We start from the raw sequence: 382,264 nt of genomic DNA on the forward strand, positions 1-382,264 counted from the left end.
AGCAGCGGCAAGATCCAGCGACAGGCGTGCCGCAGCGCGTATCTCGACGGGACGCTGCCCGATGTGCTTGCGGCGGAGGGTGATTCGATGCCGACGCGGGACGAGGGCACACCGGCGCGGCGGCCCCCGGCCCCGCGGCCTTCTGCGGGCGCGGCCGAGTTGGAGGCCCTGCTGCGGGACATCGTGGTGACGCACTGCGGTCTGGCCGAATCCGAGGTCGCGCCGGATCGACCGCTGGCCGAACTGGGGCTGGGTTCGCGCAGCCTCGTCGAACTCGTCGGGGTCGTGTCCGAGCGGCTCGGCCGGCCCCTGGATCCGGGTCTGATCTTCGAGCATCCGACCATCCGGTCACTGGCCGGCGCCCTGGTGGGCGACCGTCCCGAATCCGCCGATCCCGTCGCCCCGCGCGGATCCGACGAGCCGATCGCCGTGCTCTCGATGGCGTGCCGCTTTCCCGGCGATGTCGAGACTCCGGAGCAGTTCTGGCAGTTGCTGGCCGAGGGGCGCGATGTCGTCGGCGAGGTCCCGCCCGACCGCTGGGAGGACGCGCCGGAGGGCGTGCGCGGAGGCTTCCTGTCCGACGTCAAGACCTTCGACGCCGCGTTCTTCGGCATCAGTCCGCGCGAGGCCGAGTCGATGGACCCGCATCAGCGGCTGCTGCTGCACCTCGCGTGGGAGACGATGGAACGCGCGGGCATCGTGCCGAAGGATCTGGAGGGCACCCGGACCGGCGTCTACATCGGGATGTTCGGCGGCCAGTATCTCGCCGGTCTCAAACTCGACCGGCTCGACGGCTACGTCGCCACCGGCACCGCCACCAGCGTCGCCTCCGGGCGTCTCGCCTACACCTTCGGCTTCCACGGCCCGGCCCTCACCGTGGACACGGCATGTTCCTCCGCGCTGGTCGCGCTGCATCTGGCCGTGCAGGCGCTGCGGCGCGGCGAATGCGACGCGGCGCTGGTCGGCAGCGCGACTCTGCTCCTGACGCCGGGCGCCCATGTCGAATTCGGCAGACTGGGCGTGCTCTCCCCGACCGGGCGATGCGCTCCCTTCGCCGCCGACGCCGATGGCGCGGTGTGGTCCGAGGGCAGCGGCATGATCCTGCTCGAGCGTCTCGACGACGCCGTACGCGATGGCCACCCGATCCTGGCGGTGATCCGCGGGTCGGCGGTCAACCAGGACGGACGCAGCCAGGGACTGAGCGCGCCGAACGGTCGCGCGCAGGACGAGGTGATCGCCGCGGCTCTGCGGGACGCCGGACTCGACCGTTCGGACGTGGACTACGTCGAGGCGCACGGCACCGCGACCACGCTGGGCGACCGCGTCGAGGCCCGATCACTGGACCGCGTCTTCGGTGGCCGCGCTCGCGAGATCCCCCCACTGCGCATCGGCTCGGTGAAGTCCAATATCGGCCACACCCAGGCGTCGGCGGGCATGGCGGGACTGATCAAGTCGATTCTCGCGCTGCGCCACGACACCATTCCCGCGTCGATGCACGCCGAACGGCCCGCCGACGACCTCGACCGCGCCGGCGTCGAACTGGTCGCGGCCGCACGGCCGTGGCAGCCGGTTCCGCATCGCGCGCGGACGGCCGGTGTCTCGGCGTTCGGGATATCGGGCACGAATGCCCATGTGGTGCTTCAGGAATCACCCGTCACCGCCGATCTCGCGGCGGCGGAGGATCTCGCCCCGGCGCATCTGCCCATCCCGTTGTCGGCGCGGAGCGCTCGGTCGCTGCGCGCGTACGCGGCGAAGCTGCGTGACCATCTGACGGAGCGGCCCGATCTGGACATCCGGGACATCGCGACCACGCTCGCGTCACACCGCGCCCAGCACGGCGAGCGCGCCGTCGTCATCGCCCGGGACCGGGCCGAACTCCTCGGCGGTCTCGCCGCGCTGGCCGACTCCGGCACGGCCGGCCACCTCGCGCGCGCCTCCGATGTGCGCGCCGCGTCCGGGCGGATCGCCTTCGTCTTCCCCGGGCAGGGGAGTCAGTGGTTCGGCATGGCGCGTGACATGTACGAGCGGTCCGAGGTCTTCCGGCACGAATTCGACCGGTGTGACGACGCCTTTCGCCGATACCTCGATTGGTCGGTCGCCGACCGGCTCGCCGCCGGCGAGGACGGGGACCGGATCCAGCGCGACGAGGTCGTGCAACCACTGCTGTTCTCGGTCATGGTCTCCCTCGCCGCGGTATGGCGACACCACGGGATCCATCCCGACGCCGTCATCGGACATTCCCAGGGTGAGATCGCTGCGGCGTACGTGGCGGGCGTGCTGACCCTGTCCGACGCGGCGTGCGTCGTCGCGCACCGGTCGTCCGCGTTGTCGCTGGTCGCCGACGACGGGCGGATGCTGCTGGTCGGCGCGCCGCTCGACGACATCGAGCCGAGGATCGAGGAGGTCGGCGCCGACCGGGTCTCGATCGCCGCGGTCAACAGCGCGCGGTCGATCGTGTTGTCCGGTGCCGCCGACGCGTTGGCGGAGCTGGCGGCCCGATTCGATCGCGACGGCGTCTTCGTCCGGATGTTGCCGGTGCGCTACGCCTCGCACTCCCGGTTCATGGATCCGCTCGACGATGTGCTCCGACGCGCCCTGGGCGATCTCCGTCCCGGCGCGGGAGACGCCGGGATCACCTGGTATTCGACGGTTTCCGGGGAACCGATGGCCGGTGAGGACGCCGACGCCGGCTATTGGTTCCGCAATATCCGCGCCACGGTCCGATTCGCGGCCGCCGCCGAACGGATGGTCGCGGACGGTGTCCGCTGCTTCGTCGAGGTCGGTCCGCATCCGGTGCTGTCGGCGGATCTCGAATCCCTCGGGGACGCACTCGATTCCGCGCTCGTGGTCCGGCACTCCCTGCGGCGCGACGAGGACGGGCCGCGCTGCATGGCGGAGGCTCTGGCGGGTCTGCACCTGGCCGGGATCTCCGTCGACTGGACGCGGGCGCTTCCCCGCGGCCGTCGCGTCGACCTGCCGACCTACGCGTTCGATGGCAGGCGGTACTGGCTGGCGGCCCGCGGCGAATCATCGGTGCGCAGACATGGATTGGGCGTCTCCCGCCATCCGCTGCTCGGTGTCGTGATCCCGCAGCCGTCCGGCGGCGTGGTGCTGGCGGGCCGAGTCTCGGTCGCGGACCAGCCGTGGCTGGCGGACCACGCCCTCGCGGGCGTCGTGCTGGTCCCCGGCGCGGGACTGGTGGAAATGGCGTTGCGCGCGGGCGCGGAGGTGGAATGCTCCGCGATTCGCGAGATCGTCCTGCGGGCTCCGATGATCGTGCCGGACGGTGCCGCGTTGCACGTGCGGGTCGAGGTGAGCGAGCCGCGTGCCGACGGCGGCCGCGAGGCGACGATCCATTCCCGTCGTGAGGACCACCCCGGGCAGTGGATCTGCCACGCGCGCGCCGAACTGAGCCCCGGCGCCGACGTCCGTCCGGCGGCGACGCCGGAACCCTGGCCGCCCGCCGGGGCGACCGCCGTCGACGTGGACGAGTTCTATCGGCAGCTCGCCGTCCGCGGGTACGAGTACGGCCCGGCGCTGCGCCGGGTGCTGCGCCTCTGGCGCTCGGGCGAGCGCGTGTACTCCGAGGTGGGGCTCGACGAATCGACCCGCGGGGCCGAGGATTACCTCCTGCATCCCACCCTCCTCGACGCCGTCGTCCAGACCGTCGGCGCCACCGGTCTCGAGACCGCCGACGGCATGGTGCCGCTGCCTTTCGCCTGGACCGGCGTCTCGGTCGCCCCCGCCGAATCGACGACCTGGCGCGCCGAGCTGACACCGAACGGGTCCGGCGAGTACCGGATTCGTCTCGCCGACACCGAGGGTCGCGAGTTCGCGGTCATCGACGCGCTGCGGCTACGGGACGCCGCACTGGACGACCTCGCGCGCATCGCCGACACCGCTCGACAGTCGCTCTACTCCCTCGAGTGGGATCCGATCCCCGCGCCGCCCGACACCGGCCGGATCGCGTGGGCGGAGATCGCGAGCTCCGAGGACGTCTCGTCCATCGGCGACGAGCAGCCCGTTCTGATCCTGCGGCACGCGAGCGTGACCGACGACGGCACATGGCCGGACCGGCTGCGGGCGGAAACGATGCGCGCCGCCGACTGTGTGCGAGCCTGGCTGGCTCGCGAATCCGCCCGGCGGCTCGTCGTCGTGACCTGCCGGGCGACCGCCGCCGGCGCGCGAGACGACGTGGACGATCTCCTGCACGCGCCGCTGTGGGGGCTGTTGCGCTCCGCGCAGAACGAGCATCCCGGCCGGATCGCCCTGGTGGACATCGACGACGCGGCCGCGCTGGACCGGGCGATCGTCGCGGCCACCACCTCGACGGCCGCGCAGCTCGCGATCCGGCGCGACCGCGTTCTGACGCCGCGTCTGACGGCCGAGAACTCCCGGCCGATCACCGGGGCGGAGCGAGTGCTCGACGCCGAGTGGGAGCTGACGATCGGCGATCGCGGCACCCTGGACGGGGAGAATTTCGTCGCGCACTCCCGGTCCGACGCGCGAACGGCGTTGCGGCCGGGGCAGGTTCGCGTCGCGGTCCGGGCCACGGGCGTGAACTTCCGCGACGTCGTCACGACACTGGGCATGGTGAGCGACCGGGCGGCGCTGATCGGCAGCGAGGGCGCGGGCGTCGTCGTCGAGGTGGCCGAGGACGTGGACCGGTTCGCCGTCGGTGATCGCGTGCTGGGCGTGATCCCGGCCGTCGGATCGACCGCGGTCACCGATCATCGCCTGCTCGCCCCCGTCCCCGAATCCTGGTCCTTCGCGCAGGCGGCGAGCGTCCCGGTGGCGTTCCTGACGGCCTGGTACGCGCTGGTCCGGCTCGCGCGCCTCCGGCCCGGTCAGAAGGTGTTGGTGCATGCGGCGTCGGGCGGTGTCGGCATGGCGGCCGTGCAGATCGGGCAGCTGCTTGGCGCCGAGGTCTTCGCCACCGCGAGCACCGGGAAATGGGCGGCGGTGCGGGAGTTGGGGCTGACCGACGACCGGATCGCCGATTCGCGCACACTCGACTTCGAGGCGAAGTTCTCCCGCGATACCGACGGTCGAGCCATGGATGTCGTCCTCGGATCCCTGTCGGGCGAATTCGTCGACGCCTCACTGCGTCTCGTGTCCCCGGGCGGGCTCTACCTCGAGATGGGCAAGACCGACATCCGGGAATCCGTCGCGGGCTACACCGCCTTCACTCTCGGCGCGGTCGAGCCCGCCGTGATCGCGGAGATGCTGGCCGACCTCATGGCTCGCTTCGCGGCGGGCGAGCTGCGCGCGATCCCGACCGTCGCCACCGACGTCCGGCAAATCCCCGCGGTCTTCCGCGACATGAGTCAGGCCAGGCACATCGGCAAGAACGTCCTCACGATTCCCGTACCGCTCGACCGGACCGGCACGGCCCTGATCGTCGGGGGCACCGGGCAGATCGGCAGACTGCTCGCCCGGCATCTGGCCACCCGCTACGGGCTGCGCCACATCCTGCTGGTGAGCCGTTCCGGCGGCGACGCGGCGGGGGCGGATTCGCTCCGGACCGAACTCGCGGAACTCGGTGCGACGGTGGACATTCGGCGCTGCGACGCCGAAGACCGGGAGCAACTGGCCGCGGTGATCGCGAGTGTGCCTGCCGAACATCCGCTGACCGCCGTCGTCCACGCGGCGGGCGCGCTCGACGACGTCACCTTCGACGCCCTGCGACCACAGCATCTCGACGCGGTCTTCGGGTCGAAGGTCGACGTCGCCTGGAATCTCCACGAACTGACCGCCGACCTCGACCTCGCCCTGTTCGTCGTGTTCTCCTCGGTCGCGGGCCGATTCGGCGCGCCGGGACAGGCCAACTACGCGGCCGCGAACGCGTTCGTCGACGCGCTGATCCAGTACCGGACCGCCCGTGGTCTGCCGGGCACCGCCATCGCCTGGGGACTCTGGGCGCTGGACGGGGGGATGACCGGACATCTCACCGCGGCGGACCGGGCGCGCCTACGCCGCGCCGGGATCGTCGCCCTGTCCGCGGACGAGGGGCTGGACCTGTTCGACGCCGCCGTGTCCACGGCCCGTCCCGCGCCGATCGCGGCGCGCCTCGACATCCAGCACGCGACGGCTTCCACCGCCGTCCGGCCGCCCGCGGATCGACCCGAGACATCCGGGGCGGGCGCGCCGTCGAGCGGCGAGCTGGCCCGGGCACTGTCGGGATCGGACGCCGCGGCGCGCCGGGCGGCCGTTCTCGCCGTCGTGACGGCCCAGGCCGCGGCGACACTCGGCTATCGGGCTAGCGACGAGGTCCGGGTGACCAGTACCTTCCGGGATCTGGGATTCGACTCGCTCAGCGCGGTGGACTTCCGCAACCGGCTCCAGAACGCCACCGGCGTCCGGCTCCCCGTCGCCGTCGTCTTCGACTATCCGACCCCGGAGGCGCTCGCCGAATACCTCTACGAGGCGCTGGCTCCCGAGTCCGCCTCGCCCACGACCGCCGCCCCGCCCGCGACGGCCGCCCTCGACTCCGATCTTGTCGCGATCGTGGGAGTGGGCTGCCGATTCCCGGGTGGGGTGAGTTCGCCGGAGGAATTCTGGGAGGTGCTCGCGGGGGAGCGGGACGTGATCTCGGAATTCCCCGCCGACCGCGGCTGGGACGTGGCGGCCGTTTTCGATCCGGTGCCCGGCACACCCGGTCGTTCCTATGTGCGGGAAGGCGGATTCGTCGACGGCGCGGGCGATTTCGACGCGGGATTCTTCGGGATCAGTCCGCGCGAGGCGCTGGCGATGGATCCGCAGCAGCGATTGCTGCTCGAGGTGTCGTGGGAGGCGCTGGAATCGGCGGGCATCGATCCGCGGTCGCTGAAGGGCACCGACACGGGCGTCTACACGGGGGTGCTCGGAACGAGCAACTACTCGGCGGACGCCACCGCGCCCACGCCCGATATGGATGGATATCGACTGACGGGCAACACGATCAGCGTGGTGTCCGGCCGGGTGGCCTACGCGCTCGGGTTGGAAGGTCCCGCCGTGTCCGTGGACACCGCCTGCTCCTCATCGCTGGTGGCGTTGCATCTCGGCGCGCAGGGGCTGCGTTCGGGTGAGTGCTCGCTGGCGTTGGTGGGTGGTGTGACCGTGATGGCGACCCCGTCCGGGTTCGTGGAGTTCTCCCAGCTGCGCGGGCTGGCGGCGGACGCCCGCTGCAAGGCGTTCGGTGACGACGCGGACGGTTTCGTGCCGTCGGAAGGGGCGGGCGTCCTCGTGGTCGAGCGATTGTCGGACGCACTGCGGCTGGGCCACAGGGTGTGGGGGGTGGTGCGGGGTTCGGCGGTGAATCAGGACGGCGCGAGCAACGGGCTGTCGGCGCCCAGTGGCGTGGCGCAGCAGCGGGTGATCCGGGCCGCGCTGGCGAAGGCCGGGGTGACTCCGCAGGACGTGGACGCCGTCGAGGCGCACGGCACCGGTACCCGGCTGGGCGACCCCATCGAGGTGCATGCCTTGCAGGCCACCTATGGCCGGGACCGTTCGGAGCCGTTGTGGCTGGGGTCGGTGAAGTCGAACATGGGGCATGCGTCCGCCGCTGCCGGCGTGGCCGGCGTCATCAAGATGCTGATGGCCCTGCGGCACGCGACCCTGCCCGCGACGCTGCACGCGGACCGGCCGTCGACGCAGGTCGAATGGCCGGGTGGCGGAGTGGAGATACTGACGTCGAGCCGCCCGTGGCCGCGCGCGGCCGGGCGGGTGCGGCGCGCCGGCGTGTCGAGCTTCGGGATCAGCGGCACCAACGCGCATGTGATCGTGGAGGAGGCGCCGGACGAACTCCCCCGGAAATCGGCCGCCACCGGGCCGGTGGCGGTGCTGGGCGCGGTGCCCTGGGTGGTGTCCGGCCGCAGCGCGAATGTCGTTGCGCGGCAAGCGGAACGCTGGGCGGCGCTGCTCGCGGCCGACCCCGGCCCGGGTCCGGCCGATGTCGGCGCGGCCGCGGCGGCGCGGGCGGTGTTCGAGCACCGGGCGGTCGTGGTGGGTGCGGACCACGCGGCGCTGACGGCGGGCCTGCGCGCGGTCGCCGCGGGCGGCCGCGCCGACGGCGTCGTCTCCGGCCGTGCGGACGTGGTGGGCAAGACGGTCTTCGTGTTCCCCGGCCAAGGATCGCAATGGGCGCGGATGGGGGTGGAGCTGCTGGATTCCTCGCCGGTGTTCGCCGATTATCTGGGCCGGTGCGAGCAGGTACTCGCGGGGCTGGTCGAGTGGCGGCTGACCGACGTGCTGCGGGGCGTGGCGGGTGCGCCCGGGCTGGATCGCGTCGATGTCGTTCAGCCGGCGTTGTTCTCGGTGCTGGTGTCGCTGGCACGGGTGTGGGAATCGCTGGGCGTGGCGGCGGACGGAGTGATCGGGCACTCGCAGGGCGAGATCGCCGCCGCGCATATCGCGGGCGCGCTGTCCCTGGACGACGCCCTCCGGATCGTCACCCATCGCAGCGGCGCCATCGTCCGCATCGCGGGGCAGGGCGCCATGGCCACCGTCGCCCTCGCGGCCGAGATCGTCCGGGACAGAATCGCCGAACGCGGCGACGACATCGAGATCGCCGCCACGAACAGCCCGGTCTCCACCGTGATCGCGGGCCCTGTCGAGGCCGTCACCGCCCTGGTCGCCGACTACGAGGCGGCCGGGGTGCGGGCACGCGTCATCCCCGTCGACTACGCGTCGCACTCCCGCTCGGTGGAGAGCCTGCGCGACGAACTGAATGCCCTGTCCGACATCGAGTTTCACGCGTCCGCGATTCCGTTCTATTCCTCGACCACCGGCGACTCGATCGACACGGCAGATCTCGATGAGCGGTACTGGTACCGGAATCTGCGGGAGACCGTGCGTTTCGACGCCGCCGTCCGAGCCGCGTTCGCCGACGGCGCGCGCTACTTCGTGGAGGTCGGTCCGCACCCGGTCCTGACCGTCGCGCTGGAGGAAACCTTCGACGCCATGGGAGAGCGGGAATCCGTCCACATCGCGGAGACCCTGCGCCGCGACGACGGCGGCGGCGCGCGCATGCTGCTGTCCGCGGCGGGCGTGTTCTGCGCCGGCGGGTCTGTCGACTGGTCGCGCTGTTTCGCCGGCGCGGACGCGCGACCGGTGGACCTGCCGACGTATGCCTTCGAGCGCCAACGGTATTGGCTGGCGGCGCGCGGCACGGCGTCGGTCCGCGGACACGGTCTCGACGCGGCCGACCATCCCCTGGTGAGCGCGGTGCTCGCGCATCCCAGCGGTGGCGGCGTCACACTGTCCGGCCGGATCTCCCTCGCGGAGCAGCCGTGGCTGGCCGACCACACCGTCGCCGGCGCCGCGCTGCTGCCCGGGACGGCGCTGCTCGAGCTGGCGCTGCGCGCGGGCGCGGAGGTCGGATGCCCGGCGGTGCGGGAGCTGATCCTGCGAACGCCGATGGTGATCCCGGACCGGGCGGCCCTGCGGCTACAAGTGGTCGTCGAAGGTGACGGCGGTGACCGGAGCGCGTCCATCTATTCGCGGCGCGAGGGCGACGAGGGCGATTGGGTCCTGCACGCACGGGCCGAACTGGCTGCGGCCGTGGACATTCCGGCCCCCGCCGAACCGGACACCTGGCCGCCGCGCGGCGCGGAACCGGTGGACGTCGACGAGCTCTACGCTCAACTGTCCGCCCGGGGCATCGAGTACGGTCCGGCGTTCCGCCGAGTGCTCGGGGTGTGGCGGCGAGGCGAGCAGGTGTACGCCGAGATCGGCGCCGAATCGGGCGCGGCGGTGGGCGGCTACGAGCTGGATCCGGTGCTGCTGGACGCCGTCGTCCAGACCATCGGGGCGACCGGCTTCCAGGTCCCGCCGGGTTCGATCCCGCAACCGTTCGCCTGGGAAGGCGTCTCCGCGCGCCCGGCCGCTGCCGCGGTCTGGCGAGCCACCGTGAACCCGAGGGGGACAAGCGAATTCGACATCCGGATCGCCGACGGCGACGGCGACGGGTTCGCCACGATCACCGCGCTCCGGCTGCACACCGCCTCCCTGGAGAGCCTCGCGCGTGCCACCGGCGCGTCCGAACGGCTGCTGCACATCCTCGAGTGGGAACCGCTCGGGCGTCCCGCGCCCGGGCCGGGGACCGGATTCGATCTCGTGCGCATCGACGCGGCGACCGGTTACGCGCCGCACCTGTTCGACGGCGACGCCGCGCGGGCGACGATCGTGGAGATCGCGATCGACGCGGACCTCGGCGTCGATCTGGTGCACACCCTCGCCGAGAGCGTCCTGACCACCATCCGGACCTGGTCCGCCGAGCGGCGATTGACGATCCTCACCCGTGGCGCCGTCCTGGTGCCCGGGGACGAGACGATCGATCCGGCCGCCGCCGCCGTGTGGGGTCTCGTCCGTGCCGCGCAGAACGAAAGTCCGGGCCGATTCGTCCTGCTCGACACCGACGGCTCCCTCGACCTCGCCGACATCGCGCGATACGCCGAACCGCTGATCGCGGTCCGGCGCGGCAGGGTCCACGTCCCCCGGATCGAGCGGATCGACCTACCGCGCTCGCCCCTGCCCTGGGGCGACGATCGGGGCACCGTGCTGATCGTCGGCGGCACGGGCGGCCTCGGCGAGGTGGTGGCGCGGCATCTGGTCGTGGAACACGGTGTGCGCCACCTGATCCTGGCGAGTCGCTCGGGCCCGGCCGCACCGGGCGCCGACCAGCTCGCGGCCGAGCTGCGCGCGAGCGGTGCGGAGGTGCGCATCGTGGCCTGTGACGCCGCGAACCGCGACAACCTCGCCCGGCTGATCGACGGTATACCCGCCGAGACCCCGCTGACCGCGGTCCTCAGCGCCGCGGGACAGGTCGCGGACGGCACGATCGACACCCTCTCGCCCGAGCGACTCCACACCGTGCTGCGCGCGAAGATCGACGTCGCCTGGAATCTCCACACGGTGACCGAGGGCTTGGATCTGAGGGCGTTCGTCCTGTTCTCCTCGGCCGCGGGGACATTGGGCTCGCCCGGGCAGGCGAACTACGCCGCGGCGAACGCGTTTCTCGACGCCTTCGCGCAGTTCCGGCGGCACCGCGGCCTGCCGGGGCTCTCGGTGGCCTGGGGAATCTGGGCGCAGGAGACCGGTGGTATGGCGGGCCGTCTCACCGGCGCGGACATCTCCCGGATCGACCGCAGCGGGCTGTCGCAGCTGCCGCGCGAGGTCGGGCTGGACATCCTGGATCGGGTGGCCGGATCGGATCGGCCGTTCCTGCTGGCCGCCTCCCTCGACGCCGACCGCCTCGTGCGGGTGACCGATACGCCCGGCCTGTTCGACCGGCTGGTGCGGCGCGACCGTCGTGCCGTCGCGCCGAGCACGCCGACACGCTCCGATCTGCTGGATCGGCTCACCACCATGGATCTCCAGCATCAGCAGGACGCCCTGCTCGCCGAGATCCAGACCCACGCCGCGGAAATCCTCGGATACGAGAGCCGGCTCGCCGTCGTGCCGGACACGGCCTTCAAGGACATCGGATTCGACTCGCTGACCGCGGTCGAGTTCCGTAATCGTCTGCAAGCCGTCGTCGACCTCCGCCTGCCCGTCTCGACGATCTTCGACCATCCGAGCCCGCGGCGGCTGGCTCGGCACGTGGTGAGTGTGCTGCGCGACCGGGATCCCGACAGATACGGACGCGACGAGGAGACGCCGCGGGAGTCCGGCGGCGGGACCGGCGCGGTTCCCGCGAGCGGGACGCCGGCGGTGAGCGCCGAGGAGATCGCCGACATGGACCTGGACGCTCTGATCAACCTGGCCGAACGGGGATAGTGATGAACGCTGTGGACACACCGGGCAGCAGTTCGACTGCCCGCCTGGCGAATTGGGCTCGATCGCTGACCTTCGACGACATTCCTCCGCACACCGTGGCGCTGGCCGGTAGCCAGATCATCTCCGACATCGCGGCCGTGCGCGCGTCGCTCGCGCATCCGCTCGGACGGTCCCTCGTCGACGCTTTCGGGTCGCCGCTGGAACTGCCGGGCAAGGAGTCGGCGTTCGTCCTGTCGGCGCTGTCGATGAGTTTCGAATACGACGAGGTCGCCTACTCGGGGCATCTGTCGGCATCGTGTGTCAACGTATCGCTCGCCTACGCGGGGGAACTCGGGCGCGACGGCAGGGACCTGCTCACGGCCGTCGTCGCGGCCAACGAGTGCGCCGCCAGATTCCAGGCGGCGGTCATCTTCGGGCCCATCTTCCGCGGACAGAGTTCGACCTGTCCGCACATCGTGGGGGCCGTCGTCGCGCGGTTCCACGGGCTCGGGCTGACCGAAGCGGACTGGACCAACGCCCTCGGACTGGGCTTCGGCATCCTGCCCGTTCCGCACGAGAGGTCCTTCCTCACCTCCGACGCCAAGGCGTTCGTGGCCGCGCTGCCGATCCGGGCCGCGCTCGACGCCTGCGACGCTGCCGTGCACGGATTGCGCGGCGCCCCAGACGTTCTCGAGGGCCGGGACGGGGTGCTGGCCGCGCTCGCCGAGAGCCCGCTGGAGGACGCCGTGATCAGCCGGTTGGGGGAGCGCTGGCACACCGACACCCTGTCGTTCAAGCCCTATCCCGGCAGCTTCTATCTCCAGGCCGCGTTCGAATGCGCGGAGCGGCTCCACGCGACGCTCGACGAGCAGGATCTGGACGACATCGCCGAGATCGTCGTGCACGCGTCGGTGCTCACCGTGCTGTTGGACGGCAAGGTGCGGCCGCATCTGCGCCGCGGGGAATCCGCGGTGTCCGCGCTGACCTTCTCCGTGGGCTACGGGATCGCCGCGATCCTGACGAGCGGCCGCCTCGAGACCACGAGTTTCGCGGCCGACCGGACCGGCGACGAGCGACTGTGGGCGCTCGCCGACAAGGTCCGGGTGGTCGAGGACAGAGCGCTCACCGAGGCCATGGTGACGGCGACCGTGCCGCTCGGGGAACTGCTGCGGCAGGCGGGCGACCGGATGGCGAGCTTGCCCATCATCCGGGACCTGCCCGCATCCGACCTCGAGCTGCTGCGCAGCAGATTGGGCCCGCCGGAGCCGACCTTCGACTCCGCCACCATGTCCATCGGGGCGCGGGTGGAGCTCGTCTTCGCGAACGGGCGCAGCGTCTCGCGAAGCTGTGAGCGCGGCATCGGCATGGCCGGTCCGGACACCAGGCGAAACCATCGAGCCATCGCCCGGCGGAAATATCTGCGCACGGGAGGCTCCGAAAGCGCGCTGGCTCGTCTGGAAAACCTGGCGGACCTGAGCGCCGGCGAAGTCGTCGAGGCGATCCGAGAGGCGCTCGCCCCGGTGGCCGCACCGGTGAATTCTTGATACATTGACGGTATTTCCGAATTCGCTGGACGAGAGGGGACGACAGTGGCGGTGGCTCGATTGGCGGCAATTTCACTCGACAGTGACGATACCGTGCGGCTCGGTCGTTTCTATCGGGATCTGCTCGACCTCGCGGTGGTTCACGAATCGGAAGAACTGGTAGTATTACGTGCCGACGGCGTGATGATCACGGTCGAACGCGTAGAGAATCATCAGCCGCCCGATTGGCCCGCCGATTCTATTCCCAAACAGCTGCATCTCGATTTGTTCGTCGACGATCTGGACGAGGCCGAGGCGGCCGCGCTGGATCTCGGGGCCCGGAAACCCGAAACCCAGCCGAGGCCGGATAAATGGCGCGTGCTGCTCGATCCCGCGGGCCATCCCTTTTGCGTCACCCTTCCCCCGACCGGACGCTGACAGGAGTTCGAGGACATGACGGTCACCGAAGACACCGACGAGTACGTGCTCTCCGCGGAGGCGGCGCGGGCGCTGCTCGCCGGAGCGCCGTGGAAACGCATGGTCACTCTCGGCGACAGTGTCGCCGAAGGCGTCCGAGAAGCGGTGGCGGGATACCAGGACCTGTCGTGGGCCGATCGCATCGAGCGGACGCTGCGCGAGATCCATCCCGATCTCGTCGCGCTGAACCTGGGCAAGCGGGATCTGCTCACCGGGGAGGTGCGCGAGAGGCAACTCGCCGACGCGCTCGCGTTCGAACCCGATCTGGCGTTCGTCATCTGCGGCGGCAACGACTTCCTGCGCCCGGGTTTCGATCCGGAGGCGGTGCGGCGTGACCTGACGGCGATCGTCGCCGCGCTGCGCGGCCAGGGGGCCGACGTCGTGACGTTCGGGATGTTCGATATCGCCGCGGCCGGGCTGGTCCCGGAGAAATATGCGAAATCGGTGAGCGCGGCCACGCGGGCGCTCTCGCGTCTCACCGAGGACGTCGCGCGAGAATACGACGCGATCTATGTGCACTTCACCGATCATCCGCTCGGCTCGGATCTCAGCATCTACAGCAGTGACCGGCTGCACCTGAATGCCAGAGGGCATGCCTTCGCCGCCAGCGAGAAAGTGAAGGCGCTGGCGCGTCATCTGGATGACAAACGGAACTGAATGTCGGGAAGCGTGTCGGCTCCGCATCACCGGAAAGGGAATGAGGGGGGATCTGATGAGCGCAGCAGAGCGCTGGTGGACGGCTGTCGGCGGTAGTGTCGCCGCGGTATTGGACACCCTGTGGAGAAATCCCGAAAGAATCATTACCCATTACCGCGGCGGGCGCATTTCCGGCCTCGAGCACATTCGCTCCGTCACCGGTCTGTACGACGCGCTGAAACGGGCCGGAGCAGGGCCCGGATCCGTCGTCGCGGTGCTCACCGCGCCGAACAGCCCGGACATGATCACGGTGCGGCATGCTGCCTTTCTGCTCGGCGCGGCCGTCTGCTATCTGCGCTCGACGAATCCGGGCTCGAACGTCGTCATGCAGTCGGTCGCCGACCAGACCGCGATCCTGCGCGAGACCGGCGCCGCCGTGCTGTACGCCGACGACGACAGTGCCACGCGCGCAACCGAACTCGCGCGGCACACCCGGGTCGCGGTCGTCGGCGCCCGGATCCCCGGCGCGATCGCGCCCGTCCCGGCCGCCCGTCCCGAATCCGGCGATCCGACACCGAGTGCGCCGGAGGCCCTCGCGATCATCTGGTTCACCAGCGGCAGCACCGGCCGGCCCAAGGGCATCAGGAAGTCGCGCTGGTCCTGGGACGGGTGGGTGGACAGCACCATCGCCCTCGGCCCCGAGGCCGAGAAGGTGGTGTCCCTGGTCAGCACCTCCCTGGAACAGACTGCCGGGCCGATGGCGGACGGGACGCTGATCGTCGGCGGTACCCTCGTGCTGATGGCGGACTTCGACGCCGCGCAATGGGCGCGGGCGGTCGTCGACCACGCGGTGACGCGCGGTTTCATCGCCACCACGCATCTGTATCGGCTGCTCGACCATCTGCGCGGCCTCGGCCACGCGGACGCCGCCGCGGCGGGCTGGACGAGCTTGCGCCGACTGGTCTACTCCGGAAGCGCCGCCGCCCCGGCGCGCGTCGCGGAGGCACTGCGCGTGATCGGCCCTGTCGTGTCCCAGGCCTACGGCACCTCCGAGGGCGGCCCGGCCACCCTGCTCACCCCCGACGAGCAACGCGATCCGCGGCTCGTGGTCACCGTCGGCCGCGCCCTGCCCGGCGTCGACCTCGACATCCGCGATACCGAGACCGGCGAAAGCGTTGCCGCCGAAGGCATCGGCGAGGTCTGGACCCGCTCCCGGCACACAATGGACGGCTACTTGGACGCCGCTCTCACGGCCACTGTGCTGCGCGACGGCTGGTGTCGGACCGGTGATATCGGTTCCCTCGACGCGCGGGGATACCTGCGCCTGCTGGACCGGGTGGCGGACGTCGTCAAGATCGACGGCGCGAAGATCTATCCGGCGGTCGTCGAACGGGAGATGCTCACCGTCCCCGGAATCGCGGAGGCGGTCGTCTACGGCGTCCGCGACGCGGAGGGGACCGACCATCTGCACGCGGCCGTCTCGCCGGTCGAGGGCGTCACCGTGGACATCGACGACATTCGGGCGCGCATCGGCGAGAAGTTCTCGCCCGCCCATGCCCCCGAGCGGGTGTTCGTCGTGGACCGAATTCCCTTGAACGCCGGCGGTAAGCCCGACAAGACACGATTGCGTGCGTCGAGCACGCACCCGGGCTGATCCCGGCCCGTCGTCCGCCTCGTCCGCGCCGTGCCCGACCAGAGGATCGACCATGACACTTTCGGCTCCGACGGTTTCTCCCGCGCAGCGGGGAATGCTGCGCCACCTTCTGAGCCGGGCATCCGAGCCGGGCCCGGACCCCTACCGCGTCACCTTCGTATTCGACCTCGCCGGACCACTCGATGCCGCCGCGATGCGGGCGGCGGTGTCCGCTCTGCTGCGGCGACGACCCGAATTGCTGTGCGGTTTCCGGTATTCCGACGCGGGAATCCCGGAACGTGTTGCCGGACACGATGTCTCATTGCCTTGGCGACACGTCGACCTACGCGAGCTGGCTCCCGAAGCACGAGCGGCGGCGTACGCCGACCTGATCGCCGAGACCGAGCGGACCGTATTCGACGTCGCCGTTCCGCCGTTGCTGCGGGTGCTGCTCATCCAATTGGCCGACGACGACAGCCGACTCGTCCTGACCCACCATCACATCCTCGTCGACGGCTGGTCCTACACCCCGCTGATCGACGAATTGTTCGCGCTGTACCGGGAATACGGCCCACCCCGCACCCCGGGCCGCCCGGACACGACCGCGTCCGAGGAAGCTCGGGCCACGGCCCTCGACGACCACGACTGCCCGTCCTCCCCTTCCGACAATGCGGACGGGTCGGATACCGCCGCGGCCGCGGCCGCCTGGGCACACGCGCTCGACGGGCTGGCCGGGCCCACGCTGCTCGCCGCTCGCGGGCCGGGAGTCGGCGAATGCGCACCGGAACGAGTCACGGCCACGTTGCCCGAGGCGGTGACGGTCCGGCTGCGTCGATACCTGGACGACCATGGGCTGACGCTCGACAGCGCCGTGCAGGTCGCGTGGGGGCTGGTGCTGGCGCACCGCACCGGCCGGCGGGAGGTCGTGTTCGGGTCGACCGTGGCGGCTGCCCCGTCGGACGCCGCGGCGGGCGGAAGGACGATCGGGGCCTTCCTCAATATCCTGCCGATCCGGATCGACCTGCGCTATCAGGAGTCGTTGGGTGGGCTGCTCGCGCGGGTGCGGGAGCACACCGAATCGTTGCGGCCGTATCAGAACCTGTGTCTCGCCGAGGTTTTCGAGGCGGCTGGTACCGGCGTGCTGTTCGACACCCTCGCGGTCGTGGAACGGTGGCCCGTGCGGCCCCACCCGGCGTGGCGGGCGCCGGACGGGGTCCGGGTGGTCGGCGTGAGCGGGCGCGACGCCAATCACTTTCCGGTGAGCTTCACCGCGATACCCGAACGGAGGCTGGAACTTCGGCTCGACCATCGGCCCGGCCTGTTCGATCGCGCTCGGGCTCGACGTGTCCTGCGGCAGGTGGCCGAGGTGCTCACCGCTGTAGCGGATCGACCCGATGTGCCGGTGGGCCGACTCGATCTGCTCGACCCCGGCGAGCGACGGCGCGCGCTGGTCGATCGCAACCCGAACCGAGCCGACACCGATCCGGCCTCGTTGTCCGCGTTGTTCGACCGGGCCGTCCGGGCTCATCCCGACGCGGTCGCCCTGGAGGACGACGAGCGGCGACTCACCTACGCCGAGCTCGACCGCGGTGCCAACCGGCTCGCGCGGCTGCTGATCGCGCGCGGCGCGGGGCCGGAAACCATTGTCGCCCTAATGTTGCCGCGCTCCCTGGACCTGGTGGTCGCGGAGATCGCCGTGGCCAAGGCCGGCGCCGCCTACCTGCCCGTCGATCCGGACTACCCGCGCGAGCGCATCCGGTTCATCCTCACCGATGCCCGGCCCGCACTCCTGGTCACGACCGGCGACCACGCCGATCATGCGGGCGGCGTGACTGTCGAGACGATTCGGCTGGACGACGGCGGGACGCGGCGCGAGCTGAACGCACTCCCGGGCACCGGCATCGGCGACGAGGAACTGACGGGTGTCCCCTCGGTCCACCACCCGGCCTACATCATCTACACCTCCGGTTCCACCGGGCGGCCGAAGGGTGTCGTGGTGTCGCACCGCGGACTGTCCGCGCTCGCGTCCGAGGAGTCCGAGCGTTTCGCGGTCGATCGGGACAGCAGGATCCTGCAATTCTCCTCGCCGAGTTTCGACGCGGCCGTGCTCGAACTGCTCATGGCGATCGGCGCCGGAGCCCGGCTGATTACGCCGCCGCCGCGGCCACTGGTCGGTGACGCTCTCGTGGATGTGATTCGGGCACACGGGATCACGCACGCGCTGATCCCTCCGGCCGCGCTGGCCACCGTTGCTGTCGAGGATCTGCGGAGTGTCCGGACACTGATCGTCGGCGGCGACCGGTGTCCCGCGGTACTGGCGGAGGTGTGGTCGCGAGGGCGTCGCATGATCAACGCCTACGGGCCGACCGAGGTGACCGTGGCGGCGACGATGAGCCGCCCGCTCTCGGGCGCGGCGACTCCGCCCATCGGGACGCCCGTGCGGGGCCGCGAGGTGTATGTCCTGGGGCCGGATCTGCGGCCGGTGCCCGACGGTGCGGCGGGCGAGTTGTACGTCGCGGGAGCGGGGCTGGCGCGCGGTTACCTGCACCGGCCCGCGCTGACCGCGAGCAGATTCGTCGCGAACCCCTGCACCGGATCGGGCGCGCGCCTGTACCGCACGGGTGATCTCGTGCGCTGGGGCACGGACGGGCAACTGCTGTTCCTCGGGCGGTCCGACGACCAGGTGAAGGTCCGCGGTCATCGCGTGGAGCTCGGGGAGATCGAGGCCGCACTCACCGCTCATCCCTCCGTCGAACAGGCCGCTGTGGTGATCGCCGCGGGTGGTCGCCCCAGCGAGACACGCCTCGTCGCCTATGCGGTGCTCGCGGCGGGTCGCGCCCGAGCCGACGCGGCCGAGTTGCGGGCGCATCTGCGAATGTCGTTGCCCGAGTTCATGATTCCGTCGGCCTGCGTCCTGGTCACCGAACTGCCCACGACCGTCCACGGCAAGCTCGATCGGCGCGCGCTCGCCGCCCGCGAGTTCATCCCGGACACCGGCGACGGCTTCGGCGACGAGGCGCGGACGGCGACGGAGACGCTGCTCAGCGAGCTGTTCGCCGACGTTCTCGGGTTGCCGAGCGTCCCGGTCGACGGCGATTTCTTTCAGCTGGGCGGCGACAGCATCCTGTCGACGAAGTTGATCGGCCGGGCCCGGCAGGCGGGTCTGCGCATCGCGCCCCGCGACCTGATCGACAAGCGGACGGTCGCCGCCCTCGCGGCGGGGGCTGATCCAGGGGACCACTGAAAGCGGCTGTGCCGGGGACGAATCCATCCGCCGCGCGGAGGACTTCCCGGCCTGGAGGAACGAGGGGTATCGGAAATGCATGTGCGCGAGATCGTCCCGGCCGACGCGGTGCCGGATCTGGATCTGACGGATCCCGCCCTGCACGCCGAGTGCGACCTGTCGGAGGTATGGGACCGGCTCCGCACCGATGAACCCGCGTACTGGCATCCGGGGCGTGGGGACCGGCCCGGCTTCTGGGTCCTCACCCGGTATCGCGATGTCCAGGAGGTCTTCCGGGACGCAAGGCGATTCAGTTCCGAGCGCGGGAACGTCCTGGACACCCTGCTCGACGGCGGGGACACGGCGGCCGGGCACATGCTCGCGGTGACCGACGGCCGTCCGCACGCCGAACTGCGGCGGGTGTTGATGAAGGCGTTCTCGCCGCGAGCGCTCGAGGCCGTGACGACCGGTGTGCGGCAGGGGTCCCGGCAGTTGCTCGAGAACGCCGTGCGGCGGGGGGACTGCGATTTCGCTCGCGACGTCGCCGCCGATATCCCGCTGACCGCGATCTGCGAACTGCTGGGCGTGCCCGAGCGAGACCGGCCGGACATCCTCGAGTGGACGTCGTCCGCGCTGAGCTCGGACCGGTCGACCGCCACCCCGGACGACGGCTGGGTGGCGAAGAACGAAATTCTGCTCTACTTCGCCGATCTGGCGCGCGAGCGCCGCGACACCCCGATGAACGACATCCTCAGCGTGCTCGCGTCCGCGACGGTGGAGGGCGAGCCGCTGAGTGACGAGGAGATCATCTTCAACTGCTACAGCCTGATCCTCGGTGGCGACGAGACCACCCGGTTGTCCATGATCGGCGGCGTGCAGGCGCTGGCCGAGCATCCCGCGCAGTGGCGGGCCCTCAAAGAGGGTGCGGTGTCGGTGGAGTCGGCGGTGGAGGAGGTCCTTCGCTGGACAACTCCCGCACTGCACGCCGGGCGCACCGCCACGGAGGACGTCGAACTGCACGGGCGGACGATCGAGGCCGGGCAACTGGTCACCCTCTGGATGGCGGCCGCGAACCGCGACGGCGAGGAGTTCGCCCGTCCCGCGGCCTTCGATCTGAACCGAAAGCCCAACCGGCACTTGACCTTCGCCTACGGGGGCCACTTCTGCCTGGGGGCCTATCTCGCCCGGGTCGAGATCGGCTCGGTCCTCGCGGGGCTGCGGGATATGGCGGAGAGCATCGAACTCACCGGTGCGCCCCGGCGCATCTACTCGAATTTTCTGAGCGGCATGAGCAGTCTGCCGGTCTCGCTGCGGCTGGCCGCCGACCGGACGGCCTGAGCGGGGCGCGCGAAATCTCCACCAGCGCACGGGCAGCGACTCCGGCCCGCGCGGGGGCCGAGCCGGCTTCCCTCGTTTCCCATCGGCCGGGCCCGCGAGCCGGTGCGAAAAGCGGTGCGGCAGTGCGCTTCTTGCGCCGCCACGTGCTCAGGTGCCGGTCTGGGCGGGCGTTTGTTCGGAAGGGTGGCGCTCGTTCGTGGTAGTCGTGGCGCGCGGTGCGAGCAGTAGGGCGGTGAACGCGGCGCTGACGATGGTTATCAGGCCGGCGGTGAGGAAGGCGGTTTGCAGGCCGACTTCGAGGGTTGCGCCGTGGTCTTGGCGGATGCGTACGGTGGTGCCGAGGATCGCTACGCCCAGGACGGCGCCGATCTGGCGGGTGGTGTTGCTGATGCCGGAGGCGAGGCCGCCCTCGTGGGGGGAGACCGAGGAGATCGCGGCGCCGGTGAGGGGGGACATGGTGAGACCGAAGCCGATTCCGATGATCAGCAGACGCCACCACATGTCGGTGTAGGGGGTGTCGTGACGCACCGCGCCCCAGGCGAGAAGTCCGGCGCCGGCGAGTGCCGAGCCCGCGGTGACCACGGTCCGGAAGCCGAAGCGGGCCGCGATCCGCGCGGCGAACGGGCTCACGACGACCATCGCGATCGTGCACGGCAGGTTCTCGACGCCGGCCCGCAGCACCGAGGTGCCCTGCACGAACACGAAGAACTGGGAGAAGAAGAAACCCGACCCCATCAGGCCGAAGCCGACGACCACCATCGCGGTGTTCGACACCGCGAACGGCCGGTTCCCGAACAGGCGCAGCGGGACCATCGGCGCCCGGGTGCGCGCTTCGACGGCGAGGAAGGCACCGAGCAGGACGACGGCGGCGGCGAAGCTGCCGAGAATGATCGGCGACGCCCAGCCGAGGTCGGCGCCCTCGATGAGCGCGAAGGTCAGCGCGCCGACGCCGAGGACCGACAGCACCTGTCCCGGAATGTCGAAGCGCGCCACCGATGGATTGCGCGATTCGGTGAGGATGCGCGCTCCCACCAACAGCAGCATCACGCCGATGGGTACGTTGACCAGGAAGATGGCCCGCCAGTCGGACAGATCGACGAGGACGCCGCCGACGACGGGACCGGCCGCGAGCCCGATCCCACTGAATCCGGCCCACAGGCCGATCGCCCGAATGCGTTCCTGCGCAACGGGATAGGCCGAGGCCAGCAGCGCCAGCGAGGCGGGGCTCAGGGTCGCCCCGCCGATGCCCTGCAACGCGCGGCCGACGATGAGCCATTCCAGCGACGGAGCGAGCGCGCAGAGCAGTGACGCCGCGGTGAAAACCCCGACGCCCAGCAGGAATACGCGTTTGCGCCCGAATCGGTCCGCGAGTACGCCACCGGTCAGCAGCAGCATCGCGGCGAGCATCACGTAGGCGTCCACGATCCACTGCAAACCGGTCAGAGTGATGTCCAGATTCTGCTGAATATTCGGTAGAGCCGCGCCCACGATGGTGCTGTCGAGCAGCGCCATGAACTGACCCAGGCAGGTCATCGTGAGCAAAGCGACCCGGCCCGACCGAACTGTGCCCGTCATAGCCGACCAACCCCCCCTCGGATTCGGCTTCCGACGATACCATCATGATCGGCGGACGCCATTCGATGGCCCGCCCGGCCCCTATCGAGAAGCCCTGTGGCGAACGAGGTTTCGCGGGAGGAGCTGCCCCGCCGCGCCGTTCGCGGGTGAATTCGGCGCGAGGCGTCCGACACTCGCTGCAATGCGATTCACCGTGCGAGAACCTATTGTCCCAAGGCTCGGCACCGACCAACGCCGCACTGTTCGAACGACGCCAAGCCGCGTTGGAGCGTTTGCGGACCGGACCGGAAGACGATCCGGGTCGCCACCGCTTCGACCGACGATCTGAACAATTGACCAATTTTTCGAGCCGGGCACGTCGTCTTTGTCGGCCGAATGGATGGGCGACGTTGTGGTCGCGAAGGCGTGAATCGCCGCCGTGACTGTAGTAGCCTCGCTGGCTACGGGTGGCTCTATCGTTGCTGATGAGAAGAGCGGAGGGTCGATGCGGGACCTGCGGGCGAGGACCGTGCCGAATAAATGGGCATTAACTTTCGTTCAGCATTATTCTCCTCGTTCTCTCGATTTGTTTGGCGAAAATCGGCGCGGGTACTCCCGGCATCGGAATGCCCCGTCTTGTCGGTGCCGCAGTATTTCGACTGTTCGGTGAACATGCGCAAGTCGGGGCGACTCGAGGAGAGGGTTGGTTGCGATGACGGTTGGTGTCGACGTTCGATCCGAGCGTGAGCGCGTCGCCCGCGCGTGTCGTCCGGGGCAGCCGGTGCCCGACTTCGTCTACAGCGGTGACGAGGACGTGCTGTGGTCGCGGATTTTCGCGACGCTTCGCGGCCTGCACGAGCAACTCGGTTGCGCGGAATATCGTCGTGCCGCTCGCGTCGTCCCGTTGCCCGCCGATCACGTCCCGCAAATGAGCGAGGTCTCCCGTACCCTCCGTTCGCTGACCGGTTTCCAGCTGGTGCCTGCCATCGGAAGCCAGCCCGGCCGGCTGTTCTACGGCCCGATGGCCGACGGCATCCTGCACGCCACACCGGACGTGCGGCCGGTGGCGGAGCAAGCGTTCTCGCCTGATCCCGACATCATCCACGAACTGGTCGGACACGCTGTGATACTGGGTGATCCGGAATTCGCGGAGCTGTACCGCTGCTTCGGCCGGGCCGCCAACCAGGCCACCTCGGACGAGGAGCGGACCGCGATCGCGCGGTTGTTCTGGTTCACCCTGGAGGTCGGCTTGGTCGCCGAAGGGGGTCGCCCGAGAGCGTACGGAGCGGCGATCCTGTCCTCGGTCACCGAGATGGAGTCGTTCCCGCACGCGGATCTGCGCGAATTCAGGGTCGAGGACATCCTCGTCAGCCACATCGACGACAGCGTCTGTCAGCCTGTTCTTTTCGTCGCCGATTCGGTCGATCGGATGATGGCGGAAGTGACGGGTTTCCTCCGGACGAGCGTGGGTTCGTGACGGCGCGCGGTGCGATCGCCCTGCCGACCTGCTCGCCGTCGAGAGTCGAGGAATCGCGGTGGTAGACCTGTCGAGTACCGGACTGCGCGGTGACGACGCGAGCCGGGACCTGGACCCGTTCGAATTATCGGTCGCGCAGTCCGAGCTGTGGCTGGCTCAGCAACTGCACCCGAGCGTTCCGTTCTCCATCTCCCAATACACCGACGTGCGGGGCGGTCTCGATGTCGGGCTTCTCCAGCACTGTGCGCGCCGCGCCGCCCGCGAACTACAGTCCCCGCATGTCCGGTTCACGATCGTCGACGGCCGACCGCACCAGTACCTCGACCATGGCGTGGACACCGGATTCGAGTGCATCGATCTGAGCGATCACCCCGACCCGGACCGCGCCTCGCGGGAGTGGATGAGCGAGGACACTCTCGCTGGCATCGATCTGACGGGCCCCGACGTCTCGAAGGCGGTGCTGTTCACCCTCGGCCCCGACCGATACCGCTGCTACGCACGCAGCCATCACATCGCGGTCGACGGCTTCGGCGCCGCTCGGCTCCTTCAGCGAACCGCCGAATTGCATTCCGCCGCAACGCGGCATCGCCCCGCGCCGCCGTGCCGGGCGGTACATCTGGCCGAGATCGTGGCAGCCGAGCAGCGGTACCGGTGTTCGTCACGGTTCGCCGCCGACCGCGAGTACTGGGGAACCCAACTCGCCGGACTCGACCACGTCACACGCCTCAGCGATCGGTACGCGGCCCCGTCCGCGCGGCCGCATATCGCGCACGCCCCCCTCGAGGCGGCGACCATGGCCCGGCTGCGAGCCGTGGCCGACCGCTACGACGCGGGCATCGCCGAGGTGCTGGTCGCGGCGGTCACCGCGTTTCTTGCACAGATGACCGGTGATACCGATGTGACGGTGTCGCTGCCGGTCGCCGCGCGCACCAGCGGCGCGCTGCGGCAATCGGCGGGGATGGTGTCGAACGTGGTGCCCTTGTGCGTGCGAGGCGTGCCCGACCGCACGGTCGGTGACTTGATCGGGCAGGTGCGCTTACGGATGATCGGAGCGTTGCGCCACCAGCTGTATCGGCACGAGGACCTGCTCCGTGACCAGGGCATGGGCCGGGTCGGCCGGCACGGCTACGGTCCGCTGGTCAACGTCCTCAGCCTGCCCGACAGCATCGGCTTCGGCGACGTTCGCGGGCGCACGCATCTGCTGTCGGCGGGTCCGGTGGACGACCTGGCGATCAGCTGCTACCGATTCGGCGCCGAACCCTTCACCATCGATTTCCACGCCAACCCGGAGCTGTACCGAGCGGACGAGGTGGAGTGGTATCGACAGCAATTCGTGGACTGCCTGTCCCGATTCCTGGAAGCCGACGGCGAGGACAGGGTGTTCGCGGCGGTCGCCGGGAACCGCACGATCGCCGCGCCGCGGCGGCATCACCAGCGCCTGCTCCCGGAGTTGCTCGCGCACGGAATCGGTACCGGTGAACGGATCGCCCTGAGCGGGCCGGACCGCTCGATGACCTATCGCGCCCTCGACGAGACGAGCGCCCAGTGGGCGCGCGAGCTGATCGCGCACGGCGCCGGACCGGAAGTCGTTGTGGCTGTGGCATTGCCGCGGTCGGTGGAATCGGTGACAGCATTGTGGGCGGTGGCCCGTACCGGCGCGGTCTTCTTCCCGGTGAATCCGGCCGATCCTCCTGCGCGCGTGGCGAAGCTTCTCGCCGATTCCGGTGCGACACTGGGCATCACCCGCACCGAATGGCATGCGGCGCTGACGGGCACGGCGGCCGAGTGGTTGCTGCTCGACAGCGAGGAGTTCACCCGCGCCGCCGCGTCGCGCTCGACCGCCGCGGTGACCGACGCGGACCGGACCAGACCGCTGCGTGCCGCTCACCCGGCCTATCTGATCTACACCTCCGGATCCACCGGCGAACCCAAGGGGGTACTGAGTACCCACGAGGGCCTGGCCGCGTTGGCCGACGACCTGCGCACCCGCAACCGCCTCGATCCCGAATCCGTGGTGCTGCAAGCACATTCGCCCTTCTGCGACGCCTCGTTCCTCGAATACCTCTCCGCCTTCGTCCCCGGCGGAACGCTCGTCGCCATGGCGCCGGACATTGTTGCGGGACAACGGCTTTCGCAGGTGATCCAGGACGAGGCCGTCACCAACCTGGTGGTCACACCCACCATTCTGGCAACCCTCGACCCGGACCGACTGCCGTCGCTGCGCACGGTGACCGTCGGTGGCGACAAGTGCCCGCCCGCACTCGCCGACCGCTGGGCAGGCAGACTGCCCATGTTCAATTCCTACGGCCCCACCGAGGCCACCGTCGTGGTGACCCAGACCGAACCGCTCGAGCCGGGCACGACGATCACGATCGGCCGCGCACTACCCGGCGTGCAGACGCTCGTCCTGGACACCCGGCTGCGGCCCGCCCCGCGCGGCGCGCGCGGCGAACTGTATCTCGCGGGTGAGGCGTTGGCACGCGGATATCTGGGGCGGCCCGGGATCACCGCGAGTTGTTTCGTGGCAAATCCCTACGGGCCCAAGGGAACTCGAATGTATCGCACCGGCGACGTCGTGCGCGAGCAACCCGATGGAACGCTCGAGTACCTCGGCCGCAGCGATGTGCAGATCTCGCTCCGCGGCCAGCGCATCGAGCCGTCGGAGGTCGAGCGCGCACTGGCCGCCGACGAGACGGTCGAGCAGGCCGTGGTGCGGGTGTGGACATCGCAGACGCTCGGCGACCGATTGATCGGCTATGTCGTCCCGGCGGCGGAGGACTTCGACCGTACCGCCGTGCTGGCGCGGGTACGGACGATCCTGCCGCCCGGCATGGTTCCCGCGGTCCTGGTACCGCTGTCCGAGATCCCGATCAATCCGAGCAGCGGCAAGACCGATCGCTCCGCCCTGCCCGACCCACAGTCGCTGCCGCGCCCGGCGTTTCGCGCACCGACCTCGCCGACCGAGCGGGTGGTGGCGGAAACGATCGCCGAGGTGACCGGACAGACGCGGGTCGGTTTGGACGACAATTTCTTCGAGCTCGGCGGCAATTCCTTGCTGGGCGTCGAACTGTGCAGGCAACTGTCGGAGCGGTGCGGCACCACCGTGACGGTGTCCTCGCTGTTCACCCCGACGGTGCAAACCCTCGCCGCCGCAATCGATTCGGCGGCCGCCGACGCGAACAGCGGTGTGGCGGTGAGCGGTTCGGCCCTGGAGACGGTGCTGCCGTTGCGCGGCAACGGTTCCGGCACACCGTTGATCTGCCTGCATTCCGCGGTACCGCTGTCGTGGTGCTACTCCGGCTTGCTGCAATATGTCACCGACCGGCCGGTCTACGGGCTGCAATCCCCAGCCGTATCCGGGCGATCGGGCGACTTCCACACCGTCGACGAACTCGTCGAGGTGTACCTGCACGAACTCCTTCGCGTGCGCCCCGAGGGCCCCTACCACCTGCTCGGCTGGTCCCTCGGCGGGCAACTCGCCCACGCGCTCGCCATCCGGTTGCGCGCACACGGCCACGCCGTCGATTCGGTCACCATGTTCGACAGCGTGGTGTTCGGCGACGACGCGCCCCCGCCGCAGCCGCCGACCGTACGGGACCTGGTGACCCATCTCCAGGGCAACGAGTCGGCCACTCCCGACAGCCGTCCGCTGACCCTCGACGAAGCCGTCGACCTGCTCGCCGACAGCCCGGGACCGGGCCGGGGATTGACCCGCGAACAACTCGAACGCCTGCACCGGGGATACGTCGACAGCGTCGCCATGTCGACGAGCTACCGCCCCGCGTGCTACGACGGCGATCTGCTGTATTTCTCCGCGCGCCAAGGCATTACCGGCGACCTGACCGCCGAGATGTGGCGACCGCACTGCTCCGGCCGGATCACCCAGCACTGGGTCGACGTCACTCATGCCCAGATGACCAACCCCGAGGCGCTCGCGGTGATCGGGCCGATCCTGGACGACGAACTGAAACGCCGACAAGGCGGAAGCGAGGGTCTGTGAGCAGGTATGTCGCCGCCGCCGTGGCAACCGCGGTCTCGCTCACGTCGTCGATCCTGCTGACCGCACCGAGGGCGTTCGGTCGGCGGCTGCCCCGGTCGGTGCTGGCTGTCGTCGCCGCCGTGGCCTTCGCCGTCGCCGCCAACGAATACGCCGGTAAACCGGTGATGTTCCTGCGCTGGTCGTATGTGCGGTTCCTGTTCGGCCTCCGGCACATGGGCGCGAACTGGCAGGTCGGTGACGGCCGCGAACAAGCCCTGGCCGACTATGTGTGCGCGCACGCGCGCCGACACGACATCGACGACGTCATCAGGACGATCGACGAGTTCTGCTACACCAAGAGTTACCTGATCAACGTCGGTGACGAGAAGGGCCGGATCCTCGACCGCGCCGTCGCCGCCGCGCGCCCGCGCCGCCTGCTGGAACTCGGAACCTATTGCGGCTACAGCGCTCTGCGCATCGCACGGGCCATGCCCGCCGACGCCGTCCTGTACTCCATCGAATTCAATCCCGCCAATGCTGCCGTGGCGCAACGGATCTGGGATCACGCGGGCATCGGCGACCGCGTCGTCGTGATCGTCGGCACCCTGGGCGACGGCGGAAGGACCCTGTCCGCCCTGCGTGAAGAACACGAATTCATCTCGGGCTCACTGGATTTCGTCTTCCTCGATCACGTCAAGGAGGAGTACCTGCCCGATCTCCACCGGATCCTGGAGCAGGACTGGCTGCGCCCGGGGTCGGTCGTCGTGGCGGACAACGTCAAATACCCGGGCGCCCCGGAGTACCGAGCCTTCATGCGCCAACACGAGCGCGTGCGATGGCGCACCCGAGAACACCGCACACACGCGGAATACCAGAAGGTCCTCAAAGACCTGGTGCTCGAATCGACCTACCTCGGCTGATCGATCGACGCTGTCACGGGTCCCGCCGCGGACGCACACCCCGTGACCGTCTCGGACGGCAATTCGCCGAACCGCTCGCGGTACTGCTGGGCGAAGCGGCCGAGATGGAAGAATCCCCACCGCATGGCGGCGTCGCTGACCGAAGTCGCTCGGCCCGAACACAATTCGTCACGTACCCGGTCCAGCCGCACCGCGCGGACGTACGCGCTGGGTGACATGCCGAGCGCGTCGCGGAATCCCAGTTGCAGCGCCCGGGCCGTGACGCCCGCGCGGGCGGCGAGTTCGGCGGTGGAGATATCGGCGTCGGGGTGGGCGTGGATGTAGGCGACGACCTCGCGGACCCGGCTGTGGCCGATGTTCGGCGCGGCGCCGGTCAGCGCCGGGGTGAGCTGGCTCGGCGCGGTGAGCAGAATCTGGGTCATCAGTGTCGACTCGAGTTCCCGGCGCGCCAGGGGCATCGTCGACACCCCGCCCTCGCGGGCCAGTTCGTCGTAGACGAACCGGGTGGTGGCCAGCAGGGCGCGACCGGCGGGGGCCGCCATGGGGAAGGTGAGATCGAACCGGACGGGCTGGCTCTCCCGGCGGCCGAGCAACCGGGCCGCATGGCGCTCGAAGGGTTCGCGGCGCAGATTGATGTGGTAGTGCTCGGCGTCGGCGCTCCAGCGGATCGACACCGGCGCGTCGTGCACGAAGGCCACACCGGCCTCGCCCGCGCCGAAGGAGCGTCGCGTCCCGTGCTGGGCCACCGTGCTCTGTCCCGCGACGGACAGATTCACGTGATAGCAGGTCTGCATCGGCGGGCCGTCGATGCGCGCGGCGGTGCCGTAGGCCATCCGCCCGACGGTCAGGCTCTCCGAACGCACCGTGTCCAGGGCGAAGTCGATCCCGCGACGCTCGTCGAGGACGAGCTCGTGGTGGGCGAAGGCGGCGCTCACATGATCATGTGCGGCGGCCGGATCCTCCGAGCGAAAGCTGCTCACGACCGCTGCGGGTGCTGACGACAACGGCAGACCCTCCTCTCAGGCGTGATGAGTATCACATCGTAAATATAATATACTTTGTTTGATTCATACAACCCGCTTCGCTCGACGGACAGTGTGCCTTCGCCCGGCGGATTGTGACCCAGGTCTCGCGAACTTAGCGTCGTCCTCACGGCACTCGGCCGCACACTTCATCGCCGTAGGAGGACCCAGCCATGGCTGACGCACCGACACCACCCCAGGTGCACCGCGAACCGCGCGAGGGCGCCTGCCCGCGCTGTGGCGCGGCCGAACTGCGCGCGTATCCCGTTGTCGCCGAACAGGGTTGGGTACGGGTGGTCAAGTGTCAGCAGTGCCTGTATTCCGTGACGAGGGAACCGTGGCACCGGCTCGGCCCCATCCAGCTGCTCGCCGATCTCGTCTGAGACCGAATCATTTCAGGAGTCACCATGATCGCAGTCGATGTGGGCGGCACGTTCACCGATGTCGTCGCCTGGCGCGACGGGCGGATCCACACCGCCAAGATTTCCACCGACTACGCCGATGTGACGGGTCCGGTGCTGCGCGGCGCCGAGGTCCTCGGTGTCACCGACGCGGCGGTGTTCAACCACGCCAGCACCCACGGCCTCAACGCCGTCATCACCCGGCAACTGCCCAAGATCGGCTTCCTGACCACCGAGGGGCACCGCGACATCCTCGACATGGGCCGCGTCTGGCGTCCGGCCGAGGCCATCCTCGACCCGCACTGGCGGCGCAGCTTCGGTGACGCCTCGCGGCCGCTGGTCCAGCGCTACCTGCGGCGCGGCATCCACGAGCGGATCACCGCCGACGGCGGCGTGCTGTTCGCCCTCGACGAGGACCAGGCCAGGACCGAACTCGAGGTACTGCGCCGCTGCGAGGTCGCGGGTGTGGCGATCTGCCTGATCAACGCCTACGTCGACCCCCGCCACGAACTGCGGCTGCGCGAGCTGGTGCGCGAGGTGCTCGGTGATGTGCCGTGCTCGATCTCGAGCGAGGTATCGCCGCTGGCGAAGGAATACGCCCGCGCCTCGACCACCGTGATCGACACGCTGATGAAGATCATCTACTCCGATTACACCGCCGGTCTCGAAAAGGGTTTGGCCCGACTGGGTTTCGCCGGTCAGCTCAACTTCGCCGACTGCGCGGCGACCCTGGTGCCCTCGGCGCAGGCGATGGAGCAGCCCTTCCGGATCGTGTTCTCCGGCCCGGCCGCCGGCACGGTCGCCTGCGCCCACTTCGGCGCGCTGATCGGGGAGAACGACCTGCTGTGCGCCGACGTGGGCGGCACCTCGTGTGACATCAGCGTGGTCAGCGGCGGCGAGCCGTTCGTGGAGTCCACCTTCGAACTCGAACACGATCTCGTGGTCAACGCGCTGGCCAACGCCATCTCCAGCATCGGCGCGGGCGGCGGCAGCATCGTGTCGATCGGTTCCGCGGGCGAGATCCAGGTCGGTCCCGACAGCGCGCGGGCACAGCCCGGCCCGGCCTGCTACGGGCGCGGCGGCACCCAGCCGACGACGACCGACACCTGCCTGCTCATCGGCATCCTCGCCGCCGACGACTTCGCCGGTGGCGAACTGCGACTCGACGCCGACGCCGCCCGGCGGGCCTTCGAATCCCTCGACACCGAGCTGGATCTGGCGCATCGGGTCCGCTACGCCTACGAGATGGCGGTGAACAACATGGCCGAGGGCGTGTTCAACGTCGCCATCAAGAACGGTGTCGACCCCCGCGACTACAGCCTGGTCGCCTTCGGCGCCGCGGGCCCGATGCTGCTGCCCGCGGTGCTCGACACCGTGCGGTGCAAGCAGGTGATCGTGCCACCGAATCCGGGCCTGTTCTCCGCGGTCGGATTGCTTTCCACCGACCAGGTTTTCACGGTCGACCGCAGCGCTTACCTCATGCTCACCGACGCGGCCGCGCCCGCGATCGACGCGTTGTTCGCCGACATGGAGAAACAACTGCGGGCCCGCGTCGGCGGCGAGCCGGCGACGATCTCGCGCAGCATGGACGCCCACCTGGCCGGGCAGAGCTGGGAGACCCCGTTCGTGCCCGTGCCGGGCGGCACGATCGACGAGGCCGCCGTGGCCGCCATGGTGTCGGCCTTCCACGACACCTACGAGGCCCGGTCGGGCAACCGCTTCGAGATGATGCCCGTCGAGGGCGTCACCTTCCGGGTACGTGCGGTCCTCGACACCCCCAAGGTCGAATACCCCGCGCTCCCGGCCCGGACCGCGGCCGACGGTCCGCTCACCCCGATCCGCACCGTGACCCTGCGGTACCTGGGTGACCTCGACGCGGACGGTGTCGGCGCCCAGCAGGCCCACGTCTACGACCGCACGAGCCTGCGCGCGGGCGATCTGCTCGACGGCCCCGCCGTGGTCGAGGAAGAACTGTCCACCACGCATATCGGCGCCGGCCAGCAGGCCACCGTCGGCGCGTACGGCGAAATCGTGATCCGGAGAAAGTGACATGTCCAGTCCGACCATCCCCACCGCGCCCCGGCTGCGGGACCTCACCGACGCCCGGTTCCAAGAGCGTTACGGCACAGACCGTTTCAGCGCCACCGTGATCACCAACCGGCTGCGCTACGCCGTCGAGCACATGTCCACCGGTTTCATGCGCGAGGCGTTCTCGCCGATCATCCGCGACTGGTACGACTTCGCCTGCACCATCAGCGGTCCCGCGCACAAGGGCTATCCGATGGCCGTGGTCAGCAACAGCCTGGTCGTGTTCCTCGGCACCATGGGCGACGCGGTCCGCAACGCCGTGGAGGAGTACGGGCCCGAGAACCTGCGTCCCGGGGACGTGTTGATCTGCAACGACCCGTATCGCGGTGGCAGGCACGTGAACGACGTGGCGTTCACCCGGCCGGTGTTCGCCGACGGGGAGATCGTCTCCTTCGTCACCATCTGCGCGCATCAGCTCGACATGGGCGGCACGGTGCCCGGCGGTTTCTCGGCGACCAAGAGCAATGTCTACGAGAACGGCCTGGTGATCCCGCCCATGCTGCTGTGGTCGCAGGATCGGCCGGTGCGCTCCACCTTCAGCCTGATCTTCGACAACACCCGCTGGGGCGGCATGCTGCTGCCCGACTTCAAGAGCATCTTCCAGCAGCTGAAGCTGGGGGAGCGGCTGATTCTGGAGAACATCGAAAGGTACGGTCTCGGCGCCTATCTCGGCACCCTGGACTACGCCTGCGACACCTCCGCCGAGCGGATGCGCGACGCCATCGCGCTGGTCCCCGACGGCGACTACGCGGGCTCGGCGTTGATCGACGCGGACGGTCTCGACGACACCGTCGACTACACCGTGCGGGTGCTCGTGCGCAAGCGCGGCGAGGACATGGAGATCGACCTGTCCGGTACCTCGCCCCAGGCCAGGACCTGCATCAATTGCGGCGTTCTCGACGCCAAAACCGCTGTGGGCGTTGCCCTTACGATGCTGCTCGACCCGAAGGTGCCGTTCACCTCGGGCACCTGGCGCAATGTCGACCTCGTCGTGCCGCCGGGCACCATCGTCTCCTCGCTGCCCCCCGACGGCGGCATCATGATGTTCTGGGAGGCCTCCGGCGCGGTGTCGTCGGCGATCTTCGACGCCCTCAATCCGGTCCTCGGCGAGCACGGCGTCGGTGGTGACTACGGCTCGACCAATACCCACAACGCCTCCGGGCTGCGGGTCGACGGCACGCCGTGGACCTCGGCCACCCAGTGCGGTGGCGAGCACGGACCGTGGGGCGCCAGCCACGTCGGCGACGGGGACAGCTACACCGTCCTGTTCACGCTCAACAACCTCGACCCCGCGACGGAGACGATCGAACGCGAGTCGCCGGTGGTGCTGTTGCGCAAGGAACACGCCATCGACACCGGCGGCGCGGGCACCTTCCGCGGCGGCGCGGCCAATCTCAAGGACGCGCTGTGGCTCACCGCGGGCGCGCACTACCTCTCACCGTTCCGCACCAAACAGCCCTCGGGCGTGGGAGCCCATGGCGGACAGGCCGGGCCGACCGGTGCGATGTGGCTGTTCCCGCCGGGGGAGAACGGCGACGCGACCCCCGGCCTGCTCGGTACCGACGCGGGGGTCTACGCCGACAGCGTGCCCGTCGCCGGGGTGCTCGACCCCGATACCAAGGCGCTGGACCCGGTCGACGGCCGCTACCACTACTTCGCCGCCGAACAGGTGTGGGCGACCGAACCGAACACGATCCTGCGATGCCTCACCAATGGTGGTGGCGGATGGGGCGATCCGATGCGGCGGGATCCCGAACGGGTGCTCGCCGACGTCCGCAACGAGTACGTCAGCATCGCGGGCGCCGCGCGCGACTACGGGGTCGTCGTCGAGGGCGATCCGCGCCTGGACCCCGAGGGCCTGCGCATCGATCACGAGGCCACCGCGCGGCTGCGCGCCCGACCCTCGGCCTGAATTGTCATAGGAGACAGGAAAACTGATGAAGGGAATCTTGTTCCCGGGAGACGGGACCGCGGTGCTCGAGGACTTCCCCGAACCCGAACCGGGCTACGGCGAGGTCGTGGTGAAGATCCGCGCCTCCGGTATGTGTGGGTCGGATCTGCACTTCTACCACGGCGCTTTCGATTTCGACCACGCCGTGATCCAGGGTCACGAACCGTGCGGTGAGGTGTACGCGGTCGGCGAGGGCGTCGACCCGGCCCGCTTCGCCGTCGGCGACCGGGTGATGATCCACCACTACTTCGGCTGCAACACCTGCCGCCGGTGCCGGGCGGGCTGGCCGCAGATGTGTGAGACCGCGCCCGGCAAGACCATGGCCGTGCACGTCAACGGCGGCCACACGTCCTTCGCCCTGGTGCCGGTGGCGGCGCTGCTGCCGCTGCCGGACGGACTGTCGTTCAAGGCGGGCGCGGCCATCGGGTGCGGCACCGGCACAGCGTGGGGCGCGATCAAACGGGTCGGTGGCGTGGCGGACACGACCACGGTGGTGTTCGGGCAAGGGCCGGTGGGCCTTTCGGCGACGATGTTCGCCGCCTCGATGGGCGCCCGGGTGATCGCCGTCGACGTCGACGACCGCAGGCTCGCCGAGAGCGAGCGGTTCGGCGCCGACATCGTCGTCAACTCCCGCGAGCGGTCCGTGGCCGAGGTCGTCGCCGAACACACCGGCGGACGCAAGGCCGAGGTCGTGCTGGAGACCTCGGGCCGGGCCGGTGCGGACGCCCTCGCCGCGCTCGGCACCTTCGGCCGGGCCGTGTTCATCGGCCTGCCCGGTCACGTCGAGTTCACGACCCAGGCCGTCTACAAGAACCAGTGGACGCTGATGACGTCCTGGACCATGTCGACGATCGAACAGGCGCGCTGCGCGGATTACGTTGTGGCACACAATCTTCCGGTCGACGAGTTGTACTCGCACACCTGGACCATCGAGCAGGCCGAGGAGGCCTACCGGTGGTTCGACAAGCAGGACGCGGGCAAGGGCGTCTTCCTGTTCGACTGACAGACCGCCTTTCGCTTATCTGGAGAGAGCTATGACCACCAACCATCCGGTGCCCGCGTTCGTCGGCACGGCCAAACACAATCTGATCGGCGGACGCTGGGTGCCCGCCGCCTCGGCCGAGACCATCGACGTCGTCAATCCCGCCACCGGCGCCACGATGGGCACCATCGCCGCGAGCGGCGCGGCCGATGTGGACGCCGCGGTCGCGGCCGCCCGCGCCGCCTTCGAGGGCGAATGGAGCCGCTGGACACCGCACCAGCGGCGCTCGCTGATCCTGCGCGTCCACGACCTGGTCCTCGAGAACTTCGAGGAACTCGCCACCATCGAGACCCTGGACATGGGCGCCCCGCTGACCCGGACCCGGGGCCTGCGCGAGTGGACCTCGCAGGTGCTGCAGTTCTTCGCCTCTCAGGTCGACGCGGGCACGGGCAATATTCCGCCGAACTCGCTGCCCGGTGATTTCCTGACCCTGCGCTATCGCGAACCCGTCGGCGTGGTCGGCGGGATCATCCCCTGGAACGGCCCGCTCATCGGCCTGTGGTGGATCTTCGGCCCGGCCCTGGCGACCGGTTGCACGGCCGTGCTCAAGCCCGCAGAGGACGCGTCGCTGTCGGTGCTCCGGGTCGCCGAACTGCTCACCGAGGCCGGTGTTCCCGACGGTGTCGTCAACGTGGTCACCGGTTACGGGAAAGACGCGGGCGCGGCACTGGCGGAGCATCCCGGCGTCGACCGGATCGCGTTCACCGGTTCGGTGGGCACCGCCCGAACCATCGTGCGGGCCTCGGCCGGGAACATGAAACGCCTGCAACTCGAGCTCGGTGGCAAGTCGCCCGATATCGTCTTCGCCGACGCCGATCTGGACGTGGCGGTGCCGGGTGCGGCGATGGGCGTGTACACCAACAGCGGCCAGGTGTGTGTGGCCGGCACCCGGATCTTCGTCCAGCGCGCCATCCACGACGAATTCGTCTCGCGCATGGCCGAATTCACCAAGACGGTCCGCGTGGGCGACGGCCTGGACCCGAACAGCCAACTGGGCCCGCTGATCTCGCAACGCCAGCTCGAGCGCGTGCTGAACTACATCGACATCGGCTCCCGCGAGGCCGAATTGGTCAGCGGCGGTAGGCGACTCGACGGTGACCGGGGATCGGGCTTCTTCGTCGAACCCACGGTGTTCGCCTCCGCCACCAACGAGATGACCATCGCCCAGGAGGAGATCTTCGGCCCGGTGGCCACGGTGATCCCGTTCGACGACATCGACGAGGCGCTGCGCCTGGCCAACGCCACCCCCTACGGGCTGGCCGGCGGTGTCTGGACCCGGGATCTCGCCACCGCGCACAAGGTTTCGCGCGGCATCAACGCCGGCACGGTCTGGGTCAACTGCTACGGCGTCCTCGACCCCTCGGTCGGCTTCGGCGGAACCAAGATGAGCGGCTACGGCTGGAAGGGCGGCCGCGAACACGTGGAGAGCTACCTCTACCCGAAGGCCGTCTACATGAACCTGGGCTGAGCCGCCCACGGCGGACCGGCCGGGAGACGATATCGCCTCCCGGCCGGTTCGATACACCAGACCACCGCACCATTGCCGCGACCTGACGAACTCGGTGATCCGGTGGGGGAGGGTGAGGTTTTCACCCGTTTCGGATGGTACGAGCGGGTGGCGCGGTAACCAGACTGCGCGTCATGGCATCGAAAACAGCATCGGCGTCCATCGCTGCCCGGAACAAGGCGCTGCGGGACAGTCTGCCGTTCGCCGACACCCAGGACTTCGACGACGTCAACCGCGGACTGATCGCCCGGCGTTCCCCGAACGCGGTCACGGCCGAGGACGGGACGGTGCTCTGGGACAACGACACCTATGCCTTCCTCGACGGCGAGGCCCCCGACACGGTGAACCCGAGCCTGTGGCGCCAATCCCGGCTCGTGGCCGTGGACGGCCTGTTCGAGGTGGTGCCCGGCATCTATCAGGTGCGGGGCATGGACCTGTCGAACACCTCGTTCATCGAGGGCGACGACGGGGTGATCGTGGTCGACACGCTGTTGTCGGTGGAGACCGGGCGGGCCGCGCTGGAGCTGTATCGCGCCCACCGCGGCGACCGGCCGATCAAGGCGATCGTCTACACCCACTCCCACGCCGACCACTTCGGCGGCGTGAAGGGTTTCGTATCGCAGGACGAAGTCGACAGTGGGGCGGTGCGGATCTTCGCCCCCGAAGGGTTCCTCGAACACGCGGTGTCGGAGAACGTTTTCGCGGGGACCGCGATGAACCGGCGTGCCGGATACATGTACGGCGCCGCGCTCGCCCGCGGTCCGCAGGGTCAGGTCGGCGCCGGGCTCGGGCAGACCCTCTCGATCGGCACGGTGTCGCTGATCGCGCCGACCGATATCGTCACCACCACCGGTCACGAGGTCACCGTGGCCGGGGTGCGGATGGTGTTCCAGATGGCTCCCGACACCGAGGCGCCCGCGGAGATGCTGGTGTACTTCCCCGATTTCCACGCCCTGTGCGCCGCCGAGGACGCCACCCACACCTTCCACAATCTGCTCACCCTGCGGGGCGCGGTCGTGCGGGACCCGCACGGGTGGGCCAACTATCTCACCGAGACCATCGACCTGTTCGGCGGCGACGCCGAGGTCGTCTTCGCCTCCCACCACTGGCCCACCTGGGGTAAGGACCGGGTCCGGGCGTTCCTGTCGACCCAGCGCGATCTGTACGCCTACGTCCACGATCAGACCCTGCGCTTGATGAACAAGGGCCTGACCGGTCCGGAGATCGCCGAGGCCATCGAACTGCCGCCGTCGCTCGAGAACGCCTGGAGCGCGCACGGCTACTACGGCTCGGTCTCCCACAACGTGAAGGCGGTCTACCAGCGGTACCTGGGCTGGTTCGACGGCAACCCGGCGAACCTGTGGCCGCACCCGCCGGTCGAGCAGGCCAAGCGGTACGTCGAGTTCATGGGCGGTGCCGACACGGTGGTGGACAAGGCCCGCGAGTCCTTCGAGAGCGGCGATTTCCGTTGGGCCGCACAGGTTCTCAACCATGTCGTGTTCGCACAGCCGGATCACGCGGCGGCCCGCGAGCTACTGGCCGACACCTACGAGCAACTCGGCTACGGCGCGGAGAACGGTACCTGGCGCAGCTGGTATCTCTCGGGCACGACCGAACTGCGCCACGGTGGTTTCGGCACCCCCACCGAGACCACCGCGCCCGATGTCGTCGCGCAGCTGTCGCCGACCATGTTGTTCGACGCCATCGCGATCCAGATCGACGGGCCTCGCGCGTGGGGCGAGGATCTGACGATCGACGTGGCGCTCACCGACCTCGACCAGCGCTACCGGCTGCGCCTGGCCAACGGTGTTCTCACCTACAGCGCCCGTCCGCAGCCGGGCGAGGCCGACGTGACGCTGACCACCACCAGCCGAACGCTGCCCGCCCTGGCATTCGGCGGATTCTCCGGCGACACACCCGGTATCGAGCTCAAGGGCGACGCGTCGGCACTACAACGCCTGGCCGCCGTGCTCGACCCGGGCGACAAGAACTTCGCCATCGTCACCCCCTGATCGGATCAGGACCGCACCGACATCAGATTCACGACGCCGCGGAGGGTGAACAGCGCCCCGAAGGCGAACAGCACCGTGATCGACATCGCGCGATTGTTGCGGACCATCCAGTCCTGCGCGGTGTCGAGGGCGGTGCGGGCACGGTCGCCGAGGGCGAGGTAGACCCCGATCGGGATCAGGAAGTCCAGGGCCGCGGCGGCGAGCAGCAGCGCGGTGGCGAGGAAGGCCGCGCCGGTGCCGGTGTGGGAACTGGAGATCAGGCTCATACCGGAGATCATGATGAACAGGTTCGGGTTGACCACCGCGAAGGCGAGACCGATCACGAAAGCCCTTCTCGGACCGGCGTTTCCGAGTTCGTCGAGCCATTTCGGGGTGGTCGCCGCGGCGGCGCGGGGTCGGGTCGCGACCCAGGCTCCGGCGGCGAGGAAGATCAGCCCGACGGCCAGCCCGGCGGCGGAGGAGGTGTGCGGCGAGGTCGATCCGGGGTCGGAGGCGCCGCCGAGCAGGGCCGAGACGACGATCAGGGTGTAGGTGAGCATGAACGCGCCGCCGAAAGCCCGCGCGTTGCGCACGGGCTGATGCGAATGCAGCAGCAGGATGCAGCCCGCGATCGCGCCGGGGGTGATGATCAGGCCGATCAGTTCCGGGAGCAGTCGCAGCAGCAGCTCACCCATGGTCGCCTCCTGGGGTCGTGTCCTCGGGCAGGTCGGCCACCGCGGCCGTCACGGTCGGGTACACCCCGATCGGGGTGGCGGTGGTCTCCGACGCGCCGAGCGTGTCGCCGAATTGCCCGATGGGCCGGGCGATTCGGAAGCCGATGCCGCGGCGGGCCAGGGCGGCGCGCAGGTCGTCGAGCATGGCCGCGGCGGTGACGTCGATGCTCGGCGAGGTCTCGGCGTCGAGGACGACCAGTCGGGTCCGGTCGGTGCACAGGCTCGTGACGCGGTCCCGGACGTAGTCGGCGTTGGCGAAGTACAGCCCGGATTCGACGCGGACCACCAGCAGGTCCGGCCGCCGCGGCAGGCCCGGGTGCCGGACCGCGTCCAGCCACAGCGAGCCCTGTTTCACCACGGGCGCGACGTGCGGGCGGGAGGTGCGATAGACCAGCAGCAGCATCGAGATGCCGATGCCGATGAGCAGGCCGGGCAGCGTGTCGAACAGCAGCACGCCCAGCATGGCCGCGGCCGCGGCGAGGAAGTCCGCGCGCGCCGCGTGGCCGTAGATGCCGCCGAGGCGCTCGGTCCACACCCGGTACAGCCGCCGCAGTCCGGCGATGTCGACCAGTTCGACGACCGCGGCGATGACCACGCCCGCCAGCGTCGCCTCGGGCAGTTTCTCGAACAGCCCGGTGAGCAGCAGCAGGGTCAGCACCGTCAGCGCGGCGACCACGAGCCCGCTCAATTGCGTTCTGGCCCCGGCCGATCCGTTGACGGCAGTCTTGGACAGGCTGCCGTTGACGACCATGCCCGACGCAAGGCCGGAACCGAGATTGGCCGCGCCGAGGCCGAGCAGTTCACGATTGGCGTCGACGGTGTAACCCGCCTTGGCCGCATAGGTTTTCGCCGCGCCGAGGCCCTCGGCGAATCCGATCAGCAGGACGCCGATCGCGGGCCCGGCCAGATCGAGATAGTCCCCGAAATCCGGGCCATCGGGCAGGCCGAGGGCGGGCAGGCCCGAGTCGATGTGCCCGACGATGGCGACGCCGTGGTCGTCCAGATCGAACACGGCGACCGCGGCGATGCCCAGCAGCACCGCGAGCAGCGAACCGGGAACCAGGGGGAGCCAGCGTTTCACACCCAGTACGACCGCCAGGCTGAGTAGGCCGAGAACCAGTGTGCGCCAGTGCGTTTCGCCGAGATGGGTGAGCACTCCCCAGGCCTGCCGGAAGAAGTCGCCCTCGTGCTTGCCGATGCCGAGGAGCTTGGGGACCTGGCCGATGATGATGGTGAGCGCCAGCCCGACGATGAACCCCTTCAGAACCGGTTCGGAGATGAACGAGGCCACGAAGCCCAGCCGAACGAGCCCCGCCAGCAGACCGGCCACCCCGGTGACGAGAGCCAGCGCGGTGGACAGCGCGAGGTAGCGGCCGCCGTCGGCCCCGGCGAGGGGCGTGACGATCGCGGCGGACAGGGCGGCCGTCGCCGACATCGGGCCGACCACCAGATGCCGCGAACTGCCCGCGAGCGCGTAGAGGACAAGCGCGGGCACCGCGGCGTAGAGGCCGGTCACCGGCGGCACACCCGCGATCGAGGCGTAGGCCAGCGCCTCGGGAACCAGCACGGCCCACACGGTCAGGCCCGCGACGATATCGGGCCGCAGCCACGCGCGGCGGTATCCGGCCAGCGACTGGAAGATCGGCGCGCCGGTCACGGACGGCCGTCCGGGCGGGGGATCAGGGCGGCGGCCGCACTCCTCGCCGAGAGGACCCCACGCGCAGCCCTGTGCATGGGACCGACCCTAATCAGGGTTTCGGCGCAACCCTCACCCGTTCGGGGTGAGATCGCCGCTGTCGAGCCGAATGTCGAGCCGGACTCGGGCCTGCTCGCGGGCCGGAGTCGGCCGAGATCACCCCGACCGGATGACGCCGCCCCGCGGGCGGCATTCCTAGCCTGGCCGTCATGACGACGTATCTGCAAGAGCCCCACCCGGTTCGGCAGGGTTTCGCCGCCGGGATCACCATGTTCGCCGCGGTGCTGTTGCTCATCGGCGGGATCATGTCTGTGCTGCAAGGCATTTCGGCGGTGGTGCGCGACGAGGTGTTCCTGCGGGTCCCCGAGTACAGCTACCGGATGGACCTGCCCACGTGGGGCTGGGTGCACATCGTGCTCGGTGCCCTCGCGATCCTCGTCGCCCTGGCGATGATGATCGCCGCGCGCTGGGCCCTGATCCTCGCCGCCGTCGTCGCGGCGGTCTCGATCGTGGCGAATTTCCTGTCGCTGCCCTACGCGCCGTGGTGGTCGGTCGCGACGATCGTGGTCGATCTGGTGGTGCTCTGGGCCGTCTCGACGTGGCGGCCCTACGCGCCCGTCGTCCTGGAACCCGTGCGCCCGGTCGCCGGGCGCTGACGGCGGCTTGTGCGTCACAGTGCGCCGGGAACATCCCTGTGCTCGATGATCTCCGGGTCCTCGAGGCGCCACTGCTTGTTCATCACATCGGGGCCGACACCGTAGAAGCGGAACATCAATTCGAAGGTCTCGCTCTCGCCGGTTTCGATGAAATTCGCGTCCCGGCCCGGCGCAGCGTTCGGCCCGAAGTACTTTCGGCGAACGCGCGGTCACGCGCCAACCAGGGTTCGGCCTGCACGACGCGGTCGAGAGCTTTCCAGAATTCGAGGGTCTCGGGAATGCGGGTGTCGACCAGTTCGCCCGCGAGGTCTCGCCTCGGCGTCTCGGGCGGGTCCGCCGCGTCGGCCAGACGGTAGATGCGAATGCCCCGGCAGTAGTCCAGACCCGCGTCGAGGGCTGACTGGGTTGCCTCGGGCAGCACCGTCCGCAGGAGCGCGTACACCCGATTGGTGTCGGACCGGAGCACGAGATAGCCGTCGGGCGGCGTTTCGTCGTAACCAGGGGGGAGGAGCAGATACCGCGCCCCGCGCCCCTGGTCGGCACCGAACTTCCCGACGTCTTCGAGCGGGACCTGCCAGACATTGCACAGGCTGCCGTTCAGCACATGCTGCTCGTTACCCGGGGGGATCTCGACGACGATCGGTCCGTCGCGGCCGACGTCCAGGAAGGCCATGTAGTAGATGAGGTCGGGATTCGGTGTCAGAGTCTGGTTGCGCCAATCCAACAGCTTCGACCAATACAGGAATTCGATCGCGCCCCGCGGTTCCATGACCGACCGCATGATCTCGTAGTTCACCGCGGCCATACCCCACACGGCTGCTTCCACGGCCCGCCGGTGGACGGCACGATCCATGGGATTCGGCATTGCGGATTCGGTCATCATCGGCCTCTCGCGCATCGAGATCCACCTGTTCCTGCGACCGCCGAGCGGCCTGGCAAGTCGAGGTCAGCATCCATGGACCGGGGTCCGATCGGTTCATCCGAAAGGGATGAACCTGGAGTACACGGGAGCGTCGGCGCACGCCGGTCAGGGTGGTGGCGGGTGACCCGGATCCGCCCAGATCTCCATCGGGATCGTCGCCACGCTGCGGCCCGCCGAGTCCAGGATGCGGCCCATGCGTTTGAGGAACCGCAGCACCATCGACGTGCCCAGCACGGTGAACCGCGGCGCCTGCGCGGACAGCCGCGACTCGACCACCGGCACCTCGTGCACCGACGGCAGCGAGAAGCCCACGGCGAGATTCGGTTCACCGCCGGACACGCGCATGCAGACCCGCGCGCCGGGGACGCCCAGCACCGCCTCGACCGTCGCCCGGTCGTTCGGATCGGCGCGGCCCCAGACCCACATGCCCACCGGCCAACTCGACAGCGACAGCGCCAGATCGCAGCGCAGCACCAGGCGGCCGCCCGCGATCATGCCGTCGAGGCGGCGGCGCACCGTGGTGAGGCTCGATCCGGTTTCGCTCGCCAGATCCGACAGCGGGGTCCGCCCGTCCTCGCCCAACCGCAGGACCAGCGCGCGATCGGTCGCGTCGAGCGGCCGGGGTTTCGGCGGGCGCGCGGGCCAGGGCCGCACGCTGTCGAGCAGCCGGGCGCGCTGGTCGGCGTCGAGCACCCGCAGCTGCCACTGGTCGCCCATGCGATAGACCCGGGTCACCAGCATGGTGCTGGTCGCGGCGACACCGGGCACGGCCGACAGCGATTCCAGCAGCAGCCGGGACAGCTCGACCACTCCGCCCACCGAGATCAGCAGGGACAGATCGTGTCTGCCGCTGATGTGCTCGACGCTGAGCACATGCGGCCAGTGAGCCAGCTGCCGCGCGGTGTCGTTGACGGTCCCGTTGGCGCAGTCGACCAGAACGATGGCCAGACAGGAGTCGGGCGCGCCGGTGGCACGGCCGCTGACCCAGGCCACCCCGGCCGCGTGCAGCCGCTGCCAGCGCCGGGCCACCGTCACCGGATCGACCTCGAGGACCATACCGAGCCGTTGCCAGGTGGCCCGCGGCGCGATCTCCAGGCAGTTGATCAGCGCCAGATCCAATTCGTCCAGCGCCGCGACAGAATCCTGCATATCCACCCCGGTTCGTCGAATTTCCTGCGATTTCACGGGCCTTTCCGCCGACCTCGACATCCTGTCACGATCACGCACGACAGGAAGGGTCGAGAATGCCTCCCGCTCCGGAAATGCATGCGCTGCACCAGGATCTGGTGCGACTGCGCCGAGAGATCCACGCGGACCCCGAGATCGGCCTGCGGCTGCCGCGCACCCGGCAAAGGGTGCTCGACGCGCTGGCGGGACTGCCGCTCGAGATCACCGTCGGCCGCGAACTCGATTCGATCACCGCCGTTCTGCGCGGCGGGCGGTCCGGCCGCGTCGTGCTGCTGCGCGGCGACATGGACGCGTTGCCCCTGACCGAGCGCACCGGACTCGACTACGCCGCGCGCAACGGGGCCATGCACGCCTGCGGCCACGATCTGCACACCGCCATGCTCGTGGGCGCGGCCCGGGTGCTGTGCGCGCGGCGCGCGGAACTGGCCGGGGACGTGATCTTCATGTTCCAGCCGGGGGAGGAGGGCGCGGACGGCGCGGCCAGGATGATCGACGCGGGCGTGCTGTCCGCGGCGGGCCCGAAACCCGTTGCCGCGTATGCGATTCACGTCATGTCCGCGCGATTTCCGCACGGGGTGTTCACCACCCGGCGCGGACCCCTGATGGCCGGCGCGGACCTGCTGACGGTGACCGTGGAGGGCACCGGCGGGCACGGCTCGGCCCCGCATCTCGCGCACGACCCCCTCCCCGCGGCCGCCGCCATGGTCGGTGCGCTGCCCGGGATGGTGACGCGCACCGCCGATCCCGCCGACACGGCGGTGCTGACCATCGGGGCGATCCACGCGGGCACCGCCGGCAACATCCTCGCGGCGCACGCCGAACTGCACGGCACCCTGCGCTGGCACCACGCGCCCACCCGCGACGCGCTGCGGAAGGGATTCGAACGCGTCTGTCGTTCGATAGCCGACGCGCACGGCGTGACCGCCGACCCGCAAGTGACCGAGTACCTCGACGTCACCGCCAACGATCCGGGCGAAGCCGACTTCGCGGCGACGACAGTCTCCGAAGTGCTTGGGCCGCAACGATATCTGGACCTGGCCGGGCCGCTCTACGCGGGCGAGGACTTCTGCCGGGTGCTGGATCGAGTGCCCGGCGCCATGGTCCTGCTCGGCGCCTGCCCCCGCGACGCCGATCCGGCGCACGCCTTCGACAATCACTCGCCCTATGCGGTGTTCGACGACGCGGTGCTCACCGACGGCGCACTGGTGTACGCCGAACTCGCCGCTCGCCGACTTGCCGCCGATATCGCGTGAGGTCGCTCATGTCCACTACCGCATCCACCGAAAACGCCTCTCCCGCAAACACTTCCGCCGCGCCCCACCCCTGGCGGACGTTGCTGTCGACCGGTGCGGGAAACGCCCTGGAGTGGTACGACTGGGCCATCTTCGGCACCTTCTCACCGTTCTTCGCGCACGCGTTCTTCCCCGGCAAGAGCGGGATGCTCGCCCTGCTGTCCGCGCTGATCGTCTTCGCGATCGGATTCGTCGTGCGGCCCATCGGCAGCCTGCTGTTCGGCTGGTACGCCGACCGTCGCGGCCGCCGGGTCGCGCTCATCGCCGCCATCGCGCTGGCCGCGGGAGGCAGTCTGCTGATCGGCGTCACACCCACCCACGCGGCCATCGGCCTCGGCGCGCCGCTGCTGCTCGTGCTGGCCCGTCTGGCCCAGGGACTCGGCCATGGCGGCGAAATGCCCGCTGTGCAAACGTATCTCGCCGAATCGGCGCCGCCCGGCCGCCGGGGGCGCTGGGCCTGTTTCATCTATGTCTCGGGCACCGGCGGCATCGTCGCCGCCACCGTGCTGGGCGCGGTGCTGAGTGGGGCGTTGAGCAAGGCGGAGATGAACGCCTGGGGGTGGCGGGTGCCGTTCGTGCTCGGTGGCGTCATCGGTCTTTATACGGTGGTCATGCGCGTGCGCCTGCCGGAGAGCACCGCCTTCGCGCCCGGCGCGCGCTCGCCGCTGTGGCGGGAGCTGTGGACCCACCGGGCCGCGTGCGCCCGCTCCTTCGGCCTGACCGTCGGCGGCACCGTCGCGTTCTATCTGTGGGTGATCGGGACACCGGCGCATGTCGTTGCCACCCACCGGATTCCGGCCGCCCAGGTGCTGTGGATCAGCGTGCTCGCGTCCGTCTTCATGATCGCCCTACTGCCCGGTTACGGCATCGTCTCCGACCGCATCGGGCGACGCCCCGTCCTGCTGGTCTTCAGTCTCGGCACCGCCGTCGTCGTCTATCCCGCCACCGCGCTGCTCGACCGCGGCCCCTGGGAGTTGGCCCTCGCCCTGCTGCTCGCCATGGTCTTCCTCGCGGCCTTCGCCGCCGTCATTCCCGCGGTGTACGCGGAACTGTTCCCCGCCGGAATCCGTGCCACCGGAAGCGGTCTCGGTGCCGCCGTGGCCACCGCCGCCTTCGGCGGCACCGCGCCCTACCTCCAGACCTGGCTCACCAGCACCGGCCACACCCACCTCTTCGCCGCTTATGTCCTGGTTTTGATGCTCGTCAGTGCTGCGGTCACGTGGTTCACCCCGGAAACGCGGGATATCCCGCTTTGAGCCCCGCTTCTCGAGGAGTACTGCATGTTTCGGTCGCCGAGCAGCCGCGCAGGCAGCTACGCACCCTCGATGTTGACATTGCTTACATTGCCCGTCTATGCTGCGTTAGCACTGTAAACATGACGTCCGGGATCCGCACTCCGGCACGGTGTCGACACCCCCACCACCTCGAGGAGACCCCATGCAGACCGTCCTCGGCGCAGGCGGACCGATCGCCGACGAACTCGTGCACGAACTTCACCGCACCTACACCAAGGACATACGTCTCGTCAGCCGCAAGCCGTCGCGGGTCGACGACACCGACGAACTCGTGGCCGCGGATCTCACCGACACCGAGGCCACCCGCCGCGCCGTCGCGGGCAGCGAGATCGCCTACCTCACCGTCGGCCTGCCCCTGGACTCGAAGCTGTGGGAGCGGCAGTTCCCCGTCATCATGCGCAATGTCATCGACACCTGCGCCGAACACGGGACGAAGCTCGTCTTCTTCGACAACACCTACATGTATCCCGGAACGTCGGCACCCCAGACCGAGTCGACGGCATTCGCACCGGGCGGCCCCAAGGGACGTGTCCGTGGCCAACTCGCCACCATGTTGCTCGAGGCCATGCGAGCCAATCGGGTTCAGGGCCTCATCGGCCGCGCCCCCGAGTTCTACGGGCCCGGCTCGACCAAGAGCTACACGAATTCGCTGGTGTTCGACCGAATCCGGGCGGGCAAGCGGCCGTTCGTCCCGGTCAACGCCCACACCGAACGCTCCCTGATCTGGACCCCCGACGCGGGCCGAGCGCTGGCCCTGCTCGGCAACACCCCCGATGCCTACGGCCAGACATGGCACCTACCGATCGACCCGAACCGGCGAACCTACGCCCAACTCATCGAATTAGCCAGCGAGGTCACCGCCCGCAAGATCGGCTACACGATACTGCCGATGCTCGCCTTCCGCCTCGGCCGCCACGTCGTCAAGCCCCTCGACGAAATGTACGAACTGATCGACCGCTACCGCGCCGACAACATCTTCGACAGCTCGAAATTCGCAACCCGCTTCCCAGCCTTCCAGGTCACCACCTACCGGGAGGGAGTGGAGCGAATCCTCGCCAACTGACCGCCGGCCGCGCGAGGGACATGCTCTCGGCGCCAACGGATTTCGATTGGGTGGCCCACCGGGTGCGGTACCGGGGATTGGCGGTGTCGCTGGTCGATGACGACGGTCGACGGGGCGCGACGGTGTACGAGAACAAGCGGTTCCCCCGGTTCTATCACCCGTATACCGAAGGGCGAGGCCTGGGATATCGAAGTGCGGACGCCACCGGCGGAGGCCGGGATCTCTCGGTGTTTCGCGGTCTTGGCCAAAGCGGTCGCACGCCGGGCGGCAATCGCCGAAAGCCTGCGCCCGATGTCGCTCTCGTGGCAGCAGGGTGATCGCGTGGAACTGGTACTGCGCGACGAGAAGAGCGGGCGTTGCCATGGCCTGGAGTTGACGGTCCCTACCGACGCGGACATCGACCGCGGAGATTTTCTACTGCCGTCGGAGCCCGGCGGTCTCGGCGCGGTGCTTGTCGAACCCGAGCAATACGCTGCCGGACAAGTGCACCGGCTGCGACATCACCTCGGTGTACGAGGCGATCGCGACAGTGGTTGAGCCACAAGAGGTTTCGGCGCGAGGCGCCATGGTATCGCTGCCCTCTCCTGGACCCGCCCGAACGCGAGGAATTGCTCAGCACCCGAAGCCGGGTTAAATTCGTGGTGTCGCGAAAAACGATGTCCTGCGGCCTTGCTCGCCGGACATCGCGCACACATCGATGCAGGACGGTTCCGATCGGTGAGCGTCTCCGTGCCGAGATCGGGCGTCCTGCCCGCTCCCGGTGTCGAACGCAACCGAGGAGCGCATCATGCGGAAGACCGTCACCATTGTCGGAGCGGGGCTGGGTGGGCTGACGCTTGCCCGGGTGCTCCAAGCCCACGGCGTCGCCGTTACCCTCTACGAGGGTGAGGCGTCGGCGTCGGCGCGAGGGCAGGGCGGTCTGCTCGACATCCACGAGGAGACCGGGCAGGTCGCGCTGCGCGCTGCGGGCTTGGACGACGAGTTCCGCGCTCTGGTCCGGCCGGGCGAGGACGCCAAGCGGGTCGTCGACCGCCACGGCACGATCCTGCTCGACCGGCCCACGGACTCCCGCTCGTCTCGCCCCGAGGTGGACCGCGGCCAACTCCGGCGCCTACTCATCGACTCGCTCGCCCCCGGGACCATCCGGTGGGGCCATAAGGTGACCGCGCTGCGGCGCCACCCGACGGGCGGCTTCGACCTCGTCTTCACGGCGGGTTCCACCGTCCGCGCCGATATCGTCATCGGCGCGGACGGCGCCTGGTCGAAGGTCCGGCCGCTGCTCACCCGGGCCGAGCCGCGCTACAGCGGCACCTGCTTCGTCGAGATCGCCCTCGCCTCAAGCCGTCGGGATCACCCGGAGAGCGTGGCCATGATCGGCAGCGGCACGCTCATGGCTGTCGCGCCGGGTCAGGGCATCATCGTCCATCGCTACGCGGACGGCGGTGTGCGCGGTTACGTGGCGCTGAACAAGCCCGAGGAATGGATGCGGTCGATCGACTTCGGTGACCCGGCCGCCGGTCTGCGTCGCCTCGCCGACGAGTTCGACGGCTGGTCGCCGCTGCTCACCGCGTTCGTGACGGGCAGCGACGCGCGGCCGTGGCTCCGGCCGATCCACGCGCTCCCGGTCGGCCTCGCCTGGGACCGGGTGCTGGGCGTGACGCTCGTCGGCGACGCCGCGCATCTCATGTCGCCCTTCGCCGGTGAAGGCGCCAACCTCGCCATGTACGACGGCGCCGACCTGGCCCAAGAACTGGCCGAGCACCCCGACGTCGAGACCGCGCTCGCCGCCTATGAGAAGCGACTCTTCCCCCGCAGCCGCGAGGTCGCCGCCCAGTCGGCGCACAACCTCGAGACCTTCTTCGGTCCAGAGGCGCCGAACAGCGTGGTCGCGCTGTTCGCCCGCACCTAACGGCCGGAGTGCTCGACGGTACCGATCGTTCTATCTGCTACCTTCGACTGGATGGTGCGCAACGCTCGAGGTCAGGTGTCCGAGGCGCGGTCGAGGCTGCTCGGGACCGCCACCCGGATTTTCTACGCGGAGGGTCTGCATTCCGTCGGGATCGATCGGATCGTCGCGGAGGCGAAGGTCACCCGCGCCACTCTGTACCGGCACTTCCCCGGCAAAGAGGACCTCGTCGTCGCGTATTTGCAGAGTGTGCACGAGATGGAGTGCGAGGGGATCGGCACGATCCTCGCCGACGATCTCTCGGCCGCCGACAAGCTGCGAGCCATCGCCGGGTCGATCACCGAGGGCATTCGCTCGGCCGATTTCCGCGGCTGCGCGTTCCTCAATGCCGTCGCGGAGTATCCCGATCCCGCGCACCCCGTGCATCAGGCCGTCCTCGCGCACCGCGAGTGGTTCCTGAACACCGTCACGGACCTGCTCGCGCAGGTCGGCGACACACCGCCGGAACTCGCGGCCCGGCATTTCGTGATGCTGCGGGACGGCGCGATGGTCTCCGGTTGCCTCGCCGACCCGGCCGACGTCTGCGACACATTCCTGCGCGGCGTCGACGGAATCCTCCAGCACCGCATCGAATCCGCCTCGAAGTAGCGGCCCGCCAGGTCGCTCCATACCGCCACATCGGCCGCCAATGAGGTAGAACGTTCGGTCTTGACTTCCTGCGGCACCCTGGTCATGCTGATCCGACATAGAACGTTCGTTCTTCCGGAAAACGCCCGGACGATGAAGGGATCAAAGTGACTACTGTCGACTCGCCCGCCGCAGCTGGGTTCGCCCCGGCGCTGAGCCGGTTGTACCTCGTGCGGTTCGCGTTCGCCATCGTGTGGGCGGTCCTGATGTTCCTGACGACCAGGTCGGGCCTGGGGGCGGTCGGTGGCGTCCTGCTCGTCCTGTATCCGCTGTTCGATGTGGGATCGGCCATCGTGGACGCTCGCTCGGCCAAGAGCGGCGGATCGGTCACCGGCCTGTACGTGAACATGGCGATCAGCCTGCTCGCCGCGCTCGGTATCGGGATCGCCGCCGCGTCCGGCATTCCGGCGGTATTGCGGGTGTGGGGCGCCTGGGCGATCGCGGCCGGGCTGGTCCAGCTGATCGTCGCGCTGGGCAGGCGCGCAATGGGCGGTCAGTGGCCGATGATCCTCAGCGGCGGCATCTCGGTGCTGGCCGGAGCCGACTTCGTCGTCAGCGCCTCGGCGGCGGACCCGACGCTGTCCAGCGTGGCCGGTTACGCGGTCCTCGGCGGCATTTTCTTCCTCGTCTCGGCGATCCGCCTCGGCCGCGTCGATGAGCGGAACCGACGCTCCGTCGAAAAGTACTGAGCGACAAGGTGTTTCAGCTCACCATTCGCCGAATCGCCGCCTTGGCGGCCGTCAGCGCGACCACGTCACCCGCGACCCGCGACAACAGCAGCGCGCCCTCGATCTGCGAGACGACCGCCGTCGCGATCGACTCGGCGTCCTCGGCGGACCGGCCGTCGGCTCGTAACCGTTCGGCGAGGGCGGCGCACCAATCCTGGAACGCGCGCGCCGAGGCGGCCCGGACGGCGGGACTGGAGTGCACCGATTCGGTGGCCGCCGGAGCGATCGGACAACCGTCGCGTTCGTCGGCCGCCAGGGCGGCGGCGAGACCGTCGATCCACCCGTCGGTGACATCGGCGACGGGGAGGTTCGAACGCAGGGCGTGGCGGAGTTGGCGGGCGATGGCGGCGCCCGCGGATTCGACCACTGCCGCCGCCAATTCCTGTTTGCCCCCGGGGAAGTGGTGATAGAGCGAGCCGGGTTTGACCTCGGCGACCTCGAGGATCTGGTTGACGCCGGTGGCGGCGTACCCCTGCCTGCGGAACAGCGTCGCGGCGCTGTCGACGAGTGCGGTGCGGCTCTGATCTCTGCGGGTCACCCTGTTGACTTTACTTGAGAGATCGTTCAAGAATACTTGAGTGGTCTTTCAAGAAAGGGTTGCGCGATGAAGCAGCTGATGTTCACCGAGCCGGGCCGATGCCGATGGCAGGAGATTCCCGACCCCGAGCCGCCGGGACCGGGACAGGCGCTGGTACGGCCGATCGCGGTGGCCTGCTGCGACCTCGATGTGGCGGTGGCCCAGGGCCGCGCGCCGCTGCCGCCCGGATACGCGGTCGGACACGAGGGCATCGGCGAGGTGATCGCGGTCGGCGACGAGGTGACCTCGGTGGCGGTGGGTGATCGCGTCGTCGTGCCGTTCCAGATCAATTGCGGCACATGCCGGACGTGTCGGCGCGGCCGGACCGGATCGTGCGAATTCGTGCCGGGCCGCGCGATGTACGGGCTGGGCTCGATCGCCGGGTTGGACGGGGGCGGATTCCTCGCCGACGCCGTCCTGGTCCCGTACGCGGACGCCATGCTGGTCCCGGTGCCGCCCGAGGTGGATCCGGTCGCGGTGGCGTCGCTGTCGGACAACATCCCCGACGGCTGGCGCACTGTGGGCCCCTACCGCGATCGGCTCGACGCGGCCGATCCCGCCGATCGGCGAATGCTGGTGGTCGGCGGACTCTCGATCGGCCTGTACGCCGCGGCGTTCGGCGTCGCCTACGGCGCGCGGGTCGACTACGTCGACACCGACGCCCACCGCCTGGCCGCCGCCGAGAGGCTCGGCGCGATCCCGCACGACCGCCCCGCACCCGACCGCGCCTGGGACCCCTACCCCCTCACCGCGAACACCTCCGCCGACCCGGCCCTGCTGGCCGCCGCCCTGCGCGCCACCTGGCCCGGCGGCACCTGTACCGACACCGGCATCTACTTCGGCGCGACGGTGGACCTGCCGATGTTCGAAATGTATTCCCGCGGAGTGCGTTTGGTCATCGCGCGCGCCGACGCCCGGGCCGACATCCCCGCCGTCCTCGACATCCTCGCCGCCGGGCACACCCTCGCCCCGGTGGTCGACCGAACCGTCGCGTGGGGCGAGGCCGCCGACATCTGGCCGACCATGACCACCAAGGTCGTGTTCGTCCGCTGATCGTCGCTGTCACTACGAGACAGAACCCGGCCGCGATCGTAACCCTTGGGGCACTTGGTGATTCGGCCTCACCCTCGCGACGTCGAACCGCGACTACGGAGTCAGGAAGTGCAGCCGCCACAACTGCGGCTCCCACGGGTCGCTGACATTGTCGCAGTAGTACTGCACCGCTTGGCGATGCTCGATCTTGTATTCTCCGGCCGCGTCGCACGCCGCGTAGGTGCTGAAATCCGCCGTGTACCAGGTGCCCGCGTACGCGGGGGCGGCCGCCAGCACGCCGCTCACACCGATCCCGACGGTCGTCGCGGCCGTGGCAGCGATCGCTTTGATGTTCATGCGTTTGCTCCTCAGTTTTCCCCGCACAGCCGGGGAGCGGACCATGTGGTTCCAGTCGGAACCGCGTGAAGGGTAACCGGCTTGGAGCTCATCCGGTGATCGCCGACCCGACTTCTTAAGGAGTACTTGATGATATCGGCCGCCACGGTCCCGTCAGCGCCCTCGACCTGGCCGGGCGGCGGGGCGGAGAAGCCGTGGCGCACAGTGTTATCCGAGGATCACCCGGACCGCCCCGTCCGAATCCACTGTGGCCGTGTGGGAACGGACCGGTGCCCCGCCGGTGGATTCGGCGCCGGTGGCGAGGTCGTAGGTGCGGCCGTGCAGGGGGCAGACGACCGTGGCGCTGTCGATCAGGCCGTCGGCGAGGGGCCCGCCGCGGTGCGGGCAGACGGCGTCGAGGGCTCGAAGGGTGCCGTCTCGGAGGTGGTAGACGGCTATCTGGCGGTTGTCGACGACGAAGGTGCGGCCTTCGCCGAGGGGGATGTCGGCGAGGGTGCCGATGATGTGGCCGGTCATCGGGCCGGAACCCGGGGGAGGGGGATGAGGGGGAGGGCGGGGCGGTAGCGGTCGGGGCTGGTCTGCTCCGGGGTGGACCACGGATCCTGGTATGCCGCAACGGATTTGCTCATTGCGGCGTCGAGTTCGGCGGCCAAGCCGTCACGGTCGTCGACGACGACGGCGCGGATGGTGTCGATGCCGACCCGCGGGACCCACGCGTAGGTCCGTTCGAGCCAGTTGGCGTTCTCGCGGTAGTACTGGAGGAACCGCCCGGCCAGGGTGAGCACCTCGTCGGGGGTGTCGACGGTGGCGAGCAGTTCGCCCTTGCGGATGTGGGCGCCCGCCGCGCCGCCGACGTAGATCTCCCACCGGCCGCCGTCGATGGCGACGACGCCGAGGTCCTTGCACAGCGCCTCGGCGCAGTTGCGGGGGCAGCCGGTCACGGCCAGTTTCATCTTGGCGGGACCGGGGATGCCCTGGAAACGCTGTTCCATCGCGATGCCGAGCGCGGTCGAGTCACCGAGGCCGTAGCGGCAGAAGTCGCTTCCCACACAGGTTTTCACGGTACGGAAGCTCTTCCCGTAGGCGTGCCCGGAGGGCATACCGAGATCGGCCCACACCGCGGGCAGGTCCTCCTTGCGGACGCCCAATAGATCGATGCGCTGCCCGCCGGTGAGTTTGATCATCGGCACGCCGTACTTGTCCGCCACGTCGGCGATCCGGCGCAGCTGGTCGGCGGTGGTGACCCCGCCCTGAATCTGCGGCACCACCGAGAACGTCCCGTCCCGTTGGATGTTCGCGTGCACGCGGTCGTTGATGAACCGGGCGTCCGGCTCGTCGACGAACTCCGCGCCCCACATCATGTGCAGCAGCGACGCCAACCCCATCTTCGAGTTCGCGTCCTCCCGTCCGTCCGGCGCGAGCGCCGCGAAAACCGAAGACACCGAGTGCAATCGGAGCTCCCGGATCAACCGCATCAGCTCCGGTTTCGGGTACGGAATCCCCGGCACGTACCACGAGGCGGACGGATCCTCCGCGACGGCGCCGCCGGCCGCCCACTCCACGATCTGCGTCACCAGCGTCTTGCACGAGCCGCAGCCCTTCCCGGCGCGGGTGGCCGCCATGACCCCGGCCACCGACTGCTCCCCGCCCCGCACGCAGTCCACCAGCGTCGCCTTGCTGACGCCGTTGCAGTTGCAGACCTGCGCGTCGTCGGACAGCTCCGCCGCGCCGACCTCGACCGGCGGGGTGCCCAGGTCGAACAGCAGCGACACCCGTTCCGGCGGCAGCGGCAGCCCGCGATCGAAGGCCTGCATGAGGAAGGCGACCTTGCGCACGTCGCCGAGCAGGGTGGCCCCAACCAGTTTGTCGTCGCGGATGACGATCGTCTTGTAGACCCCCAGCCGCGGCTCGCTGAACTGCACGAACTCGTCGTCCTCGCGCTCGGGCGCCTTCAGCCCCATCGAGGCGACGTCCACCCCGGCCACCTTCAGCTTCGTCGCCGTGCGCGAACCGTGGTATCGCGCAGCGGGATTCGCGCCGGTGATGTGGTCGGCGAGCACCACGGCCTGCTCCCACAGCGGGGCGACCAGCCCGTACACCCGGCCCCGGTGCTCGGCGCACTCGCCGACGGCGTAGACGCGATCGTCGTCGACGCTGCGCATGTGGTCGTCGACCACGATCGCGCGCCCCACGGTCAGTCCCGCGCCGCGCGCGAGCCCGACGTTCGGGCGAATGCCCGCGGCGACCACGAGCATGTCGCAGTCGACACCGGTGCCGTCGGCGAACACCACCCCGGTCACGCTGCCGTTCTCGCCGCGCACCCCGCGCGTCGAGGTGCCGGTGTGCACGGTGATGCCCAGCTCCTCCACCGAGCGGCGCAGGATCGCCCCGGCCGGATCGTCGAGCTGCGCGTTCATCAGCGTCGTCGGCGAATGCACGACGTCCACGGTGAGCCCGCGCTGCTGGAGTCCGCGCGCCGCCTCCAGCCCGAGCAGGCCGCCGCCGATCACCACCGCGTGGGTGCGGTCGGCGGATTCGTCGATCATCGACAGGCAGTCGTCGAGCGAGCGGAAGCCGAAGATGCCGCGCAGCAACGTCTTGTCGTCGGCCCACATCCCCTCGATCGGCGGGAAGAACGAGCGGCTGCCGGTCGCGATGATCAGCCGGTCGTAGCGCAGCGCCGTGCCGTCGTCGGCGTGCACGATGCGCGCGAACCGATCCAGCCGCACCACCCGGACCCCGGCGCGCAGATCGATGCCGTTCTCGGCGTACCAGTCCAGCGGATTGAGATAGATCTCGGCCGTATCGTCCACTCCCGCAAGCACATTCGACAGCAGGATCCGATTGTAGTTGCCGTACGGCTCGTCGCCGAAGACGGTGATGTCGAACAGGTCGCCGCCGCCGCGGGCGAGGATCTCCTCCACGGCGCGGGCGCCGGCCATGCCGTTTCCGATGACCACCAGTCGCGGCTTGTTCGTCGCGTCCATGTCGTCGTCCTTTCCCGTCAGATCTCGATCATGCCCAGGTCGATGACCACCGTGCCCGCCGCGTCGAGGGGTGCGAGCAGCCGCAACTCCAGCACCGTGTCGCCGAGCAACTCCTCGACCACCCGCAGCGAGACGTGCAGCGAGCCCTTCGCCGCGATCGGGAAGTACCGCATCAGCGCGCCGTCGCGGTAGAGCCCGACGGTGATCATCTCGTCGGTGGAGTTGCCGCCGCGGAAATACACCGGCTGGACCGTCGCCCCGGGCGGCACGACGTAACGCAGCGCGTCGTCGAGGGTGATCGGATCGGCGAAACCCTTTCCGCGGAAATCGAATACGCCTTGCAGGAATCGTGGGGTGCTGCCGTCATTCATCATGCTGCTCGCCTTCGTCGTCGCAATCGTGGGCCGGGACGTACTTGTCGACCGCCACCGCGCACACCTTGAACTCGGGCATGCGCGAATGCGGGTCCAGAGCGGGATTGGTCAGCAGGTTCGCCGACGCCGCGCCGCCCCAGTGGAACGGGACGAACACGGTGTCGGCGCGCACGTCGGGCGTGGTGCGCGCGGTCAGGACCGCCGCGCCCCGCGGGGTGCGCAGGCGCACCAGGTCGCCGTCGCGCACGCCGAGGCGCAGCGCCAGCGAACCGTGTAGCTGGGCGGTGGCGACCGGTTCGGCCTCCCGGAGCCCGCGCACGCGGCGGGTCTGGGTGCCGGACTGGTAGTGGCCCGCCAGCCTGCCGGTGGTGAGGTAGTACGGGTAGTCGTCGTCGGGGGTTTCGGCGCTGCCGCGGTGTTCGACGGCGTGGAAGCGCGCTCGCCGGTCGGGGGTCGGGAAATCCACGGTGAACAGGCGCGGGGTGCCCGGGTGCCGGGGCGAGGGGCAGGGCCAGAAGACGCCCCGCTCGGCGGTGATCCGCTCGTAGGTGATTCCGGTGTAGTCGGCCTTGCCGCCGGCGCTGGCGCGGCGGAGTTCGGCGAAGACCTGTTCCGGGTCGTCCTGGAAGTCGTTGTGGCCCAGGCGTTCCGCGAGGGCGCGCAGGACCTCGAGGTCGGTGCGCACGCCCGGCGGCGGGGGGATCGCGCGGTCGCGCAGGATCACCCGGCCCTCGAGGTTGGTCAGCGTGCCGGATTCCTCCGCCCACTGGGTGGTGGGCAGGACGACGTTGGCGAGTTCGGCCGTCTCCGAACGGAAGATGTCGGAGACGACGAGAAAGTCCAAGTCCCGCAGTCGCTTTCGGATGTGCCCGGCGTTCGGCGCGGAGACGGCGATATTGGACGCCAGCACCCACAGTGCCCGGACGCCGCCGGAAGTGCCCAGGGCGTCGAGCATCTCGTAGGCGGAGCGGCCGGGGCCCGGCAGCGAGGCAGCCGGGACGCCCCACACCCGGGCGATGTGCTCGCGGGCGGCAGGATCGTCCAGCCGCCGATAGCCGGGGAGCTGATCGGCCTTCTGGCCGTGCTCGCGGCCGCCCTGACCGTTGCCCTGGCCGGTGATCGAGGCGAAGCCGCTGTATTCGCGGCCCGGAAGCCCCAGTGCCAGAGCGAGATTGATGAACGCCGACACCGTGTCGGTGCCCGTGCTGTGCTGTTCGGCGCCGCGGGCGGTGAGGACGATCGCGCGTTTCGCCGTGCCGAGCATGCGCGCCGCCGCGACCAGATCCGCCTCGGCCACGCCCGTGATCCGTTCCACGCGGTCGGGCCAGTACAGTCGCACGCCCCGGCGCACGGCGGCGAAACCGGTGGTGCGCGCGGCGATATAGGCGTCGTCGATCAGGCCCTCCCGGACCGCGAGGTGCAGCATGCCGTTCGCGATGGCCAGGTCCGTGCCGGGGACGGGTTGCAGATGCAGGTCCGCGAGGGCGGCGGTGGCCGTGCGCCGCGGGTCCACGACGATCAGCCGGCCGCCGCGCGACCGGCACTCGTCGAGGAACCGCACCGCGGGCGGCATGGTGTCGGCGGGATTGGCGCCGACCAGCAGCACCACGTCCGCCTCGGCGAGGTCGGCGAGCGGGAACGGGAGGCCGCGGTCCACGCCGAACGCCCGCTGCGCCGCGGTGGCGGCGGCGGACATGCAGAACCGGCCGTTGTAGTCGATCGCCGAACTGCGCAGCGCCACCCGCACGAATTTGCCGAGCTGATAGGCCTTCTCGTTGGTCAGTCCGCCGCCGCCGAAACATCCGACGCTGTCGTTCCCGTACGCGCGACGGGCCGACTCGAACTCCCGGGCGATCCGGTCCAGCGCCTCGTCCCAGGTCGCGGTCCGAAGCGGCCGGTTCCGGGCGTCGCGCACCAGCGGCTCGGTGAGGCGCTCGGGATGATTCAGCAACTCCGCCGCCGTCCAGCCCTTCGCGCACAGCCCGCCCCGATTCGTCGGGAAGTCCGATCGCGGCGCGAGCGTGACACCGGAACCGTTGGCCGACAACGTGATTCCACATTGCAGCGAACAGTAAGGGCAATGCGTCCGGACCATCGCTGCCACCATGAGCATCAACCGTTCGAATCGACCACGACGGGAAGATCCCACCGTATGCAGGGGGTGTTTCGGAGATATTGCGGTGATGCATCGGGCGTGAAGCGAGTTCCCCGGAGATTGCCCGGCCGCGCGGTCCTATCCCTCGGCCGCTCGGATCCTGCCGATCGCGTCGGTGATCGCGTCGGTGACGACCGTGGTGGCCGCGGTCTGTACTCCCGTGGCGGTGTCGGCGGCCGCGGCCGCCGCCCGGTCCGGATCGCCGGTGGTCGCCAGGGCGCGGGCCGCGGCGTCGGGGACCTGGAAGGCGCCGGACAGGACGTGGTTGAAGGCAGGGAAGGCCACGGCCGCACCGACATTGATCGCCTCGATCACCGTGACCTGCTCGACGCCGTGCGGCGTCGCCAGCGGCGGGGGATCGGGCACGATCGGCGCGTGGAGCGCGGCGTAGGTGTCCTGGCGGGCGGTCTCGACGGGCCCGGCGGTGGGCAGCCCGTTCGCGGCGGCCGTACCCACGTCGAGCAAGCCGACCACGCCGACCTCGAAGGCATTCAACGCCCTCGGGGCCACCAGCGTGCCGTCGGCGAGGATGGCCCGCTCGGCGGCGGCGTCGGTGGGGCCGGTGACCGACGCGGCGGCGATGCCGATCGAGGTCGTCGTGTCGTTCGTCCGGGACGCGGTGAGGTAGACCTCCGGCGCCTGCCGCATCGTGGTGAGTGCCGTCGCGCCGGTGTCGACGAGCAGCGGGCAGATGATCGAGCAGTAGGTGAACTGGTTGTTCACGAAGCTGGTGACCAGCGCGCCCGGGGGGAGCGGGGTGCTCTGGTCGGTGTCCGAGGGCGGGAGAGTCGCGGCGGCGGTGGTCGTGGCGGCGACGGACGCCACGGCGATCCCGGTGGCCGCGAGGCCGGCGTGCAGGCAGGTTCGTATCCGCATACAGATCGAACGAGGCGCGGGGGCGTCGGGTTCAGTCCGGCGAGGCGATCACGAATCCCGTTGCGGGCCGGGGTTGTTCGATGTGTCCGCTCACCCGTTCCCGGGACCGGCCGCGTCGGCCCTGGGGAACCGCGGGCGGGGAATCGGCTTCTGGGGCGCGGTGTCCGGATCGGGGAGCACCGTGGACCGAGCGGCCTCGGGCGGCGCGGCCCGCACAACGGTTCTCTTCACGACGACGGACGTGGGCCGCGCGTCGAGAACCGGCTCGGTGTGGGCCAACTCGTCCGCGTCGAGGGTGTCCGAGTGGACGGGTCTACCGCGGGCTGGGGCGGCGCGGCCCGGCGTGTAGACGGGGAGCGTCGGCTCGTCCGTGTCGAGACATGCGTCCGGGGCCGGACGCTCGTGCAGGACCGGCAGCTTCAGGGGAGTCGGAGCGGGCGCGGCGGAGTGCGATGACGACGCAGTCTGCTGTACCGGCTTGCGGCGCAACAGCTTTCGCAAACCACCTGGGCGCTCCGCTGCGGCGGGCGCCACGACGACCGGCTGTGGCTCCGATGCCGTGCCGCCCTCCGAATCCAGCCAAGGCGGGCGAATCGTGTGGTTCGAGGGCAGCCCGGGCGCCGAACTCACGGTCGGCGAGCCGCTCGGCGGGACAAGGGTCCGCGTCGAGATCGTGAGAGCGAGGCGCTCCCCGCTGTCCGACGCGGCCGTCCGCAGCCCGTGCAGGATCCGGCTACGACGGAGGCCCGAATCGACCGAGATCAGCGCGTCCGCGATCGCTTCCACGGTGACGTGCCGGGTCAGCGCGTCGAGCAGCGGCGGGAATCGCGGGTGGTCGAGTAGCTGCATCGCGTGGAAGACCAGGGTTCCGCTCGGCGGATGCCGGGTGAGGATCTCGCCGGTGAGCCGACCGCCGTCGGACATGGTGAGCATTGTGTCGGCGAGGTTTCGCACGGGCTCGTACCGTTCGGGGGGTTCGGGCGCGCCCGCCCGGGCCTCCCAATCGACGAGGGCGCGGACCAGGAGCCTCGCGGTCCGGCCGGGTTCGGCGGAGGTCATCTGTGTGAGCGTCGCCGGGAAATCCGGTATCGCCTCGACCAGAAATCCGGCCGACAGATCCTCGCTCGCGATGATGTCGTCCCCGACGAGGACGGAGGCCAGTTTCACGGGAGTGGCGTGCAGCGCCCGCAGGAAATTGGCGAGATCGGCGAATCCGATTCCGGGTTCATGCGTGTTCGGTATTCTGGTCGTCCGACTCAACAGCAGCAGAATCGTGACGCGCAATTCCGCCGTCAGCGCCGTGACGAACTCTTCGAGTCGCCTCGATTTCTCCTTTTCCTGAACTCGCAGAAATTGACTCACGCACGTGATCATCTGTTCGTTCCGGAATTCCGCCATCTCCGTCAGCAGCCGGATGGCCGATGCGCTTCCGTCCGGACCGCTGTCGATCATTCCCCGCAGGACGCTGCCGTCCGTGCCGAACGGTTCACGCAGCTGCGCGGCGACCTCGCGGCTCGCCCGCGCGCAGTCGCCGCGTTGCACGATCCGGACGATCCGGCGGCCGAACAGGCTCTCCGGGGCGAGGTCGAGGATGCAGGCCGGTTCGGCCTCGAAGGCCGCGGCCGCGGTGATCCTCTCGGCCACCTCGTCGTCGTGTTCGGTGATGGCTCTCAGCAGCGCCGCCCGTCTGTCCCGCTCGCGGGCGCCGATCGTATCGAGCAGTGCCGCGACCGCGCCCGGCAGGCGCCGGCCCGCTTCGGTCAGGGCGAGCGCGAGCGCCCGGTCGTCGGCGCCGAACACCTCGGGCAGCTGTTCGGCCACGGTTGTCTCCTCCCCGTCGGACAACCCGGTGAGCAGCCAGATCAACCGATCCTTCGCCGAGTTCTCCGCCGGTACTCCCGGGCCGTACTCCGGACGCGGGCGCGGGAGAACGCCCTCGGCGGGGAGAACCCGGGGATTCGTCTCGGGTCGGGGAGAACCGAGGGAGTTCCGCGCGTTCTCCCACAACGGCGCATAGGTCTCGCGGAGTTGTTCGAGGGGAGTATCCAATGCCGCCGCGGCCGTCGCGAGAATGGCGTGAAAGAATTCCTCCGAAGGACCGCCGCGTTTCTCCCCCATTTCGCGCGAGCATCGGCGTTCGTCGAGATCCAGACCGGGAGTACCGCGGACAATGTCCTTATAGGTGAGATCGGCTCGTCGGACGAGTTTGTTCAGCTCGGCGCACAGCACACGCGTGGGCCACCCGAGCCTTTCGGGAAATTCGTTCGGATCGATTCGCAGCGGCCGTCCCCCGCGACGTTTCTCCCCCATCTGACCCTCCTCGTGCCGCCATTGTCCTCGCCGGTACTCCGCGCGAACGGAAATTATAGGGCCGGTCGGGCGGCGGCACACGTTTTCGAGAGAACCGCGCGTGCGGCGCGGGAGTGGCCGGGGGAGTAGACGCAGAATTCGAGGACGTTCTTGAATTGCGGTGCGGCCGAGAGGCGCCGCGGGAAGGAGAGGTTGCGGGGGATGAGCGGATTGCTGGCCGATGTGAACGGCCTTCTCGCCGTGGTGCTTCCGGCGGGAGGATGGCTGGGATGGTGGCTACACCATGACGGACCGGTCCGTTTGTATGCCGGAATTGTGGCGGTTCATTCGAACGACAGGGATAAGCGGGCGGCGGCTTTGAAGGTCCTCGAGCGAACCCGTTGCCCTGCGCGCGGATTCACCTCGAGAAAACGCCGGGAGTCGTCGGAAAACGAGCAGTGAGGAGGTTGTCCGAGGCCCGCACCGCGTGTTCCAGGAACGGCCGCGAGGCCCCCGCCCGGGCCAGCACATCGTGCGGGACTCCCCACTCGCTCAACGCCGCCAACAGCACATACTTGGGTGCGGTGGCCGTGGCCTCGCAGCGGGCGGCGTGGGTTTCGGCGGCGGCGAGGAGTTGGAGCAGGTCGTGGCTCGGGCGGATGCGCCGGGTGGGGTTGGGCTTGCGGCGGGGGAGGTCGGCGAGGGCCAGTTCCAGTTGCTGGGACAGCACGGCCGTGTTCACGCCCGATTCGGTGAGCAGCGCGCGGACGCCGCCGTCGGACTGGTACAGGACCGCCAGCAGGTGCACCGGCTCCAGGAACTCGTGCCCGCGGCAGGCGGCCTGGCAGTAGGACTTCTCGAGCGCTTGGGCGAGTTCGGTATCCACTGGCAACGCCATAGCTCGCACACTCCGATCGCTCGAAACGCGGGGGGTTCGTGACAGTGTCGATCCGGTGGCGCGGGCCGGGCATCACCCGATTCGGGTGAACGGATCATCGTCACGACGCGCCGCGTTCTCCAATTCGTCGACGGTGCCGGACATGATCGTGCGGACGTGCGCGTCGATGCGCTCGATCGGCCAGTCCCACCAGGACACCGCCAGCAGGCGATCGATATCGGCCGCGCTGTAGCGGTGCCGAATGAGCTTGGCCGGGTTGCCGCCGACGATGCCGTAGTCCGGGACATCGGAGGTCACCACGGATCCGGCGGCGACGATCGCGCCGTGCCCGATCCGCACGCCGGGCATCACCGTGACCCCGTAGCCGATCCAGACGTCGTTGCCGACCACGGTGTCGCCGCGATTCGGCAGCTCCATGAGCAGATCGACATGCTGTGACCACGCGCCGCCCATGGTGGAGAACGGGAAGGTCGACGGTCCGTCCATGCGGTGGTTGGCGCCGTTCATGATGAACCGCACGCCCGTGGCCAGGGCGCAGAATCTGCCGATGATCAGCTTCTCCGGGCCGTAGTGGTACAGGACGTTGCGGGTTTCGAACGCGGTGGGGTCGTCCGGGTCGTCGTAGTAGGAGTATTCGCCGACCTCGATGAGCGGCGAGGTGACCAGGGGTTTCAGCAGTACCACGCGCGGCTGTCCGGGCATGGGATGCAGTGTGGTGGGATCGGTGACAGGCGGTTGTTCGGGCACGTGTAATCCGTTCTGTGCGTGGGGGATTCGGGAATGCGGTCAGACCGAGGCGAGCGCGGGCAGATCGAGCCGGTCACCGCGCCAGCGGTCGCGGAGGCGGCGATCGTGGCTGACCACGACCAGCGCACCGCGATAGGCGGCCAGGGCGGCTTCCAATTCCTCGACGAGTCCCGGTGTCAGGTGGTTGGTGGGCTCGTCCAAGAGCAGCAGGTCCGCGGGTTCGCCGACCAGTCGTGCCAGTTCGAGCCGCTGCCGCTGCCCGGTGGACAGATTCTCCACGCGCTGGGTGAGCTGCGCGGGCGTGAACAGGCCCAGGGACAACAGGCGGTCGGCGTGATCGCCGGGCTGCCCGGCACGGCCCCGGGCGAAGGCGGACAACAGGGTCTGCCCGGGCACCGGGGGAGGCGGCTCCTGTGCGAGACGACCGACTCGGCCGTGCCGGATCACCGTGCCGCCGTCGGGCGTGAGCTCTCCGGCCAGCACCCGCAGCAGAGTCGACTTGCCCGCACCGTTCGGACCGGTGATCAGCAGCCGCTCACCCGCCGACACCCGCACACTCGTGGGGGAGAGCCGACCGCGCACCGCGACACCGGTGGCGTCCACGACGACTCCGCGCGCTCCTCCGGCGGCGGGAATCGCCTCGAACCGCAACGGTTCCGGCGGCGGCGGTACCGGATCGGCGAGCAGCCGTCGCAGTCGTTCCTCGGCATTGCGGACCCGGCCCGCCAGCGAGTGCTGCACGCGACCGCCCGCGCGGTCGTAGGCCATCTTGTTGTTATCCCGCATCGCGCGTCCGGGCGCGACCCGCCGCGCCGTGACGGCGATGGTTTCGCGCAGCCGGTCGGTCTCGTCCCGCCAGCGCAGATGGTCCTGAACCCAGCGTTGTCGCGCCGCCTCGCGGTCGGCCAGGTAGCCGCGGTAGCCGTTGCCGTGGCGCACGACGCGGCGGCGATCGGGATCCACTTCCAGCAGGGTGGTGGCCACCCGTTCGAGGAAGGTGCGGTCGTGGGAGACGGCGACCGTGGTGCCGCGCCTGGTGCGCAGATGGTCTTCCAGCCAGGTCACCGCGTCGTCGTCGAGGTGATTGGTGGGCTCGTCCAGCAGCAGGACCTCGGGCGCGGCGGTGAGCAGCGCGGCCAGGCGCAGGCGGACCTGTTCCCCGCCGGACAGTCCGCCGACCGCGCGGTCGCGCGGAACGACGTCCAGTCCCAGACCGTGCAGGGCGCGCTCCAGCCGCGCGTCGGCGTCGTAACCGCCGCGCAGCTCGAAAACCGTTGCCAGTTGGGCGTATTCGTCGAGGTGGGATTCCGCGCCGGAGGACATCTCGAGTTCGAGGCGGCGCATCCGGTTTTCGATCCGCCGCAGCTCGTGCAACGACCGGTCGATGATCTGCTGGACGCTCAGGTGCGGGGCGAGTCGCTCGTCCTGGGCGAGGTAGCCGACGCCGCCCTCGGCGTGCACGACGATCTCGCCCTCATCGGGCCGCTCGCGTCCGGCGAACAGCCGCAGCAGCGTGCTCTTCCCGGACCCGTTCTCCCCGATGATTCCGGTGCGTTCACCCGCGCCGAGCGAACAGGTGACCGCATCGAGAATCGTGCGGCCGTGGAAGGACTTGCCGACCGCGAGCGCGGTGATCTGAGTGGGCACGAACTACCTCCGAAGCATTCGACGACGACACGGTCAGGGGCGACCGCTGAGCCTGGTGAACACTTCGAATGAGCATCGGCGACCTCACTAGTGCTACGAATGTTGCGTTAAGATGATTGCACATCGTGCCCCGCCGAGCAACCGGATTGCCGCAATGACCTCAGTCACAGGAAGTTCCGCCCCACCGCGCCCACGGCCCGGCGGCCGCACCGCCCGCATCCGCGAGGAGGTCCTCGCCGCGGCGCGCGCCGAGCTGACCGAGCACGGTTACGACGCCCTCACCGTCGACACGGTCGCGGCCCGCGCGGGAGTGCATCGGACCACGGTCTACCGCCGCTGGCGCGATGTGGGCGGATTGATCGCCGATCTGTTCGCCGCCGCGAGCGATCTGGACTGGCATCCGCCCGACACGGGCTCGCTGTGCGGCGATCTGACCGGGCTGAACCGGGAGATCCAGGATTCCTTCACCGAGGAGTCGTCGATCGCGATGGCCCTGATCGCGGTGTCCTTCCGCTCGGAACCCGCGGCGCGCGCACTGCGGCAATTGTGGGACGGTCGCTACGACCAGTGCGAGATCGTCGTGGAACGCGCGATCCAGCGGGGCGAGATCCCCTCCGGCACCGATGCCCGCGCATTACTGATCGCCGCCACCGCCCCGCTGTACCACCAGCTGGTGTTGCTGCGTACGCCCGCGGATCCGGAGCTTCCGGAGCGGGCGGCGCGTGCGGCGGTACTGGCGGCACAGGGCGGAGCGTTCGAGATGTCGGCTCGGTGACGGGGGAGCCGGGGGCCTCAGTCGACCCCCTGCTCCTCCGATTTCCCCGCGGTCACGACACTGTCGACAAGATCGGCGTTGCCGCGGGCGAGTTCACCGCCACGTAGGACCAAGGTGTCCTCGAGGCCGACACGCGCCTGGTACCCATGGGCTCCGGCGTAATCCACTGCGGCCCAACAGTTCTCGTCGATTCCGTGGAGCAGGATCGGGACATGGGGGTGGGAATCGCCGATGATCCGCCGCATCCGGGCCGCGTAGTCCGCGATGTCGGCGGGCGGCAGCGCGCCGGGCAATTCGATCATGGCCCGCAGGCATTTTCCCGCGTGCGGGGAGCGGGCCCAGGCGCGGGCGGCGTCGAGGTCGAAGAGTCCGGCTTCGACGCCGCAGCCCCTGCTCAGGAGGGCCGCGGCGATCCGGTCCGCGCCGGTCTCGTGCCAATTGACGGACGCGAAATCCGGCAGGGTGGTCCAGGCGTCGACGGCGGCGGCGCGGTGGCGGGGGTCGGGATGGATCCAGTCGCCCGTGGTGACGCCGAGCGGGACGGAGATCCGGGCGCGCAGGGCGTGCACCAGCGTCTCGATCTCCTCGGCGCCCAGGGTGTCGTGTCCGTCGGCGTCCTTGGGGTGGACGTGGACGTTGTCGGCGCCCGCCCGGACCGCCGCGGCGGCCTCGTCGACGAGTTCGCCGAGGGTGGCGGGGAGCGCTCGCGCCTCGTGGGGGTGGCGCTGTCCATTGATGCACGCTTGCAGGGTCATCGGGTGCCTCCTTCGTCTGCTCGGTTCAGTGGTGACCGGAAGATGGTGTGGCTCCAGCGGTTTCGGCGGTTCGGTCGGCGCGGAAGCGCACGGGCACGGACGACGCCGCGACGACGAGCACGGCCAGCGCGCCGATGCCCGCGAAAGCGGTTGTCACCGAGCCGTATTCGAGGATCTGACCGGCGACCGTACTGCCGAGCGTATAGCCGACACCGCCCGCGGAATACAACAGCGAGAAGCCGACGGGCCACTGCGCCTCCGGCAGATCGCGGGTGAGGGCGATGTTCCGCCCGATCAGCGCGGGGGCCTGCGCGGCGCCGATCAGGACGCACACCGTGAGCGATATCCACAGCGGCGTCGCGATGCCCACGACGATCATCAGCACCCCCATCGCGACGATCGCGCCCTGGGAGTGGGCGCTGGCCGTGCCGGGCCATTTCCGGGCCCCGTAGACGCCGCTGCACACGATGCTGACCGCGGCCAGCACCGCCAGCGTGATGCCGGAAAGGACTGTGGGAGCGCGCCTTTCGGCGAGCAACGCGGGCAGCAGCACATCGAGCGCGGCCATCACGAACATGATGGTCGCCGACGCGAGAATCGGGACGACGAGCAGCAGCGCCAACGCGCGCGCCGAATGCGGGGCGTCGGCCGCCGCGTCCCGCCGCACCGGCGCGTCCCGGAGCCGGGCGACCGGGATGAGCGCGAGCACGAGCACCGCGGCGATGATCAGCAGGGGCGCCGGGGTCCCCAGCGCGGTGGCCGCGATGGCGGCGAACGCGGGCCCGGTGAGCCAACTCGCCTGGTTGATCATCGTGTCGATGCTCAACGCGCGATCACGGTGCTCGGGCCCGACCACCCGGGACACATAGGAACGAAGCGCCCCGGGCACTCCCGCGGCCACGCCACCCGCGCCCGCCATGGCGAGCACGGCCAGCGGCCACCAGGATGTCAAGGCCACCAGCAGCACGGTGACGACGATCAGCGCGGCCTCGGCGACCACGGCCGCGGCGACCTCGCGGCGCAGCGGCGCGGATTGCACGCGGCGGCCCATCACGGGAGCGAGTACCGCCTCCCCGGCCGCATAACCCCCGGCCAGCAGGCCGCCGATGGCGTAGCTGCCGGTGTGGGCGACGGCGAAGAGAACACTGCCCAGGGGGACGGTGGTGACCGCCAACCGGGTCCCGATGGTGGCCGACGCCCAGGTTCTGACGGCGGGGATGCGAAGTAACGATGCGTGAAACATGTCAGCTCCCGACGGTTACCTATGAAACAATACAAGGGTAACGAGAGGATTGGAGGGTGTTGTGGTCCCCGATGATCACGAGCGCAGCGGCGCTCCCGGTGACCTCGAGGAGGTCCGTACGCTGCTGAACAGCTGGAACGTCCCGAACGACACGCGTATCCCGCGTGACCAATTGAGCGAGTGGAGCGCCGACGAGCGGGTGTGGAACGACCTGTTCCACACCGTTCCCCGCCCGCGCCGACCGGCGGAGGTCGATCGGCTGGCGCGGGCGCGGGACATCGTGCGGGCCCTCGTCGACGGAAACCCCGACCCGTTCGAGGCGATGATCGCCGACGAGCACCGCCCGGCGATCCGGATCGCCGAGGGACGACTGGCCTTCGACGCCGACTCCTCGGCCGTGGGCCGGGTGGTGTCGATCGTGCTGGCCGCCGCCGCCGAGGGAACCCTGGGCCGGCTGCGGGCCTGTGGCGACTGCGCCTGGGTGTTCTACGACTCGTCGCGGAACAACCGTCGTCGCTGGTGCGCGATGATCCCGTCCCCGGGGGTGCGGGGATGTGGGTCGGCCGCCAAGGCTCGTGAGTACCGCAGTCGTCATCGGCCCGGCGCGGTCATCGAGGCCTGAGGGCGTCGAGTTTGGTCAGGAACTTCTCCCTGGGCACGACGCCCCGCCGGTGCCGGCCCGACAGAATCGTGGCGCGCGGATCGCTCGCCTCGACCTCGAACAGCAGTGACCGCTCGCCGGCCTCGACGAGGGTGGCCCGGACGGTCACCTCCTCGCCGGTCAGCGTGGGCGCCAGATGGGCGCTGTCGTGGGCGGAACCGACGGTCATGAACTCGTCGGGAATCGCGTCCTCGACTGCTTTCATCGCGGCGATCTCGCTGAGCCACAACAGCACTGGCGTGGACAGGACGGGGAGGTCGTTCCCCCAGGCGTCGGCCGCGTCCTCGGGGCGGACCCGATGCGTGATCGTGGCGGTGGCGCCGGGGACGAACGTGGGTGCGAGGGTGCTCATGACATTCTCCTTCGTTTCCGGTCGGATCACTGCGTCTGCCCGGCCAGCGCGCGCGGCGCCGCCGATGCGCCGGTGCGCATTTGATTGAAGATGTTCTTGCGCTGCATCTCCGCGGTGCCGCCGGCGATGAGGCAGCCGTACGCGTCGAGCAGCCGCTGGATCGTGGGCCCGGCCATGTAGCCGAGGTGGCCCTTGATCCGCAGGGCGTGCTCCGCCCCCGCCCGAAGTGACTCCGCCCCATGGAATTTGGCGGTCGAGCACAGCCGGTTCGCCTCGGGCCGCCCGTCGAGCAGCGCGTCGAGCGCGGTGTAGGAGATCGCCCGGGTGGTATCGATCGACATCCGCATATCGGTCAGCCGGGCCTGGATGTACTGATAGTCGATGATCTTGTGTTTGAACGCCTCTCGCTGTTCGCTGAACGAAAAGGCGTCCGCCAGAACGGGTTCCAGGTATCCGGCGGCGAGCACACCGTAGAGCAGCCGGTCCAGGCTGATGGTGTTGTAGATCATCGTCAGGCCGTCACCCGGGCTGCCCACGACGCTGTCGTGCCCGAGGGCGACGCCGTCGAGGGTGAACGGACCGGTGGGGCTGGTGCGGTTGCCCGCCATGTTCTCGATCTCGCCCTTGTGCACGTCGGGGTCGTTCATGTCGACGATGAACAGCGTGATGTCGCGTCGCCCGAGCTCCGGAACGCGCGCGAGGACGAAGGCGAGGTCGGCGATGGGCCCATGGGTGACATGGTCTTTGGCGCCGGTGAGCACGTACCCGTCGGCGGTCCGCACGGCGGCGGTCTGCACGCGGGCGACGTCGGATCCGCCGCGCGTCTCGGTCAGGGCGGTGGCGCCGACGCCGCCGTCGAGCAGGATCGGCAGGTACCGTCCGATCTGTTCCTCGGTGCAGAAGGTGAGCATGCTGCGGATCAGCCCGGCCTGCGCGACCAGCGAGAGGTTGAACCCGAGATCCTGTCCGCCCGCGGCGATGCCCTCGAACGCGGCGACGAAATCCCACCAGCCGCCGCCGTATCCGCCGAATCTGCGCGGAACCGCGAGGCGCCACAGCCCCTCGGCGGCGAGTTCACGCCACGACTCGATGTCCAATGTTCCGTTCTGATAATGGTTTTCGGCGTTCTTGGCGACGGTCGCCGCGGCGACGGCGGTGTAGCGATCGGTCAATCCGGTGTCGAGTCGCATTTAACGGTTCTCCTTGTCGTATCCGGCCAGGGCGTCGTCCAGCCGGTCGAGTAGATCGTCGATCTCGGTCCGCGAACTGTTCAGCGGCGGTGTGACCAGCAGCGAGGCCGAGCGGGAATCCACACCGGCCGGATACAGCGCGAGATCACGGGACAGGCAGTGCCGCACGAGGGTGCGGCAGTCGGCCAGGGCGTCGTCTCCGGTGGTGACGCCCACGGCGCGCAGCAGTCCCCGTCCCCGGGGGCTGCCGATGAACTCGTACCGGTCGGCCAGCCGCGCCAGGCCCTCGGTGAGCTGACGACCGCGGCGGCGCACATTGTCCGGCACGTTCTCGGCGTCGAGGGTCTCGATCACCGTGGCGGCGACCGCGGCGGCGACCGGGCTTTCGGCCATCGTGTGCCCGAACGTCCCCAGATCGGGGATGTCGGCGAGCGGTTCGGCAATCCTCGTCGCGACCATGCAGGCCGAGATCGGGACGTATCCGGCGCCGAGGCCCTTGCTGACGACCACGATGTCGGCGGCGAGGCCCAGCGCGTCGGAGACCAGCGGATCGCCGGCCCGCCCGAATCCGGTCATCACCTCGTCGGCGATCACCAGCGCCCCGACCCGGTCGGCCGCCCGGCGAATGGCGGCCAGGGTGGCCGGGTCGTGCGGCACGGCTCCGCCCGCCGCCCCGACGACGGGTTCGACGACGACGGCGGCGAGCCGTTCCCCGGCGGCATCGATCGCCCGCTCCCACGCCTCGGCGGTGGCTCGCGTTCCGGGTTCGGTCGGCGGGCGGACCCACTCCGGTTGCAGGAATTCCGTTGCCGCACCGAGGGATTCGTGCCGGAGCGGATGTCCTGAGGCGCCCAGCGCGGCACTGGTCATGCCGTGATACGAGGGCCATTCGGCGAGCAGCCGGGACCTGTGCCCGTGGGTGCGGGCGTGGTGGCGCCAGGCGACGCGGAACGCCTGTTCCAGACCGTCGGAACCCGAGCTGGCGAGCAGATGGTGGGTCAGTCTGCCCCCGCTGGCGGCGGTGAGCTGGCCCCGCAACCGCTCGACGGCGAGATTGTCGAACAACCCGCGCCAGGTGAAGTGCAGATCCCGCGCCTGCCCGCTCATGGCGGCGACGACGGCCGGATGGGTATGGCCCAGATTGACATTCACCGCGCCCGAACACCCGTCGAGAATCGTGCGCCCGTCCCGCGTTCGGAGATAGCAGCCGTGCGCGGCGGTCACCATCGGCCGCGCGGCGGGCACGATCGGCGAGCTCGTCGGCGGTGTCTCGACCGCGGTCAGTACCATCGCAGCACCGCCGCCCCGGTCGTCATGCCCCCGCCGATCGCCGCGAGCAGGACCACCTCGCCGCGCTGGATCGGCGCGCGCTCGTGCTCGAGTCCGAGTGTCATCGGCACCGAGGCGGCGGCGGTGTTGCCGATCCGATCGCCGCTGATGACGACCTTCTCCCGCGGAACGCCCATCTCGTCGGCCAGCGCCTCCACCAGCCGCACATTGCCCTGATGCAGCACGAACCGGTCGATCTCCCCGACGGTCACCCCGGCCTGATCGCAGGCCTGCTGCACCGTTTTCGGGACCGTGGTCATCGCGTATTCCTTCACCGCGCGCCCGTTCATGACGAAGCGGTCCAAGCCCTCGTCCAGCGCCGCCTCGTCGATGGGGCGCGCCGAACCGCCCGCGGGCACCTGCACGTATTCCGCCAGGTCACCGGCGGAGGTCAGGCTGTAGCCGAGCAGGCCGTACCGGTCGGGTGTCCGGCCGATCACCGTCGCGCCGGCGCCGTCGCCGAACAACGGCACGGTCTTGCGGTCGCGCCGATTCATGATGCGCGAGTAGGTGTCCGCGCCGATGACGAGCGCCACCGCGCTGTCGTCGTGCTCGGGCAGCAGCCCGGTCGCGGCGATGAGCGCGTACAGGTAACCGCAGCAGACCGCGTTGACGTCGAACGCCGGAATCCCGTTGAGCCCCAACAGGTTCTGCACATGCGCGGCGGTCGCGGGCAGCGGCTTGTCGGGCGTGCTCGTCGCGACGACGAGGGCGTGCACCTGATCCGGGCTCAGCGCGAGGTTCGCCAGCGCGTTCCTGGCCGCCTCGGCGGCGAGATCGGAGGTGGTCTGCCCGGGCTCCGCGTAACGACGCGTGATCACCCCCGTGCGTTCGTGGATCCATTCTCGGTCGGTTTCACACCATCCCCCCACCTCGATATTGCCGACGATCCGCGGCGGCAACGCGGTTCCGGTGCCGAGTACACCAACGGACATTGTCTCTCCTTGATTGATACTCCCCTGAGAACGTCACCGTCTATCGGCGACATACGTAACGATAAGAGAGGCGCAGTTACTAATCAACTCGTTTACAGGTAACGGTGACGGGTATGGGGGCGTCAACCGACGTTCCGGGTGAGCTCGAAAAACCTGCCTCACAAGGGATTTCACCGAAAGGCTGAGAAATTCCGAAGAAGCCGACTTTCGACGGCTCCGCGCGCACAGCCGGATTCACGGGCCGGGCGCATGGCCTACGGCGAGAGATTCTGTGGCACAGGGGTTTCGGGGCTCGATCCGCATCACCGTCGGCGTTGATTGTCCGCACCGCCCCGGGAATTGCCGTGCGCCGCCGCGTCCTTTCGGGCTGAAACCCGTTCTGTGGAGATTCGGCGACGACCCGGTTCAAGGCCGAATGTGCGCGGAGGTCCTCATTCGGCGAGCGTGTTGTCGATGATGTCGTCCAGATCGTGCTCGGGCTGCCCGTAGCCGAAGATCGCGCGGAGGTACAGCGGTGCGACGAGTCGATCGAGCACCCGCGACAGGTCAGGGGTGTGCTCCCCGCGGGCGCGGGCCCGGTCGAGCATCTGCTCGATCAGTTCGGCGCGGGCCGCGGCGATGTCGGTGATCCGCTGAGCGCGGTCGGCGTCGGCGGCGGCGTCGGCGCGGGCGGCGACGGCCGCGTACACCAGCGAAAGCCCTTCGGGGGCGGCGAGTTCGGCGTTCATCCGCTCGGCCCAGCGCCGTAGATCGTGGCGGAGCGAACCGGTGTCGGGCAGGGGTTGCTCCTGGTTGAGCCGCGCGACGGCCACCGCCACGTCGAGCAGGAGATTGTCCAGGGTGCCCCAGCGCCGGTAGATCGTCGCTTCGTTGACGCCCGCGCGCTCGGCGACGTCGCGCCCGGTGAACCCGTCGCGACCGCGTTCCTCGAGCAGCGTGCGCACGGCTTCGTGCACCGCCGCACCGACGCGCGCGGTGCGGCCCCCGGGCCGGCGGCGGGGTGGCGACGTATCACTCATGATGCTCCGAGTGTAGCAAATAAAAGCGAGTGCACTTGCGTTAGCGTCCTCTCGCTGACTACCGTCTTATAGCAAGCGAACACGCGTTAAGAGCGTGGCTCGTTCTCCCGCAAAGGACCGGATCATGAAAATCCACAGCTTCGTCCTGGGCTTCCTCCCCTGGATCGTGATCATCCCGTTTCCCAGCGACAGGATGGGGTGGGGTGCGCTGCTCGGATTTCTCGTCGCGGTGATTCAACTCGGGCTGAACCGCCGTGGCGGCGCCGCGGCCGACGCGCTGATCCTCGATCTCGGCAGTGCCGCATTCCTTCTCGCTCTCAGCGTGCTCGGCTTCCTCGCCCCGCATTCCGGACCTATCGAGGCCAACGACGTTCTGTCCTTCGCGTGGCTGGCGCTGATCGCGTTCGGCAGCATGGCGGTGGGCCGGCCGTTCACCATGGGCATCGCCCGGCGACAGGTTCCGCGAAACCTCTGGGACAGGGCGGATTTCCGGCGCACCCATGGGCTGATCACCGGGATCTGGGGCCTCGCTTTCGCGGGCCTCGCCGTCGCGTTGACCATCGTCCGGGTCGCCGACCTCGGCGTCGCGGTCGGTCTGCCGGTGCGCCTGGTGGGCCTGGTGATCCCGTTCCTGCTCACCGTCCGGGAGGTGAAGGCGATCCGCGCCCGCACCGCGGCGACCGCATGACGGCTCGGACCGCACGATCGCCGCGATGCGACCGAAGACGTTGTGTCGCAGCGTGTTCGCCACAGTGGACGGTGTGTGGCGCCCGTCATCGGGGACGTTCGCCGATTTGACATCCGGCCGAGGGGGGATCAGCATTGCTGGGTCAGCACCTCGCTAGGTGAGGCTCCTGTACGAACACAGGCCACTGATCCGACGACGTCGAGAGACGCCCAGGGTTAGGACAGATCTCCCCGGATTAAGGGGTGATCCGAAGTGGCTTCCCGCAAGGGATTACGTCGTGCAGTGCCGAAGCTTTGACGAGAGGGGTGCCCGCTCGGACGGTCCGTTCGAGCCCCCCTTCGGTGTTCTGGCGTCGTATGTGGTGACGTGCGCGTCCTGGCGGCAAGGAGGTGAGGGACGACATGAACTCCGGCGATGGTCCGTATCCGAGTCCGGTTCGACAACACTCGTTCCCAGCTTGCTGCGGCACCGTGACCCCCTGACATCCCCGGCCGCGCGCCGTCGTCTGATCGCATCGGTGTGATGTGTGTCCTCGGGGTGCCTCGTCGTGCCCGGAATGCCTTGCAGCGGCTGATCTCTCGCCCACCCGTACCTCGAATCGCTGTGCAGCGAGGCGAATGAAGAAGGGAGAGAACGGCGATGGCCTTCTTCCCCGGCGGCGCGATCCGCCGCGACACCACCACCGTCCCCGCACCCACGGCCCCGACGGGCGCCGTCATGGATTCCGCGCACGTCGGCGATATCGTCGGCGCGCTCGGCTCGATCGGCCGACACGACACCGTCGAGGGCCGGACCCGCTGGCAGCGGTTCAGGATGCTGCTCGCCGTGATCGGTCCGGGCCTGATCGTCATGGTCGGCGACAACGATGCCGGGGGCGTCGCCACCTATGCCCAGGCCGGGCAGAACTACGGCATGGCACTGATCTGGACGCTCGCACTGTTGATCCCGGTGCTCTACGTCAACCAGGAAATGGTCGTGCGGCTCGGCGCGGTCGCCGGGGTCGGGCACGCCCGGCTGATTTTCGACCGGTTCGGGAAGTTCTGGGGCGCGTTCAGCGTGGGCGACCTGTTCATCGTGAACGCGCTGACCATCGTCACCGAGTTCATCGGCGTCTCGATGGCGCTCGGCTATTTCGGTCTGCCCAAGGCGATTTCGGTGCCGTTGGCGGCGGTGCTGCTGTTCGCCGTGGTGGCGGGCGGCTCGTTCCGGCGCTGGGAGCGGTTGCTGTTCGGGCTCATCGCGATCAATGTCGTCATATTCCCGCTGGCGTTCCTGGTGCGTCCGCGGGCGGCGACGATCGGACACGGTCTGATCCCGTCGTTCCCGGGTGGGCTGAACTCGACGCTGCTGTTGTTGATCGTCGCCATCGTGGGCACCACCGTCGCTCCCTGGCAGCTGTTCTTCCAGCAGTCCAACATCGTCGACAAGCGCATCACCCCACGCTGGATCCGCTTCGAACGCATCGATCTGTGGGTGGGCATCGTCGTGGTCATGGCCGGAGCCATCGCGATCATGGCCGTGGCGGCGTCCGCGCCGATCGGGAGTTTCACCGACGCCGGCGCGGTCGCGCGGGGTCTGCGGGACACCATGGGGGAGGGCGCCGGAGCCCTGTTCGCCATCCTGCTGCTCGACGCCTCGCTGATCGGTGCGAACGCGGTCGGGCTGGCCACCACCTACGCTCTCGGCGACACTCTCGGCAAGCGGCACTCGCTGCATTGGAAGATCAGCGAGGCGCCCGCCTTCTACGCCGGTTACGCGACGCTGCTGGCGCTGGCGGCGGCGGTGTCGTTCAGCCCCGACCACGTGCTGGGACTGCTGACCCAGGGTGTGCAAGCGCTCGCGGGTGTGCTGCTGCCCTCGGCCACGGTGTTCCTCGTGCTGCTCTGCAACGACAAGGCCGTGCTCGGGCCGTGGGTGAACACGGTCAGGCAGAACATCATGGCCGGTGTCATCGTGTGGTCGCTGGTGCTGCTGTCGTTGGCCCTGACCGCCGCCACCTTCTTCCCCGATCCGACCACGACGCAGGTGGAGATCGGCTTCGGTGTCGGGGTCGGCGTCGGGCTGCTGGGCGGTGCGGTGATCGCTCTCGCCAAGCAGCGCGCCGACCGCCACGCGGCCCGGACGACCGCCGCCGAACTCGGCGGCCTGGACCCCGACCAGGTCGAGGAGCTCGACGCGACCCGGCTGTCACGGGCCGAGCGCAAGGCCATCCGCGACCGGGATCGCGACACCTGGCGCACCCCGGCCCTCGACACGCTCGAGCGCCCGGTGTTCTCGCCGTTGCGCACAGCGGGGATGGTCGCCCTGCGCGGCTATCTGCTCATCGCCGTGGTCCTGGTGGGTGTGCGGATCGTCCGATCCCTCACCGGCTGACCATGATTCGCGCCGAGGCCGTCCTCGGTGTCCGGTGCGGCGAGCCCGGACGCGATCGTCGACGCGGAGCGGTACCTCATGCGGGCGGTCGATCGCCGCGTCGCGGGATCCGTCGATCGCGTTCGGGCGGGTGGATACTGGCTGGCGTGGCTTGGGTTTCTGTTCCGTTGACCGTCGGCTCGGTGGTGACCTCGTGGCGGTGGGATCTGTCGACGCTCGTGGTGACCGTTGCGCTGGGTGGTGGGTATGGGGTGGCGCGAGTGCGGGGCCGGGCCGGGGTGCCGGGGTGGCGGGTGGGTGTGTTCTCGGTGGTGGGGTTGGGGGTGTGGGTGATGGCCGGGATCGGGGTCGTGGGGGTGTATTCGGGGACCTTGTTCTGGGTGCGGGCCTTGCAGGTGGTGTTGCTGTTGTATGTGGTGCCGTTCGGGCTGGCCGCGGGGCGGCCGGTGACGGTGCTGCGCGCGGCGCTGGGGCCGGACGGGCGGGCGCGGCTGGACGGGATCGTGAACTCCGCGCCGGCGCGGGCGGCGACCTATCCCCTCGTATCGTCGGTGGCGATCCTGGCCGCGCCGTGGCTGCTGTTCCTCACCCCGTGGTACGAACTGGTGCTGCGGAACGGGCTCGTCGACGCGGCGACTCGAATCATCTTGGTGGCCATCGGGTTCGGATACTTCTACTCCCGGTTGCAGATCGACCCGGTGCCGCGGCGTTATTCGCAGGGTGTGTCGTTGCTGATCACCATCGTCGAATCGCTCGCCGACGGCATCCTGGGTCTGGTGTTGTGGTTCGGGCCCCTGTGCGCGGCGGACTATTACCTCCAGATCGGCCGCGACTGGGGACCGGACCCGCGGCTGGATCAGATCATCGGCGCCGGGGTCCTCTGGATCCTCGGTGACGTGCTGGGCTTGCCGTATCTGCTCACCCTGATGCGGTCCTGGGCCGCCGACGAACGCCGCGCGGCCCGCGACTCGGACGCCGAACTCGACGCGCCGGTCGGCAGTGATCCGCCCGGCGAGCAGCCGCTGCGGCAGGACGGATTGTGGTGGGAGAACGACCCCCAACTGCGGGCGCGGTTCCGCCGATGAGCCCGCACCGGATGAATTCGATTGCGCTGCTGGGCATTTCGGCTCTCGCGCTGGCCGCCTGCGGCACCTCGAATCCCCACGCCACCGCGCATCCCACCCCGGCACCACCGCCGCCGTCGATCCGGCTGGCCGAATGCGCGGGAATGACCGCCGCGGACGTGGGCGCGGCGGCCGGGCTCGGCGCGGTCACCGCCGTCGCGAGCAACCCCCTGACGTGCCGGTGGGAACACGACCCCGCGGACGCGGTGACATTCAAATGGTTGCGCGGCAGCCCCATCGACGCCTACCGCACCGACCCCGGCCAGAGCCCCCGCGCACCCCTCGATGTGCGCGGGCACCGCGGCTATCGCTGGCGACAGGCACACTCGTGCGAAGTCGCCGCGGAACTCGGCGCGGGCGAATTCCTCACCTGGACAATCGAATCCGACCCCGACGTGACGACCGACCCGTGCGCGGGCGCGACGGCACTGGCGGCGGCGACCTTGGACAAGAGCTGACGAGATGACTCGGAAAACCTTCCTCACTCAGGCCGCCGCGGTGATCGTCGCGCTCACCTGCGTCGCGTGCGGCTCCGGCGGCCAGACCGCGGCACCGCCCGCTCCGCCCGCCAACGGACTCGACGGCTGCGGACCACTCCCGCCCGATCGGATCGCCGCCGCGGCCGGAATACGCCAGGCCCGGCAGCTGACCGCGCCGACCGTCTGCGCCTGGACGGGGGAGTCGACCCTCGCGGACGGCGGCGCCGTCGACATCACCTACGGCTGGCTACGGAACAACTCGCTGCTGCTCGACCGCGACACCGCCGCCGCGCTCGGCTACCGCACCGAGAACACCGTCACCGCGAGTTTCGGCGGCTTCTACTGGCACGACCCGCGCGACCCCGGCGCGTGCGGTGTCTCGGCGGCCGACTCCGGAACGGTGACCTGGTGGATACGCCACCGCGATCACTCGCCCCGGCCCGATCCCTGCGCGGCGGCATGGCAATTGACCGCCGACACCGTCAAACTCGACGGCTGACCGATCTCGGCGAGATGCGGTCGGTAAGGGCCGCTCAGTCCTTGGCGGGCAACATGACCGCGACCATCGTCACGGGCTTGTCGGTGCGGTTGCTCCAGGCGTGCTTGATCCCGCGGTTGATCACCGTGTCACCGGCGCGCAGCAGGGTTTCGCCGGACTCGTAGAGCGCGTAGATCTCGCCGTCGAGGATGGTGGCGATATCGATCGTCTCGGTCGCGTGCAGCCCGACGATGCCCCCGCCCTCGGCATTGGCGTCCTCGCCGTGCAGGTTGCCGATCGATTCCGCGTAGATCGCCGGATCGATCTCGCTGTCCGGCGGGAAGGTCGCCAGCCGGACCACCAGGCCGCTAGCCGGTGGGTCGAGTTCGACCTGCGGCTTCAGGGTGTCGTCGTCCTGATACCGGGCGGGCAGGGAGTCCACGCGCCAGACGTCGTTGACCGTGAACGCGGGCAACGCCACCCGGGTAGCGGTGTGCTCGTCCGCGACGATCGTCGATTTCCCGTCGGCGTCCAGTCCGGCGATCACTCGCCGCGCGGTCTTGTTCAGATGTTCGCCACTCATGACAGTTCCTTCCCCGCGAATGCGGCTCTGTGTGTCCGGTCACAATATACTATATAGAATATGCGACCGGCTTCGCGCTCGACCGGACCCCGGTCGGGGCGACGAACCCGAACGCCGCGTAGCCGCGGCAATGGGGGCGAACGAGATCGCAAGTGGCAGAACCCGACACGACGACGTGGGGCAGGATCGGGCGAAGGACGACCACGGACGCCGGGCCGGGCGATAGCGTGTAGGGCCTGAACATGGAGAGGACACCCCATGCACGCTCGTACCTGTGGTTCCATCGTCGCAACCGCCATCCTCGGTGGCGCGCTGCTGGTGCAGGCCGCGTCGGCCTCCGCCGAGTCGCACACCGAGATGCCGACGCTGTCCGCGCAGTTCGACGGCGGCCTGTGCGCGACGACCCTCAATGCCAAGATCAATATCTTCGATGACAGCGACCAGGTCGCCCTCGGCTATCAGACCGCTGACATCGCGGGCACCGGCAGCGCCGGATGTGGATCGTCGCTGGTCGCGGTCGTCAACTGGCGCAATGTGGACAGTGGTGGGGTCGGCAGTGTGTCCCGGCGCATGTTCCACAACGAGACCAACTCGATATCCTTCGCCCCCGGCCCGGGCCGGATCGCGACCGAGCTGACCACCCTCGGCGCCCATGTCCCCGACGCGTCCCGTGCCGAGGTGGTCATGCACGGCTGATCGCTGTCCGGGCCCGTGGTCATGTCCTCCTAGAAGGTGGCGGTCTCGAAGACCACCTCGTTGTTCTTGATGTGGTAGGTCTCGGTTCCGCTCCGGCCGTTCCCGAGATCGAAGGCGAGATAGACGTATTCGCCGATCGCCTCCTTGCGGGTGAAGGTCGGGGTGGCGGCGGTGTCGAAGGCGTCGGGGTTGTCGAGCAGACTCTTCAGGAAGGTCTTCATCGCGTTCTTGCCGATGAGGGGTTCGGGGGACAGCGTCGTGATGATGACGGTGTCCTCGGAATAGTCGGCGGCGATCGTGTCGACGTCGCCCGTGGCCATTGCCGCGATGTGCCGATCCACCACTGCCATCGACGCTTCGGCGATCTTGTCCATGAGTTCTCCTCTGTCCGTCACGGCTGAATCCGCGGCCGCGATGTCATGGAGTCTGCTGGGTTCCATCGGCGACGGATGTCCAGGAATCGGACACGGCCACCCGTCGGGTACCGGTTCGACGGCTCAGTGGAGAACTGGTCTGGGTGCGCTGAGTTCTCGTAGCGCGCCGAGGAACAGTTCGTCCATTCGGGGGCTCAGCTCGGCGAGGGTGGCCGCACCCGCGTAGCCGACCGGTCCGAAGACGCGTTCGAGCGCTTCGGTGTCGGGGCCGCCGCCGAGGGACAGGCACAGGCATCCGACACCGTCGCCGCGGAGTTCTTCGAGGGCCTTGCGGGCATCGGCTTCGGCGTATCGGCCTTCGTAGCCATCGTCGTAGGGGAACCCGTCCGACAGCACGAGCAGGAGCCGATTCGGTGTGCCCGCTTGGGTTTTGAGGATTTCTCCCGCGCCGCGGATGCCCGCGCCGAGACGCGTGTACCCGAAGGATTGGAGCTGATTGAGCCGGGCTCGCCCGACGGCGCCGAACCGCTGCCCGAACGTCTTGATCGCCGGGAGGTGCACCGCGTGACGGCCCTCGGAGCGGAAGGCGTAGACCGCGACCCGATCGCCGAGTTCTTCGAGGGTGACCGCGAGCGTGGCGGCGGCCCGGCGCTGGTGGTCGTGGACGGCGAGCCCGTCGGGGTCGGTGTCGGTGGCCGATCCGGAGGCGTCGAGCAGGATGAGGACACCGAGATCGCGGGCCGCTCTGCGGTGCTCCCGATAGACATGTTCGGGCGGCGAGTACCCCGAGCGCAGGTCGACGAACAGGTCGATGAGCGCCTCGAGATCGAGGTCCTCGCCGTCGGGACGGCCCCGAAAAGCCTTGGGCCCCAGCCCGACCCGGGCCAGGCGTCGGACCAGGACGTCGTCGGCCGCCACACCGGCGGCGGCGATGTCCGCGTCGGCGGTGAACGGAAAGTCGATCACCCGGCACCACCGCGGGCGGTATCGGCCTTGGTGGACATCCCATTCCGGATACAGGGCCCCGCCCACACCGACCGCGGCGCCCGGCTTGCCGTCGTCGGTGAACTGGATCCGGGTGGGCAGCGGCCGTGCCTGCGCTCCGATCACGCGCGCGCGGCGCACCGCCCGCACCGGCGCCTCGGCACCGGCGGGCCCGTCCCCGGCGGACCGTGTACTGCCGAACTGCTTGCGGAAGAAGTCCATCAGGATGCGTGAACCGAACAGCGGATTCTCGAACAGTTTCGCGATCTTGCTCTCCCCTGGCTGTTCTGCGTCGCCGTCGTCGGCTTCGGGCACGTCGAGGGGATCGAATTCCAGGCGCAACTCCCGGTCGGTGGGCCGGGTGCCCGCTCCGTCGGCCGATGCCACCAGCCGGGACGGTTTGATGACGCCGAACCAGTCCGGTGGATCGGCGACCGGGTTCCGGCCCCGAGCCACATCGAGCGAGTCGTCCGCAGTCGCGGTGCTCGGCTCATCGGCGCCCAGTTCGGCGACAAGGGGCACCAGCCGGGCGAGTTCGCCGAGCACCCTCCGCCCTTCGAGGGACAGGTAGCGGCGCGCGACCGCGGGCCGGGCCCGCAACGCCTCAACCCGGTGCGGCGCAAGGCTTCCCGCGCCGAGCAGCGCGACCTGCACCAGCATTTCGCGGCGCTGCTCGGCGACGGACCCCGCCGTGACGAAGACGGCCTGCCCGTTGGTGTGCGCTGCCTGCCCGGCCGGTGCCGGGGCGACCTCGACGGCCCGACCGGCGAGGAAGGTGGCGAGCAGCCGGAACCGGTCGAGGCCGTGCGCGTCGGCCGTCATGATCGCGGCAGGACGGCGTCGACGAGTTCGCCGAGCGCGCGCACGACCTCGTGATCGTCCGACAGCGCCCGCACGATCGCGGCCCGCGCCGCGCCGCGCAGACTCAGCCCTTCGGCGACCAGACCGGCGGCGAGGATCAGCATCCGGGTGGACGCCACCTCCCGCAGCGGTGACCCGTCCAGGGTGCGAACGGCGTTACCCAGCGTCACCAGCGCCCGCGCGGTGTCCTCGTCGACCCCGGCTTCGTAGGCGATCACCTCGGTCTCGATCTCGGCGGGCGGGAATCCGAGTTCGATGGCGACGAACCGCTGCCGGGTCGACTCCTTGAGGTTCTTCAGCACGCTCTGATAGCCCGGGTTGTAGGAGATCACGAGCTGGAATCCCGGCGCCGCGCGCAGCGTCGTGCCGAGTCGATCGACCGGGAGCTCGCGGCGGTGATCGGCCAGCGGATGGATGACCACCGTGGTGTCCTGACGCGCTTCCACCACCTCGTCCAGATAGAAGATCGCGCCCGCCCGCACGGCGCGGGTCAGGGGACCGTCCACCCACACCGTCTCCCCGCCCTTCAGCAGGAACCGTCCCACCAGGTCCGCCGACGTCATATCCTCGTGCCCCGCGACAGTGATCAGCTCGCGGCCGAGTTCGGCGGCCATGGCCTCCACGAACCGTGTCTTCCCGCATCCGGTGGGACCTTTCAGCAAGACCGGCAGGCCGCGCCCCGCCGCGGCGCGGAAGACCTCCACCTCGTCGCCGACCGCTTTGTAGAACGGGGGCGCCGTCATCGGTTTCCCCGTTCGAACGGAACGATTTTCGGCAGCTCTTTCCCCTCGGGCAGCACGAGGTGTCCGTCGGGATCGATGTAGCCGGTGCCCTTGCCGGGTATCGGAAGCACCGGGTCCGGACACAGCCGCCCGGTCCCTTCGCCGCAGATGCCCATATCGAAGTACGACCGCTTCTGGATGTCCTCGGGCCAGGACTCCGCGTGCATGCCCAGCCACTGCGCGGGAATGTTGTAGAACACGAAGAAGAACACGCTGCACGCCGCGAAGATCGCCAGGAAACGCATGGTCTGTCGCTTCACGAATCCGCCCTGGATCCGTTCGAGCCCGCGTTCGACGAATGTCCGGCCCCGGTCGTCGGTGAAGTAGCGCAGCGCGCACAGGCCCGCCTGCACACCGCCCCACATCAACCCCTCGTACAGCGGCCACTGGTAGTAGGTGCCCGCGTTGATCGAGAGGGATTTGATGGCGCCGGGATAGGTGAACAGCCCCATCGGCATGAGGAACAGGCCCTCGATGACGAAGTCGAAGACGAACGTCCACGCGATGAGCACGCCGATCAACCCGTAGTTGTTGATCCTCGGCCGGAATGCCTTGGCGCGGCGCATGATCCAGCAACCCAGGATCGTGCACAGCAGTACTCCGTAGGAGTAGCCGGGCGCGTTCATCAGGATCGGTTCGGCCATCATGTGACCCGGCTCCGCGTACGACCGCCAGCCCGGGATGTACGGCACCCACGAGCCCATGTTCCACATCCACGTGTTGTACGTGCTCCACGTGTTGAAGTAGTTCAGCAGCGGATCCTGGAACCAGAGCAGCCCGCACGCCACCAGCAGCATCCCGTCGAGCGTGATGCGGCGCTCCCGCCGCCACGGCCGGACGATGAAGTAGTAGAGGCCGACCGGCAGGCCGACGATGATCACCACCGTCCACGTGATGAGCACCGCCTTCATCAACGTCGGCGGATCGCTGGGCCCCGGCGGCACCCGCTCGAAATGCGGGCCCGTCACCCACCGGATCCACACGTACAGCTGAAAGGCCAGGATCAGGCCCCCGATCACCGCCCAGACCCGCACCGGGTTCGACTTCGACGGGGGCCGGGCGCCCAGCGCGGCCACCCGGGCGGCGGGTTCGGCGACAACGGGCACGGTCTTGCTGTCCGACGGTCCACTCATGACACCGTCTCCTTCACGATCGTCGCGACGCAGCGCTCGCTGCCGACCCAGCCAATATACCCATGGGTATCTGGGTGACCAATGGTTTTCTTGGATTCCTTCGGTATGCTCGGGTCATGGTTGAGCGGTGGACGGTGGAGCGGCGCCTCGAACACACCCGATCGCTGCTGTTGGACGCCGCGGAGGCGGTGTTCGCCGAAAAAGGTTTCATGGCAGCGACTCTCGATGACATCGCCCGCACGGCGGGCTACACCAAAGGCGCGATCTACAAGCACTTCTCCGCCAAGGAAGACCTCTTCCTGGCCGTGAACGACCGCTACTGGCGCCGCTACTTCGACACCTTCTCCGAGGTGATCGCCGCGGCCACCGAGGTCGGCGCGCACGAACTCGACGAGATCGCCCGGCGCTGGCGGCAACTCGGCGATGAGCGGGGCGCCGGGCAGGCCGCACTCGGCCACGAGTTCACCCTGTACCTGCTGCGCAACCCCGACGCACGAGATCGAGTCGCGGCCAAGCGATCCGAGGTCGCCCGCGCGCTCGCCACCTTCGTCACCGAGGGCCTCGACCGCATCGGCGCCACGTTGTCGATCCCGGCCCTGACCTTCGCGCACGTCCTGATCGCCACCACCGACGCCGTCGAACTCGGCAGCCAGCTCGACGATCTCGACCTCTACCGGCCGATCCTCGAAATGTACGTCTCCGCAATCAAACTGCCGGACCGGTGAGCTAGGGCCGACCTGGCCGAACGGCAGCTGGTGCGGACTCCGTACCGCGATATACTGTGCCCCAACGGATCTCACGCGTTCGGCCGGGAGCCGGAGTTCGGGGAGGCGGTTGCGGTGAAGCGGGTGTTTTCCTTACTGGTCTTCGTCTGGTTGCTGGTGGGGTTGCTCTCCGCGGGGCAGCGCGGATATCTCACCTCGGTATCGGCCAGCTGCGGGGGATATTGGACGATTGTGTTGACCGTGGCGGCCGGTCCGGTGAACTACCTCGGTGTCCGTCCCTCGGTGTCCGGCTGCCACTTTCCCGATCCGACCCCGCCGTCGACGGGACGGTAGGGGTTACTTCTGCGGGGCGGGCGGGGGCTCGTTGATCGTGGTGAAGTACTGGATCGCGGCCATGATCGCGACGGGTGCGGTGATGAGGAGCTGACCCGCGAGGGTGCCGAGGGCGCCGACCGCGATGATGCCGCCCAGGCAGCCGACGGCGGCCGCGGGGATGAACGCCCCGAACAGGCCGACGATGGCCGCGGCGGCGACCGTGGCGCCCGCGATACCGCCCAGCACGCATCCGACCGCGGCGCCGCCGATGCCGCCCACCAGCGAGCCGATCGTCGCACCGGTGGTGATGGTCTGGAACATCCGGTTCCAGGCCGCCTGCTCACGGTCGTAGGGGGTCTTCCACGGGGCCGAGTCCTCGAAGGGGAGCGCGACGGGTTGATAGCTCGCGTGGGCGAGATCGAACTGCGGCGTGAGAGTGGCCGTGCGCCCGTGGATGTCGGCGGCGATCGGGAAGACGAAATCGTCGACGCGGAAGGACAATTGGGTTCCCGCCAGGACGGTGCCGTCCGGCGCCGCGATGGTGAACACTCCGTTGTCGGCGGACATCGTTCCGGCGTCGGTGGTGACGGCCATGGCCGTGGGAGTGGTCTGCGCCTTGTAGTGGACCGGATCGGCCGACGCCGGATCCGCCGCCGCGGTACCCGCGGCTATTCCCACGATCGCCGCGACCGTGGCGGTGGTGCCGACGAATTTCCTCATCGTGATACTCCTTTGTACCGATCGGCCGACCCGGCTTCGCGCGCAAGGGATTTCGTCACGCGCCCGGCGGGCCGGTGTTCGATCCGAAGCCGGTTGTGCTGGATCACAGGGATGCTAGGAAGTCGCCGCCCCCGGCGGAACCGACGGTCCTGAACCGTAGGACGGGCCGGGCGCGCCGACGAGACGCCGATCACAGCACTTGTGCCACTGAGTGGAACGCCGCGCGAGCCGCGCCACCCCCGCCGCCCACAGTGACACGTGTCAGTTCTCGCGCAGTTCGCGCGGCCTCTCGAAGGAGTTCCCCTTGGCCTCGACGACGACGCCACCGTCCCCCGGAAAACGACACCTCGCCGTTCTGGCGCTGGGGTCGGTGATCCTTTCCGTGGACGGGTACGACCTGTTCACCGTCGGCACGATCGGGCCCAGCTTGCTGCACGATCGCTCGTGGGGGGCCACGCCGTCGACCCTCGGCACGCTGGGCAGCGTCACCGCGCTCGGTATGCCGTTCGGTTCCATCCTCGCCGGCTGGGCCGCCGATCGGTGGGGGCGGCGGCTGCCCCTGACGATCGTGATGGTGTGGATCTCGGCCGCCATGCTCGCCGCCGCGCTGGCGCCCGACCTGACGGCGCTGGGCCTGGCCCGATTCTGTACCGGCATCGGGATCGGCGCGCTGGCCCCGCTGGTCGGGGCGGCGGTCAGCGACGGGGCGCCGCCGCGGCGGCGGACCCTGCATCTGGCCATCGCGATGGGGTCCATCGGAATCGGCGGTACCGTATCCGCGCTGCTGGGGCGAATCCTGTTGTCGCACGTGCATTTCCAGACGCTGTTCCTGATCGGCGCGCTGGCCGTCGTGCTGGCCCCGGTGATCTGGTGGGTCTTCCCCGCCGGGCAACCGCACCGCGACGACGAGCCGCGGCGGGTGCCCGCCCGCGAGTTGTTCACCGCGGACCGGCGCGGTCCGACGCTCCTGTTCTGGGTCGCGACCTTCGCCAGCATGGCCCTGGTGTACAGCACCACCGCCTGGCTGCCGACGGTGCTGGTCCGCAACGGATACAGCCTCAACTCCTCGCTGGAGTTCACGATCGTGTTCACCATCGGCGCGAGCGCGGGCGGGCTGCTCATGGCCGTGCCGTCCGATCGCGGGCACCTGAAGGGGGCGACGGTGTTCACCTTCGGCCTGGCCGCGGCCGCGCTGCTCGCGCTGAGCAGCAAGCAACCGCACCCGGTGCTGCTGGTGGTCTCCGCGATGGCCGGGCTCGGCTCGCTGGGCTGTCAGAACATGATCATCTCGTACATGGCCCGCTACTATCCCCCTCGATTGCGCGGCACCGCACTGGGATTGGGGCTGGGGGTCGGGCGGCTCGGCTCGATCGTGGGACCGACGTATCTGTCGATCGCGACCTCGCTGAACGACTCCCCGCGGGCGGGTTTCGTCGCCTTCGTGGTGCCCGCGCTGCTGGGCGTCATCGTGGTGAGCTTCCTGCCCGCCACCCGCGGTCGGCCCGAACAATCCGCTCCCCCCGCCGTGGCCCCGATCGCCGTGGAACCGTTGTGACAGCGGCGATTTCGCGGACGAGCGCGGCCGCCGTCGCGCGCCCGGCGTTCGCGCCCGGCGGCTACCGCGGCCGCAACACCACCGCCGACCGCGCCCTGGACCTGTTGTCGCTGTTCACCGTCGACAAGCCGGTCTGGACGGCGAACGAGATCGCCGCCGCGCTCGGCGTGGCCCGTTCCACCGGATACCGGTACCTGCAAAGTCTGGTCGGCTCGGGCTTCGTCCAGGAGACCGACGGCGGATTTCGGTTGGGCCACAAGATCTTCGAGCTGTACCGGGCCGCGCGTGCCGTCCCGGACCTGTCGGAGGTGGCCCTTCCGGTGATGCGGGCGCTGGCCGCGCGGTTCGAGGAGACGGTGGTGCTCACGCGGCGGTCGGGGCCGTGGGTGGTGTGCGTGGACGCCGTCGAGTGGCGGCGACGGCCCCCCGTGTCCTACCGCGTCGGCGAGGTGCTGCCGATCAACGCCGGGGCGGCGGCGCAGGCGCTGCTGGCCTGGGCGGACCCCGACGAGCAGGCGGCGATCCTGCGGCGGGGGACCCTGCCGTCGTTCACCGCGCGCACCGTCACCGATCCCGCCGAACTGCGTAAACGCTTGGGCCGCATCCGCTCTCGCGGCGTCGCGGTGACCCACGGCGAACTCGACGAGCACATCGTCGGCGTGGCCGCGCCGATCCGCGACCGCGGCGGTGCCGTGCGCGCGGTGATCAGCCTCGCCGCCGCGGCCGGGCCGCGGACACCCGCCGAATCGGCGCGCCTCGAGACCGCGGTGCGCGAGGCGGCGGCGGTCGTCGCGGCGCGGCTCGACGCCGACGCGCGGCGAGGTCAGTCCGCCCAGCCCTTGCCCGCGTTCGCCGATGCCAGCTGGCGCGACACCGCGCGCGAGATCGCGATCACCGCCGGGCGCAACGCGGCCGGTTCCACCCGGCCGGTGGGCGCGACGGCCGACAGCGCCGCGACCACGACCGAGCGGGCGCCGAAGACCGGCGCGGCGACCGACGTCATCGGTTCGGGATAGGGGCGGCTCATGACCGCGATGCCGTCCTTGCGGACCCGCGCCAGGGTCCGGCGGAGATCCTCGGAAGAGAGGGTGTCGTGTTCGGGTTCCAGCGTCAGCTCTCCCCGCAGGATCGCCTCCTGCACCGCCGCGGGCGCGTTGGCGAGCAACGCCAGCCCGACGCCCGTGGCGTGCAACGGCATTCGTCCGCCCACCCGGAACATCACCCGGCCCGCGTCGTGAGCCGACAGCCGATCGATCAGCACCGCCTCGTATCCGTCGCGGACCGCCAGCAGCACATGCTGTCCGGTGGCCAGATGCAGATCCTCGAGGTACGGCAGGGCGATGCGGCGCAGCCGCTGACTGCGCGGGGCCATCGCGCCGATCTCGTAGAGCCGCAGTCCGATCACGTACTGCCCGTCGGGCGTGCGTTCCAGCGCGCCCAGCTCCACGAGCCGGGTCGCCAGGCGCAGCGCCGTGGACTTGGGCAGTCCGCTGCGCGCGCTCAGCGACGTCAGGGTGAGCCGTTCCTCGACGGCGGTGAACGCCTCCAGGATTCGGAACGCGCGATCCAGCACCGGCTCCCCGCCGTTCTCACCCGCCACGGCCGTACCTCCGCCTGTGCCACTGAATGGAATCCACCGGGCGCGGTGCGATTCCCTTCCCCGACGATAGCGACACGGCCGGACCGCGTCCTCCGCGCCCCGGACGCGCACCGCGTCCGGCTCGGCGATCCCTCGATATCTCACTCGCACAAGGAGTTTCGACGCTCGTGACCACACATGTCCCCGTCCTCGTCGCCGGTGGCGGCCCGGTCGGGCTCGCGACCGCCCTGGAGCTCGCCCATCACGGGGTGCGCAGCCTCGTCGTGGAACCCCGCACGCAGGTGTCGTGGCTGCGCCCGCGCGCCAAGACCACCTCCGCCCGGACGATGGAGTTGTTCCGCCGCTGGGGGATCGCCGACGCGGTGCGCGCCGAGGCCCCGTTACCCGTGTCCTGGTCGGATCGGGTGGTGTTCACCACCGGCCTGCTGGGCCGCGAGATCACTTGGTTCGACCGGTGTTTCGGGCTCGACCTCGGCGGCGACGACCGCGCGGCCGAGGCGGGGCAGCAGATTCCGCAGCCCGCGCTCGAACAGGTACTCCGGGCGGAGGTGACATCGAATCCGCTGACCACCCTGCTGACGGGCTGGACCGTGGCCGCCGTCACGGAGGACACGCACGGGGTGGCGGCGACGCTCACCGGCCCCGACGCCGCCGAACGCCGGGTGCGGGCCGACTATCTCGTCGGCGCGGACGGCGCGGCGAGCACCGTCCGGGCGGCGATCGGCGCGCGGTACGTCGGCAGCGCGGACGAACGACCCAACTACAACATCGTCTTCCGCGCTCCCGGTCTGGCCGAACGGGTTCCGCACGGCCCTGCGGTCCACTACTGGGTGCTCGGCGCGACGCAGCCGGGCATGCTCGGGCGGCTGGATCTGACCGACACCTGGTGGGCCATCGCGCAGGGCTTGTCCGCCGAGCGCGGCGACGCCGACCCGCTGCGCGTCGTGCGGAACCTGGTGGGCGCGGACATCGACGCCGAGATCCTGGCCACCGATCCGTGGACGGCCAAGATGCTGCTCGCCGACAGCTACGGCACCGACCGCGTCTTCCTCGCCGGGGACGCCGCGCACCTGAATCCGCCGTGGGGCGGCCACGGCTTCAACACCGGTATCGGCGACGCGGTCAACCTGGGCTGGAAACTCGCCGCCGTCGTGCACGGCTGGGCGCCGTCGACCCTGCTGAAAAGCTATGCCGCCGAACGCGAACCGATCGCGCGGCGCACCATCGCCGAGGCCGTCCGCAACATGGCCGTGCTGGGGCCCGAACTCGCCGATCCCCGACTGCACGGCAGCACGGCCGAATTCGAGTCGGCCCGGCCGCTCGTGGCGCGGGCGGTCCAGGAGGCCAAGGACAGCGAGTTCCACAGTCTGGACCTGGTGCTGGACTACACCTATCGCGGCTCCCCGGTGCTCTGCGACAGCGGCGGACCCCGGCTGCCGCACCGATGGCTGGGGCCCGGGGATTCGCTCTACGACCATCTGGGCCCGGAGTTCACCCTCCTCGGCGACACCCGCCATCCCCTGGTGCCGGAGTTCGCCGATGCCGCTGCCGCCCAGGGCATTCCGCTCACGGTGCTGCACCAGCCGGTAGCGGGACTCACCCTGGTGCGGCCCGACCAGCACGTGGCCTGGACATCGGCGGACGGCGCGGACGCGGCCGCGGTGCTGCGCCGCGCCGTCGGCCACGCGGACCCGATCGCCCCCTACGACGAGGAACCGAGATGACGAACGTCGACGAGCACCTGGAAGCCTTCCCGTTCGACCGCCCACCCGTGGTGCTGCCCCGGCAGGAGGAACTGCTGCTGAGCGATCCGCTCCCGGCGGCCCGGAAACGGTATCGGGATCAACCGCCGCTCGAGGTGGTGCATTTCGACGCCGAATACGTCGAACGGGACTTCGCGCCGCCGCGCGGGGTGTACGAGAGCGACTTCCTGCGCGTGGAGTGGCAGACCATGAACGGTCGCCAGCCCTTCTACCACCGCAACTGTGATGTCGACGAGCTGTCCTACGAGGTCACCGGCGAGCGAACCGTGCTCACCGAATGCGGCAGTGTCACAATGCGTCCCGGGGACTTCACCCGGATCCCGGTGGGCCGCGCGCACGACAACTACGGTCTGCGCGATATCCACGTCCTGTTCTACATCCCCGCGCCGGTGATCGAAACGGCTGTCGCGCACCGGGTTTCGGAATTCCTGATGCCGCCGTTCGACGGGTGGGAACCCGCCACGGTCAACGAGATGATCACCGAATGCCTCGGCGGCGCGGGACACGACATCGTCATGGCCCCGGCCGACGAGCTGACCCTGCTCGAACAGGCCACCCGCGACACGGAGCGGATGGCCGTGCTGCGCCCGCCCCCGCACGCGCCCGGCACGACGTGGCTGTACTCGTCCTCGGACGTGCTGCTCGGGCGCACCTTCGCCGAGCGGTCCGCGGGCCGTGTCTATCGCCGGATCCGCAATGCCGAGGAGATCCACTATCAGCTCGCGGGCACCAGGACGCTGGTCACCCAGCGCGGCGTGGTCGAGCTCGAGCCCGGCGACTTCGTCCGGATTCCGGTCGGGATCGCGTTCACCAGCATTCACGGCGAACCCAGCGCGCATCTCACCCTGGTGTCCGCCCGCCCGGTACCGCAGGTGGCGCCGGGCACCCGACAGGCCGAGCGGCCGGTCCTCGCCCGGCTCGCGGCGCTGCGCGCGGCGGTACGGGACTGAGCGCGAAATCCGCGCGCGCCGAGACCGATTCGCCCCGCGGCCATAGAATCGAGGGATGATCCGCCTCGGCGCGCACCGTTGTGCGGACCCGATGACCCGGCGCACGGCGTTCACCTTCCTCGTTCCGCACGGGTGGCGGGCGTCGTCGGAGGTGCGGTGGAACGGGCAGTCGCTGCTGAATCCCGTGACGCCCACCGCGACCGCGCAGGCTCCCGACGGCAGCGCGTGGCTGGCGTTGTTCCCCAATGGCGCGTTCAGCTGGGTCGACGGCGGGCGGCGGGCCGAGGGATCGCTGGATTTCGGTGTGCCGATCCTGCGGCCCCGGCCCGCGGCGGAGATGGTGGCGACGGTGTTGTTTCCCTCGGTGCGGCCGGGCGTCGCGGATCTGCGGGTGGTGCGGGTGGAGGCCGAACCCGCGCCGCCGTGGCCGTCGCACCGTCAGCGGACGGTCGCGCCGGGCGACGACAGTGTGCGGGTGACCCTCGAATACACCATGGGCGGCAGGGCCTTTCGCGAGATCGTCGCCCTCGTGTCGCGGGTCGACGCGCCCACGCCGCTGCCGACGATGTGGGGTGTCGAGCACCTGCGCTACTGGTTCACCTTCCCGGCCCTGTCGGTCGGTGCGGCGCTGGACCGGTGGGACGAGCACGCGCCGACCCTGGACGCCCTGCGCCGCACATTCCGTGTCGAGCCGGACTGGATCACCGCGCTGGAGACCGTGTTTCGGCAGCTGGCGGGCAATGCCCTGGATCAGCAGCAGGCGTGGTTCGCCGCACAGCAGGCCGCGCACCGGGCGCAGGTGGCGTGGGGCGATCAGCTCGTGCAGCAGGGCCGGGAGCTCTCGGCCGCCGCCGACGCCGCTGTCGTGGGTGGCTGGGAGCAGCGCGAGCGGACCTACGACCGCGTCTACGACGACCAGTATCTGGCCACGATGGGCGTCGCGCGCTACGACGACCCCGCCCAGCCCGTGCCCGTCGAGTTGCCCTACGGCTACGACAGCGTGTGGAGTGACGGTCAGGGCGACTATGTGCTGTCGGAGGATCCGTCCTACGACCCCAACGTCGGCGCGGGGCCCGGACCGACATGGCAGCGGCTGCGCAAGGCCGACTGATCGGCGGGGGATTCGTCTCGGGTCCGGGTGTTCACCGCGACTCGTCGGGTGGCGGATTCCATGGCCCGAGTCCGGTCCGGAGGAGCCGGGCGGCGCGGTGGACGTCGGCGATCACCGCATCGGAAAGCCGTTGTGGGGGACAGTCTTCGAGCAGATGGCGGTGCAGGCTGTCGCCTTGGACGCGCCACAGGCCGAGCAACGCGTGGGCGGCCAGGCGGGGTTCGGGGTCGGTCGGGGACAGGCCGACCCGGGCGGCGAGGGCGGTCGCGGCCGCGTCGGCGAAACGGTCCATCATGCCGCTCTGGTAGGCGCGCAGGGCCGGGGTGCCGCGCAGGAGTTCGCCGAAGCGCCGTAGTCGCGCGGCGGCCTCGCTGCCGCCGGTCGCGAATGTGGCTGTGAGACCGCGGGTTTCCTGTTCGAGGATGCGGACACAGGTGGCCACCGGGTCGTGATCGGGGTCGGCGAGGCCGTCGCGAATGGCGTCCACGGCGGTCTCCAACCGGTCCAGGACCAATGCCTCCTTGCTCGGGAAGTAGTTGAACACCGTCTTCTCCGAGACACCGCACGCGGCGGCCACCTCGCACACCTTCACCGCATCGAATCCGCGCTCGAGGAACAGTCGGGTCGCGGTGTCGGACAGTCGTTCCCGCGTCAGCCGCTTCTTGCGCTCGCGGACGCCCTCCTCGCGGGCAGTGGGACCTGGCATGGCGCCAAGATTAGTACAGTCACTGAAAGTTTGGTGTTAGGATTTTTACAGTCAGTGAACCTTTTCCGTTCCGAGGAGCTCGAATGAGCGACATCCACATCGTCCGCGACTACCCCTACTCCCCGATCCAGGTGTGGCACGCGGTCACCGATCCGGACCTCGTTCCGTTGTGGACCAGCACCGGCCGAGGCGGCCGCCCGGTCGGCTTCCGACCCGAGCCCGGAACCCGCTTCCGGTTCGTCGGAAAGCCGACCCCGGGCTGGAACGGCGTGGTCGACTGCGAGGTCCTCGAGATCGACCCACCCCGACTGTTCCGCTACACCTGGACCAGCGGCGAGGGCGGCCAACTCACCACGGTCACCTACCGAATCGAACCGCACGAAAACGGCACCCGCTTCACCTACGAACACACCGGCTACACCGGCGTGGGCGGTTTCCTGCTGTCCACGCTGCTGGGCCGGGTCCGCCGCCGGATGCTCTCGGTCGGCCTGCCCGCGGTACTGGGCGACCTCGACGCGGAGGGGCGTCTGCGGCCGGGGAGCACCCTGCGGCCGAAGGCGGTGTGAGGGACGGGCTGATGATCCACGCTCGGAAACCGGGCCGAGGTCAGCTAGGGCTCTCGTCCCAGAAACCCTGGGCCTCCAGTGCGCGGATGGAGGCTTCGGCGCCCGCCATGAAATGGTGTTCCATCGCTCGGCGGGCCGCGGCGGGGGAGCGGGATCGCAAGGCGGCCAACAACTCTCGGTGTTCGGTGTCGGCGTCGGCGGCCAGTCGGGCGTGGGATTCGTAGAGGCCCAGGGGGAGGGGGGTGCCGAGCATGCGCAGGACGGTGGTCATGCGGGGGGACTGGGCGGCGTGGTTGATCAGGCTGTGGAAGCGGAAGGCCGCCTGGTCGCGTTGCCGCTCGGTGGTGGCGTGTTCCATGGCGTCGGCGAGGGTCTCGAGTTCGGCCAGGGCCGACTCGGAGAGGGTTTCGGCCGCGCGTTCGGCCGCGCGGCCGGAGATGACCGCCAGCATCCAGTAGTGGTCTTCGACATCGCGTTTGGACAGCGGGACGACGAACGCGCCGCGCCGGGGGATCAGTTCGACGATGCCCTCCCCGACGAGGGCGGACAGGGCCTCGCGGACGGGGATCTTGCTCATGCCGAGTTCCGCGCCGAGGGCGTCGGGATCGATCCTGGCTCCCGCCTTCAGTTCGCGGGCGAAGATCCGGCGCCGAATCTCGTCCATGGCAACCTGTTTCAGGCTGGCGGGAAGCGTCACGGTCCGCGGCGGGGCGGTGTCGTCGTCTGCCATGGACCGGGGTACCTCCAGGCGGTGGTTCGGTGGGACCGCGAGGCTCCCGCGCGGTCGGGGGATCCAGTATATCGACTACGGTATCCCGACTTCTCGCCGTGCATAGGATTCTGTATACTAAATATGATTCCACTCACGAAGGGAAGTCAGCGTGGACACCATCGATCGCTCCGAGGCGGGCCCGACCGTCGCGTCGGTGCTCCGGCGTGGATACCTCGACTATGCGGATCTTCCCGCGGTCGTGGAGACGTCGGGGGAGACGGTGACCTATCGCGAACTGGGCTCGCGGGCGCGTCGGCTGGTGTCCGGTCTCCGGGCGCTCGGTGCGGGGAAGGGCGATCGGGTCGTCGTGCTGACCGGGAATCGGTCGGAATGCTTCACCATCGATCACGCGCTGGCGATCGGCGGCTTCGTGCGGGTGGCCCTGAGTTATCGCCTGCATCCCGTCGAGGTGGCCGAGATCGTCCGCGACGCGGGCGCCCGCGTCGTCATCGTGGACGGCGAGCGGGCAGCGGATGTGGCCACCGCGCTGGACCCCTTCGACGGTGTCGTCGTGACTCTCGACGACCCGCCGGTTCCCGGCGGCGTGCCGTTCGGTTCGCTGTTCGCGGGCGACGAGGCGGACGATGTCGAGATCCGGCCCGACGATCTGGCCTGGATGCCCTACACCTCCGGAACCAGCGGCAGGCCGAAGGGCGTCGTCCACACCCATCGCAGCCTGCTCGCGATCCTGCGCAACATCCTGGTGGAGGTGCCGGGGGCGAGCAGTTCGGATGTGCTCGTGCACGTCGCGCCGCTGACCCATCTCAGCGGCTACGCCATGATGGCCTACTTCCTGCGCGGCGCACGGCATCTGGCGTTGGGGCGATTCGATCCCGCCGAGTACATCGATGTCGTCACCGCGCACCGGGCCACGGTGCTGCCGCTGGTTCCCACCATGATCAATATGCTGCTGCCCGCGCTGGAGAGCGTGGCGCACGACTTCTCCCGTGTGCACACCGTGCTCTACGGCGGGTCGCCGATCGCGCCGGATCGCCTGGCGCGCGCGATCCGAGCGTTCGGCCCGGTGTTCGTGCAGTCCTACGGGTTGACCGAAATGCCGTACAACACTTGGCTTTCCCAGCCGGATCATCTGTTCGATCCCGAGGGCGGGGTGCCCGAGCGGCTGGCGTCGGCGGGCCGGGTGAGCCCGTTCGTGGAGATTCGGCTCATGGCCGCCGAGGACGAACCGGCCGCGCCCGGCGAACCGGGGGAGATCCAGGTGCGCGGCGACGCCGCCATGGCGGGCTACTGGAATCTGCCCGAGGAGACGGCCGCGACGATCCTCGACGGCGGCTGGATCGCGACCGGTGACATCGGGCGGATGTCGAACGGCTTCCTGCACGTGGTCGATCGCAAGAAGGACATGATCGTCTCGGGCGGTTTCAACGTCTACCCGACCGAGGTCGAGAACGCGATCTACACGCTGCCCGGGGTGTCCGAGGTCGCGGTGGTCGGCATCCCGGACGAGCGGTGGGGCGAGACCGTGCACGCGGTGATCGCGGTGCGCGACGGCTACGAGGTCACCGCCGAACAGGTCGACGCCGCCTGCCTGGCCGCCATCGCCGCCTACAAGCGCCCCCGCTCGGTGGAGTTCGTCGCCGAACTGCCGAAGACCGGGACCGGCAAGATCCTCAGACGCGAACTGCGGCAACGGTTCTGGACTGGGCGGGATCGATCGGTCAACGGCTAGAACCGATTTCGAGGAGAAGAGTTCCCATGACGCGCGATTCCAGCGCACTCGGCCGCGAGGCGTACGACGCGCTCGTTCGTGACGCGGTGCGCGAGGCCAATGTCCCGACCCTGCTCATGGTGTTGGTGCACCTGACCGGCGACCGCCGCTGGCTGGCCGATCCGTACCGGCCCACCCGCGGCCGCGGTCTGGACGAGAACGATTCCGGCGGCCTGCCCGAAGCCGTGCAGGACGAGATCCGCTCGGCCGCCGCCGCGGCCATCTCCCGGTGGCACGCCGGACAGCCCGTGGCGCTGCCCGAACCGGACGAGCGGTTGCTGACCGACATGTTGTCGGTCTCGATCGGCGAGCCGGTGCCGCCGGAGTACGGGCCGATGATCGCCGACGATCTGCACGCCGCCCTCGGCGCGACGACCCGGGCGCGCGACGTCCCCGCCGCCCCGCCCGGATTCTCCGCCATCGTGATCGGCGCCGGGATCTCCGGAATGCTTGCGGCGCACCGGCTTCGGGAGATCGGCGTCGACTGCACCGTGCTCGAGCGCGGCCCGCGCGTCGGCGGGACCTGGTGGCACAACCGGTATCCCGGCTGCGGCGTCGACGTGCCGAGTCATCTGTACTCGTTCTCGACGGTCGATTTCGATTGGCCGCACTACTACGCCAGCCGCGACGAGATCCACGCGTATCTCGAGCGGGTCACCACCGATTGGGACATCCGGGACGCCATCAGGTTCTCCACCGAGGTGACCGCGGCGCGCTGGGACGAGGGCGAGCGGCTCTGGACGGTGGAGACCGTGGCCGCCGACGGCACCCGGGCGGAGTTGCGGGCGAACATCGTCATCAGCGGCGTGGGCGCGTTCGGCCGACCCAAACTTCCCGACATTCCGGGCCTGGATCGGTTCGCGGGGCAGTGGTGCCATACCGCGCGGTGGCCGGAGGGTCTGGATCTGGCGGGTAAGCGGGTCGGTGTGATCGGCAACGGCGCGAGCGCGATGCAGGTCGTGCCCGCCATCGCCGAAACCGCCCGGGCGTTGACGGTGTTCCAGCGTTCCGCGCACTGGGTCGCGCCGTTCGAGAAGTTCCGCGCGGCGGTGCCGGAGTCGGTGCGGTTCCTGTTGCGGGAGGTGCCGCTGTATCGGTCGTGGTATCGGCAACGGTTGGCGTGGGTGCTCAACGACACCCTCTACGAGTCCTTCCAGAAGGATCCGGACTGGCCGCATCCCGAGCGGTCGATCAACGCGATCAACGACGGGCATCGCCGGTTCTTCACCCGCTACCTCGAATCCCAGCTCGCGGGGCGGCCGGACCTGATCGAGCGGGTCACCCCGACCTACCCGCCGTTCGGCAAGCGCATCCTGCTCGACAACGGCTGGTACCGGACGTTGCGCCGCGACAATGTCGAACTGGTCACCGACTCGATCACCGAGATCACCGCCGACGGGATCCGGGTGGGGTCCGGCCGGGTCGTCGACCTCGATGTGATCGTCTTCGCCACCGGTTTCGACGTGGTGAACTTCCTGTCGTCGTTCGAGCTGACCGGGCGGTCGGGGCGCACGCTGCGAGAGGTGTGGGGCGCCGACGACGCCCGCGCCTATCTCGGCACCACGGTGCCGGACTTCCCGAATCTGTTCGCGCTCTACGGCCCCAACACCCAGGCCGGGCACGGGGGCAGCCTGATCTTCTATCTGGAATGCCAAATGCGGTACATCACAAGCCTTTTGGCGAAGATGTTCGCCGCGGGCGCGACGGTGGCCGAATGCCGACCCGAGGTCAACGACGCCTACAACGACGCGGTCGACGCCGCCCACGAACGGATGATCTGGAGTCATCCGGGTTTCTCCACCTACTACCGCAACTCCCGCGGTCGGGTGGTGGTCGCCAATCCGTGGCGGGTCGTCGATTGGTGGCGGCTGACCAAGGAGGCCGACCTGTCCGATTACCGGCTCGGCAGCGCTGTCGAGGAACCCGCGGAGGCGGCACTGTGACGAACCGTTTCGACGAGACCATCGCCCTGGTGAACGCGGCGGCGGGCGCCGGGATCGGCGCCGCGGTCGCCCGTCGGCTGCTCGCCGAGGGCGCCACGGTGGTGATCACCGACCGTAATCCGAAGCGGCTGAACGGTTTTCACGCGCGGCTACGGGAGGAGTATCCCGCCGAGCGGGTCTCGGCCAGCGTGGTCGACGCCGCCGACGAAGACCAGGTGAACGAGCTGTTCACGCGCGTGGGCGAGACCTACGGCCGACTCGATGTGCTGATCAACAGCGTGGGGCTGAACCAGCTCTCGCCGTTCCCGCAGACCACGCGCGAGAGCTGGGACACCGTGCTGCACACCTCGCTGACCTCGCACTTCCTGCACGCCCGCGCCGCCTGGCCGCTGCTTCGGCGCTCGGGCGCGCCCGCGATCGTCAATGTCTCCTCGCTCGCGTCGGAGTCGCCCGCGCCGTTCGGCGAGGTGGCCTACGCGTCGGCCAAGGCGGGTGTGCTCGGCCTGACACGGGCCCTCGCCGTCGAGGGCGCGGCGTGCGGGATTCGCGCGAATGCCGTTGTGCCGGGATTGATCTGGAACGAACGGCTCACCGCGGGCGTGGCCCCGGAGTACGTCGACGCCTACCGCTCCAAGCGGTCGTTCGATCGGGACGGCGAGCCGGACGAGGTGGCGGATGTGATCTTGTTCCTCGCCTCCGCGGCGAGCCGGAACGTCACCGGGCAGGCGATCAAGGTCGGCGCTTGACCTGACGGTATTTCGTATACTATCTATAGTGCTCTAGATCACATGCGGTGAAAGGCGGGCAGGCGTGGCTGATTTCGACGGAGAGGTCGCCCTCGTGACGGGGGCGGCGGGTGCCATCGGCGGCGCGATCTGCCGGGCCTTGCGTGCCTCCGGAGCCGTGGTGGCGCTGACCGATATCGACGCGCGGGCCCTGGAGCGCACGGCCGCCGAACTCGGCGGCGAGGTCGAGATCTTCCCGGCGGATCTCACCGACGACGCGCAGACCGAGGCGCTCCCGGCGCGCGTGCGAAAACGGTTCGGCCGGTTGGACATTCTGGTGAACAACGCGGGCGCGCGGCAGATCGCGCCGATGCTCGACATCGAGCCCGCGGTCTGGCGGCACACGCTGGAGGTGGATCTCGTCGCGCCGTTCGTCCTGTCCCGGGCGGCGATTCCCGGCATGATCGAGCAGGGCCGGGGGAAGATCGTCAATATCGCGTCGATGGCCGGGCTCGCGGCCTTTCGCGATCGGGCGGCCTACAGCGCGGCGAAGGCCGGGCTGATCATGCTCACCAAGGTGACCGCGGTGGAATGCGGCGGGCGCGGAATCTGGTGCAACGCCGTCGCGCCCGGCGTGGTGGAGACGCCGATGACCTCGTCCTTCTTCGAATCGGACGAGATGACGGCCTCGATCCGGGCGAACACTCCCATGGGCCGCTGGTGTCGCCCCGACGAAATCGCCTCGCCCGTGGTGTTTCTCAGCAGCGCGGCGTCCGACTTCGTCAATGGAACCGTCGTACCCGTCGACGGCGGCTGGACCGCCGGGTACGTCGGAGCGGAACTGTCGCCACGACCGATCGGAGCGGACAATGGTCGATGAGAGCAGACTGGCGGAACTGTCGGCCAAGCAGGCCGTCGCGGATCTCCTGCTGACGTACTGTCGTGGAATCGACAGGTGCGACGCCGAATTGGTGAAGCAGGCGTTCTGGCCGGACGCCTACGACAATCACGGGGCCGACGCGGGACCGGCATGGGAATTCGCCGACCGGATCGTCGCCTCGAAGCTGGCGGGGACGGAGTGGACGACGCACGCGGTCACCAACCACCTCGTCGAGGTCGACGGCGATGTGGCGTTCTCCGAGGCGATCGTGCTGACCTTCCAAAAGCAAACTGGCAGTGAGGAGATCAACGTCTTCTGCGGCCGATACGTCGATCGGGTCGAATGTCGCGACGGCAGCTGGCGGATCGCCTACCGGCAGATGATCCACGACTGGAGCGGTTCGACGGTGCTCGCGCCGTGGGCACTGTCGAGCGTGGCCAGCGGGGCCTTCGAACAGGGGGCGCGCGGCGCCGACGATTTCGTCACCGGTTCCGGTCGGCGACGATTGCTGAACGACGAACTGCCGAGGATCTGACATGGGAACGAAGGCGCGCGCGGCGGTGCAGGTCGCCGATCGCCGATACGAGATCGAGGAATTCGACCTGCCCGTGATCGGGCCGGACGCGGCGCTGCTGCGCGTGGACGCGTGCGGGATGTGCGGCAGCGACGTCGAGCAGTACGACGGCGGGTTCGCCGCGTTGGGCGTCGGCTACCCGCTCATTCCCGGCCACGAGCCGGTCGGCACGATCGCCGAGATCGGTTCCGAGGCCGCGCGGCGCTGGGGCGTGCGCGCGGGGGACCGGGTCGCCGTCGAGCCCGTCCTCGGGTGCGGGTACTGCCGCGCCTGCCTGGTCGGGGACTACCGCCGCTGCCGCAGCGTGCGGCCCGGGGCGGCGCTGAACGCCTACGGCTACCTGCCGACCGCTGTCGCGCCCGGCTTGTGGGGCGGGTACGCCGAATACATGTACCTCGAGCCGCGCACGGTGGTGCACCGCCTCAGCGCCGATCTGCCGCTCGAACTCGCGGCCATGTATCAGCCCATGGCCGCCGGAATCCGTTGGGCCGCACACGATTCCGGGCTCAAGGCCGGGGATACGGTGGTCGTCCTCGGCTGCGGGCAGCGCGGCCTGACCGGCGTCGTCGCCGCCCGCGAGGCGGGCGCCGGGCGGATCATCGTCACCGGTCTGGCGAAGGACGCGCACAAACTCGACCTCGCGCGGCAGTTCGGCGCCGATCACACCATCGTCGCGGACGAGGACGACACCGTCGCCGCGGTCGCCGAATTCACCGGTGGGGCAGGCGCGGACGTCGTGGTGGACGTGACCGCCGTATCGACCCGGCCGATCGTGGACGCGGTCGAGATCGCGAAGCCCGGCGCCACGATCGTGCTCGCCGGGGTGAAGGGGTCGGGCGCCACGGTGCCGGGTCTGGTGCCGGACAAGATCGTCGCCAAGGAACTGACCCTGAAAGGCTTGTGGTCCCAGGACATTCGGGCGTTCGAACCCGCGCTGCGCCTGATCGAATCCCGCAAGTACCCGCTCGAGCGGCTGCACACCCACACCTTCGGCCTCGACGAGGTCGCCACCGCCGTCGAAACCCTCGCCGGACGCGTTCGGGGCGAGGACGCCGTGCACGTCATGATCGCCCCTCACCTCACCTGACGGACGACCACCGCACCGTGTCTCCGGCGGATGTGGTTGTGTCTCAAGGGAACTCGGCGAGCGCATTGTTGTCCTCCGGGACGTCGCCGCGCGTTTCGAGCAGCCGGAGCCGTGACACGCCAGTGCGGTCCTGTCCGTCAGGATCGCTCTTTCGGGACCGGGCCGACGTCCTGCACTGTGAATTCCCAGCCGCCCACGGCGTGGCGTGGGCGATGACGAGAGGGATCACATGAGGACGACGAAGGCGGTGCGGATCTTCGAACACGGTGGACCCGAGCGCCTGATCTACGACGAGTATCCCCTCGATCCGGTCGGCCCGACCGATGTGCTCGTCGCGGTGCATTCGGCGTCGGTCTCGGGGTGGGATCTGCGCTACCGGACCGGTGAGGTGCAAGGTGTTCAGCTACCCGGGCGGCGCGCGCTGCCCATGCCGCAGCAGCTGGGGCGGGAGGCGTCGGGGACGGTGGTGGCGGTCGGGTCGGAGGTCACGACCCTGCGGCCCGGACAGCCGGTCGTGGGCGTCGTGCATCCGGAGAATCCCCGCGCGGAGGAGACCTACCGGGGTCTGGGCAATCTCTCCACCGGTATCGATATCCCCGGTCACGCGGGGCTGGGCTCGTACGCGCAGTACCTGGTGCGCGATCAGTACCTGTGGTTGCCGCTGCCCGAGCACGTGGATCTCGAACAGGCGGCGGTGACGTTGTGGCCGTACGCGACCTCCCATCGGGTGGTCCGGGATCGCCTGAATGTGGCGCTGGGACAGACGATTCTGGTGTGCGGGGCGTCGGGTGGCATGGGGGAGGCGACGATTCGGCTGGCCCGGCTGGCGGGCGCCCGGGTCGCGGCCACGACGCGACACCCGGAGAAGGCCGCCGCGCTGCACGCGCTCGGCGCGGAGGAGGTCGTCGTCACCGACGATCTCGAGGCGGCGGTCCGGCGGGTTCGGGAGTGGAGCGGCGGGCGGGGTGTCGACCACGCGGTCGACTACACCGGGAACGCCGAGCTGTTCGGTTTCGCCGTCGACAGCCTGGCCCTGGGCGGGCGCATCTGCCCGGCGGCCGGAGCCCAGCGCGGCGGCGGGGCGTTTCCCCTGTCGATGCACGATTTCACGCGGCTGGAGATGACCGCGGTCGGGGTACGCGGGGCCAGGCATCAGGACGCGCTCATCGTGCTGGATCTGTTGGCGCGCGGTCTGATCGGCATCACCGTGGCCGCCCGGTTCCCGCTCTCGCGGGCCGCCGACGCCCATACCTTGTTGGAGACCGCCACCGATCTCGTGGGCCGGGTGGTCCTGTACCCGGATCGCTGACAGGAACGGGAAACCCATGTCGATACACGTTCCCGATCTGGACCGGCGTCGCCTCCTAACCCGGGCGGTGGGCGGCGTCGGATTGGCCGCGCTGTCCGGTTCGGTCCTCGCCGCGTGCGGCGCCAGCTCCGATCAGCATGCCGCGCCGCCCCGCCCGACCGGCCCGTCGGAATTCATCACCCTCGGCACCGGGGCGGGGCCGTCGGCGCAGACCGGGCGAGCGCAGCCCGCGAATCTGCTGCGTTCCGGCGACCGTCATCTCCTCGTGGATCTGGGCGACGGGATCGTCGATCAGCTGGAGAAGGTCGACATCGGATTGAACGTGGTCGGTTCGGCTTTCGTGAGCCATCTGCATTTCGATCATGTCGCCGGGCTGTTCGGCGTGCTCAGTCGCCGATATCAGATGGGTATGTTCAAACCGCTCACGATCTACGGTCCGCCCGGCATCGCGTCATTCGTCACCACACTGCTCGACGCCGTCGGCCGATTCGCCCCCGCCGATGTGCGGCTCCGGGCGGGTACCGCGCCGTCGAACGGATTGACCGTGACCGAGATTCACGACGGAGAGCGCGTCACGGTGGAAGGAATTCCCGTCACGGCCGCCGCCAATTCGCACTACGCGTCGGTCGCGGGCAATCCGGCCTCGGCGGGTGAACTGTCCCTGGCGTTCCGGTTCGATCTCCCCGATCGGTCCATCGTGTACACCGGGGACACCGGCCCCAGCGCGAACGTCGAAAAGCTCGCCAGGGGAGCCGATCTGCTCGTCAGCGAGATCGCCGACGTCGCGACCGCCGTCGACGGCCTCCGAGGCCAGCGCCCCGACATCTCCGCCACCGAATTGGCGCAATTCGAAAACCACATGCGCCTGGACCACCTCGCACCCGAGGACGTGGGCACCCTCGCCCAGCGCGCCGAGGTGAAATCCGTTGTCCTGACCCACAATGCGGTCCCGGAGGCCAAGCAGGGAGCTGCCCGGCAGGCCATCACGACCCACTTCTCGGGCAGTGTTCGATTCGCCGACGATCTGAATCGGTTCTGAGTTACCCCACAGGATCGTGCAGGCTGTAGCCGACGCCGCGCACGGTGTGGATGGTGGTGGTGCCGAACGGGGCGTCGATCTTGCGGCGCAGGTATCCGATGTAGACCTCGACGACGTTGTCGTCGCCGTCGTAGTGCGTGTCCCAAACCGCTTGCAGGATTTCGGCTTTGGTGACGACGGTGTTCTTGTGGCGCATCAGGAATTCCAGGACGCCGTATTCGCGGGGGGTGAGGCGCAGCACGGTGCCGCCTCGGATGACCCGTCGCTGGGCGGGGTCCAGGCGGAGGTCTCCGGCGGTGAGGATCGGAGGGCGTTCGGGGGCGCCGCGGCGGGCGAGGGCGCGCAGGCGGGCTTGCAGGACGACGAAGGAGAACGGTTTGGTGAGGTAGTCGTCGGCGCCGAGATCGAAGGCGTCGGCCTGGTCGTATTCGCCGTCCTTGGCCGAGAGCATGAGCACCGGCGTCCACACCTGGCGTTGCCGCAGGTCCCGGACGATCTCGTAGCCGTTGCGGCCGGGGAGCATGATGTCGAGGATCAGCACGTCGAACGGGTGGATGGTGGCCAGTTCGAGGCCGGTGGGTCCGTCGTGGGCCAGTTCGACCACGAAGCCCTCCGCGACCAGCCCGCGTCGCAGGGTGTGCGCGAAACGGATCTCGTCGTCGACCAGCAGTATCCGCATTCCGCGATTACATCGCATGGGCGCGGTCGGGGTGACTTCGAGGGTGTCCGGCGGCGGCCAGCAGAATGGTCCCGAGGTGCCCGATTCCGGGACCCGTCGCCACCCGTTCCCGAAGGAGTCCCGTGCCCTGGATCCGATCCGCGTGGCATCCGCGCCGGTGGGGGTTGCGGGTGCGGTCGGCGTTGATCGTGGCGGTGGTCGTGGCGACGAGCCTGATCGTCGCCACCGTGTCGCTGACGCTGGTGCTCTACCGGTCCCTGATCACGACGTCCGACGATGCCGCGACCACCCGGATCGAGCAGATCGGTGAGCAGTTGAACGCCCAGCCGGTCGCCGCACTGGATCCGACGGTGCTGGCCACCGACGCCCGTGTCGCGGCGGTGCAGATCCTCGACGCGGGCGGGGCGGTGGTGCGGGGTCCGGGGCGGCCGCTGACCGCGGCGCGCCCGCCCGCCGGATCGGTCGCGCACGATCTGCCGGGCGTCGACGACAGCGAAACACGGCTCAGCGCGGCCACTTTCGTCACCGCGCACGGTCCGTACACGGTGATCGTGGCGATGGACGACGACGAGATCGAGGACACCGTCGAACTCGTCGCCGCGCTCGTGGCGATCGGCGGCCCGCTGATCGTGGCGGTCGCGGCCGGAACCGCGTATGTGATGACGGGGCGTTCGCTGCGCTCGGTCGAGCGGATCCGCGCCCGGGTAGCCACGATCGGCGGAAGTGGTCTGGCTGAGCGGGTGCCGGTGCCGGTGCCGCGCGATGAGATCGCGGCGCTGGCGCACACGATGAACGACATGCTCGCCCGGCTCGAGGCGGGCCGCGCGGCCCAGCGCCGCTTCGTCGCCGACGCCTCCCACGAACTGCGCAGCCCGCTGACGACCATCACCACCGGCCTCGAGCTCGGCGTGGCCCGCCCGGACATGCTCGACACCGCGCTCGTGCGCGACACCCTGCTGCCCGAGGCCGCGCGGATGCAACACCTCATCGACGATCTGCTGCTCCTCGCACAAGCCGACGAACACGGACTCCCGGTGCGCCGCACCGATGTGGACCTCGATCATCTGCTCACCGGTGAGGCCGACCGCATCCGCGGCGACACCGGTCTGCGGGTCACCTGCACGACCCGCCCGGTGCGCGTCACCGCCGATTCCCGCCAGATCTCGCGGGCCGTGCGCAACATCCTCGACAACGCCGCCCGCTACGCCGAGACCGGCATCGATATCTTGTTGACCGCCGACGAGCACAGCGCGCACCTCACCATCACCGACGACGGCCCCGGCATCCCCGCCGAGGCCCGCGACCGCGTGTTCGACCGCTTCTACCGGGTGCAGACCGACCGCGCGCGCGACACCGGTGGTTTCGGGCTCGGCCTGGCCATCGTCGCCGAGATCCTCACCGCCCACGACGGCCGTATCCGGCTCGGCGACGCCGCTCCGCACGGCACCACGGTGACCATCGACCTGCCCCGCTAGCACGCTCTCAGCGTGTCCTCAGCGGGGTTCTGCCACGGTGGCCCGATGACCGAGGAACCCGCCACCACCCTGAAGGAGATACCACCGATGACGCGCGTCGCGACGGCGATGCGGCGGATACGCGCGTGGTGGGCACTGCTCGTGGCGTGTGCCGCCGCGCTGATCGTGAGCGTGGTCGGCCACACCGGCGCCACCGTCGTCGACGAGCCGGTGTTGAATTGGGTTGTCGCGCATCGCTGTTCGGGAGTGACAACGGCGGCGAAGGCGGTCTCGGACGTGGGCGGCACCTCGGCGATGCTCACCCTCGCCGTCCTCGCCGGGGCGCTGCTGGTGTGGCGGCGGCAGTGGGCCGCGGCCGTGACCGTGGCGGTCGCCACGGCCGGTGCCGGAGCGCTCGTCGTCTCGACGAAACACCTGATCGGACGGGCCCGGCCGCCGGTGGCCGACCACCTCGTCGTGGAGACCAATCCGGCGTTCCCCTCGGGCCACAGTCTCGGCTCGGTCGTCGTGGTGGGTGTGGTGACCTGTGTCGGCCTGTGCTGGGTGCGACGACGTGCCGTTCGCGTCGCGCTGATCACCGTGGCCGTGATATTCATTGTGGCCGTGGGTCTTTCGCGGCTTTACCTCGGTGTCCACTGGCCGACGGATATCGCGGGCGGGTGGGCGCTGGGCGGGGTGTGGCTGAGTGCGTGCCTGGCCGTCTTTCGCGACACGACACGCCAGGAATCCGGCTAGGCGTGCGCACATCGGGCGTCGTCGCGCAACTTCTGGCTCACAACATTCGTTCAGGGTTTTGTCGTTAGCCTGCGCGCGTGACACAACATGAGGCAGAAGCCGTTTCGCCGCCGCGGCCGCGGGCGGCGAAGGTACCCGAGATCACCGTGCTGTTCTGGGCGATCAAGATCCTTTCCACGGGGATGGGAGAGACCTTCTCCGACTTCCTGGTCAACACCGTGCCGCCCGTCGCGGCGGTCGGCGGGGGAGCGGTCCTGCTGATCGTCTGCCTGTGGCGGCAGCTCCGCGCCCCCGCGTATCGGGTATGGACCTATTGGACCGCCGTGGTGGCCGTGAGCATCGTGGGCACGATGGCCGCCGACATCGTCGACTTCGTGGTCGGAATCCCGTTGCCCGCCTCGACCCTCACCTTCGCGGCGCTGCTCGCGGCAACCCTCCTTCTGTGGTACCGCAGCGAGGGCACGCTGTCGATCCACAGCATCACAACCCGTCGGCGCGACAGCTTTTACTGGGCCACGGTGATGATCACCTTCGCGCTCGGCACCGTCGCCGGCGACCTCACCGCGGCGACGCTCCGCCTGGGATACCTCCCGTCCGCGATCCTGTTCGCCGTCGCCTTCGTCGCCCCCGGCCTCGCCCACCGCTGGCTCGGCCTGGGCGCGGTCGCCGCGTTCTGGTCGGCCTACATCGTGACCCGGCCGCTGGGGGCGTCGGTAACCGATTGGCTGGCGTCGTCGCGCGCGGACGGTCTCGGATTGGGCACCGGCTGGGTCTCGCTGGCCGTCAGCGTTCCGATGATCGCGGGTATCGCGATATTGGCCCGGCGGGCGGCGCGCGAATCCACCGACGGCCTCGAGCCGACGGCAACCCACGCCGCCGTAGCCGCACCGACGCGCGGCGTGCACGAATCGGCCGAGGGCGTCCAATAGTGGAGTGAGCGTGTGTGTTTCGGTGATCAGGGAGCGAAGCGGTGCACAGGTGTTACCTTCTCTGGGCGGCGCTGACCGCGGCACTTGATCGCGACCGTCCGGATCGGGGCGACTGTTCGCCGCGCGCAGTGACTGAACCGCGTGAAACACGCACGGCCAGACGGTAATTGACCCTGCGGTTTGTTTGCTGATTGCCGGGTGGGGTCGACCGAGTCGGCGCACACTGCCATCGAAGGGGGATTCATCGGATCGCAAGGCAGCGCAATGACCTCCAATGACCAGTTCGATATTCCCCCCGCCCCGGGCGAGGACGTGGCCGCCGTCCCCGAACCCGAGCACGTCAAACACGCCAGGGCCGCGAAACTCCAAGTGGTCTACGACAATTGCGTGCGGAAGGGCCGGGACCGGGCCGCCCGGATGGACGCGGTCGCCAAGGCCGCGGGCGCGCGCACCGACGCGCAGATCAAGGCGTTGGCCGACCGGAGGGCGCTGTTCGAGAAGTTCTACCGTTCGGCAATGGTGGACTGGCCCAAATCGAGGACCGGGCGGGCCATGCGCACGACGTGGAGCGCGGCGACCGAGGATTCCTCCGAATACCTCGCGACGCCGATCCCGGACGAGGGCGCCGTTCTGCTGTGGAACGCCGAGCGCGAGGCGGGGGAGAAGCTCAGCCATTCCGATGTCCTGTTCCATCAATACCGGCTGGCCGCCTCCGACGACGCCACGGACAAGGACGTCACCGACTATGTGCTGCCGCTGCTGAACTACCTGTGGACCGAGAACGCGGGCGCGGGTGAGGCGACCGACCTCTACCAGTACATGGCCCTGCTCAACCCCGCGCGGGACGGCACGGTCGCGGTGGGCCCCCGCCTGTGGGGCAGCTGCGACTACTACGCGCTGCTCGGCGCCACCAACGGCGCCGCACCCACCTATCTGGTTCTGGACCACTGCGTGGACCTGGGCATCACCGGGATCTCGCAGATCGATGTCGGCGCGCTCACCGACATCACCTACCGGTTCACCCGCGACTGACACGGCTCCGGCCGGTTCGGCGACTTCCACGATTTCGGTCACGACGAATTGCCCTGGTGGTATTGATCATTCGGCCGCGAGTTCGCGCAGCCGCATCCGGTCCACCTTGCCGTGCGCGGTGCGGGGCAGGGCGGGCAGCCGGATGATTCTCGCGGGAACCAGGTACTCGGGAACCAGTTCGCGCAGTCGCGCCCGTGACTCCTGGGCGGCGATGGGCGGGCCCGAGTAGAAGACGACCACCGCGTCGGCCATGGCGCTCGGCACGACGGCGACGGCCTCGGTCACCGGGTGATGTGCCAGGAAGATCGCCTCGATCTCGCCGAGTTCGACCCGGTGGCCCCGGATCTTGACCTGGTTGTCGGCGCGGCCGAGGAAGACCAGACCCGCCTGCGGATGTGTTTCCACGAGGTCTCCGGTGCGGAACCAGCGCCTGCCCTCGTGGTGCAGGAAGCGGCCCGCGTCGTCGGCGGGATCGAGATAACCCCCGAACTGTTGCGGCCCGCGCACGCACAGCTCACCGCGTCCGGGGGCGGCGGGGTCCGGCAGGACGTGCGTCCGCGTGCCCGGCAACGGCTCCCCGATCGGCACCGCGCCGTGGACGCAGTGCGCGGGCGAGGCCGCCGGGCGCCACCGGTACGCGGTGCAGACGATGGTGAGTTCGGTTGGGCCGTACAGGTTTTCCACGATCGAGCCGGGGGCCGCCGCCTGCCATGCCTCGGCGTGTTCCCGGCGCAGTTGCTCACCGGCGAACAGACTCCACCGCAGTCCGGTCATGCTCCCGGGCGGGAGCATGCCCTGCGCCTGGGCGAACGCGATCACTCCCGGCACCGAGGACCACACGGTGATGTCGTGCTCGTCGACGAACTCGACCGGTTGGAGCCGTTCCCGAGGCGATGCCGGGCACAGCAGGGTGCCGCTTCCCCAGGCCAGGAACTGGTTGAACAGGGCCACGTCGAAGGTCTGCTCGGTGGCCTGGCACACCCGGTCCCCGGGGCCGAGCCGGTACCGGTCGTGGGCGACCGACAGGAAGTGGTCGATATTCGCGTGGCTGATCGGGACACCCTTCGGCCGCCCGGTCGAGCCGGAGGTGAACAACACGTAGGCGATATCGCGGGCGGACGGCCGGGGCAGCGGGTCCAGCGCCCCCGCGGCGCAGTCGGCGGGCCCGAGCCACACCGCGCCCGGACGGCCCGGCGGGCGGGGGATGCTCGGCGCCAGCACGGTCAGCGACGGAACCGCGTCGAGGATCGCCGGGATCTGCGGCATCCCCGCCGCGTCCACGACGAGCGCGTCCAATCCGACCCGGCGCGCGAGTTCGGCATTACGTGATTGCGGCACAACGGGATTCAGCGGAACCACCGCCGCTCCGCTGAACAGCGTGGCGAGCAGGCCGAGATAGGATTCCGCACTGTGCGCGGCCAGCAGCCCGACCCGCCGCGGCCGCTGCACCGCGGACCGCAGGGAGCCCGCCCAGCGCCGGGCGGTGTCCTCGGCCTCCGCGTAGGTCCACACCCGCGACCCGAGCAGTAACGCGCCGCCGTCGGGATTCACGCGGGCCCCGGTGCGGAACCACTCGTGCAGCCGCCGCCCAGCGTCGTCGGTTTCGGCGAGGGCGGTCACGGCAGCGCGGGGAGGGTGCGGAACGGGCGGCCGGTCGTCGTCGTGGTCGCGATGCGGTTGTGGCCGTAGTGGTCTCGCCCGCTGACCAGCACCGCGCCGTAGCGGTCCAGCGCGATCTCGGTGTCGTACTCGGTGAGGGTGTCGGTGCCGGGGTAGACCCGGACCGAGGTCGGCACGTATCGGCTCGCGAACCCCAGCCGCATCTGCCGGGTGTGGCCCGCGTGCGGATGCGAGGCGTGCATGAGGGTCGACCAGAACAGGACGACCTCCCCGGGCTGGAGTTCCATCGAGATCGCGCGGGATTCGTCCGGCGACCAGTCGGGGTCGATCTGCAACTGCCGGTAGTCGTAACCGAAGAAACCCCGTCGCACACCGTGCTTCTCGGTGTTGTTGTACCGCTCCGGCGAGTAGTGCAGGCCCTTGCTCTCGTCGTAGTACTTGGTCCGATGGGTGCCCGGAATGAATTGCAGGCACGCGGTGTCCACCGTCGCCGGGGTGAACGCGCACCACGCCGTGATGGTCCCGCCGAAATCGTCGTCGCCCGGCCAGACGATCTGCGGCGCGCCCGAGGCGTGCGCGAAGGTGTCGGCCTGATGCCAGTCGGTACCCTCGTCGCCGGGATACTTCGGGAAGAACTCTGTGCGCCAGCACAATACGTCCGGACCGAGGATGCTCGCGATCCGATCCACGATCTCCGGGCGGCACACATGCTCAGCGAGGAACGCGTTGTCGAGATGGCGATCGTAGTTGGCGATATTGGTGATCGCGCCGCCGCCGTCCGGCAGCTGATACGCGGCGTCGCCGCGGTCCATCAGGCGGATCCGCTCCCGCCGCCAGCAGGCGGCGATCTCGTCCGGTTCGTAGACCTTGAACGGGCCCGCGTAGCCGCGGCGATGGAAGTCCTCGACCTCGTCGGGGCCGAGCGGATGACGTCGCTGCTCGAGGGACATGGAAGATCACCTGCCTGCCGTGCGGAGGAAACCGGCCTCGGAGAGGTACCGGACATAGCGCGGAAGCAGTTGCCGCGCAGGCGGACACGCGGTCCCGGGCGCACCGACCGAACCCCATGTCGCCGAGCAGTCGATCACGGGCATGCGGCCCTCGAGATAGAGCTCGACCACGCTGAGGTCGCGGTCGGTCCAGCGCTCGGTGAACAGGTGCGTGAACGGCGCGAGGACCGAATCCGGTCGCCGGTCGGTGTGCCGCCGCAGCCGCTCGAGCCATTCGGCCGCCGGGAGCACATCGACCGGATGCCCGGCGTCGGCCAGCACCGGCGCCAGGTCGCCGACCCTCGCGTAGCGCGGATTGTTCAGGTTCCACGAGGGCGCGACCGGCTCCCGGTGCAGTGCCAGGTCGACGATCGCGCGGGCGACGATGTCGACGGGCGTGAGATCCAGCGGCAGGGGATAGTCGGGCACGCAGCCGATCTCGGCGCACCCAGCGATCAGCGCGGGCACGAACCCGTCGGACTTCCAGCGCCCGCTGCGCGAGTCGCCGCCGATGTCGTGCGGCCGGTGCACGCTGACATCCAGTCCTCGCTCCCGGGCCCGGCGCAGCAGGATCTCGCTCACCCATTTGGTTTCCACGTACCCCATCAGCAGGTGGTGCGGGTCGGTGGGGACGGTGTTCTCGTCGACCCGCGCGACCCCGGCCAGCCCCTGCGAGGCGAATACGCCCTGGCTCGAAATATAGTGGAGCCGTTTGGTTTTCCCCGTCGCGGCCAGTCGTAGGATCTCGATGGTCGCGCCGACATTGGCCGGTCTCAGCGTCTCGTACGGGTAGATGAAGTTGACCCAGGCCGCGTTGTGGAACACGACGTCCACCTCCTCGGCGAGCCGCCGGAAGTCGGTGTCGGACAGGCCGAATCGGGGTTCGGTGAGATCGCCCGGCGTCGCGATCACGCGCTCCGGGTCGATCTCGTCGGACACGCCGTAGGTTCGCAGACCCGCCCTGATCCGCTCCTCGGCCCGCTCCCGGGTCCCGGCGCGAACCAGGCAGTGGATCGTGGCATCGGTCGCGCCGAGCAACTCGGCCAGCAGGTGACTGCCCAGGAAACCCGTGGCCCCGGTCAGCAGCACCGACTCCGGCCGGTCCCGGGAAACCGTTGGGCGGCCGGGGAATTCGAGGTCGTCGGGCAGGGTGGCCTCCGCCTCGAAGTCGATGTGCGCCGAGGGCGGGGGCCGGTGCGGGGCGTCGTGCCGGGCCAGCGCGGCGGTCAACGCGCCCGCCAATCCGTCGACCGTCGAATCGCGCAGGAACGCCCTCGTCAACACGCTCGTGTGCGCGATATCCAGGTCGAAGCGCCGCCGAGCGGTGGCGATCAGCCGGGAGGCGCGCACCGATGTGCCGCCCGCGTCGAAGAAGTCGCTGTGCCGCGAGCGCGGCGGCACCCCGAGCTGCGCCGCCCATGCCTCGGTGACGGTTCGCCGGGTGGCCGCGGCGACCTCGTCGGCTGCGGGGGCGGCGAGGTCGGACAGCCGCGTGTCCGGCCGGGCGGCGACGGTCGTCATCGTGTCGCACAGGGCGTCGGCCAGGCGATCGACGACGGCGACGGGCACGACATCGGTCGCGTACTCGAAAACCAGCTCGACCGAATCGGATTCGATGCGGGCGAACAGGGTCAGATCGAGCCGCGCCGTCCCATTGTCGAGGGTGTTGAACCGCACCGACCAGCCGGGCCCCACCTCCTCGGTCCGGGGCTGGGTGGAGAACGCGATCCGGAACAGCGGCGACGCGACCTGCTGTTCGACCAAGGCGAGCGGCAGGGTCCGCATCCCCTGGCAGGCGATGTGGGCGGCGTGCGTGCGCGCCAGGATCTCCGGATACGCCGGATCTCCGCTCAGATCGCAGCGCAGGGCGCCCGGTTCGACGAAATGCCCACAGACCCGGTCCCATTCGGGCGACGGCCGCGAGTCCTGGACCAGCCCGGTGAGCAGATCGGTCGCGCCGGTGATCCGGTACAGCGCGATCTGGAACAGCGACAGCAGCACCGACGTCGGCGTCACGCCGTGCGTGCGGCTCATTGTCGTCACCCACGCACCGGCACCGTCGGGGAGGCGATGGGTGCGCCGCGCGCCCCGGAACGACGAGATCGGCGGACGCGGCTGCGGCAGCGGCAATTCGGTGGGCCGTGCACCCCGCAGTCGCTCGGCGACCCGGTGGAGTCGCGGCGCGCAGGACGTCGCCGTGACCTCGGCTCGTTGCGTCCGGGCGTGGTCGAGCCACTCGATGGGCACCGGCGGCGGCGCGTCGCCGGGGTGACCGGTGCGCGACCGATAGAGCGCGTAGAGATCGGGGGCGAGCGCGCGGCTGAAGGAGATGCCGTCCGCGACCAAATGGTGTGCGACCACATGCAATTCGTGATGGTCCGGTCCGAATCGGATCAGCTGGGCGCGGGCCAGGGGCGGGCGGTCCAGGCCGAACGGCATCCGGGCCTGTGCCGTGCTCAGCGACTCCGCCTGCCCGGCCCGATCCTCGCTCGGCAGTCCGGACAGGTCCGAGCGGGTGAGCGGCAGGGTGCGCACGTCGGCCGCCCGCTGCACCACCCCGTCGTCGGTTTCGGCGAAACCGGTGCGCAGGGCGACGTGCCGGGCGAGCAGGTCGTCCAGGGCCGCCGCGAGCGCGTCGGGCTCCAGGTCCCCGCGGATCGTGACGGTGAAGGATTCGTTGTACAGCGGGCCGCCGGTCGCCAGAACGCATGTGTCCCAGAGGCTTTCCTGCGGCCAGGTGAGCGGCGCGGCGCTCGCCGGGGCCGTCGGCTCGGCGGTTGGGGCGGCGTGGCCGCGCCGGGCGCGGATCACCCGCGCGAAGCCCGCCACGGTCGGCTCCTCGAACAGCTCGACGGGTTCGATATCGGCGCCGAACAGGGTGTTCACCCGATGGACGAGCTGGGTCACCAGCCGGGAGTCCCCGCCGATGGCGAAGAAGTCGTCGTCGGGCGCGACCCGATCGACCCGCAGCACATCGCGCCACAGCGCGGCCACCGCGATCTCGACATCGTCGGAGGGGGTCGGGTCGGGTTCGGCGGCCAGTTCGGCCAGTCGGCCGCGGTCGATCTTGCCGTGTGTGTTCAAGGGCAGTTCCTCCATGATGACGAATCGGCCGGGGACCGCGGCCGCCGGAAGCGCCGCGCCGAGCCGACGACGGATCTCCTCGAGGTCGGCGGTCGCGCCGCCGCTGGGAACGACGAAGGCGACCAGATGCCGGTCGGTGCCGGTGTCCGCGGACGGCGCCACCGCCGCGAGCCGCACGTCCGGGCAGCGGATCAGCTGGGTCTCGACCTCCTCCGGTTCGATCCGGAAACCCCTGATCTTGCACTGGAAGTCGCGACGGCCGTGGAATTCGAGAACGCCATCGTGCCGATGGCGCGCGCGATCGCCGGTGTCGAACAGCACGCCCGGCCCGAAGGGGTTGGGTACGAAGCGTTCCGCGGTCAGGCCCGGGCGGCCCGGGTAGCCGGGAGACAGTCCGTCGCCCCCGGCGTAGAGATCGCCGACGACGCCGTCCGCGACCGGCGCTCGGCGGCGGTCGAGCAGATACACGGTGGTGTTGGGTACCGGCCGCCCGATGGGCACGGTGGGCGAGTCGGCCGCCGAGCATTCGTGGTATGTGGTGTACACACCGTTCTCGGTGGGGCCGTAGAGGTTGTAGACGTGCCGGGGGAGACTGTGCCGCAATGCCTTTCGCAGCGCGTCCGACCGGAGCCGTTCCCCGGCGACGAGCAGTCGTGCCACGCCGGTGAACACCGCGGGATCCCGGCCGATCAGGTCGTGGAACAGTGCCGTGGTCACGCACAACGTATCGATCCCCTCCGCCTCGATCGCCGCCGCCAGCGCACGGGGTGACAACAGGACCGCGTCGGGCACCACCACGAGCCGGGCCCCGTTGATCAGCGCACCCCAGATCTGGTAAGCGCACCAGTCGAAGGCGGCGTGCGAGGACTGCGCGAGCACAGTCGAGTCGCACAGCGGCAGCCAGGTCGGGCGGTCGGCGATCCGGGTGATCGCCCGGTGGGTCAGCGGCACCGCCTTCGGCTCACCGGTCGACCCCGAGGTGAACAACACCGCCGCCGGATCGGTTGGCGCGCTGGGGATTTCGATCGGACCGTCGTCGTACCGGGCGAGGTCGGACAGGTCGACGATCGGGCAGGCCGATCGCATCCGGGCGGCGGTCTGCTCCGACACGACGGCGAGTTCGGCCGAGGCGATGCGGAGCACCGTCGCCACGCGCGTCCCGGGGTCGCCGGGGTCGATCGGCAGGTAGGGAGCCCCCGTCTTCAGCACGGCCAGTTTCGCGACCACCATGTCGATGCCCCGGGGCACGCACACCGCGACCGGGGCGTCCGGTTCCGGCCGGGCTGCGCGGATCGCCCGGGCCAGCCGGTTCGCCCGTGCGACCAGCTCCCGATAGGTGATCCCGGCGCCCGCGCACCGCACGGCGACGGCCTCCGGCGTGCTGCATGCCCACTCGTCCACCAACTGGGGGATGGTCCGGTCCCGCCGGTAGGGCGCGCCGGTGTCGTTGCGCCGCACCAGGATCGCGTGCCGTTCGGCCTCGGTCAGCGGCGAGATGGTCGCGACCGGCCGATCCGCGCGCGCGAGGAGCGCGCGCATCACCACCTCGAGGTGCCCCGGCAGTCGTCCCGCGGCGCCCGCGGCCACCGCGGCCTCGGAGCGCCGGACGACCAGACCTGACTCGTCGCCGTCGAGGACCACGTCCGCGGGTGGGACCGCGGCGGTCTCGCGCGCGAAGTCCACGACGACGGGGTAGCGCCGGATGCCGGGATCCTCACACGGCGGGCGGCGCTCCAACTCGGCGATGCGGGCCGCCACCGCGTCGAGGTGTTCGCGTGCCGTTCCGAAATCCGCGGTGCCCCAATGTAAAGGCTGCACCTGGGACATTGCCGCCGTACGGATGCCGAGGCAACCGTCGCGTGGCGCGCCGTAATGATCGAGGACGACGAGCGTCGCGGCCACGGCCAGATTCGGGAAATCCGTAGCGGCGCGGGGCCATCGCACGGACGGGTCGGGCACCCGTCCTCCGGGCGGCCAGTCACGCGGAAGGCGGAACGAGATATCGACCGCGTCCGCATCCATTCGACCATCTCCCAGGTACCCGGCAACAGTGGAGGGAATTCCGGTAATCCAGAGTAGGTCGGCGCGGTCGCCATTGATCCAATAATTATTGGACTGGCCTATTTGCCTTACGCACCAATAAGTTTGCGGCAGGTGGCGTCCAATCGCATTCCCGCATCGGATAATTCGTGCTAAGCTCGTTCGAAATAGCTATCCGACTTCGTATCTCACTCCGGGCTGAAAACGGCTCGGGATATTCTTCAGCCGCGCCGTGTTCCGATGAATACGGCCATTCGCACGCGGCATGACGGGGTTCGCCCGTGGGACAAGGAGACTCGATGCGCCGCGATGAGCGTCGGCTTTTGCAGGGCCGTACGGTTACGGAGGCCCTGTGGGCGCTCGCCGAGACGGCGCCGGAGACCGCCACGGTCTTCCCCGGGCAAGGGACGACGGTGAGCGCCGCGGAACTGGCGCGCACGGTGCGGTCGACCGCGCGCGGTCTGCTCCGGGCCGGAGTGCGGCCCGGCGAGGTGGTCGGTGTGATCGCCTCTGCCGGAACGCAATTGGTGACGGGCGTCTTCGCGGTCATGGCGGCGGGCGCCGCGGTGAGCGTGCTCCCGAGCCCGCAGGTGGTGGGCGATTCGGGTCGGAGCATGCGGCGGATCGCGGGCATCGGCGCGGGCGGCCTCTCGCATCTCGTGATCGACTCCGAGAACGCCGATTTGGTCGATCGGCTGGCCGGGCTGGGTGTGATGGCTCGAGTCCATCGGCTTCCGCTCGCCGGAGGCGAGCACCCCGGATCGTTGCCCGAGGTGGACGAGGACGACCTCGCCGTCGTGCAGTACACCTCCGGAAGTCTCGCCCGGCCGCGCGGCGTGATACTCACGCATCGGGCCGTCATGAGCGGACTGCGGTCGATCGTCGACAGCGCCGAGCTGACCACCGGCGACGTATTGGTGCAGTGGGTTCCGCATCACCACGACATGGGTTTGTTCGGTCACCTCGCCCAATTCCTCAACGGCGGTGCGGTGCACGTGTTCTCGCCGAGCGCCTTCCTCCGCGATCCGCGCGGCTACCTCGAGTACTTCGGCCACCATCGCGGGACACTGACGACCGGGCCGAACTTCTCGTATGACCTACTGGCGCAAGCGGTTTCGGAAGGCGGCCCCGGACCGGACCTGTCGCGGTGGCGACTGGCGTTCAATGGCGCGGAACCGGTGTCGGCCCGCACGGTTCAGCGGTTCGACAGGGCCTTCGCGGCATTCGGTGTCGAGAGCGGCGTCATGTATCCGGTGTACGGGCTGGCGGAGGCGACCCTACCCGTCACGTTTCCGCCGCCCGGCGCGCCCGCTCGGATCATCGACGTGGACCGTGACGAGCTGGCCACCGCGGGACGCGTCCGCCGGGTCACCGGCGACGACCCGCGAGCCAAACAACTGGTATCGGTCGGCCGGGCCGTGGCCGGCGCCAGTATTCGCTTGGTCGACGACGACGGCCGTCCACTCGGCGCCGGCCGGCTCGGCGAAATTCAGATTAGGGGCCCGATGGTCACCACCGAATATCTCGGCGATCCCGAGGCGACCGAGGCCCTGTTCGACCGGGGATGGCTTCGCACCGGCGACCTCGCGGTCCGCGTCGACGACGACTACTTCATCGCCGGCCGGCGCAAGGAGATGCTGATCCTGCACGGCCAGAACTACTTTCCCGATGACATCGAGGTCATCGTCCGCCCGACACCGGGGATCTACCGGGCGCATTGCGTCGCGGTCGCGGAAACCGTCAGCGCTCCCGACGGATGCGATCGCGACGACATCGCGGTGATCGCCGAGACAACGCTGCGCGACGCCGCCGCCGCGGAGCTGGCCGAGACGATCGAGCGCCGGGTCACCCGCGAACTCGGCTTCCCCCACGTGCGGGTGCATCTGGTGGAGCCGCACTGGCTCACGCGGACCACCAGCGGCAAATGGCAGCGCCGCCTCGCGGCGCGACGGCTGCGACCGGCCGACCGACGATGAGTATCCAGGGGCACTCTTGCGAACACATACGAGCGAGGCCGCGGCCGCCGCGGCGACAAACCGCCATTACAGCCTGCCGCCGGAGGTATTCGCGACATTTCTCGGCGAACGCCTGAAATACTCCTGCGGCATCTACCGATCCCGATCCGCGTCGCTGGATCGGGCACAAGAGGACAAGCTGCGGTTCATCGCGCGCTGTCTCGGCATTCGCGGTGGCGAATCCGTGCTCGACATCGGGGCGGGGTGGGGCAGCCTGACCCTGTTCCTGGCCGAGGAATTCGGCTGCCGGGTCACCGCCGTCACGCCCTCGGCAACGCAGATCGGTTACATCCGGGCGCGCGCGGAGGACAAGGGGCTCCGCGCCCTGGTCACGGTGGACCACCGGTCCGTCTACGACCTCGATGCGGCGGACACGGGGTCGTTCGACGCGGTCGCGCTGGTCGGGGTGATGGAACATCTGCCCACCCACCACCGCGCGGTGCGGATCGCGGCCCGGTCGCTGCGCGAGTTCGGGCGAATGTATCTGTCCGCCACGTGCTTTCGCAATACCGCGGTGTTCGAGGAATACGCGCGGCGCGACGGCAGTCGCTATGTCGCCGAGGACACCTTCGGCTACGGGATTCTGCGCCCGTTCTCGCAATTGGTGGCCGCCGTCGAGGACGCGGAGCTGAGTGTCGTCTCCATCGCCGACCTCACCGCGCACTACCACCGCACGATCGAGGACTGGCTCGACGGGGTGCGAGCGCATCGCGAGATCATCGACGCCGTCTCGCCCGGACTCGGCGACGACCTCACCCGCTATCTGGAGATCCCCCAATCCGGTTGGGGCTACACGACCAAACACTATGCGCTCGCGGCCGTGCGCGAACCGACGACGCCGACGGAGACCTCATGACCGAGACGATCCCTCCGGCTCTGCCCCCACTCGATCTGACCTCGGTGCGCGGCGTCGTCGAGCCCGCCGTCCGCCTGCAAGCGGACCGCGACTGGCGGATCGACGATCTGAACTGGTCGGCGATCCGCCCCGAACTGCTCACCGACACCGACACCTCGGTGGTTCGCTTCATCACCTTCGTGGAGGATCACATTCCCGGCTATCTCACCTGGCTGCTCCGGGAGTTTCCGGTCGACAACGCCGCCGATCCGATCCCCTCGGTGGCGATCAATCGCGAATACTTCCGATTCTTCGTCGCCTGGGCGCACGACGAGGAACGGCACGCGGCGGTGCTGACCCGGTATCAGGAGGAGGCGGATATCAATACCCCGGAAAGGCTTCGCCTCGAACTCGCCGAAGAGGGCCGCAAGCATTTCGGGCTGCCCTACTCCGAACCGCTGGAAGCGTTCGTGTACACCATGATTCAGGAAAAGGCGACACAGCTGTTCTACCAACGCTTCCGGGCGGTCGCGCGCGAACCCGTGCTGCGCGACCTGCTCAACCGGCTCGGCCGCGACGAGGCCCGGCACTTCGCCTTCTACACGCGGTTGGTCGAGGAATACCTCCGTCGGGACGCGCGCGCCGCGGCGCCTCATCTGAGGGAGGTGGTGCGTGGGTTCCGGATGCCGCTGAGCGAGACGCTCGGCCGCTACCGGCGCTGGTCGCTCGAGGTCGCCGACGCCACGCATTACGACCACACCGAGGCGTTCCTCGCCCTCGTCCGCGTCATCGACCGTTTCACCGACGGCCCGGCCGGTACCGGCCTCGACGATGTCGGCGAACTGGTCGCCGCATTGCGGACGCTGGCGTGAAACGCGCCGAGACAGAACCGATAGAGACAAGGAGACACCAATGCGGACTTCGTCGACCGATGAGGTATTCACCGTCGTATGCACGACCCTGCGCGGGGCACTCCACCTCGAGCGGGAATCGATCGACGCCGACGACGAGCTGGAACAACTACCCAACGCGAACTCCATCAATCTCGTCCGGGCGATCGGGACATTGGAACGGCACTACGATATAGAGCTGGACAATCGCGCGGTTCGCGATCTCAAAACCGTTGCCGGACTTGTCGAACTCATTCGGAACGCGCTCGCGGAAGAGGGCGCGCGCCGATGATCACGACCGAAGCGCCGGAGGTGTTCGCCGCGTTTCTCGGTGATCGGATGAAAGCCAGCTGTGGTTGGTTCCGCGGTCCCGAGGACACGCTCGATACCGCACAGGAGGAGTCGCTGCGGCGGATCTGCGCGGCCGCCGAGCTGCGCGGCGGCGAACACGTCCTGGATCTCGGATGCGGGTGGGGCGGTTTGGCTCTCTTCCTCGCCGAGGAACTCGGATGTGCGGTCACCGCGGTCACGCCCTCCGCCGCGCAGGCCGACTTCGTCGCAGAGCGAGCCCACCGCCTCGGCCTGGCCGATCGGATCGAGGTGATCTCGGCACCGTTGGAGGCCGTGGAGTTTCCGGCGAAATCCTTCGACGCGGTCGCGATGGTGGAGGTCGCTCACCACCTGCCGAAGGGTCGCGCGCCACTGCGTGCGGCCTATGATGTGTTGCGCCGCAATGGAATTCTCTATCTGTCCCAGACGTGCTACCGCGGCGAGCGCGCTCGGCGAGAGCATGAGCGCGGCCCGGCCGACGCGCGTGCCGGGCGGGGGTGCACCGCCGCGCGCACGCTGTCGGATCTGATGGCCGAGGTGGAGGACGCGGACTTCAGCCTCGCCTCGTCGGCGGACCTCACCGAGCATTACGACACGACCATGCGGCGGTGGCAGCGCGGCCTTCAGGAGAACAGAACGGTCGTCGAGGCGGTGTCGCCCGGACTCGCGGACGCACTTTACGACCGTTTCGAGATCGCTCGCGCCGATTTGTCCCATCTCACCAAGCAGTACGCGCTGACCGCCGTTCGCTCACGGCTGGGACGGTGCTCGGTGTAATCCCGCGATCAGCGCATTCATCACTTCGAGGGGTGTCCGGCAATGGAAATGGTCCTGCCGACCGAAGCCTTGTTCCTCCTGGCGGATTGGATAGGGCAACCCGCGCATGTGGCAGCCCTTCAGGTGTTCGAGAAGCCACGGGGGGCCGGGGAGGGTTTCGTCGGAGAGCTGTACGAGAAGATGGTCTGCGACACCGGATCGGATCCTCTCTTCCGTAAGCATCCCGCGAGCGTCTTCGGCGTCGGTCAGTTCTTCTGGACCCGCGACGAGGACATCGATCTCCGGCGGCATGTCCATCGAACGGTCGTGGCCGAGCCCGGCGGCCGCGCGCAATTGATGGACACGGTGTCGAGACTGCACACTCGGCGATTGGATCGCGGTCGGCCCCTCTGGGAGGTGCATCTGCTCGATGGCTGCGCCGATGTGTTCGGGGTCTATTTCAAGATCCATCATTCGCTGGTCGACGGCGTCTCGGGTCAACGCTTGGCCCATCGCGTGCTGTCCGAGAACCCTGCTTCCCGTCGGGTTCACGGCTTGTGGCGTCCGCTGGAAAACGAACTCGGCGGTGGCGGTTCCACTGTGCGGGAGACGTTTCGGGCGCTGGCGGCAGGGGTGAATACTCGGGCGGCGCCGATTCGGTTGGCGCGCGCGGTTTTTCGGGAACCGATCTCGCTGGCGTTCGCCGCACCGTCGTCCGTGCTGAACAAGCCGGTGAGCGAGGGCCGTCGGTGCGCGGTGCGGTCCTGGCCCGCGGCGAGAATCGACCGGGTCCGGCGGCTTCGGGGCGCCTCGATGAACGATGTCATTCTCGCGATGGCCTCGGGCGCGCTGCGCGCCTATCTCGCGGAACGCGACGCGCTGCCGAGGCGGTCGTTGATCGCCGCTGTCCCGATCTCGTTGCGTGCGAAGGGCGATCGCGGAGAGCGCGGCGGAAACAAGGTGGGGGCGACCCTGTGCACGCTCGCCACCGACGTCCCCGACCCGGAACGGCGACTCGAGACTATTCGCGCCTCGATGGCCCGCAGTAAGGACGTCTACCGTTCCTTGACGTCGGCTCAGGCGCTCGCGCTGACCGCGACGCTATTCGCGCCGGTGGGGTTCGCCCTGGTTCCGGGGGTCGGGCGAATGGTGTCGCCGCCGTTCAATGTCATGGTCTCCAGCGTGCCGACCGATCGGCGGCGACTGTACCTCGACGGCGCTCGCCTCATCGCGACCTATCCGATATCCCAGGTCTTCGACGGGCAAACTCTCAATCTCAGTGTCTTCGTGAATTCCGATAATCTGGACTTCGGCCTCGTCGGCTGCGCCCGATCGGTCCCGCACATGCACCGCATACTCGATCATCTCGAGCACGCGCTGCGGGAATTGGAGACGAGCCGGTCGTGAATTCTCGTTTCGAAATCCAACCTCGCCGATACCACCACACGCATCGCCTTCGGAATGTGCCGATTCGAATGTCCGACGGCGCGATCCTGTCGGCGGATATCACGCGCCCGGGCGACCGCGCGGCCCCCGATGACTCGCCCCTGCCGGTGGTCGTCTGTTTCACGCCGTACAACAAGATGATCCTCCGGCTGCTCGGATCGGCGGGGTATCGAAGAATCCTCGGAATCGCGGCACGGCTGCTGAGTCGGTGGCGCGAGACATCCGGTCACGACGACTTCGACTTCATCGAATCTGCTCGAGGTGTTGCGGCACGACCGGGTGGACGTTCCCACAGCCGATGAACTGCTGGTCTCGCGTGGATATGTGCACGTCGTGGTGGATGTTCGGGGTACGGGCTCGTCCACGGGTGTGTGGGATGTCTTCGATCCGCGCGAGCAACAGGACTATTCCGAAGTACTCCAGTGGGTGCGCGAGCAGCCGTGGTCGAATGGGGATACGGCGTTGACCGGGGTCTCCTATCATGCCCTCGCCGCATTGCTGGCGGCCTTCCGCGAACCCGCGGGATTGAAGGCGGTTTTCGTCATGGAAGCGGCCGACAACTTCGCCACCGAGATCGGGATCACGGGCGGAGTTCCGTCGCTTTTCCTCATGCCCTGGTTCGTTGTCGTGAACGGCCTCAAGTGGTTTCCCTCGAGACCGCCGGTCCGTCGCTACCTCCGCGACCGGTTCACGGTCCCGTTCTCCTGGTTCAACCGATTAATCGGCATGTATATCGCCGCCGATCATCCCGACCACTATTTCAACGACTATTGGGCCGCGAAAATCGCCGAAATCGAGAACATCCGGGTCCCGACATTTCTGTACGGCGCGTGGCACGATCTGTTCAACCGATCCCCGCTGTGTATCTACAATCGCTTGAATCTGCCACCGGGGGAGAAGCAGGTGCTGGTCGACGAGGGCTATCACCTCTCACCCGGCGCCGGTTTCGGAGATCCGCACGCGCCGCAGGACATCGGCGAACTCCGCTGCGCCTGGTTCGACCACTGGGTGAACGGAATCCCCAATCGCATCGAGGAATACGGACCCATCACCGTGTACCGCCGCTGGGCGGGCTGGGTCTCCTATCGGACAATGCCTCATCCCGAGGCCGTGGTGCATCGGCATTACCTCAGCGCGGAGCGCAGTGGTTCGGCGGGGCACGCGGGATACGACGGATCACTCCGGAGTGACCCACCGGAGAGAACGCGGCGGCTGCGCGTGCCCGAACGTCCCGTCCGCATCGCGTCGGACAGTACGGCGATCGTGTCCATGGGACTCGCGCTGGCTCTCGGACGCGGCTTCGGTCGCGACGAACGGAATGCCGAGAGCTCCGCGCTGACCTTCACCACGGCGCCCTTCGCCTCGGATACGGTCCTCAGCGGCGGACTCAACCTGCACCTCTACGTGGACACCGCCGGAACCGACGCCTTCTGGTCGGCGACGGTGTCGAACGTGGCGGGCGACGGGCGGTCGAGCGTCGTCGCTCGCGGCGCCCTTCGCTCCTCCCGCCGCGGCGTGGACGAAACCAGGAGCCGCTACCGCGACGGCGAGTTGGTGGATGCCGTCCACCCCCTCACTGAGGCGACGGTCCTTCCCGTCCGGCCCGGCGCACCCCACGAGATCGATATCAGCATGAACATCACCGATGCGGTATTCCGAACGGGGCACCGGTTGCGAGTCGCCATCCGCCGCAACGACTTTCCCCGATACGTGCTCACCCCGTCCATCCGGCGAAGAATGCGGCGACAAGCCGTTCTCCTGTCACCGGACCACCCGAGTTATCTGACGATGGAAGTCGGTGGATCGGAGCTCGACACGTGACGATAGGAATCGCGGACGTTCGCGTCGGACATTGGACCGATCCGGTCGCACGGACCGGATGCACCGTGATCCGCCTACCCGAGCGGACCGCGGCGTCCTACGAGATCCGCGGCGGTGCGCCCGCCAGCCGAGAACTGGACACCCTCGCCGCCGACAAACCGCCGGTATGGGTGGACGCCATCGTGCTGACCGGCGGCTCGGCCTACGGACTCGCCGCCGCCGACGGGGTCATGGCCTACCTCGAGGAGCGCGGCCGCGGCGCGCCCACCCTCGCCGGACGAGTACCGGTCGTGCCCGCCCTCGCGCTGTTCGACCTCACCACCGGCGACCCCGACGCCCGCCCGACCGCCGCGCACGGCTACCTCGCCGCGACCGCGAGCGCCGGCCCCCAGATCGTCACCGGCCGCGTCGGCGCGGGCACCGGCGCCCACGTCTCCCGCTGGCGTGGCCCGCAGGCGCACCTGCGCGGCGGAATCGGTTACGCGCGAAGGCAATTGGGCGATCTGGTCGTGGCGACGCTGTGCGTTGTGAATGCCTTCGGCGATATCGACGACGGCACGACGGACATCGTGCTGGACGCCGTGGCCGAGTTGCCCACGCCCCGCGAGCTCACCGGCTCCCGAACCCACACGACGATAGGCGCGGTGCTGACCAACGCCCGCCTGGACGGAGCGGGCTGCCGGGTGGTGGCCCAGGGCGCGCACGACGGCCTCGCCCGTGCCCTGACGCCACCCCACACCCGGTTCGACGGGGACGGATTCATCGCGGCCGCCACCGGCACCGTCGCCGCCGACGCCGAGACCGTGCGCCTGATGGGCCTGGCCACCGTCGCCGAGGCCATCAGATCCCTCGCCGCCAGCGGTCTGTCGACGCCCGACGCGACACGACACGCGCGGTGGGGGAACGCACGGCTGGGCGCCACGAGGCCAATACATTGACGTGGTGACCGATACCGGAACGCGGGAACAGCGGGTGTGGGCGACGCTGGACTTCCTGACCGGGTTGGCGGCGGCGATGATCGAATCCGGATACGCCACCGATGCGACGCATCAGACCGTCACCGCGTGCGCGGCCGCGATGGGGGTGGAGCCGGTGACCTTCGCGGGGGCGGGTCGCATGGTCACCGTGGAGTACGTCTTCGCGGATCGGCGGGCGGCCACCCGGACGCGGGTCGCGGCGACGTTGGACAGTTTCGACTGCGATCGGATGAAGCGGTTGAAGAACGTGGCGCGCGCGGTGGTGACCGAAGGGCTGGATCCCGGTGCGGCACAGGCGCGTTTGGCCGCGGCCGAACTCGGGCCGCCGCCGTGGCCGTGGTGGTTCCTGCCGTTCGGGGGCGCGTTGTTGTCGCTGTGCATCGCCTTGCAGGTCGGCGGGTCCGTCGCTGCCGCGTGCGCCGCCGCCGTGGCATTGCCGCCGGTGTGGGCGCTGGGGCGCGGGTTGGGTGTGATCGCGGTGCCGCGGCTGTACGCGACCGCCCTGCAAACGGTGCTCGCCGGTGCGCTCGGCGTCGGTGCGCACCTGATCGGGGTGATCGCCGTCAGTGAGGCCGCGGTGGTGATCGCCACCGTGTGGGTGTTGCTGGTGCCCATGCCGCAATTGGTGGCCACGGCCGCGGACGCGGTCAACGCCGACACCGTCACCGCGACCGCGCGGGCGGCGTCGAGCCTGCTCGCCGTGGGCGGGATGGTGCTGGGCGGGGCGCTCGTGGTCACCATGGTGGAGCGTGCCGCGCTGCGCCCGGTGGACCCGCACCTGCCGGTCCTCCCGGTCTGGCTCGCGGTGCTCTTCTCGGTTCTGGGCGCGGTGGGGAACGCCGTATTCAACAGCGGCGCAAAGGATCTGCTGATCCCGGCCGCCGTCGCGGGCCTGTTCACCGCGACCACGAACCAGTGCCTGATCCACCTCGCGCACGTCTCGCCGGACTGGTCGGGCTCGGTCGCGGCGGTCGTCCTCGGATTCGCCGCGGCGGCCACCGCCGAACGGCTGCGGGTGCCGATCTCGGCGCTGATCCTCGTCGGGATCACCGGCGCGCTGCTCCCCGGCCTGGTGCTCTACCAGGGCCTGGTGATCGAACTGTTCCACGACTCGGGACTCGGATACTTCGTGCGCGGCTTCGCGATCTGCGTGGGACTCGGCGTCGGGGCGGCTCTGGGCGTGCTCGCTTTCGTGCTGGTCCGTCGCCGCCCGTGAAGACGCCGACATCGAATCGGGTGGCCCGCACGACAGTCAGTCGTCTTCTTGCCGTTTCGCGTGCGCGAGCGACAGCGCGAGGCTCTCCTGACCGTTGTCGAGCAGATATCCCAGGATGAGGGCGCGGAACGCCTGGTAGGACGCCTTGTCGTCGATCGTGCCGACCGCCAGCTGGTCGAGGGCCAGGCCGTGGGCCAGGGCCGTCAGGGCCGGTGCCGCGGCTTCGGCCTCGGGGGCGCCGACGGCGCGCACCACGGCTCGGGCGACCGCCCAGGACGATTCGAGCGCGTCGTGGACCGGATCGCGGAACTCGGGATGACGGGCGGCGTGCAGCAGCGACTCGACGTGGGCGAGCCAGTTCGGCAGCCGTGGCCGGTTGGCGGCCGCGAGCGTGCGGCCCATCTCGTCGGCCGACATCGTGCCGGTGGCCACCTCGTCGGCCAGGGCGGTCTGGGCGTCCCGCTCCCGGGCCATGAACGTGCGCAGCGCCTCGCGCGGGAGGTCGTCGATCGAGGAGAAGAAGTAGCTGACCGTCGCCAGCGGCAGTCCGGCGCGCTCCGTCACCGAACGATGCGTGACCGCGGCCATGCCCTGCTCGGCGACGATCTCGACGGTCGCCTGTAGCAGGGCATCTCGGCGGGCCTGGGCGCTGGGGCCGTGCCGTCGAGCGTTCATGGGCCGATCCTAACCGGAGGTCCGGGCACGCCTCTTGACAGACTCTGGAAGGATTTCTAGATTCTCTGGAAAATATTCCAGACTTTTTGAGGTGCTCATGCCGCGGGTCAACGCCTTCCTCGACGACGCCCTCGCCGACCACGACGCCGTCGAACTCGCCCGCCGGGTCGCCGCGCGCGAGGCCGACCCCGCCGAGCTGGCGGCCGCGGCCCGCGAACGGACCCGCCGGGTGGACGACACGCTGTGCGCGGTGGCGGCGAGCTACGAACTCCCGCGGTTCGCGCCCGACGGCCCGCTCACCGGTGTGCCTATCTACCTCAAGGACAATGTCGATCTGGCCGGACTGCCGACCGGGAACGGCAGCGCCGCCTTCACCGCGCGGGCGGCCCGGCGCGACGGGCGGGTCGCGCGTCAGGTCCTGGCGACGGGCGTGACGGTGCTCGGCAAAACCCGCATGTGCGAATTCGGGCTCACCCCGAGCACCGAGTTCGGGGCGGCGGAACCGGTCCGAAACCCTTGGGACACAGCGTATTCGGCGGGCGGATCCTCCGGTGGCGCGGCGGCCCTGGTCGCGTCGGGGGCGGTCCCGCTCGCCCACGGCAACGACGGCGGTGGTTCCATCCGCATCCCCGCCGCGTGCGCGGGCCTGGTCGGACTCAAGACGAGCCGGGGTCGGCTGGTCGACGACGAATCGACCCGCTTGCTGCCCATCAATATCGTGTCCGAGGGGGTTCTGACGCGCACCGTCCGGGACAGCGCCCCTTCCTCGCCGCCGCCGAGCGCTACCGCCGCAACCCCGCATTGGCGCCGATCGGCGACGTCGAGGGACCGTCGAAGCGGCGCCTGCGGATCGGACTGCTGACCGACAGCCCCACCGGGGCGATCATCGATGCGTCCACTCGGGCCGCCGTCGAGGCCACCGCGCGGATCCTGGCCGCCCACGGGCACCTCGTCGAGCCCACCACCGCCCCGGCGACCAGCACGTTCGTCGACGATTTCGCCTTGTACTGGGCGCTTTTGGCCGATGTCCTCCTCTCGACGGGCAGGCTCGGTTTCGGAAGCTCGTGGCGCGTCGACGACACCGAGGCCGCGACGCGCGGCCTCCGCGCCCACCACCGGCGATCCCTGCGCCGAACCCCCGCGGCGCTGCGTCGACTCCGCCGATTCCGGCACACCTACGACGAGTGGCTGACCCGGCACGACATCATCCTGAGCCCGGTCGTCGCCCACCCGGCCCCCGAACTCGGATTCCTCTCTCCCGCGGTCTCTTTCGACGAACTGTTCCGACGAATGACCACCTTCGTCTCCTTCACCCCGGTCAACAACGTCGCGGGCTCACCCGCCATCTCCCTCCCCGCCGGACTCTCCCCGCAGGGCCTTCCGCTCGCGATCCACCTGTCCGCCGCCCACGGTGACGAACGCACCCTCCTCGAACTCGCTTACCTGCTCGAAGCCGAACAGCCGTTTCCGCGGCTCGATGGCAAGTGACCGGCCGGGGCCCGGCTCTGGGTATTCGCGGAAATCGGCCGCTGTCTTGATTGTTGTCGTAGCAACAGAATATTGTTGCTACAGCAACAACCAGGGAGGCGTCATGATGTACTCGTTCACCGAATCCGCCGTCATTCGAGGCGATCTCGACGCGATCTGGGCGGTGGCCACCGATGTGGCGCGGTGGCCGGAGTGGGATCCGCACGAGCAGAAGGCGCGGATCGATGGGCCCTTCGAGGCGGGCACCTCGGGGTGGGTGAAACCGAAAGGGGCTCCGGCGGGGGCGTTCACGGTGACGGCGGTGGAGCCGAAGCGGTCGTGGACGAGCGAGGCCGGGATTCCGTTCGGGAAGTTGCGTGGGCACCGGACCTACGAGGCGCTCGGCGACGGCACCGTCCGCGTCGCCGAACGAGTGGAGATCCACGGCCCATTCGGCCCGCTGTTCCACCTGATCTGGGAGAAGGCCATGCGGGCCGATATGCCCCGCACCTTCGCGGCCCTGGAGGCCGAGGCGGCTCGCCGTGCCTGACCAGCCGCGCGGCCCGCTGGAGAGCCCCGGCTTCTGGCTCCACCACGCCGCCCTGGAGTGGCGGGCCACCCTCGAACGCAATCTGCGGCCGCTCGCCCTGACCCCGACGCAGTTCAACCTGCTGGCCTCCATCGGCTGGCTCGCCCGCCACCACGGCCCGCCCACCCAGCAGCAGGCCGCCGATATGGCGGGCACCGATCGCACCATGGCCTCGCGCGTGATCCGCACCCTCGAGGACCGCAACCTCCTCCGTCGCAACCCCGATCCCGCCGACGCCCGCACCGTTCGCCTCGAAGTGACCTCGGAGGGAGCCGATCTGGCTCGGCGCGCGGTCCGGATCGCCGTGGCCACCGACACAGAACTCTTCGGCCCCCACGCCGCCGCCCTGCGAGACCGGCTGCGGCCCATAGCCATTCACCGAATCCAGGGCTATCCAGGCTGACGATGTGACACGCGGGGTCGATGAGGGCGACCCGCAACGCTTCCCGTCGGCGTGCCGGTGCCGGACAATGGCGTGTGCATCCCACGCCCGGAGGAATTCATGAATACCCGCCCCGCACTGATGGTTTCGATCGCGCTGCTGGTCCTGGTCGGCGGTTGCGGCCAGCAGTCGGCGCAACGGCTCGCCCGGCCGCCCGCGACCGCGCAGGCCGGACCAGCGCTGATCGATGCCGCCCCGGTTCCGGTCGGACCCGGCCCCTCGGGCACCTACACCGTTCAGCCGCAGCCCGCGCCCGGTAGCTGCCACTCCCGCACCGCGAGCAACGGGCAGCCGCTCCCCGACCCCGCCTGCACCCCCGGAGCCACCAATCCCGCGGTGACACAGGACAATATCGACAGCACCATCTGCCGCGGCGGTTACACCTCCTCCATCCGCCCGCCCGCCTCGATCACCGACCGGGAGAAGGACGCCAACGCCAAGTCCTACGGCTACACCGGCAACCTCCACGACGCCGAATACGACCACCTCATCTCCCTCGAACTCGGCGGCGACCCCAACGACCCCCGCAACCTCTGGGTCGAACCCCCCTCCCCGGGCCACAAACCCGGCAGCGGCCCGAACAATCCCAAGGACACCGTCGAGAACCAACTCCACGAACTGATCTGCAAACACACGGTCGCGCTCACCGACGCCCAGAGCGCCATCGCCGCGGACTGGACCACCGCCCTCGCCCGGCTCGGCCATCCGAACGGCAAATAGTCACCGAAAATCCCTGCGCCGCCGACGTATTCAGCGCGTCCGCAGCGGGATCAGCGTCGAGAGCGTGAGCACGATCAGCAGGACGGCGTAGCAGGTCGCGGTCGTCGTCAGGCTGACGTGGGTCGCGACGACGCCCGCGGTGACGGCCGGGATGCAGAAGGCGAGGTAGCTGAGGACGTAGAAGGCGGCGACGAGTTTGCCGCGTTCGGTCGGCGGCGCGAGCGGGAAGACGGTGCGGGTGATGCCCTGGAAGCTGGCCCCGAACCCGATCCCCGCGATCACCGTCCCGGTGAAAAGCAGTGTCGGCGAACCGCTTTGGATGGCCGCGACGGTGACGGCGATCCCGATCGCCAGCGCGGCCGCCGCCGCGCGCATCACCCGGTCGGCCGCGACCCCGCGCAGCAGCCAGATCGCGGCCGCGCCCACCCCGGCCAGCGTGAACACCAGGAGCCCGCCGAGCAGGATCGAGGCGGAGCCGGTGACCGCGCGGACCAGGCTCGGGCCGAGGGACAGGTAGAAGCCGCTCAACGCCCACGCCGCGATGTCCAGCAGGGCGGTGGCGGCGAACGCGGTGCGCGCGGGGGCCGGGACGCCGACCCTCGGGCGCAGCGCCTGCCGGGCCCCGGGCATCCGCGGCGAGGTCTCGGGGACCAGGATCGTGCCGATGGCCTCGATCGCGAACAGCACGATCAGCACCAGGTACACCGTGTGCCGCGGCCACGGCAGGAACTGGACGAGCGCCGCGGAACCGAGCGCGCCGACGGCCAGTCCCGCCACCGGGGCGACGCTGTTCACCAGCGGCCCGTGCGGTCGTTCCGCGTCCAGGATGGCGGCGGCGAGCGCGCCGGTCGCCGCGCCGGTCGCCAGGCCCTGCACCATTCGCGCCGCGATCAGCAACGGCACCCCGTCCGCGGTGCTGAACACCACCATGGCCACCACATCGAGTCCGATGGCGGCGAGGATCACCGGGCGGCGTCCCACATGGTCGGACAACGATCCGACCGTGAGCAGCGCCAGCAACAGGCACACCGCGTAGACGCCGAAGATCACGGTCAGCATGCCGGAGGAGAACGCCCATCGCGCCTGGTAGACGCGGTAGAGGGGCGTCGGGGCGCTGGACGCGGCGAGGAACGTCAGCATGGTCGCCGCGGGCACGACGGTGGCCAGTCCGGACGATATGCGCCGGGTGGCCGGAGCGATCAGCATGGAGAACTCCCACATCGACTAAAGCAAAGAGCGTTGCTTTAGTAGACGGTACACGGAGCGAGAGTTAAAGCAAAGACCTCTGCAATAATGGTCGCATGTCGGCCACCACACCAGCCCGCCGGCCGGGCGGGCGCAGCGCGAAGGTCCGCGACGCCGTCTACACCGCCGTCGGCCAGCTCATGGGCGAGGGCAAGGCGGACCGCATCACCATCCCGCTGCTGGCCAGCCGCGCCGGGGTCAACCCGACCAGCATCTATCGCCGCTGGGGCGACCTGGACGCGTTGCTGGAGGAGGTCGCCGTCGCCGCCCTCACCAAGGACGGCGACGAACCGCCGGACACCGGCTCCCTGCGCGGCGACCTGTCCGCCTGGGCCGGAATCGTCATCGACGACATCACCCAACCCCGCCGCACCCGCTACCTGCGCGCCATGATCTCCGCCCGCGACGAGATAGCCACCTGCCCGTGCTGGGAACAGCGCCGCACCCAGGCCGCGACAATGCTGGACCGAGCCCGCGCCCGCGGCGAACGCACCCCGACCGAGCAACAGGTCCTCGATCATGTGATCGCCCCCATGTATCACCATGTGGTCTTCGGCCTAGCCGCCGATCGGGAGTACGCGGAACGCCTGGTGTCGGACGTGCTCATGATGGCGTAGGGCCGCAATCCGGTTGCGGCCCAGGACAGTACGCGCGACGGGTTCGTCGGCTACCGGTACACTCGGCAGTCGATCACAACGAGCCCGGGCGGGGAGGTCGTGAGTACACCAGAGATCGATCCGGACGACCGGCGTAAACACCTCGACTACCTGCAAGCGGCCATCACCCGGATGGCGGCGGCGTCGGCGACGACCAAGGGCTGGCTGCTTCCGGTGGTCACCGCGACCTACGGGTACGCGCTCACCAAGCGGGCGGATTCGATCGCTCTGCTCGGGGTCGGCGCGGTCGTGTTGTTCGCCGTGATCGACACCAACTATCTCGACCAGGAACGCGCCTTCCGGCGGCTGTACAACGCGGTGGTCCGGGGGACGCCCGCGATTCCGGTGTTCGAGATGGATCCGACGCTCGCCGCGCCCCCGGCGCCCCCGGTCGGCGCGGGCCGATGGCGGCGCGTACCGACCAGGCTCCGACAGTGGTTGCCCGCGTGGCGGATCTGGACGTCGTGGGCGATCGCCCCGCTCTACGGTGCGCTGCTCGTCATGGGGCTGGCGATCTTCGTCGGCGTGCACTGATGGTCGCGAGCGGGGCCGACGTCTTCGTCAGCTATCGCACCCTGGATTCTCGATACGGCACCGCGGACGCGCACGAATACCTGGTTCAGCGATTCGGCGCGTCCCGCGTGTTCCTCGATTTCGCCTCGATGGACCCCGGCGCGCCCTACCCCGACGAGATCCGGGCCGCCCTGGAGCGGGCGCGCGTGCTGGTGGTGATGATCGGCCCGAACTGGGCCGGTCGCGCCGAGGGCGCGGCCAGGGGTGCGATCGACGATGACCGCGATTGGATCCGGCGCGAGGTCCGGCGCGCGCTGGAACGCGAAATCCCCGTTCTGCCGGTGCTTTTCGATGGCGCGGCGATTCCCCTCGAGCTGCCGCCGGACATCGCCGAACTCCGGCTGCGCCAGGCCCTGACGATCGGACACAAAACCCTCGCCGCCGATCGGGCACGACTCGCGGACACCGTCGTCGGCCACGTACCCGAATTGGCCTTGCCCGACCTGTTCGAATCACCGGTCGAACTCCCGGCGACGCCATTGCCGAGCGAACTGCTCCGGCCCGAACATCGCGTCGTCGACTTCGATCCCTTGGACGAGCTGTACGACACCCTGCGCGCGTGGCTGTCGTCGGCGGCCCCGCTCGAGGTGCGTCTGGTCGTGGGACCGGGCGGGCGCGGGAAGTCGCGGCTCGCCGCCGAACTGATCCGCTCCGGCGAAAGTGCCGGAATGCACGCGGGATTCGTCCGCGCGGAGTTCGCCCCCGTCGTCCTCGAGCGCATGCGCGTGGTGCGCGGCGGTCTGCTCCTGGTCGTCGACTACGCCGACTCCCGCCCCGGCGATGTGGTGACGATCCTGAACGCCCTGCTCGATCGCCCCGCCGATCTCGGCCCCGCGCGGGTTCTCCTGCTGGCCCGTTCGGCGGGGGAGTGGACCCGGGTGCTCGAGCGGCACGAGGACCCGGCCCTCGCCGGTCTGGCGGCCGACCTGATCTCCGCGCGCGCCGGACGGGTCGAACCGGGCGAACGACGACGGGAGCGGTTCCTGGCGGCGGTCGAGCGGTTCGGCGAGCACCTCGGTGTGGCGCCGGATCGGGCGGGCGTACCAAGCGATCTGGACGACGACCGCTACGACCAGATCCTCGATCTGCACGCCGCGGCGTTGGCGGCGGTGCTCGACGTGCGGTATCCCGATGCGCGGCACGGGGATTCGCGCGCCCGCACCGACCCTGTGCTGCGCGTGCTGCATCACGAGGAGCGGTACTGGATCCGCTCGGCCCCCGGACACGGCCTGCCCCCGCGTCCGGAAGAACTCCGGGTCGCCGTCGCCGCCGCGACCCTCGCGGGCGCCGAGGACCGCGGCGCCGCTCGCGCGCTGCTGTCGGCGCTGCGGCCGATCGGACCGGACGAACCGCGCCTTACCCGGCATCTCGCGTGGCTGACGCAGCTGTATCCCGGTGCGGCCGCGCTCAATCCGCTGCGCCCGGACCGACTCGGCGAAGACCTGGTCGCGCTCGTCCTCACCGACGGCGAATACGTTTATCCCACCCTCGCCGCCGACCTGTCCCCGATCCTGGACGCCCGGCAGGTCTTCCGCGCCTTCACCGTGCTCGCCCGCATGGCCGACCGGCACCGGGACGTGAGCGCCCGGGCGATGGCGGATCTGCTCGGCGCCGAGACCGCGAGCCGGGTGGGGATCGCCATGGCGGTGGCGGCGCTGACGGGCGAACCGACGCTGGCCGCCGTGATCGGCGAGCTACGCGGCGGCATCGATCTGTCGGAGACGATCGTGGCGAACCTGCCCGACACCAGTCTCGCCCTGGCGGAACTCGGTGTGGCACATACCGAGAGGCTGCTGACACACGAACTCCGGCGGCCGGATTCCGATCCCGAGTTCGTCGCGGAGCTGCGGCACAATCTGGCGCAGCGGTTGTCCGAGGTCGGTGAGCGGGACGCCGCGCTGGTCATGGCGGCGGAGGCCGTGCGCGACTATCGGGCCCTGACGCGCGGGCCGCTGGTGACGTTCGAATTGGCCGGGGCCCTCACTCTCCTGGCCGGTATGCACGGCGATCTGGGTCACCACGAGCAAGCGCTCGACTGCGCCGAGGAGGCCGTGCGGCTTCTCGACGACGCGACCGTGGCCGCCGCCGTCGCGCCCGCCGAATTCACCAAGGCGCACAGCGCCGCCCTGCTGGCCTTGGCCGACATCGGTCACGAACTGGGTGACGTCGACAAGGCCGTCGACGCCGTCGACAGGGCCGTCGCGATCCTGCGGGCGGCGCCGGAGACCGCCGACCCGGATCCGGATCGGCGGGAGCGGCTGGCGTTCGCCTCGGACCTGGCGGGCTCGGTGCACCGCGACCCGGCAACGGCATTGCGAGCGACGCGCGACGCGGCGGACATCTATCGCGAACTCGACGCCGAGAACCCCGACCGGTATCGGGAATCGCTGGTCCGGGTTCTCGGGAACCTCGCGGAAGCATACGGCCGCCGGGGCGAGTGGTGGGCCGCCCTCGACGCGGGCGACGAGGCCACCGGGCTCGCCCGCGCCATGATCCGCCGCTACGGCGAGAAACACCTTGTGGCACTGGCGGATTCGCTCACCAACGCGGCCGTGGCGCTGCGTCGGCTCGGGCGCCCGGATCTCGCGCTCGCGCGGTGCGAGGAGGCGGTGCCGATCTATCGGCGGCTGTCCGACCGGGTTCCGGGGGTCCATCTCCGGTCCTTGGCGGACGCGCGCACCAACCACGGCGACGCGCTGTACGACATCGGTCGGCACGCCGAGGCGATCGACGCCTACGAGGAGGCGAGCGAGATCTATCGCAAGCTGTCGGGCCCGGGCCGCGACGAGGTGAACGACTCGTTCGGCGACGCCCTGGTGCGGACGGCGCAGGCTCGCATCGCCCTGAGCGACGACGACGAAAGCCTGTACGCCGCATGGAGTTTGGCGAACGAGGCGGTCGACCTGCTCGAGACCGACCGCGACAGTCCGTCGCCGCGCCCGTTGGCGGCCGCACTGCACCTCGCGGCGACCATCGCCCGCGATCTGGGGATGACCGAATCGGCCGAGCGCGACGCGGCACGCGCGGCCGTACTGCTCGAAGGCGTGGTGTCCGGCTCCGACCCGACCGATATGCGTTCGGAATACGGTGCGGCACTGCATCTCTGGGCATGCGCCCTCGACGAACGCGGTGAACACGACCACGCGGCCGCTGTATTCGGCCGTGCGATCGATGTCTATCGGGGCCTCGGCGACAGCGCCGACCTCGCCGACACCCTGGTCGACGCGGCGACGTGCGAGAGCGAACGTCCGGGCGGAACCGATACCGCGCTCGCGTTCGTCGTCGAGGCCGTCGGCCGATATCGCGCCCTCGTCGCCGAGGGCGGCGACCCCCTCGCGCTGGCCCGCGCCCTCAACAACCTGGCCGACCTCTACCGCGACAGCGGGGAACCGGACCGGGCGCGCGCGTGCGCGGCGGAGGCGGTGTCCCTGTGCGAAAAGCATTGTGCGGACCCCGAACTCGGCGTCTACGTCCGCATCACCCACGCCTACGCCGTCCATCCGGTCGATGCCGCGGCCGCCGCGCGCGGTCTCGCGGCGGCGTCGGATATCGCCCGGGGGGACAAGGCGCTGCGGGCAGTGGTCCGGGCGGCGGCTGATGAACTCGGTATCGAGCCGGGCTGACATCCCCTCGGGTCGGCCGTGCGTCACTCGAACAGCGTCGGGTTCCCCCAGGCGAGGGCGGGCAGCTTGCTCGAACGGCCCACGGCCGCAATCGCTCCCGCGAGCATCGGATTGGCGACCGTGTCGGGGCGGTAGGCGACGAGTTTCAGGCGGAGGACCCCGCTGATGTCGTAGCGGATCTTGGCGGGTCGGCCGTAACCGACTTCGACCTGTTGTGTGGCTTCGCCGTCCAGGAAGACCTGGAAGTAGCCGAGCTGTCCGGCGTCGGTGGCGTCGTCCAGAATGCCGACGACCGATTCGAATTCGCGGAAGGTGCGGCGCAGGTTGAATTCGATGGGGCTGCGGGGGTCTGCGCAGAAGGCCGCGCAGCGGTGCACGATGCTGTTCCCGTAGTGGATGCCGTTGAGATCGGCTCCGGTGAGGCGCAGGTCCGCCCCGCGCACCACCGGTTCCAATGCGACGGTGAGCAATCGGGCCTTGCCGCGGCCCGAGTCCGCGTCGCGGGACTGCTGGTGGGCGAACGTCGGGCCGACATACGTTCCGCGGGGCGGGGTCGGGTATTCGGCGACGCCGCTGAACGCCGCGAGCAGATCATTGACGCCCTCGGTGGTGAATTCGCTGATCGTGTAGCGCGTGGTGGAGTGGGCGAGCAGGAAGGTCGGGATCTCGTCGATCGAGCGTCCGGGAAGCACGATCGGGAGGATGCGGCGCGTTTCCGCGCGCAGATCCCGGGTGAGGCCGTCCCGAATGATCGCGGCCTCGAACTGCGCGCCGCGGCCCTCGTCGGCGGCCGCGGTGCCGTCCGCGCGGCGCTTGTACTCGGGGGAGGCGATCACCAGAACGAAATCGGCCGATTCGAGTTGGTCCATCGCCCACAACGACCAGTCCCGGCGTTCGTAGTCGTCCCATACGTCGAGGCGGACGTCGACCCCGGACTCGGTGCGGAGGAAGGTGCAGAATTCACGCACCAGCCGTTTGTGTTCCTCGGTGTCGTGGGAGTAGGAAACGAAGACCCGAGGGGCGCTCGTCTCCGAGGCGAGCGGTTCCCGATCCGCGCCCACGTTATCGGGTCGCCCGCAGATCGCCGAACACCGCGTCCGAATCGCCGCCGCCACTGAGGTCGGTCACCTGGAGACGCAGGCGCAATGGCTTGTCGAATTCGAGATGGATCGGAACGGTGGCGCCGAGTTTCACCGTCTGGTCGGCGACGACCACCCCGTCGGCGTAGATCTGGAACTGCATGGCGATGTCACTGGGCGTGGAATCGTCCCGGACACCGAGCACACCGTCGAGTTTGGTGAACTTGCGCCCGAGGTCGTATTCGACGAAGGCCAGTTCCTTCCGGTAGGGCTGGATCATGACCGATCGCGTGTAGGGCGTGCCCGACACCGTGCCGGGGCCGGTATTGAAACTCCAGTATTTGCTACTGGACAGAATTTTGAAGTCCATCAAGTATTGCACCGCGTCGGTGCTGACACCCGCCGCGAGCGCGGTGGTACTCGACCCGGACGTGGCCGATCGGGTGGTCGTGGCGGTCTCCGCGGTCGAGGACGCCGTGGTAGTCAACGCGGCCGCGAGTGTGGTGGCGGCCGCGGGAAGGCTTGTCTGCGAGGGCGATTCGCGTTGCGCCAACACCACCACCGCGCCGATCAGCACGACGCAGGCGACACCGAGCGTGCCCGCCACCAAGGGCCACCGGCCGCGCCGCGCCTCGGCCGGTGCCCGAAGATCGGCGAACACCGCGTCGAGATCCGCCTGGGTGGTGGCATTCGCGATCTTCTGGGAGCGCAGATCGAACTCCTGGAAATCGATTCGCCCGGCGGCGTGATGGTCGTTCAGAAGTCTCAGTGCGCGTTGTCTTTCGGCCGTCCCTATGCGAGGCGGCGGGTTCTCCTGCATTCGGGGCAGTGTAGTGCAGCGGCGCGCGAATGCGAGTCCATTGCAACAATGCCAGCTGGTCGGTTCGCGAATTGCTCGCATTCTCATGCCTTTTGGGGGGATGAGTCACCCACTTGACTCGATACCCGGACAGGTCGCGAAACCTTGGCTAGGCTCACCGAAACGGGGACGATCTCCGGCGCGTCTGCGGCGTCGGAACCCGCCAGCAGTACCGGGAGCCGAAATGGCCGATATCGCCTTGCGACTCGACGGGTCCGGAATGGAACCCGGCGCCGAGGGCGAGCAGTTCTCCGTCGGCACGATCCGCGTGACTCGGCCGCGGGTCCGGCCGATCCGCGACGCGCGGGACGAATCCGGTCGCGCCGCATATCTTCTCGAATTCGACTTCGAGCTGGAAATCGACCGTGCGGTGCGATTGTCGTGGTTCGAAATCGGTCTCGCCCTCGACGCACCCGGTGAGGCGGCGGTGGTCGACGCGATTCCGCGCACCACGCTCGAGCCCGCGAACGCGCGGGCCTACGGGGTCGATCGCCGGCTGCGGTTCGGTCCGGGCGAGACGGTGTCGCTGCCCGCCGAGGCGGCGACCGTCGATGTGTTCGGGCTGGGCGGTCGCCAAGTGCGGTGGCGCCACGGCGATCTCGCGGCGACGGGGAGCCCGGTGGGACGGCATGCCGCGGCGGCGACGGTCGTCGTGCCGGTCGGTTGCGCGGAGCTGGCGGTGGTGGTCTCGGCGCGCTTCGACCTGTCCGCGGCGGACCGAGCCGAGCGCACGCCGATCGCCGAGCAGACCGTCGTGCGGCTCGCCCTGCCGCGCGGGGACGACGCGACGGCCGTGGTCGCGGCGGGCGATCGGCCGAATCCGGCGACGCCGCGACCGGTGCGGGTGTTCGTCTCCTACGCCCACGACAGCGACGAGCACATCGAGGCGGTCCGCCGCTTCGGCGAATTCCTCGCCGGGACATGCGGATTCGATGTCCACATGGATCGCTGGGATCTCGATCGGCGGCGGGACTGGTACCTGTGGGCCACCGAGCAGCTCGGCAAGGCGGACTTCGTGCTGATCGTCGCGTCACCGCGATGCAGGCTCGTCGGCGAGGGCCGCGCGGACAACCTGGCGAACCGGGGTATGCAGTCGGAAATGGCGTTGCTGCGCGAATGGCTGCACGCCGACCGCGCGACCTGGACGCGGAAACTGCTGCCCGTCGTCCTGCCCGGCGGATCGCCGTCCGACCTCCCGGCGTTCCTGCAACCGCAGACCGCGGACCACTATTTGGTCACCGAGTTCACGATCGCGGGCGCGGAGGATTTGCTGCGCGCGTTGACCGGTCAGCCCAAGGATCGGCAACCGACCCCGAATTCCCGGCCGCTGGTCCTGCCGGGCAGACCGCGGATCGCACCGGGACCCTCGGCGAAACACCCTACGCCGCAACCGGATTCGCCCCCCGAGACGCCCGCCCCGGCCGCCACGACCGTCGCGCACCAGGGCATCGCCACGGGAGCGATCACGGCCGGGGGCTCGGTCAGGATCAGCAACAAGGTGGTCGAGGCGGCCCGGAACCACCCGGTGCTGACCCTCGTCGTCCTCGTCGCCGTCGTGGGCGCCATCCTGTTCGCGTTGCGGGCCGCCACCGGGGCGAACCCGTCGACGACCGCGGGAACCGTCGGCGCGGAATCGGTTCTGCCGATACCGCCGGGCACGGTCGCGCCCGCCAGCGACACGAGCGGCGGGCGGGGCATCGAGGTCGGCCCGTCGGCCATGGTCGGGACGTGGACCTCCTCGGACGGCACGGAGGCCAAGTCGTTCACCGAGAACGGCGGCCTGTGCGACGGCTTCTTCTACTCCGGCGGTCGGCCGCTCGACATCGGCGGCCCCGCGTACTGCACGCTGTCCACCAAACCCGACGCCGCGAATCGGTACACGCTGCTCGTCCGGCAGAGCGTCAACAGCGGGCGGTACCAGGTCGTGTTCTCCTCGAAAGACCATGCGGCGGTGTACGATTCGAACGGAACTCCGCTCTACGAGCTGAGCCGATTCTGACCCTGGGTATCACTCCGCGGTGAGCGGGCCCAGTCGTTCGAGTTCGGCGAGTACCCGCTGCCGCCCCGGCATGTCGTGCAGTGTCGAATACCCCGCCAGAGCGCACAGCAGATGTCGGTGCGCCGCGGCGGGGTCGTCGCGGGCGACGGCGACGAGACCCAGGCCCTCGTGTCCCCGGGACTCCTCGAGCACGCTGCCCGCCGCGCGGCCGACGTCGACGGCGCGTTCGAAGGCCGCGTGCGCCTGGGGGAATGCGGCCAGGCGCCGATACGCCTCACCCAGTTCGGTGCATGTCATCGCCTCGTCGATCCGCAGGTCGTGGGTCGCGAACAACTCCAGCGCATCGATCAGCCGGGGAACCGCCTCGGCATGCCGGTCGAGGGCGATCTCGATCGAGGCGGTGTCGCGCATCAGGATCGCGTGGTTGCGCACACTGCCCCGCTCCGCGATGTAGGCCAGCGCGCGCAGACTCTTGCGCAGCGCCTCGTCGAGTTCGCCGCGGTACACGTGCACCCAGGCGTGGTGGGCGAGCGCGATGTGCTCCCCGTGACCGTCCCCGACCTCGGCGAACAATTCGCGGGCCCGGACGTACATCTCCTCGGCCCCGGCGTGCTCGCCGCGGCGGAGCAGCGCCAGCCCGAGATTGTTGCGCATCACCGCCTCCGCGTACCGATTTCCGGCCCGCCGCGCGGCGCTCATCCCGTACCGGTGCACGGTTGCCCACAGTTCGATGTCGTTGGTGATGAACGCGTGGCCGCGCAGCGCGAACGCGAGCTGCCAGCACTGCTCGTCGCGGCCGAGGTCGTGCGCCGCCCGGGCCGCGGCGATCATATTGTCGCGCTCGGCGCTCATCCACCGCTTGGCGGTGTCGTAGTCGGGTCGCTCGGCGGGCTCAGGGGCGGGCGTCATGCCGACCCGATGCCGATGCGGGGTGAGGACCCGATCCGCGGCGTCGGCGCGCGCCAGATAGTGCTCGATCACGCGGGCCGTCGCCGTGTCCAGGTCGCGGCGCGCGAGCCGCGCGGTCGCCCGTCGCCGGACGAAGGCGCGCACCAGATCGTGGAACCCGTACCGGGCCGCGCTGCTGGATTCGAGCAGATTGACCTCCACCAAGTGGCGCAGGATCTTTCGGATTGCCGCGGGTTCGACCCCGGCCGTCGCCGCCGCGGCGGCGGGATCGAAATCGAATCCGACGTGCGCGCCGAGCAGCGTGAATACCTGTGCCTGTTCGGGGTCCAGCCGCCGCACCGAATGTTCGAACAGGTCCTCGAGGTCGCGGTCCCCGTCGTAGAACACCTCGATGCCGACCGTGCCGTCCGTGGGCTCGGTGGTCGGCCACGGCTCGGAGCGCACCAGGGCCGCGGCGATCCGAATCGCCATGGGCAGGCCGTGGCACTGCCGCGCGATCTCGGCCAGTTGCCGGTCGCTCGGTCGGTGCTCGGGCGAAAGATCCTGGGTCAGTTCGCGAATCAGGCCCGCGGATTGCCGCGCCGAGAGCGCGTCGAGCCGGACGTGCACCGCGTCGTCGAGGCCGTTGAGGTTGCTCCGGCTGGTGATCAGCACCCGGCTCGGCCCCTCCGCGGGCAGCAGCGGCCGAATCTGATCGGTGTCCACCACATTGTCGAGGATCAGCAGGATCCGCCTGCCGCGCAGCTGCTCGCGCAACAGCGCCGCGGCCTCGTCCGCGTCGGCGGGGATCGACCGCGCCGCGATACCGCTCTGCCGCAACAACTTTCGCGCGGCGTCCGCCGCCGTCACGGGCACGTCCGTGGCGTAACCCCGCATATCGACGAACAGGCGGCCGTCGGGGAAGCGATCCTGGAGCCGCCGCGCGGCGCGGACCGCGAGCGCGGTCTTGCCGATCCCGCCGAGACCCGACACGACACACGCGACGCCCTCGCCGGGATCTCCGCCGAGCGCGGTGAGGATCCGGGTCAGCGGCAGTTCGCGGCCGACGAGGGTGACGATGTCGCGCGGCAGGTCCGGGGCGTTCGCGCCCGGCGAACCGGCGGCCGCGCCCTTGTCCCGGACCGAGCGTTTGGCGATCTCGACGCGGTCGCGCAGGGCCACCAACCGCGCCGCGTCGCGATCCTCGACCTTCAGCTCCGCGAGGAGTTTGTCGAAGATGTCGGCCTTGGGCAGGGTGGTGCCCTTGAGATAGGCGTAGACGCTCCCGGCGGAGACGCTGAGCCGCTTCGCCACCTTTCCCCGATTCACCGAACCGTGCACCTTCTCCGCGCGCAGCACCGAATAGCTCAGTGCCGCAATGTATTCGCGGAACAGGGCATCGGCGTCCTCGGCGCCGAGCTCCTTCTCGGCCACTTCCACACCTCCCGCGCCGTCGGCCGACCGAGTGCAGCGTATTCAAGCGCTTTCCAGTCGTCCAGGGGCTTGAAGCCGCCGGCGTGGTCCAGTGGTCACACCGTATTCGGTACCCGAGAGGAGTCGATCATGAACCGGCACAGCGGATTTCCCGCACCGATCGTCGCGGCGTTCGTCGCGGCGGGGGTGCTCGCATTGACCGGATGTGGTGGTTCGTCCCACCCGGCCGCGAGCGCGGGCGGGGAGACCACCTGCAAGGACTTCACCGCCGCGAAGTCGGCGACGAAGGACGAGATCATCCAGAACTATCTGCGCGGCATCGGCAAGGACACCAGCCGCGGCAACGTCGCCACCACCAGGCTCTCCGCCGAGGCGTTCTGCCGAACGAGCGGGAAGAACAAGTTGGTCCGGGACATCACGACCGGCTGAGCACGGGAATCGGATAGGGATCATGGAGTTTCTGTTCATCGTCATCGTCGTCGCCTTCGTGGTGAGCCTCGTCTCCGGCGTGGTCCTGAGCGCCGCGGCGCGCAAGCAGCTCGAGACGTACTCGAAGGCCCCGCGAAACAGGGTGCGCGACACCGTCGTCGACCATTTCGGATCCGTCTGGTGGCGCGATGTGGAGGGCCCCGGCGATTTCAACTACCAGGCGCGGGGATTCGGGTTGGCGTCCGCCGGACTGCGGCGACCGGTCGTCTCGATCGATGTCGTCACCTTGGACAACGGCAACACCAGCGTGGCCGCGTGGATGTCGGCGTGGTCGCAGCGGATGGGCATCGTCGGCTGTTGCGACCGCGTCTATTTCAAGCGCCGCGGGCTGATCAGGAAGATCGAAGCGCTCTAGCTTCGGGGCGGAAGGAGAACCGAGATGGAACCACGCTCCGGCACCGGCGGCCGCGACTGGGCGGAGATCGCGCAGGAGTATCTCGCCGGCGGCGACGACACCCAGGCGCACCGGGCGGCCCAGGAGGCGACGAACCAGCGGCCCGACGACCCCGTCGCGTGGCACCTCCGCGCGCAGGCGTCGTTGAGTCTGGGCCGGCAGGCCGACGCCTTGTTCGAGGTCAACGAGGCGGTCCGGCTCAGCCCGTACGTGGCCGAGTTCCACGCCACGCTGGGCGATGTGCGCTGCGCGGAACAGGATTGGCCGCGCGCCCGCGAGGCGTACTCGCGGGCGCGGGAACTCGATCCGGCGAATCCGGCCTATGCCGTCGGGGTCGCGACGACCCTCGTCGACGACCTCGACACGGCCGTCGCGCTCTGCGAGGAGGCCGTGCGCGAGCATCCCTCGAACACCTACTTCCGGGAGTGTCTGGTGGTGGCGCTCGCCGATTCGATCACCGAGGGGTGGAGCGAACTGGCGGACGGCGACCGCGCGATCACCAACGCGGCGCAACTGCGGCACGCGCGGGAGCGGCTCGCGCGGATAGCGACGGTGGACCTGTCGGAACCCGAATTCGAGGAGGTCCGCGCGCACCTCGACGAGATCCGCCGGATCACCGACCGGGCCGAGCGGGTGCGGTGGTACGGCTCCGACCACATGGCCGCGTACCTGGGCGGCATGGCGGTCGCGGTGGTGGCGTTCCTCATCGGAACCGGTTCCGGCAGTGGCGGACTCGCGTTCCTCGCCGTTCTCGTCGGGGTCGGGATCGCCGCCGTCTACGTGGGGCGGCATCGGATGGCGGGGTGGCGGTGGACGCGGCGGCACGTCACCGACAGCGTGCGCAGAACGGGTCTTCAGGACGGCTCGGGCTGAGGCCGCTCACCGCACGTCGACGACGACCGCGCCCTGTTCGGTGATCACGACGATCGAGCCGTGATCACCGCAGGCGAGGTCGTTGATCGGCGCGCCGAGGCGGATGGGGCGGGGGTCGTGCGGGTCGAACGGCCGCACTTCGAGGATGTCGCCGCGGGCCAGTACCAGCCCGTGCCCGGGATGCGTTGTCAGGGCGGTGATCTCGCCGGGCCTGTCGACGCGCCGGGGGTCCCGGCGCCCGCGCAGCCGTCCGAACCAGGGCCGGGGCAGCAGCTCCCCGAGCGGCCACTCGAGCAGGAGGCCGCCGGTGTGGGCGACGTAGAGCACCTCGTTCCCGCCCGCGGTCGCGGCGAACAGGCGGGTGATCGGCAGTTCGCCCGTCGACTCCCAGACCTTGCGTCCCGTCGGCAGATCCCACGCGACGATCGTCGGGGAGAGCGCACCCGCGACGAACGCCGTCGGCCGCCCGCGCAGCAGCACGGCGGCGACCACGATCCGATCGGTGGTCCCCGCCGGGACGGGGTTCTCGATGTCGGCGCCGAACGGCTCGCCGGATTCGAGGTCCACCGACCGCAGCGCCCGCTTGTCGCCGCGCACCACGACGAGCCGATCGCCCAGGGGCAGCACGTCGAGTTCCGCGGCCTTGTCGTTGACGGTCTCCCACGCCGGAAGCGGCGACATCGTGCGCGCGTACCACGCCTGCACGCCGAGATAGCCCGCGGCGAGGACGATTTCGCGGTCCGCGGCGGTGACGGTGCGCATGGCGGTCAGCCGGGATCGGGAGGGGACCGGGACGTCCACCCGCGCGCCGGTGAGGCTGTCGCGGCAGACCACCTTCGCGGCGCTGGAGGCGACGACCACGACCCGGCGACCCCGGTAGGTGGCGACCGTCCCGGCGGAGGGGTTGGCCGGGTCGGTGTCGATCAACGCGTGTCCGGTCAGGCCGTCGACGCATTCGAGGGCCCCGTCCGCGCCGCCGATCACCACGGCGAGCCGCCCGCCGGAGGCGGTGACCGCCAGGGGAATCCGGTTGACGAATCCGAGTCCCACCACGCCGATCGGTCCGGCGGGCGGGAGGTGGGTGTCGAGTTCGCGCACCCACACCTCGCCCTTGTCGCCGACCACCAACAGCGCCGGGCGACTCCCGTTCGCGGCGATGCGGCGCGCCGCCCGTATCGTCGCCGGAAAGTGCTGTGCCGCATGGGTTTCCCGGCGCGTGCGGGCGTCGATCACCCGCACGGCGGCGACCGCGCCGGGCCGATCGGAGGTCGTGGCGACGATCAGGCCGGGACGGTCGCCGAACACGGCGACGCCGAGGACGCTGTCGTGGTCGACCGTGCCACCCACGGCCTCGGGGACGAGGCCGCCGACGGTGAGGTCGACCGCGGTGCACCGTGTCCGATCGGCCACGACCGCGACGGGTCGGCCGTGCCGGGTCGTGATCACCAGTCCGCGAATGTTGTTCATTCCGGTCGCGGTCGCCGGTCCCACGGGCGAACCCGTCAGCGGATCCCACGCCCGCACCGCGCCCTCGTTGTCGGCCGCGACCGCGATCGGGCCGGGGCCGACGACGGTGACATCGAGCGCGACGATCCGATGCTCCAGCCACATCCACGCGCTCCGGTCGGCGAGCCGTGGCACCGTGTCCACGCCGCCGTCGACGTCGCCGGTGACGATGAGCGGTCGTCCCAGATGACTCGTGACGGCCAGCGCGGTCACGGTCGTGCGGGTCGGATAGCTGTCGTCGAGCAGCGGCGGCCACCCGGCCCGGCCGCCGCGATCCAGATCCCAGATCCGCACACTGTGGTCCTCGCTGCTGGTGACGATCAGCGACGCGAATTCGCCGGTGCCCGCGGCGATGTCGACGATCCGGTCGGTGTGGCCGACCAGCGCCGCCTCGGGGGCCGCCGCCGCGGAGACGTCCCACTGGCGCAGCGTGAAATCCATTGCGGCCGTGAAGGTCCGGAGCCGGGAGCCGACCTCGCCGAGCGCCAGCGCGGTGATGCGACCGGTGTGCCCGAGATAGGGTTCGCCGAAGCGCGTGCCGCTGCGGATGTCGGTCACGAGGGTGCGATGGTCCGCGCCGGTCGTCACCGCGAGGGCCTGTCCGTCGAGGCGGCCGACGGCGACGGCGGTGACGTTCTTGGTGTGCCGCGCCAACTCGCCGAGGAAGGCGCCCGTGCTCAGATCGTGCAGGCCCACCGAGCCGTCGAGATGGCCCACGACCGCCCAGAGGATGTCCTGGTTCACGACCCCTCGCGCGTCCCGGAAGGGGTGGAGGACGTCGATCGCGGTGGGCGAGCCGACCTCGAGCTCGAGGGTGGTGAGGACGGTCCCGTCGAACAGCGCGACCACCCGCACCCGATGGTCGTCGTCGGCCGTGACCAGGACCGGTCGTCCGGCCAGGGAGGCGGTGACCATGGCGGTGGTCTTACCCCCGGTCTCGATCGTCCGGATCCGCGTGCCGGTCGGGGGATGCCACACCCGCAGGCGGGGTTCGTAGGTGGCGGTGACGAGTTCGAGCCCGTGCGGTTCGCGGACCAGGTGTATCGCGACCACGCGTCGTGGGCCGTCGGGCGGCCCGGGCAGGGCCGTCGGGCGGCCCGCCCACTCCCCGGCTTCCCCGCCGCGGTAACGCAGCACCCCGATCTCGCCCGTCCAGGTGCCCAGGGCCACGTACAACGCGCCCTCGTGGATCACGGCGTGCGTCGCGGAGATGCGGTTGTCCCTGTCGTCCGAGGCGAACAGCAGCGCCCGTTCGCGACCGGTGGCCGGATCGTGGATCGCGATGGTGAACTCGCCGGCGGCGACGAGGATCGGCGTGCCGTCGAGGGTGAGCAGTTCGAGGTAGTGCTCGGCGGTTCCCGGCACCACGTGCGCCGGCCGCTGGGTGTTCCACCAGGCCCAGCGTGCCCGCCACGGCGCGGTGGCGGGGCCCCCGCCGATGAGCCGATCGATGTGGGCGGCGTCGACCCGGAACTTGTGCAGTGCCAGCCGGAGATACTCCCGATGCTCGGCGATCGGGTAATCGGTTGCGCGGCGGTCGAATTCGAGCACGGCGCGGACCGCTCCGGCGATGCTCTCCAGATGTTTCCCGGGTCGCCGGATGCGGTCGAGGACGACGAGCATGCGGTGGATCTGGCTCTCGCCCAACATGATCGTGCGTCCCGAGCCGGGCGCGCTCGCGTCGATGCGGTCGGCGAGGACGGCGAGCAGCCCGTCGTCGTCGCCCCACACCGCGCTCACCAGGTACTCGCCCAGCCGATCGGGTTCGAGCGGGGCCCAGACGGTGTGCGGATCGGGATACAGCTGGGCGAGCCAGTCGACGATCCGGCGCACGTCGGCGTCCGCGGAGCCGCTCGACGCGGGCAGCGCGCGCACCAGCCCGGCGGCCTGGTCGCGGGTGGCGGCGCCGAAGAGGGTGAGCCCGGCGACGGCCTCCCGCAAGCCCTCCGGGGGCAGCGGCACCGAATGGGCCGCGGCGGTCCGTTCCCAGTACCGGGTCTCGTGGTCGAGCAGGATCCGCTCGACCGAGGCGCCCGCGGCGCTGGCGACCGAGTCCGGGCTCGCCTGCAACAGGTCCGCGAGGGCCTGTTCGTGGAGGGTCAGCGCGTGCCGGTACCTCGGCTGGCGCAGGAAGTCCGGCGGCCGCAGCCCGGACGCGAGGGCGGTCCAGTCCACCGTGTGGTAGCCGCTGAGATGCGGCATCCGGGAGGCGAAGGCGCGCACCGCGTTTCGATACATGTCCGGGACCTCGCGCGCGCTCGGGGACAGCGGTTCGAGCGCGAGCGGTTCGGCGGTGAGGCGCAGGGTTCTCGCGAGCGTGTCGAGTTGCTTCCACAGGGCGTCCGGGAATCGGGCGACCAGCAGCAGGCGGACGGGCGCGGTATGGGTCCGGTCGCGCTCGGCGCACAGTTGCAGGATGCGCACGACGGGATCGGCGGTGCGGGCGTCACCGCCGCGCCACGCCTCGGCGTAGTCGATCACGAGCAGTACCGGGACCCGGCCCGCGGCCAGACCGCGCCGGACCTCGTCGCGGCCCAGCGCGTCGCGCATCTCGTCCAGGTCCGTGACCGTGACGCCGCACGCCCAGCCCCGGCGCTGCCGGTCGCGCAGCAGTTCCAACGCCAGGCGGGTCTTGCCCTGGCCGCCGGGCCCGTGGATCAGCATCGCGCCGACTCCGGTGCCCGCGCACCAGCGTCGCAGCCGATCGAGTTCGCGCTCCCGCCCGTGGAACGCGACGACCTCGTTCTGGGCGCGCAGGAGATGCACCGGGGAGACCGGGACCGGTGGCGGCGGGAAGGGGGCGAGCCGGATCAGTTCGACGGCCTCGATCGACAGGCGGTGCCGCCCCTCGGCGGTCAACGCGCGGCGAAAGTCCTCGCGCGCAAGGATTTCGGTGATCGGCTCGACGACCAGCCTGGCCTCGCTCCACCCCCGGGCGGCGCCGACGACCACGCCGACGAGCAGCCCGGAGGCGAACACCGCCGCGCCCGCCATACCCCGCCACGGGCCGCGGTCGCCGGTCTCGGCGGTCGGCGAGGTCGGCACGGAGCGCGGCGCGGCGCTCACCTCGAACTCCAGTCGGCCCAGCACGGCCCCGGAGCCGCAGGCGATCGTCCCGACGGCGGATTCGATCTCGCGGAAGTGGTTGCGCCGCTGGGCCTCCGGGAAGCCGTGGGCCTCGGCGGCGACGGTGCCGCTGCCGGTGATGACGCGTCCGGGGCGCAGCGGTTCGGCGTGCGCGAGTTCCTCGGGCAGGTCGCCGTCCAGACGCAGCACGGCGGCGTCGAGGCCGTCCGTACCGGCGGTGGTGCACACCACGCGGGCGGGCCGCGGCCGGGCGTCGCCGAGGAATCGGATCATCGCGTGACCGTGCGCTCGCGGGAGCAGGCTCCCGGCCGTGAGGACGGTGCGCGGTCCGACGAGACAGCCGGAGCCGTAGGACAATTCGTCGTGCCCCGGGGCGATCACCTCCACCACGCGCGAGGCGTGCGGTGCCGTCGTCGCCCGGGTTCCCGCGCTCGTCATCCGCCGGTCGTCGTTCGTTGCGTGGGGGCGGTGGCCGAGGCGTTCAGGCGCGGCCGGGGTTGACGTGCCGGAACTTTCGCAGCGCGTCGGACTCGCTCTCGTGGTCGGTGTACCACGACACCGTGCGACAGCTGTCGCTACAGGCGATGCAGAAGATGCCGCTGCCGGGCTGTTGTTGCCGACGGCAGTGCCCGCAGTAGTAGACCTCGTTCATGATTGTCGCTCCTCGGATAGCGGTGTGTGCGTCCGGAACCGACGATAAGGGCGCCGATCGCCCCGGCGGCGTGCTCGAACGTTCAGCAGATTTCAGAGGTTTCCAGTCCCGCCCGCGAGCGCGGTCGCGGGCTGCTGTCCTGGATGTGCCCCCAGTCCGGCGATGAAGGAGTGCGCCCGTGCCGACCGACGACCGAGTCCCGCCGTCCGCGAAGTCGAATTCCGTCGCGCTCCTGCTCGACGAGAGCGGGGGCGGAACGGATCTCGCCGAGCCGCGCCGAATCGCTTTGGGCGCGTTGCGGATGCGGAGCTGGCAGGTGTTCCCGGTGCCGCCGCGGCCGGACGGGTTCGGCGCGCACGATCCGTACCTGCTCGAGATCGATTACGAGCTGACGCTGGAACCGGGCGGGCCGCCGCTGCCGTGGTTCGAGGTGTCGTTCGGGCTGCGGGTGGCCGGGGACGGCGAGCCCGAGGTCGTCGACGCGATTCCCGGCTGTGTGCTGGAAACGCAACGGCCGCGGACGTACGCGCTCGACAGCTACCTGACCTTCGTCCCCGGCGACGACATCGCGCTGTCGCCGACCCAGCCGATCGTGGACGTGTTCGGCACCGGCGGCCCCGAGGTCCGGTGGCGCTACACCGCGGCCACCGACGCCGGGGTGCGGCCGGGCTCGTACACGGCGTGGGCGAGTCTCGTGGTGCCCGAAGGGTGTTCGCGGCTGACCGTCGACGTCCACGCCCGCTTCGACCTCGACGCCGGCTCCGCGTTCGCGCGGCGCTACGCACCGGCCTCCGAGCCGACCCGGCTGGATCTGGACCTGAGCGGGTCCGGCCGGTTCGGCGGAACGCTCGCGCCCGCCTCGGGGTCCGCGCCCGCCGCGCCGGCGTCCGTGCCGAGGGTCTTCGTCTGCTACGCGCACGACGATCCCGAACACGCGACCGCGGTGCTGCGGTTCAGCGAATTCCTCGCGGGGGCCTGCGGTCTCGACGTGCACATGGACCGGTGGGATCTCGACCACCGCCGGGACTGGTACCTGTGGGCGATCGATCAGATCGGCCGGGCCGATTTCGTCCTGGTCATCGCCTCACCCGACTGCAAGGCCGTCGCCGACGGCCGGACGGAGAACCTCGCCCATCGCGGCCTGCAATCGGAGCTGTCGGTGATCATGGATCGCCTGCACACCGATCGCGCGGCGTGGCGGCGCAAGTTGCTGCCCGTCGTTCTCCCGCATCGGACGATCGACGACATCCCGCTGTTCCTGCAGCCGGGCATCGCCGACCACTTCCTCGTCTCCGAGCTGACCGTCGAGGGCGCGGAGGACCTGCTCCGCGTGATCACCGAGCAGCCGCCCTACGCGCGCCCGCGGCGCAATTCGGCCGTCGTGCGCCTGCCCACGAGACCGGCGGCGTTCTGATTCCGCACCGGAATCGAATACCGCTGGGAGACAGGCGAATTCACCTTTCCCGGCTGTTCGGGCGGGTGCGGAGCGCGGTGTCCACGGTGTCGAGGTCGCGGCCGTCGATCCAGCTGCTGTGGAAGCCGGAGGGGATGCGGCAGGGGAGGGTGACGGTGGCGACCGCGTCGCCGGTGGGGTCGGTGGCGTCGAGGACCATCAGGCGGCTGGTGTCGTGGTCGGTGTCGTAGATCAGGTGCAGGAGCCAGCCGTCGTCCTCGGCGTCGCCGCGCGGGACGAACAGGGCCTCGGTGGGGACGGCGCCGGATCCGTAGTCGCGCACCAGGGTTCGGCCGGTGGTGAGGTCGTGTTTCATGACGCCGGTGGGTTGGCGGTCGGCGATGTCCTCGGGGGAGCCGGTGACGGCGTAGTAGTAGCGGCATCCGGTGGTGGTCGTGCGGGGGTGCGAGCGGGGGAGTTCGTTCATGCGGTCGTCGAGTTGCCGTTCGGAGATCCGGCCGGCCGCGAGGTCGATCTCCCATTCCCACAGACAGCCGCCGCCCCCGGCCAAGGGGTCGTCGGAGTGGTCGAACATGCGCTCGTACCGGATGGCGCGCAACGTGATTCGCTCCTCCCGCTCGGTGGCGGTGACAGTGTGCAGCACGAAGCCGGGATCGATCGGGAACCAGCGCAGCGTCGCGTTGCGGCGCGAGAGGACGCCCAGCCGGGGCTGGTGTTCGTGATCCCAGCGGTAGGGCAGCTGACCGCGAATGGCCACCGAGGGCCGGAAGCGCACGGGCGAGTCGAAGAACAGGGCGTGATTCTCGGTGAAGGCGACGTCGTGCACGAGCGGGCGGCCGCCGAAATCGACGCGGTCGCGGCGCTGGACGACGCCGTTCCCGTCGACCTCCACGTATTCGCCCCAGGTGAGCAGCGGGGTGTGCGCGATCATCACCAGCCGCCCGGTGCGCGGGTCGATCTTCGGGTGCGCCGATACGCCGTGGCGCAGCCCGTGCCGCAGATCGGTGTACTCCACCGTCTCCAGCGTCGGCGTCAATCGCGCCGGGAGGCAACCCGTTTCGACCAGCGCCAGCAGCAGATCGCCGTGGCAGACGACATTGGTGTGGACGACGTCGCTGAGGAAGTGCCGCGGGCCCGGCGGCCGCGGTTCGGCCATCTCCCGGCACACCCGGCGCGAGCGGATCCAGCGATTGCGGAACCATTCCGCGCCGCCGCCGCGCAGGCGGACGCCCGCGACGTGCCCGTCCTGCCGGAACCACGCGTAGTGGCGTTCGCGGTAGCCGACGGGCGGCACCACCGGATTGGGGCCGATGTAGGTGAACAGCCCGTCGAGTTCCGCGGGGACCGAGCCCGTGACGGGCAGTTCGAACTCGGTGTGTTCGGTGTAGATCGGCGCGTACGCGTCGAGAAGGTAAGGGCTGGTGGACATGTCACGCCGCTTCCTGGGAAAGCCGTGGGGTGAGCGGACCTTCGGGGCTCGGCCCGGTGCGCAGCGGCCCGGGCAGACCGGACAGCCGATGCTCGACCGCCGGATGACACGCGAGCACCAGTCCGTCGACGGTCAGCAGACTGGTGGCGAGGAAGAACACGATCTCCTCGATCGGTAGCCCCGCGAGCAGCAGGCCCGTGGTGTGCGCGGGGGAGACCTGCCAGGCCGCGTGCCCGATGGCCACGCGATCCGCGACCCACAGATACACCACCGGCAGCAGCGCGATCAGCCGCAACGTCCGGAACCGGTGCAGCACATCGGCTCCCGCCGCCCGTTGCAGCGCGATCGGCACGCCCAGCCACAGCAGCGTCGATCCGAGGTACAGCAGCCGGGGGGAGGCGGCGGCGAGGACGAGCCCGGCGACCGCGATCGCGAGCCAGAGTCCCGCCGCGGCCAGCCGGGTGAGACCCGCCGGGGCCCAGGGCCAGGGGGCGCGCGGATCGTATCCGTCCACGCGCCCGGCCAGCAGGACCAGTGTCCAGGCGCCGACCACGAGCACCTGCGCCGCGATGAACGCGTACTCCTCGAGCGGCACCCCGAACAGCGTCGCGGTGACCGAGCCCGGCGGGTAGGACCAGACGCCGCGGTGGATGATCCAGCTGTCCCACGGCGTGGTCCAGCCGAGGGCGACCACGAGCAGGACGCCGAGCCAGATCCCGCCGCTCCGCCAGATCGGCGTCCGGCCGCGGATCCGGATCGAGAGCGCGGCGGCCGCGACGGCGAGCACGAGCGCGGGCAGGATGAACAGGGCGAGGAAGTGCGCGTAGCTCATGCGGGGACTCCCTTCCGGGCGGGCGGCGCGCCGAAGGCGGAGCGGGCGCGCAGGTAGGCGGGGGCGGCGATCGCGGCCCGGCGCGCGAGTCCGACGCGCGCGCGGCGGTGCAGGATCTGGTGGTCGAGTCGTTCGATCGCGTCGAGGATGCCGGAGTACAACGCGTAGGCGGTCTCGACGCAGGGGCGGCTCGAGGGTTCGAGCATGCCGATTCCGGGACGCGCGGACGCGTAAACGGTTCGGGTGCGGTCGATTTCGTAGGCGATCAGTGCCCGCACCCGGTCGTCGGCGCGGGGAGCGGCGAGATCGTCTGCGGTGACGCCGAATCGGTCGAGGTCCTCCTGGGGGAGGTAGACGCGCCCGCGCTCGAGGTCCTCGCCGATGTCGCGGATGAAGTTGGTGAGCTGGAAGGCGTAGCCGAGTTCCTGGGCGCGGTCGAACGCCTCGTCGTCCAGGGGACCGAGGATCGGCGTCATCTGCAGGCCGATCACCGCCGCGGACCCGTACATGTAGGCGCCGAGGTCGGCGTGGGTCGCGTAGCGGGTCACGGTCAGATCCGCCGCCATCGACGCCAGGAACGCCTCGACGTGCGCCCGGGGGATCGCCCAGGTGCGCAGGGTGTGCCGCAGCGCGCGGGTCACCGCGTCGGCCTCGGCGTCGCCGTCGAGCCGGGCCGCGACCGTGGCCCGCCAGCGGTCGAATTCCGTTGCGCGCGAATCGGGTTCGCCGTTGTCGACGATCTCGTCCGCGTGCCGCGCGAAACCGTACAGGGCGTGCACGTAGGGCCGTTTCCACGGCGGCAGCAGTTTGGTCGCCAGGTAGTAGGACCGCCCGTACCGGGCGTGCAAGCGACGGCAGTGGGCGTAGCTCGCGCGCAGTGCCGGGTCGGTGATTCCGGCCGCGTCGAGGATCCTGCTGTCGGTCGAGGCCATCAGCGGGTCCTCCCGGTGCGCCGCAGGGGTCCGGTGATGCGCTCGGCGGCGAGCCTGCCGCTGATCAACGCCATCGGCACGCCCACGCCGGGGTGCGTGCCCGCGCCCGCCAGCACCATGTTCCCGCCGATCAGGCTCTTGGTGCGGAAGGGGCCGGTCTGCCGGAACAGATGGGCGGCGCTGAACGGCGTCCCCGCCGGGCAGCCGTCGGCCCGCCAGTCCAGCGGGGTCACCACGCGCAGCGCGTCGTGGTCGTCGAGCGCGTCGGCGTAGCCCCGCTCGCGCATCAGCCGGCACAGCCGGTCGCGGAACGCGTCGCCGTCGCGCTTCCAATCCACCGTTCCCACAGCCAGATTGGGGACGGGCAGCAGGGCGTAGTAGCAGTGCCGCCCGGGTGGGGCGAGGCCGGGATCGGAGACGGTCGGCGCGCTGACCAGGAAGGAGGCGTCGCTCATGGGGTCGCCCCGGGTGAGTTCGGTGAAGGAGGTCTTCCAGTTGCGCCCGAAGTGGATGTTGTGATGGGCGCCCGGTGTCCCGCCCGCGCCCAACAGCAGCAGCAGACACGACGGCGCGTACTCGAGCCGCCGCCCGAGCGTCGCGGGTTCGCGGCCGAGCAGTTCCGGCAGCGCCACCGACGGGTCCGCGGTGAGCACCGCGGCGTCGCCCGCGACGCGTTCGCCCGCCGCGGTGATCGCCGCCCGGAACCGGCCCGCCCCCGTGGTCTCCAGGCGCACCACCGGATCCCCGTAGCGGAACCGCACCCCGTGGGCCTCGGCGGCCGCGGCCATCGCCCGGGGCAGCGCGTGCATCCCGCCGCGCGGCAGCCACACGCCGCCGACGGTGTCCATATAGGTCACCATGGCGTACATCGCGCGCGCCTTTTGCGGGGCGACGCCCACGTACATGGCCTGGAAGGAGAACAGCCGGCGCAGCCGCGGATCCTCGAAGTAGCGGTTCACCCCGGCCTGTAGGCCGCCGAACGCGCCGAGCATCGCCAGGCGCAGCAGCGGCCAGGGTGGCAGGCTGCCGATCCCGTCCAGATTCCGGTCGACGAAGCGCGGGTACGCGTACCGGTAGATCCGCTCGATGTGGTCGCGGTACCGCAGGAACGAATCCGCCTCGGCGGCACCGCATTTCGCGGTGATCTCCGCGACCGTCCGGTCCCGGTCGGCGGACAGGTCGAGGTGGCCGCCGTCGGGGAAGTGCGCGCGGTAGGCCGGTTCGACCGCCAGCAGCTCGAGGTGGTCGCCGGACTTCTCGCCGACGGCGGCGAAGGCGTCCTCGATCAGTTCCGGCATGGTGAGCACGGTGGGGCCGTAGTCGAGTTGATAGCCCTCGGTGTGCATCGCCGCGGCCTTGCCGCCGGGCTCGGAATGCTTCTCGCACACGGTCACCTCCCGGCCCGCGCCCGCCAGATACAGCGCCGCGGACAGACCCGCGAGCCCCGCGCCGACGATCACCACCTTGTCGGTCGGATATCCCATGACTCGATCGACGCGCATGCGACTCCTCGGAACAGGTTGGGGGACAGGGATTTCAGCGATCGCGGTGCGCCACGAACAGCGCGAGCGCCCGGAATCCGGCGAACGCGGGGGTGTCGGGAAGCGTGGCGAGGGCGGCGTCGATGCGCGCGTCGGCGGTGGCCTCGGTGCGCTCCCGGCCCCCGGCGCGTTCCACCAGCGCGGTCGCCGCGGCGATCTCGGCGGCCGTCCACGGCTCCGGCGACGCGTACCGCTGGGCCAGCCGCGCGCCCGCGGGGTCGCCGGATTCGATCGCCGCGACGACGGGGAAGGAGCGTTTGCGGCGGGCCAGGTCGTGGCCCACGGGTTTACCGGTCACCGCCGGATCGCCCCACAACCCCATGAGATCGTCGATGAGCTGGAAGGCGATGCCGAGTTCGCGGCCGCGGGTGTCCATGGCGGTGACCTCGGACCGACCGGTTCCGGCGCACAGGGCGCCCAGCGCGCAGGCGCAGCCGAGCAGCGCGCCGGTCTTGGCCTCGGCCATGCGCAGGTATTCCGGGCCGCCGACCGCGGGGCGGCTCTCGAACGCGCAGTCGAGATACTGGCCCACGCACAGATCGATGGCCGCCCGGTCGAGCAGGGCCAGCGCGGCCGTCACCGATTCCGGCGCGCAGCGGCACAAGGTGCGGGTGGCGAGCGCGTGCAGCGCGTCGCCGAGCAGGATCGCGTTGGTGGAACCCCATCGGCGCCAAATGGTTTCGCGGCCGCGCCGCAGCGCGTCGCCGTCCATGACGTCGTCGTGGATCAGCGAGAAGTTGTGCAGCAACTCCACCGCCGCCGCGGCGGGCAGGGCGCGCGCGGTGTCGTCGTGATAGGCCGAGAAGGCGGCCAGCAGCAGGGCGGGGCGCAGCATCTTGCCGGTCGGGGCCGCGTCGGCCCGGCCGCTCGCGTCGCACCAGCCCAACTGGTAGCCCGCCATGAGCCGGAACGGTTCGGGCAGCGCGCGCACCGCTCGGCGCAGCTCGGGTTCGACCAGTTCCCTTGTGGCGGTGAGCATTCGGTCGATCTCGTCGGCCGCGGTCCGGCGAGTCGGCGGCGGTCGGAGCATGGGGCCTCCCGTTCGGTCGGTCAGACGGTCGGACAGGGCGCGAGCAGCGAGGCCAGGAGGGGGTCGACGAGGAGTCCCGCGTGGCGACCCGGCCGGACCAGGTTCGGCAGATCGCGGTCGGATTCGACGTCGACCCGCACCACCGCCGCCCGCGCGCGCCCGGACAGCCGGGCCGGGATCCGGCGCAGCTCGCCGTCCGGGAAGGGCTGCCAGATCGTGAACCTCTTGCTCATCGGCACGGCCGGTCCGAAGGCCCGGATGCGCGCCGACACCCGCCACCGCACCCCGGAGGTCGAGGTGGCGGTCACGGTCTCGGCATCGGCGAGGTCGCCGCGAAACTCCGCGAGCACCTTGGGAAGTGCCCAGTTCTCGCGGCCCGCGACCAGGCTGGGCTTCGAATCCACGGAGATGAACGGGCAGTTGAAGCGCATCCGCGCGCCGACGCGCACCATGGGGGCGGCGAGGATCTCGTGATAACCCCCTACCGGGGTCTCGCGGTAGTCGATCATCGCGTTGAGGACGGTGAGCGGCCGGCCGGTCCCCGGGGGCAGGGTGGTCGGGGTGTCCGGGGACGGGCGGGACAGCCAGACCAGGCCGACGCACCGATTCCGCCAGGGCGCCGGGGGCACCCGCTCGGGGAATTCGTCGTCGGGCCGGTCGCCGAGATCTGTTTCGGGGATTCCCCGCACCGCGTGTAGCCGCATATCGCGAAGTTAGCCGCGCGGTGCGGCTCCCGATCCAAACGAATTCGGTTCGTTCCGACGGAATAATTGGCCGCGGCGATTTGGCGCGAGGGTCACGCGTGTGGCGGGGAGCAGCGCGGGCGCGCGCGGGTCGCGGGGCGGGCGGCGGCGGTGAGGCGGGACAGTTCGGCGCGCAGGACGGGGTTCTCGCGGCGGAGCAGGAGTTGGAGGGTGCGCTGCGCGTCGGCGTCGTAGCGGAGTTCGTCCTCGCCGCAGGCGGCGGCCTTGGTGAGTTCGTAGGTGGCGGCGACGTCCTGGTGGGTGACGGCGAAGCTGTGCGCGAGGACCACGTGGTAGCGGGAACGGCTGGCGATCGGGCAGTCGGCGGGCAGGTCGGTGTCGGCCGCCGCCGCGATCGCGTCGTGCGGATTGCGTTGCGCGAGAGCGGTTTCCATGCGCGCGAGCCCGAGTTCGCCGGGTCCGAAGACCACGCCCTGGACGGATCGTTGGCCGCCGAGGCGGTCGGCCAGCGTCGCGGCGGTGGTCAGCAGTTCGTCGCAGGACTCGGTGTCGGCGATCGTGGCGGCGGCCCGCGCGGCGAGAGCGCGGACGGCTCCCGCCACGGCCGCGAGGTCCGTCGTCGCGCCGGATTCGGCGAGCGCCGGCTCGGGCAGGGCGGCGCTCGCGACGCGGAGGGCGGTGTCCGCGGCGGGGGTGTGCAGGAGCGCGGCGGTGAGGTGCCAGGACGCAACGAGGTGCGCCAGCGAGCCGGGGTGGGTCAGGGTGTCCTCCAGCGCCCGGTCGGCGGCCAGCAGCGCCTCGTGCCGGTGGTGCGTGGCCAGCAATGCCTGGCTGGTCAGGTTGTAGATCTGGGGGAGGACGCGGCGGACGGTCGCGTCGTCGCGGACCAGGCGCAGGTGCCGGGCGGAGGTGAGCAGGTCGGGTAATCGTGCCATCGTCTGGCGGTGGCGGCGCGGCGAGGCGAACCACAGGTCGCGGCAGCGGAGGAGTTCCCGCTCGAGCGTCGTCGTGTCGGTGATCGTGCCGGGCGTCGTCGGCGGGGCGTGCAGCGCGCGGATCGTCGCCCGCGCGCCGGGGTCACCCGCCGGGGCAGGGTGGAGCATATCGTGGGCGCGCTGGCCGGGCACGGAGATCAGTGTCGAGATGTCGTCGATCCGGAGGACGTCGGCGAGGGCCATGATCACCTTGACGCTGTCGAGTGGTTGTCTACCGGTCTCGACGAGACGCAGCCATTCCTCGCTGCGGCCCACGAGATTCGCGAGTATCCTCCGGGAAAGTCGCCGTTCTTTTCGGCACATTTCGATGTGTTCGCCCACCGAAATTCTCCGGTCCACACGAATATCGTGGGTTCCCTGTATTTGGGCATGCTGATCCGCTCGCATCGACACAACTCGCTTTCGCGCACAATCCGCGCCCGGGGCGCGGGAGTTCGAATCGAATCAGCGACGCCCGGCAGCGTGAAGTTCGGCGAAGACGGTACGGGCTGCCCGGTTGAACCCGTACACGGAAGGGGATCAGGCGTCGCTGAACCTCATGGTACCGAACGAAAGCGCGCCGATCGGGCCGATCAGCGCGCCGAAATCAATGGCGCGAACGATCGGGTCGGTCGGTCCGATTTCCGTGATTGTGAGAATGTGCTTTCAGGCGAAATCCTCGACCCGTCCGGGCGTGGATATCGAATGCGGGAATTCGGAACGGGGAATCGTGAACAAATCCCCGACTCGGAACACCGAGGACGGGCGACACCGCGAATCAGCTTGGCCGCGTACGGGTTTCCGGTGCCGCGCGCTCCGGGAGGGCGGGGTGCGCGGGCGCGGTCCACGAGGAGAGGATGCGGAGCTTCTCGTGGGCGGGCGTGCCGGGCTGGGCCGACCACAGGACGAGCTGTTGTTCGGGGTCGCCGGTGTAACGGAAGGTGTCCCAGTCCAGGGTCAGCTCGCCCACCTCCGGGTGGTCGAGGGTCTTGGTCCCGAATTCCTGGCGGGCGACGTGCCGGGCGGCCCACCACTGCCGGAACTGGGGGTCGGCGATCGACAGCTCGCCCACGAGGGCCGTGAGCCGGGGGTCGGTGGGGTTGGCCGCCGCGTCCATGCGCAGGATCGCGACACAGGTCTTCGCCACCGACTCCCAGTCCGTGTAGCGGGTCCGCATGGCCGGATCGGTGAACACCAGGCGCACGTAATTGCGTTGCGCGACAGGCAGTTTCGAGAAGTCCGTCAGGAGCGTCGCGGCCAGGTGGTTCCACGCGAGGATGTCGAGGTAGCGGCCGAAGACCAGGGCGGGGGTTTCGGTGAGCTGATCGAGCAGGCGCTGGATCTGCGGGCGGGCGACCGGCTGGCGGCGTGGGGGAGCGACGTGGTGCACGAGGCTCTCGACGTAGGCGCGCTGGTCGTCGTTCAGGCGCAACGCGCGCACGAGCGCCTCCAGGACCGGTTCGGAGGGCGCGAGGCGGCCCTGCTCGATGCGGGTGTAGTAGTCCTGGCTGATCGCGACCAGCTCCGCGACCTCCTCCCGGCGCAGCCCGCTCACCCGGCGGGTGGAGCTGCCGCGCATCGGCAGTCCGACGTCGGCGGGAGTGAGCTCACCGCGCCGGGCCTTCAGGAAGTTTCCCAGTTCGCGCAGATGGGGGGCTCTCTCGGTCATGGTTCCACGCTATGCCTCTGGTCGGGGTCGTGCGGGGGACAATACTTTCCCACCCTGTGCCGCGGGCGGGACCACGCGTCCGCCGCGACCGGCGGACGCGTCGTGACAGTGGTTGTGCCTACTTCCCGACCGCGCTCAGATCCTGCTTCTCGATCCGGTCGAACGGGACGTGGGTGGCCGGGTCGAGGATCTCGTCGAGGTGTTCCTGCACCAGCTCGGGGGTGAGGTCCTTGCTGGTGAAGCCCTTGTTGAAGCCGAGCACCAGCCGCTGCGCCTCGCCGCCCTGGGCCTGGATCACCTCGCCGTTGATCGCGCACGCCTCGTGGGCCAGATACGCCACCACCGGGCTGACCAGCGAGGTCGGCAGGTTGTCGCGCATGAACTGCTTGAACTCCTCCGGCAGGTCCGCCTCGTCGGACATCCGGGTCGCCGCGGTGGGCGCGATCGCGTTGACCTTGATGCCCACCGGCGCGGCCTCGAACGCGAGGGTCCGGGTGAACGCGAAGATCGCGCCCTTGGCGGCCACGTAGGGCGTCTGCTCCGGGAAGCCGATCAGCGTGGGGGAGGTGGTGTTCACGATGCGACCCGAACCGCTCTCGATCAGATGCGGCCACGCGGCGGCGGTGACCCCGGCGGTACCGAAGAAGTGCACCTCCATATGCCGCTTGATCGACGGCAGGATATCCGGGCCGAAGGCGTGCACCTGGTTGATCCCCGCATTGTTGACCAGGATGTCGAGGCGGCCGAACGCGTCGATCGCCGTCCGCACGATGCCCTCGGGGTTGTCGGAGACGGAGTCGAAGTTCGCCACCGCGCGGCCGCCGTTCGCCACGATCTCGGCCACCACCTCCTCCGCCGGAGCCGCACTGGACCCCGTGCCCTGGGCGGAACCGCCCAGATCGTTGACGACCACCGCCGCGCCGCGCGCGGCGAGGAACTTGGCGTGCGACGCGCCCAGGCCGCGCCCCGAGCCGGTGACGATGGCGACGCGTCCGTCGAATGACAGCATGAAAACTCCTCGATCCTTCGATTGGTGCACGCATAATATAAAATATTGCTGGCGCTGTCATGGGTATGGATTCTCCCCTTCACAGCATGAGCGATGAGGGGCAGGCTGAAGGACGCACGGTTTCGATCCACCTGGGAAAGGAGTGCGACGATCATGCCCACCGAGAACATCGAGCGCGTCAGTATCAAGGCCCTGGCCTGGGATATCGCGGCCGACATCCACTATCCGCCGGGATTCGACCCGGGGCACAAGTACACCACGATCATCACCGCCCACCCGACCGGCAGCTGCAAGGAGCAGACCTCCGGCGAGATCTACGCCCCGGCGCTGGCCCGGGAGGGTTTCGTCGCGGTCGCGTTCGACGCCAGCTTCCAGGGCGACAGCGGCGGCGAACCGCGGCTGATCGAGGATCCGGCCTTCCGGGTGCAGGACTTCAGCTGGGTGATCGACTACCTGGTGACCCAGCCGTGGGTCGACGAGAACCGGATCGGGGTCCTCGCCATCTGCGGCAGCGGCGGCTACGCGGTCAGCGCCACGATGACCGAACGCCGCATCAAGGCGCTCGGCACCGTCACCGGCGCGAATGTCGGCCGCCGGATGCGCGAGGGCTTCACCGAATACGATCCCCTGGGCGCGCTCGAGGCCATGGCGACCCAGCGCACCGCCGAGGCGCGCGGCGCGGAGGGACAGGTCAACGATCTGCTGCCGCCGTCGCCGGAGGCCGCGCGGCAGGCCGGGCTGACCGACGTCGACCTGGTCGAGGCGACCGAGTACTACAAGACCGATCGCGGCCGTAAACCGCACGGCCTCACCAGTTTCCTGTTCTCCCGGCAGGCGACGCTGGTCGGCTGGGACGCGTTCGATCGCGCCGAGGTGCTGCTGACCCAGCCGCTGTGCATCGTGGTCGGGGATCGGCCGGGGGCCTTCGGCGCGTATCGCGACGCGTACGAGCTGTACGGCCGCGCCGCCTCGTCCGACAAGGAACTGGTGGTGCTCGAGGGCGTGTCGCACTACGAGCTCTACGACAAGCCCGAGCCGGTGCGTCAGGCGCTGGACCATCTGGTCCCGTTCTTCAAGAAGCACCTCTGATCCGGTCGCCCGGTCGACTGTCCAAATATCTGGACACTCGGGGGTGCGGCGCCCGGACAGGATGGGTGACGCAGGCCACCTGCGACATCCGATAGGAAGGCACCGACCACCGATGAGCACCACCCCCGACCAGGCGACCATCGCACTCGCGGAGAACTGGGTCAAAGCGCTGAAGAACATCGACCTGTTCCTGGAGATCAGCTCCGAGGACTGCCAGGTGTGGCACAGCGCGGACGACAAATGGGTTTCGGTGGCCGACGCGGTCGCCGCCGTCTACGAGCGGTCCGGTGACAACGGCGTCCCCGACTTCCAGGCCCGGGGCATCACCTACACCGAGCACGGTTTCTTCAACCAGTGCTACACCGAGGTGCAGATGAACGGCCAGCAGGTCAAACTGCACCTGATCCAGGTCGTGGAGGCCCGCGACGGCAAGGCCGTGCGGGTGCGGGAGTACATCGGGCCCGAGATGGGGATCCAGCCCTAGCCCTGGTGAACCGCGAAAAGCGCGTCGGCCGAAACCCGGTCGACGCGCTTTTCGTCTCCGCGGCAATGGTCAGAGCGGCCACTGCATGTGCTTGAGCTCGAAGAACTCGCGCAGTCCCTCCTCGCCGCCCTCCCGGCCGATCCCGCTGTACCCCGGTCCGCCCCACGGCGCGTCGGCGCGCATTCCGCCGCCGCCGTTGATGGTGACCGTGCCCGAGCGCAGCCGCCGCCCGAAGGCGATCGCCTCGGGGGTGGGTCCCCAGACATTGGCGTTCAGCGCGTATTTCGCGTCGTTGGCCATGCGCACCGCGTCGTCGAGGTCGGTGTAGGGCAGCACCACGCCCACCGGCGCGAAGAGTTCCTCCTGGGCGATCTCCGCGTCGTGCGGCACATCGGTCACCAGCGTGGCCGCCAGGAAGAATCCGTCGTCGAGGCCGGGCGGGCGGCCGCCGCCGATGGGCATCCGCGCCCCGGCGTCGCGGGCGCGGTCGAGGAAGCCCTCGACCTTCGCCCGGTGCTCACCGGTGATCAACGGCCCGAGGACCGTGTCCGGGGCCAGCGGGTCGCCGATCGTGAGACCGCTCAGGAACTCCGCCGACCGCTCGACGTATTCGTCGAAATCGTTGCGCGGCACCAGGGTTCGCGTGGTGGCGCCGCACGCCTGCCCGCTGTTGCGGGTGAAGCGGAGCACCGAGGCGGGCACCGCGCGTTCCAGATCGGTGCCGGGCAGCACGATATTGGGGGATTTGCCGCCGAGTTCGAGCACGACCTTCTTCAGCGTCGGCGCCGCCAGCGCGAGGATCTTGCTGCCCACCGCCGCCGATCCGGTGAAGCTCACCAGATCGACCCCGGGCGCCTCGACCACCCGGCTGGTGGTTCCGGGCGGCCCGAACACGAGATTCACCGCGCCGGAAGGGAATCCGGCCTCCTCGAACAGCCGCACGACCGCGGCGGTCAGCAGGATCGCCCGCGGCGAGGTGACCAGCACCGTCGAGCAGCCCGCCGCCAGCGCCGCGCCCAACTTGTACGCGCACATCATGACCGGCACGTTGTAGGCGACGATGGCGGCCACCACCCCGGCGGGTTCGCGCAGCAGCATGCTGCTGGAGGTGACCGGATCGTGGTCCAGGGGCAGCGGCTGTTCGTATCCGTCGCGCGGCCCGCGCGCCGCGGCGTCGGCGAACCACCGGAAGAACTTCGCCGGAAGATCCACGTGCAGGGTGGGCGCGCTGCTGATCGGGGTGCCGACCTCGGTGGCGGCCAGCCGCGCGATGTCGTCGCGGCGTTCCACGAGCAGATCCGCGAAACGGTGCAGCAGCGCGCCGCGCTCGCGCGGGCCCAGACGACTCCACTCGCCGCCGTCGAAGGCGCGCCGGGCCGCGGCGACCGCCGCGTCCACCTGCGCCGGACTCGTCGACGGCGTCGACGCGAGCTGGCGGCCGGTGCTGGGGTTGATCGAGGCGATCGGCTCGCCCTCGCCGGTGACCCAGCGACCGTCGATATAGCTCGCGGCCTCGCCGATCAAGGTGGTCATGATCTCAATCCTTCGTGAAAAGTGTTCGGGTGCACGATGATTCGCTCACCCGGCCAGATATCCGCCGTCGACGACGAACGTGCCGCCGGTGGCGTAGGCGGACCGGTCGGACAGCAGCCAGCAGGCCATCTCGGCGATGTCCTCCGGCTGGGCCAGCCGCGCGGCGGGGATGCGCGCCATGATCGCGTCGCCACCGCGGCGCATGGCGTCCTTCATCAGGTCGGTGTCGGTGTAGCCGGGGCACACCGCGTTGATCCGGATGGTCGGGGCGTAGTCGAGCGCGGCGGTCTTGGTCAGCCCGACGACGCCGTGTTTGGCCGCCGAGTACCCGGCGGTGGTCTTGAATCCGGCCAGCCCGGCCAGCGACGCGGTGTTCACGATCGCGCCGCCGCCCTGGGACCCCATCTGCCGCAGTTCGGCGCGCAGGCACAGCCACACGCCCTTGAGGTTCACCGCGAGGGCCCGATCGAACGCGGTCTCCTCCCACTCGCCGGCGCGCCGCCCGCCCTGACCGATCTGACCGCCGCTGACACCGGCGTTGTTGAACGCGCCGTCGAGCCGTCCGTAGTGCTCGACCACGGCGGTGACCATCGCGTCCACCGACTCGCCGCTCGTCAGATCGGCCGGAACCTCCAGGGCCGCACCGCCGTTCGCGCGCACCTCGGCGGCCACCGCCGCCAGGCGGTCCGCGGCGACGTCGGTCAGCGCAAGGCGCGCCCCCTCGCTCGCGGCGAGCAGGGCGGTGGCCCGCCCGATCCCCCCGGCCGCACCGGTGATGAGGACGACCTTGTCCTCGAGCAACAGCTTCGCCATATCGGAGGTCCTTTTCTCAGCCGACCCGGGAGGCGGGCCAGTCCCGGGCGGGCGATCGCCACGCGGGCCAGTGGTCGTCGGGCTCGGGCCGGGTCACCGCCACCGGGTACAGGCACCGCTGGCACTTCACGACCATGCGGGGGCCGAGATGATTGGCCACGGGGTACCGGGCCAGGCTCGTCGCGCCGCATTCGGGGCACGTCCCGTCGACGGGAACCCGCTCGACGGATACGCGCGGCGTCTCGGGCCGGGGGAACAGGAGTCGATCGACTGCCATGAACTTGCCTCTCTCTCAGACGATCCAGGTGGTGGGATTCGCGACGGGCACCTGCCAGCGCCCCCGCTCACGTTCGGCGGCCAGATGCGCGCGCCGGTCGGCGGTGGCGGCCTCGTCGACCGCGCCGTCGGCGAACACGACTCCGTATGCGGCATAAGCGAATTCGGCGCTGACGAGCCCGGCCCGCAGATCGGCCGCGACCCGCTCCACCGCACGGGTGAGCGGATCGCCCCAGCCACCGCCGCCGCCGATGACGAACCGGATCGCGTCCCCGGCCCGCAACAGCAGGTTGGAGAACTTGCCGGAGGTGTAGCGGGCGCCGCGGCCGAATTCGCCGGTGTTCGGATCGGGGCGGCCGTGCTCGTCGAACATGCCGAACAACGGTTCGGCGCCGCGCAGATCCAGCGGGTCGCCGTGCACGGCGAGGTCGAAGTTCTCGATGTACCAGCCGTAGGCCGACGTTCCCGCGCCGCCGCCCTTCGAGCCGGGCGCGCCGCGGCGCAGCCGGTCGGCGACGACGGTGACGATGGTGTCGGATTCGGCGAAGATCGAGTACACCGAGCCCAGGCCGCCGCGGAATTGCCCCGCCCCGGCGGTGTCGATCACGATCTCGTGCTGCGCGACGACCAGCGGGCTCTCGATCTCGACGTGCTCCTGCACCGACGTGCGGCAGTTGCCGATCGGCACCACGCAGAACGACACGCCGTCGTCCTTCCAGGTTCCGCCCCAGCCGCCGCCCGCGAGACCGTAAGCGCCCCAGGGGATTCCCTCATGACCGGGGCGGGTGTCGATACCGCTGAAACCGACGTAGAGCGCGGTGCCGGTGTCGGGCGCGAACGATTCCTCGACCGCCTGACTCAGCGCCTGGCTCACCACATTGATCGCGCGCGGGCCGATGTCGGCGTGGCTCGAGCAACTCGACGGCGGCAGCACCTGCACCACGCTGCCCGCGGGGAGCAGCACGTCGATCGGCCGCAGGGTGCCGCTGTTGACCGGCGTGGACGGATCGACCATCAGCTTCACCGCCTCGATGCAGCGGCCCGCCTCGCACCAGGCGGTGCCGCAGTTGCCCAGCGGCTGGCGGCCCGATCCGGAGAAGTCGATCTCCATGCGGTCGCCGCGCACCCTCACGGTGACGCGCACCGGGATCGGCTCGTCGGTGACGCCGTCCTCGTCGAGGAAGTCCTCGGCGGTGTAGTCGCCGTCGGGAATGCTCGCGATGCCGCGCCGCATACTGGCCTCGGTGGCCTCGATCGCGTACCGGCCCGCCGCGCGCACCCGGTCCAGCCCGCCGCGGGCGATCAGATCGTGCAGCTGGCGTTCGCCCACGACCAGGCAGCCGTGCAGGGCGCGCAGGTCGCCGAGGACCAGCTGCGGCACCCGGTTGTTCTCCAGCAGGAAGTTGAACGTCGGGCGCACCGGCACATCGCCCGCGTAGAGCAGGGTCGGCGGCAGTTTGAGCTGTTCCTCGAAGTGGGTCTGCGCGCCGTTGGAGAACCCGCCCGGGATCGGGCCGCCGAGGTCCACCAGATGCGAGGTCGACTGCAACAGGAATTCGACCCGGCCGTCGACGAAGACGGGCCGGAACAGGTTCACGTCGGCCTGGTGCAGCGAGCCGCGCCAGGGATCGTTGGTGAACAGGACGTCGCCGGGCCGCAGCGTGTCGATGTCCCAGTCGTCCATCACGAAGTTCGCGATGTGCGGGGCGACGAAGGCGTGCTGCATGCAGCCCTCCCACAGGGCGGCGGCCTCCCAGCCCTCGTCGGTGCGCATGTGGATGACGACCGTGCAGTCCAGGATGTCGCGGCAGACGGGGGAGAACGCGCTCCGCATCAGCGAGTCCAGCATCTCGCGGGCGACCTCGGTGAGCCCGTAGCGCAGGATGTCGAGCTCGACATCGACCGCGGGGCCGGTGTTTTCGATCGGGGTGGAAAGGGTCATGGCTCGTTCCTCAGCTCTGCGGCTCGATGATCAGGTTCAGGTCGTCGTCCAGCGACGCGGTCCGCCCGGGCAGCACGAGCGTGGTCGCGTACTTCTCGACGACGAGCGCGGGTCCGTCCACCCGCTCGGCGCGGCCCAGCCGTTCGCGGACGTGGATGGGGACCTCGACGGGCTCGGTGCTGCCCGGCACGATGAGACGCGTTGTGCGCAGGAAGGATTCACCGTCCTCGGGCGTCACCTCGGGCTTGCGCTGGGCGCGGGCGATGATCGCGGTGACCTCGACGGTGGACACCACCACCGGGATCTCGGTGGCCGCGAATCCGTAGGACTCCCGGTAGAACTCGTGGAATCGGGGGATCAGGGCGGCGACGGAGTCCGCGGTGAGCGGGGCGGCGGGAATGGGCATCCGGTTGTCCCACGTCTGCCCGCGGTACATGGCGAACACGGCGCGCTCGAAGCGGAGCCGGTCGACGTCGGCGCCCTGGGCCTTCAGTTCGTCGCGAATCCGGTCCTGGAGAGCGACGAAGGCGGTCTCGATGGCGTCGGCGTTCGCCGGATCCAGCCCGGTCATGATCGACTGCGCCCGCGTCACCGTCAGATCGCTGCGCAGCAACCCCAGCGCGGAGAACTGGCCGGGGCTCGGCGGCACGATCACCGTGTCGAGGCCGAGGATCTGCGCGACCCGGTCGGCCAGCATCGGCCCGGCCGACCCCGACGGCTGCAACGCGAACTCCCGCATGTCCAGCCCGCGGTAGACCGAGATCGTGCGCACCTTGGCCGCGATGTCCTGGCACGCGACTTCGTATGCGGCGCAAGCGAGTTCGATGGCCGACATGCCCCACTGGGCGCCGGTCCGGGCGAGCGCGGCGGTCGCGGCGTCGACGTCGAGGCGGATCGCCCCGTTCGCGAACAGGTCCGGTTGCAGGATGCCGAGCGCGGCGCAGGCGTCGGTGAGCGCGGGTTCGGTGCCGCCGCGCCGATAGCACACCGCCCCGGGGTCGGAGCCCGCCGACGCCGGGCCGACCGCGACCGTGCCCAGGGCGCTGGGCCGGATGAGGCTGCCCGCGCCGGAACCGATGCTCTCCACGTCCACCAGCGGCATGGTCAGCGTGAGACCGGTTTCCAGGGTCCAGGTGTCGGTGAGCGGGGTCCGGCCGCCGCGGATCGCGGCCACATCGGTACTGGTGCCGCCCACGTCGACGGTGAGCAGGTTCGGCCAGCGCCCCTCGTCCGCCAGCTTCACGCTGCCGCTCACCCCGCCCACCGGTCCCGAAACCAGTTGGAACACAGGGGCTTTCCCGGCGTCGGCGAAGGTGGCGACGCCGCCGTTCATCATCATGATCCACAACGTGCCGCGGTAGTGGCGCTCGGCGAGGCGGTCCATCAGGCGGTTCAGGTAGCCGACCACCGCGGGCCCGACGTACGCGTCCAAGGCGACCGTCGTGGTGCGCTCGTGCTCCTTGGTGACCGGATACAGCGCGGAGGTCTGGATGTAGGCGTGCGGGAGCTCCTCGGCGACGATCTCCGCCGCGCGCCGCTCGTGCTCGGGGTTGGTGTAGGAGTTCAGCAGACAGACCGCGACCGACTCGGTGCCTCGTCCGGCGAGCTCGCGGGCGGCGGCGCGGACGGCGTCCTCGTCGAGCGCCAGCAGCACCGATCCGTCGTAGCGCAGCCGCTCGGCGACGCCGTAGCGCGATTCGCGCGCCACGATCGGGCGCTCCTGATGCGGGCGCACCCAGGTCGGGTCGTAGAAGCGGTCGCCGAACTCGCGGTGCATCCGGCCGATGTCGAGCAGGTCCTTGTGGCCGCGGGTCGAGATCAGGCCGGTCGGCGCCCCGGTGCGGCTGAGCAGCGCGTTGATGCCGACGGTGTGCCCGTGCACGATCTCGGCGATGTCGGGGATCGCCACGTCGATGGCCGCGATGCTGTCGAGCACCCCGACCTCCTGTTCGCGGGTGGACAGGACCTTGCCGTCGCGGATCTCCCCGGTGCTCTGATTCAGGCCGATGATGTCGGTGAAGGTGCCACCCACATCGATGCCGACGATCCAGTCGGCCGTCCGTTCACTCTCCGTCATACCTCTGCGCCTCCAGTCGCCCTTGCTGCCCGCGGCGTGCTGCCGCTTTGTGGTGCAGCTCACTGTCTCGCGGCGCGTCGCGCGCGACATCCCACGCGGGTCAGGGATTCGTACGACCTTCGGCCGAACGGCTCCCGGGTGGTCAGAGCCGCGCGAGCGGGGTCGTCGCGGAGGTGCGCAGCCAGATCGACACGGCCTCGGCGCGATTGGCCGCGCCCAGTTTGCGCAGGATGCGGGTGATGTGGGTCTTCACCGTGCCCTCGGAGATGGTGAGCCGGCGCGCGATGCGGGCGTTGGAGTCACCGGCCGCCATCAGGCGCACGATCTGCGCCTCCCGGCGGGTGAGGACCGCGTCGTCGGCACGGGCGGCCGCGATGGATTCGACGATCGCCGGTGCCGGGGGCCGCCATCCGGTCAGCCCGTCGATCTGCGTTCGTATCGACGAGATCGCTTCCAGCACAGTGACTCTCGCCAAATGCTGGCTCAGGCCGTCGGCGAAGGCGGACAGCACCATCCGATCGGCCTCGCCGACCACGCGGCGCTGGTGATAACAGTCGCCGTGCACCAGGCCGACCACCTCGCCGTCGACCAGCAGCGGGGCGATCCCGTAGGAAGAGGACCGGGTGATCTCGGCGAGCGGGCGATTCACCCGCGGGTTCTCCTGGACCTCGGGGACGAGCACCGCGCGCGCGTCGACCACGGTGTCGTTCTCGACCAGGCCGCGATCCAGCACGGGCGGATTCTCCCGGCCCACCGCGACGATCTCCTCGGCCCAGCGCGGATCGCGCACGACGCACATCGTGTGCAGCCGCCACGTCCGGTCGACGGTGGACACCAGCGCGCGGTCGAAGCCGAGACCGCACGCCGCCTCCGGGGCACGGGTCAGCAGCGCGTCCACCGAGCGAGCGTCGGCGATCGCCGCGAGCGCGGTGCGGACCCCGGCCAGGAGGCGCGTGCGATCGGCGAGCCGCAGCCGCGCCTGCATCGCCTCCGCCTCGCGAATCCGGCCGAGCAGACCGATCATTCGGGTCAGCCGATCGGGTGTGTCGCCGCCCGCCTCGCGCAACGCCTGGGAACTCACCAGATCCCAGAGGTCGCCCAGCGGCGCCTCGTCCGGTTCGCGATCGAGCAGGTGGCCCGCTTCGTCGGCGATCTCCCGCACCGCGGCCGCCAGTTCGGCGGACTCCGATCGGATCGATGGTCTGCTCATCTCCACGCTCCCGTGATCTAGCTCACTTAAAACATAATATATCCAGCTTCGTATAGGGAGAGCCGTGGAAATTTCCCTCAGTTCGGCGCGGGAGTCCTACCGCTGATGTGCACCGCCAGGGCCAGCAGGATCGCGACCAGGACCACGACCACGAGATAGGTCGGCAACCAGTAGGCCACCGCCGCACCGACTCCCAGCGCGGCCGCGCCGATCAGCCGGATCCGCCAGCCGATACCCATCTCCCACCGGAAGTAGATCGCCTGGGACAGCAGATACAGCGCGGGGCCCGCGAGGACGAGCACCCCCGGCACGCCCGCCGACCGGGTGGTGGTGTGGGCGAGCAGCAACTCGCTGCCCGTGGCGAACAGCACCAGACCCGCGACGACGCCGTAGATCGCGTTGATGCCGACGTGGACCGCGCGAATGGGGTTCTCGATCTCGACGGCGTGGGTGACGACCAGTTGTTCCGAGCGGCCGAAGTAGACGGCCCACAGGCAGACGAGGGCGGCGGCACACCCCAACGCCAGCACGAGGGTGACGGGATCGCGGCGGTGATCGGCGATGACGCGGCCCAGCGTCAGCACCGTCTCACCCAGCAGGATGATGAGGAACAGCCGCATCCGTTCCAGCATGTGCTCGGCGTCGAACGGCAGACGCGCGGTACGGACGCTGCCCCGCACCGGGTGCGCGGTCCAGGTGCCCAGCAGATCGATCAGCGCGGCGGCGAACCAGAGGTAGAGCCGGATCTCGGAGTCGACCGCGGCGCCGATGATCCACAGCGGCGCCGAGATCGCGAACCAGACCAGCACGTGCCGGAAGTGGGTGCGCAACTCGGGCGTGGGCGCGGAGACCGCCGCGTACCCGGCGGGCCCGCCCAGCGCCACCAGCATCGGCACGACGAAAAGCCAAGAGCCGTCGTCGAACGCGTGCGCGATCCCGGCGTTCATGAACAGCGCAAGGCCCATCACGGCGAGGGTGACCGCCCGGGTGGCCCGGCGCTCGATATCGAGCAGCGTCACCTCGAAACTGGTGAACGCCCACACCCCGCAGACCGCGATCAGCGCCACCAGCGTCTCGGCGGCCCCGCGCCAGCTCAGCTGCGCGGTGAGGTGGTGGGTGAGCTGGCCGACGGCCAGCACGAACACCAGATCGAAGAACAGCTCCAGCGGCGAGACCTCGCGCCGGGTCGCCCGCGCCATCGTTCCTCCTCGGCCGCATCGACGTCGTCGCGCCGACGCGGCTCCGGCGGGCCGAGGGCTACCCGGCCGCGCTCACCCGGAGCGTCGTCGCCGCGGCGGCCGGGGCCACCGTCGGCTCGAGGGCGCTGGGCTGCTCACGATACGTCGCCTCGCCCGCGTCACACGCGCAACAACGCGGCGAATTCCGCCGCGGGCTGGTCGAGATCACCGGCGGTGATCGCCCGCAGCAACTCCGCGCTGCGTTCCGCGCCCAGTTCCGCGACCGTCACGTCGCGGAACTTGGCGTCCAGATCCTCCTGGGACATCGGGTTCTCGGCGGTGCCCGAGGGGTTGTCGACGAAGATCGCCTCGGTCGTCCCGTCGGTGTAGGTGACGGTGATGTCGCCGACCCACTTGCCGGGGTAGGCGGTGTCGAGTTCGGGTTTCACCCCGATCTTCACCCGGCGGGCCAGCTCCGCGACGGCGCTGCCCTCGCCGATGTCCAGCCGGCCCGCGAGGTAGTCGTGGTGGGTGCGGAAGCCGTTGCCCAGGCCCAGCACGGACAGCGCGAACTGGAACGGCAGGCTGTATTGCAGATGCTCGATCGTCTGGGGCGCATAGGCATTGGCGTTCTTGTTGCCGATGATGAGGTCGCCGCCGGTCTGGATGCCCAGTTCGACGCTGTCGATATCGGCCGCGCGGCCGGACAGTCGCCGGCCGCCGTCGATGTAGGCGTGGTTGATACCGCAGCAGCAGTACGGCTTCACCCACACCTTGGTGATCTCGAACGGCGCGTCGAGGGCGAAGGCGGCGTCCGCGCCGTCGGCGACGTCGCGGCCGACGAAGGTGCGGTAGAAGCCCTTCCCGCCCGTCAAAAACGTTGTGGGACCGGTGATTCCGGCCCCCGCCAGCTCGGCCGCGCGGATCCCGTTGCGGGTGCCGATACCTGAGTGCAGGCGCTTCACCGAGCCGCCGGTCGAGGTGTACTCGGTGGTGCCCGAGCAGTGGCTGAACGCGATCGACAGCGCGTGCAACGTGCGTTCGGCGTCGAAGCCGCGCATCTTCGCCACGACCGCGGCGGCCCCGAAGTTCGACAGCACGCAGTGCGGGTGGAAGCCGCGCTCGAGCAGCTGCGGCGCGGCGAGCACGCCGATGCGGGTGTAGACCTCGTACCCGGCGACGATCCCGGTGATCACCTCCCGCATGGACGCGCCCAGTTCCTCGCCGACCGCGAGCGCGGTCGAGACCACGCAGCTGCCGGGGTGCGAGGAGCTGGCCCGGTGCGCGTCGTCGTATTCGAAGCCGTGCCCGAAGGTGGCGTTGACGAAGGCGGCGTCGGCCGCGCTCATCGCGTCCCCGCTCGCGGTGACGTGCGCGGCGCCGGGAGCGTGCGCGGCGCGGGTCAGCTCCAGCACGGCCCGGCTCCACGGCAGCGAGGCGCTCGCGATCTGCAAGGCCAACTGGTCCTGCATCAGCCCGCGCGCACCGGCGACGACTTCCGTTGGGAGAGAGTCGAATTCGAGCTCGGTGACCAGCCGGACCACGGACTGTTCGAGCGCTGGAACGTTCTGCATCGATGAACCTTTCGAAAGTGACGTCGTTCAGGCGAGGATGTCGACGAGCTCGTCGGGCAGGCCGTAGGACTTGATCTCGACGTAGGCGTCGAAGCCCTCCGGCCCGGCCTCCCGGCCGATCCCGCTGTTCTTGAATCCGCCGATCGGGGCGTGGAACCCCACCCCCTTGCCGTTGACCTCGACCGTGCCGGTGCGGATCCGGCGGGCGACGGCCAGCGCGCGTTCGGGGTCGGCGGAGAACACCGAACCGTTGAGGCCGTACTCGGAGTTGTTCGCGATGGCGACGGCCTCGGCCTCGGTGTCGTAGGTGTGCACGGTCAGCACCGGTCCGAAGACCTCCTCCTGCGCGATCGGCGCCGCCGGATCGACGTCGGCGAAGACGGTCGGTTCCACGTACCAGCCGCGGTCCGCCCCGGAAGGACGCCCGCCGCCGACGACGAGGTTCGCCCCGGAAGCCTTGGCGCCGTTGATATATCCCTCCACCCGGGCGCGATGGGTGGCGCTGACCATCGGGCCGATCTCGGTGGCCGGATCGAACGGATCACCGACGGGCATGGATTCGATCATCGCCACGATCCGGCCGATCACCTCGTCACGACGCGCGCGCGGCACCACGATGCGGGTCTTGTTGCTGCACACCTGTCCGCTGTTGCGCAGCGACAGCGCGCGGATCGCCGGGATGACGACGTCGAAGTCCGCGTCGTCGAGCAGCACGGCCGCCGACTTCCCGCCCAGCTCCAACGTCACCCGCCGCAGGTCGTGGCCGCACAGCGAGGCGATCCGGCGCCCCGCCCCCGTGGACCCGGTGAACGAGACCTTGTCCACGCCGGGATGGCGAACCAGATGTTCGCTGACCGCGCGCCCGGCGGGCACGATATTGAGCACCCCGTCGGGCAGACCCGCGTCCTGCAACATCTCCGCCAGCAGATAGGACGACAGCGGAGTCTCCGGCGCCGGTTTGTGCACCACGGTGCACCCGGCCAGCAGCGCCGGCGCGATCTTGATCATGGTGGTGAGCAGCGGCGCGTTCCACGGCACGATCGCCGCCACGACCCCGACCGCCTCCCGGGTGACCAGCGCGTTGCCGGTCCCGGAGCGCCGGGTGTCGGCCCACGGATACGCCGGGGCCATGTCCAGGAACGCGTCCAGCAGCAGCCGCGGACCGGCCGCCTGCATGGTGTTCGACAGCGAGATGGGACAACCCATCTCGGCGGTGACCACCCGGGCGATCTCCTCGGCCCGCGCGGCGAACTGCGCGCTGAGCTTGGTCAGCACCGCCATGCGCTCGGCGAGATCGCTGCGCCCCCAGGGCCCGGAGTCGAAGGCCCGGCGCGCCGCCGCGACCGCGGCGTCGATATCGGCCTCCACGCCCTCGGGCACCCGGGCGATGATCTCCTCGGTGGCGGGGGAGACCACGTCGATCGTGCGTTCCGACGCGGGTGGCATCCAGGCGCCGTCGATGAACAACTTGTCGTACGGTCCCTGCCGCACGGCTTCGTGTCGGCTCATTGCTGACTCCTCGTGGTGGCCGCGCGCGTCGTGGCGGGCGCGGGCGGATCGGCGTCGCACGCGGTGACGTGGGGCACGTCAGATGGCCCCGTGTGATCCGGATAATACAAAGTATATGATATTGCCGAGACGGGCCAAGGTCCGGCGTGGGGGTGGTCCGCGAGGCCGTGGCAGGGGGTGTCCAGGGGGATCGGGTGTGAGTTCGCCGTTTCACTTCCGGCACGGCAAACAATATATTATATTAAAAGAAGACAGTCTGGAGGCATGACATGCAGCACAAGCCGCTCGACGGGATCCGCGTCCTGGAGATCGGGGGTTACATCTCCCTGCCCTTCGCCACGTCGATCCTGTGCGCCCTGGGAGCGGAAGTGGTGAAGGTCGAGAAGCCGGTGGTCGGTGAGGACTTCCGGCGCCTGCAGAACGACGAGAGCCCGTACTTCCGCCAGTACAACACCGGCAAGCGCAGCCTGTCCGTCGATTTGAAGAAGCCGGAGGGAATCGCGCTGGTCAAGGCGCTGGTGCCGCACTTCGACGTGGTGCTCGAGAATCTGCGCCCCGGCAAGCTGGCCGCGATGGGCCTCGGTCCGGAGGAGTGCCGCGCGCTGCGCCCCGATCTGGTCTACGGCTCGGTCACCGGCTTCGGCGGCGGGGGACCGCTGGCCAACCGGCCCGCCTACGACACCATCGGACACGCCTTCGGCGGCCTGTACTCCCTGTTCGGCGACGCCGGGCACCCGCAACTGGCGGGCGGTCTGAGCGCCGACCTCGTCACCGGTCTGAGCACGGCCACCGGCGTGCTGGCCGCGCTCGTGGGACGGCTGAAGACCGGCGCGCCGCAGCGCGTGGAGACCTCGATCATGGAGGCGGTGAGCTGTCTGACCATCGACGGCATCACCCAGGCCTTCGAACTCGGAGCGGACCCGAGTCGCCAGAGCCGCCATCCGCAGGCGCAGAACTTCTGCGTCAAGACCTCGACGGGGGAGTTCCTCGCGATCCACCTGTCGTCCTCGCAGAAGTTCTGGCACGCCCTGTGCACGGCCATGGACCGCCTGGACCTCACCGAGGATCCGCGCTTCGCCGAGTACCGCCCGCGCGAGTCGAACTACTTCGAACTCGCCGCGATCGTCGAGGCCGAATTCGAACGCAAGTCCGCGCAGCACTGGGAGCAGGCGCTCACCGCCGCCGATGTGCCGTTCGCGCCGGTGCTGTCGATGACGGGCTACCTGCGACACCCGCAGGTCGACTGGCTGCAGATGGTCGAACCCCAGCCCGACGGCCTGGCGCTGATGCGGCCGCCGTGGAAGTTCGACGGCGAGCGCCCGGACCGGCCGGGAACCGCCCCCCGGGTCGGCGCGCACAGCCGCGCCGTCGCCGCGGAGGTGTACTCACCCGAGCAGATCGAGGACCTGGTCCAGAACAAGGTGATCTACGCCGAGGAGTGATCCGGGCGGGAGCAGCGGCCCGGCGAACGATCGGAACGGCCCCTGTTCAATGGGCGACAATATAATATATAATGTTGTAAGCTTGGTTCGACCGCGGGAAACCGGGGACGCACCGCATCGATCGGAAAGGACTCTCATGCCCGGCCTCTACTTCGAGGAGTTCGAACCCGGAACCGTCATCGAGCACGCGACGCGGCGCACGGTGACCGAGACCGACAACGTCCTGTTCAGCACGCTGACCCTCAATGTCGCGCCGCTGCATCTGGACGCGGAGTACTCCAAGAACTCCATTCACGGCCAGCGACTGGTCAACAGCCTGTTCATCCTCGGGCTGGTGTCGGGCATCACGGTGCCCGACACCACCTTGGGCACCACCCTGGGCAACCTCGGCTTCCAGGAGGTGAAGTTCCCCGCGCCGGTGTTCCACGGCGACACCATCCGGGTCCGCACCGAGATCGTCGCGAAGCGAGAATCCAAGAGCCGCACCGATTCCGGCATCGTCACCTTCCGTCACCAGGGCATCAACCAGCGCGACGAGGTGGTCTGCGACTGCCTGCGCGCCGGGCTGATGCTCAAGCGCTCCGCCGCGCCGGAGCCCGCGACCGCGTCCTGATCCCGAAAACCGGTCGCAGAGAAAGGAAGTGCCCGATGCGAGGACCAGCTCCCGCCGATCCGGACCAGCAATCGGTCTGGATGCCGCCCGACCCCGTGCGGTCCCGTAGTCGACTGCTGGCCGCCATGACGAAATGGGGGTACGGCAGCCTCGCGGAGTTGCACCGGGCGTCGGTCGACGAGCCGGAATGGTTCTGGCGCGCGGCGATCGAGGATCTCGGCGTCGAATTCGCCGAACCCTTCGAGCGGGTCCGCGACGACAGCGCGGGCATCCCGTTCCCGCGCTGGTTCCCCGGCGGGCAGCTGAATCTGGCCACGCTGTGCGCCCATCGGCACGCCGACGGCCCGATCGCGGACAAGACCGCGGTCGTCTACGAGGGTGACGGCGGGACCCGCCGCACCCTCACCTACGCCGAACTCGACGCCCAGGTGCGCCGATTCGCGGCCAACCTCGCCGCCCTCGGCGTCTCCCGCGGCGACCGGGTGGTGCTGTTCGTGCCCGTGGTCCCCGAGGCCGTGGTCGCCTTCCTGGCCTGCGCGATGATCGGGGCCATCTCCGTTCCGGCCTTCACCGGTTACGGACCCGAGGCCCTGGCCGCGCGCCTGCGGGACTCCGCGGCCGTCGCGCTCGTCACCGCCGACGCGACCACCCGTCGCGGAAAGGTGGTGCCGCTCAAGCAGACCGCCGACGAGGCCCTGCGGTCCGCCCCGTCCGTCCGCCACAGCGTGGTGGTCCGTCATCTCGACAACGACGTCGAGATGCGCGACGGACGGGATGTGTACTGGGACGAACTGCCGGAGAACCCGGAACCGGTGCCGACGGTCCAGCTCGAATCCAACGAGCCGCTGACCATCGTCTACACCTCCGGAACCACCGGACGCCCCAAGGGAATCGTGCACTCCCACGCCGGATTCGCGGTCAAGACCGCCGTCGACTTCGGCTACGCCTTCGATGTGCACGACGACGACGTCATCGCCTGGATCTCCGATATGGGCTGGCTCGTCGGGCCGATGCTCGTCGCGGGCGGTCTGCAACTCGGCGCCACGGTGGTGTTCACCGAGGGCGTGCCCGATCACCCCACGCCCACGAGGATGTGGGAGATCATCGACCGCAACGGCGTCACCGTACAAGGTGTGGCGCCCACCGCGATGCGGCTGGTCATGGCCCGCGCCGAGGGCACGCCGGCAGGGCTGGGCAGCCTGCGGTCGTTCGTCTCCACCGGGGAGGCGTGGGACGAGCCGACCTGGCGCTGGCTGTACGAGACCGTCGGCGGCGGGCAGCGGCCGATCATCAACTTCAGCGGCGGCACCGAGGTCGGCGGCGGCCTGCTGGTGGCCTACCCGTTCCTGCCGATCGACCCGGCTTCGTTCAACGCGCCGCTGATCGGCGTCGACGCGGCCGTGCTCGACGGCGACGGCAAACCGGTGACCGGTGAGGTCGGCGAACTGGCCGTGCTCAACACCTTCCCCGGGATGACGCACGCGTTCTGGCAGGACCGCGAGCGCTACCTCGAAACCTATTGGAGCCATTGGGAAGACGTGTGGGTGCACGGCGACCTGGCCTCGGTGGACGAGCGCGGCGTCTGGCAGATCCACGGCCGCTCCGACGACACCATCAAGGTCTCCGGGCGCCGCGTCGGGCCCGCCGAGATCGAGGCGGCGTTGCTGACCGACCGCCGCATCGTGGAGGCCGCGGTGATCGGCGCGCCCGATCCGCAACGGGGACAACGGGTCGTCGCCTTCGTCGTGGTCCGTGACGACGCCGACCACGACGATCTGGAATCCGCCGCGGTCGGTCGCATCGGCCGTTCCTTCGCGCCGAGTCTGCATGTGGTGCAGGCACTTCCGAAGACCAAGAACGGCAAGATCATGCGCCGCGCCATCCGCTCGCGCTATCTGGGCCTGGCCCAAGGGGATCTGTCGTCCCTGGATCCCGCCACCCCCATCGACGGCATCCCGACCAGTGAAACAGCAGGAGATCACCGATGACACTGACCGATCAGGATCTGGACCTGGTTCGCCAGAACACCCGCGAACTGGCCCGCAAATTCGGCTACGACTACTGGCGGGAGAAGGACCGCAAGGGCGAGTACCCGTGGGAATTCGTCAAGGCGTTCGCGGCGGCCGGGTGGCTGGGCGTGATGATCCCCGAGGAGTACGGCGGCCTGGGGCTGGGCCTGACCGAGGCGGGCATCATGTTGCAGGAGGTCGCGGCCTCCGGCGCGGGCATGAGCGGCGGGTCGGCCATCCACTTCTACGTCTTCCCGCCCGCGCCGATCCTGCGCTACGGCTCGGAGGAGATGAAGCGCGAGTGGCTGCCGAAACTGGCCTCCGGCGAGATCCTGATGGCCTTCGCCGTCACCGAACCCACTGCGGGCGTGGACACCTCGCGCATCCGCACCAAGGCCACCAAGATCGACGGCGGCTGGGTGATCAACGGGCAGAAGGTCTTCATCACCAACGCCCAGAACGCGCACAAGATCCTGATCGTGGCGCGCACCTCGCCGCGCGACGAGAACAAGCCGCTCGACGGCATGACCCTGTTCTTCACCGATCTGAACCGCGACAAGATCACCGTGCGCGAGATCGAGAAGCTGGGCCGGTCGGCCATCGACTCCAACGAGCTGTTCATCGATAACCTCGAGGTCCGCGACGACGAGGTCATCGGCGAGGTGGGCAAGGGCTTCAAGTACCTGATCGACGGCCTGAACCCGGAGCGCATCGTGGTCGGCCTCGAGGGCGTCGGCCTGGGCCGGGCCGCGCTGGAGCTCGCGACCCAGTACGCCAAGGACCGCGTGGTGTTCGACCGGCCGATCGGCAAGAACCAGGCCGTCGCCCACCCGCTGGCCGACTCCTGGATCCGGCTCGAGGCCGCCGAACGCGTCTGCATGCACGCCGCCGAGCTGTTCGAGGCGCACAAGCCGTGCGGCAAGGAGGCCGCGGCCGCGAAATACCTTGGCGCGGAAGCGGGTTACGAGGCGTGCGACCGCGCGCTGTCGACCTTCGGCGGCTACGCGTACTCGAAGGAGTATCACGTCGAGCGGTTGTGGCGGGAGGTTCGCCTGCTGCGCAACGCGCCGTTCTCGCAGGAGATGGTGCGCAACTACATCGCGCAGCAGGTGCTGGGGCTACCGAGGTCCTACTGATGAGCGGACCGTTGACGGGGGTGCGGGTACTCGTCCTGGCCGGGATGGGTCCGGTGCCCTTCGTCGGAATGATGTTGGCGGACATGGGCGCTCACGTGGTCCGGATCGTGCGTCCGCCGCATCGGTCCGCGCGGGCGCTCGGCCAGACCGACGGGCTGCGCGAGGAATACGACGTGGTCAACCGCGGCGTGGACGCGGTCGCGGTGGACCTCAAGGACCCCGAGGGCATCGCGACCGTGCTGCGACTGATCTCGGGCGCGGACGTGTTCGTCGAGGGCTATCGCCCCGGCGTGGCCGAACGACTCGGCCTGGGACCGGACGTGGTGCTCGCCCGCAATCCGGAGATCGTCTACACCCGGCTCACCGGATACGGCCGCACCGGCCCGCTGGCGACCGAGGCCGGGCACGACATCAACTACGTGGCGCAAACCGGTGCGCTGCACGCGATGGCCCGCGCGGGGGAGGCGCCCCGCCCGCCGATCAATCTGCTCGGCGATTACGCCGGGGGCGCGGCGATCGGCGCGTTCGGGATCGTCTGCGCGCTGCTGGAGGCGTGGAAATCCGGGCGCGGACAGGTCGTGGACGCGGCCATGGTCGACGGCGTCGCCCTGCTCACCGCGAAATTGCAGGGCCTGCGGGCGGCCGGCCGCTACAGCGACGTCCCCGGCACGAACTACCTGGACTCCGGCGCGCCGTTCTACGACACCTACCGCTGCGCGGACGGCAACTACCTCGCGGTCGGCGCGCTCGAACCCGACTTCTACGCCGAGTTCGTGGCCCGGCTCGGCGTCGACACCAGCGACTGGCCCGACCAGGACGACCGGGCGAACTGGCCGCGCCTGCGCGAACTCATCGGCGCCGCGCTCGCGACCCGGACCCGGGCGGAGTGGGCGGGCGTCTACGAGGGCACCGACGCCTGCGTGACCCCGGTCCTGACCTTCGACGAGGCCGCCGAGGATCCGCACAATGTCCACCGCGGCCTGTTCCAGCGCGTCGACGGGGTGCTGCACCCGGCGCCCGCGCCCCGGCTGAGCCGCACCCCCGCCCGGTCGCCCGAGACGCCGCGCACCGACCGGCTGGACGTGGCCGATCTGCTGGCCGACTGGACCGGAGCAGAGCCGGTTTCCGACGCCGATTATGTTGCGGCCCAACCATTTCCGAAGGAGGGGCCGGCATGACCGCGCCGCTGTCGGGCATCACCGTGGTGGGGCTCGAGCAGGCCATCTCGGCGCCGCTGTGCACCCGTCATCTGGCCGACCTCGGCGCCCGGGTCATCAAGATCGAACAGCCCGGTTTCGGCGACTCGACCCGCCACTACGACCGGGTGGTGCGGGGCATGGCGGCGCACTTCGTGTGGCTCAACCACGGCAAGGAGTCCGCCGCGCTCGATCTGACCGATCCCGCCGACCGGGAGGTGTTCACCGGACTGCTCGCGCGCGCCGACGTGGTGGTGTCCAACCTCGGCCCGGGCGCCCTGAGCCGGCTGGGGTTCGCGCCCGAGGACCTGCTGGAGCGCTATCCGCGGCTGATCGTGGTCGACATCTCCGGCTACGGCCGCGGCGGCCCGCTGGATCACAAACGCGCCTACGACCTGCTCGTGCAGGCCGAGGGGGGATCGTGCGCGATCACCGGAACACCCGGCGCGCCCGCCAAACCCGGCATCCCCGTCGCCGATGTCGGCACCGCCCTCTACGCCTACTCCAGCGTGCTCGCCGCGCTCTACGACCGGGAGCGCACCGGCCGCGGGGCCGTGATCCCCATCGCCATGCTCGACGTGGTCGCCGAGATGATGGGGTTCGCGCTGAATCAGGTGCTGCACACCGGAACCGAACCCGAACCGGTCGGCATGGGTTCGCCCATGATCGCGCCGTACGGCGCCTACCCTACCGCCGACGGGCTCACCGCCGTGCTGGGCACCACCAGCGATCGCGAATGGCGAAGGCTCACCGAGGATCTGCTCGACCGGCCCGATCTGGCGGCCGATCCGCGCTACCGGCACAACCATGATCGCGTCGCCCATCGCGCGGAACTGGACGCGATCGTCGGCGCGTGGTGCGCGCAGCGCGATCTCGCCGAGATCCAGCGCCTGGCCGACGCCGCCGGAATCGGCAACGCCCGGCTCAACGGCGTGCGGGAGCTGGCCGACCATCCGCAACTGCGCGAGCGTGGTCGCTGGCGGGAGGTCGACTCGCCGGTGGGTTCGGTGCCCGCGTTGCTACCGCCCGCGCTGGCGCGCGACTGGCCGCCGATCTCCGGTCGCGTCCCCGAACTCGGGGCCGATACCGATACTGTGCGTAGGGAATTCGCTCCCGTGCCGGAGGACGCGGGACACGGTTCGCGCGACGGCTGACCGGTTCGGGCGCCGCGCCGGACTCTCGGTTTCGAAAGTATGAGGCATAATGCATAGCAGTGCCGACTGGAAAGGATCGAGCCGAGATGGAATCGACGGCCCGGAGTCTGCCGCGCAGCTCGAACTCCCAGCGCCAGCAGCTCTCGGAGGATGTCGCGACCTACGTGCGCGAACTCATCATCACCGGCCGGGTGCGGCCCGGTGACTTCCTGCGCACCGAACCGATCGCGGAAGCCGTGGGCGTGAGCAACACCCCGGTGCGCGAGGGATTGTTGCTGCTCAGCGGTGAGGGGTTCGTCGAACTCGTGCCGCGCCGCGGCTTCATGGTCTCGGCCTTCAGCCGTCAGGACGTGCGCGACATCTTCTGGGCGCAGGCGACGCTGGCCGGTGAATTGGCCGGGCGCGCAGCCAAATTGATCACCCCCGCGCAACTCGACCACCTCACCGAGGTCAACGACCGCCACGCCGAGGCGGTCGCGCGGGGGACCGATCCGGCGCTGGTGGTCCAGCTGGGGCACGAGTTCCATCGCACGATCAATCTGGCCGCGGATTCCCGCCGGCTCGCCATGCTGCTGCGGTCGATCGTGCGGCAGTTGCCGAACCGCTTCTACAACGACATCGAGGGCCACAGCAAGGACACGATGCAACAGCATCCCGCGATCCTCGAGGCGTTGCGCAAGCGGCGCGCGAAGGCCGCGGTCACCCTCATGCGCGACCACATCATGGAGGGCGCCGACGAACTGGTCGCCATGCTGGAGGCGCAGGGCCTGTGGGCGGAGGACGAGAAGTCCACCGCATAATGCGTAATATTTGAATTTCGCGCCGGGCCGCCGCCCGCACTCGATACGATGCCGCACGCCGGTCCCCGAGGGCGGAGCATCGCCCGTGACCGGTCGTCTCAGCTCGGTCTCGTTCGATGTTCGGAGGGTCACCGTTGACCATGCCACCACCCGAAACCCTGTCGTGCCCGGTCCCGTCCGGAGGCCCGGCCTCCGGCGACGGGCCCCGGACACCGCTCTACACAGCGGAATTCGCCGCCGATCCCTACCGGGTGTATCGCGAACTCCGGGCGCGGCACGGGGCGCTGGCCCCGGTCGAACTCGCCCCCGGCGTGCCCGCCACCCTGGTGATCGGCTACGCGACCGCGCGGCGAATCCTCAACGACCCGGACCACTTTCCCGCCGATCCCCGGATATGGCAGCGCGACATTCCCGCCGACTGCCCGGTCCTGCCGCTGATGGAGTGGCGCCCCAACGCCTTTCGCAGTGCCGGTCCCGAGCACGCGCGCTACCGCGTGCCCACGGTCGACGCCCTCGCCGGGCACGACCTGTTCTCCCTGCACAGCACCGTCGAACGGATCGCGGTGCCGTTGATCGCCGAGTTCTCCGCGACGGGCTCGGCGGAACTGATCAGCCAGTACGCCTATCCGCTGACCTTCGAGGTGGTCAACACCATCCTCGGCTGCCCGGCCGATATCGGGCGCCGGGCGGCGACGGCGATGGCCGCGATGTTCGACGGCTCGGACACCGACGCGGCCGACGCGGCCATGGTCGCCGCGCTGGGCGATCTGCTCGAGCGCAAGCGCGCGGAGCCCGGCGACGACATCACCTCGCGGCTGCTGCGGCATCCGGTCGGGCTCGACGACGCCGAGCTGATCAGTCAGCTGTTCAGCTTCTACGGCGCGGGCATCGAACCGTTGCAGAACCTCATCGTCAACACCCTGCGCATGCTGCTGACCGACGAGCGATTCGCCGGTGGCCTGCTCGGCGGGAGCATGACCACCCGCGCGGCCTTGGACGAGGTGTTGTTCACCGATCCGCCGCTGTCGAACATGTGCACCACCTTCCCCCGCCAGCCGATCCTCATCGACGACGTCTGGCTGCCCGCGCATCAGCCGGTGGTGATCAGCATGGCCGCCTGCAACAACGATCCCGCGAACGGCACCCGCGAATACTTCGACAACAATTCGCACCTGTCCTGGAGCATCGGACCGCACGCCTGCCCCGCCCGGTCGGTGGCCTACCTGGTCGCGCAGGACGCGATCGACCAGCTCGTCGACGCCCTGCCCGAAATGACGCTCGGCACAACCGAATTGACGTGGCGACCGGGTCCGTTCCACCGCTCGCTGACGGCCCTGCCCGTGACGTTCCCGCCGTCGCGGCCGCTGGGCGTCGTGGATCTAACTTAAGATATAATATATAATCACTGAGTTCGGGTCGACGCCGCCGCACACTGCCGCTCGCCGGTCCGGCGACATTCGTACAGGGGCTGACAGGTAGGAGACTCGAATGGCGGTCGCACCGTTCTCGGCGCGGTACTGGAGCGAGGTGGAGACGATCTCCGCCGCGCGGGCGCGGGCGATCCAGGACGAACGGTTGCGCGAACAGCTCGCGCACCTCGCCGCGAACAGCGCCTTCTATCGCGCGAAGTTCGCCGCGCACGGTGTCGACCCGGCGGCCGTGCGCGGCGTGGACGACCTTGCCGCCCTGCCCTTCACCGAGAAGCAGGAGTTGCGCGACAGCCTGGCGCAGTCGCCGCCACTGGGCGCGCACGTCGCGGTTCCCGACGCCGAGATCGTTCAGATCCAAGCCTCGTCGGGAACCACCGGCAGCCCGTCGTACGTGGCGCTGACCGCCTCCGACATCGTCACCTGGTGCGAGTTGGGGGCACGGGCGTTGTACGCCAACGGTTTCCGGCCCGGCGACCGGCTGCTGCACGGCTTCGGGATGAGCAAGGGTTTCGTCGGCGGCCTGCCGATCGTGCAGATCCTGCAATACATGGGCATCGTCGACATCCCCATCGGCGCGGAGGCGGGGGCGGAACGGCTGCTGCGCGTGCAGGCCGATCAGCGGCCGAACGCGCTGATCGGGACGCCGAACTTCCTCGTGCACCTCGCCGAGCAGGCGCCGCGCATCGTCGGCCGCCCCGCCCGCGACCTGGGTGTGCGCACGATCAGCGTCGGCGGCGAACCCGGCGGCGGTTCCCCCGCGATCCGCGGCAAGCTCGAGGCGCTGTGGGGCGCGACCGCGCGGGAGATGTTGGGCGGCACCGACATCGCGTGCACCTACTGGGGGGAGTGCGAGGTCGGCGACGGAATGCATTTCCTGTCACCGGATCTCATGATCGCCGAACTCATCGATCCCGACACCGGCGACCGCGTCGATCCGGTCGCGGGCGCGCACGGTGAACTGGTCTACACCGCGCTGCGCCGCCGGGCCTCCCCGTTGCTGCGCTTCCGCACCCGCGACCACGTCGTCGTCACCGGCACCGACTGTGCCTGTGGCCGAACGGGTTACAAGGTGCGCTGCGTCGGCCGCACCGACGATATGCTGATCGTGCGCGGCATCAACGTCTTCCCCTCGGCGATCAAGGATCTGGTCCTGGAACTCGCCCCGCGCACGACGGGGGAGATGCGCGTGCGCCCCGACTTCGAGGGCCACTCGACCCAGCACCCGCTGCCGCTGGTCGTCGAGTACGCCGACGGCTTGGACGAGGCGGCGCGTTCGCAATTGCGCGCGGACATCGAACAGCGCGTCCGCTCGGCACTCAATGTGAAGACGGTCGTGGAGCTGGTGCCGGACGGGACGTTGAAGCGCCCCGACCACGTGAAGGTCGCCCTGATCGAGCGCTGACCGCGGCGGCCCGGCCCTCAGCGGGCCGGGCCGCGCCGCCGGTCGAGGTAGCGGGCCCAGCGGTACTCGACGCGTTCGGCCGGGGTGAGCCCGCCCCAGATGCCGTGCGCCTCATGGGCGTTCAGCGCGTAGTCGCGGCACCGAACGAGGCTGGGGCAGCGGGCGCACAGGCGTTTGGCCGCGGCGGTATCGGATTCGTCGCCGGTGTAGAAGACGTTCACGTCGTGGGTCCGGCAGGCGGCGCGGAGTTGCCAGTCCCAGGCGTCGGCGCGGGGCGCCGGGAGGCGGAGGGGCTTCTCGCGGGGCAACGGAGGATCCTTCAGTGCTGGCGCAGGGAGTAGGGGCCGACGGCGCGCTGCGCGTTGGCCAGGGCGGAGGCCGTCACCGTGCCGATGACGCCGTGGCGGTCGAACGCGACCGCGGTGCCTACGGCGATGCCGTCGTGTTCGACGCGTTCGGTCAGCGCCAGGCCGAGTTCGTCGCCGCGGGGGAGACGCGCGAGGGCCAGGCTGACATCCGGATTGATGAACTCGAGTCCCGCGCCGCCCAGGTTCGAGATCAGGTTCGTCACGTCGGCGACGGAGGCGGCCAGCTGGAACGGCGTCGGGTCCTCACCGTGGACGACGGGAATCGGGAAGTGCCAGATCTGTTTTCGCTCGGCGGCGACGAAGCCGTCGGTCCATCCGCCCCACCCGTGCGCCGGGTCGAGGTAGAGCCGTTCGCGATCGCCCGGCGGGGTGAGCCCGGCGGCCGGTGGGGTGGGGGAGGTGCCGCCGGACCAGACCTTCCCGCCCGGGGTCTCGCTCGGCCGCAGATACAGCGCGCTCGCCCGGGCGACCGGTTCGCCCTCCTGGAGCAGGGTGGTGTCGACCAGACACAGCCGCGGCCCCTCGCGCCGGACCGTCGCCGTGGTGGTGGACGGGCGCATTCGCGCCGCGCGGAACAGGTCGAGGGTCCAGCGCACAGGTCGCAGATCGGCGCGCCCGAGGGTGGCGACCGTGCGCTCGGCCTCGCGGGCGAGCGCGCCGCTCACGGCCGGCCCGCGCAGATGCTCCGCGCCCCAGCCGCTTTCGGCTCCCGGCTCGGGATGCAGTTCCTCGGTATCCCCGTACTTCACGCGGAAGAAGGCGCGATCCATGCTGACTCCCATCTTGTAGTACTTAATATATAATGTTTTCATTGAATTCGGTATTCCCGACCGGTATGGAAGGACGGACATGAGCCGCTATGCGCGCTTCGAACATCTGCGGGTGGACGGCCCCGACGAGGCGGGGGTCGCCGAGCTGGTGTTCGACGCCCCCAATCTGAACGCGGTCGGCGAGGGGGCGCACGCCGATCTGGCGGAGGTCTGGCGGGAGTTCGACGCCGACCCGCAGGTCAAGGCCGTGGTCCTGCGGGGCGAGGGCAAGGGCCTGTCGGCGGGCGGCTCGTTCGCGATGGTCGAGGCGATGCGCGACGACTACGAGGTCCGCACCCGCGTGATGCGCGAGGCCCGCGACCTGGTCTACAACGTGCTCGACTGCACCAAGCCGATCGTCTCCGCCATCCACGGCCCGGCCGTCGGCGCCGGGCTCGTCGCCGCGATCCTCGCCGACGTCTCGGTGACGACCAAAACCGCCAAGATCATCGACGGCCACACCCGCCTCGGCGTCGCCGCCGGGGACCACGCCGCGATCTGCTGGCCGCTGCTGTGCGGCATGGCCAAGGCCAAGTACTACCTGATGACCTGCCGCCCGCTCAACGGCGAGGAGGCCGAGCGGATCGGGCTCGTCTCGCTGTGCGTCGACGCCGACGCGGACCTGCTGCCCACCGCGCGGGAGGTGGCCCGCGAACTCGCCGCGGGCGCGCCCACCGCCATCCGCTGGACCAAGCAGTCGCTGAACAACTGGTATCGGCACGTCGCGGGCTCCATCTTCGACGCCTCGCTGGCGCTCGAGTTCTACGGGTTCGGCGGTCCCGAGGTCCGTGAGGGCCTGGCCGCCCACCTCGAACACCGCAGCCCGCGGTTCTGACCCACCGTATCTCGCAGAAGGAGAAGATCTTTGAAGCCGTACCGTTCGATGTTGTTCGTGCCCGGGCACAAATCCAGCTGGGCGGAGAAGGCGGTCGCCGCCGGAGCCGACGCGCTGATCCTGGACCTCGAGGACTCCGTCCCGGCCGCGGACAAGGCCGCCGCCCGGGGCATCGTGCGGGAGACCCTCGGGCGGCTGCGCGAGCAGAACGTCCGCCCCGACGTGTGGGTGCGCCCCAACAGCTATGACAGCGGACATTTCGGCGCCGACGTCGAGGCCGTCATTGTGCCGGGCGTGGCCGGTCTGTTCCTGCCCAAGGTCTACAACGCCGAGGAGGTCCGCCGCATCGACGCGGTGGTCGCGCACATCGAGGAGCGCGAGGGCCTCGAACCCGGCTCGGTGGGCCTGATCATCAGCTTCGAGACCGCGGTCTCGGTGGCGCACTGCGAGGAGATCGCCGAGGCGTGCCCGCGGGTGTGGAGTCTGCTCGGCGCCACCGGCCCGAACGCCGACGTGGGGCGCGAACTGGGCTTCGAATTCACCCTCGAGGGTCTCGAGACCCTGTATCAGCGCAGCCGTATCGTGGTCGCCGCGCGCGGCGCGGGTCAGACCCACCCGGTCACGGGGGTGTGGCAGGACATCAAGGATCTCGACGGGTTCCGCCGGTTCGCGGAGGATTCGCGGCGGCTGGGCTTCCGGGGGATGGTCTGCATCCATCCGTCGCACATCGCCATCTCCAACGAGGTCTTCACCCCCTCGGCGGAGACGGTGGAGTACTACCGCCGGATGATCGCGGCGTTCCGCGCGGCCGAGGCCGCCGGGAGCGGGGCGGTCGACTTCGAGGGCGTGCACATCGATCTGGCCCACGTGAAGACCGCCGAGGCGGTGCTCGAACTGGCCGACGCGATCGGCGTGTAACCCACGGCCACAACGGAATTCGACGAAACCGGCTCCGGACACGCTGTCCCGGAGCCGGTTTCGCTTGTTCAGGCCTCCTCGGGCACCGACCACGGGCCGGTGCGCTCCAGCATTCCCAACACGCCCTGGGCGCCGTCGAGGATGTGCTTCTCGGTCAGTTCCCGCAGCCGGTCGGCGTCGCGGTCGCGCAGCGCCTCGATCATTCGCGGATGGTCGTTGCCGATGGCGGCCAGGCGGCCCTCCAGCGAGGCGTAGAAGCGGTTCGGCAGATGCCGGACGACCGAGCCCAGCAGCAGGGTCAGGCGGTGGGAGTCCGCGGCCAGATTGATGTGCCGATGGAATTCGTGGCCGTGCACGGCGATGGCGTCGCGATCGTCCGCCGCGATCGCGGCGTCGAGGCGGGTGTTGATCGCCTCGAGTTCGGCGATCCGCTCGTCGGTGATCGTGGTCGCGGCGCGCGCGGCCAGCTCCGCCGCGAATTGCGCCTGCGCCCAGAACAAGTCGTACACGTCCTGCGGGGTGACCGGCGCCACGACGAATCCGCGCCGCGGCACCAGCTCCACGAAGCCCTCGCTGCGCAGCGCCAGCAGTCCCTCGCGCACCGGGGTATTGCTCACGCCGACGGCCGCGGCGATCGGTTCCATCCGCAGGAACTCCCCGGCGCGCACCTGTCCGGACATGATCAACTCGCGGACATAGGACGCCACCTCGTCGGGTAGCTGCTGCCGTCCGCCGATGCCGCGGATCCGGGTCAGGTTGTCGGCCACGCCCTCGCCTCCCTGTCGGGTGTGCGCCCGGAAACGGCGCGTCAAAACATAATATAAGATGCGACGGCGCCGGGCCCGATTACGTGAGCAGCACCAAAGTGTCGGCGACACAGGCCGGTTTGGCCGCGTCGGTGGCCTGCACCACATAGCGTGTGGTGAGGATGGTGCCGCCCGCCGCCTCGCGCAGATCGGTGAAGGTCGCGGTGCAGCGCAGGGTCGAATCCACCGGGACCGGCGCGGGGAACCGCACCTTGTCCACCCCGTAATTGACTCGGGCCGAGCCGAATTCGAGCGCGAACAGCCGCGCGCCGAACCAGGGCAGCAGCGACAGGGTCAGATACCCGTGCGCGATGGTGCGGCCGAACGGACCGGCGGCGGCGCGGTCCGGGTCGACGTGGATCCACTGGTGATCGCCGGTCACCTCGGCGAACGCGTCGATCCGGGCCTGGTCGACGAGCAGTGGCTCGCTCGGGCCCAGCGGTTCGCCGAGCGCGGCGCGGACCTCGTCGGGTCCGGTGAAGGTGCGAATCATGGTGGGGGCCTTCCTCATCCGAGATCGATCTCGACGGTCGCGTGCGCGTCCCCGCCGGGGCCGAGCAGGTCGATCCGCGGGCCCGGAGCGTCGCCCGGCTCGATCCGGAACCGGGCGGATTGGGCACAGAACAGGGGAGCGCGGTTGCGGTGCCGCAGCCCGGCCGGGCGTCCGGTCCGCCCGGCGAGGCGGTGGACCTCGGCGGCGGCGAGGGTGATCAGCGGTCCGTGCACGACCAGGCCCGGGTACCCCTCCACGCGGGTGGCGTAGGGCCAGTCGTAGTGGATGCGATGCGCGTTGGCGGTGGCCGCGGAGAACCGCATCAGCAGCGTCGGATCGGTGGCGAAGTCCCACTCCGTGTCCCCCGCGCGCCGCAGCGGGGCGCCCGCCGGGGTCAGGGCCGCCGCGTCGGCGGGGTCGGCGGTGGCAGGAGCGGCCGGGCCCGCCTCGCGGTAGATGAGGTCCTGGCGTTCGTCGAGCGCGAGTTCGCCGCCGTCGCGGTAGAGCCGCGTCGAGACCACCACGACGACGAGTTTGCCGGAGCGCCCGGACTTCTCGGTCACCGATTCCACCCGCGACACCCGCCGCACGGTCTCGCCCACGTGGATCTCGCTGTGCCAGCGCACCTCTCCGCCGGCGAACATGCGCCGGGGCAGTTCGACCGGCGGCAGGAAGCCGCCGCGCACCGGATGCCCGTCCGCGCCGATCAGCGAGGAGACCGGCCAGCGCGGCAGCGCCACCCAATGCCACATCGGCGGGAGTTCGTCGCCGGGGCCGGGGACCGGCAGCCCGTCGTCGAACAGCGCGGCCAGCGCGGCGACCGGGGCGGGATCGATGAGTTCGGAGCTGGTGACGGTGTGCGGTTCCCAGCCGGGCACTACATGAACCTCCCGCCGGTGACCTCCAGGACGGCGCCGGTCATGTACGACGACAGGTCCGAGGCGAGAAACAGTGCCACCGAGGCGATCTCGCTGACCTCGCCCGCGCGGCGCATGGGGATCTCGGCCATCTTCTCCGCCCAGACCTTCTCCGGCATGGCCTCGGTCATGGGCGTGCGGATGAGGCCGGGCTGAATGGCGTTGATCCGGATGCCGTGGTGGGCGACCTCCTTGGCGGCCGCCTTGGACAGCCCGACGATGCCGGCCTTGGCGGCCGAGTAGTTGGTCTGCCCGACCAGCCCGACCTTGCCCGACAACGACGACAGGTTGACGATCGCGCCGCGTTTGCGCTCGCGCATGATCGCCGCGGCCTTGCGGGTGCCGTTCCAGGTGCCCTTCAGGTGGACGGCGACGACCTGGTCGAACTGCTCCTCGGTCATGGTGCGCATGGTCGCGTCGCGGGTGATGCCCGCGTTGTTGACCATGACATCGAGGCCGCCGAAGGTGTCCAGCGCGGCCTGCAACAGGGCGTCGACATCGGCGGAATCGGTGACGTCGCAGCGCACCCCGATCGCCTTGTCCGGGCCGCCGAGACGTTCGGCGGCCTGCTTCACGGTGTCGGCGTCGAGGTCGCCGAGGACGACCCGGGCGCCCTCGGCGAGGAACGCCTCCGCGATGGCGTAGCCGATGCCCTGGGCGGCGCCGGTGATGACCGCGGTCCGGTCGAGCAGCAGTGGTTGGGACATGTCGGACTCCGTTTCGTCGGGATGTCAGGGACGGGGAGACGCCTGGAGCAGGATGCGCTGGGCGCGGTCGACGACCGGCTTGTCGATCATCTGCCCGTTCAGCACGGCCACGCCCTCGGTCGTGGTCGCCTCGACCACCGTTGTGGCCCAGCGGATCTCGTCGGCGCTCGGCCGGAGCGCGGCCGCCGCGGTGGGGACCTGCCGGGGATGGACGCAGAGCTTGCCCGCGAATCCGAGGCGGCGGGCGTAGTTCACGTCGGCGGTCAGCAGCTCCGGTTCGTCGACCGCGCCGGTGACCCCGTCGATCGGCCCCGCCAGCCCGGCCGCCGCCGAGGCGAGCACGAGCGCGCCGCGGGCGGGCGCCAGCGCCTCCCGGTCACCCGGGGCGATGCCGAGCTGCGCGGCCAGGTCGAAGGTCCCGATCGCCAGGCGGCGCACCGCGGGGACATCGGCGATCGCCGCCGCGTCGAGCACCCCGCGCGCGGTCTCGATCAGCGCGACGAGGGCGGGCTCGGTCAGTTGCGCCGCGATCGCGCCCAAGGCGGCGGGGTCCTCGGCCTTGGGGACCATGACGACGGCGCGGTGCCGCGCCAGCATCGCGAGATCGTCCGCGTACCAACGGGTTCCGTCGGCGTTGATGCGCACCGCGTTGCGGTTTCCCGCCGCGAGCCACTGGTGGACGTAGTCGCGCGCCTCGTCCTTGCGCTCGGGCGCGACCGCGTCCTCGAGGTCCAGCACGACCATGTCCGCCCCGGCGGCCCGCGCCTTGGCGAACCGGTCCGGCCGGTCGCCGGGCACGAACAACCACGTCGCCGCGTCGAGCGAATCCTGGTGTGCCGCCGTCATTTCCGCGTCCCGGCCGCGCGCACGAGCCCGCCGCCGATGATCAGGCGCTGGATCTCGCTGGTGCCCTCGTACAGGCGCAGCAGCCGCACATCGCGGTAGATGCGCTCGACCGGAACCTCGCGCATGTAGCCGGTGCCGCCGTGGATCTGCACGGCGAGATCGGCCACCCGGCCGACCATCTCGGTGCAGAACAGCTTCGCCGCGGACGGCCCGATGCGCCGGTCCTCGCCGCTCACGTAGCGGGCGGCGGTCTCGCGGACCAGGGCGCGCCCGGCCAGCACCCCGGTCTGCTGATCGGCGATCATGGCCTGCACCAACTGGAACTCGCCGATCGGGCGGCCGCCCTGGGTGGCCGCGGCGGCGTAGCTCACCGACTCGTCGAGCGCGCGCTGGGCCGATCCGACGGCGAGCGCGGCGATGTGCACCCGGCCGCGGGCCAGCGATGTCATCGCCGCCCGGTACCCCACCTCCTCCGAACCGCCCACCAGCGCCGAGTCCGGAATCCGCACGCCGGAGAACGTGACGTCCGCGGTCCAGGCGCCCTCCTGGCCCATCTTCGCGTCCTTGGCGCCGACCTCGAGGCCGGGGGTGTCGGCGGGGACCAGGAACACCGCGATACCGGGGCCCGAGTCGTCGGCGGGACGGGTGCGGGCGAAGACCACGAACAGATCCGCGATCGGGGCGTTGGTGATGAAGCGCTTCTGGCCGTCGATGACCCAGTCGTCGCCGTCGCGCACGGCCTTGGTGCGCAGGCCCGCCGGATTCGAGCCCGCGCCCGGTTCGGTGAGGGCGAAGGAGGCGACGACCTCGCCCGTGGCGATCCGCTCGAGCCAGCGGGCCTTCTGCTCGTCGGTGCCGAAGTTCACCAGCACCTGACCGGCGATGCCGTTGTTGGTGCCGAACATCGAGCGCAGCGACAGCGAGGTGTAGCCGAATTCCATCGCCAGCTCGACGTCCTGGGTGAGGTCCAGCCCCAGACCGCCCCACTGCTGGGGGATCGCGTACCCGAACAGGCCCAGCTCGGCGACCTGCTTGCGCAGATCGGCGGGGATGGCGTCGGCCGCCATGATCTCCTGTTCGCGGGGCACGACCTTGGTGCGGACGAATTCGCGCACATGTGCCAGGATCGCGCTGAAGTCTTCGGGGCCCACCTCGGGCATGTCGATCACCGTCCTCTGTTCGTCTTGAAGAATATTATATAAAATGTATAAACTGCAAGTAGTGTCGGCGGCACGGACGGGTGGCTGTCCTGAGCCAATTCGATCGGAATGGGTGTGACTACGGTGTCGAATCAGCAATATGTCCGGCGGGTGGCGATCGTGCAACCCCTGCGAACCCCCGTCGGCACCTTCGGGGGCGCGCTGCGCGACGTCCCGGTGGAGGATCTCGCCGCCACGGTGGTCCGCGAGGTCGTGGACCGTTCCGGCGTCGATCCCGAGCGGATCGAGGACGTGGTGTTCGCGCAGTCCTACGCCAACTCCGAGGTGCCGTGCGTGGGCCGCTGGGTGGCACTGCACGCCGGACTGCCGATCGAGGTGCCGGGAATGCAGCTGGACCGCCGGTGCGGCGGCGGCCTCCAGGCGCTGGTGACCGGGGCGATGATGGTGCAGACCGGGGCCGCCGATGTGGTGCTGGCCGGGGGCGTGGAATCCATGAGCCGCATCGAGTACTACTCGACGGCCACCCGCTGGGGCGCGCGGGCGGGCACGGTCTCGCTCTACGACCGGCTCGACCGGGGCCGCGAGCGCTCCCAGCCCGAGGAACGGTTCGGCAAGATCTCCGGAATGATCGAGACGGCCGAGAATCTGGCCGCCGATTACGGGATCGACCGCGACAGCGCCGACGCCTACGCCGCCCGCAGCCATCAGCGCGCCGCGGCGGCGTGGCAGAACGGCCGCTTCGACGCCGAGGTGGTGCCGGTGACGGTGCCGCAGCGCCGCGGCGAGCCGCGGGTGGTCGCCACCGACGAGGGCGTGCGGCCCGACAGCACCCCCGAGACCCTCGCGAAGCTGCGCCCGATCACCCCGGGCGGCACGGTGACCGCGGGCAACGCCAGCCAGCAGAACGACGCCGCCTCGGCCTGTCTGCTGGTGGCCGAGGACCGGCTCGACGATCTCGGCCTGACGCCGATCGGCTATCTCAACGGCTGGGCGGCGGCCGGCTGCGATCCGTCGCGCATGGGGATCGGGCCGGTACCCGCGGTCGCGAAACTCGCGGCGCGCCAAGGGCTCGACACCCGGCAGCTGCTGAACGGGCTGGACCTGGTCGAGCTGAACGAGGCGTTCGCCGTGCAGGTGCTCGCGGTGCTCGAGGGCTGGGGCTGGCGCGATCACGACCGGCTCAACGTCAACGGCTCGGGCATCTCGCTCGGGCATCCGATCGGGGCCACCGGGATGCGGATGGTGACCACGCTGCTGCACGAACTGCGTCGCCGCGGCGGCGGAAAAGGCTTGGCCACCATGTGTATCGGCGGCGGCCAGGGACTCGCGGCGACCGTGGAGACGGCCTGACGCGCGGCCGCCGGGCAAACCAAGGAAAGAAGGAGAACGATGACCACCCTCACTCCTGACGAGCAGGAGATCGTCGCCCTCGTCGGCCGATTCGTCGACGAGAAGGTCCGGCCCCGGGTGCGGGAGTTCGAGGCCGACGACATCTACCCCGGCGAACTGATCGACGAGATGAAGCGGCTCGGCTGCTTCGGCCTGCTGGTCCCCTCGGACCTCGGCGGCGTCGAGGTCAGCACCGCGTGCTTCGCGCGCGTCACCGAGGAACTGGCCCGCGGCTGGATGAGCATGGCCGGGGCGATCGGCGGTCACTCGGTGATCTCCTATCTGATCCGCACCTTCGGTACCGACGAGCAGAAGAAGACCTACCTGCCGAAGATGGCGACCGGCGAGATCCGGGCGACCATGGCGCTCACCGAACCCGGCGGCGGCAGCGATCTCCAGGCCATGCGCACCACCGCGCGGGCCGAGGGCGACGACCTGGTGATCAACGGCAGCAAGACCTGGATCTCCAACGCCGCGCACTCCGGGCTCATCGGCCTGCTGTGCGTCACCGACCGCGAGGCGAGGCCCGCGCACAAGGGGATGAGCGTGGTGCTCGTCGAACCCGGTGCGGGCATGGTCATCTCGAAGAAGCTGCCCAAGCTGGGTTACCGCGGCGTCGAGGCGTGTGAGCTGGTCTTCGACGAGATGCGCGTCCCGAGCACGGCCGTGCTGGGCGGCACGCCCGGCATCGGCTGGAACCACATGATGCGCGGCCTCGAGGTCGGGCGCGTGCAGGTCGCCGCCCGCGCGGTCGGCGTGGCCCAGGCCGCGCTCGCCGACGCCACCGTCTACGCCCAGCAGCGCGAATCCTTCGGCAAGCCGATCTGGCAGCATCAGGCGGTCGGCATCCACCTGGCCAATATGGTCACCAAGGTGCAGGCCGCGCGGTTGCTGACCGCCGACGCCGCCGACCGCATCGACCAGGGCCTGCGCGCGGATATGGAGGCCGGGATGGCGAAGCTGTACGCCTCCGAGGCCGCCATGGAGGTGGCCCTGGACGCCATGCGCGTGCACGGCGGCTACGGTTTCTCCAAGGAGTACGAGGTCGAGCGCTACTTCCGCGACGCCCCGCTGATGATCCTCGGCGAGGGCACCAACGAGATCCAGCGCAATGTGATTGCCGCGCAACTGATTTCGCGTAACAAGGTCGACGACCGGAGCTGAGACGGGAGGATCGCCATGCCCCGGACGATGCGCGCGCTCGTGGGTGGGTTCGGCCCGGATTGGGCGGTGCGGGAGGTCGCGCGGCCCGAGCCGGGCCCGGGGCAGGTGCTGATCCGCACCCGGGCCGCGGCGACGAACAACGGCGACATTCCGATGCTCGATCGGGCCGACCCCACCCGCGGCGGCACCGGGGAGGCGTTCGTCGCCGGATTCGAGTACGCCGGAACCGTGGCCGCGCTCGGCGACGGGACCGGTGACTGGCGGGTCGGCGACGCGGTGATGGGCTCGACGCCGCACTCGTTCGCCGAATACGTCCTCGCCGACCACCGCCACGTCCTGCCTCTTCCCGACGGCCTCGATCCGGCGGTGGCGTGCGCGCTGCCGACGGGGTTGCTGACCGAGCACGGCGCGCTCACCGCGGCGGGGTTCACCGCCGGGCAGAGTGTGCTCATCACCGGGGCGTCCGCGGGGATCGGGTTGATCGGCGCGCAACTGGCCAAGGCCCTCGGGGCGGCGCACGTCATCGGCACGACCCGCGCGCCCGGCAAACGCGCCCTGCTCACCGAGGCGGGCGTGGACACCGTCGTCGTCACCCCGGGCACCGACCTCTCCGCGGCCGTCCTGGCCGCCACCGGCGGCCGGGGCGTCGACGTCGTGCTCGACCACGTGGGCGGGCCGACGTTCGCCCGCTGCCTGCCCGCCACGCGGCACGACGGGCACGTGGTCAATATCGGCCGTCTCGACGGGCCCGCGTCGACCATCGATCTCGACGATCTGTCCTACCGTCACCTCACCGTGCACGGTGTCTCCTTCGGCTTCACCCGCCCCGACGAGCTCGCCGCGGTGATCGCCGGGCTGCGGCCGGAGGTCCTCGCGGCCGTGGCCCGCGGCGCGATCCGCCCGGTGATCGACCGGACCGTGCCGCTGACCGAGCCCGGCGACGCGGCCGGCCGCCTCCGCTCGGGGGCGGCCGTCGGCAAGATCGTATTCACCCTGCCCGACGCGTAGGGCCGCTACGCCGAGCCGATGACGCCCGCGTCGTGCAGGCGGCCCAGTTCGGCGTCGCTCACGCCCAGCACCTCCGACAGCACCTGCCCGGTGTGCTCACCGAGGTCGGGGGCGACCGCGCAGTCGCCGTACTCGGAGTCGATGCGCAGGGGGGACCGGCTGGTCAGCACCGGGCCGATGCCGGGCTGATCGACCTCGCCGAAGATCGCGGGGGACCCCTCGGCGCGGAAGGCGGTCGCCACGTCGTGCACGGTGCGGAACTTGCTCCACAGCACGCCGGATTCGGTGAGGGCGCGGTCGATCTCGGCCAGCGGGCGGGCCGCGAACCACGGCCGCAGGACGGCGGTGATCAGGTCGCGGTGGCGGTAGCGGTCGTCCTCGGTGCGGAGGTCGGCGTCGAGGGCCTTCTCCAGGGCGTCGAAGACCGCGCCGGTGCCGGTCAGGAGGCGCAGCCCGTCCCAGTGCCGACGGGTGAGGGCGACGACCATGACGCGCTCGCCGTCGGCGGTCTCGAAATCGGCGCCGTAACTGCCGTAGACCTGGTTGCCGTGCTTGTCCCGCGCCCGGCCCCGTTCGTCGGCCTCGGCCAGCCAGCCCAGATTCACCAGCGACGAGAACGCCACATCGGCCAGGGCGAGCCGCAGGAACGATCCGGCCCCGGTGCGGGTGCGGCGGTGCAGGGCGGCCAGCAGTCCGGTGGTCGCGGTCATCCCGGCCAGCAGGTCCCAGGCGGGCAGGACGTGGTTCACCGGTGCGGCCGCGTCCAGCGGTCCGGTCATATCGGCAACGCCCGCATCGGGATTCACCGTGTAGTCGACCGCCGCCCGGCCGTCGGCGTACCCGTCGATGTGCACCTGGATGAGATCGGCGCGCCGCGCGCTGAGCGCCTCGTAGGACAGCCACGGCCGGCCGACGGTGTTGTCGACCACGATGCCCGCGTCGGGTCCCGGCGCGGTGGCCAGTCCGATGATCAGCTCGCGGCCCTCGGGGGAGCGCGCATCGATCGCGACCGAGCGCTTGCCGCGGTTGAGCGCGGTCCAGTAGAGGCTGCGCCCGGTCCGCGCCGACAGCGGCCAGCGCGTGTAGTCGGCGGCCCCGCCGATCGGGTCGATCCGGATGACGTCGGCGCCGAGCTGACCCAGCGTCATGCCCCCCGAGGGACCGGCCACGAAGCTGGCGAATTCGATGATCCGCAAGCCCGCCAGCGGGGTCCGGGCCGAAGGGTCTGTGCTCACGTATTCCTCCACGGTGAAAAGGGTTGTGCGGCTGGTGGTTTCACGCCGCGAGCGCGAAGCGGCGCACGGTGGCGCCGTCGTCGTGACCGACCCGGCCCTGCATCGACAGGACGTCGAGGTGGGCGTCGATCTCCATGATCGCCGACAGCTGATGCTCGGGCGGCAGGTCGTCGAGCCGCAGCCCGCGCCGGGTCCATGGCAGGGCGGCGGCGATGTCGTAGGCGGTCGTGGCGCCCGCCGCGACCCGTTCGCACACCTCGTCGAGGCGGTGCCGATGGTGGTCGAGCAGGGCGTCCACCCGCGCGCGGGTGCTGCTGGTGACCGGGCCGTGCGAGGGCAGCAGGGCGGTGTCGGGCAGGCCGCCGACCAGGTGCAGGGATTCCAGATACGAGCGCAGCGGATGCGGTTCGGGCGCCTTCTCGAAGCCGATCGAGGGGGTGATGTGCGGGAGGATGTGGTCGCCGGAGAACAGGATTCGCGTCTCGGGATGATGGAACACGACATGGCCGCGGGTGTGCCCGGGCGTCGCGATCACCTCCAGCGCGCCGCGCCTAAGCGGGATCACCGCGCCGTTGTCGAGCCAGCCGTCCGGCGGTCCGAAGGGGATGCCGTCCCATTCCGCCGGTCCCGGGTCGCGGGCGATCCGGGACGCCAGATCCGAGGCCCCGCACCGGGCGAGCAGCGGCGAATGATGCGGGAAACCGCCGGGCAGCGGGAAGGCGTCGATGCTGTGGCGTTCCTCGCGTCCGGTGAACAGCTTGCAGCCCAACGTCTTTCGCCACGCGCACGCCTGGGTGTAGTGATCGGCGTGATGATGGGTGGCCAGGCAGACGGCGATATCGCCGAGCGCGTAGCCCAGCCGTTCCAGCGCCGCGGCGACGGCGCGTTCGGTCTGCGGGCAGGCCCAGCCCGGGTCGATGAGGATCAGCCCGTCGGCGCCCTCGAGCAGGTAGGCGTTGACCGCGGCGAGCCCGTCGATCGGCAGGGGTAACGGGATCCGGTGGACGCCGCGCACGATCTGATGCGGACCCGGTTCGGTCCAGTCGTCGGGCTGGGTCCTGATCCTCGTCATGGGCACACCTCTGTCGCGGACGGCTTCATGCACAATATATTATACGCAGAAGCGTGCGGACCCGTCGCGCAGCCAGTAGGACACCGCCTCGGCGCGATTGGCGGCGCCGAGTTTGCGCAGGATGTGGGTGACGTGGGTCTTGACCGTGCCCTCGGAGATCGACAGCTTGCGGGCGATGAGGCGGTTCGGTTCGCCCGCGGCGAGCAGTTCGATCACCTCCACCTCCCGGCTCGACAGCAGCGGATGCGGCTGGGCGGGGACCGCGACCGCGGGCCCGGCGCCGATCCGCATCCCGCCGGTGAGGTTCAGCAGTCCGCGCTGGAGGTCGGCGACGCCCTGGAGGATGCGCACCCGGTCCAGATCGTGGCTCAGGCCCTCGGCGAACAGGCTCAGCACCGCGCGGTCGGAGTCGTCCACCTCGCGGTGGGGCAGGGTGCAGTCGCCGTGCACCATGCCCACGACCTGGCCGCGCACCGTGAGCGGGGCGATGGCGTAGGAGGTGCAGCGCGACATCTTCACCAGCGTCCGCTCGACCCGCGGATTGCGCTGGGCGTCCAGGGCCAGACCGGCCCGGCCGTGCGCGACGACGTCGGATTCGATCAGGGTGCCGTCCAGGCGCGGGGGATTGTCGCGGCCGATCGCCACCATGTCCTCGGCGAGTTTCGGGTCGCCGACCACGCACATCGTGCTCAGCTTCCACACCGAGTTCTCCACGGTGGACAGCAGCACGCGGTCGAATCCGATGGTGCAGGCCGCCTCGGAGGCCCGGGTGAACAACTCGTCGACCGTCGTCGTGTCGCGCAGGGTCGCCAGCGCGCGGCGCACCCGGCGCAGCAGTTCGACGCCGTCGCGCAGCCGGGCCTCCTCGACCGCGCTCTCGGCGTCGCGGATCCGGGTGAGCAGGGCGGCGAGGTCGGTCGGCGGGTCGGGGTGCGTCCCGCTCGCGCGGGTCAGATCCGCCACGGTCGCGTCCCACAGGTAGCGCAGCATGCGTTTGGCGGCCAGCGCCCGGGAACAGTCGTAGGCCGGGAACTCCCGGCCGAGGGCACCCCCGGCCTCGACGACGAGTTCGCGGATGCGGGCGTGCAGGTCCCGGTCGAGCGCCACGTCGCGGTGGGGTGAATCCGTGGTTGCGGTTGCCACTGTCGCTCCAAAAACTCAAGGACAATATATTATGTCTGATTCTAGCGCTAGGATGGAAGTCGTCCGGCACCTTCCCGCGATCCGACGCCAGTCGGCCGAAGGTCGCAGGCGAATCGGACCGGCGGCGGATGTCGTCGCGCCCGATCGACGCCATGGTGATACCGGCAGCACAGCAGCGCGCAGCGAGGAAGGGACGCCGTCGTGTCCGAGACCATCGTCGAACAACTGGCCCGATTCACCACCGGGGTCGACTACCACCGCCTGCCCGAGGAGGTCGTGGTCGAAGCCAAGCGCATCCTGCTCGATTCGCTGGGCTGCGCCCTGGGCGCGGTCGACCAGCACAAGGGCCGGATCGGCATCGAATACGCCCGCCTGGTCGGCGGCTCGAACGGGGACGCCACCGTCATCGGCACCCCCGACCGGGTGACGACGCTCGCCGCCGCCTTCGCCAACGGGGAATTGATCAACGCCCTCGACTTCGACGCCGTGCTGCCGCCGGGCCACGTGACGCCCTACGTCCTGCCGCCGACCATGGCCGTGGCCGAGGCCCGGCAGCGCTCGGGCCGCGATGTGCTCGCCGCGATCGCGCTGTCGCACGAGATGTCGTTCCGGTTCTACAAGTCGGTCGACTACCTGCGCGACCGCACCGACACCGAGATGAACCTGTCGCCCGTGCTGGGCTACAGCAACACGGTCTTCGGCGCGACCGCGGCGGTCGGCAAGCTCGAGGGCTGTTCGGCCGAGGTGCTCGCCCACGCGCTGGCCATCGCGGCCAGCACCTCGCCGGTGAATTCCATGCGGTCGTGGCTGGCGCACGCGCCGACCGCGACGATCAAGTACTCCCTCGCGGGCGCGCTCACCAACGCCTCCCTGACCGCGGCGTACATGGCGAAGCTCGGGCACCGGGGCGACCTGCCGGTCCTCGACGACGCCGAGCTGGGTTACCGCCGTTTCATCGGCACCCGCCGCTGGGAACCGCAGAATCTCACCGCCGGTCTCGGCGAGGAGTGGTGGTTCCCGGCCGAACAGACCTTCAAGCCGTATCCGCACTGCCGGATCCTGCACGCGCCGCTGCACGCGCTCACCGAGATCGTCGAGGAGAACGATCTGAAGCCCGAGGAGATCGAGGCGATCCGATGCTGGGGTGAGGCCGCGGTCCTGCATCCGTTGTGGTTGAGCAATGTCATCGAGCACACCCACGACGCGCAGTTCAGCATCGCGCACGGGCTGGCCGTCGGCGCGCACAACATCACCCCGAGCAAGGCGTGGCACGATCCCGACCTCGTGTTCAGTCCGTCGGTGCTCGAGCTGATGGAACGAGTCACCTTCCAACCGCACCCGGACTACTTCAAGGCGCTGTCCGCGCATCCGTCGGCGCGGCCCGCCCGCATCGAGGTCGACGCTCGCGGAACGACTTTCGTCGCCGACCGGGTGTACCCGAAGGGCAGCCCGACCCCGGACCCGGAGACCCGGATGACCGACGCGGAGCTGATCGGGAAGTTCCGGACCAACGCCGAGGGCGTGCTCGCGCAGGACCGGATGGACGCCGTCGTCGAGGCGGTGTTCGGCCTCGAGGACGTCGACGACTTCGCCACGGTCATGCGCCTGGTCGGCACGCGCTGACCCGCATCGACCGAAGGTCGCGGTCGAATACGACCGGCGAGGGATACCGGGCGGATGTGCGCTGCGCCACACTCGGACCACCGGGCCGCCTCCGTTCCAGGAGGCGGCGCACGACAGGACCGGTGCGAGGAGAGAAGAACATGGTCCCTCAGGGCAACTATTCGAAGCTGTTCATCGGCGGGCGGTGGGCCGACCCCACCGCCACCGAGAAGATCGCGGTGATCTCGCCCTACACCGAGCAGACGGTGGCCCACGTGCCCAACTCCGCGGCCAGCGACGTCGATCGGGCCGTGGCCGCCGCCCGGCACGCGTTCGATCACGGTCCGTGGCCGCGGCTGTCGCTGGCCGATCGGATCGAGGTGCTGACCCGGGTCAGCGCGGGGCTGGGGGAGCGGCAGGAGGAGATCGCGCAGCTGATCACCACCGAGATGGGCAGCCCGATCACGTTGTCGCGCAGCACCCAGTCGCTGGGCGCGAAACTGCTGCTGGACGCGTTCCTCGAACTCGCCCCGAGCTACGAGTGGAGCAGCATCCGCCGCTCGGCCACCGGCACCGGCCTGGTGACGCGGGAGCCGATCGGCGTCGTCGCCGCGGTGATCCCGTGGAACATGCCGTTGCAGATCGCCGCGCTGAAGCTGGGTCCGGCGCTGCTGGCCGGCTGCACGGTGGTGCTGAAGACCGCCCCCGAGGCGCCGCTGAACGGCTACCTGCTCGGCGAGATCCTCCAGGCCGCGGGCCTGCCGGACGGCGTGGTCAACATCCTGCCCGCCGATCGCGGCGTCAGCGAGCACCTGGTCACCCATCCGGGCGTGGACAAGGTGTCGTTCACCGGCTCGACGGCCGCGGGCCGCCGCGTCGCGGAGCTGTGCGGGCGCGATCTGCGCCGGGTCACCCTCGAACTGGGCGGCAAATCCGCGGCGGTCATCCTCGACGACGCCGATCTGGACATCGCGCTCGGCCAGATCCGCAAGCTGTCGATGCGCAACAACGGCCAGGCGTGCAGCAACAAGACCCGCATCGTGGTGGCCCGCTCCCGCGAGGCCGAACTGGTCGAGCGGCTCGTGGCGATGGTCGAGTCGATGCCGGTCGGCGATCCGGCCGATCCGGCGACCGAGATCGGTCCGGTGGTCACCGCCCGCCAGCGCGCGATGATCGAGAGCTACCTCGAGATCGGCCGCACCGAGGGGGCGAAGGTCGCCGTCGGCGGCGGGCGGCCCGCCGGACTGGACCGCGGCTGGTTCGTGGAGCCGACCGTGTTCACCGGCGTCGCGCCCGATATGCGCATCGCGCAGGAGGAGATCTTCGGCCCGGTGCTGTCGGTGCTGAGCTTCGCCGACGAGGACGAGGCCGTGGCGATCGCCAACAACTCGACGTTCGGTCTCAACGGCTCGGTCTTCGCCGCCGACGACGAGCACGCCCTCGCCGTGGCCCGCCGAATCCGCACGGGGACGGTCGAATTGAACGGCAACGTGGTCGGATTCCATTCGCCCATCGGCGGATTCAAGAACAGCGGCATCGGCCGGGAGGCCGGGCTGGAGGGCTTCGACGGCTACGTCGAGCTGAAATCCTACGGACTGTCGCCCGCGCTGGCGGAATCGCTGTCCTGACACCCACAGTGGATCGACCCGGCGCTGGCCGGAGGTGGAGGAGTGCCGATGCGCGGCGTTGTGTTCAACGGTGACCGCAACCTCGAGATCGTCTCGTTCGACGACCCCGAACCGGGGCCCGCGGACGTGATCGTGCAGATCAAGGCGTCCGGAATGTGCGGCAGCGATCTGCGGTTCTACCGCGCGCCCGCCGGAGAGGCGTTGGCGGCGTTCGGTTTGCGCGGCGACGACGCGGGCGTCATCGCCGGGCACGAGCCGTGCGGCGTGGTGGTCGCCCTCGGGTCGGCGGTGGATCCGCGCGCGGTACGGGTCGGCGATCGGGTCATGGTGCACCACTACGACGGATGCGGCTTCTGCGACCGCTGCCGCGAGGGCTGGACCCAGATGTGCGAGCGCGGCGCGCGGATCTTCGGCGCCACCGCCCACGGCGGCCACGCCGACTACCTGAAAGTGCCCGCGCGCACACTGGTTCCGCTGCCCGACGAGCTCAGCTTCGCCGCCGGGGCCGCGATCGCCTGCGGCACCGGCACGGCCTTCGGCGGCCTGGTGCGCCTGGGTCTCACCGCCCGCGACACCCTCGCCGTGTTCGGGCAGGGCCCGGTCGGGCAGTCCGCGGTGCAGCTGGCCGCGGCGATGGGCGCGGAGGTGATCGCGGTCGATGTCGCGAGCGAAAGGGTCTCCCGCGCAAAGGAATTCGGCGCCGCGCACGGCGTCGACTCCAGCGCCACCGATCCGGTGGCGGCGATCCGGGAACTGACCGGGGGCAAGGGCGTGAGCTGCGCGCTGGACTGTTCGGGGGCGGCCGCCGCCCGCTCCGCCGCCGTGCAGGCCACCGCCCCGTGGGGTCGGGTGGGCTTCGTCGGCGAGGGCGGGGAGGTGACGCTGAACGTCAGCCCCGACGTCATCCGCAAGCAGCTCACGATCGTCGGCTCCTACACGTTCTCCCTTGTCGGACAGGGGGATTGCGCCCGCTTCATCGCCAGCCACGGGGTCGATGTGGACAAGATCTTCACCGATCGCTGGTCCCTCGACGACGCCGAGGCGGCCTACCGCGAATTCGACAAGCAGACCGGCGGCAAGGCGGTCATCGAGTTCTGAGCGCGACGGTTCGACGACAAACGCTCGCCCCGGCCACGGCCGGGGCGAGCGTTTTCGGTGTGGGTGTCGCTAGTGCACGGCGGCGAACATCAGCCGGGTCTCGTCGGCCTCCTCGGGGGCGAATTCGGCGGCGATGGTCCCGTTCTTGGCGACCAGCACGCGATCGGACAGCGCCCGGATCTCCGGCAGGTAGGACGAGATGACGACCACCGCGACGCCGTCGTCGGCCAGCCCCCGGATCATGGCGTGGATCTCGGGGATGGTGCCCAGATCCACGCCGCGGGTGGGTTCGTCGATGATGGCGACCAACGGTTTCCGGGTCAGTCCCTTGGCGAGCACGACCTTCTGCTGATTGCCGCCGCTGAGCTCCTCCAGCGTGGCCCGGTTCGGCTCCAGGGTGCGGACCTGGAAGCGTTCGACGAAGCGTCCCGCGACGGACTTGCGGGCGCTCGGGCGCACCAGGAACGGCAGCCGCCGCGCCCCGCACAGATGCCCGAGATAGATGTTGTCGGCGATCGTCAGATGGCTGAAGAAGCCCGACGCCTTGCGGTCCTCGGTGATGTAGACGATGCCCGCCCGGCGCGCCTGGCGCGGGGTGCCGAAGCGGACCCGGCGGCCGTTCAAACGGATTGTGCCGCCGCGCAATCGGCGTCGCTTGAGGATGCCGCTGATGATCATCGCCACCTCGCTGCGCCCCGCGCCGACCAGGCCGTAGATGCCGACGATCTCCCCGGCGTAGGCGGAGAACGACATATTGCGCACGACCGGGAGCAGGGTGACGTCCTCGACCTCGAGCACGGGCGTGGGATCGGGTTCGCGTCCGGGCAGCACCCGGCCCATCTCCACATTGCGCCCCACCATCATGCGCACCACCTCGTCGCGGGCGAACTCCGGCCGCGACACCGTGCCCTGCACCTCCCCGTCGCGCAGCACGGTGATGCGGTCGGCCTGCTCGAACGCCTCGTCGAGCATGTGGGTGATGAAGATGACGCCGATGCCCCGGCGCTTGAGCGACTGCATGGACAGGAACAGCTGGAGCCGCTCCTCGGGGGTGACCGAGGAGGTCGGTTCGTCGAGGATGACCAGCTTCGCGTTGCGGTGCACCGCCCGCGCGATCTCGACCATCTGCTTCTGGCCGACGCCCAGCGCACCGGCCGGGACGTCCGGGCGGATGTGGAAGTTGTGTGATTCCAACAGCTCTCGCGCCACGATGTTCAGGTGGCCGAGATTGTTGAACACCTTCTCCTCGCCCAGGAACAGGTTCTGCGCCACCGTCATGGTCTCGACGAGCGAACCCTCCTGGTACACCATCGAGATTCCGGCCGCCACCGAATCCTTGGGGGCCGTGAAAGTGCGTGCGCGGCCGTCGAGTTCGAGGGTGCCGCCGTCGTGGGCGACGGCACCGGAGATGATCTTCACCATCGTCGACTTCCCGGCGCCGTTCTCGCCGAGCAGCGCGTGGATCTCCCCGGGGCGCACGTCGAAGTCGACGCCGCGCAGCGCGTAGGTGCCGCCGTAGCGTTTGCTCACCTTCGACAGCCGGATCACCGGTTCGGCGGTGTCGTGGTCCGTAGTGGGCATCCGTATCACCTCGTTCCTTCCTCGGCGGGCAGTTGCAGGAGATTGCCGAATCCCTTGGCGGCGGCCAGGATTCGGCCGTCGGCCGCGGCCACGCCGGTCACGCCGTGCCGGGGGCTGTCGACCCGGGCGTGCGCGCTCTCCGCGACGCGCCCGGCCCCGTCGAGGCGCAGCACCAGCCCGCACGAGCGGGCCGGGGCCCACGGTTTGACCTCGCCGAGCACGCGCAGCTGCCCCATCTGCATGGTGTCGGTGTAGGGGTTGGTGCAGCGCAGCCGGGGGACGAACCAGTCCTCGGGGTCGACGCGCGCCACCATCTCCGCGATCACCGCGGGCTCGTCGAGCAGCATCTCGGTGACGCGGTTGCGGATATAGGGCGCCGCGACCCACCAGCCGTCCCCGGCGGCCGCGAGGCGGCCCGGATAGACGGGCAGGTTGCGCGCGATCGCGCGGCCCGGGCGGGCGAGGGCGGCGAGCGCCCGGGTCTCGATGCGGTGATCGAAACTCAGCGACACCAGAACCTCGGTGGCCGAGGCGGTTTCGATGCCCGACGGCCACCCCAGGCCCTCGGCCTCGACCCGCGCCCGCGTCCCCTCGACGCGGACGATCGCCCCCGACCGGTCGCCGAGCACCAGGGCCCGCGACCACTCCGGGACGCCGTGCTCGCGCGAGCCCACCGTGGCGAGCACGGACCCGTCGGCGAGGACGGCGAGGTCGGTGACGCAGGAGGCGACGGCCGCGTCGGCGCACACCTCGGTGACCCGGCCCGCGTCGTTCACCGCGAGCAGTCCGGCGCCGTCGACGGCGACGAGCACCGTGCCGTCCCGGAGCGCGAGCGCCCCTGCGGGACCGGGCAATTCGGCCACGGCGCGCACCGCGCCGTCGCGCCAGGACCACACCGCGTTCCCGCTGCCGAACAACACCGTGCCGGAGTCGGTGACGACCACGTCGTCGGGTTCGTGGGCGCCGGTCGGCAGTAACTCCGCCGCCTCGTCCAGGCGGAGATTCGGCCGCAGCCCGGCGTCCATCGGCGGGACGGTGCGGTGCCGTCCCCAGGCCGGATTGATCCACTCGGCCAGCGTGGCGAGCGCGCGGTTCATCGGACCGCCCCCGCCGGTGTGTGGACCGTATCCCGCAGTCCCGGAACGCGATTCGGGTCGATCGTGCCGATCTCGCTCGGGTCGAGGGGGAGTCGGCCGATGCGGTTGTTGCTGACGCCGCACAGATACAGGTGCCCGGCCTGTTCCTTGACCGAGGTGACCATCGGATAGTTCTCCATCGTCTCGTCCCACAGCACCGACAGGATCCGGCCCCGATCGTCGAACTTGAGCACGCACGACATGTTCAGCTGCGGAACGACCCAATTGTCCAGCGACACTTCGCGAGTCATCCGCCGCCGCACGGCCGGGTGTTCGCGCAGCAGATCCGACATCGAGGTCCGCATCGCGCACAGCGGCAGCCAGTAGTTTCCGTCGGAGGACCGGTTGAGGTTGTCCGGGTAGCCGGGCAGATTCTCCAGCACCGGTTCCAGCTGCCCCTGTTTCGGTCCCGCGATCCACAGCCGGTCCACCCGGCACAGGCCGGTGCTGACGATCAGGATCGACTGCCCGTCGTGGGCGGTGCAGATCCCGTTGGGGAACACGTGATTGGAGACCACCACCTCGGTGCTGCCGTCGGGATCCACGCGCACCACCCGGCCGTTCGGGCGGAATTCCACCAGTTCGACGAGGAAGTCGGCGGTATTGTTGCGGGTGGAGAAGTCCGAGGCGTAGATCGAGCCGTCGGGGGCGACGTCGAGATCGTCCACGGCCCGCAACCCGGAATCGTCGAGCAGGGAGAACGGGCTGCGCGCGACCTTGTTGGCCACCAGCTCCGGTCGGCCGTCCGGTTCGATCCGGTAGATGCCCATACCGCCCACCGCGACCACCAGCCGCCCCTCCCGGTCGAAGGCGTGGCCGCACGGGAAACCGCCGGTGCGCGAGAAGATCTCGCCCTCGGTGCGGCCGGGGGTGAACTTCCACACCCAGCCGCGCTGGTCACCGCAGAAGACGTTGCCGTCGCCGTCGACCGCGCAGTCCTCCGCCCCGCGGATCTGGCCCAGCCCGATCGGCGGCGCGTCGGTGAGGCGGCTGTTGAGATTCCACACGCTGCCCGGCTCGGTGATGTCCGGGAGCGGCGGCAGCACCAGGCGCGCCGGATCGATCCGCAGCTTCTCCACCGTGCGCTGCCGGTACTTGCCCCATTTCAGGTCGAGGACCGTGAACAGCAGCAGCACCGCCGCCAGGATCACCGTGTACCAGGACCCCTGCGCGCCCTCGGCGATGGTGGCCTGCTGGATGATCGCCACCACGAGCACGCCGACGGTCGCCCGCAGGACCGACCCGCGGCCGCCCTTCAGGCTCACCCCGCCGAGCACGACCGCCGTCAGAGCGACGATCTCCCAACCCTTTCCGACGTTCGGATCGGTGCGGCCGAGCCGGGCGGCGGTGAGCAGGCCCGCGAGCCCGGCCAGCGCCCCCGACAGCACATAGGTCCAGAACGTGACCGCGACGACGGGAATCCCGTTGCGGCGCGCGGACCGTCGATCCGATCCGACCGCGGTCACCCACCAGCCCCAGCGCGACCGGGTCAGGGCCAGGTGCGCGACGATCAGCACCACCACGAACAGGAACCACTCCGTGGGAATCCCGGCGACCTTGCCGAAACTCAGGAAATCCCAGACGATGTCGGGCCGGGCCACGCCGATCTTGGTGCTGTAGGCGCTCTGCAACGCGGTCGCCGCGCCGCCGAACGCGATCAGCGTCACCAGCGTGGTGATGAACGGCCGCATCCGCAGCCGGGCGACGAGTACGCCGTTGATCGCGCCGAGCAGGGCCCCGGTCAGCACCGCCGCGGGCACCACCAGGGCCATCGGCCAGTGCCACACCCGGTTGGCGACCATCGCACCGAGCGCGGCGACCCCGACGACGGATCCGACCGACAGGTCGATGCCGCCGCCGACCAGCACCACCGTCAAACCGATGGCGAGCAGCCCGTATTCGGCCGCCTGATCCAGCACGAGCGGGGTGTTGTCCGCGCCGACCGGGGTGGTGGACAGCACGACGACACACAGGATCAACGCCAGCCCCAGCGGGACCGCGCCCTCCATCCAGCGCTTCTCGAACAGTTCCGACAGGGTCCGGTAGGGCGCGACGCGGTCGCGCCACCGCCCGCCGGTGAGCCCGATGGCGTTCACGCCCCGGGACCGTAGTGCGATGCCCATGGTCACCGGCCCGTGTAGCAGGCGATGGAGATGTCGTCGACGTTGGTCTTGTCGACCATCGCGTCGGCGACGAAGGACACGGTGTGCCCGCTGCCGGGCTTGGCGCCGGACTGGATCAGCTGCTGGGTGGCCACCGCCGCCGCCTCGCCGATGCCCTGCACGTCGTAGGCGACCGAGGCGGTGACCAGGCCCTGCTTCAGCGCGTCGCACCAGCTCCGGTCGGCGTCGAAGGTGTAGGTGCCCACCGAATCCGGCGCCACCTGGCCGCGGCCGACGGCGTCGGCGACGGTCCGGCCGACGGTCACCGCGTTGACGTCGTAGGTCACCAGGAACCCGCACAGCTTGCCCTGCGACTGTTGCAGCATCGACTCGGCCGCCTGCTGGGCGATGGCGTTCTGGAACTGCGAATGGGCAACGGACAGCGTGTATCCCAGCGGTTCGAGCACATCGCGGATGCCCTGGTTCCACTGGATCGAGGCCGGGTCGTTGCCGGGTCCGTCGATCACCGCGACCTGTTTGGGCGCGTTGCGGCGGCCGCAGTCGTCGGCGGCGCGCTGGGCGATGGTGCGGGCGGCGTGCGCGACGTCGACGCCGATGAACGCGTCGCCGAGCCGGGTCGACATCATGTTGAGCACCACGGTGTAGATCCCGGCGCGCTCGGCCTGTTCGATCACGCTGTCGAGCAGGCCCAGGTCCTGGTTCTGGAGCACGAGCACGTCGGCGGCCTTGCGGGCGATCAGGTCGTTGATCGTGCTGATCATCCGGTCGCTGGAGAAGTTGGAGTCGTAGACCTGGAAGTCGGCGCCGAGGTTGCCGAACGAGCGCTGCATCGTCGAGCCCCAGTTCTCGGTCAGCGCATAGCCTTTGTAGAGGATCGGGACGAAGGCGACCCGCTTGCCCTTCATCACGTCGTGGGCCTTGCGCACGGCGTCGTTCATGTCCACGTTCGCGCCGAAGGCGGCGTCGCCCGAGGCGGCCCCGGACGAGCCGGAGCGGCTGTCCACCGAACATCCGGCGATCGCGAACGCCGTGAGCGCGGTGGTCACCAGGGCGAGTGTCTTCTTTCGGTTCATCGTCGAACCCTCCTGTCGTGGGCGGTGTCGTGCTTGGAAGTGGTTGTGGGAGAGGGCATTACAGTTCGCCGGACTTCTCGGTCTCGACATTGCGGGGATGCAGCCAGGCGTCGAAGGCGATGGCGCCGATGAGCACCGCGCCGCGGATGAGGTCCTGGACCGCGGTGGTGAGGCCGTGCAGCACCAGCAGGTTGTTCAGCACGCCGACGAACAGCGAGCCCGCGAGCACGCCGAGGATCGTGCCCCGCCCGCCCGACAGCGACACCCCGCCGATCACGGCGACGGTCAAGGCGGTGAACAGGATCGGATCGAAGGAGGTGACGGTCGTCTGCACGCTGCCCTGGATCGAGACCGCCACGTACCCGGCCAGCACCGCCAGCGCCGCGGCGATCACATAGGTCAGCACCTGCAACGGGCGCACCGGCGCGCCGGTGGCGCGGGCGGTGTCGAAGTTGTCGCCCATCGCCCGGATCAACCGGCCGGGCGCGGTGTAGGAGATGAACAGCCACGCCAGCGCGAACACCGCGGCGGCCACCAGCACCGGGCGCGGAATCCCCAGCAGCGAACCGTGATTCAGCGCGGCGATCCACGATCCGGCGGGCACGTTGTAGACGTTGCGGCTCAGGAACAGGATGTCGACGCCGCCGATGGCGAGCATCCCGGTGGCCAGCGTCGCGAACAGCGCGGGCACCTCGAGGTAGGCGATCAGCACGCCGTTGAGCACCCCGACCAGCAGGGCGAGCCCGGCCATGAGCAGGATCGCCCGGCCCTCGGGCATCCCGCGGTTCATGAACGCCAGGGTCGCCTGCGCCGAGCCGAGCCCGATCCCCGCCACCGACAGGTCGATCCCCTTGCCGAGGATGACCACCGCCTCACCCACGGCGAGGATGCCGAAGGCCGCCGAGAGCGCGGCGATGCTGGCGAAGTTGTTCAGCGACAGGAAGTTCGGCGTCGTGAGTCCGCCCACCAGGCCGATCAGCACGGTGCCGCCGAGCACCAGATAACCCTGTTCGATCCGCGCCAGCCGGGCCCGGGGCGCGAGCTGCGGGCGCGTGTCCAGCGTGGCCGCGGTCATCGCCGACCACGCTCGTCGTTGTCGTATGGCTGCATCGCCGCTCCTCGTCGTCATGTGATGTGGCTGACAACTGTGTCGGAGAGCACAGCCGCGCGACATCCGGCGCGAGTCGGATTCGGCTACGACGTTCGGCTGATCGATCGTCGGTAACTGCGGGCGATCAGCGCCGAGCGCAGATACCACAGTCCCGAGGCGCGCGAGGCGTCCAGGCCGGTGAGCTGCGCGATGCGTTTGAGCCGGTAGTCGACCGAATTGGGGTGCAGGTGCAGGCGGCTGGCGGTGCGTTTGCGGCTCTGGTCGTTGACGACGAAGACCCACAGCGTGCTCAGCAGGTCGGGGTGGTCGTCGAGCGGATCCAGCAGCGCGCTCAGCTGATCGAGTCCGGGGCCGGGCCGGGTGAGCTGGTATTCGAGCGCCAGGTCGTCGAAGCGGTGCAGTCCGGTCATGCCGAGCCGCGACGCGAGGTCGAGCAGTTCGTGGGCGCGGTCGGCGGCCGCGGGGATGGCGGAGATCTCGGCCCGGGCGACGGTGGCGGTGATCGGCACGCCCGCGATCCGCGTGAGGTCGGCGACGAGGTCGTCGAGTCCGGCATCCTCCGCGAGCGTGGTGGGCACGAGCACGGTGCCGCCGTCGAGGGACAACACGTCCAGCGCGGTGCCGCGGAACCGGTGCGCGAGTTCGCTGCGCAGGCGGCGGATGGGTCCGGCGGTCGGGACGCCGGGATCCACCGCGGGCGCCACGGCCAGCACCCAGTACTCGTCGGCGATGTCGATGCCGCCGTTGCGGGTCAGCGCCGAGGTGGGGCGGCCCTCGATCAGCGCCGCCGCCAGCGTGCGGGCCGAACGATATTTTCCCGCATGGGCTTTCGGCTGCCGCTCGTAGGCGCCGGTCACCGTGGAGGTGATCGTGGCCAGCAGATCGAGCACCGCGGCGCTGTCGATGGTCTGGCGGCGGCCGCCCGGCTCGTCGAGCTCGAGGGCGAGGCGGACGCCGTCGTGGACCAGCCGCAGGATGGTGTCGATCGGAATGCCGTCGCGCGCCCAGCGGGTCGCCTCCTGTCGGAGTCGACGCAGGTGCTCGGGTCGTTCCTGTCCTGCCAGGATGCAGATCGACAGTTCGAGGCATTCCTGCACGGCGTGCGTGAGGCTGTGACCGTCGCACCGCGACGGATCGCGATGCGGCCGGTCCAGTTGTCGTTGCGGCACTGCTCCTCCTCCCCGGAGTCGACGGATTGTCGCGTTCTGGCGAGGTTATGGGGGGTGCCGGGGGTACGGTGTTCAAGTATTTGGACACCCGCAATGTGACTTGCGCCATTTAATACATAAAATATAATACTGATCACAGGTTTTCCCTTCGCGAGACAAGGTGGTGTCGCGTGCCCTCGACATCGACGTATCCCGGCCTCGGCCCGGCCCGGCCGGAGATCGCCTCGGCCTGGTCCCGGTCGCGGCTCAACGGCCTCGACGAGAATGTCACTCCCCGCTTCGATCCGGACGCGATCGCCGTCGACTCGGCCCTGCTGCGCGCGGCCCGGCCGGTGCTCGAGCGGGCCTGCGCCGAACTCGAGGGCACCTCGGTCACCCTGTTGCTCGCCGACCAGCACGGCCGGGTGGTGGATGTCCGCTGCGCGGATCGCTCGACGCTGCGCGGGGTGGCCGATCTCGGTGTGGTGCCGGGCATTCGGCTCGCCGAGGACGAGGTGGGCGCGAACGCGGTCGGCACCCCGATCGAGACCCGGCAGGGGTTGCTCGTGGCCGGGCCCGAGCATTTCATGGCGGCGTTCCAGGGCTTCACCTGTTACGGGCATCCGATCGTCAATCCGGTCACCCGGCGGCTCGAGGGCGTCCTCGACATCAGCGGCCGGGCCGGGGACGACCACCGGCTGTTCCCGCCCTTCGCGCGGCGCGTGGTCCGCGATATCGAGGAACGCCTTCAGCTGGACGCGTCGCGGTCGCAGCGGCAGCTGCTGACCGCCTTCCAGGCCGCGGCCACGCACCGCAAGCGCGCGGTCGTCGCGGTCGGCCACGGCCTGGTCCTGGCCACCCCCGCCGCGCTGGACCTGCTCGAACCGGCCGACCACGCGGCGGTGCGCCTGTGCGCGACGAGCGGCCGCGTCGCCGACGCGGTGACCCACCGGCTGACGCTGGCCTGCGGGCGCGACGTCCGGTTGCGGTGCGTGCCGGTCGACGACGACGGGGTGCTGGTCGACATCCTTCCCGAGCAGGACACCGGGCGCGGCGGCCGCCGGGCCCCGCGCGCGGTGGGCTGGCCGCTGTTGGTGGTCGGCGAATTGGGTTGCGGCCGAACGACGGAGGCCCGCCGGGCCGCGGGTTCCGGCGCGGAGATCCTCGACGCCACCGAGACCGTGCGGATGGGCGAACGGGCCTGGGCCGCCAATGCCGCGCGCCTGCTCGACGGCGCCGGATCGGCCGTGGTGGTGGAGAACATCCAACTGCTGTCCGACCAGCTGACGACCCTGCTGGCCCGGTGCCTGCGCGCCACGAGCCGCAATGTCGTGCTGACCTCCACCCCCGGCGATCACCTCGACGCCGACCACGCGGCGCTGGCGGTGCTCTGCGCCGACCGGCGGGACCTGCTGCCGCTGCGCCGCCGTCGCCACGAGATCCCGCTGCTGGCCCAGCGCATGCTCGCCGAGGCGAGCCCGGGCGGCCGCACCCGGCTGACCGCCGAGACGCTGCGCGTCCTCGCCGAACAACCGTGGCCGGGCAATCTGGCGGAGCTGCGGCGGGTGATCACGGCCGTGGCCGAGCTGCGCTCGGCGGGCGACATCATCCCCACCGATCTCCCCGCCTCCCACCGCGGCCGCCACGCGCCCGGCTCCCCGCTGCGCCAGGCCGAGCGCGAGGTCATCGTCGCGGCCCTCGCCGCCGCGGGCGGGAATCGACTTCAGGCCGCGCGGGCGCTGGGAGTCAGTCGCTCCACGCTCTACAACCGGCTGCGCGCGCTGCACATCGACTGATCCGGCTCCCGCGTCACCGCCGGCTGCCCGCGAGGCTTTCCTTATATTCGGCGGATGTCCGCGAGGACCGCGCGCGGCTTCCTTCACAGGCGGCGGATGTCCGCGAGGACCGCGCGCGGATTTCCTCACAGGCGCCGGATACCGGCGAGGACCGCGCGCAGCAGGTCGAGGTCGGCCGCAGGGGCCGGGGCCGGGGCGTGCAGGGTCAGGCGTCCGGTGTCGACCAGATCGCCCACGAGCACCTTCACCGCCGACACGAAAAGCCTTGTGTGCGCGGACAATTCGGCGATCGAGAGCGGATGCTCGGCGCACAGCCGGAGGATCTCGCGGTATTCGGGATCGAGCGCGCCGAGATCGGCGGGGATGCCGACCGCCGACACGAGGGTCGTGATGTCCAGCTCGCGCAGGCCGCGGCGCGCGACCCGGCCGCGGGTCACGGCGTAGGGCCGGACCAGCGGGCCGGGGTCGTCGTCCGCGGTGCTCACCGCGGTGGCGGGGTGACGCCGCGGGAGAGTCCGGCGCGAATCCGGTCCGGCGGCAACGCGATCTGCGGTGCGTCGCGATCGATGATGTCCCACGGGAGCAGCGCGATCGCGGTGATGCCGCCGTACACCGATTCGGTCAGGCGCACCGAGATGTCGTGCCGGGCCGCGAGCCGGCTCACCACGAACATGCCCAGTTGCCGCCGCCCGGCCAGCGCCATCTCGTGGAATTCCGGTGGCTCGCGCAGCATCTCGTTGAGCCGACCGCGTTCCTCGGCCACGATGCCCAGCCCCTGATCCACGATCTCCACGACCAGCCCGCGCCCGGCCATGGTGCCGTGCACCGTGATCGGACACTCCGGTGGGGAGAACGTCGCCGCGTTGTCGATCAGTTCGGCGAGCAGATGCAGCAGGTCGGCGACCGCGGGACCGACGACACCGGCGACGGGCAGGCGCACGGTGTGCACGCGGGCGAAGCCCTCGGTCTCGGCGGCCGCGCCGCGCACGATCTCCTCCAGCCCCACCGGTTCGCGCCAGCGGCGGCCGGGCTGACGGCCGCCGAGGATCAGGAGGTTCTCGGCGTTGCGCCGGGCGCGGGTCGCCAGATGGTCGAGCCGGAACAGCATTTCGAGGTGTTCGGGATCGAGCTGTTCGGCCTCGGCCACGTCCAGCACGTCGAGCTGCCGCCGGACCAGGGCCTGACTGCGGAAGGCGATATCGAGGAAGACCTTGTTGAACCCCTCGCGCGTGCGCGCCTCGCCCACGGCGGCATCGATGGCGGTGCGTTGCGCGATCGCGAAAGCGTCCGCCAATTCCCCGATCTCGTCCGCGCCGCGATCGGCGGCCGTGCTCGCCTCGGACACGTCCACGGTCTCGCCGCGATGCAGGCGCGCGAGGATCGCGGGCAACCCGTCGCGCGCCATGGCCAGGCTCGCCGCCCGCAGCGCCCGCAACCGGCGCACCAGCCGGTTCGCCAGCAGCACCGCGAACGCGACGGCGACGAGGGTGGCGAGCACGATGGCCGTGCCCACCGCGAGCGTGCGGTTGAACGAGTGATCGGCGATGTCGCGGGAGGCGGCCACGGAGAGTCGATACTGGTGACGCAACAGTTCGACCAGGTGCGCGCGCACCGTGCGCTCGGCCGCCAGCCAGCGGTCGGCGGGCAGCGGCAGCGTGCCGTCCGCGGCCAGCGCGGCGTGCGCGCCGTCGAGCAGCGACCACTCCGGGGCGCGGGTCAGCTCCCGGTACTCGGCCTCGACCTCGGGCAGCAGATGGGGTGCGAGCATGTCGAGCTGCTGGCGATAGCCGCCCTCGAGCTGGGTGACCGTGCGGCGCGCGGCGGGGTCGAGCGGGCCGTCGACCAGTCCCGCCGCGATGTGCGCGACCATCCGCGCGTGGGTGTCGCTCGCCCGCAGCAGCGCGGTCCCGGTCACCTCGGCGGCCACGAGGGCGTTGTCGGGGGAGGTGTGCACGGTGCTCTCCTGGCCGCCGTCGGCGATGGCCGCCACGAGGCGGGTGTAGAAATCGTCCACCTCCGCCAGATTGGTCGTGTGCCCGTCCACCGCCTGCCGCACCGCGGGCAATCGGCTTATCAGCGCGCCGAATTCGACGCTGAACCGCGAGATCCCCGCCCCGTCCAGGTGCTGGGCGCTCGCGGAGATGCGGACCGTCTCCGCGAGCGCGGCGTCCAGGGCCTCCCGCCGCGCCCGCAGATCGGCCGTCGCGGCGGGCGCCCGGGCCACGGTCAGCATGCTCGCGGTCCGCTCGTCCTGCACGGCGCCCACGAACCCGAGCAGCGGCTCGATCACCGTCGCCCGGTAGCCCGACCAGTCCCGCACCGTGGCCGCGTGCGCGGTGAGCGCGGCCACGGTGACGGTACAGACGAGGAACAGCGCGGCGCCCGGGACGAGCGCGATGGCCAGCACCCGCGCCCGGATGCCGGGCGGCCGGAAACGTATGCGCGGCAACGACATCGGTCCAGACTCCGGTATCGGCTCAGGCGCCCGCGGCCGCGGGATCGGGATCCGTGGACGTGGGATCGGCGACCGTAGACTTGGGATCGGCGACCGTAGACGTGGGATTGGCGACCGCGGCCGAGGGATTGGTGACCGCGGACGAGGGATCGGCGACCTCGGCCGCGGGATCGGGGTCCGTAGCCGCGGGATCGGCGTCCTCGAGCCGGGCCGCGCGCGTCTCGGGCAGCGCCAGCACGCACACCAGCGACAGCACGCACAGCGCGGCGAGGAACAGCCCGAAGGCCAGGCCGCCGTAGGCCCGGGTGAGCGCGGACGCGACGAGCGGCGGAACCGCGCCGCCCAGAATCCCCGCGATATTGTAGGTCGCCCCGCTGGCGGTGTAGCGGTACCGGGTGCGGAACAGCTCCGGCAGGAACGCGCCGACCGGACCGTAGCCCACCCCCGCGATCGCCGTGGTCACCGTCGCGCACACCGCGTACGCGACCACCCCGCCCGCGTCCACCAGCGGGAACAGCACCAGCGCCCACCCGACGGCAACGGCGTTGGCCCACACCAGGATTCGCTTGCGCCCGATCCGATCGGACAGCCACGCGCTGACGGTCATGGCCACGCCGAACATCGCCCCGGGCACGATGCTGATCGCGAGCACGGTGGTGCGGCTCAGCCCCAGATGCGAGGTGCCGTAGGTGAGGAAGTAGCTGACGGCGATGTAGTAGAACGCGAACACCATCACCAGCAGCCCCGAGGCGAACAGCACCTCGCGCGGCTGCCGCCGGATCGCCTCGGCCAGCGGCACCGCCGCGGTGCCGTGCCGCGCGGCCTCCGCGGCGAAGACCGGCGTCTCGTCGATCCGCAGCCGCACCAGCAGACCCACGCCGACCAGAATCAGGCTGGTGAGGAACGGGATTCGCCACCCGTAGTCCTCGAACGCGCGCCCGCTCATGGTCGCGCCGGTCACCAGGAAGGTGCAACTGGCCAGCACCAGCCCCACCGACCCGCCGAACGAGCCGAAGACCGACCAGAATCCGCGCCGATCCCGCGGCGCGTTCTCCGCGGCCATGAGCGTCGCGCCGGTCCACTCGCCGCCGACGGCCAGCCCTTGCAGGAACCGCAACACCACCACGATGATCGGCGCGAGCACCCCGATCCGGTCCGCGGTCGGCATGATCCCCACCGCGGCGGTGGCCAGCCCCATGATCACCAGGGTCGCGACGAGCGTGCGCTTGCGCCCGATCCGATCGCCGAAGTGCCCGAACAGGATCGACCCGACCGGACGGGCGACGAACGCCACGCCCAGGGTCGCGAACGAGGCCACGGTGCCCGCGGCCGCGCCCAGGGCGGGGAAGAACACCCGCGGGAAGACCAGCGCCGCGGCGGTGGCGAAGATGAAGAAGTCGTAGTACTCGATGACGGTGCCGATGCCGCCCGCGATCGCTATGCGACGCATGTGGGTGGAGTTCGTGTTCTGGGTGCCGATCACGTTGTGTGCCTTGCTTTTCGGGATTTCGAGGGGTGATGCGTGCGCGGATGCGCCTACGGGGTGAGGGCGACGACGGGGCCGTCGGACATGATCACCCCGGTGTCCGTGTCGGGAGCGCCGGTCGGGGCGAGGCTCCCATCGGGCCGGATCGAATAGGAATGCACCATGGTCGTGCCGTGCAGGGTGAGCACGTCGGCCAGATAGAGATGGCGGCCGTCGGGGTGCAGCGCGACCTGGCCCGGCATGGTGCCCGCGGGCGCGGGATACGGCGAACCCGGCAGCGGGGTCAGCGCGCCGTCGTCGTGGATGTCGAATCCGGCGATCGATCCGCCGACCGCGTTGGGCACGTAGAGGCGTCGCCCGTCGGTGGTGATCACCGCGCCGTGCGGCACGCCGCCGGTGGGGTAGGGCGAGCCCGGCGTGCGGGTGAGTTCGCCGTGCGCCCCGATCGCGAATCCGCTGAGATCCGTACCGAATTCGTTGCTGACGTACAGGTAGCGGCCGTCGGGGGTGAAGCGCGGCGCGACCGGGCCGAGCTCGACCGGCGTCGCGCCCAGCGGGGTGAGCTCGCCGTGGTCGCCGATCGCGAAGCGGGACATGGTGTTTCCGATGTAGGTGACCACGTTCAGGTAGCGCCCGCTGGGATCGACCGCGGCCATGCCGACGGCGCTCAGCCCGTCCACCGGAACCGGCGGCGCCCCGGTCGGGGTCAGCGCGCCCGACGGGTCCACCGCGAACGAGACCACGTGTCCGGGAACCCCGCCGACCACCACGAACAGGTGAGAGCCGTCCGGTGCGATGCTCGCGGCGGTCGGCGGGCCGTCCAGCGCGGCGACCGCGCCGGAGATCGGGTGCAGCGCGCCCGCGTCGTCGAGCCGGTAGCCGGTGACCGTGCCGTCCCCGGCGTGCGGGACGTACACCGTCCGGCCGTCGGGCGCCACGACCAGCGACAACACGCCGAAGCCGGTGGGGAAGGGGTTGCCGGGCACGGGTGAGAGCGTCGCGTCCGCGCCCACCCGCAACACGCCGATGTTCATCGATGCGGTCCCCGCCACCAGCAGGAACCGGGGTGCCTCCGCCGCCGTGGCCCGGGGAGCCGGGGCCGTGACCAGGCTCATGAGTCCGATCAGCAGGACGATGAATGCGCGTGCGGCGCGGCGTGTTCCGGGCGGTGCGGACATCGATGTCTCCTCGGGCGAAATGTCTGCCTGAAGATTGCCCGGGTCCGCCGCCCGTGACTGTCCAACTATCTGGACAGTCGGGGCGGGAGGCGTGAACTTGACTTGCCCGACATGACCTCTCAGACACCGAGACGCGCCCGTCGTCGTGGTCGGACCGCCGGGGTGTTCGCGATGGCCGCCGCCGTCGTCGCGTCGCCCGTCCTCGCGGCGGCCCCGGCAACGGCCGACGCGCCCGGCTACCACCTGTACGTGCACGGTTTCCTCAGCGACGGCCTGATCGGTTTCCACGCCACCGACACCGCGATGCCGGTGCCGATTCCGGGCGCCGCGCGGTCGGGCATCGCGGCCTGGCCGCAGGCCGCCTCGCCCGACGGGCGACTGCTGTACGTCGCGTCGGGCGCGCCCGCGCAACTGCTCGCCTACACCATCGAGCCGGACGGCCGGTTGACCCCGCTGCCCGGCGCGGCCCTGCCGCTGCCGGACATCCCGGTGGACATCGCCTTCGCCCCCGACGGACGGCACGCGTATCTGGTGCTCGGCGTGACCAACGCGACCGTCCTGCCGGTGACCGTCACCGCCGGTGGCGCTCCCGTCCCGGCGGGTCCGCCGGTGTCGTTCGGCGCGTCGGCCGACGGCGTCTCCTCGGCCGTGGTGAGCCCGGACGGCCGCCACCTCTACGCGGCCAGCTATCTGCTCGATCAGATCGTGCTGTTCGACGTCGACTCCGAGGGCCGCGTGTCCGGGGAGCGGCAGCGCATCGGCACCGGTTCGGGCCCGATCTATCCGACGATCACCCCGGACGGCCGCCACCTCTACATCGCCAACGAACGCGGCACGAGCCTGTCGGGGTACGCGATCGCCGCCGACGGCACGCTCGCCGAACTGCCCGCCTCGCCGTTCCCCGCCGGACAGCTGCCGCACGTGATGAGCGTGACCCCGGACGGCACGCACCTCTACGTCCCGAACATGGGCTCGAACAAGGTCAGCGCCTACACCGTCGCCGACGACGGCACGCTGCTGCCGCTGCCGGACGCGATGGTCGGCGACGGCCCGCTGGGCGCGCAGCCCGAGGCCACGGCCATGTCACCGAGCGGGGACGCGGTGTGGGTGTTCGCCACCGACCCCGCGCGGGCGGGCCAGAACACGTTGCGCCGCTACCGAATCGGCGCGGGCGGCGTCCTGACGCAGGAATCGGTCACCACGGTCGACACCGGCACCCGGGTGGCGGACGGCCGCACGCTGACCCTCGTCCCCGCCTGAGGATGACGAAAACCGGCCCCCGGGAAATCTTTCCCGCGGGCCGGTTTCCGGAGCGAGCGTCAGCCCTGCTCGCCCGGCGCGGGCAGCAGGCCCAGCTGGGTCAGGAACGCGGCGTTGTCCCAGTAGCCGCGATGTTCGACGACCTTGCCGTCGCGCATCGTGAAGGTGTCCACCAGCGGGAAGCGCACCGCGCGCCCGGTCGGCGGGACCTCTCCCGCGGGGGTGGCCAGCGGGCCGGTGTGGGTGCCGGAGAAGGTGATCTCCGCGATCGCGGTGTCGCCGTCCTGCCAGACGTTGCGACGCTCGATCCGCAGATCGGGAAAGGCGGTGATGAACGCCTGAATGAGCCCTCGCAGCGCGTCGATGCCCGCGAGCGGGCCGGAGGGGAATTCGGACGCGACGTCGGCCGAGAACGGGCTCGCGGCCAGGTCCACATCACCCGACTCCAGGCCGTTGTAGTGCGCGGTGACGAAGTCGAGCAGCTCGCTCATGGTTGATTGCCTTCCGGATCGATGGGTCGCCTCGGGATGAGGACATCGAACACAATATTTTCCGCATCAAGTACATATGTCCAGAAGTTTGGACAGTCGGCGGCGACATCGGGGCCGTAGGTTCACAGCGGATAACGAACGAGCAACAGGGAGGTTGCGATGAGAGTCCGAACGCTCACGGCCGCAACGGTTCTGGCCATCGGCCTGGCGGCGACCGGCGGCGGTCCGACGGCCGCGGCGCCCCCGCCCGGCGTGCGCTACATGCTGATCGGCGGCACCGGATCGGCGAATATCGCCGTCCTGCGCGAGACGAACGGCCACCTGAGCAATACCGGGCCCACGGTGCCCACCGGCGTGGGCACGCTGTCCATCGCGGTCGCCGCCGCGGAGCATTTCGCCTATGTGGCGCATACGGTTTCGGGAACGCTCCAGGGTTTCCGCGTCACCGACTCCGGCGGGCTGATTCCCCTGCCCGACGCCTATCTGGCCCCGGGCGAGCCGGTGGTCGGCGCGATCGCCAGCCCCGACGGCCGCTGGCTGTTCGTCACCGTCGGCGGCCTGACCAGCAGCGTGGAGACCTACGCCATCGGGCCCACCGGCGGGCTGAGCCGGGTCGCCGCGGTGCCCATCCCCGGCGCGACGAGCGGTCTGTCCATCCCGGTGGTCTCGCCGGACGGCCGATACCTGTTCGCGCCCAGCTTCATCGGCGGGACCATGGACTCCTTCGCGATCGGCGCCGACGGCCACCTCACTCCCGCCGGTCCCCAGGTCCGCACGGGCGACCGCCCGGCGCTGCCGATCGTGACCCCCGACGGCCGCTACGTCTACATCACCAACGAGGGCACCAACGACATCTCCGGTTTCCGCATCGAACCCGGCGGCGCCCTCACCGCGATCGGTCGTTTCCCGACCAAGGCGGTCCCGCACGGCATGGCCATCACCCCCGACGGCCGCCACATGTACCTGCCGCAGACCGGCGGCCCCGGCGTCAACGGCTTCGACATCCACGACGACGGCTCGCTGACCCCCCTTCCCGGCGCCGAGATCATCAGCGCGCCAGGCCATTTCCCCGGCCGCGTGGTGCTGAGCCCGGACGGCGCGCGCCTCTACGTCATCGACACCCTCACCCTCGAGGGCACCGCCCGGGTGTTCACCTACCTCGTCCAACCGGACGGCGCCCTCGCCCCCTCGGGCGACCCGGCCGTGGACACGGGCGTGTTCTTCTCCGACGGCGCCACCGGGGTCTTCACCCCGGAGTGACCGGGGTGACCGGGGTTTCGACGATCTCCCGGCCGTGTTCGGTCGTGGCGAAGGCCCGGTTCATCAGCGGCCGCATCGGCGCGGACTGGACCGCGCGCATCACCCACGCGTTGACGCGGATCCCCAGGGCCGACTTCGGGGCCACGGCCGCGATCCGGCCGGGCGGAAGGCGTTGCGCCGACACGGTTCTGGGGCGCATGACCCGTTCGAACTCGGCCAGCGCGGCGGGCAGGCGGCCGGGGTCGTGGCGGACTCCGGCGGCCCGCAGCGCGGCGGCCAGTTCCGCCGCGCCCCGCAGGGCCAGGGCCGTGCCCAGGCCGCTGAGCGGGCTCGCGCACCAGGCGCTGTCGCCGAGCAGCACCACCCGCCCGGCGTGCCAGCTCGGCAGGTGGATCCGATCGACGGTGTCCATGGCGAAGTCGGTGGCCGTCCGGGCGGCGGCCACGAATTCTGCTGTGCGCCAGCCCATTCCGGCGAAGACCCGCTCCAGCAGCGCGAACCGGGCCGGGTCGTCGTGCCGCGACGGCAGGTCCTCGGCGGCGAAGGTCAGGCCGATCTCCTGCTGGCCGGGATGGCCGGGCCGCGCCCCGACGCCGCGGCGGCCGGGAGCGTTGTGGATCAGGAACCAGCCGTCCAGGCTCGGCGTCGCGGGCGTCTCGGTGAGGGTGAACCAGGCGTGCGCCAGACCGAGCGGCTCCCGGTAGCGCCGCTCCGGCCCGAAACGCAGTTCGCGGACCCGGGAGTGCGCGCCGTCGGCGCCGACCACCAGATCGAATTCCCTTGTCGCACCGCCACGGAACCGCACCAGCACCCCGGTCTCGGTGTCGGTCAACGCGTCCACGGTCTCGCCGAACCGGTGCGTCACCCCGGGCCCGGCCGCGTCGTGGATGATGCGGGCGAGATCGCTGCGCAGCAGCTCCGCCGAGGACACCAGGCCGCGCCCGCCGAACGCCGTCACCGGCATCTCGGCGAGCCGCCGCCCGGAGGCGTCGATCCACGCGGCGCCGCGCTGCGGGACGAGGCTGTCCAGCGCCCGCCCGAGCAGCCCGGCCCGGTCCAGCACCTCCCGCGAATCGCCGCGCAGGTCGACGGTCTGACCGCCGGTGCGCGGGGCCGGGGCGATCTCGGCGACGGTGACCGACCAGCCGTCCCGCTCCAGCAGGAGCGCGAGCATGTCACCCGCGATCCCGCCGCCGACGACGAGTACCTCTGCCATGACATCCTCCAGCCACTGATGCGAACAACTCGCGTTAAGCGTACGGCCGCCCCGGCACTAAACGCAATAGATTCGCGCTAAGATGCGAGGGTGCAAGCGACAGGAACCAGCCGCCCCGGTGGCCGCACGGCCCGCACCCGCGCGGCCGTCCACGCGGCCACCCGTGCCCTGTTGGCCGAATCCGCCGACGGCACAGTCGATCTCGCCGAGGTCGCCGCCCGCTCCGGCGTGCACCTCGCCACCATCTACCGCCGCTGGCGCAGCGCCGACGGCCTGATCATCGACACGCTCGTGGACGAGCTGGCCGATCGCTCGCCGCTCCCCGCGACCGGCGACCTGCGCGCGGACCTGCTGTTCTGGATCACCAACCTGCTCACCGGCCTGACCCGCCCCGACAACCTGGCCTTCGCCCGCGCACTCCTGCGCGCCGGGGGGCAAGGGGCGAGCGGGCTGGAATTCGTCGAACCCCGGGTGCGCCAGATCCAGGCCACCCTCGACGCCAGCGACACCACCGTGCTGACCTGGATGGACGTCTTCGAACTGGTCCTCGCCCCGGCCTACCTGCGGGCCCTGCTGTCGATCCCGATGGACCCGGCCGCCGACGCGGCCCGCCTGGTCGACAACCTCATGGCCATCCGCTCCGCACGGGAGCGGGGGTGAGGGTCGCTCACACGTACTTCTTGTCCTCCGCCCAGCGGTTCGGATTGAGTCTGCCCAGGGCGTAACCCTTTTCGATCATCGTGTCCGCGATGAACAGCGCGATGAGCCGATAGACCGCCTCGGTCGGGTGGCCCGCGTCGGTGGTGGTGAAGAAATTCCGGGCCTTGGCCATCTCCTCCGTATCCTGGTCGGCGCCACCGTATTTCGGGGTCAATTCCTTTTCCTGTTTGATCGAACGCAGACCGAATTCCGCGGCGTGCAGGGCGATGTAGCGCAGCCGCTCGAAGATCGGGACGAAGGTGACATTGTTCGGCAGCACGCCCGACTCGGTCTCCTTCCAGCCGTCGAGGGCCACGCAGCGCAAAATCTTGTTGAAGCGATCGGTGAGATCGACGTATCGTTTCACCGTCTCGAGTTCGCCCTCGGACTTCATTTTCACGATGCGCGGCGCGGTATTCGGATCGGGCAGGCTCAGGAACATGAAATGTTGTTCGTGGTTGGCGTCCGGGAACGCGGCCACGATGCGATTGCACACCTTCACGATGTCGAGGACCATCGGCAGCACGCCCTCGCCCGCGGTCGTCCCCGCGAGGACCTGGCCGATGACGTATTCGGGATCGTGCTCGGCGAGCAGCGGCGTCTTCGGTCCCGCCGACACCTTCCGGCGCAGCGGTTCGAGCGTCGCGACGTCCGCGGGCGCCTTGTCGTAGACGAGCTCCGGACCGAGGAGGGTGTCCGGCCGGTTGCAGGTCACGATGTCGTTCAACCCGATCCAGATGATGTGCAGCGTGGCGCCGGTGAAGGCCGTGCCCAGCTTCGTGCGCTCCTCGATGTACCGGGTGCACTGGGCCTCCAGATGCGACAGCGCGCCGCCCTTGGCCGCCACGTCCGAGGCGGCCACGGCCCCGCCCTTGGCCAGATTGGCGTAGCGCACGAGCGGACCGTTCTGCACGGTGTTCGACAACGGGATCTGCGATTGCGCGGTCAGCGATCGGAATATCGTCGACTTCTCCCGCGTGGCATCGGCGTTCAAAACGACCAGTTTGTCCGAGCCCACCCACTCGTAGAGGAAATCGGTCCAATTCCTGCCGTCGCTGTAGCGACCGGTCTCATTCGTCGTCATCTTCCGGGCGGCCTTGGCGATCGTTCCGAGAACCGTGATATCCATGGTCCCGATATCGGAGAGGCTGTCGCCGAGAACGATCAGATTCTGCAACGGGATGGTCCGGGGTTGTGTCATGACATACTCCGTGAATGCGGCGGCCGAGGACCGCGCAAAGGAATGGGGAAAGATCGACGGCGAACCCGAACCACCGACCCCTGCGAATGCTACTCGTCTCGATACCCCGCTTTCTCCGATTCGCCCCGAGAGCGGAAATTTTCGTGTCCCGAGCCCCGGGGACGGCCGTTCGGCCCGCGTACGCTGACCCTCGTGGATTTGCTCGTTGGCATCGATCTCGGCACGGGGAGCAGCAAGGGCGTTCTGGTTCGGCCCGACGGGGTGGTGCTCGCCGAACATCAAGTGTCGCACGAGATCTCGCTGCCGCGGCCGGGATGGGCCGAGGTCGATCCCGTGGGCGTCTGGTGGGCCGAGGTGTGCGCGATCAGCCGAGCGCTGGTGGCCGACGCCCCGACCGGATCGCGCATCGCCGGGATGTGCGTCAGCGGCGTCGGGCCGTGCCTGGTGCTGTGCGACGACGAGCTGCGGCCGGTGCGCCCGGCCATCCTGTACGGCATCGACACCCGCGCCGCAGCGGAGATCGCGAAGTTGACCGACCTGTTCGGCGCGGCGGAGATCCTGCGGCACGCGGGCAAGTCGCTGTCCAGCCAGGCGGTCGGGCCGAAGATCGAGTGGGTGCGCAACGCCGAACCGGAGGTGTTCGCGCGGGCGCGGCGCTGGTACGGCTCGAACTCCTTCGTGGTGGCGAAGCTGACCGGCGAATACATCCAGGACCATCACACCGCCAGCCAGTGCGATCCGCTGTACTCGATCCGCGACTTCGACTGGCACCGCGCGTGGGCCGAACGCGTCCTCGGCGGCCTGCCGCTGCCGCGGCTGGTGTGGCCCGCCGAGGTGGTGGGCACGGTCACCGCGGCGGCCGCGGAGCAGACCGGCGTCCCGGCCGGAACGCCGGTGGTGGCGGGCACGGTCGACGCCTACGCGGAGGCGTTCAGCGTCGGCGTGCGCGAACCCGGCGATCTGATGCTCATGTACGGCTCCACCATGTTCCTGGTCCAGGTGCTCGAGACGTTCCACACCCATCCCGGACTGTGGACGACGACGGGCGTCGAGCGGGGCACGTTCGCGCTCGCGGCGGGCACGTCGACCGCGGGCAGCCTCACCCAGTGGCTCCAGAAGCTCACCGGCGGTGCGCCTTTCGACCAGCTGATGGCCGAGGCCGCCGCCGTGCCGCCCGGCTCCGAGGGACTCGTGGTGCTGCCGTATCTGGCCGGTGAGCGCACCCCGGTCTTCGATCCCGACGCGCGCGGCGTGGTCGCCGGGCTCACCCTGCGGCACGGGCGCGGCCACCTGTTCCGGGCGTCCTACGAGGGCATCGCGTTCGGCGTCCGGCAGATCCTGGAGCTGTTCGACGACGCCGACTCCCCGGTGACTCGCGCGGTCGCCGTGGGCGGCGGCCTGCGCAGCCCGGTGTGGACCCAGGCCCTCAGCGATATCACCGGCCTGACCCAGCTGCTCCCCGAACAGGCCGTCGGCGCGAGCTACGGCGACGCCCTGCTGGCCGCCATCGGCGTGGGACTCGTTGCGCCCGAAACCGATTGGGCCCGCATCGCCCGCGAGGTTCCGCCCGATCCCGCCCACCGCGAACGCTACGGCGACCTCTACCGGACGTGGCTCCAGCTCTACCCGGCCACCCGCGACCAGGTGCACCGCCTGGCCGAATTCGGCTGAGCGCGTGCTCGTCCGCCGCGGTCAACCCTCACAGTCTCCGGACGGCCCCGTTGTGGGGACCGATCAAAGTCCTCGCTCGGGCTGACGAATCGGCCGAACGCGAGGAGAATTCCGGTGATTCACGCGCTCGGCCGAACGACCCCGGGGGGACCTTGAAACCGCTACGCACCGCCGTCACCGTCACGCTGGCCGGTTGCCTGTTCCTCGGCCAGTCCCCGGCGGGCGCCGACGAGGACGCGCCCGGTCCCTCGTCTCTCCAGCAGTGGATCGACAGTGTCGTGCCGCCGCCGGCCCTCCCCGCCGCGCCGGCCCCGCCGACCGCCGCCGACCTCGCGCCGACCACGGCGGCGCTGTGGCGAGCCGTGCTGCCGCCCGCGACGGGCGATCCCGTCTTCGACGCGTGGCCGGAGGGGCTGGACCGCTTCGCGCCCGGCGACCTCCTCGAGGTGCGGGATGTGACGGCGACGGCCGCGCCGTTCGCGGTGGTGCCCATCCGGCGCGCGCTGTTGCTGAAGTTCCGCTCGACCGCCGGGTCGGGCGCGCCGTCGTACGGCACGGCGACGCTGGTGATCCCGGCGGCCGCCTGGACCGGTCCGGGCGATCGGCCGGTGCTGATCAATGCGCTGCCGATCAACGCGCTCGGCGCGCGGTGCACGCCGAGTTACTCACTGGCGCACGGGATCAACGACAAGTTCAACGCCGGTGACCTGTTCCCGCCGACGACGTGGTGGGGCCTGCAACGCGGCTACGCGGTGCTCGTCCCCGACCACGAGGGCCCGTGGATGTCCTACGCCGAACCCGCGGTGGCCGGGCACGTGATCCTCGACGCCATGCGCACGGTCCGCGCGCTGCCCGGAAACGAGTTCGGCGACAGCCGATTCGCCGTCACCGGCTACTCGGGCGGGGCGATCGCCTCCTACGCCACCGCCATGCTGCTCGGCGAGTATGCCCCCGAATTGCGCGGCGCCCTGGTCGGCGCGGCCGCCGGGGGACTGGTCACCGACTATCGGGGCCTGGCCCGAAAGTTCAACGGCAACATGGCCTCCGGCATCCTGCTCGCGGTCTCGCTGGCGATGTCGCGCGAGCACCCCGAACTGCTCACGGTGATGAACCATCTCGCGCAGTGGGTGGCGACCTCCCCGGTCAAGGACACCTGCGGCGACAGCAACGGACCGCTCGGCGTGGCTGGCATCCCGCTCGAGGTCGCGACCAACACCGCCGACCCGCTGAACGCCCCCGTCGCCGACCGGATCCTCCGCCAGGTCGACCTCACCGACCGCACCGCGGCCGCCCCCCTCTACATCTACCACGGCGCCAGCGACATCTGGATCCCCCTCGAACCCGCCCGCGCGCTCTACGAACAACAGTGCGCCCGCGGCGTTCCCGCCGCCTTCCACGTCTACCCCGGCGAACACCTCATCGGCGCCCTCGCCGGTTTCCCCGACGTCCTCGACTGGCTCGACGCCCGCCTCCGCGGCCAACCCACCACCGGCGAATGCCCTACTCCGCCACCGTCTTCCGGCCGCTAGCCGAACGCCACCGGTACCCGAACCTCAGGCCGGGTACGCGTGGATCTCGCTGGCCTTGACCGCGGCCCACATGCGCGTGCCGACGCGCAGCCGCAGCTCCGCCACCGCGGCCGGGGTGATGTCGGCGAGAACCGGTGGGCTGCCGTCCAATCGGACGCGGGTGAGGTGGGCGTGTTGTTCCAGGTCGACGACGGTGACCGGCCAGGTGTTGCGCGGGCTGCCGGTGGGCCGCTCCGGATGCAGACCCACGGCCGCGGGCGGGAACGCGACGAAGACCTCGCCGGTGGCCGGGGCGGCGGTGGTGAGCCTGCCGCCGGTGGTGAGGTCGACGCCGGTCGGGGTGGCGGTGCCGCGAAACAGGTTGAGCCCCACCAGGTTCGCGACATAGTCGGAGCGGGGACGGCGGGCGACGTCGGTGGGCGAGCCCTGCTGCACCACCACGCCCTCCTCCAGGATGACGAGCCGATCGGCGAGCACCATGGCGTCGAGCGGATCGTGGGTGACCAGGACGGTGTGTCCGGTGTAGTCGCGCAGGTGCCGGGCGAGGTCCGCGCGCACTTGAAGACGGGTGCTCGCGTCGAGGGCCGCCAGGGGTTCGTCGAGCAGCAGCAGCTGGGGTTCGGTGGCGAGCGCACGGGCCAGGGCGACGCGCTGCGCCTGACCGCCGGACAGCTCGCGGGGCGTGGCGCGCGCGTGCTCGCCCAGACCGACCCGCTCCAGCCAGCTCGCGGCGCGGGCGCGGGCCGGGGCGCAGCGCATCCCCCGGGCCCGCAGCCCGAACGCCACATTGTCGAGCGCCGAAAGATGCTGGAACAGCAGGTAATCCTGGAACACCACCCCGGCCCGGCGGCGATCGGCCGGGACGAACACCGACGGCGGCGCGTCCCAGACTCGATCCCCGACCGCGATCCGCCCGCCGTCGAGCGGCAACAGCCCCGCCAACGCGCGCAACGCGGTGGTCTTGCCCGCCCCGTTCGGCCCGAGCAGCGCGACCACCTCGCCCGGTTCGGCGGTGACGGCGATGTCGAGCCGGAAGCGCCCGCGGTCGACGCGCAGGTCCGCGCGCAGGGTCATACCGCGCCCCGAATCCAGCGCTCCCGCAATGTGATCAGGACCGCGACGGACACCACCAGCAACACCAGGCTGAGCACGATCGCGGCGTCCGGATCGGTCTCCAACGCCAGATACACCGCCAGCGGCATGGTGGTCGTGCGGCCGGGGAAGTTCCCGGCGAAGGTGATCGTCGCCCCGAACTCGCCGAGCGCGCGCGCCCAGCACAGCACACCCCCGGCGACCACGCCGGGCAGCACCGACGGCAGGGTGACGCGACGGAAGGTGTACCAGGGCGACGCGCCGAGCGTCGCGGCGGCCTCCTCGTAGCGGGTGTCGCTGGCGCGCAAGGCCCCTTCGACCGAGATCACCAGGAAGGGCAGGGCGACGAACGCCTCCGCGACGATCACGCCCGGCGTGGTGAACGGCAGCGAGAGCCCGAACCAGTCGTGCAGATACCGCCCGAGCAGCCCGCGGCGCCCGAACACCAGCAGCAGCGCGACGCCCCCCACGACCGGCGGCAGCACCAGCGGCACGGTCACCAGCGCCCGGATCACCCCGCTGCCCGGTATCCGCCCACGGGCCAGCAGCCACGCCAGCGGAATGCCCAGCAGCAGGCACACCACGGTCGCCGCGCTCGCGCACACCAGCGAAAGCCGCAGCGCCGCACCGACTTCGGCGCTGAACAGCCGATCGGTGAGCGAGGTCCAGGGCGCGCGGACCAGCAGCCCGATCAACGGGACGATCAGGAACGCCAGCGCGCAGACCGCGGGCAGCACGAGCACGAGCGGTCGCCGCCCGCGCACCGCCCGCCGCCGCGCCGCGCCGCCCGTCACGGGGTGTCGAATCCCGCGTCGGCGAACACCTTCTTCGCCTGATCCGAACGGACGAACGCGACGTACGCGGCGGCGCCGGCGGCATTGGGCGCCTTGGCCAGCGGCGCGATCGGATAGGCGTTGATCGCCTTGTCCGCCTCCGGGAACGCGATGCCCTCCACCTTGTCGCCCGCGGCCCGCACGTCGGTGCGGTACACCAGCGCGGCGTCGACCTCGCCGAGGGTGACCTTGGTGAGCGCGGCCTTCACATCCTGTTCGCGGGTGTCGGGCTGCGGGGTGATCCCCGCGACCTCGAACACCTTCTTCGCCGCCGCCCCGCAGGGCACCTGCTCGGCGCACAGCGCGAGGCGCGGTTCGGTCCGGCCGAAGTCGGCGAGCCCGGTGATGTGCCCGGGATTGCCCTTGGGAACGGCGATCTGGAGTCGATTGCTGACGAAGGTCGCGGGCGCGGCGGTGACGTCGCCGGAGTCGACGACCTGCTGCATGTTCGCGGGCGCGGCGGAGGCGAAGACGTCGGCCGGGGCGCCCTGCCGGATCTGCTCGGCCAGGGCGGAACTGCCGCCGAAGCTGTACACCACCTTCACCCCCGGATGCGCGGCCTCGAACTGCTTGCCCAGCGTGGTGAAGGTCTCGGTCAGCGAGGCCGCCGCGAAGACGGTGACGGTCCCCGAGATCCGGTCCGACGCGGGGGAGGGGGCGGTCGAATCGTCGGAGCCGCAGCCCACCAGCCCCGCGGCGACGGTGAGCGCGGCGGCGGCCGCGGCGAGTGCGCGCAGTGTCCTCATCCTCGTCAACTTTCTGGTACCTCGACCACGACATTGGTCGACTTCACCGACGCGACAGCGACGCTGCCGACTTCCAGACCGAGTTCGTCGGCCGATTCCCGGCTGATCAGGGAGGTGAGCCGGAACGGCCCGGCCTGCATCTCGACCTGCGCCATGACCGTGTCCTTGACGACGCGGGTCACGATGCCGCGCAAGCGGTTCCGCGCCGACACCGCGACCGTGACACCCGCGGTCGGGCCCTCGGCGTACTGCTCGCGCAGCACCGCCGCCAGATCCGCGCCGCGAACGCCCTTGCGCCCGTTGTCGAGCCGGATCTCCGGCAGCCTGCCCTGCTCGATCCAGCGCCGCACGGTGTCGTCGCTGACGCCCAGCAGGTCCGCGGCCTCACTGATCCGCAAATTCGTCACGATCGCAACTATAACGACTCGTTCGCGGAGAAACCCGCCGGACAGCCATGCCCATTGACGCAACCAATCGGTTGCCATAGTATCGCAATCAGTTGGTTGCTACTCACGGAGGTTGTCATGGGATTTCCCGATCGCATCGAGCGGACGATCGAACTCGCGCACCCGCCCGCCAAGGTGTGGACGGCGCTGACCACGCCCGAGGGGTTGGGCACGTGGTTCGGCGACGAGGCCGGTATCGAGCTGCGGCCCGGCGGCAAGGCGTGGATGCGCTGGAAGGAGGGCGGATACGCCGCGGACATGCGGGTGGAGCGGGTGGAGGAGCCGCACGTCTTCGGCTTCACCTGGCACATCTTCGGGCTGCCCGAGGAGGATCCGCGGCGCACGTATGTGGAGTTCACCCTCGAGCCGACGGCCGGGGGCACGCGGCTCACCGTGGTCGAGACCGGGTTCGCCCAGCTCGCGGACGACGCCCACAAGACGGCGTTCGACGGCAATGTCCGCGGCTGGCGCAGCGAACTCGACGAGCTGGTCCAGTACCTCGATGCCGCCTGATCAGGAGGCGATCGCCGAGCAGGTCTTCGTGGCGCTGGCCGACCCCAGCCGCCGCGCGATCCTCGCCGCGCTGGCGTCGGGGGGACCGGCCACGGCGACCGATCTGGCCGCTCGCCTGCCCATCACCCGGCAGGCGGTAGCCAAACACCTCGCGTTGCTGTCCGAGGCCGGTCTGGTGACCGCGGAGCCGGGGGAGCGACGCCGGGTGCGTTACCGATTGCGGTCCGCGCCGATGCGCGTGGCCCAGCAATTCCTCGCCGCGCTCGCCCGGGACTGGGACGGCCCGCTCGACGCGTTGAAGAACGTTCTCGATCGAGACTGATCGATCCGACACCGAACAAGGAACACGTCATGAAGACACCACCCATCGTTTCCCGAACCGACTGGGAGACAGCGCGTCTGGAGCTGCTGGCACAGGAGAAGGAGGTGATGCGCGCCCACGACGCCCTCGCCGCCCGGCGTCGCCGCATGCCGTGGCTGCCCGTCGACGAGCGCTACGTGTTCGACGGACCCGACGGCCCGGCGACCCTGCTCGACCTGTTCCACGGCCGCCGCCAGCTGATCGTCTACCGCGCGTTCTTCGAACCCGGCGTCGTCGGCTGGCCCGAGCACGCCTGCCGCGGCTGTTCCATGATCGCCGACCACGTCGGCGGTCTCGCGCACCTCAACGCCCGCGACACCACCCTCGTGTTCGCCTCGCGCGCACCGCAATCCGATATCGCGCGGGTGCGGGCCCGGATGGGCTGGACGCACATCCCCTGGTACACCATCACCGACACCTTCGACGTGGACTTCGGCGTCGACGAATGGCACGGCACCAACGCCTTCATCCGCGAGGGCGACCGCGTGTACCGCACCTATTTCGTGAACCGGCGCGGCGACGAGTACTTCGGCAACACCTGGAGCTACCTCGACCTGACCGCCCTGGGACGGCAGGAGAGCTGGGAGGATTCTCCCGAGGGCTACCCGCAGACCGCGCCCTACGAGTGGTGGAACTGGAACGACGAGTACACCGCCGCGGTCGATGCCACCGGCGCGGACTGGCTCGACCGCGTCGCCAACGCCATCGACCGGGGCGAGGCCGGGGGCCGGGAGAAGCGGCAGGCGCCCCACGACTGCTGCGCGCATCCCGCGTCGTGACGATTCCGCCGACCCCGGCCCGGTCCCGAGCGGGCCGGGCCGGAGCGGCCCTGTCGCTGCTCTCGGCGGCGTTGCACGCGGTGCACGAAAACCATTGCGCCACGGTGTGGTTGGTCGTCGCGTCGACGCTGATGGCGCTGGGCTGCCTGTGGTGTGCCTGGCATCTGTGGACGCGGCCCGCGCCGCGCGCGTGGGCCACGACCGCGGTGATGAGCGCCGCGATGCTGGTGCTGCACACGGCCGTTCCGATGTCCGGCGCGCTGCCGCGGGCGGCCACCGCGGCCGCCCTCGCCGATCTGCTGCTCGCGACCGGGACGCTGCTGGGTGCCACCGGTGCGACGGCGCGCGCCGTACGATGGGGATCGTGATCGCGCCCAGCGAAACCTTCGACGGCACATGGCCTTTCCCGCCCGGTTTCACCGAGGCGGCGGGGTTCCGGCAGCACTACGTCGACGTCGGCCCCCGCGACGCCGCGCCGGTGGTGCTCCTGCACGGGGAACCGACCTGGGGCTACCTCTGGCGACACCTCATCGGCCCGCTGTCGCGGACCCGGCGCGTCGTGGTGCCCGACCACATGGGGTTCGGCAAGAGCGCCACCCCCGCCGACCGCGACTATCTGGCCGTCGAACACATCGACAATCTCGACACGCTGCTCGCCGGGGAACTCGACCTCACCGACATCACCCTGGTCATGCACGACTGGGGCGGCCCCATCGGCACCGGTTTCGCGCTGCGCCACCCCGACCGGATCGCCCGCCTGTTCGCCACCAATACCGTTGTGCCGCTGGGACTTCCGGGCTACGACGAGCTGATGATCGCGAACTTCCTGGAGAGCGCCTGGTTCCGCTGGGCCGCCGCCGCGCAGGCCGACGGCACCCTGGAGCAGATCCTCGGCAACGCCGGTCACACCGTCTGCCATCTCATGCTCGCCCTGCAAACCATCGCCCGGCCCGAGATCGTCACCCCCACCTGGATCCGCGCCTACGCCGCCCACTTCGACGGCCCGGCGGCCTGTCGTGGTGTCATCCGCTTCCCGCAACAGGTGGTCGCCCCCGGCGGACCGGCCCCGCCCGCACCGGATCCCGCCGCCGTCGCCGCCCTGCGCGCCAAACCCGCGGTCCTGGTGGAGGGTATGCGGGACACCGCGCTCCTCCCCGCCCACATCATCCCGGCCTTCCGGCTCGCCTTCCCGGACGCGCCCGTGCTCGAGCTCCCGCACGCCGGGCACTTCACCGCCGAGGACACACCGGGTGAACTGCTGGCCGCCCTTGAGCTGTTCCTGCACACCTGAGAAGTAATCGATCGTTCTGTCTCGAATTCGGCTACGCGGGCGCTCGTGGACAAGTATGTTAATGAGCATTCTCGCTATGCAGGACACGCGTGGCGATCCGCGATACGAAGGGATCGACGATGAACCCGTTCTTTGTCTGGCTCCAGAACCTGCTGTACCGCATCGATCTGGGCTCCGCGAATTTCACACAAGGGTGATCCGATCGCCCCGTGCTCGTAAGGTCGAGGCATGAGCGATGTTTCGGCGCGGGACATGTGGCGGGTGCTCGAGCCGCTGCACGGGGTCACCTACTTCGCGCCCGCGTGCCTGACCGCCCTCAAAGCCGTTGGGCTGCGGGGCTTCTGGATGGGATACTTCGCGGGACGCGCCGCGCCGCTCGGCGCGGTCGGGCCGGGCGTGGTGGAGGCCGTCTTCTACAACTTCCGGTCGGACATGGTCCGGCGGGCGATACCCGACGCCTGGACGTTCGCCGCGCCCGAGGCGGTTCTCGAAGCCCGCCGCACCTCCGCCGCGCGGGTGCTCGAGGAACTCGTGCCCGACCTCGCCGATCTCGCGACCGCGGCGCTGCCGCCCCTGCGCGCGGCGATCGAGGCCGCGCCCGCGTGCGGCCGTGCCCTGTTCGCGGCCAACCGGGACCTGCCCCTGCCCGATGCACCGGGCGAGGCGCTCTGGCAGGCCGTCACCGCGCTGCGCGAGCACCGCGGCGACGGCCACTTCGCCACGCTCCTGGCCGAGGGCCTCGACGGCTGCGAGGCCGTCGTGCTGTTCGCCGCCGCCACCGGCACCGCGTCGGACATGTGGCGCGACATCCGCGGCTGGAGCGAAACCGATTGGGCCGCGGCGTCTTCCCGGCTGACGGCCCGCGGCCTGCTGACGGAGTCCGGTGCGATCACCGACGCGGGGCGCGCGCTCGGCGAGCACATCGAAGCCCGGACCGACGCCCTGGCCGCCACGGCCTACCGCGACATCCCCGGACTCGAGCAGGCCCGGCGCGCCCTGCTGCCCGCCGCCCGAGCGGTCCAGGAGACCGGGCTGGTGCGGTCCGCGGACTTCCTGCGCGCCGGGCCGGTGTAGGTCGGCGACGGGTCAGGGGAGGGGCCTACGGCCCGTCACCGTGAGCAGAATGTCCTTGGCGGACAAGGGGATCGGTGTCCCGGTGCCGACGGCGATGTCCGCGTCGGTGGCCTCGAGGCGGCGTCCGGTGAGATCGACGCCGAAGTACGCGAACTGATTCGGCGCGGCATTGCCCAGCACGAGGGCGATGCGCCGCGGGGGCGCGGGCGGCAGGCCGAGGGGTTCGGTGATGTCGAGGCCGTGGATGACGTCGTGGCTCAACGCCCCCGCGGCGCCGCCGCGCGGCGGTCGCCACGGATGCTCGATATTGTCGCGCAGCGCGGTCAGCAGGTCGGCGTCGCTCAGCCGCGCGGTGTCGGCGCGGGCGGCCTTGTCGGCGTAGCGGTCGAACGAGAAGCGGGCCGCCGCGAAGCCGAGCAGGAACCGCGGCAGCGAATACCGGTAGGGCATCGTGATGTGGGCGACCACCTCGCGGACCCGCCAGCCCGCGCACAGCGAGGGGGCGGCCCACCCGTCGGCATCGAGGCCGCCGAGCAGGTCGGCGAGGCGTTCCCGCTCCGCGATGGTGTGTTCGCGCAGCGTGTCGGTGGTGTTCGAATCGGTCATGTGCTCGTCGTTTCGTCGAGGGAACAGGTCACCACTGATACGACGGGCGGGGACCGGACTCATCGGTCCCGGCGCGATCACAGCGTCGCGGGCAATCCGAACCGCGCGAACCGATCCCGCGCGGTCAGGAATGTCGTCAGGCTCGCGACGCGCCCGTCGCGGGCCTCGACGGCGAGCAGGGCGAACGGGCGCGGCACCCCGGTGTCGTCGGGACGGTACTGACCGAATCCCGCCGAGCCGTTCACCCGCGTCGGCACCAGCCGGTCGCGGGCGCAGTCCTCGGCGACGGCGAAGATCCGCAGCCACGCCGCGCTCCCGGTGACCCGCCACAGGAACGGCGGCATGCTGGTCTCGGCGTCCTCGCACAGCACCGCGGCGAGCCCGTCCACGTCGTGCGCCTCGAAGGCGGTCACGAAGCGCCGCAACAGGTCCCGATCCCGCGGATCGTCGAGATCCAGGGCGTCGGTGGGCGCCGGGCGGGCCGCGGCGACGGTCGCCCGGGCGCGTTGCAGGGCGCTGTTCACCGCGGCCACGCTCACCGCGAGCATGGCCGCGGTCTCCGCGGCGGTGAAGGCGAGGACGTCGCGCAGCACCAGTACCGCGCGCTGGCGCGGTGGCAGTCGCTGCAATGTCGCCACGAATGCCAAACGCACCGATTCCCGATGCACGACGGTCTGCGCGGGATCGCTCGCCTCGATCAGTTCCGCGTCGGCGGCCGGTTCGATCCAGCGATCGGCGGGCAGCACCGCCTCCGGATCGAACCCCTCGCGAGTCGGGCCGTCCCACACCAGCATTCGGCGGCGCGCGGACCGCAACATGTCCAGGCAGATATTGGTCGCGATGGCGTGCACCCACGTCGACAGCCGCCCGCGCTCCGGATCGAAGGTGTCGCGGCGCAGGTAGGCGCGCAGCAACGTCTCCTGCACGGCGTCGTCGGCGTCCGCGGCGGACCCGAGCAGCCGATAGCAGTAGCCGGTCAGCGGAATCCGCAACGCCTCCAACGCCTCCGGGTCCGGCGGTGCCACGTCATCACCCCTTTCCCCGCTCACGCTACCGCCCGGCGCCCGGCCCGCCGCCGGGCGGTGGGTAGGTTGGAACTCGCCAGCGCTCTCGATGCCGCCGAGGAGGAGACGACACCGCCATGCCCCGCAAGATCGCCACCAACACCCGCGTCGACCTCGACGGACTCCTCGACTTCGTCCGCCCCCGCCACCGCGCCCTGCTGCTCACCCGCCGCCGCGACGGGTCGCCCCAGCTCTCGCCGCTCACCCTCGGCGTGGACGACGCCGGCCGCCTGGTCGCCTCCACCTACCCGGACCGCGCCAAGACGGTGAACGCGCGCCGCGATCCCGCGGTGAGCGTCGTCGTGCTCTCCGACGACTGGAACGGCCCGTGGGTCCAGATCGACGGCGACGCCGAGGTACTCGACATCCCCGACTCCGTCGAACCGCTCGTCGAGTACTACCGCAACATCTCCGGCGAGCACCCCGATTGGGCCGAATACCGCGCCGCCATGCTCGCCCAGGGCAAATCCATCATCCGCGTCACCCCCCGCCGCTGGGGTCCGATCGCCGTCGGCGGCTTCCCCGCCCGCCTCGCGGACTGACCTGGTGTGCGGTCTGCCAGGGAAGACGGACCGCAGTGGTGATAATCCCGGAGACCCGCGTCCCTCCTTCCCGCGCACTCGGAATCGGCCTTACCGTCGCAGCGGTAATCGAGTGCGAACAAGGGAGTATCGACAATGAATCGGTTCCGCCGGACATCGGTGGGTACGGTCCTCGGCCGCTCGGCGGCGGCGACCGCCGTGCTGACCACCGTCGCCGCCGCGGGTGTGCTCACCGCGACCGCGACCCCCGCCCGGGCCGCGGGATGCGCCGACGTCGAGGTCGTCGCCGCGCGCGGCACCAACGAACCGCTCGGGGCCGAGCCCGGTCTGGGCAGCGTCGTCGGCAATCCGGTCTATCACGCCCTGGCGAAACGGTTGCGGATCTCGCACAGCGCCTACCGGGTCCACTACCCGGCCGACTTCACCGAACCGGCGTCGGTGCAGCAGGGCAACCGGGACCTGGTCGAGCACGTCACCGCCGCCGCCGCGGCCTGCCCGAACCAGCGCTTCGTGCTGGTGGGCTACTCCCAGGGCGCGAACGTGGTCGACAACTCGATCGGCATCAGCAGCGTGGGCGCGAAGGTCGGCGGCCCCATCGTCGCGACCCTGCCGTCGGAACTGCAACCCCGGATCGCCGCGATCCTGTTGTTCGGCAACCCGATTCGCGGTATCGGCCGCAGCGTCACCGGCCCGTACGCGGACCGCACCTACGACACCTGCTCCGCCGACGACCCGGTCTGCGACCCGCACGGCACGAACTGGAACGTGCACATCACCAGCTACGGTCCCAAGGCGGGCGAGGCGGCCGATTTCGCGGCCGCCCGCCTCTGAGCCGCTGACGAGTAGCCCACTACTCGTGTGGTTCACGTCACACCTGGCATAGCGTTCGACCCGCGAGGTCGGCATTGCTAGGAGGTAACCGTGGACCCGAAGGAGTTGGCGTCTCGGGTAGCGGGACTGCTGTGGGGGCTGGCGGATCGATCCGCCGCCTCCCTGGGGGACGTGCTCGGCGGCCTGAAGGCGGTGGCGGGGGAGACCGAACCCGCGTTGAACGGGCGGTTGCTGGAACCGCTGACCGAACTCCCGCCCCGCGACAGCCTGCTGAAACTGATCCTCGATCTGCTGGGCGACCCGACCGACGCGGGCGCGCCGGTACGGGCCCACGGCTGGCGACGGGCGGACGACGTGCCGCCCGGCATCGCCTTCGTCCTGACCAAGAACGGCTCCCGGGCCGTGCTCGCCGTGTCACCGGGACCGGTGATCGATCTGGTCGTCACCCCGAACGCCACCCTCGACCACACCGCGCTCGGGCCGGAATGCGATCTGCGCGTGGAGGTTTCGACACCCACCGCGTGGACGGCGACCTTCACCCCGGGCGGGGCGGCGGTCACCCCGACCGGTACCGCCACCGTGACCATCGGCCGCAAGCGGCTCGCCCTCGAAGCGGGCGGACCCGGCGTCACCACCGGCCGGGTGGAGGCGAGCCTGCGGGTCTCGCCCGCCGCGCCCGCGCACGTCGACATGACGATCCAGGACTTCCGGGCGCGGCTGCTGCCGGACGCGCTGGCGGGTTTCCTCGGCGGCACCTCCGCCGCGACCACCACCCCGACCGATCTGACGCTCGCGCTGAGCCGGGCCGACGGCCTGCGCTTCGTGGAGGGCGGCGTGCGCGTCGAGAAGCAGGTGACCCTGTCCCTGCCCGGAATCACCGTGCGCCGCTTCGCGATCGAACTCGGCGTACACGGCGACGGCGTGACCCTGACCCCGACCCTGTCCCTGTTCGCCCAGCCCCCGGGCCTGCCCCTCACCGCCGCGCTCGACGGCCTCGGCCTCGGCGTTCCGGTGCTGCTGCCGGATCGGTTCGGGCTCGGCGCCGACCTGACGCCCGCGCTGCCGACCGGCATGGGGATCGATCTGGCGCTGGGTCCGGCGTCCGGAGGCGGCTTCTTCCAGCAGCGTCCCGGCGACGCCTACGCGGGCGGGCTCGAGGTGAACCTCGGCGTCGTCCAGGTCCAGGCGTTCGGGCTGCTGCAACTGCCCAGCGGGACCGAGCCGCTGTCGCTGCTGGTCCTGCTCGGCGCCGAATTCCCGTATCCCGGAATCCAATTGGGCTTCGGCTTCGCGATCGACGCGGTGGGCGGCCTGGTCGGGGTGAACCGGCGCGCGGACACCGACCGGCTGCGGGAGCTGGTGAGCGGCGGCAATCTGGACCGAATCCTGTTCCCGGGCAACGCGATCGCGCGGGCGGACGAGATCGTCGGGGCGCTGGAGGGCGGCTTCCCGGTGGCGCGCGGGCGTTCCCTCGTCGGGCCGATGCTGCGCATCACCTGGGGCGGCCGCATCGTGAGCCTCGCCGTCGCGGTGATCATGCAGCTGCCCGATCCGGGACGGGTGCTCATCCTCGGCCGCGCGCTGATCGCGCTGCCCGATCCGGCGGCGCCGCTGATCCGCTTGCAGGCCAGTGTGTTCGGCAGAATCGACGCGGGCGTCCCGGAGGTCGAGTTCCTGGTGTCGCTGGCCGGATCGTGGATCGTCGGCATCCCGGTCACGGGGGAGATCTACGCGCTGTTCCGCGGCGGGGACTCCGCGGCGTTCGTCCTGTCCGCGGGCGGCTTCCATCCGAAGTACGTCCGGCCGCCCGGGGTGCCGGGACTGCGGCGGCTGACCATGGATCTCGGCGGCGGCGTGCTGGGGTTGCGCGCGGAATCGTATCTGGCGCTCACCTCCAACTCCCTCCAGTTCGGGGCCGAGTTGCATCTGGACGCGACCGTCGCCGAATGCGGCCTGGAGGGCTGGCTCGGGCTGGATGCGCTGTTCGTGTGGGAACCGACGCTGGCGTTCAGCGCGCACGTGCGCGCCGGGGTCGCGGTGCTCGCGTTCGGCGAACGGCTCGCGGGCATTGGCCTCGACTTCACGCTGGAGGGCCCGGCCCCGTGGCACGCGTTCGGCCGGGGGAGTATCGACGTGCTGTTCTGGGAGGTCTCCCTCGACTTCGACGTCCGCTGGGGCGATCCCGCGCCACCCGCGCACGCCGCCGACGACATCCCGGGACTGCTGACCGCCGCCGTGCGCCGCCGCGACTGCTGGGCCCTCGCCCGCCCCGCGAGCGAACGCGCCGGAATCCGGTACACCCCGACCGCGCATCGCGAGCTCGCGGCGGGCACTGTGGCACAAGCGGATTCGGCGCTGCGCCTCACCCAATCGGTGGTGCCGCTGGATCGCCCGTTCGACCGCTTCCACCGCCTGACCGTCCCGCAACAGACCTGGCGGATCGGGACGGTCCGCTTCGGCGGAACCGTTGCCGCCCAGGGCGATCCGGTGACCGAACGATTCGTGCCCGGTGAGTACTTCGCGCTGCGCGACGAGGAACAACTCACCCGGCCCGCGTTCGAGGACATGACGAGCGGCGTCGAACTGTCCGACCCCGAACCCGCACTCGGCCCCGCGCACCTGGTGGACGACAGCTACGAAACCGGCTACGAGGTCGAACCCGGCTGGTTCCCGGCCCCGCCCGGAAACCGCCGCGTCTTCCTGATCCTGCGCGCCGCCCACCACACCGAACTGTTCGCCCGGCCCTCGCGCCCCGCCGAACGCGTCGACCGCTGGCGGCTCGCGCAGCGCGCGATGGACGCCGTCGCGCCGAAGGTGGTGCTGAACCGATGACCCGCCGCTGGTTCCTGCCCTCGGTCACGCTCGGCGCGGCCGCCTCCGCGCACACGGTGACCGCCGCCCGCCCGACCTTCGCGCCGAGCGTCGAGTTCACCTCCACCCTCACCGACCGGCCGCTCACGATCCCCGGCCCCGATCTGCAACTGCTCGGCCCCGGCGACACGCTGGGCTTCGACCCCTCGATGGTCGTGCGCCGCGAACCGCCGCCCGGCCGCGCCGAGGGCATCGGGGACTACCTCGCCCAGATCGAGTTCTCCGACGCCGCCCTGCCGTGGCTGTTCAGCACGCCCGCGCCGGTACGGCTGCCGTGGCTGACCCTGCTGGCGCTGCGCACCACCGAAGGCGAAGTGCGCCAAGGCGATCCGCTGCCCACCGTAGACGTGCCCGCCGCCGCGCGCCCGGACCTCGCGCACGCCGCGTCCTGGGTGCACGTGGAGGCCCGGGTGGAGGGCGACGACCCGCCGGACGCCACCGTGAAACAGGACGTGCGCACCGGCCTCGACACCGTCGTCGCCCGCCTGATCTGCCCCCGCAAACTGAGCGCCGGGGACTGGATCGCCTGCGTCGTGCCGACCACGACCGCGGGCGTGGCGGCCGGACTGAACCAGGCGGTCCCCGCCGACGGCGAGCGGCCCGCGTGGCATCCCGGACAGCACGAGACGCTGACCCTGCCGGTCTACGACTGGTGGGCCTTCACCGTCGGCGACGGCGCGCAATTCGAGACGCTGGCCCGGCGGATCACCCCGATCGTCGCCGCCGAACAGCCCGGCCTGGGCCGCCGCCTGGTGAACGTGCGCACCCCGTGGCCGCACGAGCAGCCGCCCGCGGACACCCCGGTCGAGGTCACCGTCGAGATCCAGGGCGCACTTCGCTTGCCGGACAGCGCGATTCCCGCCGAGGTGTGGACCCACCCGCCGAGCCAGCAGACCTTCGACCGGCTGATCCGCCAACGCGTCGACGCGCCCGCCGACCGCCGCGACCGCGTCGGACAGCCGCCCACTCAGGGCCCCGCGGCGGTCGCCCCGCCGCTGTACGGCGGCAATCACACCGGCGCGCAACGCATTCGGGCGGGCGGCTGGGAGGAGACGCTCAACACCCAGGTCCGCTACCGGGTCGCCGCCGCGATCGGCGCCCGCTACGTGCAACTGGAACAGGAATTCCTCATGGCCCGCGCCTGGGAGCAGGTCGGCGCGGTCGACGAGGCCAACCGGCTGCTCGCCGTCGCCGAACTCGCCGAACAGGGCGGCGAGAGCGCCCAGGGCAAACACCTCGCCACCATGCGGTCCGCCGCCCTGACCGGTCTGGCCGCCGTACTGAGCGCGAAAGTGCCGGTGCCCCAAGCGGATTCGCTGCGCGCCGCGTTCGTCGCCGCGGCCACCCCGGACGGCGCGGAGTCCACCGGCTTCCTGCGCCTCACCCGCCCCACCGGCGGCCTGGCCCGCCGCTGCGCGCGCGCCGCGGGCACCGTCCCCGCGCGCATGGCGACCGGATCGGTGCTCACCGAGACCGTCGGCGGCGCCGAGGTGGTGCTCGCCAAACCCGCGCTGTATCTGGCCGCGATCGACGCGGCGCCGAGCGGCCCGATGGCTCCCGCCGGTGTCGCCCGCGACCGCGCGGCACTGTTCGCCGCCCAGACCATGGTCGGACTGTTGGGCGCGCAGCGCGAAAGTTTCGCCGTGCGAGCCGGTTTCGTCGGCGGCGCCGGACTGGCCGGGCTGGCCGAGGTCACCGCGACCCTGTCGGCGTCGATGGCGGGCGGCGACGAGGCGGTGCCGCGGCCCATGCTGCTGCGCGGCCTGCGCCGCGCGGTCGTCGCCGAGGCGGTCACCGAGCCCACGGCCGTCCAATTCGGCGTCACCATGGGCATCGACACGCTCGCCGACAGCGTGCGCACCGCGATGACGCCGATGCCGCAACACCTCGCCCGCGTCGGGGCGCTCATCGGCACCACCGCGCTGCCCGGCCGCGCCGGGACCGAGGCACGGCCGCTGCGGCCCATCATGGCCCACCCCGAATTCGGTTTCCCGATCGGCGCGGAGATCCTGCACCGCTGGCCGGAGTGGGCGATCCCCGGCATCACCACCTTCCCGGACAACAGCGCCACCCTGTTGCAGATCAACTCCCCGTTCGTCGAGGCGCTGCTGGTCGGGCTGAACCAGGAGTTCAACCGGGAACTGCGCTGGCGGGAATACCCGACCGACGAAGCGGGAACACCGTTTTCGCGGTTCTGGCCGCCGGGCGGGGCGCAACCGCAGTACGGCGAGATCGCGCGCTGGCCCTCCGAGATCCCGCTCGGCGAGCACGCCGCCGAACTGAGCGATCTGCTGGTGCTGCTGGTGCGCGGCGACGTCCTGCGCCGTTACCCGGGCACGGTGGTGCTCGCCGCGAAATCGGTCGACAGCCGGGTGGAGAGCCCCGAGGTGCAGTGGGAGTACCCGCGTTTCGTCCTGCCCGTGGACGAGCACACCAGCCTGTTCTGCTTCGACCTGACCCCCGCGCGGGCGCGGGCGGAGAGGTGGATGTTCGTCGTGCGGGAACCCCTGCGCGGCACCCAGTTCGGATTCGACCCGACCACGCGGCCCGAATACGAGACCTGGTCGGATCTCGGCTGGGATCGAGTCCCGTTGGACGCCAACGGTTTCGTCGACGTGAGCGGCGCCGTCGCCGCGCCGCAGCGGCCGGATCCGGCGGCCTGGCCGGGCGCCGACGCGGGCGATGTCGCGCGCATCGCCTTCCAGCGCGCGTTCCAGGTGGCGTTCTCGCCCAACCGGATGCTTCCGCCCCAGTAGGAGACCCGTCATGTCCAGGACCCACACCGTCGTCGCCGGGGACACGCTGTCCGCGCTGGCGCAGCGCTTCTACGGCGACGCGGCCCTGTTCCCGGCGCTCGCCGCCGCCAACGCGATCACCGATCCCGACCGCATCGAGATCGGGCGGATCCTCGTCGTCCCGGACCTGACCCGCACCCACACCGTGGTCGCGGGGGACACGCTGTCGGCGCTGGCGCAGCGCTTCTACGGCGACGCCGCCCTGTTCCCGATCCTGGCCGGGGCCAACGGAATCGCGGACCCGAACCGGATCGCGGTCGGGCAGGTGCTGGTGGTGCCCGACCTCGCGGCCGGGCAGTCGCCGGCCCCGGCCCTGAGCCGCTCGTACACCGTGGTGGCGGGCGACACCCTGTCGGGGGTGGCCGAACGGTTCTACGGCAACGCCGGGCTGTTCGGCATCATCGCCGCCGCCAACCACCTCGCCGACCCGGATGTGCTCGCCGTCGGGCAGGTGCTGGTCATCCCGCCGCTCACCCGCACCTACGTCGTGGTCGCGGGCGATACCCTGTCCGGGCTGGCGCAGCGGTTCTACGGCAATGCCGCGCTGTTCCCGATCCTGGCCGCCGCCAACGGGATTCCCGACCCCGACCGCATCTTCGTCGGCCAGGTGCTGCTCGTCCCGGATCTGGGCGGCGACCCGCCCCCGCGCGGCGACAGCCCGTTCATGTTGCGCCGCACCGTCGATCTGATCCGGCTCGAGCACGACAACAAGCTCGCGCTGGCCGACGACAAGGAATTCGAACTCGGCCGGGTCCGGGACTGGGTGGCCGGCGATCCGGCCGAGGCCCCGCACGGCAACACCCCGCAATCCATCCTCGCCTCGGTCGAACTCGCGCAATCGGCGCGCCGCGAGGAACTCGACCAGCTGCGCGCCCGGCTGGCCGACGCCACCGCCGCCCTCGCCGCCGCCCTGGACGCGGAGCAACCGCTGTTCGGCACGCACTGCGCCGACCCGATCGCGCTGCTGCCGGTGCGCCTGGAAACCCGGTGGACCGCCGACGGGCGCGCCGTGAAGGTCCGCGTCTATCCCGACGATCTGCACGTCGACAGCTTCGACCCCGCCCTCACCGACGCGGAACTGGCCGCCGCGCAACGCTATTGGGCCGATCCCGGCGAACCCGCGTGGCAGCGGCTGCTCGACGACGTGCGACCGGCCCGCGCGGCCTGGATCACCCGCGCGACCCGGCCCGGCGGCCCGCCGCCCGCGCTGCGGGACCCCGGGCGGCGGCGCATGCCCGAGGTCACCACCCTGCCCACCCGATGGCGTTTCCTCGGCCTGGTCGGCGGCCTGGTCGTGGTCGACCGGACCGGCGCCGACATCCCGAATCCGCTGTCGCTCGGCCTGCTCGCCGCCGACGAGGCGGCCCCCGACCGCGAACACGCCGCCTGGGCCATCGATTTCGACGAGGCGGTGCGCCAGGGCATGGCCGCGGTCCTCGACCTGCCCGACGACGTCGACCACCTCGACGAACTGTTCGTCGTCGGCGTCGCCCAGGACCCGCCCGATCACGCGGCCGCCCGGCTGCGCGACACCCTGCACGGCCACGCCTGGACCGACGGGCTCGCGTTCCTGCCCACCGGCACACCCACCAACAACACCCCGCAGAGCCGCTCCGCCTGGTCCTCGCGCCCCACCGGCACACCGCCCGGACCGACCCCGCCGCGCGCACCCGACATCGCGCCGCGCACCCACACCGTGCGCTCCGGCGACACCCTCTCCGCGCTCGCGCAGGAGTGCTACGGCGACGCTGCCCTGTTCCCGATCATCGCCGCCGCCAACCACATTCCCGACCCCGACGTCATCGACGTGGGCCAGGTCCTGGTCATCCCCGCGAAACCCGGTGCGCCCGAACCGAATCCACCCGCCGCCGACCGGCTGGCCCGCGCCCTCGGCCTGCCCGACGCGGGTTTCCTCACCGAATGCGCCGGGGCCGACGACATCGGCGACGCGGAGGCCGGGGCCTTGGCGCTGTTCGCCTGGTGGGGGCTGACCCAGGAGCTGATCCGCGACCAGAATCTCCTCGACGGCCAGGACCCGACGCCCGGCCTGCGGGCGTGGCTCGCCGTGCGCGAGCAGCTGATCGGATTCGTGCGCGGCCGCGGACCGCTGCCGACCCTGCGCGTCGGCCGCCAGCCCTACGGCGTCTTGCCGGTGTCCACCCTGGACGAATGGGTGCCCGACGACCCCGACGACGCCGCCACCGCGCTGCTGCCGTGGCTGTTGCGGTTGCGGCACCACTGGCGCGGCGCGCTCATCTCCGGCTGGATCCCGCGGGTCACCGACGCGCGGCCCGCCGACCAGGTGGCGGCCGAAATCCTCTCGCGCGTCCCGGTTTCCGTCGATCTGCTGATCCGGCGGGTGCTGTCCACCGGCGGCGGCCGCGAGAAGTTCGACAAACTCGATCTGCGCGCCCCCGGGCCCAGCGTCGCGATCGGCGGCATCCTGTCCGGGCTGCGCTGGGCCACCCCGAGCGAGGACGTCAGCAATCTGGGCTGGATCTCCGACACCGCCCCAACCGATTACGCGGCGGTCACCGAACGGCTCGCGCCGAACCGGGCGCACTATCGAGAACTGTTCGCGCACAGCCGGGATCGGTTCCGTGACGCCGTGGGTGTGCTCACCGGCGAGCTGACCCACGAGCAGTTCACCGCCCGCTGGCCCCTCAGCATCGACGGCGTCTCCCCGGACCGTCCGCACACCCTGTTCGGCGATGTCGGATTCACCGACGACACCGGATCGCCGACCGACCTCCTGCCGTGGCTGGTCACGGTCGGCCAGGAGATCGCCGGGGGTTCCGATCCGGCGGCGCTCGATCTGGCCCTGGCGATACCGAACACCGTCGACCGGCTGCTGAGCCAGCTGATCATGGCGCCGGAGACCCCGCCCGCCGAACTCGACGCCATCGTCGAATTCGGCAGGCGCGGACTGCCCGCCGCGGGCGCCGTCCTCGCCGGGCTCGACGCGCTGAGCACGGTCGCCGACGACGCCTTCGTCCCGCTGCTGTTCGAACTTCTCGACCTCGGCTCGCACCGGCTCGACGCCTGGATCACCTCGCTGGCCACCCGGCGGCTCGCCCGCACCCGAGCGTCCGGCGGGGCGGGGATCCGCGTCGGCGGCTACGGCTGGGCAGAGAATCTGCGGCCCGGCACGGTCCGCGCGTCCGAGGGCTACATCCACGCCCCCTCCCAGCACCACGCCGCCACCGCGGCCGTGCTGCGGTCGGGATTCCTGGCGCACGAGGACGATTCGACCCTGGCGGTCGATCTCACCTCGCGCCGCGCCCGCACCGCCCGCTGGCTGCTCGGCGGGGTGCGGCGCGGGCAGAACCTCGGCGTGCTGCTGGGCTACCGGTTCGAACGCGCGCTGCACGAGGCCGGTCTGGACGTGGTGAAGGAGGCGTTCCGCCGCGTGTTCCCCACGCCGGTGGTGGCCGAACCCGCCGACGGCCACGAGCGCCCCGACCTGTGGGAGCGCAGCTCCGAGGCGATCGCCGCCGCCAATGTCGTCGACGGGGTGGCGTTGGTGAGAAGCCGTGACCTGCAACAGGTTTCGGCGCTGCTGGCCGAGCGCGGCTACCCGTTCGGCAACCCGGCGCTGCCGTCCGCGGCGGAGCTGCCCGGGGTGCTGACGCCGCTGATCGACGATCTGGCCGACGCCCTCGACGCCGTCGGTGATCTGCTGCTGGCCGAGAGCGTGCATCAGCTGGTCGGCGGCAACCCCATGCGCGCGGGCCTCGCCGCGGACACCCTGGGCAGCGGCGGGGACGTCCCCGACCGCTTCGACGTGCTGCGCACCCCGCACCGCGGGCGCGCGATCACCCACCGGCTCGCGAGCGTGCTGCCGCCGAATCCGCCGCGCCCGCCCGGCTGGGGCGTGGACGCGTTCGCCCGGCTCGAGCCGAGGGTGGAGGCGTGGGCGGCCGACCTGCTCGGCGCCGCCACCGACTGGCGGCTGACCGGAACCCTCACGAAAGACGCACGCACGGAGGAGTTTTCGATCACCGTCGACGCGCTGGGCCTCGGCGCGCTCGGGCTGGTCGTCGACCTCGCCGTCGGCGGGCGCCGCCGCGCCACCGCGGTGCTGGCCGAACAACACGCAATGCCCGGCGCCACAGCGGAATTCGACGGCGACTTCGCCGAACTGCACGCCGTCGCCGAGCGCATCGTCCGCCTGCTGGGCGGCGCGTCGGCGCTGCTGCCGCGGCACCTGCTCGGCGACGCGGCCCGCGCGCCCGAACCCGAGGTGACCCAGACGCACGACAGGCTCGCCGCCTTCCTCACCGAACTCGACGATCCGGCGCGGCGCGCGGCCCTCGGCATCGACGGCGACATCCCGAAACCCTTGCGCGAGTTGATATCCGACGCACCCGGACCGGGCTGGCTCGGCGCGGCGTCGCGGCTGCTGGCCGACTTCCTCGGCGTGGCGATCCCGCTCACCGCCGACCTGCCCGGGATGCCGCTGCCCGATCCCGCCGCGACCGGCGCCGCGGTCGCCGACTGGGTGCGCCGCTTCGCCACCATCCGGCCCGGCGTGCGCACCTGGCACGAGACGCTGCTGCTCGCCGGGGTGCGCGCCGGTCACCCGGCCGCGCTGTCGGCATCGCAGACACCCGCCGACGGGCACTGGATCGGAGCGCCCTTCCCGCCCCTCGAACGCCCACCCGCCCGGACGCACCTGGTCCGGCACATCCCGTTCCCGCTGCCCGCGGACCAGCCGCTCGCCGGACTGGTCTTCGACGAATGGGTCGAGGTGCTGCCCGGCTCGGACGCGCTGGCGGCGACCAAGACCGGCCCCGACGCGGTGCCCGTCGAATCCGAACTCACCGGGCTCGCCTTCCACTTCGACCGGCCCGATGCCAAAGCGCCGCAGGCGATTCTGCTCGCCGTCCCGCCCGACCCGCGGCGCGGCTGGACGGCCGACGGCCTGGCCCTGGTGGTGCGCGACACCCTCGAACTGGCCAAGCTGCGCGCCGTCGACCTCGGTGACCTGCCGCTGCTCGACGACGTCGCACCGGTCGTGCGGCTCGACGGACAGGGCGGCGAATCCGGCGTGCTGATCGGCGAATTCTGGCGCGAACTGGCGGAGGACTGACCCATGCCGCGACGTATGACCGATATCCTCGGCAACCCCCGATTCCGGCTCGACGACCGGTTCCGGCTGGAGCCGGTGACCCGCAGCCGGGAGGTCGCCACCGGGCTCAGCGCCCGCGTGCACGATCCCGCCTGGGCGCTGACCCGGCAGTGGCAGTTCGGCGAATTCGCCGGACAGGACGCGGGATCGCCTGTGCTGGTGGAACTCTCGGGCCACAGCACCCTCGTCTCGGCATGGCGGCCCGCGCCCCGGGCGGGGGAGGAGGACGCCGCCGTCCCGGACTGGCACCCTTACGACCCGCGATCGGGCCCGCTGGACGAACTGGTGGAGGCCGAGGACCCGGCCGCGCCCGACGAACTGCGCCGCGTCGAGGGCGGGGCACAGTTCCTGCGGCTGCTCGACGAGCACGGGGCGGGCGACCGTACGGGCGAGGTGCTGGCCGCCTACGGATTCACCGAAACAATCACCGGCACAACGGATCTCGTGACGTTGCTGGCCGCGCGCGTGCCCGACGCGTCGCGCATCGCCACCGAACCCGGCCCGGCCGGGCTGGAGGCCGTGCGCGACGAATGGCTGAAGTGGTGGCAGGGACTGTTCCCACCGGACCTTCCCGACGCCTTCGACCCGCATCGCTTCGAACACCGCGTCGATCTGTCCATCGGCGACAAGGTCTTCCACGCCGAGGAGTACCTCGGTGACGGACTCGACTGGTACACCGTCGATCTCGACCCCGACGCCGCGCCCGCGCCGACGCCGCCCGAGGCACACCCCTTCCACCGCGAGGCCATCCCCGCGACGGTGCGCTACGGGGGCGTTCCCGCCGACCGGTTCTGGGAGATGGAGGACGCGCAGATCGACCTGGGCGCCACCGACGTCGCGACCCTCGACACCGGGCGGCTGCTGCTGATCGCCTTCGCCGAGGTCTACGGCAACGACTGGTTCCAGCTGCCCCTCGAGGTGCCCGCGGGCTCGCTCACCGTCCTGGACCGCCTCGTCGTCGCCGACTCCTTCGGCGAGAAACACGAGATCCCCAGGGCCGGAACCGAAGACGCGGGCTGGAATCTGTTCACCGTCTCCGGCGCCGACGACGGACTGCTGGTCATGCCGTCCGAACGCGGCGCGGTCGGGGAGCCGTTGGAGACGGTGGCGCTGGTGCGCGACGAACTGGCCAATCTCGCGTGGGCCGTCGAGCGCGACTACACCGACGGTCACGGGGTCCGGGTGGATCGGCGCGCGGACTGGCTGCGCCACGCCCCGGCGGGCCCGCCGCCCACCGACCTCGGCGCCTACGCGGTGCAGACCATCGTCCCCGACTTCTGGCTGCCGCTCGTCCCGCACGCGGTGCGCGCGGCCGAGATCCGCTTCGCGCTGGTGCCGCTGTTCCAACCGGGACTGGACTCCGCGCCGCGCGGACGGCTGCTGCGCCCCGACGCCTGGGTGCACGAGGAGGAGATCCCCCGCGACGCGGCCGTGGTCTCGCGGCGAAACGTGGTGTCGCGCTGGTTCGACGGCTCCTGGCATGCCTGGGTGCGGCGCGAGAAGAACCCGGGCGGCGGCGAGGGCTCGAGCGGCCTGGCCTTCGACATCGTCCGCCCCTCCGAACCCTGGCCGTGAACACGAGGAAAGCAGGTATCACCCATGGGCACCATCACCGCCCCACGCTTCGAGGGACTCCGGCAGTTCGGGCTGTGCCTGGACGGCGCGCGGATGACCGAGGCGGGTTTCGACTCCGACGGCAACCTCGTCGTCGACGAACCCAACGACGCCGACACGGTGTTCGCCGTGCAGGAGGCCCTCACCGAACTCGGCTTCGCCGTCGCCGCCTCCGGCGTCTACGACGCCGACACCGCCGAACAGGTGCGGCTGTTCAAGAACGCCCAGAACCTCGCGCTCCCACCGGGTCTCGTCGCCCACGACGGCGTCCTCGGCCCCGGCACCAGCAAGCGGCTCAACGAGATCTTCACCCCGCCCGATCCGGTCGAGGACCCCGAACTGCGCTACACCGACCGCAAATCCTTCTACACCAACCGCGCCCTGGCCAACGCCCACGACGCCGACCACCTGCCCTGGGACCCCGACCAGGGCTTCGCGTTCAATCGCCCGCGCATCGTCGACCTCTACGCCTACTACCGCGACCTCTACCTCCGCGCCCCCACGCAGTTCCTGTGGGCCGGACTCGGCCGCATGGCGGGCGGTGCCGTCGTCGGCGGCCTCGACGCCGACCCCGGCTTCACCGACCAGGCCGTCATGGTCCGCATCGGCCGCGACATCTTCTTCGACCTCGCCTGGCAACACGAGGCGTTCCTCGACGACCCCGGAATCATCCTGGAACTGGCCGATTTACACGACCGCTTCAACCGCTACCCCCGCTACGACGCCAACGGCCCCGTCCCCGCCCAGCCCGGCAGCCCCCGCCGCTCCTACCGCGCCGCCTGGGAGAAGATCCTCACCGGCACCGACGACGCGATCGCCGCGGGCAATCGAGACCTCCTCGAGAACGAACAATTCTCCATCATCCAACCCCACTACGACTTCCTCCGCACCCACGCCTTCGCCGGCCTCCCCACCCCCTTCGTCAACGAAATCCACCCCTACCACCGCGCTTTCATCATCGAACGCCCCCAAGGCGACATCCTCGTCGCCGACGACCGCTGGTCCTGGATCAGCGACCGCATGTGGACCAACTGGGTCGCCGCGGGCGTCGACGAACGCTCCCGACTGGTGCGAATCCCGTTGGAGCGCACGAGCCAGGGGGACTTCGGGGTACCCGGAAGGCCGGACCTGCTGCCGCCCGGCGGGCCGTAGGGCGTCCGGATCGATCCCGCAAGGCCCGCGCCGACATTCGACCATCCAATTTTCGATATTCCATCCAGGAACTCCGCCGCGATTCGCCGAATTCTCGCCGAATCGAACGGCGGGGGCGGCTGCGATGGGCGACGCTCGGGACAAGGGACATCCATCCAACGAGGAGCGGGAGCCGCTGTGTCGGAATCAAGCATGAATCCTGTTGCGCCGCAAGAGAACAGCACGGAACCGGTGGACTATCGGTGGACGACGATCGTGACCGAGGCGAACGGGCGGGAACGGCCGCCGCGGCACGGCGAGGGCCGGTTGGACCAGACGGACGGCTACACCGGGGGCACGTACGACAGTCACGCCGAACTCGCCGCGTCCGTCTTCGCGGACATCTGCGCCGAAGCGGTCGAATACCACCGTGACGCGCTGCTCGACGCGCGGGTGGACGGGGAACCCGACCCCGCCGCGCCGGTCACGGTGACGACCACCGTCCATGACGCGGACGGCACGGTGATGGCCGTTCTCGCCGGACGACTGCGGCATACATCGATCACCGACGACGACATCGACACCGCCGCGGCCACGTTGGGCCGGATCGCCGTCGAGGACGCCCGCCTGGAGATGGGCCGGCTGCGCAAGGCCGTCCCGATCGTCGCCGACCCCGAGCCGACCACCGACCCCGACCTGTCGGAACGGCTGCGCGCCCTGCGCGCCGCCGCGACCGAATTGCGCGCCGAGGTCGACGACCCCGAATACTGCGACCACCGGCTCGCCACCCTCGAGGCCGCCCCCGACCGCACCCCCGACGTCCCGATCGATCGGCAAGCCCGCGTGGACCGTTGGCGCCGCCTGCGCGAAATCTCCACCGAGGCGTACCGAGACGCCTCCCGCCTCGACGACGCCGCCACCCGCCTGCGCCGCGAACTCCGGCCCGCGCGCTGACCAGGTGAAACCGAAAGTCCGTGTCCGAGGCCAAGATCGGCTGGGACACGGACTTCGGGCTCGGGCACCGGTTCGTTTCCCCCCTAAACCGGCCGGTCTGTAGTCACGGTCCGGTGACAACTCACCACAAATCGCCCCGGACACGATTAGCGTGCGAATAGCTGTTCATTGTCGAGCGGTGGTACGGAGATCGGAGATTCGCATGAGCAAGACCGATGTGGCGGCGCGACTGAATCTGGTGTTCGAGATGTGGGAGCGGGCGAACGGAACTCCGCTCGCGGATTCGACTGTGGCTCGGTGGGTGTGCGCCTGCGGCTGCCCGGTGTCCGGGGAGGAGATCGCGCGGGTGCGGCGCGGCGAGCAGGACGCGGTCTCCGGGGAATTGCGGCTGGTCCTGGCGGATGTCTTCGATGTGGATCCGGATTTCTTCGCCGCGCGGGCCGTGCTGGAGGATCCGCGCGACCTCGGGGTTGTGGCCGAATTCGACAACGGCGCGCTGCGGCGGCTCGGCCGGGCCGCGTCCGGACTTTCGGTGCGCACACTGCTGTATCTGGGTTCGGTGGCCGACGCCCTGCGCCGTGCCGAGAATTTGCCGGATGTCGCCAGCACGGCCCGTATTTGACGATCGCGGTCGCTACTTCGCGGTGACCTCGGTGTGCCGATCGCCGGCGTTCCAGGTGATGCTGCCGCCCGCGTAATGACCGACCTTGCCGTTCGGGGCGTTCTCCTCGTCGGTGGTCGGGTAGCCCAGCGCGCCGTTCACACCCCCGGCGCTCTCCCACCGCTGCCGGATGTCGCCCCAGGTGATGTGGGCGCCGGTGGCCGGACTCCAGCAGATCACGCCGCCGGTGAACTCCTGGCACGACCCGCCGTCGGGCCCGGGGACGGCCGCGCCGGTGGGATCGCCGAGAACGCCTGTGGGACCGCCCGATCCGGTGTACTTGCCGAGCACCTGTCCGGAGACGACGATCTCACCGCTCGGGGTGGCGATCCGCGTTTCCGGTGCCGCGGTCCCGGCGGCGGACGTCGTGGCGGGGCTCGCAGAGGTGCTCGTGGCCGATGTCGAGGCGTCGTTGCCGTCGCCGCAGGCGGAGATCACCGCGGCGGCGCCCGCCAATGTCAGTGCGGCGGTGGCGATTCGGGCTCGGCGCATTGTTTCCTCCCGGAAGGTCTTGTCCGCGAAGCGGTTCGAACGACGCGCCCTAGCATAGAACACAGAGCTATCTTTTGGCTAACTCTACGGAAAGGTCCCTGCCGGGAACCGGCGCGGCTCATAGAGCGCAGCGGAGAGGCGGCGCCACGACCACGGGACCGAGATCGCACCCCCCGGACCGCCTGCCTCCCCGCCACTTCGACGCCACCACAGGGCCGAGGTGCTCCACCCAAGCTCTCGCCGAACGCGGTGACCGCCCCACTGTAAAGCCAACCCCACCCCCGACAGCAAACTTCCGGCGTTTCGCGGTGTGTCCCGCTACCGGATCAAGCCAGCGCTCCTTCTCGCCCGCGCTCGCCTGGTGGACCGTCGGGCGCGAGCATAGGTCGTCGCCCGCGCTCCCCTCGGGGAGCATTGGGGGCGCGAGCGTAATCAGCGTGTGGGAGCCGCTTCGCGGTGGGCGGCCCAGAGCCCGGCGGGCGCGTGGGGGAGGCCCGCCTGGGCGAGGGTGAGGATCCCGGCGGGGGCCCGGGCCACGTCGAGGACGGAGCTGACGGCGGGCATGGCGGTCATGGTGTCCCACTCGTGGTTGCCCCAGGTGTCGGGTGGGACGAAGCGGATGCGGGTGTGGACGTCGGGCTCGCCCTCGATCGTGATGCGGTAGTGGTCGTCGTCGAAGACCCAGTTCTCGTTGAGTCGCTTGGTCAGGTACCAGGCGACGTTGGAGCGGATCACGGTGCGGCCGTGGAACTTTCCGTGCCAGGTGCTGCGCAGCGCCGCGATGGTGTCCTGCTCGATGCGCAGCCAGCCGAGGTCCACGGTCTCCGCGGCCGTCGCGTACTCCACGGAGAACTCCAGATCGTCGAGGTCGAAACCCAGCGCGACACCCATGCGCCGCACCGAATCCCGGAACGTGCTCATCCAGAGCTTCGCGATCTCGACGAGTTCCGGTGTCGCCGCGGCCCGCCCGATCCCCAGCGCCCCCCACGTCTCGGCCGACTCGTACACCGACACATCCGCCGACTCCGCGATCGACACCGACCGGACGTCCCGGCACACCGCCGTCAACGCCGTCACCACCGCGTTGACCCAGCCCGGATTGATCCCCGTGATGTGCAGCGAACTGTCCCCTTGCGCGCACGCCTCGGCCAGCCGCCGCTCCGTATCCCCTTGTATCCCACCGACATTGAGGAACAGATTCGTGCTGATGACATCGAGCCCACTCGCCAGCAGCCGCGTCACATGGTCGAGATCGGCCATGAACGGCGTGTAGACGACGGTATCGGCCCCCAGCGCCAGCAAGGCGTCGACATCGGTCGTCGCGACCACACCGGTCTCGGGCCGCCCGCACAGTGTCCCCGCGTCCACCCCGGCCTTGTCCGCCGAATAGGCGTACACCCCGGCCAGCTCCAACCGCGGATCGTCCAGAATCCCGCGCAGACTGAGCTTGCCGACCTTGCCGGTGGTCCATTGGATGACTCGCAACCCGCGACTCCTTCTCCCGGCGGCCGAGCGAGAACGTCATTCTCGTGAACGGAATATAGCCCTACCACCCCGCCCCTGGCAACGAATCCACCCGGCCCGCCACCGCGCAAACTGCTCGATTGTCGAATCCTGTTCTCGCCGACAACTTTCGGAGGGGTACCTGCCCGGCCTGCTCGCGCAGCGCCGCTCGCTGGCCGCCGGGAACGGCGGGCGGATCGCGCCGGTCTACCACGTGCTCTACAACGTGATGCACAGCTTCCTCACCCAGGGCGCCGTGGTCGGGCTGTGGGTGCTCATCGCCGGATGGGAGTGGGCGCTGCTGGTGGTGCCGATCCACTTGTGCGGGGACCGTTCGGTTTTCGGCAATTCGCTCAAACCGCTCACGGTGCCGTTCGACACCAAACGGCCGCTCCCGGCGTTCGTCGAATTCGAGCGCCGGCTCGTCGCCCGGCCCGCGCTCGCGCCCGAACCGGCCTCATCGCGGTGACTCCGCCGCCGCGGCGGGCACGAACAATCCGTCGACCATGCGATCGACGACCTGCCACGCCTGCGCGGTCGCGGTCGCCGGGTCGTCGTGCTGGGAGATCGCGCCCGCCGCGGACAGCAACAGCGAGTACACGATGCGCGCGGTCATCGGGATGGACAACTCGGTGCGCAGATGACCGTGCTCGGCGATCAGCTCGAGCTGCCCGCGGATGAGGGGGAGCACTTGCCGTTCATCGATCTCGCGCAGCCCGTCCAGCCCGAGCACCGCCGGGCCCTGCTGCATGAGCGACCGCTTCACCCAAAGCAGACCCGCTGGTATCGCATCGCCGGATTCGCGGTGGACCACGCCGTGGCGGTCGTGCTCGCGGTGGCCGTCGTCTTCGCGGTGCTCAGCCTGCCGTTCCTCGGTATCCGGCTGGGCAATCCGGACGATCGGGTGCTGCCGGAGACGGCCTCGGCGCGCCAGGTGGGGGATGTGCTGCGCGAACAGTTCGGTCAGGACATCGCGGGGACGGTGCGCATCGTGCTACCCGACGGGGTCGGCGGCGTGGGCGAACTCGGCCGCTACGCCGCCGACCTGTCGCGGGTCCCCGACGTCGGCGGGGTGGCCGCGCCGGACGGAATCTATGTGGGCGGCAACCGATTCGGCACCGCGAACCTCGGCTCCGAACAGCGCGGCGACGCGGCCTATCTCACGGTCACCACGACCCGCGACCCCTACTCCCCGGCGGGCAAGGATCAGCTCGCGGCGCTGAAAGCCGTTCCCGCCCCGGCGAAGACGACGTTCGGCGGGCTGGCCCAGCGCGATCTGGACAATGTCGCGGGCATCACCCGGCACATCCCGTTGGCGCTCACCCTCATCACCCTCGCGACCTTCGTGGTCATGTTCCTGTTCACCGGCAGTCTGGTGCTGCCGGTGAAGGCCCTGATCATGAACGTGCTGGCGCTGTCGGCGGCCTACGGGGTGATCGTGTGGATCTTCCAGGACGGCCACCTGGGCGCGCTGGGGACGCTGAGCACGGGCACGACCTTCGCCGCCATGCCGCCGCTGATCGCGTGCACGGCGTTCGGATTGTCCATGGACTACGAGCTTTTCGTGCTCTCGCGCATGCGGGAGGAATGGCAGCGCACCGGCGGCGACGTCCGCGAGTGGGTGTCGATGGGGCTGGGCCGCACCGGCGCGATCGTCACCGCCGCGGCCACCGTCATGGCCGTGGTGTTCTTCGCCATCATCGCCTCGCGGGTGTCGTTCATGCGCTCGTTCGGTCTGGCGCTCACGCTGACCGTCCTGCTGGACGCCTTCCTCATCCGCATCCTGCTGATTCCCGCGTTCATGCGCCTGCTCGGCCGGGCCAACTGGTGGGCGCCCGCGCCGCTGGCCCGCTGGTACGCGCGGATCGATCTGGGGGAGTCCGACGCGGAACCCGCGTTCCGCCGCTAACCATCTCGACAGGAGCTCCGATGTCCAGCTATCGCTCGATAGTCGTCGGCATCGACGGCGTGACGGGTTCCCCGCACGCCGTCGCCACCGCGGCCAGGCTCGCCTTCGACACCCAGGCCCTGCTCACGCTCGTGGGCGCGTATCCGCGGCTGGCCGGGCACGATCGGGCCGAGATCTCCGACCTGCTGGGACCCGACATCTACAGCGTCCTGCCCGGCGCGAGCCTGGACGAACTGCTGGAGTTCCTCGCCTGCGGCATCCGCGACCGCGGCGTGGACCGGGTCGTCCCGCACAGCGAACGCGGCGCGCCCGCGACCAATCTGCTGCACGTCGCCGATTTCGTGGACGCCGATCTGATCGTGGTGGGCCGCAAGGATTTCGACACCCCGTGGCGGCGCCTCGGCTCCTTCCAGAGCGAGGTCGCCCGCCGCGCCGACCGCGACCTGCTGATCGTCGCCCCGCGACACCGCACCGAACCGGCCCCGGAAGCGTAAGCGCCGCATATATTTCTCGCATGTCCCGCGGTCGTCGTTCCCGCCTCCGGAGCTGGCCCGCGGCCGCTCTGCTCGTGGCCGGTCTGCTCACCACCACGGCCGCGACCGCGGCCGCGCTTCCCGAATCACCGCCCCGGACCGACGTTCTGACGTTCGACGACCCGGCGATCGGTACCACCGCCCCAGGCGGCACCCTGCTCCATGGTCGCACCCGGCTCGAGGTCGACGTCCGCCTGCCCGCCGGATACGATCGGCACCCCGACGCGACCTACCCGGTGCTCTACCTGCTGCACGGCGCGCAGAACGAACCGCGGACGTGGACCGACCGCCCCGAACTGCGGGAGTCGATCGACGCGACCGCGGCGATCGTGGTCATGCCCGACGCCGGGAACGTCGGGATGTACACGAATTGGCGCGCGCCGGGCGGTCCGCGGTGGACCGATTTCCACCTCGGCACCGTCATCCCTCGCATCGAGCACGACTTCCGCGTCCGCCCCGGCCACGAATGGCACACCGTCGCAGGCGTTTCCATGGGCGGCCAGGGAGCGCTCCGCTACGCCGAACTCGCGAGCGACTACTTCGGTTCCGTCGCGGCGCTGTCCCCGGCCCTGCCCGATATCCGGTCACCCGAGATGTCCACGCTGTTCCCGCTCGCCATGGGCGCGGCCGCCGGGCGCGTCGTGCGCTACGAGGACGTGTGGGGTCCGGTCACCGGCCCGTACGCCACATCGATGAACCCCCTCGATCAGGTGGCGAGACTCCGCGATACCCGAATGTTCGTCTCCGCCGGGGGTTTTCCATGCCCGGACGAACGCGACACCAACGTCTTCGGCATCGCCGAACCGTTGATCAGGCTACAGGTCCCGCGCCTCGCGGACACGGCCCGCGCGGCCGGCGCCGACGTCACCGTCCGCTACGACTGTGGCCTGCACAGCTGGGCCGAGTTCGGCCGAGCCCTCCACCAGGCCGTCGCGGACTGGGGGATGTTCGGTTGATCGACTGTCCGGGGTCGCTCACGAGCGGATCTCCGGGCAGGTCCACTTGTCGTAGGTGGCGTAGTCGGCGTGCGCGAGGGCCGACAGCCGGGTGACGGTCATCCGGACCGAGGCGTCGTCGGCGCGCACGATGACGAGGTAGCCGAGTTCGGGGGTCCATTTCGCGGGGACGAGGACGATCCGGTCCGGCCGCACCTCCAGCACGCGCAGGCAGCGGTACCGGTAGCGGAAGGTCTGCCCCTCCGCGTCGGGCAGCCGGGTCTCGCTGACCAGTTGCGGTGGCGCGTACAGCCTTTCCTTGGTGTCGAGTTCGACGACGGTCTCCCGTCGCCACAGCCCGGCGGCGGTCCGCTCGCCCCCGTGCAGCCCCGACCAGGTGGCGTAGATATTGGTGAGCCAGAACAGCGCGAGGACGATCGCCGTCGCCGCGACCCCGAGGGTGACCCGGCGGTGCGTCGGCGAAAACGCCTCCGCCGCAACGGGCTTCAGCTGAGCGAGGATCCACAGCCCCGCCAGGACCAGCCCGGCGCCGACGGCGAGGGCGCCGGGCGTGAGACCGGTGAAGGTGATGATCTCCAACGCGGGAGCCGTCACCCCCAGCACGCCGCGGACGAGCAATACCGCGCCCACCCCCAGACACGCGATGCCGAACCAGCGAATCCCCCTGCGCCGCCGCCCCTTTCCGATCGCCCGCCGCAGCAGCGCGCCCACCGAGATCACCACCCACACCAGCACGAGCATCGCGATCGCGGGCGGATACAGCACACCGACGCTGCGGGTCACATAGTCCCCATTGGTCAGCCCGAGCGCGTTGGCGTCGAGACCGAAGTAGCCGTAGTACTTACGCGCCTCCACGAGCCCGAAGTAGTAGGCCAGACCGGTGATGAGCGTGGTCGGCGCGAGCACGGCCGCGACCACACCGATCCACTTCTCGATCCCCGCGGTGGATCGCTCGGCGTCGCGGCTCATCGCGTTCCGCTGGGCGGGGGCGGCGGCGTACCGCCGGTGACTCCCGGGTGGGACGTACTCGGGGGGACGGGTTCGGTGGTGGATCCGACCGTCGTCGGTGTGGGTGTGGTGGGCCGTTCCACGCCGGTGCCCGGATCGGTCGGGCGCGGTCCGGTGCTGTGGTTGGGAATCGAGAATGTCGACGGCTCGGGCACGAGGGGTCCGTGCGTGGTCGTCCGCTCGCCGCCGGTCGGCCCGCCGTCGGTCGAGGTCGGCAGGGGACCGTTGCCGGTGGTCCGGACCGAACCGCCGCCGGGCGTCGGGCCGTCGGACCGATCACCGCATCCCGTCAGCGGCGACAGCAGGACGACGGCGACCAGGAGGGCGCACGCGGTGGTTCGTCTCGCAGACATCTGTCGGTCCTCGGCTCGCTGCGTTCGGCGGAGCCCGATCATGCGCCCCGCGGCCACCCGAGCGCTCGGGTAATCGACTACCCGAATTCGTCCCGCCCCGGCCGTGACAGCGAAAGCGCGTGTCACTGGCCACATTTCGACGCTGTCACAGCGGGCGGGTGGTCGGCATCTTGTGTGCGTACGACAGCAACCCATCACAGCGAGGACGAAGTCATGGAACAACGATTCACCCTCACCGACAACGCGCTCGGCGCGAAGTTCGCCAAGCGGTTCGGCAATGCCAGCCTCGTGGTCGCCCAGTCGACGCTGCCCAAGGCCACCCAGGACCTGGTCATGCTGCGGGTGAGCCAGATCAACGGGTGCGCGTGGTGCACCGATGTGCACGGCAAGGATCTCGCCCACGACGGCGAGCCCGCGCACCGCGTCAACCTGGTCGCGGTGTGGCGCGAGGCCACGGTCTTCACCGAGGCCGAGCGGGCGGCGCTGGCCCTGGCCGAGGAGGGCACCCGCATCGCCGACGCGCACCGCGGCGTCTCCGACGAGACCTGGGCCGCGGTGCGCGCGCACTACGACGACGACCAGACCGCCGCCCTCGTCGCCCTGGTCGCCCAGATCAACGCCGCCAACCGGCTCGGTGTGATCGTGCGCCAGCAGGGCGGGTCCTATCGGCCGGGCATGTTCGCCGAGATCACCGCCTGAGCCGAGGGCCGCCCCGGCCGAGGACCGGGGCGGCCACCTACCGCGCGCTCACAGGGGAGCCCTATCGCGGGGGCAGGTATTCAGTTGTCCCACAGCGCCTTTCGGCTACACTGCGGCCCGCTCGCCTTTCAGGTGCCGGACGAAGAACCGCTGGGCGTTGTCCGCCGCGAACCACGGCACACCGGTGTGCCCGCCCATATTCGCCTGCAACGTCTTCTCCGTCGAGCCGAAGGCGTCGAACAGGTCCAGGGCGAGTTGGCGGTCGTTGCCCTCGTCGTCCCATTGCAGCAGGACGTGCAGCGGGATGGTGATCCGCCGGGCCTCCGCGAACATCGCACGGGGCACGTAACTTCCGGCGAACAGGAGGGCGGCGGTGATGCGGGGTTCGATCACCGCCAGGCGGATGCCGAGGGCGATCACGCCACCGGAGTACCCGACCGGTCCGGTGATGCCGGGCAGGTCGAGGACTGCGTCGATGGTGGCCTGCCATTCCGGGGCCGCCTTGTCGACCAGCGGGGTGATGAGCCGTTCGACGATCTCGTCGGCGACCGGCTCCCCGGCGGTGATCGCGGCGCGCAGGTCCGCGCGGGCCCGTTCCGCGTCGGGCGACGCGGGACGGTCACCGCTGCCGGGCAACTCGATGGTGACCGCGGCGAAGCCCTCCGCCACCGTGTGCCGGGCTCGGGCCGCGAGCCGGGGATACATCCTGCGCACCCCGCCCGGATGCCCGATCAGGACGAGCGGGACCGGCTCGGTGATCGTGTCGGGCGTCCACAGGATGCCGGGGATGTCGCCCAGGGTGAACTCGCGTTCGACGACGCCGTCGTCGAGACGCCGTTCGGAAATGAATTGCATGGTTGTGCCTTTCGGGAGTCGCACTCGAAAACGGCGCTCCCGGACGACCTATCGCCCGACCGTGACCCCGAAGGGGAGCACCCAAATCACTACTGTGTTCACGGGTACCACCTCCTCGTTCTCCGGCACGGCTTCCGGAAGGTTAGCAGTGGGCGGTCGTGATCCGCCAACCCATTTTCGACGTGCGCCGATGAGTTTCGATTCCCCGAGAGGTCTACGTGTCATGAGGAAACTGATCTACGACTTCAGCGTGTCCCTGGACGGCTACATCAACGACCGCGACGGCCGCATCGACTGGTCCGATCCCGACGAGGAACTGCACATGTTCCACAACGACCGCTACCGCAATCTCGAGATCTCCCTGCACGGCCGCCGCCTCTACGAACTCATGGCCGAGTACTGGCCGCACGTCCACGCCGACGCGCATCCCATCGAGCGCGACTTCGCCGAACTCTGGACGAACAAACCCAAGTACGTCTTCTCCCGCACCCTCACCGAGGTCCACTGGAACAGCACCCTGATCCGCGAGAACGCGGTCGAGAAGGTCCGCGAACTCAAGGCCGCGGGCGACGGGGTGATGGAGATCGGCGGCGCGAACCTCGCGGCCAGCATCCTGCCGCACGACCTCGTCGACGAGTACCAGGTGTTCGTCCTGCCCGTGATCCTCGGGGGAGGCACCCCGATGTTCCCGTCGCTGCCGAAACGCACCCGCCTCCGGCGTGTCGAGACGAGGGAGTTCAACACGGCGGTGATGTCGCGGTACGTGGTCGACCGATAGCCTTGGCGCGCAATGTATTCCGTGCCCGCGACGGGCCTGGCCGCAGTGAAAAATACCTAGATGGGCATATGCGCATCCAATGATGTGTGCTGCTCATGTCGCAGAGGTGGAGTCGCTCACTCTGAAACAAGCCGAGGAAGGGGAGGGGGCCGCCGAGTCCGGCGGTTTCGCCGACGAGCTCGGTGGTAGCGCGCACGGGAGCGGAGGGAACGCTGGAGCCACGGGAGGTGCCATGTGTCGTTTGTTCGGGATGACGGCGGGTCGGCGGCGGGTGCACGCGACGTTCTGGTTGCTCGACGCCTCCGACAGTCTGGCGCGGCAGAGTCGCCGTGAACCGGACGGCACCGGCCTGGGCGTCTTCGAACCCGACGGGACGCCGGTGGTGCGCAAGCAGCCGATCGCGGCCTACCGGGACAGCGCGTTCGCGCGCGAGGCGAAGGAGTGCGAGTCCGGTACGTTCCTCGCGCACGTGCGGTACGCCTCGACGGGGGCGACCACCACGATCAACACCCATCCGTTCGAGCAGCGGGGACGGATCTTCGCGCACAACGGGGTGGTCGGCGACCTCGGTTCGCTCGAGCGCGAACTGGGCGACTACCGGGACCTGGTCGCGGGGGACACCGACTCCGAGCGGGTCTTCGCCCTCATCACCAAGAGGATCGACGAACACGACGGCGACGTGCGCGCCGGTATCGCGGCGGCCGCGACCTGGATCGCCGACCACCTGCCGGTCTTCGCGCTCAATCTCCTCCTCACCACACCGGATGAGCTGTGGGCGTTGCGCTATCCGCGGACCCACGACCTGTTCGTGCTCGAACGCGCGGCGGGCGGCGCGCAGGGCAGGCGGCATCTGGAACACGCCAGCGCCGCCGGACGTATCCGCGCCCGCTCCGGCGATCTGGCCGCCCACCCCGCGGTCGTCGTCGCCAGCGAACGCATGGACGAGGATCCGGGCTGGCGCGAGCTGCCGGTGGGCCGGCTGCTGCACGTCGCACCCGACCTCACGACCACCATGCACCCGATCCTCGACCACGCCCCCCGCCACCCGCTCACCCTCGCCGATCTGGGCGAGCACGCCGCCGCGTCCCAATCGGGGACCTGATCCGTCGCTCGACCACGCCCCCCACCGATCACGAAAACCATTGCCGCCGGGCCGATTACGTTCGAGTCAGTGGCGGTAGGCGGTCTATCCGGCCGTGCCAACCGGCAGCAAACCCTTTACCCACGAGGCCACGTAGCCGACGGCTGACATGGAGCGCTTTCGGCCACCGGCTCCCCACCACGACCTCGAGTTGCCCGCACACCCGCTGGATCGGCAGCGGTGTGCGCGGCGCGAAAGGCCAATGGGCGCTGGGCGATTCCCCGTGGGATCAAACTCCTGCGGGCAGCGGATCCTGGCCCAGAAACCGCTCTCCGTCGGCCGCGCCCGCCCGGACCGCGGCGAAACCGTAGTCGATCATGCGGCGTTCGTAGTCGCGCACGGCGTCGAGAGGGCCGTTCGTCGTGAGGGCCTCGGTGAGGGTGGCGGCGTCGCGGAGGGCGGTGCAGGCGCCGGAGCCGGAGGCGGGGGTCATGGCGTGGATGGCGTCGCCGAGGAGGGTGGTTCGGGTGGTGGGCCAGGGTGGGATGGGGACGCTGGTGCGGAGAGGGAGGGCGAACAGGGAGTCCGGGGCGCAGGCGGCGACCAGGGCTCGGGCTCGGGGGTGCCAGTCGCGGACGGCGGTGGCGACGATCGTGTGCAGGTCGGGGCCGGGCAGGGTGAGCAGCCGGTCCCGGGTGGGGCCGAACCATTCGGCGCGGGCGCCGAAGGAGCAGGTCATGTAGTCGGTCGCCGCGGGGAGGGGGCGGCCGGAGGGGGTCAGGCGGGCGGCGGCGGCCGCGGGATTCTCGGGGAACTCGACGGGGGCGACGCCGAGGAAGGTCCCGTCCGGGCCGGCGATCATCGTGAAGACGCCGAACATGGTGTCGTCGAACAGGTTTCGGGTCTCTGCGGTGAGCGGGATCCTGCCGTAGATCTGCCACACACCCGTCTCGACGACGCGGGCGTGCGGCAGGTACCGCCGTCGCACCACGGAGTTGATGCCGTCCGCGCCCACCAGTACATCCCCGCGCGCGGTCGTGCCGTCGGCGAGGTCGACCGTCACCCCGTCGTCGTCCATCCGGAATCCGGTGACCGCCGTGGCGAACCGGACCCGGTCCTCGATCCCGCTGAGCAGAACGGAGCGCAGTGTCAGCCGATCCACCGCGTAGGCGGGCCCCTCCGACTCCTGCGCGAACAGCACCCGAAACGTGTTGTTCAACAGCGTGAATCGCGCTGCCGGTGTTCCGGCCGTGGCGTCGAACAGCGCGGCCGGACCGGCGGGCAGCACCCGGTGCAGGGCGTCGCGCGCGGCGGCGTCCAGATGCAGCCGGTAGCCCTGCCGCCGCGAAGCCAGTGCCGCGTCCCGCTCGTACACCACGGTCTCGATACCGTGGCGCAGCAAGCCTTGGGCGAGCGCCAGCCCGCCCACACCCGCACCGGCGATGATGATGACAGAAGACATGGTCGTCCCTTCGCATACAGCTGTCGTGGAAGGGACGCACAGGTCACGGAATCGTGGTGTTCACACGCTCGGCGTCGCCGGGACTAACCCATACCCGGCACTGTCTTCGCGCGTCCACCGCCCACCCTAACCGCGTTCGGCGGCGGCCGCGAGTTCGTTTCGCGCGTCGAGGAATCCGATCACCTTGGCGTGGAACGCCTCCGGCGTCTCGCCGGGAGCGCCGTGCCCCGCGTCGATCTCCGCGTACCGGGCATCCGAGATTCCCGCGAGGAGCCGCCGTTGCTGTTCGGCCGGGATGAGCCGGTCGTGGGCGCTGGCGAGGATCAGCGTCGGGGCGGTGATGCGGGGGAGCAGGGGCGTGAGGTCCACCCCGCGATCGACCTCGATCTGCCGCGCCGCGCCGGGCGCGATCGCCTCGGCCAGCGCCGCCACCAGTGCCGCGTTCTCCTCGGCGGTGACCCGCTCCCAGTACCCCGGACCGAACGCCAGCAACGGCAGCATCCCCGCGAACAGCCGCGCCCCACCCGTCGCCAAAAGGTCGAGCCAGTACCGGAATTCGGCGTCCATCCGCGCGTCGGTGCGCACCCAGCCCGCGTGCATCAACAGCGACCGCACCCGCTCGGGTTCGGTGGCGGCCACGTGCGCGGCGATCACCGCGCCGAGCGAATGCCCGACCAGGTCGAACCGATCCACCCCCGCGTCGTCGGCCACGGCCCGCACCTCCGCCGCGAGATCGGCGACCGTGAGCGGGCCGCCGTGATCGACGGTGTCGCCCGACCCCGAATAGTCCAGCGCGAGCACGGTGCGGCGATCGGCGAGCCGTTCGGTGAGCGGCCCCCACTGCTCCCGCCCCGCCGCCGTCCCGTGCACCAGCACCACCGCGGGACCGCTGCCGGTGCGGTCGTAGGCGACGGTGGCCTCGCCGCCGGTGAGTCGAACTGTCGTGGTACGCATCGAAATCTCCTGTCCAGCAATCGTTATCGAGTGGTGGCGTGAACCGCGGCGAACTCGCGCAGCGCGTCGCGCAGGGCGGCGTCGAATTCGGCGGGCCGCTCCTGATGCGGCATGTGACCCGCCCCGGCGATCACCGTCACGTCCGCCCCCGGTGTGCGCGCCGCGCACTCCCGCGCCACCTCCACCGGGATCTCCGCGTCCACCTCGCCGTGCACGTAGTGGATCGGGGTCCGCAACTCCGGCAGCCGAGGCCGCGGATCGTAGGCGGCGAACTCCGCGAACTGCCCGTCGATGTACACACCCGAGTCGAGGATCTGCCCGATCGTCCAGTCCACCAACGCCCTCGGCGTCCCCGGCGCGTACCAGTTCGGCACCCACCTGCCGACGAAATCGGCTCGCCGATACCGCATTTCGGTGATGATCTCCGCCAGCGGCATACCCTGCCCCGGCCAGTAGCCGGGTCCGTCCACCGCGACCACCCCGCCCAGCAGATCCGGGTGGGTGAGCGCGAGTTCGGTCGCGAAGGTCGCGCCGATCGAGGACCCCACCACCACCGGCCGATCCAGCCCCAGCAGCCGGACGACCTCCGCCAGATCCGCCACGACCCCGGCCACGGTATTGCCCGCCACCGGACGGTCCGACCGGCCGCACCCCCGCCAATCCAGCGTGACCACCCGGAACCCGGCCACGAACTCCGCCTGCTGCGCGCCCCAGACCCGCCCGCTCGTACCCCACCCGTGCACGAACAGCAGCGCCTGCCCGACGCCCTGGTCCTCGTAGTAGAGCCGCGTGTCCGCGACTGTCAGATAAGGCATTTCGCCACTCCTCGCTCTCGTGCTCCCCGTGCCCTCAGCGAACCCCGATCGGTGATCCCGAAAAACCACCGGATCGAGCTGGCAGTAATCACGGAAAGTGATTAATCTTCCGGCGTGGAGCTCCGGCAGTTGCAGTACTTCCTGACCGTGGCCGAGGAGTTGCACTTCGGCCGCGCGGCACAACGGCTGCACATCGTGCAGTCCGCGGTCAGCCAGCAGATCACCCGCCTCGAACGCGACCTGGGCATGCCGCTGTTCGACCGCACCACCCGCACCGTGCGCCTGACCGAGGCGGGCGCCCGCCTGCTCCCGCACGCCCGGCAGGTGCTGGCCACGGTCGCGCGGGCCCGCGAGTCCGTCGCCGAGTTGCGCACCGAACGCGCCGCGACGATCCGGCTGGGCACCAGCACCGGACTGGGCGCGCGACTGGAGATCATCCTGCGCGAATTCGCCTGCGCCGCACCGGATGCCCACCTCGAACTGGTCACCGCCGACGCCGACGAGCGAATCCGACGCGTCCGCACCGGCGAGCTGGACGCGGCGGTGCTGCGGGGCGCGCGCGACGTGCCGGACCTGGAACTGCTGCCGCTGTGGTCGGACCGCCTGCTCGCCGCGCTGCCCGCCACCCACGACCTGGCCGTCCGGCGCGAGATCGAGCTCGCCCGGTTCGCGGACCTGCCGCTGCGCATCGTCGGCCGCACCCGCAATCCCGCCCTGCACGACCTGATCACCGACTGCTGTCGGCAGGCGGGATTCGAACCGATCCTGGGCCCCGAGTTCACCACCGAACAGGACACGTTGGCCGCCATCGGATTCGGCGCGCCGAGCTGGACGGTGTACTACGCCGCGCAGACCGCGCGCCTGTCGTTCCCCGGTGTGGTCTGGCGTCCGCTGCGCGATCCCGAAGCGATCATGCCGAGTTTCCTCGCGGTCCGGCCGGATCCGCCGCGACCGGAATTGCGCGCGTTGATCGCGGCGTGCCACGCCGCCGCCGACTGAAATATCGCGTTCCGGAAATACCGACCGGCTGCGACCGTTTCCGTCGAAATCCGCTCGCGCACAACATCGTAACTCCACCCCGAATACCGACTCGACGGACCTATACTGTTGCTGTCTTTTCATCGGGCGGCCCGTGGGATATCGCTCGGGGCGCGGGAGCCCGAGTCCCACCACGCCAGGAGAAGGTCATGCTCGATCAAATGGAAATCGCCCGCGCGCTCGAGGACACGGATTACTTCCGATCGCTTCGGCCCGACGAGCGGGACGCGGTCGTCGCCGCCGGCGGGATCGGCGCCGCCGAACTCAGCGACGACAGCCTCGAATCCGTGAGCAGCGGACTCGAGGGCGGCGCCCAGATGCTCTACACCGGCACCGATTCCCAGGAGGAAGGGGAATCGCAGGCAATGGTGATTTGTACTTGCTGAGCGATTCTCGATAATGGCTGCGGATGAGCGGGGGCATCCGCGGCACGTCGCGATGTGGTGGAACGCCCTCACACTCGACGAACGCCGCATTGCTCCGGACGCCCCCGGGCGCGGATTCGACAATGCCGACCGGGCCGCCACGGCGCGACGCCGCCTGGAACAGTGGCGCGCCCAAGCCCCTTTTCGCGACGACGAATATTTCACTCGCCGACTGGAATTCGACGCTCTCGACGAGCCGACCTTTGTGGCGCTGCTCGGCGAATCCGCCGACGCGCTCCGAACCCGGATGCCGCGCACGCCGCCCTGGCTGTCCGATCTGCACCGCGCGTACGAGATTCCGCACGCTCGTCCGATCCCGGTCGTCGGACCCCTCATCGGCCGGGCACAGACCGTATTGACCGACACCGCCGCCGAACTAGCGCGCCGCCGCCCGGACGCGGACATCCACTGGGACACCGTGATCGAGCGGCTGCTCGACGCCCTGACCGCCCGGCTCGACGACCGCATCAATCGCGCGGTGATCCTCGACCTGCGCGTCGCCACCCTCCGGGGAACGCTGCCGGAGCGGGATTCGGCCGCGCGTTTCCGCGGCTATGTGGACCGCTTGCGCGCCCCCGCCGAGGCGCTGCGATTCCTGGCACGATATCCGGTCCTCGCCCGAGCGCTGACCGAATACCTCGACGACTGGACAGGGGCCGCCGTCGAACTACTGCGCCGCGTGTGCGCCGACTGGGACACCCTCACCGCCACGTTCGGGCCTGGTCCACTGACAGGCGTCGAGACGGGACTGGGCGATGCGCACCGCCGCGGCCGCGAGGTCTGCGCCCTGCGTTTCGCGGACGAGCGCCGCGTGCTCTACAAGCCGCGGCCGCTGGGCATCGACCGTCATTTCGGTGCGCTGCTGAGCTGGTTGCACGGGAAAGGCGCGCCCGCGCTACGGATTCCGCGAACCCTGGACCGTGGCGCGTACGGCTGGGCCGAGTTCATCGCGCACGCCCCCTGCCGCGACGAGGCGGCGGCCCACCGGTTCTACGAACGCCAAGGCGCCCTGCTCGCGGCCCTCTACCTGATGAATGCCAACGACTTCCACTACGCGAATCTCATTGCGGCGGGCGAGTTCCCGGTCCCCATCGACCTCGAAACGCTCGCCACTCCCGACTTCGGTCAGGCGTGCGCGCACTCCTACGACTCCGCTGCGGAATTCGAGCTGGCGACCTCGGTGATCGGCACGATGCTGCTGCCCTTCCGCCCGGACGACAACGGCGTCGACCGCAGCGGTCTCGGATCCCGCGAAGGACAGCTGTCGGCCGACCCCCTGCCGCGGTGGGAGCGCCTCGGCACCGACCGGGCCCACCTGTCGTTCCGGCGGCGCGCACTGTCCGGCGCGCGAAATCGCCCGGAGCTCAATGGATCCGCGCTGTACGCGGGCGATTTCGTCGCGGACATCGAGGCGGGTTTCACCTCGGTGTACCGGATCATCGCGGCGCATCGCGACCGGCTCGCGGCCCCCGGCGGCCCGCTGGCCGCGCTGCGCGGCGACGAGATCCGCGTGGTGTTCCGGGCCACCGGGTTCTACGACAAGATCATCCGCCAGAGCTTCCACCCCGAGCATCTGCGCGACGCCCTCGACCGCGAACGCCTGATCGATCGCCTCTGGTTCGGCCTCGACCGCACCCGATACCCCCACATCGCGCTGCGCCTGCTGCCCAGCGAACGCGACGACCTGCGGCGCGGCGAGATCCCGTACTTCCACACCCGCGTCGACGCCCACGATGTGTGGACCAGCGAAGGCGAGCGCGTCGAGGGCCTGTTCGTCCGCTCGGGCTGGGAGATGATCCGTTGTCGCCTGGCCGGTTTCGACGACACCGACCTGCGCAGACAACTCTGGTACATCCGCGCCTCGATGAGCACGCTGGACCTCAATCGCCAGACCACCTTCCGGCGATACCCGCCGCCGTCCGCGACGCCCCCGGCCGACCGGGACCGCCTGCTCGCCCAGGCGGCGGCGGTCGCGGACCGCGTCGTGCGGCTCGCCCGTCGGCGCGACGGCCGCGCCTCGTGGCTCGGACTGTGCTACGCGGAAGGCCGTGGCTGGCAACCGCGTTCGCTCGGGGTGGACCTCTACGGCGGCCTGCCCGGCGTCATCCTGTTCCTGTCCTACGCCGAGGCCCGCCTCGGCCGCGCGGAGTTCGGGATCGTGGCCCGGGAAGCCTGGGCGACCCTGCGCGCGATGCTGGCCCGGCGGTCCGGCCCGGACGGTATCGGCGCCTTCGACGGCTGGGGCGGACTGCTCCATCTGTGGATCCACCTCGCCCACCTGTGGAACGACCCGGCCGTGCTCGCCGAGACCGAGGCCATGGTCCGTCGCCTCGAGGCACGGGCGGACGCCGACGAACATCTGGACGTGATCCGGGGAACCGCCGGAGCGATCGTCCCGCTGCTGCTCCTGCACCGGACCACGGGCGACCCGCGCCCGCTCGACCTCGCCCGCCGACTCGGTGACCGGCTCGTCGCCCGCGCCCACCCGTCCGCGGGCGGCGCGGGATGGGTGGGCGCCTCGTCTCCCGTCCGTCCTCTGACCGGTTTCTCGCACGGCGCATCGGGATTCGCGTGGGCCCTGACCGAACTGTTCGCCCAGACCGGTGTGGACGCCTACGCCCGTACCGCGTTGGACGCGGTCGCCTTCGAACGCGCCCACCGATCGGACGGGAACTGGGCCGACCTGCGGCGCCCCGGGCGCGCGCCCATGACCGCCTGGTGTCACGGGGCGTGCGGGATCGGGCTGAGCCGCCTGCGCATGCGCGCCCATCTCGACGACGACCGCCTCACGGAGGACCTCGACATCGCCGTGCGGACGACGTACGACAACGGCTTCGGCGCGAATCACTCGCTCTGCCACGGCGACTCGGGCGCGCTCGATCTGCTCCTGGAGGTCAGCCGGGCCCTGCCGGAGGCCGATCGGAAAACCGCACTGGCCGAACGGGTTTCGCACAGTCTCGCCGGGATGACCGAGCACGGCTGGCGTTGCGGCGTGCCCTTGGACGTGGAGACCCCCGGCCTGCTGGACGGTCTCGCCGGGATCGGGTACGAGCTGCTGCGGCTCGCCGCACCGGACCGGGTTCCCTCGGTACTGCTCCTGGACGGACCGCCACCTGCGGAAGGAACTGGCCACCATGACGCGTCGAGAGAACCCCGGCCTGGAGACATTGATCGCTCCGGTCACCAAACACGAGTTCCTCGAAGATTATTGGGGTAAGGCGACCCTGGTTCGCCAGCGCGGCGACCGGAACCATCTCGGCGACCTGTTCTCCCTCGCGGACTTCGACGCCTGTCTGATGACGGCGGCCAACCGCACGTCGAAGATCCTCCAGATCATTCCCGCCGCGGGCAGTGGGCGGGCGCCGACGCTCACCGCGGTGTCGGCCATCGGCAAGGACCGGCTCTACGACGCCTTCCTCTCCGGGGACACCCTCCGGCTGATCGGCGTCGAAAAACTCTGGCCGCCACTGGGTTCGCTGGCGGCCGGATTGCAGGAGGCGCTCGATGTGGGGATCGGGTTCAATCTGTTCCTCACCCCGCCCGGCACGCAGGCGTTCCCGACCCACGCCGACACGCTGGACTCGTTCATCGTCCAGCTCGCGGGATCCAAACGCTGGTTCATCTGGGATCCGATCTACGAGCGGCCCCTCGGCTCGCAGCGGTCCCATCGGCACGTCCAGGGGCTCGACTGGGCGGAGGAGGAGCTGACGCTGCGGGAGAACCCGCTGCTCGAGGCGGGCGACGTCGTCTATCTGCCGCGCGGCTACTTCCACAGAGCCGTTGCGGCGGAGGAGCTTTCGCTGCACCTGACGATCTCGCTGCATCCGGTGGGCTGGGTGGACTTCTTCACCCGCGCGCTGGAGTTGGCGGCGCTCGAGGATGTCGATCTGCGCCAGGATCTGCCCCCGGGGTTCGTGGGCGACCCGCGGGTGCGCGAACGTATGGCGCCGGTCTTCGCGGAGCTGCTGGAGCGGCTCGGGAAGACGCTGTCGTTCGAGGCGACGCTGCGGTCGCTGGTGGAGGAGCAGGTGGGCGCGCGGACCTTTCCCGCGGACGGCCATTTCGCGGTGCTGGCCGGGCTGGGGGAGATCGGGCCGGATTCGGTGGTCGAGCGGCGGGCGGGGCTGGTCTGTCTGGTGGAGAACTCGGGGGATGCCGCCGTCATCACGTTCGGGCCGAAGCGGGTGCGGGGGCCGAGGGAGATCCTGTCCACGCTGGAGTTCATCCGGGACCATCGCGCGTTCCGCATCGATGAACTGCCCGACGCGATGAGTGTGCGCAGTCGAATCGTGTTGGTGCGGAGGCTGATTCGGGACGGTCTGTTGCGGCCCCGTTGAGCGGCGTTATGCCAGGGCCACCACGCAGGGGACGCGGTCGGGCGCGTGCAGGCGGGTCAGGGTGTAGCCGATTCCGGCGAGGCCCGGGAAGAGGCGGGGGTCGCCGGTGATCCGCAGCGCGTACCGCGCGTTCCGGCGGGCGCGGGCCAGCATCCGGTCGGTCAGGTCGGCCGCCTGGTCGAGATGGCGCGGTTCCCGAAGCGTGGTGGCGGCGTGGACGAGCACGTCGATCCGGCCGCAGGTGCCGCAGCAGAGGTCGTCGGTGTCGGAGAGGACCGGGGCGGCCGCGGCCTCGAGCAGCGGCGCGGCGAGCTCGGGCCGGTCGAGGTGGGCGAGGGCGATTCCGGCGGCTCCTTTGCACCAGGATCGGGGGAGGTCCTTGTACCGGGGTCGAGGGTCGCCGGTGCGTGCGCCCAGCCGCGCCAAGGCGGTGTCGATGCCCGCTCGGCCGTGGCAGAAACCCGCTGCCGCAAAGGTTTCGGCGATCCTCCAGCTGTCGGCCGCGTCGAGTCGCCGCCCGTAGTGCCGGGCGAGGTCGAGGGGCCGTTCTCCCCCGGGGAGGGGGTCGGGGTGTCGCGCGTCGAGGGCGAGCAATGCCAGGACAGCCCCGGCCGCGCCGATCATCACATCGTGTTCCTCGGGTGTGTCGGTGCGGCCGGGCAGCAGCAGGGCGGCCGCGCGCCGGGCGTCGTCGGCCAGGGTGTCCTCGCCCAGCAGATCACCGATCCGGACGAGGGCGTACACGAGGGACCCGATGCCGGTGAGGCCGCCGATCGGCTGTCGTAGGGGCCGGGGGTGATCGGCGTGGAGGTCCGCGCGCAGGGGTGCGATGGCTCGAAGCGCCGTGTCTCGAAACGTCTTGTCGCCGAGGACGTTCCACGCGGCCGCGAAGAACAGCGCGATTCCGGTGGTTCCGGCGTAGAGGTGGGGGCCGAGGAGGACGGGCCGGTCCCAGTACAGGTTCCCGTCGCGGGCGGTGCGGGCGCCCGCGTGCAGCGCGGCGGCGATCTCCCGCGTGGCCTGCGGCGAGGTCAGCGGAGGCCGCTCAGGCCGTGGACGCGTAGCTCGACGAGCTGGTCGGCGGGGACGTTCGCGTAGCCGAGGTCGCGCAGGTGGCGGATGAACTTCGGGGTGACGCCGTGCGCGCGCAGCTCGACGAGCTGGGGGAGGGGGATCCGTTCGTACCCGAGGTCGCGGAGCTGACGCACGAAGGACGGGGTGACCGCGTGCAGGCGCAACTCGACCAGATCGGCGACGGTGGCGTCGTCGTAGCCGAGATCGTCGAACGCGCCGACGAAGTCGCGGCCGATGTCGTGGATCGCCAAGGTGAACAGGTCTTCCGGCGTCGCGGGTTCCGCCGCCGCCGTGAACGCGAACTCGCCGCGTCCGCGGCCCTGACCGACCTGTCCGTCGAAGGCGAGCACCCCGGCGTCGCGGAGGATCCGGAATCGGGCGGGCGCGTCCGGGGCGAGCAGCTGATCGAGGGACAGACCCGCCAAGGCGGACAAGGAGATATCGGTTTCGCCGAGGAAACGACGGCCCGCCGGGAGCGCGCGGCGCAGGATCAGATGGACCAGCGCGTCCGCCGTCACGGACTCGATCGTCCATGTGCCCGTGATCGGGACGGCTGAACGTTCATCCATGCCCTACAAGGCTACGCTCGCGGCTCGGCGCGCGGAGTCGAACAAGCCATTGTGGCTCACGGTTTTCTACCGCTCACCACATACACGACCGCCCCGCCCGCGCAATGGTATTCGCCGCGCGCGATCGCGTCCCGCGCGCGGTCCGCGTCGGCGCGCAGGGCGGCGATCTGCGCGTCGAGCATCGCCTCGGACCCGCCCCCGGCCAGCAGATACCGTCGCAGCTGATCGCGATTCCACGGCCCCGTCTCCTCGTCCTCCCACGCGCGGACCGATTCCAGGGTCGCCCGCTGCTCGGCACTCGCGTACGGCGCGAGGACCGGAAACGCCGTGTCCCGCAACCACACCCGCACATCGGTCAGCCCCGCCCGCGCGAACATGCCCGGCAACGCCTCCCCGATGGAGATGTCCCCGAGGCCCAGCGCGGCCCGTCCCCGCTGATACCGCAGCCAGAACTCGAACCGCCGCACCAGCGTCTCGGTATCCTGTTCCGCCGCAACCGAATCGAACGCCGTCAGATTGAACAGATTGCTCGGCTCCACACACACCACCAGCCCACCCGGCTTGGTCACCCGAATCATCTCCGCCAACCCCCGCCCCGGCTCGGCCAGATGCATCAACAACGTCTGACACGTCACCACATCGAACGAATCCCCAGCGACATCGAGCCCCAACACATCCCCCGTCCGGAACTCCACCCGCCCCGCCGCCACCGCCCCCGGAAAAACCTCCCGAAACATCTCCCGAGCCCGCCCCACCCATTCCCCCTCCCGATCGATCCCCACCAACCGCCCCCCACCCCCCAAATGCGGAAACAACACCCGCCCCCAATGCCCCACCCCACACCCCACATCCGCCACCACCCCCACATCCCCCAACCCCCACCGCCGAGCCAACAACCCCACGAAGTCCTCGTTCCACCAGAACTCCCGCTGCTCCCGAAACCACGACGACGAGCAAGAATCCGATGTCCCCACGCCGCCAACATACGCGATCGGGGCGGCCGTTCGGCATGTATCGGCCGCGGGCCCGGGGATCGCACGAAGCTGACCGACGGCCTGCGATGATGGGCGTATGAGCGCTCCGGACGAACAAACCGTCTTGCGATTGACCGCGCAAGAGTTCGCGGATCGGGCAGCGGACGGTCTCGGTGACATCGAGATCGTGAACGGCCGGGTGATCCGAATGATGGCCCAGAGTCCGGTGCACAGTCGGGTGGTGCGTCGGCTCGCTGGGACATTGGAGGCCGCGCGACGTGACGGCGGCCCGTGCCTGATCGTGGACTCCGACATCGCGGTGCGGTTCGCCGACGCCGAGGCGACGGCCGAAGACCGCCGGTTGAACATCCGCTATCCCGACATCCTCATCCGGGACTGCGACCCCTACGACGTGAACACCGTGCGCGACCACATCCTGCTGGTCGCGGAGGTCACCTCCGAATCCACCATCGACGCGGACATCACCGACAAACGAATCCAGTACGCGACCGCGGGCATTCCGCGCTATCTGATCGTCCGACTGGACCAGAAGGAAGAACGCATCGAGGAGATCGAAGAGTACCGACTCGACTGGTCGGGCCGCCGGTACCGAGCCCACACCGTCCACCGCCGCGTCCTGCTGCTCGACGATCCGGTCGAGGCGACAATCCCGTTCGACGTCTTGGAACAGCCCTAGGTCCAGGTGTTGTCCGGCGCGGGTCGAGCTGCGCATGCGGTGACGATCCGCTATGCTGCTACTCGACCCACTCGGGTCGTTCTCCCGAAACCAAAGTAGATGTAACTCGCGGTTACACTTACTTTCCCGCCGCCACCGGTAGCTCGCGCAGGATCGTGTCCACCACTGCCCGGGCGGTTTTCGCCACCGACTCCATGCCGCCGTCGCCGAAATCCTTCACGCCGTCGCCGACGTTCCACAGGTTCGGGATGGGGGTGGCCGGGGGGAGGTCGGTGCCGGGGGCGGCGTGTTGGCCCGGCCAGTCGTCGCGGTTGACGTTCACCGAAAGTACTCGGGCCGAGTCGAATCCGGGTACCGCGGCGGTGAGGTCCTCGAGCAGGAGGCTGGTTTCGTGTTCGGCGTCGAAACCGGACCCGGTCGTCGCGGGCAGTCCCCAGCCGAGGTAGAGGTGCCAGCCGGGTGGGGCCATCTCCGGGCAGGTCGCGGTGAAGTTGATCAGCTCCAGCAGGCGGTTGTGTCGGGTCGGGCCGAATGTCATCGCCCCGAAGCGGCCCAGCGATTTCGGCATCGCGAAGTTGACCGCCAGCAGCGGCGCGGGGCGCGCGTTCTTCACCCCGCGCAGGTAGTCCTCCGGAAAGTGTTGCGCGCCAACCAGTTCCACCGTGCCGCGCGGCCCGGCGTCGCTGATCGCGGCGCGGCACTCGATGCTCACCTCGGTGCCCTCGGCGGCGAGCACCGCCCCGGTGACCCGGCCGTCCTCGATCCGCAGCGAGGTCACCTCGGTGGCGGTGCGCAGCCGGCCCCCGAATTCGGTGAACCGGTCCGCCAGCGCACGCGACACGCCGATGCTGCCCTCGGGATGGAAACCGAAGCGCCGCAAGCCCGTATTGCGCGCGAAGAACGTGAACACCGCCGCCGCGGGCAGCTCGTCGGCCTCGGTGCAGAAGAACGACGCCAGCGGATTGCGCAACATGGCGTAGATCGCGCGGTTCTTCGTGAACCGGTGCAGCCACTGCTGGAACGTCACCTCCTCCGGCCGCACCCCGCGCTTGGCCGCCAGCCGAGGTAAGCGGTCCAGGCTCACCCGGCAGATCCACCGGAACACCGGATTGGCCCACCCGCCGAGCACGGGAGTCAGATCGACCTTCATCCGGCCCAGCCGCAACACCACCATCGGCCGCGGCACCCGCACCCCGTACGGCACGCCGACCGTCTCGCACACCCGCTCGAGCGCCCCGCCGAATTCGAACGCCGCCGCACCGGTGTTGACCAGGAACCCGTCGATGTTCTCGGTCGAGGCCCGGCCGCCGAGACGATCGAGCCGCTCGGTCAACAGGACTCGATACCCCTGCTGCGCCAGCAGCGTGGCCGCGCACACGCCGCCGATGCCCGCGCCGACCACGAGCACGTCGTAGTGTTCATCGTTCGCTTGCATGACTGCCTCCCGGGGACGTCGGCCACCAGTTCCAGCGTCCCATCAGTTTCATCGCCGCGGGCACGATCACGATGCGCACCAGCGTCGCGTCCAACGCCACCGCGACCGCCAGGCCGATGCCCATCTGCTGCATGAGCATGTTCCCGGCGAGTCCGAACGCGCCGAACACCACGATCATCAGGACCGCGGCGCCGGTGATCAGCGGCGCGGTGCGGGCCATGCCGCGCGCCACCGCCAACCGGTTGTCGCCGCTCGCGCGGTACTCCTCGCGCACGCGGCTCAACAGGAACACCTCGTAGTCGGTGCTCAACCCCACGATCATCGCCAGGATCAGCGACGGCACGAACGACACCAGGAACCCGGAGTGGTCGAAAAGCCCACCGCTCCAACCGTATTGGAAGAACATCACCAGCACGCCGAAGCTCGCCCCCACCGAGAGCACGTTCATCGCGATGGCCTTCAACGGCAGGAACACCGACCGGAACGACACCAGCAACACCACGTACACCGCGATCAGCATCAGCCCGATCACCAGCGGCATGCTGTCGGAGATCACCCGGTTCACGTCCTGGGAGCGTTGCGCGATCCCGCCCACCTCGGCGGTCAGCGGCGCGGGCAGCTCGTGCGCGCGATCGGTGACCCGGTTCAGCAGCCGTTCGGTCGCCGGGTCGGCGGGCTGGGTGGACGGCACGACCTCCACCACGAACCGATGCGCGTCCGGGGTCACGAAATACCGCACACCCTGTTGCGCGTCGGCGGGCAGCCGGTCGTAGGCGGCCGGATCCAGGGCGCCGAACGGATTCGCGGGGGAGACCTGCCGCGCGGCGGTGAGCGCCGAATTCACCACCTGCACATCGGGTAACGTGCCCAGATCGGCCACGAACCGGGTCAGCGCGTCGGCCGCCGCCGGATCGGTGACCGGCCCGGGACTCTGCACCACCACCTGGATCGGCAGCGCCGCGCTGGGCCCGAACTGGTCGGCGATGTGCTCGGAGCCGATCCGCACCGGCGAGGACTCCGGCAGCATCCGCAGATCCGGCAGCGACAACGTCATGGAGAACGCCGGAATCGCCAGCAGGATCAGCACCGCGCCGCCCGCGGCCAGGAACGCCAGCGGGCGGCGCATGACCGCCAATGCCGCACGGTACCAACGATGTTCGGTGAGTTCCTCGTCGGTCGCGGTCTCCGCGCCGCCGCCGAGGCGGGCGGGCAGCCGGACCGCGCCCTTGTTGATCCGATGCCCGAGCAGATGCAGCAGCACCGGGGTGAGCAGGCTCGACACCAGCACCGCGATCGCCACCACGAGGGCCGCGCCCGCGGCCAGCGACACGATCGCGTTGAGCGGCACCACGAACAGCGCGGCCGCCGCGGCGATGATCGTCACGCCCGAGGCGACGACGGTGTGCCCGGCGGTGGACAGCGTGCCCGCGACCGCCGCGGGCACGTCCCGCCCGGCGGCGAGCTCCTCCTTGAACCGTTTGATCATGATCAGCGAATAGTCCACGCCCACACCGAGACCGAACATGAGCACGACGTTCTGCACGAACACCGACAGCTCGACGTGCCGCGCCACCACCCCCAGAATGCCCAGGGCGAACACCACATTGGTAAGCGTCGTCGCCATCGCCGCCACCACCGCGACCACGCTGCGGAACAACAGCAACAGCACCAGCGCGACCAGCGGCAGCGCGATCGCCTCGGCGCGCACCAGGCTCAGGATCGCGTCCTCGTTCACCGCGCCCTGGAAGATCTGCACGTTCACCAGCGCCACATCGAGCCCCTGCGGGTCGAAGCGGGCGTGCAGATCCTTCTCGATCCCGGGCAGCTCCTTGGTCGCCGCGTCGTCGTCGAGGCCCGACCCGATGGAGGTCACTGCCGTGGCCCGGTCCTTGCCGAGGAAGGTGCCGCGCGCGAGCGGGGACAGGGTGCTGTAGCCGAAGCCGCTCTCCGCGCGCAGCCGCGGATCCGCGCGCACCTGGTCGAACACCTCGCGGGTGCGCTGATCGAAGGCCGGATTCGAGGCGGTGTTGTCGCGGTCGTGGACCACGAGCACGGCGGTGGTGGCGCCGCGCCCGTGCAGTCCCTCCGACAACAGCTCCCGCACCGCGACCGTGCCGGATCCGGCGACGTCCCAGCCGCCGGAGCGCAGCGTGCCGGTGAGCGAGACCGCGCTCAGCGCGCCGAGGACGAGCAGCAGCACCCACACCCCGACCAGTCGCCACCGATTGCGTTCGGCGAAGCCCGAAACTGCTGCCGCCCAACCCGTTCCCGCGGCCGCGGGCGCGGCGCCCGGGTCCTCGGGCCGGTGCTCGGCGGGCGCGGTGTCGGACCGGCCCGTCATCGGTCGGTTCCGGGGGCGATCACGTCGCGGGCGGCGAGTTCGCTCACCATGTCGACGGTGTCGCCGATGGTGCGCACGCCGGCCAGTTGTTCGCGCTCGACGGTCCGGCCCAGTTCCGCCTCGAGCAGTTCGATGAGATCGACGAAATCGATGGAATCCATACCGAGATCGTCTCGCAGATCGATCTTTTCGTCGTCCAGTTCGTCCGCCGACATACTCAGCGTGTCGCTGAGCATTCGGATGACCCGCTGGCGAATGAGGTTGCGATCCAAGAGTTCCTCCTCGATGGTCGGGCGTGTCGGGTTCGTCCGAACCCGGCTAGGGGGTTCCGCGGCCGAGCCGGTGTTGCAGGGCGCCGCACACCTCCCCGGCGGCGGTGACGAAGCGGTCGATATCGGCCTCGTCCACCACCAGCGGCGGCTGAATGCGCATGACCTGATTGGTGTTGGCGGTGATGAAGGTCAGGATGCGATGGTCGGAGCCGAGCGCGGACACGAACCGCATGCACAGCAGATCGGTCAACGCCCCCTCGACGGCCGCGCCCGCCTGCCGCAGGCTCTCGCGCACCGCGTCGGGCAGGGTGTCGGCGAGGTCGAACAGCCCGCCCGGCAGCCGGGTCAGCGCCTCCGACACCGCGGCCCCGGTCGCGCCCGCGAAGTAGCCGGGATCGAAGGCGATCGCGTTCATCAGGCCCACCCCGCGCGTCTCGGCGATGAAGTCGAACGGCGCGCACACCCGTTCCAGTCCGGCCCGCAGCCGCTTGCCGAGCCGGTCGGCGCGCGCCGAGAGTTCCTCGCCCACAATCACATCCAGGGTGGCCAGCGCGACGGCGGCGGCGAAGTTGCCGCCGCCGAAGGTGGAGGTGTGGGCGATGGCGCGGGTGGGGGAGGCGTAGGCGGCGTCCCAGACCTCCGCGGAGCTGAGCGTCGCCCCGATCGGCACCAGCCCGCCGGACAGGGATTTGGCCAGGCACAGGATGTCGGGCTCGACGAGCTGGGACTCGCAGGCGAACAGCGTGCCGGTGCGGCCCAGCCCGGTCTGGATCTCGTCCACGATCAACAGCGCCCCCGCCTCGCGGCAGATCCGCGCGGCGGCGGCGAGGTAGCCCGGCGGCGCGACGATCACCCCGCCCTCGCCCTGCACGGGTTCGACGATGAACGCGGCCGCGCCCGTGATCGCCGCCCGCAGCGCCGCCTCGTCGCCGAACGGCACCCGCTCGCAGTCGGGCAGCAGCGGCCCGAACCGGGCGCGATGCGACTCCCGGCCGGTGACCGACAGCGCGCCCAGGGTCTTGCCGTGGAAACTGTTGTCGGCGTACACAATTCGCGTGCGCCCGGTGGCGGCGCGGGCCAGTTTGAGCGCGGCCTCCACCGCCTCGGTGCCGGAGTTGCTGAGGAAGACCCGTTCCATCGCGCCCGGCGCGAGGTGACAGAGCCGTTCGGCGAGTTCGCCGGTGCGGGCGGGCACCGAGGTGTACTGCACGAAGGTGGGCTGCCCGCCGGTGAGGAAGCCGCGCGCCGCGCGGGTGACCGCGGGATGGTTGTGGCCCACGTTGAGGCAGCCGTAGCCCGCCACGAAGTCGAGGTACTCGGTGCCGTCCGCGGTGGCCAGCACCGCGCCGTGGCCCGCGGTGAACACCCGATCGATGCCGTGCACCGAATACATCGCGCCCACTTGCGGATTCATGTGCCGGGCGAAGCGCTGCCGGGCCAGCGCGCCGTCGCCGCCGACGGTGCGGGCCCGACCGCGCACGGCCGCGAACTCGGCGAGCCGTCCCGACGGCAACGGCCTGCCGAGCGCGGCCGGGGCGGCGACCCGGAAGCCGTGCCGCGCGGCGAGCGCGCCGATCTCCGCGACCCGCGCGATATCGAGTTCCCTTCCGAGGGAATAGGATTCGGCACGGCCCTCGAGCGCGAGCACGATGGTCTCGGCGAGGCAGCCGTTGAGCTGTTCGCTCAGCCCGAAGCCCGCGCCCAGCGCGGTGCCCGCCGCCATGAGACCGCCGTCGAGCAGCAGCACATCCGCGCGCGGCCGCTCCGCGCGGACCACGTCGCGGGGCAGCGCCACATCGATGACGACCGTGCCGGGCCGCAGCGCCGACTCGGCGATGATGCCGCCGCTCGAGGACGCGGCCAGCACGATCGACGTGCGGGCCAGGCAGTCGGCCAGATCGTCGGTGATCGTGACCCGGGCCCGATCCGGTTCGGGGAAGTCGGCGAGCAGCTGCTCCGGGTTCACCCGTCCTTTGCGGCAGGCCAGCACCACCGAGGCCCCGTCGGCCAGCGCGAGGGCGGCCAGGGCGCTGGCGATCGCGCCGGGCGCGCCCACCACCCCGATCACCGCGTCCTCGATCGTCTCGCCGAAGGCGTCGAGCACCTGGTGCAGCATGCGGTGCGCGGCGTGCACGGTGAGGGAGTTGCCGCTGGTGACCGGGATGTCGACCTGTTCGGCGATGCGCACGCCGCGATTGCCGATGATCGAGGTGGCCCCGCCCAGCCCGACGAGTTCGGCCCCGTTGGCGCGCAGCGACCGCACCTGCTCGACCACGTAGGCGACCGAATCCGATACCCGGCCCAGCAGATCCGGCGCGGTGTAGGGGATGTAGCGCACCTCGCCCGAACAGGTCGCGCCCGTCGGGGACACGACCCGGCCGAAGGAGGGCACCGGCAGGAACGGGGCGGCCGGACCGCGCCCGGCGCGGCCGGCGATGGTCGCGGTCAGCAGGGTGGCCGCGCGGATCATGTGCTGTTGGTCGGCCGAGACCGGATGCACCAGAAAACCGAATTTCACGTTGGCCTCCCACCCGGCAGCACACCCGCCAGAGACAGTGCGCGCTCGGACAATTCGTCGCGTTGCCAGCTGAACGCCGACATCATGGACAGCCCGTCGCCCTCGTTGTTGTGCCCGAGCAGCACGCTGTACAGGTCGATGCTGTGCGGCCGGGTCAATCGGTCCGGGTCGAGGTCGTCGAAGGACAGCACCCGGCGGTGCCGCACGCTCAGCTCGCCGACCGTGCGGTCCCAGTCGTCGTCGAGGAAGCCGAGCACGCCGGTCTGGGTGCCGATCGCGGCGAGCCGATGGCTCTCGCGGTAGGTGCGGATCACCGAGTGACCGCCGTTGACGAACCGGAAGATGCTCAGGTTGTGCGCGAACGGCGACCCGTCGACCGCGATCTGCTGCACCAGCGTCGGCACGATGTCGGGGGTGAGGGCCGCGGCGCCGTCGCCGATGAAGGCCAGCACATTGGTGTCGCGGCGGGTGATCACCCCGGGCAGCGCCTGCAAACCGTCGCCCATGAGCGCGCGCCCGAACCACCCCGAGTAGCCGACTGCGGTGCGGGGCAGATTGCAGGTGGCCGACAGGCCCGCGCGGCCCACGTCGTACACGCCGACGTAGTCGTAGTTCTCGTCCTCGATGAGCCGCACCAGCTCCGCGCGCAGGCGGCGGATGAAGTAGTTGATCGTCATCGGCCGGATCGGCAGCAGCCCGATCACATCCGAGCGGGAGTCGGTGGTGGACTCGATCGCCGCGCGGCGATGCGCGAGCACCCCCGGGTCGACGTCGACCCGATCGAGCAACGCGCGCAACGTCTTCTCGATGTGCCCGGTGACCACCGGCCCCGCGAAGGGGGCGCGGTCGCGCTCGTCGGATACCAGCTGCGCCGGGGCGAGCCGCCGCAGCGCGGGTTCGGAGAACGGGGTGTCGATCTCCGCGATCGGGGTGTCGACGAACAACAGCGCCTGGTCGGCGGCGGGCCGCACCCGGCCGTCGGCGTGCAGGTACTCGTAGACGCGCGACGAGTAGCCGTACAGGCTCATCGTGCCCAGGAACTCCGGCACCGGGGCGCCGCGATGGTAGGCGCCCACCGCGCCGGGCCGGGTCAGCGAATCCGCCAGCGCCATACCGGCTTTCGCGGCCAGCGCGTAGATCAGGTCGCGTCCGGTATCGGTGAGTTCGGCGGGCTGGCACAGCAGCCGCTTCGGTGCGGAGCCGAGCAGGCCCACCAGATCCTCGAAGGCGCTCGGGCGCACCTCGATCGGATCGGCGCGGGGCGGGACGGGCGCGACCTCGACCGGTTCGAGTTCACCGGAGACCTGGAGCACGTCGCGGGAGGCGAGGACGAGCACCGGTCCGCGCCCGGCCCGGAAGTGGGCGAACGCCTCGGCCAGGCCGCGCGGGATGTCGGCCGCGACCGCGATGTGCACCAGCGCGAAACCCCTGGCGCGCAACGCCGTTCGCGAATCCTCGTGCCGGTGGATGGTGCCCTGGAACGGATACCATTGTCCCGGACGGGAATCGGCGCAGACGATGAACCCCGGCGCCGCCGCGCGGTGCAGATTGGCGAGGGTGCCGCGGAACTCGTCGTGCATCCCGCTGGTGGTGACGATGAGGAACGGCGCGCGGTCCAGCGACCAGCGCGCCAGCGCCGAGCAGGCCAGGCTGTGCTCGCTCGGGCCGCGCACGACCGGATTGCCCTGTGCGCGTGCGTGTTCGGCGAGATCGTCGATGAACGAGGCGACCACCGAACCGGTGTAGTAGTGCAGGCCCCACGCGTCGCCCGCGCGCTGGTCGAGGAACGCCGCGAGCGCGGCGGCGACGGTGCTGCGGCCGAGGTCGGGCCGGAACCGGTCGGTGCGGTGCGCGTGCACGGAATCGGTTATCGCGCAGGCGATGTCGGCGGTGACGACCCAGTCCTGCGCGGGCCGCCAGCGCGGAGTGAACCGCTCCAGCGCGACGAACGGGTCGACGTGCGGATCGGTGTAGATCTGCACGGTCGTCGGGGAGGGCTCGAACTCGATCGTCTCGGGCAGCGCGGCCGCCAGCTCGGCGAGCCGCCGCTCCGGCACCGCCGGATCGGTGACGCGGTAGCGGTGGTCGGCGTGATCGACGACCAGCAGCGTCAGCACGGCCGCGTCGACGCCCGCGGCGGCCAGCGCGTCGGGGATCCGCTCGAGCGTGGGCGCCTCGACCAGCCGGAACGTGTCGTCGGGGGTGGCCAGGGTGAGGAAGCGCCGCGCCCGCGCGAGCACCTGCCGGTACTCCTCGCGGTCGGGTTCGGGGGCCGGTCGGGGACCGAACCGCGCCGATCCGGTGAGGTCGGTCAATGCGCGCGCGGCGGCCGCGGCTACCTGATCGTGATCGCTCACGATGACGATCAATCTGCATTGGGGTCGATTCGACGCGGGCAATAGCGACCTCCCCGATATCTGGTGCGGTGCGATTACGCCACCCACCGGTACGAGTGAACCAGTCCGCTCGGTCCGCAGTCAACCGTACCCGGAGGAGCGATTTTTCGAGTGAAAACTGAACGTTTTCGAATTCGACGGGCCCGCGTCTGTCCAGCCCCATTGACCGGGGGCAGGCCGATCGGAAACCGCGGGACCGCGACCGCGTGCAAACTCGGTAACCCACCCGTAGCAACGGTGTTGATCATTTCGCCGTCGCGGCCCCGCCGACCAGGCTCTCGCTGGTTCTATAACGGTTTAACCCATCGATTTCGACCGAGGAGTAAGAAACGTCGGAATGGTGCCGCGGACCGGGCGGCAACGCATGGGGAACCATATATCAAGATCGCCGGACTACCGTAAACAGACCTCGCTGTCCAGCGTTGACACGTTCTTCGAGATGGCAGTACCGTGATCGAAGTCCGGCGTCCCATGGTCCGGGGGAGACTCGAATCCCGAGTCGGCCAATTCAATCCGTGTCCGGCAGACAACGCCGTCAGCAAATCCTCCGGCACATTCCGGCGCATTTCACTGTTGATCGAAAAGGGGCTGATCAGTGATTACTCTCGAAGAGGTCGAAACCAAGATCAAGCAGAAGCTCAAAGGGAATTTCCCGGCCGGTCTGGTGCTGACCGCGGAGACTCCTTTGCAGGACCTCGGCCTGTCCAGCCTGCAAACCGCCGAGATCGTCTTCGAAATCGAAGAGGACTACGAGATCGAATTCGATCCGGCCCGGGCGGCGGACGTCAAGACGCTGGGCGCGCTGGTCGATCTCGCCAATGAGATCCTGGCCGAGAAGTACCCCTCGGAAGAGGAGGTGCCTCGATGAACGGTCGCGAACACTACATCTATATCCTCGTCGCGTCCCTGTTACCGTTCGCGGGCGTGCTCGCGGCGATGGTGCTGCTGTGGAATTCCCTGGTCGGCCCGTCCGATATCGCGGTCTTCGTCATCATGAGCGTGATCGGCGGATTGGGCGTCTCCATCGGATATCACCGGCTGCTGTCGCACCGCTCGTTCAAGACCTACCGGCCGATCAAGATATTCTTCGCGACCGCCGGGGCCATGGCCGGGCAGGGTCCGCCGCTGATCTGGGTGGCCCACCACCGCCGCCACCACCGGGTGGCCGACAAACCGGGTGACCCGCATTCGCCGTATTTCGACGATCAGGTCGGGATTCGCGGAGTTCTCAAGGGACTGTGGCATTCCCATCTGGGGTGGCTGTTCGACAAGGATCTGAGTTCGGATCCGGTGCGCTACTGCCCCGATCTGTGCCGCGATGCCGATATCCGTTTCCTGTCCATCCGATTCGTGCCCGTGGTGCTGGCCGGACTGCTGCTGCCGGGCGTGCTCGGATTCGCGTTCACCGGCGGCACCCTCGCCGGATTCCTCACCGGAATCCTGTGGGGCGGTCTGGTGCGGATGTTCATCGGCAATCACGTGACCTACGCGGTGAATTCGATCGGCCACTACTTCGGGCACCGCCGCTTCGACACCGCGGACGAATCGCGCAACGTGTTCTGGCTGTCGCTGCCGTCGTTCGGCGAGTCCTGGCACAACAACCACCACGCGTTCCCGCGCTCGGCACGGCACGGATTCCGTTGGTGGGAAATCGATCTCAGCGCGATCACGATCTACACGCTGGAGAAGCTGCACCTGGCCTGGGACGTCGTGCGCATCGACCCGGAGAAGGTGCGGATGCGCGCCGACGGACTCACCCGCGTGGGCAGCGGCCGCGCCGCCCCGCATCAGCCCTCGCGCCCGCTGGCCGAGCGGGGGCAGGCGAGCACGAAGGATCTGGCCCCGGTCGACGTAGCGGATGTCGAATGAGTCTGTGGCAGCGACTGATCGCCGACGCGCGATCCTACGATTCGTGCGCCCGGTTCTGGGTGGACGGCGGCTACACCTCGGTGCGCTGGGGTGACCTGGTCGCCGAGGCCCAGCGCACCGTCCCGGCGCTGCGGCGGCTCGGCGTCGGGCCGGGCGCGCGCGTCGCGGTCGTGCTCGCCAACGGCCCGGGCGCGGCCCGGGCCCTGGCGGCGGGCTGGATGTGCGGGGCGGCGGTGGCCTCCCTCCCGGTCCGGGTGCCCGGCACCGACCCCGAGGGTTACGCCGAACACCTGCGCACCATTTGCGACCACCTGGAACCCGTTGCGCTGCTGGCGGATTCGGCCACCCTGGCCGGGCTGCCGCGGCCGCTGCACCCGACGGTCCCGGCGCACGCGTTCGAGGACCTGGCCGCCGACGGCGACGCGGTGGACCCGACCCCGCCCGGCGACGACGAGGTGGCGTTCATCCAGTACTCCTCCGGCAGCACCGGAACACCCAAGGGCTGCATGCTGACCCCGCGGGCGATCGCGGCGCAGCTGGACATGCTGGCGCGCCTGACCGCCGCAGAACCCGGCGAGACGGGCGCCACCTGGCTGCCGTGGTCGCACGACATGGGCCTGTTCGGCGGGCTGCTCAGCGGCTGGTGGAACGACGTCACCACGTATTACTCGACGCCGCAACGGTTTCTGATGTCCCCGCGCACCTGGTTCGAGGACATCGCCCGCTACGGCGCGCACTACACCGCGGGCAGCCCGACCGCCCTCCAGGTCGCCGCGCGGGTCACCGCGCTGCGCGCCAGGACGCTGCCCGGATCGCTCGCGCAGCTCAAGGCGGCCATCATCGGCGCCGAACGGGTGCACTGGGAGGTGCTCGAGGCCGCGGTGGCCGACCTCGGCCGCTTCGGGCTGCGGCGGCAGGCGCTCATGCCCGCCTACGGCCTGGCCGAGGGCACCCTCGCCGTCACCGCCACCCCGATGAGCGACGAACCCCGGTTCGTCGCCATGGATTCGGTGGCCCTGGCCGCCGGTCGGCTGCGCCGGGTCGATCCCGACGCCCCGGGCGCGACCAAGGTGGTGAGCGCGGGCACGGTCTGCGACGGCATGGAGCTCATCGAACCCCGCCCCGGCGGAGATCGCCTGGCGCCCATCAGGTTCCGTTCGACGTCGCTGGCCACCGGCTACTACGGCGACCCGGACCGGACGCGGCGGCAGTTCGTCGACGGCGTGTTCGACACCGGGGACCTCGGATTCGTCGTGGACGGGCACCTGTATCCGGTGGGCCGCAGCGACGACATGATCTCCATCGCGGGCCGCAACGTGTATCTGCGCGAGGTGGAGAAGGCCATCGAGGAGGCGGACGAACTGCGGTTCGGCTGCTCCACCCTGGTCGACGCCCAGCTCCCGGGCCGCTCGCGGCTGACCCTGCTGCTCGAAACGGGCGGCGCGCGCATCGATCACGACGCGGTGGCCCGCCGCGCCGCGACCGCCGCCATGTCCGCCGCGGCGCTGACCCTCGACGAGTGCGTCTTCCTGCGCCGCAACGCGCTGCCGCGCACCCCCAGCGGCAAGATCCAGCGGCACCGCTGTCGGCAGCTGCTCGCCGAGGGCGGCTTCGCGGCGGTCGCGACCGTGCAACTCCAACAGTCGGAGGCCGTATGAATTCCCCTGCCGCACAACGGAAACGACATATCCTGGTGACCGGCCCGTCCGGGGTGATCGGCCGCGCGCTGGTCGCCGAGCTGGCCCACCATCACGTCACCGGACTGGTGCACTCCGACACCGAACTGCCCGAGGTGGCCGAGGTCGTGCACGGCGATCTGTCCCGGCCGTGGCTGGGACTGACCGAACAGCGCTGGCACGAACTGGCCGAACGCACCGACGTCGTCGTGCACTCCGGCGCGCTCACCACCTGGGGGCAGGACCGCGCCCGCTACCAGGACATCAATATCGACGGCACCGCGCGGGTGATCGACTTCGCCCGCCGCGCCGGGGCGCCCATCCACTATCTGAGCACCTGTTTCGTCCACGGCATCGAACGCACCGGGCTGGCGGGCGTCGCCGCGGACAATGTGGTGCGCCCGTACGTGTGGTCCAAACTCGAGGCGGAGAAGTTGCTCGCCGCGAGCGGGGTGCCGTACTCGATCTTCCGGCCCACCAACCTGGTCGGGGACTCGCGCACCGGGGCGTCGAGCCGCCGCCAGATCGTGCAGGTGATGTCGGAGTTCATCTGCCGGGGCAAGGCGCCGTACCTGCCCGCGCATCCGACCAATCTGCTCGACTTCGTGCCGCTCGACGTGACCGTCGAGGCGGTGGTGCGGGCGGTGGACGCCGACGATCTGCGCGGCCAGATCTATTGGCTCACTTATGGTTCGGAGGCTATGACGGTGCCCGAGGGCCGGGAGATCCTGATCGAGCACGCCGCCTCGCAGGGCCGCGATCTCGGGGAGCTGACCATCGTCGATCCCCGGCGGCCGCTGCCGGTGCCGCTGGCGGAGCTGCATCCGCTGACCCGGTCGTTCATCAAGGTGCTCATCGACGTCAGCGAGATGACCTTCGAGGCGGGCGGCATCCTGCCCACCTCGAAAACCGAACTGGGACAACGCCTCGGCGTCGAGTTCCCGTGCGACCGCGACGCCTACCGCAACAGCCTGAAGTTCTGGGCGAACGAATCCGCCTCCGCGACCGCGACGAAGGGGAGCTGACCATGACGACGAGCGGAAGCTGGCAACCACCGGATCTGTCCGGGCGGGTGGCCCTGGTGACGGGCGCGAGCCGCGGCGTGGGCCTGGGAGTGGCGCTGGCGCTGGGCGATTGCGGCGCGACGGTGTACGTCACCGGGCGCAGCACCCGCGACGGCGGCAGCACCGAGGGCATCCCGGGCACCGTCGACGACACCGCCGAACAGGTCACCGCGCGCGGCGGCAAGGGCATCGCGGTGCGCTGCGACCACACCGACGACGCCGACAACGCCGCCCTGTTCGACACGATCGCCGCCGGCACCGGCGGGCGGCTGGATCTGCTGGTGAACAACGCGTGGGCGGGCTACGAGCGGTTCAGCGAGGAGGCGCCGTTCCACGCGGCGTTCTGGAAGCAGCCGATGTGGCGCTACGACCTGTTCGCCGGATCGCTGCGCGGACAGTTCGCGGTGAGCCGCCTCGCCGCGCCGCTGCTGATGGCCGCGCCCGCCGGGCTGATCGTGAACGTGTCGTTCACCGACGGCGAGGTCTACCTCGGCCAGACCCCGTACGACATCGCCAAATACGGCTCCGACCGAATGGTCGTGGGGATGGCCTACGACCTGCGCAAGACCGCGGTCACCGCGGTCGCGCTGCACCCGGGGTTCGTGCGCACCGAACGGGTCGCGGGCGCGTGGGATCTGGTCGGGGAGGGCCCGGCCCAGATCGCGCACTCCCCGGAGTACGTGGGCCGCGCCGTGGCGAGCCTGAGCGTGGACCCCGACCTCGCCGACTACAGCGGACAGCGGCTGGCCGTGGGCGATCTGGCGACGAAATACGGATTCGACGACGTCGACGGGCGGCGGCCGCCACCGTTCCGGCTGGAGGGCTCCATCACCCTCGCGGCCCGGATGGAACGGCTCGGTCGGATCGCGCGCACCGGTCCGGCCCCGGCTCGCGGAGGTGCGAAATGACCACCGGCACAGACTATCTCGGCGCCTCCACGGAGGCCATCCAGCATCACTACGACGCGGGCAACGAGTTCTACCGGCTCTGGCTCGACCCGAGCATGACCTACTCGTGCGCGCTGTGGGAGGACGGCGACACCCTCGAACGCGCCCAGCAGCGCAAGCACGACTACCTCGCCGTCGGCGCGCACGCGCCCGGCGCTGAGCGCGTGCTCGACGTCGGCTTCGGCTGGGGCGCGATGGTGCGGCGGCTGCGCGACACCCACGGCGTGCGGCACATCACCGGATTGACCCTCAGCGCGGCGCAATTGGCGACCACGGCCGCGTGGGCCGACGAGCGCTGCGATCTGCGGCTGGAGAACTGGAACGCCCATCGCCCCGACGCGCCCTACGACGCCATCGTGTCGATCGGCGCGATGGAGCACTTCGCCAACCTCGGCATGAGCCGCGAGCGCAAGATCGACGCCTACCGGCAGTTCTTCACCCGCTGCCGGGAGTGGCTGGTCGAGGGCGGGCGGCTCGGGCTGCAAACCATTGTGCGCGGCCACAATACGAACGCCGACTGGTCGATCCAGCGCGAGATGATCCGGGTCAACCGGTGGATCTTCCCGGAGTCGGAGGTGCCGTGGTTCGCGGAGGTGTTCGCGGCCAGCGAGGGCCTGCTGGACGTGGTGAGCGTCCGCAACGACGCCCCGCACTACGCCCGCACCTGCGAGGTGTGGCTGGACCAGCTGCGCGCCCGCCGCGCCGAGGCCGTGGCCCTGGTCGGCGAGGAGACCGTCGAACGCTACGAACGCTATCTGCTGGTGTCGATCGAGGTGTTCCGGCGCAGGCACGCGGGCCTGGCCCGAATCATCTTCCAGCGCTGCTGATTTCGAGAACGGACGAGATATGCCCACAGGGATCCGAGACGTCGGCAGCTATCTGCCCGGCCCGCCCGTCCCGGCGACGTTCTTCTTCACCGAGGAAGAACTGGCCAGCCCGATCGCCAGCAATCCGCTGTTCAAGGCGCCCGCGACCCGTCATCACGTGAACGGCGAACGGGCCGCGGAGATGATCGCCGCCGCGGCGCGCCCGATGTTCGAGCGGCTGGGGACCGAACCGGCGGGGTCGGTGGACCTGCTGATCACCAATGTCATGCTGCCCGACCATCCGATCACCGGATCGGGCGCGGAGACCGCCGACCTGCTCGGCTGCCGCCCGCGGTGGATCATCGACCTGCACAACGGCGGCTGCGCGTCGTTCGGGTACATGCTGAAACTGGCCGACACCATGATCGCGAGCGGGGCGGCGCGCACGGCGCTGCTGTGCAATGTGCAGAACGGCGCGGGGCAGTTCTTCGCCCAGCCCAAGGTGCGCAAGAGTCCGTACGCGGCGGTCGCCGGGGACGGCTGCGGGGTCGCCTACCTGAGCGCGGGCGGCGGCTCGGAACTGTTGGGCGCCAGCGTGATCCACGCCCCGGAGTACGCGCGGGACCTGGGCCTGACCGGCACCCGCAAGTACTGGGCGCCGGGCACCGAGGAGCTCATGGTGAGCTTCCCGCAGGACAAGCTCGGCGACATCATCGCGCGCGGCAACCGGCTGGTGCCCGAGGCGGTGACCGATGTGTGCAAGCAGATCGGGGTGGCCACCGAGGACATCGACGTGCTGATCACCAATCAGCCCAACAAGATGTTCCTGGCGAACTGGCGCCAGGCCCTCGGCGTGCCCGAGGAGCGGCACATCGACTCCTTCGAGGAGTTCGGCAACCTGTACACCGCCGGGGTTCCGGTGACCTTCGACCGCGCGCTGCGCGCGGGCGCGGTGTCCGACGGCGATCTGGTGGTGTTCGCCGGATTCGCGCACGCCGGGGACATGGCCTCCGCGGCCGCCGTCCGGTGGTGCGGATGACCCCGGCCGCGTCAGCCGATCGGGCGGTCGAGGGTGAGGTAGGTGTCGCGCAGCACCCGGCGGCCGTGCTGCCGCGCGGTGACGGCCACCAGCGCCGGATCCCCGGTGCGGTGCACCGTCACCGCCAGCGCCGCGCCGGGCAGCACCGGCAGCGCGAAACGCGTTCGGGAGCCGACGAATTCGCCGTCCACCCCGGCGTCGGCGAGGATCCGCCGCGCCGCCGCCCACACGATCGCGTAGGTGGCCATGCCGTGCAGCACCACGCCCGGCAGCCCGGCCGCGCGCGCGACGGCCGGATCGAGGTGGATCGGATTGCGGTCGCCGGTGGCGTCGGCGTAGCGGGCGGCCAGTTCGGCGGGCAACCCGATCTCGAAATCGCCCAGGGCCGCGCCGATCTCGGGTCGCGGCGGCCGGGTCACGGCCCGATGCACCCGGGGCAGGTCGGGCATGAGCACGGTGGCGTGGCCGACGGTGTCGGCGATCCACACCTCCAGCACGAGCGCGGGCGCCGGTCCGACATCGACGAGCGCGCCGATGCGCGCGCGGATCTCGACACTCTCGCCGATCCGCGGCGCGGCCCCGAGCCGCACGGTCTGCTCGGCGTGCACGAGCGTCGGACCCGGGCGGCCGAGGTGGCGAGCGCGCAGTTCCTCCAGGGCGGGACCGGCGAGCGCGCCGACCGCGAACAACGGCGGCACGCCGCCGCCGGTGCCGAATTCGGCTTGCAGGGTGGCCGCGGCGTAGGCGCGGACCTGCCCGGCGGTCACCGTGGCCGTGGTCGCGACGAACGGAGTCGGCGTATCGAATTCCATACCTGTTACCCCAGCGCATCTTTCGGACGTGTCCCGACCATGGTGAACGAGGAGACCCGGTGACATCAACAGCTCAAACCAATTCCACGACAACGGATTTCGATTCGGTCCGCAAGGCGGTGCGGGCCGCGGTCCCCGCCCTGCGCACCAACGGCGTGCAGGCCGAGGCCGAGCGGCGGCTGCCCGAGGCGACCCTGCGGCTGCTCGAGGAGGCCGGGGTGTTCCGGGCCGCGGTGCCCGAACGGTTCGGCGGGCTGAATCTGCCGGTCGCCCAGATCTCCCAGCTCCTCGCCGAGATCGGTCGCGGCTGCGGCTCCGCGGCGTGGGTCGCGAACTCCGCGACCGCGGGCGCCTACCTGGCCGGGCTGCTGCCCGACCGCGCGCAGGAGGAGGTGTTCGCCGACACCGACACCCGCTTCTCCATCAGCGTCGCGCCGACGAGCATGTTCACCGAGGCCGACGGCGGCGGCTACAAGCTCAACGGGGCGTGCCCGTTCGCGTCCGGATGCCGCGGCGCGGATTGGAGTTTCATCCCCGGCGCGCTGCAACGCGCCGACGGCAGCTGGGGGCAGCTGCTGGCCGCGGTGCCCACCGCGCAGCTCATGATCGTCGACGACTGGCAGGTCAGCGCCGCCGCGGGCACCGGCAGTGCGACGATCACCGCCGCCGACGTGTTCGTGCCCGACCATCGGGTGATCACCATCGAGCAGATGCTCTTCGGCGGCGACCCCAGCCGCGCCAACGCCGCCGCGCCCGGCCGCGTGTACTCGTTCATGAGCCTGGTGCTGATCGAGGCCGCCGCCGCCATCGTCGGCACCGCCCGCGGCGCCTACGATCTGCTGCTCGAGCGCGTGCCGGGCAAGGCCGTCACCTACACCACCTGGTTCGATCAGGCCCAGTATCCGATCACGCAGGTCCAGATCGGCACCGCCGCAAGCAGACTCGCCGCCGCCGAGGGGCTGGTGGAGCGGTGCGCGGCGCTGTTGCAGGAGCGCGCCGACGCGGGCGTGGAGCCGACCGTGGACGAGAAGCTGGCCATCCGCGGCCACACCGGGTTCGCGGTGCGGCTCGCGCGCGAGGTGGTCGACGAGTTGTACACCGCCGCGGGCGGTTCGGTGATCCGCACCAGCAACCACTTCCAGCGCTTCCACCGCGACGTGCTGGCGTTCGCCAATCACGGGCTGGTGCAGCCGGGCATCGGCGCGGAGGCGTACGGCCGCAGTCTGCTCGGGCTCGAGCCCACCACCCCGCTGCTCTGAGGAAGGGACATCCGATGACCGACATCGCACCGGCCCCCACCGGCACCGCGGTGAAACACGAGATCTATTGGCGCGAAACCGAATCCGTGACCCCCGGCGCGCCGCTGCGGGAGGACCTCCGCTGCGATGTCTGCATCGTCGGCGGCGGCTACACCGCGCTGTGGACCGCGCACTTCCTGAAGAAGGCCGATCCGCGGCTCGAGATCGTCATCGTGGAGGAGGACTACGCCGGGGCGGGCGCGTCGGGGCACAACGACGGATTCGTCACCCCCACCATCGGGCACAGCCTCGGCGCGCTCGTGCACCGGTTCGGCGCCGAACGCGCCAAACTCGCCTACGCGGCGGTGGGCAAGTCGATCCTCGAGCTGAACCGGTTCTGCGCCAAACAGGGCATCGACGCGGAATTCGAATCCGCGGGCTACTACCAGGTGGCGTCGAACCCCGATCAGATCCGGCTGCTGGAACGCGACCTCGAACTGGCCGCGCGGCTGGGCGCGCAGTCGGGCCTGGACCTGCTCGACCGCGCCCGGGCGCGGGACCGGATCGGCTCGCCCGCCATCGAGGCGGCGGTGAAAGTCGGTGGCGCGCTGATCAATCCGCACCGGCTGGCGCGCGGGCTGTTCCGCGTGGTGACCGCGCTGCCGGGGGTGTCGCTCTACGAGCAGACCCGGGCGCTGGCGGTGGAGCCGGTCGCGGGCGGGCATGTGGTGCGCACCCCGCAGGCGGATGTGACCGCGACCAAGGTGCTGTACGCGACCAACGCCTACCAGCATCAGTTCGCCGAGTTCCGCCGCAAGGTGGTGCCGGTGTGGAGCTACGCCGCGGTGACCCGCCCGCTGACCGACGACGAGTTGGGCGCGGTGCACTGGCCGGAGCGGGAGGGCTTCGTGGAGGCGGGCAACTTCATCGTCTTCGGCCGCCTCACCGCCGGGAACCGGCTGCTGTTCGGCGGCGGGCGCGCGCACTACCGGTTCCGGCGCGATATGGACGTGCCCCGTAATATCGACAACCCGGACGCGAGCGAGGCGCTGCACGCGGTGCTGCGCCGGTATTTCCCGATGTGGCAGCATGTGCCGTTCACCCACACCTACGGCGGCTGCGTGGCCATCACCCGCGAGGTCGTCCCGCACGTCGGCGCGCTGGGCGACGGCCGGTTCTACGCGCACGGCTTCTGCGGCAACGGGATCGCGCTCACCCACACCACCGGCAAGGTGCTGCGGGATCTGATCCTGGGCCGCGACACCTCCTACAGCGATCTGCTGTTCGTGCACGGCAAGGAGAAGCCGTTCCCGCCGGAACCGCTGGCGTTCCTGGGCGCGGGGGCGCTGTCGTCGGTGCTGGCCGCGCAGGACCGCCACCCGCGGCTGATCCGCAGGCAGATCGTCTGAGCGACCCCGCGGCCGCGACCTCTCATCGAAGGGCACGAGGATGAACGACTCGCCGGAAACCACCACGCCGACTTCGGATTTCGCGCGCCGCGTCGCCGCGGCGGCCCCGAACGACCGGTTCGGGGTGTGCCTGGATCTGGTGCTCACCGAGACGGCGGCGCTGCTGGGCTGCCCGCCGCACGAGGTGTCGCCGGACCGCGCCTACCGCGACTATGGCTACAACTCGCTGGCCGGGCTGGCGCTCACGGAGAACCTGAAGGCGTCCTCCGGCATCGATCTGCCGCTGACCATGCTGTTCGATCAGCCGAATCCGAGCGCGGTCGCGCGGTATCTGCTCGAATGCACCGGGGTGGCCGAGACGGTCGCCGAAACGCCCGCGCCGCAACCTATTCCGGCCGCCGCGGGCGACGACGACGACCGGATAGCGGTGGTCGGGATGGCGTGTCGGTATCCGGGCGGGGTGACCTCGCCGGAGGGGCTGTGGGAGCTGGTGGCCGCGGGCGGCGACGCGATCGGCGAGTTCCCCCGGGACCGGGGGTGGGATCCGGACGCGCTCTACCATCCCGATCCCGCGCATCCGGGGACGAGTTCGTCGCGGTCGGGGGGCTTCCTGCCCGACGTGGCGGACTTCGATCCGCAGTTCTTCGGCATCAGCCCCCACGATGCGATCGCGATGGATCCGCAGCAGCGGCTGTTGCTGGAGGGCACCTGGGCGCTGTGCGAGGACGCCGGAATCGACCCACAGGCGTTGCGCGGCAACCCGATCGGGGTGTTCCTCGGCGTGTGCGGCAGCGACTACGCCTATCTCACCCGGCCCGCGTCGGCGGGGCTGGAGGGCCGGTGGGGGCTGGGCCAGATGAGCAGCGTCGCCTCCGGGCGGGTGGCCTACACCTTCGGGTTCACCGGGCCCGCGCTGACCATCGACACCGCGTGCTCGTCGTCGCTGGTGTCGGTGCATCTGGCCATGCAGTCGCTGCGGCGCGGGGAGAGCACGCTGGCCGTCGCGGGCGGGGTGCAGGTGCTGGCCACGCCGAGCCTGTTCATCGAGTTCTCCCGGCAGCGCGGGCTGGCGCCGGACGGGCGGTGCAAATCCTTCGCCGACGCCGCCGACGGCACCGGCTTCTCCGAGGGCATGGGCCTGCTGCTGCTGGAACGGGTGGGCGACGCGCGCCGCAACGGGCACGAGATCCACGCGATCCTGCGCGGCTCGGCGATCAACTCCGACGGGGCGAGCAATGGCCTGACCGCGCCCAACGGGCCCGCGCAGGAACGGGTTATCACCGCGGCGCTCGCGGACGCCGGATTGGGCGCGGGTGACGTCGACGCGGTGGAGGCGCACGGCACCGGAACGATGCTGGGCGACCCCATCGAGGCCAACGCCATCCTGGCGACCTACGGGCGGGGCCGCTCCGCCGAGCGACCGCTGTGGCTGGGGTCGATCAAATCGAATATCGGGCACACCCAAGGCGCGGCCGGGGCCAGCGGGCTCATCAAGACCGTGATGGCGTTGCGGCACAACACGCTTCCCCGCACGCTGCACGTCGACCGGCCCAGCCGCGCGGTCGACTGGAACGCCGGGGCGGTGGCGCTGCTGACCGAGGCGCGGCCCTGGCCCGCCGACCCGCGACGCCCACGGCGCGCGGGGATCTCGGGCTTCGGGGTGAGCGGCACCAACGCGCACGTCATCGTGGAGGAGGCCCCGGCCGTAGACGCGCCGACACCGCCCGACCGTTCGGAGGACGGGCCGCTGCTGTGGGCCGTGTCGGCCCGCACGCCCACGGCTCTCGCGGAACAGGCCCGGCGGCTGGGGGAGTGGCTGGATTCGCGGCCCGAGCATCCCCTCGACATCGCCCACAGCCTCGTCACGACGCGCGCCCAGCTCGAGTATCGCGCCGCGGTGATCGGTTCCGGCACAGCGGAATTGCGGGCCGGACTGGCGGCGCTCGCCGAGGGGCGCGGGGGCGGGTCGGTGGTGTCCGAGCGGATCCGGCTCGACGGGCGCTCGTCGGCGGCGCTCATGTTCCCCGGCCAGGGATCGCAGTACGTGGGTATGGGAACCGAACTGGCGCAACGGTTCCCGGTGTACGCGGCGGCGTACGAGCGGGTGTGCGCGGAACTCGACCGGCATCTGGACCGGCCCCTCGCCGAGATCGTGGCGGGAGAGAAGGAACTGCTCGATCAAACCGGGTACACCCAGGCCGCGTTGTTCGCGGTGGAGGTGGCGCTGTACCGGCTGCTCGAATCCTTCGGCGTGCGCCCGGCGTACCTCATCGGGCATTCGATCGGCGAACTGGTGGCCGCGCATGTGGCCGACGTGCTCGATCTGGACGACGCCTGCCGTCTCGTCGCCACCCGCGCGCGGTTGATGCAGGCGTTGCCGAGCGGCGGGGCGATGATCGCGCTGGAGGCGACCGAGGCGGAGGTGTCCCCGGATCTGAGCGGGCGGGTGGCGCTGGCCGCGGTGAACGGTCCCGCGGCGGTCGTCGTCTCCGGCTCCGAGGCCGAGGTCACCGCCGTCGCCGAGCGCTGGGCCGCGCGCGGGCGACGCGTCAAACGGCTCACCGTCAGCCACGCCTTCCACTCGCCGCTGCTGGAACCCATGCTGGCCGACTTCGCGGAGGTCGCCGCGACGGTGACCCCGCGCGCGCCCCGAATCCCGGTGGTGGCCAATGTGACCGGCGCGCCCGCCGACGATTTCGGCACCGCCGACTACTGGGTGCGGCACGTGCGCGGCACCGTGCGGTTCGGCGACGGCATCGCCTGGCTCGCCGACGCGGGCGTCGACACCTTCCTCGAGGTCGGCCCCGGCGGGGCGCTGTCGGTGCTGGCCCGGGAGGGCCTGGCCGAGATCGGCCACACCGCTCTGGTCCTGCCCACCCTGCGCGCCCGCCGCCCGGAGGCCGCGACCGTGCTGACGACGGTGAGCCGCGCGCACGCCACCGGACTGCCCGTCGATCTCGCCGCGACCCTCCCGCCGGGCGGCCGCCGGGTGCCGCTGCCGACGTATCCCTTCGAGCACCAACGGTTTTGGGTCGATCCCCGCCCCGAGGCCCCGGCCACGCGCGGTGTCACCGCCACCCCGCATCCCCTGTTCGAGGGCGCGGTGGAGTTGCCCGACGGCGAACGCCTGTTCCTGGGCAACTGGTCGGTCGCCGAGCACCCGTGGCTCGCGGATCACACCGTGTTCGGCACGGTCGTCGTCGCGGGCGCGGCGCTGGTGGAGATCGCCGCGCACCTGGGTCGGCTGCTGGGTTTCCCGGTCGTGGAGGAGTTGACTTCCGAAGCGCCGCTGTGGATTCCGCCCGACGCGGCGGTGGCGGTCCAGGTGCGCGTCCGCGTGATCGACACGACGCGCCGGTCGCTGACGGTGCACACCGACGCGGGCGACGGCTGGCGACGGCACGCCTCGGCGACGGTGCGGGCCGACGACGCGCGGCGGGAGTCGCCGACGGCGAATGGTGTTGTCCGGCAGGGTGAGACGTTCGCGGTGCCTCCGGAGGCGGAGGAGGTGGACATCAGGGGGCTGTACGCGCGGCTGGCCGAGCGGGGGCTCGGGTACGGGCCGAGTTTCCAGCGGCTGCGGCAGGTGTGGGGGCACGAGGGGGAGGTGTACGCGCGGCTCGAACCGGAGCCCGGCGGCGAACTCCTCGTGCATCCGGGCACCGTGGACGCCGCCTTCCACGCGGCGTTCCTGGCCCGCTCCGACGACGAGACGGCGTGGCTGCCGTTCGTATGGTCGGGCGTGCGGATCGCGGCCGGATCGCCGAAGACGCTGACGGTTCGGTTGTCGGCGGCGGGGCAGGACGCGGTGGGCATGACCGCGGTCGACGAGTCCGGGGCCGTCGTGATGTCGGTGGACGCGGTGATCGCGCGCCCGGTGTCGGTGGCGCAGCTCGCGGCGGCTCGGGAACCGGACGCGCTGTACGGGCTGGTGTGGGAGGCGGTCGAGGACGCCGTCACCGGTGCCGTTCCGCCGGTGGCCCTCGTGGCGGACACGGAGGCCCTGCCGACGGATGTGGGCGTGGTGCTCGTGGATATCGGTGCGGGGCTTCCGGAACCGAGTGCGGATGTGCCGGGTGAGACCGGCGAGGTCGTCGCCCGCGCCCTGCGACTGATTCGGGAGTGGTTGTCCGACAGCGTGTTCGGGTCGTCGCGGCTGGTGTTCGTGACGCGGGGCGCGGTCGCCGTCGACGCGGGGGATGCGGTCGATCCGCGGGCGGCGGCGGTCTGGGGGCTGGTGCGCAGTGCGCAGAACGAGCACCCCGGGCGGTTCGGTCTCGCGGATGTGACGGGGGCGATCGACATCGAGGGCGTCGGGCGGGTCGTGGGTTCGGGGATCGACCAGTTCGCCGTGCGCGGTGCGACGGTGTTCGTGCCGCGCGTGCGGCCCGTGCGAGCGTCGGGCGAGTCGTCGCCGTGGCGCGGGCTCGACGGCCGGGTGCTCATCACCGGCGGAACCAGCGGGCTGGGCGCGACGGTGGCCGAACACCTTGTGGCACAGGGGGTTCGGCGGTTGACCCTGGTGAGCAGGCGCGGTTCCAGCGCGGACGGGGTGACCGAGCTCGTGGGGAGGTTGACCGGGAGCGGGGCCGACGTGGACGTCGTGGCCTGCGATGTGGCCGACCGGGATCGGGTCACCGAGTTGATCACCGATATCCGGGCCGGGGACGGTCTCGCGGCGGTGGTGCACGCGGCGGGGGTGCTGGACGACGGGGTGGTCGAGGAGCTGACCGGTGACCGGCTCGCCCGGGTGCTGCGCCCGAAGGTCGACGCCGCCTGGCATCTGCACGAGGCGACGGCCGATCTGGATCTGACGGCGTTCGTGCTGTTCTCCTCGGCCGCCGGGGTGCTCGGCGCGCCCGGACAGGCGAATTACGCCGCCGCCAACGCGTTTCTGGACGCGCTGGCGATCGCGCGGCGGCGGCAGGGACTGCCCGCGGTGTCGATGGCGTGGGGACTGTGGGCGCAACCCAGCGGGATGACCGGGGAGCTGTCCGCCGCCGACAAGGCGCGGCTGGCCGCGACCGGCGTCCAGGAACTGGACCGAGCCGACGGGCTGCGGCTGTTCGACGCCACCGCGCGGTCGAACAACCCCGTGGTCATCCCGATCCGGCTGAACCTCGCCGCACTGCGCACGCCCCGAGTCGCGGTGCCGCCCATCCTGTCCGGTCTCGTACCGCGCGACGAGTCCGCACCCGCCGCGGGCGCCCTCGCCACCCGGTTGGCGGAACTCCCACGCGCCGAACGCCTTCCGGAGCTGCTGCGCCTGGTATGTGCCGAGGTCGCCAGCGTGCTTCGCTACCCGTCGCCGGACGCGGTCGATCCCGAACGAGCCTTCACCGACCTGGGATTCGACTCCCTCGCCGCCGTCGAACTACGCAACCGCCTCAATTTCGAAGCGGGCCTGACCATCCCGGCCACCGTCGTCTTCGACCACCCCACCCCCGAGGCCATCGCGCACTACCTCGACGCCCGCCTCTTCCCGGCGCCCCCCGACCCCGAACCGACCGACCCCGCCGACGAATTGGACAGCATGGACGCCGAGGCGCTCGTGCGGCTGGCGCTGGCGGAGGACTGAGCGAATGAACCCCCGCCGACGACCCGGACAGCATGAACGCGGAAGCGCCCGTGCGGCTGGCGCTGGCGGAGGAGTGAGCGAATGACCCCCCGCCGACGACCCGGACAGTATGGACGCGGAAGCGCTTGTGCCGCTGGCATTGGCGGGGAGTGAGCGACCGAATGATCCCGCCGACGACCTGGACAGCATGGACGCCGAGGCGCTCGTGCGGCCGGTGCTGGCGGGGGAGTGAGCGAAGGAGCTGACCGCGATGGCCGTCGACACCGAGGAACTGGTTCGCGCGCTGCGGGCCTCGATGAAGGAGAACGCGCGGCTGCGCGCGGACGCCGAGCGCGGTGGCGAACCGATCGCGGTGGTCGGCATGGCGTGCCGGTATCCGGGCGGGGTACGGACCCCGGGACAGTTGTGGGAGCTGGTCGCCGACGGCCGCGACGCCATCGCGGAATTCCCCGGCGACCGCGGCTGGGATCTGGCGGCCCTCTACCATCCCGACCCCGGGCATCGCGGCACCTCCTACGTCCGGCACGGCGGATTCCTCGACGGGGTGGCCGATTTCGATCCGCAGTTCTTCGGGATCAGCCCCCGCGAGGCGCCCGCCATGGACCCGCAGCAACGGCTGCTGCTGGAGGGGACGTGGGAGCTGTGCGAGCACGCCGGGATCGACCCGAACTCGTTGCGCGGCAGCCGAACCGGAGTGTTCGCGGGCCTGATGTACCAGGATTACACCTGGTTGGCCGCCAAGCACGCGGACGCGCTGCTGGGCCGGTGGGGGATGGGCATGTTGAGCAGCGTCGCGTCCGGCCGCGTCGCGTACGTCTTCGGGTTTACGGGACCGGCCCTGACCATCGACACCGCCTGTTCGTCGTCGCTGGTGGCGACGCATCTGGCCATGCAGTCGCTGCGGCGCGGGGAGACCGATCTGGCGGTGGCCGGGGGCGTCACCGTCATGTCGACACCGACGGTGTACGTGGAGTTCAGCAGACAGCGGGCGCTCGCCCCCGACGGCCGCTGCAAATCCTTCGCCGCCTCCGCCGACGGCACCGGCTGGTCGGAGGGCATGGGGCTAGTGCTGCTCGAGCGGGTGAGCGACGCGCGGCGCAACGGACACGAGATCTTCGCGCTCCTACGCGGTTCCGCCGTCAACTCCGACGGGGCCAGCAACGGCCTCACCGCGCCCAACGGCCCCGCGCAGGAACGGGTCATCCGGGCCGCCCTCGCCGACGCGGGCCTGCGCCCCGGCGATATCGACGCGGTCGAGGCGCACGGCACCGGGACCACCCTCGGCGACCCGATCGAGGCCAACGCCCTGCTCGGCGTGTACGGCCGAGACCGGCCGGGGGATCGGCCGTTGTGGCTGGGGTCGATCAAATCCAATATCGGGCACACGCAGGGGGCGGCGGGCGCCAGCGGGCTCATCAAGACGATCATGGCCCTGCGGCACCAGGTCCTGCCGCGCACCCTGCACGTCGACGAGCCGAGCCCCGAGATCGACTGGTCCACAGGCGCTTTGGCGCTGCTCACCGACGAACGGGCGTGGCCCGCCCGCCCGGAACGGGCCCGTCGCGCGACGGTGTCGGCGTTCGGGGTGAGCGGCACCAACGCGCATCTCGTCGTGGAGGAGGCTCCGGCCGCGCCCGAGGTCACGCGTCCGGGAGCTGAACCCGGTGCGCCCCTTCTGTTTCCATTGTCGGCGCGCACCGCGCGGGCGTTGGCGGCTCAGGCGCGGGCCTTGTCGGACCAGCTCGCCTCCATTCCCGGTGACCGTATGGTCGACCTCGCCCACGCGCTGGCCACCACTCGCGCGCACCTCGAACGCCGGGCGGCGTTGGTGGCGTCGTCGGTGTCCGAACTCCGCGCGGCGCTGGACACCCTCGCCACGCAGCCGGTTCCGGTACGGGCCGAGTACGGGAACGGGATCGCGCGCGGGGCGGGCACCAAGGGTGGGCATCGGGTCGCCTTCGTCATCAGTCCGGGAGGCGACTGGCGGCGGGCCGCCGGTGTTCTGCGTTCGGCGTCACCGGTTTTCGCCGAGCGCTTCGATGAATGCGCTCGCGCGCTGCGTGCCGCGGGAGGCGCCGATCCCTCGGTGGCGGGAGCCGCCGCCGAGGAAGGATTGTTCGCCCTGGTCGTCGCGGCCGCCGCGATGTGGGCGGAGCGCCTTCCCGGAGCCCACCCCGTGCTCGCGGCGGGCTCGGGGGTGATCGCCGCCCGGGTCATCGACGGCACGCTGTCGGTCGCGGACGGCGCGCGCGAGATCGCCACGGGGTCAACGCGATTCGAGGCCCCAGCGGCTGCCGATATCTCGGCATTGGCGACGGCGGGCTATCGGACCTTCCTCGAACTCGGCGCGAAGGAGGCCCCGACCGTGCGCGCCATGGACGACGTCGCGGACGCCGTGGTGATCGGGCACGCGGATCCGGCTCTCGCCATCGCGGCGGCCTACGCGGCCGGGGCTCGGGTCGACTGGGCGGCCGAGTATCCGGCTGGGGCGACCTATCATCGAATCGAATTGCCGGGCTACGCGTTTCAGCGGCGACGGTTCTGGCTGGACGCGGACGGCCCCCGGGTGACCCGCCCCGAGGCGCGGCCCGGGCAGACCTTGGGCGCGTTGGTGCGGCGCGCCGATGTGGCGGGCGACCTCGTCGGCGCGGCGACCATGCTGGCGGCGGCGGCGCGGTACCGGCCCACGTTCGATTCGACGGCCGGGATCGCGCACGGGACCGCGGCCACGCTCGTGTGCGAGGGGCAGACGCCGGTCGTGGTGTGCGTTCCCTCGTTTCTGGCGGGCTCGGGTCCGCATCAATTCGTCCGGTTGGCAACGCATTTCGGGCGGCGACCGCGGGCGTTCGCGCTGACCCTGCCCGGGTTCGGGAGCGCGGCGGCATTGCCGTCGTCGTGGCAGGTGGCGATCGAGGCGGTGGCCGAGACGGTCGGGGCGGCCTGCGGGGACGCGCCGTTCGTGCTGCTGGGCCACTCCATCGGGGGAGTGCTGGCGCATTCGGTGGCCGAGCAGCTCGACCGCGCCGGGCGCCCGCCGCGCGGACTCGTCCTGATCGACACCTTCGACCCCGAACCGGGCGGGCGGCAGGACACCTTCGGCTGGGCCATGCACCACATTCTCGCGCGCGATCCCGAGGGCGTGGTGGTCACCGACGCCAACCTGCTCGCCATGGCGAACTATCTGCGGCTGTTCGAGGAGTGGAAGCCCGCGACGGTGAACGTCCCGACCCTGGCCGTGCGCGCCACCGCGACGACGGATTCGGCCGCGCCGCAACGACATTGGGCGGTGGCGGACCGCACCGTCGATGCCGCCGCCGACCACTTCTCGATCCTGGAGGACCACGCGCCGCTCGCCGCCGGAGCCATCGAACCCTGGCTGCGAACCCTGGAGAGGTGAACCCATGACGACCACCGAACTCACCCAACTCGTCCTGCTGCGCGAACTGGAACCCGTGGTCGAGCGCAATCTCGACCGGCACCTGTCGCTGGCCAAGGACTGGCAGCCGCACGACTACGTCCCCTGGGACGAGGGCCGCAATTTCGCCGCGCTCGGCGGAACCGATTGGGAGCCCGGCCAATCCAGACTCGGCGAGGTCGCCAAGGCGGCCATGATCACCAACCTGCTCACCGAGGACAACCTGCCCTCCTACCACCGCGAGATCGCCGAGAACTTCTCCCGCGACGGCGCGTGGGGCACCTGGGTGGGCCGCTGGACCGCCGAGGAGAACCGGCACGCCATCGTCATGCGCGACTACCTGATCGTCACCCGCGCCGTCGACCCGGTCGCCCTGGAAAAGGCGCGCATGACGCATATGACCACCGGATTCTCCTCCACCGACGTCGGCGCCGACCGCAGCCTGCTGCACTCCGGCGCGTACGTCACCTTCCAGGAACTCGCCACCCGCGTCAGCCACCGCAACACCGGCAAGATCTGCGACGACCCCATCGCCGACCGCATGCTCCAGCGCGTCGCCACCGACGAGAACCTGCACATGATCTTCTACCGCAACCTGTGCGCCGCGGCCTTCGACCTCGTGCCCGACGCCATGATGGCCGCCATCGACACCATCGTCCGCAACTTCCGCATGCCCGGCGCGGGGATGTCGGACTTCCGCCGCAACGGCGCGCTCATGGCCAAACACGGGGTGTACGATCTGCGGCAGCATCTGGAGGAGGTGCTGTTGCCGGTGTGCAAGCAGTGGAAGGTGTTCGAGCGCACGGACTTCGGGGGTGAGGGTGAGCGGGTGCGGGAGTCGTTCGCGGCGTACCTCGAGGATTTGGCCCAGGTGAAGATCCCCCGGTTCGAGGAGCAGCGGGACCGGTTGCTGGCACGGGAGGCGCGGCGGCATGGGTAGCACGCGGGTCGATGTCGATTTCGTGGTCGACGCGCGGGCGGAGACCGTCATGGCGGCCTTGGCGGATCTGGGTCGGATGCCGGAGTGGTCGTCGTTGCATCGGAATGTCTCCGTCGAATCGGTCGACGCCCAGGGGAGGCCGGCCCGCCTCACTGTCGATGCCAGCTTCGGGCCACTGGTCGACCACGAACTCATCGAATACGAATGGGACGGCATCGCGCGCATGAGCTGGAACGTCGTGCAGAGCACTTATCTTGCTGTGCAACGGGGTTCGTACACGTTGCGGGCCGACGGGGAGCGGACGCGGGTGACCATGGCGATGGAGATCGAGGCGAAGTTCGCCGCTCCGCGGATGATGGTGAAAGGGGTGCAGTTGGCGGCGTCGCGGACGGCGAGTAAGCGGTTCAAGGCGTTCGCTGAGGGGTATTCGGTTGCGCGGGGGTGATATTCGGGGTTTCCCGGTAGGTTCTCGCTGTTTGCCGCAGTAGTTTTCTGCTCTCCTCCGGGCTCAGCGCGGCAGCTTCCAGAGCGAGGAAGCTCGTCCGGTACTCCCGAAGATCCGCTTCGGCGTGGAGATAGATCGCGCGTCGGTAGATCGCGATATGGACGACCGAGTGCTCTCCCGGCGCGTGAGTTTCGAAGTCCAGCACGGAGAACGGGCCGGTCCACACCCCAAGGGGAACCCCTGCCGAGTCGGGCAGGATTCGCACACTCACATTCGGCCGAGTGCTCATATCCGCCAGGTGGGCGCATTGCTGGAACATGGCCCGGGCATTGCCGACGACTCGCCGTACGGCCGACTCGTCGAGGACCAGGCGATACCTGATCGGGTTGTACTTGCGCGTGATCAACAGCTTCCGGCGCATTCGGCGCTCGACGCGCCGCGCGATCTCGTGATCGGACTCGTTCCGGTGCGCGAGTTTGATTAGAGTGCGGGCGTATTCGGGGGCTTGCAAGATCTTCGGTATCTGATCCTGATAGGTCATCAGCCCGTCCGTCGTGGACTCCAATCCAGAATAAAAGTCGAAGCCGCACGGAATCAGCTCGCCGTACTTGTGGACCCAGACCTCCGAAACCGGCTGCTTAGCAAGCGCTTTGAGCGCTTCGGTGGTGGTGTCGTCCGCCCCGCAGATCTGGCAGAACTTCTCGACATCGGCCGGATCGACGGTGACGGTCGCCGCGGTCTCCATCCGCTGCACCGTCGTCGTCCCCTTCCCGATGAGCTGCGCGACATGAACCATGGTCAACCCGGCGCCCAAACGCAGATCACGCAATAGTCTGCCGAGTTCGCGACGAGGGACAGTCACTCCGATTCGAGCAAGGTCGTGCTCCGACGTGTCGATCCTCCGCATATGAAACCTCCGATCGGCAATGAAACAGCTAGGAGTTATTCCTCGGCCTCGCGTTCGATGCGTTCGCGAATGGCGTCGACCGACTTGTGTTTGGGCGTGCGCGACGGCCAGTAGGCGATGAGGGGGTAGATCACGAGCGACCCGACGGCAGCGAAGACGAATGCCCAGAAGAAGCCGATCACGCTTCCCCCTCGGTCCGGCCACAAGGCACGACAAGAATCTTCGATAGCACGACCGCGGACGTCATCATGGCTGCTCCGTTCGACTCTGGGCCTCCGGAGGCGGAGGCAGTAACAGCCTCCCCGCAACACAATCAGCGAAACAATGTCACTTCCACGCTTTATCGACCCGAGGTGACATTCATCCCACGAATAGCCGACATTCAGTAATCGAGCTTGATCGCATTCGCCAGCTCCCGCATCTCGGGCGTCAAGGTCCGTCGCCGACCGACGATCTGGCCCAAGATGTCACGCGCATAGCGTTGCTGCACAAGCCATTCCGGTGCGGTGCGCTGGACGCCGCGGAACTCCTCGAGCGCCTCGGAGTAGCGTCCCATCTGCGTGTGGGCGTTGGCGACATCCAGCTTGTGGCGCATTCGGCTTGCGCCCGCCGGTTCTATCGAGGGCGCGGGGACCTTTGCGGCTATGGCGAGGGTCTTCTCCGGCTCGTGAGCGATGACGAATGATTCGGCGGCGATGTACGAGACCTCGAGAGGGCCGAAGGTGCGGCCGAGGAGGCGTTCGACGTAAACGTCACGGCCGATGCGGGCTGCCGCCGCGCGGGCCAGGGCGAGGGCGTCTTCGACCTCGTGGGGCTGGTTGTCGCGGACGGCCGCGTTCGCGATCTTCAGCCACAGGCGTCCCCACATGCCCACGGATTGCAATGTGGCGCGGGAGAATCGGGGTTCGATGTCGTCGGCCCACTGGACGGCCATGGTGCGGGCGTCGTCCAAGCGGCCCTGGCGCAGGAGTGCCCACAGGTGGGTGTCGATGGCGGTGGCTGCCTCCACGGCGGTCTCGGACGCCTCGAGGGCGCGGTCCAAGACCATGTCGGCGGCCTCGAACTGGCGGGTCTGCGCGAGGAGGGACGCGACCATGTTGAGGGTCTTGAACTTCAGAGCCCGTGCGTCGTCCAGGGCTTCGACGTCCCGAATCAGGTTGGGGAGCAATGCCGTGACTTCGCGATATCGATCCTCGGCGATCATGGCCTGCACGGTGTCCAGCATCGCTTGAACACCGTCGGGTGTGGCGGGTTCGTCGGGGTCGGTCATGTTGCCGTGCAGGGCGTGCAGGACGGGGTGCCACTGGGATTCGGTGTCGCTGTCGGGGATTTCGTAGTCGGGGGTGGTCTGAAGCGCCGAGGTCCGGAGGTTCATCGCGACCGCGAAGGAGCGCAGCGTCTCCAGCCGGGGTTCGTAGCCGCCCTGTTCGATTTTGCGCAGCTGGGACAGCGATACGCCTGCCGCGCGAGCCAGATCGCGTTGCGTCATACCCGCCCTTTTCCGGGCGTTTTTCACTCGCTCGCCGACCACGCTCATGTACACCACGTTACGACGGTCGTGGTCGTTGATTCAGGGATTCGGTGATCGACCAGCGAACCGAAAGGTTTTCGACAGATTGGTGCCATCATGAGCCCGCAGCTTCGGTTCGCCGCCGTCGAGAGCGTCCAGCACGCGGATGGCGAACGCAGGCACCATCGCTTCGCGAACTTCGTCCGCGGTCATCCATCGGACCTCGCGCGCTTCGTCGGTCGGGTGCGCTACCCCGGCCTCGGCCGTGCAGCGGAACACGAGGGCGACAATGCCCGCGGCCAGGTTCTTGTAGACGCCGGTGAGCCGGTCGACCTGGACGGTCAGGCCCGTCTCCTCGGCGACTTCGCGTCGGACGCCGTCCTCGAACGCTTCGTCCAGTTCGAGCACGCCGCCGGGCGCTTCCCAATGGCCGTTGTCAGCGCGCCGAATCACGAGCACCCGGTTGTCGGCATCGACGACGATGCCGGACACGCTGACGGAGTGCTTCGGTAGGTCGACCATGCGGCCCTTTCCCTTGTGTTGTTGCGTTCCTCGGCAGCTGTGCCGGTTCAGCCTAAGCTAGTTGTCTAGGTAAGTTGCGTGTGAGCGGAGGATGCGATGCTGCGGTTCGGGTCGGTCGACCGTACCGATCCGCGTGCGCCGTACCGCCAGATCGCCGACCAGTTCCGGACAGCCATCACCACCGGCGAGATCGCTCCGGGTGAGCGGTTGCCCTCGGAAACAGAATTGATCGCACACTTCGGCGTGGCGCGGATGACGGTGCGACAGGCGCTGCAAGAACTCAAGGCCGAGGGTCTGGTCTACGCGCAGCAGGGTCGCGGCGTGTTCGCCCGATCCGCTCCGCCGATTCGGCGGCTGGCGTCGGACCGGTTCGCCCGCAAGCATCGAGCCGACGGCAAGGCCGCTTTCTCGGCGGAAGCGGAGAAGGCAGGCTTCGCGCCGAGCGTCGATCGCATCCGGATCAGCCGGGCGATCGCGAATCCTGAAGTGGCTGAACGGCTTCGCGCCAAGCCCGGTGCCGAAGTGGTGGTGCGGGCGCGCCGCTACTTGGCCAACGGCAGGCCGGTGGAGATCGCGACGTCCTACATCCCGATCAGCTTGGCAGCTGGCACTCGAATCGAGGAACCCGACACCGGGCCCGGTGGGATCTACGCGCGCCTCGAAGAGATGGGACACACGCTGGCGCGGTTCACCGAGGAAGTCGGAGCCCGCATGCCGACGCCAGATGAACGCGCGCAGTTGGAGATTGGCGATGGCGAGCCGATAATCACCGTCGTCCGAACGGCTTTCGACACCGATGACGTGGCGGTCGAGGTGTGCGACACGGTCAAGGTTGCCAGAGCGTATCTCCTCGAATACGACTTCCCCGCTCGCTGAACAGCGCCAGCGAGTCCCTGTACTTGTCTAGAGGAGTCGGCTACCATCAGTTTTCTACTTGTCTAGAGGAGTGGGCCTGAGCAGCAGCGCTGCACCACCTAGACGAAGGAGGGGATGGTGGACAATCAAGATCGCTCGCCCGGCTGCCTGGACACGGACGACGCCGATGAGGCCAGGAACCGCCTGAGCGGCACCCGGATCGTCGTCACCGGCGGGGCGGGCTTCATCGGTAGTGAGGTCACAGCGAGCCTGTTCCGGGCCGGAGCCGACGTCAAGGTGGTCGATGATCTGTCGACAGGGCGAATGTCGTTACTCAGCAGTGCGTTTCGCTTGGGACTAACCGATCGGGAGGTCTGTGTCGTCGATGTGCGCAGCAGCGAATGCGCGGATCTGATCGTTCGCTGGCGGCCCGATGTGGTCGTGCATCTGGCAGCTCAGGCGAGTTTGCCCGCAGCACTTCGCGCGCCGTTGGTAGACGCCGACATCAACATCCGGGGCAGTCTCAACGTGTTCCAGGCGTGTGCGCAGGCCGAGGTCGGACTGGTGGTGTTCGCCGCCAGTGCCGCGATGTACGGTCAGGTGCCCCCAGAACAGCTCCCAGTCACCGAAGCCCAGCCACTCACACCGTCGTCGCCATATGGGCTCAGCAAGGCGACGGTGCTTCATTACCTGGAACTGTTCCAGCACCATGGCTTCGCCCACGTGGCGCTGGCGCTGGCGAACGTCTACGGCCCGCGACGGTCCGGTTCGGGCGGCGGGGTCATCCCGCAGTTCGCCGCGGACGTCGTTCATGCCCGGCGACCGCGGATCACCGGCGATGGGCAGCAGACGCGCGACTTCGTCTACATCACCGATGCCGCCGAGGCAGTGGTGCTCGCCTGTACCGGTTCAGCATCCGGCCTGATCAATATCGGGTCGGGGGAGGAAACCAGCGTACTGGAGATTGCCGAAGCGGTCGGTCGAGTCGCGGGCGCGGACATCGCACCGATATTCACGCCCGCGGTGCCGGGAGTGGCCCGGCGCATGGTGATGGATATCCGCCGGGCCCGTGAGGTGCTGGGCTGGTGTCCCAAAGTCGATGTGCCATCCGGGATTACGGCAGTCGTTCGGGACCTGCAAGCGCCGCAGCAGGGCGTGGCGGTATGACGCCACGAGCTTATGTCTGTCGCCTCGGGCCGGTGACGGTTGGACTGATAACCATGGACGCCACCGTGCTGGAGTACTTACGAGAGTTCTACGCAATCATCGAATCGCCTGTGCGGCAATGTGATTGGACGATCGAGGCGCGGGTGGCCCGACCCGACACGGCAATGGCGGTCAACCGGTGGGGCGTCGGCCACGCGATCGACGCGATCGCGAAGCGGGTGGAGTTGCAGGCGCCTGACGCGCGCTGCCTGGCCATCACCACTCGCAAGACGCTGCGCGAGGTGTTGGTCGACTACTGCGAACAGCGGCGCTACGTCATGCTGCACGCCTCGGCGGTCGGCGATCACGAGCGGGTGATCATGATCGTGGGGGTCAAAGGTAGCGGCAAGACGACGCTGGCGCTGAAGGCGATGCTCGGGCGCGGCATGCGCTTGCTGTCCAACGACCACCTGATCGTGTATGCCGAACCCGCCGATCAGCCATCGACGGGACTCGTGCTGACGTCCCTGCCCACCGTGATTCCGCTGAAGATCGGCACCTACCTCGATCTGGAGGACGAGTTGCCTTTGCCATGGAGTGCCGAGGGTTTGGATCTCGACATCTACCGCACGATGGCCCGGCACCAGGTCTATCGACTCGATCGACGGGTGCTCTACACGTATTCCTCTCTGGAACAATCAAATCCGCTCGCTACGCCTCTACGTGACGCGGGTACCGGGCCCGACGTCATCGTGGCGCTGGCCCGCTACACGCACGGCCGAACGGAAATAGTGCCGGTCGAAGGCGCGGTCGAGGCGTTGCTCCCGCACGTGCGCACCGATTGGATGTTCGATGCCGAGCTGAACCAGCGCTATCTGCCGCGGACCGAACGCGGACAGGCCGATTACCTCACGGATGCACGGCAGTTGGTAGCGGCGCTGGCCGATCGAGCTACCGTTGTCGCCTTCGCTCATGGCGGTGACCCGACACCGCTGCTACATGGCACCAACCTGGAATGGAACATGTCATGACCCCCCTTGTGAGCGTGGTCATCCCGACCTACCAACGGCCTCGACTGCTGGCTCTGGCACTCAACAGCGTTGCTGCCCAACGGAATCCTCCCGGCCCCGTCGAGGTGATCGTCGTCAATGACGGCGGCACCGATGTCGTCGCGCCAGTCGAGGCCGCCCGCCGCAGCGGTTTGGATGTGCGCCTGATCGACCTGCCGGGGAACTGCGGCCTGCCGACCGCGCGTAATACCGGCATCGACGCGGCCCGTGGCAAATTCCTGGCGCTGCTCGACGACGACGATGTGTTCTTGCCGGATCACCTGGCCACGATGCTCAGCGCCATTGAGCACGAGGGCGTCGACGCCGCCTACGGTCGCTGCTTCGTCAGCAGCACGCGGGTGGATCCGCTTGCCGCACCGGTGTTTCCGTCGATGCCGCCGTTCGCGTTCGACGCTGACCTGTTAGCAGTGGCGAACTACATTTCCGTGCACACCGCGGTCCTGCGTATGCCGCCGCCCGGCGCACGCTACGACCCCGCCTTGCCCGCCTTGGAGGACTGGGACATGTGGCTGCGGCTGACTCGGGAACACGGCTACCGGTTTCACGCGGTCGGGGAAATTACAGTCGTCTACCACCGCATCCCCACTGACGACAGCCTGTGCGGCGGCACGGTCACCGAATCAGCTGCGCTGGCACGGTTCGGTCGACTCGTCCAGCAACTGTGGGCCCGCTGGCCCGCACCCACCGAGCGCACCCACCGCTTCCGCCTGTACATCGCCGTCCTCTACTGGAACGCCCTCGCCCAGATCGCCGAGGGCAGCCGACTGGCCGACGACTACTTCCAACGTTGCATCGAGGAGATCGCCGGCGTCTGGCACGGTGGCGGCTCCGAATACCAACTGCCCCAACGGATCATCGAGGCCCTCCAGGAGCGCCGTGTTCACGTTGCCTGAGCCCGCCGCGGTAGCAGCCCGCGCAGCGGGCGTGGAGATCACCGGAACCTTGCACAGGACCGACAAGACGCTGTGCGCCGTCGGCAGCCGCGACGGTCGGCGCGTCGTGATCAAGCTGCTGCTCGACCCGGAGCCGTTCTGGACCGCCAAATGGCAGCACGAACTGCGCGTCTATCAGCTGTTCCGCCACACTCCACCGCCAGTGCGCACACCCGAGTTGCTCTATACCGACCACCAGCGGCTGGTGGTGCTGAGCCGGCTCGACGGCGCGCCGCTCGACAGTGAGCGCTATCCCACGCGGACGCTTTCCAGCACTGAGATCGACGCGATACTGGCGGCGATCGCTGCGTTCAACCATTGGCGCCCACCTGCGGGCGCGCTCGACGTCATTTTCGACTATCCCGACCGGTTCCGTCGCTACCACGCGGCCGGATACCTGAGCGACGCCGACGCGACAGCGCTCGATCAGCTGCTCAACACCATCGTCGCTGCGGCCGAACCAAACCATGGCGATCTGCTTGCCAGCAACATCCTCGTGGACGAGCAGGGCGAGATCGCGTTGCTGGATTGGGAATTTACCGGCCTGTTCCTGCCTGGGTTCGATCTGGCCTCGAGCCACGCGCTGTTCGGTGCCGCGACGCCCGAGATGCGACGGCGTATTGACGAAACCGTCACGGCGGCTGGCATCGAGCTCCCGTTTCTGGTCAATCTAGCGGCCGTCCTGACCCGAGAACTGCGGATCCACCGCGAACTACCGGAGGGGCCGCTGCGGGCGGGGCGACTGCATACGATCGAAGCGGCCTGGGCGTGGGCCCGCGAACGGATTCATCGCCATGCGCGCCGGAGCCGATGATGCATATCGCCCTGGTTCATCGGGATCTTCATCAACGCACACGCGGCGGGATCTGCACGCTGTACCGTGCGCTGGCCACGCGCCTGGCCGCGCACGGTCACCGCCTCACATTGATCACGCAGGCCACGCCGCACCCGGTCGTAGTCGACGGCGCGCGGGTCATCAGCTTGCGGCGCACCGACGATCCGAGCGCCCACCGAGCAGCTGTCGCCGCAGCACTCCAGCAGCTGAGACCGGACGTTGTCGACTGCTCGACGTGGGAAGCGGAAACCCTGGCCTATCTGAACATCCCGCGCGGAGATCGGGCACCGGTGCTGGTTCGTGGCGAGTTCTCCGCCGCTACCCTCGGAGCACCGGAACTGGCGGCAGCAGAACAGCAGTTGGTGCAGTGCGCCGAACGTGTGATAGCCGTCAGCCACTACGCCGCCCGCGATCTCGCCGAGGCATACGGCGTTGAACCGCTGGAGGTCGTCTACAACGGCATCGACCACTACCGGTTTCATCCAGGCCGACCGACCCCGCCGGAAAGTGGTGTGCGCGTTCGTGTGACGGGGGACGGGCAGCTGGTCGACGCCCATCCGATTCCGGCGCTCCTCGCGGCCGACGAGCATGTCCCGCCGTTCACCGCCGACCCGTTCGGCCGGGTGCGGCTGGTCTGGGTCGGCAAACTCACGCCGATGAAGGGGTGGGACGTCCTCGAACAGCTGGCTGCCCGGCTCCAGCATCTCGCCACCATCACGGCTGTACTCGGCCACTCCACCGCGTTCAGCCCGATTACGAAGCGGGCGAACGGCCTAACCCTCCTACACGACCTCGACGACACCGACATGCCGCGGCTCTACCGCTGCGCCGACTGGTTTCTATCCACCTCCCGTTGGGAAGGCTTCGGCCTGGCCATCACCGAGGCGATTGCCTGCGGCACACCGGTGCTCCTGCCCGAGCAGCTGGCCGTCGCGCCGGAACTGCTCACCACGGGCGCCGGATACACCTACACGGATGCCGATCACTTGGCCGAGTTGCTTGCTACCCGCACCCTGCCGCCCGCAGTGCCTGCGGCGCAATTCGACTGGGACCGCAACGCGGCATCCACCCTCGGTCACTACCAACAGCTCATTCGGGTGTAGCCATGCGTATCTTGCTTATCGGACCCACCGGCAACGGCGGTAGCCTGCCCCCGTACCTCGACATCCTCACGACAGCGCTCCGGGGCCGCGGCGCACACATCGATCGGCTCGGCACGAGCGGACCGCCATACGACACAGGGAGATCCGCGTTCTGGTCGGCCGAGCGGATCCTGGCCGCCACCGAGCAACTGCTCGCCCGCATCCACTTCGACGACTACGACCTGTTGAGCGTCCACTACGGAAACCTCGAAATCGAACAACTGCTACCGACGCTCTGGCCCGCACGCAGACCGCCCGCGGTACTCCACGTCCACAGCCTGACACCTACGCTGTTCACCACACACGTTCCCGAGCCACCACTCGCCGCCGCAGTCGACCGGGCCGCCGACATGATGGACGGGTTCGTCTTCTTCGGTGAATACGGGCGCGGACAGTGGGATCGGCACCATCGGAGCTCCGCGCCGTCGATCGTCAGCTGGTTGCCGACCACCATTCCGCCCGGTTGCCGACCCACCAGCGACGGCCCGCTGCACCAGGCACTTGCACAGTGCGGCGGCAGCGTCACCGGCAGTCTCTACGGATTCGCGGCGCCGTGGAAAGACCTCGGCGTTCTCCTGGCGGCCTGCCGACGAGTGACAGACAGGTGCAAAACGCTTGTGGCGGGGCCGTTCTGGGACGACGCGGCACAGACGGGTATCGACCTTGCCCGGCGCGGCTCGATCGAAAAGGTGAGAGCGGAGGTAATCGTCGTGCCCACCTACCTCGGCCCGGCCGATCGGGCGCTGCTGATCCGGCGGTCCGATTTTGCCGTCTTCCCGTACCGGCACCACCCGGCGTTCCAGGGAAGCGGTGCCATTGCCGACTACCTGGTCCACGGGATTCCTGTTGTGGCCACAGATGTCGCGAACATGGCAGAACTGATCGGCGACGCAGGCATCGTTACCACGCCTGATGATCCCACGGCGTTCGCAGCGGCGATCGACCGAATCGTGGACGACGGGACGTATCGAAAAGCGTTGGCTACCAATGCGGCTCGTCGCGCGCATCAGTTCACTGCAAACCACCACGCCGCGGAATGCCTTCGGTTCTACGCCGGAGTGATCGAATCGAGGGGCACATCGTGAGGAACACCACGCCACCGAGTGAGCTGTTCATCGTTCGGCATGGGGAAGCTCACTGCAACCGCGAGGGCATCATCGGCGGGCGTCTTGGGTGCCGCGGGCTCACCGACTGCGGTCGTCATCAGATCAAAGCGCTCGCGCGACGGCTGGCGCAGCGCCAGGATGAGCACCCGATCCGGACCCTGTTTACGTCGCCGCTTCGCCGGGCGCGGGAGAGCGCGGTGAGCATCAGCGGATTTCTCGGCATCCCTGCCATCGTTGTCGAGGACCTGGCGGAGCAGGACCACGGCAGCGGTGACGGGCGTCCATGGGTTGACGTCGTTGCTGAATTCGGTGACATCCCGGCCCGGCATCCCGACCGCCCCCTGGTGCCCAACGGCGAGAGTTGGCTCCAGTACCTCGACCGATCAGGGAGCGTGCTCGAGCAACTCCTCGCCGAGCACCGCGGTGAACGAATCTTGATCGTCGGCCATGGCGAGACGATCGACTCGGCTTTCCACTACTTCTTCGGTCTACACCGCATGAGCAAAGCAGTAGTGGCCGTCACTGCCTCGAATGCCAGCATTACTACCTGGCAGCAGCAACCGATCTCTTGGACGCGGCCCCAGGTCGGCCTTCGCTGGGTATTGACGACCTGCAACGACACACGGCACCTTGACCATTTCCCTATGTCACATCACAGCAGGACCGGGTGGGCGAGATGACAGCCTTCACCCGGGGGCGGCGAGATGGAGACCGTCGCGGGTGCAAACGCCGGTGCGCGAGGGAGTCACATCGACGAGTCGAGCAGACGGTCAACATTCCGTCCGGCGCGGGTAGTCGCGTGAGATCCATTCTCGCCATTCGGTTTCCGTGATCGGCGCGGGAAGTTTGGCGCACAAGGCGCGTGGATCGGGGGACAGGAGGGGTACGCGGTCGACGGTGCTGAGAGTTACGAGGACCAGGTCGTGGTCGTCCGTGGCGATGTGGCGGACGCCGCTGTCCTCGTGGGCGATGATCACCGGCGCGGAGTCGGCGCGACGCCAGTACCACACCGTGCCCTCGAGGCCGCCGATGGCGAGGGCTGAGCCGTCTGGAGACATGGTCAGGCTGTCGACCGGTTGGGGGAGGCGGATGGTTCGGTCGACCGTTCCGTGCCGGGCGATGAGAAGGTTGCCGGTGTTGTCGGCGACCGCGATCGTCGAACCGTTCGCGCTGACAGCGACATTCGGTTTGTATTCGGGCATGGGGAGGGTGCGAGGGGGATCGGTGGTGTTCGCGGCGATGATGGTGATGTCGGCGCCGGTGGCGACCGCTGTCGAGCCGTCGGCGCTCACTGTGAGGGTCGAGACGCCGTCGTTCATCGGGAGTGTCCGGCTGGGGGCGCCGCGCCGGACGACGGCCACGGTGTAGCGGTCGGCGGCCACGACGGTGGTGCCGTCGTCGCTCACGGTCATCTTTTCGATTTTCGATCGCACCGATACGGGCTGCTCGATCGCGCCGTCGCGGACGAGGTGCAATCGACCGTGGTCGTCGCCCGCGGCGACGGTGGAGCCGTCCGAGCTGAGGGCCAGCACATCGACCTGGTTCGGGAGCGGGAAACTGCGCGAGGGCGATCCGGTCCGGTAGACGAACAGGGTGGGCGGGTACTCCGCCGCGGCGGCGATCGTCGAGCCGTCCGCGCTGACGGCGACGGCGGTGATCCGCCAGTACGTTCGGATGACCGGACCGGGCGGCACCAGCACGAAGTCCGGGGTGTCGGCGCGCAGAATGTGCAATTTTCCCGCGCCGTCGCCGATGACGATCGTGCCGCCGTCCGCGCTGAGAGCGAAACCGGCTCCGGCCCAACCACTTACATCGAACCTGCGTTCCGGCGCATCCTTCCGCGTGATCAGCAGCGACCCCGGCGGCCCGACGCGCACGAGGGTCGAACCATCCGCGCTGACCCCCGGATCCGTCAGCGACGACGTGGCCAGCAACGTCCGGCGCGGCACGGCCGGGCGGACATCGAACAGCACATCGCTCGCCGCCGCCGTGACCGTGGACCCGTCGGCGGCGACCCGCACCGCGCCGATCCGGCCCGGAAGATGCAGCACCTCGTCCGGGGTCCCGGCGCGCACGACCATCAGCATCCCCCGCCCGTCCCCGGCCGCGACCACGCCGCCGTCCGCGCTGATCCCCAGTCGCTCAACGGAATCCGAGAGATCGCGGGTTCGATCGGCCTCGCCGGGGCGGGAGATGACCACATGCCCGCTGTCGTCCGCCGCGGCGACCGCGCCGCCGTCCGCGTCGATGGCGAGATGATGAACCGCCTTCGCGGATCGGAAGCGCCGCTCCGGTTCGCCGTCGCGCGTGACGACGACCTCGCCGTCGACCCCGCCGACGGCGAGGGTGGATCCATCGGCGCTCACCGCCAGCGCGGTGCCACCGCCGCCCGGAACGAATCGCTCGTCCGCCCCGTCCCGGAACACGTACAGGTTCGCGTCGTCGTCGCGCGCCACCACGGTCGAACCGTTCGCGCTCAGCTCGACGTCGAGGAAGTTGCCGATGATCGAGGACGTGCGGGCGGGCGCGCCGTCGCGGGCGATCGACAGTGTTCCGTTGTGTACCACGGCGATCGTGGATCCGTCGGCGCTGACCCGCAGATCCCAGATCTCCGGGGTGTCCTCCCGGCTCCGCACGGGCCGCCCGGCGCGCGCGATGTAGAGGGTGCCCATGGCGTCGGCGGCCACGACGGTCGAGCCGTCGGCGCTGACCGCGACATGGGTCGGCCGGTCCTGGAGGTCGAGGTACTCCTCCGGCGCGCCACGGCGGAGGACGAGCACCCGCGTGTCGTTCGCCGCGGCGACTGTCGACCCGTCGGCGCTGACATCCAGCGCCTTCGGCGGGAACGGCAACCGCCGGACCTTGTCCAGGTGCCGAAGCTCGTACCGGGCGTTGAGGACGTCCCGCTCGGTGGCGTCCGGGGCCAGGGCGTGGGCGGCCAGAATCTGGTGCAGCGCACGGAGATCGCCCTCGGTCCGCGCCCCCGATCGCATCTGCCACGCCTGATCGACGAGGCGGGCGGCGATGGCCTCGCGGGCGCGGGCATCGGCGCGGTCGCTCTCCCGCGATCGAAGGGCGAATGCCGTGATCGCCAGGACCAGGGCGACGACGACCACGGCCGCCGCCGCGCCCAGCGCCCGCGCGCGCCGCCGCATGGCCTCGGCGTGCCGCCGCGCCACCTCGGCCTGCCGTCGGGCCTCCTCGAGTTCGGTTGCGGCACGGCGAGTTTCGTGGTCCCGGGACGCCTCGAGCAGATCGGCCACCGGCCGCAACCGGTCCCGGTAGCCGGGCAGCGCGGCGAGTTCCTCGGCGTCGGTCAGCCGGGAGCCGGTCAGTAGCCATTCCGTACCCCGCCCGTGCCGCCGCCAGTCGGCCGCGTCCCGTTCCAGCGCGTCCGCCGCGCGCAAGGTGTCGGCCTGCTCGCGCAACCAGCCCGCGAGATCCTCCCACTGCCGCAACAGGCTTTCCAATGCCACCTCGACGGTGGTGTCGCTCCCGCGCCGATCCTTGACCAGCAACCGGCGCTCGACGAACCGATCGATCAGCGGCCGGGCGTCGTTCGGCAGATCCGCGTAGCGCGCGATCCGCCGCACCGGCTCGGTGGCGTCGGCGGGGAAGGTGGCCAGCCATGGAACGAACGCCGAACGCAGCAGCGTCAATTCGGCCGCGCGCCGGTCCGGTTGCCGGGACAGGATGTCGTCGATCTCGGCGGCCACCACCCGTTCGATCCCGCCGATCTCGCGGTAGTCCCCGGCGGTGATCCGGCCCGTACCGCTCCCGTAGTCGCGATACAGGCGCGACAACGTCAGGGCGAGCAGCGGCAGGGTGTCGGCCCCGCCCCGGCAGTCGGCGAGCAGCAGTTCGACCACCTCGGGCTCGATCTCGAACGGCCGCTCGGTGGCCCGCGCCCGGCGTGCCGGTTCGGTGATGATCTCCCGAAAGCGCTCGCGCCCCAACGGTTTCAGCTCGTCGAACAGGTCGCTGGCGACCTCGGCCAGCGGCGGGGCGGACTGCATCCGCTCGTACCGGTCGGTGCGGATGGCCGCCGCCACCACCAGCGGCACCGCCCGCTCGGCCAGGATCGGGCCCAGCAGTTCCAGCACCGCGGGGCCCTCGGGGCCCGCGTCGGCGGCGAACAACTCCTCGGCCTGATCGATGGGAAGCACGAGGGTCGGATCCGCTCCGGCGGGCAGCCGGGTCACGGCGGCGGCGTGGAGCTCGGTCAGCCAAGACCGCAGTGCCGTCGAATCACCCTGCGCGAGCGTGGTTTTGACGCGGCCGAGCGGCGGCGCGGCGAGTCCCGCCCGCCGCCGCGCGGTGTGCACGGCCGCGGCGAGACCGTGCTCGCCCGAGATCGCCCGGCGTTCCGGTCGCACCAGCCCGAGCGGTACGAAGGTCCTGTGGTCGCGCGCGATCCGGGGCAGCAGTCCGGCGCGCAGGAACGACGACTTGCCCGAGCCGGAGGGGCCGAGAACGACGAACAGGCCGCGGCCCGCTCGCCGACTGTCCCGCAACCGGTCCAGCCCGCGCAGAATCTGGTGATCTCGGCCGAAGTACACCGCGGCGTCGACGGCCTCGAACGGTTCCCAGCCCCGGTAGGGCGCGCGCTCGTGATCGTGCTCCGGCGGCCACGGGAATCGTTCCGCGGTGATTCCCGCCTCGCGCAACCCGTTTCGCAGATGGTGCAGACCGGCGGTGCGGAAGGTGACCACGTCGTCCGTGCCCTCGAGGCGGATCGTGGTGACCGGTCCCGGTCCGTGCAGGTCGCTGCGTTGATAGCGGCGGCCGAGGTCGTCGTCGACGGGTTCGAGCCGGGGCAGGAAGATGTCCTTCCCGAGGTTCTGCGCGTTGCGGAACTCCACGGCGCATTCGCGCGAGGCCGTCCAGTTCCGCGAGACCAGGCACACCATGGCCTCACAGCGCGCGGCCTCGGCGTTGAGGGCGGCCTGCCAGTCGGCCCCGGCCCGGATGCCGTGGACGGGATGGATATCGAGGAAGATCTCCTCCGCCAGCTCGTGATCCTGCTCGACCAGCCACTGCCGCAACGCCAGCGCGGCCGCGTTGTCCCGGCTGGAGTGACTGAGGAAGATCCGCGTCATCGCCCCCCTCACGACTGCTGGCGCATCATCGTATCGCCCCGCGTGCGGCCGTGTCACCGCAAGCCCCCAAAAGCCGGGGCCGTCGAGGACCCGTCCGCGGGTGCGGAAAGGGCTTGGTGTACACAACGTTTCACGAAAGAATCAGGAGGTGGCAGCCATTCGTGGGATCGGTGGAAGATTCGAGGGCGGGGCGGCGCGGGTGACGCGCCGGACGTTGTTGGAGGTGCAGCAGCGGGCGGCGCGGTTGCAGCCGTTCACCATGGCGGAGTTCGGGCGAATCGTGTTCGGCGTCAGCGGGATTCCGCTCCGGATCGCGGCCAGCCGGGAGTTGCCGGTGGCGGTGGCCGGGCGCTGGGTGCGCACCGCGGCCGGGGACCGGATCGAGTACGACGCCGATCTGCCCGAGATCGCCCGCATCAACACCGTGTTGCACGAGGCGGGGCACATCCTCTACGGCCATGGCGGCGTCGCGGATCGGCTCGACGCGGGGCAGGCGTTCTGCACGGTGGTGGGGCCGGAGGCGATCGAGCGGTTCGCGCGAGTGCGGTATCGGTCGGTGTACGACTCCGACTCCGAGCGCGAGGCCGAGGCGTTCGCCCGGCAGACGCTGCGCAGCATCCTGTGGAGCGATGTCGACACCGACGAGTCCGCCGGGCTGCGGGCGGGGCTCGGGTTCCCGCGCACGCGAATCGGCTAGACGCATGGCGGTTTTCGACGCGGCGGTGGCGCTGTTCGTGCTGGTGGGCGCGGTCGGGCTGATCCGGCAGCTGCGGCCGCAGGGGGCGCGGGCGCGGCGGACGCCGGTGCTGATCCTGGTGCTGATCGCGCTGAGTTATCTGCTGCTCACCCCGGCCGTGGAGGCGGTGTTCGCGCCGATCCGCGACAACACCGCGTATCTGCTCAGCAATCTGTGCGCGATGAGCGCGATCGTGGTGACCATGATGTTCTGGCGGGTGCAGGTGGTCGCCGCGCCGCCGCGCCGGTCCCGGGTGCTGCTGGTCGCCGCGCTGTACGCCGCGGTCGCGGTCGTGCTGACCTATCTGTTCGCCACCTCACCGCAGCGACCGCACGGCGCGGGCTTCGCCCGCGAGTTCGCGGGCAATCCGCGCATGCAGCTCTACTGGATTCTGCAAGCGTCGGTGCTGATTCCGACGCTGCTCGCACTGGCCGGGGTGGCGGCCCGCGCCCGCACCCGCGAACGGGCGTGGCGGCGCGGGCTGCTCGGACTGCTGCTCGGCGCGGCCCTGCTGCTCACCGTGTACGAGGTGTGGGCGCTGGTCATCGTCGTGGTGTGGCCCGCCATGCCGCCGTCATGGGCGCAGTTGCTCACCGCCGCGCTGCAACTGGTGGTGAGCGCACTGCTGGTGGCCGGGGTGACCGGACCCGTCGCCCTGGGCACCCTGCGCGGCACCCGCCTGGCCCGCTCCTACCTGGAACGACTTGCGCCCCTACACGATTGGCTCACCACCCGCTATCCGCAGGTGCGCTTCGACGCCCCCGCGAGCAGACGGGCCGAGAGCCGGGTCACCGATATGCTCATCGAGGTCAGCGACGGCCTACGCCTACTGCAACGCGACGCGCCCGCCCTGGCCGCGGCCATGCGCCTCGACCACGAGTCCGTACGCACCACCGCCGCAGGCGGCCCCCACCACATCGCCTACGAACTCGCCGCCGCGCAACACTTCTCGTCCCTGCCCTCACCGCCGCCCGCGATCGCGGAATACGAACGCGCCGCGCCCCAGAGTGTTCCTGCCACGCCCTCATCGCCGCCTGCGGACGCAAAATACGAACGCGCCGCGCCCCAAGGTGATGCGGCCATTGCCTCACCGCCGCCCAAGGTCGCGGAATGCGTGCGGGCCGCGGCTCAGGGTGTTTCGCACAGGTCCTCACAGCAGCCTCCGGTCGCGGAAGACGAACGTGCTGCGCCCCAGAGTGTTTCGGACGGGGTCCCGTCGCCGCCTGTGGTCACCGAGCGCGAACCAGCCGCGTCCCAACACTTTCCGGCCCGGACCTCACCGACGCTCCCGGAATCCGAAATCCGTGCGGCCCAATGCGTTTCGCCCCTGTCCTCACCGCCGACCTCGGTCGCGGAACCGGAAGTAGGTGCGCAGCGCGGGCGCGCCGAGTCGTTGTACTCGGATACCGAGCTGGAACAGCCGCCCCCGCGGGTCGGGCAGCATGCCGAACTGCCTGCCCAGTTCGATGAGGTCGAAGGTGCTGGTCCAGCGGGACAGCAGGCCGTCGCGCAACTCGTAGATGTCGACGCCGCGATTGTCGAAACGCCTTCCGGTGGGGGCCATTCCGAGGGGCGAACAGCCGCCGCTCATATCGCCGGTGAAGGTGCCGCGCATTCGCCAGGGGACCGCGAGGCTGGTGCCGTCGAGGGTGAGGTGCGGGGGGCCGGCGAGTTCCCAGCGGACGTCGGGGAATGCGCGGAGCAGGGTGGCCACCGCCGCGCGCAGGCCGGGGGTGCCGACGGCGGGCTCGCCGCACAGGCCGGGGTCGATGAGGATCACGTCCTCGGTCATGAGTGCGAGCACTGCCTCGGGGTCGTAGCGGTCCCAGGCGTCGAGCCAGCGGGTGAGCCACTCGCTCCACACGCGGGCGTGCTCGACGGCGTGCCCGGCGAACGATTCGGCCTGTGCCGGAAGGGATCCCGCGAGTCCCCGTGAGTCGGCGCCGCCGACGAGAGTCGGTGGCAGCGCCGCGGTGTCGATGCTCATGCCGCGTTCCCCAATCCGTATGACATGCCAAAGCATAGAATGTATGCTCTGGCAAAATCAACCGCGCGGAGGAGGTCCGGTGGCGAACGAGCGCGGCAGGGTCGGCATCGTCGGCGGCGGCATCGCCGGGCTGGGCGCGGCGATCGCCCTGCGCGCGAGCGGCTGGGACGTCACCGTCTACGAACGTGCGCAGCGGTTCACCGAGGTCGGGGCCGCGGTCTTCCTGTCGGGGAACGCGGTGCGCGCGCTCGACGCGCTCGGCCTCGGGGACGCGGTGCGCGCGCACGCTGTCGCGAATCGGCCGTGCGCGGTGCGCAATTCGCGCGGACGGCTGCTGTTCGGCGCGCACCTCGACGACTTCGTGGGCGGGCTGGTGGCCATCCACCGGGCCGACCTGATCGCCCTCCTGGCGGCCGCGGTCCCCGACGACTGTGTGCGCCTGGGCACCCGGGTACTCGGCGCGGACGAGACGGGCCGAATCGAGACCGATTCCGGCACAACCACATACGACTTCGTGGTCGCCGCCGACGGAGTGCACAGCCGCCTCCGGCAATCCCTGTGGCCGGGCACGCCGGTGCGCCGCACCGGAATCCTCTCCTGGCGTTGGGTTCTCGACACCCCGGCCCCGGCGGACGCCGGATTCTTCTGGGGCCACGACGCGGAGTGCGGGGTGGTGCCCATGGTCGGAGATCGAACCGTCGTCTACGCCGCGGCCCGGTCGCCGATCCTCGAGCCGGACCATTTCCGTACCTGGCCCGCACCGGTACCGGAGCTGATCGCCGGGGCGGGTCCGGATCGGGCGGTCCGAACCGAACTGCTCGAGATCGCGGTGCCGCGCCGATTGTGGCGCGGTCGCGTGGTCCTGCTCGGCGACGCGGGCCACGCCATGCTGCCCACGCTGGGGCAGGGCGCGTGCCAGGCGCTCGAGGACGCCGTGACGCTGGCCGCGTGCCTGCCCGATCCGGCCCGGTACTCGGCGCTGCGCAGGCGTCGCGTCGCGGCCCTGAGTTTCGCCGCGCGCCAAGGGATGCGGCTGACCGGACCCGGTTCGGCGGCGACGGCCGCGATGCGCGACGCGATGCTCGCGGCGACCCCCGATCCCGTGGTGCTGGGCGCGCTGCGCGCGGTGAGCCGCCGCGCGATCGGGCGGTGGAGTCCGCCGCCCGCGCCCGCGGGCTACGCGGTCTCCTCCGGCAGGTCCGGGGGATCGGCGGGCAACCCCTCCTGAACGCGCAGGAATTTGAGGTAGTCGATCAAGGAGGCCAACGACTGCTGCGACAGATCCATGGCACGGAAAGCGACCGCGCGCGGCCCAGGGGCGGTGCTCAGGCGCAGATACTCGATCTCCTGGCGGCCGCGCTGCCACGCCTCGTCGTCGATGAAGAACCGGATGTCGACGCCGAACGCGGCGGCCAACCCCGTCGCGTGCTTGAGGGAGGGGTTCTGCTTCAGCCCCGAACGCAGTTGCGACACATACACGGCCGAGATGGGATAGCCGAGATCGGTTGCGCGGCGGGCGATCTCGTCGGCGGTGAAACGGCGTCCCTCGTCGTTCGGCATCGTCCGGAACAGGTATTCGAGCCGATCGGAAAAGGCGCCCTCCGCCATTCCACACTCCCTGCTGATTCGAGGCCGGACCGAAGGTTCATGCTACAGCATAGCGGTCGTGTGACCCGAGTCACAGCGCCGCCGAAAGCGTGCCGTATGCCACAGCACTATTGCTATGCTGTGGCATACGATCACGCCGGAGGGTGGGGAGCATGAGTGTTCAGGTACGGGACGAGACGGGCGCCGGTGTCGAGGGGTCGGTGTTCGAACCCGTCACCGAAACCATGGCCCGGGTCGAGAGCCTGCTGCTGGAATCGCTGTCGGCGGGGGAGGCGTTCATCGCCGAACCTGCTCTGCACCTGCTGAATTCGGGCGGCAAGCGGTTCCGTCCGCTGGTGACGGTGCTGGGCGCGCGGTTCGGCGCGGACCCGGACGGACCGGCCGTGCTCGCCGCGGCCGCCGCGGTGGAGATGATCCACCTGGCGACCCTGCATCACGACGATGTCATGGACGAGAGCGCGGTGCGCCGCGGCGTGCCGACGGTCAACGCCCGCTGGTCGAATACGATCGCGATCCTGTCCGGGGACTACCTGCTCGCCCGCGCCGGGCATCTGCTGCTCGACCACGCCGAGGAACGGACCGTGCTGGCGAAGATGCACGAGACCGTCACCGCCCTGGTGACCGGGCAGATGCGCGAGGCCACCCGCGCCGACAGCTGCTACGACGCGCAGATCTACCTGCGCACCATCCGGGAGAAGACGGCCGCGCTGATCAGTCTCGCCGCCTGGGCGGGCGCGACGCTGGCGCGGACGCCGCCGGAGATCGCCGCGGTGCTCGAGGAGGCGGGCGACCGGCTCGGCATGGTCTTCCAGATCGCCGACGACATCCTCGATCTCACCGTGCCGACCGACCGGCTCGGCAAGACACAGGGCCTGGATCTGTGCGAGGGCGTGGCCACGCTGCCGGTGATCTACGCGCTCGACGAGAACACCGCCGCCGCACGGGAACTCGCGGCCCTGCTGGCCGAACCCGTCGAGGACGCGGAAACCCTTGCTCGCGCGCTGGATTCGATCCGGCGCACCGACGGCCTGCCCCGGGCCGCGGCGACCATGGCGCAGTACGTCGAGCAGGCGCATCGGCTGCTCGACGGGCTGCCCGCCTCCCCGGCGCGCGCCGCCTGGGGACGGCTGATCGACTTCGCCGCCGCGCGGACGCACTGAGAGGACCCGAGCCATGAGGAAATACGACATCGCCGTGATCGGCGGGGGACCGGCGGGCGCGGCGGCCGCGTGGCAGGCGGCGACCGCGGGGGCGTCGGTGGTCTGCGTGGACAAGGCCGAGTTCCCGCGCGACAAGCCGTGCGGCGACGGGCTGACCCCGCGCGGGCTGAGCATGCTCGACCGAATGGGGTTGAGCGCGGCCATGGAACGCTTCCCCGCCATCGACTCCGTCCGAATCCGCGGGCACAGCGAGTGGCGGGTGCGGTGGCCGGATCGGCCCGGCCTGCCCAGCCTCGCGCGCACCGCGCGGCGACTCGAGCTGGACGCCCTGTTGCTCGCGCACGCCGCGGCGGCGGGCGCGGAGGTGCGCGCGGGCTGTGAGGCGCTCGGCCCGATCCTGGTGGGGGACCTGGTGACCGGCGTCGAGACGCGTGGCGGGGCGATCCGCGCCGATGTCGTGATCGCCGCCGACGGGGCGTATTCGCCGATCAAGAAGCGGCTCGGCCTGCGCACCCGCATCACCGGCACCACGGCGGTGGCGGCGCGGGCGGAGATGCCGTCGCTGCGGCCGGACGATCCGTGTTTCGAGGTGCATATGCCGTTGCGCCCCAACGGCCGTCCGATTCCCGGCTACGGGTGGGTGTTCCCGCTGGGCGACGGGCGCATCAATGTCGGGGTGGGGTATCTGACCACCTTCCGGGGGTGGCGGGACGGGAATCTGGTCACGATCCTCGACGACTTCGCGAAATCCCTTCCGGCGGAATGGAAGTTGCCGGATCTGGGCGAGCTGCGCAGGTCCCGGGGCGTGCAGGCGTGGCGGTTGCCGATGGGCTTCACCCAGTGGCCGCCGTGGCGGCCGGGTCTGCTGCTGGCCGGGGACGCGATGGGCGCGATCAAACCGTCCAGCGGCGGCGGCATCTCCAAGGCCCTCGAGACGGGGATGGAGGCCGCGCTGTGCGCGCTGGACGGCAAAGGGCCGCACGACTTCTCGAACTATCAACGGCTGCTGCGCCGCCGGTACGGGACGCAGTACGCCGCGACCCGCCTGGCCTATCGGATCGGCGGCAACCCGTTCATGGTCGGCCTGGCCTTCGGCATGTTCGACCACTCCTGGGTGCGGCGGCTGGCGCTCGGCGGGCTGTACGGGCCGTCGGCGGTCGCGGGCTACGCGACCGAGTCCTCCGACGCGGCGCCGGAAACCGATGCGGCGCAACGCGTCGCGGGCTGAACCGGAAGGGACCGGACATGGGACTGCTGTCGAAGAACCCGCTGGAGACGCTGGCGCGCGCGGAGCGGACGCTGGTCGACGCGGAATCGGTGCTGCGCCGGGTGGAGGACACCTTCGCGCGCACCGAATCCGCCCTCGACGTGGTCGGGGAGACGGTGGCCGGGGCCGCGGCCACGATGGCCCGCTCCGAGGTCGTGCTCGCCGCGGTGGACGAGCGGCTGGCCGAGCTGACCGCGTTGCTGGGGGAGGCGGTGGCGCTGCTGCGCGGGGTGCGGTCGGCGACGGGCGAACCGGAGGAGGCGGCGTGAGCGCGCCCCCGGCCACCCGCGCGGACGTGGCATTCGATCTGGCGCGCAACGAGATTCCGCACGGCGTGCCACCCGGAGTGCGGGCGGCGGTGCGGGCCGAACTGGACCGGCTCGCCCGCTATCCGGAGCCCCTCGCCCGCGAGCTGTGCGCGGCCGTCGCCGATCACCTCGGGGTCGCCGAGACCGAGGTCTTCGCCGGGCACGGCAGTTCCGGGGCGCTGACGACCGCGCTGCGGCTGGTGTCGTGGCCCGGCGCGGACGTGGTGTTCGCGACGCCGAGTTTCACCGGATACGACGCGTTGGTGCGGGCGGCGGGCGCGAGACCGCGGCCCGTGCCGGGACGGCCGGGGGCCTGGCAGCCACTGGCGGCGATGGGCGCGGCGATCGACGCCGACACGGTCGCCGTCATCGTGACCTCCCCGCACAATCCGAGCGGGGAGGCGGTCCGCGCCGACGTGCTGGCCGCGTTCCTGGAACAGGTGCCCGCCGCGGTGCTGGTGGTGCTGGACGAGGCGTATCTGGACTTCGATCAGGACTACGAGCGCGCCGACATCCTGGCGCTGGTGGCCGCGCACCCGAATCTCGTTGTGACGCGGTCGTTCTCGAAGGCGCACGGGCTGGCCGCGCTGCGCGTCGGCTACGGGGTGGGGCATCCCCGGCTCATGCGGCGGCTGCGCGCGACCCTCGTCGCCTACGACGTCGGCACGCTCGGGTCGGTCGCGGCCGTCGCGTCGCTGGGGTATCCGGACGAGCTTGCGGAACGGGTGGCTCGGGTGCGGGCGGTGCGCACCGAGCTGGTCGCGGCGGCGCGCGCGGCCGGTTTCGCCGCGCCCGACCCGTACGGCAATTTCGTCTGGCTGCCCACCCCGGACAGCGTGGCCTTGACCGCCGCGTTCGCCGCGAACGGTGTCGCGGTGTGCGACTATCCGGGCATCGGGGTGCGGATCACCGCGACCACCGCGGCGTCGGTGGCGGTGGTCGCCGAGGTGCTCGATCGGTTCGCGCGGCGGGGCCGATGACCATGGCGACCTCGGCGCGTGCCTTCACCGATTTCCAGCGGCATCCGCGGCACATGTCCTTCGCCGACTTCCTGGCGCTGACGCCGACCGAGCGGATCTGGCTGGCGCGGCGGTCCGGGGACGGCGATCCGGAACTGCCGGTGGCCGATCGGGTCCGGGTGTTCGTGGCCTTCGCCCGGCCGCGCACCTGTGTGCCGATGATCCTCGCGTTCCAGCTGGGCCTGGAATTCGCCGGGATACACCAGGATTGGCGGACCGCGCTCGGGTCGGTGGCGTTCTTCGCGATCGGGATGATCGCGAACCTGTTCAACATCTACTCCGATATCGGTGAGGACAGCGCGAATCTGCCGATGCGGGTGTTCCGGCTGATCGGCTACGGGCGGGCGCGGCTGCTGCGCGACACCGTCGCGCTGTGCGCGCTCACGCTGCTGGCGGCGGCGTTCTCCACGCCGCTGTTCCTCGGCGCGGTCGTGCTGGCGTTGGTGGGCGCGCATCAGTACTCGCTGCGGCCGCTGCGGCTCAAGGAACGGCCGGTGCTGGGGATTCTGTTGTTCGCCACGGTCGTCGCCTATCCGTTCGTCAGTATCGTGGCGCTCGCGCCGGACGCGCTTGCGCGCCTAAAGGATTGGCGGCTGCTGGTGGCGGGGCTGTATCTGCTGGTGTGGTTCTGCGCCAAGGGGCTGGTGAAGAACGTGCCCGATTTCGCGGGCGACGCGGCCGTGCGGCTGTCCACCTCGGCGACGGTGTCGGCGTCGCGGGCGCGGGCGGCGCGCACTGCGGCGGTGGTGACGCTGGTGGTGTACGCGGGGGTCGCGGTGCCGATCGCGGTGGGCGCGTTCCCGATTCGGGTGCTGTTCGCCCTGCTGTGGTTGCCGGTGATCGCGTGGCAGGGGGTGCGGCTGATCCGCGCGGACACCATGAGCGCGGGTAACGCGGTGCTGCGCACCGACATGCTGGTGTCCACCGGCTTCCTCGCCTCCCTCGTCCTGCTCATCGATCCCGCCCCCGCGAATATCGCGGTGGTGGCGGTGGGGGCGGTGTTGATCGTGGTCGCGGATCTGCTGCGCCTGGACAGCCGCACCGAGCGGGACGCGGCCGCATGAGCGGGCTCGATCATCTGCCGGGTCCGCCGGGGCGGCCGCTGCTCGGCTCGCTGATCCCGTACACCCGCGATCGCGGGGCGTTCGTGCGGGAGGCGCTGCGCGAACACGGCGATGTGTGCCGGGTGCGGCTGCCGGTGCGCGACGCCGTGCTGATCGGGCATCCCGAGGACGCGGCCCGCTATCTCAACGACACCTCCGGTGGTTTCCAGAAGCTCGGCTATCGCCTGCCGCTGCGGAACCTGGTGGGCGGGGTCGCGTTTCAGGAGGGGGAGCGGTTCCGCGCCAAGCGCAGCGCCATGGCGTCGATGTTCGCGGGGGCCTCGCTGGCGGGGGCGTTCGGCCGGGCCGCCGACACCATCGAGGGCCGCGTGGACGACGAGATCGCCGCCGCCCGGGCCGCAGACGTCGTCGATCTGCAACGAGTGGTGTCGCGGCTGGTGCTGGCGGGTCTGCTGGCGGCGCTGTTCACCGAGCCCCTGCCCGCCGCGCAGGTGCGCGTCGTGGATCAGGGATTGCGTTTGGCGACAGCGGTTTTCGGGTTCATCCGACTCACGGGCGGGCCGCCGAACCTGGTGCGCGGCCCGGACCGGATGCCGCCGCACGCGGTCGTGCGCCTCTACCGGACCGTGGCGGCGCGGGTGCGGGGGCGCCGGGCGAGCGCGCAACCGTACGACGATCTGCTCGCGGCGATGCTGGAGCTGCACGCGCGCACCGGGTCGCCCGCCGACGATCTCGGGGTCACCAATGAGCTGGTGCTGTTGCTGTCGGCGTCCTACGAGGCGATGACCTCGGCCGTCACCCACACCTTCGCGCGGGTGCTCGCCGATCCGGCGGCGACCGCACGGCTCCGCGCGGAATGCGCGACGCTCCCGCCGGGGGCGGGCATCGAGGCCGTGCGCGACTTGCGCTGGGCGCGAGCCTGTTTTGAGGAGGCGCTGCGGTTGCAGGGGTCGGCGCCGCTGCTGCGGATCGCGGCGAGGCCCTCGACCGCGCGCGGCTACCGGATCCCGTCGGGGGTGCCGCTGGTGTTCCCGCTGGCGGTGATCCACCGCGATCCGCGCTGGTGGCCGGAGCCGGATCGGTTCGCGCCCGAGCGGTTCCTCGACACCGCGCCCCGGGAGCGGCGGGCGGGACCGGTGTATCTGCCGTTCGGGACCGGGCCGCATCGCTGCCTGGCCGCCCAATTGGCCTACGGGCTGGTGCCTTTCGTGCTCGCGGCGATTCTGCGCCGGTACCGTCCGGCGCTGCCGCCGGACTGGACGATGGTCGAGCGACCGGGGCTCGCGCCGCTGCTGGCGGGCGGGCTGCCGGTGCGGCTCGGTGACCGATGAGGAGGGACGCGATGCGGGACACCACAGACGCGCTGGCGGTGCGGCATCTCATCTACGGGCGGCTGGTCTCCGACGCGGTGTGCGCCTTCGCCGCCCTCGGGCTGGCCGAACGGATCGGCGAATCAGGCTGTAGCGCAAGGGATTTGGCGTCGTACGCTGATCTGCATCCGGGGCGGTTGGCGGATCTGCTGCGGCTGCTGGCCGCGTACGATCTGGTCCGGTTCAACGGGGATCTCGTCCGGCTCACCGCGCGGGGGCGGTGTCTGCGCGCGGCGCATCCCGCCTCGGCGCTGCCTACCGCGCTGCTGGTGCGGGAGGTGGTGGGTCCGGCGTGGGGCGCGCTGGAGATCACGCTGCGCACCGGGCGGCCCGCCTTCGACGCCGTCTACGGGCGGTCGTTCTTCGCCGAGATCGACTCCGATCCCGCGCTGCGCGCGGTCTTCGACGAATCCCAGGCGCGCGGAGCCGAATCGGATCTCGACGCCGTCGTGGCGCGGGTGGCCGGACGCGGGCACGTCGTGGACCTCGGCGGCGGTGACGGTTACCTGCTCGCCCGGCTGCTCACGGAGTTCCCCGCGCTGACCGGGACGCTGATCGATCGACCCGCGGCCGTCGAACGCGCCCGGGAACGCATGCGGGACAACGGTTTCGCGTCCCGCTGCGACTGCGTGGTGGGCGACTTCTTCGCACCGCTGGACCTCGCCCTCGGCGCGGGCGAGCTGCTCATCCTGCGGCACATCTGCCACGACTGGGACGACGACGCCTGTGTGGCCCTCCTCACCCGCTGCCGCGCCGCCCTCGGCCCGGGCGCGCGGCTGCTCGTGGTCGAACACCACCAGCCCGACCCGGACGCCGACATCGACCCCATGGCGGCCCTCATGAGCCTCTACATGGCGACCGTCACCTCCGGCCGCGAACGCACCCTCGCCGAATATGAGAAGCTGCTCGGCGCGGCCGGTCTGACCGTGCTGGACAGCGGTGCCGCCGGTGGGGTGTGCGTCATCGAAGCGGGGGCGGACCGGTGAGCCTCCGGCTGCGCGAGCCCGAACCCGAAGTGGCGCGGGCACTTTCGCGATGGCTGACCGAACGGGTGGGCAGGCCGCACCCCGACCTGGGGCGGGACGGGCCGATCTGCCCGTTCGTGCTCCCGGCGCGCAGGGCGGGCGCGCTGACGCTGCTCGAACATCCGTGGCGGGGGCGGCACGAGGCGGCGCGCATGGCGGAGCTGATCGTGGCCGTCGCCGAACGGTTCGAATCCGTCCCGGGGCGCGGCGATCTCGACGCGCTGCTGGTGGTCGTCACCGGGCTGCCGCGGGAGGCGTGGTGGCTGATCGACGAGGGGCATCGGCAGGCCAAGACCGCGGTGGTGGAGCGGGGGCTGATGGTCGGGCAGTTCCATCCCGACTGCCGCGCACCGTCGGTGCACAATCCGCTGTTCGCGGTGAACACCGCGCCGTACCCGCTGTTCGCCCTGCGGCGCATGGCCGTGCACGACATCCTGTTCCTGGCCGAGGACCCGCGCTGGTTCCGGCGCTACCGGGAACTGTTCGGGCACCGGTTCACCCCGGCGGGCCGCGTCGGTGAATCACTGCGCGCCGCGTACGCGCGGGCGTGCCGGATTGAGCGGGAGGCGTCGTGGATGTCGAGTTGACCGAGGTGGTGCGCGAATACCGCATCGGCGGGCAGCGCGTGCGCGCCCTCGACGGGGTGGATCTGCGGCTGACCGGATCCCGGTTCGTCGCGCTGGTCGGTCCGTCCGGGGCGGGCAAGAGCACCCTGCTGCACCTGCTGGGAGCGCTGGACTCGCCGACCTCGGGGCGGGTGCTGATCGGCGGCACGGACATCGGGGGCCTCGGCGACGATCAGCAGGCCGACTTCCGGTTGCGCACGGTCGGATTCGTGTTCCAGGACTTCCACCTCATGCCCACCCTGTCCGCGTGGGAGAACGTGGCCCTGCCGAGGATGCTCGCCGGGCAGTCCGTGCGCCGGGCCCGCGCCGAGGCGACCCGGCTGCTCGCGCGCGTCGGCCTCGGCGACCGCGCCGCGCACCGTCCCGCCGAACTGTCCGGCGGTCAGATGCAGCGGGTCGCCATCGCCCGCGCCCTCATGATGGACCCGCCGATCGTCCTCGCCGACGAACCGACCGGAAACCTCGACACCGCAACGGGTTCGGCGATCCTCGACCTGCTCGCCGACCTCGCCCACGAATCCGGCCGCCTCATCGTCCTGGTCACCCACGACCACGACGCCGCCGCCCGCACCGACCGCACCATTACCCTCCGCGACGGCCGCATCGTCGCGGACACCGGAGCGCCGACGCTGCGGGAGGTGTCGTGATGGGGCCGGTGCCGGAATGAGCGCATTGCGGGAGGTGTCGTGCTGAACGGGTTTATGGCTCGGCTGCGGGTGCTTACCTGGCGGGATGTGGCCGCGCACGGCGGGCGCAGTGCGGCGTTGGTGGTCGTGCTCGGGGTGGCGGCGGCGTTGCTGGTGGCGGTGGTGACGACCTACTCGTCGTTGGTCGGGTCGGCGACGGCGTTGAATCGGAGCATTGCCGGGGAGTCGGATCTGGCGGTGCTCGGATATTCCGATACCGGGTTCGATCAGGAGCTGGCGGCGACCGTGGCGCGGGTGCCGGGGGTGGCGGCGGCGGTGCCGTTGTTGCGGAGCGCCGTGGGCGGCTCGGATCCGGTGACCGTGCTCGGGGTCGATCCGTCGGTGGCGCGGCTGCGGTCGCCGTTGCAGGCCGCGTTGACCGCGCAGCTGCGGGCGCATCCGGAATTGCTCGGCGGCGACGCCGTGGTGGTCGGCGCGCAGATGAATCTCGCTGTGGGGCAGACCTTCTCGTTGGGGGAGCGGCGGATGCGGGTGGCGGCGGTGGTGCCCGCCGACACCGCGGGGCGGATCAACGGCGGTCGTTTCGTCGCCGCGCCGCTGCCGCTGGCGCAGCGCGTCGCCGATCGGGCGGGGCAGGTCGACGCCGTGTTCGTCGTCGCCGGGCCGGGGGTGGCGCGGGCGGAGTTGCGGGACCGGATCGCGGCGGCCATCGACGACCGCGCCCTGGTCACGGCCGCGGATCTGAACTCGGCGCAGGTGCGCAACGCGCTCGTGCTGACCCGCAGCATCACCCTGCTGGTGGCCGCGGTGTCGCTCGTGGTGGCGGCGTTCCTCATGTTCAACGCCATGACCATGGCCGTGGCGCAACGGCGTCCGATGATCGCCGTGCTGCGGGCGGTGGGCGCGCGGCGGCGGACGGTGGCGGCCGATCTGCTCGTGGAGGCCACGCTCATCGGGGTCGCCGCGGCGGCGGTCGGGATTCCGCTGGGCCTGCTGCTGGCGAGGTGGGCCATTGGGCGGACGCCCGGATTCCTGGTGCAGGTCGTCTCCGCGCGACTGGAGTACCAGCTGACCCCGGCCGTCTTCCCGGTCGCGCTGGTGATCTGCGTCGCCACCGCCGTCGCGGCGAGCCTCATTGCCGCGCACCAGGTTTCACGGATCGCGCCGACCGAGGCATTGCGGGCCGCGGATCTCGCTCCGGGCGAACCGTTTCCGCCGCGGCTGCGCGTCATCGCGGCGCTGGTGGCGGTCGCGGGGGTCGCGGCGGCGGCGGTGATCGCGGTGCGGGCGCAGTCGGTGGTCGTGGTGGCGGCGGTCGCGGTGCTCACGGGTGGACTGCTGGCGCTGGGGCTGGCCGTGGCCGGGCCGGTGGTCGCGGCGGCGGGATGGTTGTGCCGGTGGGCCGGATCGCCCGGGCGGATGGCCGCCGCATCGATCCACCGCGCGCCGCGCCGGACCTGGGCCACCGCCATGAGCGTGGGGGTGGCGGTCACCATCGGCATCGCGGTCAACGGGTCGCTCGGGGATCTGGTCCGGTCGGCGAGCGGCACATTCGAGCCGTTGCGCGGCATCGATCTGCTGATCACCGCCGCCGGGCACGACGGTTTCCCGACCACGCCGCTGCCGCCGGACTGGGAGGCCCGGGTGCGGGCGACGCCGGGGGTGGCGACGGTGGCGGGCGGGCAGTGGGCCTATGTCACCCTCGGGGACCAGCGCGTGCAGGTCGCGGGACTCGCCGACGGGAATCCGAATATCGCCGGACTGCTCGATCCGGGCGTGCGGGCCGAGGTGCTGGCCGGGCGCGGGGTCGTGGTGTCGCGGCTGCTGGCCGACCGGTCCGGCATCCGGGTCGGGGACGAGCTGGCCGTGGGCACCCCGACCGGGATGCACCGCGTGCCCGTGCTCGGCGAATTCGGTTATCTGTCCATCGACGCCGGGGTGATCGGCATGAGCCTGGACGGGATGCGCGACTGGTTCCGGCGGCCCGGATCGACTTATCTCGCGGTCACTTTCGCGCCCGGGGCCGACGCCGCGGCCGTGCGGGCGGCGGTGCGCGACGACCTCGGCGCGGGCGCGGAACTCGCCACCGGCCGCCAGGCGTACGCCGCCAGCCTGGTCAGCGTCGATCAGGCCGGGGCCTTCGCGGTCGGGCTGCAATGGATCGTGGCGGTGCTGGCCGCCTTCGCGGTCATGAACACCCTGCTGCTCGCGGTCGTGCAGCGCCGCCGCGAGATCGGCGTGCTGCGCGCCATGGGCGCGCGGCGGCGATTCGTCACGCGGCTGGTGCTCGTCGAGGCGCTCGCGGTCGGCGTGGTCGGTGGCGGCATGGGGGTGCTCGGCGGGGAGGCGGTGCACGTGCTGGCCGATCGGGTGCTGCGGGTGCTCGCGGGCATCGACGTGCGCTACGACCTCGACCCGATCGCGTTGTGGTCCACCGGGATCGCGCTGACCGTCTGCCTGCTCGGCGCGGTGCCGCCCGCGATCCGGGCCGGGCGGCTCGACGTCATCGACGCGATCGCTGCGGAGTGAAATCGAGGCGTGCACGACGTCGTCGACGCGATCGCGGCGGAGTGAAACCGGGGCGTGTACCTTCACGGGAAGGTCCGCGGCACACCTGATGGGGAGGCTTCGATGGCACACGATCTTGTCGAATTCGACACGCAGAAGGCGCATTCGGCGCGCATGTACGACTACTACCTGGGCGGCAAGGACAACTTCGCCGCCGATCGGGAGGCCGCCTCGACGGTGATGGAGGTCTTTCCCGAGACCGCGCAGGCGGCCCGCGCCAATCGTGAATTCGTCCACCGCGCGGCACGTTTCGCGGCCCGCAACGGGATCCGGCAGTTCCTCGACATCGGCACCGGCATCCCGACCGAACCCAATCTGCACAACGCGGTGCAGGCGGTCGACCCGCGCTGCCGGGTGGTCTACGTCGACAACGATCCGCTGGTGCTCGCCCACGCGCGGGCGCTGATGTTCGGCTCGGCGGAGGGCCGCACCGACTTCGTCCCCGCCGACATCCGCGACCCGCACGTCATCCTCGAATCGGAGACGCTGCGCGAGGTGCTGGACCTGTCCCAGCCCGTCGCCCTCAACCTCGCCGCGATCCTGCACTTCGTCACCGACGAGGAGGGCGCCTACGACATCGTCCGCACCTATATGGACGCGTTCGCCCCGGGCTCCCACCTCGCCGTCACCCACGGCTCGAGCGACCTCAACCCCGAGGTGTTCGAGAAGATCGTCGGCGTCTACGCCCGAGCCGGTATGACGGTCGCGCTGCGCGACAAGGCCGCGGTCACCCGCTTCTTCGACGGCCTGGACCTCGTCGAGCCCGGCGTGGTCCCCATGCACCGCTGGCGGCCCAACCCGGACTTCTACATCCCCGAGGAACGCCTCGCCTGGGCCGACACTGCCTTCGGGGTCTGGTGCGGGGTGGGCGTCAAGCCCTGACGCGGGACGAAAGTCGTTGCGGCCGTTGCTGAATCGCCGCCCCGCAGGTCTCGGGGCAACGGGACGGGTGCGGGCGGGCGGCGAACGGCGCGGATCGATTCCGCGATTCGGCGGTCGGGAGGCGGGGTGCTGTGGAACACTCCCGATCTTGAAGGGTGCGCGGTGGGGGAGTTCTAAAAACGACTCGATCAAATGCTTGACTCATTCCAGAAAAGGGACGAGACTGGCGTTCGTGCCCACAGCCAGTGAAATCCAGCACATGTTGCGGGAGGCCGCGCTGCGCGTGACCGCCCCGCGGATGGCGGTGCTGAGCGCGGTGCACGACCATCCGCATGCCGATACCGATTCGATCATTCGCGTTGTGCGGGACCGTCTTTCGACGGTGTCGCATCAGGCGGTGTACGACTCGTTGCGCACGCTCACCCAGGCGGGGCTGATCCGGTGCATCCAGCCCTCCGGCTCGGTGGCGCGCTACGAGTCCCGCGTCGGCGACAACCACCACCACGTCGTGTGCCGGGCGTGCGGGGTGATCGCCGACGTCGACTGCGCGGTCGGCGCGGCCCCGTGCCTGACCGCGTCGGACGACCGGGGCTTCGCCATCCACGAGGCCGAGGTCGTCTACTGGGGGCTGTGCCCCGACTGCTCGGCGAAACAGGCCGAGCCGCAACGACTTTCACCGTAGCTCGCACCCACTCATGAGGAAGGAATGCCGTGACATCCGACAGCCGTCCGCCCAACCCGGCGACCGAAACCCACAGCGCCAGCGAGAGCGAGAACCCGGCGATCCCGTCGCCGACCCCGAAGACCGGGCGCCCGCACACCAACCGGGACTGGTGGCCCGAGCAGATCGACGTGTCGATCCTGCACGCGCACTCCTCGAAGTCCAACCCGCTGGGTGAGGACTTCGACTACGCCAAGGAGTTCGCCAAGCTCGACGTCGAGGCGCTCAAGGCCGACGTGGCCGCGGTGCTCACCGACTCCAAGGACTGGTGGCCCGCCGACTACGGCAACTACGGCGGCCTGTTCATCCGCATGAGCTGGCACGCCGCGGGCACCTACCGCACCTTCGACGGCCGCGGCGGCGGCGGTCAGGGCGCGCAGCGCTTCGCCCCGCTCAACAGCTGGCCCGACAACGCCAACCTGGACAAGGCGCGGCGGCTGCTGTGGCCGGTCAAGCAGAAGTACGGCAACAAGATCTCCTGGGCCGACCTGCTGGTGTTCGCGGGCAACGTGGCCCTGGACTCGATGGGCTTCCAGACCTTCGGCTTCGGCTTCGGCCGTCCCGACATCTGGGAGGCCGAGGAGGTCTACTGGGGTCCCGAGGACACCTGGCTGGGCGACGAGCGCTACAGCGGCGACCGCGAACTGGCCAACCCGCTGGGCGCGGTGCAGATGGGCCTGATCTACGTCAATCCCGAAGGGCCCAACGGCAATCCGGATCCGCTGGCCTCCGCCCGCGACATCCGCGAGACGTTCGGCCGGATGGCGATGAACGACGAGGAGACCGCCGCGCTGATCGTCGGCGGCCACAGCTTCGGTAAGACCCACGGCGCGGGCAACCCCGACCTGGTCGGCCCCGAGCCCGAGGGCGCCCCGATCGAGCAGCAGGGCCTGGGCTGGAAGAGCGCGCACGGCACCGGCAAGGGCAAGGACGCCATCACCTCCGGCCTCGAGGTGGTGTGGACCGCCACCCCGACCCGCTGGAGCAACGGCTTCCTGGAGAACCTCTACGGCTACGAGTGGGAGCTGACCAAGAGCCCCGCCGGGGCCTGGCAGTGGAAGCCCAAGGACGGCGCGGGCGAGGGCGCCATCCCCGACCCGTTCGGCGGCCCCGGCCGCACCCCGACCATGCTCACCTCGGACCTGGCGCTGCGCGAGGACCCGATCTACCGCGAGATCACCAGCCGCTGGCTGGAGCATCCCGAGGAGCTGGCCGAGGCGTTCGCCAAGGCGTGGTACAAGCTGCTGCACCGCGACATGGGTCCGGTCAGCCGCTACCTCGGCCCGTGGGTGCCCGAGCCGCAGCTGTGGCAGGACCCGGTCCCGGCCGTGGACCACGAACTGGTCGACGGGCAGGACGTGGCCGCGCTCAAGGCCAAGGTCCTCGAATCCGGTTTGACCGTGCCGCAATTGGTGAAGACGGCGTGGGCGGCGGCGGCGAGCTTCCGCAGCACCGACAAGCGCGGCGGCGCGAACGGTGCCCGGCTGCGGCTGGCCCCGCAGAAGGACTGGGAGGTCAACGAGCCCGCGGAGCTGGCCAAGGTGCTGCCGGTGCTCGAGCAGATCCAGCGCGAGTTCAACGACTCCGCCTCGGGCGGCAAGAAGGTCTCGCTGGCCGATGTGATCGTGCTGGCGGGTTCGGCCGCGGTGGAGAAGGCGGCCAAGGACGCCGGTCACGACGTGACCGTGCCGTTCGCGCCGGGCCGCACCGACGCCACCCAGGAGAACACGGATGTGGAGTCGTTCGCGGTGCTCGAACCGCGCGCCGACGGGTTCCGCAACTACGCGCGCGCCGGGGAGAAGGCCCCGCTCGAGCGGCTGCTGCTGGACCGGGCCTACATGCTCGACGTGACCGCCCCTGAGCTGACCGTCCTCATCGGCGGCCTGCGCGCGCTGGGCGCGAACTTCGGCGGCAGCGCGCACGGCGTGTTCACCGACCGTCCCGGCGTGCTGACCAACGACTTCTTCGTCAACCTCCTCGACCCCGAGGGCGTGGAGTGGAAGGCGTCGGAGACCGCGGAGAACGTCTACGAGGGCATCGACCGCTCCGGCGCGACCAAGTGGACCGCCACCGCCAACGACCTCGTCTTCGGTTCGCATTCGGTGCTGCGCGCCGTCGCCGAGGTCTACGCCCAGGCCGACGCGGGTGAGAAGTTCGTCCACGACTTCGTCGCCGCGTGGGTGAAGGTCATGAACAACGACCGCTTCGATCTGGCGTGATCGTTCGGCGCTGAGTGTCCGGGCCGGTCCTTCGGGACCGGCCCGGAGTCGTTTCCGGGGGGCGTATTTCCCGGTGCTCGAGCTGATCGGAATCGTTGACATCGCCTGAGCGCGGGCGGTTTTCGCTCGTCACCCGGGTGCGGGGAGCGGCGGGCCGAAGGTGGCCGAGCGCGGTGCGGGGGAGGAGGCCGCGCGTCTCGCGTTGCACGGCACGACAAGTCGCGCACGGACAGGAACGAGAGACGATGGCAGCGGAATCACTGCATCTGGGGGTCGCGCTGGATGGGGCGGGGTGGCATCCGGCCGCGGGGCGGGAGGGGAGTTCGCGGGGTGCGGAGGTGTTCGGGGCGGGGTATTGGACGGATCTGGTGGGGATCGCGCGGCGCGGGCTGCTGGATTTCGTGACCATCGAGGACGATCTGAGCGGGCGGGCCCGGCTGGACGCGGAGTTGATCGCGGCGCGGGTGGCGCCGGTGAGCCGGGACATCGGGTTGATTCCCACGGTGACCACGACCCATACCGAGCCGTTCCACGTGTCCAAGGCGCTGGCGACGCTGGATCACATCTCCCGGGGGCGGGCGGGGTGGCAGGTGCGGGTGGCCGGAAGCGCCGCGCAGGCACGGCATTTCGGGCGGCGCGAGGTGCGGGAGCTGACGGCGGCGGAGCGGGCGGCGGCGGTCGCGTCGGGGGAGTTCCCGCAACAGGTGCGGGAGCTGTTCGAGGAGGCGGCCGACGCGGTGGAGGTGGTGCGGCGGCTGTGGGACTCCTGGGAGGACGACGCGGAGATCCGGGATGTGGCGAACCGGCGGTTCATCGACCGGGACAAATTGCACTACATCGACTTCGAGGGCCGCTTCTTCAGCGTGCGCGGACCGTCCATCACCCCGCGCCCGCCGCAGGGGCAGCCGGTGGTGACAGCCCTCGCGCACGCGCCGCTCGTCTACGAATTCGCTTCGCGCGCCGCGGATCTGGTGTTCGTCACACCGACGCTGGCCGAGGGGCCGCGTCCGATCGTCGACCAGGTCGCCGCCGCGGCCGAGCGGGTCGGCCGGACGGGGGAACCGCTGCGCGTGTACGCCGATCTGGTGGTGTTCCTCGACGCCGACGAACCCGGCGCGCGGCGATTGGCCCGCCTCGACGAGCGCGCCGGGGCCGAATTCGCCTCGGACGCCGCCGTTTTCGCGGGCGCCGCCGAGGACCTCGCCGACCTGCTCGTGGCGTGGAGCGAACACGGGCTCGACGGGTTCCGGCTGCGGCCGGGCGTGGCCGGGGACGATCTGACCGCCGTCGCGGACCGGCTCGTGCCCGCCCTGCAACGCCGCGGCGTGTTCCGCACCGAGTATCCGGGCGGCTCGCTGCGCGGGCTGCTCGGCCTGCCCACCGATGTTCCCAACCGTTACGCGACTGCCTGAGAGGCCGGACGTGAGCACCCACCGCAAACAGATCATCCTCGGCGCCTATCTCGGCGGGGTGAACCATCACACCGCGTGGTGGCATCCGCGCGCCGGAAGCCAGATCGACTTCACCAGTTTCGAGCACACCGCCCGCACCGCCGAACGCGGCAGGTTCGACTTCTTCTTCCTCGCCGAGGGGCTGGCGTTGCGCGAACGCGCGGGCCGGATCTTCGATCAGGACATCATCGGCCGCCCCGACACCCTCACCGTGCTGGCGGCGCTCGCCGCGGTCACCGAACACCTCGGGCTGGCGGGCACGATCAACACCACCTTCAACGAGCCCTACGAGCTGGCCCGCCAGTTCGCGAGCCTGGATCACCTCTCCGGCGGCCGCGCGGCGTGGAATGTGGTGACCTCCTTCGACGCGTTCACCGGGCAGAACTTCCGCCGCGGCGGCTTCCTCGATCCCGCCGACCGGTACGTGCGGGCGGAGGAGACGCTGAAAGCCGTTCGCGCCCTGTGGGATTCGGACGGCGGTGAATTCGCCTTCAGCGGGCAGCAGTTCGATATCGCGGGCCGGTTCTCGGTGCCGCGCAGCCCGCAGGGCAGGCCGGTGATCCTCCAGGCCGGGGTGTCGCCGCAGGGCCGCGCGTTCGCCGCCGCCAACGCCGACACCATCTTCTCCCCGTACGGCAAACTGCCCGAGGCCGCGGAGTTCTACCGCGACGTCAAGGCCCGCGCGGTCGCCGCGGGCCGCTCCGCCGACGACATCAAGATCCTGCCGTCGGCGAGTTTCGTGCTCGGCGACACCGAGGCCGAGGCGGTCGAGAAGTATCACACGATCCGGGACGAGCAGGTCACCGGTCAGACCGCGCTGATCCTGTTGGAGCAGATCTGGAATCGCGACCTGTCCGGTTACGATCCCGAGGGCCCGGTCCCCGCGATCGACCCGGACCCCGACGCGCCGCCGATCATCCAGGGCCGCGCGTTCGTGCACCAGGATCGCTTCGCGACCGCGCGGCGGCTACGCGAGGTGGCCGAGGCCAAGCGGCTGAGCCTGCGCGAGGTGGTGATCGACCAGTTCGAACGCGGGGCCCTGGTGGGGACGCCCGCGCAGGTGGCCGAGCGGATCGACGAGTTCGTGCGGAACGACGGCTCCGACGGGTTCATCCTGGGCTCCCATCTGGTGCCGTGGGGTCTCGACGAATTCGTCGACCAAGTGGTGCCGCTGTTGCAGGACCGCGGGGTGCTGCGCGCGGAGTACACCGGGACCACGCTGCGCGAGAACCTGGGGTTGTCGAACGCGCGGGCCGTGGTGCCGTCCGGGGCCTGACCCCCGCGTCGCGGGGGCGCGAAAACTGGGGTCTCGCACCGGGTTTCGCGAGTTCCTACGCTCGGCCGAAACATCGGCACGACCGAAGGAGCCCCTCCCGTGAAGAACAACGTCCTGGCTGCCACACTCGTCACCGCGGCCCTGACCCTGCCGGTCGCGGCCGCCGCGGTCCCGGCGGCCGCGGCGCCCGCACCCGCGACCGGCAATGTCGCCCCGGCCCGGAACGCCGCGACCGCCAATGTCGCCTTGGCCCAGACCGGCTCGACCACCGATGTGGCCTTGGCCCAAACCGGCTCGACCGCCGATGCGGCCCTGGCCCGAACCGTTGCCGGTGCCTCGGCCGCCGATGTGGCCCCAACCGTTGCCGGTGCCTCGGCCGCCCAGGTGGCCCTGGCCCAGATCGACGCCGGGACCGGGTCGGCGTCGGGGTCGGCGGCGGCGATGACGGAGCTGATCTGCACGATTCGCGCGCTGCTGGCCATCGGGGCCCAGTGCGGGATCATCTACCCCTGAGTCAATTCGGGACGAAGGCCAGGCCCGCGATTCCGGCGGCGTAGATCAGCAGGGCGGTCACCGAATCCGGGCCCATCCGCAAGAATTGGCGGCGCGGGCGGAACACCAGGCCGGTCATGTACACCAGGGTGAGCACCCCGCCCAGGCCGGTGAGGTAGATGTCGGTGTGGTGGGCCTGCGGCAGCACCGCGGAACCGGAGACGATCGTGGCGACGAGGAACAGCACCGGCAGGAAGGCGTTGCCACCGAAGATGTCGCTGACGGCGAGCTTGTAGTCGCCGAGGCGGGTCGAGGTGAGTCCGGTCGACAGTTCCGGCAGGGCGGTCGCCGCCGCCAGGACGGTTGCGCCGAACAGCACCCCGGACATGCCCCACCGGCCGAACAGCTCCTCGCCGCTGCGTTCGATGAACACGCCGGCGACCAGCGTCACCAGCGCCGCGATCGCGAAAACCGTTGCGACGCGGGCGGTTCCGAGGCCGCGGCGGGTGGCCTCGCTCTCCTTGGAGATCTCGGAGTGCCCGCGCGCCTTCGCCTGGCTGTCGGGGGCGTTGCCGTCCTCGTGCCAGGGCAGCCCCTTCCCGGCCTTGCGCACCAGCATCAGCCCGACCAGCCACAGCACCGCGATGAGCAGCGCGCCGGGGGTGGTGCGCGCGATGACGAGGTCGCCGGGCATCTGGGTGGACATGATCACCACCAGCAGCAGCGCCACCACCAGCGCGCCCTCCAGCAGCAGCGCCAGCGACGCGGCCAGGTACGTGAGCGGGGCGCGCGGGCGGACCCCGGCGGCGTCGAGGGCGACCAGCACCACGGTCTGCAAGGCGATCCCGCCGAGGATGTTGCCGACCGCGACATCGGTCTGATGGGCCGCGGCGGCGCTGACGGTGATGGCGAGTTCGGGCAGGTTCGTGGCGATGGCCAGCAGGATGACCCCGCCCATGGCCTCGCCCAGACGCAGGCGCTGGGACAGCACATCGGTGGCGTCGGACAGTTTGACGCCCGCGACCCAGATCGCGGCGGCGCACGCCACGAAGATGATCAGCAGCAACGGGGACGACAGGGAACTCACCATGATCGAATGCCCAAGCGTGGCGGGTTCATTCACCGGGCCCGGGAACGCCCCCTCAGCTGCGGCGCAGGGTACCGGTGACGGGGCCGGTGCGGTAGTCGAGCGTGCCGTCGGTGTGCAGTCGCACGGTGACGTCGGCCTTGTCGCAGTTCGGGCCGGTGGCCGAGGCGGTGGCGAGGGTGAGTTCGGTGTCGGAGACCGCGGACAGGCTCTCGGTGCGGTCGCAGCGCGCGCCGGTGGCCTTGTCGGTGCTCGACGAGGTGGCCACGTGATCGGCGTTGTCGCCGGTGATGGTGAGCACGACGTCGAAGCTGTCGTGACCGTTGTCGGCCACGCCCTTCCATTCGCCGAGGAACGCCGGGGAGATCTGATCGGCCTTCGGCGAATGATCCTCGGGGTTGCGCACGTAGGCCACGATCGCGATCACCACGATGAGAAGGGCGATGGGGCCCACGATGGCCAGTCGTATCCGGTTCTTGCGGCGGATCGCTCGTTGTTCGGGTGTCAACCACTCATCGCCGTCCACCCGGCCCAGTGTATGGGCGATCGCTCCGGGAATCCGCTTTTTACGCAACCGAATTCGGCGTGGCGTGTCGGGCGGCGGCCGGTCAGTTGATCGGGACGATGGCGAGGGCGTTGTCCGGGCGGGCCGCGACCAGCAGGTTCTTGTTCGCGGCGTCGAGGCTGAATCCGGTGGGGCCGTGCAGATTCGAGGGCAGGCTCACCTTGGACACCTCGGTGCCGTCGGGGCGGTAGATCTTGATGGTGCCGGTGGTGGCCGCGGTGGCGGTGACCCAATCGGCCACGGCGATATTGCCGTTGGGCAGCACCTGCACTCCGGCGAGGACGCCGTGCACGGCGCCGAGTTTGGTCGCGGTGACCGTGCCCGGACGCAGTTCGAGCCGGTACAGGTCGCCGCCTTCGGCGCGGTCCCCGGCGGCGGCGACGTAGGCGAGCTTGCGGTCGCGGTCGACGGCGATGCCCTTGGCGCCGGGGATCTGGGTGGCCAGCGGCTCGAATCTCTTGTCGGCGGTGTGCAATTGGTGGACCGCGCCGTGGGCGGTGTCGGTCACCAGCAGCGTCGTGTCGTCGAGGGCGGCGATGCTGTCGAGCAGGATCGGGCCGTCGGCGGTGAGGGTCGCCTCGAAGATCTGGGTGAGGGTGTGCGGGTCGTAGCCGACGACGCGGTCGACGTCGGCGACGTAGAGGGTGCCGTTGACGACGGCCATGCCCGCGGGCGCGTTGAGCTTCGGCTCGCCGGGGCGGGGCAGCGCCGTGCGGTTGGTGACGGTGCCGTGGTCGGTGAGCTGGGAGACGAATCCGGTGCCGTCCTTGGCGGCCGGGTCCTTCTTGTCGCCGAGGTTGCTGACGAACCATTGATCGTCGATCACCACGACACCGCTCGGGCTCGCGAAGCCCTGCACCGAGCCGGGCGCGGCGACATACGCGGTGCGGGTGGGTGAGGCGGAAACCGAAGTGTCCGAGGGGGTTACGGTGACGATGACCGTGGTGGCCGTCGGGGTGGCCGGGTGCTGGTCGTTCCCGTTCCCGCCGCAGCCGGTGGCGACGAGCGCGAGCGCGCCCAGTCCGGCGGCGAGCCTGCCGATCGATCGCCGGTGCACCGCGCGCATAGACTGGTCCGTTCCCTCGTTCGGCTGATCCGCGACCAAGGTATCCGAACCGGCGCGGCGGCGCAGGGAAAGATCGCGAATTCGGCGGCGCGGTGAATGTGTCGGCGCGTCAGAATATTTCGGGGGCGGGACCGGTCGTCGATGCCGCCTTCTCGTCGGTCAGGTCGCCGGGCCGGGACTTCTTGCGGGGCCGGTCTTTTCGGCGCAGGTGGTTGGCCGCGCCGAGCAGCACGCCGAGCGCGACGAGGATCAGCCCGCGCAGCCAGATGGCGGCCTCGATGCGGGTGAACAGGAACAGGCACGAGATCAGCGCGAGGACCGGGACGGGCAGCGGGACGCGGAAGTGGTCGCGGGCGTCGCCGGGGTCGCGGCGCAGCAGCAGAACGGTGATGTTGACGGCGGTGAACACGATCAGCAGCAACAGCACCAGCGTCTCGGCGAGGGCGGCGACCTCGCCGGTGAGGGCGAGCACCAGCGAGACCGCGGAGGTGGCGAGGATCGCGACCCACGGGGTGCGCCGGCCCGGCAGCACCCGGGCCAGCACCGCGGGCAGCAGGCCGTCGCGGGCCATCCCGTAGGCCAGGCGCGAGGACATGATCCCGGTCAGCAGCGCGCCGTTGGCGACGGCGACGAGCGCGATCACGCTGAACAGCCGATCGGGCACGCCCCCGGCGAGGCGGACGACCTCGAGCAGCGGTCCGCTCGACGCGGCGAGCCGGTCGGTGGGCACGGCCGCGCTGGCGACGACGCCGATCAGCACGTAGACGATCCCGGCGGTGAACAACGCGCCGAACAGCGCCCGCGGATAGGACCGGCGCGGATCGGTGACCTCCTCGGCGAGATTGGCGGAGGTCTCGAAGCCGACGAAGGAGTAGAAGGCCAGCACCGCCCCGGCCAGGGTCGCGCCGACCACGCCGTGTTCGGGCGTGCCGATCTCGGTGAGCCGCGCGGGATCGGCGTCGCCGCGGAGCATCACCCAGGCGCCGAGCACGATGATCAGCACCAGACCGCCGAGTTCGATCACGGTGGCGACGGCGTTGGCGCCCAGCGACTCCTTGATGCCGCGAATGTTGAGCAGCGCGAGCGCGGTCAGGAACACCACGATCACCGCGGTCGTGGGCAGTTCGACCAGCGCCCGCAGATAGTCGCCCGCGAAGCCGCGGGCCAGCGCGCCCACCGACACCACCCCGGCCGCGAGCATGCAGAATCCGATCAGCGATCCGGCGGCGGGTCCCAGCGCCCGGGTGACGTAGTGCGAGGACCCGCCCGCGCGCGGATATTTGGTCGCGAGTTCGGCATAGGACGCGGCGGTGAGCGTCGCCATGATGAGCGCCACCAGCAGCGGCAGCCACACCGCGCCCCCGGACTGCGCGGCCACCTGGCCGACCAGGATGTACACGCCCGCGCCGAGGACATCGCCGAGGATGAAGAAGTACAGCAGGGGGGTCCGTACGGCCCGGTTCAGTGCTGTCGCCATGGTGTACCGATACCCGCGATCGTGCCGGTGATGCCTGGGGAGACCGGGCAACCGGGCTTCGGGGGGGCGAGAGGGAGCGCCTCGCGGCGGTTTCGGCTGTCGGTGACCGGGTTTCGCCGGGCGGGATTCGCGATGTCGTTCTCGTCCTCGCATCGAGGGGGGTGTCGACCGGCGCAGGTCGAGGATGTCCGCGGGTGACTCGTCGCGAGGTACTACGGACTGCTCCGGGTGGCGTCGGGCCGGGCCGCCGGTGGGTCCCGGTGGGTGGAATCGGGTGCTGTCTGACCGGTGGGGCGGTGGTTGGGTGGCGGGGGAGAGGACGGCGTGATGTTGGTCGACATTCAGTTGGACGGGCGGGCGGATCGGGTGATCGGGCGGGCGCGGGAGTTGGCGGGGCTCGGGGTGGATGGGTTGTTCACGTTCGAGGGGCCGCACGATGTGTTCGTGCCGTTGGCGGCGGTGGCGCCGGTGGTGCCGGTGACGGTGAGCACCAATGTGGCGGTGGCGTTTCCGCGCAGTCCGATGCATGTGGCGCACACGACCTACGACCTGACATTGCTCAGCGAGGGCCGGTTCCGGTTGGGGTCGGGGTCGCAGATTCGGCCGCACATCGAAAACCGTTACGGCGCAACGTGGTCGCGGCCCGCGGCGCGGCTGGGGGAGTTCGTGGCGGCGGTGCGGGCGATCCTGACGTCGTGGCAGGAGCGGACGCCGCTGGACTTCCGGGGCGAGTTCACCCGGCACACGCTCATGCCGCCGACCTTCGATCCGGGGCCGAACCCGTTCGGTGTCGCGCCGGTGCTGATGGGCGGGCTCGGCCCGGTGATGGCGCGGACCGCCGCCGAGGTCGCCGACGGGCTGATGATGATGCCGTTCAACACGATTCGGCACTTTCGCGAGCGCACCCTGCCCGCCGTCGCGGAGGGCCTCGACCGCGCGCGCCGCGCGGCGGCGGATTTCGAGATCGTCCCGCAGGTGATGGTGTCGATGTTCCGCAACGACACCGAACGCGCCGCCGCCGACGCCGGGGTCCGCCGCCTGCTCGCCTTCTACGGTTCGACCCCCGCCTACGCCCCCGTCCTCGAGGTCGAGGGCCGCGGCGACCTGCAACCCCGCCTCAACGACCTGTCCAAACGCGGCGCCATCGACCACATGACCGACCTCATCGACGACACCCTCCTCGAAACCATCGCCGTCCGAGGCACTCCCGAACACTGCGCCCACCAGATCACCACCCGCTTCGCCGCCCTCGGCCCCCGAGTCTGCGTCTACTTCCCCGGCTACCACCCCGCCCCCTCCCACATAGCCGCCCTCGTCGAAGCCCTCCACTGACCCCAGCCCCGGCAACCCAGCCGCACCCTTTATTCGGATCCGCACCCCTTGTAATGCCCTGCAACGGGTGCGGATTCGAATAAAGGGTGCGGCTGTACTGGTGGACGGGGGGTTAGGGGGTGGGTTTTTTGGTGGTGTTGAGGGTTAGGGCGGAGGTGAGGATGAGGGTGCCGCCGAGGAGGCCTGGGAGGGTGGGGGTTTGGTGGTAGAAGAGGAGGCCGAACAGGAGGCCCCAGAGGCATTCGAGGGTGAGGAGGTTGCCGGCGTGGACGGGGTCTACGCGGTCGAAGCCGTAGTTGATGAGGAAGACGTTGGCGATGCTGAGGATGCCCGCCACCGCGACGGCCGACCAGAGGGTGAGGGGGGAGACGGGGCCGGTCACCTGGGGGACGCCCTGGCCCTGGGCGAGGGAGGTGAGGGCCACGCCGAGGGTGCCGACGCCGAGGGTGAGGGTCGTGATCTCGTGGTTGTTGAGAACGCCGGTGTGCCAGTCGCGGCCGAGGTAGCTCCACGCCATCGCGGTCATGGCGAGCAGGGCGAGCAGATCGCCCGGATCGACGGTGACGCCCGCGCCGACGGATCGCGGACCGGACAGAAGTGCCACGCCCACAACGGAACCCGCGACACACGCCAGCCGCGCGGGGGTCGCGGAGACCCGCCGCAACAGCAGACCGAGCGCGGCGGCCAGGGGGAGCGCGGCGATGAAGGAGACGTTCGCGACGCTGGTGAGGGTCGCGGCCTTGGCGAACAACAGGGTGCCCACGACATACAGCAGCACCGTCCGCGCCACGACCACCGCCCACTCCCGCCCGCCCGCGCGCACGACGACGGCCCACCGCAACTTCCGGGCGAAGATCACCACGGCCAGCGCGAACGCCACCGCGGTGCGCAGATAGACCTGCTGGGCGACGGTGAAACCGTGGTCGAGGTAGCGGGTGAACACGGTCAGCATGGCGAACGACGCGGTCAGGATCACCAGCGCCGCGACACCTCGCAGGTCGGTGATCTTGCTACCTCGTACGATTGCCGTGCCATCGATACCGCTAGCGTACCTACCCCCTCCGGCTACCGGTTCGTAACTTCCGATCGGTATGGAACAGGCGGATATTCGGCAATCGCCCGGTGCGGATCACCGGCCGCGAGACGTCGCGCGCCCGGCGTCGGCAATCCCGGCGTGGGGGGTAGTCGGCGCGTGGTGACCGCCGCGCCCGGCGTCGGCGGCCCCGACGTGGGGGCAGTCGGCGCGTGAGTGACCGCCGCGCCGGGCGTCGGGCCGAGGGCGCGCCGGGCGTCAGCGATCCCGGCGCGCCCGTAATCGGCGCAACCAGCGCCGCGCCGATTCGATCCGCTCCGGCGGCCGGGGCGGGGTCGGCGGCGCGGGCGGACACGCCGAGCGTCTGCCGCGCCGGGCCCGCGCGAGCCAGCCCGCGAGCAGGCACGCCGCCGACAGGATCGACACGGTCGGGATGTTCATCACCGACGCGCAGGCGATGTAGGCGGCCAGCGCCGTGACGACGGTGGCCGCCGCGGACATCACCTGGATCAGTTGGGTGGTGAGTGAGGTTGTGCCGCTGGGTGTTTCGGTGTCGGCGGGATCCCCGCCGACGGTGCTGTCGTTTCTCATGACGCTCAGCCTGCGATCGCGCGGGCCGTCGACGCCAGGGCGGGGCCGACGCTTGCACGCCTGACGCGCAGAAGCGCGTGAAATGCGAACGCAACCAGGCGAATCGGGGCTACTGTTGAGCTCGGACGGCGCGGAGCCCCTTGCCCGTCCGGCCTTCGTGAAGCCCAACGGGAGATGTTGTGAGCACCCCACACAGCATCGCGTGCGCACGCCGGATCGTGCGCGATGTGGAAACCGCCGGGGGGACGACGTGGGACGCGGTGCGGGCGATCCGGGCGCACTGCGGGATGTCGCTGCTGCGCGCGCATCGGATGGCCCACGGCTACACCCTCGTCGATGTCGCTCACCGGTTGCGGGAATCGCTCGACGCGGCGGGAGTGCCCAATTCCGGTGTGTCCCATCAGAGTGTGTCGCGCTGGGAGACCGGGCTGGACATGCCGTCGTATCAGTTCCTCGACGCCCTGTGCCGGGTCTACCGCACCCGCCCCGATCGCCTCGGATTCGGTCACGACTACACCGACGACCGGGCCACGCCCGCGCCCGCCGCGGTGGCGGGCGTGTGGGAGACGGTGCGCGCGCTGGAGGAGAGCGTCGAGTCCAGCGGCTATCTGGTGTACGTGCAGCCACCCTCGGAGTACATCCCCGCGCGGATGCGGGATCTGGCGCAGATCCAGCATCTGATGCTGGCCGACCGGTCCGCGGAACTGCGCCGGCGGCTGCTGCGGGTGGAGGCGATCGTGGCGGGGCTGATCGCGTTCCGGCTCAACGACGTCGCCGACATCCACGACACGTTCATGTGGTTCGCCAAGGCGCGCCGCGCCGCGCGGCAGGCCGGGGACACCGCGGTGGAGGCGTGGCTGCGCGGGCATCTGGCCCACGGGCACGAGTGCTACCGGCATCAGCTGGATCAGGGTCTGGCGGCGGCACATTCGGCGCAGGCGGCGGGCGCGCGGTCGGCGTGCGTGTTCGGGCTGCTGGCCGAGGCCGGGATCCAGGCCCGGATCGGGCGGCGGCGGGAGGCGGTCGGCGCGATCACGACCGCGGAGCGGATGTTCGCCGCACTGCCCGCGACGGCCACCGGCGACGACAATCTCGGCACCTCCGAATACATCCTGCGCTGGCATCAGGCGCACACCCTCAGCGCGATCGGGGATCGCCGTGCCGCGCAGGAGATGCGGGCGCGGGTGCTGGAACTGCCGATGGCCGATAAGGATCGGGTCGGGCGCGCGCTGCTGGACCTGGATCTGGCGGCGATGCTCGAACGCGAGGGCGAGCTGGAGCAGGCGTGCGCGCTGATCCGCAACGTGTGGCTGACGCTGCCCGCCGAGCTGCGGGTGGGTCAGATCCAGCGCGCGCTCACCCAGGTGGTGGCGCGGTTGCCGATGCCCTTGCGCGACAGCGTGTTCGGGCGGTGACGCGGCGATGCCACCGGCGCGGGGGCCGGTGGCATCGGGGCGGTGGCGATCAGTAGTTGGTGCCGAGGATGCGGTGGAAGAAGCCGCGGTAGCCGCGCAGCGCCTGGCGCAGATCCTCGGTGTCGGCGGATTTGCCCGCGCGCCACCGGCTTTCCAGGGCCTGCTTGCGGTCGGCGATGACCCGGGTCAGCTGATCGATGGTGGTGCCGACCAGTTCGTCGGCGCGGGTGACCGCCTGGTGCGGGTCGTCCACGAACAGCGCCTGGACCTCTCGCCATTCGATGCGCAGCCGCTCCAGGTCGGCGTCGGCGAACAGCGGGTGGTCGTCGGAGCTCGGCGTGGGCTGCGGAGGTTTGGCGGATTCGCCGTCGGGGACCTGGGTGCCGTCGAGTTCGGCGGTGCCGCGGTCGGCGGGACCCGTTCCAGCGGTGGGGTTCTCGGCGGTGGTGGTGTGCTCGGCCGCGGCGGTCTCCCCGGCGGCGGTGCCGACCTCGGTGTGGGTGTCGTGTTCGGCGGGGTCGGCGGCGCGGCGTTCGTCGGCGGTGTCGAGTTCCTCGTCGTGATGCGATTGCGAGGCCGGGCCGGTGCGGGTCTCCTCGTCGCGGACCTCGGCGTCACCGACGGTGCTGTCGCTGGCGGTGGGCGAATCATGGTGTGCCACGGTGGAATCACGCTCCTGGTCGAGGGCGGCGGTGCCGGGCTCGGTGCGGACGGCGTCGGTCTCGTAGGCGTCCGAATCGCGATGTCCGGCGCTGTCCGCGTCGGCGTGGGTGCCGTATTCGTGCTGGTGCGTGGGGGATTCGGTCTCGCGGCCGGAGTCCTGATCGGCAGGCGTCGCGGCGTGTTCCGGGTGGTGCGCGGCGGTGCCCGACTCGTGACCGGTGGTGTCGGTGTCCGAATCGTGGTGGGCCGCAGCGGTTTCGGGATCGCTGTCGGTGTCGGGATCGCGGCGGGAGAAGATGCTCATGACACTCTCACTACTGGTGGTGGCGGGTGGTGGTCGGGGTCGGATCGGTGCCGAGCAGGTCGGCGAACAGCTCGCGGTAGTGGACGATGGCCGTGCGCATGTCCTCCGTGGAGGCGGTTCCGTCGGACGCGCGGACGGTGATGTCGTGCGCCACGCGGAAACCGCTCAGCGGTTCGGCGTGTTCGACCGACAGGTCGGCGACCTTCTGGTCGTGATCGTCGGTGGGATAGCCGCGGTCGGCCATGATCGCGGTCACCAGCCGGTCGGCCACGCCGAGCGCCCCGGCGGGGTCGTCGACGAACTGCTCCTGCATGCGCGCCCATTCCAGCTGGTAGCGCTGCTTCTGTTCGTCGGACAGCTCGCGCAGTTCCAGTTGGGCGTGGCGGCGTTCGCGTTCGGCCAGTTCGGCCTCGGCGGCGCGGCGGTCGTCGGTCTCGGCGACCACGCGGTCGTACTCCGGCCCGAATTTGGTGCGTAGTCGCCGTCGGCGCAGCGCCGGTCGGGCCGCCAGCGCGATGACGATCGCGACGACGACCACGACGATGACGATGATCGCGGCCAATACTCCACCCGACACGTGAACCTCCTCGTCGAGTTCTGATGCTCGCGCCAGGTATGCCTCGGTACGCCGCCGCCAAACCCGCTGGGCGTCAGGAGGGTTGACGGGCGCGCCGGTGGTCTGGTGCTCGGCCCCTACCTCATCGTCGGGCGATGCCGTGCTGATGGGCGTAGACGACGGCGTGGATGCGGTCGCGGACGCCGAGTTTGGCGAGGATGCGGGAGACATGGGTCTTGACGGTCTCCTCGCCGACGCCGAGGGCGGCGGCGATCTCGCCGTTGCTGGCGGCGTCGGCGAGCAGGAGCAGCACCTCGTGTTCGCGGGCGGTGAGGGTGGCCAGTTCCGGCGGCGGCGGGGCGGGGGCGAGGGTGCCCGCGAGGCGGGCGGCCAGGCGGCGGGTCATCGACGGATCGATGACGGCGTCCCCGCGGGCGGCGACGCGGACGGCGGCGACGAGTTCCTCCGGCGGCAGGGTCTTCAACAGGAAGCCGCTGGCCCCGGCGGCGAGCGCGCGGGCCAGGCTGGCCTCGCTGTCGTAGGTGGTGAGCACGAGCACCCGGGTGCCGCCCGCGGCGACGATGGCCGCGGTGGCGGCGAGGCCGTCGAGTTTGGGCATGCGTACGTCGAGGATCGCGACATCCGGTCGCAGACGGGCGGTTTCGGCGATGGCGGCGCGGCCGTCGCCGACGTCGGCGACGCAGTCCAGATCCGGATGCGCGGTGATCACCGCGCGCAGCCCGGAGCGGAACATGGCGTGGTCGTCGGCGATGAGCACGCGGATCGGGCCGCTCACGTCGCCCCGATCGGCAGCACCACCGCGACCCGCCAGCGCCGATCGGGGCCGACGCCGTGTTCGACGGTGCCGCCGAACAATTCGGCGCGGCGGCGGATGCCGTCCAGCCCGCGATGCGCGGACGTCTTCGGAAGATGATGCGGGGCAACGGGATTGGTCTGATCGATGCGCAGCCGCCGGTCGTCGCGGGTCACGCGCAGGGCGGCGGTGCCCGCGCCGTGCCGCAGCGCGTTGGTGAGCAGTTCCTGCACGATGCGGAACACGGTGACGTCCAACGACTCCGGCAGCGGGTCGGCGGCCCGGCCGGTGTCGAGTTCGACGGCGAGTCCGGCCGCGCGCACGGTGTCGACGAGGGCGTCGATATCGGCGAGGCCGGGCTGGCGGGTCGCGGCGTCGTCGCGGCCGTGCAGCAGGTCGAGCTGGCGGCGCAGATCGATCATGGCCGCGCGGGTGGACTCCTCGACCGCGGTGAGCGATCGGGTGGCGGCGTCGTGGCCGGGCGGCAGCGCGAGCCGGGCCGCCCCGGCGTGGATGCCGATGGCGGCGACGTGATGGGAGATGACGTCGTGCAGGTCGCGGGCGATGGCCTCGCGCTCGTCGGCGAGGGCGCGTTCGAGGGCGGCGCGTTCGTGCTGGCGCCGAATGCGTTCGCGCTGTTCGAGTTCGGCGATGTAGGCGCCGCGCCCGGCGGTGTAGCGGCCGACCAGCCACGGCACCAGACCCGCCGACACGGTCTGGGTGAGCAGCAGCCGCCAGTCGTGGGCGGCGGGCCCGCCGGAGATCAGGGTCGCGGCCGCCGCGCCGAACCCGAGCAGCGGCACCGTCAGCAGCGACGCCCGCGTCGACAACCACGCCCCGGCCCGGTAGCCCGCGACCAGATAGCCGACGTCGGCGACGCGGAAGCCGAGCCCGTGCCGGTGCATGAGCCACGCCTCGAGCAACCGCAGCGCGACCTGCGCGGCGGCGACGAGCGCGGCGGTGCCGGGCGGCGCGGCCAGGGCGAGATCGGCGGCGACGATCGCGACGATCATGACCACCGCGAATCCCGGACTGCTGCCGGGCAGCCCGCACACGCCAAAGACGAGCGCGTCCACCGCGGCGGCCGCGGCGGCGACGAGCAGCGACTGCCGGGCCAGCGAGCGGCGCACGGTACCCGGTTCGCGCCCGGCGGCGAAGGTGCGCACCGACGCCTCGGCGCGCCGCCGCGCCCAGGCCCGCATCGTCTCGCCCCGCACGGTCGCCGACGATACCCGGCCGCCGCGCCCGCGCCGTCCCTCGTACGGGGGAGCCGCGATCCCTCGGCGGCGCGATGTTTCGCCCGGTCGGGGTCGATACCGTCGGCGGCGGACCGGGTTTCGGAGGAAGGACGTGGGATGAACGCGGAACTGGGGCTGTACGCGGTGCCCGCCTTCGCGGTGCTGATGGCGCTCGAGTGGCTCGACGCGCGCCGCGACGGGCGAACCGGTTTCGCGCGCCGGGACACCGCCGCCAATTGGGGAATCTATGTGCTGGGGCTGGTGACCAAGCCGGTGCAGCAGTATCTGCTGCCGTTCTCGGCGGTCGTGGCGGCGGCGGCGCTGACGCCGTGGCAGCTGCCCGCGGATCGGTGGTGGGTGTGGGTGCTGGGCCTGGTGGTGACCGATTTCTGTTACTACTGGGCGCATCGGGCCGATCACCGGATCCGGTTGCTGTGGACCGCGCACAGCGTGCACCACTCGAGCACGTACTTCAATCTGTCGACGGCGATCCGGTTGCCGTGGCTCAATCCGCTGGCGTCGCTGCCGCGGAGTCTGGCGTGGGTTCCGGCGGCGTTGCTGGGGTTCCCGGTGTGGATGATCTTCCTGCTGATCTCCCTCGGGCTGCTGTACCAGTTCCCCATCCACACCCAGCGGGTGCGAAAGCTCTGGCGCCCCATCGAATTCGTGTTCAACACCCCCGCGCACCATCGGGTGCATCACGGCTCGAACGCGCCGTACCTGGATCGCAACTACGGCGGGGTGTTCATCGTGTGGGACCGGATGTTCGGCTCGTTCGCCGCCGAGTCCGAGCCGATCCGCTACGGCCTGACCCACGACATCGCCACCGACAATCCGGTGAAGGTGAACTACCACGAGTTCGCGGCCTTGGTGGGGGATGTGCGGGCCGCGCGCACCTGGCGTGGACGGCTCGGCTACGTCTTCGGCCCGCCCGGCTGGCGGGAGCCCGAGATCGAACCGGTGCGCGAGACGGCTTCGGCCTGAACGGGTTTCGGCCTCACCCCGCGCGCAGGCCCTCGAAGATCCGGGCGAAGGATTCACCGCCGTGGCCGTCGGCGACCTGCGCGTCGAGCAGGGCCTTGACCGGTCCGAGGACCGTGAGCGGTACCCCGGCGGCGCGGCTGGCCCGCACCAGGGCGTCGAGGGCGGCCTTGTTGAACGCCAGGGATTGGGTGTCGGCGCGGTAGTCGCCGCTATCGATGAACGCGGCGTGCCCGGCGAATCCGGCGGCCATGGCCCGCACCCACGGCGTGGCGCGGGCGGCGAACTCGGTCGCGGACACGCCCGCCGAGCCCACCAGCGCCGCGCCGTGCGCGAATCCGGCGAACATGAGGTACATCCCCGACAGCAGCGCGAAATCGTACAGCGACGCCAGGCCCGCGTCGTCGCCGAAATACTCTGCCGCGCCGAAGGTTTCGAGCAACCCGCGGTGGTCGTCGAAGATCGCGGCGGATCCGGAGTACAGGATCGACGCGCCGGGCGCGCCGATCATCTGCGGGACGGCCATGATGCCGCCGTCGAGATAGGCGACGCCGTGCGCGGCGGCCCAGGCGGCCAGTTCGCGGGCCTCGTCGGGGGTGGTGCTGGTGAGGTTGATCAGGGTGCGACCGGACAGGTCGGCGGCGACCGGGTCGAGGGTGTCGTGCACCGACGCGTGATCGAGCAGGCAGGCGAGGATCGGTCCGGGCGCGGCGAGCGCGTCGGCGAGGGCGGGGGCCACGACCGCGCCCGGCAGGTCGGCGGCGCGGCCCGGGGTGCGGTTCCACACGGTGACCGGGTGGCCGTCCGCGAGCAGCGCCGCGGCCAGGGCCCGGCCCATCGCGCCCAGGCCCAGCAGTGTCACGGGGGTGGAAGGCATTGCGGCTCAACTCCTTACGAGTGCGAGAGGTTTCGAGGGCGGCGCGCCGGAACCCATCCTCGCCGCTCGCGCGCTCGCGGAACAGCACCGACTTTCTCGTGCGGTACCCACCCCGAGGTACGTATCGAGGTGACGCGGCCGCGGCGGGCGGGAATCGAGACGCGGCCCACAGTCACCGGCGCGGCGAATTGCGCGCACGCTGCGGCCAAGACGTGGTCGCGGCGGGCGGGGGTGGTAGGAAAGATTACGTGTCTGCACCTCGAGAGAAGTCCGCGCGCGCGGTGTCGGAAGTGGTGGAACTGGTCAGCACGCTGATCCGGTTCGACACCTCCAACACCGGCGAGTTGGAGACCACCAAGGGCGAACGCGAATGCGCGCAGTGGGTGGCCGACCAGTTGCACCAGGCCGGATACACCACCGAGTACGTGGAATCGGGGGCGCCCGGCCGCGGCAACGTGTTCGCGCGGCTGCCCGGCGCGGACCCCGGCCGCGGCGCGCTGCTCATGCACGGGCATCTGGACGTGGTGCCCGCCGAGGCGTCGGACTGGAGCGTGCACCCGTTCTCCGGCGCGGTGCGCGACGGCTACGTGTGGGGACGCGGCGCGATCGATATGAAGGACATGGTCGGCATGATGCTGGCGGTCGCCCGCCAGTTCAAGATCGAGGGCACGGTGCCGCCGCGCGATCTGGTGTTCGCCTTCCTCGCCGACGAGGAGAACGGCGGCCGCTGGGGGTCGCACTGGCTGGTCGACAACCGGCCCGACCTGTTCGAGGGCGTCACCGAGGCGGTCGGTGAGGTCGGCGGGTTCTCGCTCACCGTGCCGCGCCGCGACGGCACCGAGAAGCGGCTGTACCTGGTGGAGACCGCGGAGAAGGGGCTGGCGTGGATGCGGTTGCGCGCCAGGGCCCGTGCCGGGCACGGCTCGTTCGTGCACGAGGACAACGCGGTCACCATCCTCGCCGCAGCGGTCGCGCGGCTGGGCAAACATCGGTTCCCGCTGGTGATCTCCGATTCGGTGGCCGAATTCCTGGCCGCGGTCGGCGAGGAGACCGGCATCGACTTCGATCCGCACGGCCCCGACATCGAGGGTCAGCTCGCCAAGCTCGGCACCATCTCCCGCATTCTCGGCGCGACCCTGCGCGACACCGCCAATCCGACCATGCTGCGCGCGGGCTACAAGGCCAATGTCATCCCGCAGACCGCGGAGGCGGTGGTGGACTGCCGCGTGATCCCGGGGCGGCAGGCCGAATTCGAGCGCGAGATCGACGAGTTGATCGGACCGGATGTGGAGCGGGAGTGGATCACTCACCTCGACTCCTATGAGACCACCTTCGACGGTCATCTGGTCGACGCCATGAACGCCGCGATCCTGGCCCACGACCCCGAGGCGCGCACGGTACCCTACATGTTGTCCGGGGGCACCGACGCGAAAGCGTTCGCCAAGTTGGGAATTCGCTGTTTCGGCTTCGCGCCGCTGCGGCTGCCGCCGGAGCTGGACTTCTCGGCGCTGTTCCACGGGGTGGACGAACGGGTTCCGGTCGACGCGCTGGAATTCGGCACACAGGTCCTGGAGCATTTCCTTCTGCACAGCTGACGATTCGAGAAAGGACGGCCCTCGTGCCCGACTACTCCTACAACCCGTACGCGGCGCTGCCGCAACTGCCGAGCTTCACGCTGACCTCCGACGACGTCACCGACGGTCGGCCCCTGGGCAACGATCAGGTGTCCGGTTCGTTCGGGGCCGGGGGTAAGGACATCTCCCCGCAGCTGTCGTGGTCGGGGTTCCCGGCCGAGACCAAGAGCTTCGCGGTGACCGTGTTCGATCCGGACGCGCCGACCGCGTCGGGCTTCTGGCACTGGGCGGTGTTCGACATCCCCGCGTCGGTGACCTCGCTGCCCTCGGGCGCGGGCAGCATCGCCGAGAGCCTGCCCGAGGGCGCGATCGCGCTGCGGCACGACGGCGGCTCGCGCGGATTCGTGGGCGCCGCGCCGCCCGCGGGGCACGGTTACCACCGCTACTACATCGCGGTGCACGCGGTCGGGGTGGAGTCGCTGGGCATCTCGCGCGACGCGTCCCCGGCGTTCTTGGGGTTCAATCTGTATTCGCAGGCCATCGCGCGGGCGGTGCTGGTGGGGACCTACGAGCAGAAGTAGGTGTGTGAGCCCTGTAATCCGGCCCTGGGGGCCGGATTACAGGGACAGGGTGGGGGCCATGCGCGGATTACAGGGCGACGGGGGGCCTTGGGCCGGGATTGCAGGGGCGACGGGGCCTTGGGCCGGATGGGGCGACGAGGGGCCTTGGGCCGGGTTGCGGGGACGACGAGGGGCTCCGTGGGGCTCCGGATGCCCTGGGCCACAGTCGTTTTCGCCTCAGAGGCTGATCACGTCGGCGGGTAGGGGGTCGGTGTAGAGGGCGGCGATGTCGGTGGCGTATTCGGCGGCGATGGGGGTGCGCTTGAGTTTGAGGGTGGGGGTGATCTCGGTGCCGCCGGGTTCCCAGACGCGGTCGAGGACGCGGAAGCGTTTGATCTGCTCGACGCGGGCGAGTTTGGTGTTGCCCGCCTCGACGGCGGCGCGGACCTCGGCGAGGATCTCGGGATGTCGTGCGAGCGTGGCGATGTCGGCGTCGGGGGTGCCCAGCGCCTTGGCGCGCACGGCGGCGGTGTCGGGGTCGAGCACCACCAGCGCGGCGATGTAGGGCTTGGCGTCGCCGACGGCCACGATCTGCCCGATCAGCGAGGAGGCGGCCTTGACGGCGTTCTCGATGTTGGTCGGGGAGATGTTCTTGCCCGCCTCGGTGATGATCAGTTCCTTCTTGCGGTCGACGATGGTCACGTAGCCGTCGGCGTCGATGGTCGCCACGTCGCCGGTGTGCAGCCAGCCGTCGGCGTCGAGCGCCTCGGCGGTCTTGTCGGGCATGTTGCGGTAGCCGCGGGTGACGATCGGGCCGCGGATGAGCAGCTCACCGTCGTCGGCGAGGCGGATCTCGGCGCCGTCGACCACGCGGCCCACCGAGCCGGGGCGCGGTCGGTCGAGTTCGGTGAAGGTGCCCACCCCGGTGGTCTCGGACATGCCCCACACCTCCGAGACCGTGAAGCCCAGTCCCAGCAGGTATTCCAGGGTTTCGGGCGGGATGGCGGCCGCGCCGGATGAGGCGATGCGCAGCGCGTCCAGGCCGAGCGCCACACGCAGTTTCGACAACACGAGCGCGTCGGCGATCCGGTGCTGTATCCCGAGCAGCGGCGGCGCGTCGGCGGTGCCGAGCCGGGCGCGTGCGCTCGCGACGCCCACCCCGATGGCCCACCGGGCGAGGGCCTTGCGCACCGGGCTGGACTCGGTGGCGAGTTTGGCGTCGATCCCGGCCTTGATCTTCTGCCACACCCGCGGCACCCCGAAGAACGCGGTCGGCCGGGCGTCGGGCAGGGCGGCGGCGATCTCGCGCGGATCGGGCACGCAGGTGACGGTGATGCCGGTGAACAGATTCATGCAGTGGCCCGAGATGCGGTCGGCCACATGGGCGGCGGGCAGATACGATACCGCGCGATCGTCGAGGCCGACGGTGAGCGGGCCCGACATCAGCACCACGATCTGGGCGACGACATTGCTGTGGGTGATCTCCACGCCCTTGGACGGCCCGGTGGTGCCGGAGGTGTAGATCAGCGTCGCCAGATCGTCGGGCCGCACCGCTCGCCAGGCCGCGTCGAAATCGAAGTCCGCCTTGGGATTCGACTCCACCTCGGCGAGCGAGCGCGCGCCGGTGGCCGGGCCGTCGACCACCACGATGTGCTCGAGGTCCACCCCCGCCCCGGTGACCGCGTCGAGGAACGCGCGTTCGGTGATCACCACGCGATTGCCCGCATTGGCGAAGACGTGCGCGATCTGCTCGGGCGAACTGGTGTTGTACACCGAGAACGGCGTCGCCCCCAGATGCAGCGCCGCGGTGTCGACGAGATTGAACTCGGGCCGATTGGTGAGCATGATCCCGACCGTGTCCCCGTGTGCCACACCGAGTTCCGCGAGCCCCGCCGCGATGGCCCGCACCCGCCGATCGTAATCGGCCCAGGTGATCTGCTGCGTCCCGCCGACGGTCCGCAAGGCGACCTGATGCGGCCGCAACCCCACGGTCTGCTGGAACGCCTGCGGCACGGTGGTCACCGCGACGCCGGTCTGATGGGTGAAGGCGATAGGTGCTGTGCTCATGTCCCTGTTCCCGATACGTGACGCGAATCACCCATCCTACGATGATTTGCCCGGTTCGTGAGGAGAGTGGGGATGAGGGGGTCAGTTGGGGTCGGGGGCCCAGGGGGCGTCGTCGGTGGGGATCCAGTGGCGGCGTCGGCGGCGTTTGGCGTCGAGGTAGGCGGCGGCGCGTGCGGTCCGGGGGCGCACGCGCAGCGGAACGACCGTGACCTGGATTCCGCCGTCGCGGACCGCCGCGGCCTTCTCCGGATTGTTGGTGAGCAACTGCACCGCGGTCAGCCCCAGGTCGCGCAGCGCCTCCACCGCCTCGCGGTAGCTGCGTCCGTCGGCCGGGTACCCCAGCGCCTCGTAACTGGTGAAGGTGTCGGTGCCGTAGAGCTCGCTGTGGGCGTGACCGCGGGCCTTGGCGAGCAGTCCCATGCCGCGGCCCTCCTGTTCGAGATAGATCAGTACGCCGCCGCCGTGCTTCTGGATGATGTTCATCGACTTGTCGAGTTCGGCCTGGCAGTCGCAATCGTCCGAGCCCAGCGATTCCCCGTAGAAACACCGTGAGTGAATGCGAACGAAACAACCATCCGCAATTTCACCGAAGGCAAGTAGGTGTCCTCGAACGGTGCCGCGGATGATCTCCTCGATCGCCACGGGAATCTCCGATCCCGCGCGGGTGAACACGTGCGCGGCGCCGGCGCCCGTGTTTCTGTACCCGGTCGAAACGGTGACGCTCACTCTTGCCTCCGAACATGCTGTGCCGCAGCGGGAATCCAGAACAAACCGACCGTCCTACGGACTCATTGATACACGGTCGAGAAGTCGCCTGCCACCAATTCCGGACCGATCGCTCAAAACGCAAGCCCGACAGCCTCTTCCGCATCCGAATGGGCGGGAGAAGGTATCCTTTGCGCATCTACTGCCAACCGGCCAACAGGGGGAGCAGACGATGGGTGGCGACTTCGTGGCGGGGCCGGGGGCGGCGCCGGACGTACCGACTGGTCGACCCGGGAAGCGGGGGCGTCTGCCATGAGGGAGGCCGCGGTCGTACTGGTCCACGGATTGTTCTCCTCGGCCGCGACCTGGTCCGAACTCGAGTCCAGAATCGGGGAGGACGTCGTGCTCGGGTGGCGCTTCGATGTCTTCCATTTGAGTTATGACAGCCCGAAATTCCGGCTGAGCCCGCTGCGCGGAATTCCCGATTACGACGCCGTCGCGGACGATCTGGCGACGTACCTCGATGTCGAGGTCGGAGGTTACGACTCGGTCGTTCTGGTGAGTCACAGTCAGGGTGGTCTGATTCTGCAAAGGTATCTGGCGCGCATGGTGATCGCCGGACGCGGCCGGGATCTGGCCCGGATCAAGGCCGTCGTGATGTTCGCCTGTCCCAACAGCGGATCCGAATTGGGGATTCTCCTGCGTCGGTCGGCGGTGTTCTGGCACCACCCGCAGGAGCGTCAGCTGCGGCCGATCAACGATCAGGTCATCGAGACCCAGCGGATCGTTCTCCAGCGCATCCAGTACGCGCGCACGGTCGATGCTCAGAACTGCCCGATTCCGATCTTCCCCTACGCCGGTACGTCGGACAATGTGGTCACCCCGGCCTCGGCGCGAGGGGTGTTCCCGGAAGCGAGAGCCCTTCCCGGCGACCACTTTTCGATCATCAAGGCGCCCACCCCGTCGGCGCGGGCATTCACGGCGCTGCGCAGTCATCTTTTGGCGGCTCTGCGGGAGAAGACGGCGCGTGCGGGCGCCGACGCCGTTCCGGCGCGGCACAATCTGACGACACCGCCGGAGGTTTTTCTCGATCGTACGCACGAAATGGGCCGGGTGCTCGACGGTTTGCGCTCCAAACGGCGCATGGTGTCGATTTCCGGACTCGGCGGAATGGGCAAATCCGCTCTGGCGCACCGCGTTGCGTGGCGGTGCGCCACCACGGAAGGGCAATCGGGTGAATCGCCGTGTTTCGACGCCATCGTCTGGTGCGATCGCGTCGTGGACGCCCATTCGGTGGACACCCTCATCGATACCGTTTCCAAGGTGATGGGCTATCCCCATATCAGAGCGTTGTCCATGCCCGACAAAATCGAGCGAGCGCTGGAGTGCATCAATCGGGAACGATGCCTGCTGGTTCTCGACGATTTCGAGGAAACCGACAACCGATCCGTCCTCGAATTCGTCGGTCGGCTGAACCCGGACAAGACCAAAGTGCTCGTCACCTCCCGGCGGCGATACACCGGCGAGGTGTGGTCGGTCGACCTGGGTGGACTCGACGAGCGTGCGCGGCGGGACCTGCTCGTCGAGGAGGGGCATCGGCTCGGCCTCGCCTCGATCGCCCGGGGCGCGGCGGTCACCGACTACCTGAACGCCACGGGAGGCAACCCGCTGGCGATCAAGCTCACCGTGGGACAGATCAGTTACGGAGACGAATTCAACGCCGTCACAACGAGTTTGCGACGCGCCGCGGATCGCGCACTGTTCGAGACGATCTTCGAACGCAGCTGGCGCAACATGCTCGCCGAGGACGACACGACCGAAGCCATCGTGGCCTGCGTGGCACTGCACCCCGCTCCCGTGTCCCGGGAAGCGATCGAGGCGGCGGTCGGAGTGCACGGTGAAACGGTCGCCCGCGCGATACGCAAGGTCGTCGACGCGTCGCTGCTCGATGTCGTCAGGGCCGGTCTCACCACCGCGGGACGCTACACCTTGCATCCGTTGACCCGGGCCTATGTGCGGCACCGGCTCGGTCTGGACAGCGGTCGCCTGCGGCACATCGAGGCGCGATTGATTCGCTTCTACCGTGATCGCGCGATCGAGCACTCCGACATCTCGACCCGATCGGACCGGGTGCGCGTACTCGAGGCGGATCGGGAGAACATCACCGGCTTCGCCGAGCTCGCCTTCGCGCGGGCCTCCGGCATGAACGTGCGCGAGCATTACCGGGATGTCATCCGCATCGCGGAGGCGATGGCCGAATTCCTGTGGGGGCGCGGGTATTGGCGGGATCGGTTGCGGCTGTGCGAGATCGCGGGCGCGGCGGCCGAGGCACTGGGCGACCCGGTGGCGCTGTCCCGCCAATACGCGCTGATGGGCCGGGTGTACGTGTGGTTGGGGGATACCGTCGAGGCGACGCGCTATCTGGAACTGAGCGAACGGGCGTTGCCCCCGCGCGCGTCGGACGTCGAGCGCCGTCCGACGGTTCGCCTGCGCGCCTACGTCGCCTCGAGCGCCGGAGACTTTTCGACCGCGCGGGCACTGCTCGAGGAGATTCTCGACAGCGCGCCGCTGTCCGCCGATGACGAAGGCCGTGCGGCGACCCTGGTCGAACTCGGGGTGTGCGCGGTCCAGGAAGGCGACATCGAGCAGGCGGTGGCGGTGTTCGAGGAGGCGCGGCGGCTGGACGAGGCCATGGGCGCGGTCGAGGGGTTGGCGGTCAGTCTCAGCCATCTGGCCGAGGCCCTGTTCGACTCGGGACGGCGGGGCGAGGCGCGGCCGCTGTTCGAACAGGGGCTGGAACTCGCCCACCGCGTGAACCGGGCGAGTACTCGCGGACGGTGTCAACTGGGTCTGGCGAAGCTCTATGTCACCGAGGGTCGGCTCGCCGAAGCGGCGCGGCTCGCGGCGGCGGCAGCGGAAACGTATGCGCTGCTGGACATGACGGGTTCGGTGGCCGACGCGAGGCTGATCCTGGACAACCTGTCGTCGAAAGGACTCGGCCCACCGCCGAATCGGCCGACCGTCGCGGGCTCGTTGTCGAATTGCCGGGCCGTGCTGTTCGATTTCGACGACACGATCGCGGCGACGATGCGTTCACGATGGCCCGTATTGCGCAGTACCGCGGCCAGTTTCGGGGTGGATCTGTCGCCCGCGACGATCCGAGCGGCGTGGGGTCTGCCGTTCGATCTCCTGATCGAACGGATCGTGCCGACCATCGACAGGGCCACCTTCGTCAGCCGGTACCGGGAGGCGATGACGCGGCGGCCGCCGATGGTCACCCCGGGCGCGGAAGCCGCGCTACAGTCACTGCGCGGGCGGGGGATCGCGCTGTCGATCGTGGGATCCGGCAGCCGGAGCCTGATCGTTCAGGACCTCGAGGTGCTGGGTCTGCGAACGTATTTCGACAGCATTCAGGGGCAGGAGCAGTCGGCGGTCCACAAACCCGATCCGCGGGCACTGCACCCCGCGATCACGGCGCTGAACGAGCGGGGCATCGCGTCGGACGAGATCATCTACGTCGGTGACAGCGTTCGTGATCTGCGGGCCGCCGCCGGTAACGAGCTGCGATTCATCGCCGTCCTGACGGGCCTCGACCGCCGGGAGGACTTCCTCCGCGCGGGTCTCGCGGAGAACATGATCCTCGAACGATTGAACCAGCTGGCGCTGTGGCTCTGACTCTTACGCCGACTGCTCCAACCCGCCGCGATGCTCCGCCCCCACGGCCTCGGCGAGCGTGCCGAAGCCGTGCTCGCGCAGCCGCTGGGCCAGGCCGCGGTGGATCCGCCGGGTCCAGAACAGGCCGCCGTAGATGAATCCGGTGTAGCCCTGCAACAGGGTGGCGCCCGCGAGGATGCGGGCGAAGGCCTGGTCGGGGGTTTCCAGGCCGCCGACGGAGATGAGGGTGAGGCGGGTGCCGACGCGGAGGTAGAGGCGGCGCAGCACCTCGAGGGAGCGGTCGGCCAGGGGTGGGCCGGACAGGCCGCCGGGGCCCATCGCCTCGACTTCGGGTGCGGGCGTGGCCAATCCGTCGCGGCCGATGGTGGTGTTGGTGGCGACGATTCCGGCCAGGCCGAGTTCGACGGCGAGGTCGGCCACCGCGTCGATGTCCTCGTCGGACAGGTCGGGGGCGATCTTGACCAGGACCGGTTTGCGGACGCTGTCGAGGACCGCGCGCAGCAGGGGGCGCAGCGATTCGACGGCTTGCAGGTCGCGCAGGCCGGGGGTGTTGGGGGAGCTGACGTTGACCACGACGAAATCGGCCAGGGGGCCGAGGGATTCGGCGCTGGTGACGTAGTCGGCGGCGGCCTGCTCGGGCGGCACGACCTTGGTCTTGCCGATGTTCGCGCCGATCGGGACCGCGCCGGCGCGGCGGCGGCGCAGGCGGGTGGCCGCGGCGGCGGCGCCCTCGTTGTTGAACCCCATGCGGTTGATGAGCGCGCGGTCGGCGGGCAGCCGGAACAGCCGCGGGGCCGGATTGCCCGGCTGCGCCCGCGCGGTGACCGTGCCGATCTCGGCGAATCCGAAACCCAGTGGGCCCCAGGCGTTCACACCGCGCGCGTCCTTGTCGAACCCGGCGGCCAGCCCGAGCGGGGCCGGGAAGTCGACGCCGAAGGCGCGCACCGCGAGGATCGGATCGCGCACGGTGGTCAGCCGCGCGACCAATGCCCGCACCCCGGGCACGGCCGTGACCAGCCGCAGCGCGGCGAAGGCCAGGTGGTGCACGCGCTCGGGGGGCAGCAGGAACATCACCCGCAGGAGTAGCGAATACATCCGCGCGCTCACATCCCCGGCTGGGGCGCGGGCACCGCGGTCTTGCGCCGGCGCAGCAACACGCGGCGGCTGCCGTCGGTGTAGGCGCGCACGCGCGAGAGTTCCCAGCCGCCGTATTCGGCCTGGATGGCCAGCCGCATCGAGGCCGTCACCCGGGTGACATCGGGCGGCAGGCGTAACGGGACGTATTCGTATTCGCCCTCCTCGATGGCCTGCTCCCACTCCGCGGGGAGCCCGGGCCGACGGTGCGAACGGTGCGCCGAGGCCTGAGTCATCCTTGCCCTCTCTTCCTCTGGTCCGCGCCGATCCGCTGCAGACCGTCGCCGGTCGCGGATCCGACGAACATCTCGCCGGTGCGGTCGTCGATCGCCACCGAATTGGGCTGGCGTACCGTCGGCAAGCGGTCCACTTCCTCCGGTATACCCCTCGACAGGTCGTAGCCGAGGACCTCGTTGCCGCCGCTGCGGGTCACCCACACGGTCTCGGTCCGACGATCGTAGGCAAGTGCGTAGGGCGACGAGCCTACCGGGAACCGCTGGCGCAGCACGAGCGGATCGGCCGTGTAGACCAGCAGCGCGCCGCCGGAGGTGTCGCTGACCAGCAAACGGCCGAAGTGGTCGCCGATCAGCGCGCTCGCGCCCTGACCCGCCCGCAACGCCAGCCGGGCCCGGTGTTCGGTGAGGTCGAGTTCGGTGAGCGTGGTCTGGGAGCGATCGAGCACGGCGACCGCGTCGCCCGCCGCGGCGAGGGCGTCGATCTCCCCGAGTCCGGTGACCGTGTCGCGGACGGTGTCGTCGGCGGCGAGGATGCGCACGCGCCCGTCGGCGAGGCCGACCGCGACCGTGCCGTCGGGGCGGCGGGCGACCGCGCGGGCGGGGGCGTCGAGGGCGGTGGCGCGCAGCTCGCCGGTGGCCCGATTCAGGTGCAGCAGTTGGTTTCCCGCGGTGAGCAGGATCTCGCCGGGCGCGCCGGGCGACCAGCCGGTGGCCGGGGCGGGCAGCGGCACCGCGCGGGCGGTGGCCGGGTCGTCGCCGAGGCGCACGGTCCGCCCGTCGGTGTCGAGCGCGGCGAGGGGGCCGCCGTCGGGGTCGGTGAGCAGCGCGGCGATGGGCGCGGCCGGGGCGACCGTGCCCGCGGGCGGGGTCGCGGCGGCGGGGGCAAGCGCCGCGGTGGCGGGCGCTCCGGCGGCCGGCCCGTCCGGGTCCTTATCCGACTTCGCGCAGGCCGTGAGGCCCGGGCTCAGCAGCGCCGCGACGATCAACAGCACCGCCCACCGCCGGACCGGTCGGTTCCCCTGGGGACCCCGCATCCACCGCACTCCTTCGCACCCGCCACACTCACGCATCCGTTGTCATCTGACCATGGTGACCGAGGCGGGCCGTGCACCGGGGTCGTTCCGGGATCGTTCCGGCCAGAAGGGACCCGCGGTCGGATTGTCGGGGGTCGGGGTTACCGTGGACACCTGACCAGCAACCGACGCAGGGAGTTCCGGTTGAGAACGGACCATTCGCCAGGATTCGTGCTGGAGGACCTGACCGTCGGTCCGTTCGCGCACGGGTTCGGCGTGACGGGGGACGGGCGGTCGTTCGCGTTCCGGACGGTCGCGGGCACGCTGACCGTCGAGATCTACCGGCCCGATCCGGCCACTCCCGTGCCCGGTCCCGATGACGTGGCCGCCGTCGCCACCGCCCGGGTCACCGATATCGACCTCGACGATCCGCGCAGCATCACGGCTCTGGTTCGGGACCTGATTCCCGTCGCGGCGGGCGTCGATCGCGTGCCCGGCGTGCGTGCGCTGTGGCATCGGCTGGGGTCCGTGCTGGACGGGCGCTGACGCGGGCGCTCGGCCCGGTGTGCCCGGCGAATCGCGGCCGTGCCGCTCGGCGTCCGCCGACCCGGAAGATCGCCGGGCCCGGTCGCGTGCCGAACGGTGAGTTCGCCGGACGCCGCTGGCCGCTTCCGCGAAACACCTTGCGGGACACTAGGATCCGCTTCCGCCACGCCGCTGCGCGGTGATCGTCGCCCGCCGTGACAGACTGTAGTAGAACTACCGGTAACTTTCGACGCGGCGAGGACGGGAATGGTGCGACGTTCGGTGCGCATGGCGGCGGCGCTGGCGGTGCCCGCGATCTTGGCGGCGGCCTGCGGCGGGGGGTCCGACGAGGCGTCGGTGGACGCGGCGCGGTCCTCGGCCTACGCGGCGCTGACCTCCTCGTCGCAGGCGGCGGCGGTGAGCCGGGCGAACCGGCCGCCGATCCCGACCGCCGCGCAACTCGACGATCAGATCAAGCGGGCCCTCGATCCGGCGCTGCCCGACTCCGAGCGGACCGATCTGATCGAGGACGGGGCCGCGTTCAAGGACGCCATCCCCGATATGTACAAGGCGCTGCACGACAATCCGCGCGCGGTGTACGGGGTGGTGGATCCGGTCTTCGACAACCACGACGGCACCCTGACCGCCACCATGCGCCTGGACAAGGACGGCAGCGGCACCAATGTGCGCACGACGATCGTGCACTTCGTCGACGTCGACGGCCGGTGGAAGATCTCGCGCACCGACCTGTGCGGCATCCTGCGCTCGGCCGACTACAAGACCCCCGCCTGCGGCTGAGCCGATGATGCGGGAGCAGGCGCTGCGGTGGGGCCGATTCGTCCACCGCCACCGCTACCCGGTGTTCGCGGTCTTCGTGATATTGGTCGGGCTGAGCGGACTCTACGGGCGGGATCTGGGGTCGCGGCTGACCCAGGGCGGGTGGTTCGACGAGAGCAGCGAATCGGTGGTGGCCTCGAAACTGGCCGACACCACCTTCGGCCGCGACCGCGACGCCGACGTCATCGTCCTCTACACCGCCCCACCGGGCGCCACGGTCGACGATCCCGCGGTGCGGATCCCGATCACCGCCGCGCTGGAACGGTTGCGCGAGACCTATCCCGACCGCATCCAGAAGATCGACAGCTACTTCGACGGCCCGATGATGGGCCAGTTCGCCGACGCCTCGCGCACCCACGCCTTCGCCAGCATCGGATTGCGCGGCGCGGACACCGAATCGGTGAACAACTACCTCGCCATCGAGAACGACATCGGCGCGGGGCGGCCCGGGCGAGGGCCCGGCGGCACGACGGTGGAGCTGGCGGGTCTGCAACCGGTGGTCGAGGGCATCAATATCGGTATGCAGCACGACATCCACCGCGCGGAGCTGATCGCGTTGCCGATCGTGGCGGTGCTGCTGTACTTCGTGTTCGGCGGGGTGGTGGCCGCGGCGCTGCCGGTGCTCATCGGCGGGATGACGATCCTGGGCAGTCAGGGCATCATGCGGCTGCTGACCGGGCACATCCAGGTCAATGTGTTCGCCTCGGCGGTGGTCACATTGGTGAGTCTGGGGCTGGCGATCGACTACGGGCTGTTCGCGGTGACCCGGTTCCGGGAGGAGTTGGCGGCCGGGCGCAGCGTGGAGGAGGCGACCGCGCGCACGGTGGCCACGGCCGGGCGCACGGTGGTGTTCTCGGCGATGATCATCGCGGTGAGTCTGGGGGCGTTGTTCATCTATCCCAACGGGGTGCTGCGGTCGGTGCCCTACGGCGGCATCTCCTCGGTGCTGCTGGCGGCGGTGCTGTCGGTGACCGCGCTGCCCGCGGCGCTGTCGATCGTGGGGCGGCGCATCGATCTGCTGGGGTGGGGGCGGCTGGCCAGTATCCGCACCGCCGAACAGATCGATCGCGGATTCTTCTCGCGGCTGGCGTTGTTCGCGATGCGGCGGCCCGCGCGGGTGATCGTGCCGGTGGTGCTGGGGCTGCTGGTGTTGCTGATCCCGTTCCGGCAGATCGAGTTCGGCGGGCTGAGCGAACGCTATCTGGCGCGGGACAATCCGGCCCGGGTGGCGCAGGAGAGGTTCGACGCGCTGTTCCCCGCGTTCCGCACCGAACCGCTGAAACTCGTTGTGGTGGGCGCGAATTCGGAGCAGCTGTCCGACATCCGGTTCCAGGCCAATTTCGCGCCGGGGCTGACCGGGCCGTTCGAGGCGTCCGCGCCGACCACCGACGGGATCAACGTGCTGTCCACCGGCCTGCGCAGCAAACGCGACGCCGACGCGGCCATCGCGTCGCTGCGCGCGATTCCGCGACCGCCGGGGGTGCGGGTGATGGTGGCGGGGGTGCCCGCGCTGGAACGCGACGCCATCCACGGCCTGATCCGGGGGCTGCCGCTGCTGGCGGCGATTCTGGCGGCGGCGGCGATCGGGTTGATGTACGCGGCGTTTCGCTCGCTGGTGCTGGCGGTGAAGGCGGTGGTGATGAGCACGCTGTCGCTCGGCGCGACGCTGGGGGTGCTGACGTGGATCTTCGTGGAGGGGCACGGGGCCGGGTGGTTCGACTTCACCCCGCAGCCGTTGATGTTCGCGGTGCTGGTGCTGATCGTGACGGTGCTGTTCGGGTTGTCCACCGACTACGAGGTGTTCCTGCAATCGCGGATGGCCGAGGCGCGCGCGAACGGGGCCGACCCGCCGGAGGCCATCCGGTACGGCATCGCGCACACCGGCGGGGTGATCACCTCGGCGGCGGCGATCCTGATCGTGGTGACCGGCGCGTTCGGTTTCTCGGACCTGGTGCTGATGAAGTACATCGCCTACGGCATGATCGCGGCACTGGTGTTGGACGCCACGGTGATTCGCATGCTGCTGACACCGGCGGTGCTGAAACTCGTGTGGCGGTGAGGATGACGGTGGTCAAGGGCGCGAACATGGCGCTGATGTTCGTGCTGGAGTTGGGCGTGCTGGCCTCGGCGATCGCGTGGGGGCTGAGTCTGGATGCGGCGCTGGCGGTTCGGATCCTGGCGGCCGCGGCGGCGGTGGCGGTGTTCGTGCTGGTGTGGTCGCAGCTGGCCGCGGGTGGGAAGGCGCCGCATCAGCAGTACGGGTGGCGGCGGTTCGCGGTGGAGTTGGGGTGGTTCGGCGGCGGCGCGGTGCTCGCGGGTTTCGCGTGGTCGCCGGTGGTGGCGCTGGTGTTGTTCGCGGCGTGGGCGGTCAACGGCTCGTTGCGGGTGTGGTGGCGGCAGGTGTGAAAAGGCCGTGCGCGCGGGCGGATTCGCCACGCCGATGCCGGGGTCCGCGCCAACCCCCGTTAACCTAGGGTCCGTGACACACCCGGAAGATGCTCAGCAGACCAGCCACGGCCGCCACGCCGCACCCGAAGGGGCAGGGGTGCATCCGCTGATCGACCTCGATCGCGATCCCACGCCGGGGCGGCCCGACCACGCCCGCCCCGACGAGGACGACGAACCCGCCGACGACTGACCCGTCATCGACGAACCGGCAGCACCAGCTGCGCGCCGGTGACGGGATGATCGAAAACCTCGACGGGGTGCTGGTAGACGCGGGTGAGCAGCTCGGTGCGCAGCACCTCGCGCGGGGTTCCGGCGGCGGCGATCCCGCCGTCGTGCAGGACGGCGACCCGGTCGGCGTAGGCGGCGGCCACGCCGAGATCGTGCAGCACGACCACCACCGCCGCGCCCGCGGCCGCCCGGTCGCGCGCCAGGCGCAGCACCTGTTCCTGGTGGCCCAGATCCAGGGCTGCGGTGGGTTCGTCCAGCAGCAGCGTGGGGGTTTGCTGGGCGAGTACCCGGGCCAGCGCGACGCGGGCGCGTTCGCCGCCCGACAGCGCCGGAAACGGCCGCGCCGCAAGGTGTTCCACATCGGTGGCGGCCAGGGCCGCCGCGATCGCCCGCTCGTCGTGCTCGGCGGCCGGGGTGCGCGCCCAGGGGGAACGGCCCATGGCGACGACATCGCGGGCGGTGAAGGGGAAGCCGACCTGATGGGTCTGGGGGAGGACCGCGCGACGGCGGGCCATATCGACCGGCGTCCACTCCCGCAGCGGGCGCCCGTCGAGTTCGATTGCGCCGCTGGCGGGTTCGAGTTCGCCCGCCAACGCGGCCAGCAGCGTGGACTTCCCGGCCCCATTGGGCCCGACGAGGGCGAGGATCTGCCCGGCGACCACCTCGAGGTCCACATCGGTGAGGATCCGGCGGCCCGCACCGCGATCGACGGCGACCGCCCGGGCGCGCAGCGTGACCTCGCCGGGCGCGGGGTGCGGCGGGACGCCGTGGGCCCGGCCGAGTAGGCGATCGAGGCTGCGGGTGAGCAGGGTGGTCATCGGGCTCCCCCGCTCATCCCCTGGAACGACATCCCGCCTGCGACCACTCTCATGGCCGCCGGCTCGTCCCGGCTATTCGTGATGGAAAGCATTGTGGCGCAGTGGTTTCGGGGCGCGATGGGGCTCATGCCCAGCCTCCCGCGCGTGCTCGGGTGCGGCGCAGCAGCCAGAAGAAGAATGGGCCGCCGACGAGGGAGGTGAGCATGCCGAGGGGGAGGTCGGCGTTGGCGACGAGGCTGCGTGCGCCGATGTCGGCGGCGAGGAGGACGATCGCGCCGAAGACCGCGGACAGGGGGATGAGTACGCGGTGGGCCGGGCCGACGAGCATCCGGACGACGTGCGGGACGATGAGTCCGACGAACAGGATGATGCCGGTGAACGCGACCCCGGCGGTGGCGAGGACGGCCACGATCACGATGACGTTGCGCCGCAACCGTTCCACGTCCACGCCCAGGTGCCGGGCGGCCGCCTCGCCGAGGGCCAGCAGGTCGAGCCGGGGCGCGAGCAGCACCGCGGCGGCCACGCCGAGCGCGGTCAGCGGCGCGACCACGCCGACGGCCTGCCAGGTCGCCCCGTTGAGGCTGCCCAACTGCCAGAACACGATCTGATCGCGCGCGGCGGGGGAGGCGACGAACAGAAGGAACGACATGAGCCCGCCCGCGAACGCGTTGACCGCCACCCCGGTGAGCACCAGCGTCACGGTCTCGGTGCGCCCGTTGGCCCGCGAGAGCAGATACACCAGCAGCGTGGTCAGCAGTCCGGCGACGAACGCGCCGCCCGCCACCGACCAGGCCGCCGCGAACGCCCCGCCCACCACGATCACGATGCCCGCCCCGACGGCCGCGCCCGCCGACACGCCGATCACTCCGGGTTCGGCGAGCGGATTGGCGAACACGCCCTGCAACAACGCGCCCGCGGTCGCCAGGGCCGCGCCGACGAGCACGGCCAGCACCACGCGCGGGAAACGCACCTGCCACAGCGTCACCTCCCCGGCCGGGTGGTGCGGCATCGGCCCCCAGTCGAGCCCGATCCGGTGCAGGACGCTGCCCGCGACCTCGCCCGGGGTGGTGGGGACCTGGCCGATGGCGGCCGAGGCGAGGGCGAGCAGGATCAGCACGGCGACCGAGACGACGGCCACGATCAGCACCCGCGACCGGCGTCGGGAAGTGGCGGGGCCGGGCTCGGAAGACGCTGGCGCGGAGCCGGTTTCGTCGGTCTCGGTCGCGCTCATGCCGCCGTGCCGTAGAGGGCCTTGGTGAGCGCGGTCAGTACCCGGCCCGTATTCGGCCCGAAGCTGAGCAGCACCTTGTCGTCCATGTCGACCACGCGCTTGTTCTTCCCCGCGGGGGTCTGGGCGATGCCGGGAATCTTGGCCAGCCCGTCCACGCCGCCGATGGAGGCCAGCCCGTCGGTCATGACCAGGAACGCGTCGGGCGCGGCGGCGATCATGGCCTCGCTGGTGATGGGCGTGAACGGTTCGGTGAGCCCGGCCGCGGTTCCGGCGTCGACGCCGCCGAGCGCGGTCACGAGCGCGTCCGCGCCCGAACCGCGCCCGCCCATCATGGTGATGGCGGTCGAGCGCAGGTACAGGAAGGCGATGCGCGGTTTCGGATCCTGGTGCGGCACAGCGGCGCTCGCGGCGGCGATCTCGTCGCGGGTGCGCTGGGCGAGCCGCTCGCCCTGATCGGGCACCCCGAGCGCGGCGGCGACCGCCTGGATCTGCGGCACCACCCCGTCGAGGCTGCGCTGCGGATCGAAGAACACCACGGTGATGCCGAGCGCGCGCAGCTGGTCGCGCAGCGTCGGGGTGACGCTGACGGTGTCGGTGAGGAACACCGAGGGCCGTTGCGCCGCAACGGCTTCCACATTGATGCTGCCGTTGCCACCCGCGACGTTGGTGACTCCCTGCATGGCCGGGGTCGCCGCGGAGGCCCGGCCGACGAGGTGGTCGCCGAGCCCGAGCGCCCACACGGTCTGCGCGAGCGTCCCGTACCGGTCCACGGCGATGATGCGGCTGGCATCGGTCACGGTGACCTGCCCGCCGTCGAAGGACGGCACGGTCGCGGGGAGCCGCGGGGCGGGTGCGGGTCCGATGGGGACCGGATCGGGGTCGGTGAGCGTCGCGGTCGCCGGGCCCCGTCCGCTCGCCGTACCGGTCCCGGAGTCCGCGCACGCGCTCACCGCGGCGACGAGCGCGACGGCGAGGAGCACGAGCAGCGCTCGCGGCGCCGAGCGGGGGCGGTTCTCGCGCGGGGTTCGGGCTCGGTCGGCACGGCTCATGAGGCAAGCCTAAGAGGTGCGCGGGGCGGCCGGTCGGCGACCCGTCTCCGGTGGCGTGCCCGTCACCCCCGGCTGACGTCGTCGAGGGCGGCGGCGATCGCGCGCGGCAGTTCCAGGGTCTCGGCCGCGAGAATGCCGGTGAGCTGGGCGATGTCGCGCGCGCCGACGATGAGGCTCGCCACGGCGGGCCGGTCGCGGATCCAGGCCAGCGCCACCGCGAGCGGTGAGGTGCCCAGCCCGTCGGCGGCGGTGACCAGGGCGTCCACCACGCGGGTGGCGTGGTCGTCGAGCCGGTCGGTGATCTCGCTCGCGGTCGCCTCGTCCGCGCCGCGGGAATCGGCGGGCACGCCGTCGCGGTACTTGCCGGTGAGGATGCCCCCGGCCAGCGCGTGTGTCGCGATCAGCCCCACGCCGTGGTGTTCGGCCGCGGGCACGACATCGCGTTCGGGTCCGCGCGCGAGCAGCGAGTACGGCACCGACGCCGCGGTGATCGGGGCCGCGGCGGCGAGGGTGGCCAGCTGCCAGGCGTTGTGCCCGCGCATCCCGGCGTAGCGGACGCGCCCGGAGCGGACGGCGTATTCGAGGGTGGTCGCGATCTCCTCGAGCGGGGTGTGCGGATCCCACGCCGCGACGCTCCAGACGTCGAGGTAGTCGGTGCCGAGTTCGGCGAGGGTGTGGTCGAGCTGACGCATGAGGGTGCGCCGGGAGGCGTCCACGGTCCAGGGCACTTCCGCGGCGGGCGTGCCGGTCGGGTCGAGCACCCCGGGCACCGGAACCAGGCCCGCGCAACCCGACAGCACCAGATCCCCGCGCGGCACGAGCTCCCCGATCAGCCCGCCGAGGATGCGCTGCGAACCGCCGCCGTGATAGGCGGGGGAGGTGTCGACCAGGGTGCCCCCGGCCTCCACGAACGCCACCAGTTGCACCGACGCGTCGTCGGCGTCGGTGTGCTTGCCCCAGGTGTGCGTCGCCAGCCCGATCCGCGACACCCGTAACCCGCTGCGCCCGACCGTTCGCTGTTCCATCACCGTGCCTGCACTTCCGTCACGGGTGTAGAGCCTAGGGCCCCAAGCGGTTCGGATCGGGCTATGGGCCCGCGAACCGCCGACGCGTGCGGCCGGGCGGGCCAAGCGCTTCCGTGGCGTTCGCTGCCAGATTGCGCGCGGCGCAGGATCTTCCGGCACGCCCCCTGCCATGATCGCCTAGGCTGGGTGCCATGACGGTGATCCTGCTGCGGCACGGGGTGTCGGCCTCCAACACCGCGCGCACGCTGGCCGGGCGCAGCACGGGGGTGGATCTGACCGACCGCGGCCGCGAGCAGGCCCAGGCGGTGGCGGCCCGGCTGGGCGCGCTGCCCATCGAGCGCGTCGTGGCCTCCCCGCTGTTGCGCTGCCATCGCACGGTGGCGCCGCTGGCGGAGAAACTCGGGCTCGAGCCGGAGGTCGACGAGGCGCTGGTCGAGGTCGACTACGGTGAGTGGACCGGTCGCGCGCTCGAGGAGCTGGTGAAGGAACCGCTGTGGAAGGTGGTGCAGCGGCACGCCTCGGGGGCGGTGTTCCCCGGCGGTGAGGGGCTCGCGCAGGTGCAGCAGCGGGCGGTCGCGGCGATCCGGGCGCGGGATCGGGCGCTGGCCGCCGAGCGTGGGCGCGATGTGCTGTGGCTGGCGTGCAGTCACGGCGATGTGATCAAGTCGGTGCTGGCCGACGCGTTCGGTATCCATCTGGACGGCTTCCAGCGGATCGTGGTCGAACCGGCCTCGATCAGCGTGATCCGGTACACGCCGACGGCCCCGTTCGTGTGGCGGGTCAACGACACGGGCACCGATCTGTCGGCCCTGGCCGCTATCGCGCAGCAACAGGGGGAGAAGGCGTCGGAACCGGTCCCCGGCGGAGAGGTCGGCGCGGCGGCGAGTACGGATAATGGGAATGCGCAACGCCCCGATGCGCGTAGTGAGTAGTGCAGTCGGTATCAGGAGGTGCAGATGGCCCGAGCAATCCATGTGTTTCGCACCCCCGATCGTTTCGTCGCCGGGACCGTCGGTGAACCAGGCGATCGCGCCTTCTATCTCCAGGCCGTGGAGGAGCCCCGCGTGGTCAGCGTGCTGCTGGAGAAGCAGCAGGTGAAGGTGCTGGCCGACCGGATGGGTCTGTTGCTGGACGAGGTGGCGCGCCGTTTCGGCGCGCCGGTGCCCCCGCAGGCCGAGGAGGTGTCCGACACCGCGCCGCTGAAAACCCCGATAGACGCCGAATTCCGGGTCGGCACAATGGGTTTGGGCTGGGACGCGGACGCCGGGGCGGTGGTGGTCGAGCTGCTGGCGATCACCGAGACCGAGGTCGACGAGTCGGTGGTGCTCGACGACACCGAGGAGGGCCCCGACGCGGTGCGGGTGTTTTTGACCCCGATCCAGGCGCGCGAGTTCGCGTTGCGCTCGGCGAAGGTGATCGCGGCCGGGCGGCCGCCGTGCCCGCTGTGCGGGGAGCCGCTGTCGGTGAAGGGGCACATGTGCGTGCGCACCAACGGCTACAAGCGCGGCGACATCTTCGGCGCGGCCGATCTCGAGGAGGAATGATCCGGTGAGCGCCGACGGCGACCCGTTCCACACCGGAGAGCTGTCGGTGATCGGACGAATCACCACCGCCAGCAATCTGACTCTGGTCTGCGAGGTCGGCGACGGCGGCGAGCGGGTGGTGTACAAGCCGGTGCGCGGGGAGCGGCCGCTGTGGGACTTTCCCGACGGCACGCTGGCCGGGCGGGAGGTGGCGTCGTATCTGGTGTCGCGGGCGCTGGGCTGGGCGGTGATCCCGGAGACGATCCTGCGCGACGGACCGTTGGGGGCGGGGATGGTGCAGCGCTGGATCGAGTCGGTGGATTCGGCGGATCCGGCGCGGCTGGATCTGGTGGATCTGGTTCCGGTGGGCGCGGTTCCGGACGGGTTCCGCGAGGTGCTGCGGGCGGTGGACGGGTCGGGTGCGGAAGTGGCGTTGGTGCACGCCGACGATCCGCGGCTGCGCCGGATGGCGGTGCTGGACGTGTTGCTCAACAACGCCGACCGCAAGGGCGGGCACGCGCTCGAGGGCGCCGACGGCGGGGTGTACGGGGTCGATCACGGGATCTGTCTGCACAGTGAGCCGAAATTGCGCACGGTGCTGTGGGGGTGGGCGGGGGAGCCGGTGGCCGAGGAGCTCCTTGCCGATGTCGCGGAATTCGTCAAGACCCTTCCCGGGGAGGTCGGCGACGATCTGGCCGAGCATCTGACCGATGCGGAGATCGAGGCGCTCGGGCGGCGGGGGCGGCGGCTGCTCGACGACCCGGTGATGCCGTTGCCGGTGAGCGCGCGGCCGATCCCGTGGCCCGCGTTCTGAGCGGCCGGGCGCCGCGTGATCGACTCGGGGTATCGGTGCGCGGGGATTGCAACGGTTGACTTCCGGCATCGACTGCGAATCGGCAGGTCGTGCCGTATCGCGGGGGTGGTCGGCGCGAGGGTCGGGCGGGGTCGGCGCGGCGTCGTCTCGATCTGACCTTTACCCTCGAATCATGCAGTCCTGGTCCGATATCGCCGTCCCGACCGTCCCCGGATCCGGACCGCCGTTGCGGTTGTTCGACACCGCCGACCGGCAGGTGCGTCCGGTCACGCCCGGTGCGGTCGCCACGATGTATGTGTGCGGCATCACCCCCTATGACGCCACCCATCTCGGGCACGCGGCGACGTATCTGACCTTCGATCTGGTCAATCGGGTGTTGCGCGACGCCGGGCATCGGGTGCACTACGTGCAGAACGTCACCGATGTCGACGATCCGCTGTTCGAGCGGGCGGCGCGCGACGGGGTGGACTGGCGGGATCTGGGGGCCCGGGAGATCGCGTTGTTCCGCGAGGACATGGCCGCGTTGCGGGTGCTGGCCCCGCGCGATTACGTGGGTGCGGTCGAATCGGTGAACGAGGTCGTGGAGCTGGTCGACAAGTTGCTGGCCTCCGGGGCGGCGTATGTGGTGCGCGCCGACGAGTATCCCGACATCTACTTCCGCCACGACGCGACAGAGCAGTTCGGCTACGAGTCCGGCTACGACCGCGCCACCATGGAACGGCTGTTCGCCGAGCGCGGCGGCGACCCCGACCGTCCCGGCAAACGCGATCCCCTCGACGCCCTGCTGTGGCGCGCGGCCCGCCCCGGCGAGCCGTCGTGGCCCGCGCCCTTCGGCCCCGGCCGTCCCGGCTGGCACATCGAGTGCGCCGCAATCGCTTTGAACCGCATCGGCCCCGAATTCGACATCCAGGGCGGCGGCAGCGACCTGATCTATCCCCACCACGAGTACTCCGCCGCCCACGCCGAGGCCGTCGTCGCGCATCGCCGCTTCGCCCGCCACTACGTCCACGCGGGCCTGATCGCCCTCGACGGCGAGAAGATGTCCAAGTCCCGCGGCAACCTGGTCCTCGTCTCCACCCTCCGCGCCGCGGGCACCGACCCCGCCGCCATCCGCCTGGGCCTGTTCTCCGGCCACTACCGCCAGGACCGCGAGTGGAACGCCACGGTCCTCGCCGAGGCCGAGTCCCGCCTCGCCCACTGGCGCCGAGCCGCGGCCCTCCCCACCGCCCTCCCCGCCGACGACACCCTCACCCGCCTCCGCCACCACCTCGCCGACGACCTCGACACCCCCAAAGCCCTTGCCGCCCTGGACAACTGGGCCCACCAATCCCTCACCTACGGCGGCCCCGACCCCACCGCCCCCACCCTCGTCAAGAACGCCGCCGACGCCCTCCTCGGCATCCCCCTCTGACCCCACCCACGGCAACCCAGCCGCACCCTTTATTCGAATCCGCACCCGTTGCAGGGCTATGCAACGGGTGCGGATCCGAATGGGAGTGTCGGAATTTTTGTGGGCAGAACGGTGAATTGTCCTGCTAGTTTCCGGTTATCCGCTCACCATAGTGCAGGGCGAGCGTGTTGAGTATA

Annotated in this window: 317 protein-coding genes, 3 pseudogenes and 1 riboswitch (1 of these 321 only partly in view); of the genes and pseudogenes, 182 read left to right on the forward strand and 138 right to left on the reverse strand. The window is 70.4% G+C overall.

Annotated elements, in window-relative coordinates; all coding sequences use genetic code 11:
- From ACFYTQ_RS06000 to ACFYTQ_RS06030, 7 genes are all read left to right on the forward strand, one after another.
- Positions 1-11,757 carry the 3' portion of an SDR family NAD(P)-dependent oxidoreductase gene (locus ACFYTQ_RS06000; protein WP_387357524.1) on the forward strand. It extends 1,623 nt beyond the left edge of the window, so the window shows 11,757 of its 13,380 coding nt (coding positions 1,624-13,380); its start codon lies beyond the left edge, outside the window; it ends in the stop codon at positions 11,755-11,757.
- 2 nt (positions 11,758-11,759) lie between these two features.
- Entirely contained in the window at positions 11,760-13,280 is a 1,521-nt protein-coding gene (locus ACFYTQ_RS06005; RefSeq protein WP_387357525.1) for an MmgE/PrpD family protein, read from the forward strand.
- Between the two features lie 45 nt (positions 13,281-13,325).
- Positions 13,326-13,697, forward strand: a complete 372-nt coding sequence (locus ACFYTQ_RS06010) for a VOC family protein (protein ID WP_387357526.1) — start codon at positions 13,326-13,328, stop codon at positions 13,695-13,697.
- A gap of 15 nt (positions 13,698-13,712) precedes the next feature.
- Positions 13,713-14,393: an SGNH/GDSL hydrolase family protein gene (locus tag ACFYTQ_RS06015; RefSeq protein ID WP_387357527.1), complete on the forward strand. Its 681-nt coding sequence runs from the start codon at positions 13,713-13,715 to the stop codon at positions 14,391-14,393.
- A gap of 55 nt (positions 14,394-14,448) precedes the next feature.
- The gene (locus tag ACFYTQ_RS06020) at positions 14,449-16,026 is read left to right on the forward strand and encodes a class I adenylate-forming enzyme family protein (protein WP_387357528.1); all 1,578 of its coding nucleotides are present in this window, start codon (positions 14,449-14,451) and stop codon (positions 16,024-16,026) included.
- Between the two features lie 52 nt (positions 16,027-16,078).
- Positions 16,079-19,249, forward strand: coding sequence for an amino acid adenylation domain-containing protein (locus ACFYTQ_RS06025; RefSeq protein WP_387357529.1), 3,171 nt, complete (start codon positions 16,079-16,081; stop codon positions 19,247-19,249).
- Between the two features lie 75 nt (positions 19,250-19,324).
- A complete protein-coding gene (locus ACFYTQ_RS06030) occupies positions 19,325-20,566 on the forward strand; it encodes a cytochrome P450 (protein WP_387357530.1) in 1,242 nt (413 codons plus the stop codon).
- A 147-nt stretch (positions 20,567-20,713) separates the two neighbouring features.
- Here ACFYTQ_RS06030 and ACFYTQ_RS06035 read toward each other — a convergent pair whose 3' ends face one another.
- Positions 20,714-22,141: a DHA2 family efflux MFS transporter permease subunit gene (locus tag ACFYTQ_RS06035; RefSeq protein ID WP_387357531.1), complete on the reverse strand. Its 1,428-nt coding sequence runs from the start codon at positions 22,139-22,141 to the stop codon at positions 20,714-20,716.
- Between the two features lie 691 nt (positions 22,142-22,832).
- Here ACFYTQ_RS06035 and ACFYTQ_RS06040 point away from each other — a divergent pair.
- From ACFYTQ_RS06040 to ACFYTQ_RS06050, 3 genes are all read left to right on the forward strand, one after another.
- Complete coding sequence (locus ACFYTQ_RS06040) at positions 22,833-23,597, forward strand: amino acid hydroxylase (RefSeq protein ID WP_387357532.1); 765 nt, start codon at positions 22,833-22,835, stop codon at positions 23,595-23,597.
- Between the two features lie 58 nt (positions 23,598-23,655).
- On the forward strand, positions 23,656-27,597 hold the full coding sequence (locus tag ACFYTQ_RS06045) for an amino acid adenylation domain-containing protein (protein WP_387357533.1): 3,942 nt from the start codon (positions 23,656-23,658) through the stop codon (positions 27,595-27,597).
- Between the two features lie 164 nt (positions 27,598-27,761).
- On the forward strand, positions 27,762-28,496 hold the full coding sequence (locus ACFYTQ_RS06050) for an O-methyltransferase (protein WP_387357958.1): 735 nt from the start codon (positions 27,762-27,764) through the stop codon (positions 28,494-28,496).
- On the opposite strand, the gene ACFYTQ_RS06055 is transcribed toward ACFYTQ_RS06050, so the two are convergent.
- Positions 28,484-29,476: an AraC family transcriptional regulator gene (locus ACFYTQ_RS06055; RefSeq protein ID WP_387357534.1), complete on the reverse strand. Its 993-nt coding sequence runs from the start codon at positions 29,474-29,476 to the stop codon at positions 28,484-28,486. The two genes, ACFYTQ_RS06050 and ACFYTQ_RS06055, sit on opposite strands and share 13 nt — an antisense overlap.
- 215 nt (positions 29,477-29,691) lie before the next feature.
- On the opposite strand from ACFYTQ_RS06055, the gene ACFYTQ_RS06060 reads away from it, so the two are divergent.
- The 6 genes from ACFYTQ_RS06060 (at position 29,692) to ACFYTQ_RS06085 (ending at position 38,519) form a co-directional block, all read left to right on the forward strand.
- A complete protein-coding gene (locus tag ACFYTQ_RS06060; RefSeq protein ID WP_387357535.1) occupies positions 29,692-29,901 on the forward strand; it encodes a hypothetical protein in 210 nt (69 codons plus the stop codon).
- 24 nt (positions 29,902-29,925) lie between these two features.
- On the forward strand, positions 29,926-31,968 hold the full coding sequence (locus tag ACFYTQ_RS06065; protein WP_387357536.1) for a hydantoinase/oxoprolinase family protein: 2,043 nt from the start codon (positions 29,926-29,928) through the stop codon (positions 31,966-31,968).
- 1 nt (position 31,969) lies between these two features.
- Entirely contained in the window at positions 31,970-33,919 is a 1,950-nt protein-coding gene (locus tag ACFYTQ_RS06070; RefSeq protein ID WP_387357537.1) for a hydantoinase B/oxoprolinase family protein, read from the forward strand.
- Between the two features lie 25 nt (positions 33,920-33,944).
- Positions 33,945-34,961 carry an alcohol dehydrogenase catalytic domain-containing protein gene (locus ACFYTQ_RS06075; protein WP_387357538.1) on the forward strand — a complete coding sequence of 339 codons (1,017 nt, stop codon included), beginning with the start codon at positions 33,945-33,947 and terminating at the stop codon, positions 34,959-34,961.
- Between the two features lie 31 nt (positions 34,962-34,992).
- Positions 34,993-36,468 (forward strand): aldehyde dehydrogenase family protein, encoded by a 1,476-nt coding sequence (locus ACFYTQ_RS06080; protein ID WP_387357539.1) that lies wholly within the window; start codon positions 34,993-34,995, stop codon positions 36,466-36,468.
- 173 nt (positions 36,469-36,641) lie between these two features.
- Entirely contained in the window at positions 36,642-38,519 is a 1,878-nt protein-coding gene (locus tag ACFYTQ_RS06085) for an alkyl/aryl-sulfatase (RefSeq protein ID WP_387357540.1), read from the forward strand.
- Positions 38,520-38,524: 5 nt separating this feature from the next.
- Here ACFYTQ_RS06085 and ACFYTQ_RS06090 read toward each other — a convergent pair whose 3' ends face one another.
- Entirely contained in the window at positions 38,525-39,193 is a 669-nt protein-coding gene (locus ACFYTQ_RS06090) for a GAP family protein (RefSeq protein ID WP_387357541.1), read from the reverse strand.
- Positions 39,186-40,889 (reverse strand): SulP family inorganic anion transporter, encoded by a 1,704-nt coding sequence (locus ACFYTQ_RS06095; RefSeq protein ID WP_387357542.1) that lies wholly within the window; start codon positions 40,887-40,889, stop codon positions 39,186-39,188. Before ACFYTQ_RS06095 ends, ACFYTQ_RS06090 begins: the two co-directional genes overlap by 8 nt.
- 248 nt (positions 40,890-41,137) lie before the next feature.
- On the opposite strand from ACFYTQ_RS06095, the gene ACFYTQ_RS06100 reads away from it, so the two are divergent.
- A complete protein-coding gene (locus ACFYTQ_RS06100) occupies positions 41,138-41,584 on the forward strand; it encodes a hypothetical protein (RefSeq protein WP_387357543.1) in 447 nt (148 codons plus the stop codon).
- A gap of 115 nt (positions 41,585-41,699) precedes the next feature.
- Here the strand turns inward: ACFYTQ_RS06100 and ACFYTQ_RS06105 are convergent, their stop codons facing one another.
- Entirely contained in the window at positions 41,700-42,482 is a 783-nt protein-coding gene (locus ACFYTQ_RS06105) for a DUF1254 domain-containing protein (protein ID WP_387357544.1), read from the reverse strand.
- A gap of 129 nt (positions 42,483-42,611) precedes the next feature.
- Complete coding sequence (locus ACFYTQ_RS06110) at positions 42,612-43,655, reverse strand: Lrp/AsnC family transcriptional regulator (RefSeq protein ID WP_387357545.1); 1,044 nt, start codon at positions 43,653-43,655, stop codon at positions 42,612-42,614.
- Positions 43,656-43,750: 95 nt separating this feature from the next.
- Between ACFYTQ_RS06110 and ACFYTQ_RS06115 the strand changes: the two genes are divergently transcribed.
- From ACFYTQ_RS06115 to ACFYTQ_RS06145, 7 genes are all read left to right on the forward strand, one after another.
- On the forward strand, positions 43,751-44,947 hold the full coding sequence (locus ACFYTQ_RS06115) for a M20 family metallopeptidase (protein WP_387357546.1): 1,197 nt from the start codon (positions 43,751-43,753) through the stop codon (positions 44,945-44,947).
- 8 nt (positions 44,948-44,955) lie between these two features.
- On the forward strand, positions 44,956-46,242 hold the full coding sequence (locus ACFYTQ_RS06120) for an MFS transporter (RefSeq protein ID WP_387357547.1): 1,287 nt from the start codon (positions 44,956-44,958) through the stop codon (positions 46,240-46,242).
- Between the two features lie 181 nt (positions 46,243-46,423).
- Positions 46,424-47,344 (forward strand): NAD-dependent epimerase/dehydratase family protein, encoded by a 921-nt coding sequence (locus ACFYTQ_RS06125; RefSeq protein WP_387357548.1) that lies wholly within the window; start codon positions 46,424-46,426, stop codon positions 47,342-47,344.
- A 321-nt stretch (positions 47,345-47,665) separates the two neighbouring features.
- Positions 47,666-47,881: a hypothetical protein gene (locus ACFYTQ_RS06130; RefSeq protein ID WP_387357549.1), complete on the forward strand. Its 216-nt coding sequence runs from the start codon at positions 47,666-47,668 to the stop codon at positions 47,879-47,881.
- A gap of 250 nt (positions 47,882-48,131) precedes the next feature.
- Positions 48,132-49,253, forward strand: coding sequence for an FAD-dependent oxidoreductase (locus ACFYTQ_RS06135; RefSeq protein WP_387357550.1), 1,122 nt, complete (start codon positions 48,132-48,134; stop codon positions 49,251-49,253).
- Positions 49,254-49,304: 51 nt separating this feature from the next.
- Positions 49,305-49,898 carry a TetR/AcrR family transcriptional regulator gene (locus ACFYTQ_RS06140; RefSeq protein WP_387357551.1) on the forward strand — a complete coding sequence of 198 codons (594 nt, stop codon included), beginning with the start codon at positions 49,305-49,307 and terminating at the stop codon, positions 49,896-49,898.
- Between the two features lie 146 nt (positions 49,899-50,044).
- The gene (locus ACFYTQ_RS06145; RefSeq protein ID WP_387357552.1) at positions 50,045-50,626 is read left to right on the forward strand and encodes a hypothetical protein; all 582 of its coding nucleotides are present in this window, start codon (positions 50,045-50,047) and stop codon (positions 50,624-50,626) included.
- A gap of 13 nt (positions 50,627-50,639) precedes the next feature.
- Here the strand turns inward: ACFYTQ_RS06145 and ACFYTQ_RS06150 are convergent, their stop codons facing one another.
- Positions 50,640-51,203 carry a TetR/AcrR family transcriptional regulator gene (locus tag ACFYTQ_RS06150; RefSeq protein ID WP_387357553.1) on the reverse strand — a complete coding sequence of 188 codons (564 nt, stop codon included), beginning with the start codon at positions 51,201-51,203 and terminating at the stop codon, positions 50,640-50,642.
- A gap of 66 nt (positions 51,204-51,269) precedes the next feature.
- On the opposite strand from ACFYTQ_RS06150, the gene ACFYTQ_RS06155 reads away from it, so the two are divergent.
- On the forward strand, positions 51,270-52,295 hold the full coding sequence (locus tag ACFYTQ_RS06155; RefSeq protein WP_387357554.1) for a zinc-binding dehydrogenase: 1,026 nt from the start codon (positions 51,270-51,272) through the stop codon (positions 52,293-52,295).
- A 93-nt stretch (positions 52,296-52,388) separates the two neighbouring features.
- Here ACFYTQ_RS06155 and ACFYTQ_RS06160 read toward each other — a convergent pair whose 3' ends face one another.
- The 10 genes from ACFYTQ_RS06160 to abc-f form a co-directional block, all read right to left on the reverse strand.
- Positions 52,389-52,631 carry a hypothetical protein gene (locus ACFYTQ_RS06160; RefSeq protein ID WP_387357555.1) on the reverse strand — a complete coding sequence of 81 codons (243 nt, stop codon included), beginning with the start codon at positions 52,629-52,631 and terminating at the stop codon, positions 52,389-52,391.
- Positions 52,632-52,838: 207 nt separating this feature from the next.
- Complete coding sequence (locus tag ACFYTQ_RS06165; RefSeq protein ID WP_387357556.1) at positions 52,839-53,147, reverse strand: Rieske (2Fe-2S) protein; 309 nt, start codon at positions 53,145-53,147, stop codon at positions 52,839-52,841.
- Positions 53,144-55,618: a nitrite reductase large subunit NirB gene (nirB, locus tag ACFYTQ_RS06170; RefSeq protein ID WP_387357557.1), complete on the reverse strand. Its 2,475-nt coding sequence runs from the start codon at positions 55,616-55,618 to the stop codon at positions 53,144-53,146. The genes ACFYTQ_RS06165 and nirB overlap by 4 nt, the downstream gene beginning before the upstream one ends.
- Positions 55,619-55,635: 17 nt before the next feature.
- Positions 55,636-55,989 carry a molybdopterin oxidoreductase gene (locus ACFYTQ_RS06175; RefSeq protein WP_387357960.1) on the reverse strand — a complete coding sequence of 118 codons (354 nt, stop codon included), beginning with the start codon at positions 55,987-55,989 and terminating at the stop codon, positions 55,636-55,638.
- Positions 55,982-58,105, reverse strand: a complete 2,124-nt coding sequence (locus ACFYTQ_RS06180; protein WP_387357558.1) for a molybdopterin oxidoreductase family protein — start codon at positions 58,103-58,105, stop codon at positions 55,982-55,984. The genes ACFYTQ_RS06175 and ACFYTQ_RS06180 overlap by 8 nt, the downstream gene beginning before the upstream one ends.
- Before the next feature lie 120 nt (positions 58,106-58,225).
- Positions 58,226-59,023, reverse strand: a complete 798-nt coding sequence (locus ACFYTQ_RS06185) for a hypothetical protein (RefSeq protein ID WP_387357559.1) — start codon at positions 59,021-59,023, stop codon at positions 58,226-58,228.
- A gap of 90 nt (positions 59,024-59,113) precedes the next feature.
- A complete protein-coding gene (locus ACFYTQ_RS06190) occupies positions 59,114-61,414 on the reverse strand; it encodes a hypothetical protein (RefSeq protein ID WP_387357560.1) in 2,301 nt (766 codons plus the stop codon).
- Positions 61,415-61,730: 316 nt separating this feature from the next.
- Positions 61,731-62,210, reverse strand: a complete 480-nt coding sequence (locus tag ACFYTQ_RS06195; protein ID WP_387357561.1) for a Clp protease N-terminal domain-containing protein — start codon at positions 62,208-62,210, stop codon at positions 61,731-61,733.
- Between the two features lie 72 nt (positions 62,211-62,282).
- The gene (locus ACFYTQ_RS06200) at positions 62,283-62,912 is read right to left on the reverse strand and encodes a CatB-related O-acetyltransferase (protein ID WP_387357562.1); all 630 of its coding nucleotides are present in this window, start codon (positions 62,910-62,912) and stop codon (positions 62,283-62,285) included.
- An 84-nt stretch (positions 62,913-62,996) separates the two neighbouring features.
- Positions 62,997-64,604, reverse strand: a complete 1,608-nt coding sequence (abc-f, locus tag ACFYTQ_RS06205) for a ribosomal protection-like ABC-F family protein (protein ID WP_387357563.1) — start codon at positions 64,602-64,604, stop codon at positions 62,997-62,999.
- A 154-nt stretch (positions 64,605-64,758) separates the two neighbouring features.
- On the opposite strand from abc-f, the gene ACFYTQ_RS06210 reads away from it, so the two are divergent.
- On the forward strand, positions 64,759-65,379 hold the full coding sequence (locus tag ACFYTQ_RS06210) for a TetR/AcrR family transcriptional regulator (RefSeq protein WP_387357564.1): 621 nt from the start codon (positions 64,759-64,761) through the stop codon (positions 65,377-65,379).
- Between the two features lie 17 nt (positions 65,380-65,396).
- Here the strand turns inward: ACFYTQ_RS06210 and ACFYTQ_RS06215 are convergent, their stop codons facing one another.
- Complete coding sequence (locus ACFYTQ_RS06215; protein WP_387357565.1) at positions 65,397-66,134, reverse strand: 3-keto-5-aminohexanoate cleavage protein; 738 nt, start codon at positions 66,132-66,134, stop codon at positions 65,397-65,399.
- Between the two features lie 25 nt (positions 66,135-66,159).
- Positions 66,160-67,377, reverse strand: a complete 1,218-nt coding sequence (locus ACFYTQ_RS06220) for an MFS transporter (protein ID WP_387357566.1) — start codon at positions 67,375-67,377, stop codon at positions 66,160-66,162.
- A 61-nt stretch (positions 67,378-67,438) separates the two neighbouring features.
- Here ACFYTQ_RS06220 and ACFYTQ_RS06225 point away from each other — a divergent pair, with 61 nt between their 5' ends.
- On the forward strand, positions 67,439-67,999 hold the full coding sequence (locus ACFYTQ_RS06225) for a CGNR zinc finger domain-containing protein (RefSeq protein ID WP_387357567.1): 561 nt from the start codon (positions 67,439-67,441) through the stop codon (positions 67,997-67,999).
- On the opposite strand, the gene ACFYTQ_RS06230 is transcribed toward ACFYTQ_RS06225, so the two are convergent.
- The 5 genes from ACFYTQ_RS06230 to ACFYTQ_RS06250 form a co-directional block, all read right to left on the reverse strand.
- On the reverse strand, positions 67,986-68,390 hold the full coding sequence (locus tag ACFYTQ_RS06230; protein WP_387357568.1) for a thioesterase family protein: 405 nt from the start codon (positions 68,388-68,390) through the stop codon (positions 67,986-67,988). The two genes, ACFYTQ_RS06225 and ACFYTQ_RS06230, sit on opposite strands and share 14 nt — an antisense overlap.
- 26 nt (positions 68,391-68,416) lie before the next feature.
- Complete coding sequence (locus ACFYTQ_RS06235; protein WP_387357569.1) at positions 68,417-69,580, reverse strand: acyl-CoA dehydrogenase family protein; 1,164 nt, start codon at positions 69,578-69,580, stop codon at positions 68,417-68,419.
- Positions 69,581-70,870 carry an aminotransferase class III-fold pyridoxal phosphate-dependent enzyme gene (locus ACFYTQ_RS06240; RefSeq protein ID WP_387357570.1) on the reverse strand — a complete coding sequence of 430 codons (1,290 nt, stop codon included), beginning with the start codon at positions 70,868-70,870 and terminating at the stop codon, positions 69,581-69,583. It lies immediately after the preceding gene.
- Positions 70,861-71,844: a 3-oxoacyl-ACP synthase III family protein gene (locus tag ACFYTQ_RS06245; RefSeq protein WP_387357571.1), complete on the reverse strand. Its 984-nt coding sequence runs from the start codon at positions 71,842-71,844 to the stop codon at positions 70,861-70,863. The genes ACFYTQ_RS06240 and ACFYTQ_RS06245 overlap by 10 nt, the downstream gene beginning before the upstream one ends.
- A 431-nt stretch (positions 71,845-72,275) precedes the next feature.
- The gene (locus ACFYTQ_RS06250; protein WP_387357572.1) at positions 72,276-72,863 is read right to left on the reverse strand and encodes a TetR/AcrR family transcriptional regulator; all 588 of its coding nucleotides are present in this window, start codon (positions 72,861-72,863) and stop codon (positions 72,276-72,278) included.
- A 124-nt stretch (positions 72,864-72,987) separates the two neighbouring features.
- Between ACFYTQ_RS06250 and ACFYTQ_RS06255 the strand changes: the two genes are divergently transcribed.
- From ACFYTQ_RS06255 to ACFYTQ_RS06275, 5 genes are all read left to right on the forward strand, one after another.
- Positions 72,988-73,551: a hypothetical protein gene (locus ACFYTQ_RS06255; protein WP_387357573.1), complete on the forward strand. Its 564-nt coding sequence runs from the start codon at positions 72,988-72,990 to the stop codon at positions 73,549-73,551.
- A gap of 142 nt (positions 73,552-73,693) precedes the next feature.
- A riboswitch (M-box (ykoK) riboswitch) is annotated at positions 73,694-73,863 on the forward strand.
- Between the two features lie 327 nt (positions 73,864-74,190).
- On the forward strand, positions 74,191-75,924 hold the full coding sequence (locus ACFYTQ_RS06260; RefSeq protein ID WP_387357574.1) for an NRAMP family divalent metal transporter: 1,734 nt from the start codon (positions 74,191-74,193) through the stop codon (positions 75,922-75,924).
- A 146-nt stretch (positions 75,925-76,070) separates the two neighbouring features.
- Entirely contained in the window at positions 76,071-77,009 is a 939-nt protein-coding gene (locus ACFYTQ_RS06265) for a cytochrome c oxidase assembly protein (protein WP_387357575.1), read from the forward strand.
- 11 nt (positions 77,010-77,020) lie between these two features.
- Entirely contained in the window at positions 77,021-77,506 is a 486-nt protein-coding gene (locus ACFYTQ_RS06270) for a DUF3558 family protein (RefSeq protein ID WP_387357576.1), read from the forward strand.
- A gap of 4 nt (positions 77,507-77,510) precedes the next feature.
- Complete coding sequence (locus tag ACFYTQ_RS06275) at positions 77,511-78,026, forward strand: DUF3558 family protein (RefSeq protein ID WP_387357577.1); 516 nt, start codon at positions 77,511-77,513, stop codon at positions 78,024-78,026.
- Between the two features lie 34 nt (positions 78,027-78,060).
- Here ACFYTQ_RS06275 and ACFYTQ_RS06280 read toward each other — a convergent pair whose 3' ends face one another.
- Complete coding sequence (locus ACFYTQ_RS06280; protein ID WP_387357578.1) at positions 78,061-78,588, reverse strand: cupin domain-containing protein; 528 nt, start codon at positions 78,586-78,588, stop codon at positions 78,061-78,063.
- Between the two features lie 258 nt (positions 78,589-78,846).
- Here ACFYTQ_RS06280 and ACFYTQ_RS06285 point away from each other — a divergent pair, with 258 nt between their 5' ends.
- The gene (locus ACFYTQ_RS06285; RefSeq protein ID WP_387357579.1) at positions 78,847-79,284 is read left to right on the forward strand and encodes a hypothetical protein; all 438 of its coding nucleotides are present in this window, start codon (positions 78,847-78,849) and stop codon (positions 79,282-79,284) included.
- Positions 79,285-79,313: 29 nt separating this feature from the next.
- On the opposite strand, the gene ACFYTQ_RS06290 is transcribed toward ACFYTQ_RS06285, so the two are convergent.
- The 4 genes from ACFYTQ_RS06290 to ACFYTQ_RS06305 all read right to left on the reverse strand — a co-directional run bounded on the left by ACFYTQ_RS06290 (position 79,314) and on the right by ACFYTQ_RS06305 (position 83,418).
- Positions 79,314-79,679: a nuclear transport factor 2 family protein gene (locus ACFYTQ_RS06290; RefSeq protein ID WP_387357580.1), complete on the reverse strand. Its 366-nt coding sequence runs from the start codon at positions 79,677-79,679 to the stop codon at positions 79,314-79,316.
- 102 nt (positions 79,680-79,781) lie between these two features.
- Positions 79,782-81,464 (reverse strand): nitric oxide reductase activation protein NorD, encoded by a 1,683-nt coding sequence (locus ACFYTQ_RS06295; protein ID WP_387357581.1) that lies wholly within the window; start codon positions 81,462-81,464, stop codon positions 79,782-79,784.
- Positions 81,461-82,246, reverse strand: coding sequence for a CbbQ/NirQ/NorQ/GpvN family protein (locus ACFYTQ_RS06300; RefSeq protein ID WP_387357582.1), 786 nt, complete (start codon positions 82,244-82,246; stop codon positions 81,461-81,463). Before ACFYTQ_RS06300 ends, ACFYTQ_RS06295 begins: the two co-directional genes overlap by 4 nt.
- Positions 82,243-83,418 carry a spirocyclase AveC family protein gene (locus ACFYTQ_RS06305; RefSeq protein WP_387357583.1) on the reverse strand — a complete coding sequence of 392 codons (1,176 nt, stop codon included), beginning with the start codon at positions 83,416-83,418 and terminating at the stop codon, positions 82,243-82,245. The genes ACFYTQ_RS06300 and ACFYTQ_RS06305 overlap by 4 nt, the downstream gene beginning before the upstream one ends.
- A gap of 116 nt (positions 83,419-83,534) precedes the next feature.
- Here ACFYTQ_RS06305 and ACFYTQ_RS06310 point away from each other — a divergent pair, with 116 nt between their 5' ends.
- The gene (locus ACFYTQ_RS06310) at positions 83,535-84,143 is read left to right on the forward strand and encodes a TetR/AcrR family transcriptional regulator (protein WP_387357584.1); all 609 of its coding nucleotides are present in this window, start codon (positions 83,535-83,537) and stop codon (positions 84,141-84,143) included.
- 123 nt (positions 84,144-84,266) lie between these two features.
- Positions 84,267-84,476, forward strand: a complete 210-nt coding sequence (locus tag ACFYTQ_RS06315; RefSeq protein WP_387357585.1) for a hypothetical protein — start codon at positions 84,267-84,269, stop codon at positions 84,474-84,476.
- A gap of 3 nt (positions 84,477-84,479) precedes the next feature.
- On the opposite strand, the gene ACFYTQ_RS06320 is transcribed toward ACFYTQ_RS06315, so the two are convergent.
- Positions 84,480-85,178: a hypothetical protein gene (locus ACFYTQ_RS06320; protein ID WP_387357586.1), complete on the reverse strand. Its 699-nt coding sequence runs from the start codon at positions 85,176-85,178 to the stop codon at positions 84,480-84,482.
- 304 nt (positions 85,179-85,482) lie between these two features.
- Here ACFYTQ_RS06320 and ACFYTQ_RS06325 point away from each other — a divergent pair, with 304 nt between their 5' ends.
- A complete protein-coding gene (locus ACFYTQ_RS06325) occupies positions 85,483-86,733 on the forward strand; it encodes an MFS transporter (RefSeq protein ID WP_387357587.1) in 1,251 nt (416 codons plus the stop codon).
- Positions 86,730-87,506: pseudogene (locus ACFYTQ_RS06330) on the forward strand (IclR family transcriptional regulator); the annotation flags it as partial. The gene ACFYTQ_RS06325 and the pseudogene ACFYTQ_RS06330, both read left to right, overlap by 4 nt.
- Before the next feature lie 50 nt (positions 87,507-87,556).
- Here the strand turns inward: ACFYTQ_RS06330 and ACFYTQ_RS06335 are convergent.
- The gene (locus ACFYTQ_RS06335; protein WP_387357588.1) at positions 87,557-88,333 is read right to left on the reverse strand and encodes an IclR family transcriptional regulator; all 777 of its coding nucleotides are present in this window, start codon (positions 88,331-88,333) and stop codon (positions 87,557-87,559) included.
- 167 nt (positions 88,334-88,500) lie between these two features.
- Between ACFYTQ_RS06335 and ACFYTQ_RS06340 the strand changes: the two genes are divergently transcribed.
- The 3 genes from ACFYTQ_RS06340 to ACFYTQ_RS06350 are packed head-to-tail and all read left to right on the forward strand — an operon-like array spanning position 88,501 to position 92,157.
- Positions 88,501-90,057: an FAD-dependent monooxygenase gene (locus ACFYTQ_RS06340; RefSeq protein ID WP_387357589.1), complete on the forward strand. Its 1,557-nt coding sequence runs from the start codon at positions 88,501-88,503 to the stop codon at positions 90,055-90,057.
- Positions 90,054-91,046, forward strand: coding sequence for a hypothetical protein (locus ACFYTQ_RS06345; protein WP_387357590.1), 993 nt, complete (start codon positions 90,054-90,056; stop codon positions 91,044-91,046). The genes ACFYTQ_RS06340 and ACFYTQ_RS06345 overlap by 4 nt, the downstream gene beginning before the upstream one ends.
- Positions 91,047-91,101: 55 nt before the next feature.
- The gene (locus ACFYTQ_RS06350; RefSeq protein ID WP_387357591.1) at positions 91,102-92,157 is read left to right on the forward strand and encodes a hypothetical protein; all 1,056 of its coding nucleotides are present in this window, start codon (positions 91,102-91,104) and stop codon (positions 92,155-92,157) included.
- A 31-nt stretch (positions 92,158-92,188) separates the two neighbouring features.
- On the opposite strand, the gene ACFYTQ_RS06355 is transcribed toward ACFYTQ_RS06350, so the two are convergent.
- On the reverse strand, positions 92,189-92,863 hold the full coding sequence (locus tag ACFYTQ_RS06355) for a TetR family transcriptional regulator (RefSeq protein WP_387357592.1): 675 nt from the start codon (positions 92,861-92,863) through the stop codon (positions 92,189-92,191).
- An 83-nt stretch (positions 92,864-92,946) separates the two neighbouring features.
- On the opposite strand from ACFYTQ_RS06355, the gene ACFYTQ_RS06360 reads away from it, so the two are divergent.
- On the forward strand, positions 92,947-93,429 hold the full coding sequence (locus ACFYTQ_RS06360; protein WP_387357593.1) for an SRPBCC domain-containing protein: 483 nt from the start codon (positions 92,947-92,949) through the stop codon (positions 93,427-93,429).
- A 40-nt stretch (positions 93,430-93,469) separates the two neighbouring features.
- On the opposite strand, the gene ACFYTQ_RS06365 is transcribed toward ACFYTQ_RS06360, so the two are convergent.
- Entirely contained in the window at positions 93,470-94,159 is a 690-nt protein-coding gene (locus tag ACFYTQ_RS06365) for a GntR family transcriptional regulator (RefSeq protein ID WP_387357594.1), read from the reverse strand.
- A gap of 151 nt (positions 94,160-94,310) precedes the next feature.
- Between ACFYTQ_RS06365 and ACFYTQ_RS06370 the strand changes: the two genes are divergently transcribed.
- From ACFYTQ_RS06370 to ACFYTQ_RS06405, 8 genes are all read left to right on the forward strand, one after another.
- Positions 94,311-95,891: an AMP-binding protein gene (locus ACFYTQ_RS06370; RefSeq protein WP_387357595.1), complete on the forward strand. Its 1,581-nt coding sequence runs from the start codon at positions 94,311-94,313 to the stop codon at positions 95,889-95,891.
- Positions 95,892-95,917: 26 nt separating this feature from the next.
- Positions 95,918-97,873: a flavin-containing monooxygenase gene (locus tag ACFYTQ_RS06375; RefSeq protein WP_387357596.1), complete on the forward strand. Its 1,956-nt coding sequence runs from the start codon at positions 95,918-95,920 to the stop codon at positions 97,871-97,873.
- Positions 97,870-98,619 (forward strand): SDR family NAD(P)-dependent oxidoreductase, encoded by a 750-nt coding sequence (locus ACFYTQ_RS06380; protein WP_387357597.1) that lies wholly within the window; start codon positions 97,870-97,872, stop codon positions 98,617-98,619. The genes ACFYTQ_RS06375 and ACFYTQ_RS06380 overlap by 4 nt, the downstream gene beginning before the upstream one ends.
- Before the next feature lie 64 nt (positions 98,620-98,683).
- A complete protein-coding gene (locus tag ACFYTQ_RS06385) occupies positions 98,684-99,478 on the forward strand; it encodes an SDR family NAD(P)-dependent oxidoreductase (RefSeq protein ID WP_387357598.1) in 795 nt (264 codons plus the stop codon).
- On the forward strand, positions 99,468-100,013 hold the full coding sequence (locus tag ACFYTQ_RS06390; protein ID WP_387357599.1) for a nuclear transport factor 2 family protein: 546 nt from the start codon (positions 99,468-99,470) through the stop codon (positions 100,011-100,013). Before ACFYTQ_RS06385 ends, ACFYTQ_RS06390 begins: the two co-directional genes overlap by 11 nt.
- A gap of 1 nt (position 100,014) precedes the next feature.
- Entirely contained in the window at positions 100,015-101,139 is a 1,125-nt protein-coding gene (locus tag ACFYTQ_RS06395; protein WP_387357600.1) for a zinc-binding dehydrogenase, read from the forward strand.
- Between the two features lie 229 nt (positions 101,140-101,368).
- Positions 101,369-102,448, forward strand: coding sequence for a zinc-binding alcohol dehydrogenase family protein (locus ACFYTQ_RS06400; RefSeq protein ID WP_387357601.1), 1,080 nt, complete (start codon positions 101,369-101,371; stop codon positions 102,446-102,448).
- Between the two features lie 16 nt (positions 102,449-102,464).
- The gene (locus ACFYTQ_RS06405) at positions 102,465-103,487 is read left to right on the forward strand and encodes an MBL fold metallo-hydrolase (protein ID WP_387357602.1); all 1,023 of its coding nucleotides are present in this window, start codon (positions 102,465-102,467) and stop codon (positions 103,485-103,487) included.
- Between the two features lies 1 nt (position 103,488).
- Here the strand turns inward: ACFYTQ_RS06405 and ACFYTQ_RS06410 are convergent, their stop codons facing one another.
- On the reverse strand, positions 103,489-104,166 hold the full coding sequence (locus tag ACFYTQ_RS06410) for a response regulator transcription factor (protein ID WP_387357603.1): 678 nt from the start codon (positions 104,164-104,166) through the stop codon (positions 103,489-103,491).
- Positions 104,167-104,288: 122 nt separating this feature from the next.
- On the opposite strand from ACFYTQ_RS06410, the gene ACFYTQ_RS06415 reads away from it, so the two are divergent.
- The 4 genes from ACFYTQ_RS06415 to ACFYTQ_RS06430 all read left to right on the forward strand — a co-directional run bounded on the left by ACFYTQ_RS06415 (position 104,289) and on the right by ACFYTQ_RS06430 (position 108,337).
- On the forward strand, positions 104,289-105,641 hold the full coding sequence (locus ACFYTQ_RS06415) for an ATP-binding protein (protein ID WP_387357604.1): 1,353 nt from the start codon (positions 104,289-104,291) through the stop codon (positions 105,639-105,641).
- 45 nt (positions 105,642-105,686) lie between these two features.
- Complete coding sequence (locus ACFYTQ_RS06420; RefSeq protein WP_387357605.1) at positions 105,687-106,376, forward strand: phosphatase PAP2 family protein; 690 nt, start codon at positions 105,687-105,689, stop codon at positions 106,374-106,376.
- 77 nt (positions 106,377-106,453) lie between these two features.
- Entirely contained in the window at positions 106,454-107,305 is an 852-nt protein-coding gene (locus ACFYTQ_RS06425) for a hypothetical protein (RefSeq protein WP_387357606.1), read from the forward strand.
- A 264-nt stretch (positions 107,306-107,569) separates the two neighbouring features.
- On the forward strand, positions 107,570-108,337 hold the full coding sequence (locus tag ACFYTQ_RS06430) for a hypothetical protein (RefSeq protein ID WP_387357607.1): 768 nt from the start codon (positions 107,570-107,572) through the stop codon (positions 108,335-108,337).
- A gap of 66 nt (positions 108,338-108,403) precedes the next feature.
- On the opposite strand, the gene ACFYTQ_RS06435 is transcribed toward ACFYTQ_RS06430, so the two are convergent.
- The 3 genes from ACFYTQ_RS06435 to ACFYTQ_RS06445 are packed head-to-tail and all read right to left on the reverse strand — an operon-like array spanning position 108,404 to position 115,989.
- Entirely contained in the window at positions 108,404-109,957 is a 1,554-nt protein-coding gene (locus tag ACFYTQ_RS06435) for an AMP-binding protein (RefSeq protein WP_387357608.1), read from the reverse strand.
- The gene (locus ACFYTQ_RS06440) at positions 109,954-110,907 is read right to left on the reverse strand and encodes a chlorinating enzyme (protein ID WP_387357609.1); all 954 of its coding nucleotides are present in this window, start codon (positions 110,905-110,907) and stop codon (positions 109,954-109,956) included. The genes ACFYTQ_RS06435 and ACFYTQ_RS06440 overlap by 4 nt, the downstream gene beginning before the upstream one ends.
- A gap of 6 nt (positions 110,908-110,913) precedes the next feature.
- The gene (locus ACFYTQ_RS06445; protein WP_387357610.1) at positions 110,914-115,989 is read right to left on the reverse strand and encodes an amino acid adenylation domain-containing protein; all 5,076 of its coding nucleotides are present in this window, start codon (positions 115,987-115,989) and stop codon (positions 110,914-110,916) included.
- A 380-nt stretch (positions 115,990-116,369) separates the two neighbouring features.
- On the opposite strand from ACFYTQ_RS06445, the gene ACFYTQ_RS06450 reads away from it, so the two are divergent.
- The 9 genes from ACFYTQ_RS06450 to ACFYTQ_RS06490 all read left to right on the forward strand — a co-directional run bounded on the left by ACFYTQ_RS06450 (position 116,370) and on the right by ACFYTQ_RS06490 (position 126,356).
- Positions 116,370-118,046 (forward strand): AMP-binding protein, encoded by a 1,677-nt coding sequence (locus tag ACFYTQ_RS06450; protein ID WP_387357611.1) that lies wholly within the window; start codon positions 116,370-116,372, stop codon positions 118,044-118,046.
- A 16-nt stretch (positions 118,047-118,062) separates the two neighbouring features.
- Entirely contained in the window at positions 118,063-118,941 is an 879-nt protein-coding gene (locus tag ACFYTQ_RS06455; RefSeq protein WP_387357612.1) for an SAM-dependent methyltransferase, read from the forward strand.
- Entirely contained in the window at positions 118,938-119,792 is an 855-nt protein-coding gene (locus ACFYTQ_RS06460; protein WP_387357613.1) for an acyl-ACP desaturase, read from the forward strand. The genes ACFYTQ_RS06455 and ACFYTQ_RS06460 overlap by 4 nt, the downstream gene beginning before the upstream one ends.
- Before the next feature lie 40 nt (positions 119,793-119,832).
- Positions 119,833-120,102, forward strand: a complete 270-nt coding sequence (locus tag ACFYTQ_RS06465) for an acyl carrier protein (RefSeq protein WP_387357614.1) — start codon at positions 119,833-119,835, stop codon at positions 120,100-120,102.
- Positions 120,099-120,917, forward strand: a complete 819-nt coding sequence (locus tag ACFYTQ_RS06470; protein ID WP_387357616.1) for an SAM-dependent methyltransferase — start codon at positions 120,099-120,101, stop codon at positions 120,915-120,917. Before ACFYTQ_RS06465 ends, ACFYTQ_RS06470 begins: the two co-directional genes overlap by 4 nt.
- Before the next feature lie 48 nt (positions 120,918-120,965).
- The gene (locus ACFYTQ_RS06475; RefSeq protein ID WP_387357963.1) at positions 120,966-122,303 is read left to right on the forward strand and encodes a wax ester/triacylglycerol synthase family O-acyltransferase; all 1,338 of its coding nucleotides are present in this window, start codon (positions 120,966-120,968) and stop codon (positions 122,301-122,303) included.
- Between the two features lie 300 nt (positions 122,304-122,603).
- Positions 122,604-124,163, forward strand: a complete 1,560-nt coding sequence (locus ACFYTQ_RS06480; RefSeq protein WP_387357617.1) for a CocE/NonD family hydrolase — start codon at positions 122,604-122,606, stop codon at positions 124,161-124,163.
- Complete coding sequence (locus ACFYTQ_RS06485) at positions 124,160-125,101, forward strand: P1 family peptidase (RefSeq protein WP_387357618.1); 942 nt, start codon at positions 124,160-124,162, stop codon at positions 125,099-125,101. The genes ACFYTQ_RS06480 and ACFYTQ_RS06485 overlap by 4 nt, the downstream gene beginning before the upstream one ends.
- Positions 125,102-125,105: 4 nt before the next feature.
- The gene (locus ACFYTQ_RS06490; RefSeq protein WP_387357619.1) at positions 125,106-126,356 is read left to right on the forward strand and encodes a threonine/serine exporter family protein; all 1,251 of its coding nucleotides are present in this window, start codon (positions 125,106-125,108) and stop codon (positions 126,354-126,356) included.
- A gap of 36 nt (positions 126,357-126,392) precedes the next feature.
- On the opposite strand, the gene ACFYTQ_RS06495 is transcribed toward ACFYTQ_RS06490, so the two are convergent.
- A complete protein-coding gene (locus ACFYTQ_RS06495) occupies positions 126,393-127,031 on the reverse strand; it encodes a TetR/AcrR family transcriptional regulator (RefSeq protein WP_387357620.1) in 639 nt (212 codons plus the stop codon).
- A gap of 97 nt (positions 127,032-127,128) precedes the next feature.
- On the opposite strand from ACFYTQ_RS06495, the pseudogene ACFYTQ_RS06500 reads away from it, so the two are divergent.
- The 4 genes and pseudogenes from ACFYTQ_RS06500 (at position 127,129) to ACFYTQ_RS06515 (ending at position 130,249) form a co-directional block, all read left to right on the forward strand.
- Positions 127,129-128,519, forward strand: a pseudogene (locus ACFYTQ_RS06500) (amidase).
- Positions 128,520-128,622: 103 nt separating this feature from the next.
- A complete protein-coding gene (locus ACFYTQ_RS06505; RefSeq protein ID WP_387357621.1) occupies positions 128,623-129,048 on the forward strand; it encodes an SRPBCC family protein in 426 nt (141 codons plus the stop codon).
- Complete coding sequence (locus ACFYTQ_RS06510; RefSeq protein WP_387357622.1) at positions 129,041-129,490, forward strand: MarR family winged helix-turn-helix transcriptional regulator; 450 nt, start codon at positions 129,041-129,043, stop codon at positions 129,488-129,490. Before ACFYTQ_RS06505 ends, ACFYTQ_RS06510 begins: the two co-directional genes overlap by 8 nt.
- Positions 129,491-129,589: 99 nt before the next feature.
- On the forward strand, positions 129,590-130,249 hold the full coding sequence (locus ACFYTQ_RS06515; RefSeq protein WP_387357623.1) for a hypothetical protein: 660 nt from the start codon (positions 129,590-129,592) through the stop codon (positions 130,247-130,249).
- A 30-nt stretch (positions 130,250-130,279) separates the two neighbouring features.
- Here ACFYTQ_RS06515 and ACFYTQ_RS06520 read toward each other — a convergent pair whose 3' ends face one another.
- The gene (locus ACFYTQ_RS06520) at positions 130,280-131,455 is read right to left on the reverse strand and encodes an MFS transporter (RefSeq protein ID WP_387357624.1); all 1,176 of its coding nucleotides are present in this window, start codon (positions 131,453-131,455) and stop codon (positions 130,280-130,282) included.
- Positions 131,456-131,550: 95 nt separating this feature from the next.
- On the opposite strand from ACFYTQ_RS06520, the gene ACFYTQ_RS06525 reads away from it, so the two are divergent.
- The 3 genes from ACFYTQ_RS06525 (at position 131,551) to ACFYTQ_RS06535 (ending at position 136,346) form a co-directional block, all read left to right on the forward strand.
- Positions 131,551-132,111, forward strand: a complete 561-nt coding sequence (locus ACFYTQ_RS06525) for a TetR/AcrR family transcriptional regulator (RefSeq protein WP_387357625.1) — start codon at positions 131,551-131,553, stop codon at positions 132,109-132,111.
- Between the two features lie 99 nt (positions 132,112-132,210).
- Positions 132,211-132,684, forward strand: coding sequence for a hypothetical protein (locus ACFYTQ_RS06530; RefSeq protein WP_387357626.1), 474 nt, complete (start codon positions 132,211-132,213; stop codon positions 132,682-132,684).
- The gene (locus ACFYTQ_RS06535) at positions 132,684-136,346 is read left to right on the forward strand and encodes a tetratricopeptide repeat protein (protein WP_387357627.1); all 3,663 of its coding nucleotides are present in this window, start codon (positions 132,684-132,686) and stop codon (positions 136,344-136,346) included. Before ACFYTQ_RS06530 ends, ACFYTQ_RS06535 begins: the two co-directional genes overlap by 1 nt.
- Before the next feature lie 23 nt (positions 136,347-136,369).
- Here ACFYTQ_RS06535 and ACFYTQ_RS06540 read toward each other — a convergent pair whose 3' ends face one another.
- Positions 136,370-137,461, reverse strand: coding sequence for an SEFIR domain-containing protein (locus ACFYTQ_RS06540; protein WP_387357628.1), 1,092 nt, complete (start codon positions 137,459-137,461; stop codon positions 136,370-136,372).
- A complete protein-coding gene (locus ACFYTQ_RS06545) occupies positions 137,409-138,245 on the reverse strand; it encodes a DUF1707 domain-containing protein (protein ID WP_387357629.1) in 837 nt (278 codons plus the stop codon). Before ACFYTQ_RS06545 ends, ACFYTQ_RS06540 begins: the two co-directional genes overlap by 53 nt.
- Before the next feature lie 223 nt (positions 138,246-138,468).
- Here ACFYTQ_RS06545 and ACFYTQ_RS06550 point away from each other — a divergent pair, with 223 nt between their 5' ends.
- The gene (locus ACFYTQ_RS06550) at positions 138,469-140,283 is read left to right on the forward strand and encodes an SEFIR domain-containing protein (RefSeq protein WP_387357630.1); all 1,815 of its coding nucleotides are present in this window, start codon (positions 138,469-138,471) and stop codon (positions 140,281-140,283) included.
- A 9-nt stretch (positions 140,284-140,292) separates the two neighbouring features.
- Here the strand turns inward: ACFYTQ_RS06550 and ACFYTQ_RS06555 are convergent, their stop codons facing one another.
- Complete coding sequence (locus ACFYTQ_RS06555) at positions 140,293-142,605, reverse strand: NB-ARC domain-containing protein (protein WP_387357631.1); 2,313 nt, start codon at positions 142,603-142,605, stop codon at positions 140,293-140,295.
- A gap of 129 nt (positions 142,606-142,734) precedes the next feature.
- On the opposite strand from ACFYTQ_RS06555, the gene ACFYTQ_RS06560 reads away from it, so the two are divergent.
- From ACFYTQ_RS06560 to ACFYTQ_RS06570, 3 genes are read left to right on the forward strand one after another with little or no spacing between them, the layout of a single operon-like run.
- On the forward strand, positions 142,735-143,034 hold the full coding sequence (locus tag ACFYTQ_RS06560; protein WP_387357632.1) for a hypothetical protein: 300 nt from the start codon (positions 142,735-142,737) through the stop codon (positions 143,032-143,034).
- Between the two features lie 22 nt (positions 143,035-143,056).
- Complete coding sequence (locus tag ACFYTQ_RS06565) at positions 143,057-143,449, forward strand: hypothetical protein (protein WP_387357633.1); 393 nt, start codon at positions 143,057-143,059, stop codon at positions 143,447-143,449.
- Between the two features lie 24 nt (positions 143,450-143,473).
- Positions 143,474-144,361: a tetratricopeptide repeat protein gene (locus ACFYTQ_RS06570; RefSeq protein ID WP_387357634.1), complete on the forward strand. Its 888-nt coding sequence runs from the start codon at positions 143,474-143,476 to the stop codon at positions 144,359-144,361.
- A 6-nt stretch (positions 144,362-144,367) separates the two neighbouring features.
- Here the strand turns inward: ACFYTQ_RS06570 and ACFYTQ_RS06575 are convergent, their stop codons facing one another.
- Both ACFYTQ_RS06575 and ACFYTQ_RS06580 read right to left on the reverse strand, forming a co-directional pair.
- Complete coding sequence (locus tag ACFYTQ_RS06575) at positions 144,368-149,392, reverse strand: WD40 repeat domain-containing protein (RefSeq protein ID WP_387357635.1); 5,025 nt, start codon at positions 149,390-149,392, stop codon at positions 144,368-144,370.
- A 43-nt stretch (positions 149,393-149,435) separates the two neighbouring features.
- Positions 149,436-149,606 carry a hypothetical protein gene (locus tag ACFYTQ_RS06580; protein ID WP_387357636.1) on the reverse strand — a complete coding sequence of 57 codons (171 nt, stop codon included), beginning with the start codon at positions 149,604-149,606 and terminating at the stop codon, positions 149,436-149,438.
- 178 nt (positions 149,607-149,784) lie between these two features.
- Between ACFYTQ_RS06580 and ACFYTQ_RS06585 the strand changes: the two genes are divergently transcribed.
- Positions 149,785-151,020: an SEFIR domain-containing protein gene (locus ACFYTQ_RS06585; RefSeq protein ID WP_387357637.1), complete on the forward strand. Its 1,236-nt coding sequence runs from the start codon at positions 149,785-149,787 to the stop codon at positions 151,018-151,020.
- 40 nt (positions 151,021-151,060) lie between these two features.
- Here the strand turns inward: ACFYTQ_RS06585 and ACFYTQ_RS06590 are convergent, their stop codons facing one another.
- The 9 genes from ACFYTQ_RS06590 to ACFYTQ_RS06630 all read right to left on the reverse strand — a co-directional run bounded on the left by ACFYTQ_RS06590 (position 151,061) and on the right by ACFYTQ_RS06630 (position 161,140).
- On the reverse strand, positions 151,061-152,449 hold the full coding sequence (locus ACFYTQ_RS06590) for a carotenoid oxygenase family protein (protein WP_387357638.1): 1,389 nt from the start codon (positions 152,447-152,449) through the stop codon (positions 151,061-151,063).
- 1 nt (position 152,450) lies between these two features.
- Positions 152,451-153,281: a lycopene cyclase domain-containing protein gene (locus ACFYTQ_RS06595; RefSeq protein ID WP_387357639.1), complete on the reverse strand. Its 831-nt coding sequence runs from the start codon at positions 153,279-153,281 to the stop codon at positions 152,451-152,453.
- A complete protein-coding gene (locus tag ACFYTQ_RS06600; protein WP_387357640.1) occupies positions 153,278-154,213 on the reverse strand; it encodes a phytoene/squalene synthase family protein in 936 nt (311 codons plus the stop codon). The genes ACFYTQ_RS06595 and ACFYTQ_RS06600 overlap by 4 nt, the downstream gene beginning before the upstream one ends.
- Entirely contained in the window at positions 154,213-155,715 is a 1,503-nt protein-coding gene (crtI, locus tag ACFYTQ_RS06605) for a phytoene desaturase family protein (RefSeq protein ID WP_387357641.1), read from the reverse strand. Before crtI ends, ACFYTQ_RS06600 begins: the two co-directional genes overlap by 1 nt.
- 34 nt (positions 155,716-155,749) lie before the next feature.
- Complete coding sequence (locus tag ACFYTQ_RS06610) at positions 155,750-156,784, reverse strand: polyprenyl synthetase family protein (RefSeq protein ID WP_387357642.1); 1,035 nt, start codon at positions 156,782-156,784, stop codon at positions 155,750-155,752.
- A gap of 20 nt (positions 156,785-156,804) precedes the next feature.
- A complete protein-coding gene (locus ACFYTQ_RS06615) occupies positions 156,805-157,488 on the reverse strand; it encodes an acetoacetate decarboxylase family protein (RefSeq protein WP_387357643.1) in 684 nt (227 codons plus the stop codon).
- A gap of 92 nt (positions 157,489-157,580) precedes the next feature.
- A complete protein-coding gene (locus tag ACFYTQ_RS06620) occupies positions 157,581-158,870 on the reverse strand; it encodes a helix-turn-helix domain-containing protein (protein ID WP_387357644.1) in 1,290 nt (429 codons plus the stop codon).
- A 370-nt stretch (positions 158,871-159,240) separates the two neighbouring features.
- Positions 159,241-160,131 (reverse strand): helix-turn-helix domain-containing protein, encoded by an 891-nt coding sequence (locus ACFYTQ_RS06625; protein WP_387357645.1) that lies wholly within the window; start codon positions 160,129-160,131, stop codon positions 159,241-159,243.
- Positions 160,132-160,249: 118 nt separating this feature from the next.
- Complete coding sequence (locus ACFYTQ_RS06630) at positions 160,250-161,140, reverse strand: SDR family NAD(P)-dependent oxidoreductase (RefSeq protein ID WP_387357646.1); 891 nt, start codon at positions 161,138-161,140, stop codon at positions 160,250-160,252.
- 153 nt (positions 161,141-161,293) lie between these two features.
- Here ACFYTQ_RS06630 and ACFYTQ_RS06635 point away from each other — a divergent pair, with 153 nt between their 5' ends.
- Together ACFYTQ_RS06635 and ACFYTQ_RS06640 are read left to right on the forward strand one after the other, a co-directional pair.
- Positions 161,294-162,229 carry an alpha/beta hydrolase gene (locus ACFYTQ_RS06635; protein WP_387357647.1) on the forward strand — a complete coding sequence of 312 codons (936 nt, stop codon included), beginning with the start codon at positions 161,294-161,296 and terminating at the stop codon, positions 162,227-162,229.
- Positions 162,230-162,341: 112 nt separating this feature from the next.
- Positions 162,342-162,713: a hypothetical protein gene (locus ACFYTQ_RS06640; RefSeq protein WP_387357648.1), complete on the forward strand. Its 372-nt coding sequence runs from the start codon at positions 162,342-162,344 to the stop codon at positions 162,711-162,713.
- 69 nt (positions 162,714-162,782) lie between these two features.
- Here ACFYTQ_RS06640 and ACFYTQ_RS06645 read toward each other — a convergent pair whose 3' ends face one another.
- The 9 genes from ACFYTQ_RS06645 to ACFYTQ_RS06685 all read right to left on the reverse strand — a co-directional run bounded on the left by ACFYTQ_RS06645 (position 162,783) and on the right by ACFYTQ_RS06685 (position 174,825).
- A complete protein-coding gene (locus tag ACFYTQ_RS06645; protein WP_387357649.1) occupies positions 162,783-164,246 on the reverse strand; it encodes an aldehyde dehydrogenase family protein in 1,464 nt (487 codons plus the stop codon).
- A gap of 45 nt (positions 164,247-164,291) precedes the next feature.
- Positions 164,292-165,059 (reverse strand): SDR family NAD(P)-dependent oxidoreductase, encoded by a 768-nt coding sequence (locus ACFYTQ_RS06650; RefSeq protein WP_387357650.1) that lies wholly within the window; start codon positions 165,057-165,059, stop codon positions 164,292-164,294.
- A 16-nt stretch (positions 165,060-165,075) separates the two neighbouring features.
- Positions 165,076-165,336, reverse strand: coding sequence for a hypothetical protein (locus ACFYTQ_RS06655; protein WP_387357651.1), 261 nt, complete (start codon positions 165,334-165,336; stop codon positions 165,076-165,078).
- Between the two features lie 15 nt (positions 165,337-165,351).
- On the reverse strand, positions 165,352-167,277 hold the full coding sequence (locus tag ACFYTQ_RS06660; RefSeq protein WP_387357652.1) for a hydantoinase B/oxoprolinase family protein: 1,926 nt from the start codon (positions 167,275-167,277) through the stop codon (positions 165,352-165,354).
- A gap of 10 nt (positions 167,278-167,287) precedes the next feature.
- Positions 167,288-169,354, reverse strand: a complete 2,067-nt coding sequence (locus tag ACFYTQ_RS06665) for a hydantoinase/oxoprolinase family protein (protein WP_387357653.1) — start codon at positions 169,352-169,354, stop codon at positions 167,288-167,290.
- A 142-nt stretch (positions 169,355-169,496) separates the two neighbouring features.
- A complete protein-coding gene (locus ACFYTQ_RS06670; RefSeq protein ID WP_387357654.1) occupies positions 169,497-170,564 on the reverse strand; it encodes a LuxR C-terminal-related transcriptional regulator in 1,068 nt (355 codons plus the stop codon).
- A gap of 77 nt (positions 170,565-170,641) precedes the next feature.
- Complete coding sequence (locus tag ACFYTQ_RS06675) at positions 170,642-171,763, reverse strand: low temperature requirement protein A (RefSeq protein WP_387357656.1); 1,122 nt, start codon at positions 171,761-171,763, stop codon at positions 170,642-170,644.
- Between the two features lie 158 nt (positions 171,764-171,921).
- Positions 171,922-173,316, reverse strand: a complete 1,395-nt coding sequence (locus tag ACFYTQ_RS06680; RefSeq protein ID WP_387357657.1) for an MmgE/PrpD family protein — start codon at positions 173,314-173,316, stop codon at positions 171,922-171,924.
- A gap of 27 nt (positions 173,317-173,343) precedes the next feature.
- A complete protein-coding gene (locus ACFYTQ_RS06685; protein ID WP_387357658.1) occupies positions 173,344-174,825 on the reverse strand; it encodes an aldehyde dehydrogenase in 1,482 nt (493 codons plus the stop codon).
- Positions 174,826-175,094: 269 nt separating this feature from the next.
- On the opposite strand from ACFYTQ_RS06685, the gene ACFYTQ_RS06690 reads away from it, so the two are divergent.
- From ACFYTQ_RS06690 to ACFYTQ_RS06730, 9 genes are all read left to right on the forward strand, one after another.
- Positions 175,095-176,267 (forward strand): CaiB/BaiF CoA transferase family protein, encoded by a 1,173-nt coding sequence (locus tag ACFYTQ_RS06690; RefSeq protein WP_387357659.1) that lies wholly within the window; start codon positions 175,095-175,097, stop codon positions 176,265-176,267.
- A gap of 136 nt (positions 176,268-176,403) precedes the next feature.
- On the forward strand, positions 176,404-176,880 hold the full coding sequence (locus tag ACFYTQ_RS06695) for a MaoC family dehydratase (protein ID WP_387357660.1): 477 nt from the start codon (positions 176,404-176,406) through the stop codon (positions 176,878-176,880).
- 35 nt (positions 176,881-176,915) lie between these two features.
- A complete protein-coding gene (locus ACFYTQ_RS06700; protein WP_387357661.1) occupies positions 176,916-178,868 on the forward strand; it encodes an AMP-binding protein in 1,953 nt (650 codons plus the stop codon).
- Complete coding sequence (locus ACFYTQ_RS06705; protein WP_387357662.1) at positions 178,865-180,025, forward strand: acyl-CoA dehydrogenase family protein; 1,161 nt, start codon at positions 178,865-178,867, stop codon at positions 180,023-180,025. The genes ACFYTQ_RS06700 and ACFYTQ_RS06705 overlap by 4 nt, the downstream gene beginning before the upstream one ends.
- Positions 180,025-181,203, forward strand: coding sequence for a CaiB/BaiF CoA transferase family protein (locus ACFYTQ_RS06710; protein ID WP_387357663.1), 1,179 nt, complete (start codon positions 180,025-180,027; stop codon positions 181,201-181,203). Before ACFYTQ_RS06705 ends, ACFYTQ_RS06710 begins: the two co-directional genes overlap by 1 nt.
- On the forward strand, positions 181,200-182,375 hold the full coding sequence (locus ACFYTQ_RS06715) for a CaiB/BaiF CoA transferase family protein (RefSeq protein ID WP_387357664.1): 1,176 nt from the start codon (positions 181,200-181,202) through the stop codon (positions 182,373-182,375). Before ACFYTQ_RS06710 ends, ACFYTQ_RS06715 begins: the two co-directional genes overlap by 4 nt.
- Positions 182,376-182,461: 86 nt before the next feature.
- Positions 182,462-183,175: a GntR family transcriptional regulator gene (locus tag ACFYTQ_RS06720; protein ID WP_387357665.1), complete on the forward strand. Its 714-nt coding sequence runs from the start codon at positions 182,462-182,464 to the stop codon at positions 183,173-183,175.
- Between the two features lie 140 nt (positions 183,176-183,315).
- Positions 183,316-184,563 carry a cytochrome P450 gene (locus ACFYTQ_RS06725; RefSeq protein ID WP_387357966.1) on the forward strand — a complete coding sequence of 416 codons (1,248 nt, stop codon included), beginning with the start codon at positions 183,316-183,318 and terminating at the stop codon, positions 184,561-184,563.
- A 100-nt stretch (positions 184,564-184,663) separates the two neighbouring features.
- Positions 184,664-186,007: a phenylacetate--CoA ligase family protein gene (locus ACFYTQ_RS06730; RefSeq protein WP_387357666.1), complete on the forward strand. Its 1,344-nt coding sequence runs from the start codon at positions 184,664-184,666 to the stop codon at positions 186,005-186,007.
- Between the two features lie 17 nt (positions 186,008-186,024).
- Here ACFYTQ_RS06730 and ACFYTQ_RS06735 read toward each other — a convergent pair whose 3' ends face one another.
- Positions 186,025-186,315: a WhiB family transcriptional regulator gene (locus tag ACFYTQ_RS06735; RefSeq protein WP_387357667.1), complete on the reverse strand. Its 291-nt coding sequence runs from the start codon at positions 186,313-186,315 to the stop codon at positions 186,025-186,027.
- A gap of 11 nt (positions 186,316-186,326) precedes the next feature.
- Positions 186,327-187,145, reverse strand: coding sequence for an acyl-CoA thioesterase domain-containing protein (locus ACFYTQ_RS06740; RefSeq protein ID WP_387357668.1), 819 nt, complete (start codon positions 187,143-187,145; stop codon positions 186,327-186,329).
- A 79-nt stretch (positions 187,146-187,224) separates the two neighbouring features.
- Between ACFYTQ_RS06740 and ACFYTQ_RS06745 the strand changes: the two genes are divergently transcribed.
- Positions 187,225-188,019, forward strand: coding sequence for an enoyl-CoA hydratase/isomerase family protein (locus ACFYTQ_RS06745; RefSeq protein WP_387357669.1), 795 nt, complete (start codon positions 187,225-187,227; stop codon positions 188,017-188,019).
- Between the two features lie 30 nt (positions 188,020-188,049).
- Positions 188,050-188,937, forward strand: a complete 888-nt coding sequence (locus tag ACFYTQ_RS06750) for an HpcH/HpaI aldolase/citrate lyase family protein (RefSeq protein ID WP_387357670.1) — start codon at positions 188,050-188,052, stop codon at positions 188,935-188,937.
- 68 nt (positions 188,938-189,005) lie between these two features.
- On the opposite strand, the gene ACFYTQ_RS06755 is transcribed toward ACFYTQ_RS06750, so the two are convergent.
- From ACFYTQ_RS06755 to ACFYTQ_RS06780, 6 genes are all read right to left on the reverse strand, one after another.
- Complete coding sequence (locus tag ACFYTQ_RS06755; RefSeq protein WP_387357671.1) at positions 189,006-189,704, reverse strand: GntR family transcriptional regulator; 699 nt, start codon at positions 189,702-189,704, stop codon at positions 189,006-189,008.
- Positions 189,705-189,783: 79 nt separating this feature from the next.
- Complete coding sequence (locus tag ACFYTQ_RS06760; protein WP_387357968.1) at positions 189,784-190,236, reverse strand: MaoC family dehydratase; 453 nt, start codon at positions 190,234-190,236, stop codon at positions 189,784-189,786.
- A gap of 14 nt (positions 190,237-190,250) precedes the next feature.
- Entirely contained in the window at positions 190,251-191,114 is an 864-nt protein-coding gene (locus tag ACFYTQ_RS06765; protein WP_387357672.1) for a MaoC family dehydratase N-terminal domain-containing protein, read from the reverse strand.
- On the reverse strand, positions 191,114-191,860 hold the full coding sequence (fabG, locus tag ACFYTQ_RS06770; protein ID WP_387357673.1) for a 3-oxoacyl-ACP reductase FabG: 747 nt from the start codon (positions 191,858-191,860) through the stop codon (positions 191,114-191,116). The genes ACFYTQ_RS06765 and fabG overlap by 1 nt, the downstream gene beginning before the upstream one ends.
- Positions 191,861-191,884: 24 nt before the next feature.
- Positions 191,885-192,706, reverse strand: a complete 822-nt coding sequence (locus ACFYTQ_RS06775; RefSeq protein ID WP_387357674.1) for an HpcH/HpaI aldolase/citrate lyase family protein — start codon at positions 192,704-192,706, stop codon at positions 191,885-191,887.
- Complete coding sequence (locus tag ACFYTQ_RS06780) at positions 192,703-193,866, reverse strand: acyl-CoA dehydrogenase family protein (protein WP_387357675.1); 1,164 nt, start codon at positions 193,864-193,866, stop codon at positions 192,703-192,705. The genes ACFYTQ_RS06775 and ACFYTQ_RS06780 overlap by 4 nt, the downstream gene beginning before the upstream one ends.
- Positions 193,867-193,980: 114 nt before the next feature.
- Between ACFYTQ_RS06780 and ACFYTQ_RS06785 the strand changes: the two genes are divergently transcribed.
- From ACFYTQ_RS06785 to ACFYTQ_RS06795, 3 genes are read left to right on the forward strand one after another with little or no spacing between them, the layout of a single operon-like run.
- Positions 193,981-195,216 (forward strand): acetyl-CoA C-acetyltransferase, encoded by a 1,236-nt coding sequence (locus ACFYTQ_RS06785; protein ID WP_387357676.1) that lies wholly within the window; start codon positions 193,981-193,983, stop codon positions 195,214-195,216.
- Between the two features lie 39 nt (positions 195,217-195,255).
- Positions 195,256-196,419 carry an acyl-CoA dehydrogenase family protein gene (locus ACFYTQ_RS06790; RefSeq protein WP_387357677.1) on the forward strand — a complete coding sequence of 388 codons (1,164 nt, stop codon included), beginning with the start codon at positions 195,256-195,258 and terminating at the stop codon, positions 196,417-196,419.
- Between the two features lie 15 nt (positions 196,420-196,434).
- Positions 196,435-197,427, forward strand: coding sequence for a zinc-binding alcohol dehydrogenase family protein (locus ACFYTQ_RS06795; RefSeq protein WP_387357678.1), 993 nt, complete (start codon positions 196,435-196,437; stop codon positions 197,425-197,427).
- Between the two features lie 5 nt (positions 197,428-197,432).
- Here the strand turns inward: ACFYTQ_RS06795 and ACFYTQ_RS06800 are convergent, their stop codons facing one another.
- The 3 genes from ACFYTQ_RS06800 to ACFYTQ_RS06810 are packed head-to-tail and all read right to left on the reverse strand — an operon-like array spanning position 197,433 to position 200,877.
- Complete coding sequence (locus ACFYTQ_RS06800; RefSeq protein ID WP_387357679.1) at positions 197,433-198,662, reverse strand: CoA transferase; 1,230 nt, start codon at positions 198,660-198,662, stop codon at positions 197,433-197,435.
- A 40-nt stretch (positions 198,663-198,702) separates the two neighbouring features.
- Complete coding sequence (locus ACFYTQ_RS06805; RefSeq protein ID WP_387357680.1) at positions 198,703-199,734, reverse strand: MBL fold metallo-hydrolase; 1,032 nt, start codon at positions 199,732-199,734, stop codon at positions 198,703-198,705.
- Positions 199,735-199,773: 39 nt separating this feature from the next.
- Positions 199,774-200,877, reverse strand: coding sequence for a LuxR C-terminal-related transcriptional regulator (locus ACFYTQ_RS06810; protein WP_387357681.1), 1,104 nt, complete (start codon positions 200,875-200,877; stop codon positions 199,774-199,776).
- 201 nt (positions 200,878-201,078) lie between these two features.
- On the opposite strand from ACFYTQ_RS06810, the gene ACFYTQ_RS06815 reads away from it, so the two are divergent.
- The 3 genes from ACFYTQ_RS06815 to ACFYTQ_RS06825 all read left to right on the forward strand — a co-directional run bounded on the left by ACFYTQ_RS06815 (position 201,079) and on the right by ACFYTQ_RS06825 (position 205,205).
- Positions 201,079-202,500: an MmgE/PrpD family protein gene (locus tag ACFYTQ_RS06815; protein ID WP_387357682.1), complete on the forward strand. Its 1,422-nt coding sequence runs from the start codon at positions 201,079-201,081 to the stop codon at positions 202,498-202,500.
- 140 nt (positions 202,501-202,640) lie between these two features.
- Complete coding sequence (locus tag ACFYTQ_RS06820) at positions 202,641-204,107, forward strand: aldehyde dehydrogenase (protein WP_387357683.1); 1,467 nt, start codon at positions 202,641-202,643, stop codon at positions 204,105-204,107.
- A gap of 48 nt (positions 204,108-204,155) precedes the next feature.
- Positions 204,156-205,205, forward strand: coding sequence for a zinc-binding dehydrogenase (locus tag ACFYTQ_RS06825; RefSeq protein ID WP_387357684.1), 1,050 nt, complete (start codon positions 204,156-204,158; stop codon positions 205,203-205,205).
- Positions 205,206-205,274: 69 nt separating this feature from the next.
- Here ACFYTQ_RS06825 and ACFYTQ_RS06830 read toward each other — a convergent pair whose 3' ends face one another.
- From ACFYTQ_RS06830 to ACFYTQ_RS06855, 6 genes are all read right to left on the reverse strand, one after another.
- A complete protein-coding gene (locus ACFYTQ_RS06830) occupies positions 205,275-206,786 on the reverse strand; it encodes a sugar ABC transporter ATP-binding protein (RefSeq protein ID WP_387357685.1) in 1,512 nt (503 codons plus the stop codon).
- Between the two features lie 5 nt (positions 206,787-206,791).
- Complete coding sequence (locus tag ACFYTQ_RS06835; RefSeq protein ID WP_387357686.1) at positions 206,792-207,883, reverse strand: hypothetical protein; 1,092 nt, start codon at positions 207,881-207,883, stop codon at positions 206,792-206,794.
- The gene (locus ACFYTQ_RS06840) at positions 207,880-210,018 is read right to left on the reverse strand and encodes an ABC transporter permease (protein WP_387357687.1); all 2,139 of its coding nucleotides are present in this window, start codon (positions 210,016-210,018) and stop codon (positions 207,880-207,882) included. Before ACFYTQ_RS06840 ends, ACFYTQ_RS06835 begins: the two co-directional genes overlap by 4 nt.
- A 29-nt stretch (positions 210,019-210,047) precedes the next feature.
- On the reverse strand, positions 210,048-211,118 hold the full coding sequence (locus tag ACFYTQ_RS06845) for a sugar ABC transporter substrate-binding protein (protein WP_387357688.1): 1,071 nt from the start codon (positions 211,116-211,118) through the stop codon (positions 210,048-210,050).
- A gap of 58 nt (positions 211,119-211,176) precedes the next feature.
- Positions 211,177-212,193 (reverse strand): ABC transporter permease, encoded by a 1,017-nt coding sequence (locus ACFYTQ_RS06850; RefSeq protein WP_387357689.1) that lies wholly within the window; start codon positions 212,191-212,193, stop codon positions 211,177-211,179.
- Positions 212,194-212,312: 119 nt separating this feature from the next.
- Positions 212,313-213,398 carry a PucR family transcriptional regulator gene (locus tag ACFYTQ_RS06855; RefSeq protein ID WP_387357690.1) on the reverse strand — a complete coding sequence of 362 codons (1,086 nt, stop codon included), beginning with the start codon at positions 213,396-213,398 and terminating at the stop codon, positions 212,313-212,315.
- 170 nt (positions 213,399-213,568) lie between these two features.
- Between ACFYTQ_RS06855 and ACFYTQ_RS06860 the strand changes: the two genes are divergently transcribed.
- Entirely contained in the window at positions 213,569-215,173 is a 1,605-nt protein-coding gene (locus ACFYTQ_RS06860; protein WP_387357691.1) for a sigma-54-dependent Fis family transcriptional regulator, read from the forward strand.
- Positions 215,174-215,298: 125 nt separating this feature from the next.
- On the opposite strand, the gene ACFYTQ_RS06865 is transcribed toward ACFYTQ_RS06860, so the two are convergent.
- The 4 genes from ACFYTQ_RS06865 to ACFYTQ_RS06880 form a co-directional block, all read right to left on the reverse strand.
- Positions 215,299-215,658 carry a DUF742 domain-containing protein gene (locus ACFYTQ_RS06865; RefSeq protein ID WP_387357692.1) on the reverse strand — a complete coding sequence of 120 codons (360 nt, stop codon included), beginning with the start codon at positions 215,656-215,658 and terminating at the stop codon, positions 215,299-215,301.
- Positions 215,655-217,628 (reverse strand): nitrate- and nitrite sensing domain-containing protein, encoded by a 1,974-nt coding sequence (locus tag ACFYTQ_RS06870; RefSeq protein ID WP_387357693.1) that lies wholly within the window; start codon positions 217,626-217,628, stop codon positions 215,655-215,657. Before ACFYTQ_RS06870 ends, ACFYTQ_RS06865 begins: the two co-directional genes overlap by 4 nt.
- Positions 217,629-217,650: 22 nt before the next feature.
- The gene (locus tag ACFYTQ_RS06875) at positions 217,651-219,078 is read right to left on the reverse strand and encodes an MFS transporter (protein ID WP_387357970.1); all 1,428 of its coding nucleotides are present in this window, start codon (positions 219,076-219,078) and stop codon (positions 217,651-217,653) included.
- 86 nt (positions 219,079-219,164) lie between these two features.
- Positions 219,165-220,292 (reverse strand): lactonase family protein, encoded by a 1,128-nt coding sequence (locus ACFYTQ_RS06880; RefSeq protein WP_387357694.1) that lies wholly within the window; start codon positions 220,290-220,292, stop codon positions 219,165-219,167.
- 111 nt (positions 220,293-220,403) lie between these two features.
- Between ACFYTQ_RS06880 and ACFYTQ_RS06885 the strand changes: the two genes are divergently transcribed.
- On the forward strand, positions 220,404-221,552 hold the full coding sequence (locus ACFYTQ_RS06885) for a lactonase family protein (RefSeq protein ID WP_387357695.1): 1,149 nt from the start codon (positions 220,404-220,406) through the stop codon (positions 221,550-221,552).
- Positions 221,553-221,611: 59 nt separating this feature from the next.
- On the opposite strand, the gene ACFYTQ_RS06890 is transcribed toward ACFYTQ_RS06885, so the two are convergent.
- The gene (locus ACFYTQ_RS06890; RefSeq protein ID WP_387357696.1) at positions 221,612-222,043 is read right to left on the reverse strand and encodes an ester cyclase; all 432 of its coding nucleotides are present in this window, start codon (positions 222,041-222,043) and stop codon (positions 221,612-221,614) included.
- Positions 222,044-222,202: 159 nt separating this feature from the next.
- Between ACFYTQ_RS06890 and ACFYTQ_RS06895 the strand changes: the two genes are divergently transcribed.
- A complete protein-coding gene (locus ACFYTQ_RS06895) occupies positions 222,203-223,303 on the forward strand; it encodes a lactonase family protein (protein ID WP_387357697.1) in 1,101 nt (366 codons plus the stop codon).
- Here the strand turns inward: ACFYTQ_RS06895 and ACFYTQ_RS06900 are convergent.
- Complete coding sequence (locus ACFYTQ_RS06900; RefSeq protein WP_387357698.1) at positions 223,290-224,519, reverse strand: FAD-dependent monooxygenase; 1,230 nt, start codon at positions 224,517-224,519, stop codon at positions 223,290-223,292. The genes ACFYTQ_RS06895 and ACFYTQ_RS06900 overlap by 14 nt on opposite strands.
- A gap of 90 nt (positions 224,520-224,609) precedes the next feature.
- On the opposite strand from ACFYTQ_RS06900, the gene ACFYTQ_RS06905 reads away from it, so the two are divergent.
- Complete coding sequence (locus ACFYTQ_RS06905; RefSeq protein WP_387357699.1) at positions 224,610-225,179, forward strand: TetR/AcrR family transcriptional regulator; 570 nt, start codon at positions 224,610-224,612, stop codon at positions 225,177-225,179.
- 7 nt (positions 225,180-225,186) lie between these two features.
- Here ACFYTQ_RS06905 and ACFYTQ_RS06910 read toward each other — a convergent pair whose 3' ends face one another.
- Positions 225,187-226,419, reverse strand: a complete 1,233-nt coding sequence (locus tag ACFYTQ_RS06910; RefSeq protein ID WP_387357700.1) for a hypothetical protein — start codon at positions 226,417-226,419, stop codon at positions 225,187-225,189.
- Positions 226,420-226,611: 192 nt separating this feature from the next.
- Between ACFYTQ_RS06910 and ACFYTQ_RS06915 the strand changes: the two genes are divergently transcribed.
- Positions 226,612-228,090, forward strand: coding sequence for an FGGY-family carbohydrate kinase (locus tag ACFYTQ_RS06915; protein WP_387357701.1), 1,479 nt, complete (start codon positions 226,612-226,614; stop codon positions 228,088-228,090).
- Positions 228,091-228,242: 152 nt separating this feature from the next.
- Positions 228,243-229,619 carry a lipase family protein gene (locus ACFYTQ_RS06920; RefSeq protein ID WP_387357702.1) on the forward strand — a complete coding sequence of 459 codons (1,377 nt, stop codon included), beginning with the start codon at positions 228,243-228,245 and terminating at the stop codon, positions 229,617-229,619.
- A gap of 24 nt (positions 229,620-229,643) precedes the next feature.
- Here ACFYTQ_RS06920 and ACFYTQ_RS06925 read toward each other — a convergent pair whose 3' ends face one another.
- Genes ACFYTQ_RS06925 through ACFYTQ_RS06940 form a run of 4 tightly spaced genes read right to left on the reverse strand, consistent with a single transcriptional unit; the run spans position 229,644 to position 232,697 of the window.
- A complete protein-coding gene (locus ACFYTQ_RS06925; protein WP_387357703.1) occupies positions 229,644-230,693 on the reverse strand; it encodes an ABC transporter ATP-binding protein in 1,050 nt (349 codons plus the stop codon).
- Complete coding sequence (gene modB, locus ACFYTQ_RS06930) at positions 230,690-231,505, reverse strand: molybdate ABC transporter permease subunit (RefSeq protein WP_387357704.1); 816 nt, start codon at positions 231,503-231,505, stop codon at positions 230,690-230,692. The genes ACFYTQ_RS06925 and modB overlap by 4 nt, the downstream gene beginning before the upstream one ends.
- Positions 231,502-232,290, reverse strand: coding sequence for a molybdate ABC transporter substrate-binding protein (gene modA, locus ACFYTQ_RS06935; protein ID WP_387357705.1), 789 nt, complete (start codon positions 232,288-232,290; stop codon positions 231,502-231,504). The genes modB and modA overlap by 4 nt, the downstream gene beginning before the upstream one ends.
- 5 nt (positions 232,291-232,295) lie before the next feature.
- Positions 232,296-232,697, reverse strand: coding sequence for a molybdopterin-binding protein (locus ACFYTQ_RS06940; RefSeq protein WP_387357706.1), 402 nt, complete (start codon positions 232,695-232,697; stop codon positions 232,296-232,298).
- Between the two features lie 117 nt (positions 232,698-232,814).
- Here ACFYTQ_RS06940 and ACFYTQ_RS06945 point away from each other — a divergent pair, with 117 nt between their 5' ends.
- The 6 genes from ACFYTQ_RS06945 to ACFYTQ_RS06970 all read left to right on the forward strand — a co-directional run bounded on the left by ACFYTQ_RS06945 (position 232,815) and on the right by ACFYTQ_RS06970 (position 236,754).
- Positions 232,815-233,249, forward strand: a complete 435-nt coding sequence (locus ACFYTQ_RS06945; RefSeq protein ID WP_387357707.1) for an SRPBCC domain-containing protein — start codon at positions 232,815-232,817, stop codon at positions 233,247-233,249.
- Positions 233,239-233,571: an ArsR/SmtB family transcription factor gene (locus ACFYTQ_RS06950; protein WP_387357708.1), complete on the forward strand. Its 333-nt coding sequence runs from the start codon at positions 233,239-233,241 to the stop codon at positions 233,569-233,571. Before ACFYTQ_RS06945 ends, ACFYTQ_RS06950 begins: the two co-directional genes overlap by 11 nt.
- Positions 233,572-233,600: 29 nt before the next feature.
- Positions 233,601-234,389, forward strand: coding sequence for a DUF899 domain-containing protein (locus tag ACFYTQ_RS06955; RefSeq protein ID WP_387357709.1), 789 nt, complete (start codon positions 233,601-233,603; stop codon positions 234,387-234,389).
- Positions 234,386-234,757 carry a hypothetical protein gene (locus ACFYTQ_RS06960; RefSeq protein ID WP_387357710.1) on the forward strand — a complete coding sequence of 124 codons (372 nt, stop codon included), beginning with the start codon at positions 234,386-234,388 and terminating at the stop codon, positions 234,755-234,757. The genes ACFYTQ_RS06955 and ACFYTQ_RS06960 overlap by 4 nt, the downstream gene beginning before the upstream one ends.
- Positions 234,754-235,680, forward strand: a complete 927-nt coding sequence (locus tag ACFYTQ_RS06965) for an alpha/beta fold hydrolase (protein WP_387357711.1) — start codon at positions 234,754-234,756, stop codon at positions 235,678-235,680. Before ACFYTQ_RS06960 ends, ACFYTQ_RS06965 begins: the two co-directional genes overlap by 4 nt.
- Positions 235,681-235,908: 228 nt before the next feature.
- A complete protein-coding gene (locus tag ACFYTQ_RS06970) occupies positions 235,909-236,754 on the forward strand; it encodes a hypothetical protein (protein WP_387357712.1) in 846 nt (281 codons plus the stop codon).
- A gap of 12 nt (positions 236,755-236,766) precedes the next feature.
- Here ACFYTQ_RS06970 and ACFYTQ_RS06975 read toward each other — a convergent pair whose 3' ends face one another.
- The gene (locus tag ACFYTQ_RS06975) at positions 236,767-237,360 is read right to left on the reverse strand and encodes a maleylpyruvate isomerase family mycothiol-dependent enzyme (RefSeq protein WP_387357713.1); all 594 of its coding nucleotides are present in this window, start codon (positions 237,358-237,360) and stop codon (positions 236,767-236,769) included.
- Positions 237,361-237,437: 77 nt separating this feature from the next.
- Positions 237,438-238,385 (reverse strand): RNA polymerase subunit sigma-70, encoded by a 948-nt coding sequence (locus tag ACFYTQ_RS06980; protein WP_387357714.1) that lies wholly within the window; start codon positions 238,383-238,385, stop codon positions 237,438-237,440.
- Between the two features lie 116 nt (positions 238,386-238,501).
- On the opposite strand from ACFYTQ_RS06980, the gene ACFYTQ_RS06985 reads away from it, so the two are divergent.
- The 10 genes and pseudogenes from ACFYTQ_RS06985 (at position 238,502) to ACFYTQ_RS07030 (ending at position 254,915) form a co-directional block, all read left to right on the forward strand.
- Entirely contained in the window at positions 238,502-238,966 is a 465-nt protein-coding gene (locus tag ACFYTQ_RS06985; RefSeq protein ID WP_387357715.1) for a PPOX class F420-dependent oxidoreductase, read from the forward strand.
- Between the two features lie 135 nt (positions 238,967-239,101).
- Positions 239,102-239,797, forward strand: coding sequence for a cutinase family protein (locus ACFYTQ_RS06990; protein ID WP_387357716.1), 696 nt, complete (start codon positions 239,102-239,104; stop codon positions 239,795-239,797).
- 90 nt (positions 239,798-239,887) lie between these two features.
- Entirely contained in the window at positions 239,888-242,629 is a 2,742-nt protein-coding gene (locus tag ACFYTQ_RS06995) for a DUF6603 domain-containing protein (RefSeq protein WP_387357717.1), read from the forward strand.
- Positions 242,626-245,424 carry a hypothetical protein gene (locus ACFYTQ_RS07000; protein WP_387357718.1) on the forward strand — a complete coding sequence of 933 codons (2,799 nt, stop codon included), beginning with the start codon at positions 242,626-242,628 and terminating at the stop codon, positions 245,422-245,424. Before ACFYTQ_RS06995 ends, ACFYTQ_RS07000 begins: the two co-directional genes overlap by 4 nt.
- Positions 245,425-245,434: 10 nt before the next feature.
- Positions 245,435-246,082, forward strand: a pseudogene (locus ACFYTQ_RS07005) (LysM peptidoglycan-binding domain-containing protein); the annotation flags it as partial.
- Entirely contained in the window at positions 246,056-250,555 is a 4,500-nt protein-coding gene (locus ACFYTQ_RS07010) for a LysM peptidoglycan-binding domain-containing protein (RefSeq protein ID WP_387357971.1), read from the forward strand. The pseudogene ACFYTQ_RS07005 and the gene ACFYTQ_RS07010, both read left to right, overlap by 27 nt.
- A gap of 3 nt (positions 250,556-250,558) precedes the next feature.
- Positions 250,559-252,169: a hypothetical protein gene (locus ACFYTQ_RS07015; protein WP_387357719.1), complete on the forward strand. Its 1,611-nt coding sequence runs from the start codon at positions 250,559-250,561 to the stop codon at positions 252,167-252,169.
- A gap of 24 nt (positions 252,170-252,193) precedes the next feature.
- Positions 252,194-253,360 carry a hypothetical protein gene (locus ACFYTQ_RS07020; protein WP_387357720.1) on the forward strand — a complete coding sequence of 389 codons (1,167 nt, stop codon included), beginning with the start codon at positions 252,194-252,196 and terminating at the stop codon, positions 253,358-253,360.
- Between the two features lie 192 nt (positions 253,361-253,552).
- Positions 253,553-254,293 (forward strand): hypothetical protein, encoded by a 741-nt coding sequence (locus ACFYTQ_RS07025; RefSeq protein WP_387357721.1) that lies wholly within the window; start codon positions 253,553-253,555, stop codon positions 254,291-254,293.
- 202 nt (positions 254,294-254,495) lie between these two features.
- Positions 254,496-254,915, forward strand: coding sequence for a hypothetical protein (locus tag ACFYTQ_RS07030; RefSeq protein ID WP_387357722.1), 420 nt, complete (start codon positions 254,496-254,498; stop codon positions 254,913-254,915).
- A gap of 12 nt (positions 254,916-254,927) precedes the next feature.
- Here the strand turns inward: ACFYTQ_RS07030 and ACFYTQ_RS07035 are convergent, their stop codons facing one another.
- Together ACFYTQ_RS07035 and ACFYTQ_RS07040 are read right to left on the reverse strand one after the other, a co-directional pair.
- Positions 254,928-255,446 (reverse strand): LGFP repeat-containing protein, encoded by a 519-nt coding sequence (locus ACFYTQ_RS07035; RefSeq protein ID WP_387357723.1) that lies wholly within the window; start codon positions 255,444-255,446, stop codon positions 254,928-254,930.
- Between the two features lie 432 nt (positions 255,447-255,878).
- The gene (locus ACFYTQ_RS07040; protein ID WP_387357724.1) at positions 255,879-256,931 is read right to left on the reverse strand and encodes a hypothetical protein; all 1,053 of its coding nucleotides are present in this window, start codon (positions 256,929-256,931) and stop codon (positions 255,879-255,881) included.
- 232 nt (positions 256,932-257,163) lie between these two features.
- On the opposite strand from ACFYTQ_RS07040, the gene ACFYTQ_RS07045 reads away from it, so the two are divergent.
- Positions 257,164-257,418: a hypothetical protein gene (locus ACFYTQ_RS07045; protein WP_387357725.1), complete on the forward strand. Its 255-nt coding sequence runs from the start codon at positions 257,164-257,166 to the stop codon at positions 257,416-257,418.
- On the opposite strand, the gene ACFYTQ_RS07050 is transcribed toward ACFYTQ_RS07045, so the two are convergent.
- Positions 257,407-257,700 (reverse strand): hypothetical protein, encoded by a 294-nt coding sequence (locus ACFYTQ_RS07050; protein ID WP_387357726.1) that lies wholly within the window; start codon positions 257,698-257,700, stop codon positions 257,407-257,409. The two genes, ACFYTQ_RS07045 and ACFYTQ_RS07050, sit on opposite strands and share 12 nt — an antisense overlap.
- A gap of 54 nt (positions 257,701-257,754) precedes the next feature.
- Between ACFYTQ_RS07050 and ACFYTQ_RS07055 the strand changes: the two genes are divergently transcribed.
- From ACFYTQ_RS07055 to ACFYTQ_RS07065, 3 genes are read left to right on the forward strand one after another with little or no spacing between them, the layout of a single operon-like run.
- Positions 257,755-258,858 (forward strand): MMPL family transporter, encoded by a 1,104-nt coding sequence (locus ACFYTQ_RS07055; RefSeq protein ID WP_387357727.1) that lies wholly within the window; start codon positions 257,755-257,757, stop codon positions 258,856-258,858.
- A gap of 20 nt (positions 258,859-258,878) precedes the next feature.
- The gene (locus tag ACFYTQ_RS07060; protein ID WP_387357728.1) at positions 258,879-259,352 is read left to right on the forward strand and encodes a universal stress protein; all 474 of its coding nucleotides are present in this window, start codon (positions 258,879-258,881) and stop codon (positions 259,350-259,352) included.
- Positions 259,353-259,372: 20 nt separating this feature from the next.
- Positions 259,373-260,347 (forward strand): alpha/beta hydrolase, encoded by a 975-nt coding sequence (locus ACFYTQ_RS07065; protein WP_387357729.1) that lies wholly within the window; start codon positions 259,373-259,375, stop codon positions 260,345-260,347.
- An 18-nt stretch (positions 260,348-260,365) separates the two neighbouring features.
- On the opposite strand, the gene ACFYTQ_RS07070 is transcribed toward ACFYTQ_RS07065, so the two are convergent.
- Together ACFYTQ_RS07070 and ACFYTQ_RS07075 are read right to left on the reverse strand one after the other, a co-directional pair.
- On the reverse strand, positions 260,366-261,316 hold the full coding sequence (locus tag ACFYTQ_RS07070) for a hypothetical protein (protein ID WP_387357730.1): 951 nt from the start codon (positions 261,314-261,316) through the stop codon (positions 260,366-260,368).
- Complete coding sequence (locus ACFYTQ_RS07075; RefSeq protein WP_387357731.1) at positions 261,313-261,708, reverse strand: hypothetical protein; 396 nt, start codon at positions 261,706-261,708, stop codon at positions 261,313-261,315. The genes ACFYTQ_RS07070 and ACFYTQ_RS07075 overlap by 4 nt, the downstream gene beginning before the upstream one ends.
- A 213-nt stretch (positions 261,709-261,921) precedes the next feature.
- Here ACFYTQ_RS07075 and ACFYTQ_RS07080 point away from each other — a divergent pair, with 213 nt between their 5' ends.
- Positions 261,922-262,407 (forward strand): carboxymuconolactone decarboxylase family protein, encoded by a 486-nt coding sequence (locus tag ACFYTQ_RS07080; RefSeq protein WP_387357732.1) that lies wholly within the window; start codon positions 261,922-261,924, stop codon positions 262,405-262,407.
- A gap of 105 nt (positions 262,408-262,512) precedes the next feature.
- Here the strand turns inward: ACFYTQ_RS07080 and ACFYTQ_RS07085 are convergent, their stop codons facing one another.
- Positions 262,513-263,262: a dienelactone hydrolase family protein gene (locus ACFYTQ_RS07085; protein ID WP_387357733.1), complete on the reverse strand. Its 750-nt coding sequence runs from the start codon at positions 263,260-263,262 to the stop codon at positions 262,513-262,515.
- Positions 263,263-263,485: 223 nt separating this feature from the next.
- On the opposite strand from ACFYTQ_RS07085, the gene ACFYTQ_RS07090 reads away from it, so the two are divergent.
- Both ACFYTQ_RS07090 and ACFYTQ_RS07095 read left to right on the forward strand, forming a co-directional pair.
- Positions 263,486-264,040: a dihydrofolate reductase family protein gene (locus ACFYTQ_RS07090; protein ID WP_387357734.1), complete on the forward strand. Its 555-nt coding sequence runs from the start codon at positions 263,486-263,488 to the stop codon at positions 264,038-264,040.
- Positions 264,041-264,272: 232 nt separating this feature from the next.
- A complete protein-coding gene (locus tag ACFYTQ_RS07095) occupies positions 264,273-265,142 on the forward strand; it encodes a class II glutamine amidotransferase (RefSeq protein ID WP_387357735.1) in 870 nt (289 codons plus the stop codon).
- 268 nt (positions 265,143-265,410) lie between these two features.
- Here the strand turns inward: ACFYTQ_RS07095 and ACFYTQ_RS07100 are convergent, their stop codons facing one another.
- The 3 genes from ACFYTQ_RS07100 to ACFYTQ_RS07110 all read right to left on the reverse strand — a co-directional run bounded on the left by ACFYTQ_RS07100 (position 265,411) and on the right by ACFYTQ_RS07110 (position 268,352).
- The gene (locus ACFYTQ_RS07100) at positions 265,411-266,583 is read right to left on the reverse strand and encodes an FAD-dependent oxidoreductase (RefSeq protein WP_387357736.1); all 1,173 of its coding nucleotides are present in this window, start codon (positions 266,581-266,583) and stop codon (positions 265,411-265,413) included.
- Positions 266,584-266,709: 126 nt separating this feature from the next.
- On the reverse strand, positions 266,710-267,537 hold the full coding sequence (locus tag ACFYTQ_RS07105; RefSeq protein ID WP_387357737.1) for an alpha/beta fold hydrolase: 828 nt from the start codon (positions 267,535-267,537) through the stop codon (positions 266,710-266,712).
- 23 nt (positions 267,538-267,560) lie between these two features.
- Positions 267,561-268,352: an alpha/beta fold hydrolase gene (locus ACFYTQ_RS07110; protein WP_387357738.1), complete on the reverse strand. Its 792-nt coding sequence runs from the start codon at positions 268,350-268,352 to the stop codon at positions 267,561-267,563.
- 114 nt (positions 268,353-268,466) lie between these two features.
- On the opposite strand from ACFYTQ_RS07110, the gene ACFYTQ_RS07115 reads away from it, so the two are divergent.
- The 4 genes from ACFYTQ_RS07115 (at position 268,467) to ACFYTQ_RS07130 (ending at position 274,152) form a co-directional block, all read left to right on the forward strand.
- Positions 268,467-269,351 (forward strand): LysR family transcriptional regulator, encoded by an 885-nt coding sequence (locus ACFYTQ_RS07115; protein ID WP_387357739.1) that lies wholly within the window; start codon positions 268,467-268,469, stop codon positions 269,349-269,351.
- Between the two features lie 200 nt (positions 269,352-269,551).
- Positions 269,552-269,776: a hypothetical protein gene (locus tag ACFYTQ_RS07120; protein ID WP_387357740.1), complete on the forward strand. Its 225-nt coding sequence runs from the start codon at positions 269,552-269,554 to the stop codon at positions 269,774-269,776.
- Positions 269,777-269,789: 13 nt separating this feature from the next.
- Complete coding sequence (locus ACFYTQ_RS07125; protein WP_387357741.1) at positions 269,790-273,032, forward strand: type 2 lanthipeptide synthetase LanM family protein; 3,243 nt, start codon at positions 269,790-269,792, stop codon at positions 273,030-273,032.
- A complete protein-coding gene (locus ACFYTQ_RS07130) occupies positions 272,950-274,152 on the forward strand; it encodes a JmjC domain-containing protein (protein WP_387357742.1) in 1,203 nt (400 codons plus the stop codon). Before ACFYTQ_RS07125 ends, ACFYTQ_RS07130 begins: the two co-directional genes overlap by 83 nt.
- A gap of 6 nt (positions 274,153-274,158) precedes the next feature.
- Here the strand turns inward: ACFYTQ_RS07130 and ACFYTQ_RS07135 are convergent, their stop codons facing one another.
- Genes ACFYTQ_RS07135 through ACFYTQ_RS07145 form a run of 3 tightly spaced genes read right to left on the reverse strand, consistent with a single transcriptional unit; the run spans position 274,159 to position 276,697 of the window.
- Positions 274,159-275,187, reverse strand: coding sequence for a lanthionine synthetase LanC family protein (locus tag ACFYTQ_RS07135; RefSeq protein WP_387357973.1), 1,029 nt, complete (start codon positions 275,185-275,187; stop codon positions 274,159-274,161).
- On the reverse strand, positions 275,184-275,795 hold the full coding sequence (locus ACFYTQ_RS07140; RefSeq protein ID WP_387357743.1) for a hypothetical protein: 612 nt from the start codon (positions 275,793-275,795) through the stop codon (positions 275,184-275,186). Before ACFYTQ_RS07140 ends, ACFYTQ_RS07135 begins: the two co-directional genes overlap by 4 nt.
- A gap of 56 nt (positions 275,796-275,851) precedes the next feature.
- The gene (locus ACFYTQ_RS07145) at positions 275,852-276,697 is read right to left on the reverse strand and encodes a methyltransferase domain-containing protein (protein ID WP_387357744.1); all 846 of its coding nucleotides are present in this window, start codon (positions 276,695-276,697) and stop codon (positions 275,852-275,854) included.
- A 169-nt stretch (positions 276,698-276,866) separates the two neighbouring features.
- On the opposite strand from ACFYTQ_RS07145, the gene ACFYTQ_RS07150 reads away from it, so the two are divergent.
- A complete protein-coding gene (locus ACFYTQ_RS07150; RefSeq protein ID WP_387357746.1) occupies positions 276,867-277,466 on the forward strand; it encodes a Uma2 family endonuclease in 600 nt (199 codons plus the stop codon).
- Positions 277,467-277,584: 118 nt separating this feature from the next.
- Here ACFYTQ_RS07150 and ACFYTQ_RS07155 read toward each other — a convergent pair whose 3' ends face one another.
- The 5 genes from ACFYTQ_RS07155 to ACFYTQ_RS07175 are packed head-to-tail and all read right to left on the reverse strand — an operon-like array spanning position 277,585 to position 286,389.
- Positions 277,585-278,901, reverse strand: coding sequence for a phytoene desaturase family protein (locus ACFYTQ_RS07155; protein WP_387357748.1), 1,317 nt, complete (start codon positions 278,899-278,901; stop codon positions 277,585-277,587).
- On the reverse strand, positions 278,885-281,242 hold the full coding sequence (locus ACFYTQ_RS07160) for an MMPL family transporter (RefSeq protein WP_387357750.1): 2,358 nt from the start codon (positions 281,240-281,242) through the stop codon (positions 278,885-278,887). Before ACFYTQ_RS07160 ends, ACFYTQ_RS07155 begins: the two co-directional genes overlap by 17 nt.
- On the reverse strand, positions 281,239-281,514 hold the full coding sequence (locus ACFYTQ_RS07165) for an acyl carrier protein (RefSeq protein ID WP_387357752.1): 276 nt from the start codon (positions 281,512-281,514) through the stop codon (positions 281,239-281,241). Before ACFYTQ_RS07165 ends, ACFYTQ_RS07160 begins: the two co-directional genes overlap by 4 nt.
- Positions 281,515-281,560: 46 nt before the next feature.
- Complete coding sequence (locus ACFYTQ_RS07170) at positions 281,561-284,032, reverse strand: aminotransferase class III-fold pyridoxal phosphate-dependent enzyme (protein ID WP_387357754.1); 2,472 nt, start codon at positions 284,030-284,032, stop codon at positions 281,561-281,563.
- Complete coding sequence (locus ACFYTQ_RS07175; protein WP_387357756.1) at positions 284,029-286,389, reverse strand: hypothetical protein; 2,361 nt, start codon at positions 286,387-286,389, stop codon at positions 284,029-284,031. Before ACFYTQ_RS07175 ends, ACFYTQ_RS07170 begins: the two co-directional genes overlap by 4 nt.
- Before the next feature lie 634 nt (positions 286,390-287,023).
- Here ACFYTQ_RS07175 and ACFYTQ_RS07180 point away from each other — a divergent pair.
- Genes ACFYTQ_RS07180 through ACFYTQ_RS07210 form a run of 7 tightly spaced genes read left to right on the forward strand, consistent with a single transcriptional unit; the run spans position 287,024 to position 293,829 of the window.
- Positions 287,024-287,296, forward strand: a complete 273-nt coding sequence (locus ACFYTQ_RS07180) for an acyl carrier protein (protein ID WP_387357758.1) — start codon at positions 287,024-287,026, stop codon at positions 287,294-287,296.
- Entirely contained in the window at positions 287,293-288,297 is a 1,005-nt protein-coding gene (locus tag ACFYTQ_RS07185) for an acyl-CoA desaturase (RefSeq protein ID WP_387357760.1), read from the forward strand. Before ACFYTQ_RS07180 ends, ACFYTQ_RS07185 begins: the two co-directional genes overlap by 4 nt.
- Entirely contained in the window at positions 288,294-289,955 is a 1,662-nt protein-coding gene (locus tag ACFYTQ_RS07190; protein WP_387357762.1) for an AMP-binding protein, read from the forward strand. Before ACFYTQ_RS07185 ends, ACFYTQ_RS07190 begins: the two co-directional genes overlap by 4 nt.
- A gap of 35 nt (positions 289,956-289,990) precedes the next feature.
- Positions 289,991-290,998: an SDR family oxidoreductase gene (locus ACFYTQ_RS07195; RefSeq protein ID WP_387357764.1), complete on the forward strand. Its 1,008-nt coding sequence runs from the start codon at positions 289,991-289,993 to the stop codon at positions 290,996-290,998.
- Between the two features lie 2 nt (positions 290,999-291,000).
- Complete coding sequence (locus ACFYTQ_RS07200; RefSeq protein WP_387357765.1) at positions 291,001-291,945, forward strand: SDR family NAD(P)-dependent oxidoreductase; 945 nt, start codon at positions 291,001-291,003, stop codon at positions 291,943-291,945.
- Positions 291,942-292,811 (forward strand): class I SAM-dependent methyltransferase, encoded by an 870-nt coding sequence (locus tag ACFYTQ_RS07205; RefSeq protein ID WP_387357767.1) that lies wholly within the window; start codon positions 291,942-291,944, stop codon positions 292,809-292,811. The genes ACFYTQ_RS07200 and ACFYTQ_RS07205 overlap by 4 nt, the downstream gene beginning before the upstream one ends.
- A gap of 19 nt (positions 292,812-292,830) precedes the next feature.
- Positions 292,831-293,829 (forward strand): 3-oxoacyl-ACP synthase III family protein, encoded by a 999-nt coding sequence (locus ACFYTQ_RS07210; RefSeq protein WP_387357769.1) that lies wholly within the window; start codon positions 292,831-292,833, stop codon positions 293,827-293,829.
- A gap of 11 nt (positions 293,830-293,840) precedes the next feature.
- Here ACFYTQ_RS07210 and ACFYTQ_RS07215 read toward each other — a convergent pair whose 3' ends face one another.
- Positions 293,841-294,641, reverse strand: a complete 801-nt coding sequence (locus ACFYTQ_RS07215; protein WP_387357771.1) for a MaoC/PaaZ C-terminal domain-containing protein — start codon at positions 294,639-294,641, stop codon at positions 293,841-293,843.
- A gap of 59 nt (positions 294,642-294,700) precedes the next feature.
- On the opposite strand from ACFYTQ_RS07215, the gene ACFYTQ_RS07220 reads away from it, so the two are divergent.
- The 7 genes from ACFYTQ_RS07220 to ACFYTQ_RS07250 all read left to right on the forward strand — a co-directional run bounded on the left by ACFYTQ_RS07220 (position 294,701) and on the right by ACFYTQ_RS07250 (position 307,666).
- A complete protein-coding gene (locus tag ACFYTQ_RS07220) occupies positions 294,701-295,900 on the forward strand; it encodes an acyl-CoA dehydrogenase family protein (protein WP_387357773.1) in 1,200 nt (399 codons plus the stop codon).
- Positions 295,901-295,914: 14 nt separating this feature from the next.
- On the forward strand, positions 295,915-297,288 hold the full coding sequence (locus tag ACFYTQ_RS07225) for an NAD(P)/FAD-dependent oxidoreductase (protein WP_387357775.1): 1,374 nt from the start codon (positions 295,915-295,917) through the stop codon (positions 297,286-297,288).
- 40 nt (positions 297,289-297,328) lie between these two features.
- Entirely contained in the window at positions 297,329-302,866 is a 5,538-nt protein-coding gene (locus ACFYTQ_RS07230; RefSeq protein WP_387357777.1) for a type I polyketide synthase, read from the forward strand.
- A 109-nt stretch (positions 302,867-302,975) separates the two neighbouring features.
- Positions 302,976-303,098, forward strand: a complete 123-nt coding sequence (locus ACFYTQ_RS07235; RefSeq protein ID WP_387357779.1) for a hypothetical protein — start codon at positions 302,976-302,978, stop codon at positions 303,096-303,098.
- A gap of 18 nt (positions 303,099-303,116) precedes the next feature.
- Complete coding sequence (locus ACFYTQ_RS07240; RefSeq protein WP_387357781.1) at positions 303,117-306,263, forward strand: type I polyketide synthase; 3,147 nt, start codon at positions 303,117-303,119, stop codon at positions 306,261-306,263.
- A gap of 4 nt (positions 306,264-306,267) precedes the next feature.
- Complete coding sequence (locus ACFYTQ_RS07245) at positions 306,268-307,221, forward strand: acyl-ACP desaturase (protein ID WP_387357783.1); 954 nt, start codon at positions 306,268-306,270, stop codon at positions 307,219-307,221.
- Positions 307,214-307,666 (forward strand): SRPBCC family protein, encoded by a 453-nt coding sequence (locus tag ACFYTQ_RS07250; protein WP_387357785.1) that lies wholly within the window; start codon positions 307,214-307,216, stop codon positions 307,664-307,666. Before ACFYTQ_RS07245 ends, ACFYTQ_RS07250 begins: the two co-directional genes overlap by 8 nt.
- On the opposite strand, the gene ACFYTQ_RS07255 is transcribed toward ACFYTQ_RS07250, so the two are convergent.
- From ACFYTQ_RS07255 to ACFYTQ_RS07270, 4 genes are all read right to left on the reverse strand, one after another.
- Positions 307,626-308,573 carry a helix-turn-helix domain-containing protein gene (locus ACFYTQ_RS07255; RefSeq protein ID WP_387357787.1) on the reverse strand — a complete coding sequence of 316 codons (948 nt, stop codon included), beginning with the start codon at positions 308,571-308,573 and terminating at the stop codon, positions 307,626-307,628. The genes ACFYTQ_RS07250 and ACFYTQ_RS07255 overlap by 41 nt on opposite strands.
- A gap of 35 nt (positions 308,574-308,608) precedes the next feature.
- Complete coding sequence (locus ACFYTQ_RS07260) at positions 308,609-308,755, reverse strand: hypothetical protein (RefSeq protein WP_387357789.1); 147 nt, start codon at positions 308,753-308,755, stop codon at positions 308,609-308,611.
- A 200-nt stretch (positions 308,756-308,955) separates the two neighbouring features.
- Positions 308,956-310,110, reverse strand: coding sequence for a helix-turn-helix domain-containing protein (locus tag ACFYTQ_RS07265; RefSeq protein WP_387357791.1), 1,155 nt, complete (start codon positions 310,108-310,110; stop codon positions 308,956-308,958).
- A gap of 33 nt (positions 310,111-310,143) precedes the next feature.
- On the reverse strand, positions 310,144-310,605 hold the full coding sequence (locus tag ACFYTQ_RS07270; RefSeq protein ID WP_387357793.1) for an NUDIX hydrolase: 462 nt from the start codon (positions 310,603-310,605) through the stop codon (positions 310,144-310,146).
- 96 nt (positions 310,606-310,701) lie between these two features.
- On the opposite strand from ACFYTQ_RS07270, the gene ACFYTQ_RS07275 reads away from it, so the two are divergent.
- The 8 genes from ACFYTQ_RS07275 (at position 310,702) to ACFYTQ_RS07310 (ending at position 318,371) form a co-directional block, all read left to right on the forward strand.
- On the forward strand, positions 310,702-311,481 hold the full coding sequence (locus ACFYTQ_RS07275) for a GntR family transcriptional regulator (RefSeq protein ID WP_387357795.1): 780 nt from the start codon (positions 310,702-310,704) through the stop codon (positions 311,479-311,481).
- Between the two features lie 117 nt (positions 311,482-311,598).
- The gene (locus tag ACFYTQ_RS07280; RefSeq protein WP_387357797.1) at positions 311,599-312,627 is read left to right on the forward strand and encodes an NAD-dependent epimerase/dehydratase family protein; all 1,029 of its coding nucleotides are present in this window, start codon (positions 311,599-311,601) and stop codon (positions 312,625-312,627) included.
- Between the two features lie 53 nt (positions 312,628-312,680).
- Complete coding sequence (locus tag ACFYTQ_RS07285; RefSeq protein WP_387357799.1) at positions 312,681-313,637, forward strand: hypothetical protein; 957 nt, start codon at positions 312,681-312,683, stop codon at positions 313,635-313,637.
- Complete coding sequence (locus tag ACFYTQ_RS07290) at positions 313,634-314,569, forward strand: glycosyltransferase family 2 protein (RefSeq protein ID WP_387357801.1); 936 nt, start codon at positions 313,634-313,636, stop codon at positions 314,567-314,569. The genes ACFYTQ_RS07285 and ACFYTQ_RS07290 overlap by 4 nt, the downstream gene beginning before the upstream one ends.
- A gap of 31 nt (positions 314,570-314,600) precedes the next feature.
- Positions 314,601-315,422 (forward strand): phosphotransferase, encoded by an 822-nt coding sequence (locus ACFYTQ_RS07295; protein WP_387357803.1) that lies wholly within the window; start codon positions 314,601-314,603, stop codon positions 315,420-315,422.
- Positions 315,422-316,546, forward strand: a complete 1,125-nt coding sequence (locus ACFYTQ_RS07300; RefSeq protein ID WP_387357805.1) for a glycosyltransferase family 4 protein — start codon at positions 315,422-315,424, stop codon at positions 316,544-316,546. Before ACFYTQ_RS07295 ends, ACFYTQ_RS07300 begins: the two co-directional genes overlap by 1 nt.
- A 2-nt stretch (positions 316,547-316,548) precedes the next feature.
- The gene (locus ACFYTQ_RS07305; protein WP_387357807.1) at positions 316,549-317,670 is read left to right on the forward strand and encodes a glycosyltransferase family 4 protein; all 1,122 of its coding nucleotides are present in this window, start codon (positions 316,549-316,551) and stop codon (positions 317,668-317,670) included.
- Positions 317,667-318,371 carry a histidine phosphatase family protein gene (locus ACFYTQ_RS07310; RefSeq protein ID WP_387357809.1) on the forward strand — a complete coding sequence of 235 codons (705 nt, stop codon included), beginning with the start codon at positions 317,667-317,669 and terminating at the stop codon, positions 318,369-318,371. Before ACFYTQ_RS07305 ends, ACFYTQ_RS07310 begins: the two co-directional genes overlap by 4 nt.
- Positions 318,372-318,461: 90 nt before the next feature.
- On the opposite strand, the gene ACFYTQ_RS07315 is transcribed toward ACFYTQ_RS07310, so the two are convergent.
- On the reverse strand, positions 318,462-322,790 hold the full coding sequence (locus tag ACFYTQ_RS07315) for a TIR domain-containing protein (RefSeq protein ID WP_387357811.1): 4,329 nt from the start codon (positions 322,788-322,790) through the stop codon (positions 318,462-318,464).
- A gap of 148 nt (positions 322,791-322,938) precedes the next feature.
- On the opposite strand from ACFYTQ_RS07315, the gene ACFYTQ_RS07320 reads away from it, so the two are divergent.
- Positions 322,939-323,487 carry a hypothetical protein gene (locus tag ACFYTQ_RS07320; RefSeq protein ID WP_387357813.1) on the forward strand — a complete coding sequence of 183 codons (549 nt, stop codon included), beginning with the start codon at positions 322,939-322,941 and terminating at the stop codon, positions 323,485-323,487.
- A gap of 420 nt (positions 323,488-323,907) precedes the next feature.
- Here the strand turns inward: ACFYTQ_RS07320 and ACFYTQ_RS07325 are convergent, their stop codons facing one another.
- Complete coding sequence (locus ACFYTQ_RS07325) at positions 323,908-324,189, reverse strand: hypothetical protein (protein WP_387357815.1); 282 nt, start codon at positions 324,187-324,189, stop codon at positions 323,908-323,910.
- A gap of 670 nt (positions 324,190-324,859) precedes the next feature.
- Entirely contained in the window at positions 324,860-325,549 is a 690-nt protein-coding gene (locus ACFYTQ_RS07330; protein ID WP_387357817.1) for an ester cyclase, read from the reverse strand.
- 43 nt (positions 325,550-325,592) lie between these two features.
- On the opposite strand from ACFYTQ_RS07330, the gene ACFYTQ_RS07335 reads away from it, so the two are divergent.
- Complete coding sequence (locus ACFYTQ_RS07335; protein ID WP_387357818.1) at positions 325,593-326,741, forward strand: FAD-dependent monooxygenase; 1,149 nt, start codon at positions 325,593-325,595, stop codon at positions 326,739-326,741.
- Here ACFYTQ_RS07335 and ACFYTQ_RS07340 read toward each other — a convergent pair.
- Positions 326,690-327,121, reverse strand: a complete 432-nt coding sequence (locus ACFYTQ_RS07340) for an XRE family transcriptional regulator (protein ID WP_387357820.1) — start codon at positions 327,119-327,121, stop codon at positions 326,690-326,692. The genes ACFYTQ_RS07335 and ACFYTQ_RS07340 overlap by 52 nt on opposite strands.
- A 152-nt stretch (positions 327,122-327,273) precedes the next feature.
- On the opposite strand from ACFYTQ_RS07340, the gene ACFYTQ_RS07345 reads away from it, so the two are divergent.
- The 16 genes from ACFYTQ_RS07345 to ACFYTQ_RS07420 all read left to right on the forward strand — a co-directional run bounded on the left by ACFYTQ_RS07345 (position 327,274) and on the right by ACFYTQ_RS07420 (position 345,237).
- Positions 327,274-328,281 (forward strand): polyprenyl synthetase family protein, encoded by a 1,008-nt coding sequence (locus tag ACFYTQ_RS07345; RefSeq protein WP_387357822.1) that lies wholly within the window; start codon positions 327,274-327,276, stop codon positions 328,279-328,281.
- Positions 328,282-328,294: 13 nt separating this feature from the next.
- Positions 328,295-329,509, forward strand: a complete 1,215-nt coding sequence (locus ACFYTQ_RS07350; protein WP_387357824.1) for a geranylgeranyl reductase family protein — start codon at positions 328,295-328,297, stop codon at positions 329,507-329,509.
- Between the two features lie 17 nt (positions 329,510-329,526).
- Positions 329,527-329,817, forward strand: a complete 291-nt coding sequence (locus ACFYTQ_RS07355; RefSeq protein ID WP_387357826.1) for a hypothetical protein — start codon at positions 329,527-329,529, stop codon at positions 329,815-329,817.
- The gene (locus tag ACFYTQ_RS07360) at positions 329,814-330,836 is read left to right on the forward strand and encodes a pyridoxal phosphate-dependent aminotransferase (RefSeq protein WP_387357828.1); all 1,023 of its coding nucleotides are present in this window, start codon (positions 329,814-329,816) and stop codon (positions 330,834-330,836) included. Before ACFYTQ_RS07355 ends, ACFYTQ_RS07360 begins: the two co-directional genes overlap by 4 nt.
- Positions 330,833-331,939, forward strand: coding sequence for a UbiA family prenyltransferase (locus tag ACFYTQ_RS07365; protein WP_387357830.1), 1,107 nt, complete (start codon positions 330,833-330,835; stop codon positions 331,937-331,939). The genes ACFYTQ_RS07360 and ACFYTQ_RS07365 overlap by 4 nt, the downstream gene beginning before the upstream one ends.
- The gene (locus ACFYTQ_RS07370) at positions 331,936-333,270 is read left to right on the forward strand and encodes a cytochrome P450 (protein ID WP_387357832.1); all 1,335 of its coding nucleotides are present in this window, start codon (positions 331,936-331,938) and stop codon (positions 333,268-333,270) included. Before ACFYTQ_RS07365 ends, ACFYTQ_RS07370 begins: the two co-directional genes overlap by 4 nt.
- An 11-nt stretch (positions 333,271-333,281) precedes the next feature.
- Positions 333,282-334,295, forward strand: a complete 1,014-nt coding sequence (locus tag ACFYTQ_RS07375) for a methyltransferase (RefSeq protein WP_387357834.1) — start codon at positions 333,282-333,284, stop codon at positions 334,293-334,295.
- Entirely contained in the window at positions 334,292-334,921 is a 630-nt protein-coding gene (locus tag ACFYTQ_RS07380; protein WP_387357836.1) for a DUF6875 domain-containing protein, read from the forward strand. Before ACFYTQ_RS07375 ends, ACFYTQ_RS07380 begins: the two co-directional genes overlap by 4 nt.
- Entirely contained in the window at positions 334,906-335,607 is a 702-nt protein-coding gene (locus ACFYTQ_RS07385) for an ABC transporter ATP-binding protein (RefSeq protein ID WP_387357838.1), read from the forward strand. Before ACFYTQ_RS07380 ends, ACFYTQ_RS07385 begins: the two co-directional genes overlap by 16 nt.
- A 39-nt stretch (positions 335,608-335,646) precedes the next feature.
- Positions 335,647-338,136: an ABC transporter permease gene (locus ACFYTQ_RS07390; protein WP_387357840.1), complete on the forward strand. Its 2,490-nt coding sequence runs from the start codon at positions 335,647-335,649 to the stop codon at positions 338,134-338,136.
- Between the two features lie 102 nt (positions 338,137-338,238).
- On the forward strand, positions 338,239-339,057 hold the full coding sequence (locus ACFYTQ_RS07395) for an SAM-dependent methyltransferase (protein ID WP_387357842.1): 819 nt from the start codon (positions 338,239-338,241) through the stop codon (positions 339,055-339,057).
- Between the two features lie 259 nt (positions 339,058-339,316).
- Positions 339,317-339,739 carry a Fur family transcriptional regulator gene (locus tag ACFYTQ_RS07400; RefSeq protein ID WP_387357975.1) on the forward strand — a complete coding sequence of 141 codons (423 nt, stop codon included), beginning with the start codon at positions 339,317-339,319 and terminating at the stop codon, positions 339,737-339,739.
- Positions 339,740-339,768: 29 nt separating this feature from the next.
- A complete protein-coding gene (gene katG, locus ACFYTQ_RS07405; RefSeq protein WP_387357844.1) occupies positions 339,769-341,997 on the forward strand; it encodes a catalase/peroxidase HPI in 2,229 nt (742 codons plus the stop codon).
- Positions 341,998-342,242: 245 nt separating this feature from the next.
- Positions 342,243-343,409 (forward strand): LLM class flavin-dependent oxidoreductase, encoded by a 1,167-nt coding sequence (locus tag ACFYTQ_RS07410; RefSeq protein ID WP_387357846.1) that lies wholly within the window; start codon positions 342,243-342,245, stop codon positions 343,407-343,409.
- A 10-nt stretch (positions 343,410-343,419) separates the two neighbouring features.
- Complete coding sequence (locus ACFYTQ_RS07415) at positions 343,420-344,724, forward strand: LLM class flavin-dependent oxidoreductase (protein ID WP_387357848.1); 1,305 nt, start codon at positions 343,420-343,422, stop codon at positions 344,722-344,724.
- A gap of 99 nt (positions 344,725-344,823) precedes the next feature.
- A complete protein-coding gene (locus ACFYTQ_RS07420) occupies positions 344,824-345,237 on the forward strand; it encodes a hypothetical protein (protein ID WP_387357850.1) in 414 nt (137 codons plus the stop codon).
- Position 345,238: 1 nt separating this feature from the next.
- Here ACFYTQ_RS07420 and ACFYTQ_RS07425 read toward each other — a convergent pair whose 3' ends face one another.
- The 4 genes from ACFYTQ_RS07425 to ACFYTQ_RS07440 form a co-directional block, all read right to left on the reverse strand.
- Positions 345,239-346,306, reverse strand: coding sequence for a sodium:calcium antiporter (locus tag ACFYTQ_RS07425; protein WP_387357852.1), 1,068 nt, complete (start codon positions 346,304-346,306; stop codon positions 345,239-345,241).
- A gap of 52 nt (positions 346,307-346,358) precedes the next feature.
- Positions 346,359-346,829, reverse strand: a complete 471-nt coding sequence (locus ACFYTQ_RS07430; RefSeq protein ID WP_387357854.1) for a hypothetical protein — start codon at positions 346,827-346,829, stop codon at positions 346,359-346,361.
- An 82-nt stretch (positions 346,830-346,911) separates the two neighbouring features.
- Positions 346,912-347,934 (reverse strand): hypothetical protein, encoded by a 1,023-nt coding sequence (locus ACFYTQ_RS07435; protein WP_387357856.1) that lies wholly within the window; start codon positions 347,932-347,934, stop codon positions 346,912-346,914.
- A 109-nt stretch (positions 347,935-348,043) separates the two neighbouring features.
- Complete coding sequence (locus ACFYTQ_RS07440) at positions 348,044-349,411, reverse strand: APC family permease (protein ID WP_387357858.1); 1,368 nt, start codon at positions 349,409-349,411, stop codon at positions 348,044-348,046.
- Positions 349,412-349,738: 327 nt separating this feature from the next.
- Between ACFYTQ_RS07440 and ACFYTQ_RS07445 the strand changes: the two genes are divergently transcribed.
- Positions 349,739-350,743 (forward strand): TIGR03617 family F420-dependent LLM class oxidoreductase, encoded by a 1,005-nt coding sequence (locus tag ACFYTQ_RS07445; RefSeq protein ID WP_387357860.1) that lies wholly within the window; start codon positions 349,739-349,741, stop codon positions 350,741-350,743.
- Between the two features lie 112 nt (positions 350,744-350,855).
- On the opposite strand, the gene ACFYTQ_RS07450 is transcribed toward ACFYTQ_RS07445, so the two are convergent.
- Both ACFYTQ_RS07450 and ACFYTQ_RS07455 read right to left on the reverse strand, forming a co-directional pair.
- Positions 350,856-351,719 (reverse strand): DMT family transporter, encoded by an 864-nt coding sequence (locus ACFYTQ_RS07450; RefSeq protein WP_387357861.1) that lies wholly within the window; start codon positions 351,717-351,719, stop codon positions 350,856-350,858.
- A 315-nt stretch (positions 351,720-352,034) separates the two neighbouring features.
- Positions 352,035-352,367 carry a hypothetical protein gene (locus ACFYTQ_RS07455; RefSeq protein ID WP_387357863.1) on the reverse strand — a complete coding sequence of 111 codons (333 nt, stop codon included), beginning with the start codon at positions 352,365-352,367 and terminating at the stop codon, positions 352,035-352,037.
- A 179-nt stretch (positions 352,368-352,546) separates the two neighbouring features.
- Here ACFYTQ_RS07455 and ACFYTQ_RS07460 point away from each other — a divergent pair, with 179 nt between their 5' ends.
- Positions 352,547-353,782 carry a helix-turn-helix domain-containing protein gene (locus ACFYTQ_RS07460; protein ID WP_387357865.1) on the forward strand — a complete coding sequence of 412 codons (1,236 nt, stop codon included), beginning with the start codon at positions 352,547-352,549 and terminating at the stop codon, positions 353,780-353,782.
- 49 nt (positions 353,783-353,831) lie between these two features.
- Here ACFYTQ_RS07460 and ACFYTQ_RS07465 read toward each other — a convergent pair whose 3' ends face one another.
- From ACFYTQ_RS07465 to ACFYTQ_RS07480, 4 genes are all read right to left on the reverse strand, one after another.
- Positions 353,832-354,749, reverse strand: coding sequence for a hypothetical protein (locus ACFYTQ_RS07465; protein WP_387357867.1), 918 nt, complete (start codon positions 354,747-354,749; stop codon positions 353,832-353,834).
- Positions 354,750-354,759: 10 nt separating this feature from the next.
- Positions 354,760-355,326: a hypothetical protein gene (locus ACFYTQ_RS07470; RefSeq protein WP_387357869.1), complete on the reverse strand. Its 567-nt coding sequence runs from the start codon at positions 355,324-355,326 to the stop codon at positions 354,760-354,762.
- Positions 355,327-355,447: 121 nt separating this feature from the next.
- Positions 355,448-356,101 carry a response regulator gene (locus tag ACFYTQ_RS07475; RefSeq protein ID WP_387357871.1) on the reverse strand — a complete coding sequence of 218 codons (654 nt, stop codon included), beginning with the start codon at positions 356,099-356,101 and terminating at the stop codon, positions 355,448-355,450.
- On the reverse strand, positions 356,098-357,336 hold the full coding sequence (locus ACFYTQ_RS07480; protein WP_387357873.1) for a sensor histidine kinase: 1,239 nt from the start codon (positions 357,334-357,336) through the stop codon (positions 356,098-356,100). The genes ACFYTQ_RS07475 and ACFYTQ_RS07480 overlap by 4 nt, the downstream gene beginning before the upstream one ends.
- Before the next feature lie 138 nt (positions 357,337-357,474).
- Here ACFYTQ_RS07480 and ACFYTQ_RS07485 point away from each other — a divergent pair, with 138 nt between their 5' ends.
- Positions 357,475-358,341: a sterol desaturase family protein gene (locus ACFYTQ_RS07485; protein ID WP_387357875.1), complete on the forward strand. Its 867-nt coding sequence runs from the start codon at positions 357,475-357,477 to the stop codon at positions 358,339-358,341.
- 13 nt (positions 358,342-358,354) lie between these two features.
- Here the strand turns inward: ACFYTQ_RS07485 and ACFYTQ_RS07490 are convergent, their stop codons facing one another.
- Positions 358,355-359,215, reverse strand: a complete 861-nt coding sequence (locus ACFYTQ_RS07490) for an NAD(P)-dependent oxidoreductase (protein WP_387357877.1) — start codon at positions 359,213-359,215, stop codon at positions 358,355-358,357.
- A 248-nt stretch (positions 359,216-359,463) separates the two neighbouring features.
- Here ACFYTQ_RS07490 and ACFYTQ_RS07495 point away from each other — a divergent pair, with 248 nt between their 5' ends.
- Positions 359,464-360,810, forward strand: coding sequence for a M20/M25/M40 family metallo-hydrolase (locus tag ACFYTQ_RS07495; RefSeq protein WP_387357879.1), 1,347 nt, complete (start codon positions 359,464-359,466; stop codon positions 360,808-360,810).
- Between the two features lie 23 nt (positions 360,811-360,833).
- Positions 360,834-361,370, forward strand: coding sequence for a YbhB/YbcL family Raf kinase inhibitor-like protein (locus ACFYTQ_RS07500; RefSeq protein WP_387357881.1), 537 nt, complete (start codon positions 360,834-360,836; stop codon positions 361,368-361,370).
- Positions 361,371-361,586: 216 nt separating this feature from the next.
- Here ACFYTQ_RS07500 and ACFYTQ_RS07505 read toward each other — a convergent pair whose 3' ends face one another.
- Together ACFYTQ_RS07505 and ACFYTQ_RS07510 are read right to left on the reverse strand one after the other, a co-directional pair.
- Entirely contained in the window at positions 361,587-363,416 is a 1,830-nt protein-coding gene (locus ACFYTQ_RS07505) for an AMP-dependent synthetase/ligase (RefSeq protein WP_387357883.1), read from the reverse strand.
- Positions 363,417-363,497: 81 nt separating this feature from the next.
- Positions 363,498-364,142: a GTP cyclohydrolase gene (locus ACFYTQ_RS07510; protein ID WP_387357885.1), complete on the reverse strand. Its 645-nt coding sequence runs from the start codon at positions 364,140-364,142 to the stop codon at positions 363,498-363,500.
- A 291-nt stretch (positions 364,143-364,433) separates the two neighbouring features.
- On the opposite strand from ACFYTQ_RS07510, the gene ACFYTQ_RS07515 reads away from it, so the two are divergent.
- Positions 364,434-367,796 (forward strand): alpha/beta fold hydrolase, encoded by a 3,363-nt coding sequence (locus ACFYTQ_RS07515; RefSeq protein ID WP_387357887.1) that lies wholly within the window; start codon positions 364,434-364,436, stop codon positions 367,794-367,796.
- Positions 367,797-367,799: 3 nt separating this feature from the next.
- Here the strand turns inward: ACFYTQ_RS07515 and ACFYTQ_RS07520 are convergent, their stop codons facing one another.
- From ACFYTQ_RS07520 to ACFYTQ_RS07530, 3 genes are read right to left on the reverse strand one after another with little or no spacing between them, the layout of a single operon-like run.
- Positions 367,800-368,891 (reverse strand): quinone-dependent dihydroorotate dehydrogenase, encoded by a 1,092-nt coding sequence (locus ACFYTQ_RS07520; RefSeq protein ID WP_387357889.1) that lies wholly within the window; start codon positions 368,889-368,891, stop codon positions 367,800-367,802.
- Between the two features lie 8 nt (positions 368,892-368,899).
- The gene (locus ACFYTQ_RS07525) at positions 368,900-369,166 is read right to left on the reverse strand and encodes a DUF5703 family protein (RefSeq protein WP_387357891.1); all 267 of its coding nucleotides are present in this window, start codon (positions 369,164-369,166) and stop codon (positions 368,900-368,902) included.
- On the reverse strand, positions 369,163-370,200 hold the full coding sequence (locus ACFYTQ_RS07530; protein WP_387357892.1) for a hypothetical protein: 1,038 nt from the start codon (positions 370,198-370,200) through the stop codon (positions 369,163-369,165). The genes ACFYTQ_RS07525 and ACFYTQ_RS07530 overlap by 4 nt, the downstream gene beginning before the upstream one ends.
- Before the next feature lie 183 nt (positions 370,201-370,383).
- On the opposite strand from ACFYTQ_RS07530, the gene ACFYTQ_RS07535 reads away from it, so the two are divergent.
- The 5 genes from ACFYTQ_RS07535 to ACFYTQ_RS07555 all read left to right on the forward strand — a co-directional run bounded on the left by ACFYTQ_RS07535 (position 370,384) and on the right by ACFYTQ_RS07555 (position 374,179).
- Positions 370,384-370,725, forward strand: a complete 342-nt coding sequence (locus ACFYTQ_RS07535; RefSeq protein WP_387357894.1) for a hypothetical protein — start codon at positions 370,384-370,386, stop codon at positions 370,723-370,725.
- Positions 370,726-370,971: 246 nt separating this feature from the next.
- Positions 370,972-371,502 (forward strand): hypothetical protein, encoded by a 531-nt coding sequence (locus ACFYTQ_RS07540; protein WP_387357896.1) that lies wholly within the window; start codon positions 370,972-370,974, stop codon positions 371,500-371,502.
- 4 nt (positions 371,503-371,506) lie between these two features.
- Positions 371,507-373,600 (forward strand): MMPL family transporter, encoded by a 2,094-nt coding sequence (locus ACFYTQ_RS07545; RefSeq protein ID WP_387357898.1) that lies wholly within the window; start codon positions 371,507-371,509, stop codon positions 373,598-373,600.
- Positions 373,601-373,602: 2 nt separating this feature from the next.
- Positions 373,603-373,947 carry a DUF2568 domain-containing protein gene (locus tag ACFYTQ_RS07550; RefSeq protein ID WP_387357900.1) on the forward strand — a complete coding sequence of 115 codons (345 nt, stop codon included), beginning with the start codon at positions 373,603-373,605 and terminating at the stop codon, positions 373,945-373,947.
- 73 nt (positions 373,948-374,020) lie between these two features.
- On the forward strand, positions 374,021-374,179 hold the full coding sequence (locus ACFYTQ_RS07555; protein WP_387357902.1) for a hypothetical protein: 159 nt from the start codon (positions 374,021-374,023) through the stop codon (positions 374,177-374,179).
- Positions 374,180-374,183: 4 nt separating this feature from the next.
- On the opposite strand, the gene ACFYTQ_RS07560 is transcribed toward ACFYTQ_RS07555, so the two are convergent.
- The 4 genes from ACFYTQ_RS07560 to ACFYTQ_RS07575 all read right to left on the reverse strand — a co-directional run bounded on the left by ACFYTQ_RS07560 (position 374,184) and on the right by ACFYTQ_RS07575 (position 378,340).
- Positions 374,184-375,035 (reverse strand): heme ABC transporter ATP-binding protein, encoded by an 852-nt coding sequence (locus tag ACFYTQ_RS07560; protein ID WP_387357904.1) that lies wholly within the window; start codon positions 375,033-375,035, stop codon positions 374,184-374,186.
- Between the two features lie 124 nt (positions 375,036-375,159).
- Positions 375,160-376,266: a FecCD family ABC transporter permease gene (locus ACFYTQ_RS07565; RefSeq protein ID WP_387357906.1), complete on the reverse strand. Its 1,107-nt coding sequence runs from the start codon at positions 376,264-376,266 to the stop codon at positions 375,160-375,162.
- Positions 376,263-377,315, reverse strand: a complete 1,053-nt coding sequence (locus ACFYTQ_RS07570; protein WP_387357908.1) for a hemin ABC transporter substrate-binding protein — start codon at positions 377,313-377,315, stop codon at positions 376,263-376,265. Before ACFYTQ_RS07570 ends, ACFYTQ_RS07565 begins: the two co-directional genes overlap by 4 nt.
- Positions 377,316-377,377: 62 nt before the next feature.
- The gene (locus ACFYTQ_RS07575) at positions 377,378-378,340 is read right to left on the reverse strand and encodes an aldo/keto reductase (protein WP_387357910.1); all 963 of its coding nucleotides are present in this window, start codon (positions 378,338-378,340) and stop codon (positions 377,378-377,380) included.
- A 191-nt stretch (positions 378,341-378,531) separates the two neighbouring features.
- Between ACFYTQ_RS07575 and ACFYTQ_RS07580 the strand changes: the two genes are divergently transcribed.
- From ACFYTQ_RS07580 to mshC, 4 genes are all read left to right on the forward strand, one after another.
- Positions 378,532-379,272, forward strand: a complete 741-nt coding sequence (locus tag ACFYTQ_RS07580) for a histidine phosphatase family protein (protein ID WP_387357912.1) — start codon at positions 378,532-378,534, stop codon at positions 379,270-379,272.
- 24 nt (positions 379,273-379,296) lie between these two features.
- Positions 379,297-379,884, forward strand: a complete 588-nt coding sequence (locus tag ACFYTQ_RS07585; RefSeq protein ID WP_387357914.1) for a DUF3090 domain-containing protein — start codon at positions 379,297-379,299, stop codon at positions 379,882-379,884.
- Between the two features lie 4 nt (positions 379,885-379,888).
- Positions 379,889-380,677, forward strand: a complete 789-nt coding sequence (locus ACFYTQ_RS07590) for an SCO1664 family protein (protein ID WP_387357916.1) — start codon at positions 379,889-379,891, stop codon at positions 380,675-380,677.
- Positions 380,678-380,849: 172 nt separating this feature from the next.
- Positions 380,850-382,088, forward strand: a complete 1,239-nt coding sequence (gene mshC, locus ACFYTQ_RS07595) for a cysteine--1-D-myo-inosityl 2-amino-2-deoxy-alpha-D-glucopyranoside ligase (RefSeq protein ID WP_387357918.1) — start codon at positions 380,850-380,852, stop codon at positions 382,086-382,088.
- Positions 382,089-382,264 lie beyond the last annotated feature (176 nt).

The organism is Nocardia sp. NPDC004068 (genome assembly GCF_042874315.1).
Taxonomy (GTDB): Bacteria; Actinomycetota; Actinomycetes; order Mycobacteriales; family Mycobacteriaceae; genus Nocardia.

What these genes read in the sequence shown, in the direction of transcription:
- ACFYTQ_RS06005 (WP_387357525.1), top strand. Translation starts at nt 11,760, where the DNA reads ATGAACGCTGTGGACACACCGGGCAGCAGTTCGACTGCCCGCCTGGCG.
- ACFYTQ_RS06015 (WP_387357527.1), top strand. Translation starts at nt 13,713, where the DNA reads ATGACGGTCACCGAAGACACCGACGAGTACGTGCTCTCCGCGGAGGCG.
- ACFYTQ_RS06020 (WP_387357528.1), top strand. Translation starts at nt 14,449, where the DNA reads ATGAGCGCAGCAGAGCGCTGGTGGACGGCTGTCGGCGGTAGTGTCGCC.
- ACFYTQ_RS06025 (WP_387357529.1), top strand. Translation starts at nt 16,079, where the DNA reads ATGACACTTTCGGCTCCGACGGTTTCTCCCGCGCAGCGGGGAATGCTG.
- ACFYTQ_RS06030 (WP_387357530.1), top strand. Translation starts at nt 19,325, where the DNA reads ATGCATGTGCGCGAGATCGTCCCGGCCGACGCGGTGCCGGATCTGGAT.
- ACFYTQ_RS06035 (WP_387357531.1), bottom strand. Translation starts at nt 22,141, where the DNA reads ATGACGGGCACAGTTCGGTCGGGCCGGGTCGCTTTGCTCACGATGACC.
- ACFYTQ_RS06040 (WP_387357532.1), top strand. Translation starts at nt 22,833, where the DNA reads ATGACGGTTGGTGTCGACGTTCGATCCGAGCGTGAGCGCGTCGCCCGC.
- ACFYTQ_RS06050 (WP_387357958.1), top strand. Translation starts at nt 27,762, where the DNA reads ATGTTCCTGCGCTGGTCGTATGTGCGGTTCCTGTTCGGCCTCCGGCAC.
- ACFYTQ_RS06060 (WP_387357535.1), top strand. Translation starts at nt 29,692, where the DNA reads ATGGCTGACGCACCGACACCACCCCAGGTGCACCGCGAACCGCGCGAG.
- ACFYTQ_RS06065 (WP_387357536.1), top strand. Translation starts at nt 29,926, where the DNA reads ATGATCGCAGTCGATGTGGGCGGCACGTTCACCGATGTCGTCGCCTGG.
- ACFYTQ_RS06070 (WP_387357537.1), top strand. Translation starts at nt 31,970, where the DNA reads ATGTCCAGTCCGACCATCCCCACCGCGCCCCGGCTGCGGGACCTCACC.
- ACFYTQ_RS06075 (WP_387357538.1), top strand. Translation starts at nt 33,945, where the DNA reads ATGAAGGGAATCTTGTTCCCGGGAGACGGGACCGCGGTGCTCGAGGAC.
- ACFYTQ_RS06080 (WP_387357539.1), top strand. Translation starts at nt 34,993, where the DNA reads ATGACCACCAACCATCCGGTGCCCGCGTTCGTCGGCACGGCCAAACAC.
- ACFYTQ_RS06085 (WP_387357540.1), top strand. Translation starts at nt 36,642, where the DNA reads ATGGCATCGAAAACAGCATCGGCGTCCATCGCTGCCCGGAACAAGGCG.
- ACFYTQ_RS06090 (WP_387357541.1), bottom strand. Translation starts at nt 39,193, where the DNA reads ATGGGTGAGCTGCTGCTGCGACTGCTCCCGGAACTGATCGGCCTGATC.
- ACFYTQ_RS06100 (WP_387357543.1), top strand. Translation starts at nt 41,138, where the DNA reads ATGACGACGTATCTGCAAGAGCCCCACCCGGTTCGGCAGGGTTTCGCC.
- ACFYTQ_RS06105 (WP_387357544.1), bottom strand. Translation starts at nt 42,482, where the DNA reads ATGCGCGAGAGGCCGATGATGACCGAATCCGCAATGCCGAATCCCATG.
- ACFYTQ_RS06110 (WP_387357545.1), bottom strand. Translation starts at nt 43,655, where the DNA reads ATGCAGGATTCTGTCGCGGCGCTGGACGAATTGGATCTGGCGCTGATC.
- ACFYTQ_RS06115 (WP_387357546.1), top strand. Translation starts at nt 43,751, where the DNA reads ATGCCTCCCGCTCCGGAAATGCATGCGCTGCACCAGGATCTGGTGCGA.
- ACFYTQ_RS06120 (WP_387357547.1), top strand. Translation starts at nt 44,956, where the DNA reads ATGTCCACTACCGCATCCACCGAAAACGCCTCTCCCGCAAACACTTCC.
- ACFYTQ_RS06125 (WP_387357548.1), top strand. Translation starts at nt 46,424, where the DNA reads ATGCAGACCGTCCTCGGCGCAGGCGGACCGATCGCCGACGAACTCGTG.
- ACFYTQ_RS06135 (WP_387357550.1), top strand. Translation starts at nt 48,132, where the DNA reads ATGCGGAAGACCGTCACCATTGTCGGAGCGGGGCTGGGTGGGCTGACG.
- ACFYTQ_RS06140 (WP_387357551.1), top strand. Translation starts at nt 49,305, where the DNA reads ATGGTGCGCAACGCTCGAGGTCAGGTGTCCGAGGCGCGGTCGAGGCTG.
- ACFYTQ_RS06155 (WP_387357554.1), top strand. Translation starts at nt 51,270, where the DNA reads ATGAAGCAGCTGATGTTCACCGAGCCGGGCCGATGCCGATGGCAGGAG.
- ACFYTQ_RS06160 (WP_387357555.1), bottom strand. Translation starts at nt 52,631, where the DNA reads ATGAACATCAAAGCGATCGCTGCCACGGCCGCGACGACCGTCGGGATC.
- ACFYTQ_RS06165 (WP_387357556.1), bottom strand. Translation starts at nt 53,147, where the DNA reads ATGACCGGCCACATCATCGGCACCCTCGCCGACATCCCCCTCGGCGAA.
- nirB (WP_387357557.1), bottom strand. Translation starts at nt 55,618, where the DNA reads ATGGACGCGACGAACAAGCCGCGACTGGTGGTCATCGGAAACGGCATG.
- ACFYTQ_RS06175 (WP_387357960.1), bottom strand. Translation starts at nt 55,989, where the DNA reads ATGAATGACGGCAGCACCCCACGATTCCTGCAAGGCGTATTCGATTTC.
- ACFYTQ_RS06180 (WP_387357558.1), bottom strand. Translation starts at nt 58,105, where the DNA reads ATGCTCATGGTGGCAGCGATGGTCCGGACGCATTGCCCTTACTGTTCG.
- ACFYTQ_RS06185 (WP_387357559.1), bottom strand. Translation starts at nt 59,023, where the DNA reads ATGCGGATACGAACCTGCCTGCACGCCGGCCTCGCGGCCACCGGGATC.
- ACFYTQ_RS06195 (WP_387357561.1), bottom strand. Translation starts at nt 62,210, where the DNA reads ATGGCGTTGCCAGTGGATACCGAACTCGCCCAAGCGCTCGAGAAGTCC.
- ACFYTQ_RS06200 (WP_387357562.1), bottom strand. Translation starts at nt 62,912, where the DNA reads ATGCCCGGACAGCCGCGCGTGGTACTGCTGAAACCCCTGGTCACCTCG.
- ACFYTQ_RS06210 (WP_387357564.1), top strand. Translation starts at nt 64,759, where the DNA reads ATGACCTCAGTCACAGGAAGTTCCGCCCCACCGCGCCCACGGCCCGGC.
- ACFYTQ_RS06215 (WP_387357565.1), bottom strand. Translation starts at nt 66,134, where the DNA reads ATGACCCTGCAAGCGTGCATCAATGGACAGCGCCACCCCCACGAGGCG.
- ACFYTQ_RS06220 (WP_387357566.1), bottom strand. Translation starts at nt 67,377, where the DNA reads ATGTTTCACGCATCGTTACTTCGCATCCCCGCCGTCAGAACCTGGGCG.
- ACFYTQ_RS06230 (WP_387357568.1), bottom strand. Translation starts at nt 68,390, where the DNA reads ATGAGCACCCTCGCACCCACGTTCGTCCCCGGCGCCACCGCCACGATC.
- ACFYTQ_RS06235 (WP_387357569.1), bottom strand. Translation starts at nt 69,580, where the DNA reads ATGCGACTCGACACCGGATTGACCGATCGCTACACCGCCGTCGCCGCG.
- ACFYTQ_RS06240 (WP_387357570.1), bottom strand. Translation starts at nt 70,870, where the DNA reads ATGGTACTGACCGCGGTCGAGACACCGCCGACGAGCTCGCCGATCGTG.
- ACFYTQ_RS06245 (WP_387357571.1), bottom strand. Translation starts at nt 71,844, where the DNA reads ATGTCCGTTGGTGTACTCGGCACCGGAACCGCGTTGCCGCCGCGGATC.
- ACFYTQ_RS06250 (WP_387357572.1), bottom strand. Translation starts at nt 72,863, where the DNA reads ATGAGTGATACGTCGCCACCCCGCCGCCGGCCCGGGGGCCGCACCGCG.
- ACFYTQ_RS06255 (WP_387357573.1), top strand. Translation starts at nt 72,988, where the DNA reads ATGAAAATCCACAGCTTCGTCCTGGGCTTCCTCCCCTGGATCGTGATC.
- ACFYTQ_RS06260 (WP_387357574.1), top strand. Translation starts at nt 74,191, where the DNA reads ATGGCCTTCTTCCCCGGCGGCGCGATCCGCCGCGACACCACCACCGTC.
- ACFYTQ_RS06270 (WP_387357576.1), top strand. Translation starts at nt 77,021, where the DNA reads ATGAATTCGATTGCGCTGCTGGGCATTTCGGCTCTCGCGCTGGCCGCC.
- ACFYTQ_RS06275 (WP_387357577.1), top strand. Translation starts at nt 77,511, where the DNA reads ATGACTCGGAAAACCTTCCTCACTCAGGCCGCCGCGGTGATCGTCGCG.
- ACFYTQ_RS06280 (WP_387357578.1), bottom strand. Translation starts at nt 78,588, where the DNA reads ATGAGTGGCGAACATCTGAACAAGACCGCGCGGCGAGTGATCGCCGGA.
- ACFYTQ_RS06285 (WP_387357579.1), top strand. Translation starts at nt 78,847, where the DNA reads ATGCACGCTCGTACCTGTGGTTCCATCGTCGCAACCGCCATCCTCGGT.
- ACFYTQ_RS06295 (WP_387357581.1), bottom strand. Translation starts at nt 81,464, where the DNA reads ATGACGGCCGACGCGCACGGCCTCGACCGGTTCCGGCTGCTCGCCACC.
- ACFYTQ_RS06300 (WP_387357582.1), bottom strand. Translation starts at nt 82,246, where the DNA reads ATGACGGCGCCCCCGTTCTACAAAGCGGTCGGCGACGAGGTGGAGGTC.
- ACFYTQ_RS06305 (WP_387357583.1), bottom strand. Translation starts at nt 83,418, where the DNA reads ATGAGTGGACCGTCGGACAGCAAGACCGTGCCCGTTGTCGCCGAACCC.
- ACFYTQ_RS06310 (WP_387357584.1), top strand. Translation starts at nt 83,535, where the DNA reads ATGGTTGAGCGGTGGACGGTGGAGCGGCGCCTCGAACACACCCGATCG.
- ACFYTQ_RS06320 (WP_387357586.1), bottom strand. Translation starts at nt 85,178, where the DNA reads ATGAGGAAATTCGTCGGCACCACCGCCACGGTCGCGGCGATCGTGGGA.
- ACFYTQ_RS06345 (WP_387357590.1), top strand. Translation starts at nt 90,054, where the DNA reads ATGACGAACGTCGACGAGCACCTGGAAGCCTTCCCGTTCGACCGCCCA.
- ACFYTQ_RS06350 (WP_387357591.1), top strand. Translation starts at nt 91,102, where the DNA reads ATGATCCGCCTCGGCGCGCACCGTTGTGCGGACCCGATGACCCGGCGC.
- ACFYTQ_RS06355 (WP_387357592.1), bottom strand. Translation starts at nt 92,863, where the DNA reads ATGCCAGGTCCCACTGCCCGCGAGGAGGGCGTCCGCGAGCGCAAGAAG.
- ACFYTQ_RS06360 (WP_387357593.1), top strand. Translation starts at nt 92,947, where the DNA reads ATGAGCGACATCCACATCGTCCGCGACTACCCCTACTCCCCGATCCAG.
- ACFYTQ_RS06365 (WP_387357594.1), bottom strand. Translation starts at nt 94,159, where the DNA reads ATGGCAGACGACGACACCGCCCCGCCGCGGACCGTGACGCTTCCCGCC.
- ACFYTQ_RS06375 (WP_387357596.1), top strand. Translation starts at nt 95,918, where the DNA reads ATGACGCGCGATTCCAGCGCACTCGGCCGCGAGGCGTACGACGCGCTC.
- ACFYTQ_RS06390 (WP_387357599.1), top strand. Translation starts at nt 99,468, where the DNA reads ATGGTCGATGAGAGCAGACTGGCGGAACTGTCGGCCAAGCAGGCCGTC.
- ACFYTQ_RS06395 (WP_387357600.1), top strand. Translation starts at nt 100,015, where the DNA reads ATGGGAACGAAGGCGCGCGCGGCGGTGCAGGTCGCCGATCGCCGATAC.
- ACFYTQ_RS06400 (WP_387357601.1), top strand. Translation starts at nt 101,369, where the DNA reads ATGAGGACGACGAAGGCGGTGCGGATCTTCGAACACGGTGGACCCGAG.
- ACFYTQ_RS06405 (WP_387357602.1), top strand. Translation starts at nt 102,465, where the DNA reads ATGTCGATACACGTTCCCGATCTGGACCGGCGTCGCCTCCTAACCCGG.
- ACFYTQ_RS06410 (WP_387357603.1), bottom strand. Translation starts at nt 104,166, where the DNA reads ATGCGGATACTGCTGGTCGACGACGAGATCCGTTTCGCGCACACCCTG.
- ACFYTQ_RS06420 (WP_387357605.1), top strand. Translation starts at nt 105,687, where the DNA reads ATGACCGAGGAACCCGCCACCACCCTGAAGGAGATACCACCGATGACG.
- ACFYTQ_RS06430 (WP_387357607.1), top strand. Translation starts at nt 107,570, where the DNA reads ATGACCTCCAATGACCAGTTCGATATTCCCCCCGCCCCGGGCGAGGAC.
- ACFYTQ_RS06440 (WP_387357609.1), bottom strand. Translation starts at nt 110,907, where the DNA reads ATGTCCCTCGAGCAGCGACGTCATCCGCTCGGCCCCGACGAGGTCGAG.
- ACFYTQ_RS06450 (WP_387357611.1), top strand. Translation starts at nt 116,370, where the DNA reads ATGCGCCGCGATGAGCGTCGGCTTTTGCAGGGCCGTACGGTTACGGAG.
- ACFYTQ_RS06460 (WP_387357613.1), top strand. Translation starts at nt 118,938, where the DNA reads ATGACCGAGACGATCCCTCCGGCTCTGCCCCCACTCGATCTGACCTCG.
- ACFYTQ_RS06465 (WP_387357614.1), top strand. Translation starts at nt 119,833, where the DNA reads ATGCGGACTTCGTCGACCGATGAGGTATTCACCGTCGTATGCACGACC.
- ACFYTQ_RS06470 (WP_387357616.1), top strand. Translation starts at nt 120,099, where the DNA reads ATGATCACGACCGAAGCGCCGGAGGTGTTCGCCGCGTTTCTCGGTGAT.
- ACFYTQ_RS06475 (WP_387357963.1), top strand. Translation starts at nt 120,966, where the DNA reads ATGGTCCTGCCGACCGAAGCCTTGTTCCTCCTGGCGGATTGGATAGGG.
- ACFYTQ_RS06495 (WP_387357620.1), bottom strand. Translation starts at nt 127,031, where the DNA reads ATGAACGCTCGACGGCACGGCCCCAGCGCCCAGGCCCGCCGAGATGCC.
- ACFYTQ_RS06505 (WP_387357621.1), top strand. Translation starts at nt 128,623, where the DNA reads ATGATGTACTCGTTCACCGAATCCGCCGTCATTCGAGGCGATCTCGAC.
- ACFYTQ_RS06515 (WP_387357623.1), top strand. Translation starts at nt 129,590, where the DNA reads ATGAATACCCGCCCCGCACTGATGGTTTCGATCGCGCTGCTGGTCCTG.
- ACFYTQ_RS06520 (WP_387357624.1), bottom strand. Translation starts at nt 131,455, where the DNA reads ATGCTGATCGCTCCGGCCACCCGGCGCATATCGTCCGGACTGGCCACC.
- ACFYTQ_RS06525 (WP_387357625.1), top strand. Translation starts at nt 131,551, where the DNA reads ATGTCGGCCACCACACCAGCCCGCCGGCCGGGCGGGCGCAGCGCGAAG.
- ACFYTQ_RS06535 (WP_387357627.1), top strand. Translation starts at nt 132,684, where the DNA reads ATGGTCGCGAGCGGGGCCGACGTCTTCGTCAGCTATCGCACCCTGGAT.
- ACFYTQ_RS06545 (WP_387357629.1), bottom strand. Translation starts at nt 138,245, where the DNA reads ATGCAGGAGAACCCGCCGCCTCGCATAGGGACGGCCGAAAGACAACGC.
- ACFYTQ_RS06550 (WP_387357630.1), top strand. Translation starts at nt 138,469, where the DNA reads ATGGCCGATATCGCCTTGCGACTCGACGGGTCCGGAATGGAACCCGGC.
- ACFYTQ_RS06560 (WP_387357632.1), top strand. Translation starts at nt 142,735, where the DNA reads ATGAACCGGCACAGCGGATTTCCCGCACCGATCGTCGCGGCGTTCGTC.
- ACFYTQ_RS06565 (WP_387357633.1), top strand. Translation starts at nt 143,057, where the DNA reads ATGGAGTTTCTGTTCATCGTCATCGTCGTCGCCTTCGTGGTGAGCCTC.
- ACFYTQ_RS06570 (WP_387357634.1), top strand. Translation starts at nt 143,474, where the DNA reads ATGGAACCACGCTCCGGCACCGGCGGCCGCGACTGGGCGGAGATCGCG.
- ACFYTQ_RS06575 (WP_387357635.1), bottom strand. Translation starts at nt 149,392, where the DNA reads ATGACGAGCGCGGGAACCCGGGCGACGACGGCACCGCACGCCTCGCGC.
- ACFYTQ_RS06580 (WP_387357636.1), bottom strand. Translation starts at nt 149,606, where the DNA reads ATGAACGAGGTCTACTACTGCGGGCACTGCCGTCGGCAACAACAGCCC.
- ACFYTQ_RS06590 (WP_387357638.1), bottom strand. Translation starts at nt 152,449, where the DNA reads ATGTCCACCAGCCCTTACCTTCTCGACGCGTACGCGCCGATCTACACC.
- ACFYTQ_RS06595 (WP_387357639.1), bottom strand. Translation starts at nt 153,281, where the DNA reads ATGAGCTACGCGCACTTCCTCGCCCTGTTCATCCTGCCCGCGCTCGTG.
- ACFYTQ_RS06600 (WP_387357640.1), bottom strand. Translation starts at nt 154,213, where the DNA reads ATGGCCTCGACCGACAGCAGGATCCTCGACGCGGCCGGAATCACCGAC.
- crtI (WP_387357641.1), bottom strand. Translation starts at nt 155,715, where the DNA reads ATGCGCGTCGATCGAGTCATGGGATATCCGACCGACAAGGTGGTGATC.
- ACFYTQ_RS06610 (WP_387357642.1), bottom strand. Translation starts at nt 156,784, where the DNA reads ATGCTCCGACCGCCGCCGACTCGCCGGACCGCGGCCGACGAGATCGAC.
- ACFYTQ_RS06615 (WP_387357643.1), bottom strand. Translation starts at nt 157,488, where the DNA reads ATGCGGCTACACGCGGTGCGGGGAATCCCCGAAACAGATCTCGGCGAC.
- ACFYTQ_RS06620 (WP_387357644.1), bottom strand. Translation starts at nt 158,870, where the DNA reads ATGCGAGCGGATCAGCATGCCCAAATACAGGGAACCCACGATATTCGT.
- ACFYTQ_RS06625 (WP_387357645.1), bottom strand. Translation starts at nt 160,131, where the DNA reads ATGACCGAGAGAGCCCCCCATCTGCGCGAACTGGGAAACTTCCTGAAG.
- ACFYTQ_RS06630 (WP_387357646.1), bottom strand. Translation starts at nt 161,140, where the DNA reads ATGCTGTCATTCGACGGACGCGTCGCCATCGTCACCGGCTCGGGGCGC.
- ACFYTQ_RS06635 (WP_387357647.1), top strand. Translation starts at nt 161,294, where the DNA reads ATGCCCACCGAGAACATCGAGCGCGTCAGTATCAAGGCCCTGGCCTGG.
- ACFYTQ_RS06640 (WP_387357648.1), top strand. Translation starts at nt 162,342, where the DNA reads ATGAGCACCACCCCCGACCAGGCGACCATCGCACTCGCGGAGAACTGG.
- ACFYTQ_RS06645 (WP_387357649.1), bottom strand. Translation starts at nt 164,246, where the DNA reads ATGACCACCTTGATCGGCGAGGCCGCGAGCTATATCGACGGTCGCTGG.
- ACFYTQ_RS06650 (WP_387357650.1), bottom strand. Translation starts at nt 165,059, where the DNA reads ATGGCGAAGCTGTTGCTCGAGGACAAGGTCGTCCTCATCACCGGTGCG.
- ACFYTQ_RS06655 (WP_387357651.1), bottom strand. Translation starts at nt 165,336, where the DNA reads ATGGCAGTCGATCGACTCCTGTTCCCCCGGCCCGAGACGCCGCGCGTA.
- ACFYTQ_RS06660 (WP_387357652.1), bottom strand. Translation starts at nt 167,277, where the DNA reads ATGACCCTTTCCACCCCGATCGAAAACACCGGCCCCGCGGTCGATGTC.
- ACFYTQ_RS06665 (WP_387357653.1), bottom strand. Translation starts at nt 169,354, where the DNA reads ATGACGGAGAGTGAACGGACGGCCGACTGGATCGTCGGCATCGATGTG.
- ACFYTQ_RS06670 (WP_387357654.1), bottom strand. Translation starts at nt 170,564, where the DNA reads ATGAGCAGACCATCGATCCGATCGGAGTCCGCCGAACTGGCGGCCGCG.
- ACFYTQ_RS06675 (WP_387357656.1), bottom strand. Translation starts at nt 171,763, where the DNA reads ATGGCGCGGGCGACCCGGCGCGAGGTCTCGCCGCTGGAGCTGTTCTTC.
- ACFYTQ_RS06680 (WP_387357657.1), bottom strand. Translation starts at nt 173,316, where the DNA reads ATGCAGAACGTTCCAGCGCTCGAACAGTCCGTGGTCCGGCTGGTCACC.
- ACFYTQ_RS06685 (WP_387357658.1), bottom strand. Translation starts at nt 174,825, where the DNA reads ATGAGCCGACACGAAGCCGTGCGGCAGGGACCGTACGACAAGTTGTTC.
- ACFYTQ_RS06690 (WP_387357659.1), top strand. Translation starts at nt 175,095, where the DNA reads ATGCAGCACAAGCCGCTCGACGGGATCCGCGTCCTGGAGATCGGGGGT.
- ACFYTQ_RS06695 (WP_387357660.1), top strand. Translation starts at nt 176,404, where the DNA reads ATGCCCGGCCTCTACTTCGAGGAGTTCGAACCCGGAACCGTCATCGAG.
- ACFYTQ_RS06700 (WP_387357661.1), top strand. Translation starts at nt 176,916, where the DNA reads ATGCGAGGACCAGCTCCCGCCGATCCGGACCAGCAATCGGTCTGGATG.
- ACFYTQ_RS06705 (WP_387357662.1), top strand. Translation starts at nt 178,865, where the DNA reads ATGACACTGACCGATCAGGATCTGGACCTGGTTCGCCAGAACACCCGC.
- ACFYTQ_RS06710 (WP_387357663.1), top strand. Translation starts at nt 180,025, where the DNA reads ATGAGCGGACCGTTGACGGGGGTGCGGGTACTCGTCCTGGCCGGGATG.
- ACFYTQ_RS06715 (WP_387357664.1), top strand. Translation starts at nt 181,200, where the DNA reads ATGACCGCGCCGCTGTCGGGCATCACCGTGGTGGGGCTCGAGCAGGCC.
- ACFYTQ_RS06720 (WP_387357665.1), top strand. Translation starts at nt 182,462, where the DNA reads ATGGAATCGACGGCCCGGAGTCTGCCGCGCAGCTCGAACTCCCAGCGC.
- ACFYTQ_RS06725 (WP_387357966.1), top strand. Translation starts at nt 183,316, where the DNA reads ATGCCACCACCCGAAACCCTGTCGTGCCCGGTCCCGTCCGGAGGCCCG.
- ACFYTQ_RS06730 (WP_387357666.1), top strand. Translation starts at nt 184,664, where the DNA reads ATGGCGGTCGCACCGTTCTCGGCGCGGTACTGGAGCGAGGTGGAGACG.
- ACFYTQ_RS06740 (WP_387357668.1), bottom strand. Translation starts at nt 187,145, where the DNA reads ATGGATCGCGCCTTCTTCCGCGTGAAGTACGGGGATACCGAGGAACTG.
- ACFYTQ_RS06745 (WP_387357669.1), top strand. Translation starts at nt 187,225, where the DNA reads ATGAGCCGCTATGCGCGCTTCGAACATCTGCGGGTGGACGGCCCCGAC.
- ACFYTQ_RS06760 (WP_387357968.1), bottom strand. Translation starts at nt 190,236, where the DNA reads ATGATTCGCACCTTCACCGGACCCGACGAGGTCCGCGCCGCGCTCGGC.
- fabG (WP_387357673.1), bottom strand. Translation starts at nt 191,860, where the DNA reads ATGTCCCAACCACTGCTGCTCGACCGGACCGCGGTCATCACCGGCGCC.
- ACFYTQ_RS06775 (WP_387357674.1), bottom strand. Translation starts at nt 192,706, where the DNA reads ATGACGGCGGCACACCAGGATTCGCTCGACGCGGCGACGTGGTTGTTC.
- ACFYTQ_RS06780 (WP_387357675.1), bottom strand. Translation starts at nt 193,866, where the DNA reads ATGCCCGAGGTGGGCCCCGAAGACTTCAGCGCGATCCTGGCACATGTG.
- ACFYTQ_RS06790 (WP_387357677.1), top strand. Translation starts at nt 195,256, where the DNA reads ATGACCACCCTCACTCCTGACGAGCAGGAGATCGTCGCCCTCGTCGGC.
- ACFYTQ_RS06795 (WP_387357678.1), top strand. Translation starts at nt 196,435, where the DNA reads ATGCCCCGGACGATGCGCGCGCTCGTGGGTGGGTTCGGCCCGGATTGG.
- ACFYTQ_RS06805 (WP_387357680.1), bottom strand. Translation starts at nt 199,734, where the DNA reads ATGACGAGGATCAGGACCCAGCCCGACGACTGGACCGAACCGGGTCCG.
- ACFYTQ_RS06820 (WP_387357683.1), top strand. Translation starts at nt 202,641, where the DNA reads ATGGTCCCTCAGGGCAACTATTCGAAGCTGTTCATCGGCGGGCGGTGG.
- ACFYTQ_RS06825 (WP_387357684.1), top strand. Translation starts at nt 204,156, where the DNA reads ATGCGCGGCGTTGTGTTCAACGGTGACCGCAACCTCGAGATCGTCTCG.
- ACFYTQ_RS06830 (WP_387357685.1), bottom strand. Translation starts at nt 206,786, where the DNA reads ATGCCCACTACGGACCACGACACCGCCGAACCGGTGATCCGGCTGTCG.
- ACFYTQ_RS06835 (WP_387357686.1), bottom strand. Translation starts at nt 207,883, where the DNA reads ATGAACCGCGCGCTCGCCACGCTGGCCGAGTGGATCAATCCGGCCTGG.
- ACFYTQ_RS06845 (WP_387357688.1), bottom strand. Translation starts at nt 211,118, where the DNA reads ATGAACCGAAAGAAGACACTCGCCCTGGTGACCACCGCGCTCACGGCG.
- ACFYTQ_RS06850 (WP_387357689.1), bottom strand. Translation starts at nt 212,193, where the DNA reads ATGACCGCGGCCACGCTGGACACGCGCCCGCAGCTCGCGCCCCGGGCC.
- ACFYTQ_RS06870 (WP_387357693.1), bottom strand. Translation starts at nt 217,628, where the DNA reads ATGTCGTTGCCGCGCATACGTTTCCGGCCGCCCGGCATCCGGGCGCGG.
- ACFYTQ_RS06875 (WP_387357970.1), bottom strand. Translation starts at nt 219,078, where the DNA reads ATGCGTCGCATAGCGATCGCGGGCGGCATCGGCACCGTCATCGAGTAC.
- ACFYTQ_RS06880 (WP_387357694.1), bottom strand. Translation starts at nt 220,292, where the DNA reads ATGTCCGCACCGCCCGGAACACGCCGCGCCGCACGCGCATTCATCGTC.
- ACFYTQ_RS06885 (WP_387357695.1), top strand. Translation starts at nt 220,404, where the DNA reads ATGACCTCTCAGACACCGAGACGCGCCCGTCGTCGTGGTCGGACCGCC.
- ACFYTQ_RS06890 (WP_387357696.1), bottom strand. Translation starts at nt 222,043, where the DNA reads ATGAGCGAGCTGCTCGACTTCGTCACCGCGCACTACAACGGCCTGGAG.
- ACFYTQ_RS06895 (WP_387357697.1), top strand. Translation starts at nt 222,203, where the DNA reads ATGAGAGTCCGAACGCTCACGGCCGCAACGGTTCTGGCCATCGGCCTG.
- ACFYTQ_RS06900 (WP_387357698.1), bottom strand. Translation starts at nt 224,519, where the DNA reads ATGGCAGAGGTACTCGTCGTCGGCGGCGGGATCGCGGGTGACATGCTC.
- ACFYTQ_RS06910 (WP_387357700.1), bottom strand. Translation starts at nt 226,419, where the DNA reads ATGACACAACCCCGGACCATCCCGTTGCAGAATCTGATCGTTCTCGGC.
- ACFYTQ_RS06925 (WP_387357703.1), bottom strand. Translation starts at nt 230,693, where the DNA reads ATGACCCTGCGCGCGGACCTGCGCGTCGACCGCGGGCGCTTCCGGCTC.
- modA (WP_387357705.1), bottom strand. Translation starts at nt 232,290, where the DNA reads ATGAGGACACTGCGCGCACTCGCCGCGGCCGCCGCCGCGCTCACCGTC.
- ACFYTQ_RS06945 (WP_387357707.1), top strand. Translation starts at nt 232,815, where the DNA reads ATGGGATTTCCCGATCGCATCGAGCGGACGATCGAACTCGCGCACCCG.
- ACFYTQ_RS06950 (WP_387357708.1), top strand. Translation starts at nt 233,239, where the DNA reads ATGCCGCCTGATCAGGAGGCGATCGCCGAGCAGGTCTTCGTGGCGCTG.
- ACFYTQ_RS06955 (WP_387357709.1), top strand. Translation starts at nt 233,601, where the DNA reads ATGAAGACACCACCCATCGTTTCCCGAACCGACTGGGAGACAGCGCGT.
- ACFYTQ_RS06970 (WP_387357712.1), top strand. Translation starts at nt 235,909, where the DNA reads ATGAGCGATGTTTCGGCGCGGGACATGTGGCGGGTGCTCGAGCCGCTG.
- ACFYTQ_RS06975 (WP_387357713.1), bottom strand. Translation starts at nt 237,360, where the DNA reads ATGACCGATTCGAACACCACCGACACGCTGCGCGAACACACCATCGCG.
- ACFYTQ_RS06985 (WP_387357715.1), top strand. Translation starts at nt 238,502, where the DNA reads ATGCCCCGCAAGATCGCCACCAACACCCGCGTCGACCTCGACGGACTC.
- ACFYTQ_RS06990 (WP_387357716.1), top strand. Translation starts at nt 239,102, where the DNA reads ATGAATCGGTTCCGCCGGACATCGGTGGGTACGGTCCTCGGCCGCTCG.
- ACFYTQ_RS07000 (WP_387357718.1), top strand. Translation starts at nt 242,626, where the DNA reads ATGACCCGCCGCTGGTTCCTGCCCTCGGTCACGCTCGGCGCGGCCGCC.
- ACFYTQ_RS07015 (WP_387357719.1), top strand. Translation starts at nt 250,559, where the DNA reads ATGCCGCGACGTATGACCGATATCCTCGGCAACCCCCGATTCCGGCTC.
- ACFYTQ_RS07020 (WP_387357720.1), top strand. Translation starts at nt 252,194, where the DNA reads ATGGGCACCATCACCGCCCCACGCTTCGAGGGACTCCGGCAGTTCGGG.
- ACFYTQ_RS07025 (WP_387357721.1), top strand. Translation starts at nt 253,553, where the DNA reads ATGAATCCTGTTGCGCCGCAAGAGAACAGCACGGAACCGGTGGACTAT.
- ACFYTQ_RS07030 (WP_387357722.1), top strand. Translation starts at nt 254,496, where the DNA reads ATGAGCAAGACCGATGTGGCGGCGCGACTGAATCTGGTGTTCGAGATG.
- ACFYTQ_RS07035 (WP_387357723.1), bottom strand. Translation starts at nt 255,446, where the DNA reads ATGCGCCGAGCCCGAATCGCCACCGCCGCACTGACATTGGCGGGCGCC.
- ACFYTQ_RS07050 (WP_387357726.1), bottom strand. Translation starts at nt 257,700, where the DNA reads ATGCAGCAGGGCCCGGCGGTGCTCGGGCTGGACGGGCTGCGCGAGATC.
- ACFYTQ_RS07060 (WP_387357728.1), top strand. Translation starts at nt 258,879, where the DNA reads ATGTCCAGCTATCGCTCGATAGTCGTCGGCATCGACGGCGTGACGGGT.
- ACFYTQ_RS07065 (WP_387357729.1), top strand. Translation starts at nt 259,373, where the DNA reads ATGTCCCGCGGTCGTCGTTCCCGCCTCCGGAGCTGGCCCGCGGCCGCT.
- ACFYTQ_RS07070 (WP_387357730.1), bottom strand. Translation starts at nt 261,316, where the DNA reads ATGAGCCGCGACGCCGAGCGATCCACCGCGGGGATCGAGAAGTGGATC.
- ACFYTQ_RS07075 (WP_387357731.1), bottom strand. Translation starts at nt 261,708, where the DNA reads ATGTCTGCGAGACGAACCACCGCGTGCGCCCTCCTGGTCGCCGTCGTC.
- ACFYTQ_RS07080 (WP_387357732.1), top strand. Translation starts at nt 261,922, where the DNA reads ATGGAACAACGATTCACCCTCACCGACAACGCGCTCGGCGCGAAGTTC.
- ACFYTQ_RS07085 (WP_387357733.1), bottom strand. Translation starts at nt 263,262, where the DNA reads ATGCAATTCATTTCCGAACGGCGTCTCGACGACGGCGTCGTCGAACGC.
- ACFYTQ_RS07090 (WP_387357734.1), top strand. Translation starts at nt 263,486, where the DNA reads ATGAGGAAACTGATCTACGACTTCAGCGTGTCCCTGGACGGCTACATC.
- ACFYTQ_RS07095 (WP_387357735.1), top strand. Translation starts at nt 264,273, where the DNA reads ATGTGTCGTTTGTTCGGGATGACGGCGGGTCGGCGGCGGGTGCACGCG.
- ACFYTQ_RS07100 (WP_387357736.1), bottom strand. Translation starts at nt 266,583, where the DNA reads ATGTCTTCTGTCATCATCATCGCCGGTGCGGGTGTGGGCGGGCTGGCG.
- ACFYTQ_RS07105 (WP_387357737.1), bottom strand. Translation starts at nt 267,537, where the DNA reads ATGCGTACCACGACAGTTCGACTCACCGGCGGCGAGGCCACCGTCGCC.
- ACFYTQ_RS07110 (WP_387357738.1), bottom strand. Translation starts at nt 268,352, where the DNA reads ATGCCTTATCTGACAGTCGCGGACACGCGGCTCTACTACGAGGACCAG.
- ACFYTQ_RS07120 (WP_387357740.1), top strand. Translation starts at nt 269,552, where the DNA reads ATGGAAATCGCCCGCGCGCTCGAGGACACGGATTACTTCCGATCGCTT.
- ACFYTQ_RS07125 (WP_387357741.1), top strand. Translation starts at nt 269,790, where the DNA reads ATGGCTGCGGATGAGCGGGGGCATCCGCGGCACGTCGCGATGTGGTGG.
- ACFYTQ_RS07130 (WP_387357742.1), top strand. Translation starts at nt 272,950, where the DNA reads ATGACGCGTCGAGAGAACCCCGGCCTGGAGACATTGATCGCTCCGGTC.
- ACFYTQ_RS07140 (WP_387357743.1), bottom strand. Translation starts at nt 275,795, where the DNA reads ATGGATGAACGTTCAGCCGTCCCGATCACGGGCACATGGACGATCGAG.
- ACFYTQ_RS07150 (WP_387357746.1), top strand. Translation starts at nt 276,867, where the DNA reads ATGAGCGCTCCGGACGAACAAACCGTCTTGCGATTGACCGCGCAAGAG.
- ACFYTQ_RS07155 (WP_387357748.1), bottom strand. Translation starts at nt 278,901, where the DNA reads ATGCAAGCGAACGATGAACACTACGACGTGCTCGTGGTCGGCGCGGGC.
- ACFYTQ_RS07160 (WP_387357750.1), bottom strand. Translation starts at nt 281,242, where the DNA reads ATGACGGGCCGGTCCGACACCGCGCCCGCCGAGCACCGGCCCGAGGAC.
- ACFYTQ_RS07185 (WP_387357760.1), top strand. Translation starts at nt 287,293, where the DNA reads ATGAACGGTCGCGAACACTACATCTATATCCTCGTCGCGTCCCTGTTA.
- ACFYTQ_RS07190 (WP_387357762.1), top strand. Translation starts at nt 288,294, where the DNA reads ATGAGTCTGTGGCAGCGACTGATCGCCGACGCGCGATCCTACGATTCG.
- ACFYTQ_RS07200 (WP_387357765.1), top strand. Translation starts at nt 291,001, where the DNA reads ATGACGACGAGCGGAAGCTGGCAACCACCGGATCTGTCCGGGCGGGTG.
- ACFYTQ_RS07205 (WP_387357767.1), top strand. Translation starts at nt 291,942, where the DNA reads ATGACCACCGGCACAGACTATCTCGGCGCCTCCACGGAGGCCATCCAG.
- ACFYTQ_RS07210 (WP_387357769.1), top strand. Translation starts at nt 292,831, where the DNA reads ATGCCCACAGGGATCCGAGACGTCGGCAGCTATCTGCCCGGCCCGCCC.
- ACFYTQ_RS07215 (WP_387357771.1), bottom strand. Translation starts at nt 294,641, where the DNA reads ATGGAATTCGATACGCCGACTCCGTTCGTCGCGACCACGGCCACGGTG.
- ACFYTQ_RS07225 (WP_387357775.1), top strand. Translation starts at nt 295,915, where the DNA reads ATGACCGACATCGCACCGGCCCCCACCGGCACCGCGGTGAAACACGAG.
- ACFYTQ_RS07230 (WP_387357777.1), top strand. Translation starts at nt 297,329, where the DNA reads ATGAACGACTCGCCGGAAACCACCACGCCGACTTCGGATTTCGCGCGC.
- ACFYTQ_RS07235 (WP_387357779.1), top strand. Translation starts at nt 302,976, where the DNA reads ATGGACGCGGAAGCGCTTGTGCCGCTGGCATTGGCGGGGAGTGAGCGA.
- ACFYTQ_RS07240 (WP_387357781.1), top strand. Translation starts at nt 303,117, where the DNA reads ATGGCCGTCGACACCGAGGAACTGGTTCGCGCGCTGCGGGCCTCGATG.
- ACFYTQ_RS07245 (WP_387357783.1), top strand. Translation starts at nt 306,268, where the DNA reads ATGACGACCACCGAACTCACCCAACTCGTCCTGCTGCGCGAACTGGAA.
- ACFYTQ_RS07250 (WP_387357785.1), top strand. Translation starts at nt 307,214, where the DNA reads ATGGGTAGCACGCGGGTCGATGTCGATTTCGTGGTCGACGCGCGGGCG.
- ACFYTQ_RS07255 (WP_387357787.1), bottom strand. Translation starts at nt 308,573, where the DNA reads ATGCGGAGGATCGACACGTCGGAGCACGACCTTGCTCGAATCGGAGTG.
- ACFYTQ_RS07265 (WP_387357791.1), bottom strand. Translation starts at nt 310,110, where the DNA reads ATGAGCGTGGTCGGCGAGCGAGTGAAAAACGCCCGGAAAAGGGCGGGT.
- ACFYTQ_RS07270 (WP_387357793.1), bottom strand. Translation starts at nt 310,605, where the DNA reads ATGGTCGACCTACCGAAGCACTCCGTCAGCGTGTCCGGCATCGTCGTC.
- ACFYTQ_RS07275 (WP_387357795.1), top strand. Translation starts at nt 310,702, where the DNA reads ATGCTGCGGTTCGGGTCGGTCGACCGTACCGATCCGCGTGCGCCGTAC.
- ACFYTQ_RS07285 (WP_387357799.1), top strand. Translation starts at nt 312,681, where the DNA reads ATGGACGCCACCGTGCTGGAGTACTTACGAGAGTTCTACGCAATCATC.
- ACFYTQ_RS07290 (WP_387357801.1), top strand. Translation starts at nt 313,634, where the DNA reads ATGACCCCCCTTGTGAGCGTGGTCATCCCGACCTACCAACGGCCTCGA.
- ACFYTQ_RS07300 (WP_387357805.1), top strand. Translation starts at nt 315,422, where the DNA reads ATGCATATCGCCCTGGTTCATCGGGATCTTCATCAACGCACACGCGGC.
- ACFYTQ_RS07305 (WP_387357807.1), top strand. Translation starts at nt 316,549, where the DNA reads ATGCGTATCTTGCTTATCGGACCCACCGGCAACGGCGGTAGCCTGCCC.
- ACFYTQ_RS07315 (WP_387357811.1), bottom strand. Translation starts at nt 322,790, where the DNA reads ATGACGCGGATCTTCCTCAGTCACTCCAGCCGGGACAACGCGGCCGCG.
- ACFYTQ_RS07330 (WP_387357817.1), bottom strand. Translation starts at nt 325,549, where the DNA reads ATGCTTTGGCATGTCATACGGATTGGGGAACGCGGCATGAGCATCGAC.
- ACFYTQ_RS07340 (WP_387357820.1), bottom strand. Translation starts at nt 327,121, where the DNA reads ATGGCGGAGGGCGCCTTTTCCGATCGGCTCGAATACCTGTTCCGGACG.
- ACFYTQ_RS07345 (WP_387357822.1), top strand. Translation starts at nt 327,274, where the DNA reads ATGAGTGTTCAGGTACGGGACGAGACGGGCGCCGGTGTCGAGGGGTCG.
- ACFYTQ_RS07350 (WP_387357824.1), top strand. Translation starts at nt 328,295, where the DNA reads ATGAGGAAATACGACATCGCCGTGATCGGCGGGGGACCGGCGGGCGCG.
- ACFYTQ_RS07355 (WP_387357826.1), top strand. Translation starts at nt 329,527, where the DNA reads ATGGGACTGCTGTCGAAGAACCCGCTGGAGACGCTGGCGCGCGCGGAG.
- ACFYTQ_RS07365 (WP_387357830.1), top strand. Translation starts at nt 330,833, where the DNA reads ATGACCATGGCGACCTCGGCGCGTGCCTTCACCGATTTCCAGCGGCAT.
- ACFYTQ_RS07370 (WP_387357832.1), top strand. Translation starts at nt 331,936, where the DNA reads ATGAGCGGGCTCGATCATCTGCCGGGTCCGCCGGGGCGGCCGCTGCTC.
- ACFYTQ_RS07375 (WP_387357834.1), top strand. Translation starts at nt 333,282, where the DNA reads ATGCGGGACACCACAGACGCGCTGGCGGTGCGGCATCTCATCTACGGG.
- ACFYTQ_RS07395 (WP_387357842.1), top strand. Translation starts at nt 338,239, where the DNA reads ATGGCACACGATCTTGTCGAATTCGACACGCAGAAGGCGCATTCGGCG.
- ACFYTQ_RS07400 (WP_387357975.1), top strand. Translation starts at nt 339,317, where the DNA reads ATGTTGCGGGAGGCCGCGCTGCGCGTGACCGCCCCGCGGATGGCGGTG.
- ACFYTQ_RS07410 (WP_387357846.1), top strand. Translation starts at nt 342,243, where the DNA reads ATGGCAGCGGAATCACTGCATCTGGGGGTCGCGCTGGATGGGGCGGGG.
- ACFYTQ_RS07425 (WP_387357852.1), bottom strand. Translation starts at nt 346,306, where the DNA reads ATGGTGAGTTCCCTGTCGTCCCCGTTGCTGCTGATCATCTTCGTGGCG.
- ACFYTQ_RS07435 (WP_387357856.1), bottom strand. Translation starts at nt 347,934, where the DNA reads ATGCGCGCGGTGCACCGGCGATCGATCGGCAGGCTCGCCGCCGGACTG.
- ACFYTQ_RS07440 (WP_387357858.1), bottom strand. Translation starts at nt 349,411, where the DNA reads ATGGCGACAGCACTGAACCGGGCCGTACGGACCCCCCTGCTGTACTTC.
- ACFYTQ_RS07445 (WP_387357860.1), top strand. Translation starts at nt 349,739, where the DNA reads ATGTTGGTCGACATTCAGTTGGACGGGCGGGCGGATCGGGTGATCGGG.
- ACFYTQ_RS07455 (WP_387357863.1), bottom strand. Translation starts at nt 352,367, where the DNA reads ATGAGAAACGACAGCACCGTCGGCGGGGATCCCGCCGACACCGAAACA.
- ACFYTQ_RS07465 (WP_387357867.1), bottom strand. Translation starts at nt 354,749, where the DNA reads ATGAGCATCTTCTCCCGCCGCGATCCCGACACCGACAGCGATCCCGAA.
- ACFYTQ_RS07485 (WP_387357875.1), top strand. Translation starts at nt 357,475, where the DNA reads ATGAACGCGGAACTGGGGCTGTACGCGGTGCCCGCCTTCGCGGTGCTG.
- ACFYTQ_RS07490 (WP_387357877.1), bottom strand. Translation starts at nt 359,215, where the DNA reads ATGCCTTCCACCCCCGTGACACTGCTGGGCCTGGGCGCGATGGGCCGG.
- ACFYTQ_RS07505 (WP_387357883.1), bottom strand. Translation starts at nt 363,416, where the DNA reads ATGAGCACAGCACCTATCGCCTTCACCCATCAGACCGGCGTCGCGGTG.
- ACFYTQ_RS07515 (WP_387357887.1), top strand. Translation starts at nt 364,434, where the DNA reads ATGAGGGAGGCCGCGGTCGTACTGGTCCACGGATTGTTCTCCTCGGCC.
- ACFYTQ_RS07520 (WP_387357889.1), bottom strand. Translation starts at nt 368,891, where the DNA reads ATGTATTCGCTACTCCTGCGGGTGATGTTCCTGCTGCCCCCCGAGCGC.
- ACFYTQ_RS07525 (WP_387357891.1), bottom strand. Translation starts at nt 369,166, where the DNA reads ATGACTCAGGCCTCGGCGCACCGTTCGCACCGTCGGCCCGGGCTCCCC.
- ACFYTQ_RS07530 (WP_387357892.1), bottom strand. Translation starts at nt 370,200, where the DNA reads ATGCGGGGTCCCCAGGGGAACCGACCGGTCCGGCGGTGGGCGGTGCTG.
- ACFYTQ_RS07540 (WP_387357896.1), top strand. Translation starts at nt 370,972, where the DNA reads ATGGTGCGACGTTCGGTGCGCATGGCGGCGGCGCTGGCGGTGCCCGCG.
- ACFYTQ_RS07545 (WP_387357898.1), top strand. Translation starts at nt 371,507, where the DNA reads ATGATGCGGGAGCAGGCGCTGCGGTGGGGCCGATTCGTCCACCGCCAC.
- ACFYTQ_RS07550 (WP_387357900.1), top strand. Translation starts at nt 373,603, where the DNA reads ATGACGGTGGTCAAGGGCGCGAACATGGCGCTGATGTTCGTGCTGGAG.
- ACFYTQ_RS07560 (WP_387357904.1), bottom strand. Translation starts at nt 375,035, where the DNA reads ATGACCACCCTGCTCACCCGCAGCCTCGATCGCCTACTCGGCCGGGCC.
- ACFYTQ_RS07565 (WP_387357906.1), bottom strand. Translation starts at nt 376,266, where the DNA reads ATGAGCGCGACCGAGACCGACGAAACCGGCTCCGCGCCAGCGTCTTCC.
- ACFYTQ_RS07570 (WP_387357908.1), bottom strand. Translation starts at nt 377,315, where the DNA reads ATGAGCCGTGCCGACCGAGCCCGAACCCCGCGCGAGAACCGCCCCCGC.
- ACFYTQ_RS07575 (WP_387357910.1), bottom strand. Translation starts at nt 378,340, where the DNA reads ATGGAACAGCGAACGGTCGGGCGCAGCGGGTTACGGGTGTCGCGGATC.
- ACFYTQ_RS07580 (WP_387357912.1), top strand. Translation starts at nt 378,532, where the DNA reads ATGACGGTGATCCTGCTGCGGCACGGGGTGTCGGCCTCCAACACCGCG.
- ACFYTQ_RS07585 (WP_387357914.1), top strand. Translation starts at nt 379,297, where the DNA reads ATGGCCCGAGCAATCCATGTGTTTCGCACCCCCGATCGTTTCGTCGCC.
- mshC (WP_387357918.1), top strand. Translation starts at nt 380,850, where the DNA reads ATGCAGTCCTGGTCCGATATCGCCGTCCCGACCGTCCCCGGATCCGGA.